The 458,659-nt window shown below is 56.6% G+C and carries 423 protein-coding genes, 6 tRNA genes, 2 other RNA genes, 2 pseudogenes and 1 riboswitch (2 of these 434 only partly in view); of the genes and pseudogenes, 261 read left to right on the top strand and 172 right to left on the bottom strand.

Annotation, left to right across the window (positions count from 1 at the left end):
• Positions 1–89 carry the start of a galactarate dehydratase gene (gene garD, locus AC2TE5_RS20025; RefSeq protein ID WP_484612266.1) on the bottom strand. It extends 1,483 nt beyond the left edge of the window, so only the first 89 of its 1,572 coding nucleotides appear in the window; the start codon lies at positions 87–89; its stop codon lies beyond the left edge, outside the window.
• A 374-nt stretch (positions 90–463) separates the two neighbouring features.
• On the opposite strand from garD, the gene garL reads away from it, so the two are divergent.
• The 13 genes from garL (at position 464) to AC2TE5_RS19960 (ending at position 15,828) form a co-directional block, all read left to right on the top strand.
• Positions 464–1,234 carry a 2-dehydro-3-deoxyglucarate aldolase gene (garL, locus tag AC2TE5_RS20020; RefSeq protein ID WP_484612265.1) on the top strand — a complete coding sequence of 257 codons (771 nt, stop codon included), beginning with the start codon at positions 464–466 and terminating at the stop codon, positions 1,232–1,234.
• A 21-nt stretch (positions 1,235–1,255) separates the two neighbouring features.
• Complete coding sequence (garR, locus tag AC2TE5_RS20015) at positions 1,256–2,146, top strand: 2-hydroxy-3-oxopropionate reductase (RefSeq protein ID WP_121424739.1); 891 nt, start codon at positions 1,256–1,258, stop codon at positions 2,144–2,146.
• A 100-nt stretch (positions 2,147–2,246) separates the two neighbouring features.
• Positions 2,247–2,623, top strand: an RNA gene (gene rnpB, locus AC2TE5_RS20010) — RNase P RNA component class A.
• A 199-nt stretch (positions 2,624–2,822) separates the two neighbouring features.
• Entirely contained in the window at positions 2,823–3,977 is a 1,155-nt protein-coding gene (locus AC2TE5_RS20005) for a PAAR domain-containing protein (protein ID WP_484612264.1), read from the top strand.
• A 256-nt stretch (positions 3,978–4,233) separates the two neighbouring features.
• Complete coding sequence (locus tag AC2TE5_RS20000) at positions 4,234–4,650, top strand: hypothetical protein (RefSeq protein WP_249665891.1); 417 nt, start codon at positions 4,234–4,236, stop codon at positions 4,648–4,650.
• Between the two features lie 798 nt (positions 4,651–5,448).
• Entirely contained in the window at positions 5,449–6,369 is a 921-nt protein-coding gene (tdcA, locus tag AC2TE5_RS19995; RefSeq protein ID WP_008501504.1) for a transcriptional regulator TdcA, read from the top strand.
• A gap of 101 nt (positions 6,370–6,470) precedes the next feature.
• On the top strand, positions 6,471–7,460 hold the full coding sequence (gene tdcB, locus AC2TE5_RS19990; RefSeq protein WP_032640996.1) for a bifunctional threonine ammonia-lyase/L-serine ammonia-lyase TdcB: 990 nt from the start codon (positions 6,471–6,473) through the stop codon (positions 7,458–7,460).
• Positions 7,461–7,469: 9 nt separating this feature from the next.
• Positions 7,470–8,801, top strand: coding sequence for a threonine/serine transporter TdcC (gene tdcC / locus AC2TE5_RS19985; RefSeq protein ID WP_213328897.1), 1,332 nt, complete (start codon positions 7,470–7,472; stop codon positions 8,799–8,801).
• A gap of 30 nt (positions 8,802–8,831) precedes the next feature.
• Positions 8,832–10,040, top strand: coding sequence for a propionate kinase (gene tdcD, locus AC2TE5_RS19980; RefSeq protein ID WP_213328946.1), 1,209 nt, complete (start codon positions 8,832–8,834; stop codon positions 10,038–10,040).
• Between the two features lie 15 nt (positions 10,041–10,055).
• Complete coding sequence (gene pflB, locus AC2TE5_RS19975) at positions 10,056–12,350, top strand: formate C-acetyltransferase (RefSeq protein WP_484612263.1); 2,295 nt, start codon at positions 10,056–10,058, stop codon at positions 12,348–12,350.
• A gap of 149 nt (positions 12,351–12,499) precedes the next feature.
• A complete protein-coding gene (locus tag AC2TE5_RS19970; protein WP_148243368.1) occupies positions 12,500–12,910 on the top strand; it encodes a Spy/CpxP family protein refolding chaperone in 411 nt (136 codons plus the stop codon).
• 261 nt (positions 12,911–13,171) lie between these two features.
• Positions 13,172–14,503 carry an SLC5/6 family protein gene (locus tag AC2TE5_RS19965; protein WP_484612262.1) on the top strand — a complete coding sequence of 444 codons (1,332 nt, stop codon included), beginning with the start codon at positions 13,172–13,174 and terminating at the stop codon, positions 14,501–14,503.
• 20 nt (positions 14,504–14,523) lie between these two features.
• Positions 14,524–15,828: an L-cysteine desulfidase family protein gene (locus AC2TE5_RS19960; protein ID WP_213328900.1), complete on the top strand. Its 1,305-nt coding sequence runs from the start codon at positions 14,524–14,526 to the stop codon at positions 15,826–15,828.
• A gap of 80 nt (positions 15,829–15,908) precedes the next feature.
• Here the strand turns inward: AC2TE5_RS19960 and AC2TE5_RS19955 are convergent, their stop codons facing one another.
• Entirely contained in the window at positions 15,909–16,610 is a 702-nt protein-coding gene (locus tag AC2TE5_RS19955; protein ID WP_484612261.1) for a pirin family protein, read from the bottom strand.
• Positions 16,611–16,714: 104 nt separating this feature from the next.
• Between AC2TE5_RS19955 and AC2TE5_RS19950 the strand changes: the two genes are divergently transcribed.
• On the top strand, positions 16,715–17,617 hold the full coding sequence (locus AC2TE5_RS19950; protein ID WP_213328901.1) for a LysR family transcriptional regulator: 903 nt from the start codon (positions 16,715–16,717) through the stop codon (positions 17,615–17,617).
• A 41-nt stretch (positions 17,618–17,658) separates the two neighbouring features.
• Here AC2TE5_RS19950 and AC2TE5_RS19945 read toward each other — a convergent pair whose 3' ends face one another.
• From AC2TE5_RS19945 to AC2TE5_RS19895, 11 genes are all read right to left on the bottom strand, one after another.
• The gene (locus AC2TE5_RS19945; RefSeq protein WP_023294635.1) at positions 17,659–18,024 is read right to left on the bottom strand and encodes a DUF805 domain-containing protein; all 366 of its coding nucleotides are present in this window, start codon (positions 18,022–18,024) and stop codon (positions 17,659–17,661) included.
• 107 nt (positions 18,025–18,131) lie between these two features.
• Positions 18,132–19,118 (bottom strand): glutathione S-transferase family protein, encoded by a 987-nt coding sequence (locus AC2TE5_RS19940; protein ID WP_159514973.1) that lies wholly within the window; start codon positions 19,116–19,118, stop codon positions 18,132–18,134.
• 71 nt (positions 19,119–19,189) lie between these two features.
• The gene (locus tag AC2TE5_RS19935; protein ID WP_023309292.1) at positions 19,190–19,582 is read right to left on the bottom strand and encodes a DoxX family protein; all 393 of its coding nucleotides are present in this window, start codon (positions 19,580–19,582) and stop codon (positions 19,190–19,192) included.
• A 253-nt stretch (positions 19,583–19,835) separates the two neighbouring features.
• Positions 19,836–20,132: a YqjK-like family protein gene (locus AC2TE5_RS19930; protein ID WP_213328903.1), complete on the bottom strand. Its 297-nt coding sequence runs from the start codon at positions 20,130–20,132 to the stop codon at positions 19,836–19,838.
• 2 nt (positions 20,133–20,134) lie between these two features.
• On the bottom strand, positions 20,135–20,527 hold the full coding sequence (locus AC2TE5_RS19925) for a phage holin family protein (RefSeq protein ID WP_023333540.1): 393 nt from the start codon (positions 20,525–20,527) through the stop codon (positions 20,135–20,137).
• Between the two features lies 1 nt (position 20,528).
• Positions 20,529–20,834 (bottom strand): ElaB/YgaM/YqjD family protein, encoded by a 306-nt coding sequence (locus AC2TE5_RS19920; RefSeq protein WP_008503141.1) that lies wholly within the window; start codon positions 20,832–20,834, stop codon positions 20,529–20,531.
• Positions 20,835–20,865: 31 nt separating this feature from the next.
• The gene (locus AC2TE5_RS19915; RefSeq protein WP_213328904.1) at positions 20,866–21,234 is read right to left on the bottom strand and encodes a DUF1090 domain-containing protein; all 369 of its coding nucleotides are present in this window, start codon (positions 21,232–21,234) and stop codon (positions 20,866–20,868) included.
• 142 nt (positions 21,235–21,376) lie between these two features.
• A complete protein-coding gene (gene mzrA / locus AC2TE5_RS19910) occupies positions 21,377–21,760 on the bottom strand; it encodes an EnvZ/OmpR regulon moderator MzrA (RefSeq protein WP_484612260.1) in 384 nt (127 codons plus the stop codon).
• Positions 21,761–21,762: 2 nt separating this feature from the next.
• Positions 21,763–22,425, bottom strand: a complete 663-nt coding sequence (gene yqjA, locus AC2TE5_RS19905; protein ID WP_023309289.1) for a DedA family general envelope maintenance protein YqjA — start codon at positions 22,423–22,425, stop codon at positions 21,763–21,765.
• Positions 22,426–22,769: 344 nt separating this feature from the next.
• Positions 22,770–23,546, bottom strand: a complete 777-nt coding sequence (exuR, locus tag AC2TE5_RS19900) for a transcriptional regulator ExuR (protein ID WP_023309288.1) — start codon at positions 23,544–23,546, stop codon at positions 22,770–22,772.
• Between the two features lie 196 nt (positions 23,547–23,742).
• Positions 23,743–25,041 carry an MFS transporter gene (locus tag AC2TE5_RS19895; RefSeq protein ID WP_159514971.1) on the bottom strand — a complete coding sequence of 433 codons (1,299 nt, stop codon included), beginning with the start codon at positions 25,039–25,041 and terminating at the stop codon, positions 23,743–23,745.
• A gap of 476 nt (positions 25,042–25,517) precedes the next feature.
• On the opposite strand from AC2TE5_RS19895, the gene uxaC reads away from it, so the two are divergent.
• On the top strand, positions 25,518–26,930 hold the full coding sequence (uxaC, locus tag AC2TE5_RS19890) for a glucuronate isomerase (RefSeq protein WP_213328905.1): 1,413 nt from the start codon (positions 25,518–25,520) through the stop codon (positions 26,928–26,930).
• Between the two features lie 17 nt (positions 26,931–26,947).
• Positions 26,948–28,435 carry a UxaA family hydrolase gene (locus AC2TE5_RS19885; RefSeq protein WP_213328906.1) on the top strand — a complete coding sequence of 496 codons (1,488 nt, stop codon included), beginning with the start codon at positions 26,948–26,950 and terminating at the stop codon, positions 28,433–28,435.
• A 92-nt stretch (positions 28,436–28,527) separates the two neighbouring features.
• Here the strand turns inward: AC2TE5_RS19885 and sstT are convergent, their stop codons facing one another.
• The 4 genes from sstT to AC2TE5_RS19865 form a co-directional block, all read right to left on the bottom strand.
• Positions 28,528–29,769, bottom strand: a complete 1,242-nt coding sequence (gene sstT, locus AC2TE5_RS19880; protein WP_213328907.1) for a serine/threonine transporter SstT — start codon at positions 29,767–29,769, stop codon at positions 28,528–28,530.
• 237 nt (positions 29,770–30,006) lie between these two features.
• Positions 30,007–30,975, bottom strand: a complete 969-nt coding sequence (locus AC2TE5_RS19875) for a TerC family protein (RefSeq protein WP_032650327.1) — start codon at positions 30,973–30,975, stop codon at positions 30,007–30,009.
• A 250-nt stretch (positions 30,976–31,225) separates the two neighbouring features.
• Complete coding sequence (locus AC2TE5_RS19870) at positions 31,226–32,224, bottom strand: Gfo/Idh/MocA family protein (protein ID WP_484612259.1); 999 nt, start codon at positions 32,222–32,224, stop codon at positions 31,226–31,228.
• Between the two features lie 70 nt (positions 32,225–32,294).
• On the bottom strand, positions 32,295–32,798 hold the full coding sequence (locus tag AC2TE5_RS19865; RefSeq protein WP_213328909.1) for a YgjP-like metallopeptidase domain-containing protein: 504 nt from the start codon (positions 32,796–32,798) through the stop codon (positions 32,295–32,297).
• A gap of 83 nt (positions 32,799–32,881) precedes the next feature.
• Between AC2TE5_RS19865 and rlmG the strand changes: the two genes are divergently transcribed.
• Positions 32,882–34,018: a 23S rRNA (guanine(1835)-N(2))-methyltransferase RlmG gene (gene rlmG / locus AC2TE5_RS19860; RefSeq protein ID WP_213328910.1), complete on the top strand. Its 1,137-nt coding sequence runs from the start codon at positions 32,882–32,884 to the stop codon at positions 34,016–34,018.
• Between the two features lie 120 nt (positions 34,019–34,138).
• Here rlmG and AC2TE5_RS19855 read toward each other — a convergent pair whose 3' ends face one another.
• The 3 genes from AC2TE5_RS19855 to lsrR form a co-directional block, all read right to left on the bottom strand.
• Complete coding sequence (locus AC2TE5_RS19855) at positions 34,139–36,160, bottom strand: NADPH-dependent 2,4-dienoyl-CoA reductase (protein ID WP_213328911.1); 2,022 nt, start codon at positions 36,158–36,160, stop codon at positions 34,139–34,141.
• A 185-nt stretch (positions 36,161–36,345) separates the two neighbouring features.
• On the bottom strand, positions 36,346–37,926 hold the full coding sequence (lsrK, locus tag AC2TE5_RS19850) for an autoinducer-2 kinase (RefSeq protein ID WP_213328912.1): 1,581 nt from the start codon (positions 37,924–37,926) through the stop codon (positions 36,346–36,348).
• 34 nt (positions 37,927–37,960) lie between these two features.
• Positions 37,961–38,929, bottom strand: coding sequence for a transcriptional regulator LsrR (gene lsrR / locus AC2TE5_RS19845; RefSeq protein ID WP_484612258.1), 969 nt, complete (start codon positions 38,927–38,929; stop codon positions 37,961–37,963).
• 215 nt (positions 38,930–39,144) lie between these two features.
• On the opposite strand from lsrR, the gene lsrA reads away from it, so the two are divergent.
• The 6 genes from lsrA to lsrG are packed head-to-tail and all read left to right on the top strand — an operon-like array spanning position 39,145 to position 44,830.
• Positions 39,145–40,632 carry an autoinducer 2 ABC transporter ATP-binding protein LsrA gene (gene lsrA, locus AC2TE5_RS19840; protein WP_484613369.1) on the top strand — a complete coding sequence of 496 codons (1,488 nt, stop codon included), beginning with the start codon at positions 39,145–39,147 and terminating at the stop codon, positions 40,630–40,632.
• The gene (gene lsrC, locus AC2TE5_RS19835; protein WP_484612257.1) at positions 40,629–41,660 is read left to right on the top strand and encodes an autoinducer 2 ABC transporter permease LsrC; all 1,032 of its coding nucleotides are present in this window, start codon (positions 40,629–40,631) and stop codon (positions 41,658–41,660) included. The genes lsrA and lsrC overlap by 4 nt, the downstream gene beginning before the upstream one ends.
• Positions 41,661–42,638: an autoinducer 2 ABC transporter permease LsrD gene (lsrD, locus tag AC2TE5_RS19830; protein WP_484612256.1), complete on the top strand. Its 978-nt coding sequence runs from the start codon at positions 41,661–41,663 to the stop codon at positions 42,636–42,638.
• A 1-nt stretch (position 42,639) separates the two neighbouring features.
• Positions 42,640–43,641, top strand: a complete 1,002-nt coding sequence (lsrB, locus tag AC2TE5_RS19825) for an autoinducer 2 ABC transporter substrate-binding protein LsrB (protein WP_042715406.1) — start codon at positions 42,640–42,642, stop codon at positions 43,639–43,641.
• Between the two features lie 11 nt (positions 43,642–43,652).
• Complete coding sequence (gene lsrF / locus AC2TE5_RS19820) at positions 43,653–44,540, top strand: 3-hydroxy-5-phosphonooxypentane-2,4-dione thiolase (RefSeq protein WP_484612255.1); 888 nt, start codon at positions 43,653–43,655, stop codon at positions 44,538–44,540.
• The gene (lsrG, locus tag AC2TE5_RS19815; RefSeq protein ID WP_008503162.1) at positions 44,537–44,830 is read left to right on the top strand and encodes a (4S)-4-hydroxy-5-phosphonooxypentane-2,3-dione isomerase; all 294 of its coding nucleotides are present in this window, start codon (positions 44,537–44,539) and stop codon (positions 44,828–44,830) included. The genes lsrF and lsrG overlap by 4 nt, the downstream gene beginning before the upstream one ends.
• Before the next feature lie 114 nt (positions 44,831–44,944).
• Here the strand turns inward: lsrG and AC2TE5_RS19810 are convergent, their stop codons facing one another.
• Entirely contained in the window at positions 44,945–45,634 is a 690-nt protein-coding gene (locus AC2TE5_RS19810; RefSeq protein ID WP_484612254.1) for a B3/B4 domain-containing protein, read from the bottom strand.
• A 42-nt stretch (positions 45,635–45,676) separates the two neighbouring features.
• Here AC2TE5_RS19810 and AC2TE5_RS19805 point away from each other — a divergent pair, with 42 nt between their 5' ends.
• Positions 45,677–46,279, top strand: coding sequence for a helix-turn-helix domain-containing protein (locus AC2TE5_RS19805; RefSeq protein WP_484612253.1), 603 nt, complete (start codon positions 45,677–45,679; stop codon positions 46,277–46,279).
• A 38-nt stretch (positions 46,280–46,317) separates the two neighbouring features.
• On the opposite strand, the gene ygjG is transcribed toward AC2TE5_RS19805, so the two are convergent.
• The gene (ygjG, locus tag AC2TE5_RS19800; protein WP_032660397.1) at positions 46,318–47,697 is read right to left on the bottom strand and encodes a putrescine aminotransferase; all 1,380 of its coding nucleotides are present in this window, start codon (positions 47,695–47,697) and stop codon (positions 46,318–46,320) included.
• 435 nt (positions 47,698–48,132) lie between these two features.
• Between ygjG and AC2TE5_RS19795 the strand changes: the two genes are divergently transcribed.
• On the top strand, positions 48,133–49,653 hold the full coding sequence (locus AC2TE5_RS19795) for a methyl-accepting chemotaxis protein (RefSeq protein ID WP_213328918.1): 1,521 nt from the start codon (positions 48,133–48,135) through the stop codon (positions 49,651–49,653).
• A 336-nt stretch (positions 49,654–49,989) separates the two neighbouring features.
• Positions 49,990–51,549, top strand: coding sequence for a methyl-accepting chemotaxis protein (locus tag AC2TE5_RS19790; RefSeq protein WP_213328919.1), 1,560 nt, complete (start codon positions 49,990–49,992; stop codon positions 51,547–51,549).
• Here the strand turns inward: AC2TE5_RS19790 and AC2TE5_RS19785 are convergent.
• A complete protein-coding gene (locus AC2TE5_RS19785; protein WP_023333504.1) occupies positions 51,546–52,040 on the bottom strand; it encodes a PadR family transcriptional regulator in 495 nt (164 codons plus the stop codon). The two genes, AC2TE5_RS19790 and AC2TE5_RS19785, sit on opposite strands and share 4 nt — an antisense overlap.
• Before the next feature lie 147 nt (positions 52,041–52,187).
• Between AC2TE5_RS19785 and AC2TE5_RS19780 the strand changes: the two genes are divergently transcribed.
• On the top strand, positions 52,188–52,952 hold the full coding sequence (locus AC2TE5_RS19780; RefSeq protein ID WP_213328920.1) for a siderophore-interacting protein: 765 nt from the start codon (positions 52,188–52,190) through the stop codon (positions 52,950–52,952).
• Here AC2TE5_RS19780 and AC2TE5_RS19775 read toward each other — a convergent pair whose 3' ends face one another.
• Entirely contained in the window at positions 52,953–54,122 is a 1,170-nt protein-coding gene (locus tag AC2TE5_RS19775) for a coiled-coil domain-containing protein (RefSeq protein WP_213328921.1), read from the bottom strand.
• Positions 54,123–54,554: 432 nt separating this feature from the next.
• On the opposite strand from AC2TE5_RS19775, the gene AC2TE5_RS19770 reads away from it, so the two are divergent.
• Positions 54,555–55,058 (top strand): hypothetical protein, encoded by a 504-nt coding sequence (locus tag AC2TE5_RS19770; protein WP_084492154.1) that lies wholly within the window; start codon positions 54,555–54,557, stop codon positions 55,056–55,058.
• Complete coding sequence (locus tag AC2TE5_RS19765; RefSeq protein ID WP_213328922.1) at positions 55,055–55,402, top strand: hypothetical protein; 348 nt, start codon at positions 55,055–55,057, stop codon at positions 55,400–55,402. The genes AC2TE5_RS19770 and AC2TE5_RS19765 overlap by 4 nt, the downstream gene beginning before the upstream one ends.
• 55 nt (positions 55,403–55,457) lie before the next feature.
• Here the strand turns inward: AC2TE5_RS19765 and AC2TE5_RS19760 are convergent, their stop codons facing one another.
• A complete protein-coding gene (locus tag AC2TE5_RS19760; RefSeq protein ID WP_484612252.1) occupies positions 55,458–56,033 on the bottom strand; it encodes a phage repressor protein CI in 576 nt (191 codons plus the stop codon).
• Positions 56,034–56,262: 229 nt separating this feature from the next.
• On the opposite strand from AC2TE5_RS19760, the gene AC2TE5_RS19755 reads away from it, so the two are divergent.
• The 17 genes from AC2TE5_RS19755 (at position 56,263) to AC2TE5_RS19675 (ending at position 66,265) form a co-directional block, all read left to right on the top strand.
• On the top strand, positions 56,263–56,601 hold the full coding sequence (locus AC2TE5_RS19755; RefSeq protein ID WP_484612251.1) for a DUF5347 domain-containing protein: 339 nt from the start codon (positions 56,263–56,265) through the stop codon (positions 56,599–56,601).
• Between the two features lie 68 nt (positions 56,602–56,669).
• Positions 56,670–56,897, top strand: a complete 228-nt coding sequence (locus AC2TE5_RS19750) for a DUF2732 family protein (RefSeq protein ID WP_041908021.1) — start codon at positions 56,670–56,672, stop codon at positions 56,895–56,897.
• Entirely contained in the window at positions 56,897–57,118 is a 222-nt protein-coding gene (locus tag AC2TE5_RS19745; RefSeq protein ID WP_193941385.1) for a TraR/DksA family transcriptional regulator, read from the top strand. Before AC2TE5_RS19750 ends, AC2TE5_RS19745 begins: the two co-directional genes overlap by 1 nt.
• A gap of 1 nt (position 57,119) precedes the next feature.
• On the top strand, positions 57,120–59,309 hold the full coding sequence (locus AC2TE5_RS19740; protein WP_484612250.1) for a replication endonuclease: 2,190 nt from the start codon (positions 57,120–57,122) through the stop codon (positions 59,307–59,309).
• 109 nt (positions 59,310–59,418) lie between these two features.
• Positions 59,419–59,859, top strand: a complete 441-nt coding sequence (locus tag AC2TE5_RS19735) for a DinI-like family protein (RefSeq protein ID WP_063144865.1) — start codon at positions 59,419–59,421, stop codon at positions 59,857–59,859.
• Positions 59,860–60,038: 179 nt separating this feature from the next.
• Positions 60,039–60,242 (top strand): tail protein X, encoded by a 204-nt coding sequence (locus tag AC2TE5_RS19730; RefSeq protein WP_023309248.1) that lies wholly within the window; start codon positions 60,039–60,041, stop codon positions 60,240–60,242.
• Positions 60,233–60,454, top strand: coding sequence for a phage holin family protein (locus AC2TE5_RS19725; protein WP_029741404.1), 222 nt, complete (start codon positions 60,233–60,235; stop codon positions 60,452–60,454). The genes AC2TE5_RS19730 and AC2TE5_RS19725 overlap by 10 nt, the downstream gene beginning before the upstream one ends.
• Positions 60,438–60,947 (top strand): lysozyme, encoded by a 510-nt coding sequence (locus AC2TE5_RS19720; protein ID WP_213328928.1) that lies wholly within the window; start codon positions 60,438–60,440, stop codon positions 60,945–60,947. Before AC2TE5_RS19725 ends, AC2TE5_RS19720 begins: the two co-directional genes overlap by 17 nt.
• Positions 60,944–61,369 (top strand): Rz-like lysis system protein LysB, encoded by a 426-nt coding sequence (lysB, locus tag AC2TE5_RS19715; RefSeq protein ID WP_484612249.1) that lies wholly within the window; start codon positions 60,944–60,946, stop codon positions 61,367–61,369. Before AC2TE5_RS19720 ends, lysB begins: the two co-directional genes overlap by 4 nt.
• Positions 61,257–61,502 carry an Rz1-like lysis system protein LysC gene (gene lysC / locus AC2TE5_RS19710; protein WP_484612248.1) on the top strand — a complete coding sequence of 82 codons (246 nt, stop codon included), beginning with the start codon at positions 61,257–61,259 and terminating at the stop codon, positions 61,500–61,502. Before lysB ends, lysC begins: the two co-directional genes overlap by 113 nt.
• On the top strand, positions 61,465–61,932 hold the full coding sequence (locus AC2TE5_RS19705) for a phage tail protein (RefSeq protein ID WP_484612247.1): 468 nt from the start codon (positions 61,465–61,467) through the stop codon (positions 61,930–61,932). Before lysC ends, AC2TE5_RS19705 begins: the two co-directional genes overlap by 38 nt.
• 112 nt (positions 61,933–62,044) lie before the next feature.
• A complete protein-coding gene (locus AC2TE5_RS19700) occupies positions 62,045–62,686 on the top strand; it encodes a phage baseplate assembly protein V (RefSeq protein ID WP_484612246.1) in 642 nt (213 codons plus the stop codon).
• Complete coding sequence (locus AC2TE5_RS19695) at positions 62,683–63,033, top strand: GPW/gp25 family protein (protein ID WP_023309241.1); 351 nt, start codon at positions 62,683–62,685, stop codon at positions 63,031–63,033. Before AC2TE5_RS19700 ends, AC2TE5_RS19695 begins: the two co-directional genes overlap by 4 nt.
• Before the next feature lie 5 nt (positions 63,034–63,038).
• Positions 63,039–63,947, top strand: coding sequence for a baseplate assembly protein (locus tag AC2TE5_RS19690; protein WP_484612245.1), 909 nt, complete (start codon positions 63,039–63,041; stop codon positions 63,945–63,947).
• The gene (locus tag AC2TE5_RS19685; RefSeq protein ID WP_484612244.1) at positions 63,940–64,548 is read left to right on the top strand and encodes a phage tail protein I; all 609 of its coding nucleotides are present in this window, start codon (positions 63,940–63,942) and stop codon (positions 64,546–64,548) included. Before AC2TE5_RS19690 ends, AC2TE5_RS19685 begins: the two co-directional genes overlap by 8 nt.
• On the top strand, positions 64,545–65,669 hold the full coding sequence (locus AC2TE5_RS19680) for a phage tail protein (protein ID WP_484612243.1): 1,125 nt from the start codon (positions 64,545–64,547) through the stop codon (positions 65,667–65,669). The genes AC2TE5_RS19685 and AC2TE5_RS19680 overlap by 4 nt, the downstream gene beginning before the upstream one ends.
• The gene (locus AC2TE5_RS19675; RefSeq protein WP_484612242.1) at positions 65,669–66,265 is read left to right on the top strand and encodes a tail fiber assembly protein; all 597 of its coding nucleotides are present in this window, start codon (positions 65,669–65,671) and stop codon (positions 66,263–66,265) included. The genes AC2TE5_RS19680 and AC2TE5_RS19675 overlap by 1 nt, the downstream gene beginning before the upstream one ends.
• Here AC2TE5_RS19675 and AC2TE5_RS19670 read toward each other — a convergent pair.
• Entirely contained in the window at positions 66,249–66,848 is a 600-nt protein-coding gene (locus AC2TE5_RS19670; RefSeq protein WP_484612241.1) for a tail fiber assembly protein, read from the bottom strand. The two genes, AC2TE5_RS19675 and AC2TE5_RS19670, sit on opposite strands and share 17 nt — an antisense overlap.
• Positions 66,848–67,297: a phage tail protein gene (locus AC2TE5_RS19665; RefSeq protein WP_484613368.1), complete on the bottom strand. Its 450-nt coding sequence runs from the start codon at positions 67,295–67,297 to the stop codon at positions 66,848–66,850. The genes AC2TE5_RS19670 and AC2TE5_RS19665 overlap by 1 nt, the downstream gene beginning before the upstream one ends.
• Positions 67,298–67,392: 95 nt before the next feature.
• On the opposite strand from AC2TE5_RS19665, the gene AC2TE5_RS19660 reads away from it, so the two are divergent.
• From AC2TE5_RS19660 to AC2TE5_RS19620, 9 genes are all read left to right on the top strand, one after another.
• Positions 67,393–67,986 (top strand): recombinase family protein, encoded by a 594-nt coding sequence (locus AC2TE5_RS19660; protein WP_213328934.1) that lies wholly within the window; start codon positions 67,393–67,395, stop codon positions 67,984–67,986.
• Between the two features lie 58 nt (positions 67,987–68,044).
• A complete protein-coding gene (locus tag AC2TE5_RS19655) occupies positions 68,045–69,232 on the top strand; it encodes a phage tail sheath protein (RefSeq protein ID WP_193942018.1) in 1,188 nt (395 codons plus the stop codon).
• Positions 69,233–69,243: 11 nt separating this feature from the next.
• On the top strand, positions 69,244–69,762 hold the full coding sequence (locus tag AC2TE5_RS19650; RefSeq protein ID WP_023309235.1) for a phage major tail tube protein: 519 nt from the start codon (positions 69,244–69,246) through the stop codon (positions 69,760–69,762).
• A 56-nt stretch (positions 69,763–69,818) separates the two neighbouring features.
• Positions 69,819–70,127: a phage tail assembly protein gene (locus tag AC2TE5_RS19645; protein ID WP_029741760.1), complete on the top strand. Its 309-nt coding sequence runs from the start codon at positions 69,819–69,821 to the stop codon at positions 70,125–70,127.
• A 32-nt stretch (positions 70,128–70,159) separates the two neighbouring features.
• Positions 70,160–70,279: a GpE family phage tail protein gene (locus AC2TE5_RS19640; protein WP_023616176.1), complete on the top strand. Its 120-nt coding sequence runs from the start codon at positions 70,160–70,162 to the stop codon at positions 70,277–70,279.
• Complete coding sequence (locus tag AC2TE5_RS19635) at positions 70,272–72,551, top strand: phage tail tape measure protein (RefSeq protein WP_484612240.1); 2,280 nt, start codon at positions 70,272–70,274, stop codon at positions 72,549–72,551. Before AC2TE5_RS19640 ends, AC2TE5_RS19635 begins: the two co-directional genes overlap by 8 nt.
• Positions 72,552–72,562: 11 nt before the next feature.
• Positions 72,563–73,027: a phage tail protein gene (locus tag AC2TE5_RS19630; RefSeq protein WP_339275339.1), complete on the top strand. Its 465-nt coding sequence runs from the start codon at positions 72,563–72,565 to the stop codon at positions 73,025–73,027.
• Positions 73,024–74,178, top strand: coding sequence for a phage late control D family protein (locus tag AC2TE5_RS19625; protein ID WP_484612239.1), 1,155 nt, complete (start codon positions 73,024–73,026; stop codon positions 74,176–74,178). Before AC2TE5_RS19630 ends, AC2TE5_RS19625 begins: the two co-directional genes overlap by 4 nt.
• Positions 74,179–74,245: 67 nt before the next feature.
• Positions 74,246–74,446 (top strand): ogr/Delta-like zinc finger family protein, encoded by a 201-nt coding sequence (locus tag AC2TE5_RS19620; RefSeq protein WP_182073016.1) that lies wholly within the window; start codon positions 74,246–74,248, stop codon positions 74,444–74,446.
• 233 nt (positions 74,447–74,679) lie between these two features.
• On the opposite strand, the gene AC2TE5_RS19615 is transcribed toward AC2TE5_RS19620, so the two are convergent.
• Positions 74,680–74,931 (bottom strand): DUF2542 family protein, encoded by a 252-nt coding sequence (locus AC2TE5_RS19615; RefSeq protein ID WP_110915166.1) that lies wholly within the window; start codon positions 74,929–74,931, stop codon positions 74,680–74,682.
• A gap of 66 nt (positions 74,932–74,997) precedes the next feature.
• On the opposite strand from AC2TE5_RS19615, the gene AC2TE5_RS19610 reads away from it, so the two are divergent.
• On the top strand, positions 74,998–75,192 hold the full coding sequence (locus AC2TE5_RS19610) for a PerC family transcriptional regulator (protein WP_484612238.1): 195 nt from the start codon (positions 74,998–75,000) through the stop codon (positions 75,190–75,192).
• Positions 75,193–75,342: 150 nt separating this feature from the next.
• Here the strand turns inward: AC2TE5_RS19610 and AC2TE5_RS19605 are convergent, their stop codons facing one another.
• Complete coding sequence (locus AC2TE5_RS19605) at positions 75,343–75,834, bottom strand: Hcp family type VI secretion system effector (protein WP_484612237.1); 492 nt, start codon at positions 75,832–75,834, stop codon at positions 75,343–75,345.
• Between the two features lie 294 nt (positions 75,835–76,128).
• On the opposite strand from AC2TE5_RS19605, the gene AC2TE5_RS19600 reads away from it, so the two are divergent.
• Both AC2TE5_RS19600 and AC2TE5_RS19595 read left to right on the top strand, forming a co-directional pair.
• Positions 76,129–76,431: a polymorphic toxin type 44 domain-containing protein gene (locus AC2TE5_RS19600; protein WP_331411214.1), complete on the top strand. Its 303-nt coding sequence runs from the start codon at positions 76,129–76,131 to the stop codon at positions 76,429–76,431.
• Positions 76,409–76,882, top strand: coding sequence for a hypothetical protein (locus AC2TE5_RS19595; protein ID WP_484612236.1), 474 nt, complete (start codon positions 76,409–76,411; stop codon positions 76,880–76,882). The genes AC2TE5_RS19600 and AC2TE5_RS19595 overlap by 23 nt, the downstream gene beginning before the upstream one ends.
• 979 nt (positions 76,883–77,861) lie before the next feature.
• On the opposite strand, the gene AC2TE5_RS19590 is transcribed toward AC2TE5_RS19595, so the two are convergent.
• Positions 77,862–78,185, bottom strand: coding sequence for a hypothetical protein (locus tag AC2TE5_RS19590; RefSeq protein ID WP_484612235.1), 324 nt, complete (start codon positions 78,183–78,185; stop codon positions 77,862–77,864).
• A 168-nt stretch (positions 78,186–78,353) separates the two neighbouring features.
• Positions 78,354–78,429, bottom strand: a tRNA-Ile gene (locus AC2TE5_RS19585).
• A gap of 125 nt (positions 78,430–78,554) precedes the next feature.
• On the opposite strand from AC2TE5_RS19585, the gene mug reads away from it, so the two are divergent.
• Positions 78,555–79,061: a G/U mismatch-specific DNA glycosylase gene (mug, locus tag AC2TE5_RS19580; RefSeq protein WP_029741755.1), complete on the top strand. Its 507-nt coding sequence runs from the start codon at positions 78,555–78,557 to the stop codon at positions 79,059–79,061.
• Positions 79,062–79,163: 102 nt separating this feature from the next.
• Here the strand turns inward: mug and rpoD are convergent, their stop codons facing one another.
• The 3 genes from rpoD to rpsU form a co-directional block, all read right to left on the bottom strand.
• On the bottom strand, positions 79,164–81,011 hold the full coding sequence (gene rpoD, locus AC2TE5_RS19575; RefSeq protein WP_023333459.1) for an RNA polymerase sigma factor RpoD: 1,848 nt from the start codon (positions 81,009–81,011) through the stop codon (positions 79,164–79,166).
• A 153-nt stretch (positions 81,012–81,164) separates the two neighbouring features.
• Positions 81,165–82,910: a DNA primase gene (gene dnaG / locus AC2TE5_RS19570; protein ID WP_484612234.1), complete on the bottom strand. Its 1,746-nt coding sequence runs from the start codon at positions 82,908–82,910 to the stop codon at positions 81,165–81,167.
• Between the two features lie 115 nt (positions 82,911–83,025).
• A complete protein-coding gene (gene rpsU, locus AC2TE5_RS19565) occupies positions 83,026–83,241 on the bottom strand; it encodes a 30S ribosomal protein S21 (protein WP_001144069.1) in 216 nt (71 codons plus the stop codon).
• 236 nt (positions 83,242–83,477) lie between these two features.
• Between rpsU and tsaD the strand changes: the two genes are divergently transcribed.
• A complete protein-coding gene (gene tsaD, locus AC2TE5_RS19560) occupies positions 83,478–84,491 on the top strand; it encodes a tRNA (adenosine(37)-N6)-threonylcarbamoyltransferase complex transferase subunit TsaD (protein WP_010435734.1) in 1,014 nt (337 codons plus the stop codon).
• 72 nt (positions 84,492–84,563) lie between these two features.
• On the opposite strand, the gene ureG is transcribed toward tsaD, so the two are convergent.
• The 10 genes from ureG to plsY all read right to left on the bottom strand — a co-directional run bounded on the left by ureG (position 84,564) and on the right by plsY (position 92,403).
• Entirely contained in the window at positions 84,564–85,181 is a 618-nt protein-coding gene (gene ureG, locus AC2TE5_RS19555) for an urease accessory protein UreG (protein ID WP_014071813.1), read from the bottom strand.
• Between the two features lie 9 nt (positions 85,182–85,190).
• Positions 85,191–85,865: an urease accessory protein UreF gene (locus AC2TE5_RS19550; protein WP_484612233.1), complete on the bottom strand. Its 675-nt coding sequence runs from the start codon at positions 85,863–85,865 to the stop codon at positions 85,191–85,193.
• The gene (locus AC2TE5_RS19545) at positions 85,865–86,404 is read right to left on the bottom strand and encodes a HupE/UreJ family protein (RefSeq protein WP_484612232.1); all 540 of its coding nucleotides are present in this window, start codon (positions 86,402–86,404) and stop codon (positions 85,865–85,867) included. The genes AC2TE5_RS19550 and AC2TE5_RS19545 overlap by 1 nt, the downstream gene beginning before the upstream one ends.
• Positions 86,405–86,413: 9 nt before the next feature.
• A complete protein-coding gene (ureE, locus tag AC2TE5_RS19540; RefSeq protein WP_484613367.1) occupies positions 86,414–86,872 on the bottom strand; it encodes an urease accessory protein UreE in 459 nt (152 codons plus the stop codon).
• 9 nt (positions 86,873–86,881) lie between these two features.
• A complete protein-coding gene (ureC, locus tag AC2TE5_RS19535) occupies positions 86,882–88,585 on the bottom strand; it encodes an urease subunit alpha (RefSeq protein ID WP_484612231.1) in 1,704 nt (567 codons plus the stop codon).
• Positions 88,578–88,892 (bottom strand): urease subunit beta, encoded by a 315-nt coding sequence (locus AC2TE5_RS19530; protein WP_484612230.1) that lies wholly within the window; start codon positions 88,890–88,892, stop codon positions 88,578–88,580. Before AC2TE5_RS19530 ends, ureC begins: the two co-directional genes overlap by 8 nt.
• A gap of 10 nt (positions 88,893–88,902) precedes the next feature.
• Positions 88,903–89,205, bottom strand: coding sequence for an urease subunit gamma (locus AC2TE5_RS19525; RefSeq protein WP_006811999.1), 303 nt, complete (start codon positions 89,203–89,205; stop codon positions 88,903–88,905).
• A gap of 10 nt (positions 89,206–89,215) precedes the next feature.
• On the bottom strand, positions 89,216–90,043 hold the full coding sequence (locus AC2TE5_RS19520) for an urease accessory protein UreD (protein WP_213330254.1): 828 nt from the start codon (positions 90,041–90,043) through the stop codon (positions 89,216–89,218).
• A 188-nt stretch (positions 90,044–90,231) separates the two neighbouring features.
• Positions 90,232–91,698 carry an MFS transporter gene (locus AC2TE5_RS19515; protein WP_484612229.1) on the bottom strand — a complete coding sequence of 489 codons (1,467 nt, stop codon included), beginning with the start codon at positions 91,696–91,698 and terminating at the stop codon, positions 90,232–90,234.
• Positions 91,699–91,782: 84 nt separating this feature from the next.
• Positions 91,783–92,403 (bottom strand): glycerol-3-phosphate 1-O-acyltransferase PlsY, encoded by a 621-nt coding sequence (plsY, locus tag AC2TE5_RS19510; RefSeq protein WP_202773688.1) that lies wholly within the window; start codon positions 92,401–92,403, stop codon positions 91,783–91,785.
• A 107-nt stretch (positions 92,404–92,510) separates the two neighbouring features.
• On the opposite strand from plsY, the gene folB reads away from it, so the two are divergent.
• Together folB and bacA are read left to right on the top strand one after the other, a co-directional pair.
• Entirely contained in the window at positions 92,511–92,879 is a 369-nt protein-coding gene (folB, locus tag AC2TE5_RS19505; RefSeq protein ID WP_023333447.1) for a bifunctional dihydroneopterin aldolase/7,8-dihydroneopterin epimerase, read from the top strand.
• A 106-nt stretch (positions 92,880–92,985) separates the two neighbouring features.
• Entirely contained in the window at positions 92,986–93,807 is an 822-nt protein-coding gene (gene bacA, locus AC2TE5_RS19500; RefSeq protein WP_023333446.1) for an undecaprenyl-diphosphate phosphatase, read from the top strand.
• A gap of 10 nt (positions 93,808–93,817) precedes the next feature.
• Here bacA and AC2TE5_RS19495 read toward each other — a convergent pair whose 3' ends face one another.
• Both AC2TE5_RS19495 and AC2TE5_RS19490 read right to left on the bottom strand, forming a co-directional pair.
• Positions 93,818–95,059 carry a multifunctional CCA addition/repair protein gene (locus tag AC2TE5_RS19495; protein WP_024906483.1) on the bottom strand — a complete coding sequence of 414 codons (1,242 nt, stop codon included), beginning with the start codon at positions 95,057–95,059 and terminating at the stop codon, positions 93,818–93,820.
• A 60-nt stretch (positions 95,060–95,119) separates the two neighbouring features.
• Complete coding sequence (locus AC2TE5_RS19490; protein ID WP_024906484.1) at positions 95,120–95,740, bottom strand: TIGR04211 family SH3 domain-containing protein; 621 nt, start codon at positions 95,738–95,740, stop codon at positions 95,120–95,122.
• A gap of 229 nt (positions 95,741–95,969) precedes the next feature.
• On the opposite strand from AC2TE5_RS19490, the gene AC2TE5_RS19485 reads away from it, so the two are divergent.
• From AC2TE5_RS19485 to hldE, 3 genes are read left to right on the top strand one after another with little or no spacing between them, the layout of a single operon-like run.
• Complete coding sequence (locus AC2TE5_RS19485) at positions 95,970–97,271, top strand: CYTH domain-containing protein (RefSeq protein WP_484612228.1); 1,302 nt, start codon at positions 95,970–95,972, stop codon at positions 97,269–97,271.
• 21 nt (positions 97,272–97,292) lie between these two features.
• Positions 97,293–100,148, top strand: coding sequence for a bifunctional [glutamate--ammonia ligase]-adenylyl-L-tyrosine phosphorylase/[glutamate--ammonia-ligase] adenylyltransferase (gene glnE, locus AC2TE5_RS19480; RefSeq protein WP_484612227.1), 2,856 nt, complete (start codon positions 97,293–97,295; stop codon positions 100,146–100,148).
• A 40-nt stretch (positions 100,149–100,188) separates the two neighbouring features.
• Positions 100,189–101,619, top strand: coding sequence for a bifunctional D-glycero-beta-D-manno-heptose-7-phosphate kinase/D-glycero-beta-D-manno-heptose 1-phosphate adenylyltransferase HldE (gene hldE, locus AC2TE5_RS19475; RefSeq protein WP_029740691.1), 1,431 nt, complete (start codon positions 100,189–100,191; stop codon positions 101,617–101,619).
• A gap of 114 nt (positions 101,620–101,733) precedes the next feature.
• On the opposite strand, the gene ubiK is transcribed toward hldE, so the two are convergent.
• Positions 101,734–102,030: a ubiquinone biosynthesis accessory factor UbiK gene (ubiK, locus tag AC2TE5_RS19470; protein ID WP_014071796.1), complete on the bottom strand. Its 297-nt coding sequence runs from the start codon at positions 102,028–102,030 to the stop codon at positions 101,734–101,736.
• A gap of 119 nt (positions 102,031–102,149) precedes the next feature.
• A riboswitch (FMN riboswitch) is annotated at positions 102,150–102,300 on the top strand.
• Between the two features lie 106 nt (positions 102,301–102,406).
• Here ubiK and ribB point away from each other — a divergent pair.
• On the top strand, positions 102,407–103,060 hold the full coding sequence (ribB, locus tag AC2TE5_RS19465) for a 3,4-dihydroxy-2-butanone-4-phosphate synthase (RefSeq protein ID WP_484612226.1): 654 nt from the start codon (positions 102,407–102,409) through the stop codon (positions 103,058–103,060).
• 45 nt (positions 103,061–103,105) lie between these two features.
• Here ribB and AC2TE5_RS19460 read toward each other — a convergent pair whose 3' ends face one another.
• The 5 genes from AC2TE5_RS19460 to zupT form a co-directional block, all read right to left on the bottom strand.
• Positions 103,106–104,167 (bottom strand): fimbrial protein, encoded by a 1,062-nt coding sequence (locus AC2TE5_RS19460; protein WP_213330250.1) that lies wholly within the window; start codon positions 104,165–104,167, stop codon positions 103,106–103,108.
• On the bottom strand, positions 104,151–104,912 hold the full coding sequence (locus tag AC2TE5_RS19455; protein WP_484613366.1) for a fimbrial biogenesis chaperone: 762 nt from the start codon (positions 104,910–104,912) through the stop codon (positions 104,151–104,153). The genes AC2TE5_RS19460 and AC2TE5_RS19455 overlap by 17 nt, the downstream gene beginning before the upstream one ends.
• A gap of 9 nt (positions 104,913–104,921) precedes the next feature.
• Positions 104,922–107,360 carry a fimbria/pilus outer membrane usher protein gene (locus tag AC2TE5_RS19450; protein WP_484612225.1) on the bottom strand — a complete coding sequence of 813 codons (2,439 nt, stop codon included), beginning with the start codon at positions 107,358–107,360 and terminating at the stop codon, positions 104,922–104,924.
• A 77-nt stretch (positions 107,361–107,437) separates the two neighbouring features.
• Positions 107,438–107,998, bottom strand: coding sequence for a fimbrial protein (locus AC2TE5_RS19445; protein ID WP_213330246.1), 561 nt, complete (start codon positions 107,996–107,998; stop codon positions 107,438–107,440).
• A 334-nt stretch (positions 107,999–108,332) separates the two neighbouring features.
• A complete protein-coding gene (gene zupT / locus AC2TE5_RS19440) occupies positions 108,333–109,106 on the bottom strand; it encodes a zinc transporter ZupT (RefSeq protein WP_213330244.1) in 774 nt (257 codons plus the stop codon).
• A gap of 196 nt (positions 109,107–109,302) precedes the next feature.
• Here zupT and ygiD point away from each other — a divergent pair, with 196 nt between their 5' ends.
• On the top strand, positions 109,303–110,091 hold the full coding sequence (ygiD, locus tag AC2TE5_RS19435) for a 4,5-DOPA-extradiol-dioxygenase (RefSeq protein ID WP_029740693.1): 789 nt from the start codon (positions 109,303–109,305) through the stop codon (positions 110,089–110,091).
• 93 nt (positions 110,092–110,184) lie between these two features.
• Here the strand turns inward: ygiD and AC2TE5_RS19430 are convergent, their stop codons facing one another.
• From AC2TE5_RS19430 to tolC, 3 genes are all read right to left on the bottom strand, one after another.
• Positions 110,185–111,345, bottom strand: coding sequence for a glutathionylspermidine synthase family protein (locus AC2TE5_RS19430; protein WP_213823113.1), 1,161 nt, complete (start codon positions 111,343–111,345; stop codon positions 110,185–110,187).
• Between the two features lie 2 nt (positions 111,346–111,347).
• Positions 111,348–112,016: a DUF1190 family protein gene (locus AC2TE5_RS19425; RefSeq protein WP_029740695.1), complete on the bottom strand. Its 669-nt coding sequence runs from the start codon at positions 112,014–112,016 to the stop codon at positions 111,348–111,350.
• Between the two features lie 190 nt (positions 112,017–112,206).
• Positions 112,207–113,685 carry an outer membrane channel protein TolC gene (tolC, locus tag AC2TE5_RS19420; RefSeq protein WP_484612224.1) on the bottom strand — a complete coding sequence of 493 codons (1,479 nt, stop codon included), beginning with the start codon at positions 113,683–113,685 and terminating at the stop codon, positions 112,207–112,209.
• 204 nt (positions 113,686–113,889) lie between these two features.
• Between tolC and nudF the strand changes: the two genes are divergently transcribed.
• From nudF to parE, 5 genes are read left to right on the top strand one after another with little or no spacing between them, the layout of a single operon-like run.
• On the top strand, positions 113,890–114,522 hold the full coding sequence (gene nudF / locus AC2TE5_RS19415; RefSeq protein WP_025758512.1) for an ADP-ribose diphosphatase: 633 nt from the start codon (positions 113,890–113,892) through the stop codon (positions 114,520–114,522).
• Positions 114,519–114,941 (top strand): DUF1249 family protein, encoded by a 423-nt coding sequence (locus tag AC2TE5_RS19410; RefSeq protein WP_014833293.1) that lies wholly within the window; start codon positions 114,519–114,521, stop codon positions 114,939–114,941. Before nudF ends, AC2TE5_RS19410 begins: the two co-directional genes overlap by 4 nt.
• Before the next feature lie 27 nt (positions 114,942–114,968).
• The gene (gene cpdA / locus AC2TE5_RS19405; RefSeq protein ID WP_213330238.1) at positions 114,969–115,796 is read left to right on the top strand and encodes a 3',5'-cyclic-AMP phosphodiesterase; all 828 of its coding nucleotides are present in this window, start codon (positions 114,969–114,971) and stop codon (positions 115,794–115,796) included.
• The gene (yqiA, locus tag AC2TE5_RS19400; protein ID WP_008502976.1) at positions 115,796–116,377 is read left to right on the top strand and encodes an esterase YqiA; all 582 of its coding nucleotides are present in this window, start codon (positions 115,796–115,798) and stop codon (positions 116,375–116,377) included. Before cpdA ends, yqiA begins: the two co-directional genes overlap by 1 nt.
• 28 nt (positions 116,378–116,405) lie before the next feature.
• A complete protein-coding gene (gene parE, locus AC2TE5_RS19395; RefSeq protein WP_029740698.1) occupies positions 116,406–118,298 on the top strand; it encodes a DNA topoisomerase IV subunit B in 1,893 nt (630 codons plus the stop codon).
• A gap of 126 nt (positions 118,299–118,424) precedes the next feature.
• Here the strand turns inward: parE and AC2TE5_RS19390 are convergent, their stop codons facing one another.
• Positions 118,425–120,566, bottom strand: coding sequence for a TonB-dependent siderophore receptor (locus tag AC2TE5_RS19390; protein ID WP_484612223.1), 2,142 nt, complete (start codon positions 120,564–120,566; stop codon positions 118,425–118,427).
• Between the two features lie 385 nt (positions 120,567–120,951).
• Here AC2TE5_RS19390 and AC2TE5_RS19385 point away from each other — a divergent pair, with 385 nt between their 5' ends.
• The 5 genes from AC2TE5_RS19385 to AC2TE5_RS19365 are packed head-to-tail and all read left to right on the top strand — an operon-like array spanning position 120,952 to position 125,625.
• Positions 120,952–121,764, top strand: coding sequence for an ABC transporter ATP-binding protein (locus tag AC2TE5_RS19385; RefSeq protein ID WP_484612222.1), 813 nt, complete (start codon positions 120,952–120,954; stop codon positions 121,762–121,764).
• Entirely contained in the window at positions 121,761–122,744 is a 984-nt protein-coding gene (locus AC2TE5_RS19380; protein WP_484612221.1) for a FecCD family ABC transporter permease, read from the top strand. The genes AC2TE5_RS19385 and AC2TE5_RS19380 overlap by 4 nt, the downstream gene beginning before the upstream one ends.
• The gene (locus tag AC2TE5_RS19375; RefSeq protein WP_484612220.1) at positions 122,741–123,781 is read left to right on the top strand and encodes a FecCD family ABC transporter permease; all 1,041 of its coding nucleotides are present in this window, start codon (positions 122,741–122,743) and stop codon (positions 123,779–123,781) included. Before AC2TE5_RS19380 ends, AC2TE5_RS19375 begins: the two co-directional genes overlap by 4 nt.
• A 9-nt stretch (positions 123,782–123,790) precedes the next feature.
• Positions 123,791–124,741 carry an iron-siderophore ABC transporter substrate-binding protein gene (locus tag AC2TE5_RS19370; RefSeq protein WP_484612219.1) on the top strand — a complete coding sequence of 317 codons (951 nt, stop codon included), beginning with the start codon at positions 123,791–123,793 and terminating at the stop codon, positions 124,739–124,741.
• A complete protein-coding gene (locus AC2TE5_RS19365) occupies positions 124,738–125,625 on the top strand; it encodes a MurR/RpiR family transcriptional regulator (RefSeq protein ID WP_032659930.1) in 888 nt (295 codons plus the stop codon). Before AC2TE5_RS19370 ends, AC2TE5_RS19365 begins: the two co-directional genes overlap by 4 nt.
• Positions 125,626–125,717: 92 nt before the next feature.
• Here the strand turns inward: AC2TE5_RS19365 and AC2TE5_RS19360 are convergent, their stop codons facing one another.
• The 4 genes from AC2TE5_RS19360 to qseB form a co-directional block, all read right to left on the bottom strand.
• Positions 125,718–126,032 (bottom strand): putative quinol monooxygenase, encoded by a 315-nt coding sequence (locus AC2TE5_RS19360; protein WP_032640570.1) that lies wholly within the window; start codon positions 126,030–126,032, stop codon positions 125,718–125,720.
• A 31-nt stretch (positions 126,033–126,063) separates the two neighbouring features.
• Positions 126,064–126,645 carry an NAD(P)H-dependent oxidoreductase gene (locus AC2TE5_RS19355; protein WP_213330226.1) on the bottom strand — a complete coding sequence of 194 codons (582 nt, stop codon included), beginning with the start codon at positions 126,643–126,645 and terminating at the stop codon, positions 126,064–126,066.
• A gap of 105 nt (positions 126,646–126,750) precedes the next feature.
• Entirely contained in the window at positions 126,751–128,100 is a 1,350-nt protein-coding gene (gene qseC, locus AC2TE5_RS19350; protein WP_484612218.1) for a quorum sensing histidine kinase QseC, read from the bottom strand.
• On the bottom strand, positions 128,097–128,756 hold the full coding sequence (qseB, locus tag AC2TE5_RS19345) for a quorum sensing response regulator transcription factor QseB (protein ID WP_193940472.1): 660 nt from the start codon (positions 128,754–128,756) through the stop codon (positions 128,097–128,099). Before qseB ends, qseC begins: the two co-directional genes overlap by 4 nt.
• 139 nt (positions 128,757–128,895) lie before the next feature.
• Between qseB and AC2TE5_RS19340 the strand changes: the two genes are divergently transcribed.
• From AC2TE5_RS19340 to AC2TE5_RS19320, 5 genes are all read left to right on the top strand, one after another.
• Positions 128,896–129,297 carry a YgiW/YdeI family stress tolerance OB fold protein gene (locus tag AC2TE5_RS19340; RefSeq protein WP_193940471.1) on the top strand — a complete coding sequence of 134 codons (402 nt, stop codon included), beginning with the start codon at positions 128,896–128,898 and terminating at the stop codon, positions 129,295–129,297.
• 118 nt (positions 129,298–129,415) lie between these two features.
• Positions 129,416–131,674 carry a DNA topoisomerase IV subunit A gene (parC, locus tag AC2TE5_RS19335; protein ID WP_193940470.1) on the top strand — a complete coding sequence of 753 codons (2,259 nt, stop codon included), beginning with the start codon at positions 129,416–129,418 and terminating at the stop codon, positions 131,672–131,674.
• A 163-nt stretch (positions 131,675–131,837) separates the two neighbouring features.
• On the top strand, positions 131,838–132,575 hold the full coding sequence (plsC, locus tag AC2TE5_RS19330) for a 1-acylglycerol-3-phosphate O-acyltransferase (RefSeq protein ID WP_063145584.1): 738 nt from the start codon (positions 131,838–131,840) through the stop codon (positions 132,573–132,575).
• A gap of 58 nt (positions 132,576–132,633) precedes the next feature.
• On the top strand, positions 132,634–134,046 hold the full coding sequence (ftsP, locus tag AC2TE5_RS19325) for a cell division protein FtsP (protein WP_032659948.1): 1,413 nt from the start codon (positions 132,634–132,636) through the stop codon (positions 134,044–134,046).
• 131 nt (positions 134,047–134,177) lie between these two features.
• Positions 134,178–136,349, top strand: coding sequence for a YgiQ family radical SAM protein (locus tag AC2TE5_RS19320; protein WP_063145582.1), 2,172 nt, complete (start codon positions 134,178–134,180; stop codon positions 136,347–136,349).
• An 84-nt stretch (positions 136,350–136,433) separates the two neighbouring features.
• On the opposite strand, the gene dkgA is transcribed toward AC2TE5_RS19320, so the two are convergent.
• Entirely contained in the window at positions 136,434–137,261 is an 828-nt protein-coding gene (dkgA, locus tag AC2TE5_RS19315) for a 2,5-didehydrogluconate reductase DkgA (protein WP_063145581.1), read from the bottom strand.
• Between the two features lie 105 nt (positions 137,262–137,366).
• Positions 137,367–138,530 (bottom strand): alcohol dehydrogenase, encoded by a 1,164-nt coding sequence (yqhD, locus tag AC2TE5_RS19310; RefSeq protein WP_484612217.1) that lies wholly within the window; start codon positions 138,528–138,530, stop codon positions 137,367–137,369.
• A gap of 195 nt (positions 138,531–138,725) precedes the next feature.
• Here yqhD and AC2TE5_RS19305 point away from each other — a divergent pair, with 195 nt between their 5' ends.
• Positions 138,726–139,625 carry an AraC family transcriptional regulator gene (locus tag AC2TE5_RS19305; RefSeq protein ID WP_395304681.1) on the top strand — a complete coding sequence of 300 codons (900 nt, stop codon included), beginning with the start codon at positions 138,726–138,728 and terminating at the stop codon, positions 139,623–139,625.
• 48 nt (positions 139,626–139,673) lie between these two features.
• Here AC2TE5_RS19305 and yghB read toward each other — a convergent pair whose 3' ends face one another.
• The gene (gene yghB, locus AC2TE5_RS19300; RefSeq protein WP_063145578.1) at positions 139,674–140,333 is read right to left on the bottom strand and encodes a DedA family general envelope maintenance protein YghB; all 660 of its coding nucleotides are present in this window, start codon (positions 140,331–140,333) and stop codon (positions 139,674–139,676) included.
• A gap of 143 nt (positions 140,334–140,476) precedes the next feature.
• Positions 140,477–141,664 carry a cystathionine beta-lyase gene (gene metC, locus AC2TE5_RS19295; RefSeq protein ID WP_395304680.1) on the bottom strand — a complete coding sequence of 396 codons (1,188 nt, stop codon included), beginning with the start codon at positions 141,662–141,664 and terminating at the stop codon, positions 140,477–140,479.
• Between the two features lie 252 nt (positions 141,665–141,916).
• Here metC and exbB point away from each other — a divergent pair, with 252 nt between their 5' ends.
• The 3 genes from exbB to AC2TE5_RS19280 all read left to right on the top strand — a co-directional run bounded on the left by exbB (position 141,917) and on the right by AC2TE5_RS19280 (position 144,803).
• A complete protein-coding gene (gene exbB, locus AC2TE5_RS19290; RefSeq protein WP_100166417.1) occupies positions 141,917–142,648 on the top strand; it encodes a tol-pal system-associated acyl-CoA thioesterase in 732 nt (243 codons plus the stop codon).
• Positions 142,649–142,652: 4 nt separating this feature from the next.
• On the top strand, positions 142,653–143,078 hold the full coding sequence (gene exbD, locus AC2TE5_RS19285; RefSeq protein WP_023309173.1) for a TonB system transport protein ExbD: 426 nt from the start codon (positions 142,653–142,655) through the stop codon (positions 143,076–143,078).
• 273 nt (positions 143,079–143,351) lie between these two features.
• Positions 143,352–144,803, top strand: coding sequence for a methyl-accepting chemotaxis protein (locus AC2TE5_RS19280; RefSeq protein WP_219321414.1), 1,452 nt, complete (start codon positions 143,352–143,354; stop codon positions 144,801–144,803).
• Here AC2TE5_RS19280 and AC2TE5_RS19275 read toward each other — a convergent pair.
• Both AC2TE5_RS19275 and AC2TE5_RS19270 read right to left on the bottom strand, forming a co-directional pair.
• Positions 144,800–145,249 (bottom strand): cytoplasmic protein, encoded by a 450-nt coding sequence (locus tag AC2TE5_RS19275; protein ID WP_257260118.1) that lies wholly within the window; start codon positions 145,247–145,249, stop codon positions 144,800–144,802. The two genes, AC2TE5_RS19280 and AC2TE5_RS19275, sit on opposite strands and share 4 nt — an antisense overlap.
• 1 nt (position 145,250) lies before the next feature.
• Complete coding sequence (locus AC2TE5_RS19270) at positions 145,251–145,655, bottom strand: hypothetical protein (RefSeq protein ID WP_484612216.1); 405 nt, start codon at positions 145,653–145,655, stop codon at positions 145,251–145,253.
• A gap of 103 nt (positions 145,656–145,758) precedes the next feature.
• Here AC2TE5_RS19270 and AC2TE5_RS19265 point away from each other — a divergent pair, with 103 nt between their 5' ends.
• Positions 145,759–146,262 (top strand): ESA_00282 family adhesion-associated protein, encoded by a 504-nt coding sequence (locus AC2TE5_RS19265; protein WP_023309170.1) that lies wholly within the window; start codon positions 145,759–145,761, stop codon positions 146,260–146,262.
• An 81-nt stretch (positions 146,263–146,343) separates the two neighbouring features.
• A complete protein-coding gene (locus tag AC2TE5_RS19260) occupies positions 146,344–146,832 on the top strand; it encodes a TIGR00645 family protein (RefSeq protein ID WP_047347852.1) in 489 nt (162 codons plus the stop codon).
• 61 nt (positions 146,833–146,893) lie between these two features.
• Here the strand turns inward: AC2TE5_RS19260 and AC2TE5_RS19255 are convergent, their stop codons facing one another.
• On the bottom strand, positions 146,894–147,934 hold the full coding sequence (locus AC2TE5_RS19255; protein WP_484612215.1) for an aldo/keto reductase: 1,041 nt from the start codon (positions 147,932–147,934) through the stop codon (positions 146,894–146,896).
• A 219-nt stretch (positions 147,935–148,153) separates the two neighbouring features.
• Between AC2TE5_RS19255 and AC2TE5_RS19250 the strand changes: the two genes are divergently transcribed.
• From AC2TE5_RS19250 to AC2TE5_RS19235, 4 genes are all read left to right on the top strand, one after another.
• Positions 148,154–149,701: a methyl-accepting chemotaxis protein gene (locus AC2TE5_RS19250; RefSeq protein WP_370732324.1), complete on the top strand. Its 1,548-nt coding sequence runs from the start codon at positions 148,154–148,156 to the stop codon at positions 149,699–149,701.
• Positions 149,702–149,829: 128 nt separating this feature from the next.
• Positions 149,830–150,084, top strand: coding sequence for a hypothetical protein (locus tag AC2TE5_RS19245; RefSeq protein WP_213330205.1), 255 nt, complete (start codon positions 149,830–149,832; stop codon positions 150,082–150,084).
• 295 nt (positions 150,085–150,379) lie between these two features.
• Positions 150,380–150,829: a hypothetical protein gene (locus AC2TE5_RS19240; RefSeq protein WP_484612214.1), complete on the top strand. Its 450-nt coding sequence runs from the start codon at positions 150,380–150,382 to the stop codon at positions 150,827–150,829.
• Between the two features lie 179 nt (positions 150,830–151,008).
• Positions 151,009–151,287: a hypothetical protein gene (locus tag AC2TE5_RS19235; protein ID WP_133550511.1), complete on the top strand. Its 279-nt coding sequence runs from the start codon at positions 151,009–151,011 to the stop codon at positions 151,285–151,287.
• Positions 151,288–151,331: 44 nt separating this feature from the next.
• Here the strand turns inward: AC2TE5_RS19235 and AC2TE5_RS19230 are convergent, their stop codons facing one another.
• The 3 genes and pseudogenes from AC2TE5_RS19230 to AC2TE5_RS19220 all read right to left on the bottom strand — a co-directional run bounded on the left by AC2TE5_RS19230 (position 151,332) and on the right by AC2TE5_RS19220 (position 152,753).
• A complete protein-coding gene (locus AC2TE5_RS19230; RefSeq protein ID WP_023333393.1) occupies positions 151,332–151,658 on the bottom strand; it encodes a helix-turn-helix domain-containing transcriptional regulator in 327 nt (108 codons plus the stop codon).
• Positions 151,659–151,670: 12 nt separating this feature from the next.
• Positions 151,671–152,005 (bottom strand): annotated as a pseudogene (locus AC2TE5_RS19225) (type II toxin-antitoxin system RelE/ParE family toxin).
• 157 nt (positions 152,006–152,162) lie between these two features.
• The gene (locus AC2TE5_RS19220) at positions 152,163–152,753 is read right to left on the bottom strand and encodes a TetR/AcrR family transcriptional regulator (protein WP_484612213.1); all 591 of its coding nucleotides are present in this window, start codon (positions 152,751–152,753) and stop codon (positions 152,163–152,165) included.
• Positions 152,754–152,894: 141 nt separating this feature from the next.
• On the opposite strand from AC2TE5_RS19220, the gene AC2TE5_RS19215 reads away from it, so the two are divergent.
• Genes AC2TE5_RS19215 through AC2TE5_RS19205 form a run of 3 tightly spaced genes read left to right on the top strand, consistent with a single transcriptional unit; the run spans position 152,895 to position 155,763 of the window.
• Positions 152,895–153,950: a sugar phosphate isomerase/epimerase family protein gene (locus tag AC2TE5_RS19215; RefSeq protein WP_484612212.1), complete on the top strand. Its 1,056-nt coding sequence runs from the start codon at positions 152,895–152,897 to the stop codon at positions 153,948–153,950.
• A 24-nt stretch (positions 153,951–153,974) separates the two neighbouring features.
• Complete coding sequence (locus tag AC2TE5_RS19210) at positions 153,975–154,871, top strand: alpha/beta fold hydrolase (RefSeq protein WP_484612211.1); 897 nt, start codon at positions 153,975–153,977, stop codon at positions 154,869–154,871.
• Complete coding sequence (locus AC2TE5_RS19205) at positions 154,861–155,763, top strand: alpha/beta hydrolase (protein WP_484612210.1); 903 nt, start codon at positions 154,861–154,863, stop codon at positions 155,761–155,763. Before AC2TE5_RS19210 ends, AC2TE5_RS19205 begins: the two co-directional genes overlap by 11 nt.
• Positions 155,764–155,836: 73 nt before the next feature.
• On the opposite strand, the gene AC2TE5_RS19200 is transcribed toward AC2TE5_RS19205, so the two are convergent.
• Positions 155,837–156,169, bottom strand: coding sequence for a glycine zipper domain-containing protein (locus AC2TE5_RS19200; RefSeq protein ID WP_213330193.1), 333 nt, complete (start codon positions 156,167–156,169; stop codon positions 155,837–155,839).
• Positions 156,170–156,329: 160 nt separating this feature from the next.
• On the bottom strand, positions 156,330–157,196 hold the full coding sequence (gene yghU, locus AC2TE5_RS19195) for a glutathione-dependent disulfide-bond oxidoreductase (RefSeq protein WP_213330191.1): 867 nt from the start codon (positions 157,194–157,196) through the stop codon (positions 156,330–156,332).
• A gap of 245 nt (positions 157,197–157,441) precedes the next feature.
• Here yghU and AC2TE5_RS19190 point away from each other — a divergent pair, with 245 nt between their 5' ends.
• The 6 genes from AC2TE5_RS19190 to gss all read left to right on the top strand — a co-directional run bounded on the left by AC2TE5_RS19190 (position 157,442) and on the right by gss (position 164,870).
• Positions 157,442–159,031, top strand: coding sequence for an ABC transporter substrate-binding protein (locus tag AC2TE5_RS19190; protein WP_193940463.1), 1,590 nt, complete (start codon positions 157,442–157,444; stop codon positions 159,029–159,031).
• Between the two features lie 45 nt (positions 159,032–159,076).
• Positions 159,077–160,030 carry an ABC transporter permease gene (locus AC2TE5_RS19185; protein WP_010435561.1) on the top strand — a complete coding sequence of 318 codons (954 nt, stop codon included), beginning with the start codon at positions 159,077–159,079 and terminating at the stop codon, positions 160,028–160,030.
• A 5-nt stretch (positions 160,031–160,035) separates the two neighbouring features.
• A complete protein-coding gene (locus tag AC2TE5_RS19180; protein WP_213330189.1) occupies positions 160,036–160,881 on the top strand; it encodes an ABC transporter permease in 846 nt (281 codons plus the stop codon).
• The gene (locus AC2TE5_RS19175; RefSeq protein WP_484612209.1) at positions 160,874–161,851 is read left to right on the top strand and encodes an ABC transporter ATP-binding protein; all 978 of its coding nucleotides are present in this window, start codon (positions 160,874–160,876) and stop codon (positions 161,849–161,851) included. The genes AC2TE5_RS19180 and AC2TE5_RS19175 overlap by 8 nt, the downstream gene beginning before the upstream one ends.
• Positions 161,848–162,825 carry an ABC transporter ATP-binding protein gene (locus AC2TE5_RS19170; RefSeq protein WP_484612208.1) on the top strand — a complete coding sequence of 326 codons (978 nt, stop codon included), beginning with the start codon at positions 161,848–161,850 and terminating at the stop codon, positions 162,823–162,825. The genes AC2TE5_RS19175 and AC2TE5_RS19170 overlap by 4 nt, the downstream gene beginning before the upstream one ends.
• Positions 162,826–163,010: 185 nt before the next feature.
• Complete coding sequence (gene gss, locus AC2TE5_RS19165) at positions 163,011–164,870, top strand: bifunctional glutathionylspermidine amidase/synthase (RefSeq protein WP_484612207.1); 1,860 nt, start codon at positions 163,011–163,013, stop codon at positions 164,868–164,870.
• 45 nt (positions 164,871–164,915) lie between these two features.
• On the opposite strand, the gene AC2TE5_RS19160 is transcribed toward gss, so the two are convergent.
• The 5 genes from AC2TE5_RS19160 to pgaA all read right to left on the bottom strand — a co-directional run bounded on the left by AC2TE5_RS19160 (position 164,916) and on the right by pgaA (position 173,103).
• Positions 164,916–166,445 carry an HD domain-containing protein gene (locus AC2TE5_RS19160; RefSeq protein WP_484612206.1) on the bottom strand — a complete coding sequence of 510 codons (1,530 nt, stop codon included), beginning with the start codon at positions 166,443–166,445 and terminating at the stop codon, positions 164,916–164,918.
• Positions 166,446–166,963: 518 nt separating this feature from the next.
• On the bottom strand, positions 166,964–167,398 hold the full coding sequence (gene pgaD / locus AC2TE5_RS19155; RefSeq protein WP_213330322.1) for a poly-beta-1,6-N-acetyl-D-glucosamine biosynthesis protein PgaD: 435 nt from the start codon (positions 167,396–167,398) through the stop codon (positions 166,964–166,966).
• Complete coding sequence (gene pgaC / locus AC2TE5_RS19150) at positions 167,395–168,726, bottom strand: poly-beta-1,6-N-acetyl-D-glucosamine synthase (protein WP_063930487.1); 1,332 nt, start codon at positions 168,724–168,726, stop codon at positions 167,395–167,397. Before pgaC ends, pgaD begins: the two co-directional genes overlap by 4 nt.
• Entirely contained in the window at positions 168,719–170,656 is a 1,938-nt protein-coding gene (gene pgaB / locus AC2TE5_RS19145; protein WP_484612205.1) for a poly-beta-1,6-N-acetyl-D-glucosamine N-deacetylase PgaB, read from the bottom strand. The genes pgaC and pgaB overlap by 8 nt, the downstream gene beginning before the upstream one ends.
• 8 nt (positions 170,657–170,664) lie before the next feature.
• Complete coding sequence (pgaA, locus tag AC2TE5_RS19140; RefSeq protein ID WP_484612204.1) at positions 170,665–173,103, bottom strand: poly-beta-1,6 N-acetyl-D-glucosamine export porin PgaA; 2,439 nt, start codon at positions 173,101–173,103, stop codon at positions 170,665–170,667.
• A 672-nt stretch (positions 173,104–173,775) separates the two neighbouring features.
• Between pgaA and AC2TE5_RS19135 the strand changes: the two genes are divergently transcribed.
• Positions 173,776–174,303: a helix-turn-helix domain-containing protein gene (locus tag AC2TE5_RS19135; RefSeq protein WP_045403948.1), complete on the top strand. Its 528-nt coding sequence runs from the start codon at positions 173,776–173,778 to the stop codon at positions 174,301–174,303.
• A gap of 69 nt (positions 174,304–174,372) precedes the next feature.
• Here AC2TE5_RS19135 and AC2TE5_RS19130 read toward each other — a convergent pair whose 3' ends face one another.
• From AC2TE5_RS19130 to tssF, 7 genes are read right to left on the bottom strand one after another with little or no spacing between them, the layout of a single operon-like run.
• Positions 174,373–174,861 carry a DcrB-related protein gene (locus tag AC2TE5_RS19130; protein ID WP_121424653.1) on the bottom strand — a complete coding sequence of 163 codons (489 nt, stop codon included), beginning with the start codon at positions 174,859–174,861 and terminating at the stop codon, positions 174,373–174,375.
• A 25-nt stretch (positions 174,862–174,886) separates the two neighbouring features.
• Complete coding sequence (locus AC2TE5_RS19125; protein WP_484612203.1) at positions 174,887–176,668, bottom strand: OmpA family protein; 1,782 nt, start codon at positions 176,666–176,668, stop codon at positions 174,887–174,889.
• Positions 176,662–178,008: a GlcNAc-transferase family protein gene (locus AC2TE5_RS19120; protein ID WP_484612202.1), complete on the bottom strand. Its 1,347-nt coding sequence runs from the start codon at positions 178,006–178,008 to the stop codon at positions 176,662–176,664. The genes AC2TE5_RS19125 and AC2TE5_RS19120 overlap by 7 nt, the downstream gene beginning before the upstream one ends.
• 25 nt (positions 178,009–178,033) lie before the next feature.
• A complete protein-coding gene (locus AC2TE5_RS19115; RefSeq protein WP_193940453.1) occupies positions 178,034–179,020 on the bottom strand; it encodes a fimbrial protein in 987 nt (328 codons plus the stop codon).
• 3 nt (positions 179,021–179,023) lie between these two features.
• The gene (locus AC2TE5_RS19110) at positions 179,024–180,094 is read right to left on the bottom strand and encodes a type VI secretion system protein TssA (RefSeq protein ID WP_484612201.1); all 1,071 of its coding nucleotides are present in this window, start codon (positions 180,092–180,094) and stop codon (positions 179,024–179,026) included.
• 35 nt (positions 180,095–180,129) lie between these two features.
• On the bottom strand, positions 180,130–181,122 hold the full coding sequence (gene tssG / locus AC2TE5_RS19105; protein ID WP_484612200.1) for a type VI secretion system baseplate subunit TssG: 993 nt from the start codon (positions 181,120–181,122) through the stop codon (positions 180,130–180,132).
• A complete protein-coding gene (gene tssF / locus AC2TE5_RS19100) occupies positions 181,119–182,999 on the bottom strand; it encodes a type VI secretion system baseplate subunit TssF (protein WP_484613365.1) in 1,881 nt (626 codons plus the stop codon). The genes tssG and tssF overlap by 4 nt, the downstream gene beginning before the upstream one ends.
• 301 nt (positions 183,000–183,300) lie before the next feature.
• Between tssF and tssH the strand changes: the two genes are divergently transcribed.
• The 20 genes from tssH (at position 183,301) to AC2TE5_RS19000 (ending at position 209,890) form a co-directional block, all read left to right on the top strand.
• Complete coding sequence (tssH, locus tag AC2TE5_RS19095; protein WP_484612199.1) at positions 183,301–185,988, top strand: type VI secretion system ATPase TssH; 2,688 nt, start codon at positions 183,301–183,303, stop codon at positions 185,986–185,988.
• A gap of 84 nt (positions 185,989–186,072) precedes the next feature.
• The gene (locus tag AC2TE5_RS19090) at positions 186,073–186,609 is read left to right on the top strand and encodes a fimbrial protein (RefSeq protein WP_252033630.1); all 537 of its coding nucleotides are present in this window, start codon (positions 186,073–186,075) and stop codon (positions 186,607–186,609) included.
• A gap of 89 nt (positions 186,610–186,698) precedes the next feature.
• Positions 186,699–187,454: a fimbrial biogenesis chaperone gene (locus AC2TE5_RS19085; protein WP_484612198.1), complete on the top strand. Its 756-nt coding sequence runs from the start codon at positions 186,699–186,701 to the stop codon at positions 187,452–187,454.
• Between the two features lie 36 nt (positions 187,455–187,490).
• Entirely contained in the window at positions 187,491–190,088 is a 2,598-nt protein-coding gene (locus AC2TE5_RS19080) for a fimbria/pilus outer membrane usher protein (RefSeq protein ID WP_484612197.1), read from the top strand.
• Entirely contained in the window at positions 190,079–190,627 is a 549-nt protein-coding gene (locus tag AC2TE5_RS19075; protein WP_484612196.1) for a fimbrial protein, read from the top strand. Before AC2TE5_RS19080 ends, AC2TE5_RS19075 begins: the two co-directional genes overlap by 10 nt.
• A 90-nt stretch (positions 190,628–190,717) precedes the next feature.
• Positions 190,718–191,236 carry a type VI secretion system contractile sheath small subunit gene (tssB, locus tag AC2TE5_RS19070; protein ID WP_121424641.1) on the top strand — a complete coding sequence of 173 codons (519 nt, stop codon included), beginning with the start codon at positions 190,718–190,720 and terminating at the stop codon, positions 191,234–191,236.
• A gap of 21 nt (positions 191,237–191,257) precedes the next feature.
• Positions 191,258–192,757, top strand: coding sequence for a type VI secretion system contractile sheath large subunit (gene tssC / locus AC2TE5_RS19065; protein WP_121424640.1), 1,500 nt, complete (start codon positions 191,258–191,260; stop codon positions 192,755–192,757).
• 159 nt (positions 192,758–192,916) lie between these two features.
• Positions 192,917–193,402 carry an Hcp family type VI secretion system effector gene (locus tag AC2TE5_RS19060; RefSeq protein ID WP_121424639.1) on the top strand — a complete coding sequence of 162 codons (486 nt, stop codon included), beginning with the start codon at positions 192,917–192,919 and terminating at the stop codon, positions 193,400–193,402.
• Positions 193,403–193,492: 90 nt separating this feature from the next.
• On the top strand, positions 193,493–194,020 hold the full coding sequence (gene tssJ / locus AC2TE5_RS19055; protein ID WP_183078915.1) for a type VI secretion system lipoprotein TssJ: 528 nt from the start codon (positions 193,493–193,495) through the stop codon (positions 194,018–194,020).
• 3 nt (positions 194,021–194,023) lie between these two features.
• A complete protein-coding gene (gene tssK, locus AC2TE5_RS19050) occupies positions 194,024–195,370 on the top strand; it encodes a type VI secretion system baseplate subunit TssK (protein ID WP_121424637.1) in 1,347 nt (448 codons plus the stop codon).
• Positions 195,370–196,725, top strand: coding sequence for a type VI secretion system protein TssL, long form (tssL, locus tag AC2TE5_RS19045; protein WP_193940448.1), 1,356 nt, complete (start codon positions 195,370–195,372; stop codon positions 196,723–196,725). Before tssK ends, tssL begins: the two co-directional genes overlap by 1 nt.
• Before the next feature lie 11 nt (positions 196,726–196,736).
• Positions 196,737–200,564 (top strand): type VI secretion system membrane subunit TssM, encoded by a 3,828-nt coding sequence (gene tssM, locus AC2TE5_RS19040; RefSeq protein WP_484612195.1) that lies wholly within the window; start codon positions 196,737–196,739, stop codon positions 200,562–200,564.
• Between the two features lie 14 nt (positions 200,565–200,578).
• The gene (locus tag AC2TE5_RS19035) at positions 200,579–201,232 is read left to right on the top strand and encodes a T6SS protein Cts1T (RefSeq protein WP_484612194.1); all 654 of its coding nucleotides are present in this window, start codon (positions 200,579–200,581) and stop codon (positions 201,230–201,232) included.
• A gap of 37 nt (positions 201,233–201,269) precedes the next feature.
• Positions 201,270–203,600 carry a type VI secretion system Vgr family protein gene (locus AC2TE5_RS19030; RefSeq protein WP_484613364.1) on the top strand — a complete coding sequence of 777 codons (2,331 nt, stop codon included), beginning with the start codon at positions 201,270–201,272 and terminating at the stop codon, positions 203,598–203,600.
• Positions 203,601–203,660: 60 nt separating this feature from the next.
• A complete protein-coding gene (locus AC2TE5_RS19025; protein ID WP_121424632.1) occupies positions 203,661–203,924 on the top strand; it encodes a PAAR domain-containing protein in 264 nt (87 codons plus the stop codon).
• On the top strand, positions 203,908–204,771 hold the full coding sequence (locus AC2TE5_RS19020; protein WP_219321361.1) for a TagK domain-containing protein: 864 nt from the start codon (positions 203,908–203,910) through the stop codon (positions 204,769–204,771). Before AC2TE5_RS19025 ends, AC2TE5_RS19020 begins: the two co-directional genes overlap by 17 nt.
• Before the next feature lie 17 nt (positions 204,772–204,788).
• The gene (locus AC2TE5_RS19015; protein WP_484612193.1) at positions 204,789–205,586 is read left to right on the top strand and encodes a type VI secretion system accessory protein TagJ; all 798 of its coding nucleotides are present in this window, start codon (positions 204,789–204,791) and stop codon (positions 205,584–205,586) included.
• Positions 205,573–206,076, top strand: a complete 504-nt coding sequence (gene tssE / locus AC2TE5_RS19010; RefSeq protein WP_121424629.1) for a type VI secretion system baseplate subunit TssE — start codon at positions 205,573–205,575, stop codon at positions 206,074–206,076. Before AC2TE5_RS19015 ends, tssE begins: the two co-directional genes overlap by 14 nt.
• Before the next feature lie 268 nt (positions 206,077–206,344).
• Positions 206,345–206,962 carry a helix-turn-helix domain-containing protein gene (locus tag AC2TE5_RS19005; protein ID WP_484612192.1) on the top strand — a complete coding sequence of 206 codons (618 nt, stop codon included), beginning with the start codon at positions 206,345–206,347 and terminating at the stop codon, positions 206,960–206,962.
• A gap of 24 nt (positions 206,963–206,986) precedes the next feature.
• Positions 206,987–209,890 carry an autotransporter outer membrane beta-barrel domain-containing protein gene (locus AC2TE5_RS19000; protein WP_484612191.1) on the top strand — a complete coding sequence of 968 codons (2,904 nt, stop codon included), beginning with the start codon at positions 206,987–206,989 and terminating at the stop codon, positions 209,888–209,890.
• On the opposite strand, the gene AC2TE5_RS18995 is transcribed toward AC2TE5_RS19000, so the two are convergent.
• Positions 209,887–210,063, bottom strand: a complete 177-nt coding sequence (locus AC2TE5_RS18995; RefSeq protein WP_193940442.1) for a 2-thiouracil desulfurase family protein — start codon at positions 210,061–210,063, stop codon at positions 209,887–209,889. The two genes, AC2TE5_RS19000 and AC2TE5_RS18995, sit on opposite strands and share 4 nt — an antisense overlap.
• 226 nt (positions 210,064–210,289) lie before the next feature.
• On the opposite strand from AC2TE5_RS18995, the gene AC2TE5_RS18990 reads away from it, so the two are divergent.
• Entirely contained in the window at positions 210,290–210,703 is a 414-nt protein-coding gene (locus AC2TE5_RS18990) for a hypothetical protein (RefSeq protein ID WP_484612190.1), read from the top strand.
• Between the two features lie 140 nt (positions 210,704–210,843).
• On the opposite strand, the gene AC2TE5_RS18985 is transcribed toward AC2TE5_RS18990, so the two are convergent.
• Positions 210,844–210,919: transfer RNA gene (locus tag AC2TE5_RS18985), tRNA-Phe, on the bottom strand.
• A gap of 95 nt (positions 210,920–211,014) precedes the next feature.
• The gene (locus AC2TE5_RS18980) at positions 211,015–211,731 is read right to left on the bottom strand and encodes a DUF554 domain-containing protein (RefSeq protein WP_029740735.1); all 717 of its coding nucleotides are present in this window, start codon (positions 211,729–211,731) and stop codon (positions 211,015–211,017) included.
• 181 nt (positions 211,732–211,912) lie between these two features.
• On the opposite strand from AC2TE5_RS18980, the gene AC2TE5_RS18975 reads away from it, so the two are divergent.
• Entirely contained in the window at positions 211,913–214,048 is a 2,136-nt protein-coding gene (locus AC2TE5_RS18975) for an ornithine decarboxylase (RefSeq protein WP_484612189.1), read from the top strand.
• Positions 214,049–214,136: 88 nt separating this feature from the next.
• Here AC2TE5_RS18975 and AC2TE5_RS18970 read toward each other — a convergent pair whose 3' ends face one another.
• Together AC2TE5_RS18970 and AC2TE5_RS18965 are read right to left on the bottom strand one after the other, a co-directional pair.
• Positions 214,137–214,829 (bottom strand): response regulator, encoded by a 693-nt coding sequence (locus AC2TE5_RS18970; RefSeq protein WP_193940440.1) that lies wholly within the window; start codon positions 214,827–214,829, stop codon positions 214,137–214,139.
• Positions 214,819–216,444, bottom strand: coding sequence for an ATP-binding protein (locus AC2TE5_RS18965; RefSeq protein ID WP_484612188.1), 1,626 nt, complete (start codon positions 216,442–216,444; stop codon positions 214,819–214,821). Before AC2TE5_RS18965 ends, AC2TE5_RS18970 begins: the two co-directional genes overlap by 11 nt.
• A 345-nt stretch (positions 216,445–216,789) precedes the next feature.
• On the opposite strand from AC2TE5_RS18965, the gene AC2TE5_RS18960 reads away from it, so the two are divergent.
• Genes AC2TE5_RS18960 through citG form a run of 8 tightly spaced genes read left to right on the top strand, consistent with a single transcriptional unit; the run spans position 216,790 to position 224,101 of the window.
• Positions 216,790–218,151: a 2-hydroxycarboxylate transporter family protein gene (locus AC2TE5_RS18960; RefSeq protein WP_133550521.1), complete on the top strand. Its 1,362-nt coding sequence runs from the start codon at positions 216,790–216,792 to the stop codon at positions 218,149–218,151.
• Positions 218,152–218,168: 17 nt separating this feature from the next.
• Positions 218,169–219,032 (top strand): fumarylacetoacetate hydrolase family protein, encoded by an 864-nt coding sequence (locus AC2TE5_RS18955; protein WP_311391770.1) that lies wholly within the window; start codon positions 218,169–218,171, stop codon positions 219,030–219,032.
• Positions 219,033–219,045: 13 nt separating this feature from the next.
• The gene (citC, locus tag AC2TE5_RS18950) at positions 219,046–220,068 is read left to right on the top strand and encodes a [citrate (pro-3S)-lyase] ligase (RefSeq protein ID WP_484612187.1); all 1,023 of its coding nucleotides are present in this window, start codon (positions 219,046–219,048) and stop codon (positions 220,066–220,068) included.
• A 16-nt stretch (positions 220,069–220,084) separates the two neighbouring features.
• Positions 220,085–220,378 carry a citrate lyase acyl carrier protein gene (citD, locus tag AC2TE5_RS18945; protein ID WP_121424622.1) on the top strand — a complete coding sequence of 98 codons (294 nt, stop codon included), beginning with the start codon at positions 220,085–220,087 and terminating at the stop codon, positions 220,376–220,378.
• Positions 220,375–221,250, top strand: coding sequence for a citrate (pro-3S)-lyase subunit beta (gene citE, locus AC2TE5_RS18940; protein WP_032660024.1), 876 nt, complete (start codon positions 220,375–220,377; stop codon positions 221,248–221,250). The genes citD and citE overlap by 4 nt, the downstream gene beginning before the upstream one ends.
• A 10-nt stretch (positions 221,251–221,260) precedes the next feature.
• On the top strand, positions 221,261–222,778 hold the full coding sequence (gene citF, locus AC2TE5_RS18935) for a citrate lyase subunit alpha (RefSeq protein WP_484613363.1): 1,518 nt from the start codon (positions 221,261–221,263) through the stop codon (positions 222,776–222,778).
• Positions 222,779–222,780: 2 nt separating this feature from the next.
• Positions 222,781–223,320: a citrate lyase holo-[acyl-carrier protein] synthase gene (gene citX / locus AC2TE5_RS18930; RefSeq protein ID WP_484612186.1), complete on the top strand. Its 540-nt coding sequence runs from the start codon at positions 222,781–222,783 to the stop codon at positions 223,318–223,320.
• On the top strand, positions 223,298–224,101 hold the full coding sequence (citG, locus tag AC2TE5_RS18925; protein WP_484612185.1) for a triphosphoribosyl-dephospho-CoA synthase CitG: 804 nt from the start codon (positions 223,298–223,300) through the stop codon (positions 224,099–224,101). The genes citX and citG overlap by 23 nt, the downstream gene beginning before the upstream one ends.
• A 90-nt stretch (positions 224,102–224,191) precedes the next feature.
• On the opposite strand, the gene AC2TE5_RS18920 is transcribed toward citG, so the two are convergent.
• From AC2TE5_RS18920 to mutY, 4 genes are all read right to left on the bottom strand, one after another.
• Entirely contained in the window at positions 224,192–225,448 is a 1,257-nt protein-coding gene (locus AC2TE5_RS18920) for a nucleoside permease (protein ID WP_063144910.1), read from the bottom strand.
• 270 nt (positions 225,449–225,718) lie between these two features.
• Positions 225,719–226,795 carry a membrane-bound lytic murein transglycosylase MltC gene (mltC, locus tag AC2TE5_RS18915; protein WP_032660036.1) on the bottom strand — a complete coding sequence of 359 codons (1,077 nt, stop codon included), beginning with the start codon at positions 226,793–226,795 and terminating at the stop codon, positions 225,719–225,721.
• A 56-nt stretch (positions 226,796–226,851) separates the two neighbouring features.
• Positions 226,852–227,124: an oxidative damage protection protein gene (locus AC2TE5_RS18910; protein WP_023309138.1), complete on the bottom strand. Its 273-nt coding sequence runs from the start codon at positions 227,122–227,124 to the stop codon at positions 226,852–226,854.
• A 26-nt stretch (positions 227,125–227,150) separates the two neighbouring features.
• Positions 227,151–228,203, bottom strand: a complete 1,053-nt coding sequence (gene mutY, locus AC2TE5_RS18905) for an A/G-specific adenine glycosylase (protein WP_484612184.1) — start codon at positions 228,201–228,203, stop codon at positions 227,151–227,153.
• Between the two features lie 144 nt (positions 228,204–228,347).
• On the opposite strand from mutY, the gene trmB reads away from it, so the two are divergent.
• The 3 genes from trmB to AC2TE5_RS18890 are packed head-to-tail and all read left to right on the top strand — an operon-like array spanning position 228,348 to position 230,166.
• Positions 228,348–229,067, top strand: a complete 720-nt coding sequence (trmB, locus tag AC2TE5_RS18900) for a tRNA (guanosine(46)-N7)-methyltransferase TrmB (RefSeq protein WP_484612183.1) — start codon at positions 228,348–228,350, stop codon at positions 229,065–229,067.
• On the top strand, positions 229,067–229,393 hold the full coding sequence (locus tag AC2TE5_RS18895; protein WP_014885198.1) for a YggL family protein: 327 nt from the start codon (positions 229,067–229,069) through the stop codon (positions 229,391–229,393). Before trmB ends, AC2TE5_RS18895 begins: the two co-directional genes overlap by 1 nt.
• Positions 229,394–229,449: 56 nt before the next feature.
• Positions 229,450–230,166: a YggN family protein gene (locus AC2TE5_RS18890; RefSeq protein ID WP_033146612.1), complete on the top strand. Its 717-nt coding sequence runs from the start codon at positions 229,450–229,452 to the stop codon at positions 230,164–230,166.
• Here AC2TE5_RS18890 and AC2TE5_RS18885 read toward each other — a convergent pair.
• From AC2TE5_RS18885 to AC2TE5_RS18855, 7 genes and pseudogenes are all read right to left on the bottom strand, one after another.
• Positions 230,159–231,402 (bottom strand): annotated as a pseudogene (locus tag AC2TE5_RS18885) (IS481 family transposase). The gene AC2TE5_RS18890 and the pseudogene AC2TE5_RS18885 overlap by 8 nt on opposite strands.
• A gap of 135 nt (positions 231,403–231,537) precedes the next feature.
• The gene (locus AC2TE5_RS18880; protein WP_484612182.1) at positions 231,538–231,876 is read right to left on the bottom strand and encodes an endonuclease domain-containing protein; all 339 of its coding nucleotides are present in this window, start codon (positions 231,874–231,876) and stop codon (positions 231,538–231,540) included.
• 63 nt (positions 231,877–231,939) lie between these two features.
• Positions 231,940–233,082, bottom strand: a complete 1,143-nt coding sequence (hemW, locus tag AC2TE5_RS18875; RefSeq protein WP_484612181.1) for a radical SAM family heme chaperone HemW — start codon at positions 233,080–233,082, stop codon at positions 231,940–231,942.
• Positions 233,075–233,668: an XTP/dITP diphosphatase gene (locus AC2TE5_RS18870; RefSeq protein WP_048979374.1), complete on the bottom strand. Its 594-nt coding sequence runs from the start codon at positions 233,666–233,668 to the stop codon at positions 233,075–233,077. Before AC2TE5_RS18870 ends, hemW begins: the two co-directional genes overlap by 8 nt.
• A 3-nt stretch (positions 233,669–233,671) precedes the next feature.
• Complete coding sequence (gene yggU / locus AC2TE5_RS18865; protein WP_213330271.1) at positions 233,672–233,968, bottom strand: DUF167 family protein YggU; 297 nt, start codon at positions 233,966–233,968, stop codon at positions 233,672–233,674.
• Entirely contained in the window at positions 233,965–234,531 is a 567-nt protein-coding gene (locus AC2TE5_RS18860; protein ID WP_121424612.1) for a YggT family protein, read from the bottom strand. Before AC2TE5_RS18860 ends, yggU begins: the two co-directional genes overlap by 4 nt.
• A gap of 21 nt (positions 234,532–234,552) precedes the next feature.
• Positions 234,553–235,254 (bottom strand): YggS family pyridoxal phosphate-dependent enzyme, encoded by a 702-nt coding sequence (locus AC2TE5_RS18855; RefSeq protein ID WP_484612180.1) that lies wholly within the window; start codon positions 235,252–235,254, stop codon positions 234,553–234,555.
• Positions 235,255–235,271: 17 nt separating this feature from the next.
• On the opposite strand from AC2TE5_RS18855, the gene AC2TE5_RS18850 reads away from it, so the two are divergent.
• Positions 235,272–236,252, top strand: a complete 981-nt coding sequence (locus tag AC2TE5_RS18850; protein ID WP_484612179.1) for a type IV pilus twitching motility protein PilT — start codon at positions 235,272–235,274, stop codon at positions 236,250–236,252.
• Positions 236,253–236,262: 10 nt separating this feature from the next.
• Here the strand turns inward: AC2TE5_RS18850 and ruvX are convergent, their stop codons facing one another.
• From ruvX to metK, 8 genes are all read right to left on the bottom strand, one after another.
• Positions 236,263–236,679 carry a Holliday junction resolvase RuvX gene (gene ruvX, locus AC2TE5_RS18845; protein ID WP_021242076.1) on the bottom strand — a complete coding sequence of 139 codons (417 nt, stop codon included), beginning with the start codon at positions 236,677–236,679 and terminating at the stop codon, positions 236,263–236,265.
• Positions 236,679–237,239: a YqgE/AlgH family protein gene (locus AC2TE5_RS18840; RefSeq protein ID WP_008499752.1), complete on the bottom strand. Its 561-nt coding sequence runs from the start codon at positions 237,237–237,239 to the stop codon at positions 236,679–236,681. Before AC2TE5_RS18840 ends, ruvX begins: the two co-directional genes overlap by 1 nt.
• Before the next feature lie 87 nt (positions 237,240–237,326).
• Positions 237,327–238,274 (bottom strand): glutathione synthase, encoded by a 948-nt coding sequence (gene gshB / locus AC2TE5_RS18835; RefSeq protein WP_047173570.1) that lies wholly within the window; start codon positions 238,272–238,274, stop codon positions 237,327–237,329.
• Between the two features lie 19 nt (positions 238,275–238,293).
• Entirely contained in the window at positions 238,294–239,025 is a 732-nt protein-coding gene (gene rsmE / locus AC2TE5_RS18830; RefSeq protein WP_484613362.1) for a 16S rRNA (uracil(1498)-N(3))-methyltransferase, read from the bottom strand.
• 51 nt (positions 239,026–239,076) lie between these two features.
• Complete coding sequence (gene endA / locus AC2TE5_RS18825) at positions 239,077–239,784, bottom strand: deoxyribonuclease I (RefSeq protein ID WP_023333343.1); 708 nt, start codon at positions 239,782–239,784, stop codon at positions 239,077–239,079.
• A gap of 94 nt (positions 239,785–239,878) precedes the next feature.
• Positions 239,879–240,376 carry a SprT family zinc-dependent metalloprotease gene (locus tag AC2TE5_RS18820; protein ID WP_045888327.1) on the bottom strand — a complete coding sequence of 166 codons (498 nt, stop codon included), beginning with the start codon at positions 240,374–240,376 and terminating at the stop codon, positions 239,879–239,881.
• A 58-nt stretch (positions 240,377–240,434) separates the two neighbouring features.
• A complete protein-coding gene (gene galP, locus AC2TE5_RS18815; protein ID WP_484612178.1) occupies positions 240,435–241,832 on the bottom strand; it encodes a galactose/proton symporter in 1,398 nt (465 codons plus the stop codon).
• Between the two features lie 333 nt (positions 241,833–242,165).
• The gene (metK, locus tag AC2TE5_RS18810) at positions 242,166–243,320 is read right to left on the bottom strand and encodes a methionine adenosyltransferase (RefSeq protein ID WP_213330265.1); all 1,155 of its coding nucleotides are present in this window, start codon (positions 243,318–243,320) and stop codon (positions 242,166–242,168) included.
• Positions 243,321–243,745: 425 nt separating this feature from the next.
• Here metK and AC2TE5_RS18805 point away from each other — a divergent pair, with 425 nt between their 5' ends.
• The 4 genes from AC2TE5_RS18805 to speB all read left to right on the top strand — a co-directional run bounded on the left by AC2TE5_RS18805 (position 243,746) and on the right by speB (position 247,251).
• Positions 243,746–243,889 carry a hypothetical protein gene (locus AC2TE5_RS18805; RefSeq protein WP_419095425.1) on the top strand — a complete coding sequence of 48 codons (144 nt, stop codon included), beginning with the start codon at positions 243,746–243,748 and terminating at the stop codon, positions 243,887–243,889.
• A gap of 94 nt (positions 243,890–243,983) precedes the next feature.
• The gene (gene yqgB, locus AC2TE5_RS18800) at positions 243,984–244,115 is read left to right on the top strand and encodes an acid stress response protein YqgB (protein WP_127312443.1); all 132 of its coding nucleotides are present in this window, start codon (positions 243,984–243,986) and stop codon (positions 244,113–244,115) included.
• An 8-nt stretch (positions 244,116–244,123) separates the two neighbouring features.
• Complete coding sequence (gene speA, locus AC2TE5_RS18795; protein ID WP_023309121.1) at positions 244,124–246,100, top strand: biosynthetic arginine decarboxylase; 1,977 nt, start codon at positions 244,124–244,126, stop codon at positions 246,098–246,100.
• 230 nt (positions 246,101–246,330) lie between these two features.
• Positions 246,331–247,251 (top strand): agmatinase, encoded by a 921-nt coding sequence (speB, locus tag AC2TE5_RS18790; RefSeq protein ID WP_014071686.1) that lies wholly within the window; start codon positions 246,331–246,333, stop codon positions 247,249–247,251.
• A gap of 52 nt (positions 247,252–247,303) precedes the next feature.
• On the opposite strand, the gene AC2TE5_RS18785 is transcribed toward speB, so the two are convergent.
• On the bottom strand, positions 247,304–248,572 hold the full coding sequence (locus AC2TE5_RS18785) for an OprD family outer membrane porin (protein WP_047650175.1): 1,269 nt from the start codon (positions 248,570–248,572) through the stop codon (positions 247,304–247,306).
• Between the two features lie 209 nt (positions 248,573–248,781).
• On the bottom strand, positions 248,782–249,540 hold the full coding sequence (gene loiP, locus AC2TE5_RS18780; RefSeq protein WP_021242066.1) for a metalloprotease LoiP: 759 nt from the start codon (positions 249,538–249,540) through the stop codon (positions 248,782–248,784).
• 272 nt (positions 249,541–249,812) lie between these two features.
• Between loiP and tkt the strand changes: the two genes are divergently transcribed.
• The 7 genes from tkt to AC2TE5_RS18745 all read left to right on the top strand — a co-directional run bounded on the left by tkt (position 249,813) and on the right by AC2TE5_RS18745 (position 258,195).
• A complete protein-coding gene (gene tkt, locus AC2TE5_RS18775) occupies positions 249,813–251,804 on the top strand; it encodes a transketolase (RefSeq protein WP_484612177.1) in 1,992 nt (663 codons plus the stop codon).
• 341 nt (positions 251,805–252,145) lie between these two features.
• Positions 252,146–253,165, top strand: a complete 1,020-nt coding sequence (gene epd / locus AC2TE5_RS18770) for an erythrose-4-phosphate dehydrogenase (RefSeq protein ID WP_023333324.1) — start codon at positions 252,146–252,148, stop codon at positions 253,163–253,165.
• A gap of 49 nt (positions 253,166–253,214) precedes the next feature.
• Positions 253,215–254,378 carry a phosphoglycerate kinase gene (gene pgk / locus AC2TE5_RS18765; RefSeq protein WP_032660073.1) on the top strand — a complete coding sequence of 388 codons (1,164 nt, stop codon included), beginning with the start codon at positions 253,215–253,217 and terminating at the stop codon, positions 254,376–254,378.
• A 92-nt stretch (positions 254,379–254,470) separates the two neighbouring features.
• The gene (gene fbaA / locus AC2TE5_RS18760; RefSeq protein ID WP_029739216.1) at positions 254,471–255,550 is read left to right on the top strand and encodes a class II fructose-bisphosphate aldolase; all 1,080 of its coding nucleotides are present in this window, start codon (positions 254,471–254,473) and stop codon (positions 255,548–255,550) included.
• A gap of 186 nt (positions 255,551–255,736) precedes the next feature.
• The gene (gene mscS, locus AC2TE5_RS18755; RefSeq protein ID WP_024906566.1) at positions 255,737–256,591 is read left to right on the top strand and encodes a small-conductance mechanosensitive channel MscS; all 855 of its coding nucleotides are present in this window, start codon (positions 255,737–255,739) and stop codon (positions 256,589–256,591) included.
• A 145-nt stretch (positions 256,592–256,736) separates the two neighbouring features.
• Entirely contained in the window at positions 256,737–257,372 is a 636-nt protein-coding gene (gene argO, locus AC2TE5_RS18750; RefSeq protein ID WP_021242063.1) for an arginine exporter ArgO, read from the top strand.
• 91 nt (positions 257,373–257,463) lie between these two features.
• Entirely contained in the window at positions 257,464–258,195 is a 732-nt protein-coding gene (locus tag AC2TE5_RS18745) for an oxidative stress defense protein (RefSeq protein ID WP_023618222.1), read from the top strand.
• 42 nt (positions 258,196–258,237) lie between these two features.
• Here AC2TE5_RS18745 and argP read toward each other — a convergent pair whose 3' ends face one another.
• The gene (gene argP, locus AC2TE5_RS18740) at positions 258,238–259,131 is read right to left on the bottom strand and encodes a DNA-binding transcriptional regulator ArgP (protein WP_003860089.1); all 894 of its coding nucleotides are present in this window, start codon (positions 259,129–259,131) and stop codon (positions 258,238–258,240) included.
• 127 nt (positions 259,132–259,258) lie between these two features.
• Here argP and rpiA point away from each other — a divergent pair, with 127 nt between their 5' ends.
• Together rpiA and serA are read left to right on the top strand one after the other, a co-directional pair.
• Positions 259,259–259,918 carry a ribose-5-phosphate isomerase RpiA gene (gene rpiA, locus AC2TE5_RS18735; protein WP_014885151.1) on the top strand — a complete coding sequence of 220 codons (660 nt, stop codon included), beginning with the start codon at positions 259,259–259,261 and terminating at the stop codon, positions 259,916–259,918.
• Positions 259,919–260,184: 266 nt separating this feature from the next.
• The gene (gene serA / locus AC2TE5_RS18730; protein WP_484612176.1) at positions 260,185–261,417 is read left to right on the top strand and encodes a phosphoglycerate dehydrogenase; all 1,233 of its coding nucleotides are present in this window, start codon (positions 260,185–260,187) and stop codon (positions 261,415–261,417) included.
• Positions 261,418–261,524: 107 nt separating this feature from the next.
• Here serA and AC2TE5_RS18725 read toward each other — a convergent pair whose 3' ends face one another.
• From AC2TE5_RS18725 to zapA, 3 genes are all read right to left on the bottom strand, one after another.
• A complete protein-coding gene (locus AC2TE5_RS18725; protein ID WP_202761505.1) occupies positions 261,525–262,121 on the bottom strand; it encodes a 5-formyltetrahydrofolate cyclo-ligase in 597 nt (198 codons plus the stop codon).
• Positions 262,122–262,145: 24 nt separating this feature from the next.
• Positions 262,146–262,329: non-coding RNA, 6S RNA (gene ssrS / locus AC2TE5_RS18720), on the bottom strand.
• Between the two features lie 41 nt (positions 262,330–262,370).
• Positions 262,371–262,700 (bottom strand): cell division protein ZapA, encoded by a 330-nt coding sequence (gene zapA / locus AC2TE5_RS18715; RefSeq protein WP_006811891.1) that lies wholly within the window; start codon positions 262,698–262,700, stop codon positions 262,371–262,373.
• Between the two features lie 168 nt (positions 262,701–262,868).
• On the opposite strand from zapA, the gene AC2TE5_RS18710 reads away from it, so the two are divergent.
• The 8 genes from AC2TE5_RS18710 (at position 262,869) to AC2TE5_RS18675 (ending at position 272,899) form a co-directional block, all read left to right on the top strand.
• Complete coding sequence (locus AC2TE5_RS18710) at positions 262,869–263,447, top strand: YecA/YgfB family protein (RefSeq protein ID WP_029739212.1); 579 nt, start codon at positions 262,869–262,871, stop codon at positions 263,445–263,447.
• Between the two features lie 31 nt (positions 263,448–263,478).
• On the top strand, positions 263,479–264,792 hold the full coding sequence (gene pepP, locus AC2TE5_RS18705; RefSeq protein ID WP_484613361.1) for a Xaa-Pro aminopeptidase: 1,314 nt from the start codon (positions 263,479–263,481) through the stop codon (positions 264,790–264,792).
• On the top strand, positions 264,789–265,967 hold the full coding sequence (ubiH, locus tag AC2TE5_RS18700) for a 2-octaprenyl-6-methoxyphenyl hydroxylase (protein WP_484612175.1): 1,179 nt from the start codon (positions 264,789–264,791) through the stop codon (positions 265,965–265,967). The genes pepP and ubiH overlap by 4 nt, the downstream gene beginning before the upstream one ends.
• Positions 265,968–265,979: 12 nt before the next feature.
• Positions 265,980–267,182, top strand: coding sequence for an FAD-dependent 2-octaprenylphenol hydroxylase (gene ubiI, locus AC2TE5_RS18695; protein WP_148243529.1), 1,203 nt, complete (start codon positions 265,980–265,982; stop codon positions 267,180–267,182).
• 397 nt (positions 267,183–267,579) lie between these two features.
• Positions 267,580–268,674, top strand: a complete 1,095-nt coding sequence (gene gcvT / locus AC2TE5_RS18690) for a glycine cleavage system aminomethyltransferase GcvT (protein WP_029739208.1) — start codon at positions 267,580–267,582, stop codon at positions 268,672–268,674.
• A 23-nt stretch (positions 268,675–268,697) separates the two neighbouring features.
• Positions 268,698–269,087, top strand: coding sequence for a glycine cleavage system protein GcvH (gene gcvH / locus AC2TE5_RS18685; RefSeq protein ID WP_014885143.1), 390 nt, complete (start codon positions 268,698–268,700; stop codon positions 269,085–269,087).
• 124 nt (positions 269,088–269,211) lie between these two features.
• Complete coding sequence (gene gcvP / locus AC2TE5_RS18680) at positions 269,212–272,085, top strand: aminomethyl-transferring glycine dehydrogenase (RefSeq protein WP_168980329.1); 2,874 nt, start codon at positions 269,212–269,214, stop codon at positions 272,083–272,085.
• A gap of 70 nt (positions 272,086–272,155) precedes the next feature.
• Positions 272,156–272,899: an SDR family oxidoreductase gene (locus tag AC2TE5_RS18675; RefSeq protein ID WP_121424594.1), complete on the top strand. Its 744-nt coding sequence runs from the start codon at positions 272,156–272,158 to the stop codon at positions 272,897–272,899.
• A 76-nt stretch (positions 272,900–272,975) separates the two neighbouring features.
• Here the strand turns inward: AC2TE5_RS18675 and bglA are convergent, their stop codons facing one another.
• Both bglA and AC2TE5_RS18665 read right to left on the bottom strand, forming a co-directional pair.
• On the bottom strand, positions 272,976–274,409 hold the full coding sequence (bglA, locus tag AC2TE5_RS18670) for a 6-phospho-beta-glucosidase BglA (RefSeq protein WP_484612174.1): 1,434 nt from the start codon (positions 274,407–274,409) through the stop codon (positions 272,976–272,978).
• 116 nt (positions 274,410–274,525) lie between these two features.
• Positions 274,526–275,257 (bottom strand): MurR/RpiR family transcriptional regulator, encoded by a 732-nt coding sequence (locus AC2TE5_RS18665; RefSeq protein WP_047650199.1) that lies wholly within the window; start codon positions 275,255–275,257, stop codon positions 274,526–274,528.
• 265 nt (positions 275,258–275,522) lie between these two features.
• On the opposite strand from AC2TE5_RS18665, the gene trhA reads away from it, so the two are divergent.
• On the top strand, positions 275,523–276,182 hold the full coding sequence (trhA, locus tag AC2TE5_RS18660) for a PAQR family membrane homeostasis protein TrhA (RefSeq protein ID WP_148243533.1): 660 nt from the start codon (positions 275,523–275,525) through the stop codon (positions 276,180–276,182).
• A 110-nt stretch (positions 276,183–276,292) separates the two neighbouring features.
• Here trhA and ygfZ read toward each other — a convergent pair whose 3' ends face one another.
• Entirely contained in the window at positions 276,293–277,273 is a 981-nt protein-coding gene (gene ygfZ, locus AC2TE5_RS18655) for a tRNA-modifying protein YgfZ (protein WP_063144937.1), read from the bottom strand.
• Between the two features lie 294 nt (positions 277,274–277,567).
• On the opposite strand from ygfZ, the gene sdhE reads away from it, so the two are divergent.
• On the top strand, positions 277,568–277,834 hold the full coding sequence (gene sdhE, locus AC2TE5_RS18650; RefSeq protein WP_010435322.1) for an FAD assembly factor SdhE: 267 nt from the start codon (positions 277,568–277,570) through the stop codon (positions 277,832–277,834).
• Positions 277,815–278,225, top strand: coding sequence for a protein YgfX (locus AC2TE5_RS18645; protein ID WP_021242050.1), 411 nt, complete (start codon positions 277,815–277,817; stop codon positions 278,223–278,225). Before sdhE ends, AC2TE5_RS18645 begins: the two co-directional genes overlap by 20 nt.
• Before the next feature lie 6 nt (positions 278,226–278,231).
• On the opposite strand, the gene fldB is transcribed toward AC2TE5_RS18645, so the two are convergent.
• Positions 278,232–278,753, bottom strand: coding sequence for a flavodoxin FldB (gene fldB, locus AC2TE5_RS18640; protein WP_023333304.1), 522 nt, complete (start codon positions 278,751–278,753; stop codon positions 278,232–278,234).
• Between the two features lie 101 nt (positions 278,754–278,854).
• On the opposite strand from fldB, the gene xerD reads away from it, so the two are divergent.
• From xerD to lysS, 5 genes are all read left to right on the top strand, one after another.
• Entirely contained in the window at positions 278,855–279,751 is an 897-nt protein-coding gene (xerD, locus tag AC2TE5_RS18635) for a site-specific tyrosine recombinase XerD (protein WP_023309098.1), read from the top strand.
• A 28-nt stretch (positions 279,752–279,779) separates the two neighbouring features.
• A complete protein-coding gene (gene dsbC / locus AC2TE5_RS18630) occupies positions 279,780–280,493 on the top strand; it encodes a bifunctional protein-disulfide isomerase/oxidoreductase DsbC (protein WP_484612173.1) in 714 nt (237 codons plus the stop codon).
• Positions 280,494–280,498: 5 nt separating this feature from the next.
• Complete coding sequence (gene recJ / locus AC2TE5_RS18625; RefSeq protein WP_484612172.1) at positions 280,499–282,232, top strand: single-stranded-DNA-specific exonuclease RecJ; 1,734 nt, start codon at positions 280,499–280,501, stop codon at positions 282,230–282,232.
• 90 nt (positions 282,233–282,322) lie between these two features.
• A protein-coding gene (gene prfB, locus AC2TE5_RS18620; protein WP_154816141.1) for a peptide chain release factor 2 occupies positions 282,323–283,421 on the top strand; the annotation gives its coding sequence in 2 pieces (ribosomal slippage) (positions 282,323–282,397 and positions 282,399–283,421; 1,098 coding nt in all).
• Positions 283,422–283,430: 9 nt separating this feature from the next.
• Positions 283,431–284,948, top strand: coding sequence for a lysine--tRNA ligase (lysS, locus tag AC2TE5_RS18615; RefSeq protein ID WP_339275155.1), 1,518 nt, complete (start codon positions 283,431–283,433; stop codon positions 284,946–284,948).
• Between the two features lie 38 nt (positions 284,949–284,986).
• Here the strand turns inward: lysS and idi are convergent, their stop codons facing one another.
• Positions 284,987–285,529, bottom strand: coding sequence for an isopentenyl-diphosphate Delta-isomerase (idi, locus tag AC2TE5_RS18610; RefSeq protein WP_211438569.1), 543 nt, complete (start codon positions 285,527–285,529; stop codon positions 284,987–284,989).
• 163 nt (positions 285,530–285,692) lie between these two features.
• Between idi and actS the strand changes: the two genes are divergently transcribed.
• From actS to AC2TE5_RS18565, 9 genes are all read left to right on the top strand, one after another.
• Positions 285,693–286,436, top strand: a complete 744-nt coding sequence (actS, locus tag AC2TE5_RS18605; RefSeq protein ID WP_058840909.1) for an amidase activator ActS — start codon at positions 285,693–285,695, stop codon at positions 286,434–286,436.
• An 80-nt stretch (positions 286,437–286,516) separates the two neighbouring features.
• Positions 286,517–286,590 (top strand) — tRNA-Gly (locus AC2TE5_RS18600).
• 414 nt (positions 286,591–287,004) lie between these two features.
• Positions 287,005–288,669 carry a ShlB/FhaC/HecB family hemolysin secretion/activation protein gene (locus tag AC2TE5_RS18595; protein ID WP_484612171.1) on the top strand — a complete coding sequence of 555 codons (1,665 nt, stop codon included), beginning with the start codon at positions 287,005–287,007 and terminating at the stop codon, positions 288,667–288,669.
• 14 nt (positions 288,670–288,683) lie between these two features.
• Positions 288,684–301,973 carry a hemagglutinin repeat-containing protein gene (locus tag AC2TE5_RS18590; protein ID WP_484612170.1) on the top strand — a complete coding sequence of 4,430 codons (13,290 nt, stop codon included), beginning with the start codon at positions 288,684–288,686 and terminating at the stop codon, positions 301,971–301,973.
• On the top strand, positions 301,963–302,574 hold the full coding sequence (locus AC2TE5_RS18585; protein WP_484612169.1) for a hypothetical protein: 612 nt from the start codon (positions 301,963–301,965) through the stop codon (positions 302,572–302,574). Before AC2TE5_RS18590 ends, AC2TE5_RS18585 begins: the two co-directional genes overlap by 11 nt.
• A gap of 413 nt (positions 302,575–302,987) precedes the next feature.
• On the top strand, positions 302,988–303,152 hold the full coding sequence (locus AC2TE5_RS18580) for a hypothetical protein (RefSeq protein ID WP_238550733.1): 165 nt from the start codon (positions 302,988–302,990) through the stop codon (positions 303,150–303,152).
• 6 nt (positions 303,153–303,158) lie between these two features.
• Positions 303,159–303,695, top strand: a complete 537-nt coding sequence (locus tag AC2TE5_RS18575) for a hypothetical protein (protein WP_484612168.1) — start codon at positions 303,159–303,161, stop codon at positions 303,693–303,695.
• The gene (locus tag AC2TE5_RS18570; RefSeq protein WP_484612167.1) at positions 303,692–304,045 is read left to right on the top strand and encodes a hypothetical protein; all 354 of its coding nucleotides are present in this window, start codon (positions 303,692–303,694) and stop codon (positions 304,043–304,045) included. The genes AC2TE5_RS18575 and AC2TE5_RS18570 overlap by 4 nt, the downstream gene beginning before the upstream one ends.
• A 236-nt stretch (positions 304,046–304,281) precedes the next feature.
• The gene (locus AC2TE5_RS18565) at positions 304,282–304,734 is read left to right on the top strand and encodes a hypothetical protein (RefSeq protein WP_484612166.1); all 453 of its coding nucleotides are present in this window, start codon (positions 304,282–304,284) and stop codon (positions 304,732–304,734) included.
• Between the two features lie 209 nt (positions 304,735–304,943).
• Here the strand turns inward: AC2TE5_RS18565 and AC2TE5_RS18560 are convergent, their stop codons facing one another.
• From AC2TE5_RS18560 to AC2TE5_RS18540, 5 genes are all read right to left on the bottom strand, one after another.
• Positions 304,944–306,014: an ABC transporter ATP-binding protein gene (locus AC2TE5_RS18560; RefSeq protein ID WP_063144672.1), complete on the bottom strand. Its 1,071-nt coding sequence runs from the start codon at positions 306,012–306,014 to the stop codon at positions 304,944–304,946.
• Complete coding sequence (locus tag AC2TE5_RS18555; RefSeq protein ID WP_023309073.1) at positions 306,007–307,776, bottom strand: ABC transporter permease; 1,770 nt, start codon at positions 307,774–307,776, stop codon at positions 306,007–306,009. Before AC2TE5_RS18555 ends, AC2TE5_RS18560 begins: the two co-directional genes overlap by 8 nt.
• Positions 307,777–307,856: 80 nt before the next feature.
• Complete coding sequence (locus AC2TE5_RS18550; RefSeq protein ID WP_131633632.1) at positions 307,857–308,945, bottom strand: ABC transporter substrate-binding protein; 1,089 nt, start codon at positions 308,943–308,945, stop codon at positions 307,857–307,859.
• A gap of 168 nt (positions 308,946–309,113) precedes the next feature.
• On the bottom strand, positions 309,114–309,809 hold the full coding sequence (locus AC2TE5_RS18545) for a response regulator (RefSeq protein ID WP_213328686.1): 696 nt from the start codon (positions 309,807–309,809) through the stop codon (positions 309,114–309,116).
• A complete protein-coding gene (locus tag AC2TE5_RS18540; protein WP_484612165.1) occupies positions 309,793–311,433 on the bottom strand; it encodes an ATP-binding protein in 1,641 nt (546 codons plus the stop codon). Before AC2TE5_RS18540 ends, AC2TE5_RS18545 begins: the two co-directional genes overlap by 17 nt.
• Before the next feature lie 176 nt (positions 311,434–311,609).
• Here AC2TE5_RS18540 and yjdI point away from each other — a divergent pair, with 176 nt between their 5' ends.
• On the top strand, positions 311,610–311,840 hold the full coding sequence (gene yjdI / locus AC2TE5_RS18535; protein ID WP_008499689.1) for a 4Fe-4S mono-cluster protein YjdI: 231 nt from the start codon (positions 311,610–311,612) through the stop codon (positions 311,838–311,840).
• 10 nt (positions 311,841–311,850) lie between these two features.
• Positions 311,851–312,123: a GNAT family N-acetyltransferase gene (locus AC2TE5_RS18530; RefSeq protein WP_484612164.1), complete on the top strand. Its 273-nt coding sequence runs from the start codon at positions 311,851–311,853 to the stop codon at positions 312,121–312,123.
• Positions 312,124–312,150: 27 nt separating this feature from the next.
• Here the strand turns inward: AC2TE5_RS18530 and AC2TE5_RS18525 are convergent, their stop codons facing one another.
• On the bottom strand, positions 312,151–312,762 hold the full coding sequence (locus AC2TE5_RS18525; RefSeq protein ID WP_484612163.1) for a LysE family translocator: 612 nt from the start codon (positions 312,760–312,762) through the stop codon (positions 312,151–312,153).
• A 115-nt stretch (positions 312,763–312,877) separates the two neighbouring features.
• On the opposite strand from AC2TE5_RS18525, the gene AC2TE5_RS18520 reads away from it, so the two are divergent.
• Positions 312,878–313,330, top strand: coding sequence for an Lrp/AsnC family transcriptional regulator (locus AC2TE5_RS18520; protein WP_029742214.1), 453 nt, complete (start codon positions 312,878–312,880; stop codon positions 313,328–313,330).
• A gap of 39 nt (positions 313,331–313,369) precedes the next feature.
• Here AC2TE5_RS18520 and AC2TE5_RS18515 read toward each other — a convergent pair whose 3' ends face one another.
• Together AC2TE5_RS18515 and AC2TE5_RS18510 are read right to left on the bottom strand one after the other, a co-directional pair.
• Positions 313,370–314,599 carry an amino acid permease gene (locus AC2TE5_RS18515; protein ID WP_484612162.1) on the bottom strand — a complete coding sequence of 410 codons (1,230 nt, stop codon included), beginning with the start codon at positions 314,597–314,599 and terminating at the stop codon, positions 313,370–313,372.
• A 119-nt stretch (positions 314,600–314,718) separates the two neighbouring features.
• Positions 314,719–315,180 carry a multidrug/biocide efflux PACE transporter gene (locus AC2TE5_RS18510; RefSeq protein WP_213328699.1) on the bottom strand — a complete coding sequence of 154 codons (462 nt, stop codon included), beginning with the start codon at positions 315,178–315,180 and terminating at the stop codon, positions 314,719–314,721.
• Between the two features lie 105 nt (positions 315,181–315,285).
• Here AC2TE5_RS18510 and AC2TE5_RS18505 point away from each other — a divergent pair, with 105 nt between their 5' ends.
• The 7 genes from AC2TE5_RS18505 (at position 315,286) to AC2TE5_RS18475 (ending at position 323,175) form a co-directional block, all read left to right on the top strand.
• Entirely contained in the window at positions 315,286–316,152 is an 867-nt protein-coding gene (locus AC2TE5_RS18505) for a LysR family transcriptional regulator (RefSeq protein ID WP_159514843.1), read from the top strand.
• A gap of 93 nt (positions 316,153–316,245) precedes the next feature.
• The gene (locus AC2TE5_RS18500) at positions 316,246–317,424 is read left to right on the top strand and encodes an acetyl-CoA C-acetyltransferase (RefSeq protein ID WP_063144682.1); all 1,179 of its coding nucleotides are present in this window, start codon (positions 316,246–316,248) and stop codon (positions 317,422–317,424) included.
• Positions 317,425–317,660: 236 nt separating this feature from the next.
• The gene (gene kduI, locus AC2TE5_RS18495) at positions 317,661–318,497 is read left to right on the top strand and encodes a 5-dehydro-4-deoxy-D-glucuronate isomerase (RefSeq protein ID WP_063144683.1); all 837 of its coding nucleotides are present in this window, start codon (positions 317,661–317,663) and stop codon (positions 318,495–318,497) included.
• A gap of 63 nt (positions 318,498–318,560) precedes the next feature.
• The gene (kduD, locus tag AC2TE5_RS18490) at positions 318,561–319,322 is read left to right on the top strand and encodes a 2-dehydro-3-deoxy-D-gluconate 5-dehydrogenase KduD (RefSeq protein WP_063144684.1); all 762 of its coding nucleotides are present in this window, start codon (positions 318,561–318,563) and stop codon (positions 319,320–319,322) included.
• A 313-nt stretch (positions 319,323–319,635) separates the two neighbouring features.
• Positions 319,636–321,051, top strand: coding sequence for an arabinose-proton symporter AraE (gene araE / locus AC2TE5_RS18485; protein WP_484612161.1), 1,416 nt, complete (start codon positions 319,636–319,638; stop codon positions 321,049–321,051).
• A 217-nt stretch (positions 321,052–321,268) separates the two neighbouring features.
• Positions 321,269–322,393: an LPS O-antigen length regulator Wzz(fepE) gene (wzz(fepE), locus tag AC2TE5_RS18480; protein WP_484612160.1), complete on the top strand. Its 1,125-nt coding sequence runs from the start codon at positions 321,269–321,271 to the stop codon at positions 322,391–322,393.
• Positions 322,394–322,482: 89 nt separating this feature from the next.
• A complete protein-coding gene (locus AC2TE5_RS18475) occupies positions 322,483–323,175 on the top strand; it encodes an aspartate/glutamate racemase (protein ID WP_213328698.1) in 693 nt (230 codons plus the stop codon).
• Here the strand turns inward: AC2TE5_RS18475 and AC2TE5_RS18470 are convergent.
• Positions 323,170–324,096, bottom strand: a complete 927-nt coding sequence (locus AC2TE5_RS18470; protein ID WP_213328680.1) for a LysR family transcriptional regulator — start codon at positions 324,094–324,096, stop codon at positions 323,170–323,172. The two genes, AC2TE5_RS18475 and AC2TE5_RS18470, sit on opposite strands and share 6 nt — an antisense overlap.
• A gap of 121 nt (positions 324,097–324,217) precedes the next feature.
• Between AC2TE5_RS18470 and lysA the strand changes: the two genes are divergently transcribed.
• Complete coding sequence (lysA, locus tag AC2TE5_RS18465) at positions 324,218–325,480, top strand: diaminopimelate decarboxylase (RefSeq protein WP_484612159.1); 1,263 nt, start codon at positions 324,218–324,220, stop codon at positions 325,478–325,480.
• Here the strand turns inward: lysA and AC2TE5_RS18460 are convergent.
• Entirely contained in the window at positions 325,450–326,487 is a 1,038-nt protein-coding gene (locus AC2TE5_RS18460; RefSeq protein WP_213328678.1) for a LacI family DNA-binding transcriptional regulator, read from the bottom strand. The two genes, lysA and AC2TE5_RS18460, sit on opposite strands and share 31 nt — an antisense overlap.
• 300 nt (positions 326,488–326,787) lie before the next feature.
• Between AC2TE5_RS18460 and AC2TE5_RS18455 the strand changes: the two genes are divergently transcribed.
• From AC2TE5_RS18455 to AC2TE5_RS18440, 4 genes are all read left to right on the top strand, one after another.
• Positions 326,788–328,113, top strand: coding sequence for a PTS sugar transporter subunit IIC (locus AC2TE5_RS18455; RefSeq protein ID WP_193940401.1), 1,326 nt, complete (start codon positions 326,788–326,790; stop codon positions 328,111–328,113).
• A 7-nt stretch (positions 328,114–328,120) separates the two neighbouring features.
• Positions 328,121–329,548, top strand: a complete 1,428-nt coding sequence (locus tag AC2TE5_RS18450; protein WP_484613360.1) for a glycoside hydrolase family 1 protein — start codon at positions 328,121–328,123, stop codon at positions 329,546–329,548.
• Positions 329,549–329,625: 77 nt separating this feature from the next.
• The gene (locus AC2TE5_RS18445) at positions 329,626–330,399 is read left to right on the top strand and encodes a GntR family transcriptional regulator (protein ID WP_024909303.1); all 774 of its coding nucleotides are present in this window, start codon (positions 329,626–329,628) and stop codon (positions 330,397–330,399) included.
• Entirely contained in the window at positions 330,396–330,872 is a 477-nt protein-coding gene (locus tag AC2TE5_RS18440; protein ID WP_484612158.1) for a GNAT family N-acetyltransferase, read from the top strand. The genes AC2TE5_RS18445 and AC2TE5_RS18440 overlap by 4 nt, the downstream gene beginning before the upstream one ends.
• Here AC2TE5_RS18440 and galR read toward each other — a convergent pair.
• Positions 330,833–331,849 (bottom strand): HTH-type transcriptional regulator GalR, encoded by a 1,017-nt coding sequence (galR, locus tag AC2TE5_RS18435; RefSeq protein ID WP_484612157.1) that lies wholly within the window; start codon positions 331,847–331,849, stop codon positions 330,833–330,835. The two genes, AC2TE5_RS18440 and galR, sit on opposite strands and share 40 nt — an antisense overlap.
• A gap of 624 nt (positions 331,850–332,473) precedes the next feature.
• Here galR and aas point away from each other — a divergent pair.
• Together aas and lplT are read left to right on the top strand one after the other, a co-directional pair.
• A complete protein-coding gene (aas, locus tag AC2TE5_RS18430) occupies positions 332,474–334,633 on the top strand; it encodes a bifunctional acyl-ACP--phospholipid O-acyltransferase/long-chain-fatty-acid--ACP ligase (RefSeq protein WP_484612156.1) in 2,160 nt (719 codons plus the stop codon).
• Positions 334,626–335,819, top strand: coding sequence for a lysophospholipid transporter LplT (gene lplT / locus AC2TE5_RS18425; RefSeq protein WP_024909299.1), 1,194 nt, complete (start codon positions 334,626–334,628; stop codon positions 335,817–335,819). Before aas ends, lplT begins: the two co-directional genes overlap by 8 nt.
• A gap of 93 nt (positions 335,820–335,912) precedes the next feature.
• Here lplT and AC2TE5_RS18420 read toward each other — a convergent pair whose 3' ends face one another.
• The 3 genes from AC2TE5_RS18420 to mutH all read right to left on the bottom strand — a co-directional run bounded on the left by AC2TE5_RS18420 (position 335,913) and on the right by mutH (position 338,123).
• Positions 335,913–336,953: an NADP(H)-dependent aldo-keto reductase gene (locus tag AC2TE5_RS18420; RefSeq protein WP_038417288.1), complete on the bottom strand. Its 1,041-nt coding sequence runs from the start codon at positions 336,951–336,953 to the stop codon at positions 335,913–335,915.
• Positions 336,954–337,083: 130 nt separating this feature from the next.
• Positions 337,084–337,302, bottom strand: a complete 219-nt coding sequence (locus tag AC2TE5_RS18415; RefSeq protein WP_008499668.1) for a YgdI/YgdR family lipoprotein — start codon at positions 337,300–337,302, stop codon at positions 337,084–337,086.
• Between the two features lie 128 nt (positions 337,303–337,430).
• Entirely contained in the window at positions 337,431–338,123 is a 693-nt protein-coding gene (mutH, locus tag AC2TE5_RS18410) for a DNA mismatch repair endonuclease MutH (RefSeq protein ID WP_484612155.1), read from the bottom strand.
• A gap of 683 nt (positions 338,124–338,806) precedes the next feature.
• Here mutH and rppH point away from each other — a divergent pair.
• The 12 genes from rppH (at position 338,807) to recD (ending at position 357,136) form a co-directional block, all read left to right on the top strand.
• Complete coding sequence (rppH, locus tag AC2TE5_RS18405) at positions 338,807–339,337, top strand: RNA pyrophosphohydrolase (RefSeq protein WP_013098553.1); 531 nt, start codon at positions 338,807–338,809, stop codon at positions 339,335–339,337.
• Between the two features lie 12 nt (positions 339,338–339,349).
• Positions 339,350–341,596: a phosphoenolpyruvate--protein phosphotransferase gene (ptsP, locus tag AC2TE5_RS18400; RefSeq protein ID WP_159514832.1), complete on the top strand. Its 2,247-nt coding sequence runs from the start codon at positions 339,350–339,352 to the stop codon at positions 341,594–341,596.
• Between the two features lie 193 nt (positions 341,597–341,789).
• The gene (lgt, locus tag AC2TE5_RS18395; protein ID WP_023309046.1) at positions 341,790–342,665 is read left to right on the top strand and encodes a prolipoprotein diacylglyceryl transferase; all 876 of its coding nucleotides are present in this window, start codon (positions 341,790–341,792) and stop codon (positions 342,663–342,665) included.
• Between the two features lie 6 nt (positions 342,666–342,671).
• A complete protein-coding gene (gene thyA / locus AC2TE5_RS18390; protein WP_014885081.1) occupies positions 342,672–343,466 on the top strand; it encodes a thymidylate synthase in 795 nt (264 codons plus the stop codon).
• A gap of 184 nt (positions 343,467–343,650) precedes the next feature.
• Positions 343,651–344,115 carry a prepilin peptidase-dependent protein gene (locus tag AC2TE5_RS18385; RefSeq protein WP_484613359.1) on the top strand — a complete coding sequence of 155 codons (465 nt, stop codon included), beginning with the start codon at positions 343,651–343,653 and terminating at the stop codon, positions 344,113–344,115.
• Positions 344,106–344,666: a prepilin peptidase-dependent protein gene (locus tag AC2TE5_RS18380; RefSeq protein WP_484612154.1), complete on the top strand. Its 561-nt coding sequence runs from the start codon at positions 344,106–344,108 to the stop codon at positions 344,664–344,666. The genes AC2TE5_RS18385 and AC2TE5_RS18380 overlap by 10 nt, the downstream gene beginning before the upstream one ends.
• Positions 344,663–345,064 carry a DUF2509 family protein gene (locus tag AC2TE5_RS18375; protein ID WP_484612153.1) on the top strand — a complete coding sequence of 134 codons (402 nt, stop codon included), beginning with the start codon at positions 344,663–344,665 and terminating at the stop codon, positions 345,062–345,064. Before AC2TE5_RS18380 ends, AC2TE5_RS18375 begins: the two co-directional genes overlap by 4 nt.
• Positions 345,049–345,372, top strand: coding sequence for a prepilin-type N-terminal cleavage/methylation domain-containing protein (locus AC2TE5_RS18370; protein WP_484612152.1), 324 nt, complete (start codon positions 345,049–345,051; stop codon positions 345,370–345,372). Before AC2TE5_RS18375 ends, AC2TE5_RS18370 begins: the two co-directional genes overlap by 16 nt.
• A 12-nt stretch (positions 345,373–345,384) precedes the next feature.
• On the top strand, positions 345,385–348,759 hold the full coding sequence (gene recC / locus AC2TE5_RS18365) for an exodeoxyribonuclease V subunit gamma (RefSeq protein ID WP_484612151.1): 3,375 nt from the start codon (positions 345,385–345,387) through the stop codon (positions 348,757–348,759).
• A gap of 138 nt (positions 348,760–348,897) precedes the next feature.
• The gene (gene ptrA, locus AC2TE5_RS18360) at positions 348,898–351,780 is read left to right on the top strand and encodes a pitrilysin (RefSeq protein WP_484612150.1); all 2,883 of its coding nucleotides are present in this window, start codon (positions 348,898–348,900) and stop codon (positions 351,778–351,780) included.
• Complete coding sequence (gene recB / locus AC2TE5_RS18355; protein WP_484612149.1) at positions 351,777–355,319, top strand: exodeoxyribonuclease V subunit beta; 3,543 nt, start codon at positions 351,777–351,779, stop codon at positions 355,317–355,319. Before ptrA ends, recB begins: the two co-directional genes overlap by 4 nt.
• Positions 355,316–357,136, top strand: a complete 1,821-nt coding sequence (gene recD / locus AC2TE5_RS18350) for an exodeoxyribonuclease V subunit alpha (RefSeq protein WP_484612148.1) — start codon at positions 355,316–355,318, stop codon at positions 357,134–357,136. The genes recB and recD overlap by 4 nt, the downstream gene beginning before the upstream one ends.
• 34 nt (positions 357,137–357,170) lie before the next feature.
• Here recD and argA read toward each other — a convergent pair whose 3' ends face one another.
• Positions 357,171–358,502, bottom strand: coding sequence for an amino-acid N-acetyltransferase (gene argA / locus AC2TE5_RS18345; protein ID WP_063144705.1), 1,332 nt, complete (start codon positions 358,500–358,502; stop codon positions 357,171–357,173).
• Between the two features lie 227 nt (positions 358,503–358,729).
• Here argA and amiC point away from each other — a divergent pair, with 227 nt between their 5' ends.
• Positions 358,730–359,983 carry an N-acetylmuramoyl-L-alanine amidase AmiC gene (amiC, locus tag AC2TE5_RS18340; RefSeq protein WP_134348866.1) on the top strand — a complete coding sequence of 418 codons (1,254 nt, stop codon included), beginning with the start codon at positions 358,730–358,732 and terminating at the stop codon, positions 359,981–359,983.
• 88 nt (positions 359,984–360,071) lie between these two features.
• On the opposite strand, the gene AC2TE5_RS18335 is transcribed toward amiC, so the two are convergent.
• From AC2TE5_RS18335 to AC2TE5_RS18325, 3 genes are all read right to left on the bottom strand, one after another.
• A tRNA-Met gene (locus AC2TE5_RS18335) sits at positions 360,072–360,148 on the bottom strand.
• A 44-nt stretch (positions 360,149–360,192) separates the two neighbouring features.
• Positions 360,193–360,269 (bottom strand) — tRNA-Met (locus AC2TE5_RS18330).
• A 44-nt stretch (positions 360,270–360,313) separates the two neighbouring features.
• Positions 360,314–360,390, bottom strand: a tRNA-Met gene (locus AC2TE5_RS18325).
• A 208-nt stretch (positions 360,391–360,598) separates the two neighbouring features.
• Here AC2TE5_RS18325 and mltA point away from each other — a divergent pair.
• Together mltA and tcdA are read left to right on the top strand one after the other, a co-directional pair.
• Entirely contained in the window at positions 360,599–361,696 is a 1,098-nt protein-coding gene (gene mltA, locus AC2TE5_RS18320) for a murein transglycosylase A (protein WP_484612147.1), read from the top strand.
• Between the two features lie 75 nt (positions 361,697–361,771).
• Complete coding sequence (gene tcdA, locus AC2TE5_RS18315) at positions 361,772–362,578, top strand: tRNA cyclic N6-threonylcarbamoyladenosine(37) synthase TcdA (protein WP_484612146.1); 807 nt, start codon at positions 361,772–361,774, stop codon at positions 362,576–362,578.
• Here tcdA and csdE read toward each other — a convergent pair.
• Both csdE and csdA read right to left on the bottom strand, forming a co-directional pair.
• Complete coding sequence (gene csdE, locus AC2TE5_RS18310) at positions 362,569–363,015, bottom strand: cysteine desulfurase sulfur acceptor subunit CsdE (RefSeq protein WP_484612145.1); 447 nt, start codon at positions 363,013–363,015, stop codon at positions 362,569–362,571. The genes tcdA and csdE overlap by 10 nt on opposite strands.
• Positions 363,015–364,220: a cysteine desulfurase CsdA gene (gene csdA, locus AC2TE5_RS18305; protein ID WP_484612144.1), complete on the bottom strand. Its 1,206-nt coding sequence runs from the start codon at positions 364,218–364,220 to the stop codon at positions 363,015–363,017. Before csdA ends, csdE begins: the two co-directional genes overlap by 1 nt.
• Positions 364,221–364,412: 192 nt before the next feature.
• Between csdA and AC2TE5_RS18300 the strand changes: the two genes are divergently transcribed.
• The 4 genes from AC2TE5_RS18300 to rlmM all read left to right on the top strand — a co-directional run bounded on the left by AC2TE5_RS18300 (position 364,413) and on the right by rlmM (position 367,435).
• The gene (locus tag AC2TE5_RS18300) at positions 364,413–364,640 is read left to right on the top strand and encodes a YgdI/YgdR family lipoprotein (protein WP_008499648.1); all 228 of its coding nucleotides are present in this window, start codon (positions 364,413–364,415) and stop codon (positions 364,638–364,640) included.
• 349 nt (positions 364,641–364,989) lie between these two features.
• A complete protein-coding gene (gcvA, locus tag AC2TE5_RS18295) occupies positions 364,990–365,907 on the top strand; it encodes a glycine cleavage system transcriptional regulator GcvA (RefSeq protein WP_023309032.1) in 918 nt (305 codons plus the stop codon).
• A gap of 39 nt (positions 365,908–365,946) precedes the next feature.
• Entirely contained in the window at positions 365,947–366,342 is a 396-nt protein-coding gene (locus AC2TE5_RS18290) for a DUF423 domain-containing protein (protein ID WP_023309031.1), read from the top strand.
• The gene (gene rlmM / locus AC2TE5_RS18285; protein WP_121424556.1) at positions 366,335–367,435 is read left to right on the top strand and encodes a 23S rRNA (cytidine(2498)-2'-O)-methyltransferase RlmM; all 1,101 of its coding nucleotides are present in this window, start codon (positions 366,335–366,337) and stop codon (positions 367,433–367,435) included. Before AC2TE5_RS18290 ends, rlmM begins: the two co-directional genes overlap by 8 nt.
• Positions 367,436–367,497: 62 nt before the next feature.
• Here rlmM and xni read toward each other — a convergent pair whose 3' ends face one another.
• The 5 genes from xni to queF form a co-directional block, all read right to left on the bottom strand.
• Positions 367,498–368,253, bottom strand: coding sequence for a flap endonuclease Xni (gene xni / locus AC2TE5_RS18280; RefSeq protein WP_021241892.1), 756 nt, complete (start codon positions 368,251–368,253; stop codon positions 367,498–367,500).
• A gap of 112 nt (positions 368,254–368,365) precedes the next feature.
• Positions 368,366–369,733, bottom strand: a complete 1,368-nt coding sequence (gene sdaB, locus AC2TE5_RS18275; RefSeq protein ID WP_023333255.1) for an L-serine ammonia-lyase II — start codon at positions 369,731–369,733, stop codon at positions 368,366–368,368.
• A 65-nt stretch (positions 369,734–369,798) separates the two neighbouring features.
• The gene (locus AC2TE5_RS18270; RefSeq protein WP_213328663.1) at positions 369,799–371,094 is read right to left on the bottom strand and encodes an HAAAP family serine/threonine permease; all 1,296 of its coding nucleotides are present in this window, start codon (positions 371,092–371,094) and stop codon (positions 369,799–369,801) included.
• Between the two features lie 513 nt (positions 371,095–371,607).
• The gene (gene ppnN, locus AC2TE5_RS18265; protein ID WP_159514820.1) at positions 371,608–372,972 is read right to left on the bottom strand and encodes a nucleotide 5'-monophosphate nucleosidase PpnN; all 1,365 of its coding nucleotides are present in this window, start codon (positions 372,970–372,972) and stop codon (positions 371,608–371,610) included.
• Positions 372,973–373,088: 116 nt separating this feature from the next.
• On the bottom strand, positions 373,089–373,931 hold the full coding sequence (gene queF, locus AC2TE5_RS18260) for an NADPH-dependent 7-cyano-7-deazaguanine reductase QueF (RefSeq protein ID WP_213328661.1): 843 nt from the start codon (positions 373,929–373,931) through the stop codon (positions 373,089–373,091).
• A 69-nt stretch (positions 373,932–374,000) separates the two neighbouring features.
• Between queF and syd the strand changes: the two genes are divergently transcribed.
• The 8 genes from syd (at position 374,001) to AC2TE5_RS18220 (ending at position 382,315) form a co-directional block, all read left to right on the top strand.
• Positions 374,001–374,546 carry a SecY-interacting protein gene (gene syd, locus AC2TE5_RS18255; RefSeq protein WP_148768935.1) on the top strand — a complete coding sequence of 182 codons (546 nt, stop codon included), beginning with the start codon at positions 374,001–374,003 and terminating at the stop codon, positions 374,544–374,546.
• Between the two features lie 631 nt (positions 374,547–375,177).
• Positions 375,178–375,507, top strand: coding sequence for a YqcC family protein (locus tag AC2TE5_RS18250; protein ID WP_484612143.1), 330 nt, complete (start codon positions 375,178–375,180; stop codon positions 375,505–375,507).
• A complete protein-coding gene (truC, locus tag AC2TE5_RS18245; RefSeq protein ID WP_252034248.1) occupies positions 375,504–376,280 on the top strand; it encodes a tRNA pseudouridine(65) synthase TruC in 777 nt (258 codons plus the stop codon). Before AC2TE5_RS18250 ends, truC begins: the two co-directional genes overlap by 4 nt.
• Positions 376,281–376,304: 24 nt before the next feature.
• Positions 376,305–376,754 carry a flavodoxin gene (locus tag AC2TE5_RS18240; RefSeq protein ID WP_213328658.1) on the top strand — a complete coding sequence of 150 codons (450 nt, stop codon included), beginning with the start codon at positions 376,305–376,307 and terminating at the stop codon, positions 376,752–376,754.
• A 295-nt stretch (positions 376,755–377,049) separates the two neighbouring features.
• Complete coding sequence (gudP, locus tag AC2TE5_RS18235) at positions 377,050–378,405, top strand: galactarate/glucarate/glycerate transporter GudP (RefSeq protein ID WP_023309021.1); 1,356 nt, start codon at positions 377,050–377,052, stop codon at positions 378,403–378,405.
• Entirely contained in the window at positions 378,405–379,745 is a 1,341-nt protein-coding gene (locus AC2TE5_RS18230; RefSeq protein WP_336669049.1) for an enolase C-terminal domain-like protein, read from the top strand. The genes gudP and AC2TE5_RS18230 overlap by 1 nt, the downstream gene beginning before the upstream one ends.
• Positions 379,746–379,760: 15 nt before the next feature.
• Positions 379,761–381,098 carry a glucarate dehydratase gene (gudD, locus tag AC2TE5_RS18225; protein ID WP_484612142.1) on the top strand — a complete coding sequence of 446 codons (1,338 nt, stop codon included), beginning with the start codon at positions 379,761–379,763 and terminating at the stop codon, positions 381,096–381,098.
• Positions 381,099–381,175: 77 nt separating this feature from the next.
• Positions 381,176–382,315 (top strand): glycerate kinase, encoded by a 1,140-nt coding sequence (locus AC2TE5_RS18220; RefSeq protein ID WP_484612141.1) that lies wholly within the window; start codon positions 381,176–381,178, stop codon positions 382,313–382,315.
• A gap of 95 nt (positions 382,316–382,410) precedes the next feature.
• On the opposite strand, the gene barA is transcribed toward AC2TE5_RS18220, so the two are convergent.
• Complete coding sequence (gene barA, locus AC2TE5_RS18215; protein WP_121424547.1) at positions 382,411–385,170, bottom strand: two-component sensor histidine kinase BarA; 2,760 nt, start codon at positions 385,168–385,170, stop codon at positions 382,411–382,413.
• Positions 385,171–385,227: 57 nt separating this feature from the next.
• Between barA and rlmD the strand changes: the two genes are divergently transcribed.
• From rlmD to eno, 5 genes are all read left to right on the top strand, one after another.
• Positions 385,228–386,526, top strand: coding sequence for a 23S rRNA (uracil(1939)-C(5))-methyltransferase RlmD (gene rlmD, locus AC2TE5_RS18210; RefSeq protein ID WP_484612140.1), 1,299 nt, complete (start codon positions 385,228–385,230; stop codon positions 386,524–386,526).
• A gap of 51 nt (positions 386,527–386,577) precedes the next feature.
• The gene (gene relA / locus AC2TE5_RS18205; RefSeq protein WP_048976026.1) at positions 386,578–388,809 is read left to right on the top strand and encodes a GTP diphosphokinase; all 2,232 of its coding nucleotides are present in this window, start codon (positions 386,578–386,580) and stop codon (positions 388,807–388,809) included.
• A 69-nt stretch (positions 388,810–388,878) separates the two neighbouring features.
• Complete coding sequence (gene mazG / locus AC2TE5_RS18200) at positions 388,879–389,670, top strand: nucleoside triphosphate pyrophosphohydrolase (RefSeq protein ID WP_484612139.1); 792 nt, start codon at positions 388,879–388,881, stop codon at positions 389,668–389,670.
• A 223-nt stretch (positions 389,671–389,893) separates the two neighbouring features.
• Positions 389,894–391,531 (top strand): glutamine hydrolyzing CTP synthase, encoded by a 1,638-nt coding sequence (gene pyrG / locus AC2TE5_RS18195; RefSeq protein WP_484612138.1) that lies wholly within the window; start codon positions 389,894–389,896, stop codon positions 391,529–391,531.
• Between the two features lie 82 nt (positions 391,532–391,613).
• The gene (gene eno / locus AC2TE5_RS18190) at positions 391,614–392,912 is read left to right on the top strand and encodes a phosphopyruvate hydratase (protein WP_010434599.1); all 1,299 of its coding nucleotides are present in this window, start codon (positions 391,614–391,616) and stop codon (positions 392,910–392,912) included.
• Between the two features lie 53 nt (positions 392,913–392,965).
• On the opposite strand, the gene AC2TE5_RS18185 is transcribed toward eno, so the two are convergent.
• Both AC2TE5_RS18185 and AC2TE5_RS18180 read right to left on the bottom strand, forming a co-directional pair.
• Entirely contained in the window at positions 392,966–394,075 is a 1,110-nt protein-coding gene (locus AC2TE5_RS18185) for an SDR family oxidoreductase (RefSeq protein WP_484612137.1), read from the bottom strand.
• A 359-nt stretch (positions 394,076–394,434) separates the two neighbouring features.
• Complete coding sequence (locus tag AC2TE5_RS18180) at positions 394,435–395,259, bottom strand: MurR/RpiR family transcriptional regulator (protein ID WP_024909265.1); 825 nt, start codon at positions 395,257–395,259, stop codon at positions 394,435–394,437.
• A gap of 165 nt (positions 395,260–395,424) precedes the next feature.
• Between AC2TE5_RS18180 and AC2TE5_RS18175 the strand changes: the two genes are divergently transcribed.
• From AC2TE5_RS18175 to queE, 3 genes are read left to right on the top strand one after another with little or no spacing between them, the layout of a single operon-like run.
• Positions 395,425–396,984: a PTS transporter subunit EIIC gene (locus tag AC2TE5_RS18175; RefSeq protein WP_193940374.1), complete on the top strand. Its 1,560-nt coding sequence runs from the start codon at positions 395,425–395,427 to the stop codon at positions 396,982–396,984.
• Positions 396,984–397,691: an N-acetylmannosamine-6-phosphate 2-epimerase gene (locus AC2TE5_RS18170; RefSeq protein ID WP_484612136.1), complete on the top strand. Its 708-nt coding sequence runs from the start codon at positions 396,984–396,986 to the stop codon at positions 397,689–397,691. Before AC2TE5_RS18175 ends, AC2TE5_RS18170 begins: the two co-directional genes overlap by 1 nt.
• A gap of 54 nt (positions 397,692–397,745) precedes the next feature.
• Positions 397,746–398,417 carry a 7-carboxy-7-deazaguanine synthase QueE gene (gene queE / locus AC2TE5_RS18165; RefSeq protein ID WP_023333236.1) on the top strand — a complete coding sequence of 224 codons (672 nt, stop codon included), beginning with the start codon at positions 397,746–397,748 and terminating at the stop codon, positions 398,415–398,417.
• A gap of 85 nt (positions 398,418–398,502) precedes the next feature.
• Here the strand turns inward: queE and queD are convergent, their stop codons facing one another.
• Positions 398,503–398,865, bottom strand: coding sequence for a 6-carboxytetrahydropterin synthase QueD (gene queD, locus AC2TE5_RS18160; RefSeq protein WP_023309002.1), 363 nt, complete (start codon positions 398,863–398,865; stop codon positions 398,503–398,505).
• Between the two features lie 306 nt (positions 398,866–399,171).
• On the opposite strand from queD, the gene cysJ reads away from it, so the two are divergent.
• Genes cysJ through cysH form a run of 3 tightly spaced genes read left to right on the top strand, consistent with a single transcriptional unit; the run spans position 399,172 to position 403,439 of the window.
• On the top strand, positions 399,172–400,977 hold the full coding sequence (gene cysJ / locus AC2TE5_RS18155) for an NADPH-dependent assimilatory sulfite reductase flavoprotein subunit (RefSeq protein ID WP_484612135.1): 1,806 nt from the start codon (positions 399,172–399,174) through the stop codon (positions 400,975–400,977).
• Positions 400,977–402,689, top strand: a complete 1,713-nt coding sequence (gene cysI, locus AC2TE5_RS18150; protein ID WP_484612134.1) for an assimilatory sulfite reductase (NADPH) hemoprotein subunit — start codon at positions 400,977–400,979, stop codon at positions 402,687–402,689. Before cysJ ends, cysI begins: the two co-directional genes overlap by 1 nt.
• Positions 402,690–402,704: 15 nt before the next feature.
• Complete coding sequence (gene cysH, locus AC2TE5_RS18145) at positions 402,705–403,439, top strand: phosphoadenosine phosphosulfate reductase (protein WP_484612133.1); 735 nt, start codon at positions 402,705–402,707, stop codon at positions 403,437–403,439.
• Positions 403,440–403,510: 71 nt separating this feature from the next.
• Here the strand turns inward: cysH and AC2TE5_RS18140 are convergent, their stop codons facing one another.
• Entirely contained in the window at positions 403,511–404,554 is a 1,044-nt protein-coding gene (locus tag AC2TE5_RS18140; protein WP_159514808.1) for an aminopeptidase, read from the bottom strand.
• Between the two features lie 237 nt (positions 404,555–404,791).
• Here AC2TE5_RS18140 and cysG point away from each other — a divergent pair, with 237 nt between their 5' ends.
• The 13 genes from cysG (at position 404,792) to rpoS (ending at position 415,880) form a co-directional block, all read left to right on the top strand.
• A complete protein-coding gene (gene cysG, locus AC2TE5_RS18135; protein ID WP_484612132.1) occupies positions 404,792–406,150 on the top strand; it encodes a siroheme synthase CysG in 1,359 nt (452 codons plus the stop codon).
• Positions 406,151–406,159: 9 nt separating this feature from the next.
• Entirely contained in the window at positions 406,160–407,068 is a 909-nt protein-coding gene (gene cysD / locus AC2TE5_RS18130; protein ID WP_006811770.1) for a sulfate adenylyltransferase subunit CysD, read from the top strand.
• A 9-nt stretch (positions 407,069–407,077) separates the two neighbouring features.
• Positions 407,078–408,502, top strand: coding sequence for a sulfate adenylyltransferase subunit CysN (cysN, locus tag AC2TE5_RS18125; protein WP_126329619.1), 1,425 nt, complete (start codon positions 407,078–407,080; stop codon positions 408,500–408,502).
• The gene (cysC, locus tag AC2TE5_RS18120) at positions 408,502–409,107 is read left to right on the top strand and encodes an adenylyl-sulfate kinase (RefSeq protein ID WP_484612131.1); all 606 of its coding nucleotides are present in this window, start codon (positions 408,502–408,504) and stop codon (positions 409,105–409,107) included. Before cysN ends, cysC begins: the two co-directional genes overlap by 1 nt.
• A 58-nt stretch (positions 409,108–409,165) precedes the next feature.
• Positions 409,166–409,504 carry a DUF3561 family protein gene (locus AC2TE5_RS18115; RefSeq protein ID WP_484612130.1) on the top strand — a complete coding sequence of 113 codons (339 nt, stop codon included), beginning with the start codon at positions 409,166–409,168 and terminating at the stop codon, positions 409,502–409,504.
• A 154-nt stretch (positions 409,505–409,658) separates the two neighbouring features.
• On the top strand, positions 409,659–409,970 hold the full coding sequence (gene ftsB, locus AC2TE5_RS18110; RefSeq protein WP_008499609.1) for a cell division protein FtsB: 312 nt from the start codon (positions 409,659–409,661) through the stop codon (positions 409,968–409,970).
• A gap of 19 nt (positions 409,971–409,989) precedes the next feature.
• Complete coding sequence (gene ispD / locus AC2TE5_RS18105) at positions 409,990–410,700, top strand: 2-C-methyl-D-erythritol 4-phosphate cytidylyltransferase (RefSeq protein WP_213328649.1); 711 nt, start codon at positions 409,990–409,992, stop codon at positions 410,698–410,700.
• Positions 410,700–411,179 (top strand): 2-C-methyl-D-erythritol 2,4-cyclodiphosphate synthase, encoded by a 480-nt coding sequence (gene ispF / locus AC2TE5_RS18100; RefSeq protein WP_008499607.1) that lies wholly within the window; start codon positions 410,700–410,702, stop codon positions 411,177–411,179. The genes ispD and ispF overlap by 1 nt, the downstream gene beginning before the upstream one ends.
• Positions 411,176–412,225 (top strand): tRNA pseudouridine(13) synthase TruD, encoded by a 1,050-nt coding sequence (gene truD, locus AC2TE5_RS18095; protein ID WP_029741540.1) that lies wholly within the window; start codon positions 411,176–411,178, stop codon positions 412,223–412,225. Before ispF ends, truD begins: the two co-directional genes overlap by 4 nt.
• Positions 412,206–412,967 carry a 5'/3'-nucleotidase SurE gene (surE, locus tag AC2TE5_RS18090; protein WP_121932265.1) on the top strand — a complete coding sequence of 254 codons (762 nt, stop codon included), beginning with the start codon at positions 412,206–412,208 and terminating at the stop codon, positions 412,965–412,967. The genes truD and surE overlap by 20 nt, the downstream gene beginning before the upstream one ends.
• Positions 412,961–413,587 (top strand): protein-L-isoaspartate(D-aspartate) O-methyltransferase, encoded by a 627-nt coding sequence (locus AC2TE5_RS18085; RefSeq protein WP_023333224.1) that lies wholly within the window; start codon positions 412,961–412,963, stop codon positions 413,585–413,587. The genes surE and AC2TE5_RS18085 overlap by 7 nt, the downstream gene beginning before the upstream one ends.
• A 116-nt stretch (positions 413,588–413,703) precedes the next feature.
• Positions 413,704–414,828 carry a murein hydrolase activator NlpD gene (nlpD, locus tag AC2TE5_RS18080; RefSeq protein WP_029741538.1) on the top strand — a complete coding sequence of 375 codons (1,125 nt, stop codon included), beginning with the start codon at positions 413,704–413,706 and terminating at the stop codon, positions 414,826–414,828.
• A 59-nt stretch (positions 414,829–414,887) separates the two neighbouring features.
• Complete coding sequence (gene rpoS, locus AC2TE5_RS18075; RefSeq protein ID WP_008499600.1) at positions 414,888–415,880, top strand: RNA polymerase sigma factor RpoS; 993 nt, start codon at positions 414,888–414,890, stop codon at positions 415,878–415,880.
• 52 nt (positions 415,881–415,932) lie between these two features.
• Here the strand turns inward: rpoS and AC2TE5_RS18070 are convergent, their stop codons facing one another.
• Together AC2TE5_RS18070 and AC2TE5_RS18065 are read right to left on the bottom strand one after the other, a co-directional pair.
• A complete protein-coding gene (locus AC2TE5_RS18070; protein WP_484612129.1) occupies positions 415,933–416,310 on the bottom strand; it encodes a DUF4440 domain-containing protein in 378 nt (125 codons plus the stop codon).
• On the bottom strand, positions 416,307–417,509 hold the full coding sequence (locus AC2TE5_RS18065) for an MFS transporter (protein WP_484612128.1): 1,203 nt from the start codon (positions 417,507–417,509) through the stop codon (positions 416,307–416,309). Before AC2TE5_RS18065 ends, AC2TE5_RS18070 begins: the two co-directional genes overlap by 4 nt.
• Positions 417,510–417,617: 108 nt before the next feature.
• On the opposite strand from AC2TE5_RS18065, the gene AC2TE5_RS18060 reads away from it, so the two are divergent.
• Complete coding sequence (locus tag AC2TE5_RS18060) at positions 417,618–418,505, top strand: LysR family transcriptional regulator (protein WP_484613358.1); 888 nt, start codon at positions 417,618–417,620, stop codon at positions 418,503–418,505.
• Here the strand turns inward: AC2TE5_RS18060 and AC2TE5_RS18055 are convergent.
• Positions 418,502–418,909: a MarR family winged helix-turn-helix transcriptional regulator gene (locus AC2TE5_RS18055; protein ID WP_023308984.1), complete on the bottom strand. Its 408-nt coding sequence runs from the start codon at positions 418,907–418,909 to the stop codon at positions 418,502–418,504. The genes AC2TE5_RS18060 and AC2TE5_RS18055 overlap by 4 nt on opposite strands.
• A gap of 171 nt (positions 418,910–419,080) precedes the next feature.
• On the opposite strand from AC2TE5_RS18055, the gene AC2TE5_RS18050 reads away from it, so the two are divergent.
• Genes AC2TE5_RS18050 through AC2TE5_RS18040 form a run of 3 tightly spaced genes read left to right on the top strand, consistent with a single transcriptional unit; the run spans position 419,081 to position 421,332 of the window.
• A complete protein-coding gene (locus tag AC2TE5_RS18050) occupies positions 419,081–419,683 on the top strand; it encodes a non-oxidative hydroxyarylic acid decarboxylases subunit B (RefSeq protein ID WP_008499595.1) in 603 nt (200 codons plus the stop codon).
• Positions 419,673–421,100 carry a non-oxidative hydroxyarylic acid decarboxylases subunit C gene (locus tag AC2TE5_RS18045; RefSeq protein ID WP_484612127.1) on the top strand — a complete coding sequence of 476 codons (1,428 nt, stop codon included), beginning with the start codon at positions 419,673–419,675 and terminating at the stop codon, positions 421,098–421,100. The genes AC2TE5_RS18050 and AC2TE5_RS18045 overlap by 11 nt, the downstream gene beginning before the upstream one ends.
• Before the next feature lie 10 nt (positions 421,101–421,110).
• Positions 421,111–421,332 carry a non-oxidative hydroxyarylic acid decarboxylases subunit D gene (locus tag AC2TE5_RS18040; protein WP_033146398.1) on the top strand — a complete coding sequence of 74 codons (222 nt, stop codon included), beginning with the start codon at positions 421,111–421,113 and terminating at the stop codon, positions 421,330–421,332.
• A 91-nt stretch (positions 421,333–421,423) separates the two neighbouring features.
• Here the strand turns inward: AC2TE5_RS18040 and mutS are convergent, their stop codons facing one another.
• Together mutS and AC2TE5_RS18030 are read right to left on the bottom strand one after the other, a co-directional pair.
• Positions 421,424–423,985 (bottom strand): DNA mismatch repair protein MutS, encoded by a 2,562-nt coding sequence (mutS, locus tag AC2TE5_RS18035; protein WP_484612126.1) that lies wholly within the window; start codon positions 423,983–423,985, stop codon positions 421,424–421,426.
• A gap of 113 nt (positions 423,986–424,098) precedes the next feature.
• Entirely contained in the window at positions 424,099–424,329 is a 231-nt protein-coding gene (locus tag AC2TE5_RS18030; protein ID WP_484612125.1) for a SymE family type I addiction module toxin, read from the bottom strand.
• 175 nt (positions 424,330–424,504) lie between these two features.
• Between AC2TE5_RS18030 and AC2TE5_RS18025 the strand changes: the two genes are divergently transcribed.
• Positions 424,505–424,849 carry a nitrous oxide-stimulated promoter family protein gene (locus AC2TE5_RS18025; protein WP_119936005.1) on the top strand — a complete coding sequence of 115 codons (345 nt, stop codon included), beginning with the start codon at positions 424,505–424,507 and terminating at the stop codon, positions 424,847–424,849.
• 5 nt (positions 424,850–424,854) lie between these two features.
• On the opposite strand, the gene AC2TE5_RS18020 is transcribed toward AC2TE5_RS18025, so the two are convergent.
• The 10 genes from AC2TE5_RS18020 to hypA form a co-directional block, all read right to left on the bottom strand.
• Positions 424,855–426,075, bottom strand: a complete 1,221-nt coding sequence (locus tag AC2TE5_RS18020; RefSeq protein WP_484612124.1) for an MDR family MFS transporter — start codon at positions 426,073–426,075, stop codon at positions 424,855–424,857.
• A 16-nt stretch (positions 426,076–426,091) separates the two neighbouring features.
• Entirely contained in the window at positions 426,092–426,853 is a 762-nt protein-coding gene (eitC, locus tag AC2TE5_RS18015; protein ID WP_484612123.1) for a siderophore ABC transporter ATP-binding protein EitC, read from the bottom strand.
• Positions 426,853–427,890 (bottom strand): FecCD family ABC transporter permease, encoded by a 1,038-nt coding sequence (locus tag AC2TE5_RS18010; RefSeq protein ID WP_202761458.1) that lies wholly within the window; start codon positions 427,888–427,890, stop codon positions 426,853–426,855. The genes eitC and AC2TE5_RS18010 overlap by 1 nt, the downstream gene beginning before the upstream one ends.
• Positions 427,890–428,888: a siderophore ABC transporter substrate-binding protein EitA gene (gene eitA, locus AC2TE5_RS18005; protein WP_212474260.1), complete on the bottom strand. Its 999-nt coding sequence runs from the start codon at positions 428,886–428,888 to the stop codon at positions 427,890–427,892. The genes AC2TE5_RS18010 and eitA overlap by 1 nt, the downstream gene beginning before the upstream one ends.
• 153 nt (positions 428,889–429,041) lie before the next feature.
• The gene (gene flhA / locus AC2TE5_RS18000; RefSeq protein WP_484612122.1) at positions 429,042–431,114 is read right to left on the bottom strand and encodes a formate hydrogenlyase transcriptional activator FlhA; all 2,073 of its coding nucleotides are present in this window, start codon (positions 431,112–431,114) and stop codon (positions 429,042–429,044) included.
• 64 nt (positions 431,115–431,178) lie between these two features.
• Positions 431,179–432,189 carry a hydrogenase expression/formation protein HypE gene (hypE, locus tag AC2TE5_RS17995; RefSeq protein ID WP_484612121.1) on the bottom strand — a complete coding sequence of 337 codons (1,011 nt, stop codon included), beginning with the start codon at positions 432,187–432,189 and terminating at the stop codon, positions 431,179–431,181.
• Positions 432,186–433,307, bottom strand: a complete 1,122-nt coding sequence (gene hypD / locus AC2TE5_RS17990) for a hydrogenase formation protein HypD (protein WP_484612120.1) — start codon at positions 433,305–433,307, stop codon at positions 432,186–432,188. The genes hypE and hypD overlap by 4 nt, the downstream gene beginning before the upstream one ends.
• Positions 433,308–433,309: 2 nt before the next feature.
• Entirely contained in the window at positions 433,310–433,582 is a 273-nt protein-coding gene (locus tag AC2TE5_RS17985) for a HypC/HybG/HupF family hydrogenase formation chaperone (RefSeq protein WP_484612119.1), read from the bottom strand.
• A complete protein-coding gene (hypB, locus tag AC2TE5_RS17980) occupies positions 433,573–434,436 on the bottom strand; it encodes a hydrogenase nickel incorporation protein HypB (protein ID WP_484612118.1) in 864 nt (287 codons plus the stop codon). The genes AC2TE5_RS17985 and hypB overlap by 10 nt, the downstream gene beginning before the upstream one ends.
• 3 nt (positions 434,437–434,439) lie before the next feature.
• Complete coding sequence (gene hypA / locus AC2TE5_RS17975) at positions 434,440–434,790, bottom strand: hydrogenase maturation nickel metallochaperone HypA (RefSeq protein ID WP_048979273.1); 351 nt, start codon at positions 434,788–434,790, stop codon at positions 434,440–434,442.
• Positions 434,791–435,001: 211 nt separating this feature from the next.
• Between hypA and hycA the strand changes: the two genes are divergently transcribed.
• The 9 genes from hycA (at position 435,002) to hycI (ending at position 442,780) form a co-directional block, all read left to right on the top strand.
• Positions 435,002–435,466, top strand: a complete 465-nt coding sequence (gene hycA, locus AC2TE5_RS17970; RefSeq protein ID WP_029739532.1) for a formate hydrogenlyase regulator HycA — start codon at positions 435,002–435,004, stop codon at positions 435,464–435,466.
• 70 nt (positions 435,467–435,536) lie between these two features.
• Positions 435,537–436,145, top strand: coding sequence for a 4Fe-4S dicluster domain-containing protein (locus AC2TE5_RS17965; RefSeq protein WP_023308971.1), 609 nt, complete (start codon positions 435,537–435,539; stop codon positions 436,143–436,145).
• Positions 436,142–437,956 carry a formate hydrogenlyase subunit 3 gene (gene hycC, locus AC2TE5_RS17960; protein WP_484612117.1) on the top strand — a complete coding sequence of 605 codons (1,815 nt, stop codon included), beginning with the start codon at positions 436,142–436,144 and terminating at the stop codon, positions 437,954–437,956. Before AC2TE5_RS17965 ends, hycC begins: the two co-directional genes overlap by 4 nt.
• Position 437,957: 1 nt before the next feature.
• The gene (locus AC2TE5_RS17955) at positions 437,958–438,881 is read left to right on the top strand and encodes a respiratory chain complex I subunit 1 family protein (protein WP_213328637.1); all 924 of its coding nucleotides are present in this window, start codon (positions 437,958–437,960) and stop codon (positions 438,879–438,881) included.
• Between the two features lie 15 nt (positions 438,882–438,896).
• Complete coding sequence (hycE, locus tag AC2TE5_RS17950) at positions 438,897–440,606, top strand: formate hydrogenlyase subunit HycE (RefSeq protein WP_014885003.1); 1,710 nt, start codon at positions 438,897–438,899, stop codon at positions 440,604–440,606.
• Between the two features lie 9 nt (positions 440,607–440,615).
• The gene (locus AC2TE5_RS17945) at positions 440,616–441,158 is read left to right on the top strand and encodes a formate hydrogenlyase complex iron-sulfur subunit (RefSeq protein WP_047059951.1); all 543 of its coding nucleotides are present in this window, start codon (positions 440,616–440,618) and stop codon (positions 441,156–441,158) included.
• On the top strand, positions 441,158–441,925 hold the full coding sequence (locus tag AC2TE5_RS17940; protein WP_023295327.1) for an NADH-quinone oxidoreductase subunit B family protein: 768 nt from the start codon (positions 441,158–441,160) through the stop codon (positions 441,923–441,925). The genes AC2TE5_RS17945 and AC2TE5_RS17940 overlap by 1 nt, the downstream gene beginning before the upstream one ends.
• Positions 441,922–442,332: a formate hydrogenlyase maturation HycH family protein gene (locus AC2TE5_RS17935; RefSeq protein WP_042717145.1), complete on the top strand. Its 411-nt coding sequence runs from the start codon at positions 441,922–441,924 to the stop codon at positions 442,330–442,332. Before AC2TE5_RS17940 ends, AC2TE5_RS17935 begins: the two co-directional genes overlap by 4 nt.
• Positions 442,325–442,780, top strand: coding sequence for a hydrogenase maturation peptidase HycI (hycI, locus tag AC2TE5_RS17930; RefSeq protein WP_213328636.1), 456 nt, complete (start codon positions 442,325–442,327; stop codon positions 442,778–442,780). The genes AC2TE5_RS17935 and hycI overlap by 8 nt, the downstream gene beginning before the upstream one ends.
• 86 nt (positions 442,781–442,866) lie before the next feature.
• On the opposite strand, the gene AC2TE5_RS17925 is transcribed toward hycI, so the two are convergent.
• Positions 442,867–444,291 (bottom strand): 6-phospho-beta-glucosidase, encoded by a 1,425-nt coding sequence (locus tag AC2TE5_RS17925; protein ID WP_484612116.1) that lies wholly within the window; start codon positions 444,289–444,291, stop codon positions 442,867–442,869.
• Positions 444,292–444,309: 18 nt separating this feature from the next.
• The gene (ascF, locus tag AC2TE5_RS17920; RefSeq protein WP_484612115.1) at positions 444,310–445,761 is read right to left on the bottom strand and encodes a PTS cellobiose/arbutin/salicin transporter subunit IIBC; all 1,452 of its coding nucleotides are present in this window, start codon (positions 445,759–445,761) and stop codon (positions 444,310–444,312) included.
• A gap of 214 nt (positions 445,762–445,975) precedes the next feature.
• Here ascF and AC2TE5_RS17915 point away from each other — a divergent pair, with 214 nt between their 5' ends.
• The 4 genes from AC2TE5_RS17915 to AC2TE5_RS17900 all read left to right on the top strand — a co-directional run bounded on the left by AC2TE5_RS17915 (position 445,976) and on the right by AC2TE5_RS17900 (position 450,916).
• Positions 445,976–446,989 (top strand): LacI family DNA-binding transcriptional regulator, encoded by a 1,014-nt coding sequence (locus AC2TE5_RS17915; protein ID WP_484612114.1) that lies wholly within the window; start codon positions 445,976–445,978, stop codon positions 446,987–446,989.
• 134 nt (positions 446,990–447,123) lie between these two features.
• Complete coding sequence (gene hydN / locus AC2TE5_RS17910; protein WP_029739520.1) at positions 447,124–447,669, top strand: electron transport protein HydN; 546 nt, start codon at positions 447,124–447,126, stop codon at positions 447,667–447,669.
• Positions 447,670–447,675: 6 nt separating this feature from the next.
• Positions 447,676–449,892, top strand: coding sequence for a carbamoyltransferase HypF (hypF, locus tag AC2TE5_RS17905; protein ID WP_484612113.1), 2,217 nt, complete (start codon positions 447,676–447,678; stop codon positions 449,890–449,892).
• Position 449,893: 1 nt separating this feature from the next.
• Entirely contained in the window at positions 449,894–450,916 is a 1,023-nt protein-coding gene (locus AC2TE5_RS17900) for a HoxN/HupN/NixA family nickel/cobalt transporter (protein ID WP_193941906.1), read from the top strand.
• On the opposite strand, the gene AC2TE5_RS17895 is transcribed toward AC2TE5_RS17900, so the two are convergent.
• The 4 genes from AC2TE5_RS17895 to norV form a co-directional block, all read right to left on the bottom strand.
• Positions 450,889–452,553 carry an SgrR family transcriptional regulator gene (locus AC2TE5_RS17895; protein WP_484612112.1) on the bottom strand — a complete coding sequence of 555 codons (1,665 nt, stop codon included), beginning with the start codon at positions 452,551–452,553 and terminating at the stop codon, positions 450,889–450,891. The two genes, AC2TE5_RS17900 and AC2TE5_RS17895, sit on opposite strands and share 28 nt — an antisense overlap.
• A 161-nt stretch (positions 452,554–452,714) precedes the next feature.
• Positions 452,715–452,873: a hypothetical protein gene (locus AC2TE5_RS17890; protein WP_183078912.1), complete on the bottom strand. Its 159-nt coding sequence runs from the start codon at positions 452,871–452,873 to the stop codon at positions 452,715–452,717.
• 278 nt (positions 452,874–453,151) lie between these two features.
• Positions 453,152–454,285: an NADH:flavorubredoxin reductase NorW gene (norW, locus tag AC2TE5_RS17885; RefSeq protein ID WP_484612111.1), complete on the bottom strand. Its 1,134-nt coding sequence runs from the start codon at positions 454,283–454,285 to the stop codon at positions 453,152–453,154.
• The gene (gene norV / locus AC2TE5_RS17880) at positions 454,282–455,727 is read right to left on the bottom strand and encodes an anaerobic nitric oxide reductase flavorubredoxin (RefSeq protein ID WP_484612110.1); all 1,446 of its coding nucleotides are present in this window, start codon (positions 455,725–455,727) and stop codon (positions 454,282–454,284) included. Before norV ends, norW begins: the two co-directional genes overlap by 4 nt.
• Before the next feature lie 186 nt (positions 455,728–455,913).
• Between norV and norR the strand changes: the two genes are divergently transcribed.
• Complete coding sequence (norR, locus tag AC2TE5_RS17875) at positions 455,914–457,428, top strand: nitric oxide reductase transcriptional regulator NorR (RefSeq protein WP_484612109.1); 1,515 nt, start codon at positions 455,914–455,916, stop codon at positions 457,426–457,428.
• Here norR and gutQ read toward each other — a convergent pair.
• Positions 457,425–458,390 carry an arabinose-5-phosphate isomerase GutQ gene (gutQ, locus tag AC2TE5_RS17870; protein WP_029742068.1) on the bottom strand — a complete coding sequence of 322 codons (966 nt, stop codon included), beginning with the start codon at positions 458,388–458,390 and terminating at the stop codon, positions 457,425–457,427. The two genes, norR and gutQ, sit on opposite strands and share 4 nt — an antisense overlap.
• Positions 458,383–458,659, bottom strand: the end of a protein-coding gene (gene srlR / locus AC2TE5_RS17865; protein ID WP_032660362.1) for a glucitol operon DNA-binding transcriptional repressor SrlR. The gene runs 497 nt beyond the window's last position; only the last 277 of its 774 coding nucleotides appear in the window; its start codon lies beyond the right edge, outside the window; it ends in the stop codon at positions 458,383–458,385. Before srlR ends, gutQ begins: the two co-directional genes overlap by 8 nt.

The following is a 458,659-nucleotide window of genomic DNA, read 5'->3' as shown; positions in this document are numbered from 1 at the left end:
TCGTTGACAATAATCGCCACATTATCGGTGTCGTGTACTTTTATATAAAACGCCGTCGGCGATGCCTGTCGAATTTCAATGTCGGCCATTGTTCAGTATTCTCCAGCAAAGTGTCTGATAATAATTCCAGCCAATTTTCTAATGGTAGAAATAAATACGCGGCTTTCAGAATTAAAGCATGTCAGCATAGGGGGCATGAAAATGTGATCGCGATCGCTCCCGAACCGGTAATCCCTGATTCTGTGCATTAGCGCCCAGTGCTTTGTGCATATGCAAAAATTTTTATCAAAATGTATCGCAATGCTTGAGCGTTACAACAATGTGTGGTCGTGGATTGCGTCTTATACTGAATGACGATTTTATAACGCCAAAATACGTCAGAATAATAAATATAATGCTGGCGCGGTGTCTGAATAAATAAAATGATACTGAAAAAGGCTGCGGAATAAAAAAGGTAAATACGATGAGTAACGATATCTTCCCGAATAAATTTAAAGCGGCCCTCGCGGCGCACCAGATTCAAATTGGCTGCTGGTCCGCGCTGGCAAACCCAATCAGTACCGAAGTGCTGGGCCTGGCCGGTTTCGACTGGCTGGTGCTGGACGGCGAACATGCGCCGAACGATATCAGCACGTTTATTCCGCAGCTGATGGCGCTGAAAGGCAGCCACAGCGCCCCGGTAGTGCGTGTACCCACCAATGAGCCGGTGATTATCAAGCGTCTGCTGGATATTGGTTTCTACAATTTCCTGATCCCGTTTGTGGAGACGGAAGAACAAGCGGCGCTGGCCGTAGCCTCAACGCGCTATCCGCCAGAAGGGATCCGCGGCGTTTCCGTTTCGCATCGCGCCAATATGTTTGGCACCGTGCCGGACTACTTCGCGCAGTCTAATAACAACATCACCATTCTGGTTCAGATCGAGAGCCAGCAGGGCGTTGATAACGTCGACGCGATTGCAGCCACAAACGGTGTGGACGGTATCTTCGTCGGCCCAAGCGATCTGGCTGCCGCCTTTGGCCATCTGGGTAACGCCAGCCACCCTGACGTGCAGCGCGCGATCCAGCACATCTTTGCCCGCGCTAAAGTACACGGCAAACCGTGCGGCATTCTGGCGCCGGTTGAGGCTGATGCCCGTCGCTATCTGGAGTGGGGAGCCACGTTTGTTGCCGTCGGCAGCGACCTCGGCGTATTCCGCTCGGCTACGCAGAAATTAGCGGACACTTTTAAAAAATAACCATCATTGAGGAAACAGATTATGACGCTGAAAGTGGGTTTTATTGGCCTGGGGATCATGGGTAAACCAATGAGTAAGAACCTCATCAAAGCGGGTTACTCACTGGTGGTATCCGATCATAATTCGCAGGCCGTGGCTGAGGTAATGGCGGCTGGCGCAGAAACGGCCACCACCGCCAGAGCCATTGCCGAGCAGTGCGATGTCATCATCACCATGCTGCCAAACTCCCCGCATGTTAAAGAGGTCGCGCTGGGTGAAAACGGCATTATCGACGGTGCGAAGCCGGGCCTGGTACTGATTGATATGAGCTCTATTGCGCCGCTCGCAAGCCGTGAAATCAGCGAGGCGTTAAAAGCGAAGGGCGTCGATATGCTAGATGCGCCGGTCAGCGGCGGTGAGCCGAAAGCGATCGACGGCACGCTGTCGGTGATGGTCGGCGGCGATAAAGCTGTATTCGATAGATTTTACGACCTGATGAAAGCCATGGCGGGCTCCGTGGTGCATACCGGGGACATCGGGGCGGGTAACGTGACCAAGCTGGCAAATCAGGTTATTGTGGCGCTGAACATTGCCGCCATGTCCGAAGCGCTGACGCTGGCAACCAAAGCGGGCGTCAATCCGGATCTGGTCTATCAGGCCATTCGCGGTGGTCTGGCGGGCAGTACCGTGCTGGATGCCAAAGCGCCGATGGTCATGGATCGTAATTTCAAACCCGGTTTCCGCATCGACCTGCATATCAAAGATCTGGCGAACGCGCTGGATACGTCACACGGCGTGGGCGCACAGCTGCCGCTGACCGCGGCGGTCATGGAGATGATGCAGGCGCTGCGTGCCGATGGCCTGGGCACGGCCGATCACAGCGCGATTGCATGCTACTACGAAAAACTGGCGAAGGTGGAAGTGGCGCGTTAATCACGCCTTGCCCACACCTTAGGGTGACAGTGGCGCGTTAATCACGCCTTGCCCACACCTTAGGGTGACAGCGGCGCGCAAACCCTCTATACTGCGCGCCGAAGCTGACCAGACAGTCGCCGCTTCGTCGTCGTCCCTTTCGGGGGAGACGGGCGGAGGGGAGGAAAGTCCGGGCTCCATAGGGCAGGGTGCCAGGTAACGCCTGGGGGGGAAACCCACGACCAGTGCAACAGAGAGCAAACCGCCGATGGCCCGCGCAAGCGGGATCAGGTAAGGGTGAAAGGGTGCGGTAAGAGCGCACCGCGCGGCTGGTAACAGTCCGTGGCACGGTAAACTCCACCCGGAGCAAGGCCAAATAGGGGTTCACAAGGTACGGCCCGTACTGAACCCGGGTAGGCTGCTTGAGCCAGTGAGCGATTGCTGGCCTAGATGAATGACTGTCCACGACAGAACCCGGCTTATCGGTCAGCTTCAACTTCTTCTAAAACGATCGTTGATGTGTCTCAGGTGTAAAAAATGGGATGCATCAGCGGTTGTCTTTTTTCCTGCCCTCCATTACGTATACCTATTGAGTAATACCTGATTAAGTTTTACTTAAGTCTGATGTTTCTTGTTTGAGAGATTATTGCTTGTAAACTGTCCAGCATTGTTATTTCCATAACAAGTAGAGGGACTTATGGCAACAGGTTATTATCTGCGGGTTGGAGACCAAACTACCTGTGGTGGCAAAATCTTAACCGGAACCCCGGTAATAGATTGGTACGGTGCTAACGCTGCGCGCGAAGGCGATTTTGTTTCTTGTGGAAAAAATCCAGGTGTTTCCTACAAAATTATCGGGGGCACAGAGGGATTTTTGGACAAAACGCAGCAGTTAGCCGGAACATTGGATAGTATCAGCTCCTGCCCGTGCAAGGCGAAGTTCATTCCTTCCATTCCGGACTGTTATGAAAAAGAAAATGTATCTTCGTCAAGACGTTCAAATGTAGCGGCAGCGTCCCCAGTCGCACTGATGCCAAAACTTCGTTCAGAGCCGGAACCAGAACAGCACGCCCAGACCGCGAAAAAGAAAACAGGAATAGACGCAGGTTTTGCCATTATCCCCTATGGTGGCACTACGGAAGCCTGGCAACGTCTGTTGTTCACAGAGAGCCCACCTGCAGGTGTAAAAGAACTCTTTGCCGCGCTGAACGGCCGGGATGAAAGATATAAAGCCGGTTCTATTATGCTGGTGGTTGACCCTGATAAGCAGGACAGCGAACAAATTGCACATATGCAGACCGCGAAAGCGCGAGTTGATGCAGCGTTAGCTCCTCTCTCCATTCAGCAAGCCAACTTTCTCTACAAGTACAAAGACACCATTGAGATGTTCGCTGCTGCTGCCAGTACGGCGAGCGATACTTATGGATACTCAGGACAAGCAACCGAAGCCGCGAAAGGGTATTTTGAACAGGTAGAAAAAATCCTTGTCGAGATAGAGAAAACCTACACGAACCAGTACATCACCAGTGGCACACTGATCGGTGAACAATTCTTTGTTGAGCGCCGTCGCCTGTTCGGGCAACTCGATAGCGTGCTGAAGATGTTCATGAAGCATCGTTTCATGTTCAATGAATACACCGACCTTAAAAGCGCCCTCGGCCTTTCCAGCCGTTCAATCACTCACCGCTGGAATGAAACAGGCATTAGCGATATAGAGGGTTACGCCACCCACATTGAGAAGCTGGCGAAGTACGTCAAGTGGATGGAAACAGCCGGGAAGATCGGCATTGGTCTGTCTGCCTTTGATACAGCCGCAAAGATCATCGAAGCCTGCAGCGTGGGCCGAGATTGAGCGAAAACGTCGTTTACCTCTATTGGAGAGTTTTCCGGTAGCCTGATCGGCGGTGCGATAGCTGGAAAAATTGCGGGTACAGCCGCAGCAAATACCGTCTGTGCGATAGTGCTTGGCGCTGCAACCATAGAAGCCGCAGGTGCCGGAGCATTACTTTGTACGCTTGGTGTAAATGGCGCTATTGCATATGGGAGCGATAAAGCCACATCCGCGTTCGGTGGCTTCGTTGGTGAATCGCTATATGAGGTTACAAGCAATGACCATTGATGACCTACTTAGCGCCAAGGCAACAGTAATTATTGGTGCACTTGCTTTCGGCTTCGGTATAGCCAGTATCATAGCCTCAGTTCTGAACAGGGATAGATTTAAAGAGATCTGCATCCTGTACAAAGAAAGATACGGTAGTTTGCCTGATGCTGTATTGCTGTTCGAGAACGTCAACACGCTCTATGTCAAAGTGGCATACAGCACAAAAGTGAGTTTTATATACATGCCGCTGTTGTGGAATAAAAGCTCAATCCTGACCAAAAACGATGACAAGGACTTTATTCGTGGGCTACCAAAACGGCTTATTGGCCCATTCTACGCGGAGATATACCTGGCGGTTGTCAGTCTGTTGTTTTTTATCGTTGGTGTATTACAAATGTTAGCAATTAGGCATGGTTGGGTGTGAAAGGAGCTTTACTCGGTGGACTTTGCACTGTAACACAAACTGCGATACAGACTGCGACACAAGACAACTCCAGCGCCGCAGATGCCTGACGTATGGATGAACGAAGCCGCCTTATCGGTCAGCTTCAACTTCTTAAAAAACCCCGCTTCGGCGGGGTTTTTGCTTTCAGGGTGTTGTAGGTCGGGTAAGCGCAGCGCCACCTCAATTCTCATATTTGCGACATTAAGCACATTTCACTATTTTTATCCCTTCAGTATCGCTCCCGCGTCTGTAGACGATCGCCATCACAAAATTTCACGCTAAAAAACGCACGATTTTCAGTATTGATAATTTGTTATGATTGTTACCTTAATGATCGCGAATCTTTTCTCGTTTGATATGCATATATTGAAATCAAATACATTTCTCCCGTGAATATGTGACGTATTCCACTCTTTTCTGCCAGCCTGAAAATTCGCGTCGTAAAAATTTGATAAATTGAAAGAATGTTTCAAACAAATAGCGGTTATTTATTGGCCTTTAATTGCCTGAAATATCGTCTTTATTGATTTTTTCCGGACGGTAAAATTTATCCGGGTTATCGCCATAAAATAAATTTATTACCGCTATTTTTGTTGATCAATATCAGCGTAGTGGCGTATTTATCCTATGGTATTCGTTTGATAAATAACTGTTTTATTTGTTTTTTGAGGTGTGGGTAAAGGGGGCTGGAAAGCAAATTGTGAGTAACAGCACATACCCCTTCAAACATTATTGAGTAGAATTCACCCCGTCATAGGGAAATAAGTGCAGAATATTATGAACACTATTATTCTACCGAAAACACAGCACCTCGTGGTATTTCAGGAAGTCATTAAAAGTGGCTCCATAGGTTCTGCAGCAAGACAGCTGGGCCTGACTCAACCCGCCGTCAGCAAAATCATCAGCGATATTGAGTCCTACTTCGGCGTGGAAGTGATGGTGCGTAAAAACACCGGCGTAAAACTCACTGCCGCGGGCCAGGTTCTGCTCTCGTACTCTGAGTCGATCACCCGCGAAATGAAAAATATGGTGAGTGAGATTAACAGCCTGAGTTTCAGCACCGTTATGGACGTTTCCTTTGGTTACCCGTCGCTGATCGGCTTTACCTTCCTGTCTGAGATGATCAAAAAATTCAAGGAAGTGTTCCCGAAAGCACGCGTCTCGATGTATGAAGCCCAGCTCTCCTCTTTCCTGCCGGCCATTCGCGACGGTCGTCTGGATTTCGCTATCGGCACGCTGAGTGATGAAATGCTGTTGCAGGATCTGCACGTCGAACCGCTGTTTGAGTCCGAGTTTGTGCTGGTCGCCAGCAAAACGCGAACGTGCACCGGCCCGACGACACTGGCATCGCTCACGCACGAGCAGTGGGTGATGCCGCAAACCGATATGGGCTACTACAAAGAACTTCTGACCACCCTGCAAGACAACCACATCAGCATCGAAAACATCGTCCAGACCGATTCCGTCGTCACCATTTATAACCTTGTCCTGAATGCCGATTATCTGACGGTCATTCCCCGCGACATGATTGCACCGTTCGGTTCTGACCAGTTTATAGTGCTGCCAGTGGAAGATGAATTACCCGTGGCGCGTTATGCTGCCGTGTGGTCAAAAAATTACAGGATTAAAAAATCGGCGTCAGTATTAGTTGAGCTGGCAAAACAATATTCGTCGATGAATATCGAAAGACGACGATGAATAATTAGCACCCATTTTAAAAACACCCAGAGCGTTAACGTGTTAACGCGCTGATACCCTGACTTTGCCTGAAAAGAATGAATTATTATAACGAGGATATTATGCATATTACCTACGATCTCCCGGTAACGATTGAAGATATTCAGGACGCCAGAAAACGACTGGCAGGAAAAATATATAAAACCGGTATGCCACGTTCGAATTACCTGAGCGAACGCTGTAAGGGTGAAATATTCCTGAAGTTTGAGAACATGCAGCGTACCGGCTCGTTTAAGATCCGCGGCGCGTTTAACAAGTTAAGCTCGCTGACCGACGCTGAAAAACGCAAAGGCGTTGTCGCCTGCTCCGCGGGGAACCACGCGCAGGGGGTGTCCCTCTCCTGCGCCATGCTCGGCATCGACGGCAAAGTAGTGATGCCGATGGGCGCGCCGAAATCCAAGGTTGCCGCTACCCGCGACTACTCCGCAGAAGTCGTGCTGCACGGTGAAAACTTCAACGACACCATCGCCAAAGTCAGCGAAATCGTCGAGATGGAAGGGCGTATTTTTATTCCCCCTTACGACGATGCCAAAGTGATCGCCGGGCAGGGCACCATCGGTCTTGAAATTCTCGAAGATTTATACGACGTGGATAACGTCATTGTGCCTATCGGTGGTGGCGGTTTAATTGCCGGGATTGCGACGGCAATTAAATCCATCAACCCCACCATTAATATCATCGGCGTGCAGTCAGAAAATGTTCACGGCATGGCGGCATCGTATCAGGCCGGAGAAATAATGAGCCATCGCGTTACCGGCACGCTGGCCGACGGCTGTGACGTTTCTCGTCCCGGTAATTTACCGTTCGAAATTGTTCGCGAGCTGGTTGATGACATTGTGCTGGTCAGCGAAGACAACATTCGCGACAGCATGATCGCGCTTATTCAGCGAAATAAAGTGGTGACGGAAGGCGCGGGCGCCCTGGCCTGTGCCGCGTTATTAAGCGGCAAGCTTGACCACTATATTCAGGGTCGTAAAACCGTCTGCATTATTTCCGGCGGCAATATCGATCTCTCCCGTGTTTCCCAAATTACCGGCTTCGTTGACGCATAAAGGTGACCTATGAGCAACACAGAAAGCATTATCGTTGGCCAGACAAAAACGTCCTCCTGGCGTAAGTCTGATACCACCTGGACGCTTGGCCTGTTTGGTACCGCCATTGGCGCAGGCGTGCTGTTCTTCCCCATTCGCGCAGGCTTTGGTGGATTGATCCCTATCCTGCTGATGCTGGTTCTCGCGTTCCCGATTGCGTTTTACTGCCACCGCGCGCTGGCGCGTTTGTGTCTGTCCGGCAGCAACGTCTCCGGCAACATCACCGAAACGGTGGAAGAGCACTTTGGTAAGACCGGTGGGGTGCTGATCACTTTCCTCTACTTCTTCGCCATTTGCCCGCTGCTGTGGATTTACGGCGTCACCATTACCAACACCTTTATGACTTTCTGGGAAAACCAGCTCCAGCTGCCTGCGCTGAACCGCGGCGTGGTGGCGCTGTTCCTGCTGCTGCTGATGGCCTTTGTTATCTGGTTTGGTAAAGACCTGATGGTGAAGGTCATGAGCTTCCTGGTGTTCCCGTTTATCGCCAGCCTGGTGCTGATTTCCCTGTCGCTGATCCCTTACTGGAACTCGGCGGTGATCGACCAGGTCAACCTGAGCGATATCGCCTTTACCGGTCATGACGGCATTCTGGTCACGGTGTGGCTGGGTATCTCCATCATGGTCTTCTCCTTCAACTTCTCGCCTATCGTCTCCTCGTTTGTGGTCTCCAAGCGCGAAGAGTACGAACCTGAGTTCGGTAAAGAGTTCACCGAGCAGAAATGTTCCAAAATCATCGGTCGCGCCAGCCTGCTGATGGTGGCCGTGGTGATGTTCTTCGCCTTTAGCTGTCTGTTTACGCTCTCTCCGCAGAACATGGCGGACGCCAAGGCGCAGAACATTCCGGTGCTCTCCTACCTGGCGAACCACTTTGCGTCAATGTCCGGAACCAAATCGACGTTTGCGACGGTACTGGAATACGGTGCTTCCATCATCGCGCTGGTGGCTATCTTCAAATCCTTCTTCGGTCACTACCTGGGCACGCTGGAAGGGCTGAATGGCCTGATCCTTAAGTTCGGCTACAAGGGCGATAAGAAGAAAGTTTCTGTTGGCAAACTGAACACCATCAGCATGGTGTTCATCATGGGCTCCACCTGGGTTGTGGCCTACGCCAACCCGAACATTCTGGACCTTATTGAAGCCATGGGTGCGCCAATCATCGCCTCTCTGCTATGCCTGCTACCGATGTATGCCATCCGCAAGGCGCCTGCGCTGGCGAAATACAAAGGGCGTACCGAGAACATCTTCGTTACCGCGGTCGGCCTGCTGACCATTCTGAATATCGTTTACAAACTGTTCTAACCCATTGCTCAGGAAGAGCGGAGTCACATGATGATTGAGTTTCCGGTTGTACTGGTTATTAACTGCGGATCGTCCTCTGTTAAGTTTTCGGTGCTCGACGCCAGCAGCTGCGATGCCCTGATGACGGGCATTGCAGACGGGATCAACACCGAGAAGGCCTTTATTTCCGTGAACGGGGGTGAGCCGGCCAGGCTGGCTCACCAGGACTACGAAGGGGCGCTGGCTGCCATCGCCCTGGAGCTGGAGAAGCGTAACCTGATGCGCAGCGTGGCCCTAATTGGCCACCGCATTGCGCACGGCGGCGACCTCTTCAGCGAGTCGACCCTGATCACGGAAGAGGTGATAGAGCAGATCCGCCAGGTCTCCCCGCTGGCGCCACTGCATAACTACGCCAACCTGAGCGGCGTGGAAGCCGCGGAGCGCCTGTTCCCGGGCGTGCAGCAAGTGGCGGTATTTGATACCAGCTTCCACCAGACGCTGCCGCCGCAGGCGTATCTGTACGGATTGCCGTACCGCTATTTTGAAGCGCTGGGCGTGCGCCGCTACGGCTTCCACGGCACCTCTCACCGCTACGTGGCCGCGCAGGCGCATACGCTTCTCGGGCTGTCCCCCGATGACAGCGGCCTGGTGATTGCCCATCTCGGCAACGGGGCGTCCATCTGCGCGGTGCGCAACGGCGAAAGCGTCGATACCTCGATGGGGATGACGCCGCTGGAAGGGCTGGTAATGGGGACGCGCTGCGGCGACGTGGACTTCGGCGCGATGGCGTGGATTGCCCAGCAGACCGGGCAGTCGTTCGAGGATCTGGAGCGCGTGGTCAATAAAGAGTCCGGGTTGCTGGGGATCTCCGGCATCTCCTCCGATTTACGCGCGCTGGAGAAAGCCTGGCACGAAGGCAATGAGCGGGCACAGCTGGCTATCCATACCTTCGTTCACCGCATTGCGCGACATATCGCCGGGCACGCGGCGTCGCTGCACCGCCTGGATGGGGTGGTCTTTACCGGCGGCATTGGCGAAAACTCGAAGCTTGTCCGCGCGCTGGTGGCGGAACATCTGAACGTATTCGGCATCCGCCTCGACGACGCCAAAAATGCCCTGCCGGGCAGCGCGGGTGAGCGCGTGATCTCCACCGAGTCGTCCCGCGTGGCCTGCGCGGTTATCCCTACCAACGAAGAAAAAATGATCGCGCTGGACGCCCTCCGTCTTGGGAAGGTTACTCCGGCCGCGGCTTACGCCTGATAAAGCGAGAAACACATGAAAGTAACAATCGATACGAGCGTCGCGCCCTACAGCGACGCATGGGCCGGGTTTCGCGGTGAAGAATGGAAAAACGCCGTCAACGTCCGCGATTTTATTCAGCATAACTACACCCCTTATGAAGGCGATGAAGCTTTCCTCGCGCAGGCGACGCCAGCAACGACGGCGCTATGGCAGAAGGTAATGGTCGGCATTCGCCAGGAGAACGCCACCCACGCCCCGGTGGATTTTGACACCAACATTGCCACCACTATTACGGCCCACGGGCCGGGCTATATCGACCAGGATCTGGAGACGATCGTCGGTCTGCAAACCGATAAGCCGCTCAAGCGCGCGCTCCATCCGTACGGCGGGATCAACATGATCCGCAGCTCGTTCGAAGCCTATGGCCGGGAGATGGATCCGCAGTTCGAGTACCTGTTTACCGACCTGCGCAAAACCCACAACCAGGGCGTGTTTGACGTCTACTCCCCTGAGATGATGCGCTGTCGTAAATCCGGCGTGCTGACCGGTCTGCCGGACGGCTACGGGCGCGGACGCATCATCGGCGACTATCGCCGCGTGGCGCTGTACGGGATCGCTTATCTGGTGCGCGAGCGTGAACTCCAGTTTACGGATCTGCAGGGCAGGCTGGAGCGCGGTGAAGATCTGGAGGCGACGATCCGCCTGCGTGAAGAGCTGGCGGAGCACAAGCGCGCGCTGCTGCAGATCCAGCAGATGGCGGCGAACTATGGCTTTGATATCTCGCGCCCGGCGATGAACGCCCAGGAAGCGGTGCAGTGGGTCTATTTTGCCTACCTTGCCGCGGTGAAATCCCAGAACGGCGGGGCGATGTCGCTGGGGCGCACGGCCTCGTTCCTCGATATCTACATTGAACGCGACATGCAGGCAGGAAGGCTGAATGAAGTCCAGGCGCAGGAGCTGATCGACCACTTCATCATGAAGATCCGCATGGTGCGCTTCCTGCGCACGCCGGAGTTCGACACGCTCTTCTCCGGCGATCCGATCTGGGCGACGGAAGTGATCGGCGGCATGGGGCTGGACGGGCGCACGCTGGTGACCAAAAACAGCTTCCGCTATCTGCACACGCTGCACACCATGGGGCCTGCGCCAGAGCCGAACCTGACGATCCTCTGGTCTGAACAACTGCCGATCGCGTTCAAGAAATACGCCGCGCAGGTGTCGATCGTCACCTCTTCGCTGCAGTATGAGAACGACGATCTGATGCGTGCGGACTTCAACAGCGACGACTACGCCATTGCCTGCTGCGTCAGCCCGATGGTGATCGGCAAGCAGATGCAGTTCTTTGGCGCGCGCGCCAACCTCGCCAAAACGCTGCTGTACGCGATCAACGGCGGGGTGGATGAGAAGCTGAAGATCCAGGTCGGCCCGAAAACCGAGCCGCTGCTGGATGACGTGCTGGATTACGACACCGTGATGGCGAGCCTCGATCACTTTATGGACTGGCTGGCGGTGCAGTACATCAGCGCCCTGAATCTCATTCACTACATGCATGATAAGTACAGCTACGAAGCCTCGCTGATGGCGCTGCACGACCGAGAGGTCTATCGTACCATGGCCTGCGGCATTGCCGGGCTGTCGGTAGCGGCGGATTCTCTGTCGGCCATTAAATATGCCACGGTGAAGCCGGTGCGCGACCATACCGGACTGGCGGTCGATTTCGTGATTGAAGGAGACTACCCGCAGTACGGCAACAACGACGACCGCGTGGACAGCATCGCCTGCGACCTGGTGGAGCGCTTTATGAAGAAAATTCAGGCGCTGCCAACCTACCGCAACGCGGTGCCAACCCAGTCGATCCTGACCATCACCTCCAACGTGGTTTACGGCCAGAAGACCGGGAACACGCCGGACGGACGCCGCGGCGGCACGCCGTTTGCGCCAGGCGCGAACCCGATGCACGGTCGCGACAGAAAAGGGGCGGTGGCCTCGCTAACGTCTGTAGCCAAACTGCCGTTCACCTATGCGAAAGACGGGATCTCGTACACCTTCTCCATCGTGCCGCAGGCGCTGGGCAAGGACGAGCTGGTGCGCAAAACCAACCTGGTAGGGCTGCTGGACGGGTACTTCCACCACGAAGCGTCCATTGAGGGTGGGCAGCATCTGAACGTCAACGTCATGAACCGGGAAATGCTCCTTGATGCCATCGCGCATCCCGAGAATTACCCGAACCTGACGATCCGCGTGTCAGGCTATGCGGTGCGGTTTAACGCCCTGACGCGCGAGCAGCAGCAGGATGTGATTTCGCGAACGTTTACTCAATCTATCTAAAAATGAGTTCTCATGCCCCCTCAACGCAGGGGGCATTTTTTTGCCCGCTAAACATACAAAATTGTTTATATAATTACTGACACATATTCATCCGCTCTTGAAAAACAATACGCCTGCTTTTCCCTATAACAGCATGTAAGGACAGTAAGATGATGAAAATGACCCGTATTGCGCTGGTCGCCGCCTCGCTGGCAGTGTGCAGTTTTACGGCACAGGCCGCGAACGTTGAGGCTGCCCCGTCTCCATCGCAGGATCCGCTGGTACAGCACCTGAAGCTCAGCAATGAGCAGGTTAAGAAGATTGAAGATCTGCATAAGCAGCTGGAACAAAATGTCAGCAAGATCCCGATGACGGGCGTGAAGGACGGCGCGCTGATCGACATGTTCCAGGCGGGTAAATGGGACGAAAGCACGGTGAAAAGCCAGCTTACCGCCTTTAGTAAAATTGAAGAGCAGACCCGTTATTACCGCGTGAAATATTACTTCGACGTCAGCCAAGTATTGACGCCGGAACAGCGTAAGCAGATTAGAACCGACATGGCTAACGCGCTGGCTGAGTGATTTCCTACCCGCGCACGGCGCGGGTTTTTATTTCTTGATCGTCGTCACTTTTAGAAAAATAACGCATATTAAACCTTCAAAAAAGCAAAATTTCCCCCAGCTTTTGAAAATCCTTATAAAAATTGTGACTTTTTTCTCCCTCGCTCCGGATATGATTTTCTCACATCAACAATAAGCACCTGCTGCTCTCTGAATCGCAATCGCTGGCGATCGGAAACCTATAAAAACAACTGTTTACCCTACAAAATAAGCGAGTGCCCAATGGATACGGTAACAAACAGCAGTGTGATTGTGAGTGATTCCCCCGCGGCAAGGCGGGCGGGAATGAGCGAAAGCGAGTGGCAAGAGGCAATTAACTTCGACAGCACCGACACGGGCTGGGTCATCATGAGTATCGGGATGGCTATCGGCGCGGGGATAGTTTTTCTCCCCGTACAGGTAGGATTAATGGGGCTGTGGGTGTTTTTGCTCTCATCAATAATCGGCTATCCGGCCATGTATTTATTCCAGCGTCTGTTTATTAATACGCTGGCGGAATCGCCGGAGTGCAAAGATTACCCGAGCGTCATTAGCGGTTATTTGGGGAAGAACTGGGGCATCTTATTAGGCGCGCTCTATTTCGTGATGCTGGTGATCTGGATGTTTGTCTATTCCACGGCCATCACCAACGACAGCGCCTCGTATTTGCACACCTTCGGCGTGACCGACGGTTTGTTATCCGACAATCCGTTTTACGGTTTATGCCTGATCTGCATTCTGGTGGCCATTTCGTCGCGCGGTGAAAAGCTGCTGTTTAAAGTCTCCAGCCTGATGGTGCTGACCAAGCTGTTTGTGGTGGCGGCGCTGGGGCTGTCGATGATTGGGCTCTGGCATCTGGCCAACGTGGGCATGCTGCCGCCTGCGGGGCTGCTGATTAAAAACGCCATCATTACGCTGCCCTTTACCTTAACCTCCATTCTGTTTATTCAGACCTTAAGCCCGATGGTGATCTCATATCGTTCACGTGAAAAATCCGTGGAGGTTGCGCGTCACAAGGCGCTGCGGGCGATGAATATTGCCTTTGGCATACTGTTTGTGACGGTCTTTTTCTACGCCGTCTCTTTCACCCTGGCGATGGGGCACGATGAGGCGGTTAAAGCCTACGAGCAGAACATTTCGGCTCTGGCGATTGCGGCGCAGTTTATCAGCGGTGACGGCGCGGGCTGGGTCAAAATTGTCAGCGTGATCCTCAATATTTTTGCCGTGATGACCGCGTTCTTCGGCGTTTACCTCGGCTTTCGCGAGGCTACGCAGGGTATCGTCATGAACATCCTGCGCCGCAAAATGCCGGCAGAGAAAATCAGTGAAAACGCCGTCCAGCGCGGAATTATGCTGTTCGCCATTCTGCTGGCCTGGAGCGCCATTGTCTTAAACGCGCCGGTGTTGAGCTTCACCTCCATTTGCAGCCCTATCTTCGGCATGGTGGGCTGCCTGATCCCTGCATGGCTGGTCTACAAGGTGCCGGCTCTGCATAAATATAAAGGCGTATCGCTGGTGATAATCGTCATCACCGGACTGCTGCTTTGTGTTTCTCCTTTCCTCGCATTCTCCTGAGGGTAATTAAGGTCGTAACGATGTCTAAGCAAACTCATCCTTTATGGAATCAATTTATTCGCGCGGTGCAGGAAGAAGTGAAGCCTGCTCTTGGGTGCACCGAACCCGTCTCTCTGGCGCTGGCCTGCGCGATGGCCGCAGACCTTCTGCCGGGGGAGGTCACGCAAATAGAGGCGTGGGTATCGCCGAACCTGATGAAAAACGGGCTGGGCGTAACGGTGCCGGGCACCGGCATGGTCGGGTTACCCATTGCGGCGGCGCTGGGCGCGACTGGCGGTAAAGCCAACGCCGGACTGGAGGTGTTGAAAGATGTCACCGCCGATGCGCTGATACGCGCCAAAGCCCTGCTTGAGGCGGGGCTGGTGCAGGTCAAACTGCAGGCGCCGTGCGATGAGATCCTTTACTCGCGCGCCTGTGTTCATGCAGGGGACACCTCGGCAATGGTGACTATCGCTGGCGGGCATACGCGAGTGGTGGAGGTGGTTTGTCAGGGCGAAACGCGCTTTAGGCTTGACGATCAACGGTGCCAGACGAACGACGATCCGCTGGCGGTGCTTTCCACTACCACGCTGTCGCAGATCCTGGAATTTGTTGAGCAGGTGCCGTTTGAGGCGATCCGCTTTATCCTGCAGGCAGGGCAGTTGAACGATGCGCTCTCCCGCGAAGGGCTCAGCGGGAAGTGGGGGTTGCACATTGGCGCAACGCTCAGTAAGCAGCGCGCGCGCGGATGGATGGCGCAGGATCTGGGGTCAGATATTGTCATTCGTACCAGCGCAGCCTCGGATGCCCGTATGGGCGGCGCGACGCTGCCGGCGATGAGCAATTCGGGCTCTGGCAATCAGGGGATCGCCGCTACTATGCCGGTAGTGGTCGTGGCTGAACACGTTCAGGCTGACGACGAACGGCTGGCGCGGGCGCTGATGCTGTCACATCTTTCGGCTATCTATATCCACGTCCAGCTTCCACGCCTGTCGGCGCTGTGTGCGGCGACAACGGCAGCGATGGGCGCTGCGGCGGGGATGGCGTGGCTGATGGGCGGTTCTTACCAGACCATTTCAATGGCGATAGGCAGTATGATCGGTGACGTCAGCGGGATGATCTGCGACGGGGCATCTAACAGCTGCGCCATGAAGGTCTCAACCAGCGTCAGTAGCGCCTGGAAAGCGGTGATGATGGCACTGGATGACTCTGCCGTAACGGGCAACGAGGGGATTGTGGCGCACGATGTGGAGCAGTCGATCGCAAACCTGTGCGCGCTGGCGTGCCGCTCAATGCAGGAAACGGACCGGCAGATTATTGAGATTATGGCGAGTAAGGTGTTGTGATTTAATCCAACCCGTTACCCTTCACCCTAACCCTCTCCCACAGGGAGAGGGAACCGATCGAGCGAGGGGGCGTGTTTATCTTAAACCGGCAAATCAATCAGCAGCGCGCGCAGCGGCGTATCCGCCACCAGGGTGATATTCGCTTCATCACGAATAAACGCCCCGTCGCCGCAGGTGAGCGCTTCTTTCTCTTCCGTGTGCGTCACCGCATGCACCGTACCGTGAATAGACTGCAAATAGGCGCGCGGACCATGAAGCTGGAGGCTCGCCTGTTCACCTTTCTTCAGCTCGATATGGTGCAGCCACACCTGCTGACGCAGCTGCAGACTACCTTTACTGCCGTCCGGCGATGCAATAAGCTGCTGCTTATCGCCCGTTAAATCTAACTTCTGTACCAGCGGATTTTCCCGCTCAGGGCAGGCGTCCAGCCACAGCTGCATACGGGTCAGCGTTTTGTCTTTGCTGAGGTTATGCTCGCTGTAGCTAATGCCCGGCTGCGTGGAAATTAACAACGCTTCGCCAGCCTTTGCCTGGACATGATTGCCCTCGCTATCGCGGTATTCTGCCTCGCCTTCCAGGATCAGGTTCAGGATATCGACTTTCGGGTACGTACGCGGCTGGAAGGAGGCGCCCGGGGCGAGCACTTCCTGGTTCAACACGCGCAATGAAGCGTAACCGAGGAGTTTAGGGTCAAAGTAGTGTCCAAAGGAAAAGGTGTAGCGGGCCTGCAGCCAACCGAAATCGGCTTGTCCGCACTGTTTAGCTGTTCTTGTCGTAATCATAAACTTGACCTCTCTTTACACTAAAACAATGGTAAAGGTATGGACGCTGCATTGTTAGCCAGATATTCTGCCCGGTATGTTCAAATTTCCTGAATGAGAACGAGATGGCTAAAGAGAGAGCATTGACGCTTGAGGCGCTTCGCGTCATGGACGCGATTGACCGGCGCGGCAGTTTTGCGGCGGCGGCAGATGAGCTGGGGCGCGTTCCGTCTGCGCTAAGCTACACCATGCAGAAGCTGGAGGAAGAGCTGGACGTGGTGCTGTTTGACCGCTCCGGTCATCGAACAAAATTCACCAACGTGGGGCGAATGCTGCTGGAGCGCGGCCGCGTGCTGCTGGAAGCGGCGGACAAGCTCACGACAGACGCGGAAGCGCTGGCGCGCGGCTGGGAGACCCATCTGACGCTGGTGACGGAAGCGCTGGTGCCGACTGAAGCGCTGTTCCCGCTGGTGGACCGCCTGGCGGCGAAGGCCAATACACAGCTGTCAATCATCACCGAGGTGCTGGCAGGCGCGTGGGAACGTCTGGAAACGGGCAGGGCGGATATCGTCATTGCGCCGGACATGCACTTCCGTTCCTCATCAGAAATCAACTCGCGCAAGCTTTACAGCGTGATGAACGTCTACGTTGCCGCACCCAATCACCCGATTCATCAGGAGCCGGAGCCGCTCTCGGAGGTAACGCGCGTGAAGTATCGCGGCGTGGCGGTGGCGGATACCGCGCGCGAGCGTCCGGTGCTGACGGTGCAGCTGCTGGATAAGCAGCCTCGTCTGACGGTGACCTCGCTGGAAGACAAACGGCAGGCGCTGCTGGCAGGTCTGGGCGTGGCGACCATGCCGTACCCGTTTGTGGAAAAAGACATTGCTGAAGGGCGGCTGCGCGTTGTCAGCCCGGAATATAGCCACGAGGTGGATATCATTATGGCGTGGCGTCGCGACAGCATGGGCGAAGCCAAATCGTGGTGCCTGCGCGAAATACCTAAACTCTTCGCCCACCAGAATAAATAAACGAGTAGGCCCGGTAAGCGTAAGCGCCACCGGGCGTTATTTTACGCGCCGATCTTAGGATCGGGACCAAAGCGGTTTTCGCCCGGCGTCCCGCTCTGGCAGTTGAAAATCAAAATCACGATCCAGCCTACAATCGGGATCAACAGCAGCAATAGCCACCACGCTGAACGATCGGTGTCGTGCAGTCGACGGAACAGCACCGCCCATGATGGCAGCAGGACCAACAGGCCATAAATGGTGGTCAGCACGCCTTCACCGCCAGCCCGCTCCCAGCCGAGAATTTTATCCACAATACCCAGCACCATGATAAGGATGAAGTTCACCAGAACGAACATCCAGTACTCTTTGCGGCGGGCACGGCCACCAAATCCAATGTAGTTGCGCAGTACTTTTAAATACCAGTCCATTTTTCCTTGCCTCAATAGTCGGTCAATCACTTGTTTTCTAAGCAATCAAAGTAAGGATAGATGGAGATTGTGAATTAAAAAAGGGCATCCATTGATGCCCTTAATATTTATCCAAAACGGACGTCGCGCCCGTGAGGTTCATCCAGATCCTGCCACGGCCCAATGGAGATAATGCCCGTCGGGTTGATGGTTTTGTGGCTGCGGAAATAGTGGGTGCGAATATGGTCGAAGTCGACCGTGTCGGCAATCCCCGGCATCTGGTAGATGTCGCGCAGGAAACCATACAGGTTCAGGTAATCGCTGATGCGGTGCTTGTCGCACTTAAAGTGGGTGACATAGACCGGATCAAAGCGAACCAGCGTGGTCCACAGGCGAATGTCCGCTTCCGTCAGGCGATCGCCCGTCAGGTAGCGATGCTTGCCCAGGAGCTGTTCCAGACGCTCCAGCGATTCAAACACCTTTCCAACCGCTTCGTCATACGCTTCCTGGCTGGTGGCGAAACCGGCCTTGTAGACACCGTTGTTGACGTTGTCGTAAATCCAGCTGTTCAGCTCGTCAATTTTCTCACGCAGCTCAACCGGATAGTAATCTCCGGCACGGGCGCCGTGCGCGTCAAACGCGGTATTGAACATGCGGATGATTTCCGCAGACTCATTGCTGACAATCGTCTGGTTTTTCTTGTCCCACAGCACCGGCACGGTAACGCGCCCGGTGTAGTGCGGATCGGCGCGCAGATAGAGCTGGTAAAGGAAATCGTGGTGGTAAAGATCGTCGCCGGTCGCCGCAGGGAAATCACTGTCAAACGTCCAGCCGTTTTCCAGCATCAGCGGGTTCACGACTGAAACCGGAATTAAGGATTCGAGACCTTTAAGCTTGCGCACGATCAGCGTGCGGTGTGCCCACGGGCAGGCAAGCGAAACATAAAGATGATAACGGTCTTTCTCAGCCGCGAAGCCGCCTTCGCCGCTCGGGCCTGGCGCGCCGTCGGCGGTCAGCCAGTTACGGAAGGCCGAAACAGAGCGCTTGAAGCGACCTCCGGTGGATTTGGTGTCATACCAGACATCCTGCCATACGCCGTCTACGAGTTGTCCCATTTTTTCTCCTCCGTCAGATAGCAAAAACGAGGAGATGTCTCCTCGCTTTGTGTTCATTCAGTATAGCGTGCTTACCATTTCTTATTCAGAACGCGGTCGATGCTGTATGCGCCCGGGCCAGTGACGGCCAGCAGCAGGAAGCCACCCGCGATGGTCAGGTTTTTCATGAACATCAGAGAGTTCACGCCTTCCGCAAAGTTGCTGTGGAAGATGAACGCCGTCAGCACGGTGAAGCCTGCGGTAAACAGCGCGGTGGTACGGGTCAGGAAGCCGAACAGGACTGCCAGGCCGCCGCCGAACTCAAGAAGAATGGTCAGTGGCAACAGGAACCCCGGAACGCCCATGGCTTCCATGTACTGCTGGGTACCCGCATAACCGGTGATTTTTCCCCAACCTGCCACGATGAACAGAATTGGCATCAGAATACGCGCGACCAGTACACCAACATCTTCTAATTTTTTCATTTTACTCTCCAGGAAACCACATGAGCGGCTGAACTTTATTTGTCTGCAATTCCGGGTAGATACCGCGGTATTGCTGTCGATGGAGAGCATCATAAACGGGGCGGGTAGCAATTGTTAGCTAGGAAAACTGTCAATCTAATTCAAAGATATTGAGTAAGGGGGCGTGCGCGCTGGTGCCCTCACCCCAACCCTCTCCCACAGGGAGAGGGCGCAAAAACAAAAAACGGTAACCAGGGTTACCGTTTTGCTTTTATCACCGTAACTGCTGCTGACGGATCGTTGCTTTCACCAGACGCCAGGCGCTCCAGGCGCCAAATCCACGACGAGCCCAGCGGATCAGCATGTTCGGATGACGAACGGACCAGATAGCCATCACGCTGCTGCCGACCAGCGCCCAGGAACGCAGGCTCAGGACGGTATTCCAGCCCCGGTCAAACCGTCGCGTCGCGTCAACCCAGCCGCGACGACTGGCAGACAGATCCAGCCGTTGCTGCTGGATCTGGCTTAACAGGTACGCTTTTCGCTTTTGACGTTCGGCTTTACCGCTCACGGCTAGTCATCCTCCAGCAGGGCGCGATCGTTCGCCAGCTCCTGACGCGTATGGCGCAGGAAAGTGGACTTGCGGGCTTTACGCAGCGTCCAGATACCGCCTATCAACGCTGCGACCAGCAGAACGACGGTGGTGGCAATCATCGCGTTAAGACGATACTGGGGATCAATGGCCCAGATGATTAACACCATCAGGCTCATCAGACCAAACGCGGCGAAGAGCATGGTCAGCCCGAGCATCAGCAGCATCTGGAAGAGGTTCGCTTTCTCCTCCTCCAGCTCGACCACTGCCAGCCGGACGCGCGTTTCGGCAATCCCGACCAGCGTCGTTAAAATACGCTGGCCGATGCCGAGGACGTTGTTAGCAGGCCCTTGTGCGTGACGAGGATCTTCCATATCAGCGACGCGTCAGAAGGACACCCAGTACCACACCCACTGCGGCACCAATCCCTACACCCGTCCATGGATTATCACGCACATATTCGTCCGCGCGCGCAGCCGCTTCGCGGGTCTGTTTCGCCAGTGCATCACCGGTTTCACCCAGGCGATAGCGGCTCTCTTTCAGCGCCTGCTCCGCCTTGCTGCGCAGTTTGCTGACCTCTTCTTTTGACTTGTCAGCAGAGGAGTTCAGCACCTCTTCAAGGGTATCGGCCAGGGATTTCAGTTCAGCGCGCAGATGTTCAGACGTCGTATCTTTTGACATGATTCTCTCTCCTGTTGAGATTTCCGTTAACTCAATAATCGCGAGCTTCCAGCGCTTTCAGATCATCCTGCGCTTCTTTCAACTTCTTCTCGCGCTTAGCAATTTTTTCCGCATCCCCTTTCTCTTTCGCTTCCTGCAGGTCGCGACGGCGCTCGGCTATCTCGTCCTTCTGTTCAGCGATTTTCTTCTGGTGGTCGGCACGAAGCTTACTGTCTGAACAGTTCGCTTTCACTTCGCTCAGCGCTTTTTTAAGACCATCAACACGGTGCTGATTGTTATGCTTTTGGGCATAACCGATCTCACGCTGAATATCCTGTTCTTTCTCCTGACAGAGAGAGTTTGCGAAGGATGCTGTGCTTAAAGAAAAAAGGGCCAGAGCCAGAGTAATGCGGAATTTCATTATCGAAACCTTCCATTGTGTGGCGGCATAAGCCGCTATCCAAAGTTATGCGGAGTACATCGAGGGGTGCTCCGCGTACTTAAGCATAGTAAGTAAACGGGGGATTCACCAAAGTGAGTGAAAAGATTCGGAATCCTGGAAGTTATCCAAACCGATGCGACGTATCGCGAATCAATGAGAGCCAGGCCGCAGGCTGGCTCTCATCTTCCTGCTGAGCAATGATATACCCGTGCGGCAGCGTACGGTCGAGAACCACTTTCGCGGCGGCACTTTGCGCACGGGAATCAAACTTGATCAGTAAAACATCGTCCTGCGGGGTGATGCTCTTAAAGCGGATCCCGTTCGCATCCAGATGATGCCAGACGGAAAAACCGTCAGGCACGCTGGCACCCTGGTTTACCGGGCGGATGGCCAGCGTCGATTCCTGATGCGAAAGCGCGCTCCATGCCAGCAGCAGGGCGCTGAGCACCACCAGTGTAATCGTGGCAAAAGCAAAACGGCGCAGAGCGAGCGGTGAGATAACCATCGTCAGCCTCTGGCTCCGTATTTCTTTTTCCACAGGACAACCAGTGAGCCAATCAGGCCGAAGACCAGCAGAACCACGGGCAGCAGCATCAGGCAGGACATCAGCTGATCTTCATATTTCATAAAGACCGGCGTTTTACCCAGTGCATAGCCCAGCGTCGTCAGAATAAGCACCCATAGCAGGCCGCTCATCCAGTTAAAGAACTGGAAGCGCGCGCTGCTCAACCCCGACAGACCAGCAATGGTGGGCAGCAGGGTGCGAACAAAGGCGATAAAGCGGCCAATCAGCAGCGCGGAAAGCCCGTGCTTATGGAACAGGTGGTGCGCCCGCTGGTGATAATGCGCGGGAAGGTGAGAGAGCCAGTTCTGGACGATCCGGGTATTGCCCAGCCATCTTCCCTGGATATAGCTCACCCAGCAGCCGAGGCTGGCCGCAACGGTCAGTAATAAAATGGTGTGTGGAAACGCCATCGCCCCTTTGGCACACAGCACGCCGACAAGCACCAGCAAACTATCACCGGGCAGGAAGGCAGCAGGCAGCAGACCGTTCTCAAGGAACAGGATCATAAACAAGACGAAATAGAGCATGCCAATCATGGAAGGGTTGGCCAGCGTTTCAAAATCCTGCGCCCAGAGGGCATGCAGTAGTTGGGTCAAAAGTTCCATTCAGTGTTCCTGGAAATCGGTTAACGTCACGCCTGTTATCCGGGACAAACAGCACGGCGACATTGTTGTGATTTCATTATGGTCGCTCGCGGACACATTGCGGTGTGGCCAACACTGTTCCCTGTTAATTGGCTGGTTAGCAAGCACTAACTTACAAAATAAGGAATTGAATCCAATTGTAACAAAGCCCAACGTTCTGCGTCACAGAATTTGCAGGGGTGGGTTGATTTTGGCGTAAGCCCAGGAAGTGAGCGAGGGGATTTACAAAGGCTGACACTATATATGTTTTGCTTACCCATGTAAGCCGGAAGGCGCAACGTAGCGCCTGCCAGCAGAAAGGTCATCTATTTTGCGGCACTGGATGCCGTATCGAGATGAACAACGGGATTATCGGCAAAAAGATAGCGGTCAGCGTTAAATTCGAAGTCATCGCTGGTTTCGTTGAACAGCATCTGCTTGGTGTTTTCCAGGTGCTGCCACATCGCCAGCTTGGCGGCATGCGGATCTTTACGAATCAGCGCCTTAAGGATTTGGTCGTGATCGTCACACCAGTTGTCGACGGTACGGGAATCAATATGGTCGTGCAGTTTTTTCCAGTACGGGTTGTGAACGCGCTGAGTCCACATTTTTTCAACGATTGCCGCCAGGGCCGTATTTTGGGTTGCCAGGGCGACCTGAACGTGGAACTGAAGATCCCACTCTGAATCGCGGAAACATTTTTCCTTACGGGCGTTCTCCTGGATCTCCATCAACTTCATGATGTCCTGCTTGGTCACCTGCGTCGCCGCAAACTCAGCAATATTGCTTTCGATCAGCTGGCGAGCCTGGAGCAGCTCAAACGGGCCATAGCTGGCGAATTCCAGGCTTTCGTCCGCGACGGGAGAGTGTTTCGGCAGATTAGAAATCACGTGAATGCCGGAGCCTTTGCGTACCTCAACGTAGCCTTCCACTTCCAGCATGATAATCGCTTCACGCACCACGGTGCGGCTCACGCTTTTTTCATCCGCGATAAAGCGCTCGGCGGGAAGTTTATCACCGACAAGATAGACCCCTTGCTCGATGCGATCTTTCAGCTCCGCAGCAAGTTGTTGATATAAACGACGTGGTTCGGTGATTTCCATATGCGCTCCAGGCAGGGTACGGCAGATGATTTGTTATACCACTTTTGCGTGCCACTCTCCAGATTTTGCCATTAAAAAAGCCGCTACTGAGCGGCCTTTAAATGCCGGGTGGCGCTGCGCTTACCCGGCCTACGGTTTCGTTGGATGGTGTAGGCCGGGTCAGGCGAAGCCGCCACCCGGCTCCCGGCACAACATGCTAACTCTGCGTAGCCGGTTTCCCGAGGGACTCTTTCGCCAGCTCCTCTGCCGATTTGCTTTTCAGCACCGTCCAGATAACCACCGCACCCATCAGGTCGAAGATCGCCAGCACCGCGAACAGCGGGCTGAAGCCGATGGTATCCGCCAGCGCGCCGACCACCAGTGCAAACATGGTGCTCGCGGTCCAGGCGGCCATGCCGGTCAGGCCGTTTGCGGTTGCCACTTCGTTACGACCAAAGACGTCAGACGAGAGCGTAATCAGCGCGCCGGACAGGGACTGGTGCGCAAAGCCACCGATGCACAGCAGAGCAATGGCGATGTACGGGCTGGTAAACAGGCCGATCATGCCAGGGCCGATCATCAGCAGCGCGCCCATGGTGACGACCAACTTACGGGAAACAATCAGGTTCACCCCAAACCAGCGCTGGAACAGCGGTGGCAGGTAGCCGCCCACGATACAGCCCAGGTCAGCGAACAGCATTGGCATCCAGGCGAACATCGCGATCTCTTTCAGGTTAAAGCCGTAGACTTTAAACATGAACAGGGGGATCCACGCGTTAAAGGTACCCCAGGCCGGTTCAGCCAGGAAACGCGGCAGGGCGATACCCCAGAACTGACGGGTGCCCAGGATCTGCCAGACGGTCATTTTTTTGCCGTTGTTGGTCTGATGCTGCGCTTCCTGACCGCCAATGATGTATTCGCGTTCTTCTTCGGAGAGCTTTTTCTGATCGCGCGGGTGTTTGTAGAAAATCAGCCACGCCATCGCCCAGGCAAAGCTCAGCACGCCAGAGATGATGAACGCCATCTGCCAGCTGTGCATCACGATAGCCCACACCACCAGCGGCGGCGCAATCATTGCCCCGATGGACGAGCCTACGTTGAAGTAGCCGACCGCAATGGAACGCTCTTTCGCCGGGAACCACTCGGAGCTGGCCTTGAGGCCCGCCGGGATCATTGCGGCTTCAGCCGCACCGACCGCACCGCGAGCCAGAGCCAGTCCACCCCAGCTGCCTGCCAGTGCGGTTGCACCGCAGAACACCGCCCAGGCGATGGCGAAGAAGGCATAACCGATTTTGGTACCGAGAATGTCCAGCACATAGCCCGCAACAGGCTGCATGATGGTATAAGCCGCGGAATAGGCGGCAATGATGTAGGAGTATTGCTGCGTGGAGATATGCAGCTCTTCCATCAACGTTGGCGCTGCTGCTGCCACGGTGTTACGCGTCAGGTAGCCCAGCACGGTGCCTAACGTCACCAGTGCGATCATATACCAACGTAACCCTTTAATTTTACGCATCTAAAACCTCATCGTTATGTTATTTCCGCGCCAGAGCACGGCAACCTCTCAACCGTTTCCGGGAGCAGTTGTGTAACGGGAGGGGCGTAACCGGGAGCATGTCCCGGAACGGCCCGAACCTTGCCATAAGTAAGCGTGCATAAGTCGGTATCCGTACCGCTAAATCCGATGTCTCTCACACCGGCAATGCATTCCGTCGGCTTATAGTTTGCGACGGCGAAAAGATAACTTGTCATACAACTTTAAAAGGTGAGTGACATCACAAATGTATGATTCTTTGTGGGGACATTAATCGTTGCGCGCAAAGCCAGTAATGGCGGGGGTTGCGGAAGGGTTTACTCCATTGAGGGTAATTTATTTGTTGACGTTTATTGATCTCACTCACGAAAAAAGCTTCGGTGGGTGGAAATTGGTGTGATAACTTTGCAGCATATGAACATACGCTTTCTGACGCTCCCGTAATGAGGAAGACGATAATGACGCCGTTTATGACCGAAGATTTTCTGTTAGATACCGAATTTGCTCGCCGCCTGTACCACGACTACGCAAAAGACCAGCCGATTTTCGACTACCACTGCCATTTACCGCCGCAGCAGGTTGCCGAAAATTACCGTTTCAAAAACCTGTATGACATCTGGCTGAAGGGTGACCACTACAAATGGCGCGCCATGCGCACCAACGGCGTTGCCGAGCGCCTGTGTACCGGCGATGCGACCGACCGCGAGAAGTTTGACGCCTGGGCGGCGACCGTTCCGCACACCATCGGCAACCCGCTCTATCACTGGACGCATCTTGAGCTCCGCCGTCCGTTTGGCATCACCGGCAAACTGCTCTCCCCAGCGACCGCCGATGAAATCTGGGATCGCTGCAACGCGCTGCTGGCGCAGGATAACTTCTCCGCGCGCGGCATCATGAAGCAGATGAACGTGAAGATGGTGGGCACCACCGACGATCCGATCGACTCCCTGGAACATCATGCCGTTGTCGCCAAAGACACCTCTTTTGATATCAAAGTGCTGCCAAGCTGGCGCCCGGACAAAGCCTTCAACATTGAGCAGGCCACCTTCACCGATTACATGGCGAAGCTGGCGGAAGCGTCGGATACCGACATCCGTCGTTTCGCTGACCTGCAAACCGCGCTGACCAAACGTCTGGATCACTTCGCGGCGCACGGCTGTAAAGTGTCTGACCACGCGCTGGACGTGGTGCTGTTTGCGGAATCAAACGAAGCCGAGCTGGACAGCATCCTTGCGCGTCGTCTCTCCGGCGAAGGCCTGAGCGAGCACGAAGTGGCGCAGTTTAAAACGGCGGTGCTGGTATTCCTCGGCGCGGAATACGCGCGTCGCGGCTGGGTACAGCAGTACCATATCGGCGCGCTGCGCAATAACAACCAGCGCCAGTTCAAGCTGATCGGTGCCGACGTGGGCTTTGACTCCATCAACGACCGTCCGCTGGCGGAAGAGCTGTCCAAACTGCTGAGCAAACAGAACGAACAAAACCTGCTGCCAAAAACCATCCTGTACTGCCTGAACCCGCGCGATAACGAAGTGCTGGGCACCATGGTCGGCAACTTCCAGGGCGAAGGGATGCCGGGCAAGATGCAGTTCGGTTCCGGCTGGTGGTTCAACGATCAGAAGGACGGCATGGAGCGTCAGATGACGCAGCTGGCGCAGCTGGGCCTGCTGAGCCGCTTTGTCGGCATGCTGACCGACAGCCGCAGCTTCCTGTCCTATACCCGCCATGAATACTTCCGCCGCATTCTGTGCCAGATGATTGGCCGCTGGGTGCACGCGGGCGAAGCGCCAGCGGATATCCAGCTGCTGGGCGAAATGGTGAAAAACATCTGCTTTAACAATGCGCGTGACTACTTCGCCATTGAACTGAACTAAGGCCGTTTGAGGTTGATATGCAATACATCAAAATCCATTCGCTGGATAACGTTGCCGTCGCGCTGGCTGATTTGACCGAAGGAACGAGCGTCACGTTCGACGGTCAGTCGGTCACGTTGCGCCAGGCTATTGGGCGTGGACACAAGTTTGCCCTGATCCCCATTGCGAAAGGGGAGAACGTGGTGAAGTACGGTTTGCCCATCGGTCATGCGCTGGCGGATATTGCGCCGGGTGAATATATTCACTCCCACAATACCCGCACCAATCTGAGCGATCTGGACGAGTACAGCTATCAACCTGATTTCCAGGCGGAAGCCGGGCAGGCGGCAGATCGTGAGGTGCAGATCTACCGTCGCGCCAGCGGCGAGGTGGGGATCCGCAACGAGCTGTGGATCCTCCCGACCGTCGGCTGCGTGAATGGGATTGCGCGTCAGATCCAGACGCGTTTTCTGAAAGAGACCAACGATGCCGAAGGCACTGACGGCGTGCATTTGTTCAGCCACACCTACGGCTGCTCGCAGCTCGGCGACGACCACATCAATACCCGCACCATGCTGCAAAACATGGTGCGTCACCCGAACGCGGGCGCGGTGCTGGTGATTGGTCTGGGCTGCGAGAACAACCAGGTGGACGCCTTCCGCGAAACGCTGGGGGAATTCGACCCTGAGCGCGTGCATTTTATGGTGTGTCAGCATCAGGACGACGAAGTGGAAGCGGGCATTGAGCAGCTTCATCAGCTGTACGACGTAATGCGCCACGACAGGCGCGAGCCGGGCAAGCTGAGCGAGCTGAAGTTTGGGCTGGAGTGCGGCGGGTCTGATGGCCTGTCCGGGATCACCGCTAACCCAATGCTCGGCCGTTTCTCGGACTACGTGATTGCCAACGGCGGCACCACGGTGCTGACCGAAGTGCCGGAAATGTTCGGCGCGGAACGTATTCTGATGAGCCACTGCCGCGACGAAGAGACGTTTGAGAAGACCGTCACCATGGTGAACGACTTCAAACAGTACTTCATTGCCCACAATCAGCCGATTTATGAGAACCCGTCGCCGGGCAACAAGGCGGGGGGGATCACCACGCTGGAAGAGAAATCCCTCGGCTGCACTCAGAAAGCGGGCGCGAGCCAGGTGGTGGACGTGCTGCGCTACGGCGAGCGCCTGAAAACGCACGGTCTGAACCTGCTGAGCGCACCGGGCAACGATGCGGTCGCCACCAGCGCGCTGGCGGGTGCCGGCTGCCATATGGTGCTGTTCAGCACCGGGCGCGGTACGCCGTACGGCGGTTTTGTGCCGACGGTGAAAATCGCCACCAACAGCGAGCTGGCGGCAAAGAAAAAGCACTGGATCGACTTCGATGCGGGCCAGCTGATCCACGGCAAAGCGATGCCGCAGCTGTTGACGGAGTTCGTGGACGCTATCGTGGAATTTGCTAACGGTAGGCAGACCTGCAACGAGAAGAACGATTTCCGCGAGCTGGCGATTTTTAAGAGCGGTGTGACGCTTTAATCGGTGCGGCCTGATGCCCTCACCCTGGCCCTCTCCCACGGGGAGAGGGTACAAACACTAAAAACGGCAACCTCAGGGTTGCCGTTTTGCTGTTAACCTCGCAGGGCGTTCTTCGCTAAACGCGCATCTTCCGCCTGGCACACGGCGGCGGTAAACATCACGTCGGTGGAGGAGTTAATCGCCGTCTCGCAGGAGTCCTGCAATACGCCGATGATAAAGCCCACCGCAACTACCTGCATGGCGATCTCGTTCGGGATGCCGAACATATTACACGCCAGCGGGATCAGCAGCAGGGAACCGCCCGCCACGCCGGATGCGCCGCAGGCACAGAGCGCAGCAACGACGCTTAGCAGCAGCGCCGTTGGCAGATCCACCGGGATACCCAGCGTATTGACCGCCGCCAGCGTCAGCACCGTAATGGTAATTGCCGCCCCCGCCATATTGACGGTCGCCCCCAATGGGATTGAGACGGAGTAGGTATCGCGGTCCAGATTCAGCTTCTCACACAGCGACATGTTGACCGGAATATTCGCCGCAGAGCTGCGGGTGAAGAAGGCGGTCACGCCGCTTTCGCGCAGGCACATCAGCACCAGCGGGTACGGGTTACGGCGGGTCTGCAGGAACACCAGCAGCGGGTTAATCACCAGCGCCACCACGGCCATACAGCCGATCAGAACCAGCAGCAGTTGGGCATAGCCCCACAAGGCCCCAAAACCGGTCGTTGCCAGCGTCGAGGCGACAAGACCAAAAATACCAATCGGTGCGAAGCGGATCACCACCGTCACGATAAAGGTCACGGCGTTAGAAACGTCGGTGATCAGGTTTTTGGTGGTGTCATTGCTATGGCGCAGGGCAAAGCCCAGGCCCACCGCCCACACCAGAATGCCGATATAGTTGGCGTTGATCAGCGCGTGAATCGGGTTTGCCACAATGCTCATCAGCAGGCCGTGCATCACCTCAACAATGCCCGCAGGTGGCGTAATGTCGGTTGCGCCGGTGGTCAGCTGCAGCGTGGAAGGGAAGATAAAGCTAACGATAACCGCCGTCAGCGCGGCGGAGAACGTACCCAGCAGGTACATCCACAGAATCGGGCGAATATTGGTTTTTTGCCCCTGCTGGTGGTTGGCGATTGAGGCCATCACCAGGGTCAACACCAGAACCGGCGCGACCGCTTTCAGCGCGCCGACGAACAGCGTGCCGAGCAGGCCGGTGGCCTCGGCGGCAGGTTTCGAGATCAGTGCCAGCGCGATGCCGAGCACAAGGCCAACCAGTATTTGCTTAACGAGGCTGCCGCGCGACAGACGCGCAAACAGACCAGACGAAGATGCGGTCATGGGGATTCCTTAAGTGAAATTGCGTTCCATCCCGGATGTGCTCTAAGTCACATTTATGTCCGGATGTAAGTACATGTTTGCCTGGTCGAGTATAGGGAAAGTGTCTTCGGAGGGAAGCGTAAAATGCTGGATTTTACGTGTTGCATCATGTTTTTTAACTACTGCATTACAAATGTGTGTTCACCCTCTCCCTGTGGGAGAGGGCCGGGGTGAGGGCATCAGCCCGCACCGACCGTTTTACTCCACCTGCTGCTTCTTATCGTGCTGGCGGTTAACCCAGGTATTGATAATCAGCGTCACGATCAGAATGCCAAACACCACGCCGAGCGAAATGGCGATCGGGATATGGTAGAAATCGACGATCAGCATCTTGATACCGATAAACACCAGGATCACCGACAGACCGTACTTCAGCATCGAGAAGCGCTCCGCCGCGCCTGCCAGCAGGAAGTACATCGCACGCAGGCCGAGGATGGCGAACAGGTTTGAGGTCAGGACGATGAACGGGTCGGTTGTCACCGCGAAGATAGCCGGAATGCTGTCCACCGCGAAAATTACGTCGCTCAGCTCAACCAGAATCAGCACCAGCAGCAGCGGGGTGGCAAACAGCAGGCCGTTCTTGCGCACGAAGAAGTGCTCGCTCTCAATCTTGTCGGTCATGCGCAGATGCCCACGGATCCACTTCACCAGCGGGCGATCGCCAATCGCGGAGCCGTCCTCTTTCGCCAGCGCCATCTTGACCCCGGTGAACAGCAGGAACGCGCCGAAGACGTACAGCAGCCATTCGAACTGGGTAATCAGCCAGCTGCCGGCGAAGATCATAATGGTACGCAGAACAATGGCACCCAGCACGCCGTAAACCAGCACGCGGCGCTGCAGGGCAGCAGGCACGGCGAAGTAGCTAAACAGCATCAGCCAGACGAAGACGTTATCGACCGCCAGGGCTTTTTCAATCAGATAGCCGGTGAGGAAGGCGAGCGCCTGAGGATCGGCCACCGCGCGGCCTTCGGTCGAGGCCAGATACCACCAGAAGGCGGCACAGAACAGCAGGGAGAGGGTGACCCACACCAGAGACCAGGCCGCAGCCTGTTTGATGCTCATGCCGTGTGCGCCGCGACGCCCCTGCAAAAAGAGGTCGATCGCCAGCATGATGAGCACGACAACCGCGAATCCGCCCCACAACATTGGAGTGCCGACAGAATGCATACTATTTTCCTTACACATAAAAAACAAAAACGGCCATGGTCAGAAGACGATAGCCGTTAGCTTTTTATGCATAGACCTCGCCTTCCGGCAAGGTCTCACTTACAACCACGAGGGTTGCCCGGCGACCGGATGCGTGTTTAACGCATCGTAATGACGATCCACCGGCGAAGAAGTTACTCCCCTTTGCAGGTAACAAAATATGTCAGACCATTGGTTTCGTCAATGGTCTGCGCCGTTTCATTACACAGCTTTACGCGATAGCTTCCGCGCCTACGCCGTCTGCCGGGAACACCACGCCGGTCTGGCGGCGGATCTCCGTTTGCAGCTTCGCCGTGGTGCGGCTCACCGCCAGGCCAGGGTGATTCACTTCGTTGTCTTCCACCAGACGGGCGAAGACCTCTGCCTCATAGAGCATAGTGTTAATATGCTGAGGCTGCGTCAGCTCCTGCGCTTTGCCGCCGCGAGGCACAAAGCTCACTTTCTGGCACTCGGAGATCTTCTCGATAACCAGCGAGCCCGCCTCGCCCTGAATTTCGCTCGGCAGCACGGAATCGCTCACCTTGGAGTGCTGCAGCGTGACGCTGAAATCACCGTAGTCCAGCACCGCTAAGCCGTGCGCATCCACGCCGCTCTCCAGCAGGCTGGCGGTGGCCGTTACGCCGTGCGGCTCGCCCCACAGGGCCACGGCGGAGGCCAGACAGTAGAAGCCGATATCCATAATCGAGCCGTTCGAGAAGGCCGGGTTAAAGGTGTTCGGGTTCTCGCCGTCCAGGTAGCGCTGGTAGCGCGACGAGTACTGGCAGTAGTTGATAAAGGCTTTACGCACTTTGCCAATTTTCGGCAGGGACTGCTGCAGCAGCAGGAAATTCGGCAGGCTGGCGGTTTTGAACGCTTCGAACAGCACCACCTGGTTTTCGCGGGCAAGCGCAATGGCCGCTTCCACTTCCAGGATATTTGACGCCAGCGGCTTCTCGCAAATCACATGCTTTTTGTGGCTGAGAAACAGCTTTGTCTGCGGGAAGTGCAGGGAGTTAGGGCTGGCGATATACACCGCGTCAATGGCGTCGCTTTGCGCCATGTCATCAAGCGAAGTGAAGAGATGCTCAACGAGGTAGTCGTTAGCAAAACTCTGCGCCTGCTCGAGGCTGCGGGAATAGACTGCGGTAAGTTTAAGTTTGCCGGTTTCGTGGGCGGCGTCGACGAACTGGCGTGTGATCCAGTTCGTACCAATGACTGCGAAACGTATCATAAACGTTTACGTACTCCGTAGCGGGGAACCTTTAGCCACTGTAGCACGTCATCATGACAATTCGCGTGCGCTATTCCGCATTACCATTTAACGATAAATGCGTAAGCCATAGCCGGGTATCAAACTCCAGCTGGTGGTACTGCGGCTCCATGTGGCAGCACAGGGAATAGAACGCTTTGTCGTGCTCTTTCTCTTTCAGGTGCGCCAGCTCATGGACGACGATCATCCGCAGAAAGGCTTCCGGCGCGTTACGGAACACCGTCGCGACGCGGATTTCGGCCTTCGCCTTCAGCTTGCCGCCCTGCACGCGGGAGATGGCGGTGTGCAGGCCGAGCGCGTTTTTCAGCACGTGGATCTTGTTGTCGTATATCACCTTGTTGATCGGCGGCGCGCTCTTCAGATACCGGCTTTTCAGATCCTGCGTATACTGCCAGAGGGCCTTATCGGTCGCGAAATCGTGCGTGCCGGGATAGCGTTTTTCCAGCACCGCGCCGAGCTTCTGCTCGGCAATCAGGCTGCGAACCTGAGTCAGTAAATGCTCCGGATAGCCCTGGAGATAAGTAAGTTGGTTCATCAACGCCCCAAATCGACAATAAAACGGGTATACTCACGCACCCTTTTCAGGGATACGCCAAATTTTACCATTCAGGAGGGCCGATGAGCCACTTAGACAACGGTTTCCGTTCACTCAACCTTAAACGTTTCCCGGAAACGGACGACGTTAACCCGCTCATGGCGTGGGAAGCGGCGGATGAATATCTGCTGCAGCAGTTGGATGAGACTGAAATCCGCGGCCCGGTTTTGATCCTGAATGACGCCTTTGGCGCGCTGGGCTGCGCCCTGGCGGAACACACGCCTTACAGCATCGGCGATTCCTACCTGAGCGAGCTGGCGACGCGTGAAAACCTGCGCCATAACGACATCGAAGAGTCCAGCGTGAAGTTCCTCGACAGCACCGCGGACTACCCGCAGGCGCCGGGCGTGGTGCTGATCAAAGTGCCAAAAACCATGGCGCTGCTGGAGCAACAGCTTCGCGCGCTGCGTAAGGTCGTGACGCCTGAAACGCGCATCATCGCGGGTGCCAAAGCGCGCGATATTCACACCTCGACGCTGGAGCTGTTCGAGAAAGTCCTCGGGCCGACCACCACGACGCTGGCCTGGAAAAAAGCGCGCCTGATCAACTGTACCTTCAGCGCGCCGGAGCTGGCCGACGCGCCGGAGACCCTGAGCTGGAAGCTGGAAGGCACCGACTGGACCATCCACAACCATGCGAACGTCTTCTCCCGCACCGGGCTGGATATCGGGGCGCGTTTCTTTATAGAACATCTGCCGGAAAATCTGGAAGGTGAGATTGTCGATCTAGGCTGCGGTAACGGCGTGATTGGCCTGACGCTGCTGGCGAAGAACCCGGACGCCAGCGTGGTGTTCAGCGACGAGTCGCCAATGGCGGTGGCCTCCAGCCGTCTGAACGTGGAAACCAACATGCCGGAAGCGCTGGACCGCTGTGAGTTTATGATCAACAACGCGCTGTCTGGCGTAGAGCCGTTCCGCTTCAACGCGGTGTTCTGTAACCCGCCGTTCCACCAGAAGCACGCCCTGACGGATAACGTCGCGTGGGAGATGTTCCACCACGCGCGCCGCTGCCTGAAAATCAACGGCGAGCTGTACATCGTGGCGAACCGCCACCTGGACTACTTCCACAAGCTGAAGAAGATTTTCGGCAACTGCGTCACCGTTGCGACCAATAACAAGTTCGTGGTGCTGAAGGCGGTGAAGCTGGGGCGTCGTCGGTAAGATTGGGTATGTGTGGCCTGATGCCCTCACCCCAACCCTCTCCCACAGGGAGAGGGAGCAAACACTAAAAACGGCAACTGGGTTGCCGTTTTGCTTTTACCTTGGCCGCCCGGCAATGCCCTAGATCGCCAGAGCTAACTTCGTCCCCTGCGCAATTGCCCGCCGCGCGTCCAGCTCCATCGCCACGTCGCACCCGCCGATCAAATGCACCGTTTTACCTGCTTCGCGCAGCGGATCCGCCAGATCGCGCTTCGGCTCCTGCCCGGCACATAAAATGACGTGATCCACGCGCAGCAGCTGCGGTTCGCCGCCGATCGTGACGTGCAGACCCTCGTCGTCGATCTTCTGGTAGCTGACCGCCGGGATCATCTTCACCCCGCGTGAGAGCAGGGTGGCGCGGTGGATCCAGCCCGTGGTTTTGCCCAGCCCTTCGCCCGGCTTGCTGGCCTTACGCTGCAGCATCACGATCTGGCGCGGGCTTTTCGGCAGCTGCGGCCCTTCCGGGCGCAATCCGCCGGACTGGCTCAGACTGGTGTCGATACCCCATTCCACGCAAAACTCGGCAATGTTCTGGCTGGTGGCCTCGCCCGGCTGGCTTAAATACATGGCGGTATCAAAACCGATCCCGCCGCAGCCGATAATCGCCACCTTCTCGCCAACCGGCGTTTTGTCACGCAATACATCCAGATAGCTCAGCACTTTCGGATGATCGATACCCTCGATCGCCGGCAGGCGCGGTACGATCCCGCTCGCCAGGATCACCTCATCGAAACCGATCAGATCCGCCGCGCTGACAAACTGGTTAAGCCGCAGCTCGACGCCTGTAAGTTCGATCATCCGGCGGTAGTAGCGCAGGGTTTCATAGAACTCCTCTTTGCCGGGGATCTGCTTGGCGATATTAAACTGCCCGCCAATCTCCGCCAGCGCATCAAACAGCGTCACGCTGTGCCCGCGCGAGGCGGCATTTACCGCAAACGCCAGCCCCGCCGGGCCTGCGCCCACCACGGCCAGGCGTTTTTTATTGACCGCCGGAACGACCGGCATTTTGGTTTCATGGCAGGCGCGCGGGTTGACGAGACAGGAGGTGACCTTGCCGACGAAGATCTGATCCAGACAGGCCTGGTTACAGCCGATGCAGGTATTAATCTCGTCCGCACGGCCGCTTTGCGCTTTAGACAGCAGTTCGGCATCCGCGAGGAACGGGCGCGCCATCGACACCATATCGGCGTCGCCTCGCGAAATCACATCGTCCGCCACCTGCGGATCGTTAATGCGGTTAGTGGTGACCAGCGGAACAGACACTTTGCCTTTCAGCTTCCGCGTTACCCAGCTGAACGCCGCGCGCGGCACCGGCGTGGCGATGGTCGGGATGCGCGCCTCGTGCCAGCCAATCCCAGTATTGATAATCGTGGCGCCTGCGGCTTCAATCGCCTGCGCCAGCTGCACGGTTTCGTCGAACGTCCCGCCGCCTTCCACCAGATCGAGCATCGACAGGCGGAAGACGATAATAAAGTCCGCGCCCGCACGTTCGCGCACCGCGCGCACCACCTCCACGGCAAAGCGCATCCGGCGGGCATAGTCGCCGCCCCATTCATCGTCGCGCTGGTTGGTGCGGGCGGCGAGGAACTCGTTGATCAGGTAGCCTTCTGAGCCCATCACCTCAACGCCGTCGTAGCCCGCCTCGCGGGCCAGCGCCGCGCAGCGGGCAAAGTCGTCAATCAATGCCAGGATCTCATCGTGGGTCAGGGCGTGAGGTTTAAAACGGTTAATCGGTGCCTGAAGAGCCGACGGCGCGACCAGGTTCGGCTGATAGCTGTAGCGTCCGGTGTGCAGGATTTGCAGGGCGATTTTACCGCCCTCGCGGTGTACCGCGTCGGTCACAATGCGGTGGTGCGGCAGCTGTGACGCATCGTTCAGGACCGCGCCGCCCTCCATGCCCACGCCGGAAGGTGCAGGGGCCACGCCGCCGGTGACAATCAGCGCCACCCCGTGGCGGGCGCGCTCGGCATAGAAGGCTGCCAGACGCTCGGCCCCGTCCGGATGCTCCTCCAGCCCGGTGTGCATCGACCCCATCAACACGCGGTTTTTGAGTGTGGTGAACCCCAGATCGAGAGGGGCGAATAACGACGGGTAGCGGCTCATAGTCTCTTCCAGTGTAAAATTATTGTTATGTGGTCGGATGAGTTACTAATTTAGCCAGCGGCAGCGGAAAGGTAAAAGCGGGATCGAATGATTGTGATAGATCTCAAAGAACTTCCCCGGTGGCGCTGCGCTTACCGGGGCTACAAAACCCCAGGACGGATAAGCGCAGCGCCATCCGGCGTTTTTTACGGCGCCGTTGCGCGCACTAGCCCCGGTGCCTGCCACATCGACGTCGTCAGCCCGCTGTCCACCAGCCCAAGCTGGTCGGCGTACACCGCCTGCCATTTCTGCATCATGCCGTCGTACAGCTCGCGGTGCTGCGGGTTCGGCGTGAACTCGCGGCTCCACTTCACCAGCCGCTCGCCCATCGAAGCCATATCCGCAAACAGCCCCGCGCCCGCACCTGCCGCAATGGCGCAGCCGAGCGCCGTCGCCTCTTTCACTTCCGGCACGCGCACCGGCAGGCCGGTGACGTCGCTTAAGATCTGGCTCCACAGGGCGCCCTTAGCCCCGCCGCCCGCAAACACCAGGCTTTCAAACGTCACGCCGGAGAAGCGCGAAATTTGCGCCAGGTTACAGGCCGAGACGATGGCCGCATTCTCCTCCAGGGCGCGGAACAGCGTCGCTTTGTTGCACTTTTCCGGGTCGATGGAGAGGTTAATAAACGACGGCGCGGCGTGGTACCACTGCTTAAAATGCATCGCGTCGGAGAAGATCGGCATTACCCCGTGGGAGCCTGCCGGTACGCGGCTCGCCATCTCTTCCAGCAGGGAGTAGGTGTCCATCCCCATCCGCTCGGCAATCAGCTTTTCCTCCGCGCAGAAGGCGTCGCGGAACCAGCGCATGGTCAGCCCGGTAAAGAAGCTGATCGACTCCGCCTGCGCCATGCCGGGAATAACGTGCGGGTTCACGCGGATGTTCATCTCGGGGTCGGTACGCACCTGCGGCAGGTTCACCACCTGCTGCCAGAAGGTGCCGCCCAGCACCGCCGTTTGCCCGGCGCGAACCACGCCCAGCCCCAGACAGCCCAGCTGCACGTCGCCGCCGCCCATCACCACCGGAGTACCTTCGCGCAGGCCGCTCTGCTGCGCGGCCTCTTTGGTGATAGCGCCCAGTACGGTGCCGGTCTCTTTCACCGGGGAGAGGATATCGGCGCGCAGCCCGGCCATGTCGAGCAGCGCCGGACGCCAGTCGCGGGAGAAGAGATCGAGCATGCCGGTGGTGCCCGCGTTAGACGGGTCGACCGCCAGTTCGCCGGAGAGCTTCGCCGCCAGCCAGTCGCTGATCATGGTGATGGTCGCGGCCTTGCGGTAAATATCCGGGCGATGGTGCGCCAGCCACAGCAGGCGCGGCATGGCGCTCAGCGCCAGCGTCTGGCCGGAAACTTCATACACTTCGGATTCAAAACGGTCGTCGTGGATCTCTTTGAGTTCGGCCACCTCGCGGCTGGCGCGGGCGTCGACGTTGGCGCAGGCCCAGATGGCCTCGCCGTTGCGGTCGTACAGCACGATCCCTTCGCGCATTGAGCAGCAGGCGACGGACTGAATATCCGCCGCGCTCAGGCGCGCACGCTCCAGCGCCTGATGAATGCACCGGCAGGCTAACTGCCAGTTGGTCTCGAGGTCGAACTCCATCGACCCCGGCACGTTCTCCACGCTCAGGTGCTTCCACTCGGCCTGGCCGACGGCAATCTGGTTGCCCTGTAAATCGAAAATAACGGCGCGAACGCTGCCTGTCCCTGCATCTAACGCTAAAAGGTAACTCATGAGCTTGCCTCATTGTTAGCGCAGGGCAACCCCGTTACGTCAGGGCCAGCACCGCGCGGGCTGTCGTCTCCTCCGTCACCAGGCCATTGATACGGCGACCCTTCAGTGCGGCATAAATCGCATCGGCTTTCTCTTCCCCTCCGGCCACGCCAACGATGGTGGGCAGCTGCGCCAGTTCATCGAGCGTGACGCCCAGCAGTTCTTTATGGATCTCCAGCTCCTCGACGCATTCCCCTTCGGCATTGAGGAAATAGCCGAGAATGTCGCCGACCGCCCCTTTGCGGGCGTACATCAGCTGTTCACCTTCGCTGATATAGCCGGAACGCAGTATCGTCGCGTCACGGCGCTGGTTCACCGACCCAATGCCGACCACCGCCACGTCGGCGGCGGTGGCGGCGAGGATCACGTCCCGCACGCTGGTTTCGCGTTTTAAGATCCCGGCCACCTCGGCGGATGACACGCGAAGCGGGGCGGGGATCATGCTGACGCTGCAGGCCGCGTCCAGCTGACCGATACCGGTCATATAGGGCCCGACGCCGCCGGAGAGCGTCACCAGGCGGATCTGCTGCGAGCTGATAAAGCCGCTCAGGTGCTGCAGGCTGCTCATGGTGGTTTCACCAAACCCCACCGCCAGCAGCTGGCCGGGCTCCAGTACGCCCATCAGCGACTGCGCGGCGCCAATGCCGAGCCGCACGTTCATCGGCGGCGTATTTAACGCGGGCATCACGCGCACCAGCTTCAGGTCAAAGCGCTGCTGTAGCTCGGTCTCCAGCGCCAGGCAGCCCTCGTAGCGGGAGTTGATCTGCACGCGGATCACTCCGGACTGACGGCCCTTCTCCAGCAGGCGAGAAATCTTCAAGCGCGGCAGCCCAAGCCGCTCGCCGATGTCGTTCTGGGTCAGCCCGTCGTGGTAGTAGCACCATGCGACGCGCGCCACGAGTTCCTCTTCCGCCAGTGCCAGCCCGGCAAACCGTCCTTCTTCCGCAGTGCGTTTATCGCTCATAGTTGAACTCTTATAAAAATTTAGATCATATGTTCGTGATGGCGCGAAGGGAAAGTGTGAGCCACGCGACAAAACGGATCTTTTAGATCGTTTCTGGTTTATCTGTATCTCAATCGATAAAACTGTGATCCCTGCACGGTTGTAAATATAGTTCACCGTCTACGCTTTTGAACATTATTAAATCTAAAAATCATTTGTTCAATAGCGGAGCGATGATGACCTCACTTCTCGACGCGCAGAATATCAGCAAGCAGTTCTCAGGCGTGCCGGTTCTAAAAGGCATAGATTTCACGCTGCTTGCGGGACAGGTGCACGCCCTGATGGGCGGCAACGGCGCGGGAAAATCGACGCTGATGAAGATCATCGCCGGGGTCGAAAAGCCGGACGGCGGTGAACTTTCTGTCGAGGGGCAGTCATATGCGCGGCTCACGCCCGTGCAGGCGCACAGGTTAGGCATTTACCTGGTGCCGCAGGAGCCGCTGCTGTTCCCCAACCTGACGGTGCGGGAAAACATCCTGTTCCGCCTGCCGCGCGAGCGCGATCTGGAAAAGCGGCTGGCGGAGAAACTCCAGCAGCTGCAGTGCCAGCTTAATCTCGACGCCGCTGCCAGCACCCTGGAAGTGGCGGATCAGCAGATGGTGGAGATCCTGCGCGGGCTGATGCGCAATGCCAGGATCCTGATCCTCGACGAACCAACGGCCTCCCTCACGCCGGGCGAAACCGAGCGGCTGTTCCGCCAGATCCGCGCCCTGCAGGAATTCGGCGTCGGGATTGTGTTTATCTCGCACAAATTGCCGGAAATCCGCATGCTTTCGAGCCACGTCTCGGTGATGCGCGACGGCGCGGTGGTGCTGAGCGGCGAAACCGCGCAGTTTGACGACAGCGCCCTGATCGCCGCCATGACGCCGGTAAGCCGGGAGAAATCCCTGAGCGATACGCAAAAGCTGTGGCTGGCGCTGCCGGGCAACCGCCGCACCCAGCCGCAGGATTTCCCGGTGCTGCGGGTGGACGATCTCACCGGAGAAGGGTTTATCGATCTTAGCCTTGAGATCTACGCCGGGGAGATCGTCGGCCTGGCCGGGCTGGTGGGATCCGGGCGCACCGAGCTTGCAGAAACGCTTTACGGCCTGCGGCCGGTACGCGGGGGCCGCGTCTGGCTGGAGAATCAGGATATTACCGGCGAGCCGGTAAGTTCACGCCTGGAAAAAGGGCTGGTCTACCTGCCGGAAGACAGGCAGGTGTCCGGCCTGTTCCTCGACGCGCCGATCCGCTGGAACACCGTGGCGCTCAACGAGCCGTCGATTTGGCAGCAGCGCAAGCGGGAGTCGGCGGTGGTGGAGCGCTATCACCGGGCGCTGGGGATCAAGCTCAACCATGCGGATCAAACCGTGCGCACGCTCTCCGGCGGCAACCAGCAGAAGGTGCTGCTCGCGCGCTGTCTCGAGGCCAACCCTTTACTGCTGATCGTCGATGAACCGACGCGCGGCGTGGACGTCTCGGCGCGCGCCGACATCTACCAGCTGATAAAAAGCGTGGCGGCGCAGAACGTGGCGGTGCTGATGATCTCAAGCGATCTCGACGAGTTTCCCGGCCTTGCGGACCGGGTGCTGGTGATGCATCAGGGCGTGCTCAGCGGCGAGCTGCCGCGCCACGCCGTCAGCCTCGACAGGATGATGGCGCTGGCATTTGGAGGGCAATCATGAAGACCTTACTCAAAAACCGCGAGCTGAGCGCGTTTCTCGCCATTCTGGCGCTGTTCGCCGTGCTGGTGGCGCTGAATCCGTCCTATCTGAGTTTACAGACGCTGGGGATGATCTTCGCCAGTTCGCAGATCCTGATCCTGCTGGCCGTCGGCGCGGCGCTGGTAATGCTAACCCGCAATATCGACGTGTCCGTCGGCTCCATCGTCGGGCTGTCCGCCATCGCCGTCGGCGTGGCGCTTAACAGCGGCTACAGTCTGCCCGTTTCCATTCTCTTCGCGCTGTCGATAGGCGCGCTGGCCGGGGCGTTCAACGGGTTTCTGGTGGTGGGGCTGCGCATCCCGGCGATTGTCGCCACCCTCGGCACGCTGGGGCTGTACCGCGGGGCGATGCTGCTCTGGACGGGCGGAAAGTGGATTGAGGGGCTGCCGCCGGGGCTGAAATCCCTTTCTGAGCCTGCCGCCGTCGGCATTTCGCCGCTCGGCATTCTGGTGTTGATCGTCGCGGCCACGGGCGCGTGGACGCTGTCGCGCACCGCGTTCGGGCGTGATTTTTACGCCGTGGGGGATAACCTCGCCGCCGCGCGCCAGCTGGGCGTGGCGGTGAACCGCACCCGCATGATTGCCTTTACCCTGAACGGCATGCTGGCGGCCTGCGCCGGGATCGTCTTTGCCGCGCAGATTGGCTTTGTGCCCAACCAGACCGGCAGCGGGCTGGAGATGAAGGCCATCGCCGCCTGCGTGCTCGGCGGTATTTCGCTGCTGGGCGGCACGGGCACGCTGGTTGGCGCGCTGCTCGGCGCCTTCTTCCTGACACAAATCGACACCGTGCTGGTGCTGTTCAGGCTCCCGGCGTGGTGGAACGACTTTATCGCCGGGCTGGTGCTGCTGGGCGTGCTGGTGCTCGACGGGCGCCTGCGCCAGGCGCTGGCGCGCCATCAGCGGGCGCTGAAGTACGGTCGCTTCCAGCCGGGTAACAAAGGGGGAAAGCACGTCACCCCGTTTCCCAAACGCAAAAAAGAGGTGGCGTAAATGAGGCTTAACTGGGAAAGCGCGCTGCTGATTTTACTGGTGCTGGAGATCCTGCTCTTTGGCGCCATCAACCCGCGCATGCTCGACGTCAACATGCTGCTGTTCAGCACCAGCGACTTCATCTGCATCGGCATTGTGGCGCTGCCGCTCACGCTGGTGATCGTCAGCGGCGGGATCGATATCTCCCTCGGCTCGACCATCGGCCTGTGCGCCATCGCGCTGGGGGTGATGATGCAGGCCGGGTGGCCGATGGCGGTCGCCGTTCCATTGACGCTGCTGCTAGGCCTGTTGTGCGGATTATTTAATGCCGCGCTTATTCACTACACCGGCATCAGCCCGCTGGTGATCACCCTCGGCACGCTCTACCTCTACGGCGGCGGCGCGCTGCTGCTCTCCGGCATGGCGGGGGCGACGGGCTATGAGGGCATCGGCGGCTTCCCGGACAGCTTCACGGCGTTCGCTAACCTCACGGTGCTGGGTCTGCCGATCCCGCTGGTGCTGTTCGCGGTGATTACCGTCTTCTTCTGGCTTATTACCCACCGCGGGCGCTTTGGCCGTCATCTGTTTTTGATCGGCCAGAATCCTCGCGCGGCGCGCTATGCGGCGCTGTCGGTGAACGGCATGCCCTACGCGCTGTACGGGCTGGTGGGCGTGGCCTCCGCCATTGCCGCGCTGGTGATGGTCTCCTATTTCGGCTCCGCGCGTTCGGATCTGGGGCGCGATTTGCTGATGCCCGCGCTCACCGCCGCCGTGCTCGGCGGGGCCAATATCTACGGCGGGTCAGGTTCGGTTGTCGGTACGGCGCTGGCGGCGCTGCTGGTGGGCTACCTGCAGCAGGGTTTACAGATGGTCGGCATCCCTAACCAGGTGTCGAGCGCGCTGTCAGGGGCGCTGCTGGTTGTAGTGGTGATGGGACGTTCGCTGAGTCTGCACCGCGAGTGGGTGCGTTCTCTCTTTAGAAAACTATCCGGAGCGTAAGATGAAAACAAAACTGTTCGTCCTGGCAATGGCCCTCAGCTTCGCCTCGGCGCAGGCGGCGGACCGCATTGCCTTTATCCCGAAGCTGGTGGGCGTGGGCTTCTTCACCAGCGGCGGCAACGGCGCGAAAGAGGCGGGAAAAGACCTCGGCGTGGACGTGACCTACGACGGCCCGACCGAGCCGAGCGTCTCCGGCCAGGTGCAGCTGATCAATAACTTCGTTAACCAGGGCTATAACGCCATTATCGTCTCCGCCGTGTCGCCGGACGGACTCTGCCCGGCGCTCAAGCGCGCGATGCAGCGCGGCGTCAAGGTTCTGACCTGGGATTCCGACACTAAGCCGGAGTGCCGCAGCATCTATATCAACCAGGGGACGCCGGAGCAGCTTGGCGGCCTGCTGGTGGAGATGGCGGGCAAGCAGGTCACCAAACCGAACGCTAAAGTGGCGTTCTTCTACTCAAGCCCCACCGTTACCGACCAGAACCAGTGGGTGAAAGAGGCGAAGGCCAAAATCGAGAAAGATCATCCGCAGTGGCAGGTCGTGACGACCCAGTTTGGCTATAACGACGCCACCAAATCCCTGCAAACCGCCGAAGGGATCTTAAAAGCGTATCCGGATCTGGATGCAATCATCGCCCCGGACGCCAACGCGCTGCCTGCGGCGGCGCAGGCGGCGGAAAACCTGAAGCGCGAAGGGGTGGCGATTGTCGGCTTCAGCACGCCGAACGTGATGCGTCCGTACGTTGAGCGCGGCACGGTGAAAGCCTTCGGCCTGTGGGATGTCGTACAACAGGGCAAAATTGCGGTCAATGTCGCCGATCGCCTGCTGAAAAAAGGCGATCTTAACGTCGGCGACAGCGTGGACGTAAAAGATATCGGCGCGCTGAAGGTCGAGCCGAACAGCGTGCAGGGCTACCAGTATGAGGCGAAGGGCAACGGCATCGTGCTGCTGCCGGAGCGCGTGGTGTTCACCAAAGAGAACATCAGCAAATACGATTTCTGACGGGGGAGCAAATGGCTGATTTAGACGACATCAAAGACGGCAAGGATTTTGGCATCGGCACGCCGCAGCAGAATGTGCCTTACACCCTGAAGGGCTGCGGCTCGCTGGACTGGGGCATGCAGTCCAGGCTTGCGCGCATCTTCAACCCGCAGAGCAACCGCACGGTGATGCTGGCCTTTGACCACGGCTACTTTCAGGGACCGACCACCGGCCTTGAGCGTATCGATCTCTCCATCGCGCCGCTGTTTGGTGAAACCGACGTGCTGATGTGTACCCGCGGCATCCTCAGAAGCCAGGTGCCAGCCGCGACGAACAAACCGGTGGTGCTGCGCGCCTCCGGCGGTAATTCGATTCTGGGCGAGCTGTCGAACGAGTGCGTGGCGGTGGCGATGGAGGACGCGCTGCGCCTGAACGTCTGCGCCGTGGCGGCACAGGTGTACATCGGCAGCGAGTTTGAGCACCAGTCGATCAACAACATCATCAAGCTGGTGGACGCGGGCGCGCGCTACGGCATGCCGACGCTGGCGGTGACGGGCGTGGGGAAAGAGATGGCGCGCGACGCGCGCTATTTCTCGCTCGCCAGCCGAATCGCCGCCGAAATGGGGGCGCAGTTCGTCAAAACCTACTACGTGGACGAGGGCTTTGAAAAAGTGACCGCCAGCTGTCCGGTGCCGATTGTCATCGCCGGGGGCAAAAAGCTGCCGGAGCACGAGGCGCTGGAGATGTGCTGGCGCGCTATCGATCAGGGCGCGTCCGGCGTGGACATGGGGCGCAACATCTTCCAGTCCAGCGCGCCGCTCGCCATGCTGAAGGCGGTGAAGAAAGTGGTACACGAGAACATGAGCGCCCGGGAGGCGTTCCAGTTCTGGCAGGAAGAGAAACAGGGAGAAGCACAATGAACGTGACGCTGGTGGAGATCAACATTAAGCCCGAGCGGGTGGACGAGTTTCTGGAGGTGTTTCGCGCCAACCACGAGGGGGCGATTCAGGAGCCCGGAAACCTGCGCTTTGACGTATTGCAGGACCCGAGGGTGAAAACCCGGTTCTTTATCTACGAGGCCTATAAAGACGAGGAGGCGGTGCTGGCGCATAAGCAAACCCCGCACTATCTGGCGTGCGTGGATAAGCTTGAGGAGTTGATGTCGGAGCCGCGTAAGAAACGCAGTTTTGTGGGGCTGTTGCCGGAGTAGCGGATTTGCCCGGTGGCGCTGCGCTTACCGGGCCTACGGGTACGAGGTTGTGTTGATTTTGTAGGCCGGGTAAGTTTTGTAGGCCGGGTAAGCGCTAGCGCCACCCGGCGTTGTTCAGGCCAGCTCCAGCAGCTGTACCCGAGCCGTTGCCCCCGGCATCAGCCGCTGCAGGTTGTTGACCAGCTCTTCTCCTGCCTCTTCCAGTGCCGCAAGCGGCATCGACGGCAGGCTTTCAAGAATAAACCACATAGATTGCGCCTGGCTGTCCAGACGGGTACGCACCCCCTGTCGCCAGTTCCAGCGGCGGCAGGTGACGCCGAGGTCGTCGCGCCAGATAACCTCGCCAGCATCCGGGTATTCCACCACCGGCTGGCCCTCTTTAAAGGTATCAAACGGCTCGCTGCCGTCGGCCAGCGTCAGACGCGGCGCGCCGGAGTACGCCGCGAGATTTTCTCCTCCCACCGGAATGGCATAGCGAATGCTCACCGCGTTATAGATATCCACGACCGGATCCAGCGACGGCAGCGAACCGTCTTTCAGTACCCGCTTGCGCAGGGCCGCAGCGGAACAGGGCGTGCGTTTCGGTTTCGCGCCGAAGGCTTTAAACACCTCATCCCAGTCTGAAAGGTGTGCATCAGCCCACGGCACATCATCATTCAACATCTGCTGGCAGGCCTGCGCCAGCGCGGCGGCGGCAACCTCCGGGTGAGTAATCGGCGCAGCTTCAACCAGAATGCTCAGCGCCCGAAAGCCCGGAGCGATCCCGGCAAGACGCGAATCTATTGACGGCGTAACGAGAGACATAAATAATCCTGTATTGACTGTTTTATACCATGGTAGTGACCAATGACTGAGAAAGTCAATATAATGACTGATTCGGGTGCCGATGTTGCCCAGGTAAGCCTGGCCGTGGCGAACCGCATCCGCAACTGGCGTAAAGAGAAAAAGCTGTCGCTGGACGAGCTGTCCCGCCGCGCCAGCGTCAGCAAAGGGATGCTGGTGGAGATCGAAAAGGGCGCAGCCAACCCCAGCATCGCCATTTTGTGCAAGCTGGCCGCCGCGCTTGGCATCTCCGTGGCGGATATCGTCAACGTCTCCAGCGAGCCGCTGGTGCATGTTATCGCAGAAGCGGCGATCCCGGTGCTGTGGCAGGGTGCACAGGGTGGACGCGCCAGACTGCTGGCGGGTACCGCGGGACCGGACATGATTGAGTTATGGCAGTGGGAGATGCAGCCGGGGGAGCGCTTTACCTCTCCGGGGCACCCGGCGGGAACCTGTGAGCTGCTGCACGTGAACGAAGGCGTTTTAACGCTGACGGTGGACGAGACGGTGACCCAGGTTAACGCTGGCGCATCGGCGGTGGCGAAAATGGAAGCGGCGCACGGCTACGCCAATGAAGGCGATACCGTGCTTCGCTTCACCATGACGGTGGCGGAGTTTCACCGATAAAAAGTAGGCCGGGTAGGCGTAGCACCACCCGGCGTTGATTACGCCTCTTCCACGCTCACCCGCAGCGCTGCCAGCGCTTTACGGGCCGCTTTCAGCACCTGCTCACACTGCTCAATCGTCAGCGTCAGCGGCGGTTCAATGCGAATGGTTTTCGAGTTGTTGAGCGTTCCGGCCACCAGCACCCGCTGGCGGAACATCTCGCTCGCGAAGCTATAGCCGGTTTCGTTATCGACAAACTCAATCGCCATCAGCATTCCTTTCCCACGCGCGTCCTGCACCAGGTCCGGATACTCCCGGCCTAGCTGACGGAAGCCGTCCAGCAGCATGTCGCCTTTCTGCTCCGCCTGGGCGGGAAGGTTTTGCTCCAGCAGCACGTTGATGGTCGCCAGCGCGGCCGCACAGGCCAGCGGGTTACCGCCAAAGGTGGTGGTATGCAGGAACGGATTATCGAACAGCACCGAGAAGACCTCCTCGGTAGCCACCGTCGCGCCAATCGGCATCACGCCGCCGCCTAACGCCTTCGCCAGGCACAGAATGTCCGGCTGAACGTTTTCGTGCTCGCAGGCAAACATCTTGCCGGTGCGCCCCATCCCGGTCTGGACTTCGTCGAGGATCAGCAGGGCGCCAAACTCATCGCACAGCTGACGCACGGCGGGCAGATAGCCCTGCGGAGGGAGGATCACGCCGCCTTCGCCCTGAATCGGCTCCAGGATCACCGCCGCCACGTCATCGCCGGTTTTACGGCATTCGCTCAGCACGGTGCGCATGGCGTTGATGTCGCCAAACGGCACGTGGCGGAAGCCCGGCAGCAGCGGCATAAACGGTTTACGGAAGGTGGATTTGGCGGTAGCAGACAGTGCGCCCAGGGATTTACCGTGGAACGCGCCGCTGGTGGCGATAAAGGTGAATTTCCCGCGCGGCGACTGGTACGCTTTGGCGAGTTTAATCGCCGCTTCGACCGATTCCGTGCCGCTGTTGCTAAAGAAGCTGTATTTCAGCTTGCCGGGCGTTAAGGCCGCCAGCGTTTTCGCGAGCATGGCGCGAAGCGGGTCGAGCAGTTCCTGGCTATGGAGAGGTTGTTTCGCAAGTTGATTCTGTACGGCGGAAACCACAACTGGATTACGGTGCCCCACGTTGAAAATTCCAAAACCTCCCAGGCAATCTATAAACTCCTGTCCCTGGGTGTCGACAAGCGTGTTAAGACTTCCCGCTTGCCACTCTACGGCTCCGTAATCCCCGCCGGCGGTAACAGATTTGCGATACTCCAGAAACCCTGGATTGACGTGCTCTTTAAAGTAATCGATGACCTCTCGGTTAAGTTGTTTCATCTCCTCATGATCGAGCGTTCGCTTTTCAATGAGATTCAGTGCGTGCGCGGTACAGGCAAGAGCCGAGGCGCTGGAAGGTAACCTGTTCAAAATGTGCTCCCGGGGATCGCGTATCACATGATACTGGATTAAGTATTGCAGGGATTACGCCACTTCAGATGACTTAATGAAAATCGGGATAAACGCCAGGTTAAAATTATGTTGCACAATATTTAATCATGCCGGAGCAACCGAAACGGGATTTAGCGGTACAGGAAAGAGAGGATAAATGAGGGCGGAAAAGCGCAGCTGCACTAAAGAAGTGCATTCGCTGCAACTTAAGTGGGCATTAACTGGTCATGCTTTATAGGTAATTTCTTTACGAAAGTATTTGAAATCAATGAATTATAAAATCGTACAAAAAGTATGGTTTAAGTGAAATCTGCGATCTTCATCAAGTTTAACAACTAAAGATAAATTGTTTACCGCCGAAAAAACATTGACCCACAAAATTAACATTCAAATAACCTGCAAGGGATGCCCACGATGTCCTCTCCAACCTATGTCACCCAGAATGAATACCCTCTGGACGATGACACCACCTTAATGTCTACCACAGACGTCCACAGCTATATCACACACGCCAACGACACCTTTGTGCAGGTGAGCGGCTACCAGCTTGATGAGCTGACGGGCCAGCCGCACAATCTGGTACGCCACCCCGACATGCCAAAAGCCGCGTTTGCCGATATGTGGTACACGCTGCAGCAGGGCGAGCCGTGGAGCGGGATTGTCAAAAACCGGCGCAAAAACGGCGACCACTACTGGGTGCGTGCGAATGCGGTGCCGATGGTGCGCCGCGGGCAGGTGACGGGCTATATGTCCATTCGCACCAAAGCCACAGCGGAAGAGATTGCCACCGTGGAGCCGCTCTACCGGGCGCTGAACGACGGGAGCTGTAAGAAACGTGTGCACAAGGGGCTGGTGGTTGGAAAAGGCTGGCTGGGCAAACTGCCGGCTATGCCGCTGCGCTGGCGCGTGCGCAGCGTGATGGCGGTGCTTTTTGCCGTTCTCGCCGCCACGCTGGTCGCGACCTCCGCCGGGTGGATGCCGCTCGCCGCAGCCGCGCTAGTGATGCTGCTGGGGACGCTGCTGTTTGAGCAGCAGATTGTCCGCCCGGTAGAGAATGTGGCCCGACAGGCGCTGAAGGTCGCAACCGGTGAGCGCAACAGCGTGCAGCATCTGAACCGCAGCGACGAGCTGGGGCTGACGCTGCGCGCGGTCGGGCAACTGGGCCTGATGTGCCGCTGGTTAATCAATGACGTGTCGAGCCAGGTGGTGAGCGTCCGTGACGGCAGCGACAGGCTGGCGCAGGGGAACGAAGATCTCAACGATCGGACGCGTCAGACCGTGGCGAACGTGCAGCAGACCGTTGCAACAATGAACCAGATGGCCGCTTCCGTTCAGAGTAACTCTGAAACCGCCGCCGAGGTGGACAAACTCTCCGTGGCCGCGAGCAGCGCGGCCACGAAAGGGGGCAACGCGATGCAGACCGTGGTCAAAACCATGGATGACATTGCCGACAGCACGCAGCGAATTGGCTCGATTACCTCCCTGATTAACGATATCGCTTTCCAGACCAATATTCTGGCGCTGAACGCGGCGGTTGAAGCGGCAAGGGCAGGGGAGCAGGGCAAGGGTTTTGCCGTGGTCGCGGGCGAAGTCCGCCATCTTGCCAGCCGCAGCGCCAGTGCCGCGAATGATATTCGTAAACTGATTGATGCCAGCGCCAGCAAGGTGCAGTCCGGCTCTGAGCAGGTGCACGCCGCAGGCCGTACGATGGATGATATTGTCGAGCAGGTGAAAAACGTGACGCAGCTTATCGCCCAGATCAGCCACTCGACCTCCGAGCAGGCAACCGGACTGTCAGAGTTGACCCGCGCGGTCGCCGAACTCGACAGCATCACGCAGAAAAACGCCGACCTGGTCGAGGAGAGCGCCCACATTTCCGCGATGGTGAAGCACCGCGCCGGACGCCTTAAGGATGCGGTAACCGTGCTCCATTGATTCAATAATGTTCCGGAAAAGCCGTTTATTCCGTAAGGAATAAGCGGCATTTTATTTTCTGGTTGTGACTATTAATGTATTTTCTTGTTAAGTTAATATTAAATAACTAAAGAAAGTGCGTCAGCTATTTATCCCTGCCTAAGTCAATTATTCAGAACGCTATTTTGAAAAATACCCTTCCGGTGGTCTGGTAACGATCGATGGAGCAATATTAATAGCCTGTACCTATCCATTGTGACGGTTATGAAATAAAAAAACGATCAAACTCATAAAGTTAGCAAAATCGTTACCGATAACAGCGATCGTCTGAGAAATAATCACATCGATGGAGAAAATATGTTCTTACATGACGTAAAGATCGGCACGAAATTATTTCTGGCGTTTGGGTTCTTTATTGTCCTGATGGCGATCAGCGCGAGCCTGTCTCTGCTGAGCCTGAACCGGGCTAATAACGGGATGCAATCCATTATTACCAGTGATTATCCGACCACCGTAAAAGCGAACCAGTTAATCGATAACTTCCAGGAATTTATTAGCACTCAACAGCTGATGCTGCTGGACGAGCAGGGCACCTACACGGGGCAATCTCAGCAGCGCCTGAAAGAGATCAGCGAGCACATCACTGTGATCCTGGGCGAGCTGAACAACGCGCTGCAGGATCAAAAGTCTCAGCAGGTACTGGCGGATATCCGCAGCGTGCGCCAGCAGTATCTGGACTCGCGCTACCGCATTTTGCAGGCGGTGCAGAACAACAATCGTGCGGGCGCTATTCAGGAGATGATGACCACCACCCTCGCCGTGCAGCAGGCTTATAAAGCGAAGGTGAAGGAGCTGATTACCATTCAAAACAGCGAGATGCAGAGTGCAGGCGCGCAGGTGGAAGGGGATTTCAGGTCTAACCGCCTGCTGCTGATCCTGCTCACGCTCTTTAGCGTCGGGGCAGGCAGCCTGATCGGCTGGTTTATCGTGCGGGCTATCACTCGTCCGCTCGGCGAGGCGGTGCATTTTGCGAAAGCCATTTCAGAGGGCGACCTGACGGGCAGCATCACGCCTCACGGCAAAGACGAAACGGGTCTGCTGCTGCATGCGCTGATGGAGATGAAGACGCGACTGCTGGACATTGTGCAGCAGGTGCAAACCGGCTCGGAGAATATCTCCAGCGCAGCCGCGCAGATTGTCGCCGGGAACCAGGATCTGGCCGCGCGCACGGAAGAGCAGGCAAGTTCTGTCGAACAGACCGCCGCCTCGATGGAGCAGATCACCGCGACGGTGAAAAATACCGCCTCGCATACCGGGGAAGCAACCAACCTCTCGGCGGATGCCGCCACGGTGGTCAAAAACAACGGTGAGATGATGAAGCAGGTGACCAGCAAAATGCGCCTGATTAACGAAACATCGAACCGGATGTCCGACATTATCGACCTGATCGACGCCATTGCGTTCCAGACCAACATTCTGGCGCTGAACGCGGCGGTGGAAGCGGCGCGCGCCGGCGAGCACGGCCGCGGCTTCGCGGTGGTGGCCGGCGAGGTGCGCCAGCTTGCCCAGAAGAGCGCGTCGTCTGCCAGCGAAATCCGCGAGCTGATTGAGAGCTCCACCAGCCAGACTCAGGACGGGATGAACCTGGTCGAAAAAGCGAGTGGGCTGATCAACGGGATGGTCGGCAACGTGGAAGAGATGGACGTGATCCTGCGGGAAATTCGCCAGGCCAGCCACGAGCAGACGGAAGGTATCTCGCAGATTAACAGCGCGATTGGCCTGATTGACGCCACCACCCAGCAGAACTCCGCGCTGGTGGAGGAGTCTGTGGCTGCGGCGGCATCGCTTAACGAACAGGCGATGCACCTGAAAGAGCTGGTGCGCGTCTTCCGCGTGAGCGAGCGCGCTCCGGCTTAATCCAGCTGGGAGATCTCGAGCGCCGCGCGGTCAATGACGCCGATAATCTGCTTGAGCTGCGCGTCGCTGAGCTCTCCCTGATTCACCTTCAGGTCTAACACCGCTTTGAAGTTATCCAGCGCCCGCTTCATCTGCGGGTTTTTGCGCAGCTGAAAACCGACGGAACGCGCTTTGATACGCACCTGGATCTGTTCCAGCTGTTCCCGGTTTTCGTCCAGCCAGCGTTGTCCTTCAGCGGTAATCGCAATCTTCTTACGACCGCTCTCTTCTTCCGTGATGGTGATAAATGTCTGATCCTGAAGATAATCCAGGGTTGGGTAGATCACCCCTGGGCTCGGGGTGTAATTCCCCTGGGTCAGATTCTCGATCTCTTTGATCAGCTCGTAGCCGTGGCTCGCGCTGCGGGTCAGGATATCCAGAATCACCAGCCGCAGATCGCCGTGGCCGAAAAAGCGCGGTCGGCGCCCGCCGCTGTCGTGTTCGTGTCGCATAACAGATCCTTAAATTTGATATATCTAAACTATATCTAAGATATATTCAGATGCAATCTAAAAGATCTTGCATTTTTACTAACTAGTAATCATTATCATTTGAAAATTGATTTAGATATATCGTATTCACCAGAGAAGGGGCTACAAATGGCATCTACCCGTTACCCACAGCGTGTTCGTAATGACCTGCGTTTTCGCGAGCTGACGGTGCTTCGCGTTGAGCGCGCCAGCGCGTGTTTTCAGCGTATTGTTTTAGGCGGCGAGGCGCTTGAGGGCTTTAGCTCCCGGGGTTTCGACGACCATACCAAAGTCTTTTTCCCGGCTCCTGGGGCGGTGTTTGTACCGCCGGTGGTCACCGATGAAGGCATCGACTGGGGCGACGGCGTGCGTCCTCAGGCGCGAGACTATACGCCGCTTTACGACGAGGCAAATCATGAGCTGGTGCTCGATTTCTTCATTCACGACGGCGGCATTGCCAGCCGCTGGGCGGTCGAGGCGAAAGCGGGGGACAGGCTGACCATCGGCGGCCCGCGCGGTTCGCTGGTGGTGTCGGAGGATTACGCCTGGCAGCTGTACGTGTGCGACGAGTCCGGCATGCCCGCGCTGCGCCGACGCTTAGAAAGCATTGCTAAACTGCCGGTTCGCCCGCAGGTTCATGCGGTAGTGACGGTCGGGGACGAATCTTATAAAGAGTATCTGGCACACCTGAACGGGTTCGATATCACCTGGGTGATGGGCCATAGCGAGCAGGCGGTAGCGGACCATCTGGCGGCGCTGACCGTTCCGGGGGAAGACTATTTTATCTGGCTGACCGGGGAAGGAAAGGTGGTGAAGACGCTGAGCCGTCAGTTTGAAACCGATGCAATTGACCAGCAGCTGGTGCGTGCCAGCGCATACTGGCACGCCAAATAATCAGGCGGCGGAATCCAGCTGCGCTTCGTTCACCTGATGTTCGAGCGAGGCGCGGACCTCGTGCAGCGCTTTCTCCTGCTGCGCGAAGTATGCTTCCATATTGTTGAGCGATGAGACCAGCAGCCAGGATTCCTCTTTCTCCAGTTCCGCCAGCTCGTTCACTAAGATGTCGATCTGCTCGCGGACCTGCGCCATTTTCTTGCGGATGCGTTCCAGATCGTTCAGCCTGTCGCTTGCCATCAATGGCTCAAAGCCCTGCTGCAGGCGGGCCACCAGTGAGCGAATGGTTTTAACGTCACCACGCTGCTTCGCCTGGTTGAGCTGCACCATCATCGCGTTGGCTTCTTCTTTCAGGTCGTCCGCCACCAGATCCGGGTGGCAGAGCTTGCTCGCCTGACGCCAGAGACGCTTGAGCTCGTTCCGATCCTCTTCCGAAAGATCCTTGCCCTTGCGCAGCCGCACTTCGGCATCGTGGTGCTGCTCGCGATACTTCTCATACTCTTCGTTAGCGTCGTCGCGCGCCTGACGCGCAGGCTCCTCTTCGCGCGTTAAGCCGCTTTCCAGCTCCAGCGCTTCGGCCAGCAGGTTGGCAATCAGATTGCTTTGCTGCTCCAGATGCTTACGCGTCTCAGCGGCCTGGACGGAGTCGGCCGGGAGATCGCGCCAGCGCTGGGTGAGCGTCGCCAGCACCTCTACCGCCTGCGCCATATAGCGCTGGCAGCGACGATAATCTTCCTCGCGACGACGCGCTTCCGCCTGCTGGCGACGCAGGTTGAGCTCTGCCAGGGTTTTACGCAGGGCGAGGATCTGCTGCATCAGCGGGCCGAGACGGGAGAAATAGAGATCGTTGAACTCATCGAGCTGCTGCACCCGGGCGTTGCGGCGGTCAATCAGATCGCGCAGACGCTCTTCCAGCGCCTTTAGCTCCAGCTTGCTGGCGGCCACCTGCGGATCGCGCCACTGGGTCACGGCGCGCTGGCCCTGCAGCCAGGCGGTAATTGCCGCCATCGCAGAGGTGTAGTTCTTCTCCTCAAGCGCCACGACGATTGCCTGTAGCTCATCGTCAAACGCTTCATTTTTCAGGCGTGTCAGCTGGCTCTGGATGATGTCGTCATCTTCCAGTTCAATGGCATTTTTAATGATTTCTAGCCGTTTGATCGGTGTGCTCATGATGCCTTTCGCTTTGGCGCTTAAGTATTTGAGTTAAGGTTAGTTGTTGTAAAAGCTACAGGAAATAATACACACGGATGATGATCGGCGCGATGGGGGATTTCTTTAGTTTTTAGGGTTTGTGAGTAAAGAGACAGGATGGTTTGCGTTCCCCGTTCCCGTTCTGCCAATGTTTCCACGCTTTGCCATGGGGTTCGCAGCGCTTTCCGTGCCTGAGGAGCATCATATAGCAATGGACATTTCATTGTACAAATCGTATTCGTGAATTCCTCAAAATCCAACGTCACGCTCATTTTTATTACACTAAACCTAAATTTATTTTTTTTAGTTGACCTTTATATCTATGAGTGATTTGTTAATAACATTCCGGGATGTTAATGGCCCGGCATTGTCTCCCGGGAAATAAGCAATGGTATATATAAAGGTAACGGTATGCGATTTTTAAAATATATAATTATTCCAGCAATAGTGAGTCTTTCTGGTTGTAGCACTTTCTTTCCTGAGCCGAAAATGTACACTCCTCCTCCGAATAGCGAGGATGTGGCTAAGATTCGCCTCATTGGCCCGCCGATGAGTTATGGCATCTATCAGTATGATAAGGCAGGTAAAGAAACTGGTGGATGGGTACTCAAGCACAATCGCTATCTGAACCCTTTCCTTGGGTCGACAAAAGATATTGGTCTCCCTAAAGTGACGGGTAAGAAATATGATAAAGACTATTTTGAAACGCTGATTGTGCCAGACGAAAAAACGACTGTTCAGCATGCTTTATACCAGGGATGTAATGTATCGCTCACCTTCACGCCAGAAAAGAAAAAGATTTACGAAGGCCATATTAGCTATAGCGATAAAACGGGATATTGCGTGCTTTATATGAAAGAAGTCGCGCTGGATACCGTCAATGGTATTTATATTGAAAAGGATTTTGTACAGTGAGAACCATGAATGTCTTAGGTGTGGCGTTAGTCTGTCTACTGAGCACCTCTTGTGCATCAAACTACGATGGAACTAAGGCAACAAGCCTGGCGCAGTATTCTGAAAAAGAGATAAAGCATAAGCTGATCCCAGAGGTCACGACCCGCAAAGATGTACTGATTGCTTTTGGCGTGCCTGCCAATACGGCTGACTACAATAATACGCGCCACTGGGAATATACGTCGCAGATCCTCGACCGTCGTATCTATCTCATCATTCCACTTAATCTGGACCGCAAGCAGCAGCTGTCCGTTGATTTTTCTGATAAAGGAATTCTGACTTCATACAACTACATCGAAAAATAAGGTTTAAAATCAATCAAAAGGCTGGCGAGCGTCGTCAGCCTTGAATCTGGCCGCCTCAGCTCACCTCGCTGTAAATCCCCACCACGCGACCCACCGTTTTTATCTCGTCGATACCACATTCAAACGGAACCTTGCCGCCCGCCACGTGGAGTTTTTTACCCGGCAGCAGCGTTAGGTCGCGGATGCTGGCGGTGCCTTCAATCTCAACCAGCCACAGGCCGTCGGTTAACGATGCGTCTTTTTCAATAAAGTGCAGCTTCCCCTCCGCCCGGACGGCGATACCGCGCGCCAGTGGTTTGCTAAAGAAAGCAGAGTCGATACTCAAAATAGTATTTTCTTCCAGTCTTCCATCACCGAGTGTGAACATGGAAACCGAAACCGGATCGCCCGGCGCGGGGTGACCTTCAAACTGCGCACCTTGCCCGGTCATCAGCCAGCGAAGGCTCGCGCCGGTGTCCAGCGCACACTGAACCGCAAAGTCGTAAGAGATGGTACCGCGCGCGTAGCGGTTCTGAAGCGAGCTGGCGGCGATATTGAAGTGCCGGGCCAGCTGGATTTTCTGCGTGAAACCATATACCTGACAGATTCTATCGAGTAACTCTTCATTATTCACTTGAGAATCTAAAATCAAAATATATTCCTTTGGGTGTTTACTAATGCTCAATTGGGTATTAGTATCATTACAAATTCGGGCAATCAGCGGCAGACGTTGGCAAACAGAGGCTAATGATTGCAGACATTATCAAAATGGGAATCATGCAGCATGGCTTCTGAAATCGCAATCCTCAAACGGTGGAAAAAAGCCGTGCTGTGCCCGTTTTCAGCACATTAGCGTGCGGTGAATTTATGCGAGGGGAGATATGGCGATAGAAGCTGCCCGTGCAAGGGTTCCACTTAGCGTGGGAGCGCGTCTTAACGGGCTTAACCACGTCGCTGAGCTGCGCGCCCGATACGGGGGCGATAGCGGGAAAGAGCTGGCGCGGTTTATGGCCGAGCTGCGCGATAGGCGCGATCCCTGTTTTGAGGAGAACAGCAGGGCGCTGGCCGCCCTCTTTTTCCTGGCGAGATTACCCGTCGCCCGTCATGAGTGCGATATCAGCGAGCTGACGACCGAAGAGAAACGGGCGCTGATTAACGCCATGAACCATTTTCGTGCTGTTGTGAGTTTATTTCCTGAACGGCTGACCATGCCGATATAACCCAACCAAAAACCTGATGGCGTAAACCCGCCGGGCACCCTATTGCCTGAAATTAAGGAGAACGCGTGATGCGAAACAGTGAAAACCGCCCTTATCCGATCGGAAGTGAAGAACTGAAACGCCTGCTGATGGAGGCAAAAACGGAGGAACGATGCGCGCGAGCCCTCGCGGTCTCCCTGCGCCTGGAGGCGCTGGCGAGCCATATCTACAAAACCGGCATGAGCGGAGAGGACGTTGCCGAACTGCTGTGCCACGAGGCGGCCCGCTACGAGCGTGAATCACAGGAGCTGCACTGATGGCCGATTTTATCGATCTTGCGCAGGCGCGCGAGCAGGAGGACAGAGAGCGGTACATTAATCGCGCCCGCAGACGGCCCGCATCGCCTTCGCGTTTCCTCTGCGAGGACTGCGAGGCCCCGATACCGGAGGCGCGCCGAATGGCGGTGCCCGGCGTGGCCCTGTGCGTAACCTGCCAGGAGATCGCGGAGATGAAAAATAAACACGTCCGGGGAGGATAAGTTGGCTACGTCATTTGCTTATCCGTGGAATGCCCCGCGGTCGGCCATTGCCAGCCCTTATCTCACCCATGCCCAACAGCAGCGCCGCGATAGCCTTTTCGCGGCGCTGCAGCAGGCAAGAAGGGCTCTCGCACAGCAGCCCGACTGCGTACGCTTCGAGGTCTGGCGCACGGTTGATGCCCTCGAACAGCATCGGGGCAGCCCGCAGGCCAACGCCTTTTTGATCCGCTTCTGCAAAAGGATGTTACCCCGCCTGCGGCGGGTCTCTGAACGCTATGGCTGCACAGGCCTGCACGACGAGGTCTCCAGGGCCGTGTTTGACGGCCATTTCGACACTCAGCTTCTGCAATACCTCGCCTCGCGGATGGTCGAACTGGTTGCCCGCTATAACCGCCTTTCGGATATGTCCCGCGCGGATATCGACCTGCTGGCCGCAGATATCGCCAGCTTTATTCGCGGCGATCTGGCGAATATTAAGGATGCTGAGATGGGGGAATACCAGACGCTGTACGTCTGGTATCAGCGCGCCGGGCTGATCGCCCGGCAGTTCAACGTGTCGCCTCCGCACTGGGAGCGGGTGTCGAAGACGTTTTTCGACAAAGATGACGTTGCTGCGGCGGTGATCCGCATGTTTTCCGAGGCGTGGTGGCGCGGGCGTCTGCGTCGGGTCGCGGCTGCCTGGCGCGAGCATTTGCAGATCGCCCTCGGCAACGTCAGCAAACGGAGAACGGCGTATGCGAGCAAACGCTGCGTGACCGAGTGGCGCGAGCAGAAGCGCCGCACCCGCGAATTTCTCAAGGGTATGGAGCTGGAAGATGAAGAGGGCAACCGCATCAGCCTGATTGAAAAATACGATACCTCGGTGGCTAACCCGGCGATACGCCGCTGTGAACTGATGACCCGCATCCGCGGGTTTGAAAATATCTGCGAGGCGCTGGGCTATGTGGGCGAGTTCTATACCTTAACCGCGCCCGCGCAGTATCACGCGACGCTGAAATCAGGTTACCCCAACGCGAAGTGGAACGGGGCCAGCCCGGCGGATACGCAAGGCTACTTTACCCGGCTGTGGGCGCGTATCCGCGCAAAGCTCCACCGTGACGGGCTCCGTATTTTCGGTATCCGCGTTGCGGAACCCCATCACGACGGTACGCCCCACTGGCACATGCTGATGTTTATGCTGCCGGAAGATGTCGAATGCGTTCGCCAGATTATCGGGGACTACGCGCGGCAGGAGGAGAGCGCTGAACTGCAGAGCGAAAGCGCCAGACAGGCGCGCTTTCACGCGGACGCGATCGATCCGCAGAAAGGCAGCGCTACCGGCTATATTGCCAAATACATCTCAAAGAATATCGACGGCTATGCGCTCGATGGCGAGACCGATAACGAAAGCGGCGGATTGCTGAAGGAGACGGCGTCCGCCGTGTCGGCATGGGCAGGGCGCTGGCACATTCGCCAGTTTCAGTTTATCGGCGGCGCGCCGGTAACGGTCTACCGCGAGCTGCGGCGTCTGGCGGATCCCGAAGCCGCGCGCGGTCTGAGCGTTGAGTTTGCCGCCGTCCATGAGGCTGCCGACGCCGGGGACTGGGCGGGTTACGTCACTGCGCAGGGCGGGCCGTTTGTACGTCGCGATGATTTACAGGTGCGCACCCTGTATGAGCCGCACGCCGGGTTTAACCAGTACGGCGAGGAAACGGTCCGCATCCGCGGCGTGTACGATCCTGCCGTTGGCGCGGGCAGCCCGATTATAACCCGACTCACGCAGTGGAAAATTGTGCCGAAGCGGGCCGCGGATCTTAAGGACGCGCCTGTATCCTCTCGGAGTTCTGTCAATAACTGTACGCAGGCCGATCTTTCTCAACCCCTCAGCCGACGAGCGAGACGGGCGTTAACCGAACGCATCAAATTCATCCGCCCTGGCGCGTCGTCGCCCATCGTCTTCGCGAGCGACCCGCAGAACGGGGTTCCGGAGAAGGTGATCGATGAGATACGGCTCGCCACCGGGATAGCCATCACTCGGGGAGAGGCCCTGCATCTAATGGCGGGAGGCATCAGCCGCTTTAACGATAAATGGTGCAGAGGCGCAGCCGACGGATCGCTATTTCCGGCACCGTGCTCTTACCAGCAAAAGGCGCGGAAAATCCTTGAACGTATTGGGTATTTAACGGATCTCTTCGCTCAGAGAGCCCGCTAATCTCCATCCATATCATGTACATACCGTGAAGGGTTCTGATTTTTCGCTTCACTCTTTTTATGAATACGTGCTACTGTATGTTTATACAGTATCTCGTGGTGGAGGTTGTGTGGACAGAGAGTTGAACGAGCAGGTCATGATTGAGCGAGTCGAGCTGATTGCGCGACTGACGACAGAAGGAACGTGTCAGGAAAGAGATCGTGAGATTGCCCTGAATTTGATTGCTGAGATTGCGCGGGGAAATTTAATCAAGAACAACGCATTTACCGTTGTTTTCTCAGCATCGCCTGTTCCGGAACGAATCAAAAAAGAGGGCAACGTTCGGGTGAACATTACTCTCGATAAAGATCAGCAGATTGGCCATGCCGTCGTTGAAGCCTTTCAGTGCGAACTGACCCGCAGAATACGATCCCTGTTTCCGTCATCGCGGGTGAACGTGAAAATAGGATCGGTGACGGGGGTCGAGCTCCAGGGGCTTGAAAAAGAGGCCGATCGCGAAATGCTGGACGCTATTCTCCGGGAAGTCTGGGAAGACGAGAGCTGGCGCTAGCCCCGGCGTCATCACCCGTACCAACACCCTCATTCCTATTTTGCGCTTCCGTTGAACCACGCTTCGCTGCTCGCGGACGATCTGTTGTGCCCGCGATTGTCCATCTGTCAGCGATAGCGAAAAGCCTTCTGGCCCGGGAAACTCTAGGGTACCTGGAAACCGGATGTTGGGAGCGTCTGATGAAAATCTATGCAATGCAGGGGGACACGCTTGATGCCGTTTGCGCCCGCTTTTATGGGCGCACGGCTGGCGTCGTTGAAGCCGTTCTGAAGGCCAATCCTGGCCTCGCGGAGTTAGGCGTTATCTTGCCTCACGGCACGCCGGTAGAGATGCCGGAGGTGAATAGCGCCCCCACAAAAGAATCCGTAAACCTATGGGACTGAGCCTGGAGAAAATCACCACGTTTATCGCCTACTGGCTGGCCGTGGCGCTAGCCTGGTTCGGGGCGATGTCTCCTGAAAAAGTCGCGCTGTACGTGGGGAGTCTTTGCGCCATTTTTACCGCGCTGACGAATTACTGGTTTAAGCGCAAAACCTGGCGCTATCTCCAGTCTCTGGGCCTCGATAAGAAGAGCATTCGTGAACTCAATCATTAAGCGTTGCAGCGTCGCCGGCGTGCTGGCCCTGGCGGTGCTGATGCCTGACTTTCGATTACTGAAAACGTCCCCGGAGGGGCTGGCGTTGATTGCCGATCTCGAAGGATGTCGCCTGTCGCCCTACCGGTGTAGCGCCGGCGTATGGACGTCAGGCATTGGGCACACGGCAAACGTTGTGCCGACGCGGGACATTACCGAGCGTGAGGCTGCGGTAAACCTGGTCGCTGATGTGCTCAACGTTGAGCGGCGTCTGGCGGCGTGTGCGTCGGTAGAGATGCCACCCCGGGTCTACGACGCGCTGGTGAGTTTTACGTTTAATGTCGGCGCAGGCGCCGCCTGCCGTTCGACCCTGGTGTCCTTTATCAAACGTAAACAGTGGTCGCAGGCATGCGGGCAGCTTACCCGCTGGGTGTACGTCAACGGCGTCAAAAATGCCGGGCTGGAAAATCGTCGCGTCCGCGAGAAGGCCTGGTGCATGAAGGGGCTGCGATGAGAACCCTCATGCTGGCGCTGGCCGGGCTGTTGGCCATCACGCTGTGGCTTCGTCATGACAACCTGAACCTGTCCCGTTCCTTAGCCAACGCCAACCGGGTCGCCAGTGAGCAAAAAACGGCCCTCGCCACGCTTAACCAGCAGCTGTCCCTGTCGCAGCGGATGGCCAGAGCAAATGAAAATGCCCAGGTCAGGCTCCGTGAGGAGCTTGTTACCGCGGGCGAGGAGAGGGCAAGACGGGAAGCGACTATCGGGAGATTACTCAATGAAAATGAAGCGTTACGCCGCTGGTATACCGCTCAGCTGCCTGATGCTGTCCGCAGGTTGCACACCCGCACCGCCTGCGCCTCCGCAGCCCATTGTTTACAACGCCTGCCCGAAGGTGAGCCGCTGCCCGATGCCGGGAAGCGAGCCCGCCACTAACGGCGATCTCAGCGCGGATATTCGCAGGCTGGAACACGCCCTTATCGCCTGCGCGCTGCAGGTTGAAACCATCAAAGACTGTCAGGATAAACTCGATGCACAAACTCAAGAGCCTGCGTCAGGCATTAATTGACGCGATCCCCCAACTCAATGCCAACCCGGAGCGCCTGCAGATGTCGATCGGAGGCGGCAATATTGACGCCCGACTGGCCTCCTCGCTCTCCTTTGAAAAGCGGTATGCGCTGAACGCGAAGGTCAGCGGCTTCACCGGCGACAGCGACGGTTTTTTCGTCCCGGTACTGGCCTGGCTTCGGGAAAACCAGCCGGATATTTTTACCCTCGATGAAGGACGCAAAAACGGTTACACCTTCGCGATCGTCTTAAACGATGACGATACGATGGATATCACCATCAGCGTGCAATTAACCGAGCGTATTCTTGTTTCCCAGGAACAGGGCGCTCTGCACGCGACGTATTCCCCCGAGCCGCCGCTGCCGGAGCCCGTCACGCGGCCGAAGGCGCTGTATATCAACGGCGAGCTGGTCAGCCAGTGGGAGGACTAAGTTCCCCGCGCTGAAGGCCGCCATTCGCCTGCCGTCTTGACCGCTTGTTGTATCATCCCGCAGAAAACCCCGTCTCGTTGCTGCCGTTCTTCCTGAACGGCATTCTCTTCTCATGAATACATTAACTTCCATGAACGGTATCGCTCGCGCGATCCGCAATCTGATTCGTATCGGTGTTGTGACCGACGTTGACCTTAACAGAGGGCTTTGTCGTGTCCAGACCGGCGGGATGAAAACCACCTGGCTGAACTGGCTAACCTGTCGTGCGGGACGTTCGCGCGTCTGGTGGGCTCCTTCCGAGGGAGAGCAGGTGCTGCTGCTGGCCATCGGCGGCGAGCTTGATACCGCCTTTGTGCTGCCCGGCATTTTCTCTGACGACCATCCGGCGCCGTCCGGATCGGCTGACGCGTTCCACGTCTCGTTTCCGGACGGCGCGGTCATCGAGTACGAACCCGGGCGCGGGGCGCTGACGGTTGCAGGGATTAAAACGGCCGATATTACCGCCTCTGAATCGCTGACCGCCACCGTGCCGGAGGTGCGGGTGACGTCAACATCGCGCATCACGCTGGATACGCCTGAAGTGGTGTGTACCAACAGGTTAATTACTGCCTCTCTTGAAGTGCAGAAGGGCGGCGTGATGGCCGGAAATATTGAGCATTCCGGCGGTAAATTCACCTCCAACGGGGTGCAGGTGGACAACCACGCGCACGGCAGTGTGCAAAGCGGCGGAAGCTGGACTAAGGGGACACAATGACGGTGCGTTACAGGGGGATGAACAGGCAGACCGGGCTGAGCATTTCAGAGGCTGAACACATCCGGCAAAGCGTGCGCGACATTCTGGTTACGCCGATCGGCTCACGGGTCATGCGCCGGGATTACGGCTCGCTGCTGGCGGCGATGATCGACAGGCCGCAGAGTCCGGCGCTGCGTCTGCAAATCATGGCCGCATGCTATTCCGCCATCCAGAAATGGGAGCCGCGGATAAGCCTGACGGCCATCACTTTCGAGCGTTCGGAGAACGACGGGACGTTGTATGTCGATATCACCGGCACGCGCCCGACCTCCGGACAATCCTTTTCTATCACCATTTCACTGAGTTAAACGCTATGGCTATTGTTGATCTGAGCCAGCTCGCCGCGCCTGATGTCGTGGAGGAGGTGGATTATGAAACGCTGTTGGCAGAACGAAAGGCCACCTTTGTCTCCCTCTATCCGGAAGAGGAGCGAGAGGCGATTGCACGGACGCTGACCCTGGAATCCGAGCCGATTGTGAAGCTCCTGCAGGAGAACGCCTACCGGGAAGTTATCTGGCGCCTGCGGGTTAATGAGGCTGCGCTGGCTGTGACGCTTGCCTATTCTGCCGGTCACGACCTTGATGTTATTGCGGGAAACAATAATACCGAACGCCTGACCATCACCCCAGGAGATGACACTACCATTCCGCCAACGGCTGCCTTCATGGAGTCTGACGCTGACCTGCGACTGCGCGCGCAGCAGGCATTTGAGGGACTGAGCGTCGCGGGGCCGGTTGGAGCCTATGAATATCATGGTCGAAGTGCCGACGGACGGGTCGCTGACGTTTCGGTTGAAAGCCCTCAGCCTGCATATGTGACGATTTCGGTGTTATCCCGTGAGGGTGATGGCACCGCTCGTCCTGAACTACTGGCGGTTGTTGAAAAAGCGCTTAACGCTGAAACCGTCCGCCCGGTCGGCGATCGTGTGACTGTTCAGTCAGCAGAAATTGTGCCTTACAAGATAAACGCAACGCTCTACGTTTATCCCGGACCAGAGTCTGAACCCATCAGGCAAGCTGCAGAGCAGAAGCTGCAAAATTATATAAGCGCACAGCATCGACTTGGACGCGATATCCGTCTGTCGGCCATTTATGCAGCACTTCACGTTGAAGGCGTGCAGCGCGTTGAACTGGAATCTCCCCACTCTGACATTGTACTGAGTAAGTCGCAGGCATCGAACTGTACCTCGTATCAGATAGCTATCGGGGGTTCGGATGAGTGAAAGGCTATTACCCGTTGGATCCTCACCGCTGGAAATCGCCGCTGCTACTGCGCTCTCGAATATTGAGCGTGTGCCGGTCTCGCTACGCACGTTATGGAACCCCAGCGCGTGCCCGGTAAATTTGCTTCCCTACCTGGCATGGGCGCTGTCGGTAGATCGTTGGGATGAGGCGTGGCCGGAGAGCACGAAACGCAGCGTCATTATGTCCTCGTTTTTCGTCCATCAGCATAAAGGAACCATCAGCGCATTGCGTCGTGTGGTGGAACCGCTTGGCTTTTTGATTGAGGTGCGGGAGTGGTGGCAGCTCGGTGAGGAGCCAGGCACATTCCGTCTGGTTGTCGGTGTGCTTGATAACGGCATCACTGACGAAATGTATCAGGAGCTTGAGCGCCTAATTGAGGATGCCAAACCGGCAAGTAGACACATGACCGGGCTGGCTATCAGCTTGAGCTCAACGGGAGAGTTTTATGTCGGCGCAGGATGCTATCACGGCGATGCGCTGGCCGTTTACCCCTACACCACAGAGGAACTTATTGTCGGTGGTGATTATTACCCGGCCTCGGCCATCCATTTGATTGATAACCTGAGAGTGAACGCATGACCGCAAAATACTTTGCCATACTGACGAATCAGGGCGCGGCGCGGCTAGCTAACGCGACGGCACTTGGTACGCAGCTCAACCTGACGCAAATGGCGGTAGGAGACGCTAACGGAACGTTGCCTACTCCCGATCCGGCGCAGACGAAGCTCGTCAACCAAAAACGCATAGCGCCGCTGAACCTGCTCGCTGTTGACCCAAACAATACCAGCCAGATCATCGCTGAACAGATTATTCCCGAGAATGAGGGCGGTTTCTGGATCCGAGAGATCGGTCTCTATGACGACGACGGCATTCTGATCGCCGTGGCCAATTGCCCGGAGACATACAAGCCTCAGCTGCAGGAAGGCAGCGGCCGCACGCAGACCATCCGCATGATTCTGATTGTGTCGAGCACAGCGTCAATTTCCCTGAAAATTGATCCATCCGTTGTGCTGGCAACGCGCCAGTATGTTGACGATAAAGTTATTGAGGTAAAGGGCTACGCTGATGATCAGATTAAGAAGCATATTGCTGCTGCTAATCCGCATAAACAGTACCCTTTAATCGCCAATGCGTTAAAAGAAATTGCCGATGCAGGGTTGAGTGCTGAGGTTCTCAAAAACCTTGGTTTGGGAGAAGGGTCAGCTCTGCCGGTTGGCGTCCCCGTTCCGTGGCCGTCAGCGACACCACCGACGGGATGGCTCAAATGTAACGGAGCGGCATTTACGGCTGCGCAATATCCGAATCTGGCACTTGCCTATCCGGCGCTAAAACTTCCGGACCTGCGCGGTGAGTTTATACGCGGCTGGGATGACGGGCGTGGTATTGATGCAGGGCGCGGCCTGCTATCGCTTCAGATGGGTAGTTTGATGGCTGTATCTATTTCCGGTAGTACAGAAGATGATGTGATGAACACCATGCATGTATATGCACCTCCTGACTACAAACCATTAATAGATGGTGTGGGCATGGATTCAATGGCTAATTATCAAAAGCCTTTTGCTGTTAACCGGCTGTCATCAAATGGCACTATCCCGTACTCAACCGCACAATTAAGCACAACAGTTAGTGGTCAATCCGCAGTGGGTGGTGTGGCAAGACCACGGAACGTCGCATTTAACTACATCGTGAGGGCCGCATAATGGCTAAAGCTGAGCTAAATAGTGAATTTATCGCCACTGTGGCTGGGGATATTATCGTCTATAACTTTAACGGTGAGTCGTACGAGTACCGGTCCTCATCCGTTGAGTATCTCGCCGTGGGAGTCGGTATTCCAGCCTTATCCTGTACTGATGGGCCAGGAGAGCAAAAGGATGGTTTTGCCATTTGTCGTACAGCAGACTTTACGGCGTGGGAATATGTTACCGACCATCGAGGTGAAACAATCTACGGCACCAAAACTGGTGAAGCACTTGTTGTATCTTTACCAGGGGATTACCCAGAAGAGACCACGACGCTGGCTCCTGCTACGCCATACGATACGTGGAACGGCAGTGAGTGGGTTACGGATACCGACAAGCTACATACCGCAGACGTGGAAGCTGCAGAAAAGCAAAAATCAGCTTTATTAGTTAAAGCGCAGGCAACGATCAGCCTATGGCAGACGGAGCTGCAGTTAGGCATTATCAGTGATAACGATAAGGCCAGCCTGATGCTCTGGCTGACCTACATAAAGGAATTGCAAGCTGTCTTTCCTGACGCTGCACCAAATATCAAATGGCCTACACCTCCGGTTTAACAGGCCAACTAACATCGGGAGCCGTCGACACCTCGACGGCTTTAACCGCAGCTTTATATGACATCCACGATGACAGTTTCTTTTTATTTTCTTCACTGATATCGCCTAGCATCAGCTCTACCCGCCAGTCGGAGGTTAGGTCATCAGCATTAACGAGGAGTGCTTGACGGTGTTGTTCTGCATCAGCAATATCACCTTGATGTTTTGCGGCAGAATCAGTCACCCATTTATCTCCGTCCCATTTATCATATGGTGATGTAGGTACATTTGGCGTTGTCCCTGTGGGATAACCCCCTAGTTCCGTCACTTCAACTTGTTGCATCGTCTCTGTGCTAAAAACGGTTTGGCCTCTGTGGTCGGTGATATATTCCCATGATGAAAGGTCTGCTGTACGGCAAATGGCAAAGCCGGCTTTACCCTTTCCCGGAGCATCAATGCAGGAATTTGCAGGAATACCGACCCCCACGGCGAGGTATTCAACGGATGAGGACTGAAATTCACGGGACTCACCGTTGTAGTTAAAAACGGTGATATCACCGGCGACTGTGGCAATAAGTTCTTTATTTAATTCTGCTTTAACCATTATGCAGCCCTCACAATGTAATTGAATGCAATGCTGCGTGGACGATTTTCAGAGGCGATAGGGACAACTTTAGAGGCGTCAAAGCTAAAGTTAACCACTCCGTTTCCCTGACCAGGAGCTGACATTGTTAAACCATTTGTTTGAGAAATATTTTCTATAGTTCCTCCAAATGCTCCATCGCGATAAATGCTTGGGAACAGCTGGGCATTACCGAACTTACCAGTGATGTTTCGAATCGCGTCCGACTGAGCAGACAGCAGGCTACGCCCGGCATCCACGCCACGCCCGTCATCCCAGCCGCGTATAAACTCACCGCGTAAATCAGGTAATCTGAGCGCAGGATAAGCCAGTGCCAGCTTGGGATACTGAGAGGCCGCGAACACCGCTCCGTTACATTTGAGCCATCCCGTCGGTGGTGTCGCTGACGGCCACGGAACGGGAACGCCCACCGGCAAAGCTGACCCTTCTCCCAAACCAAGGTTTTCGAAAATGCGTGTTTATCAATTAACTGGCATGATTTCCGGTTTTGACGGAGAGAAATACCATGTTTATTGGATACATACGCGTGTCAACAAATGAACAAAACACCGCCTTACAGCGTGACGCGCTGAAGCGTTCAGGATGTGAGCTAATTTTTGAAGATAAAATCAGCGGTAAATCGACAAACAGACCGGGACTCAATCGTGCCCTCAGACAACTTAATGCGGGCGACACTCTCGTTGTATGGAAACTCGATCGTCTCGGGCGCAGTATGCGCCACCTTGTTTCAATGACCGAGGAACTACGCCAGCGAAGCATTAATTTTCGCAGTTTGACTGATAGCATTGATACATCAACGCCAATGGGGCGTTTCTTCTTCCATATTATGGGGGCGCTTGCTGAAATGGAGCGTGAACTCATTGTCGAGAGGACGTGCGCCGGGCTGGCCGCAGCGCGGGAGCAGGGACGAATTGGTGGCAGACGCCCTAAATTGACGCAGGAGGAATGGGCTCAGGCTGGCAGGCTGATTGCTTCCGGGGAATCCCGACAGCGCGTTGCGTTAATTTTTGATGTGGGTATTTCCACGCTTTATAAAAAATTCCCCGCCACGGCGATCGGACAATCGTTGTGCCAGCGGCCGCTGGACAGGGATGGTTAGCTCATAGCAAGCCCAGCCGCGACAATATCACTCACCAACTAACCAAGGAGTTAAACGGATGAGTGATTTTCACCACGGCGTGGAAGTTATCGAAATCAACGATGGCACCCGCACCATTTCCACCGTCTCGACGGCAATCATCGGCATGGTCTGTACGGCCAGCGATGCTGACGACAAGACATTTCCTTTAAATGAGCCCGTGCTCATTACTAACGTGCAAAACGCGATTGCGAAAGCCGGCAAGGCGGGGACGCTGTCCGCTTCTCTGCAGGCGATCGCCGACCAGTGCAAACCGGTTGTCGTTGTTGTTCGCGTGGCCGAAGGCACCGCAGAAACCCCGGAAGAGGCGCGCAAGCAAACCGTTTCCAACATCATCGGTACCACCGATGAAAACGGTAAATATACCGGCCTGAAGGCGCTTTTGACCGCGAAAACGGTGACCGGCGTTAAGCCGCGTATTCTCGGGGTGCCGGGGCTGGACTCTCAGGAAGTGGCGACCGCGCTGGCCGCCATGTGCCAGAGCCTGCGCGCGTTCGGCTATGTCAGCGCGTGGGGCTGTAAAACCATCTCTGAAGCGATCGACTACCGCAAAAACTTCAGCCAGCGCGAGCTGATGGTTATCCATCCTGATTTTCTGGCATGGGATACCACCACGAACGCAACGACGACGGCCTGGGCTACCGCCCGCGCGCTTGGCCTGCGCGCCAAAATCGACCAGACAATCGGCTGGCATAAAACCCTGTCAAACGTTGGCGTCAACGGCGTTACTGGCGTAAGCGCCTCTGTCTCCTGGGATCTGCAGGAACAGGCCACCGATGCGAACCTGCTCAACCAGGCTGGCGTTACCACGTTGATTCGCAACGACGGCTTCAAATTCTGGGGTAACCGTACCTGCTCAGACGATCCGTTATTCGTCTTTGAAAACTACACCCGTACCGCACAGGTGCTGGCCGATACCATGGCGGAAGCGCACGCGTGGGCGATGGATAAACCCATCACGCCAACGCTTATCCGCGACATCGTCTCCGGTATTAACGCCAAGTTCCGCGAGCTGAAAACCAACGGCTATATCGTCGACGGCTCCTGCTGGTATGACCCTGAGTCGAACGATGCATCAACCCTGAAAGCGGGGAAACTGTATATCGATTACGACTACACCCCTGTCCCGCCGCTGGAAAATCTGACCCTGCGCCAGCGCATCACCGATACCTATCTGGCAGACCTGTCAGATTCGGTTAACAGCTAAGGAGCTGAAGCATGGCGTTACCACGCAAACTTAAATACCTGAATATGTTCAACGATGGCCTGAGCTATATGGGCGTTGTTGAGTCTGTGACCCTACCGAAGCTTACCCGCAAGCTGGAGAAGTATCGCGGCGGCGGTATGCCGGGCTCGGTCTCTGTCGACCTCGGCCTGGACGATGACGCCCTGGCGCTGGAGTGGACCGTTGGCGGTCTGCCGGACGCCGCGCTGTGGGCGCAGTACGCCTCTCCGGGCGCGGACAGCGTGCCGCTGCGCTTTACCGGCTCTTATCAGCGCGATGATACCGGCGAAATCTCCGCCGTCGAAATCGTCATGCGCGGCCGCCATAAAGAGTTTGATGGCGGTGAAAACAAGCAGGGCGAGAGCGGCACCACCAAGATGTCCACCGAGTGCGCTTACTACCAGCTGACCATTGATGGCAAAGAGATCATCGAAATCGACATCATCAACATGGTGCTCAAAGTCGATGGCGTCGATCGCCTGGCAGAACACCGTAAGGCCATCGGCCTGTAACCCTTTAACCGGCTGGGATTACCGGCCGGTGAGTTAACTTTCTGAAGAGTAACGAAATGGAAAATATCAACGAGACCGCCATGAACGAAAGTGAAAACCCACATATCGTCACGCTTGATAGCCCCGTTCAGCGCGGTGAGCAAAAAATTGAAAAGGTAACGGTTTCTAAACCCAATGCGGGGACCCTGCGCGGGGTATCGCTGGCGTCGCTGGCGCAATCTGACGTCGATGCGCTGATTAAGGTGCTGCCGCGAATGACCTCGCCGGCGCTGACCGAGCATGAGGTTGCGCGCCTGGATGCCTGCGATCTGCTCTCTTTTGCAGGTAAGGTGATCGGTTTTTTGTCACCGGCTTCGGCTCGCTGAAATTTCCCAAAAATGTGTCGGTCGACGATCTGATGGCGGATATCGCGGTGATCTTTCACTGGCCGCCGTCAGAACTGTACTCCCTTAGCGTGACCGAACTCCTCTTATGGCGCGAAAAAGCGCTGCAGCGAAGCGGAAACCATCATGAGTAATAATGTCAGTCTTCAGGAGCTGCTTAAGGCAGTCGACCGGGCAACCCGACCGCTTAACGCTCTCCAGAACGCCAGCCTCACTCTCGCGAGCGATATCCGCGAGGCGCAGACGGCGCTGGGGGCACTCGATGAGCAGGCGGGGCGTATTAACGGCTTCAGGAAAGCAAACGCCCAGCTCACCGTGACGGAGCAGTCGCTTGCTCAGGCGAAACAGCAGGCAGCGGCGCTGGCGGTGCAGCTTAAAAACACGCAAAACCCCACCCAGGCACAGGCTGATGCGCTGACTGCAGCCCGAAAATCGGCGGCCGACCTTAAGCTTGAGTACAACAGCTTACGCTACTCGGTACAGCGTCAGCGCGCTGAACTCGCTCAGGCGGGAGTCAACACGCGCACGCTCTCGTCTGATGAGCGTCGTTTACGAACTCACATCAGCGAAAAAACGCAGCAGCTTAACCGACAGCGTGATGCGCTGGCCCGCGTCAATCAGCAGCAGGAGCGGCTGAGTACCGTTCAGAATCGCTACGAGTCAGGCAAACGCGTTACCGCGCGGGTGCGTCAGCTTGCGAATACGGGTGTGGGCATAGCAAAAGCGGGCTTTGACCAGACGTCCCGGTTTATGGCGCCAGGCATCAGCTTTGAAAAGCAGATGTCGGCCATTCAGGCAAACCTTGGTCTGGCGAAGGGGGATCCCCGGCTTGAGGCGATTCGCCAGCAGGCGCGGGAGGTCAGTGCCAGGACCGGTGTACCTGCAGATACGGTCCTCCGGGCACAAACCGAACTGACTCGTTCAGGCTATGACGCCGATGGGCTGCTTGCGGCCACCGCGCCAACGGTCAACCTCAGCCTGGCGGGGAATGTCGACGCGGCTAACGCGGCCGATATGATCGCCAGCACGCAGGCCGCGTATAGCCTGGCCGATGCGGATGCGGGACGCATCGCAGATGTGCTTACGCGCGGTTTTACCTCTTCGAATACCAGCCTCGCTGAGATGGTAGCGGCCGTCACCTCTGCTGCGCCCGCTGCGGGTGCATCCGGTATGGGGCTTGAAGAGACCACCGCGCTGCTTGGCGTTCTGGCTGAAAAAGGGATGAAAGGCGCCGCCGCCGGGGACGCGCTCAGCGCGATGTTGCGCCATGTTCAGACTCCGGATGCCATAAAAGCCTCGGGGGCGCTGGCTTCCGCTGCGGGTGATGGATCGCTTGATGAAAAACGCCAGCAGTTGCAGGGGGCAAAGGGCAGTACCGCGATTGCGGCGTCCGTGCAGACCGACAATCTTGACGGCGATATCAACCGATTCCAGGCCGCGTGGAACGGGTTGAAGATTGATGTATTTGATAAAGTGGATGGCGCTCTGCGCAACCTGATAACAACCGCAACCGGCTGGCTTGGCACGGCCTCTCTTTGGGTGAATGCCAACCCTGAGCTGACGCAGACCCTCGCCAGCATCGTTGTTGGCGCCCAGGCGTTCTCTGGCGTACTGGGTGGCGTAGGCACGGTTGTCGGCCCGGTTCTGACGGGCGTCAATATGGTTATTACCGCGGCCGGGATGTTGGGAACGGTATTCAGCGTGGTGGGCGGCGCCATCATGACGGTGCTGGGTGCCCTTAGCTGGCCGGTAATTGCCCTTGGCGCGGCGATTGCTGCCGGTGCCTTACTGATTTTTAAATACTGGGAGCCCATCAGCGCCTTCTTTGGCGGGGTAATGGAAGGGCTTTCGACGGCTTTCGCACCGCTGGGTGCGCTGTTCTCACCGGTGATGGCGGTGTTTGACTCTATCTCGGAGAAGCTGGGCGGTATCTGGCAATGGTTCACCGACTTAATCACGCCGATCAAGGCGACGCAGGAAACGCTGGATGGCTGTAAAAACGCTGGCGTGATTTTTGGTCAGGCGCTGGGCGATGCGTTAATGGCACCGCTTGATCTCTTTAACAGCCTGAGCGGCAAGGCCAGCTGGCTGCTGGAGAAACTCGGTCTTATCAAAAACGAGTCGGGCGATCTCGACGCCGCTGCGGCAAAAGCAGAAGCGGCATCCTCACCGGCGGGCAGCGCTTATATTCCGGGCACGGGGATCTCTGGCGGCAGCCTGGGGTATCAGCCGACCATCGCTACTGGAGGACGCTCTTACGTCGATCAGAGTAAAAGCGAATATCACATCACGCTGCAGGGGGGCACGGCCTCCGGAACGGATCTGACGCGTCAAATCCGGGAGGAAATAGAAAACAGTGAACGTGATAAAGCGAGACAGCGGCAATCCAGCTTTATGTATGTTTGAGGAGAGAGAAAATGTTAATGGTGCTGGGTCTGTTTGTCTTTGAACGACGAACCTTACCGTATCAGTCAATGATATTCACAAAAGACTACCGCTGGGCATCCAGCGCTCGCATCGGGAAACCCAAAGCCTGGCAGTACCTTGGCGAAGGGGATACATCCTTCAGCCTCTCCGGCTTACTCTACCCGGAACTCACGGGAGGGCGGCTTTCTCTCAAGGCGGTTGAGCTGATGGCGAATGAGGGGCGGGCATGGCCGTTGATAGACGGTACCGGCATCATTCACGGCATGTTTGTCATTGAGAAAGTTACGCACACGCATTCGGATTTTTACAGCGATGGTACCGCACGAAAAATTGATTTTACCCTGTCGCTAAAACGCGTGGATGAATCACTGATGGCGACGTTTGGCGACCTGCGAACGCAGGCCTCAGAGCTGGTGGAAAGCGCACGCAATAGCATCGGAGGGCTGGTGGGATGATCGCCGAAATGAATATCCGGGCGGGTGGAAAAATCGCCCCTGATTTTATGCTTAAGCTTGACGATCGTGATATCACGCAAAATTTCAGCCATCGTCTTATCAGCCTGACCATGACCGACAAACGGGGGCTGGAAGCCGATCAGCTGAATATTCAACTGGATGATTCGGACGGGCTGCTGGACTTGCCTGCCCGGGGGGCAAGGCTGTCCTTATGGCTGGGATGGGAGGGAACCCCGCTCGAGGAGAAAGGGGACTTTACGATTGATGCGATTCAATTCCAGGGCGCGCCGGACACGCTGACCATCCGGGGATTCAGCGCGGATTTTCGTGGAAAGCTAAACGTGCGGCGCGAACAGTCGTGGCATGACACGACGATTGGCGCGATAGTCGATACCATCGCTCAGCGTAACCAGTTGACCGCCAGCGTCGCGTCGCGGCTTGCATCCATCGCCATCTCTCATATTGACCAGTCTCAGGAGACAGACGCGGCGTTCCTCTCCCGCCTTGCTGAACGTAATGGAGCATTTGTTTCAATCAAAGCCGGGAAGATTATCTTTATGAAAGCGGGCCAGGCCGTGACGGCCAGCGGCACTCCGCTTTCCTTAATGATGATTGAACGTGGGGATGGAGATAAGCACCTTTTTTCCATAGCTGACCGTGAAAATTATTCCGGCGTAACGGCCAAATGGCTGCAAACGCGTGACCCCAAACAACAAAATCCTCAATTGAGTATTAATCGTCAGTCCGGAGGACAGCCGGCAGAAGCACTGCAGCACCCGGATGCCGCCGCACCGGTAGCGGAAGCAGGAGGCAAGGAGCAGAAACCGCAAGAGAAGCTGGTGGGATCGGCGGAAAACGTATTTGAGCTCACTACGGTTTATGCTTCTGAAGAGCAGGCGCTCAGGGCCGCAGAGGCGAAGTGGCGCGCGCTTCAGCGGGGAACCGTGGAGTTTTCCATCCAGCTTGCGCTGGGACGCGCCGATCTGTTCCCCGAAATGCCGGTGCTGGTAAACGGTTTTAAACGCGTCATTGACGAGCAGGCGTGGATCATCAGCGAGGTGGTGCATACCCTCAACAACAGCGGATTTACCACGCAGCTTAAGCTTGAGCTGAACGTCACCGACGAAAAATTTACTGTTGATAGTGAGTAATGTAGTTGCTATTGGTTTTATTTTGGGTATTATTGATTCACAAAATGTGAGTCAAGTGGAGGGGTACATGTTTCATTGTCCTAAGTGCAAGCACTCTGCGCATGCGCGTACCAGTCGCTATCTAAGTGAAAATACCAAAGAGCGCTATCACCAGTGCACCAATGTGGACTGCAGCTGTACGTTCGTGACGATGGAGTCCGTGGAGCGCCTGATTGCGACTCCCGGTGCGTCTGAGCATGTCCGAACGGCTTCGCTGAACCACGGTTAGCGGCTGTATCGCCCGCTCAAAAAAGCCACTCAATCGAGTGGCTTAATCATATGATTCTAAAACTAAAATTTGGTGGCCCCTGCTGGACTTGAACCAGCGACCTGGCGATTATGAGTCCCAATTTAAAGTCTTATAAAATAATAGGTTAGATTTTAAATGTGTTGTTGCATCGAATAATTTCAAATATGAAAGCATAGTGAATAGGTCTGCTGCCATTTTGCTGCCAATGATGCCTATAAAAAATGATAATCGCCATTCAAGAGGTAGAGGGCTAAACCAATCATAAAGGAGCCGAACAGCGAAAACACAGTGTTATACCAGTAGAAATAGATAGGTGTTTCGGAGCGGTAGATGTAGTAATTTTCATATGTGCCTTTATACCAGCCGACGAAGACCCCACTTCTAAGAGCTTTTGCTGAATGAAAAATCATCCACAATCCGCAAAGAAGTACACAGATCAATACTAATAATGTATCCCATTCCATAGCTTGTCTTCTAAAAGCAACGCCTTATAAAAGTGTTAGTGGGTTGAACAATGTCGCTTCATTCAGGTGGTCAGATGCAAAGTGAGCATAGCCGAGAAACTCGAAAATTTGGAGCTATGGAGGCGCGCAGCAACGCGCTGGCTTGAGGTGATGTATTTACCAGACCAGACCAGACCAGACCAGACCGACAAAACGCGCGCAGCGGCAGCGGTACGCCGCAATAACTGCCAGAGAATGCTTAACAGCATAAAGCATGATTAAAATACCCCAAACGTATAAGAAGTGCGGAGAGCCAGCACCGGGTGATCGCGCGGGGTATTGCCATCGAGGGAGGCTACGTGCTGGCAGACCATGGGTGCGAAAGAATTGGCACTAAAAACAATATAGGGCGGATTAACCGCCCCCTTTTTTTTACGCTGTTACACGCTCGTTCCACGCGTCTGAATATTGGACGTTCCCATCGCAATACTTCCAGGTGATCCGCTCATAGCGCAGCTGTACGCCCTCATTATGATTATGCATCTGTAAACCTGGCTCTTTGCAGTTATGCATAACTGGGTTAATGCTGACTACCCGCACATTCTCAAGCAGCATGTTGAAATACTCGACCTCTTGCCCCGCGTCGTTGATTCTGTACCACTTAATTTCAACGCTTTTAAGCGTCTGGCCGGTTGCTACCGCTTTATAGAGATACGGGCTGGAGCTATCAAATTCTTTCTCGATCATAAGCGGCGCATGTAAGCGTGTACCCGTGATTTTGCACGTGTTGCTATCGGTTGGAACAAGCAAGCCGTGACTAAAAGAGAGAATTTCTACGCTACTTTCACGATCCTGAACATCTACAGACCCCCTGATCAGGTTGCCGCCATCGTCTTTAAGCCACATGTAAGCCGGAATAGCCATTTTTAAAACTCCGTTTTATGAGGGTAAACCCTCATTAACGGCTAAAACCGGATCGCAGGTGATACAAATTGTGTTATCGGTCTGAGTGATTAAAGCATGTTAAGTATTGATATTAATAATAAAAATGATTGATTGATCTCAAGCAGTACCGCGCCTCGCCGTTGCTCTTATGTTGCTGGTTTTGCCAGGCAAAAGGGAATAACGATGGCATGTATACCGATTTACCCACCCCGCGGGCTGGAGATATTACGCGAACACATCAGGCTTGCGCGGGCGCGTCACGGAGTTCAGGACATGGCCATCCCGCTTACGTATACGTGGTTTTATGAGCGAGTAAGAAACGGCGGAGTGTGGGATTACAAACAACAAAAACGGGCTTACGCTGACTTCGGGAATTTTCATTACGGCGCGGTGGGTTATGCAGCGTGCATACCTGCAAAGATTTTGCTTATTGCCGCCGGCGCGGCGCAGTGGAAAGCCGGCACATCAAGACCAGAGTGGGGGAATTTCACGGGGGCCCCGCCGTTTGGTGATGATCCGATGGACCAATTTTGGATAAAGCAAGGTATAGACTATGTTAAGCAGCACCACTATTAAGGCGTTTAAGGCGTTGCATTGGGTGGCTACATTCGCTATGGCTATCGTGATTGCGGGGTACTGTTATTTTCAGCATATCCAGCGCTTAACGGTGAGTGACAAACTTTATGAGGTTCGCCAGCTCACGCCCCGGACCTGGTTATACATTACTGAGTATGACGGCTCTAACATGACTACGGGAGAAGTGTATCGCTATTTTTTAGCGAGCAAGATTGACGGCGATCCGCTGGTGGCTCTCGAAAAACAACATATCGCCCCAACGCTTACAGCGAACACCGCCCGCGCGAAAGTTGACGGCATAGGCAACAATATCTCATTTACTGTTTATGGCACCGTGTACAGCTTTACAACGTCCGCATTTTTTTATGATGCTGAGGGAATAGCGGCCGCGCCGTCAATCGACTTAACGGCCCGTGGCGAGGGCTGGGACAAGGGGAAATTTAGTCGATAGTAAAAATCCCTTGCAGTCGGGTCAATGACCCGATGAGCCGCGTGTAAGTTTTCACGGCGTACCCGTAGCGGTTCATGGACCAAAAGTACATTGTGATTGCCCGCCGGGCACAAATTGGGTTATTGCCCCTGCAGGTCAATGGCTGGGGCGTGGGTGAGATCCGGTTGATGTTGCCAGGGAAGAACTTCCCTGCAAAAATTACAGCCAGAATCCCCCACATACGATCTGCGAATTCGCAACTTTTGGTTTAATGATTTCGGGAATCATCATGATGCTTCGATCGTCTCAAAACACATGTCGGCGGTATGTCTAGCGGGTTTTTTGGCAGGGGAAGGCCGGATAATTCGCGGATATGCCTTACCCTGTTAGCTGTTAAGAAATGATCAGGTTTTTGGGGCATACCTTCAAAAGGATTTTTGCGTTGATTGCTGCGAGCAAAAAGAAAAGGCAGCATTAACTGATAAGCTTTTCCGGTTGAGTCAACTTTCATGGGCGGATATCCGCCAGCAGCACCGGCATAAACTCGGATACGAAAAAATCTCCCGTAACTCAATCAAGGCGGCCATCCCCGCGCATGTTACCGAAGACGTGGAGCTTATTGCATTCCGCTTCTGTAGCAAGGCACCCATGGTAGGTTACAAGCACGAAGCTACGTTTTACGTTCTGTGGCTAGACAGGGCATTTACGCTTTATAACCATTCCTGACACGTTCCCATACTGACTATCCGAAACCTCGCTACTTGGCTACCACCAGCATTAGACTCGTAACAGGTAACCAAAATATACAGGTGTATATTTAGCTTTTCTGTATCGGTTTATCTTGCTGCATATCCATGGATAGGAGGGGGAGGAGCAATCTCTGAGCCTTTCATTTTGCGGAACGGCCCGCTTCATCGAATTTTTACACCCGCGAAAATAAAAAATTAGGGTAAAGGCTTTTGCTGGCATTTTGTGTGCTGGTGGGATGATGTTTTAATGTTCATTTCGGAGTCAGGAAAAAGAGCAAAGTATTTCCGAAGAGTGCACCAAGAAACCCGACAGCCCCGCCAAAGTAGAATGAGGCGAACAATCCAGATAAATTTATTATGACCATCAAGGCACTCAATAGCAGAGAGTGAGAATTTTTGTTTTTGAAGTCCTCAACACATCCCCATAACCCCATCCCTGCGAAAAACAAAAGCAGAAGGACGAAAATCAGCAGCGCTTTTTCATTCGTTAGATTTCTACAGGCATAGTAACAACCAGCATAAGCGGCATTGAGGGGGGCAAGCAGAACTGGAGCAGTGATGAAAATCCGTTTCATTCATACCCCTTGCAGTAGTGGTTACTGCATGAAGCTGGTTAGATCCAGGAGTGTATGAACGGTCATAAATTAACCATGTATCACTATGGTTCCCGTTTCAAAATATCCTATAAATATCCTGGAGGATTTTGGGCTGGTGAGTGACTCCCCGCCAGCCCTTGCGGTGTCTGGTGGCCCCTGCTGGACTTGAACCAGCGACCAAGCGATTATGAGTCGCCTGCTCTAACCACTGAGCTAAGGGGCCGTGGCGGTGAATTATAAAGTAACTCCCCGCAGCAATCCAGCCATTCACACCTGCCTGCTGTTTTTATAAACAACGCATAATCAATCCTTTATACTTCCCTGACGATGTATCGAGCGGGAGTAAAGATGATCAACGATATTCTGGCCCCAGGCCTGCGGGTGGTGTTCTGCGGTATCAACCCGGGTAAGTCCTCGGCGCACACCGGTTTTCACTTCGCCCATCCGGGGAATCGATTCTGGAAGGTGATCTACCAGGCCGGGTTTACCGACAGGCTACTCAAGCCCGAAGAGGAGCAGCATCTGCTGGATACGCGCTGCGGGATCACCATGCTGGTCGAGCGGCCTACGGTGCAGGCAAGCGAGGTCAACCTGCATGAACTGCGCAGCGGCGGGCGGGAGCTGATCAAGAAGATAGAGGATTATCAGCCGGCCGCGCTGGCGATCCTCGGCAAGCAGGCCTACGAGCAGGCGTTTAGCCAGCGCGGAACGCAGTGGGGCAAGCAGAGCATCATGATTGGCGTTACGCAGGTATGGGTGCTGCCAAATCCAAGCGGGCTCAACAGAGCAACGCTGGATAAGCTGGTAGAGGCGTATCGGGAGTTGGATGAAGCGCTGATGGTGCGGGGGCTTTAGGGTCTCTGCGGCCTGATGCCCTCACCCTGGCCCTCTCCCACAGGGAGAGGGAATAAACAAAAAAAAAGCTCCCGATTGGGAGCTTTTTGCTGTTTACCTGGATTAATCGTCCAGGAAGCTACGCAGCACTTCAGAGCGGCTTGGATGACGCAGCTTACGCAGCGCCTTCGCTTCGATCTGACGGATACGTTCGCGGGTAACGTCGAACTGTTTACCCACTTCTTCCAGCGTGTGGTCGGTGTTCATATCAATACCGAAACGCATACGCAGGACTTTCGCTTCACGGGCGGTCAGGCCAGCCAGAACGTCGTGCGTCGCAGCACGCAGGCTCTCGGTGGTCGCAGAATCCAGCGGCAGCTCAAGGGTGGTATCCTCGATGAAATCACCCAGATGCGAATCTTCATCATCACCGATTGGTGTTTCCATGGAGATTGGCTCTTTGGCGATCTTCAGCACTTTACGGATCTTGTCTTCCGGCATCAGCATGCGCTCGGCCAGCTCTTCTGGCGTCGGCTCGCGGCCCATCTCCTGCAGCATCTGGCGGGAAATACGGTTGAGCTTGTTGATGGTCTCAATCATATGCACCGGAATACGGATGGTGCGCGCCTGATCCGCGATAGAGCGGGTGATAGCCTGACGGATCCACCAGGTTGCGTAGGTGGAGAACTTGTAACCACGACGGTATTCAAACTTATCTACCGCTTTCATCAGACCGATGTTGCCTTCCTGAATCAGATCCAGGAACTGCAGACCACGGTTGGTGTATTTCTTGGCGATAGAGATAACCAGACGTAAGTTCGCTTCAACCATCTCTTTCTTCGCACGGCGGGCTTTCGCTTCACCGATGGACATACGACGGTTGATGTCTTTAACCTGCTCGATGGTCAGTCCGGTCTCTTCTTCGATCTGCTGCAGCTTCTGCAGACCACGATAGACATCGTCCTTCACGTCGTGCAGTTTTTCAGACCACGGCTTGTTCATCGCGATAGCCGCGTTGAACCAGGTTTCGCTGGTTTCGTTGCCGGTGAAGAGGGTGATGAAGTTCTTCTTCGGCATTTTGCACTGCTCAACGCACAGCTTCATGATGATGCGTTCCTGGGTGCGTACGCGATCCATCATCACGCGCATGCTGTTTACCAGGTAGTCGAACTGTTTTGGCACCAGGCGGAACTGTTTGAAGACTTCAGACAGTTTCAGGATCTCTTCCTGAGCGGCGGCATGGCTGCGGCCTTTCGCTTTGATGGTGTCACGCGTCACTTCGTACTGGGTACGCAGCTCGGCAAACTTCTCACGCGCCAGCTCCGGGTCGATGCTGTTGTCATCGTCCGCGGTGTCGTCGTCGCTCTCTTCCTCATCTTCGTCTTCGTCATCATCCATCTCTTCCTGAGACAGTTCAGAACCGACGTGAGTGGCGGTAGGCGCCATATCTTCTTCAGCGTTCGGGTCGACAAAACCGGTGATCAGGTCAGACAGGCGCGCTTCTTCCGCTTCAACGCGATCGTACTGCTCCAGCAGATAGGTGATCGCTTCCGGGTACTCGGCAACGGAGCACTGAACCTGGTTGATCCCGTCTTCGATGCGTTTTGCGATGTCAATTTCGCCTTCGCGGGTCAACAGTTCAACGGTACCCATTTCGCGCATGTACATGCGGACCGGGTCAGTGGTACGCCCGATTTCAGATTCCACGCTGGACAGTACCTGTGCAGCAGCTTCTTCCGCATCTTCGTCAGTGTTGTTGGAGGTTTCAGCCAGCAACAGATCATCGGCATCCGGTGCTTCTTCCATCACCTGAATGCCCATGTCATTGATCATTTGGATGATATCTTCGATTTGATCTGAATCGACGATATCTTCCGGCAGATGGTCATTGACCTCGGCATAGGTCAGATAGCCTTGCTCCTTACCACGTTGGACAAGAAGTTTCAGCTGTGACTGCGGGTTTTGCTCCATAAGACGGTATCCACACTTAATTCGTTTGATTGGTGTCGGCGATGGGGCTGCCAACCTTTAAAGCGAGGGCGTACTTATATTTTTGCCGCTGCCTCTCAGTGCGGCTGCCGGGGGCTTCCCGATCGATATTCGGCACTTAAGCCGTTAAATTTTTTATTTCTTCGCCAGTTCCTGGTTAATCATCCAGAGCTCCCGGCGTTCTTCGCTGCTTAAACCGTGTGTGCGCTCGCGAGCAATCAACTCTTCCTGGCGCAGCTCAAGCATCGAATCAAACATATGGTTGAGTGAGTCGGTGAACGTTTTTTCTGCAATGTCCTTATCTGCTATATCGTCCCACATCGACAATTTTTCAAGGGTAGCGGCCTCTTTTGTGCCGCGATAGTGCTCTAAAAGTTGTCCGGTGGTCAGACCTGGCTGAGACAAACACGTGTTGACCAGTTCTGAAAATAAGCCAAGCCCGGGCAATTTCTCGTGGTTCAAACCCGCCAGCGACGGCACCTGCGGTGCGAGCTCGGGGTTTTGTACCAGCAACCCTATCAGTATACGCATGGTTGTGCGTTTTAGCTGAGGTGCAGGGCGAACCGCACCGTTTTCAGCCTGTTTAGGCATTAAACGTTCAAGCTGGCTGTCATCCAGAATGCCGAGCTTGTTGCCTAGCTCCTGACGCAGATAGATGCGCAGCGTTTCGCCGGGCACCTGGCTGATTAACGGCAGCGCCAGCGTACTGAGCTGCGCGCGCCCGTCAGGGGTACTCAAATCGACCTGCGGCATCAGGCTGTTAAACAAAAACGTGGAGAGCGGCTGAGCCTGCTCCATCCGCGCTTCAAACGCCGTTTTGCCCTCTTTACGCACCAGCGTATCCGGGTCTTCGCCGTCGGGCAGAAACATAAAGCGTAGCTGACGCCCGTCGGTCATATACGGCAGCGCGGTTTCCAGCGCACGCCAGGCGGCGTCGCGTCCTGCGCGGTCACCGTCGTAACAGCAGATGACGTTGTTGGTCGCCCTGAACAATAGCTGAATATGATCGGCGGTGGTGGACGTACCTAACGACGCAACCGCGTAGTTGATGTCGTACTGCGCCAGTGCCACGACGTCCATATAGCCTTCGACGACCAGAAGACGCGGAGGTTCCGCATTATTCTGCTGCGCCTCATAAAGACCGTACAGCTGGCGGCCCTTATGGAAAATATCGGTTTCCGGGGAGTTGAGGTATTTCGGCAGGGCATCACCCAGCACGCGACCACCAAAACCAATTACCCGGCCACGCTTGTCGCGAATTGGGAACATGACCCGTTCGCGGAAGCGGTCGTAGCTTCGTCCCTGGTCATTGGTGACCAGCATGCCTGCATCGATGAGAGACTTACGATCTTCGCTATTGCCGCCAAAACGCTTTAACACGTTGTCCCAGCCGGGCGGGGCGTAACCAATAGCGAAACGCGCAATGACATCGTCGCTCAGTCCGCGCTTGTTCAGATACTGACGCGCAGGCTCAGCCGCAGAGTGCTTAAGAGACTGTTGGTAAAACGAATTCAGGCCATCCATCAGTTGATACAGCGTTTGCCGTTGATGGCGCTCGATCTGACTTGGCCCACTGCCTGCTTCATACGGCACTTCAAGGTTATGCATCGCCGCCAGCTCTTCGACGGTTTCAACGAACTCGAGCTTGTCGTAGTTCATCAAAAAATCGACGGCATTACCGTGTGCGCCACAGCCGAAGCAATGGTAGAACTGCTTTTCACCGTTTACGGTGAAGGAGGGGGTTTTTTCGTTATGGAACGGACAGCACGCATGGTAGTTCTTGCCCTGCTTTTTTAGCTTTACCCGCGCGTCGATGAGATCGACGATGTCGGTTCTGGCAAGCAGGTCATTGATGAAAACGCGTGGGATTCTTCCGGCCATATGCCCCAAAATTTTAAGCGACTTATAAACGAAAACAAGCCGCGCATTCCTTCCGGAAGCACGGCCTTACGACTATTACTCTGTCTGTCAATTGAGGGCTGAGGCCCTCAACCAATTAGTACAGACGAGTACGGCGTGCGTTTTCGCGAGCCAGTTTCTTCGCGTGACGTTTCACAGCGGAAGCTTTAGCGCGCTTACGTTCGGTCGTTGGTTTTTCATAAAACTCACGACGACGAACTTCAGCCAGAACACCTGCTTTCTCGCATGAACGTTTGAAGCGACGCAGTGCTACGTCGAACGGCTCGTTTTCACGTACTTTAATTACCGGCATGTAACTCTCACCTTTAATAAATTCGGTTTGCCGCTGGCATCAACGCCAGCTTATTTCAAAATGGTGCGGAATTTTACTGCAAATGCTGCTGCTTTGTAAAGCACCGATGCGATTTTGAAAGGGACTTTAATAAGGGTGAGGAGTATACACGAGCCTTCTTCCTGGGGCGAACAAAGTTTTACATCAACCCGCCCAGGCTCTACACTGCGCGGTATTGAAACGAGGTAAAACAAGTCATGCGTGTACTGGGTATTGAAACATCCTGCGATGAAACCGGCATCGCCATTTACGACGACGAAAAAGGGCTTCTGGCCAACCAGCTGTATAGTCAGGTGAAATTGCACGCTGACTACGGCGGCGTCGTGCCTGAGCTGGCCTCTCGTGACCACGTGCGTAAAACGGTTCCCCTGATTCAGGCGGCGCTGAAAGAAGCGGGATTAACGGCAAAAGAGATTGATGCAGTGGCGTATACCGCAGGCCCGGGCCTGGTCGGCGCGCTGCTGGTTGGCGCGACGGTGGGTCGTTCACTGGCGTTCGCGTGGGATGTTCCGGCTATTCCGGTTCACCATATGGAAGGGCATCTTCTGGCACCGATGCTGGAAGAGAATCCGCCTGAATTCCCGTTTGTGGCGCTGCTGGTCTCCGGCGGCCATACGCAGCTGATTAGCGTAACGGGCATTGGCAAGTACGAGCTGCTGGGCGAGTCGATCGACGACGCCGCCGGTGAAGCGTTCGACAAAACCGCCAAGCTGCTGGGGCTGGATTACCCGGGTGGCCCGATGCTCTCGAAAATGGCGTCGCAGGGAACGGAAGGGCGCTTTGTCTTCCCGCGCCCGATGACCGACCGTCCGGGGCTGGACTTCAGCTTCTCCGGGCTGAAAACCTTCGCGGCTAATACCATCCGCAATAACGACAACGACGAGCAAACTCGCGCGGATATTGCGCGCGCGTTTGAAGATGCGGTGGTGGATACGCTGATGATCAAGTGCAAGCGCGCGCTGGATCAGACCGGCTTTAAGCGTCTGGTAATGGCGGGCGGCGTGAGCGCTAACCGCACGCTGCGCGCGAAGCTCGCCGAGATGATGCAAAAGCGTCGCGGGGAAGTATTCTATGCTCGTCCGGAATTCTGTACCGATAACGGCGCGATGATTGCTTACGCCGGAATGGTGCGCCTGAATGCGGGTGCGACGTCCGACCTGAGCGTGTCCGTGCGTCCGCGCTGGCCGCTGGCGGAACTGCCGGAGGCGTGAGTTTTTTTGCCCGGTGGCGCTGCGCTTACCGGGCCTACAACACCCACGTGTGCTAACGTGCAATAAACCGCACTACACCCGCAGCATCCCTTTCTCTTCCAGAAACGCAATAATCGTCGCTAAGCCGTCACCCGCTTTCAGGTTGGTAAACGTCCACGGACGCTCGCCGCGCATGCGGTTGGTGTCGCGCTCCATCACCTCAAGCGACGCACCGACGTACGGCGCGAGGTCGGTTTTGTTGATCACCAGAAAATCGGACTTGGTGATCCCCGGCCCGCCCTTGCGCGGGATTTTTTCCCCCTCGGCCACGTCGATCACGTAAATGGTCAGATCCGCCAGCTCCGGGCTGAAGGTGGCGCTCAGGTTATCGCCGCCGCTTTCAACGAAGATCAGATCCAGATTACCGAACTTCTCGCTTAACGCTTCCACCGCCGCCAGGTTCATTGAGGCATCTTCGCGGATGGCAGTATGCGGACAGCCGCCCGTCTCCACGCCCACGATGCGCTCCGGCTCCAGCGCGCCCGCCTCGGTCAGGATGCGCTGATCCTCTTTGGTGTAGATATCGTTGGTCACCACCGCAAGATGGTAGGTATCGCGCATCGCCTTGCAGAGAGCTTCCAGCAGCGCGGTTTTGCCCGACCCTACCGGGCCGCCCACGCCCACGCGCAGGGGATGTTTGTAATCAGCCATGTTGACTCCTCAGGAACGGAATAGTCGTGAATATTGGGTTTCGTGGCGCGCGGAGGCGATGGCGGACAGCGGCGTTGCTGCCCCCAGCGCGTCGTCGCGACGTAAAAATGCCTGCTCAAAACCAGCGGCGTAGTGGTCGCTCAGTTCGATAATCAGCTGCTGCGCGGCCTGTTGCCCAAACGGCACCAGCTTGACGCCCGCCATCACCGCGCTCTCCATCCAGCTGTAGCCGAGACTCAGCGCCAGCTCGCGCGCGCTAATGCCCCAGCGCACGCCGAGCCAGGCCATGCCGCAAAGCTGGCTTTGCATAAACAGCGGCAGCCATTCGGGCGGACAGTCAGGTTCCCAGCTCTTAATCAGCCGTGTAAACGCCGCCCCGCGGTTGCGCTCCTCTTCGCGCAGCTCGCGCGTTTCCCGGCAGGCGAGAAGATATGCCGTCCAGCGTTTTGCATGTGTAAGATCGCGTTGCTCACAGGCCTGATAAAGACGGATAAACAGCGGCAGATCGACGCAGAAAAAGCTCTGCTCCATCTGCTGGATTTGCCAGCGTTTAAAGGCCCCGGCGTCCGTGACCCAGCCCGCCTCAACGGCCCACTCCAGCCCCTGCGACCAGGTAAACGACCCGACCGGCAGGCTGCTGCTGGAGAGCTGCATCAGGCGCAGCCTCTGGCGGGCGTGCTCCATTAGCTCATCAGCGCCAGCAGGGCGGAGACAATCAGCCCGCCGCCGAAGATTTTACGCAGGCCGTCGTGACGGCGCAGCAGCAGCCCTGCGGCGAAACTGGCGCATAGCACCGTGGCGCTGGCAAGCATAAAGCCGCTGGTGAAGAGCCAGAAGCTGTGGCCGGACATCTCCACGCCGTGCGCCCAGCCGTGGAACATCGCCAGGGCAGGCACCGCCAGCAGCAGACGGTTTTCATTTTTAAACATCATCACGCCGGATACCGCCAGCGAGGCGATAATCAGCATCTCCATGCCGCTGAAGCCGCCGAGCAGGCTGCCCGCAATAGCGCCGACAAGCATCATCCCGAGGGTGGCAAACGGCAGCAGGAGTTTGCGACCGCTCAGCGCCGAGAGTACGCCCGCACCGGTGAGCATCAGCAGGTGATCGAGCCCGGTCAGCGGGTGGAGAAAACCGGCCTGAAAGCTGTCGGCGCCGTGGCCGGGATGCGCGAGCGCGGGAACGGAAAAAGCCAGCAGTAACAGCGGTAAATACTTGCGCATGATTGATCCTTAATGTGAATGAGCGTGAGAGTGACTGTGGGCATCGCTGGCGTAAGCGCCCGCTTCCGGTTCAAACGGCAGAGTAGCGAACGTTACTTCCAGCCCGAACTGGCGCAGCATGTCGTCGAGAACGTGGTCGTGGTGATAGCGCAGCTCGCCGGGCATGATCTGCAGCGGCACGTGGCGGTTTCCCAGGTGGTAGCAGGCGCGGGCCAGCAGGAACGGATCGACACAGCGCACCACGGAAACCGACTCAGGAGCGGCGATTACCTCGACAACCTCGCTGCCGTCGTCGGTAGTCAGCAGGTCGCCCCCGCGCAGCAGCAGGCCGCGCGGCAGCATCAGCCCGGCTTCGCGACCGTCATTCAGCGATACGCGGGCGCGGCTTTTCACCCGCACGTCAATCGGCAGCGTGACGCTGGCGGTAATCGGGTGCGCATGGTCCAGGCGTTGGGTTAAATAGATCATCATCACTCCTCAAAACAGGAAATAGCGTTGCGCCATCGGCAGAACGTCAGCCGGTTCGCTGGTTATCAGTTCACCGTCGACGCGCACCTCGTAGGTTTGCGAGTCGACGGTGATATTCGGCTGCAGGCCGTTGTGGATCATGTCCGCCTTTTTCACCGTTCGGCAGCCTTTCACCACCGCGGTGGCGCTTTGCAGGCTGAGCTGCTGCGGGATGCCGTTTGCACTGGCGGCCTGCGAGATAAACGTCAGTCGGGTGGCGTGGCGCGCGGCGCCCAGCGATCCAAACATCGGACGGTAATGCACCGGCTGCGGCGTAGGGATTGAGGCGTTGATATCGCCCATCGGTGCACAGGCGATCATCCCGCCCTTGACGATGGTGGCGGGTTTGACGCCGAAGAACGCCGGGGACCAGACCACGAGATCCGCCAGCTTGCCCGCCTCAATCGAACCGACTTCGTGGGCGATGCCGTGGGTGAGCGCCGGGTTAATGGTGTATTTGGCGACATAGCGCTTCACGCGGAAGTTGTCGTTCTCGCCGGTCTCTTCCGGCAGCGCGCCGCGCTGAACCTTCATGCGGTGCGCGACCTGCCAGGTGCGGATAATCACTTCCCCGACGCGGCCCATGGCCTGCGAATCTGACGACGTGAGCGAGAACGCGCCGATGTCGTGCAGCACGTCTTCCGCGGCGATGGTTTCACGACGAATGCGGGATTCGGCAAACGCCACGTCCTCGGCGATATCCGGATCGAGGTGATGGCAAACCATCAGCATGTCGAGATGCTCGTCGATGGTGTTCACCGTGTAGGGCAAGGTCGGATTGGTGGAAGAGGGCAGAATATTCGGGTGCGCGCAGGCGGTGATGATATCCGGCGCGTGGCCGCCGCCCGCGCCTTCGGTGTGGAAGGTGTGGATGGTGCGCCCGGCGATAGCCGCCAGCGTGTCTTCGACAAAACCGGACTCGTTCAGCGTGTCGCTGTGCAGCGCCACCTGAATATCCATTTCTTCCGCGACTTCCAGCGAGCAGTTGATCGCCGCAGGCGTCGCGCCCCAGTCTTCGTGGATCTTCAGCCCGATAGCACCGGCGGCAATCTGCTCGCGCAGGGCATCCGGGTTGGAGCCGTTACCTTTGCCGAGCAGGCCAATATTCACCGGCAGCGTATCGGCAGCCTGCAGCATGCGGGCGATATACCACGGCCCCGGCGTGCAGGTGGTGGCGTTGGTGCCCGCCGTCGGTCCGGTGCCGCCGCCGATCATGGTGGTGACGCCGGAGACCAGCGCCTCTTCCGCCTGCTGCGGGCAGATCCAGTGGATGTGGGTGTCGATCCCGCCAGCGGTGACGATCTTCCCCTCGGCGGCAATCACCTCTGTTGCCGCGCCAATCGGGATCGTCACGCCGGGCTGAATGTCCGGGTTCCCGGCTTTGCCGACGGCGAAGATCCGCCCATTCTTGACGCCGATATCGGCTTTTACGATCCCCCAGTGATCGACGATCAGCGCATTGGTGAGAACCAGATCCACGCAGCCGTCAGCGGTCATCTGCCCCTGGCCCATGCCGTCGCGGATCACCTTTCCGCCGCCGAACTTGACCTCTTCGCCGTAGACCGTGAAATCGTCTTCTACTTCGATCCACAGCTCGCTGTCGGCCAGCCGCACCTTATCCCCGGTGGTGGGGCCGAACATATCGGCATACGCCCGGCGTGAAATCTCAGCCATGTTTCACCTCTCCCATCACCTCGCCGCGAAAACCGAAAATGCGCTGCGCCCCGGTGACCAGAACCAGCGTCACTTCCCGCTTCTGGCCGGGCTCGAAGCGCACGGCGGTGCCCGCCGGGATGTTCAGCCGGTAGCCTCTGGTGGCTTCCCGATCGAACTTCAGCGCCGGGTTGACCTCGTAAAAGTGGTAGTGCGATCCGACCTGGATCGGCCTGTCGCCGTGGTTTTCGACAACCACGCGTTGGGTTTCACGCCCGACGTTGAGGGCAATGTTTCCGGGCTGGATCCGGTATTCACCTGGGATCATCTCGCGCTCCTTAGACGATCGGGTTGTGGACGGTGACGAGCTTCGATCCGTCCGGGAAGGTGGCTTCGACCTGAATATCCGGGATCATCTCCGGGACGCCCTCCATGACCTGGTCGCGCCTCAGGACGTGGCGGCCCGCCTCCATCAGCGAGGCGACGGTTTCGCCGTCGCGCGCGCCTTCCATGATGAAGGCGCTGATCAGCGCGACCGATTCCGGGTAATTGAGCTTTACCCCGCGCGCAAGGCGGCGTTCGGCAACCAGCGCGGCGGTGAACAGCAACAGCTTGTCTTTTTCTCTGGGGGTCAGTTCCATAACGTTTCTCTTATGTCTGCCAGATACGCGGCGAACAGGCGGGTTTGGTAGTGAGAAGCGGGCGAAGCGACTGCCAGATATCGCGCATCGCCCGCTGGCAAATCAGGTTGTCGTGGGAGAGAAAACGCACCGACAGCAGGTCATCGGTGAGCGTTGCACCCGCATAATTTTCCAGCGGTGCGAGCCGTTCGCGCACCGCGTCGAGATGTTCTTCCCGGGCTGGGTAGAACAGTAGCGTGCCGATCCACGGATGCCCGGCGACGGGCGTGAGATCGCCGTCGCTAAGATGCTGGCGCTCAATCAGGCGCGGCTCATCATCTACCCACACCTCAAGGCGGCTCTCCAGCGTGCCGTGGCTGAAGGCTTCGTTTATCACCGGGCGACCCAGACAGTACAGCTCCCACGCCAGCAGCGTGCTGGAGGCCTTCAGATGAAAAACGGAGCGCAGCGCGGCATTCGCGCCGGGAAATATAATGGTGTCCTGCGGCAGCCACTCGAGGGTGGAATCTTCCTCGAGGTAAAAATGCTGGCTCAGACGAGCCTGCGGGCCGCTGCTGCGATAGAACTTGCTGGCGCCGGGCATGGTGATAAGCACATGGCTTTTGGCGTCCAGCCGAACGGAAATGTCCAGCGTATCGCCGCCAACAATCCCGCCGGGCGGGTGCAGCAGGTAAAGGTGGCAGGTTTCCCCTTCGGGGTAAAACGGACGTTGAACGGTGAGCGGCCCGACGTGGTGGGCGGAGTGCAGGAGGGTTTTCTCAGGGGTGTGACAAAACTGCAGGGCAAGCGATGCCTGCCAGCCTTTATACGTATTATCAGTGACCTGAGCTGCTAACATGCTGCATCCATTTCCACACCATCGGGATACGTTTCAGTATGCCCTGGCGGAAATGAAGCCTGTCATATGAGTCGCTTATGGATAAAACGGCTCATGTGATTTTCGCCCGGCGGCGCTACGCTTGCACGGGCCTACAAGATAATGCGCAGTGTAGGCCGGGTAAGCGCAGCGCCACCCGGCAGGAAAGGCTAGCGATAATCCTCCGCATCCACATCATACCCGGACGGTTCCCAGCGGATCGCCAGCAGCGACGCCAGGCCGATAAACGGCGCCAGCGCAATCACCCAGAACACGGCGGTATCCAGCGAGGCGACCAGCAGCGGGAACAGGAACAGCGACAGCGTCGAGCTGCTGCGCATCAGCGTCTGGTTGAGACCCACGCCCACGCCGCGCAGGGAGGTCGGGTAGCTCAGCGAGGCAAACGTCATGGTATGCGCGCCCGGGCCGAAGCCCTGACCGAACAGGAATAGCGCCAGCATCGCGACCGCGAGCACCCCTTCAGAGGCGCCTTCAGGGCGGCCAATCAGCGCCAGACCCAGCAGCGCCACAAGCTGGCAGGCATAACCCGCAAGCGACATCCGCCAGGCGCCGAAGCGCGGCACGTAGCGTACCGCCAGCAGTCCGCCGACGAAGGCAAACAGCAGGTTAAGCACCAGAGAAATGAGTATGGTGGTGAGCATCGACTGGACAAAGAAGCTGGAGATGATCACAGGCAGACCAAACGCCACGGCGTTATAGGCAAACGACGAGACCACGGAAAGCAGCGTGGCGAGCGTCGTGCGGCGTAAGTAGATGCCGCGGAACAGGTTCAGATAGTTTGACCATTTCGCTTTATTCACGACGGGTGCGGGCTGGCTGAGCGCGTCCTGCGGCACGTGGGCATTGATGTTATACGACTGGCGTAAAATGGACGCCGCCTCTTTCAGGTTGCCCTGATTCGCCGCCCAGACCGGAGATTCGCTCATATAGCGGCTGCGGATGGCGATAATCACCAGCGCGGGCACCGCGCCGAAGCCCAGGATCAAACGCCACAACCAGTCGCTGTGGCTTTCCGGCAGCACGGCGTAGAAGAAAAGCACCAGCAGGTAGGAGATGCTGATGGCGGCATACCAGGTGGGGCACCACATCGCGACGCTGGAAGCCTTATTTCCGGGCCCTTTCAGCCTGGCGAACTCGCTTAAAAACGCCATCGCCACGGGAAGGTCGATCCCCACGCCGAGCCCCATCACAAAGCGCGCGCCCGCGAGCACATATTCGTTCGGGGCGAAAGCACAGGCGATAGCGGCGACGACGAAGAAGACCATATCAGCCATAAAGACGCGGTAGCGCCCGATTTTATCCGTAAGATAGCCGCCGAGCAGCGCCCCGACGATGGCACCAAAGGTAATCGCCGAGGCTACCATGCCGGTACCGGCGGGCGTCAGGTTAAATTCGCGGGTGATGTCTTTAATGCCGAACGCCAGCGCGCCGAGATCGTAGGCGTCGAGGAAAATGCCGCCCAGCGCGATACCGACCACGATACGGGCGTTTGTCCGGCCCTGAGAACCGTCATTAACGAGGCGTGATACATCCGATGCGCTACGCACCCACTTGATGTCGCCATCCGGGGTGCTTCCTGCCGTTGAAAGGGGAGTGGTGTCTGTGATTTCAGCCATTTTCTTCTTATGTGGTTGTGTTGTGTCCCTAACAGTTACCACAGGCAGAAGGTGACCAAAATCACATTTGGCTATAAGGCATAACTAACCCTTTGGAACGTCTTTTTTCTTCCTCTTGAGCTTCGTCCAGATTTTGGTCTCCTGACGACGCCACAGGCGCTGGATATTGTCGTGATGACGCAGCAGGATAAGACAGGAGAGCATCGACACCGGGAAGGTGAACTGGGGTTTGAACCACCAGACGTAGAACGGCGCGATCAGCGCGCTGACGATAGCGCCCAGCGACGAATAGCCGCTCAGCAGAATAGTCAGAAGCCAGGTCCCGGCCATGACGCCGGTTAAGTCCCAGCCGATGGGCGCAATGGCACCAAAGGCGGTCGCCACACCTTTGCCGCCTTTAAAGCCGAAGAATACGGGCCAGATGTGGCCGACGCAGGCAGCAATAGCAATGAGCCCCAGCCAGAACGGCGTGACGCCCAGCGCATACGCGCCCCAGACGGGTAGCATCCCTTTCAGAACATCAAAAATCAAAACCGCTACGGCTGCTCCCTTGCCGCCAATTCGTAGTACGTTGGTCGCCCCCGGATTCCCGGAACCATTTTCACGCGGGTCAGGTAACCCGGCAATGCGGCAGACCAGAATGGCGCTGGAGATTGAGCCGCAAAGATAGGCGAGGAGGATCATTCCAGGCGCGATTGCACTCATAACGCTGTTCCGTTTTGAAAAGGTATCTGTATTCTCAGCATCTGTGGATAATACGCATAATTCGCCGGAAGTGGTATCCGGTTTAGCCAAAAAGCAGGCAGGTCGTGATGGATATTGTATTTATAGAGCAACTTTCGGTAATCACCACAATTGGTGTTTACGACTGGGAACAGACCATCGAGCAGAAACTGGTGTTCGATATCGAAATGGGATGGGATAACCGCAAATCGGCAAAAAGCGATGACGTGAACGACTGTCTGAGCTATGCCGACATCAGTGAAACGGTCATCGCCCACGTTGAAGGGCAACGTTTTGCGCTCGTCGAACGGGTGGCGGAAGAAGTCGCAGAGTTGCTGCTGAAAAAATTCAACTCACCGTGGGTGCGCATCAAGCTGAGCAAGCCGGGAGCGGTGGCGCGCGCCGCCAATGTTGGCGTCATCATTGAGCGTGGCACAAATCTGAAAGGCAAGAATTAACGTCATAATTGCTAAACCATTTTAGGTTATACCGGTCTCAAGACTGTATCTTATCGGTTGTCCGTATGTGACACCGTTTTTTTATATCTTTTTTAGGGGTTTATAGATGAGCGATATGCACTCGCTGCTGGTGGCGGCAATACTGGGTGTGGTCGAAGGATTGACGGAGTTTTTGCCGGTTTCCAGTACGGGCCATATGATTATCGTTGGCCATCTGCTGGGCTTTGAAGGGGATACCGCGAAAACGTTTGAAGTGGTGATCCAGCTGGGGTCTATTCTGGCAGTAGTCGTGATGTTCTGGCGTCGCCTGTTTGGCCTGATCGGCATCCATTTTGGTCGTCCGCCTCAGCACGAGGGGGCCGGTAAAGGTCGTCTGTCACTGATCCATATTCTGCTCGGGATGATCCCTGCGGTGGTGCTGGGCCTGGTTTTCCACGACGCCATCAAATCTCTGTTTAACCCGATTAACGTGATGTACGCGCTGGTGGTGGGGGGCTTCCTGCTGATCGCCGCGGAAGTACTGAAGCCAAAAACGCCGCGCGCGGAAGGTCTGGACGATATGACGTATCGTCAGGCGTTTATCATTGGCTGCTTCCAGTGTCTGGCGCTGTGGCCGGGCTTCTCGCGTTCAGGTGCTACCATCTCCGGCGGGATGCTGATGGGCGTAAGCCGTTACGCCGCGTCAGAGTTCTCGTTCCTGCTGGCGGTGCCGATGATGATGGGCGCCACCGTACTCGACGTCTATAAGAGCTATCACTTCCTGACGGCTGGCGACATTCCGATGTTCGCCGTCGGCTTCATCACCGCCTTTATCGTGGCGCTGATTGCCATCAAAACCTTCCTGCAGTTGATTAAGCGTATCTCGTTTATTCCGTTCGCGATCTATCGCTTTATCGTGGCGGCTGCGGTGTACGTGGTCTTCTTCTGACCGATGGCCCTCAGTCTTTCGGCTGAGGGCAATGCTTTTCCTTCCAGTCCGACACCGCCTGAATTCGCCGTTTCGTGAGTTCTTCGCGAATTTCCGGTCCTTTGAATCCTGCTTCGACAACGTCCTTCGTGGGCACCGCTTTCGCGACGTCCCAGGCTTTACGCAGTAAACGTCCCTGCGGGTAATCGCACGCTTCAAACCCGGTACGACCGCGCACGTCAGCTTCGCTGGTCAGCGCAATTTGCTCTACGCGCTGGGGTTTGCGCCAGGCGTCGATATTATCGAAAAGCTTAACGATGGTAGCCGGTTTCAGGATCGGGAAGGTGTGGATCAGATCGTGGAACTCGGCCACCAGTTTCGCCAGATCGCGGATCTCGTTCGGCACGCGCAGACGCTGGCACAGACCCTCGACCAGCTTCACCCCTGCCGGGCCGTGCCCGTGGTGGCGAGGCCAGAATTCTTTTGGCGTTAAGCCTTTGCCAAGATCGTGGCACAGGGTGGAAAAGCGCACGTCCACGTCAGGGCTGAGCATGGCCGCCATGCTCAGCGTCATCAGCGTGTGTACGCCGGTATCAATTTCCGGGTGCCATTTTGCGGGGGCTGGTACGCCAAACAGCGCGTCTATTTCCGGGAACAGCACCTTCAGCGCGCCGCAGTCGCGCAGGACCTGGAAAAAGACCTGCGGGTTGCGCGTGGTGAGCGCATTTTCCGTCTCTTTCCAGACGCGCTCTGGCGTCAGGTGTTCAAGCTCGCCCGCCTCGGTCATGGCGGTCATCAGCGCCATTGTCTCGTCGGCAATACGGAAGCTGAGATGGGCGTAACGCGCGGCAAAACGCGCCACGCGCAGCACGCGGAGCGGATCTTCAGAAAACGCCGGGGAAACGTGACGTAAAAGACGGTTGCGCAGATCGTCCTGACCGCCATAGGCGTCAACGATCTGCCCGTGCTCGTCCTGCGCCAGCGCGTTGATGGTGAGATCGCGGCGCAGGAGATCTTGCTCCAGCGTCACGTCCGGCGCGGCATAGCAGGTGAAGCCCGTATAGCCCGAGCCCGATTTCCGCTCGGTACGCGCCAGGGCATACTCTTCACGGCTTTTCGGGTGCAGGAAAACGGGAAAATCGCGGCCTACCTGCTGGTAGCCCGCGTCGAGCATCTCTTCAGGGGTGGCACCAACCACCACCCAGTCTTTATCTTTGACCGGCAGACCTAACAACGCATCACGTACCGCACCACCGACCAGATAACTCTTCACGCCCAACTCTCCCGTTTTCTCTTTTCCAGAATGATACGTAAGTCTGGCAGAGAAGACGAATTAGTTCATCCAGCGGTCTTTACGCTTACGGCTTGGGATCAGATGCGGCAGCACCAGACCCAGAACCAGACCCACGCCCAGCACGCCGCCGCCATACATAAACCACTGCATGATAATGGTGCGCTGTTTGTCGTCGAGCTGCAGATTGGCGGCATTCACCTTCTTCTGCGCGACAATCAGCTCGTTTTTCAGTTTCTGGTTCTCTTCTTTCAGACCGTTAATCACACCGTCGCTTTGCGCCACTTTCTGCTGCATTTCAGCGGTGCGCTGGTTCCAGGTGCCGTCGATGTTGTTCAGCTTGTCGGTCAGAGTTTTCACCTGGTTTTCCAGATCCGGCACGCGCGTGCGCAGGCTTGGCACGGTGCTCAGCTCTTTCAGCGGGATCCAGGAAGTACGACCGGTACTGTCGCGAACCTGACCATAGTTGGTGTCCGCGTTGGTTTGTAACAGGGTGACTTCCTCGCCGGCATTCACCGTGCCCACGAGGCGATAATTATCTCCGGGGCCACTGCGTACCCAGGTGTTCAGTTCGTCAGAAACGTAACGCTTCTCTTCAGCGTGCACTGCGGTTGCGGCGCTAAAAGCGAGTAAAGTAAGTCCAATCAGGCGTAATTTAAGCATCATTAGTCGTTATTTTCATAAATAGTGGAACGATAGTAGTGGCAACAGTGTCTCTACGCAAAGCATTCGTCAGCAATCAGAATCATCTGTGTCACGACTCTACAGATTTACGCCCGACAAATTGCTCATTGCATGGCAATTTGGCGCAAAATACTATGTACTGACAAACAAATGGCGAGGAAGTTCGCCCTCATTGACGCGTCTGTGACGCACGCAAAAGTACAAGGCTATGGCACAAGAAATCGAATTAAAGTTTATCGTCGAAAAAGACAGCGTTGACGCACTCCGCCAGCATCTGCATACGCTTTCCGGCGAACACCATGCACCGGTACAACTGCTTAATATCTATTACGAAACGCCAGACAACTGGCTTCGCCGCCACGATATGGGGCTGCGCATCCGCGGTGTGAGCGGGCATTACGAGATGACGATGAAAATTGCCGGCCGCGTGGTCGGCGGTTTACACCAGCGCCCGGAATACAATATCGACATCAGCAAGCCAGAACTTGAGCTGGAACGCTTCCCGGCGGAAGTCTGGCCGGAAGGCGAGCTGCCTTCCACGCTGGCGGAACAGGTACAGCCGCTGTTCAGCACCGATTTCTGGCGCGAAAAATGGCTGGTGACCGAAGGCAAAAGCCGCATCGAAATTGCCCTCGATCTGGGGGAAGTGAAGGCGGGCGAGTTCCAGGAGCCGATTTGCGAACTGGAGCTTGAGCTGCTGGAAGGGGACGCAAATGACGTGCTGAAGCTGGCGCGCAGGCTGGTGAACCAGTCCGGATTACGTCAGGGAAGCCTGAGTAAAGCCGCGCGGGGTTACCATCTGGCCGCCGGAAATGCACCGCGCGTGCTGAAAGAGACGACCATCCTGCACGTTGCGCCGAAAGCCAGCGTTGAGCAGGGTCTGGAAGCCGCGCTGGAGCTGGCGCTTTCTCAGTGGCAGTACCATGAAGAGCTGTGGGTGCGAAATGTGAAAAACGCGAAATCCCACGTGCTGGCGGCGATTGCTCTGGTGCGCCATACCCTGACGCTGTTCGGCGGTATTGTTCCTCGCAAAGCGAGCGCTCACTTACGTGACTTGCTGACGCAAACCGAAACGCTGATGCTCTCCGACGTATCGGCGCAAACGGCGATCTACAGCCCGCAAGCCGCGACGGCAAAACTGGCGCTGACCGAGTTCCTGGTGACGCGCGGCTGGCGCGCCTTCCTGGATGCGAAAGCAGAGGCCAAAATCGCGGAAAACTTTAAGCGTTTCGCGGATATTCATCTTTCCCGTCATGCCGCTGAACTGAAGACTACGTTTGCTTACCCGCTGGGCGATCAATATGGCGATCAGCTTCCCCGTCTGTCGCGGAACATCGACAGCATGGTGCTGCTGTCCGGTGCCTATGACGGCGTGAAGGCGCAGGCCTGGCTGGAGAACTGGCAGGGTCTGAAGCATGCCATTGAAACCCGCCAGCATATTGAGATTGAGCATTTCCGTAACGAGGCCATTTCGCAGGAGCCGTTCTGGCTGCACAGCGGAAAACGTTAACTCTGGCAAGGAACCCCTATAATGCCGCTTTCTTCAGCGTTACAGCAGCAGTGGCAGACCGTTTGCGAACGTCTGCCTGAGTCATTACCGGCGTCATCATTAAGCGAGCAGGCGAAGAGCGTGCTCGCCTTCAGTGATTTTGTGCAGGAAAGTATCGCCGCCAACCCGGACTGGCTGGCAGAGCTTGAGAACGCGCCGCCGCAGGCGGACGAGTGGCGGCATTATGCCGGCTGGCTGCAAACCGCGCTCGAAGACGTTGCGGATGAAGCCACGCTGATGCGCGTCCTGCGCCAGTTCCGCCGTCGGGTGATGGTGCGCATTGCCTGGGCGCAGTCGCTTGAGCTGGTGAGCGAAGAGAGCACGCTGCAGCAGCTAAGCGAGCTGGCGCAAACGCTGATTGTCGCCGCGCGCGACTGGCTCTACGCCGCCTGCTGTAAAGAGTGGGGCACGCCGTGCAGTGAGGAAGGGGTTCCTCAGCCGCTGTTGATTCTGGGGATGGGCAAGCTGGGCGGCTGCGAGCTGAACTTCTCCTCCGACATCGACCTGATTTTTGCCTGGCCCGAGAACGGCTCCACGCGCGGCGGCCGTCGCGAGCTGGACAACGCCCAGTTCTTTACCCGCCTCGGTCAGCGTCTGATTAAGGCGCTGGATCAGCCCACGCAGGACGGTTTTGTTTACCGCGTGGACATGCGCCTGCGTCCGTTTGGCGACAGCGGCCCGCTGGTGCTGAGCTTTGCCGCGCTGGAAGATTATTACCAGGAGCAGGGGCGCGACTGGGAGCGCTATGCGATGGTTAAAGCGCGGATCATGGGCGACAGCGACGACGCTTACGCCAACGAGCTGCGCGCCATGCTGCGCCCGTTCGTGTTCCGTCGCTATATCGACTTCAGCGTGATCCAGTCCCTGCGTAACATGAAAGGAATGATCGCCCGTGAGGTGCGCCGTCGTGGTCTGAAGGACAACATTAAGCTCGGCGCGGGAGGCATTCGCGAAATCGAATTTATCGTTCAGGTCTTCCAGCTTATTCGCGGCGGCCGTGAGCCGTCGCTGCAGTCCCGCTCGCTGCTGCCGACGCTGAGCGCCATCGAGCAGCTGCACCTGCTGCCGGACGGCGACGCGCAAACCCTGCGCGAGGCCTATCTTTTCCTGCGCCGTCTGGAAAACCTGCTGCAAAGCATCAACGACGAACAGACCCAGACCCTGCCGGGCGATGACCTCAACCGGGCGCGTCTGGCCTGGGGCATGCGCGTGGACGACTGGTCAACGTTAACCGAACGGCTGGACGCCCACATGGCGGGCGTGCGCCGCATCTTTAACGAGCTGATCGGTGATGACGAAAGTGAATCGCAGGACGATGCGCTTTCCGAGCACTGGCGCGAGCTTTGGCAGGATGCGCTTCAGGAAGATGACACCACGCCGGTGCTGACGCACTTAACTGACGACGCCCGGCATCGCGTGGTGGCGCTGATCGCAGATTTCCGTCTTGAGCTGAACAAACGCGCCATCGGCCCGCGCGGTCGTCAGGTGCTGGATCACCTGATGCCGCACCTGCTGAGCGAGGTCTGCTCGCGGGCGGACGCGCCGGTGCCGCTGTCGCGCATGATGCCGCTGCTGAGCGGGATTATCACGCGTACCACCTATCTGGAGCTCCTGAGCGAGTTCCCCGGCGCGCTGAAGCACCTGATTACGCTCTGCGCCGCGTCGCCAATGGTGGCCAACAAGCTGGCGCGTTACCCGCTGCTGCTGGATGAGCTGCTCGATCCGAACACGCTGTATCAGCCAACGGCGACGGATGCCTACCGGGACGAGCTGCGTCAGTATCTGCTGCGCGTGCCGGAAGAAGACGAAGAGCAACAGCTGGAGGCGCTGCGTCAGTTTAAGCAGGCGCAGATGCTGCGCGTGGCGGCGGCGGATATCGCCGGAACGCTGCCGGTGATGAAAGTGAGCGATCACTTAACCTGGCTGGCAGAGGCAATCATCGACGCGGTAGTGCATCAGGCGTGGGTGCAGATGGTGGCGCGCTACGGCCAGCCGAAACACCTGGCCGATCGTGAAGGACGCGGCTTCGCGGTCGTGGGGTACGGCAAGCTCGGCGGCTGGGAGCTGGGCTATAGCTCCGATCTGGATTTAATCTTCCTGCACGACTGCCCGGTTGACGTGATGACCGACGGCGAGCGTGAGATTGACGGGCGTCAGTTCTATCTGCGCCTGGCGCAGCGCATCATGCACCTGTTCAGTACCCGCACCTCGTCGGGCATTTTGTATGAAGTGGATGCGCGCCTGCGTCCGTCCGGCGCGGCGGGCATGCTGGTGACCTCAACGGACTCCTTCGCCGATTACCAGAAGAACGAAGCCTGGACGTGGGAGCATCAGGCGCTGGTGCGCGCTCGCGTGGTGTATGGCGATCCGCCGCTCAAAACGCAGTTTGACGTCATCCGCAGGGAGGTTATGACCACCGTGCGTGATGGCAGCACGCTGCAAACGGAAGTGCGCGAAATGCGCGAGAAAATGCGCGCGCATCTCGGCAATAAACATCGCGATCGCTTTGATATTAAAGCCGACGAGGGCGGGATTACCGATATTGAATTCATCACCCAGTATCTGGTGCTGCTGCACGCCCACGACAAGCCGAAGCTGACGCGCTGGTCCGATAACGTTCGCATTCTGGAACTGCTGGCGCAAAACGACATCATGGACGAGCAGGAGGCGCAGGCCTTAACCCGCGCCTACACGACGCTTCGCGATGAGCTTCATCACCTGGCGCTGCAGGAGGAACCGGGGCACGTGGCGCTGGACAGTTTTGCTCATGAACGTGCTCAGGTAACGGCCAGCTGGCAGAAGTGGCTGGTGGAACCGTGCGTAACAAATCAAGTGTGATATTATCGCGCGCAAATTGTGAATCTTTCTGGAGTCAGGAATGAAAGTAACACTGCCAGAGTTTGAACGTGCTGGGGTAATGGTTGTTGGGGATGTGATGCTGGATCGCTACTGGTATGGGCCGACCAGCCGCATCTCTCCGGAAGCACCGGTACCGGTGGTTAAGGTCGACACCATTGAAGAGCGTCCCGGCGGCGCGGCAAACGTGGCGATGAACATTGCCTCTCTGGGCGCGCAGTCGCGTCTGGTTGGCCTGACCGGCATCGACGATGCGGCGCGCGCGCTGAGCAAGTCGCTGGCGGACGTGAACGTGAAGTGCGACTTCGTTTCTGTTCCGACCCACCCGACCATCACCAAGCTGCGCGTGCTGTCTCGCAACCAGCAGCTGATCCGCCTCGACTTTGAAGAAGGTTTCGAGGGCGTCGATCCCGAGCCGCTGCACGAGCGTATCAACCAGGCGCTGGGCAATATCGGCGCGCTGGTGCTGTCCGACTACGCCAAAGGCGCGCTGGCCAGTGTGAAGACGATGATTCAGCTGGCGCGTAAAGCCAACGTGCCGGTGCTGATCGACCCGAAAGGGACCGATTTTGAGCGCTATCGCGGCGCAACCCTGCTGACGCCAAACCTCTCCGAGTTTGAAGCGGTGGCGGGCAAGTGCAAAACCGAGGAAGAGCTGGTTGAGCGCGGCATGAAGATTATTGCTGACTTTGAGCTGTCCGCGCTGCTGGTCACCCGCTCCGAGCAGGGGATGACGCTGCTGCAGCCGGGCAAAGCGCCGCTGCATATGCCAACCCAGGCGCAGGAAGTGTACGACGTGACCGGTGCCGGTGATACGGTGATCGGCGTGCTGGCGGCAACGCTGGCAGCAGGAAACTCGCTGGAAGAGGCGTGCTACTTCGCCAACGCCGCGGCGGGCGTGGTCGTCGGTAAGCTCGGGACCTCAACCGTTTCGCCAATTGAGCTGGAAAACGCGGTGCGCGGTCGTGCCGATACCGGTTTTGGCGTCATGACCGAAGACGAGCTTAAAGTGGCCGTCGCCGCCGCGCGCAAGCGTGGTGAAAAAGTGGTGATGACCAACGGCGTGTTTGACATCCTGCACGCGGGCCACGTTTCGTATCTGGCGAACGCGCGCAAGCTGGGCGATCGCCTGATTGTGGCGGTCAACAGCGATGCGTCGACGAAGCGCCTGAAGGGGGAAACGCGTCCGGTGAACCCGCTCGAGCAGCGCATGATTGTGCTCGGCGCGCTGGAAGCGGTGGACTGGGTGGTGTCGTTTGAAGAAGACACGCCGCAGCGCCTGATTGCCGGCATTCTGCCGGACCTGCTGGTAAAAGGCGGGGATTACAAGCCGGAGCAAATCGCGGGTAGCGAAGAGGTCTGGGCCAACGGCGGCGAGGTGATGGTGCTCAACTTTGAGGACGGGTGCTCAACCACCAACATCATCAAGAAGATCCAGAAAGACAGTCAGTAAAAAACGGGCCAGTTGGCCCGTTTTTTATGTCGCGTGGCGGCTGCGCCTTACCCGACATACGCGTTCATGTAGGCCCGGTAAGGCGTAGCCGCCACCGGGCACAACAGGCCGCACTTACTCCTGGTCGTCCACCGGTGGAATAGCCGGTGCCGGCTTCACTTCTTCCGGTGCATTACGGTTTTCCAGCTCGGTCAGACGCTGTTCCAGCAGCGCCAGCTTCTCGCGGGTGCGCAGCAGAACCTGGGTCTGCACGTCAAACTCTTCGCGGCTGACTAAATCAAGGCGAACCAACTGCGCCTGCAGCGTCTGGCGGATTTTCTTTTCTACGTCATCACCAAATTCACGAATGCCTTTTGGCATAGATTCATGAACCTGACGCGCGATCTGCTCAATTTTTTTCGGGTCAATCATTGTCGTTTCCCTTGATGGAAAGGTGTTAGTGTCCATTGTAGCGCGTCATGCCCGGGGTAAACAAAATTGTTTGATGCTTATGCATTGCCCAGGATAATCAATAGCGTTATAGTTATCTCGCTTATTCTCAGGGCGGGGCGAAATTCCCCACCGGCGGTAAATCAGCGTGACGCTGAAAGCCCGCGAGCGCTTTGGGTGAAAACTCAAAGGTCAGCAGATCCGGTGTAATTCCGGGGCCGACGGTTAGAGTCCGGATGGGAGAGAGTAACGATCCAGTCGGGCATGGGCCCGCTCACGTTATCTTTTTGCCGCTTATACGGCGCTCCTAAGACTGCCCTGATTCTGGTAACCATAAAGTTAATGAGGTTTTTTTACCATGAATCAGACGCTACTTTCCTCTTTTGGTACTTCAACTCAACGTGTTGAACATGCACTGGATGCACTGCGCGAAGGCCGCGGTGTGATGGTGCTTGACGATGAAAACCGTGAAAACGAAGGCGACATGATTTTCGCCGCCGAAAACATGACCGTTGAACAGATGGCGCTGACCATCCGTCACGGCAGCGGCATCGTATGCCTGTGTATTAATGAAGATCGTCGTAAGCAGCTCGAGCTGCCGATGATGGTCGAAAACAACACCAGCGCCTTTGGTACCGGTTTTACCGTGACCATTGAAGCGGCGCATGGCGTGACCACCGGTGTGTCTGCGGCTGACCGTCTGACCACCGTACGTGCCGCGATTGCAGACGGTGCGAAGCCATCCGATCTGCACCGTCCAGGCCACGTCTTCCCACTGCGTGCGCAGGCGGGCGGCGTGCTGACCCGCGGCGGCCACACCGAAGCGACCATCGACCTGGTGACGCTGGCAGGCTTCAAACCTGCAGGCGTGCTGTGCGAACTGACCAACGATGATGGCACCATGGCGCGCGCGCCGGAGTGCATCACCTTTGCGCGTCTGCACAACATGCCGGTGGTCACGATTGAAGATCTGGTTGAGTATCGCCAGGCGCACGAGCGCAAAGCTAGCTGAAATGGCTGATATGAAAAAAGCCGGGGAAACCCGGCTTTTGTGTTTTTAGTGATAGTTAATTTTGAACAGCACCACCGTTTCGAACGGGCCGGACTGGATCGCTTTTCCTTCGACCGGCGACAGCTCTGCGGTGTAATCCTGCTGATACTGCAGCGTGCTGCCCGTAAAATCCGCGTATTCGTTGTAGTGGTTAAAGGCATAGGGCTCGGTCCCGTTAAGGATCCTCAGCTTCAGGCCATTGCCTATCAGCAGCGCGGTATCGTTGGCGGTCAGCGATTCACTCGTATAGAACGACGAATCCATTTTGAAGCCGTCTGAACATTGGGCATCCTGCACCTTCGTTGTCTTCACCGAAAAGGTCCGTTTACGCGTCTGTTGATTCACAATATCGCGCGCGCTAAAGGTGCCAAAATCAATCTCCTGGTTCTCAGGGAAAATGCTGAACGTCGCCCCGCAGTCCAGAACGGTGATGTTCTGCAGGCCGTTAATGTGATATTTGAGGTTTTTCGCGTCCGCCATCTGGTTCACGCCGCCTTTACCGTCAAACTGGACAACGATGTAATCGCCCAGCGAGCTGACGTAGCCGTGGGGCGGCATAGCTTTGATTTTTACGTAAAGGCGCAGACGAGCGATAAAGGTGCGTGAGGTGTGGATATCATCCGGATTACCGGAGCAAATGAGATTTTCCCAACCCATCTGACGGATTTGGGCCGGGGTATAAATCAGGATACCGTGGTTATCCAGACACTGCCGGGTGTCAACGCCGTTAGGCTGGCCGGTTGCATCATAATCCATCCCTTCATAGGTCACGCCAAGTTCATAATAGGGGTCCGAAGCGGCAGGGTAAGGGTTGACCCAGGCGTAGATATCTTCTTTTTCAAAACCGCTGACAACGTTGTGGTCGCACGTTACCGGGATTTTGATGTCATCCGACTCCCAAATTTTTTCACCCACCTGTGCATTACTGGGGATGGCAAACGGCGAGATGGTTTTGGTTTCTTCAACGGGACCGCCTGAGCCACCCAGATAGCAGTCGAGCGCCAATGCCTCTTTTAAAGGCAGCACCGAAACCAGCAGAATAAACAGAATGTTAGTGAGCTTTCGCATCTTTATCGATCTTCCGTTCGGTTAGCGTGCATTTAGCCGTTCCGGCGCACTGCGCGTCGACTTTTTTCAACGCACCGTAATCGTCGATGTAACCGACGCTGTAGTAGTTGCCGTGGTAATCACCGGTAGAGGTTGTCTCCGTTGCGAAAGGCGCGATCATCAGGCTGTCAAAGCCCGGCAGCATGGTCTTCGCATTCTTACTGAGCCACGCGAGGGTGATGTAATACGGCGTGGGGTTATGCACGGTTAGCCCTTTGACATTGGCTGAAATTTCCATGCGCATTTCCGCCAGTTCACCGGGCTTTTTGGTAATCGCTTTTGGACGCCAGAACAGCTTGATTCGGCTCTGCATCGCAACCTGCATGACGCTGCGTTCCTCGCTGGCGCTGCTGCTTTTCGGCGGCACTTCGCGCAGGTTGAAATAAAACAGAGATTCTCTGTCTTTCGGCAGTTGGCTGGTGGCCGCTTGCTTAACGATCCTAACCTGCGACGCGGAGCCCGCTTCAAGGCGTTGAATAGGGGGGAGCGCCATGAAATGCGTGTCTTCTTTGCGCCCCTTTTCATCTTCAATCCAGGAGAGCGCAAGATAAGGCAACGCCTTGCTCTGGTTTTCAACCTTCAGGCTGCTGGCTTTGTCGCTTTCCGGGAAGACAATGCGCGTGCGGTCGAGGTTTACGGCCGCGTGGGTGGTGAATGCTGTGCCGACCAGCATCAGGCACAGGCTTTTGAGTGAGGTTAATTTCATCATGGTTTCTTACTGACATGGCAGTATCAACTGCATACTGTTTTCAAGGTGTGAAGGTAACGTGAAGCGACACTGCTGATTGTCTCCCCACGTCACGCGAAACTGTTGTTCTGGCTCTACGGCACCGAGCCAGACGTGGCCGTCATCGGCGACCATAGCAATCTGCCGGTCGTTCTCAAGCAGGCGAACAACCGCACCCAGCGGTGGTGTGCCAGAGGTTGTACGTAAGATGCCTGCGATATCGTTGCCGGCACGCGTGACAATCTGACGATATCCAATGGCGCCTTCCGTCCAGGTTGAGGTGACGACGCGGGTGTCCACGTCCACGCCATCGGGCAGGTTGTTCATATTGACCTGCACGCTGGAGGGCGAATAGCTGGAGATGGACGGTAAAACGCCAATGCCAAACCGGTTCGTTTCATCCCGCGACATGTTCAGCGGAATGTTGCCTACGCCGTCGGTGCTGACCATCACGCGCGGTTCATTACCGTAGCTGCGGCGGTGCAGGGCGGCGCCTTTGGCCGTTGAGGTGAATGAGCCGTTCCAGCTCGCGCTCAGGGAATTGTATTCATTAGCCTTATAGCTCCCGGAGAGATTCAGATCGCCATAAGGGGAATAATGCTGATAGTTGCCGCTGACCTGCGCGCCTGCATCTGACTTCTCGCTCTCGGTGCCTGCGGAAACGCCCCAGGTATTATTGCGGTCTGATGTGTCATACCACGACACGTTCTGGCTCAGGCTGTCGCTGTTGCGCAGGTCATAATTCAGACGATGATCGGGGTCGAGCGGCACGCTCAACGACAGATAGAACTGCGTATCGTCTGCTTCATCTTCATAATGCGTTTTACTCCACGACAGGGTGACGCCCAGGTTTTTCCAGCGGCCCAGGTCAAAGTTGTAGCCTGCGGTCACGCTGCCCGTTGTGGACGGCGAGTCGTTCCACCAGGTCTGGCGCAGCATGTTCACATAGAGGTTGAGCGATAATGCCGAAATGTACTGGCTTGCGGTCACGCTGAGCGTCTGTTTTTCGGACTGACGATCGTTATTGTCATAATCGAGAAAACGGGCGTAGCTCAGGAACTGTGGGTCGGAGTAACGATAGCTGGCGAGCGTTAGCTGGCTGCCAGTGGTATCGAAACGCTTGCTGTAGTTAAAGCGGTAGCTGTAGCCCGTCTGGCTATTCTGATTGGGCAACTGGCTGGTCGCCTGCGTGACGTCAAAAGAGAGGGCACCCAGGTACTCCATGTTTTGTCCGATCCCGGCGGCGACGGACCGATAATGGTCGCCATCGGCGAGCGTACCGCCATAAAGTGAGGTTTGTGACAGCATCCCCCAGGAGAATTCCCCGCTCAGAAACGCGTTATCTTCAACGTCGTGCGAGGCGTCCTTGCGCGCTTTCCCGGTCGCCAGCTTGTAGCGAACCTGACCTTTGCGGGTTAAAAACGGCACCGATTCTGCAGAGACCTGGAAGGTGCTGACGCGCCCGTCTTCTTCCGTCACTTTGACGTCCAGCGTACCCTGGACAGACTGGTTAAGATCCTGAATCACAAAGGGACCGGGCGGGACTTTGCTCTGGTAAATCACACGATCGGCAAGGCTGACGGTAACCGTGGCGTTGGTCTGAGCGATGCCGGTAATTTGCGGTGCGTAACCGCGTAGCGACCACGGCAGCATGCGCTCATCGCTAATCAGGGATGCGCCGGTATAGGTGAAAGCATCAAAAATAGCGGACTGGAAATCCGTTTCGCCCAGCGTAAGTTTGGCGCCGAGCGAGGGGAGAGGACGGAACATATAAACGCGTGAAAAGCGTCCATCATGTTCAGAACCGGCATCGGTATGCGTTTGCGTGTACTGATAATCGCTGCGCAGCCGCCACGCGCCCATATTTGCACCCGCGGTACCGTAGGTGTTGGCGTTGTCCGTACCTGAGCCGTTATTAGGCTGATAATGACTGGCGAACAGGTTGTAATCCAGCAATACGCCAGGCACGCCGTTGTCCCAGGTGGATGGAGGCATCCAGTCTGCGGCACGGTACTGTAGCCATGCCTGCGGGACGGTCACCTTGAGCGTCTGGCTGGCCTGGTCAAAGGTAAACTTAATATCGGGTCTGGATGAAAAATCAATGCATCCCTCTTTTTCTGGCAGAGCGCTGCGAATGGAGTCCTGTAGAGCAAAGGTATCGGCCAGTTCAGGTGGAATACAGACCTGTACCTGATTATTCATTTCTCGCCAGCGAAGCTGCCAGCCGTTTGCCAGCGGAATATCATTAATGGAAACCGTAACAAAATAGTTACCTGGCGTTACGGCGATTTGATCTTTGAAGAGTGATAAGTCAACGCTACCACGCTGATCTTTATCAATGGCATTTATGTTAAATTCAGTCGCAGAGGTAATTTTCGTCATTAACAGGGACGTAATAATGATTATCCATTGTAATTTGTATGTCATCGTCCTGTTACTCAAGAAAAGATATAGAATGCCGGCTGCACTAAATGCCAGCCGGTTTATACCGTGACGCGAAGTTATTATTTATACGCCAGAACGTAGTTAGCGGTGGCTTCAACCTGACCCGCCGTAGCGGTTTTGCCTGCAAGCACTTCCATTAACGCTTTGAAGTGCAGCGTCTGAGTGGTGGAACCTGCCAGAAGATCAACTTCTTTAGGCGCACCCAGCGTAATGTTGGCTTCGGCGTTATCCAGAAGACGAACACCCACGTTCTGCGCACCGCTTGCGTAGGTGTTGGTCATCAGGCTGGTATCCGTCGCGTCTGTTGCTGAGCTGGTGAAGGTGACATCGACTTTGGTAATTGGCGTGTCCGTTTCGTCCGCCGGATCGTCTAGCTGGCAGTTTTCCAGGTTGATATCAACCGGCACAGCGGTAGACTTTTTGTTGGCGTTGATGACGGCAGTGGTCACTTCACCGAGGTCGACTTCTTTATCAACGCTGTCTGGAGCAATGCTGCAAGGCGCATCAATAACGACACCTTTGAATTTGATTTTGCCTGAACCCTGGTCGTCAGCAAAGGCAGAACCCGATACAATCGCAGCCATAGCAACGGCTAACAGAACTTTTTTACCCATATACATGAAAATATCCTTTTTCAAACGAATTCATACTCTGAATATTAATTTCAGAACGCACGTCAAGTATACGGGAGGGAGGTGGGGGGAAGCGATTACTGTAGCTTAAAGCTATTTTAAGATTTTATTAATATATAATACTTATTGATTGTAAGTATCAGCTTATTCTCATGATTTAAGAAGTGGTAGGGCGATATTCAAACTCAATTTTATAAATATATTTCTTTGAAACAATATTATTCATTGTAAATAATTTGTTGGCAATAGGATGGATTATTATTTTACCTGTATCTTAATGTTTCGCAAGCCTGCCTCCGTATGGTACGGAGGCAGGCTAATGTTAACCAATACCCGCAGACTGCAATAATACCAGGCTTAGCCCCATTACCGACATTCCACACAGTACGCCATAGCTGGGGTTGTTATTCGGATCGATCTCTTTCGCCAGCGGCATGAGCTCATCGACGGAGAGCGCAACCATGATCCCGGCAACCGCAGCCATAATGGCAGCCATCACAACGGGGGAGACCAGACTTCCGAGGATCAACCACGCCAGCACGCCTCCAAGGATTTCAGCCATCCCGGAAATACCTGCCCAAAACACCGCGGTGCGTTTAGAGCCGGTGGCGGCATACACCGGTCCGGCGACGGCCAGTCCTTCAGGAATATTGTGTAAGGCGACCGCCAGCGCGATGCCAAAGCCCATCTCAAGATTGCTGCTGGCCGTCACGTAGGTCGCGACCCCCTCCGGGAAGTTATGCAGGCTAATGCCAAGCGTTAACAGCACGGCGGTACGCTTGATATTGCGCGGCATCGGCGCCACGTTTTTCTGCATTAAATCCTGCGGATGCGCGTGCGGTAGCATGCGATCGAGGGCAAAGTATCCCAGCAGGCCAAAGACAAACATGCCGTAACCCAGCAGCGGAGACATGCCTTCTGTGCCCAGCGCGGCAGGCAGCATCTCCATCAGCGAGATGAGCAGCATGATCCCGGCAGCAAAGCCCAGTGAGAAGGCCAGTACGCGGTTAGAGGGCTTTTGGCCGAGCACGCCGAGGATCGCACCGATAAAGGTCGCGGCGCCCGCCAGTATGGTCAGGATCAAGGGGACTGACATGCATTGCTCCTTATGATAATGATTCTCATTAATATAAATGATTCATTTCTGGCAAAGCGAGGGGGAAACCCCGGCTTTACACATTCCTTACATTCAAATTTCCTGATGATGATCTTCACGCTTATCTGCGTTCATCTTAGCCAGATTGCGCGTAATGTAGCACCATTAAATTGACACCTTCTGTAAGGATATCACCATGACTTCTTCCCGTATGCCAGCCCTGTTTTTAGGCCACGGTAGCCCAATGAACGTTCTGGAAGACAACGTCTATACCCGAGCCTGGCGTCATCTGGGCGAGACGCTGCCGCGTCCGAAAGCGATCGTGGTGGTGTCTGCACACTGGTTTACCCGTGGTACGGGCGTGACCGCCATGGAAGCGCCAAAAACCATTCATGATTTTGGCGGCTTCCCGCAGGCGCTGTACGACACGCATTACCCGGCCCCAGGCTCGCCTGAGCTGGCCCAAAAGCTGGTCGATTTGCTGGCACCTGTCCCTGTCACGCTGGATAAAGAAGCCTGGGGCTTTGACCATGGCTCATGGGGCGTGCTGATCAAAATGTATCCTGATGCGGATATCCCGATGGTGCAGTTGAGCATCGACAGCACCAAACCGGCCGCCTGGCATCTGGAGATGGGCCGCAAGCTGGCAACCCTGCGTGATGAAGGCATCATGCTGGTGGCAAGCGGTAACGTGGTGCATAACCTGCGCACGGCACGCTGGCACGGTGAGAATACGCCATACCCGTGGGCGACCTCGTTTAACGACTACGTCAAAGCGAACCTGACGTGGCAAGGTCCGGCTGAGGAGCATCCGTTAGTGAACTATCTGGATCACGAAGGCGGTTCGCTCTCTAACCCGACGCCGGAACACTTCCTCCCGCTGCTGTACGTTCTTGGCGCGTGGGATGGTCAGGAACCGGTTACGATCCCGGTCGACGGTATCGAGATGGGGAGTCTGAGTATGCTGTCGGTGCAGGTGGGATAATAAAAGCAAAACGGCAACCTCAGGTTGCCGTTTTTAGTGTTTGCACCCTCTCCCTGTGGGAGAGGGCTGGGGTGAGGGCATCAGGCCGCAGTCTTACTCCACAAAAATATGCGGATAGAACCGTGACAGATCCTGCGTGATCAGCGCGCGATCTTCGCGAATGCCAATCCCGGCCGGCCGATCGTTGATGAGCCAGCTGCCAATCAGCGTATAGCTGTCGCCAAACTTCGGCAGCTGATAGAACTCCTGGACGATCATCCCCTCTTCGCCGTACGGTCCTTCAACCGCTTCCAGCGTCTTACCGTTTTCGATAATCGACACGTTTGCGCCTTCGCGGGAGAAGATCGGCTTCACGACGTACTTATCCAGCTGCGGATGGTCATCTTCCGCAAAGTACGCCGCCAGCAGGTTCGGATGGTTCGGGAACATCTCCCAGAGCATCGGCAGCAGGGCTTTGTTAGAGATAATGCTCTTCCATGCCGGTTCCAGCCAGCGCACGCCAGCATCTTCCAGCTTGGTGGAGAACATCTCGCGCAGCATATATTCCCACGGGTAGAGCTTGAACAGGTTGCTTATCACCTGGTCCTGCATATCCGTAAACTGACCTTTTTCACCGAGTCCGATATCCTCGATATAGAGGAACTCGGTTGCCACTTCCGCTTCGGCGGCGCAGTCCTGCAGATACTGAACCGTGCCACGGTCTTCTTCCGTGTCGCGGCAGCAGGCGAGATGCAGCAGGTTGAAGCCATGCTGTTCGCGCAGCTCGGCAAAACGCTCAATCAGCTTTTCCTGCAGGCTGTTAAACTGGTCGCTGCCTTCCGGCAGGTTTCCGGCATTGGCCTGGTCTTCCAGCCAGATCCACTGGAAAAACGCCGCTTCGTACAGAGAGGTTGGCGTATCAGCGTTGTTTTCCAGAAGCTTCGGTTCACCTTTGCCGTCCCACGCCAGATCCAGGCGAGAGTAAAGCGAAGGTTGATTCGTTTTCCACGACTGGCGCACAAAGCCCCAGGTGTGCTTCGGAATGCGGAACTTTGCCATCAGCTCGTCGCTGTCGATGACCTTTTCCACAACCTTCAGGCACATCTGGTGCAGCTCGGCGGTCACCTCTTCCAGTTTTTCCACCTGGGCCAGCGTAAGCTTGTAATAGGCGTCTTCACACCAGTACGGCTCGCCGTACATGGTGTGGAAGTTAAAACCATACTCGGTGGCTTTTTCACGCCAGTCCGGGCGCTCGGTGATACTGACTCGTTCCATGATCAGCCGCCCATTGAGCGAGTAGAGGAGGTGCCGGTCGCACTGCGCTGCATGCTGGTCTGCTTCGCCACTGATTCACCAAACCCGCCGCGGGTGATGGTGCTGGTCGTCGCTGGCTTCGGCGCCATCGCCGTTTTCGGAACGTTCACGGTGCGGCCTGGGGTCGCTGCGCCGTAGCCTTTGCCGCTGGCATCGGTATATTGACCGTAAGCCGGGCTGGCCGGGTTTTTCGAGCTAAACAGCGGCTGCTGCTGGTAGCCCGCACCGCCGCCCATCAGACGACCCATCATGTAGCCTGCCATCAGCGGCATCCAGAAGCTGCCGCTGGACTGAGCCTGCGCCTGATTTTCAGGTGCGGTGCCTGCCTGAGCCGGTGCCTGCTGGCACTGACCTTCACCAAACTCCGCCACGCAGTCTTCGCGTGAGGCATATTTCGGTGCGGTACGTTCCGCTTCTTTCAGCGCGCTCGTATAAGCGGTTTTACATTCGGCGGCTTTGCCGGTTGCGGCGGAGCAGTCGTCTGCGTTTTGATACAGCGAAACCGTTTCGTCATTTTTCTCACAGCCTGCCAGCATAAAGACAGCCGTGACCGCCAGCGCAACAGGGGTGAGGTGACGCGCGTTCCAGCTCTTGCGGAACGAAGCGTGATTTATAGATTTTGTCCGTTTCATCTTTGTCTTCCTGGACCCAGTGGTAATAACGCTCAGGATAGAGGATGAGTGGTTGAAAATGAAGCGAAGAGGGGCGGAATCAGGGGGATCTTTACGTTGGCTTACGTTCGGATGTGATTCAGATGCTCCCTCTCCCTGTGGGAGAGGGCCGGGGTGAGGGCATCAGGCCGCGGTGGGCCTGATGACACTCTTAGTTACGGAACGGATTATTGCCTTTGCTGGCAGGCGCAGTGGTGCGCGCGGGGGCAGGCTGTGCAGCAGGGGTGTTGCTGTTACCGTTGAAGTTATCTACGGCGGCAACCTGGTCAGGATTCTCAGGTGCCACGCTCTCCGGAGAAGTGGAGACCGGTTTGCCCAGCGCGCTGTTCAGCATCTGCAGGTCTTGCTCGTTCAGCGTACCCAGAGCCTGTTTGATGTTCAGCTGGTTGATCAGGTACTGGTAACGCGCGCTTGAGAGCTGCTGCTTCGCGTTGTACAGCGTGGTAGTCGCGTCGAGCACGTCAACGATAGTACGTGTACCGACCGAGTAGCCCGCTTCCATCGCATCCAGGGAGCTCTGTGCAGACACAACGGCCTGTTTATAGGCGTTGATGCTGCTGATCGAGGCGTTCACGTTGTTGAAGGAGGAACGTACGGTCTGCACCACGTTGCGGTGGGCACTTTCCAGCTGCTCGCTCGCGCCAACAAAGTTGTACTGCGCCTGTTTCACCTGAGAGTTGACCTGACCGCCCTGATACAGCGGCAGGGAGAAGCTCAGGCCCACTTTGTTCTGACCCAAGTTGCTGTCGTCATACTGGGACGTATTGGTTTTAGAACCACTGTAAGTGGTATCAGAAACACCGGTAGAGGCGCTCAGGCTCAGGGTTGGCAGATGGCCGTCCTGTGCCTGACGAATTTGCTCGCGGGCCAGGTCCTGGCTCAGACGCGCCTGCAGCAAGCTCAGGTTGCGGTTTTCCGCCTCTTTCAGCAGGGCGTTAACGGCCTGCGGTTTATCCGTTTTAAAGCTGTCCACGTTCAGAGACGCCAGCTCTGGATAGTAATTCCCGGTGACCTGACGCAGGGATTCCAGCGCGTTATCGAGGTTGTTACGCGCGGTCACTTCGTTGGCCAGCACGGTGTCGTACTGTGAACGGGCGTTCTGCACGTCGGTGATCGCGACCAGGCCCACGTTGAAGCGCTGGGTGGTCTGATCTAACTGGCGGTAAATCGCCTGTTTCTGCGCTTCGGTGTAGGAGAGTGCGTCAATCGCGCTCAGCACGTTGAAGTACGCCGTGGCGGTGTTCAGGATCAGCGTCTGCTGGTCGGTCTGATAGGTCACATCCTGGATACCCGCGCTCTTTTCCTGCAGGGTCAGGGCGCGCCATTTGGACATATCAAACAGCGTCTGTGTCAATTGCAGTGAGGCGCTGGTAGCATTGGAGTTAACGCCGTTAGCGTCGCGGAAACCGTTGCTGTAGGTATAATCTGCACCTAAACCTAACTGCGGCAGCAAGGGGCTACGCGCTTCGTTAATCTTTTCAAACGCAGCATCACGATCGGCCGCTGATTTACGTAAATCAGGGTTGCCCAGACGTGCCTGCTGGTAGACCTGTAACAGGTTTTCCGCCTGGCTCATTGCACTGAAGCCCGTCAGGCTCAGGCCGATAAGGATGGGGAGCAATTTCTTCATTTGCATTCCTTGTTGTGAAGCAGTATTAGCGCTGATCTAATTAAAAAATAATTGCCGATTCTAACAGAATCTTCCATACCAAAAGGTTGGCGTTACGTGCCATCTGGCGGTAATTTGCACCAATCTACCATATAGCCTTACAGACGGCAGCCAAACAGCCTTGAAATTCACAATTTCATCACCATTGCTACCAGGACTCGACTCATGCAGAAACCAGAAAAGTTGCCCGTGACATTCGCCAAAAACGATGTAGAAATTATTGCACGAGAAACGCTTTATAGCGGTTTTTTTTCAATGGAACTTTACCGTTTCAGGCATCGCCTGTTTAACGGTGAAATGAGCGGCGAAATCAGACGCGAAATTTTTGAGCGCGGGCATGCGGCAGTCTTGCTACCCTTTGACCCAGTGCGCGATGAAGTTGTGCTGGTGGAGCAGATCCGCATAGCCGCTTATGACGTGAGCGAGAGCCCGTGGCTGCTGGAGATGGTGGCCGGGATGATCGAAGAAGGTGAGTCGGTCGAGGACGTCGCCCGGCGCGAGGCGCTGGAAGAGGCGGGGCTGGTGGTGGGCCGCACAAAACCGGTGCTGAGCTATCTTGCAAGCCCGGGAGGCACCAGCGAGCGCTTGTCCATTATGGTGGGTGAAGTGGACGCCACGACGGCGGAAGGGATCCACGGTCTGGCAGATGAAAACGAAGATATTCGGGTTCATGTGGTGAGCCGGGAGCAGGCTTATCAGTGGGTAGAAGAGGGGAAAATCGACAACGCAGCGTCTGTCATCGCCCTGCAATGGCTACAGCTGCATTATCAGACATTACGAAACGAGTGGAAAAAATGAAGCGCTATACGCCTGACTTCCCAGAAATGATGCGCCTGTGCGAAACCAATTTCGCACAATTGCGCCGCCTGCTGCCGAAAAACGACGCACCCGGCGAAACGGTAAGCTATCAGGTGAGCAACGCGCAGTATCGGTTAACGATAACAGAATCAACGCGCTACACTACGCTGGTGGAGATTGAGCAAACGGCACCCAGCATTAGCTACTGGAGCCTGCCGTCGATGACGGTTCGCCTCTATCACGATGCGATGGTCGCTGAAGTGTGTTCAAGCCAGCAGATCTTTCGCTTCAAGGCGCGGTATGATTACCCGAATAAAAAGTTGCATCAACGCGACGAAAAGCATCAAATTAACCAGTTTTTAGCCGACTGGCTAAGATATTGTTTAGCACATGGAGCAATGGCGATTCCGGTTTGTTAGCGTCATAAACCTACCTAAGGACACCATTTGGAAAGCCTGTTGAACCTGACTGTTGCTGGTGGGGCGCCAGTCAGGATATTACAAATCACCGATACCCACCTTTTTGCCGAAAAGCATGAGACGCTACTGGGGGTCAACACCTGGGAGAGTTATCAGGCGGTACTGAGCGCCATTCACGCTGAAAATCGTGTATGCGATCTGATTGTCGCAACCGGCGATCTGGCGCAGGATCAATCCTCCGCGGCCTACCAGCATTTTGCTGAAGGCATCGCGAGCTTTAGCGTACCTTGCGTCTGGCTGCCAGGAAATCATGATTTCCAGCCCGCGATGTACAGTTCCCTCCATGATGCGGGGATCTCTCCGGCGAAATGTGTTTTTGCGGGTGAACAGTGGCAGATCCTGCTGCTGGACAGCCAGGTATTTGGCGTCCCGCACGGTGAGTTAAGCGAGTTTCAGCTCGACTGGCTTGAGACCAAACTGGCTGCTGAACCTGAACGCCACACGCTGCTGTTGCTTCATCATCACCCTCTGCCGGCGGGCTGCAGCTGGCTCGATCAGCACAGCCTGCGCAACTCTGCGGCGCTGGACCGCGTGCTGGCGAAGTTCCCGCGGGTGAAAAATCTGCTGTGCGGGCATATTCACCAGGAACAGGATCTCGACTGGAACGGACGCCGCATGCTGGCGACGCCGTCGACCTGCGTTCAGTTTAAGCCGCACTGCGCCAACTTTACGCTGGATACCATCGCGCCGGGCTGGCGCTGGCTGGAACTGCATGCCGACGGCACGCTGACCACGGAAGTCTGCCGTTTGACCGGTGCAAAATTCCGCCCGGATACCGCTTCAGAAGGCTATTGATGTCTACGCTCCTTTATCTGCACGGATTCAACAGCTCGCCGCGCTCCGCAAAAGCGACACAGTTTCGCCAGTGGCTGAGCGAGCATCACCCCGACGTTGAGATGATTATCCCTCAGCTGCCGCCTTACCCGGCTGAGGCCGCGGAGATGCTGGAATCTATCGTGCTTGCGCACGGCGGCGAAACCTTCGGTGTGGTCGGCTCATCCCTGGGCGGGTATTACGCCACCTGGCTTTCACAATGCTTCATGCTGCCCGCCGTTGTGGTTAACCCGGCGGTTCGGCCATTTGAGCTGCTGAGGGACTTTCTTGGCGAAAACGAGAACCCCTACACCGGCCAGCAATATGTGCTAGAGTCACGCCATATTTACGATCTCAAAGTTATGCAGGTCGACCCGCTTGAGGCGCCGGATCTCATCTGGCTGCTGCAACAGACGGGTGATGAAGTGCTGGATTACCGCCAGGCAGTGGCGTATTACGCCTCCTGCCGCCAGACTATAGAAGAGGGCGGAAACCATGCTTTCACGGGCTTTGAGAATCATTTCACCCAGATTGTCGATTTTCTTGGACTGCACAGCCACTGACAATCAATGCGAATTGCTAGTTTAAATCATGACGCAAACCTATAACGCTGATGCCATTGAGGTCCTCACCGGGCTTGAGCCGGTTCGCCGCCGCCCGGGGATGTACACCGATACGACGCGCCCAAACCATCTGGGCCAGGAAGTTATTGATAACAGTGTTGACGAAGCGCTGGCGGGCCATGCCAAACGCGTTGACGTTATCCTGCACGCCGATCAGTCGCTGGAAGTCATCGACGACGGGCGCGGCATGCCGGTGGATATCCACCCGGAAGAGGGCGTGCCTGCCGTTGAGCTGATCCTCTGTCGTCTGCACGCGGGCGGTAAGTTCTCCAACAAGAACTACCAGTTCTCCGGCGGTCTGCACGGCGTCGGTATTTCCGTGGTGAACGCCCTGTCCAAACGCGTGGAAGTGAACGTCCGTCGCGACGGCCAGGTCTATAACATTGCGTTTGAAAATGGCGATAAGGTGCAGGATCTGCAGGTTGTCGGCACGTGCGGCAAACGCAACACCGGCACCAGCGTCCACTTCTGGCCTGACGAAAGCTTCTTCGACAGCCCGCGCTTTTCCGTTTCACGCCTGACGCACCTGCTGAAAGCCAAAGCGGTGCTGTGTCCGGGCGTGGAAATCACCTTTACCGATCACGTTAACAATACCGCACAAACCTGGTGCTACGCCGATGGTCTGAACGACTACCTGTGCGAAGCGGTAAACGGCCTGCCAACGCTGCCGGAAAAACCGTTTGTCGGTAACTTTAGCGGCGATACCGAAGCCGTGGACTGGGCGCTGCTGTGGCTGCCGGAAGGCGGCGAGCTGCTGACCGAAAGCTACGTTAACCTGATCCCGACAATGCTGGGCGGTACCCACGTCAACGGCCTGCGTCAGGGGCTGCTGGACGCGATGCGCGAGTTCTGCGAATACCGCAATATCCTGCCGCGCGGCGTGAAGCTGTCGGCGGAAGATATCTGGGATCGCTGCGCCTACGTGCTCTCCGTGAAGATGCAGGATCCGCAGTTTGCCGGTCAGACCAAAGAGCGCCTGTCGTCACGTCAGTGCGCGGCGTTCGTCTCCGGCGTGGTGAAAGATGCCTTTACCCTGTGGCTGAATCAGAACGTTCAGGCGGCAGAGATGCTGGCTGAAATGGCGATTTCCAGCGCCCAGCGTCGTCTGCGCGCCGCGAAGAAAGTGGTGCGTAAAAAGCTGACCAGCGGCCCTGCGCTGCCGGGCAAGCTGGCAGACTGTACCGCGCAGGATCTCAACCGTACCGAGCTGTTCCTCGTGGAAGGGGACTCGGCGGGTGGATCGGCCAAGCAGGCGCGCGATCGTGAATATCAGGCGATCATGCCGCTCAAGGGTAAGATCCTGAACACCTGGGAGGTCTCTTCTGATGAAGTGCTGGCCTCGCAGGAAGTCCACGATATCTCGGTGGCGATCGGCATCGATCCGGACAGCGACGATCTGAGCCAGCTGCGCTACGGCAAGATCTGTATCCTCGCGGATGCGGACTCCGACGGTCTGCACATCGCCACGCTGCTGTGCGCGCTGTTTGTGAAGCACTTCAAAACGCTGGTGAAAAACGGTCACGTCCACGTGGCGCTGCCGCCGCTGTACCGTATCGACCTCGGCAAAGAGGTTTACTACGCGCTGACGGAAGAAGAGAAAGCGGGCGTGCTGGAACAGCTGAAGCGCAAGAAGGGCAAACCGAACGTGCAGCGCTTTAAAGGGCTGGGCGAGATGAACCCGATGCAGCTTCGCGAAACGACGCTGGATCCGAACACGCGCCGCCTGGTGCAGCTGACGATCAGCGATGAAGACGAACAGCAAACCAACGCCATGATGGATATGCTCCTTGCCAAGAAACGTTCGGAAGACCGACGTAACTGGCTGCAGGAGAAAGGCGATATGGCGGATATCGAGGCCTGATGCTGAAAAAGCCCTGCGATGCAGGGCTTTTTTTTGCCCGGTGGCGCTGCGCTTACCGGGCCTACGATCGATCCCCTCGCCCCTCTGGTAAGAGGGTTAGGGTGAGGGGAACGCCTCACACTGACGTCAAAACTCCATCTTCACCGTAAACTGCACTTCGCGCGGATCGCCAATCTGGTTGCCCAGGTTGTTGGTCGCAATGGACGATGTGTAGTAGGTCTTATCAAACAGGTTTTTCACGTTCACCTGCAGCGTCACCGGATACTGCAGCTTCATCTTATACGCCGCAAACGCATCCGCCACGAAATAGCCCGGCAGATAATAATCCGCACCGTTGGTTGCGGAACGACGGCTTACGCCGTGCCCGCCGCCGCCCAGCGTCAGGGTATTCCCGGCAAACGCATTGTGAATATCGTAGGTCAGGAACAGGGAGCCGGTATGGCGCGGCACGTTCGGCAGCGGTTTACCCGCATAGTCCGGGTCTTCCAGCACCTTCGCGTCGGTATAGCCGTAGCTGGCGATAATGTTGGTGTTCTCGGTCAACGATCCGGCAAGATCCACTTCAACGCCCTGCGAGCGCACGCGGCCCGCGGTTTTGGCGACGGTTTCATCTCCAATGCTCTCGGTGTACAGCACGTTGCGCTTGTGGATGTCAAACAGCGCGATGTTGGCGGTAATGCCGTCGAACAGGTCGAATTTAGCGCCGATTTCATACGCGTTCGACGTTTCCGGCGGCAGGTCGCCGATGTAGCTCGCAATGGACGACTGCGGCATAAACGTCTGGGAATAGTTGGCAAACAGCGAGACCGCCGGGGTGAGCTTGTACACCAGCCCCAGCTTAGGCGTCCACTGGTCGTCGCGGCTGTCGGTGTTCACGTTAAACGGGCGTCCTTTCCCCGCGTACTGGGTGTAATACTGGTAGCGCAGTCCGGCGACGGCGATCCACTTATCGGTCAGATATAGCGCGTCCTGCGCGTAGGCGGAGTAGCTCTCCTGCTTAATGGTTTGGTCGCTGTCGGATGCCGAGACGGTGGTGCACTTGCCGAGGCTGCCGTAGCTCGGGTTGTAAATATTGAAATCCTTAACGTTCTTACAGCGGATCATGTCCGTACGCAGCAGATCGTAATTCTCATACGACACGCCGGTCAGGATCTCATTGTAAAAGCCCGCGATGTCCACGTTCCCCTGCAGATCCGCTCGCGTCGTGTGCATATGCTGGGTCGAGCCCTGGGTCGCATCCACGCGGCGGGTCAGGTTGCCGGTTTTTGAATCGTAGGCCATCACGCGGGCCTGGTTATCGCTGTACTTATCCTGGCTGTAGCTGTAGTCGAACTTCGCGGTCCACTGGCTGTTGAGGCGATATTCAGCGTTGAGCTGAGCGAGATCGGACTGGCCGTCGGTCACGTTAAACGGCTCATCGAAGCGGGTTTTGCGATCCACGTCGACGGCTTTCTTAGTGTTGAGATCGAAGATCGTTCCGCGATCGAACGGCGTTTTATAGTCGCGATGCGAATAGAGCACGGTCACGGTGGCATCATCGCCAAACCAGGTGAGCGACGGAGCGATAAAGGAGCTGCGTTCGGTGCCGAAATTGCGCCAGTAATCCTCGTCCTGATATTCGCCCGTCAGGCGATACGCCAGGCGCGTGCCGTCAATCGGGCCGGTAACATCGACCTGTCCGGTGCCGCCGCCAAAGCTGGAAGAGGTGGCGGAAAGGGAACCGCCGAAGGTTTTCTCCGGGCGTTTGGTGACGACGTTAATCAGGCCGCCCGGATCGAGAATGCCATAGAGCGTTGAGGCCGGGCCTTTCAGCACCTCCACGCGCTCGGTTGCGGCATTAAAGCTGCGCGGCAGGACGGTGCGCAGGCCGTTGGTCATGATCGAGCCGTCGCGGTTCGCGCCAAACCCGCGGCGCACGAAGGCATCCTGCGTACCGCCCAGGGTGTTGGTCTGCACCACGTTGCTGACGTTATAAAGCGCTTCATCCAGCGTGGTGGCGTGCTGATCCGCCAGCACTTTATCGCTGACGGTATTGACCACCTGCGGGATGTCCAGCATCGGCATGTTGGTTAACGTAGCGGTGGAAGTATTCAACGGCTGATAGCCATTGGTGGCCTCCGCCGCAGTAGTTGGATCGGCGGTGACGGTAAGCGTTTCGCCGTCTTTAGCCGCGGTGGTGCCTGCTGCCTGCACCAGCGGTGCCATAAACAGCAGTGAAAAGAGCGCGCGCCCTTTTACCCCAGAGAGTGAAGGTGTGAACGTAGCCATTACATCTGTTATCCCGAAATATCCCGCGAATGACGTTTCGCGGAAAAATGTGTGAGTCATTGCCCTTTTACGGTCTGTCCGTTAGCCACGGCGGGCATCGAACATGTAATTGAGAATCATTCAATCACGTGCGAATGTAGTAGTAAATGGAAAATAGAAAAAATCGACTACAGCGTTTAACCCTACGTATAAGCGCAGCGGGATAATAATTAACTTGTTGAAATTAAACTTTTTGTAAGCTATTCCACGTTCGTCATCCCTCTGGCTTACCCCTGGTTTTTTCAGGGTGTTTCTTCTCTTGACTACTACATGGCGCAGCGTCAAACTCTCAAAAGAGAATGAGTTTTATTTTTATTTGTTGGTTTTTCATTACGTTGGCGTTCACGTGGCTCACAACACAAAACAACCGGGACTGGTTCTGGAGAACCTCTCTGCGGGCTATCAGAAAAAAATCATCGTTGATGATATCTCTCTTGCCATCCCTCAGCAGAAAATGACGGTGCTGGTAGGGGCGAACGGCTGTGGGAAATCCACGCTGTTGAGCACTATCGCTCGGCTGCTGCAGCCGCTGGGGGGCGCCGCGCTGCTGGATGGCAAAGCCATTCATGCGCAGCCGACCAAGGCGGTCGCCCGTCAGCTTGGCATTCTCCCGCAGTCTCCGCTGCTGCCGGAAGGGTTAACCGTCTTTGAGCTGGTCGCGCGCGGGCGTTTTCCCTGGCAGAACTTTATGCGTCAGTGGAGCGACGAGGACGAGCAGGCGGTGGAAGAGGCCCTGCGCCTGACCGGCACGGCAGAATTTGCCCATATGCCGGTGGAAAGCTTGTCCGGCGGCCAGCGTCAGCGCTGCTGGATCGCCATGGCGCTGGCGCAGCAAACGCCGTATATCCTGCTTGACGAGCCCACGACGTTTCTCGATCTCCGCTATCAGGTGGAGATCCTGGAACTGCTGCACACCCTGACCCGCCAGCACGGGCGTACCGTGGTGGTGGTGCTGCACGATCTCAACTTCGCCGTGAACTACGGCGATTCGCTGGTCTTTTTACGCCAGGGGAAAGTTGAAGGCGTATTGCATGAAGGCGATGCCTGCACGCCGGAGCTGATCAAAGCGGTGTTTGATGTGGACGTGCATATGTCCATAAACCCGTTGACCGGCAAGCCGTTCTTTATGCCGTTTCGCCAGGGCACGGTTCAGCCATGATGCGCTCCTCTCTGGCTTTCCCGATCTTTGCATTGCTGCTGGTACTGGGGGCGATTATGCACCTGGGCATCGGCGCACGCTTTATCGCCCCGCAGACGGTGTTGGAGGCATTCTTTCATTTCGACCCGCGCAATTTCGACCATAGCGTCATTATCAAATTACGACTGCTGCGCCTCTGCGCCGCGATGGTAACGGGCGCCTCGCTCGGCGTGGGGGGCGTGCTGCTGCAGTCCGTGATCCGCAACCCGCTCGGCGAGCCGCATATTCTGGGGCTCAACGCCGGGGCCGCGCTGGCGGTAGTGATTACCAGCGCGCTTGGGCTGTCGCTGCCGTTTGGTCGCCCGCTCGTTGCCGCCGCCGGTGCCGCCGCGCTGTTTTTGCTGGTGCTGATGTTTTCCTCGTCCGGCCGCACCGGGCTTACGCCGATGAAGGTCACGCTGTGCGGCGTGGCGATGTCGGCGTTTGCCTCGTCGATTACCGCCGCGGTGTTAATCCTCGATGAACAGACGCTGCTCGCCATGCGCACCTGGCTGGCAGGAGACCTGGCCGGGGTCAGCGTGCAGACGCTCCAGAGCGCCCTTTGGGCTGCAGCAGCCGGTTTTGTTCTCGCTATCGGACTGTCGCCCTCGCTCAACATGCTGGCGCTGGGAGACCGGATGGCGCAGGGGCTTGGCGTGTCGCTGCTGAAAACTCGCCTGCTCGCCCTGCTGGCCATCGCGCTGCTCTGCGGTGCGGCCGTCTCTGTCGCCGGGCCAATTGGTTTTATCGGCCTGGTCGTGCCGCAGCTCATTCGCCGTCTGGTGTCGGTCGATTTACGGGTGATGGTGCCGCTTTCTGCCCTGTGTGGCGCGCTGGTTCTGCTGCTGGCGGATATCGCCGCCCGCACGCTGTTTACGCCCTGGGAGCTGGCAACCGGCATTATGACGGCCCTGGTCGGCGCGCCCGTGTTCATCTTTATGGCATCGAGGATGTTCAAATGAACCGGGCGGGATTCCGCGCGATCCGAATTGGCCGTTTATCGGCGCTGGTTCGCCCGCGGGCGCTGGCGTGCCTGACCCTTTTAGCGCTGGTGGCGCTAAGCCTGCTGGGCTTTGGCCTGACGCACGGTTCACTGCCCATTCCCACCTCCGACATCGGGCGCGCGCTGTTTTCTCCTGAGAGCCTGACGGCGGAGACGCGCTACATCGTGATGGATATCCGCCTGCCGCGCCTGCTGATGGCGGTGCTGTGCGGGGCGATGCTCGGTATGGCGGGGGCGGCAATGCAGTCCATCACCCGCAATGGCCTGGCTGACCCCGGGCTTATCGGCGTGAAGGAGGGCTGTAGCGCGGCGGTACTGCTGCTGATTTTTCAGTTCCCGGCGCTGGGCCTGGCCTGGCGTCCGCTGGTCGGCATGGCCGGCGGGCTGCTTACCGCGCTGCTGGTAGTCGCCCTGGCGCGCGATATCTCGCGCCCGCGATTTATCCTGATCGGCATCGGCGTGTCATGGGCCTTTGCCGCGGCAATGGGCGTCTTTATGACCACGGCGGACGTGCGGGACGTGCAGACGGCGATGCTGTGGCTGGCGGGAAGCCTGCATGCGGCAAACTGGACGCTGGTGGGGCTGGCCGCACTCTGGGCTGCCCCTGCGTTTGCGCTGCTGCTGTTTACCGCGCGGGCAGCGGACGTGGCGTTGCTCGGCAATCAGGCCGCAGCGGGCCTTGGCGTACGCACAACCCGGCTGGCGCTGCTGCGGGTTCTTGCCCCGGTGGTGCTGACGGCGGCCTGCGTCTCCTGCGTGGGCAGTATTGGCTTCGTCGGGCTGATTGCCCCGCATATGGCGCGCCTGCTGCTGCGCGGTGGGCAAACCGCGCTTCTGACGGGAAGCGCCGCGCTGGGCGCGCTGCTGGTGCTGCTGGCGGATAACGTCGGACGTCTGGCATTCCTCCCGCTGCAGCTGCCGGCGGGAATTGTGATTTCATTGATTGGCGGACCTTTTTTACTGCTGCTGCTTTGGCAGCGTCGGGACAGATTTTAGGGGACTATAATGCGCGTAGTGTTTTCGATACTGTTGCTGGTGGGGTTCGCGGTGAGTGCGGCGGAGCCGACGCAGACGTTTACTGACGATCTGAACCGAAAAGTGGTGGTGCCGGTTCATCCGAAACGGATTGTCTCCTTACACGATCTGGATATTACCATTCCGCTGATTGAGCTAGGCGTGCCGCCGGTGGCAAGCCATGGCCGCACGCGGCCGGACGGCAGCCACTTTCTGCGCTCCAGCGGCATGTTGACCGGCGTCGACTTCGATAATTCCGACATTACGTTTATCGGCACGGCCGATATCGACATTGAAGCCATCGCCGCCGCAAAGCCTGACCTCATTATTACCGAGCCGACCCGCAACACCCCGGTGGAACAGCTGGAAAAAATTGCCCCGACGGTAAGCATCGATCATCTCGACGGCGGCGCGCCGGAGATCTACCGCAAGCTGGCTCAGCTGACGGGAACGCAGGCGCGGCTCAAGGTTCTGGAGCGGCGCTATCAGGAGCAGATTAAGGCGCTGAAGGCGACTATTGATACCCGCAAGGTGACCGTGTCCGTGATTCAGGCGAATCAGGGAAAGATTAACGCCATGCACAGCTACCACTCGCTGGGCCGCGTGCTGCGTGATGCCGGGTTCACCTTCCCGCCGCTGATTGAGTCTATTCCGGAAGGGGGGCGGATTGACGTCAGCGCCGAGCGTCTGCCGGAGCTGGATGCCGATTTCGTCTTTGCCACCTGGCGCGGAGATACGGGCGGTAAACCGCAGGACGAGCTGGCGGCGATGGATGCGGTCATGCCCGGCTGGTGTCAGTTCCTGAATGCCTGTCGAACCGGGCACTACGTGCTGATCTCGCGTGAAGAGGCCATCTCGAATTCGTTCGCGTCTTTAGGGCTGATGGCCGCGCAGGTGCAGTCCCAGATTGCCGGGCGTCCGCTGCCGGAGGCGACACGGTGATCCGCAAAGAGAAAGGGCGCGTGGATGTCTACGGCGACCGCTTTCGCGCGCGCGCGCATCAGCTGACGCCGCGTCTGCTGCAGGTTGCACGCTATATCCATGACAACCGCGAAGCGGTGATGGAGCAGACCGCAATGGAGATTGCGGCGGGGTTGAAAACCTCGGACGCCACGGTAGTCCGCGCCATTCAGGCGCTGGGTTTCGCCGGGCTGCGCGATCTCAAGCAAACGCTGGAGCAGTGGTTTGGTCCGGTGGTCACCTCCAGCGAAAAGATGTCCACCACTGTGAATACGCTCGCCAGCGACGTCAACGCGAGCATTGATTTCGTGCTGGAGGGGCATCAACACACCTGCGAGGTGTTATCCGAGCCGCACAACCGCTACGCGATGGCCCAGGCGGTCTCTCTGCTGGCGCAGGCAAGGCAGGTCGCCATATTTGGCATTGGCGCCTCCGGCATTCTGGCCGAGTACACCGCCAGGCTGTTCAGCCGCATGGGGTTACCCGCCACGCCGCTTAACCGTACCGGAATAGGGCTTGCCGAGCAGCTGATCGCGCTTCAGCGCGGCGACGTGCTGGTGATGATGGCGCAGAAATCCGCCCACCGGGAGGGGCAAACCACGCTGCGTGAAGCAAAACGTCTGGGCATTCCCACCATCCTGCTGACCAACGCCCTTGACTCACGCTTCAGCAAGGAGGCCAGCGTGGTGATCCACGTTCCGCGCGGCGGTGAAAAGGGCAAAATCCCGCTCCACGGCACGGTGCTGCTGTGTCTGGAGATGATTATTTTATCCGTGGCCTCCACCGAGCCGCAGCGCACCATCAAGTCAATGAAGCGCATCAACGAGTTACATCGTGGGTTAAAACCGGGGAAGAAAAGCAGCTAAAACAAAGCCCGGTGGCGCTAGCGCTTACCGGGCCTACGGTTCAGGTTTTGTAGGCCGGGTAAACGCAGTACCACCCGGCAAATTCCACGAACTTAAACCCCTTGCTCCAGAATACGGATGTGGGTTTCCAGCACGTCACCCTTCACCGCGTCGCTCCACGCTTTCATGTGCGGGGTCTGCAGGTGCGCTTCAAGATGCGCGACGGTTTCCCACTGCTCAACCATGATGATCGAGTCTGGCGCGGTCGCCTGGAAGCTGGCGTCAGTGGCGGCATCCACCATCGGCGCGTAGCCGTGGCAGCCTTCTTCTTTCAGTACGGTCGGGATAATTTTCGCGAACTGATCCAGCACCGCCTGACGGTGATGTTGACCTGGACGAGTACGGATTTCTGCGATAACGGTAAGCATGTTTACTACTCCTTTAATTCCAGGCTACCAGTTAAGCAAAAATTTCCGCGAGATGCTTGCGATATTCTGCGATATAGCTCGGGACGTCAGGCATTTTAATCACGTCGTTGACGATAAAGGTCGGCAGCGGATCCATGCCCAGGAACTGGTTAGCCTTGTGGAACGGCAGGTATGCGCCGTCAACGCCTACGCCTTCGAAGAACTGATCTTTCTCGGTGAAGGCTTCCATTGGCGCGTTCCAGGTCAGGGAGAGCATATATTTTTTGCCCTGAATCAGGCCGCCTGAGCCGTATTTTTTGGAGGCGTCAGAGCGGGTGCGGCCATCGCTGGCATACAGTGAGCCGTGACCTTCGGTGAACACGTCGTCCATGTACTTTTTCACGGTCCACGGCGCGCCCATCCACCAGCCTGGCATTTGCCAGATCACCACGTCAGCCCACAGGAAGTTCTGCACTTCGGTTTTCACGTCGTAGTTGCTGTCTGCACGCACGACCTTAACATCATGCCCGGCGTCGCGCAGGAAACCGTCCGCGACCTCGGTCAGGGTGTCATTCAGCTGGCCTTTAGAGTGCGCAAATTCTTTTGCACCGTTGATAATCAGAATGTTGCTCATGAGTTGTCCTCGATGATGAGAGTATGGTGAGTATTCTACGCGCGAGGATGGTGCGGTAAAATGAGCAAAATGTGCAAAGTCTTTTGCATTAAACGCAATAATCCCTTACCAGCTGACCTTCGCTTCAAAACCGCCTTCAGGGGCATTGCTCAGCGAAACGCGCATCCCGTGCAGGGCGGCGATGCGTTTTACGATGGATAATCCCAGCCCGCTGCCCGTCGCATCCTGACCCGGCGGACGATAAAAGCGCTCGCCGATGCGCGCCAGCGCGTCCGGTGAAATGCCGGGACCGTTGTCGCGCACGGTAAAGCTGCGCGCGTCCAGCGTCACGTCCACCACGCTGCCGCGCGGGCTGTAGCGAATCGCGTTATCCAGCAGGTTGCGCACCAGCAGGCTCAGGAGCAGCTGCTGGCCCGTGCGTGTAAGCTCTGGTGCATGGATGTTCAGGCGAACATCAATGCCCGCCTGCTGCGCCGGATGCCAGATATCCAGCACGGCCGACTGCAGCAAGTCGGCCAGGATAATCGGTTCGACATCGTCAAGGTTATCCAGCGAGTCCAGACGCGACAGCGTGAGGAGCTGATCCACCAGCCGGGAAGCACGGTCGATGCCCGCATGCAGCTGCGTCAGCGCCTTTTCCCGCGCCTGCGGATCGTCATGAGAGAGCTGCGCCACGTCAGTTTGCACCTTCAGGGCCGCCAGCGGGCTGCGTAACTCGTGGGCGGCATCGGACGTAAAGCGGCGCTCGCGGGTCATCATCTCCTGGGTGCGCGCGAAGAGATGGTTCAGCGCGTCGAGCAGGGGGCGCACTTCAGTAGGGACACCCTCCGTCGGCAGTTTATCGGTGGCATCCGGCGAGCGGGAGCGTAGGGTCTGCGCCAGCTTTTTCAGCGGCTTCAGTTCGCGGCTCAACAGCAGGATCAGCAACAGCAGCATTACGGGTAGCGCCACCAGCCACGGCGTAAGCTGCGAGCTGACCACGTCCAGCGCCATCTCCTGACGGTACTCCCACTCCTGGCCGACCACCACGCGGTACTTCCCGTCGGGTGAAGTCAGCCATAAAAAACGCCACTCATCGTTGTCGCCCTGCAGTTGCCCGTTATCGAACCCGTCGCGGCGATAGTGGTACGGGATATCGCGCCCGTTTTCACCGTCGTTGAGGATCATTTTGCCGTCGACGGCGTAAATGGCGAAAGCCAGCGCGTCATCGTCCAGACGACCATGCTTCACTTTTTTCGGGATCTCGCGCATGCGTTCGGGAGCGCGGATCTCGTCCAGATCCATCGTCAGCAGCCGTTTCGCAAACAGCATTTGCTGGGTATCGAAAAGCTTGTCGAGCTTGTGGGTCGTCTGCTGCCAGGCGACAACGCTGGCGGCAAACCAGGCCGTCAGAGACAGGAGTAAAAAGAGAAGCGTCAGGCGCAGCTTCAGGCTCAGGCGTTGCGTCAGCTTCATGCGTCACCCAGTGTGTAGCCGATGCCGTGCACGGTGCGGATAAACTCGCTGCCAAGCTTGCGGCGCAAATGATGGACGTGAACCTCGATGGCGTTGCTGGAGACGTCGTCGTCCCAGGTATAGAGTTTTTCCTCGATCAGCTTTCGCGGCAGCACCCGGCCCGCGTTACGCATTAACAGCTCCAGCAGCGCGAACTCTTTCGGCTTGAGCGTCAGCGGCTCACCCTCTAGCGTGGCGACAAGACGGGTCGGATCGAGCGTGACCTTCCCGTGACGTAGCTCGCTACGCGCCTGCCCGTGGCTGCGGCGGACCAGCGCTTCCAGGCGGGCACCCACTTCAATCAGCGCGAACGGCTTACAGAGATAATCATCCGCGCCCAGACGCAGCCCCTCGACGCGCTGGTTCAGCGCATCCCGCGCCGTCAGAATTAATACCGGCTCGCTGCGCCCGCTTTCGCGCCACGCGCGCAGGATCTCCAGACCGTCAATTTCCGGCAGCGTCAGATCCAGCACCACGGCATCATAGGGTGCAGAAGCGAGCGCGGCCTGACCGGTTTTTCCGTCGGTAAACCAGTCCACGCTAAAGCCCATTTTGCTTAACCCCGCCTTGATACCGTCGCCGATTAACCTGTCGTCTTCTACCAGTAAAATGCGCATATTCCCTCCTTGATGCCGTCAGTAAACCCTCTGCAAGCGCCTGCTGTACAGCAATAATAAATAAATTTTTCCCTTAAGAAGTTGTTAAGGATTACCCTGTTAAATGGATTGCGAAACGACATTAAAGGGAGAGATGAAGATGAAAAAATTCGCTGCAATTGCTGCCATCATGATGATGACCACCGCGCCGGTCTTTGCTGCTCAGGGCGGTTTTACTGGCCCATCGGCCACACAGACCCAGACGCAAACTCAGCAGGGCGGTTTTGTCGATAACAACGCCAACCTCACCACCGCGGCAAAAGTGAAAGACCTGAAGGACGATGCCTGGGTGAAGCTGCGCGGGAACATTACCGAGCGCCTGTCCGATGACCGCTACACCTTCCGCGATGAGACCGGCACGGTCAACGTGGAGATTGACCACAAGCGCTGGAACGGTGTGACCGTCACCCCGCAGGATAAAGTTGAACTGCAGGGTAAAGTCGATAAAGAGTGGAACGATTTTGAAATCGACGTGAAGCAGGTTATTAAGCTGAACAAATAACCCGAAAAGGGCCGCCTGTGCGGCCCTTTTTCTTTGTGACTCAACTCGCCAGATAAGGTAGTATCTGCGGCAATATTGCCTGAAACCCTTCGGTTTCTGAGTTGAGGAATCACACGTAATGAGCGATATGGCAGAGCGCCTCGCGCTACATGAATTCACGGAAAACGCCTACCTGAACTACTCCATGTACGTCATCATGGACAGGGCGTTGCCGTTTATCGGAGATGGCCTGAAGCCCGTTCAGCGCCGCATCGTCTATGCGATGTCCGAGCTGGGGCTAAGCGCCAGCGCCAAGTTCAAGAAATCCGCCCGTACCGTCGGTGACGTGCTGGGTAAATACCATCCGCACGGCGACAGCGCCTGTTATGAAGCGATGGTGCTGATGGCGCAGCCGTTCTCTTACCGCTACCCGCTGGTGGATGGTCAGGGGAACTGGGGTGCGCCGGACGATCCGAAATCCTTCGCGGCGATGCGTTATACCGAATCCCGCCTGTCTAAATACGCCGAAGTGCTGCTGGGCGAGCTGGGTCAGGGAACCGTTGACTGGGTGCCAAACTTCGACGGTACGATGCAGGAGCCGAAGATGCTGCCTGCGCGTCTGCCGAACATCCTGCTGAACGGCACCACCGGTATCGCGGTCGGTATGGCGACGGACATTCCGCCGCACAACCTGCGTGAAGTGGCGAAAGCCGCCATCACCCTGATCGAGCAGCCGAAAACCTCGCTGGACGAGCTGCTGGATATCGTGCAGGGGCCGGACTACCCGACCGAAGCCGAAATCATCACCTCGCGCGCGGAAATCCGCAAAATCTACCAGAACGGTCGCGGCTCCGTGCGCATGCGCGCGGTGTGGAACAAAGAGGACGGCGCAGTCGTCATCACCGCGCTGCCGCATCAGGTTTCCGGTGCCAAAGTGCTGGAGCAGATCGCCTCCCAGATGCGCAATAAAAAGCTGCCGATGGTGGACGACCTGCGCGACGAATCCGACCACGAGAACCCGACCCGTCTGGTGATCGTACCGCGTTCTAACCGCGTGGACATGGAGCAGGTGATGAACCACCTGTTCGCCACCACCGATCTGGAAAAAAGCTACCGCATCAACCTGAATATGATTGGCCTCGACGGACGCCCGGCGGTGAAAAACCTGCTGGAGATCCTCACCGAATGGCTGACGTTCCGCCGCGATACGGTACGCCGTCGTCTGAATTACCGTCTGGAGAAAGTGCTTAAGCGCCTGCATATCCTTGAAGGTTTGCTGGTGGCGTTCCTCAATATCGATGAAGTGATTGAGATCATCCGTACCGAGGACGAGCCGAAGCCGGCGCTGATGTCGCGCTTTGGCATCAGCGAAACCCAGGCCGAAGCGATCCTCGAACTGAAGCTGCGCCATCTCGCCAAACTGGAAGAGATGAAGATCCGCGGCGAGCAGAACGAGCTGGAAAAAGAGCGCGATCAGCTGCAGGCGATCCTCGCGTCCGAGCGCAAGATGAACACCCTGCTGAAGAAAGAGCTGCAGGCCGATGCAGACGCGTTCGGCGACGACCGTCGTTCTCCGCTGCACGAGCGCGAAGAAGCGAAGGCGATGAACGAACACGACATGCAGCCGTCCGAGCCGGTGACCATTGTTCTGTCGCAGAGCGGCTGGGTGCGTAGCGCCAAAGGCCACGATATCGACGCGCCGGGGCTGAGCTACAAAGCGGGCGACAGCTTCAAAGCGGCGGTGAAAGGTAAGAGCAACCAGCCGGTGGCGTTTATCGACTCCACCGGCCGCAGCTACGCCATCGACCCGATCACGCTGCCTTCCGCGCGCGGGCAGGGCGAACCGCTCACCGGCAAGCTGACGCTGCCGCCGGGTGCGACGGTCGACCATATGCTGATGGAAGCCGATGAGCAGAAGCTGCTGCTGGCCTCCGATGCGGGCTACGGCTTTATCTGTACCTTTAACGACCTGGTCTCCCGTAACCGTGCCGGTAAGGCGCTGATTAGCCTGCCGGACAACGCCCACGTAATGGCGCCGCTGGTGATTGAGAACGAAAGCGACATGCTGCTGGCGATCACCACCGCAGGACGTATGCTGATGTTCCCGGTCAGCGATCTGCCGGAGCTGTCGAAAGGCAAGGGTAACAAGATCATCAACATCCCGTCGGCGGAAGCCGCGAAAGGCGAAGATGGCCTGGCGCACCTCTTCCTCCTGCCGCCGCAGAGCACGCTGACCATTCACGTCGGCAAGCGTAAGATCAAGCTTCGTCCGGAAGAGCTGCAGAAAGTGGTGGGTGAGCGCGGTCGCCGTGGCTCGCTGATGCGCGGCCTGCAGCGCATCGACCGCGTAGAGATTGACTCTCCTGCACGCAGCGCTGCGGGTGACAGCGAAGAGTAATGTCGTGATATCCCCCTCTGCCCGGAGGGGGAATTTCAATAAAATTTCCCGTAAAATCGTTGTTAATTCGTGCGTTGCGATTAACAATACGCGCTCGTAATAAAGTCCTTACCTGGCCACAGGTGAAGTATAATTGTCAGCTGTTGGGGCTTCAGAGGTCGCTATGCTATATATTGTTCGTCTTATTCTTACCGTTATCTACTGCATTCTGGTCTGTATTTTCGGCTGCATCTATTGCCTGTTCAGCCCGCGAAATCCTAAGCATGTTGCCACCTTCGGCCATATGTTCGGTCGCCTTGCGCCGCTGTTTGGTCTGAAGGTTGAAAAACGTCTTCCTGAAGGGGCGGAGAATTTCGGTAACGCCATCTATATCGCTAACCATCAGAACAATTACGATATGGTGACCGCCGCAAATATCGTTTTGCCACCGACCGTGACGGTGGGGAAAAAAAGCCTGCTGTGGATCCCGTTTTTTGGCCTGCTGTACTGGCTTACCGGTAACCTGCTGATCGACCGTAACAACCGTGCAAAAGCGCACAGCACCATTGCGGAAGTGGTGAATCATTTTAAAAAGCGCAGAATCTCAATCTGGATGTTCCCGGAAGGAACGCGCAGCCGCGGCCGCGGCCTGCTGCCGTTTAAAACCGGTGCGTTTCATGCTGCAATTGCGGCAGGTGTTCCAATTATTCCTGTGTGCGTTTCCAATACTTCGAATAAGATTAATCTTAACCGCCTGAATAACGGGCTGGTGATTGTCGAAATGTTGCCACCCGTCGATACCAGCAAATACGGTAAAGACCAGGTGCGCGAGCTGGCAGCGCACTGCCGTGAGCTGATGGCTCAGCATATTGCGCAGCTCGACAAAGAAGTCGCAGAGAGAGAAGCCGCCGGTAAGATTTAATCCGGCGTTGAAGGGAAAACGAATTCCCGCGTTGTTAGTCGTTTCAGATGGAGCTTATATGTCACTCAGTCGGCGTCAGTTTATTCAGGCTTCCGGGATCGCCCTTTGTGCGGGTGCGATGCCGCTGACAGCCAGCGCCGCCGGGCAGCAACAGCCGCTGCCTATTCCGCCATTAATTGAATCTCGTCGCGGTCAGCCGCTTTTCCTGACGCTGCAGCGCAGCCACTGGTCCTTCACCCAGGGGACGCGTGCGCCGGTCTGGGGCATTAACGGACGTTACCTTGGGCCGACCATACGCGTGTGGAATGGCGATGACGTTAAGCTCATCTACAGTAACCGTACCCCTGAAAATGTCGCCATGACCATCAGCGGCCTACAGGTGCCTGGCCCGTTGATTGGCGGCGCGGCGCGAATGATGTCACCCAGCGCCGACTGGGCGCCCGTTCTGCCGATTCGCCAGAGCGCGGCAACCCTGTGGTACCACGCCAACACGCCTAACCGCACGGCGCAGCAGGTCTATAACGGCCTGGCCGGAATGTGGCTGGTGGAAGATGAGGTCAGCAAATCCCTGCCGATCCCGAACCACTACGGCGTGGATGACTTCCCTATTATTATCCAGGACAAACGTCTGGATAATTTCGGTACGCCGGAATACAGCGAGCCGGGCAGCGGCGGCTTCGTTGGCGATACGCTGCTGGTCAACGGCGCGCAAAGTCCGTATGTCGAAGTCTCGCGCGGCTGGGTGCGCCTGCGCCTGCTCAACGCCTCCAACTCGCGCCGCTATCAGCTGCAAATGAGCGATGGCCGTCCGCTGCACGTGATCTCCGGCGACCAGGGCTTTTTACCGGCGCCGGTTTCCGTCAAACAGCTGGCGCTCTCGCCGGGTGAACGTCGCGAAATTCTCGTGGATATGACCAACGGGGATGAAGTGTCGCTGACCTGCGGCGAAGCGGCGAGCATTGTTGACCGTATTCGCGGGTTCTTTGAGCCGTCGAGCATTCTTGTCTCGACCCTGGTGCTGACCCTGCGTCCAACCGGTCTGCTGCCGCTGGTGACCGATAGCCTGCCAATGCGTCTGCTGCCGCAGGAGATCATGAGCGGCTCGCCGGTGCGCAGCCGTGATATCAGCCTGGGCGACGATCCGGGCATCAACGGCGCGCTGTGGGACGTCAACCGCATCGACATTACCGCGCAGCAGGGCACCTGGGAGCGCTGGACGGTCCGTTCAGATATGCCGCAGTCGTTCCATATTGAAGGGGTGTCATTCCTGATCCGCAACGTCAACGGCGCGATGCCGTTCCCGGAAGATCGCGGCTGGAAAGATACCGTCTGGGTGGACGGTCAGGTTGAACTGCTCGTCTACTACGGTCAGCCTTCTTGGCCGCACTTCCCGTTCCTGTTCCACAGCCAGACGCTGGAGATGATGGACAGGGGCTCCGTGGGGCAGATGCTGGTGAATCCGGCACCGTAAAATGCTTTTCTCCCTCTCCCTGTGGGAGAGGGTTGGGGTGAGGGCAACAGCCCGCATAATACCCCTTCATTTCCCACATTGATCCAGCGTATAATCCCGCTCCTTTTGTCTATTTTTTCTTCGGAAGTATTATGAGCGCAATTTCCCTGATCCAGCCGGATCGTGACCTCTTCTCCTGGCCCCAGTACTGGGCGGCCTGCTTTGGACCGGCACCGTTCCTGCCGATGTCCCGTGAAGAGATGGACCAACTGGGCTGGGACAGCTGCGACATCATTTTGGTCACGGGCGATGCCTACGTTGACCATCCGAGCTTCGGTATGGCCATCTGTGGCCGTATGCTTGAAGCGCAGGGCTTCCGCGTGGGGATCATCTCCCAGCCTGACTGGAACAGCAAAGACGACTTTATGCGTCTGGGTAAACCCAACCTGTTCTTCGGCGTGACCGCAGGCAACATGGACTCGATGATCAACCGCTATACTGCCGACCGTAAGCTGCGCCATGACGACGCCTACACGCCGGATAACGTGGCGGGTAAACGCCCCGACCGCGCGACCCTGGTCTATACCCAGCGCTGTAAAGAAGCCTGGAAGGACGTGCCGGTGATCCTGGGCGGCATCGAGGCGAGCCTGCGCCGCACCGCGCACTACGACTACTGGTCAGATACCGTTCGCCGCTCGGTGCTGGTGGATTCCAAAGCCGACATGCTGATTTACGGTAACGGCGAGCGTCCGCTGGTGGAAGTGGCGCACCGTCTGTCGCAGGGTGAACCGGTGAGCAGCATCCGCGACGTGCGCAATACCGCGATCATGGTGAAAGAGGCGCTGCCGGGCTGGAGCGGGGTGGATTCCCGCATCATTGATATGCCGGGCAAAATCGACCCGATCCCGCACCCGTACGGCGAAGATCTGCCGTGTGCCGATAACAAGCCGGTTGAGCCGAAAAAAGCGGAAGCGAAGGCTATCGTCGTGCAGCCGCCGCGCCCGAAGCCGTGGGAAAAGACCTACGTGCTGCTGCCGACCTACGAGAAGGTGAAAGCCGACAAGGTGCTCTACGCGCACGCGTCCCGTATTCTGCACCATGAAACCAACCCGGGCTGCGCCCGCGCGTTGATGCAGAAGCACGGCGAGCGCTTTATCTGGATCAACCCGCCGGCGATCCCGCTCTCCACCGAAGAGATGGACAGCGTCTTTGCGCTGCCGTACAAGCGCGTGCCGCACCCGGCCTACGGCAACGCCCGTATCCCGGCGTATGAGATGATTCGCTTCTCGATCAACATCATGCGCGGCTGCTTCGGCGGGTGCTCGTTCTGCTCTATTACCGAACACGAAGGCCGTATTATCCAGAGCCGCTCTGAAGATTCGATCATCAATGAGATCGAAGCGATTCGCGACTCGGTGCCGGGCTTTACCGGCGTGATTTCCGACCTCGGCGGTCCAACCGCGAACATGTACATGCTGCGCTGCAAGTCGCCGCGCGCGGAGCAAACCTGCCGTCGCCTCTCCTGCGTCTATCCGAGCATTTGCGAGCACATGGACACCAACCATGAGCCGACGATCAACCTCTATCGCCGCGCGCGTGACCTGAAGGGCATCAAGAAGATCCTCATCGCTTCCGGGGTGCGTTACGACATCGCCGTGGAAGATCCGCGCTACATCAAAGAGCTGGCGACGCACCACGTCGGCGGCTATCTGAAGATTGCGCCGGAGCACACCGAGGAAGGCCCGCTGTCGAAAATGATGAAGCCGGGCATGGGCAGCTACGATCGCTTTAAAGAGCTGTTCGACACCTATTCGAAGCAGGCGGGCAAAGAGCAGTATCTGATCCCGTACTTCATTTCCGCCCACCCGGGCACGCGCGATGAAGACATGGTGAACCTGGCGCTGTGGCTGAAGCAGCGTCGCTTCCGCCTGGATCAGGTGCAGAACTTCTATCCGTCACCGCTCGCCAACTCGACGACCATGTATTACACCGGCAAGAACCCGCTGAGTAAGATTGGCTACAAGAGTGAAGAGGTGGTGGTGCCGAAAGGGGATAAACAGCGTCGTCTGCACAAGGCGCTGCTGCGTTATCACGATCCGAAAAACTGGCCGCTGATCCGTCAGGCGCTGGAAGAGATGGGTAAAAAACACCTGATCGGCTCGCGCCGCGACTGCCTGGTACCGGCCCCGACGCTGGATGAGATGCGCGAAGCGCGTCGCCAGAACCGCAATACGCGCCCGGCGCTGACCAAGCACACGCCGATTGTGCATCAGCGTTCGAACGGTAATTCGAGTGTGAAGAAGCCCGTGAAGCGCAAAGCATAAATAAAAAACCCCGGCAAGCCGGGGTTTTTTGTGTAGACACGTAGGCCGGGTAAGGCGAAGCCGCCACCCGGCTTTTTTACGCAATTAACCGCCAAACTGGTCCGGGTCCGGCCCAAGCCGCTTGCCCTTATCCAGCTTCGCAATCTCACCCAGCTCATCTTTATCCAGTCGGAAATCCCAGACGTCGAAGTTTTCGGCGATGCGCGATGGCGTGACCGATTTCGGAATGACCACCAGGCCGTTGTCCAGATGCCAGCGAATGACGATTTGCGCCGGGGTTTTACCGTATTTATCCGCCAGCTCACGGATAATCTTTTGATCAAACACCCCTTCGCCGCCCTGCGCCAGCGGGCTCCAGGACTCGGTCTGGATTTTATGCGTGGCGTTCCAGGCATGAAGCTGGCGCTGCTGCATCAGCGGGTGCAGCTCGATCTGGTTAATCACCGGCGCGACGCCCGTCTCGTCAATCAGCCGCTGCAGGTGATGAACCTGGAAATTACAGACGCCGATGCTTTTCACCAGCCCCTCTTTTTGCAGTTCAATCATCCCCTTCCAGGCATCAACGTAGTGATCGATAGCCGGAACCGGCCAGTGCATCAGCCAGAGATCGACGAAATCGAGCTGGAGCTTTTCCAGACTCTCCTGCAGGGCTTCGCGGGGGCGTTTTTGATCGTCGTTCCACAGTTTCGTGGTGATGAATAACTCATCGCGGGGGACGCCAGCGCTGGCCAGTGCCTTACCCACGCCGTCCTCGTTTTTGTATGCGGCAGCGGTATCAATGGACCGATAGCCGACTTCCAGGGCTTTATGAATGGCGGAGACGACCTCGTCGTTACCGGCTTTCCATACACCTAGCCCCAACTGGGGCATCACGTTGCCGTCCTGCAGCTTGATTACGGTTTGGTTTGCCATTTTTCCTCCTTCAGGTGCGCATCGCCGGAGGGTTCCCCCGGCGATGGGGTGTGCATTAAGTCTGGACGAAATGTCAAAAAACGAAAGTCGGGAGGGCAAAAACGCTTAACGCGCCGCTTCGTAGATGCGACGGCTCACGTCCAGCGTGATGTCGCCGTGCTCGCCCAGGTGGGTCATGCCGTGCTCTTCAAGTTTTGCCAGCAGGGCAGGGATGGAGCTGCCGTCCAGACCGTAGCCGGACAGACGCGTTGGCACGCCCAGACCTTCAAAGAAGTCGCGGGTTGCTTCGATGGCGGCATCAATACGCGCATCGTCAGAACCCTCGGTGATGTTCCACACGCGTTCGGCGTACTGCAGCAGCTTGGCGCGCTTGGTGTCGCGTTTTTCGTTCCACAGGGCAGGCAACACAACGGCCAGCGTCTGAGCGTGGTCCAAACCGTGCATTGCCGTCAGCTCGTGGCCCAGCATGTGGGTGGCCCAGTCCTGCGGCACGCCAGCCCCGATCAGGCCGTTCAGCGCCTGCGTTGCGGCCCACATTACGTTGGCGCGAACGTCGTAGTTTTCCGGCTCTTGCAGCGCTTTCGGGCCGTCTTCGACGAGCGTCAGCAGAATGCCTTCCGCGAAGCGATCCTGGATTTTGGCATCGACCGGATACGTGACGTACTGCTCAACGGTGTGAACAAAGGCGTCGACCACGCCGTTAGCCACCTGACGCGCAGGCAGGGTGTAGGTGTAAACCGGGTCCAGAATGGCAAACACGGGCTGAACGTGTTCGTTCATGAAGGCCTGTTTGTCGCCGGTGGTTTTACGGGAGATCACCGCGCCCTTGTTGGATTCAGAGCCGGTCGCTGGCAGGGTCAGCACGGAGCCCATCGGGATGGCGCTTTTAATGTCGCTGCCGCGGGTTTCCAGGATGTGCCACGGATCAATGCCGTCAGCGTAGTGCGCTGCCGCCGCGATGAATTTGGTGCCGTCCAGCACGGAGCCGCCGCCGACGGCCAGCAGGAAGGTGATGTTTTCTTCGCGGGCGATTTTCACCGCGTTCATCAGCGTTTCGTAAGACGGGTTTGGCTCGATGCCGCCAAACTCACGCACGTCCAGACCGTCCAGCGCGCTATAAACCCGATCCAGCACGCCGGTTTTTTTCACGCTGCCGCCACCGTAGGTGATCAGCACGCGGGCGTCAGCAGGGATCTGCGCGCGCAGATCGGCGATAGCGTCTTTACCAAACAGAATGCGGGTGGGGGTGTGAAGATTAAAGTTGTTCATTGCTCGTTCCCTTTAGTGGGTGAAAAACCGTGGTGGCGCAGAGGGCTACCTGATGCTGCACATTGTGGCCGCCCGGGGCTATCCTCTCAATGCACATTCCTGCCGATGTCTTGCCCATTTCTACAGAGCGCTGGAGAAAGCGCGGAAAAGCACGCACACTGTCAACGTCGGAAACCGTACCCGGAGTAACGTAATATGAACCGTGAAGCGATCTGCCATCAGCTCACTACGCAGATTAAAAGACTGATAGATAACGAAAATGGCGTCAGTGGCCTGCTTCCTGATATTCGCCTGCTCTACGGCACGCAGCCCGGAACGCGCACGCCGGTCATGTACCAGCCGGGCATCGTTTTTCTCTTCTCGGGCCATAAAATTGGCTATATCAACGAGCGCGTGTTCCGCTACGACACCAATGAATACCTGCTTCTGACGGTACCTTTACCCTTCGAATGTGAAACCTTCGCGACAGAGGCCGTTCCGCTGGCCGGTATACGCGTCAACGTCGATATTCTTCAGCTGCAGGAGCTGCTGATGGAGATAGGTGAAGACGAGTTCTTCCAGCCTTCGATGGCGTCGAGCGGGATTAACTCGGCGACGCTGTCGGAAGAGATCCTTTGCGCCATTGAGCGTCTGCTGGACGTGATGGAGAGGCCGCTGGACGCGCGTATTCTGGGCAAGCAGATTATCCGTGAAATTCTCTACCATGTGCTGCTGGGCCCGGGGGGCGGGGCGTTACTAGCCCTGGTGAGCCGACAGACCCACTTCAGCCTGATAAGCCGCGTGCTCAAGCGTATCGAAAGCCAGTACACGGAAAACCTCAGCGTCGACCAGCTGGCGGCGGAAGCGAACATGAGCGTCTCGGCGTTTCACCATAATTTTAAATCGGTGACCAGCACCTCGCCGCTGCAGTACCTCAAAACCTACCGTTTGCATAAGGCGCGGATGCTGATGATCCACGACGGCATGAAGGCCAGCGCGGCGGCAATGCGGGTGGGTTACGAAAGCGCGTCGCAGTTCAGTCGGGAGTTTAAGCGCTATTTCGGCGTTACGCCGGGAGAAGATGCATCACGCATCCGAACGATGCAGGGAGCCTGACGGGAAATGTAGGCCGGGTAAGCGATAGCGTCACCCGGCTTTGTTGAATTATGCGCTGCAGTACTTCTTCTTAATCACTACCGCAATAGTCCCCACCAGTCCCGCGACCAGCAGGAACATCGGCAGCACCATCAGGAAGGTCATCACCTGATCTTCGTGGTGTTTCACAAAGGGGATCATATTCAGCGCGTAGCCGAGCGTGGTGACCACACCCACCCACAGCAGGGCGCTCAGCCAGTTGAAGAACTGGAAGCGGCGGTTCGACAGACCGGAAATGCCCGCCATCGTAGGCAGAAGCGTGCGAACAAACGCCAGGAAACGCCCGGCCAGCAGCGCCAGCAGGCCGTGCCGGTCAAACATGCAGGTCGCACGCTGATGATATTTATGCGGTAGCTGCGCCAGCCAGCCTTTCACGACGCGGGTATTCCCCAGCCAGCGGCCCTGCAGATAGCTCAACCAGCAGCCCAGGCTGGCTGCGGAGGTGAGAATAACCATCGTTGACGTGAAGTCCATGACGCCTTTCCCGATTAACGCCCCGGCAAGTAAAAGCAGGCTGTCACCGGGTAAAAAAGAGGCTGGCAGTAATCCATTTTCCAGAAACAGAGTTGCGAACATCACGAGGTAAACGATACCGACGACGTGAGGATCCGCCAGCGCGGCAAAGTCGTGATGCCAGAGCGCCGCGATAATATCTTGAATAACAGCCATGGACTTTCCTGTGGAACAGCAGATATAGCGCTATTGTACTCCCTTATTCGCCCGTCGGGTTTGATCCCGGGCGCAACTCATGCAGACTTTTCTGCTTGCGGTGTCCACAAAAGCGTCCAGGGAGTACATTTTCAGCCAGCACTCTACACGATACGCTCGAACCCTGCTGCTAAATCGGCAATCAGATCGTCAACATTTTCTAAACCGATATGCAGTCGAATCAGGGTACCGCTGAAGTCCACTTCTCCGCCGGGACGCAGAGCCGCAACCTGTTCCGGCTGGTTAGGCAGGATCAGGGATTCAAAACCGCCCCAGGAGTAGGCCATGCTGAAGAGGGTAAAATTATCCAGATAGCTCGCCAGCTCGTCGTTATTCAGCCTTTTTTTCAGCACGAACGAGAACAGACCGCTGCTGCCCGTAAAGTCACGCTGCCAGAATTCGTGGCCTTTACTGCCCGGTAGCGCGGGGTGATTAACGCGCTCAACCAGCGGATGCTGCGCCAGCCATTCGGCCACTTTCAGGCTGCTTTCATGGTGCTGACGCAGGCGAACGCCCAGCGTGCGGATACCGCGGCTGGTCATGTAGGCCGTGTCTGCGTCCACCATCTGGCCCATCAGGTAGGCATTTTCACGCAGCTGATCCCAGCAGCGCGCGTTGGAGACCGCAGTGCCAATCATGCCGTCAGAGTGGCCTATCAGGTACTTCGTCGCCGCCTGAATCGAGATATCAATGTCGAATTCCAGCGCCTTAAACAGCACGCCTGCCGCCCAGGTGTTGTCTATCATCACGATCGCCTCTGGCGCTTTGCTGCGCACGGCTTTCACGATTGCCGGCACGTCGTGAACTTCCATGGTGAGTGACCCCGGAGATTCCAGGAACACGATGCGCGTGTTTGGCTGAATAAGTTCGGCAATGCCTTCACCAATCAGCGGGTCGAACCAGCCGGTGGTCACGCCGAGCTTGCTGAGAATTTTGGTGCAGAAGTCCTGGCTGGGCTCGTAGGCGGTGTTGGTCATCAGGATGTGATCGCCCTGTTCCACAAACGCCAGAATGGTGTTGGCGACTGCAGCCGCCCCGCACGGGAACAGCGCGCAGCCCACGCCGCCTTCCAGCTCGCACATCGCCTCCTGCAGAGAAAAATGGGTTAGCGTGCCGCGACGGCCATAAAACAGCCCGCCTTTCGCGCGGTTGCGCGTGGCGATTTTTTTCTCCTCAACGGTATCAAACACCAGCGAGGAGGCTCGTTGAATCACGCTGTTGACCGATCCCTGCGTATATTTTTTGCTGCGTCCTGCCTGTACCAGCGTGGTATCAAGATGCTTTTTTGTCATGTTCGCTAACCCTGTTTTTTATACGTCTGGACGTCCAGACTACCACGATTGGAAAAAACTGCACCCGGAGGCTTATCGAATAAGCAGAAAATATTAGCAAAAAACCGCATAAGAAATTTTTACTGCGTAAGCGCAAGGAAAGTGAGCGAAAATTACGGCACCATGCAAATACTAATGAGAACTACTATCAATTCGACGACGTTTTGATATTATTACGCTCAGATTTTGTGATTTGCGTCCTGGAGATACAGAGTGGGTAATAATTTGATGCAGACGGATCTCTCCGTTTGGGGCATGTATCAGCATGCTGACATCGTGGTTAAGATTGTGATGATCGGCCTGATTCTGGCGTCCGTTGTCACCTGGGCTATCTTCTTCAGCAAAAGCGCCGAGCTGCTTTCGCAGAAGCGTCGCCTTAAGCGCGAACAGCAGCAGCTGGCTGAAGCCCGCTCTCTGGATCAGGCTTCTGATATGACCTCATCCTTCCACGCGAAAAGCCTGACCAGCATGTTAGTTAATGAAGCACAGAACGAGCTGGAACTCTCCGCTGGCAGTGAAGATAACGAAGGCATCAAAGAGCGTACCGGTTTCCGCCTGGAGCGTCGCGTTGCGGCCGTGGGCCGACACATGGGCCGCGGCAATGGTTATCTGGCGACCATCGGTGCGATCTCGCCGTTCGTCGGCCTGTTCGGTACGGTCTGGGGCATCATGAACAGCTTCATCGGCATCGCGCAGACCCAAACCACCAACCTGGCGGTGGTGGCACCGGGCATCGCGGAAGCGCTGCTGGCGACGGCGATCGGTCTGGTTGCCGCTATCCCGGCGGTGGTTATCTACAACATCTTCGCGCGTATGATTGGCAGCTACAAAGCCACGCTGGGTGACGTTGCCGCGCAGGTTCTGCTGCTGCAAAGTCGCGATCTCGACCTGAATGCCAGCTCGGTTAAGCCGGTGCACGCGGCGTCCAAACTGCGCGTAGGTTGATTGTATGGCGATGCGTCTAAACGAAAATCTGGATGATAACGGCGAAATGCATGAAATCAACGTGACGCCGTTTATCGACGTTATGCTGGTTCTGCTGATTATCTTCATGGTGGCTGCGCCGCTGGCGACGGTGGATGTGAAGGTCAATCTGCCTGCCTCTTCCAGCCAGCCCCAGCCGCGCCCGGAGAAGCCTATCTACCTGTCGGTGAAGGCGGATAAATCCATGTTCCTCGGGAACGACCCGGTGACGGCCGACTCTGTCATCCCGGCGCTGGAGCAGCTTACGGGCGGTAAGAAAGACACCACGGTCTTCTTCCGTGCGGATAAAACCGTTGATTACGAAACCATGATGAAGGTAATGGACACGCTGCATCAGGCGGGTTACCTGAAGATTGGACTGGTCGGCGAAGAGAAAGCGGCCTCGAAGTGATAAAGAAGCTGGCGAAAGCCGGCTTTTTTGTTTGTTGCTATGTTAAATCGTTATTATTTTCTGCTGTATATCCCCATTCTTCATATTTATTTATCAATAAAGCCATAATTAATAATCCATTGATAGTTAAGTAAATATCAGTATTCGGCTGCGCCATTAAAATATATCGTTTGCTGAAATGGCGTCGTGGAATATCCCCACTACGCTTAAAAAAGATAATAAAAACAGACCTTCTTCGAAGGATCTTTTCACCTGCACAGCAAGAGACTCCCTATGGCTACGATGACATGGCTGTATCCGCACGCGCCTCAAAACGACCAGTTTTCGCTTTCCGCAATTCGACGACGCGCCGACAGGCTCATTCTGGTGCTTATCTGGTCGCTGTGGGGGATCTCGCTGGGGGTCGGATATATGAACGAGAATATTGTGCAGGGGGCCATTGTCGGTACCTCTCTGGCCAGTCTATCGACGCTGCTGACGCTGTTGTTTCCCGGCGCGCTGCTGCTCCGCCTGAGCTCTGCTTTTGTGCTAATGGCCTTTTCCGCGTTGCTCATTCATCTGGGCGAGGGGGAAACCGAATACCATTTCTCAGTTTTCGTCCTGCTTTCCGCGCTGCTTGCCTGGCGAGACTGGCGGCCCCTGGTGATGGGGGCGGCGGTCATCGCGTTACATCATCTGGTGTTTAACTATCTGCAGGAGAACGACCTTTACGGCGTCGTGGTGTTCATGCACACCGGCTTTCATATGGTGGTTTTTCATGGTCTGTTTGTGGTGGTCCAGACCGCGATCCTGGTTCTGCTGGCGATACGAATGGAGCAGGACGCCCGCTCTGCGAGCGAGGTGGCAGGGCTCGCGGGCGTGATCAACCGCGAACCTGGGTACCTCACGCTTGCCGTCGATGCGGTGCCTGCAGAGTCTCCTTTTGCCCGCACGTTCAGCCTGACGCTTGGCACCATGCGCGCCACGCTTGAGCAGGTCAGTGCCAATATTGGGCAACTGCTGGAGGCATCCCGCGCGTTAGGACAGCGCAACAGCGCGCTGTCGGAACGTACCGACCACCAGGCAAGTTCGCTGGCAACGGCGGCCAGTGCGATGGAACAGTTAAGGGCCGTCGCTACCCTGACCAGTGAAAAAGCCAGCCAGGTCAGGGAGGTGGCGTTCAGCACCAGTAACGTGGCGGAGCAGGGGGGCCATAACGTACGGCAGGCGATTGCGGCAATGGAGCACATTCGCGAGGAGTCGCAGCGTATTTACGCCATTCTGGAGCTGATCGACGGGATTGCGTTCCAGACAAATATTCTGTCGCTCAACGCCTCGGTCGAGGCTGCAAGAGCGGGCGAACATGGTAAAGGCTTTGCTGTGGTTGCCTCAGAAGTGCGTGTATTGGCCCAGCGCAGCGAGGGGGCGGCAAAAGATATCCGCCAGCTTCTGACCACATCGCAGGCGACCACGCTGCAGGGCGTCGAGCAGGTTGAGCACGCCGGTATGACAATGAAGTCGATCATTGAGAGTATCGAAGGGCTTCGCTCTCTGCTGGAAGAGCTGTCGCAGATGAGCGAGCAGCAGCGGGCAAGCATTGCGCAGATGAACGACAGCATTGCCAGCATCGATGCCAGCGTGCAGGAGAATGTCCGTCACGTTGCGCAAACATTGCAGGTGGCCGACGCGCAGCGGCAGCAGACGGGTCAGTTAAAAGAGGCGATTGCCGTATTCAGATTTAACTAGCTTTTCGGTTCGGAGGGGGCGCTGGTGCCAGACGCCAGCGCGTCTTCATCAAGCGCAACGCAGGTGACGTTTGAAGTACGGTACTCACCGTCTGACAGCTTGCGCGTCAGACGCAGGGTGGCGATTTCTCTGGCAAGCAGATACTGATAATTGGCCTCAAGACGTCCGAGAAGCTTCTCTTTCAGTTCTGGGCGCTGTTCAATGATGGCGTTCATCACGGCACCGTAAATTTCTTCTTTGACCTGTAGCGGATAAATATCGCGGCGATTCTGCCATTTCAGACGAACCAGCGTCGCCGGGATCGATACCAGGTCTTGTGTAATACGCGTCATCTCGTCATTTTTTGTGTTTCTTAGTGCGTCGAGATTTTGCTTTAAGATAAATTCATCACTTTTTTTATCATCTAAAGTCAAATAAACGTCGTTATTTTTAACTTCTTTTTTCACGTTAATCTTCCCCCAGGTTATAAAAAATTGGGTTGTTTTTTTCGCGCGTAATTAAATTAAGCCAAATTTCATTGCCCGCTTCATTAATCTCTTCGGTTTTTTCGGCTATTATTTGACTTAGTTTCTGGGCATCTATTTCACCTTCGGCCTGCAGGTCATTCAGCAGGTGGACAAAGGCTTCAATTTTTATGGCGCGAAATAAGCGGTCTTTTATATGGCGATCGTGCTCTTCCAGCAACATATTTCGGGATTTGCCAGTTCGGGAAACACCAATTAATATATCGGGCTCGAAATCAGAGAGCTTTCTTTTCCCCTGAGTGAAACTGGCCTCTTTTTCTGCTTCCGTCGGTTGCTGTTCCACAGGCGTGATGTGGTACTTAGCCGGGACGAGATAGTCGGGCAGCATTTTTAATTTCCTTTAATTTCAACAGGGTGGGGTTGGTAAAGGCGTGAGATTCGTTGACAATATCATGAGGCAAATTTAAAATCAAAAAAAATGGAGCCTACCCATGAACAGCATCTTTTTTACGGTCATCACATTACTATTACTGACCGCTGGTGTTCTTTTATTGATGCAGGAGTTCAATAAAACGAAAGTGTCGAAAGACACCAGTGAACCCCCGCAACCTGAACTGATGACAAAAGAGGAAGGTGAAGACCATTTCTCTGTATTGATGAACTCCGTTACACCTGTCTGGTACTGGCGGGTGAACCACGAATATATCGACTTTTTACACGCGACAATTAAACGCATGAAAATGTCGGAAATTAATGACACGCCCGGTCTGTTTGAGGCGCAGCGTCGCTGTAGCGACCTGAATTCAGCAGTGTATAAATATTATGACAATATCAAAAAGCGCTGCCTTAACGGCGAGAAGGTATCTTATTCCGATCTGGACGTATTAAATTTGCGGCAGTGTTTTCGCGAGTTCAGCCTGGAAGCCTATCCTGAGCTGGTGGCGCTTGTCTGGCCGGAGTACGCACGTCCCGAGGTTAACCCGGACAACGTCTGAGTGACGTACCGTTGAGTTATTGCAAACAGCCAGCGCCGTTGAGATATACTGGGCGCTGGTTTCTTTTGCAAACAGGACTTTATGGAACGCTTTTTTGAAAATGCCATGTACGCCTCTCGCTGGATACTGGCCCCCGTCTATTTTGGCCTTTCGCTGGCACTTGTCGCGCTGACGATTAAGTTCTTTCAGGAAATCTGGCATGTTCTGCCGAACATTTTTTCCATTGCCGAAGCGGATTTGATTCTGGTTCTGCTGTCGCTGGTGGATATGACCCTGGTGGGCGGGCTGCTGGTGATGGTGATGTTCTCCGGCTACGAGAATTTTGTCTCCCAGCTTGATATCGACGAGCGTAAAGAGAAGCTCAGCTGGCTGGGCAAAATGGATGCTTCGTCGCTGAAGAATAAGGTGGCCGCGTCGATTGTGGCGATCTCCTCTATCCACCTGTTGCGCGTGTTTATGGACGCGAAGAACGTGCCGGATAACAAACTGATGTGGTACGTCATCATCCACCTGACGTTTGTGCTGTCAGCGTTTGTGATGGGGTATCTGGATAAGATCAGTAAGAAGTAATTTCCCCTCATCCTAACCCTCTCCCTGTGGGAGAGGGCCGGGGTGAGGGCATCAGACCGCACTATTTATCCGACGACGCCTGCCACAGATTCAACTCCCCATCCGCAACATGCTGGTCAATCCGCTTGAGTTCGTCTTCCGTAAAGCGCAGGTTTTCCAGCGCCTGAACATTCTCTTCCAGCTGTTCCGGGCGGCTTGCGCCAATCAGTACGGACGTCACGCGCGCATCTTTCAGCAGCCAGCTTAGCGCCATCTGCGCCATGGTTTGACCGCGGGCATGTGCCATCTCATTCAGTAAACGCAGACTGCTCAGGTTGGCGTCGGTCAGCATCTTCTGCGTCAGGCCGCGCGCTTTATTCCCTTCGCGCTGCATGCGTGAACCCTCCGGAATACCGTTCAGGTATTTCCCGGTCAGCAGACCCTGCGCCAGCGGGGTAAAGGCAATACACCCCGTACCGTTTGCTTCCAGCGCATCCAGCAAGCCGGTCTTATCGACCCAGCGGTTAAGCAGGTTATAGGACGGCTGGTGGATCAGCAGCGGGATCTTCCACTCGCGCAGCAGCTCGGCCATTTTTTGTGTGCGCTCGGTTGAGTAGGAGGAAATGCCCACATACAGCGCTTTGCCGCTCTGCACGGCGTGGGCCAGCGCAGAGGCCGTCTCTTCCATCGGCGTGTTTTCATCCACGCGGTGGGAGTAGAAAATATCCACGTATTCGACGCCCAGACGCTTCAGGCTCTGGTCGAGGCTGGCGAGCAGATACTTACGCGAACCGCCCGAACCGTACGGCCCTGGCCACATGTCGTAACCCGCCTTGGTGGAGATAATCAGCTCGTCGCGGTGCGCGGCAAAATCCTCACGCAGCAGGCGGCCGAAATTCTCTTCCGCGCTACCCGCCGGCGGGCCATAGTTATTGGCGAGATCGAAATGGGTGATGCCGAGGTCGAAGGCTTTGCGCAGCAGCGCGCGCTGGGCATCAAGAGGCTGGATGTGGCCGAAGCTATGCCACAGACCGAGCGACAGCGCGGGCAGGCGCAGGCCACTTTTCCCGCAATAACGGTATTGCATATTCTCATAGCGGCCGGGGTAAGGGTGCCAGGACATGATGTCTCCTTTTCTTATCGATAATTTTTTGAAACGTCGTTTTCATTCTGAACTTATCACATCACAAAGAGCGAAGATAATGGTTAACGGTGGCTGTGCGACCAGTGAAGCCACGCTAATTAAAAATGATCACAAAACGTTATAATTTCCCTCGTTCCTGCCGATAACGAGAGTAGTACTCGCCTCTGGGCGAACTCACCCTCACGGCAAGGAAGACTTATGAATATGCTCCGTAATTTCACAATCCGCTTCGTCATGCTGACGATCCTCGGGATCTTTTGTTTAATGTGGGCGGGTGTTGGCTTGTACAGCACCTGGTCCCTTTCTCGCGTAACGGATGGCAATGAAGTCGATCGCCAGCTGGTTAAACAGATGACGGTACTCAGCCAGGGCAACGATCAGTATTTCCGCTTTGTGACCCGTCTGAGCCGCGCAATGGAAGTTAAAGCCGCAGGCGGCACGCCGGATTTGGCCTCTGCCCAACAGGCGCTGGATAACATGGGCAAGAAACTGGCCGAGATGAAAGCCATTTCCCCAGGCCCGATGGATGAGCAGATCTCTTCCCGGGTGATCGGCACCTGGCAGGCGCTGCTTGAACAGGGCGTCACGCCGCAAATGCAGCAGGCAAAGCTGGAGGCTCTGGAGGGGTATCGCCAGCAGGCCAATAACGTCACGCCTCCGCTGAGCCGGGCATTCGGCGCGGCCGCTGAGGAGTTCAACAATGCTGCCGCGAAGTCGCTCGATAGCACCCGCGTGGTGGTGGACGGCCTGACAAGCATGACCCGCACGGTGATAATCGTCGCCACGATTATCGGCCTGCTGATCCTGCTCTTCACCGACCGCTACCTGGTGGCGATGCTGGTTAAACCGCTGGACCGCATTCGCCAGCAGTTCCGCCAGATTGCCCAGGGCGATCTCAGCCAGCCCATTGAGCCGTTTGGCCGCAACTGCGTGGGGCAGCTGGTACCGCTGCTGAGCGCCATGCAGGACAGCCTGCGCGAAGCGGTCAGCACGATTCGCTCCGGCAGTGAAAACATCTGGCGCGGCGCGACGGAAATCTCCAGCGGTAACAACGATCTCTCTTCCCGTACCGAAGAGCAGGCGGCTGCGCTGGAAGAGACGGCAGCCAGCATGGAACAGCTGACCGCCACGGTGAAACTGAACGCGGAAAGCGCGCGTCAGGCCAGCCAGCTGGCCGATGTGGCCTCAACTACCGCCAGCCGCGGCGGCTCGCTGGTGGAAGAGGTGGTAACCACCATGAGCGGGATTTCGGAAAGCTCGAAGAAAATTGCTGAAATCACCAACGTGATCAACAGCATTGCCTTCCAGACCAATATTCTGGCACTCAATGCGGCGGTTGAAGCGGCGCGCGCGGGCGAACAGGGGCGTGGTTTCGCGGTGGTGGCAGGTGAAGTTCGCAACCTGGCAAGCCGCAGCGCCAACGCGGCCAAAGAGATTGAGGGGCTGATTACCGACTCCGTTTCCCGCGTAGAGCAGGGGGCGAAGCTGGTGGGCGACACCGGCACCACCATGGATGCGATTTTGCGTGACGTGACGGAAGTGACGACCATCATGAAGCAAATCGCTTCCGCCTCTGAGGAGCAGAGCAAGGGCATTTCGCAGGTCGGGATTGCCATTACCCAGATGGACGGCGTGACCCAGCAAAACGCCTCGCTGGTGGAAGAGGTTTCCGCGGCGGCGGCGGCGCTGGAGCGCCAGACCGAAGATCTTCAACGCTCGGTGCAGAAGTTCCGCCTGACGGCATAACGCAACGTTGCAAGGCCGCCTTGTGCGGCCTTGCATTATTAACGCCTTCCCCATTCAGCGCGCGCTGAAGCTGCTATTCTTTTGCTAACCCCCCTGACGTTCTGGGCTCTCTTCTATGAGGTGTTGCTATGAACAGACCGTTATCTGTCATCCCTGTTCTCTCTTTCATTTTTCTGATGCTGTTCTCGGTTTTTGCCAGTGCGACCCAGCAGGCGCAGGAACGGCGCGTGGCGCGAGATGTCAGGCAGGAAACCCGCGACGCGTCACGGCAGGTGAAGCAGGCCTGCGTGGCGAACAATAACCAGAGCAATCACGACTGCCGTCAGGACAAGCGTCAGATGAAACAGTCCGGAAGACAAAAAGCGCGGGACATTAAGTATTAATCAGATTTGCGAGACGGCTTCCGGGAATGCCCCTTGTCGCCTCGCACTAATCGCAGTATCTTCTTGCCGCGCCTGCAAAATCAGGCGTCGGGATTGACCTCCTGGTATAAGTTACAGGTGACATGGATTACTATGTCGCGCGCACGGTTTCACCTCAATGGCGGACCGGGCGGGGGCGTCGAAAGACGCGCCGGTTTCCTGTAACGCCGGTAAGGTCAACCTCGTCTGGCTCCGCCACCCGTGAGATTGACCTCTCCGATGGCGGATATAAATACCGTTACAGGAGGCTGCCATCATGGCTACAACCCCAACCCAGACACACCCGTTATTAACCACCCCGTTCTCTCATACCACCGATTTCACCGAGCTGGCGGACAACTGCGAGCACTATGCTTATTCTCTGGTGGAGTGTGACGACATCACCGAGAAGCTGGCATTATGCGGGCGTCTCTCCACCTGCCTGTCGCTGCTGCAATCCACGCTCCATGAACCGGTTCCGGCGCATTTGATCCCGCATTTTGTCGTGAACGATCTTCCCGCACGGCTGCCCGCTTTCGAACCGGAGAGCGACCAACTCGGTCAATACTGCCAGGTTTTAACCCAGTTGCTGATTAGCCGCGCCCTGCCACAGGAGATGGCGCGCGTGATAGAGGATTTGCTGTGTGAGCTGGTGGGATATTACGCCGATACGCTAAAAGCGCCGCGCTGGATAAATACGCCGGAAGGAAATATCGCGATTAATTAAGATTGTTTTCTGTTGCCGGGTGGCGGCTGCGCCTTACCCGGCCTGGGTTATTATTTTCATGTGTTAATGTAACAATATATTTGGCATTTTCTGCACCGTAAAAGCGATGGGCATTAATATAGTCTTAAGCTCCTCCCGACATAATTAATTTTCTTATTTTACCGGAAATAATACAGTCTATGAAAAAACTCTATATTGTATTGGCCGCCATGGCAGGCCTGGCTATGGTCAATTCAGCAATGGCGCAAAGCGTCACCGTGGATGTTCCGAGCGGTTATAAAGTAGTGATTGTCCCGTCATCCACCACGGTTCCGCAGGCGGTGACCGTTGCGCCAGCACCGTCACAAACTGTCTATGCCGCGCCAGCGCCTGCTCCGGTTTATCACCCGCGTGCGCGGCATGTGGCGAGCGTGGCTGAAGGGATGGTGATTGAGCATCAGTACGACGATCATCATTGATGCTTCGCCCGGGTAGTACATCCGGGCCTATTTTGATGCACCTCTCACGCTGTTGCGTTTAATCCTGCTGTTGCAATTCGGGAAATCGGGTTTCCCGTTGCAGATGCCACTTCTGCGATACGCTTAAATGAGGGGTTACCGTTTGGTGAAAGTGATTTGTAGAGTGATTCGCGGGAAATACCTGCACGTTTTGCGATAACGGTCATCCCGCCAGAGGCTTCAATGACATGGCGTAAAGCCAGCATGAACGCCTCATAGCCTCCGGGCTCGTCAATTTCAATGAAAGCCTGATGAAGATATACGGGCGCGAAATCCGGAGAATCTTTCAGGAGCTGTACCATTGCGTCATCATGTAGTACTGATTTAGCCATTGCGATTTCCTCTTATATTCTTCGCTTGTAGTCGTTGAGGTACTCAACGGCCCTTTCAATATCTGCATTTTGCTTTTTTTTCGTTCCAGTCAATAACACCAGACTCACTGCGCCATCTGCCGGATCGGAGACTTCGCTGAAAAATAGACACGGTAACCCGGCCCCTGGTTAATTCTGAGCTCTGAAACGCTCTCTCTGCATGGCTTGCAATCACCATAGTTACCCGTTGACATTCTGGCGACACGCGTAGCAATCATGGCTTTTGCTATGGGATCTTTCACACTTCTCAGATATGCATCAAAAGGATCGTACCCGTCAGCTGTGATGTAGTGTTTAACCTTAGCCATTATTGTAGCCTGTAGTTTACGATAAGCAAATGCATTGTAATCTTCAGGCTACGACAGGCAACTGTTCACAGGGTTGTGACAGTGGGGAAGATGTGATTTCTGAAAGCGGATCGCAAATATTCGAGACCGTTGTGTTCGGCCTTTCTCAGCATCACACTCAGCAATGCGGCAGCAGGCTAAGCGCTTGCTTAACCGCCGCCTGCAAACGAGATTCCGGAACACCGTCCCTGGCCTGCACCGACAAACCATGTAAAAAGACGGCAAAATAGTCTCCCAGACTCTCTGCATCGGTCGTATCCGGCAGTTCACCGTTATGCACTGCCTGATGGAGACGGTCGATGATCTGCTGCGTACGCTGCAGGCGATGCTGTGCCAGCCAGGTTTTGAGCGTTTCATTTTCCGCACTGACGCTGGCTGCAGAGGCCACCACCATACATCCTTGCGGCAAATCCGGATGGCAGTACAGGTGAGCCGCATCCATTAACAGCGTCTGGATGGTATCCCGCACGTTGCCCCCTGCGGATAAGGCCCGATCCGCAAAACCGCCTTCCTGTTTTTCGTAATCGGCGATAGCTTCCCGAAAGAGCTGCTCTTTTGAACCGAACGCCTTGTAAATTCGTGCCGATGCAATCCCCAGCTCTGCCACCAGATCCGACATTGAGGTTCCTTCATAACCCTGTCGCCAGAACAGGTTGCGCGCTTTGATAAGCGCCTGGTCACGATCGAACTGGCGCGGTCTGCCTGCCATTTTGTTGCTCCGGTTGGTCCTGAATTCAGTGAAACAGGATCGCCTAAATCATCTGGATTACCAATGAATTTATAATTTTCGCTTGCGGTTATCCGGCTTTACTCCTATTGTTTGTCAATCGACAAACAATAGGAGTATACGATGAAAACCCTCAAAGGTCCCTCTCTCCATCTGGCTCAGTTCAGCGATGATGCGGCCCCATTCAATAATTTGCCTGCGATCGCCCGGTGGGCGGCGGAAACGGGGTTTAGCGCTCTGCAAATCCCGGTATGGGATCGCCGTCTCTTCGACGTGGCGACGGCGGCAGAAAGCCAGACCTACTGCGACGATCTGACCGGTATGCTGGCGGAGCATGGCCTGGTGGTGAGTGAGCTGACCAGCCACATCTTCGGCCAACTGATGGCGGTACATCCTGCTTACGATAGCTTATGCGACAGCTTTGCGCCGCCGGAAGTCCACGGCAACCCACAGGCCCGCGGCGAATGGGCACAGCAACAGCTGCTGATGGCGGTCAAGGCCTCTGCCAGGCTTGGACTCAGCGATCTGGGTACCTTCTCTGGCTCGCTGGCGTGGCCCTATTTGTTCCCGTTCCCGCAGCGGCCGGAAGGGTTAATTGAAACCGCCTTTGACGAGCTGGCCAGGCGCTGGATGCCGGTGCTCAACGCCTGTGACGAGCAGGGTATTAACCTCTGCTATGAGATCCACCCGAGCGAAGATCTTCATGATGGGGTGACGTTTGAAATGTTTTATCAAAGGGTGAAAGAGCATCCCCGCTGCCGGATACTTTTCGACCCCAGCCACATGGTGCTACAGCAGCTTAACTATCTGGATTTTATTGATATTTATAAGGACATGATCAACATGTTCCACGTCAAAGACGCTGAATTTAATCCGACCGGGCGTCAGGGTATTTATGGTGGCTATCAGTCCTGGGTCGATCGTGCAGGACGTTTTCGCTCATTGGGTGACGGCCAGGTTGATTTCAGGGCTATTTTCTCGAAGCTGACCCAATACGATTACGCTGGCTGGGCAACCCTGGAGTGGGAGTGCTGTCTGAAAAACCCGCAGGATGGCGCCAGAGAAGGGGCAGCGTTCATCCGCGACCACATTATTCACATCACCGATAAAGTCTTCGATGATTTCGCCGGTGCGCCAGTTAACCCTCAGCAAATCAACGCATTACTCGGCATTCGCTAAGCCACGACATCACAGGGAGTCCCCATGGAACAACAATACGGTGAGATCGCGCACGCGGATCTCAGGGCAGAACACGTCTATATGAAAGTTAACGGACAGCGCATCCACTGCGTTGTAGCGGGAAAAGGACAACCGGTATTGCTGATACCGGGCTGGCCGCAGACCTGGTATACCTGGCGCTATGTCCTTCAGGCGCTGGCGGCGGCGGGTTTTCAGGCGATAGCGGTCGACCCTCCGGGCATTGGTGAGTCAGATAAACCGCGCGACGGCTATGACACCGGACGTGTCGGTGCCATGCTGCATACCATGATGGCGCAGTTGGGTCATGCGCGTTATAGCATAGTAGGCCACGATATTGGCATGTGGGTTGGATACGCCATGGCGAGCGATTTTCCTCAGGCAATAGAACGACTTGTGCTGACAGAAGCGGTTATCCCTGGACTGGCCCCACCGCCGCCGATTTTTGTCGCACCGGAAGAGAACATCTTTCTCTGGCACTTCATGTTCAATCAACTGGCGGATCTACCCGAAACCCTGACCAGCGGGCGCGAATCACAGTATCTCAGCTATATTTTCGACCGCTGGTCTCATCGACGTGAACGGGTTGCCGCAGAGGTGTATATCGCCGCCTATTCAACACCCGGCGGGCTGCGTGCGGGCTTCGACTATTATCGCGCTATCCCGGAAACCATCCGGCAGAACCAGCGCCGTGCGCAAACGCCTTTAACCATGCCGGTGTTAACGGTGGGGGCCGAACATGCGACGCGCGATGCGCCGTTGATAACCCTACAGGGCAATGCCCTTGATTTGCGTGGCGAGACGGTGGCGGACTGCGGGCATTTTATTACCGAAGAGTGTCATGAGGCGTTTATTGGGCTAATCGTACCCTTTCTCTCAGAAGACACCGATCGTGCCGCTTGATAAACACATTGCTGACTTTCTGGCTGCGTCATCGGGCGCGCCGCAACCGGCGTCGTTAGCCGACCTGCGTGCCGCCACCGAAGTGGATTTGCTGCGGCTTCAGGGTGAGGAGGAAACAGGTGGCGGCATTCAACATTACGTTGTTATCGCTGATGATGGTTACGCTATCAGCCTTCGCGCGTATACGCCTGCTGCCTCAAACGCTGAAATCGCACAGCCTGCGATGCTGTTTGCTCACGGCGGCGGATGGTGTCTGGGCTCGCTGTCGCTGTACGATCGGCCCTGTCAGGCATTGGCTAATGCCACTGGCCGGAAAATACTCTCCGTTGATTACCGTCTGGCACCGGAGTTCCCCTTCCCAAGGCCGTTAGAAGATGTTTATCAGGCACTGTGCTGGGCCAGTGAACAGGCCGCGCTTTTGGGGATAGATGCGACCCGTCTGGCGGTGGGCGGCGACAGTGCAGGCGGCAATCTTGCTGCCGCGACAGCTCTGCTGGCCCGGGATCGCGGCGGACCTCACATTGAGCATCAGTTGCTGCTCTACCCGGCGTTAAGTCGCGAAATGTCGTCCCAAAGCTATTGTGAATTTGCTGAAGGTTATTATTTAACGCGAGATGCGATGGCGTTTTGCTGGGAAAACTATCTGGGAGAATGTCGTCATCCTTATGCCGAGCCGCTGCATATGGCCTCGCTGAGGGGGTTACCGCCAGCAACCATCCTGAGCTGTGAATATGATCCCCTGCGCGATGAGGCTGAAGAGTATGCGCTGCGGCTTGAGGAGGCGGGGGTGCCAGTACGCTGCGAACGGTTGCCGGGAATGGTACATGCCTGCATTCATATGTCAGGGTTAACGCCAGCCGCGCGTCGGTTGTTCGAACGGGCTTGTATCTAATTCAAAAACACAAAAAACCCAGCGCGATCGCTGGGTTTATTATTCATGCCTGTTCACAAGGTGGCACACCACCTTAGTGCGTCGCTTCACCAATCAGCGCACCTGAACCGGCACCAACGGCCGCACCTTTCAGCACGCTCTTGCCGGTAACCGCTGCGGCACCTGCGCCCACGGCAGCACCTACCGCGCCACCTTTACGCGCGGCTTTACCTTTGTCGCCGTTTTTGAACATGGCACCGGTGCCTGCGCCCACGACGGCGCCGCCAACGGTTGATTTCAGATCTTTGCCCGTGGCCGCGCCAATGGCAGCGCCTGCTACCGCGCCAGCGGCGGTTTTGTCGATGGCCATTCCCGAGGTGGAAAAAATGAGGGCGCTGATAACCAGCGTTGTTTTAATAAGTTTCATAACAGATCCTTTGTGACTGCTGTCGGTTGAGACGTCATTTCTCACTTTCTGACGCGAGAAAAACGGCCAGATAGTGCCAGCAATACCGACTCAACCTTTAAGCTAATCATGCCCTGGATAAGGATCTTTGCTGCCGGGCGGCGAACCGCCCGGTCAGTCGTCACGCCTGACGTTTGTCTTCGGTATTCGTCTCGAAGTCGCTCGCCGCGTGGCGTTCGTGAAGCTGCTCGTTCAGCTCGCCGCTGGTGCGGTTAACGATACGTCCGCGCTTAACGGCATGGCGGTTCGCCACGTCTTTCGCCCAGCGCTGCACGTTAGCGTACTTCTCTGCATCCAGGAACTCGGCGGCGTTATACACGCTGCCCAGCGCCACGCAGCCGAACCATGGCCAGATGGCGATATCCGCGATGGTGTACTCTTCACCCGCCACGTAGCGACCGCGCGCCAGCTGTTTATCCAGCACGTCGAACAGGCGTTTGGCTTCCATGGTGAAGCGGTCAATCGCGTACTCAATTTTCACCGGGGCATAGTTGTAGAAGTGACCAAAACCGCCGCCGAGGAACGGCGCCGCGCCCTGCAGCCAGAACAGCCAGTTCAGCGTCTCGGTGCGTCCCGCCGGATCCTTCGGCAGGAAGTGGCCGAATTTCTCTGCCAGGTAAAGCAGGATATTGCCGGATTCAAATACGCGCGTTGGCGGGTTCGTGGAGTGGTCACGCAGCGCCGGTATTTTCGAGTTCGGGTTCACGTCTACAAACCCGCTGGAGAACTGATCGCCTTCGCCGATGCGAATTAACCAGGCGTCATACTCCGCGCCCGTCACGCCCAGGGCCAGCAGCTCTTCGAGCATGATCGTCACTTTCTGGCCGTTGGGTGTCCCCAGCGAGTAGAGCTGCAGCGGGTGCGAACCGACGGGCAAATCCTTCTCATGCGTTGCGCCGGAGATCGGGCGGTTAATATTGGCGAACGCGCCGCCGCCGTTCTTTTTCCATTCCCACACTTTTGGTGGCTGATACGTGTTGTCTGACATGTTGGCCTGCCTTTTGAGTGATGTGTTGAGGCAGTGTAGCAGGAGATTTGTGAAGCGTTTAACGAACTGAGCGTAATCGATCTGCCGCTATTCCTTCCGGCGCTTATATATATCAAATCCGGCATAAGCTTAATCGAAAATCGCATTTTCATAATTAATGCGTAAACCGATAAAGCTGAATATGATGCTTCAACATAAATAAAAGATGCAGTAATAAACACTTTATAAGGCAAGGAGTTAGTGAGATGCGCAAGCTTCTGTTATCGGCAGTGGTGGTTTCGCTCGCGTTAGGCCTGGCTGGCTGTGATGATGCGAAAAATAAAGAGACAAACAGTGCGGCTGCGGCAAAAAGCGACGCGCCAAAAGAGGGCGGTTCGCTGATTATCGGGATTACCTCCGGCGACCCGTTAGCCGTTAATCCGCTCTATGCCAGTGACCGTACAACGTTAACGATCATGCAGGCGCTCTATGCCCCGCTGTACAGCTTTAATAACGGCAACATTGAGTGGGGCCTGGCGGAAAGCCTGACGCCCTCCGCCGACAACCTGAGCTATACCCTGACGTTAAAACCCAACCTCAAATGGCAGGACGGACAGCCGCTGACGGCGGACGACGTGGTCTTCACCTTCAATAAGCTGCTGGATGCCAAACAGCACAGCTTCTTCCGCAGCATGTTTACCTACGGCGGCAAGCCTGTTGAGGTGAGCAAGGTGGATGAGCGCACCGTTAAGTTCACCTTACCGCAGGTCAGCGCGGCCTTTACCGGAACTCTGGTGCAGATATACCCGATCCCGCAGCACGTGTTCGCCGGTGAAGGCGACCTGGAAAAGAGCACCAAAAACGATGCGCCGGTAGGCTCCGGGCCGTTCAAATTTAAAGAGTACCGCGCCGGGCAGTATTACGCCCTGACCCGTTTTGACGATTACTGGAACGGCAAAGCGAAGCTTGATTCAGTCACCTACCGTTTCGCCAAAGACAGCAACGCCGCCAACCTTGCGCTGCAAAACGGTGAAATCAACCTCAAGATGGTTGACCCGCAGGATGTAAACCGCCTGAAAAATACCGGTAAGTTTGACTTCGTGGTCTATCCGGAAGGCCGTCTGGCCTATATGACGTTCAACCAGAACGTGCCGGTGATGAAGAGCAAAGCGCTGCGTCAGGCCATCGCGTATGCCATCAACAAAGACGAGCTAACCCAGACCGCGTTTACCTCGCTGGACTACGCTAAACCGGCGACCTCGTTCCTGACGCCAGATACGCTTTACAAGACGGATGACGTTGAACAGTACAAATTCGATCTGCAAAAAGCCAAAGACCTGCTGAAGACGTCCGGCGCGCCGGACAACCTCAAGCTGCGCCTGGCGTATGTGAACACCAACAAAACCCAGGAGAGCATGGCGCTCTACATTCAGCAGGCGCTGAAGGGCATTGGGGTGAACGTGGAGCTGATGCCGCTGGATTCCAACGCCATGTCTCAGCGCAGCCTCGATATGAACAATACCGCGTGGGAGCTGAACCTGGGCGGCTACATCATGGGATCAGAGCCGGACGGTTACAAATCGCTGTTCATGAGCAACGAAGCCTATAACTACGCGCACTACAAAAATCCGCAGTTTGATGCCCTGTGGGATAAAGGCGCAGTGGAAACCGACGCCGCGAAACGTGCCGATATCTACAAGCAAATTCAGCAGACCGTGGCGAACGACATGACCTACTATCCGATTGCCTACACCAATGCGACCGTCGCGGTGGACAAGCGCTTCGGCGGCACCCAGGAGGCAGAGCCGAAACCGGTCTATCTGTTCCAGGATCTGTCAAAAATCTATCAGAAATAAGTGATTGCCCCGGCCGTCAGGCCGGGGATTTTGTAAGGGCACGTCGTGAACACACTCCTCACGCGTCGGCTGCTGCAACTGCTGCCGATGCTGTTCTTTATTTCACTGGTGGCGTTTTTGCTGGTCAAGCTCGCGCCCGGCGATCCGGTGGCGGCGTACATTACGCCGCGCATGGCCCCGGAAGATATTGAGCGTATTCGCCAGAGCCTGGGGCTGGATAAGCCGCTGGTCACGCAGTACGTTCTGTGGCTGAAAAACGTCCTGCAGGGCGATCTCGGCTATTCGCTGATTTACCACCGCCCGGTGCTGGAGATGATCGGCGAACGCATTCCGGCCACGCTGGGGCTGATGGGCGCGTCGCTGCTGATGGCGATCGTGCTGGCGATCCCGCTGGGCCTGCTGGCGGGGGCATTTAAGCACCGCTGGCTGGATCACCTGCTGAACCTGTTCGCCTATATCGGCATTTCTGTTCCGATATTCTGGTTCGGCATTTTGCTCATCACCGTTTTTGCCGTGCAGCTTAACTGGTTCCCCAGCATGGGGATGCGCACCATCGGCATGGAGGACAACGGGCTGGATCTGCTGCGTCACGGCGTGCTGCCGTGTATTGCCCTCACGTTCTACAACCTCTCCAGCTACGTGCGCTACATCCGCTCCAACACCATCTCGCAGCTCTCGGCCGACTACGTGCAGACCCAGCTTGCCTACGGCGCCACGCGTTCCAGCATTCTGTTCCGCCACGTGCTGAAAAACGTGCTGCTGCCGGTGATTACCCTGTTTGGCCTGTCGTTCGGCGAGCTGATTGTGGGGGCTTATGTAACCGAGAGCGTCTTCTCCTGGCCGGGGATGGGGCTGCTCGGGATCCAGTCGATCGCCTCGCTCGACTACCCGCTGATTATGGCGATCATCATGCTCTCGTCGATGATGCTGATCGTCGGTAACCTGATCGCCGACGTGCTTTATCGCTTCGCCGATCCCCGCATTCGTACGCTGAGGTAACCCGGATGAGCAGACGCTGGCAGCAGGTTCGTCACCAGCTGCGCCGCAACCGTCCGGCGCAGTTCTCCCTGTTTGTGCTTTTTATTTTCGTTGTTGCCGCGCTCTGCGCGGGGTTAAGTCCGTACGATCCTGATCGGATGGCGCTCGGCGCGCGCACGTTGCCGCCGAATGCCGCGCACTGGTTCGGTACGGACGAGTATGGCCGCGACTACTTTACCCGCGCGCTGTATGGCGGCCAGATCTCCCTGATGGTTGGGTGTCTCGCCATGCTCTTTTCCACGCTTATCGGCACGGTGGTAGGAACGGTGAGCGGCTATTTTGGCGGCTGGCTGGATAACCTGATGATGCGCGCCGTGGATATCCTGATGGCCATTCCGGCCTTCTTCCTGCTGCTGGTAGTAAATGCTTACCTCAAGCCGGGCGTGGATAACATCATTCTGATTATCAGCCTGCTGACGTGGATGAACATGTCGCGTCTGGTGCGTGCTGAAACCCTGTCGGTGAAAGAGCGCGAGTACGTGCTTTATGCCCGCGCGTCGGGCGAGCATCCGCTGCGCATTATCGTGCGCCACATCATTCCCGGCGTGCTGCCGACCATTATCGTGGCGGCCACGCTCAATATCGCCTCGGCCATTCTGATGGAGTCAACGCTCAGCTTCTTAGGGCTGGGCGTGCAGGCGCCTGCGGCGTCGTGGGGAAGCATGCTTAACAACGCGCAGTCTTATATTGGCGAAGCGTCGTGGCTGGCGATGTTCCCCGGCATTCTGATCCTGCTGACGGTGTTCAGCTTTAACGTGCTGGGCGATGTGTTCCGTACCGCCTTTGAGCCAGGAGCGAATCGCGATGAGTAACTTATTAGCGCTTGAGAACCTGCAAACCACGTTCCGCACCCGCGAGGGTGAGGTTCACGCGGTGCGCGGCGTGAGCTTTCAGGTTCAGCCGGGCGAACTCGTCGGTATCGTCGGCGAGTCGGGCTGCGGGAAAAGCGTCACCTGTAAGTCGATTATCCAGCTTCTGGGGAGCAACGGACGGATAACCGGCGGCAGCATCCGCTTCCAGAATGAAGATCTGGCGCAGAAAACGCCCGCGCAGATGCGCGCCATTCGCGGCAACGAGATCGCGATGATTTTTCAGGATCCGATGACCGCCCTGAACCCGGTGTTGACCATCGGCAAGCAGATGTCTGAGATCCTGATGCGTAACAAAGGGCTGGCCAAAAAAGCGGCCAAAGCGGCGGCGATCGCCATGCTGGAACAGGTAGGGATTGCCGAGGCGGAACGCCGGTACGACCAGTATCCCCACGAGTTCAGCGGCGGGATGCGCCAGCGGGTGATGATCGCGATTGCGCTCTCCTGCAACCCGAAGCTTCTTATTGCCGATGAGCCGACCACCGCGCTGGACGTGACCATTCAGGCGCAGATCCTGCGCCTGCTGAAAAGTCTGCAACAGCAGACCCGGACCGCGATTTTGCTGATCACCCACGATCTCGGCGTGGTGGCGCAGGTCTGCAGCCGCGTGGTGGTGATGTACGGCGGGCTGGTGATGGAGGAGGGGAGCGTGGAGGACATTTTTTATCGCCCTGCGCATCCTTACACCCAGGGTCTGCTGGCCTCGCTGCCGCGTCCGGATGAGGTGAATCAGCGTTTATCGCCCATTGAAGGTTCGCCGCCCGGTCTGCTTAACCCGCCGCCGGGATGTCCGTTCGCGGAACGCTGCCCGAAACGCATGCCCCAGTGTGAACGGCAGCCCGCATTTTACACCACCGGAGAGGGCCATCGCGCCGCCTGCTGGCTATGGGCCGACAAGGAGATTCAGGCATGAGTGAACAACAGGCGCCATTAGTGAGCGTTCGCGATCTGCGCAAACATTATCAGCTTAACGGTGGTTTGCTGCGTAAAGGCGTGGCCGTGAAGGCGGTTGATGGCGTGAGCTTTGATATTCAGCCCGGCGAGACGTTTGGCCTGGTGGGAGAGTCCGGCTGCGGAAAATCCACTCTCGGGCGCGCTATCCTGCGCCTTTTCGATATCACCTCTGGCGAGATCCACTTTGCCGGGCAGGCGATCGCCCACGCCCGTGAAAAAGAACTCAAGCCGCTGCGCAAGCGGATGCAGGCGATCTTTCAGGATCCTTACTCCTCGCTCAACCCCGGTATGACGGTGCGACAGCTGGTGGCCGAACCGATGCAGATCCACGGCTACAGCCGCGAAGAACAGCGGGAACGAACGGAAACGCTGCTCTACAAAGTGGGGCTGAAGCACGAACACCTTGAACGGTTCCCGCATGAGTTCAGCGGCGGGCAGCGTCAGCGCATCAGTATTGCCCGCGCGTTGTCCGTGCATCCCGAATTTGTGCTGTGCGATGAGCCGCTCTCGGCGCTGGACGTCTCGGTGCAGGCCCAGGTGGTGAATATTTTGCAGGATCTGCAGCAGGAGCTGGGGCTAACCTACCTGTTCATCGCCCACGATCTCTCCATGGTGCGCCATATCTCCAGCCGCATTGGGGTGATGTATCTCGGTAAGCTAGTGGAGGTGGCCCCGGCGAATGAACTGTATCAGCGTCCGGCGCACCCTTACACCCGCGCGCTGCTGGCGGCGGTTCCCCAGCCCGATCCGCGCATCCGCAATCTCGAAGACGCCACCCTGCGCGGCGATATTCCCGGCCCCACGTCCGCGCTGCCGGGCTGTAAGTTCTGCAGCCGCTGCCCGCACGCCATGCCGGTTTGCCAGACGCAGGAGCCTGCCATGCGGGAGATTGCGCCAGGGCATTTCGCGGCGTGCTGGTTGTTTAAGATTTGAGCCTTAAACGTGTCGGGTGGCGCTTCGCTTACCCGACCTACAGGGGGTTGCGTTTTGTAGGCCGGGTAAGGCGAATTATTTGCCACGCAGGTGTATGATAAATATCCCTCTGTCAGGTTAATCACAACGTGCAGACGACGACAACTCTTAAAAATATTGCCGCCTGCCTGTTTTAGGTTGGATACATGCGTAAAGGAAAGTTAAGCAGTGATGCGCCATTCGGGACGTTGTTAGGCTATGCGCCCGGTGGCGTGGCGATTTACTCTTCAAATTACGGCAGTCTGGACCCGCGCAGCTACCCGGAAGACGCGGATTTCCGCAGCTATATCGGCAACGAATACATGGGCCACAAGTGGCAGTGCGTTGAGTTTGCCCGCCGTTTCCTGTTTCTCAACTATGGCTTCGTGTTTACCGACGTCGGCATGGCGTGGGAAATCTTCTCCCTGCGCTTTTTGCGTCAGGTGGTGAACGATAACATTCTGCCCCTGCAGGCTTTTGCCAACGGTTCGAAACGCGCGCCGCGCGCCGGGGCGCTGCTGATCTGGCAAAAGGGCGGCGAGTTTCACGAGACCGGCCACGTGGCGGTGATCACCCAGCTTCTCGACGATAAGGTGCGTATTGCGGAGCAGAACGTGATTCACTCCCCGCTGCCGCTCGGGCAGCAGTGGACGCGCGAGCTGCGTCTGAGCGTGGAGAACGGATGTTATACAATCCATGACACCTTCAACGACACGGAGATCCTCGGCTGGATGATCCAGACCGACGACGCGGAACACAGCATTCCCCAGCCGGAAATCGAAGGCGAACTGCTGAAAATCAGCGGCGCGCGGCTGAAAAACAGGCGTCAGTTCGACGGTAAATGGCTTAATGAAAATGACGCGCTGCAGCAGGCGTATATCCGCGCCAACGGCCATGTGATCAACAAAGATCCCTGCCAGTACTTCACCATTACCGAAAGCGCCGAGCAGGAGCTGATCAAGGCCACCAACGAACTGCACCTGATGTACCTGCACGCGACGGACAAGGTGCTGAAAGACGACAGCCTGCTGGCGCTTTTCGACATCCCGAAAATCCTCTGGCCGCGCCTGCGCCTCTCCTGGCAGTGGCGTCGCCACCATATGATCACCGGTCGTATGGATTTCTGCATGGATGAGCGCGGCATTAAGGTCTACGAGTACAACGCCGACTCCGCGTCCTGCCATACCGAGGGCGGGCTGATTCTCGAAGAGTGGGTGAAAAACGGCTATCGCGGTAACGGGCATAACCCGGCGGAAGGGCTGCTGGAAGAGCTGACCGGCGCATGGAAGCACAGCCACGCGCGGCCGTTCGTCCACATCATGCAGGACAACGATGTCGAAGAGGACTATCACGCGCTCTTTATTCAGCGTTCGCTGATGCAGGCCGGTTTCGAAACCAAAATCCTGCACGGGCTGGAGGCGCTCAGCTGGGATGCCGCCGGGCAGCTGATTGACGACGAAGGCCGCCACGTCAACTGCGTGTGGAAAACCTGGGCGTGGGAAACGGCGATAGAGCAGATCCGCGAGGTCAGCGAAACCGAATACGCCGCCGTACCGATCCGCACCGGACATCCCGAGGGCGAGGTGCGCCTGATTGACGTCCTGCTGCGCCCGGAGGTGCTGGTCTTCGAACCGCTGTGGACCGTGATTCCCGGCAACAAGGCGATTCTCCCGGTCCTGTGGCAGCTGTTCCCGAATCACCGCTACCTGCTCGACACCGATTTTGAGGTTAACGATCTGCTGAAGCAGACCGGATACGCCGTCAAGCCGATTGCCGGACGCTGCGGCAGCAATATCGATCTCATCAGCGCCCAGGACGAACTGCTGGATAAATCCAGCGGCAAGTTTGTCGACCGTAAAAATATCTACCAGCAGCTGTGGTGCCTGCCGAAGGTCGACGGCAAGTACATACAGGTCTGCACCTTTACCGTGGGCGGGAACTACGGGGGAACCTGTCTGCGCGGCGATGACTCGCTGGTGGTGAAGAAAGAGAGCGATATCGAGCCGCTAGTGGTAGTGAACAATTAGATATCAATCGTAGCCCAGATGTATCTGGGCTATATGATTTCTTATTTATTTCATGGGTAGATAGTTTTCTACTATTGCGTTGATTTCGGAAGGAAGGCTTTCTTTAAAATAAGAAAAGTTAGTTGCATTTCTATCAATAAATACACGGATTATATAATGGATAGTTTGATACTGATTAAGTTTATACCCACATTCATCAAGGCGTTTTGCTGTATAGCTATTGTTAAGGTTTTTAACAAGAAGTTTAACTTCTGTTTTTTGTATATCCTTAAATGCTACATCTGTTTGTATATCAATGCAAAATTGATCTTTATTGAAATGTGAGCTAACTAGTTTATTTAATTCATCTTTAATTGATGCGGTGAGTTCTTTCGAAGTTGTATCATTTATAGTAACGTTTTTAACGTAATGTTTTTTCTCGAATACTTTTGACCAAGGACGTCTTTCGATAATGTCATTGAGAATTTTTTTATTGCTCGCAATATTGTTTGTTTTATCTATCCACAATCCCAACTTTTCATTGAGAAAATGGTCGTCGCTACAATCAAGATAGAAATCAGACATTAGATGTTCCGGGTTTTGCCCTGAAGCCTTTTTTGTTCGCAGTTCGTCAATGATAAGATTCTTCTGGGCGGTGGACTTCATATTCTCGCAAAGTTTATTAAGCATTGATGAAATGGAACGATTAGTTTTATGAAAATAAATTTGAGAAAAAAGACTGGATCTTGCTCCAATGAACTCGACAACAGAGTCAATTCCGCTTTCTTTATAAGCTAGAAAAAGTTTACCTTCTGATTCTACAGGTACAATAGACATAAAAAGTCTATTGTAGTCATAAATCCCACTCTTTACACCTGAGAAATAACTGTCTCTTAGCAGATAATCCATCCTGTCGGCATCAATTGGGCAGGATGATATGATCGATGTTAATAAAGGAAGTAAATCAATTTCATTTTGGCCAATTTTGCATGAAATTTTTCTGTCGCCATATTCTTTTTCAATAATTTTTAAAACGTTTTCTGTGTTGATGTTTTCCAGAAGATTTTCTTCTTTACTTATGTCAGCGAAAATCATTGATGCAAAAATTAAAGAGATATGCTCATGCTCTACGGGAGCATCGTCTTTTTCTATGAGGTTGAATATTTCATGATGTTTATTTTTTAAGAAAGATTTCAGTTCATTCTTTGTCGGCATAAAACTTTCGAACTGATGCGACATTGGACCATGCCCTACATCATGAAGGAGTGCAGCTAATCTTAATTCTTGTATATGACAACTGGGGATTTCATTGATATAACAAAAGACATGCCCATCTTGATATTTATTATTATATCTAATGGCATTGAGTCGAAGGTTTTCTATTATTTCATATGATAAATGTAGAACACCTAATGAGTGTTCGAATCGGCTATGAACAGCGGAGGGAAAAACTTTATACAGAAAAGAGTTTTGTTTAATGTTTCTTAATCGTTGAAATAAAGGATGGTCAATAACTGCCATTTCTAAATTCGTAAGTCTTATAATTCCGTGTATTGGATCAAGGATTTTACGAGTTAAATCATTCTCGAATTCCATTAATGGCTCCATAAATATTGGCTGTGCTTTAAAGTGTGATATGTAGAAAACTATGCTTGTCAAATAACTGATTTATAAAATCATTAATATAGAATATGAGGTTTTAAGCAATTTTGAATTCTGATTGTGTGAAGTTGATCAAGATTTTGATGCTAAAAAGTACTTTGTGTATTATTTTTAACAGAGCCTGTGTCACAGGTAACATCTTACAGTGAGTACTTTTTCTAAAAGAAGAGAAGTGATATTTCGAGATTTTACGTTTATTCATATGAAAAGAGTGTATTTTTGAGTCGGTTTTGCTGCATGGATACTTCAGTGAGAAAAAGAAATGATTATTTTGGAAATACTTCTTGACGGTGTAATTTATTGTTTTTGAGTTAGATATATTTATGTTGAAAAGGAGGATTAGCTGGTGGTGAAAAAAGAGAGCGATATCGAGCCGCTGATTGTGGTTAAAGATAAGTAGTTCACACCCGCCATAAAAAAGCCCCCGCAGAGTATCCTGCGGGGGCTTTTCGTTACAGTTCTTCCTCTTCCAGCCGCTCGCTGATCTTCAGATCGATGATGCGGCCAATCTGGTCATGATAAACCGTAAGCAGGTTGTACTGGCTCATCTCGGAGATGATCTGCGGTGAGACGTTAAAGCTGCGGGCCAGCTCCTCCTGGTGAAAATAGCCCGGCTGACGCCGCCTCACGTGGGCGCGGCGGCGGTTGTACTGATACCACAAAATCAGTAGCCAGCCGTTGAGCGCGGCGAACAGCAAATAGATCAACACCGTATTAAAGGACGCGATAATCACGCCCCAGCGGTGGTCGCTCTCATCGGTTAGCTGCATCCAGAGCCTGGCATACAGGAAAAACAGAAATCCTCCCCACGCCACCAGCGTTAACGCGGCATCGAAAAGACGTGGCAATAGCCGATGCTCGGTCAAAATTAAGGTATTTTCGTTCATTGAATGCTTCCTTTTCCCCGGTCCGGACTGATCCAGCGCGCGCGGGCGCGCTGGCGTTTAAGCATGACTTTTGGAAATGCGACGAGGGTGGTGAACAGGCCAATCATCCAGTACACCATCGGGAACCAGATCACCCAGAAAAGCGAGCTGGCCACTCTTCGTTCATAGCGTCGCTCGATGAACAAGCTGACCAGGAACTGCAGCAGACACATCACGCCCAGCAGCAGCCCGGTAAACTCCGGTGGAAAAAGGCTCTCCACGGTCAGCCTGGCGGGAACAGGCGCAACCTGGCTGAGGAGGAACAGCAGCACCGTCATCGCGTACGCGAAGGCCCACAGCGTTGACAGCGCGTACTCCATAAACAGGGGCCACATGCGGTGATGCTCCCAGCGCACAATCCTGCGCAGGTTGACCAGAAACACCTCCGCGCCGCCCTGGGCCCAGCGCAGACGCTGTTTCCACAGGCCCTTCAGCGTCTCCGGCATCAGGATCCAGCACAGCGCCCGCGGCTCAAAAAAGATATCCCAGTGGCGCAGCTGGAGCTTCCAGCTGATGTCGATGTCTTCGGTGATCATGTCCGGGCTCCAGTACCCGACGTCCGCCAGCGCCTGTCGGCGAAAGGCGGCGATGACGCCGGAGACGGTAAAGACCCGGCCATAAATCCGCTGCGTCCGCTTGATGAGCCCAATGATGGAGGAGAACTCGCCCACCTGAATGCGGCCAATCAGCGTGGAGCGCGTGCGAATGCGCGGGTTCCCGGTGACCGCCCCAACGTGGGGGTACTGAATCAGCGGGGCCACCAGATAAGCGGCGGTATCGCGATCGAGCAGGGCGTCGCCGTCAATGCAGACCAGCAGATCGCCCCGGGCCGCAGCCGCCCCGGCTTTGAGCGCCAGCGCTTTCCCCTGGTTCTCCGCGAGGTTAATCACCCGCAGGCGCGGCTGTTCCTGCGCCAGCGCCTGCAATACCTCCGCCGTGTTGTCAGACGAGCCGTCGTTGATGGCGATAACTTCTATATTTTCATACCGCTGATCCAGCGCGGCGCTGATGGTCTCCCGGGCATTTCGTCCCTCGTTGAAGCAGGGGATAAGAATGGAGATGAGCGGCTCACCGGCGAGCGTCGGGGCGGGCGTGTCTTTATCCCACGACCAGTGGCGTTCAAGCTGATACCAGAAATAGAGGCCGCCGGTTATCCAGAGCACCGACATGAACAGCGGCCAGAAGAACACAAAATCCAGAATCAGTTCGCCGGTAAAGAGGGCGGCCACGCCCAACGGCAACCCGAATACCAGACATAAAATAGAGAATGCGATAATGCGATCAGTCATTGTCAGGGTACCAGTACGAAGAAAATTCAGGCCTGATGCGCGAGATATCAGGTTGGTTGTTGAGGAAGTCGTCGGGGTAGTAACCGTAGTTTTTGACGCCGTTCAGCTGGAGCACGCGCATCCACTGCGCAAGCTGGCTATCGGCAACGGCGCGCTGCGGTTTCTGGTCCCAGTCCCTGGCCTGCAGCTCGAAAATGGTTTTATCGAGCGCGCCGGGGCGCGTGGCGACCGCGTTAACCAGACGCGTCAGCCAGGCATCGCTCTCGTCTGCCGGGACGGACTCCATCAGCGGCATGGCCATTGGCACCGTCCAGTCATACTCCGCCAGAAAATCATCAAGATTCTGCGCAAACCACGCTTCGCTTTCGGGCTGCAGAATGGGTAAGGCGAACATGTTGCGCGCGGTTTTTATCTGCGGGCCACGGATATGCTTCACCGCCAGGCTCAGGGCGTGGGTAAACCCGATAAGCGTCTGGCTCTTCTGGCGAGTCGTGTCCTGTCCGGCATCGTCCACGTCCGTCAGCACCGCGTCGTCATGGAACAAAATCCCATTGAAGCTGGCATAGCGGGCCAGATCTTCATAGATGTCCGTCACCTGCTGGCGCACCTGCGGGTCCCACGGGGAGAGCCGGATATAGGGCTCGGTGGCTTCGCGCAGCTGGCCGGTTTGACGATCCCGGCGCTGCACGCGCGGCAGGGAAGGATCGAGATCGAACGAGAGCACCGGCATCCACGCGAAGACTTTTACCCCCGCGCGGGTTTGTAGCTGCCAGGCAACAAAATTAAAGAGATCGGCACGGACCGGCAGCCGACGGTTGGGGAAATAGAGCGCCTTGATCCTGCCGTCGCCCTGCGGGTCGGCAAACGCCTGCAGGAAAACATGGCTGATTTTCATGTCATAGACCCGCTGGATCAGCCTGTTGATGTTTTGGGTCTGCTGGGCCGGATCGGGATCGTAAACGTAGTCGAGATCGACGTGCATGACGCGCACGGGATCGCGTTCCTGAACCTGGCTTACCGTACTGGCAAACGCCTTGAGCGAGGGATTTCCGGCGATCAGCAGACGGGGGATGTTGCCCAGATCCTGCACATTCCCCAGCCCGTCCTCAAGGGTAAAGGCCAGCTGATAACCCTGCTGTCTGGCGATAGCGAGCGACGTACCGTTGGCGGCACCGTAGGGCCAGACCCAGGTGCGCGGCGCTTTGCCCGTCACCTGCGTGATTTTTTCAGTCACTTTGCGAACGTCATCGCCGATCCGCTGGCTGAACTGCTGGTCGGTTTCATAGCGGCCCGTGGCTTTGTCATAAAAGCGGTTGGCAATCGCCGGTTCCCGACTGCCCTGCGGGTTGGCCGGAATGCCGTAATGCGAGGCCCAGGTATGCGATCCAATCTCAATCAGCGGGGACTGGCTGAGCTCGCGCACCATTTCCCACGTCGCGAAGCGATCGCGGGGCGTCATCAGGCCGCCGAAGTTAACTTTTTGATTTGCCGGCGTATCCACCCAACTGCCCACCGGCGCCCACAGCGCAGGAACGTTCCACGCCTGAAGCAGCGGCCAGACGCGGGTGTAAAAGCTGCTGTAGCCGTCGTCAAAGCTGAGCAGAACGGCTTTTGGCGGCAGCGTTTTTTTTCCGTCATGGGCATCGAGAATGTCCTGCACGCTGACGGCGTGATAGCCGTTGTGCAGAAGCCAGCTTATCTGCTCGTTTAACGCGCTGGTGCGAACGGAGAGGTAGCGCTGATCGGCGGCATCGTCTTCGACGTCGTGGTAGGCCAGGACCAGAAACTGGTTCTCCGGCCAGGGTTTACTCGCCTCCAGCTGCGGCCGCGCTTTGGGCGCAATGAACGAGATCGCCTGCGCGCAGACGCTCGCGCTGAGGCAGAGCCAGCCGAGGAGTATCAGGCTCACGGAATAACGTGTGTTCAGCATATTCATCCTTAAAAGCGTAAAGTCGCGTCAAACGTGACGGAGAGGTTGCTCTCGCGTTTGCCGTCGTAAGGGCGTTTATCCCAGTTCAGCATCACGCCGGTATCAATAACGTTGTTCCACTGAACGCGTTGTCCGTAACCCAGCAGGGCGATGGCGCCAGCGGACTGATTTTTCTGCCAGTAGCTGCCGCCTCCCGCCACGAACTGCTGGCTCCAGAGGGTGTCGTAATGGCGGACCATTTCATGGTCAACGGCCAGGGCAGCCGTCACGGACAGATCCCGCGCCGGGTTGTAGTAGAGAGTGTCCCGCAGGCTGTTTTTACTGGCGGCGATCCCCGGTTCGAGATCCAGCGTCAGGGACGGGGTCTGCCAGAGACGCTCCTTGCCCGTGAGGGTGTATTCCTGGCGGCGGTTACGATCGGAGAAGCGGCTGAGGGCGGCGCTGAACTGGTACTCACGCCGCTCGTTTTGATACCAGCGCACTCCGCCTTCACCCCGGTTGGCGCTAATTCCGTTGCGTAAGGCCCGAAGGGGCGTGGTGCGCGACAGGCGCTCAAGGCTGCCGCTAACCTGCCAGCTATCGGTCACAAAATACGTTGTTGACAGGCGAGCGCCCGGCTTGTTTGCCCCGTGATAGCGGTTGCTGGAGAGTTCGGCTTCGAGCTGCAGGTCGCGTGGCCGCCATTCGACGCCGCCCAAAAGGTGACGGCTGGTGCCTTTGCCCTCATCGAAATTACTCTGCGCGTAGCGGGTGCCTGCAAACAGCCGCCAGCTGTCCGCTACGGGTGGGCCATAGAGCGTGGCGTCCCAGCTCAGGTCGTGCGTTTCGCTGACGGGGCTATCGGAGTGCAAACCCTTGCTTGCGTTGAGGCGCAGTTCGGACATGTGGTGGACCGTTCTGAGCCTGTCGAGACGCCTGGCGCTGCGGTCGGCGGGCGCGCGAGCCAGCACGTCGTCGGCCAGTAAATCCATCTGTCGCCACTCCTGCAGATCCATCGCGGCGTAGGCCTGCTGCTGCTCAAGTTCCAGATTCGATGGCTCCAGCGCCTCCGCCGTTTTCAGCTTTTGCTCGGCCTCGCGCGGCAGGCCCCGAGCCTGAAGCAGGGTGGCGTAGTCAATCTGTAACCCCTGATTGCCCGGCGCCGTCGTCGCCAGACGGTGCGCCAGCATTTCGGCTTCCGGCAGGGCGTTCGTCGCCAGCAAATAGTTAAAGCGGAGCGACTGCCCGCTAAGCCACCTGTCGTTCGGCTGAGGGGTAGGGGAGCCGAAATCGTAACGGATCCAGGGGACGTCGCGGGTCTGGCGCTCAACGTACTGGCGGGCGGACTGATACTGTCCCGTATCCAGCCAGGCGTAGAAAAGCGCGTGCTCCTCGTCCTGCGGGTCGGATGCGTATTGCGGATACCGTTTCAGAAGCGCGAAGGCGGCGGCCGCGTTTTGCTCCTGCAGATACGCGGAGATGACCCAGCCGATTGCCCAGCCCGGCACCGGATGCTGGGCTGCCGTAAGATCCTGATATTCGCTAATCACCTGTGGGTAATCAGCATGGGCGTACAGCGCGCCAAGCCTGTCGATACGCGCAAGGACGACGTCTTCCGCCGCCTGCGGCTCGTTTTGCCAGCGAGCAAGCAGGGCGTCGTAACGATTCAGCGCAGATTGCGCAAGCTGTAGGCGCTCCTTTTCCGTTCTGCCAGGTACATCGGCAAGGCGAACCCGTTCGGCGGCGGCATTACGCTCAAGACGACGACGCTCCGCGGGAGACAGCGTCACGCTTTGTGAAAGCTGGAGCGCGGGGGTATTCACCCGGTTATCCGTAAGCGCGTCGATCAGCTCGCTGAGGAGCGCTTTATTCTCCGGTGCGATATTCAGCGCGCGCGTGTCTGCCAGCAGCCGATCCCAGCTTTTTCCCTGACGTAACCAGACATACGAGAGCGTCTGAAGATGCGCCTGAGAGGGATTTTCCGCCACCAGCTGTCGGGCTTCCTGCAGGGCAAGCGTATCCATGCGGGCATCGGCCAGGGTTTTGATATAGCCGATACGATAATCATCGTTATCCGGCGCAAGGCTACGCGCCTCTTTCCAGAGCGCAAGGGCCGGCTGCCACGCCTTTTGATTTCGCCTGGACTGCGCGACGGCAGCAACGCCGCGGGCGGGCAGCGGCATATAAATGCCGTAACGCTGCCAGACCTGAATAACCTCGTCATCATGACCCGCCCAGGCTGCAACCTGTAACCAGTCCGCAACTTGTTCAGGCGTCAGGGCATGCTGCTGCTGATAACGCTGAAGATAATCGAGAAACGGCGTGTAATTACCGTTACGCGCCTGTTGAATCTGTTGCTCATAAACGGATTCAGTCGCCTGAGCCAGAACAGGAAAGAGGAATAACAGAAACAATAATGTTGGGGCGCGATAAAAGAATAACGTATTGAAGCGAAGTGAACTTTCCATATCTATTTGCCATTTGTTTATCATGAATCCATTGCATAACACGGCCGCCTTTAAACCCAGGGTTAAAGGCCATAAATGAGAACATTAAATCTGAATGCAGTGATGTTACGGGGTACTTACCTAAAGGTAATTATGGATCCTTATCTTAGTGGACTGGGTGAAAGCTAATGTACACCTGATATGTTGCCGGATAAATATGTTGAAAAGCGGGCGTGTCGTTTTGAGATAATTCTGGATTGAGCGCTTTGTGGCGTTTTTATTGAATTGATGGTTTATTTGTAAGTTGTTGAAATTAAATTGTTTTATTTTTATCGTGACAGCTTTGTATATATTTTTAATGCGGTTTGTCTGTGTCAATTAAAGTACTTTCTGGTGCATGTTTGGGAAGTTTCATGACAAAAATTCTTAATGTTTAGAGAAGTGACTTTTCTGCGATTGTTTTTTATTTATAATTAACGGCAGCCATTGAATGATAGTCTACAGGAAGTCTTACTCATCAATGTCTGTATTGAGGGATGTCCAAAGCCAGAATACATTTATCGTTAATATAACAGCGCTATAAAACGAAGGCGGCCTTCTTTCCGAGGGATCGTTCTTGCTTTAATCTAAAAGGGATGGTTAGTGGCAACTTCAATAGTGTTAGTGACTCAGGATCGCTACCTTGTCAGGGGGATGCGGATATTTTTTCCGGATATTATCCTGCTCGACTCGATTGACAGAAACATATTTGATAACGGTGCAGATGAATATTCTGTATTGATTGATAGTCGTTCTCCGCTCCGTTTATATGATTACCTGATACGCCATCCGGCCAGAACGAAAAAAACAATCTGCTGCGTTATGCTTGATATGCGACACCGCGAGGAGAATCTGCTCAGTATGAAGTTATTTATGAACACGTCGCTCACCGCGCCGGATATGGCGTCGTTATTTAACCTGGTGCTCAATATGAAGGGCAGACGCCTGACCACGAAGTGGCTGCTTAACTTACGGCTTAGCACGCACGAAGCGATCATGCTGCGGCTGCTGAGGGCAGGGATGCCGATGGAAGCCATTGCCGATGAGCTGAATACGTCGGTGAAAAGCCTCTATCGCAAACGAACGGCCCTCTCGGAACGCCTGGGGGCGGAGAACTTCAACGAGGCGTGTTTGTTTATCTTTAAAAACAAACTGCTGGACGCAGGTGGGAACGATCCCTAGTGAGGGGAGAAACCAAAAGCAAATTCAATCTTTCTGCGCCCCAGGCGGGGCACAGAAAGGTTTTGCAGATCACTCAACGCTGAGTGCAGTTTCCGTTGGGATAAAGCTGTTGATTATGCGGACGTAATGCTTGCGCTGCGCTTCGGTAAATTCGTTATAAGACGCCAGCGTAAACACCAGCAGTTTGCGCGACTCGGGGTTCAGCTTCGGGTGATGTGGCAGCGTTACGATGGAAGAGACCTGCCGGACCCAGGCGCCATCCTCCAGAAATTTATTGGCGGTTTGCAGCACCTGCAGTTTGGCTGGGCCAATTTCATGGCGCAGGTTTTTTCCTTCCACCTCAAATCCCGGCACATAAAGCTTCATTTTCTCCCACTGCTTCTCACAGAAATCGTCCACCGTTTGATCTTTTTCCAGCGTGGTGCGGTTTATCAGTATGTTGTACTGATTATTGTCCTCATCCATATAGCGCAGAATATTAATGGACTGATCTTCCTGAGGCGTAAGCGTCATGAAAGTACCTTCATTAATAGGATAAGTCATGGGGGTTTTATTCATGTAAGTCCTTTTCATCCTTAATGTTTTATCGGGATAAGGGAATGATCTCAACGCGGCGGTTTTGCGCCCGCCCTTCTTTGGTGTCGTTATTGGCGACCGGCCGGGTGTCACCAGCGCCTTCGGTAATGAACTGTTCGGCGGGAAGTCCCGTATACGCCACCAGCCAGTCTTTAATGACCTGCGCGCGCTCGGCAGAGAGCGCCATGTTCGTTGCGGCAGAGCCGGTACTGTCGGAATGGCCAATTATGAGGAATATTTTTTCTGGCGAGCGGCGAATTGCCGGCACGATCGTGAGCAGGGTTTTTTCGCTGTCGGGCATGAGATTGCTGCTACCGTTCGCAAAAAGCGGCACGGTATCCGCCAGAGGGAAGATCGATGCGTTGTCGTCTGCGGCAACATTTTCCCGCAACGGAGAAAATTGCCTTATCTGTTCGCGAATTTCGCCGATGTTATGCCGGGCATAGTAGTAAACGCCGCTGGCCAGACAGGCTAACAGTAATAGCAGCGTGATAATGGCGGGCAGTGGCGATCGACGCCGCGGCGCTGGCTTAACGAGAGGGACTGGCGCAGGCCATGCGGCCTCGGGTTCCGGTAGCGGCGGTAATGGCAACGGAGGTAAGGGCGGCATGGCAATCGTGGCGGAAAGCGCAGGCAGGATACCGTATCTTTCTCCCAGCCACTGCGACCAGGCACCGTGACGGGTAAACCCCTGACCATAGTCGGCAAGGATGACGCCTGCGAGATCGAGCGGGGTGTTTTTAAACAAGGTTTGCATGACGTTCATCAACCGGCTTTCGGCAAGCCAGGCAATAAAGGTACTGCCGAGCGCATATCTCTGAATGGCGTAAAGATTCTGTCCGTCATCGCGGGCATTAAGCTTGTCCACCAGATCGTGGAAACACGATTCCAGCGTCAACTGACCGTGCGGCGTCAGAGAGCGGGTCCAGATCGCCCGGTCGGGATCGTGCGAATGGCGTTGCTGGCTCAGACGGGTATAAAAAGCCGGTATGCAGGGCAACTGCCTGTTAAGCCGTATGGAGGTGAAGGCGTATTGCCAGGACATCAGCTGTTCTGTCAGCAGAGCGCTGTTCTCCATACCATCGACGAGCACGGGAAACAGGGCCACTGTCGCCATGGGCGGGTGCGTCTCTTCTGCATGCGTGAGCCGGCTGGCGAGCGTAGTCGAATGTTCGGCTACCATCCAGACGATGTGTCCGTTATCACTGGTTGATAAATTAGCATGGTGAAACCATTTTCGGGCGAAGGGGCCGGTAATCAACACCATCAGCCGGGGAGAGGTTGCTGGTGTATCTTCGTCGCCTTTTTCCGGTTCAGGGTCCGCTTCCGCGCGCATCAGCCAGGTACGGGGGGCGCAGGTGGCGCGCAGCGACGTCAGCGCGTCGGTTTGCCCTTCGACCTGTTCCAGCAGCGTAAGCAGCTTTCTGGCATAGCGGAAAATCAGCTTGCTGTCGGAACGAAGCAGAGCGGCAAGCAGTGATGTAATATCGTCATTCGCCTGGCTTTGGGTGTAGCCATAAAAGTAATGCATTAACGAGTAACGCTCCCAGGAGAGCGCATTATCTTTCTGGGTTATCATCAGGCGCTTATCGAAATAACCGCATAACAGCTGGCACAGCGCTTCGCTCTCTTCGGCAGCCTGGTTCTCCTCCTGCAAGGCTTTATTAAACTGCTCGATGAGCGAAATGAGTCTGAGCTGAAAATCCGCCGCTGAAGGTATGATGCCGTCGAAGGAAATCAGGGTATCAATGCCGATCAGTCGGCAGAAAAAATGTTCACTTTTCACCATGTTTTCTCCGTAACGGTGCCCCAGCCAGAGGTTATTGACCACGGACATATCCGCACGACAGCAGGCTGCGCGGCGGTGGCGGTTTTAAATTCGAGCGAGAGTGTGAGGTTGTCATCCGGGGATGCGGTATGCAGCGCTTGCAGTTCCCGGCCATCAAGCGTGCGTTTATAGAGCAGCATGTTTTGCGGGTTATAAACGCCAAGGTGCAGCTTTTCCGCGTCTCCATCGTCAGCGCGCCAGACGGCGGGCTCCAGCGTGAGGTTTTTTTTGTACCAGACGTACTGGCGGGCAAGCCATTGCGCGTGGTCATCGGGCGGCGTTGGGAAAAAATTGATCTTCTCCGCGCTCATTACCTCCGGCAGCACGGTGCCCTTTTGCAGGCAAATTCCAGTCTGATACTCAAACGCTCGCAGAGGACGCGCGGATCCCGTGGTGTAAGGCGACAGACTTGCGGCGTCCTCTGTTTCCAGCCCCAGTAGGGTTCGGACGCGTTTTTTCGAGATATTGTCTCTTTCCCACCAGGCTTTATCCACTACGCCTTGCGCTTTGGCCTCGTTTGAGTGATCGCCCCAGACTTTGCTGTGCTCTTTACGCTGATAGAAATGCCAGAGCAGCGGCTTGTGCGGATGATAAATGTCATAGCCGTAGGTGAAGGCGCGTACCGCCATGGCGATCTCTTCGCCGGCGAAAAAAATCTGCGGATCGTTAGGTACAGTGCTGACGAAATCGCCGTGCGTAAAGATAAAACCGCCCGCGAGATAGCTTCCCCGCACCGGCTCGGTTGCCGTAAAAGGCGTGGAGGTAAGCATGGGAATACCCTGCGGATTAAATTCGCGAAATATCAGGCGGCTGACATAGTGCTTTTTGCTGGCCTCTTCATCTTCGCCTGGGCGATAAGGCGGGGGATAGGAGGAGAGTATGGGCCGCGCGCTTTTCTGCTGTAACTGGCGCAGCATGGCGATCATTTCGTCATCCCAGCCGGGAATAAAACGGCAGTGGGAATCGATTTGCAGGAAATAGACTTCCTGTTCAAACAGCGTTTCCGCCATGCTGCGTGCCCAGCATGCACCCTGGCTGGCGTAAAAATGGACGCTGATAAAATCAATCCTGGCCTGGCGGTAGCGGAAGGCAACGACTTCATGCCCCGCAACGATCCGGCTACCTTCCGGGATCATGCCGCTTTGTTCAAACAGCGACAGGTTTTCGTCGTCCTGCCAGCATACGGCGAGATGCAGATTCTCCGGATGAGCGGCTTGCTGCAGCATGTTCTTTAGCGTTGGAATGAGTTCCGGGTCGCGGTAGCTTGCGATACTGATAAAAATTGTTGCTGGGGTATCCATTTTTCCCAATCCATTCAAAAGCTGATTACGGAATATCAAAAACGACTTCCGCTTTGGCGTTAAAGGTTCCACCTGCGGGGGCGGTTTTACCGCTGGCGAACAGCGTGGCGTTCCAGGCGAATTCGGCGGGCCCCTGGCTGGTAATACTGGTTTTTTGTTCTGATGTGCTGCCGTCCAGCTTCATCGCCTTGCCTGCGCCATCGGTGATTTTTATGCCCAGCCGATCCAGATTGCCGCCTGCATCTTTTACGCGGATATACGAACCATCTGAGGAGGGGGTATCGGCGATCATCGAGGCGGTAGTGGAATAGGTGCCGTAGTCGCTTTTGCAGGTAATGGTGAAATCCAGATTGCGGCTCACGCCGCTACTGAGCAATGACGGGGTCACTTCGTTGAAATCAATCGTTTTGGCGCTGTCGACATCGCAGGTGGGAGTGCTGATGATTTTGATATCGCCAATCGCGAGCTTCATGACATACGAGGCCGGATCGGCCGTCATCAGGTAGTTATAGGCAATATCCCCGGCGGGCAGAACGGTATCGCCGTTCGGATCGCTCAGGCGCAAATTGTTCGCCGTTTTAAAAAACTGGATGCGGTAAAAAGAGGCGGCCACATAATCAAATGTGGTTTCTTGATTCCCACTGGAAATGGTCAACTGACTGGTGGAGGGAAAGTTGCCGAATGCAGTGCCATTGCTCCACAGCAGCTTAATGCCGATGCCCGGTATAGTGGTCGGATAGATGCGGGTTGACGAGTCCTGTCCCGTCAGGTTGATCACTCGCTTCCCGTACTCGGTGCCGGCAACGCAGTGGTCATAGCCAATATTCTGGCCTGCCTGATTGCTGTCGAACTGGGCGATCGGGTTTGAGGTGTCTATGGGGGCATTCGCGTTGATACGAATAACCTGCGAAGGAATGGAAACCGCGGTCGGCGCGCCGCGCGCCAGCGTACAAACGGCGGAAGCGGCGGGCGTCAAAGCAAGTGCACAAAGTGTAATGGCGATCCTTAACATGTTTTATTCCTTCTCGTGATTCAGCATGGCGACTATCTCAGGGGGATACATTTTCAAGAGGTCGGCAAAGCTTTTGCCGATGCTCTCTTCCGCATACTTCAGCACCTGAACAAGCGGGCTGCTGGGTTCGGTCATTGCAAACCAGCTGCGGATTTCCTGTAAGCGGTGCAGCGCATCGGCGCGGCTTTCGATACTGCGGCGCGCCTCCGCGACGGCAGGTGGCGCGATGGGGGGAAGATCCGCCACTGCGGGGAGCCCACTGTCGGGACGCTCCTCGATCTCCTGAGCCTGTGGCGTTTCGTCCTCCACGATGGACGGCGAAACGAGCGGGGCAGGGGCCAGACCGCTGAAATCGTTAGCGAAAAAGACCAGCAGATTACCGAGTACGGCAAATTCAGGCGCATCGTGCCCGAGCGTGTCGGCAAGCATGCTTTTTATCTCCAGCATGAAGCCGTACGCCTGGGTAAGCGGGAAGAGCCTGTCACGGGCATTAAGTTGCCACTCATGAATAATGGCGGCCATGGCTGTATCCGACAGCGCCCCCTCTTCCCGCGGAACCTGATGCGCTTTTTCAAACTCTTTAATGGTGATTTGCAACCCGGAGGCTTTCGGTAGCGGTTGATTGCGCAGGTCGGCAAGCAGGCCGTTAGCATCCTCCAGCTCGGCGAAGGCGTTAGCGCGCAGCATCGGGGCGAACTCTCCCTCATCAAGAAGCTGCGGATGCAGGTCGTCCGGCCAGGCGCACAGTAAGGCATGAAGCGCTTCCAGACCTTCCGCCAGGGCGGGGAGTCCGACTTTACGTAGCCGACAACGCATCAGGATGATAATCAGCCGGACGTCTTTGCTTTTCTGCAGTAGGGTCTGACATTCGCGTTCGGTTTCGGCCCAGTTAATGGGCTCCGCCGCTTCAACAAAGTCGCCGTATTCCACGCCCAGTTTGGGCTGGAGCCGGGACTGCAGCATGATGAACGCGGGGTCGTAATCGAGCGTCTCGCCGCAGGCGTCGCTGCCCGCGATGGGGGACATCAGGGGCTGGTAATAATCAGAACAGGTCAGATGGTATGTTTGATTCATCGTACGTATCTTTTTACTGTGGGTATAAGTGCTAACTAGCGGTGATACATTTCCGGCTCGAAGCTCATGCCGTAAACCGGATCATCACAAGAATGACGCTCCAGCCAGCTTGCGTAACCAAGCTGGTGGGAGCCATCAAGCCGGGCCTGCGGCACCTGATCGGCTGCCAGTACCAGTTGCACATCCCAGGCATATTCAAAACCGATAAAGCTGCGCACCAGTTCACGCAGCACCGACATATCGCTGCCCCACGGGCTAAAAAGCATGTACTGGGGAAGGGTCAACGGCCCCATGAGCAGCTTGAATTTATGCTGTCTGTCCAGCACGGTGTTGCCGAGGATCGCCCCGTCTCCCAGTAGCCCGGCGCAATGGCTGTCGCCGAGCGCGGTTTGATCGTTACGCTCCAGGTAGATCCATTGCAGCTCAAACTCTTCCATGCGAACCGGAACGCCAAAGTAGTAATGCATCGCCCCCAGCAAGCCGTCCGGGTTACGGGCTTCGCGAATAAGGTGGGCGGAAGAGGCCAGCCGGGTGTGAATAGGTAGCGAATCGGGAGAGAGCTCTGCCGGATCGAGGCCGATCAGGCTGCCGACGTAAAACGAAAACCGTTCGTCGTCCTGCCTGTCCAGCGAGGCGGTGTCCTGCGATAAAAACCACGCGCGATAAAACAGGCTAAGCGCGCGGTGGTGAAAAATATCAACAAAATCAATCAGTGTAGGGTCGTGCTGCTCGTAGCGGGAGTAAGCCAGTTCGGAAAGATGAAGCGGCATGGCGCCTTGCGCGCCCCAGATACCCAAACCAAAAAGCTGCAGCTTGATTTTGTCATCCTGCTGGCTAATGGCGGCGATTTCACGCGGCGCAAAAGTCATACTGGCCACTTGCCCTAGCCGAAAACGCTCCTGTGAGGGCAGCAGGGCTTTGCCGGGGGGCGCTAACTCAGGAGTGCGGGCGGCAATTGCGCGCATCGTGCTGATAAAACCCGCTTCCCAGGGCTGGCTGTCATCAAACCAGGCGTCGACGGATTTCATAATGCGCCTCGTTTGCCGGGACGCGCTTTCCAGCGCGCGATTAAGCCGCGCTGCATGGAGTGCAGCTCGGTTTCGGTAAAGATATTGATTGCCGCGTGCCGCGCCAGGTAGTTTTCCATTACCAGGCCAAAGAGGTACGGACTGATGCCGGAGAAGCCCTCTTCATCTACGGTTAAACTGCAGCGCACGCCGCGTCCGTAAACCAACAATCCCTCCTCTGACAGGCGACGCACCACGGGCTCGGTATTACACCCGACCAGGCTGTCAATTTGCGTCAGGGTTTCCGTATCGGCGGAGTTGGTGAACAGGCGCAGCATATTACGCAGCGATTCGCCGCCCCGGGCGTGTTCCATCTCGAAGAGAGGAAGATAGTTAAAGCTAAGCTGACGGATAAGCCGCCACGCCGCCTCACCGACGGCGAACGGCGAACGCGGGGCGCTTGGCGAGCTGACGAAGCGGGCGCCGTGAATCGGAACGGAGTCCGACATGGTCAGCTCAAGGCTGCCGGTACTGGTCAGCAAGCGGGGCAGGTCGCGGTTGGTTACCATGGCGTCAACCAGCAGGTAGCGAATATGTTCGCTATAGGGCGCTTCCTGTTGATCGACCAGCGAAATAAAAATCTCCGTGCCGCTGTAGGGCGTGCGGGTGTCATATTTACGGTGGCTCGCCTCTTTCACCCTGACTTCTCGTCTGATAGAGAAATAACGGCCAAAATTACCGGTGTCGCTGTGTCGGGTCTGATAGAGCGGATTAAAAGTTAGCTCTTCGCTGGTTTCCGCCTGCAGGCCGAAGACTTTATCGACGGAAAAGACTTCATAGTCCATAGGACGGCTGCGATCCGGCACAATGTGGAAATTATTCAGCGCGCGGTTAACTTCAATTCGGTCCACGCGTTTGGGAAAGAGGTTAATCACCGCAGTGCAGTGAAGTAAAAAGCGCGAGGCGTCCAGATGCGGCACCAAATCCTGCGGCAATGTGTTGAGCAGTATAATAATTTCTACTTCATTGGTATTGTTCCCTTCCAGCGCGGCGGCCAGCTGGGCGATCGAGAAAAAATAAAATCGCTCGCGGCAGGCGATATATTCCTGAATCAGTGTGTGCCCGTGGAACATATTCCATTGCAAGGGCAGCAGGCTCTGATCTGGTGCCAGGCCTTCAAACTTTAACGCATCTTTGACGATAACGTGATGCTGGTTTTTTTTACCGTCCCCGCTACGTACCACCACCGCGACATGCCTGCTGTGAAGCAATTCAAAGGTATGTGATACCACGCGTTCATCACCCTGAATATAAATGGGTAACTCATCCAGTCCGTTCAAATCTGAAAATACTAAATCACCCTGTAAACGCAGCTTAATGCGCAGCGCGCCCTTTAGCTGCTGGTGGTTGAGGCGATGGATTTCCAGGTTGGGAATATCAGGAGGAACAGAGGTTAACCGTACCTCTGCAATATCCACCGGCCACAGCGTGACGTCCTGATTATTTCTGAATTCGCAACGCGTCATTACTCCAGGCAATAACCGACTGTAAAACGTGCTTTTTTTGGGAATGACATAGCCTTGCGTTAAATCGCCTTCTTTTAGATTTGGCTGTAGCTGAACGACCCCCATCGACGGCATCGGTGAATTGTAATTTGGATAGATGATATCCAGTAGTCGTTGGGTGAATTTTGGAAATTCTGCATCGAGTTTCATCTGCGTTCGCGCAGATAAAAAGCAGAATGACTCAATCAGACGCTCTACGTAAGGATCGGCAGTTTCTATGCCCTGCATCCCCAGTCGCCCGGCGATTTTCGGATGCCGCTCTGCAAATTCACGCGCCATTTCCCTGACAAACGTCAGTTCCTGGTTATAGTAATCTAGAAAGTTGTGTTCCACATTGGATCCCGTCAATTTCGCGACTTTCTTTAATATCGCCCGGATTCTAGAATTAAACGGGTTCTTCACGATCACACTTTTTATCGTCTATGGCGAAATTAGGAATCCCGTTTGAGCGATTTTCTTAAATCCTGCCTGCTATTCTGATTAAAGGTTTTTCTTATTGCTAAGTATGTTTAGTATTAATCCGAAGTAGCCAGTTATGCCTCTGTGAATACTCCAGCGCAGGCAGGAAAAATCTGTTCCACTACAGGAGTAGTGGCCAAAAACGACGTCAAATTAAAATGGGATGAGTTTTGTTGTGGCGATTACCAGAAAAAACCTATTCGGAAAACTTAATGTAAGCCTGTTTAAAAGCGTGGAGAGTGCCACTACGCTGTGTAAATTACGCGGTAATCCTTACGTTGAATTGATTCACTGGTTAAATCAGATTTATCAGCAGCAGGATAGCGATATCCGACAAATTGTACGGCATTTTGAACTTGATGCGGAAATACTCGAGCGTGATTTTGCGCAGGCATTAACGCGCCTGCCTGCGGGCGCCAGTTCTATTTCGGATTTTTCATATCATATTGAACTGGCAATTGAGCGGGCATGGATATTTGCCAGCCTGGAGTGTGAGAACACGCGTATTCGTAGCGGCCATTTGCTGATGGCGCTGCTGACCACCATGGAATTACGCCGCGCGCTTTTCGGTATTTCGTCCGTATTCGAAAAAATTCCGCTGGAACAGTTAAGTAAAGATCTTGGCTACATTATTCGCGACTCTGCAGAAGAGAGCGAAGCGGGCGGCGCAATGGTTTCCGCCGAAGCGGGCGTACCGGGCGAAGCCAGCAACGCGATGGGCAGCACGCAGAGCGGCGGACTGGCGCAATATTCGACCGATCTGACCGCGCTGGCGCGGGAAGGCAAAATTGATCCGGTGCTGGGACGGGATAAAGAGATCAACACCATGATCGATATTCTGTTGCGTCGTCGACAGAATAATCCGCTGCTCACCGGGGAGGCGGGGGTAGGGAAAACGGCCGTCGTGGAAGGTCTGGCGCTCGCGTTAGCCGGAGAAGTACCGCCCGCGCTGCAAAACGTTCGCCTGCTGACGCTGGATGTCACCGCGCTTTCAGCCGGGGCCAGCATGAAGGGCGAATTTGAAGCGCGTTTAAAAGCGGTACTGGAAGATGCCGCCAAATCGGTCGAACCGGTAATTTTATTTATTGATGAGGTGCATACGCTGGTCGGTGCGGGTGGCAATGTCGGCACCGGGGACGCCGCTAACATGATGAAACCGATGCTGGCCCGCGGGCAGCTGCGCACCATCGGCGCGACAACCTGGAGCGAGTTTAAGCGCCACATCGAAAAAGATCCGGCGCTGACGCGACGCTTCCAGGTGCTGCAGGTAGACGAACCGTCGGAGGACCTGGCTATCGCCATGCTGCGCGGCCTGCTGCCGGTACTGGAAAAACACCACGGCGTCTGGGTAATGGATGAGGCGATTCGCGCCGCCGTGCGTTTATCTCATCGCTATATTCCGGCCCGGCAGTTGCCCGATAAAGCGATCAGCCTGCTGGATACGGCATGCGCCAGGGTCGCCGTTGCGCAGCATGCGCCGCCGACTGAGCTACAGCTGCTGAAATTCCATCAGCAGTCGGCGCAGGCTGAACTGTCCATGCTGGAAAAAGCCATCGGTTTTGGCAAAGAGGACGACAAACGGCTTCAGCCGATTCAGCGCGCTATCGACGACCATGCAGAAGAAGCGTCGGTGCTGGAGCGGCGCTGGGTGCAGGAGTGTGAACTGGTGGCGACGATTATCGATACCCGTCAGCAGCTGCTTGCCGCCACGGTGGAAGATCCGCAGATGCCGGAGGCGGAAAAAATCAGTTTCCTGCAGTCTCGTTTGAATGAACTGGAAGCGACGCTGAGCGAGATCCGCGGTGAAAACGCGCTGGTGCAGACGGAAGTGAACGCCAGCATAGTAGCGGCGATTGTGGCTGACTGGACGGGCATCCCGGTGGGACAGGTGCTGAAAGACGACGTCAGTGCCGTCATGGAGCTGCCGCAACGTCTGGCGGAAAAAGTCATTGGCCAGACCTATGCGCTAACCTGCCTGAGTCAGAGTATCCAGACCGCGCGCGCCGGGCTTGCCGATCCGCAAAAACCCTTTGGCGTGTTCATGCTGGTTGGCCCTTCCGGGGTCGGGAAAACTGAAACCGCGCTGGCGATTGCCGACCAGCTTTATGGCGGCAAGCAGAATCTGATCACCATTAATATGAGTGAATATCAGGAAGCACATACGGTTTCCTCGCTGAAAGGGTCGCCGCCGGGTTACGTAGGCTATGGCGAAGGCGGCGTATTAACCGAAGCGGTTCGCCGCAAACCTTATAGCGTCATTTTGCTGGATGAAGTGGAAAAAGCGCACTCCGATGTCCATGAACTGTTTTTCCAGGTATTTGATAAAGGGTCGATGGAAGACGGTGAAGGTCGGCAGATTGATTTTCGCAATACCGTTATTTTGCTGACCAGCAATGCCGGTAGCGACATTATTAGCAGCACCTGCGCCGATCCGCAGACCATGCCTGATGAAGAAGGCTTGCTGAAATTACTCCAGCCCGCGTTGCTTAAGGTATTTCCGGCTGCGTTTTTAGGCCGCGTCACCGTTATACCTTACTTACCGCTGGCGACGGATTCACTGCAGCATATTGTCAGAATTCATTTGAACCGTATCGCTGAGCGTGCGAAAGCGCAGTATGACATAGCGCTTACCTTTAGCGATGAACTGGTTCAGCACGTTGTTGAACAATGTCCGGTAGCGGAAACCGGCGCCAGAATGCTGATTCGTTTTATTGAGAAAAATATTTTACCAAAGATTGGCAGTGCACTTTTAAACCAGGCTGATAAATCGGCGAAAAATAAAATAATAGCTATGCAGTGCATTTTATCTGAAGAAAAGGAAATTGATATTGTGATGCAAGTGGAGGGCAAGCTAAAAATTTAATCTACAGGAAGTATGTAATAACCAAAAAGCGATCTTAGGGTCGACAAGTTTTAATTTGAATAACGCTAATATAGGGAATTTGTTATGTCTACTTTCAAAATGACATTATGCGCGCTGGCGATGGCGACAGTATCAACTTCTGCGCTGGCCGCCACGCAGGGTACCGTAACGTTTAACGGTGAACTGATTACCAGCACCTGCGAAATTGCCGCTGATTCTGTTGATCGCCAGGTACAACTGCCGACAGTTGCGATTCAGACTCTGGCCAAGGCCGGTGACACTGCGGGTTCTAAAGGTTTTGACCTGAACGTTGAAAAGTGTCCTACCGGTATTACTCAGGTAGCCGCGCACTTTGAAGCTATCGGCAGCACTGGCGTTGATAGCGCAACTGGCAACCTGACCAACCAGTTTACTGATGCGAGTACCCCTACGGCGGGAAACGTACAGGTTCGTCTGTATAACTCTGACGAGCAGCAGCTGAAGCTGGGTGAAACTGGCGCGCCTGCTACCGTGACCGACGGTAAAGCGACCATGCGTTACTACGGCGGTTACTACGCGACGGGTGCGACCACTGTAGGTAAGGTTTACGCGCAGACAGCTTATACCATCGCGTATCCGTAAGTCTTTCCGCCAGGATTGAATCCGGGGCGAGAAATCGCCCCTGTTAAGCCATTTTATCAGATAGACCGTATTACCTGCGGGACAGTACTATGAAATATCAACGTGCACTATTATTAAATGCTTTTCTCTTTTTCGCGCTGGCAACCCACGTTGCTTTTGCCGGGATGACCATATCCGGTACGCGGGTGATTTTTCCCGGTTCTGAAAAAGAGCAGACGGTGAGAACCAATAATAAAAATGATACACCGACACTGGTTCAGGTCTGGGTTGATGATGGCAATAAAAATACTGACATTAATAATATTAAGGTGCCATTTACCGCTACGCCGCCCGTTTATCGTGTAGAGCCTGGCAAAGGACAGAGTGTACGTCTTATTTATAATGGTATGCCATTGCCGCAGGATCGGGAGTCGGTGTTCTGGTTTAATATGCTGGAAATACCGCCAATGAATGAAAAGGTACAAGACACCGATCGTCTGGAACTGGCATTCAGAACCCGTATTAAAATATTTTATCGCCCGACCGCGTTAAAGAGTAGCAGTGCCAATGAATTCGAAAAACTGCGTTGGGAAATCATTAGCCCGATCCGAGGTATTAAAGTGAATAACCCAACGCCTTATTATTTTTCATTTGATTCGGCGATCGCCTATTCAGGGAGCACACAATATCCTCTGGTAGTGGATATGATCCCGCCGTTTGGTAATAAAGAATTTGTACTGGCGGGTAAAAATAAAGTGCCAGCAACGATCGGTAGCGTTGAGGTCCGCCTGATTAACGATTATGGCGGCGTTGTTAAATATCAGTTGACTCATTCAACGGGTAACACCCTGTCAATAAAGAAATAATAAGACGCTGAACCGCCTGGCGGGGGAGACAAGGACGTGGATCCGAAAGAGATAAAAAAACATGCACGCCGCGCAATCCGTGAATCAAAAATCGCGGCGGCGATACGCCATATCCTTATCGCTTCTTTTGGTGCCAGCGTTTCCGTGTTGGCACAGGCCAGCACCGGCGATCTGGCAACCAGCGGTAAAAATGACGTTGTGAAATTTAACAGCTCGTTCATTCACGGCCTTAGCGTTGATGTCTCTCGTTTTTACGAGGGCAACCCGGCGCCGGCGGGGGAGTATGCGGTGCAGGTCGCCGTCAATGGTCTGAGCCGGGGGCAGCGTAAGGTGCTGTTTAAGCCTGTTAAAGGCAATGTTAGCGCCCAGCCATGCTTCACGTATGACGAACTGAGTCATCTGGGAATTAAGGTGACGGCAAAACCTGAGACGTCAGAAAGCGGGCAATGCGCCAGGGTGGACGAGTGGGTGGAAGGCGCGAGCGCGAATTATTTGCCCGGCGATTTTTATCTCAATCTGGTTATTCCGCAGGCTTTCATGGTGCAGTTTCCGCGTGGTTATACCGATCCTGCGTCGTGGGATCCTGGCGTGCTGGCGGGGGTACTGGACTATAACGCCAACGCCTATGCTCAGCAGAGCGTCAATCAGTCCGGCGGGGGAAACGATCGATCCGCCAGCGGCAACCTGGGATTGATGATGGGACTGAACGTGTATGACTGGCGATTTCGTAAGCGGCTGAATACCAACTGGAGCAGTACGGGATCAACGCATACCCACTCCCTCATGACGTATCTGCAGCGCGACGTTCCGGTGCTCAGAAGTCAGCTGACGCTGGGCGATAGCTCGACCAGCGGGGATCTGTTCGACAGCATGACGGTGAGGGGGATTCAGCTACAGTCTGACGACCGTATGCTGCCGGAAGGCTTACGTTACTACACGCCGATGGTACGCGGTATCGCTGAAACTAACGCCAAAGTACAGGTGACGCAGCGGGGGCAGACACTATACGAGACAACCGTGCCGCCAGGACCGTTTGAACTGAGCGACATTGGCGCAATGGGATATGGCGGTGACTTGCAGGTGACGGTGACGGAGGCGGATGGCCGCCAGCGGACGCAGGTGGTGCCCTTTTCCGCGCCGCCGATGCTGCTGCACGCCGGCGTAAGCCGTTTTGGCGTGACGGTCGGTAAGTTGCAGGACGATGCACTCGCCGAAGAACCCGGTGTGGCCCAGGGCTTTTACCAGTATGGCATTGGCAATATGTATACCCTGTACGGCGGCGGCCAGCTGGCCGATCACTACGCCGCGGTAGGGCTGGGAAACGCGTTTAATACCCCGTTGGGGGGCGTATCGCTGGATGCGACCCGCGCGCGAAGTGAACTTGGCGGTGGCAAGGTCTCCTCCGGCAACAGTTTTAATATTGGTTTTAGTAAGTTCCTGGATACCACGTCGACAGACGTCACGCTGGCAGCTTATCGATACTCATCAACGGGGTTTTACAGCCTCCGCGATGCGGCGCTTGAGCGCTATGGCGCCAGAAACAATGATTACATGGTGGATTACCGTACCCGACAGCGCTTTACCGTGAGCATCGGTCAGCCGTTATGGAACGGCAGCAGGATAAATTTTTCCGGTAATTTTTATAACTACTGGGACGATCGACCATCGACCAGCCAGTACATGGTCTCGTATAGCAAATCCGAGCGCTATTTCTCGTGGTCGGTGTCGGCTTCCCGGTCGTATAACAGCGACGGCCGAAACGTGAATAACGTGATGCTGTCCGTCAGCGTGCCGCTGGGACGCAGCATCACAGAAAAACCATTGTTCAACACGGTCTACTCCACCGCCACGCATGACAATAACGGCGGCAGCGGATTCCAGATGAATGCCATCGGCAGCCAGGGCGTACAGAATGAACTGAGCTACGGCGTGGGCACCTCGCTTAATAAAGCGCAGGATACGTCAACGCAGGCGGCGTTCAATGGCAACGTAAATTACAACGCGCCGGTAGGACAGCTTGGCGCGACCGCGTCGGTGGGGAATAAGACGCGTCAGCTCTCACTGTCGGCAAACGGCAGCGTGGTGGCGCATCGCGGCGGCGTTACGCTGGGGCCGCGACTGGGCGATGCGCCGTTTGCGTTGATTGACGCGCCGGGCGCGGAAGGGGCAAGGATGCTGAACGGCTATGGTTCACGCATCGACTCCCGCGGCTTTGCGATTGTGCCGTCGCTCACGCCCTATCGTGAAAACGCCATTGCGGTGAATACCGTGGGACTGCCTGATAACGTGGATGTGCTGGAAAGTGAAAGCACGGTTATTCCGCGAATGGGCGCCGCGGTAAAAGTGAATATCAAAACGAAGGTGGGAGCGCCTGCGGTATTAATTGTCCGGGATCGAAAGGGACAGCCTTTGCCTATCGGTGCCGATATTTTCGATCAGCTGGATAATAGTCTGGGCATTATTGGCCAGGGTGGTATGGCGTTTATTCGTGGCTGGCAGGCTGAGAGCAGTAATTTATACGTGAAAAACGCATCTGGCGATCGTCTGTGCACGATTTACTCCAATAGTGATATCGCTAAAAAAATAAGTAAATCGGCCGGTTCTGTTACGCAGGTGGAGGTGGTATGTCATTAATCAAAAAAACACTCTTCCTGGCTCTGCTGGGGATCCCGACAGCCTGCGCCTATGCAGTTAATTACTCAATGGATGTATATTTTACCGGGACCTATACCGACGAAACCTGCGTCGTAGAGATTAATAATGGCAGCAATAATGAAGTCGTCACCTTGCCTAAAATTTCGGTTATTTCGCTGCAGACCAATGGCAGCGAAGCGGGCAGCGTACCATTTAATATCACCCTGAAAGAGTGCCCGGCCAGCAGGACCGTTGCGGTGTTTTTCAATAGCAGCATCTCCGGCACGGATACCGCGACGGGAAACCTTATTAACGATACGGGACCTGATATGAGCAAAAATGTTCAGATCAGATTACGTAAAGAAGACAGTTCGCAGGTCATTATCGATGATGCGACCTCAGGCCAGGACTATATTATTTCTGCCACGGCAGGCCCATTAAGTCATAGGTTTTTAGCGAGCTATTATGCGAAGGGTGACTCAGCTGCTACTGCCGGCAAAGTCCAGACGGTAGCGGGAGTCGAGCTTGTTTATAAATAACAGGGAGTGGAATCAGCGAATTATCTGAACGTTAACTATCAGACCAGTCATGATTTATACATAAACGGTGATTAAAGAGTATATATCCATATGAGCAAGAGTAATTCACAAAAATTTATCGCACGTAACCGTGCGCCGCGCGTACAAATTGAGTACGACGTAGAAATCTATGGCAGTGAAAAGAAAATTGAACTGCCGTTCGTCATGGGCGTGCTGGCGGATTTATCCGGAAAACCGCTTGAGCCGCTGCCGCCTGTGGCGGACCGCAAATTCCTGAGTATCGATATCGATAACTTTGACGAGCGTATGAAAGCCATGCGCCCGCGTATGGCGTTCGCGGTGCCAAACACCTTAACGGGTGAAGGGCAGCTGATGGTCGATATGACTTTTGAAAGCATGGACGATTTTTCTCCGGATGCGATCGCCCGCAAAGTTGATTCGTTATCTCAGCTTCTCGAAGCCCGTACGCAGCTCGCCAATCTGCAGACCTATATGGACGGTAAAGCAGGCGCGGAAAGCCTGGTGATGAAGGTGCTGAATGACAAGTCGCTGTTGAACACCCTGGCATCGGCGCCAAAACCTAAACAGGCTGACGAAGCCGCGTCCTGAATGTGAATCAGAGAGATAAAAATGGCAACTCAAGCACAAAACCATAAGCAGGCCGCGCCGCAGGCCGCAACGCAAAATGATTTTAATGCGTTACTGACCCGTGAATTTAAGCCGAAATCCGAGCAGGCGAAATCGGCGGTCGAAATGGCGGTGAAAACCCTGGCGGAGCAGGCGCTCTCAACCTCGATCACCATGGCCGACGATGCTTACAAAAACATCGCGGCGATTATCGCGGAGATTGACCTTAAGCTGTCAGAGCAAATAAACCTGATCCTTCATCATGAAGAGTTTCAACGTCTGGAAAGCGCCTGGCGCGGTCTGCACTACCTGGTGAACAACACCGAAACCGATGAGAAGCTGAAGCTGCGTTTCATGGACATTTCCAAAGATGACCTGCGTCGCAACATGAAGCGCTACAAAGGGATCGCATGGGATCAAAGCCCGCTGTTTAAGCAGATCTACGAAGAAGAGTACGGTCAGCTTGGTGGCGAACCTTATGGCTGTCTGGTGGCAGATTACCATTTCGACCACAGTGCGCCGGATGTGGATCTGCTCTCCTCCATCGGTAAGGTGGCGGCGTCTGCCCATATGCCGTTTATTACCGGCGCTTCGCCATCCGTTATGCAGATGGACTCCTGGCAGGAGCTGGCTAACCCGCGTGATCTGACGAAAATCTTTACCCAGAACCTGGAATATGCCGCGTGGAACTCCCTGCGTCAGTCTGAGGATTCTCGTTATATCGGTCTGGCGATGCCACGCTTCCTTGCTCGTCTGCCTTACGGTATCAACACTAACCCGGTGGATAACTTCAATTTTGAAGAAGATACCGACGGTGCGAATCACAGCAAATACGTCTGGGCTAACGCCGCGTATGCGATGGCGGTCAACATCAACCGCTCATTCAAGCATTACGGCTGGTGCACCATGATTCGCGGCGTAGAGAGCGGCGGCGTGGTGGAAGATCTGCCGTGTCATACCTTCCCGACCGATGATGGCGGCGTGGATATGAAATGCCCGACGGAAATCGCGATTTCCGACCGTCGCGAGGCTGAGCTGGCGAAGAATGGCTTTATTCCACTGGTTCACCGTAAAAATACCGATTACGCGGCATTTATTGGCGCGCAGTCATTGCAGAAACCGGCGGAATATTACGATCCAGACGCAACGGCCAACGCCAACCTTTCCGCGCGTCTTCCGTATTTGTTCGCCTGTTCACGTTTCGCACATTACCTGAAGTGCATCGTGCGCGACAAAATCGGTTCGTTCAAAGAGCGTGAAGATATGCAGCGCTGGCTGAATAACTGGGTCATGAATTATGTCGATGGCGACCCGGCTAACTCATCGCAGGAAACCAAAGCGCGCCGTCCGCTGGCGGCGGCGGAAGTGGTGGTGGAAGACGTGGAAGGCAATCCGGGTTATTACCAGGCGAAATTCTTCCTGCGTCCTCATTTCCAACTGGAAGGTCTGACCGTTTCTTTGCGCATGGTCGCTAAATTACCGTCGCTGAAAGACGTGGCGTAATTCAGTCAATGAATTAATAAGAATAATAGTCTCATTATTCTTGAAAATGCGGTTGCGCAGGGGTTTCTGCGCACTGTGAAAGGCAAAAACTATTTTGTCTTCATTTCGTTCGTTACTTTTTGAGTAACGTTGTTACTAAGGGCTAATTAAGGAAATCGTATGGCTCAGGATATGTTTATTAAAATTGATGGCATCGAAGGCGAATCTCTTGATGCTACCCATAAAAATGAAATCGAAGTGCTTTCCTGGCATTGGGCCAGCGCGCAGAGTTCAAATATGCACAGCGGTTCCGGCGGCGGTGCAGGTAAAGCAACGGTTGAAGATTTTTGCTTTGAGCACTATGTCGATAAGGCCAGTACTAATTTGCTGAGCTACTGTCTGTCCGGTAAGCATATTAAAGACATTCAGTTTGTGATTCGTAAAGCTGGCGGCGATCCGCTGGAATATCTGACCATTAAATTCTCCGATGTCATCATTACTCGCGTTGAAACAGCGGGTTCCCACGCTGACGAAACGCGTCCGCGTGAACGTGTGACGTTCGCCTTCACTAAACTGACTCAGGATTACGTCATGCAGAACGCCGAAGGCGCGAAGTCTGGCGTAATTTCTACAAGTTATGACGTAAAAGCTAACCTGCGCAGCTAATTCACACCAGGTTCGCTGACAGAGTTTTGCCGCTGCGGCGGCAAAACTCTTCTCATAATGACGCAGTTTGGATGGATTGAGTGGAAACGTATGCTGAGCGGAAAAGAAATAAAACACATACTCAAAGGAACGGCAGTTTTTTTACTGTCACTCTTTTTAGTCGCCTGTAGTGGAAGCAGCAGTCCGGCGACCGATGGTGATGAAATAAAAATAAATCTGCTGGCGGCAAGCGATATTAACCCAAATGAAATGGGCGACCCGGCGCCACTCAATATATTTATTTATAACGTCAAGGATCTGGATGTTTTAACCAATGCGGATTTTTATGAAATTGTTGATGGGACCAGTAAGCCTGTACAGGCAGCAGCTTCAAAAGTCTATGAAGCGATTTTACAACCCGGAGAGTCGCGCACCATTCTGATTAAACCAGACGGTACTACACGCAGCCTTGCTTTCATTGGTGCCTATCGCAGCCTTAATGATTCTCTCTGGCTGGCGAGTTGGGATCTGCCAGAAAAGAAAACATCGTGGTGGCGGCCGAGTTTCTTTAGCGATGATTCGCTTGAGTTGAATGTGCATTTCCAGAAAACAGCAATAACAATTAAAGAAATGGATTAAACCGTGAGAACGAATAAAGTCGTCTGGAGTGAAGGGCTGTTTCTTCGTCCGCAGCTTTTTCAACAGCAAGAACGCTATTTTGAATACTACGCACATAAAAGAGCATCAACCCTGAGCCCCTTCTTTTGGGGATTCTCGCAGTATGAAATCGACCGCGAGGCGCTGTCGTATGGCAAGCTGGTGCTGCGGACCGCGCGCGGTGTATTGCCGGACGGTACGCCTTTTGATGTGCCCGATCACGCTGATTTACCCGAGCCGCTCACGATTTTGCCTGAACACCTGGGCAAGACGATTTTTCTGGCGGTACCGTTACGTCTTGATAATAGCGATGAGACCATCTTCAGCCAGCATGATGTCAGCTCGCTGGCGCGTTTTCACGCGCAAGAGGCGGAACTGTGCGATACCAACGCGATTCGCCAGGGGCCGAAGCCGGTTCAACTGGCCAAACTGCGGCTCAGGCTGATGTCGCAAACGGAAATGACCGAATCGTGGATTGGTCTGCCGCTGACCCGCGTCAAGGCGATTCAGCCCGATGGCAGCGTGCTGTTGCATCTGGACGATTATATTCCGCCCGTCACCGGCTATGCGGCGAACCCCCTGCTGAGCGAATGGCTGACCCATCTTAATGGTCTGGTCAAAATGCGCGCCGGAATGCTGGCGCACCGCCTGTCGGCGTCAGACGGCAAGGCCAGCGCCAGCTCCGAGGTGGTGGATTATCTGCTGTTGCAGATTTTCAATAAATACGAGCCGATTCTCGATCACCTGCGCCATATCCCGGAACTACCGCCTATCGTGCTTTACGAAGAGCTGGCGAAGCTGGCCGGCGAGCTTTCGACCTTTGTGCGCACCAAAACGCGTCGTCCCAAGAGCGCGCCGGGCTATGACCACGCCAGCCTCTATCCTTCCATTCGTCCCCTGGTCGACGATGTGCATGACCTGCTGAACCAGATCCTGGTGCGGGCCGGGCAGCTTATTGACCTGCAGGCTAAAGGCAACGGTGTCTGGGCGGCCTCGATGCTGCCGAACGAGTTACGTTCGTTCTCAAACCTGGTGCTGGCGGTTCATGCGCAGCTGCCGATGGACGTGTTGCTCCAGCAGTTCCAGGCGCAGGCCAAGATCAGCGCACCGCAACAGCTCCATGAACTGGTTCGCTCGCACCTGCCGGGCCTGGTGCTGCAGGGGCTGCCGGTACCGCCGCGGCAGATCCCGTACAGCACGGGCTACGTCTATTTTGAACTGCTCAAAAATGGGCCTTTCTGGGACAAGATTTCAACCACTGGCGCGCTGGCGCTGCATATTGCGGGTGAGTTCCCTGGCCTGAAGATGGAACTTTGGGGAATCAGGAACTGATGAAAGACGATATTAATCCACAAGCCTCCGCGGAACCGGCGGAGTTCGAGGACAGCTCGCCGCAGGCGTTGGGTAAGTTCCTTCTGGATGAACAAGGGGACTGGATACAGGAACCGGAAGCGACGTCGAAAGGTGAAGCCGGGCCGGTTGGCGAGCATGCGCCGCGTGGCGAACACGCGCTGAAAAGCGAAAGTGTGCAGCAGCGGATCTTACGCGTGAAGGCGGCGGAAAATCCTCTGCTGGAGGCTGCGCAACCGCTACTGCGCTCGCTTGGCGATATGCCGGAGCAAATTAAGGATATCACCCATGTTGAGATCCTCAAAAACACCCTTAAGAGCCAGATCACCCTGTTCGGCGTCGTCTGCGATGAGGTGAATATTCCGTGGAAAAAGATGGCGATCGTGCGTTATTGCCTCTGCACCGCGCTGGATGAGGCGGCGCATACCACGGCATGGGGGCTTGAGGCGGGATGGTCGCAGAGCAACCTGCTGAACCACTTTGAAGGGGATAACGACGGTGGGAATAAATTCTTCCTGCTGGTTGGCCGTCTCTCGATGAATCCTACCGAATTCGCGGATGTGCTGGAGGTATTGCTGCGCATTCTGGGGCTGGGGTTTGAAGGGCGCTACAGCATTATTGAAGATGGCGATCGCCAGCTCAGCAAAATCCGCCAGCGTCTGCTGACCCTGATCCAAAGCACGCGAAACACCACTCCGCCCACGCTGTCGCCGCATGGTCTGCAGCCGCACGGACCAGCGGTGCGCGAGAAGATAGTGATCCCCGTACGGCTAAGCGCGTTGTGCGCAGGCGTACTGGTGGCGTCGGCGTTTCTCTGCTGCAAATTCTGGTTACTGTCGCGCAGCGACGGCATTACCAATGGCATCTATGCCATGCAAAACCTCAGCGTGCCCGTGGCGCAACCTGCCATGCGCCTGAAGCTGGCGGTGCTGCTGCGTAACGAAATCAGGCAGCAGCTTCTGAGCGTGGATGAGAGCCAGAAGCAGAGCAAAGTGGTGCTGAAAGGGGATGCGCTGTTCCTGTCCGGATCTGTCCGCGTTCAGCCGGAGATGGTGAACGTCATTGAACGTATCGCCAGCGAAGTCCGACGCGTGAACGGTGACGTAGTAATTGTCGGCCATACGGACGCCACCCCGATCAGTCGGCCAGGCTTGCCCAATAACGTTGTGCTCTCGGAAAAACGAGCGGCGGAAGTAGCGCAATATTTTATTTCGGCTGGGTTGCCTGAAAGCAAAGTGAAAGTCCGTGGCGTGGGGAGTAGTCAACCCGTGGCGTCCGATGCGACGGCTCAGGGAAGGGCGAAGAATCGCCGTGTCGAGTTTTTTGTCACGTACTAATGAGGACGACAATGTCTTATTTAAATAGAGTCTTCACCACGCGGTTTATGAAGACGCTGCTGATTGTGTGCGGTGTGGCGTTATTGATCGCCGCCATCTGGTTCCTGGGACCGTTCTTTGGATTCGGTGAGTCTCGTCCTCTGCAGAGCATTGAGTCGCGCATTATTTTTATTCTGCTGGCGGCGTTTTGTCTCGTCTGTCTCTGGCTGGGCTGGCCCGCATTTATTGCGCTGACCGCAACGCTGTGCGTCATTGTCTGGGTATTTGGCCCCTTCCTGCTGGTGGGCGAAAGCTGGCCAGTTGCGCCGGTGAGCGTCAGGCTGGCGATCATTGCCGTTATTTTGCTGGTCGCGTTGTTATACGGCGTGTGGTTATTACTGCTGGCGCTGAAAGACAACCCTGAGCTGCTCAATAAGTTTGCCCGCAATAAGGGGCCGGTCGCGGACGATAATAGCTCGGAAGTGATGGCGGTCATTAGCAATGCGGTCAACTACGTGAATACAAGCCGCGGCACGCTGTCGTTTTTCCAGCGCGTGATCCTGGCACGTAAGCCGCTGGATGTGCTGCCCTGGTATATGATGATCGGGACCGCTGGTGCCGGCAAAACGTCGGCGATCCTGGCATCCGGCCAGAATTTCCCGCTGCCGGAGCAGCTGAATCAGGTTGGCAAGCCTGCCTCGCCTACCCGCAACTGCGAATGCTGGTTCGCCAATGATGCTATCTATCTTGACACGTCCGGGAAATACATCAGCGAGCCGGAAACATACCTCAGCGAGTGGCGAGCTATCCTGAAAGCGCTGAAAAAACACCGTCCGGTCAAGGCGATTAACGGCGTGGTGTTGTCCTTTTCCGCCGCCGACGTGATGTGTCGCAATAAAGCCGAACTGTTTGAGCTGGCGGCCAGCCTGCGGGCAAAAATTGAGGATGTGCGGCAGACGCTCGGCGTGCGTTTTCCGGTGTATGTGCTGGTGACGAAACTCGATCAGTTACCGGGTTTTACCGAGTATTTCAGGATCCTGACCGATCAGGAACGCGAGCAGGTCTGGGGCGTGACGTTCCCTTATGGCGATGTCAAAACCGTTTCCGTCTCGGGGCTGCGTAGCCAGATTGTCGAGGAGTTCTCCCTCCTTGAAGAGCGCCTGGAGCGCGAGATGATCGTGCGTCAGCAGGAGGAGTATGACCATCGGGATCGCAAAAAGATGTATGCGTTGCCGCAAGACTTTCACCTGCTTTCCGGCATGGTGGCGGAAGTGGTACATAACATCTTTTTTGCCTCCCGCTACGATGAAACGCAAAGCTATACCCAGCTGCGCGGTATCTATTTTAGCAGCAGCCATCAGCCGATTGATTTTAACCTGCTGAATAACCAGAGCGTGATTCGTCACTGGTCAAACTACGTCGAACATAAGTCACCGGAGGGGATGGCGTCGCTGAGCGCGAAGTCAGACGACCAGGATTTTCTGGTTAACGATGTCTCTTACGGGCGGCAGTATTTTCTTAAACAGCCCTTTAGCGACGTGATCGTTAAGGATCTGCATTTGGCGCGCTATAACCTGGCTAACCAGTCAAAGTACCGCCTGCAACGCTTCCTTGGCCATACGCTGTGCATCGCGATCGCCTTTATTTTGTTAAACGGCTTCTATAACAGCTATCACAACAACAGCGGTTATCTGGATGCCATCGAGACGAAAGTTGCCGCGCTGCGCGGAGAAGTAAACCGCTTCAACCAGGCGGCGAACGACACCATGCTGCCGCGCCTGCTGGCGCTTTCACACTCGCTGCCGGACTACGGCACGCTGGATGTGCTGAACCCGATATTGTCGTGGCGTTATGGGCTGTATACCGGCACGGATGTGGCGACAGCGTCGGACTCGCTCTATCAGTACTTCCTGCAGCGGCTGCTGTTGCCGCAGATCCAGCAGCAGGTGGTGGTGTCGTTACAGGACGCGATTGAAAGCGGTGACGCGGCGCGCATCTACAGCCTGTTAAAGCTCTATCTGCAGGTCACCGGCCAGGGCAAGTTCGACCAGCAAGAGATGATCGTCAGCATTACCCAACTGTGGGAGCACACCGGCAAGCTCCAGCCCTATGAAGAGCGGCAGATTTTTGTCTCGCATCTGACCCAGCTTTTTGCGGAGCCGGAGTGGCGGCGTTTTGGTCAGGATGTGGATGAAGGCCTGGTGAAATACGCGCGGGCGGTGCTGGAACGCGAAGACTTAGCCAGCCGCCTTTATGGGCGTATCAAAGCCTCCCTGGCGCAGGACGCGCCGGCGGATTTAACCCTCGGTGAAATGGCAAAATCTCAGGGCGGTGACCTGTTTACTTTGAGCGATGAGTATAGCGGTAGCGCCATTCCCGGCCTTTTTACCCGGGCCGGGTATTACGAGGCGTTTAAAAAAAAAATGGGTCCGGAGCTGATGCTGTTAACGCGTGAGGATGCCTGGGTGCTGGGGAAAGCGAAGCCGGACGCCGCGCCGCCAAAGGTGGCCCTCGGCAGCGACGGCACGCTGGTTAACCCGGTGCAGCAGCAGGTTCTCGCCCTCTATCTGGATGAATATACCCGGTCCTGGCAGGACTTTCTGAGCAATATTCGTATTAAAGAGAACGTGCTCACGCAGGATTACGGCAGCGCAGGCGTCGCGGCAAATATCTATATGCTGCGAACGCTCAGCGCCTCCAGTTCGCCGCTGGTGAATCTCATTCAGCGCATCGTGAAGGAGACGACGCTGGCGAAAAGCGATGAAAAATCGCTGCTTGATAACGTTAGCACTAAAGGCCGAATTCTGAATGCGGCAGAGAAGGTGAGTCTCGCTTATGCCAGCATGGAAAAGAAGTTGCTCAGAGAGCGGGTTGATAACCAGTTTGCCCCGCTGCGTGAATTTGCCACCGGTAGCCAGGAACTGACGCAGGAAGGAAGCCCGGCCATGACCGGCGCGGAGCTTGGCAAGTTGATGGGGGCGTTAAGCGAACAATACACGCTGTTTGTGATTTACGACGATGCGCTGAAAAACGGTAACTCGCCGTCGCTGCCGAATACCGCTCTGAAAATTAGTGCAGAATCGCAAACCTGGCCCGATCCGCTGAGTCACCTGGTGGGACCGCTGCTGGACAGCGTTTACCATCACGCCAGCCAGGAGGCTATCGCCAGAAGCAATGAAGGGATTGAAGAGAGCATCGGGCAGGTTTGCCGCGCCACGCTGAAGGGGCGTTATCCGTTTGCCGATACCGCGCGTGAAGTCAAACGCGCTGACTTTGAGCGCTTTTTCTCGGTGGGCGGCCTGGTCGACGAATATTACAAAAAATACCTCGCGGATAAAGTCGATACCTCTTCGCAGCCGTGGCGCTATAAAGGCGACGTTGAGACGGATGATGCGAATATGTTGGCTTTTTTTGAGCAGGCGGCGGAAATTCGCGAAGCCTTTTTCCAGGGGGAGAATGGCCGAAAATTAGCGCTCGCGTTTGATATTTCGGTTCAGCATCTGGATCCGGTGATTACGCAGCTCAATATGAATTTTGACGGTCAGCAGGTGAATTATGCGCACGGTCCGGTTTCATCGGCGTCGATCGTCTGGCCGACGTCGCGTGCCGTATCAAAAACGACAATGAACGTGACCCCACGGGTCGCAACGGGGAATTCGTCGCTGACGTTTAGCGGTCCATGGTCGCTTTTACGCTGGCTGGATAGCGCCCGCGATATTTCCTCAACGGATACTGATGAACTGATTTTGCGTTATTCGCTGGACGCCAGACGTGCGGATCTTGAGGTCGCGGGGCTAATCTTCAAAGATCAACTGGTCGTGGATATGTTGAAAGATTTTCGTTGTCCTGGCGAATATTAAAATCCGAGGGAAAGATGTCTCTACGACTGTATTTACTTGGTGGTGAGTCGCGTGCGAGTCCGTTTTGCAGAAAGAGAAAAAAACAGCGTCAGAAGGAGGCTTTTATTTCTCAGAAAATTCTGTCAAACATGGCTGCGGCAATGACAGATGAATATTTATCTACGGCGTATCCGTGGTGTTTTGTCATATCGTCCAGCACTGCACAGGATAAATATCATTATGTCGGGGCGTGTAAGATTCTTTGTAATGAACAAGGGGAAAAGTCGCTTGTGGGAATGTACAGCCCGGTATCACACCAGTGGCTGAATAAGAATATGCAGGCCGATTTTTCACTGACGTTCTGGATGAGCAGAATTTTAAATATGGTACAGGAAAATGATATTTCTGCCTGCAACACACCATTGCTGCGGCAATGGCGCACGGCACTGCAGCGTGCTTATTCTCCATTTTGGGAGTCTTTTGCGCTGACGCCAGCGTGGCGTTTTAAAACTCGTTCGCAGGCCTTACTCAGGGAGGGATCACAGCAAGACTATTGCATCCGAAATAGCGATGGTGTTGACGTTATGCCATGGAAAAACTGGCCTGACTGCCTATTAAACGAGTCAGGGATATGGTTATGGCGGGAAAGTCGACATAGAAAAATATTGGATTCACAACGTATCAGGTGATTATATGTCACGTACTATAACATTAAGCAGTCCGGCGATGCCGTTGTTGCTGGGCAATACCGCTCTGGTCATCTCTAAGCTGGATGGTGAAGAGGCGCTGTCGTCCCTGTACTCCTATGTGATTACGGCTAAAACCCCGGCTAACCCTTTGATTCCCTGGCAGGCCGCATCAAATGTCGATTTGAAAGCGTTAATCGGCAAAGAAATGACCGTCACCATTGAACTGGATGGCAACGGGCTGGGGGATATTTTTGCCATTGGTAAAGATACCCGGGAAATTTCAGGCATTGTGCAACGTGCGCGTTATATCGGACGCGATGGTAATCAGGCGCTCTATGAAATTGTGATTCGTCCATGGCTGCATCTGGCAGAACTCACCTCTGATTTCAAAATATTCCAGCAAAAAACCGTAGTGGATATTATTGATGAGGTGTTAGGTGATTACAATTTTCCGTTAGAAAAACGGCTGTCGGGAAGCTACCCGCTGCTGGATTTCCAGGTTCAGTATGGTGAGACTGACTTTGACTTTATTGAACGGTTAATGGAAGAGTGGGGTATTTATTGGTTCTTTGAACATGCCGAACAGCACCACAAACTGATTTTAGTGGATAACGTCGGGGCACATAAACGTTTCCCGAGTGAAGCCTATCACGTAATTCAGTACGCTGCCGATCGTCCGAAGATGGACCAGGAATATATCAGCCAGTTCCATTTTCAGGAGACCATTACTTCCGGGAAATGGGTCACCAATGATTATGATTTTACGAAATCACGTGCCGATATTATGGCGCTCGACAGCAAGCCACGGAAAACCAGTTTTAATGAGATGGAGATCTTCCATTGGCCAGGTGATTACGAGCAGCCCAATATCGGCGAGCAGCTGGCGCGGGTGCGAATGGAAGAGCGCGGGGCGCTGGGGTCACGCTGTGAAGGTTCAGGCGAACTGCGCGGTATTGCCTGCGGGTGTGATTTTGAACTGGTGAATTATCCCGTCGAGAAAGCGAACCGCGAATACATGATTTTGCGAAGCCATCTGGTGGTGGAAGAGATTAATCAGGTGACCGGCATGGACGAATTCCGTTATCACTGCGATTTTACCGTTCAGCCCACCACCAAGATTTATCGCCACCCGATGACGGTGCCCAAGCCGAAAACCAGCGGACCGCAAACGGCAATCATTGTTGGTCCTGATGGCGAAGAGATCTGGACCGACGAATACGGCCGCGTAAAGGTGCGTTTTTTGTGGGATCGCTATGGCAAAAACAGAGAGTCTGACTCCTGCTGGCTACGTGTGAGCCAGGCCTGGGCCGGAAACAACTTTGGCGGGATCTATATTCCCCGTATCGGCCATGAAGTGATAGTCGACTTTATTAACGGCGATCCGGACAGACCGCTCATTATCGGCAGCCTGTACAACAACGTCACAATGCCGCCGTGGGATCTGCCAGTAAACGCTACGCAGAGCGGGTTGGTTAGCCGCACCGTTGGCGGTGGGCGAAGTAACTTTAACGGCATTCGCTTTGAAGATAAGCCCGGACTTGAGCAGTACTGGGAACAGGCCGAGCGCAATATGACTCGTTTAACCAAGCAAAACGAGGAGCAGACGATCGGCATGAATTCCGACGTGAATGTCGGCCTGTCGCGAAATCTGTTCGTTGGCGCGAACTATATGTCGGATGTGATCGGTAACAGTAGCGCCATGATCGGAGGCGCGCTGGCCATTCAGGTGGGAGGAGGCCAGACCGATACCGTTGCGCTTGCGAAGGGAATTAACGTCGGCGGCGCGTTTATGACGAACGTAGGTGGCTACCACTCTTTATCTGTTGGCGGCGCTCAGCAGGTCAATGTGGGGGGATATCACTCTCTGGCTGTCGGCGGCGCGAGCACGACCGTTGCGGGAGGAGCGATGACGCTCTCGGCAGGCGGTGAGCTGGTGCTCTCGGCGAAGAAAATCAAAATCGTGGGTTCCGATCAGGTCATTATCCAGGGCGGCACAGTCGAACTTAACCCTGGCGACTGCTGCGATAAATGCGGCGGTGGAGGCGGCGGCGGCGGCGGCGGTGGAATGATTGGCCTGCGTGGCCTGCCTGTGATTTCAACGCTGTTTGGCGTTGAGATTCCATTACCGCCGCTCCCGACGCCAACGGAACCTCCGACGGATACGCCAACGGAAACCCCGACGGAGACCCCGACGGATACGCCAACGGAAACCCCAACGGAGACCCCAACGGAAACCCCGACGGAAACCCCGACGGAAACGCCGACGGTAACCCCGACGGAAACCCCAACGGAAACCCCGACGGAAACGCCGACGGTAACCCCGACGGAAACCCCAACGGAGACAGGCAGCGAAACGCCTGAACCTTAATGTGCATCTGACGGTGAAGACCTGTCGTCGTCACCCACTATTTTTAAGGGAGAGTGAAGTATGCAAAACGCAGCACGTGTCGGAGATGCCACCGCTCACGGTGGTGCCTTATGTTCCGGGTCGGGCAATGTCTACGTTAATGGCATCCCAGCCGCGATGGTGGGCGTCAGTATCGCGCCATGCGCGCTGTTGCATGGCGCAGCGCCCGTGGCCGTCGGCTCAGGAACGGTCTTTATCAACGGGGTACCGGCCGCAAGGCTGGGTGATGTAACCGGGTGCGGTGCGGCTGTCGTAACGGGCTCTGGCGATGTCTATATCGGTTAACGCGATGAAGCTCCGTTTTGAATGGCCCGTATCGCGCCAGCCCGTGACGCTGCAGGAAAATATTACGGCGGATCGGGCCATCGCATTGGAGGTAAGCAGCGGGGTCTTTGGACCCCACAGCCAGGTACCGGAGGGACAAGATGCAGTGGCTTTTTACTGGCATTTAACCCGTCCGGTCATGCGGAACTTTTGCGTCAACGCCATCTGTTTGCTGGACGGCGTCGAGCTCCGCTACGGCGAGAGCCAGCCCCTGCGCATCGGGAGTCATCTTCAGATCGGCCACTTTAAGCTGGAAATGTCCACTGAGGAGGCCGACGCGCTAACGCATCAGGGTTTTTTGCCGTTTATCGGCGCGGAAAATACCTGGCAGGCGGCGGATAAAATCCCTGAAGTTGAGGAGATTTTGCCGAACGGGGGCAGTTATATAAATGACTTACATTATTTTAATAATGTCATCGCGCAAAGGAACAGTAATGATGTATTGAAAATGCTTGAAATCGAGTACAAACGATTCCTTATCTGGCAAGAGCAAGGACGCCAGTACTACGATAATGTCAGCAATGAAGCGGCTTATCTTATCAAAACCGATAATCAATTTGACCGCGTAAACGAAAGTCTAAAAGAAAAGACCTTAACGGAATGTATCGTCGACAGAACTTTTCTGATGGAAAAGGTCTGGCCTGATTTTGAAAACAGCGGTGTCCCGGACGATATTTTTGTCGAAGAAGAAAAAATCGATTTACTCAAATCCCTTTCACCAGAGCATATCGTGGCGAAAGGAACATATCAGGTTCCGGAACTGGTGTTCCGTGATTTCCACAAGATTGGCCTGGATTCACACTATTAATAACAGGAGTTACTACTATGCAGGACATTACGACATTAACCGAAGCATTAAAAACCTCATCTCTTAATGATTTGCTGGCGCAGGTTCTTTCCCAGGTGAAGGCGTCTCCGCAGGATCTCAAAGCCCGTGAAGTGCTGTTTAAATTGTATTGCGTTGACGGCGCATGGAACAGCGCGTTACTACAACTGCAGACATTATCGCTGCTCGACGAGGGAATGAAAAAACAGTGTGAGCTATATAAAAACCTCGTCTTTAGTGAAATGCAGCGCACGCAGGTTTTATCCGGTGAGCGTCTGGCCGCAACGTTGCAGGGTGATATGCCGCTGTGGATGGAGAAACTACATGAGGCGAACGGACAATATTGCCAGGGCAATATGAAGTTATCGGATATGACGCGATCTGAAGCATTTGAACTTGCGCCGGAAAGTCATGGCAAAAGTGATACTTTGGGCGAATTTTCCTGGATTGCAGACAGCGATGGCCGTCTTGGGCCGGTATGCGAATTTATTTGTGCCGGAGGATATCGGTGGCTGCCTTTCTCTGAAGTTCAACAGATACGCGTTTCAAAACCGAAAGATCTCCTCGACCTTCTCTGGACACAGGCATCCGTTAACGTTGCGGGGGAAGAGTATTTTGGCTTCATTCCGGCACGCTACCCGATTATGACGGATGATGAACAAGGCTATAAACTGGGGTCAAAGACAGAGTGGTCCTCGCTATCCGATCTGCTTATTCTCGGTCATGGCCGTAAGGTTCTGATTACCGACAGCTGTGAACATTCGATCATGGAGGTGGGTGAGATTGTCTTCGAATAAGTCGTTAACCAGAGGAGGCCGCTATCTACCCACTCTTCTGGAGCGGTTACAGGATGACGAACCTAAAAGCCCTCACGATCGCGCCCGGCCTGTCGACGCTAAAACGATACGTCAGCTGGTTCAGAAAGATATTGCTGATTTAATAAATCATACCAACATCGAGGACACGATCAATGAGCAACGCTATAAAGCAGTAACGGAATCAGTGCTTAATTATGGTATTCCGGCGTTGATTGGTAGCCCTGAAAATCGGAATAACTGGCAGGTTATCGAGCGGGCAATCCGCAAGGCTATCATTCGCTTCGAACCACGTATTATCCCTGAAACATTGCTGGTGCGATCATTGCAGGAAAGGGAGCATATGGCGAGGCATGCCGTTATTGCGTTTGAGATTCGAGGGCTGATTGACTGGCAGCCCCATCCTGTTGATTTATGTATGAATGGTCGTTACGACGTGGAGTCTGAAAAAGTCGATCTGAAGCTTCTTTAATAAATCTTAACCTATCTTAAATAAAGAAATTTAACGCACAAATTAAGGTCTTACCTTGAACGTTTTCTTGGCGAATTATCCTAAAATAATTGATGGGTATTACCAGGAGAGAGGTTTTTGAATAGTATCAAGGTGAGCTTTTTCTTAATTTGTGGGGTTCTATAGAGAACCATTTCCGCATAGCGAATACCGTTTTCGCTGAATGTTTATCTCTCTGTTTTTGGGGGTAATTTTCCTTGTAAGGGAATGCAATACATGGGTGTGGAATATGTTGAATATACTGTTGAGAGATTCTAACTATTATCGTGGGTTAGGGGTAAAATCCTTAATTTTGAGTCAATTGGCAAACGCACGTCTAAACGAGGCGCGTTTTGCATTATCAACAGACGAAATGAGTAAGGAAGACGCTAACATCATCTTCTATGATGATCATGTAACGATTAATGTTTTGAATAAAAAGAAAATTCGTAATAGCAGCGATCGCTGGCATAAAGAAAACAGGGTGCCAGAAAAGCTAACGCTGCATGTTCCCTTTTTGGCCCGTAATCAAACGCTCAACGATGTATCGATGAAGATCGGTAAAATACTGGCAATCGCTACTGCGGACTATCACGTTCATCTCAATAAAGAAGATGCCTACTGGAGCTTCGGATTAAAGAAATACGCCCAGCTTTCGGATGCGGAAACCGATGTCATGCTCTTAATTGGCAAGGGTTACAACAGCGGCGATATCTCACGAATATTGAATCGCTCGCCAAAGACAATCAGCACCCATTATCGTAACGCCAGTCGTAAGATGGGTGCCTCAAACCAGGCTGAGTTTTATCGTTACGCCTCGTTTGTTGCCCGCTGTGGATGTAATGAAAGAAACACGCTGTGTTTATAAATGGAATAGTTATAAGGCAATACTATGGACAATTATCACACCAGTCAGGGTGAGTGGCATCGTTTACTCTGCGCGTTACCAATCTATCTCCTTGTAAGTAATTATGCTTCCGCCGCAAACAGTAACACTATTGTCGTAGATGGAGGAAAACTCCATTTCGATAATTTGACGCTTGTAAATGACACAAGCGGTGCCTTTATTATCCAGGCAAAAAACGGCGCGGAATTTAACGGCAGCCAGCTGTTTCTTACCAGTAGCGGGGCGCGCGGCGGCGGTGCGTGGATTGATAGTAGCGTTTTCACTGGCGACAATCTGGAAATTAACGTCAGCGGTAACGCCGGCAGCGGCATTTATCTTGCGAATAATAGCTCAGCCGTGCTTTCCGATATTACCATCGCTGCTCAGAATAACGCTAAGGGGCTGGTGCTGGACGGTACCTGGTCCACCACGCAGGGCTCCGCGATGGCGCAGGTCAGCGATACTACCATCGCCACCGAAAGTGCCGACGCCATCAACGTCATGGCGGGTGAAGTAACGCTGACCAATACGGTTGCCACAACAACCGGCGATAGCAGTTATGCAGTGAATGCCAACCAGGCGGCAAAAATAACTATTGAAGGGGGCCGCTACGCGACCCAGGGTAAATACAGCGATGCAGTGTGGGTCACCGCCACTGACTCCTCCGTCAATATAAACAATGCCACCCTTTCTACCGCAGGCGATCGCGCCATCGCGCTGAACGCGCAGCGCGGCACGGCAACGATTACTCATAGTACCCTCGAAACCGCGGGACTCAATTCTTATGCGCTGTATAGCGGAAATCAGCAGCTCACGGGCGATAGGCTAACCATAACCACCCACGGCACCGGCGGGGCTGGCCTGTTCGCCGCAACCGGCGGGAAGGGCACGCTGACAAACAGCGATATCGCCACACACGGCGAACTCGCGCCGGGGCTATTGGTCTATCCCGGCTCGGTTATTACCGCCGATAATGTGCGCGTTACCACCACGGGCAAACAAGGCTTTGGGCTATGGAGCCGTGCAGGGGAGTTGGATATCAGCAACAGCACGATCGTGACGTCTGGCGACGCGGCAAGCGGGCTGTATGTGAATGGTTACTCCACCACGCTCAGCAATCGCGTATCGCTGAAAAATGTGACGTTGCAAAGCGCGCAGGCGCAGGCAATCGATGTCGATACCACGATGCTGGCGCTAACGGTAAATGACTCTACGCTCAGCGGCGGCAACGGCCAGCTGATGAACGTTAGTCATTATGAATATGCGGGTGATCCCGCCAATAACCTCTACAGCACTGTGACCTTAACGGCCGCCAACAGCCAGTTAAATGGCGATATTATCTCCACAAACGTCGCTAACAGCGTGGCGATAGATCTGACGTCGGCCTCGACGCTGAATGGCGCAGTCACTAATGCGACGTCGCTGGCGCTGGATAGTACCAGCCGCTGGAATATGAGTGGCAGTTCGGTTGTCGGCCAGTTGACCAATAATGGCACTATCGCCTTTTCCGCGCTCAACGCGGCGGACACCCTGACGGTGACCGGCGATTATGCCGGTAATGGCGGGATGCTGATGTTTAACAGCGTGCTGGGAGACGACAGCTCGCCGAGCAATAAAGCGATCGTCGGCGGCGACGTGCTGGCGGGCACGACGTACGTCGCTATCAATAACCTCGGCGGACACGGCGCGCAAACGATTGAAGGTATTGAAATTATCGATGTCGGCGGAACCTCCTACGGCAATTTCGTTCAATTGGGCCGTATTGTGGCGGGCGCTTATGACTACTCTCTGATGCAAAAGGGAGAAAACTGGTATCTGACCAGCCAGGCGACGCCGGTTGTACCGGATCCAACGCCGGAGCCACTGCCAGAACCCGATCCTGGCACGAAACCTGAGCCGATGCCGGATCTGCAAAGAAAAGCGCCGGTGGTTCGTCCCGAAGCGGGCAGTTATACCGCGAACATCGGCGCGGCCAATACCCTCTTTACGATGAGCCTGCACGACCGACTGGGGGAACCTGGGTTTGTGGATGCCTTATCGGCACAGCCAGAAGTGACCAGCCTGTGGCTGCGTCAGGTTGGCGGCCACAGCGGCTGGCATGACGGTAGCGGCCAGCTGACAACCCAGAGTAATCGCTATGTGGCACAGATGGGCGGAGACGTGGCGCGCTGGAGTCGTGATGGTGTCGATCGCTGGCATCTCGGCTTTATGGCGGGCTACGGCAACAACCACAGCTCGACGCGCAGTCTGGCGAGCGGCTACCGCGCCAGCGGTTCCGTGGAGGGATACAGCATAGGTGGATACGCAACCTGGTATGCCGATGCCCCGGCGTCGCAGGGTGCCTGGCTGGATAGCTGGTTACTGTACAACTGGTTTACTAACAGCGTTCAGGGCAAAGGATTAGCGAGTGAATCGTATAAATCTCGGGGATTCACCGCGTCGCTGGAGGCGGGATACACGCAGAAACTCGCTGAGTTCATGGGGAGCAAGGGGACGCTGAACGAATGGTTCATCCAGCCTCAGGCGCAGGCGATATGGATGGGAGTAAAAGCCGATGATTTCCATGAGGCAAACGGCACCCGCATTCAAAGCGAAGGCGACGGGAATATCCGCACCAGGCTGGGCATTCGTACTTTCCTGAAAAGCCACCATGCGATGGATAACGATAAGGAGCGCGTGTTCCAGCCTTACGTTGAACTTAACTGGATCCATAACACCCGTGATTTTGGTACACAGATGGATGATGTGAGCGTCTACCAGGCGGGTGCGAGAAATCTGGGCGAAATCAAAACGGGCATCGAAGGGCAGATTAACCCACGGCTGAACACCTGGGGAAATATCGGCGTCCAGATGGGGGATAAAGGTTATCACGACGCTGCGGCCATGCTCGGCCTCAAATATCACTTCTAACGCTGGCTAAGCTCCTGTCCCGGCAAGCGATGCTGCGGGCAGTGGGTGACCAGACGGCCTTCTTTGCGCCAGTGTTGCAGCAGATCTGAGGAACAGGATTTATCGGTACCGTTGTAGCGGACAAGGTGCCCTGACAGGCAGGCGCTAAGCAGGATTATTTCTTTGACGGGCATGGGAGATACCTTTGATAAGGTGCGTGGTAACGCGTTTATCTCGATACCGGCGGATATAAGGTGGCAGAAAATGAGCGGGTGGCGGTTGGATTTTGGGGGAGAGGAAACGCGTATTATAATGAAAAACGAATAGTATCTTCTGCTCTTCAACCCCGTTTATGAACTGCCAGAGGCTAAGCCATGTGTTTTATCCTGAGCGGGTGATACCAGAAGGAGACTCCTGGAAGTGATTGAAAAATTTAAAAGGACGTTAGAAATGAATAAATATCTGTCTGGTCTGTGTGTTGTTTCTTTTTTTTATTTTTCTTCAATAGGTTACGCGCACTCTGTGGGTCCAAATAAAGTTCAGGTTAGTATCGAACCCAGCAACTTTAATAGAGGATATATCCCGGTAATTTCTGCTGCAGATGAAATCGAGGCTTCTGTTTTCAGGGAGTCGGATCTACAGGATAGCCTGAGGCAGATGAAGTCCGACAACCGCAAAGTCGATGAGCTAACTCAGAAGGTTTTACAGCTTGAGAGAAAGAATTCTGAGCAGGAGAGTAAGATCGAGCGATTGCAAAGAAGCCTTGATGACATGAAGCGGAGCAACGACAACCTTTCAAATCAGGTCAGCAATTTATCCGGCAAAATTAAGTGATAAAAAAGAGCCACCGCCTGTATTAACTTACCGGGCTATTAGCGTAAGCGTGCCTGCATTAAAGCCACGCTTATCAGCGCCCAGAAATCGGCCGTAGCCATATAGCAAAAACCCAGCCATAGGCTGGGTTTTCTAAATAGTGGTGCCCGGACTCGGAATCGAACCAAGGACACGGGGATTTTCAATCCCCTGCTCTACCGACTGAGCTATCCGGGCAACGGGGCGCATTAAACCCGATCTGCCCCCTGCCGTCAACGAAAAATGTTGTTTTCGTTACAGACTGCGCAATCTCTCACCATTTCGCCGCATCCTTAAGCGAAAAAGTGCGTCCAGAGCGCGGAGAGCGGCATGGCGAGCAGCAGTGCGGGCAGCATGTTCACCACGGCAAACATCTTAATCCCACAGATGCGCAGCCCGGTCGCCAGCAGCAGCAGGCCGCCGACGGCGGTAAAGTCTGCCATCATCGCCGGCGTGGTGAGCGGGAGAATCAACGTGGCGCAGGTGGCGAGTGCCAGCTGAATTAGCAGCATCGGCACGCAAATCGCGGCAACGGCAATGCCGAGCGTGGTGGCAAAAATAGTGGCGGTGAAGAAATCAAGAAACGCTTTCGCAATCAATATGCTTGGGTCGCCCGTCATCCCCTCCTGCATTGAACCGAAAATCCCGGTGCCGCTGGCGCAAAACAGAATGATGATGGCGACATAGTTTTGAATAAACGACTCGTGCGTGCCGTGTTTCGCCTTGCCGCCCGGTCGGGCAATCAGGTTTTTGGCTTTACTCACCGCGCTGTTAATGCCTTTTTCCAGATAGCAGAACTCGCCAATCAGCGCGCCGAGCAGGGTGGCCAGCACCATCACCGGCAGGTTGGCGCATTTGATGACTAAAAGAATACCGATCCCTAACGATGCCAGGCCGAATATCGAGGGCATGGAGGTGCGAATACGCTCCGGCAGCCGCTGGCTCAGCACGGCGCCGAGTACGCCGCCCAGCAATACGGCGCCTGCGTTAATAAATGGCCCGATAACCAAAGTTAACTCCTGTTATTTAATCATTGATATTGCATTATTATGGCACGCTAGGGCTGCTCGGGCCTTAGCTTTGGGTGGTTTCGTGCATACTGATTCCTTCTTGCACCTCAAAATAAAAGGTGACATTATTGCGCGAATTTTCTCCTCCCTGTCTCACCGCTCGGTGAGGGTAACTGCGCCTATGAAAACCATGAAAATTGCCGTCAGCCGCGAGCTGGCCTCCACCGTGTCTACGCACCGCGAAAAGGTGACGCTGGACAGCACTGATTTTACCGATGTGGCGGCCGTGGTCATCACAACAGCTGAAAGTCGCAGCGGCATTCTTGCACTGCTGAAACGCACGGGCTTTCAGCTACCGGTGTTTATTTTCTCGCAGGAGCCAACGGACGTTCCTGACGGCGCCACCGCGGTTATCTCGGGTAAGGCTCAGGAGTTTCTGGAACTGGAGAGCGCTGCCAGCCGCTACGAAGAGAACCTGCTGCCGCCCTTTTTTGACACCCTGAGCCAGTATGTGGAGATGGGCAACAGCACTTTCGCCTGTCCGGGCCACCAGCACGGGGCGTTTTTCAAAAAACACCCGGCAGGGCGACAGTTCTATGATTTCTTCGGTGAGAACGTGTTTCGCGCCGACATGTGCAATGCCGACGTGAAGCTGGGCGATCTGCTGATCCACGAAGGGTCCGCCAAGCACGCGCAAAAGTTCGCGGCGAAAGTGTTCAACGCGGACAAAACCTACTTCGTGCTGAACGGTACGTCGGCGGCCAACAAGGTGGTGACCAACGCGCTGCTGACCCGCGGCGACCTGGTGCTGTTCGACCGCAATAACCATAAATCTAACCACCACGGGGCGCTGATCCAGGCGGGCGCCACGCCGGTTTATCTTGAGGCCGCGCGTAACCCGTTTGGCTTTATTGGCGGGATTGACGACCACTGCTTTGACGATGGATATCTGCGGGAGCTGATCCGCGAGACGGCGCCGGAGAAGGCCGACGAGGCGCGTCCGTTCCGCCTGGCGATCATTCAGCTTGGCACCTACGACGGGACGATCTACAACGCCCGTCAGGTGATCGACAAGATCGGCCATCTCTGCGACTACATCCTCTTTGACTCCGCCTGGGTGGGCTACGAGCAGTTTATTCCAATGATGGCGGAAACGTCCCCGCTGTTGCTGGAGCTGAACGAGAACGATCCTGGGATTTTCGTGACCCAGTCGGTGCACAAACAGCAGGCCGGGTTCTCGCAAACGTCGCAGATCCATAAAAAGGATAACCACATCCGCGGTCAGGCGCGCTTCTGCCCGCACAAGCGGCTGAACAACGCGTTTATGCTGCATGCCTCCACCAGCCCGTTTTATCCGCTGTTCGCCGCGCTGGATGTGAATGCGAAGATCCACGAAGGTGAAAGCGGACGCAGGCTGTGGGCGGAGTGCGTCGAGCTGGGGATTGAGGCGCGCAAGGCGATCGTTGCCAACTGTCATATGATCAAACCGTTTATCCCACCGGTGGTGGCGGGGCGGCCGTGGCAGGATCATCCGACGCACGCCATCGCCAGCGAGCTGCGCTTCTTTAGCTTTGAGCCGGGGGCTAAATGGCACGGGTTTGAGGGCTATGCCAGCGAGCAGTACTTTGTCGACCCGTGCAAGCTCCTGCTGACCACGCCGGGTATCGATGCCGAAACCGGGGAGTACACGGATTTCGGGATCCCGGCGACGATTCTGGCGCACTACCTGCGCGAAAACGGCATCGTGCCGGAGAAATGCGACCTCAATTCGATCCTGTTCCTGCTGACGCCTGCCGAAAGCAGCGAGAAGCTGGCGCAGCTGGTGGCAATGCTGGGCCAGTTTGAACAGCATATTGAAGACGACACGCCGCTGGCGGACGTGCTGCCGACGATCTTCCAGAAATACCCGGTGCGCTACCGGGATTACACCCTTCGCCAGCTGTGCCAGGAGATGCACGATCTCTACGTCAGTTTTGACGTGAAAGATCTGCAGAAGGCGATGTTCCGCAAGGAGAGCCTGCCGGAGGTGGTAATGAACCCGCAGGATGCAAACCGGGCCTATATTCGCGGAGAGGTGGAGCTGGTTCGCATTCGGGATGCCGCAGGGCGCATTGCTGCTGAAGGGGCGCTGCCCTATCCGCCGGGCGTGCTGTGCGTGGTGCCGGGTGAAGTCTGGGGCGGGGCGGTACAGCGTTACTTCCTGGCGCTGGAGGAGGGCATCAACCTGCTGCCGGGCTTCTCGCCGGAGCTGCAGGGGGTTTACAGCGAGAAGGATGCCGACGGGATTAAGCGGCTGTATGGGTATGTATTAAGGTAGACCCTCTCTCGAACGTAGGCCGGGTAAGCGTCAGCGCCACCCGGCGACTTGCCCGGTGGCGCAAGCTTACCGGGCCTACAATACCGCATCAGGCTTCTGTGCGGCGGTACATCCTCCTCGGATGCCCAATCTTGCCGTACAGCATCTCCACCGTCAGAAAGCCCGCCTCTACGCAGTGCTCCAGATAGCGCCGGGTGGTGGTTTTGCTTAATCCCGTTTCGCTCACCACCTCATCCACGGTAAAGCAGTGCGTTGCCTTGTCGTTGAACAGCGTCTGCACCCGCGCCAGCGTATTTTCCTCAATGCCTTTGCTGCCGTTGTCCAGGCGGTAGTTTTTCGCCTGTAGCTGATAGAGCGAATCCACGTTCTGCTGGTCGACAATCTTCCAGACCCGCTGCTGTTCGGCAAACTGCACAAACCGCTCCAGCGACTGGCTGAGCCGCTTCCAGGAGACGGGTTTGAGGATGTAGTCGAACGCGCCGTTGCGAATCGCCTGGCTGCAGGTGTCCATATCGCTGGCGGCAGTAATAAAAATCACCGAGCAGTTGGCGCGGGCCAGCATGGGGTTATTGATAAGCGAGATACCTTTGCCGTCCGGCAGATAGTTATCCAGCAGCATCAGCTGCGGCTGTTTGCTTTCAAGCTCTGCCTGGGCCGCAGCCAGCGACGAGGCAATGCCCACCAGCCTCAGACGCGGATGTTTGCTTATCAGCTCCGCGTGCAGTTGCGCCAGTTCGTTCTCGTCTTCAACAATCAGTACGTCGATAAGTTCATGTTGCATAGTCGGTGTCTTCCAGTTGCCGGGCGGTTCCCGTAGCCGGGATAAACAAGGAGAAAATGGCGCCGCGCGGGGTATTATCGGCAACTTCTATCGCGCCGCCAGCATGTGTGACATAGCTTTCGATCAGATACAGACCAATCCCATGATCGCCGCGCGTTTTGGTGGTGATGCCGCGTTCAAAGATCCGGTCACGGATCGCCGGTGTAATGCCAACGCCCTGGTCGGCCACTTCAATAATCAGCTCCTGTTCGCTGAGTTTTATCAGCACTTCTACCGGCGCATGGGGAAGCGGCGATCGCTGCGTCGCTTCGATTGCGTTATCCAGCAGGTTGCCAATAATTGAAATCAGCTCTTGCTCCCCAAGGGGCTGGAACGGTCTGTCCAGCCGACAGGCCGGGTCGAAACTGAGTTCGACGCCTTTCTCCCGCGCGCGGGCGGCTTTCCCGAGCAGCAGGCCGCACAGGGTCGGGGAGCTAAAGCGCGAAGAGATAAAGTCCAGCAGCTCCTGAGCATGCTCCGACTGCGCCTGAATGTAGCCAATGGCTTCCTCATAGCGGCCCATATGCAGCAGGCCGGAGAGGGTCGTCATCCTGTTTAACTGCTCATGACGCATAATGCGCAGGTTATCGACATAGCGTTTTACCTGGCTGAGCTGGGCGCTCAGCGAGTCGATCTCGTTGCGATCGCGGAAGGTGATCACCCAGCCCTGCAGCGACCCCTCAAGCATGATGTGCACCCGGCTGGCAATTACCGTGAGATCGTTAAAACGGCAAATCTCGTCATGGGTATCTTTCGCCAGCATCGTCTGCGTGTCGAAGAACGGGACCGGATCGATCACCTGGCTTATCAGCTGTCCGCGCAGCTCGCGGGCCGGCTGGCTCAGACCCAGCAGTTTGCGCGCCGCCTGGTTGATGACTTCAATCCGCCGCCGATCGTCAATGGCAATCACGCCTTCATAAATAGATTCCATCATCGCCTTCTGCTGGCGTACCAGCAGGCCGATCTCTCGCGGCTCAAGGGAAAAGATCTGCTTCTTGATGCTGCGGGTAAAGAACCAGGAGAAGATAAAGAGAGCGATCAGCAGCAGCACGGCGGCAATCAGGATATTGACCACCTTACTGACGGTAATGGTATCAAGGTAGCTGGTGAGATAGCCTACCGAAACAATGCCGACCACCTGTCCGGCAGCGTTAAAGATGGGGGCTTTACTGCGCAGCGAAATGCCCAGCCCGCCTTTGCGGATGGTGGTGGTGCTTTTACCCTGCAATACGGCTTCATTGTCTCCGCCCACCAGGGTAGTGCCCACTCTGTCGGCAAAGACGGAGTGAAAAAGATGCTGCCCTTTATTATCACCAATCACAATAAAGCTGGCGTCGCTGTGCGCAGAAATCTTCTGCATAAAATCATGGATGGCGTAGATATTTTTTTGTTCAACTTCATTACGCAACGTCGGAATAAGCGCAATCTCTTCAGCCTGTATTTTGGCTCGCGTACTCATTTCCTGATAAAGCTGTTTACCGACATCGGCATAATAATATCCGCCCAGCAGCGCAAAAAGCACTGAGAAAAAGGCAACCAGCGAAATAAACAACTTGATCTGGAAAGAGACTTTCATAACTATCACGCGAGGTAGCAGCAAAGATCGCCAATATATCATCTTTTTTCGTGCGGACGCCCGCTTTGCCGAAAACTTGTGATCCCTTGCACAGCGGGCGCTGTAAAAGAGTTATCCTGAAGGCCAACGTGCTTCGAGCTGCGCAAATAAATGTTATTTGTTTGTTCAATTCGGAAAAGAAACCATAAAAACCACGCCAATAAATAAGGTATAAATCACATTAAATAAAAGAAACCATTAAAACCATAGCTGCCATTAAAACTTCGCTTTTAATATGCCATTCCTCACATAAAGTAAGCCTTTGTGACTCTAAGCTGAACGCACAAAATAACCAAGGGGCTTATTATGAGCACAACTGACGATTCTTTCTCTGTTACCCACGACCCGATTGAAATTCAGCGACCTTCGCTCAAAGAGCGCTGGTGGCATATTATGGATACCTGGAAAATTGGGATTATTCCTCTGCCGCTGTTCGTTCTGGCGGGCGCGCTGATTGCGATTGATTGCCTGGGCGGAAAGCTGCCGAGCGATATCGTGGTGATGGTCGCCACGCTGGCCTTCTTCGGCTTTGCCTGCGGCGAGTTTGGCAAACGCCTGCCGATTGTCGGCAAGCTCGGCGCGGCGGCGATTTGCGCCACCTTTATCCCTTCCGCGCTGGTCTACTATGGCCTGCTGCCGGACGTGGTGGTCGAGTCCACCACTAAGTTCTATAAATCCACCAACATTCTCTATCTCTACATCTGCTGCATTATCGTTGGCAGCATCATGAGCATGAACCGCACGGTGCTGATTCAGGGCTTCCTGCGCATCTTCTTCCCGATGCTGTGCGGCGAAATCGTCGGCATGATTGTCGGCATGGGCGTTGGTATGGCGCTGGGCCTTGAGCCGTTCCAGATCTTCTTCTTTATTATTCTGCCGATTATGGCGGGCGGCGTCGGGGAAGGGGCAATCCCGCTTTCCATCGGCTATGCCACCCTGCTGCATATGGACCAGGGCGTGGCGCTCGGCCGCGTGCTGCCGATGGTCATGCTCGGCGGTCTGACGGCAATCATCATCTCCGGCTGCCTGAACCAGCTCGGTAAACGCTACCCGCACCTGACCGGCGAAGGCCAGCTGATGCCTAACCGCGCGAATGCCGATGCTACCGTCTCTCAGCCTGCGTTTTCCGGCAAAGCGGACGTCACCACTATCGCCTCCGGCGCGCTGCTGGCGGTGCTGCTCTACATGCTGGGCATGCTCGGCCACAAGCTGATTGGTCTGCCTGCTCCGGTCGGCATGCTGTTTATGGCGGTACTGGTGAAGCTCTGCAACGGCGCCTCTCCGCGCCTGCTGGAAGGCTCGCAGGTGGTGTACAAATTCTTCCAGACCTCCGTGACCTACCCAATTCTCTTCGCCGTCGGCGTGGCCATCACCCCGTGGCATGAACTGGTGGCGGCGTTCACCGTCAGCAACCTGCTGGTGATTGTCAGCACCGTTTCCGCACTGGTGGCGACCGGCTTCTTCGTCGGCAAAAAGATTGGTATGCACCCGATTGACGTCGCCATCGTCTCCTGCTGCCAGAGCGGCCAGGGCGGTACCGGCGACGTGGCGATCCTGACCGCAGGCAACCGCATGAGCCTGATGCCGTTCGCCCAGATTGCTACCCGTATCGGCGGGGCGATTAACGTCTCTATCTCACTGCTGATTCTGGGCAACTTCCTCGTTTAAGTTTTCAGGAAAGAACAATGAAACTCGCAAGCTTTTTATACCAGGGAAAACGCAGCTACGGCATCGTCCAGGCCGACGGCGTGATTGATTTAGGCCGCCGTATCGGCGACCGCTACGGCGACCTCAAGGCGCTGCTGCAGGGCAACGGGCTGGCGCAGGCCACCCGTTACCTGAACGACGCCGTGGACGTGCCGCTGAGCGCCATCACCTTCTTACCGGTGATTGTGCAGCCGGAAAAGATCCTCTGTGTGGGCATGAACTACGCCGACAAGCGCAAGGAGTTTGACCAGCATAACCCGGCCCCGACGCTGTTTGTCCGCTTCCCGGATTCACAGACCGGCCACAACGAGCCGGTGCTGAAGCCGCGCCACTCCAGCGAATTCGACTATGAAGGCGAGCTGGCGGTGATCATCGGCAAAGGCGGGGAGAACATCAGCCGCGACGACGCCCTGCGCCACGTTGCGGGCTACAGCTGCTACATGGACGGCTCCGCCCGCGACTGGCAGCACACCTGGTTTACCGCCGGTAAAAACTGGCGACAGACCGGCGCGTTCGGCCCGTGGATGGCGACGGCGGATGAGATCCCGGATCCGCATCAGCTGGCTATCCGCACCTGGCTGAACGGCCGCATGGTGCAGGAAGACAACACCAGCAGCATGATCCACAAGGTTGCGGAGCTGATCGAATACATCAGCACCTTTACCCGCTTAAGCCCGGGCGACGTGATCATCACCGGCTCGCCTGGCGGGGTGGGTAAAAAGCGTAACCCGCCGCTGTTTATGAAAGAGGGCGACCGCATTGAGGTGGAGATCGAGCATATCGGTCATCTGAGCAACGTGATCGTGGAAGCGCCAGCCGTCGGGCTTGCGGCAGCACATTAAGTAAGGCGGCAGTATGTACTCGCAACCCATCGATTTTCGCCACACGCTGGTGGCGAAACACCCGGAACGCTTAAGCCAGATCCGTTACCTGCTGGCAGACAGCGGCCTTGGCCTGGACAACGACATCACGCTGTTTGTCGAAGCCTGGTCCGGCTCGCAGCTGGTGGGTTGCGCAGGGCTTGCTGCCAACGTCATCAAATGCGTGGCGGTCAATGAACAGCTTCGCGGCGAGAACCTCAGCGCGCGGCTGCTGGCAGAGGTGGAAAATGCGGCGCTGGAGCGCGGCCATTTTCACCTCTTCCTCTGCACCCGGCCGTGCAACCGGGAGCGCTTTGCCCGCAGCGGCTTCTGGCCGATTGCCCAAAGCGGGAACAACGCGGTGCTGATGGAGAACACCCCGCAGGGGATCGAGCGCTACTGCCGTTCCCTGCGCGCGAAGCGCAGGTGCGGGGAGAACATTGGCGCGATAGTGATGAACGCCAATCCGTTCACTCTCGGCCATCGCCATCTGGTGGAGCAGGCGGCGACGCGGTGCGATGCCCTGCATCTGTTCGTGGTGCGTGAAGACGCCTCGTTCTTCCCGTTCAGCGCGCGCCTTGAGATGGTGCGCGCGGGCGTGGCGCATCTGCCGAACGTGGTGGTGCATGAAGGTTCGCAGTACATCATCTCCCGCGCCACCTTCCCGGCCTACTTCCTGAAGGAGACCGGCAAAGTGCAGCAGGCGTGGAGCGAGATTGACGTGCTGATCTTCCGGGACTTCATCGCCCCGGCGCTCGGCATCACGCACCGCTTCATCGGCTCGGAGCCGTTTTGCGATATCACCCGCCAGTACAACCAGACGCTGCACGACCTGCTGGCCTCGCATATCGAGGTGGTGGAAATGCCGCGCATCAAGGCCACCGGCAACGCCATATCAGCGTCTGAAGTGCGCCGCTTACTGAAGACACAGCAGTTTTCCCGGATCCGGGAGATTGTCCCGGACTCCACCTTCGCGCATCTCGAAACGCATTACCGTGCGAGTGCGGAAGTCGCTTAACTACCAGGAATTTATCATGAAAATTGTAAGGGAGGCGCTGGCCGGAACGCAGGAGTCCAGCGACCTGATGGTGAAAATCGCTCCCGCTCACGGCGAGCTGGAGATAGTCATCCACAGTGAAGTGATTAAGCAGTTTGGCGAGCAGATTCGCCAGGTGGTCAACGACACGTTGCGCGCCATGAACGTGCACCAGGGACTCATCATTATTGAAGACAAAGGGGCGCTGGACTGTGTTATCCGCGCCCGCCTGCAAAGCGCGCTGATGCGTGCCGCCGATGAACAGGGCATCAACTGGGGGGCGCTGAAATGAGCAAACTCCGCCGCAGCATGCTATTCCTGCCGGGCGCCAACGCCGCCATGCTCTCAACCGCCTTTATCTACCGTCCCGACTCCATCATGTTTGACCTTGAGGACGCCGTCGCCCTGCGCGAGAAGGATACCGCGCGCATGCTGGTGTTCCACGCGCTACAGCACCCGATGTATCAGGATATCGAAACCGTGGTGCGCATTAACCCGCTCAGCACGCCGTTTGGCCTGCTGGATCTGGAAGCCGCCGTGCGGGCCGGCGTGGACGTGATCCGCCTGCCGAAAACCGACACGCCGGACGATATCTACGAGCTGGAAGGCCACCTTGAGCGTATCGAGCGCGAGTGCGGGCGCGAGGTCGGCTCCACCCGCGTGATGGCGGCGATTGAATCGGCCATTGGCGTCATCAACGCCGTGGCGATTGCCCGCAGCTCTCCGCGCCTCATCGGGATTGCGCTGGCCGCCTTTGACTACGTGATGGACATGCAGACCGAGCGCGGCGACGGCACCGAGCTGTTCTACGCCCGCTGCGCCGTGCTGCACGCCGCCCGCGCGGCGGGCATCGACGCCTTCGACGTGGTGTGGTCAGACGTCAACGACGAGGCTGGGTTCCTGCGCGAGGTCGATCTGATCCGCAAGATGGGCTTCAACGGCAAATCGCTGATTAACCCGCGCCAGATTGACCTGCTGCACAACGCCTACGCCCCGACTCAGGAAGAGGTGGATCACGCCAAAAGGGTGATTGAGGCGGCAGAAGAGGGCGAGCGTAACGGCCTGGGCGTGGTGTCGCTCAACGGCAAAATGGTGGATGCACCGATTATTAACCACGCGCAGGTGGTGCTGGAGCGCGCGGCGGCCTCCGGCGTGCGTCGGTAAGGATGAGATGATGAATCAGACAGAACTTCTTCACGTGAATTTTCCCCATCTGCGGGACTTAAAACCCTTCGATACCGCCCACAGCGCCACGCCGTGGCTGGCGGACAGCGACGCGAAGCACAGCCGCAAGCTCTGCGCCTCTGTTGAAGAGGCGGTGATGCGAAGCGGCCTGCAGGACGGGATGACCATCTCCTTCCACCATGCGTTTCGCGAAGGCGACAGGGTAATTAACACCGTCGTGGCGCTGCTGGCGCGGATGGGTTTTAAAAACCTGACGCTGGCCTCCAGCTCGCTGATGACCTGCAACGACGCGCTGATCGAGCATATTGAAAGCGGCGTCATCACCCGGATTTACACCTCGGGCATGCGCGGCAGGCTGGCGGACGCCATCTCCCACGGGCTGATGGACGAGCCGGTGCAAATACACTCCCACGGCGGGCGCGTGAAGCTGCTCCAGGACGGCGAGCTGAATATCGACGTGGCGTTTCTCGGCGTGCCGTGCAGCGATGAATTTGGCAACGCCAACGGAACGCACGGTAAATCGTGCTGCGGGTCCCTGGGCTACGCGATGGTGGACGCGCACTTTGCCCGCAAGGTGGTGCTGCTGACCGAAGCCCTGGTGCCGTTCCCCAACATGCCCGCCAGCCTGGTGCAGGACCAGGTGGACTACATCGTGCAGGTTGAAAGCGTGGGCGACCCGGCGAAAATCAGCGTCGGCGCGGCGCGCGTCACCAGCAACCCGCGCGAGCTGATGATTGCCCGCTATGCGGCGGACGTCATTGAATACTCGGGCTACTTCAAACCGGGCTTCTCGATGCAGACCGGCTCCGGCGCGGCGGCGACCGCCTGCACCCGTTTTATGGAAGAGAAGATGGAGCGCAGCGGCGTGAAGGCGCGCTTTGCGCTCGGCGGCATCACCGGCAGCCTGGTGGATCTGCACGAGAAGGGGCTCATCGAAAAGCTGCTCGACACCCAGTGCTTTGACGGCCAGGCGGCGGCCTCGCTGGCGCGCAACCCGAACCACGTGGAGATCTCCACCAACGTCTACGCCAACCCCGGCAGCAAGGCGGCAAGCTGCGACCAGCTCGACGTGGTGATCCTCAGCGCCCTCGAAATCGACGTCGATTTCAACGTCAACGTTATTACCGGCTCCGACGGGGTGATGCGCGGCGCGTCCGGCGGACACTGTGACGTGGCCGCCGCGGCGAATCTGACCATTGTGGTCGCGCCGCTGCTGCGCAGCCGTATTCCGACGGTCGTGAAGCGGGTTACCACGCGCCTCACGCCGGGCGAAAGCATCGACGTGCTGGTCACCGACCACGGCATTGCGGTCAATCCGGCGCGCCCGGAGATCCGCGAGCGGCTGCAGGAAGCCGGGCTCAACGTTGTGGATATCAGCGCGCTTTACGAGCGGGCGATTTCCCTGACGGGCGTACCGAAACCGATTGAATTTACCGACAAAATCGTCGGGGTGATCCGCTACCGCGACGGCAGCGTGATCGACACCGTGCGACAGGTAAAGGAGTAGTTATGACAATAGCGACACCCGTGCGGGCGGGTGTCAGCCTGGATGAACTGCTGGCGGCGAAAGATCGCCGCGCGGCGCGCCAGGCTGACATGCTTGAGCACTATCAACAGCCGGTGATTTCCCTCACGCTGGTCACGCCAGGGGAAATTAAAGACAGCCTGCGCTATCGCAATACCATGGGCGTGGCGCTGCAAATGTGCGACCAGCTGCTGTGGGAAAACCGCTGGCAGGTGCTGAACCGCCAGGTGCTGTGGCTCCCTACCGGGCCAGAAGCCCTGTGGTGCGTGGCCCATCCGGCGGCGGAAATCAAAGCGCACTGTGCGGATCTGGAGCAGACGCACCCGCTCGGCAGGCTGTGGGATCTGGACGTGATCTGCCCTCAGCACGGCCACGTCGGGCGTCAGTCGCTGGGGGCGAACCTCAGACGCTGCCTGATCTGCGACGAGCCCGCTCACGCCTGCTCCCGTTCGCGAAAGCATCCTGTTGAGGCGGTGGTTTCCCGCGTGGAGAAGACGATCGATGACTGGTTTGCTCGCGACTAAACCGCGCCCGGCTGACGTGCCCGCGCTTGCCGAAGCGGCGCTGTGGCAGGAGCTGGAGCTGACGCCCAAGCCGGGGCTGGTGGACAAGCTCAATAACGGTTCCCATCGCGATATGGACCACGCGCTGTTCGTCCGCAGCATCGCGGCGATCACGCCGTGGTTTTCGCGTTTTGCCGAGCTGGGTAGTGCGCATGCGGATAAACCCGCTGACGCACAGCTTCGGATTATCCGCCCGATGGGGATGGCCTGCGAGCAGGCGATGTATGCCGCGACGAACGGAGTGAACACCCACAAGGGCGGGATTTTTGCCCTGGGTTTACTGTGCTTCGCCGCCGGACGTGTGAAAAATATCTCCGCTGACAGCCTCTGTTGTGAGGTGAGTAACATCTGCAGCGGGCTGGTGTCGCGGGAGCTGGCCGCGCGCAGCGGGCAGGCGACGGCGGGCGAGCGGCAGTTTCAGCAGTACGGCTTAACCGGCGCGCGCGGTGAGGCGGAAAGCGGCTTTGCGACGGCGCGTAGGGCGCTGACGCAGTGGAACGGACACTCTCTTCACGGCCTGCTGCTGCGCCTGATGGCGGTTAATCAGGACAGCAATCTCGTGTCGCGCGGCGGCATTGAAGGGCTGCGCTACGTTCAGGGCTACGCGCGGGAACTGCTGGCTAACGGCTGGGATCGCGAGGCGTTGCTTAAGATGGATAAGGCATTGATTGAACGCAATCTGAGCCCGGGCGGCAGTGCGGATTTGCTGTCGGTGGGGTGGGTGCTCTCTGCAATAAAATAGCCGGGTGGCGCTAACGCTCACCCGGCCTACTCTCCGTGCTTTTGTAGGCCCGGTAAGGCGAAGCCGCCACCGGGCAAAAGACATCAAGGATTAATGCGCAATCGGCTGCGCACCGTGCGGCTCGCGCACGTGCTTGTACTTGAACAGCGCGATGAACGCGAAGAACAGCACCAGCGAGTACGCCGCGAAGATCAGCCACACGGGCTGCCAGTTGGTGATGCCGTTGGTGGTGTACATCTCAACCACTTTACCGCTCACCACGCCGCCCAGAATACAGCCGAAGCCGTTGGTCATCATCAGGAACATACCCTGCGCGCTGGCGCGGATTTCAGGCTTCACCTCTTTTTCCACAAACACCGAACCGGAGATGTTGAAGAAGTCGAAGGCGCAGCCGTAAACGATCATCGACAGAACCAGCAGCACGGTGCCGAACGCGCTCGGGTCACCGTAGGCGAACAGGCCGAAGCGCAACATCCATGCAGCGATACTGATCAGCATGACGTTCTTGATGCCGTAGCGGCTCAGGAAGAATGGGATGGTCAGGATGAACAGCGTCTCAGAGATCTGAGAGATGGACATCATCACCGACGCGTGCTCGACGATAAAGCTTCCGGCAAACAGCGGGTTGTTATCGAAGCTGTGCAGGAAGGTGTTGCCGAACATGTTGGTGATCTGCAGCTCAGCGCCCAGCAGCATGGAGAAAATAAAGAAGATCGCCATGCGCTTGTTTTTAAACAGCGCGAACGCGTCCAGGCCGAGCATGGCGCTCCAGCTCTGGTTTTTCTGCTGGTTAGACACAGGAATGTGCGGCAGCGTCAGGGTAAACACGGCCAGCACCACGGAGAGCGCTGCACCGATATAGAGCTGCATATGGCTCAGTTCAAAGCCCGCGAAGCTCACGCCCCACATCGCCATGATAAAGCCGATGGTGCCCCAGATACGGATTGGCGGGAAGTCGGTCACGATGTCCATGCCCGCAGACTTGATGCGGTGGTAGGAGATGGTGTTGATCAGGCCAAGCGTTGGCATATAGGCCAGCGAGTTAAGCAGGATCACCATGAACATCGCCCCCGGCGTGGTCACCTGGGCTGCCATAAACAGCGTCCCCGCGCCCACCAGATGGCAAAGCATGTACAGCCACTTCGCACTCAACCATTTATCCGCCACGATACCGAGCAGCGTTGGCATGAAGACAGCCGCAATACCGAGCGAGCTGTATACGGCACCGATTGACGCTCCGTCGAACTTGAGCGTTACAAACATATAGGAGCCGAGTGTGGTCAGCCAGCTACCCCACAGGCAGAACTGCAGAAACGACAATATTTTAAGCTGCAGCTTAAGGTTCATGTTACTTTCCTCACAAGTGAGCGGGAGATATGTTGTTTTGGGAACATTCAGGGTTGTTATTTGATGCAATTCTATCAGTTGGCAACGATATGTTTTGTTACCTCCCGCAAAAAAATGCAATCCACATTAATTTGCAGTTTGGATTGTGATGCAAATAACATTTTCGTATGGGTGGGGTGAGTGAGTGCGGCCTGATGCCCTCACCCTGACCCTCTCCCACGGGGAGAGGGGAAGCAGAACACCTTCTCCTTGTAGGAGAAGGTGTGTTGATTATCGGCGACGATAGTTCTTCTGCGCCGTATTCACCTTATACAGATAGCGGCGTGATTCCGCAGACGGGTGGCGGGTGGTGAGGGTTGAGTAGACATCCCCCGGCGCCATGCTGTTGATGATGTTCGCGGCCTGCACCTTGTCATTTGAGAAGACGCGCAGCACGCTGCCCGCACCGCCGTTATAGGCGGTGATCACCGCATAGCGGCGCGACGTTGGGTTATCAATGCCGCCCAGGTAGACATTGTTCAGCATCGCCAGGTAGGCCGTGCCGGTATCAATGTTGCTCTGCGGATCGAACAGATAGCTGCGGCTCGGCGTGCCGGATTTCCCCTGCGCGCGGAAGACGTCTTTACCGGCGCTGTGCTGGACAACCTGCATCAGCCCCAGGGCGTCGGAACGGCTTACCGCGTACGGGTTAAACGAGGATTCGGTCTGCATAATCGCCAGGATCAGCGACTCATCCACGCCGTACTTACGCGAGGCCTGACGCACCATCCCAATGTACTTATGCGCACGCTTGTCGAGGTGGTTCGGGACGAGGTTGATGGTGACGCTGTAGATAATCTTCAGACCGTTAGAGCGGCTTTTCAGGCGCGTCTGCAGCAGGTAGTCGGCAAATTTCGTGGCGCGACCTTCCCAGCGGATCGGCTGACCGGTCTGATCGACAACCTGGCCGTACAGGAACGGCTCTTTCGAGATCGTGATATCGTCGGCATCGGAGTAGAGATCGATAGATCCCGGATCGTCACCCATCAGCAGGGTTTTGATAATCGCCTGACGGAGTCGTGCCGCAGGGTCGGTGCCTGCAATGGTCTCAATCGTGATCGTACCCTCATCAAAGTTGATGTGGCTACGGGTCTGATAGGCATCGGTGTACTTAACGTAGTCCTTAGGTCCGGCAATAAGAACTTCGTTAAATCCCCATATATTCTCGATGTTGTGGGCAAACTGCCCCATCAAAATGTCAAAACCGTTGGTGTCCTTGATCCAGGCTTCGTTGTAATCTTCGCCTTTTTTTGACGAACACGAGACAAGCAACGGCGCAACAAGGGCTAGCGCTAAAAGTTTTTTCATCATTCCGGGAGTGCGTGTTGTGTTTGCTTTAACGGCGGGGTTTCCCCCGCACGCTGTTATTTTTCCGGTGGCGTATAGCCTTCGATGTGCACGTCTTTGCCTTCGAACAGGAAGCTCACCATCTCCTGCTCCAGCAGCTTGCGGTGTTCCGGGTTCATCATGCTGAGTTTTTTCTCGTTGATCAGCATGGTCTGCTTTTTCTGCCACTGTCCCCAGGCTTCTTTGGAGATTTCATTGTAGATGCGTTTACCCAGATCGCCCGGGTAAAGCTGGAAATCCTGGCCTTCAGCGTCACGCTGCAGGAAAGTACAAAAAATCGTTCTGGCCATACTCATTCCTCTTTTTCTTGTCGATGCTAAACCATTGCACCGGCACGTAATTGTTGTAACAGGCGCTCCACGGGAGCCGCCAGTCCGACTGATGGCGGTTGCGCTAAGTTATACCAGAGAGCGGTGCCTTCATCCATGCACGAGGCAAATGACGACACGGGAAGCCACATGGGTACAATATCCAGGTGGAAATGGCTGAAGGTATGGCGAAACGCGGTCAGCTGCGTCAGGTTATCGGCAGCAATTCCGCGCTGTTTAAGCCATTCACGCAGCAGGTCTTCATTTTCAAACTGTGGGAAGCAGTATAGACCACCCCACAGGCCGCTCGGCGGACGCTGGGCGAGGAACACGTCGTCGTCGTGCTGCATCAGCAGCATATAGCCGGTGCGCTCCGGCAGCGTCTGTTTGGGTTTCTTACCCGGATATTGCGCCCATGAATGGTTGGCATACGCCACGCAGAGATTATTCACCGGGCAGAGTTCGCATTTTGGTTTTGAGCGCGTGCAGACCATCGCGCCGAGATCCATCATCGCCTGGTTAAAACGCTCGACGCCCTTGGCCGGGGTAACCTCTTCACTTATTTCCCAGAGACGTTTTTCAACGTCCTTCTTCCCCGGCCAGCCGTCGACGGCATAGCAGCGTGCCAGCACGCGCTTCACGTTGCCGTCGAGGATCGGGAAATGCTTGCCTAAAGACAGGGAGAGAATAGCGCCTGCGGTTGAACGTCCGACGCCGGGGAGATCGGCCACCTCGTCGAAGGTTTCCGGGAATGTCCCGTTGTGGCGCGTGGCAACCTGCTGTGCGGCCTTGTGAAGGTTACGCGCGCGGGCGTAATAGCCAAGACCGGTCCACAGGTGCAGGACCTCGTCCAGCGGCGCGTTGGCCAGATCGGTCACCGTCGGGAAGCGCGCCATAAAACGCTCGAAGTAAGGGATCACCGTGGCGACCTGCGTTTGTTGCAACATCACCTCGGAGAGCCATACTTTGTAAGGCGTTTTTTCAATTTGCCAGGGCAGGGTTTTACGCCCGTATTTGTCGTACCAGTCCAGCACCTGGGCTGAAAATTGAGAGGCTTGCATGGTCATCGATTCGCATAATCAGGGACGCAGATTGCAGCACAGCGTCAATCTGCTGTAAACCGGATCTTTCCCATGCTTGCATAGAAGCCTTAACTTTGGATAATGCCCGTTTCCCGAACATTCTCACAAGCAGACAACTCTTTTATGAAAAACGACGTCATTTCACCGGAATTTGATGAAAACGGTCGCCCGCTGCGCCGTATTCGCAGCTTTGTCCGCCGTCAGGGCCGCCTGACAAAAGGGCAGCAACATGCGCTGGACAACTACTGGCCGGTGATGGGCGTTGAGTTCAGCGAGCAGCCTCTGGACTTTACTGAACTGTTTGGCCGCGAAGCACCCGTCACGCTGGAGATCGGTTTTGGTATGGGCACCTCGCTGGTGACCATGGCGAAAGCCCGCCCGGAGCAGAACTTCCTCGGTATCGAAGTCCACTCCCCGGGCGTGGGGGCATGCCTGGCAACGGCCCATGAAGAGGGCGTTGATAACCTGCGCGTAATGTGTCACGACGCGGTGGAAGTGCTGCATAAAATGATTCCTGACAATTCTTTAACCATGGTTCAGCTCTTTTTCCCTGACCCGTGGCACAAAGCACGTCATAATAAACGCCGTATCGTTCAGGCACCGTTTGCCGAGCTGGTGAAAAGTAAGCTGAAGCTGGGCGGTGTCTTCCATATGGCGACCGACTGGGAACCGTATGCGGAACATATGCTGGAAGTGATGTCGTCGCTGGATGGGTATAAAAACCAGTCTGCGAGCAACGACTATGTACCGCGTCCGGAATCGCGTCCGGTAACGAAATTTGAACAGCGTGGCCATCGTCTTGGTCACGGTGTATGGGACTTAATGTTCGAGAGGATGAAATAATGGCAAAGAATCGTAGCCGTCGTCTGCGTAAAAAGATGCACATCGAAGAATTCCAGGAAGTGGGCTTCTCCGTTGCGTGGCGTTTCCCGGAAGGCACCAGTGTAGAACAGATCGATCAGGACGTGGATGCGTTCATCAACGACGTGATTGAGCCAAACAAGCTGGCCTTCGACGGTAGCGGCTACCTGGCATGGGAAGGTCTGATCTGCACCCAGGAAGTGGGTAAATGCACCGAAGAACATCAGGCGCTGGTACGTAAATGGCTTGAGGACCACAAGCTGGAAGATGTCCGCGTCAGCGAACTTTTCGACGTTTGGTGGGACTAATAAAGCAGTAAGGGGCCAGCATTAGCTGGCCCATTTTGTCTGAGGGAGTGTTTAAGATGCGCAAAACGTTGCTGGCTGTTGCTTTGATGGCAACCGGATTCACCGCCCATGCGGATTATCAATGTAGCGTCACCCCGCGTGATGACGTGGTGTTAAGCCCGCAAACCGTGCAGGTCAAAGGCGAGAACGGCAATCTGGTGATTACGCCGCAGGGGAACGTCACTTTTAACGGCAAGCAGTACAACCTGACTGCCGCACAGCGTGAGCAGGCGAAAGACTATCAGGCCGATTTGCGTACCGCGCTGCCGTGGATTAATGAAGGCGCGCTGACCCGCGTTGAGAAAAGCCGCGTCGCGCTGGATAAGATCATCACCAAAGAGGTGGGGGAGAGCAGCAACATGCGCACCCGCCTGACGAAGCTCGATAAGCAGCTTAAAGAGCAGATGAACCGCATTATCGAGACGCGCACCGACGGCCTGACGTTCCACTACAAGGCGATTGATCAGGTCCGTGCTGACGGGCAGCAGCTGGTGAATCAGGCGATGGGCGGCATCCTGCAGGACAGCATCAACGAGATGGGCGCCAAAGCGGTGCTGAAAGGCGGCGGTAACCCGCTGCAGGGCGTGCTGGGCAGTCTGGGCGGCTTGCAGACTTCCATTCAGAACGAGTGGAAGAACCAGGAAGATGATTTCCAGCAGTTCGGCAAAGACGTGTGTAAACGCGTGGTGTCGCTGGAAGATAGCCGGAAGGCGCTGGTGGGGACGCTTAAGTAAGATCTCTGCGCGCTGGGCCCTCACCCCGGCCCTCTCCCCATGTACAGTCCGGGGACATGGTAGACAGGTGTTCGGGGACATGGTGAACACTTTTTATCATCCTTTACCCATGGTGATCGACTTTTTCTTCAGGTCGATCACCCCCACTTTCGTGCTGTACCACCACACCTCGTAGCTGCCGTCTTCCTGCATCTCCTTCAGCCCGACCCGTTCTCCCCTGAACGCCTTGCCTGCCTTCAGACTTACCCCTTTCACGCTCAGCTTTCCGCTGATATCCACCTTCCTGACCATCACGCCCTCGTCGTATTCCGGGGGCGTTGTGGTGCAGCTGTACTGCCGCGCTGACGGCTGATACCGCGAGCCCGGTACCGCCATATCCAGCGCCTCGTGCGGGCGTTCAAGGTTATAGACCGTCCGCCAGTGGTCGAAGGCGCGCTGCAGCTCACCGCTGTCTGCGAACCATTTTCCCTGCAGTACTTCCGCCTTCAGGCTGCGGTGAAAACGCTCCAGCTTGCCCTGCGTCTGCGGATGATAAGGCCGGGAGTGCCCCACCCGGATACCGTGGCGCATCAGCCACAGCTCCAGCGCCGTCCAGGTGCCGGTGGTGTCGCCCCACGGTGAGCCGTTGTCCATCGTCATCCGGTCCGGCAGGCCGTAACGCTCAAACACGCTGACCAGCTGCTGCTGCACGGTCTCGCGCCGTTCATCGGTACAGTGCGCCAGGCACAGGGAAAAACGGGAGTGGTCGTCCAGCAGGGTGAGCGGATGGCAGCGGCCGCCGCCAAAGGGAAAGTGGCCCTTAAAATCCATCTGCCAGAGGCGGTTCGGCGCGTCATGTTCGAACCGTCCCGTGGGGGGAATGCCCGGTGAAGCGCCCGGCAGCAGACCATGGCGGGCCATCAGGCTATGGACGGTGCTGAAGGCGGGCATGCGGTGCCCCTGGTCCTCGAGCCAGCGCTTTATCTTGCGTGCGCCCCAGCGCTCATGGCGGTCATGCGCCATGCGCAGCAGGGCTGTGATGTCGTCAGATGAGCGGTTCGGGGAATGGTGCGGTATGCGCGGGCGGTCCTGAAGGCCGGCGGCACCTTCCTGAGCCCAGCGGCGAAGCCACTTGTAGCCTGTGGCAGGTGAAATACCGTAGTGACGGCAGAGGGAACGAATGTTCGCCCCGTCCTGCGAGGCGAACAAAACAAACTCGGTACGTAATGACATGGTATCTCTCGCATCCCAGGGCATAAGCGACTCCATAAACGGGTTCTTATGCCTTAGTTGTAAGTGTCTACCATGTCCCCGAACAAGTGTTCACTATGTCCCCGGACCGTACACCCCATGGGAGAGGGTGTAATCGTTCCCTCTCCCCGTGGGAGAGGGTTAGGGTGAGGGCATCAGGCATTGCAGTCGCTGCAGAATAGCCATCAACACCACCTCCTCATTAGCCCTGAATTCATTATTCCAGAACCGTACGACTTCCCATCCGTTCGTATTCAAAAACGCGGTACGACGTGAATCATAGTCCTCTTCACCCTGATGTTGTCCCCCATCCAGCTCAACGATCAGTTTCGCCTTAAAGCAGGCAAAATCGACGATATAGGCCCCAATCGGCATCTGACGGCGAAACTTATACCCAAAGAAACGACGACCTCTGAGCAAATACCAGAGGCGTAATTCTTCGGGCGTCATTTGTTTGCGGAGTTGTTTTAATCTTTCCATCCCCACACTCTGCCAGCCTTTCCCTCAGCCGGCAGAACGGGATGCAAAATCCTGAATCAGCCTTCAGGATTCTTCGGCGAGGAACAGCTCAAGAAGGGAGTTTAAGAACAGCTTGCCGTGCTCGGTGATCTGCCAGTATTCCTCACACTCGGTGAGATACCCCTGGGCCAGCGCCTCGTCGATCTGCGGGCGAATCACCGACTCCGACAGCCCGGTATAACGCGCAAATTCCGCGCGCGGCGCGGCTTCCAGCAGACGGAAGCGGTTCATGAAGAACTCAAACGGCTTATCTGCCGCCTCGACGTCGTGCTGACGCTCAAGATAACGGCCTTCCATATACCCGCGCGGATGGCGAGTCTTAGCCGTGCGCAGAATGCGCCCGTCCGGGAAGGTCACCTTGCCGTGCGCGCCGCAGCCAATCCCCAGATAGTCGCCAAAGCGCCAGTAGTTCAGGTTGTGCTGACACTGATAGCCCGGCTTCGCGTACGCGGACGTTTCATACTGCTGATAGCCCGCAGCGGTTAGCAGTCTGTGGCCCTGCTCGAAGATATCCCACAGCGCGTCGTCGTCCGGAAGCACCGGCGGGCGCGAGCCAAACAGCGTGTTTGGCTCGATGGTGAGCTGATACCACGACAGGTGCGGTGGGTTGAGTTCGATCGCCTGACACAGGTCGTCCAGCGCCTCTTCCAGCGACTGATCCGGCAGGCCGTGCATCAAATCGAGGTTGAAGCTGCGAAGATTAAGCCCGGTCGCCAGGTTGGCCGCGCGCTTCGCCTCTTCCGGGCCGTGAATGCGACCCAGACGCTTTAGCTTCGGTTCGCTAAAGCTCTGCACGCCGATGGAGATGCGGTTCACGCCCGCGCGCTGATAGTCGACAAAACGGTCGGCTTCAACGGTGCCGGGGTTGGCTTCCATCGTAATTTCAGCATCCGCCGCCAGGTTCAGGCGCGCACGCACGCCGTCCAGCAGCGTCTGCATCGCCGGGCCGGACAGCAGGCTCGGCGTACCGCCACCAATGAAAATGGTCTTAACTTCACGTCCCTGTGCGTAAGGTACATCGGCGTCCAGGTCGGCCAGCAGATGCGCAACGTAGTCATCGTGCGGCACTTCGCCCTTCAGCGCGTGCGAGTTGAAATCGCAGTACGGGCATTTCTGCACGCACCACGGGATGTGAATATAAAGACTCAGAGGCGGCAAATTAGCCATTACGCAGTGCTTCCAGTAACAGTTTCAGCGCGCGTCCACGGTGGGAAATCGCGCTTTTCTCTTCGCGGGTCAGTTCCGCTGCGGTTTTGCCCTCGGTCGGGACAAAGAAAATCGGGTCGTAGCCAAAGCCGCCGTTGCCAGCCGCTTCACGGGTTATCACGCCCGGCCAGCTGCCGTGGCAGACGATCGGCGTAGGGTCTTCCGCGTGACGCATATAGACCAGTACGCAGTGGAACTGCGCGGTGCGCTGTTCGTCCGGGACGTCTTTCAGGGCGACAAGCAGCTTTTCCAGATTCTGCTGGTCGGTGGCGTCAACGCCGGAGTAGCGCGCGGAGTAAATCCCCGGCGCACCGCCGAGAAAATCCACGGCCAGGCCGGAGTCGTCGGCAATTGCTGGCAGGCCGGTAATCTGCGCGGCGTGGCGTGCTTTCAGGATCGCGTTTTCGATAAACGTCAGCCCCGTCTCTTCGGCGGACTCCACGCCAAGATCGGTCTGGGCGACCACGTCCAGCCCAAAATCATTTAATAGCGAGGCCAGCTCGCGCACTTTACCGGCGTTGCCGGTCGCGAGAACAACTTTCTGCATGGTTTAGTCCTGTTCTTTCAGAGCCGCGACTTCCGTCGGGATAGATTGCGGATTAAGGATTTTTACCTGTTTATGTCGCCCAAGTTCACCTTTTTCAATGATGACCTGGCTTTTGGCGACGCGAAACTGTTTTGCCAGATATTTGGTCAGATGCGCGTTCGCCTGGCCGTCAACCGGCGGGGCGGTGATGGCGACTTTTAACTCGTCGCCATGCAGCCCAACAATAGTGTCACGGCTGGCTTTGGGCTGAATATACAGCCGCAAGACCAGCCCGTCAGCGCAGGTGCTTACTGCACTCATAGCGCCATCCACAGCCCCGGCAGCAGCATGTTGCCCGTGGACTGTAACAGCTCAGCGATCCCCATGTTGACCACATAGAGCAGCAGAACCAGGATCATCGGGGAAAAATCGATGCCGCCCATAGACGGAAGCAGGTTGCGGATCGGACGCAGCAGCGGCTCGGCCAGCTGAATCAAAGCATACTCCACCGGGCTACGCCCCTGGCTCACCCAGCTCATAATGGCCATGACCAGCAGCACCCAGAAAATCAGCAGGCCGACGGTTTTGACCAGAATCAGGACCGCAGCAATCCAGATAATCGGCTGGAAGGTGATGACCATAAACAGCACGATCGCTTTGATAACGCTCAGAATAAACGCCACCAGCAGAGACGAACTGTCGATGGGGCCCATGGCCGGGATAATACGGCGCAATGGTCCGACAATAGGTTGCGTGATTTTCACGACGAACTGCGAGAACGGATTGTAAAAATCACAGCGGGCCCACTGCATCCAGACGCGCAGCAAAAGCGCCATCGTATACAGCTCAAGCACAGTTGAGAGCAGGAAAGTCAACGTCTTCATGGCGTTCCTCAGGTTTCCTTATTATTTTGAGTAGTCGCGCGCACCGAAAATTGCCGTGCCGATGCGCACCATAGTGCTGCCTGCCGCGATGGCGGCTTCCATATCATCCGACATGCCCAAAGAAAGCGTGTCTACCGTGTTATAGCGCGCTTTAAGCGCCTCAAATGCTACAGCCATTTGCTGTGCCACGGCAAACTGCCTTTCATAACTTGACTCAGGCGCCGGAATTGCCATCAGCCCGCGCAGGGTTAAGCGCGGCAGGTCGGCCACCTCTGCGGCCAGCGCGTCCAGTTCGCTCAGCGCAATGCCGGACTTGCTGTTTTCGTCGCTGATGTTGACCTGAATAAGCACGTTGAGTGCCGACATTTCTGCCGGACGCTGGTCATTCAGACGGGTAGCAATACGCAGACGGTCGATGGTATGGCACCAGTCGAAGTGCTCTGCCACCAGACGGCTTTTGTTCGACTGCAGCGGGCCAATAAAGTGCCATTGCAGACTCGTCTTTCCCTGTTCCTGGAAGTAGCGAATTTTATCCACGCCTTCCTGCACGTAGTTTTCACCAAACGCCCGCTGGCCTGCATCAATGGCTTCTGCGATGGCGCTCGCAGGCTTGGTTTTGCTAACTGCAAGCAGCGTAATTTCTTCTGAAGCCCGGCCGCAACGCGTTGCGGCGGCTGAGATTTTGTCCCGGACCTGTGCCAGGTTATGCGCAATGTCGTTCATTTTCCGAGGAGTAGTCTATGGATGTGGAAGAAATTGTGGCCCTTAGTGTAAAGCATAACGTCTCCGATCTACACCTGTGCAGTGATTCACCGCCGCGCTGGCGCAGATTAGGCCGGCTTGAGCCTGCTCCCTTTCCGCCTCCCGACGTTGGGGCGTTATTAAAAGCGTGGCTCAACGATGAGCAGCAGGGAACCTGGTGGGCGAACGGGCAGGTGGACTTTGCCGCGACGGTAACGGGAGGCCAGCGTCTGCGCGGCAGTGCCTTTAAGCAGATGAGCGGGATCTCTGTGACGCTGCGGCTGTTGCCGCGTACCTGCCCGCAGCTCGCTTCGCTGGGCGCGCCGCGGGCAATCCCGGAACTGTTGTCCAATGACGCCGGGTTGATTCTGGTGACAGGGGCAACCGGCAGCGGTAAATCCACTACGCTGGCGGCGATGGTCGATTTTCTTAACCGCCATGCTGACGGTCATATCCTCACGCTTGAAGATCCGGTGGAGTTTATCTACCAGAGCGAGCGTTGCCTGATCCAGCAGCGGGAGATAGGCCAGCACAGCCCGTCATTTGCCGAAGCGCTGCGCAGTGCCTTACGCCAGGATCCGGACGTTATTCTGCTGGGAGAGCTGCGCGACAGCGAAACGATCCGCCTGGCGCTGACGGCGGCGGAAACCGGACATCTGGTACTGGCGACGCTGCACACGCGCGGGGCATCGCAGGCGATTGAACGGCTGGTCGATACGTTCCCGGCGCAGGAGAAAGATCCGGTGCGTAACCAGCTGGCCGGCAGCCTGCGGGCGGTGCTGGCGCAAAAGCTGCTTCCCGATCTCCAGGGCGGGCGCGTTGCGCTGTATGAACTGCTGGTAAACACCGCAGCGGCGGCGAATCTTATTCGTGAAGGGAAAACGTGGCAACTGCCCGGCATCATCCAGACCGGTCAGCAGGCAGGAATGCAGAGCTTTGACCAGAGCCTGGCGGAGAGACGGGCGCAGGGGCGGCTGTAGGCCCCTGAGTCTAAAAGCCCTGTTCGAAATAGCTTTCGAGGATGATGACTGCTGAAGCGGAGTCCACGCTGCCCTTGTTGAGCGCCCGGAAGCCGCCGTGCTCAAACAGGCCCGCACGCGCTTCGACGGTGCTAAGACGCTCGTCGTGAAGCTTCACTGAGACACCAAAGCGGCCATGGATTTTATTGGCGAATTTACGCGCCCGGGCGGTAAGCGGCTGTTCTGTACCATCCATGTTCAGCGGCAGCCCAACAATCACGTCATCCGGCTGCCACTCTTTGAGCAGGCGCTCGATAAGATTCCAGTCTGGCGTGCCGTCATTAGCCTTCAGGGCCGTGAGCGGACGCGCGGTACCGGTGATGCGCTGACCCACGGCGACGCCAATGCTTTTGGTACCAAAATCGAAGGCCAGAAGTGTGCCGCTCATCAGGCGTGCCCCGCTACGCCTGGCATGGTCAGGATATCAATGCCAATCAGCTTCGCCGCGTCACGCCAGCGATCGGCGATAGGGGTTTTAAACAGGATGTTCATGTCCGCAGGCGCGGTAAGCCAGGCGTTATCGAGTATCTCTTGCTCAAGCTGGCCTTTCTCCCACGACGAATACCCCAGCGCAACCAGCACTTCAGAAGGCTGCTCTGCGGTGCCCAGCGTTTCGAGCACGTCACGCGATGTCGTGATAACGGTGTTGTCGGAGATGCGAATGCTGGAAGAGAATACCGGCGGCGTATGCAGGATAAAACCGCGATCTTCTGCAAGAGGTCCACCCAGCATCACGGGTTTATCAAGCCGGATTTCCGGCAGTCGCGCTTCAGCCGGGATTTTCAGCTTGTCCAGAATTCCTTCAACCTGAAGATTTTCCAGCGGTTTATTGATGATAATGCCCATCGCGCCGTCTTCATTGTATTCACAAATATACACCACGGCGCGGCGAAAAATCGGGTCCTGGAGAGCAGGCATGGCAATAAGAAAGTGATGCTGTAAATTCATTGTCAGAGGTACTGTTTCCTGGTTTAAAAAGCGACAGCGCCCAGTATGGGGACAAACACAGGCGCTGTCACTAATAGTATTGTTAGGTTATTTCTGTAAACGTTTTTCGATAGCGTCCATCAGCATTCCGGTGATCGAAATCGGGAATTCCGCTTCAATTTCACGAATGCAGGTCGGGCTGGTGACGTTCACTTCGGTCAGGCGATCGCCGATGATATCCAGGCCAACGAAGATCAGGCCTTTGGCTTTCAGGGTCGGGCCAACGCGGCGGGCAATTTCCCAGTCGCTTTCGGTCAGCGGACGGGGTTCTCCACGGCCACCGGCGGCCAGATTACCGCGGGTTTCGCCACCCTGCGGGATACGCGCCAGGCAGTAAGGAACCGGTTCGCCATCCACCACCAGAACGCGTTTGTCGCCGTCTTTGATCGCCGGAATATAGTTCTGCGCCATGCAGTAACGCGTGCCCAGCTCGGTCAGCGTTTCGGCAATCACGCCAATGTTCGGATCGCTCTCTTTCACGCGGAAAATCGACGCGCCGCCCATGCCGTCCAGCGGCTTCATGATGATATCGCCGTGCTTCTGCCAGAATTCCTTCAGCTGCGCTTTGCTGCGGGTCACCAGGGTTTCCGGCGTCAGGTCAGAGAACCAGGCGGTGTAGAGCTTCTCGTTGCAGTCGCGCAGGCTCTGCGGCTTGTTGACGATCAGCGTGCCTTTCTCTTCAGCACGCTCAAGGATATAGGTGCAGTAGATGTATTCGGTGTCGAACGGCGGATCTTTACGCATCAGGATGACGTTGAGATCGGCCAGGGCAATGTCCTGCTCGGTGCCGAATTCGTACCATTTGTCGTAGTTCTGCTCGACGTTAACGATGCGGGTGCGCGCGCGGGCTTCACCGTTGATCAGGTAAAGATCGTTCATCTCCATATAGTGGAGTTCATAGCCGCGACGCTGCGCTTCCAGCAGCATGGCGAAGCTGGAATCTTTCTTGATGTTAATGTTTGCGATGGGGTCCATCACGATGCCGAGCTTGATCATGTTCTTCTCCGTTAATGCTTCAACCCAGATCGCCAAACCGTACCTGTAGCGCGGTAATGGCCGTGAGTGCCGTTGTCTCAGTGCGCAGAACGCGAGGTCCCAACAGAATATCAGTAAACTGGTAACGTGCCGTCATCGCAATTTCATCCGCCGACAGGCCGCCTTCGGGGCCAATCAGCAGGCGTACGCGCTCAACGGGCAGGGGCAGCGTATTGATGCTGGCGCTGGCGCGCGGATGAAGATTGAGCTTCAGCCCGCTGTCCTCTTCAGCACACCACTCCTCCAGATCCATCGCCGGGCGGATCTCCGGAATACGGTTGCGGCCACTCTGTTCGCAAGCCGCAATGGCGATTTTCTGCCACTGCTGGATCTTTTTGTTCAGACGTTCCGCATCCAGTTTAACGCCACAGCGCTCAGAAAAAAGTGGCGTAATGAGGCTTACACCCAGTTCAATGGATTTCTGAATGGTGAACTCCATTTTCTCGCCGCGCGACATCACCTGGCCCAGATGGATGTGCAGCGGTGATTCCCGGTCATCTACTTCGCCACGCAGCACGTTAACGTGTACGCTTTTTTTATCCGACCGCGTGATTTCCGCGTCGAAAACCTGGTTCGAGCCGTCGAACAGCTGTATTGCCTGACCTGCGCCCATGCGCAGCACGCGGCCAACGTGGTTGGCGGCGTCATCAGACAGGGCGATTTCTCGGCCTGCGGTAATCGGTTCAGGATGGTAAATGCGGGGAATGCGCATAGTCAGAAATTCCATGTGTCATGCGATATAAGCGAATTGCCGTAGTGTAGGTTAGCTCTTTTGCGCCTGGCAAGCCCGCTGGACGTAAGGGTTGTGATTCCCCTGGACTCTGGCGATACGTTCGTCGCGCTGGCATTCCCACTCCGTCACCGGGTACTGCTTGTCCCAGGCGTTGAACAGCTGCGTCTGCTGACGGGAGAGGTTGAGGTCGTAACGGTCACGCATATAGAAGTAGGTGCGGGCGATACTGCCGCGCGCGCGGGCAGGGGGCTCGGCGACTTTCTCTTTAAAATCAACCTTCATACCGCACTGGCCGTACTGGCCTTCGCCACCGTTCCACTGGCTGTACATGAAATTACCGCGGTCGCCGTTCACTTCACCTACGGCAGGCTGCAGGTTATGCATATCGCTTTCCATCTGGCGATAAACCGGATCTTTGGCGCAGTTTTTACGTCCGCCATCCTGCCAGCACTGGCGCTGGTGACCAAACTGCCAGGCCGGAACGACATGCTCCCATTCGATACGGCTGGCGCGGTTTTCGTTTTTACGCACCTTATAGCCGCAGGACTCAAGGTCAACGACCCCTTTTTTACCCTGCCAGTTAATTTTACAGCCGCAGTAGAAATCGCCCGGCACATCGGCGTTCACCTTCACGCCTGCTGCCTTAGCCTGGGAAAAACTGTTGATACCGTCGGCCAGAGCATGGCCTGAGAGCGCCGTCGTCAGAAAGGCGACCGCGAGAGAAAAATTACGGGACATCTTACACTCCGTGTCAAAACGAGCCCGCAACGTAACGAATGTTGTTCCCGTATGCAATCAGTCAGATCAGGAAAGTTCCTGAAAGTTCAGATGATTATTCCGCAACCAGCGGCTCGCCGCATTTGACGCAGCGGTAAGTCGCCTCGCCGCGCACCACGCGATTATGGCGGCGGACGGTAAGCTGATGCTGCTGACACTGGCAGCGGTAGGGGAAGGTATTGCGGCGCACCGATTCCAGCTCGAACTGATGGGTACGGCGTGCCGGAACGCCGAGTACCGCTTCCATCATCCACTTCCACTCTTTCCCGTGGGGCGCGACGCGTCCGAAGTGTTTCCACACCAGCAGATGCGCCAGCTCGTGCGGTACCACTTCCTCGATAAACGCCTGCTGGTTTTCCATCATCAGCACCGGGTTAAGGCGGATCTCATAAGGCTCGAGCCAGGCGGTGCCGGCCGCGGTGCCGCGCTGCTGATAAACGATCTTAGGTTCAGGGTAATTGCGACCGAGCTTCAGGTTCGCCTGGGCGAGTTTTTCCCGCAGGCAGCGCATAACGGCTTGCTGAAGGGCAATGGGGAGACGGGGTGCTTTCATAGGGGCAGAGCATAAAGCGCGAAGCGGGGAGGCGCAAGAGGCGCCCCCCGCATGAGGATCAGTCGTGGGCGCCGATTTCGCGCAGAGGACGACCTTTCATCAGGTTACGTTCAATATGTTCCAGAGAAACGTGTTTGGTTTCAGGAACCAGCCAGATAGTCAGCACAATAAAGAAGATATTCAGACCGGCGTAGACCCAGAAGGTGTTCGCGTTGCCCAGGGTATTGAGCATGGTCAGGAACGTTGCGCCGACGATCATGTTGGCAATCCAGTTGGTTGCGGTAGAGCAGGTGATACCAAAATCACGCCCTTTCAGCGGCTGGATCTCAGAGCACAGCACCCAAATCAGCGGGCCGGCGCTCATCGCAAACCCGACGATAAACATCAGCAGCATACCTACCGCAAAGTACTGGGCGGTTGGTGAGTGAATGCCCACATGCATCATGGTACCGAGGACACCCATCCCGACCGCCATCACCAGGAAGCCCAGCGTCAGGGTTGGCTTACGTCCCCAGCGGTCCACCAGACCGATGGCGATAAAGGTCGCCAGCACGTTGGTCAGACCCACGATGACGGTCCCCCACATCTGCTCGGTGGTGTTGGTGTAGCCCGCCAGCTCAAAGATTTTTGGCGCGTAATACATGATGACGTTCATCCCGGTGAACTGCTGCATCACCTGAAGCAGTACGCCGAGGAACACCGCGCGGCGGAAGTTGCTGTTCTCTTTAAACAGCGCCCAGCCGGACTGTTTGACCTTCAGGCTTTCGCGGATCTCTTCCAGCTCGTTTTTCGCTTCGGCGCCGGTGTCGCGCAGGCGCATCAGTACGCGTTCGGCATCGTGGAATCGACGTTTTGCGGCAAACCAGCGCGGGCTGTCCGGCAGGAAGAAGACTCCAATCAGCAGCAGAATGGCCGGGATGATGATCACGCCGAGCATCCAGCGCCATGCGCCGCTGTAGCTAAACGCGGTATCGGAAAGGTACGCGCCCAAAATACCGATGGTGATCATGAGCTGATACATCGAAATCATACTGCCGCGGATTTTCTCCGGCGCGATTTCAGACAGGTAAAGCGGGGCGGTATAGGACGCCACGCCCACGGCCAGGCCGAGCAGCACGCGGGAAACCAGCAGAACCTCAACGTTAGGCGCTGCGGCAGAGAAGAGTGAACCGGCAACGAACAGGATCGCGCCAATCATCAGGCTCTTTTTACGCCCGAGCTTGAAGGAGAGCCAGCCGCTGCCGACGGCCCCGACGGCAGCGCCAAACATCATGGAGCTGACCACCCATTCCTGGGTGTGAGCGCTGATCTGGAACTCGTCAGTGATGAAAGGTAATGCACCGGCAATCACGCCGATATCCAGGCCAAAAAGTAATCCTGCCAGGGCAGCGAGGAAACAGACGAAGAATGTCATCGCCTTGTTGGACGTACGCCCCTGTTTTTTATTGTCAGGCATTATGCCCTCCAGTTGGGTTATCAGTTTTATTGATGTAAAGGGTAGGTGAGTGACCCGTAAAAATATGTGAGATTAATCACATAGGTGTAATCGGTTACACTAACGCGAAACCGTAAAAATAATTAAAGCTTTGAAAATATAGAGGTAAACGAGGTGATGTGCATCGCGTTTGTTAGAATTTCGGACTTAACTGAAATGAAATGTAACAGCAGAAGAAAGACGATCAGGCAAAGAGATTATTCTGAAAGCGGGTTATATTCGGCATGGTGTAATCGGTTTCAAGCATAAAAAAAGGCCAGCACAAAGGCTGGCCTTTTTAACGCTGTCAGTCGATTACTTCAGACCGGCAGCTTCACGCAGCAGGGCGGCTTTGTCGGTTTTTTCCCATGGGAAATGTTCACGACCAAAGTGACCGTATGCCGCGGTTTCTTTGTAGATTGGGTGCAGCAGATCCAGCATCTGAATCAGGCCGTATGGACGCAGGTCGAAGAACTCGCGCACCAGCAGCGTAAGCTGTTCTGAAGGCACTTTTTCAGTACCAAAGGTTTCAACCATGATGGAGGTTGGTTCAGCCACGCCGATAGCGTAGGAAACCTGGATCTCGCAGCGGTCAGCCAGGCCGGCAGCAACGATGTTTTTCGCCACATAACGTGCAGCGTACGCCGCAGAACGGTCAACTTTAGACGGATCTTTACCGGAGAATGCACCGCCACCGTGACGCGCCATGCCGCCGTAGGTATCAACGATGATTTTACGACCGGTCAGACCGCAGTCGCCCATTGGGCCGCCGATAACGAAGCGTCCGGTTGGGTTGATGAAGAATTTGGTCGCAGAGCTCAGCCATTCGGTCGGCAGAACCGGCTTGATGATCTCTTCCATCACTGCTTCCTGCAGGGATTTCTGATCGATATCTTCGGAGTGCTGGGTAGACAGAACCACTGCGTCAATACCGACGATTTTGCCGTCGTCGTACTGGAAGGTGACCTGGCTTTTCGCATCCGGGCGCAGCCACGGCAGGGTACCGTTTTTACGCACTTCAGCCTGACGCTGCACCAGACGGTGTGCGTAGGTGACCGGTGCTGGCATCAGCACGTCGGTTTCGTTGGTTGCATAGCCGAACATCAGACCCTGATCGCCCGCGCCCTGTTCCAGCGGATCGGCACGGTCAACGCCCTGGTTGATGTCTGGAGACTGTTTGCCAATTGCGCTCAGTACCGCGCAGGAGTTGGCATCAAAGCCCATATCAGAATGCACATAGCCGATCTCACGCACCGTGTTACGGGTGATCTCTTCGATATCAACCCATGCGCTGGTGGTGATCTCACCGCCAACCAGAACCATGCCGGTTTTGACATAGGTTTCACACGCTACGCGCGCTTTTGGATCCTGCTCCAGGATCGCATCCAGCACCGCATCGGAGATTTGGTCAGCAATTTTATCAGGATGTCCTTCTGATACGGACTCGGACGTAAACAGGTGTTTTGCCATGTTTTATTTCACCTAAGAGGAATTTGGTTAGCTCAAGCTGCTGTGCGGAATAGCCAAAGGAGATAATTCTACCAAGGCCTGCAGGTTTTTGACACTGGCAGTATGAGTGTTAATCAGTATAGATGGATTAACATCTGGATGGCTATTTTAGGTCACTTCTTCGCCCGATTTCCAGTTTTTTTTGACTAACCTCTCACTCAGTTGAAATTGCGGCTGGCAATAATTCCTGACGGCCCCGGCAACACGCACATTTATCTTTTGCTTTTTACCCCTGTTCTCGGTATAAAACGCGGCGCGCGGCTCATATAAAATAAGCGCTCGATGAACTCATCGTGTCGCCACTTCCAGCCGGGTTAAGCAGTGAACTTTTAGCTTTGGCTTGTGGTCCGTTTCAGCAGAGGCGGCCGTGGAGGTGATACGAGATAATGAACCATCGTTTTCCGCACATTCAGCGCAGCCGTTCTGGCGCGCATTTGATTCCCGCAACCCGCATTTCTAGTCTGCAAACCTGCCGATGTTATACCCATCTCGGCGCTTCTCAGGATTCAAGGGCCGGTCACGCTCTGTGAAAACTGAACAAGGGCGCTCTTGTTAATACAAGAGTTTTCTCGTGGTTTCGCCGAACCTTGTCATACAGAGTTCGGATACGTGTTTTACAATGATATGAATAAGAAACCGGTCGCACGGTCTGGTTTTCAGCATACTCTGCTGGGAAACGGAGCCGTTTATGGGTTGTTATCGCCGTATAACGCTGCGATAGTAGTCAACTGTTTTACACTTAATACAAAGAGTTGAGGTTCGCTATGTCTGACGACATGTCTTCTTTTTCGCCTTCGTCAGCGGGCGAACAGGGTGTACTACGTTCTATGCAGGAGGTTGCGATGAGCTCCGAGGAAGCCAGCAAGATGCTGCGCACTTACAATATTGCCTGGTGGGGCAATAACTACTACGACGTTAACGAACTGGGCCACATCAGCGTCTGCCCGGATCCGGACGTCCCTGAAGCGCGCGTGGACCTTGCTAAACTGGTGAAAGCCCGTGAAGCTCAGGGCCAGCGTTTGCCTGCACTGTTCTGCTTCCCGCAGATCCTGCAACATCGCCTGCGTTCTATTAACGCCGCCTTCAAGCGCGCGCGTGAGTCCTACGGCTATAAAGGCGACTATTTCCTGGTTTACCCGATCAAGGTGAACCAGCACCGCCGCGTGATTGAATCCCTGATCCACTCCGGCGAGCCGCTGGGTCTGGAAGCAGGCTCCAAAGCGGAGCTGATGGCGGTTCTGGCGCATGCGGGCATGACCCGTTCGGTGATCGTCTGTAACGGCTATAAAGACCGTGAATACATTCGTCTTGCGCTGATTGGCGAGAAGATGGGCCACAAGGTCTATCTGGTTATCGAAAAGATGACCGAAATCGCCATCGTGCTGGAAGAGGCTGAGCGTCTGAACGTGGTGCCACGCCTTGGCGTGCGTGCGCGTCTGGCGTCGCAAGGTTCCGGTAAATGGCAGTCCTCCGGCGGTGAAAAATCCAAGTTCGGCCTGGCGGCAAACCAGGTGCTGCAGCTGGTGGAAATTCTGCGCGAGCGCGGTCGTCTGGACAGCATTCAGCTGCTGCACTTCCACCTCGGCTCGCAGATGGCCAACATTCGCGACATCGCCACCGGCGTGCGTGAATCCGCGCGGTTCTACGTGGAGCTGCACAAGCTTGGCGTGAATATTCAGTGCTTCGACGTGGGCGGCGGCCTCGGCGTGGACTACGAAGGGACCCGCTCGCAGTCTGACTGCTCGGTGAACTACGGCCTGAACGAATACGCGAACAATATCATCTGGGCGATCGGCGATGCCTGTGAAGAGAACGGCCTGCCGCACCCGACGGTGATCACCGAATCCGGTCGCGCGGTGACCGCGCACCATACGGTGCTGGTCTCTAACATCATCGGCGTTGAGCGTAGCGAAATCTCCGAGGCAACGCCTCCGGCAGACGATGCCCCGCGTTCCTTGCAAAGCATGTGGGAAACCTGGCAGGAAATGCACGAGCCGGGCACGCGTCGTTCCCTGCGCGAATGGCTGCACGACAGCCAGATGGACCTGCATGACATTCACGTGGGGTATTCTTCAGGCACCTTTAGCCTGCAGGAGCGCGCGTGGGCGGAGCAGCTTTACCTGAACATGTGCCATGAAGTGCAGAAACAGCTCGACCCGAGCAACCGCGCGCACCGTCCGATTATCGACGAGCTGCAGGAGCGTATGGCGGATAAGATTTACGTCAACTTCTCGCTGTTCCAGTCGATGCCGGATGCCTGGGGTATCGACCAGCTGTTCCCGGTTCTGCCGCTGGAAGGGCTGAACCACGCGCCGGAACGCCGTGCGGTGCTGCTGGACATCACCTGTGATTCCGACGGTGCTATCGACCACTACGTTGACGGCGACGGTATCGCAACGACGATGCCAATGCCGGAGTACGACCCGGAGAACCCGCCGATGCTGGGCTTCTTTATGGTCGGCGCGTATCAGGAGATCCTCGGCAACATGCACAACCTGTTCGGTGATACCGAAGCGGTGGACGTGTTTGTCTTCCCTGACGGCAACGTAGAAATCGAGCTGTCCGATGAAGGCGACACCGTGGCGGACATGCTGGAATACGTTCAGCTGGATCCGAAAAAACTGCTCACCCAGTTCCGCGACCAGGTGAAAAACACCGGTCTGGACGATGCGCTCCAGCAACAGTTCCTGGAAGAGTTTGAAGCGGGTCTGTACGGGTACACCTACCTGGAAGACGAGTAGCCGCTGATGCCCGGTGGCGCTGCGCTTACCGGGCCTACGAATGTAGGCCGGATAAGGCGAAGCCGTCATCCGGCAGAATGCTATACTCACTTGAACCCGTATGCATTACCGGCGATAATTCGCCCCAATAAGCGATTTACGAATCAATCCCTTCCTCGTCGGGTTTAACGACGCGGAGGGGATTTTTTTTCATCTGTTTTTAATGTATCGACTTTAAAAGAGGTCAGGACATGAGCACTTTAGGTCATCAGTACGATAACTCTCTGGTATCTAACGCGTTTGGTTTTTTACGCCTTCCGATGAACTTCCAGCCGTACGACAGTGACGCTGACTGGGTGATCACCGGCGTGCCGTTCGATATGGCAACATCTGGCCGCGCGGGTGGTCGTCACGGCCCGGCAGCGATTCGTCAGGTTTCCACGAACCTGGCCTGGGAGCACAACCGCTTCCCGTGGAACTTCGACATGCGCGAGCGCCTGAACGTGGTGGACTGCGGTGACCTGGTGTACGCCTTCGGTGACGCGCGTGAGATGAGCGAAAAGCTGCAGGCGCACGCCGAGAAGCTGCTGGCTGCCGGCAAGCGCATGCTCTCCTTCGGCGGCGACCACTTCGTGACCCTGCCTCTGCTGCGCGCCCATGCCAAGCACTTCGGTAAAATGGCGCTGGTGCACTTCGATGCACATACCGACACCTACGCGAACGGCTGTGAGTTTGACCACGGCACCATGTTCTTCACCGCGCCGAACGAAGGTTTGATCGACCCGAACCACTCCGTGCAGATCGGTATTCGTACCGAGTTCGACAAAGACAACGGTTTCACCGTGCTGGATGCGGGCCAGGTTAACGATCGCGGCGTCGATGACATCATCGCTCAGGTGAAGCAGATCGTGGGTGATATGCCCGTGTATCTGACCTTCGACATCGACTGCCTGGATCCGGCATTTGCACCGGGCACCGGTACGCCGGTCATCGGCGGTTTGACCTCAGATCGTGCCATCAAGCTGGTGCGAGGTCTGAAGGATCTGAACATTGTCGGGATGGACGTGGTGGAAGTGGCGCCTGCGTACGATCAGTCCGAGATCACCGCGCTGGCGGCGGCGACTCTGGCGCTGGAGATGCTCTACATCCAGGCTGCTAAGAAAGGCGAGTAAGCCTCGCCTGGCGTAAAAAAAAACCTCTCTCTTGAGAGGTTTTTTATTGCCTTTAGAACACGTTAAACGGGTATTCCACGTAAGCGCGGATCTCGTCCCCGCCCACGTTGTACTCGCTGGCGTTGCTGGAGACGCGCAGGACGGAGTAGCGCAGTTTCAGCTTCAGATCCTTCGCCGGGCCATCCTGCACCTGGTACTGGATCTGGTTAAACCACTCGTGCTCTTTGCCGTTGCTGGTTTCAGAGGTTTTGATGTTATCGCCGCGCACGTAGGCGGTGGTCCAGCTCAGGCCCGGCAGGCCAAGACCGCCAAAGTCCAGACCGTAGGATGCCTGCCAGGAACGTTCATCTTCGCCGTTAAAATCAGACCAGTAGGAGTTCGCCAGCCAGATGGTGTTACCGCCGTCACCCACGCCGCCCTTGTCGCGATAGCCGCCGTAGTTGTAGCCGGTGCTGCCGCTGCTCTGCTGGTACGCCACTTTGAACGTGTGAATGTCCCAGATGTAGCTCGCCGCCAGGCTCCAGATGGTGTTGCTGCGGCCCGTGTCGAGGCTGTCCGCGTAACCCTGGTCCAGACGGGAGTTATAGCCGTTGAAGTCGAGCACCAGCTGCTGCCCGGTGCTGAACGGCTGTTTGAAGTTCATGCCCAGGTACTGCTTGTTCATCACCTCTTCATTATGAGAGGCGTAAAGCGCGCCGCTGAACTGGTCGTTAAACTGATAGCTCGCACCGCCGAAGGAGAGGCTTTTCAGTCCGCTGTCGTGGCGGTCATCGCTTTTACGCTGCTCGTCGGTGAAGTAACCAGCGTTGACTTCCAGACCGTCGATCTCTTTCGAGGTGAGCATGGTGCCAGTGTAGCTTTCAAACAGCAGGCGGGAGCTGTCTGCATTGATGATAGGCAGCTCAGGACGCTGATTTCCGTAGCTCAGCACGGTGTTTGAAATGCGCATTTTGGCGGTAGCGCCAAACTTTGCCAGATCGGATTTTGCCCGGCCATCGTCTTCCTGCTTAAAGAAGTCGATGCCGCCTGCGCCGCTTTTGCCACGGCCGCCGTCCAGGCGCACGCCGTATTGAGCAATACCGTCCACACCAAAGCCCACCAGCCCTTCGGTATAGCCGGATGCAAAGGTGGCGATGATCCCCTGACCCCATTCTGCTTTGTCCTGCTGGCCCTGATGGTAGTCGCGGCTGATATACGCATTGCGTAAAAACAGATCCAGATGGCTGTCGTCAATAAAACCCTGGCTGTCGGATTGCTGGCTTGCGGCGGCAGGTAATGCGGCAAATAAACTTAAAGCAATTAATGATAATTCTTTTTTCACGGAGGGAACGTCTCTGTCTGGATATATTAATTTGAATAACTACGGGGTGATAATTACCGGAAAAAATCACCTTTGCAATAATTATGTGACCAGACATTTCAATGTGATAGGGCAGATTTGGCGCGGCTTTCAGGGGTGTTATCGATACGTGCTGTTAAGTTAACAATTCATGCGAAATAAAAGGGAGGCAAAACTGCCTCCCGGTAAAATTATTTAATTCCGTCTGCGGCCATGCGGTCGCGAATATGCTGTGCGCGTTCTTCTGAGGCAGGGTGATCGTCAAACATGGAGCTTTGGCGTCCCGCTTCCAGCTTGGCCAGTTTTTCGAAGCTGGTGGCTAAACCTGATGGATTAATGCCGCGTTTGCGCAACAGATCGTAGGAGTAGTCATCCGCCTCGGACTCCTGGCGCTGTGAGAACTGAGAGTTAACCAGCTTTTCACCCACGTCACCAAGCTGTGACTGCGACAGGCTGCCAACAATACCGCCCGCTGAAGCCGCCGCCGCGCGGATGGCATTGGTGCCCAGGGCAACCTGCATCCCTTTCTTCACGTGGCCCAGGGCAACGTGGCCCATTTCATGGCCGATGACCGCTTCCACTTCGTTGTCGGTCATCATGTCCATTAGCCCGCTATAGACGCGGATACAGCCGTTCGCCATCGCGAAGGCGTTCACGTCTTTCGCCATGTACACCTTGTAGTTCACCGGCTGGCCGTTGATGTTGTCGCCCAGCGCGGAAGCAATCTTATTCAGACGCTGCGTGTAGGTACTGTTAGCTGGCGCAAGCGTGGCTTTTCCGTCCATATCTTTACAGGCCTGGTCGCTCAGCGCTTTCACCTGCGCATCGCTCAGGGAATAGGCCTGAAAGGCCTCTGCGCCTGACGTCATCAGACCGTTAGAATCCATATTCTGACAGCCGCTCAGCAGGAGCGTTGTACCCAGGGCCAGCACTATTGCACGCATTTTCATGAGGTTGCTTCCGTACTCGTTAATCTGAATAAAATCCGAAAAATGCACCGTCAGCGAAGGCGGTGTCGGGCTAAGTATAAGGAATATCGACAGAGCCGGGCGAGTAGATTGCGCAACATGCGAGCATGATCCAGAGATTTCTTAACAAGCAAAAGAATGCTCCATGTACATGACTTGCGGCTTGGGTTACATTGTTGGCACTTTTTTCCGGCGTAGCCCAAAACGCGCTGTCGTCAAGGGCATGGCCTTTAACAGTCCGATCTGGAGTTAAAATGTCCTCACGTAAAGAGCTTGCTAATGCTATTCGTGCGCTGAGCATGGACGCAGTACAGAAAGCCAAATCCGGCCACCCAGGGGCTCCTATGGGTATGGCTGATATCGCCGAAGTCCTGTGGCGTGATTTCCTGAACCACAACCCGCAGAACCCGTCATGGGCTGACCGCGACCGCTTCGTGCTGTCCAACGGCCACGGCTCTATGCTGATCTATAGCCTGCTGCACCTCACCGGCTACGATCTGCCAATTGAAGAGCTGAAAAACTTCCGTCAGCTGCACTCTAAAACTCCAGGTCACCCGGAAGTGGGTTACACCGCTGGCGTAGAAACCACCACCGGCCCGCTGGGTCAGGGTATTGCTAACGCTGTGGGTATGGCGATTGCTGAGAAGACGCTGGCGGCGCAGTTCAACCGTCCTGGTCACGACATCGTAGACCACTTCACCTACGCGTTCATGGGCGACGGCTGCATGATGGAAGGCATTTCTCACGAAGTGTGCTCCCTGGCAGGTACCCTGAAGCTGGGCAAACTGGTTGCGTTCTATGACGACAACGGTATCTCCATCGACGGTCACGTTGAAGGCTGGTTCACCGACGACACCGCAGCACGTTTCGAAGCCTACGGCTGGCACGTTGTGCGTGGCGTTGATGGCCACGATGCTGACTCGATTAAACGTGCAGTGGAAGAAGCGCGCGCTGTAACGGACAAACCGTCCCTGCTGATGTGCAAAACCATCATTGGCTTCGGTTCGCCGAACAAAGCGGGTACTCACGACTCCCACGGCGCACCGCTGGGCGATGCGGAAATCGCACTGACCCGTGAAGCGCTGGGCTGGAAACACCCTGCATTCGAAATCCCATCTGAGATCTACGCTCAGTGGGATGCAAAAGAAGTAGGCCAGGCGAAAGAAGCGGCCTGGAACGAGAAGTTCGCTGCCTATGCGAAAGCGTTCCCGCAGGAAGCGGCTGAATTCACCCGTCGTATGAAAGGCGATATGCCGTCCGACTTCGCCGCGAAAGCGAACGAATTCATCGCTAAGCTGCAGGCGAACCCGTCTAAAATCGCGAGCCGTAAAGCGTCTCAGAATGCGATTGAAGCGTTCGGTCCTCTGCTGCCTGAATTCCTCGGCGGCTCCGCAGACCTCGCGCCTTCTAACCTGACTATCTGGTCCGGTTCTAAAGCGATCAACGAAGACACTGCCGGTAACTACATCCATTACGGTGTACGTGAATTCGGTATGACTGCGATTGCCAACGGTATCTCCCTGCACGGTGGTTTCCTGCCGTACACCTCTACCTTCCTGATGTTCGTTGAATATGCACGTAACGCTGTGCGTATGGCCGCGCTGATGAAACAGCGTCAGGTGATGGTCTACACCCACGACTCCATCGGTCTGGGTGAAGATGGCCCAACTCACCAGCCGGTAGAGCAGGTGGCTTCCCTGCGCGTGACCCCGAACATGAGCACATGGCGTCCATGTGACCAGGTTGAATCCGCGGTGGCGTGGAAATACGGCGTTGAGCGTCAGGACGGTCCAACCGCGCTGATCCTCTCCCGTCAGAACCTGGCACAGCAGGAGCGTACGCCAGAGCAGCTGGCGAACATCGCTCGCGGTGGTTACGTGCTGAAAGATTGCGCGGGCCAGCCAGAGCTGATCTTCATCGCCACCGGTTCTGAAGTTGAACTGGCTGTTGCCGCGTGGGAAAAACTGACTGCCGAAGGCGTGAAAGCACGCGTGGTTTCCATGCCGTCTACCGACGCGTTCGACAAGCAGGATGCCGCTTACCGTGAATCCGTTCTGCCTAAAGCGGTTTCCGCTCGCGTGGCAGTGGAAGCGGGTATCGCTGACTACTGGTTCAAATACGTGGGCCTGAACGGTGCCATCGTCGGTATGACCACCTTCGGTGAGTCTGCTCCGGCAGAGCTGCTGTTCGAAGAGTTCGGCTTCACCGTTGAGAACGTTGTCGCGAAAGCGAAAGAACTGCTGTAATTGCTTGTACGGTGCGGGCTGATGCCCTCACCCCGGCCCTCTCCCACGGGGAGAGGGTGCAAACACTAAAAACGGTAACCTTTCGGTTACCGTTTTGCTTTTCCCTCGGCGTAAATTATTCCACCTAAAATGTGACGCAAGTCATATAGCTCGCTTATTCATCTGGACAGACATTCCTTTTATTCCCCGATTCGCTTATTCTTGCTGAAGCGTTTCAGTCGATTAAATGTTCGACAATTGACCAATCAATCGCAGTTTGTGACAGCAAGGATTCCCCTTCGGGCGTAGCTGGATTACTCTTTCAGCCACCTCAAACTCAGGGATTGCTTTGCAGGAGATCTATGACCGTACGCGTAGCGATTAATGGCTTCGGTCGCATCGGACGTAATGTGGTTCGTGCTTTGTATGAATCCGGACGTCGGGCGGAAATAACCGTGGTGGCAATCAATGAACTGGCGGATGCTACGGGCATGGCGCATTTGTTGAAATATGACACCAGCCACGGACGCTTTGCCTGGGATGTTCGCCAGGAAAGAGATCAGCTTTTTGTGGGTGATGACGCTATTCGTGTGCTGCATGAGAACAGCATCTCCGGGCTACCCTGGCGTGAACTGGGTGTGGATGTGGTGCTTGACTGTACCGGTGTCTACGGCAACCGCGAACATGGCGAAGCGCATCTGGCTGCCGGCGCGAAAAAAGTCCTGTTTTCTCATCCCGGCAGTAACGACCTCGACGCGACCGTCGTGTTTGGCGTCAACCAGCATGAGCTGCAGGCCGAACACCGCATTGTTTCCAACGCCTCCTGTACCACTAACTGCATTATTCCGGTCATCAAACTGTTAGACGATGCGTATGGCATTGAATCCGGCACCGTGACCACGATTCACTCCGCCATGCACGATCAGCAGGTTATCGACGCCTACCATCCGGATTTACGACGCACTCGTGCGGCGAGCCAGTCAATCATTCCGGTGGATACAAAACTGGCGGCAGGGATCACCCGAATTTTTCCGCAGTTTAACGACCGGTTTGAAGCGATTGCCGTGCGTGTCCCAACGATTAACGTGACCGCGATCGACCTCAGCGTGACGGTGAAAAAACCGGTAAAAGCCTGTGAAGTCAACCTGTTGCTGCAAAAAGCGGCACAGGGGGCATTTCATGGTATAGTTGACTATACGGAATTACCGTTGGTCTCAGTAGATTTTAACCACGACCCGCACAGCGCCATCGTCGATGGCACGCAAACGAGAGTCAGTGGCGCACACCTTATCAAGACGCTGGTCTGGTGTGATAACGAATGGGGCTTTGCTAACCGAATGCTCGACACCACGTTAGCAATGGCCGCTCAAGGTTTCAGGTAAGACGCATTGTGCGTCTGCAAAACTTTAAGAATCAACGAGAGGATTCACCATGTCTGTAATTAAGATGACCGATCTGGATCTGGCTGGTAAACGCGTTTTCATCCGTGCCGATCTGAACGTACCGGTTAAAGATGGCAAAGTGACCAGCGACGCGCGTATCCGTGCATCTCTGCCAACCATCGAACTGGCTCTGAAGCAGGGCGCGAAAGTGATGGTCACCTCCCACCTGGGTCGTCCAACTGAAGGCGAGTACAACGAAGAGTTCTCTCTGCTGCCGGTTGTTAATTACCTGAAAGACAAACTGTCCAGCCCGGTTCGCCTGGTGAAAGATTACCTGGACGGCGTTGAAGTTGCTGCCGGTGAACTGGTTGTTCTGGAAAACGTTCGCTTCAACAAAGGCGAAAAGAAAGACGACGAAACCCTGTCCAAAAAATACGCTGCGCTGTGCGACGTATTCGTGATGGATGCCTTCGGTACGGCTCACCGTGCACAGGCGTCAACCCACGGTATCGGTAAATTCGCAGACGTAGCGTGTGCGGGTCCTCTGCTGGCTGACGAACTGGAAGCGCTGGGTAAAGCACTGAAAGAACCTGCTCGTCCAATGGTGGCTATCGTTGGTGGTTCTAAAGTTTCTACCAAACTGACCGTTCTGGATTCCCTGTCTAAAATCGCTGACCAGCTGATCGTTGGCGGTGGCATCGCGAACACCTTCGTTGCCGCTCAGGGCCACAACGTGGGTAAATCCCTGTACGAAGCAGACCTGGTTGACGAAGCTAAACGCCTGCTGACCACCTGCGATATCCCGGTGCCAACTGACGTTCGCGTAGCGACCGAGTTCTCCGAAACCGCAACCGCGACCCTGAAATCTGTAAACGACATCAAAGATGAAGAACAGATTCTGGACCTGGGCGACGTTTCTGCACAGAAACTGGCTGAAATCCTGAAAAACGCAAAAACTATCCTGTGGAACGGTCCTGTTGGCGTGTTCGAATTCCCGAACTTCCGCAAAGGTACTGAAATCGTTGCTAACGCTATCGCAGACAGCGAAGCGTTCTCTATCGCAGGCGGTGGTGACACCCTGGCAGCAATCGACCTGTTCGGTATCGCTGACAAAATCTCCTACATCTCCACTGGTGGCGGCGCATTCCTCGAATTCGTGGAAGGCAAAGTACTGCCAGCAGTAGCAATGCTCGAAGAGCGCGCTAAGAAGTAAGCCATTCAAGGGCAGGGAAACCTGCCCAATTTTCAGCGCGCTTTTAAGAGCTCGCACCTTTTCTAACGGCCGAAGATACAGGACTAAGCAACATGTCTAAAATTTTTGATTTCGTAAAACCTGGCGTTATCACTGGTGATGACGTACAGAAAGTGTTCCAGGTAGCTAAAGAAAACAACTTCGCTCTGCCAGCAGTTAACTGCGTGGGTACCGACTCCATCAACGCCGTACTGGAAACTGCTGCTAAAGTTAAAGCTCCAGTTATCGTTCAGTTCTCTAACGGCGGTGCTGCGTTCATCGCAGGTAAAGGCGTGAAGACTGACATTCCTCAGGGTGCTGCAATCCTGGGTGCTATCTCTGGTGCGCACCACGTACACCAGATGGCTGAACACTACGGTGTTCCAGTTATCCTGCACACTGACCACTGCGCGAAGAAACTGCTGCCGTGGATCGACGGTCTGCTGGATGCGGGTGAAAAACACTTCGCAGCTACCGGTAAGCCACTGTTCTCTTCTCACATGATCGACCTGTCTGAAGAGTCACTGCACGAAAACATCGAAATCTGCTCCAAATACCTGGCGCGCATGGCCAAAATGGGCATGACCCTGGAAATCGAACTGGGTTGCACCGGCGGTGAAGAAGACGGCGTGGACAACAGCCACATGGACGCTTCTGCACTGTACACCCAGCCAGAAGACGTTGATTACGCTTACACCGAGCTGAGCAAAATCAGCCCACGCTTCACCATTGCGGCGTCCTTCGGTAACGTACACGGCGTTTACAAACCAGGTAACGTGGTTCTGACCCCGACCATCCTGCGTGATTCTCAGGAATACGTTTCTAAGAAACACAACCTGCCGCACAACAGCCTGAACTTCGTCTTCCACGGCGGTTCCGGTTCTTCTGCTCAGGAAATCAAAGACTCCGTAAGCTACGGCGTAGTGAAAATGAACATCGATACCGACACCCAGTGGGCAACATGGGACGGTATCCTGCAGTACTACAAAACTAACGAAGCTTACCTGCAGGGTCAGCTGGGCAACCCGAAAGGCGAAGACCAGCCGAACAAGAAATACTACGATCCACGCGTATGGCTGCGCGCTGCCCAGACTTCTATGATTACTCGTCTGGAGCAGGCATTCAAAGAGCTGAACGCGGTAGACGTTCTGTAATTTGAGCTGCTAACAGCATCAGAAGGCCCGCAAATGCGGGCCTTTTTTTATGCTTTTTCAATACCCTGCCAGGCCGGTTTTTGTGATCTGTTTGGCAATACTTGCGCTTTTTGTTTACCCTTTACGGACCTGCCTGTCTCCATGGGGGATGGATTTTGTGTTTTGGTTTAACAAAAGGAAGAATAAATGGAACAACTCGATGTTGTAGACAGCATCAATAACGCCGGTAACTGGCTGGTGCGCAACCAGGCGCTGCTGCTGAGCTATGCCGTGAACATCGTCGCGGCGATTGCCATCATTATCGTCGGGATGATCGTGGCGCGTATTGTATCGAACGCGGTTAACCGCGTAATGCTGGCCCGTCACATTGACGCCACGGTGGCTGACTTCCTCTCCGCACTGGTGCGCTACGGTATTATCGCCTTTACGCTGATTGCGGCGCTGGGTCGGGTGGGTGTGCAGACCGCCTCCGTCATTGCCGTTCTAGGTGCCGCCGGTCTGGCCATTGGTCTGGCGCTGCAGGGCTCGCTTTCAAACCTGGCGGCAGGCGTTCTGCTGGTCACCTTCCGTCCGTTCCGCTCCGGCGAATACGTTGACCTTGGCGGCATTGCCGGGACCGTGCTGCAGGTGCAGATTTTCTCAACGACCATGCGTACCGTCGATGGCCGCATCGTGGTCGTGCCGAACGGGAAAATCATCGCGGGCAACATCATTAACTTCTCCCGTGAACCGGTGCGTCGTAACGAACTGATTATCAGCGTGGCGTACGACTCCGATATCGATCAGGTGAAGTCGCTGATCAGCAACATCATTGCGTCAGACGATCGCATTCTGAAAGACAAAGAGCAGACGGTTCGCCTGAACGAACTGGGCGCGTCCTCGATTAACTTCGTGGTGCGTATCTGGAGCAAGAGCAGCGATCTGCAAAACGTGTACTGGGACGTGCTGGAACGCATTAAGCGCGACTTCGACGCCAACGGCATCAGCTTCCCGTACCCGCAGATGGACGTAAACGTCAAAAAAGTTAAAGAAGCAGAATAACGTCACCCGTAGGCCCGGTAAGCGCTAGCGACACCGGGCTTTATTTTTATAAGCGCTGCTAATCCCCAATTAATATTATCCATTTCCTCTAATGTGATTCGCGCAGTATAGTCACCTTCCAGAACAATACTGTGAGAATTTCGTCATGTTATCCTATTACTTTCAAGGGCTTGCTTTAGGTGCGGCCATGATCCTTCCCCTCGGCCCGCAAAATGCATTCGTGATGAACCAGGGCATCCGCCGCCAGTATCATCTGATGATTGCCCTGCTGTGCGCGGTTAGCGATTTACTGCTGATCTGTGCCGGGATTTTTGGCGGCAGCGCATTGCTGATGCAGTCTCCCTGGCTACTGGCGCTGGTCACTTGGGGCGGCGTGGCGTTTCTGCTCTGGTATGGTTTTGGTGCCCTAAAAACGGCGATGAGCAGCAACCTCGAACTGGCGAGCGCGGAAGTCATGAAGCAGGGCCGCTGGAAGATTATCGTCACCATGCTGGCGGTCACCTGGCTTAATCCGCATGTTTATCTGGACACCTTCGTGGTGCTGGGCAGCCTGGGCGGACAGCTGGACGTTGAGCCGAAACGCTGGTTTGCGCTTGGCACGGTCAGCGCCTCTTTCCTCTGGTTCTTCGGTCTCGCCATTCTTGCCGCGTGGCTGGCACCTCGTCTGCGTACAGCCAAAGCCCAGCGCATCATTAATACGCTGGTGGGGCTGGTGATGTGGTTTATTGCTTTTCAGCTGGCAAAAGAGGGGATTCACCACGTTCAGGAATTGTTCAACTAATCCTTGTCTTATGGACAACTGAACAAGACCCGCTAAGCTTGCTGGCATGCGCCCTGTTAATGGGCACTCTTCGCAACATGGAGGAATAACAGTGAAGTTTAAGGTGATGGCCCTGGCGGCATTAGTAAGTTTTGGTGCGGTGTCGGTGCAGGCAAGTGAACTGCCGGATGGCCCGCACATCGTCACTTCAGGCACCGCAAGCGTGGACGCGGTACCCGATGTTGCAACGCTGGCAATTGAAGTCAATGTCGCTGCGAAAGATGCGGCATCTGCCAAGAAGCAGGCTGACGATCGTGTTGCGCAATACCTCTCTTTCCTCGAGCAGAACGGTGTTGGTAAAAAAGATATCAACTCCGCGAACCTGCGAACTCAACCTGATTACGACTACCAGAATGGCAAAAGCATCCTGAAAGGCTACCGCGCCGTGCGTACCGTTGAAGTGACCGTGCGTCAGCTGGATAAGCTTAACTCGCTGCTGGATGGCGCGCTGAAGGCGGGTCTGAACGAAATTCGTTCCGTGTCGCTGGGCGTTGCGCAACCGGAGAAATACAAAGACGAAGCGCGTAAAGCGGCGATTGATGATGCCATTCACCAGGCGGAACAGCTGGCTTCTGGCTTTAAGAGCAAGCTCGGCCCGGTTTACAGCGTGCGTTACCACGTCTCTAACTACCAGCCAAGCCCGATGGTACGGATGATGAAGGCTGATGCAGCCCCGGTTTCTGCTCAGGAAACTTACGAGCAACCAACCATTCAGTTCGACGATCAGGTGGATGTGGTCTTCCAGCTGGAGCCTGTTGCAGCACAGCCGAAACCGGCTCAGTAACCTGTAGGCCGGGTAAGGCGAAGCCGCCACCCGGCTTATTTTTTAATCCTGTCTCAGCACCTTGTGCCCAAACGCCAGCAGCGCGTCGGTGACGTTGCGCATCATGCGGCTTTCCGGCGCAAAACGGTGCCAGTAGAGCATCCGACGCTGATACAGCCCCGGCGTTAAGTCAATCAGCTCACCGCTTTTCAACTCTTTCTCAATCTGCAGATGCGGGATCATGCAGCAGGTGGTGCCCTGACGCGCAAGCTGCACAAAGGCTTCAGACGAGTTAACGATATGGCACGGCACGCTGCCCGGCGGCAGATCGAAGTTTTGCTGCAGGAACGCCTGATGCATATCGTCCAGATGGTCGAACGCGACGGCGGGCGCTTTCAGCAGCGCGGCGCGGGTGACGCCGTTCGGGAAGTAGCGCTCGGCGAAGGCTTTTGAACCCACAAACAGGTAGTCCAGCGCACCCAGCTGATCGACAAGACAGCTTGGCAGCGCCTGAGGCTGGATACTGACTGCCCCAACCACTTCACCGCGACGCAGGCGTTCCTGGGTACGGGTTTCATCTTCAACCTGTAAGTTCAGGCGGATAGGGGAGTCCGCTAATACCGGCGCCAGGGCCGGCAGCAGCCAGGTCGCCAGACTGTCGGCGTTGACCGCCAGAGAGAGCAGCAGCGGCGTAGAGCCCGTTTGTTCGTCACCCAGCCACTCGTCTTCCAGCAGTTCAACCTGGCGCAGCAGGGCGAGGAGCTTTTGCCCCTGCTCGGTTGGACGTGGCGGCACGGTACGCACCAGCAGCGGCTGGCCGAACATGTTTTCAAGCTGTTTGATACGCTGTGATACGGCGGACTGGGTGATGCAAAGCTTTTGCGCCGCGCGCTCAAAACCGCGTTCACGGATAACTGCATCAAGTGCCTGTAGTGTTCTGTAGTCCGGACGTTTCATTGCTCTGGCTGGCTCCTTAATTTTGCTTATTCTGCACTATGACACAATTTTCCCTTCGTGGCAGACGAATTCCATTCGACGTGTTCTATAATGCGCCCTGAGTTTTCACACCACAGGCAAAACGATCATGACGCAGGATGAACTGAAAAAAGCAGTAGGATGGGCCGCTCTCCAGTACGTACAGCCGGGTACCATTGTCGGTGTCGGTACGGGATCAACCGCGGCACACTTTATCGATGCGCTGGGTACGATGAAGGGGCAAATCGAGGGCGCGGTTTCCAGCTCTGATGCTTCCACGGAAAAGCTGAAAAGCCTCGGCATTACCGTTTTCGATCTCAACGAAGTGGATCGTCTGGGGATTTACGTTGATGGCGCGGATGAAATCAACGGCCACATGCAGATGATCAAAGGCGGCGGCGCGGCGCTGACGCGCGAAAAAATCATCGCCTCCGTTGCGGACAAGTTTATCTGCATCGCGGATGCCTCCAAGCAGGTCGACATTCTGGGTAACTTCCCGCTGCCGGTCGAAGTGATCCCGATGGCGCGTAGCGCGGTTGCCCGTCAGCTGGTGAAGCTGGGCGGTCGTCCGGAATATCGCCAGGGCGTCGTCACCGACAACGGTAACGTGATCCTCGACGTTCACGGTCTGGAAATTCTCGACGCGATTGCGCTGGAAAATGCCATCAACGCTATCCCAGGCGTAGTGACCGTAGGGCTATTCGCCAACCGTGGCGCGGATGTGGCGCTGATCGGCACCGCTGACGGCGTGAAAACCATCGTAAAATGATCTGACGGGGGGAGTCCTCCCCCCGCTAAAAAATTTTTGAAAAGCTAAATTCGGTGACTTGTGTCACGTTTTTCAGCCTCTTTTGCCGATCCTGCCACGTTTGTAAATTTCCATAGCATTTTCCTCTGACATTTTGCCCTGGATGACTTTTCTTCAGAGTGCCGACGCAAACGTTCATATTGCTGCAATAGTTTTTTTTGATATGTTGGCTACAGCGGATTCATATCCAGCACAACATCAGTTCAGACAAAAACAGGGTCGGGGAAATGGCAAAGGTATCACTGGAGAAAGACAAGATTAAATTCCTGCTGGTCGAGGGCGTGCATCAAAAAGCAATCGATAGCCTTCGTGCGGCAGGTTACACCAACATCGAATTTCACAAAGGCGCGCTCGATACCGAAGAGCTGAAAGCGTCCATCCGTGATGCCCACTTCATTGGCCTGCGATCCCGTACTCATCTGACTGAAGACGTTATTGCCGCGGCGGAAAAGCTGGTGGCTATCGGCTGCTTCTGCATCGGTACCAACCAGGTTGACCTGAGTGCTGCCGCCAAACGCGGTATTCCCGTCTTCAACGCCCCGTTCTCCAACACCCGTTCCGTGGCGGAGCTGGTGATTGGCGAACTGCTGCTGCTGCTGCGCGGCATTCCAGAAGCGAACGCCAAGGCGCACCGCGGCGTGTGGAACAAGCTGGCGTCTGGCTCTTTCGAAGCGCGTGGTAAAAAGCTGGGGATTATCGGCTACGGCCACATCGGTACGCAGCTCGGTATTCTGGCGGAATCCCTGGGTATGCACGTGTTTTTCTACGATATCGAAAGCAAGCTGCCGCTGGGCAATGCGACCCAGGTTCAACACCTTTCTGACCTGCTGAACATGAGCGACGTGGTGAGCCTGCACGTGCCGGAAAATGCCTCCACCAAAAACATGATGGGCGCGGAAGAGCTGGCGCTGATGAAGCCGGGCTCGCTGCTGATTAACGCCGCGCGCGGCACGGTTGTCGATATCCCGGCACTGGCGGATGCGCTGAAGCGTAAGCATCTGGCGGGCGCGGCCATCGACGTATTCCCGACGGAGCCAGCCACCAACAGCGATCCGTTTACCTCTCCGCTGTGCGAGTTCGACAACGTGATCCTGACGCCACACATCGGCGGTTCGACCCAGGAAGCGCAGGAGAATATCGGTCTGGAAGTGGCGGGTAAGCTGAGCAAATACTCCGACAACGGCTCTACGCTCTCTGCCGTGAACTTCCCGGAAGTGTCTCTGCCGCTGCACGGTGGTCGTCGTCTGCTGCACATCCACGAAAACCGTCCGGGCGTGCTGACCGCGATCAACCAGATCTTTGCCGAGCAGGGCGTCAACATTGCCGCGCAGTATCTGCAAACAAACTCGCAGATGGGCTACGTGGTCATTGATATCGAAGCGGATGACGATGTTGCCGAGAAAGCGCTGCTGAGCATGAAGTCTATTGCGGGGACGATTCGCGCGCGTCTGCTGTACTGATGGTGCGAGGTAAATGCAAAACGGTAACGATAGTTACCGTTTTTTATGTTTTCACCCTCTCCCTGTGGGAGAGGGCCGGGGTGAGGACATCTGGCCGCACGCCTGGTTCACCACTCCCACAACTTCGATGGCGTCACTACCGCCGGCAACGGCACATCCCACTTCTCCACCGGCAACGCCTCCACGCCCTGACAATCATGCGCGTAACCCACCGGCTGCAACCCGTACTGCTGCCAGTTTTGCAGCGTCCGGTCGTAAAAACCGCCGCCCATCCCTAAACGCTGGCCCTGTTCATCAAACGCCACCAGCGGCGTAATCAGCACATCCAGCTGTGACAGCGGCAGCACGTCGCGCACGTCAAGTTTCGGCTCGGTGATTTTCAGGCGATTCACCACCAGCTCGCTGTGCGGGTGGTAGTGCAGAAACAGCAGATTACCGTCGCTGAACGGGTGCAGCACCGGCAGATAAACCTTCTTCCCGGCACGCCAGAGTTGTTCTATCAGCGGTTGGGTATCCAGCTCTCCATCAAACGACAGAAACAGCGCAACGGTGTGCGCCATCACGACAGGGGGATACGCCATCATACGGGCGGCGGCCTGCTGGGCAAAATGCGCTTGCTGATCGGAGGTTAACGCACGGCGGCGCTGGCGAATTAACTGACGGATATCCTGGCGTGAAGCGGAAACTTCAGGGAATTGAGTCATGGTAATCGGTAGAAGAAAAGAGTGGGAATCTCCGAGATGCCGCCGCAGGCTGTAACCCTTGAACCCTTGGTTCAAGGTGAATGTGTCGTCATAGTTTTAAGGCTTCTCGGACGGACCGAGCATGCTCACCAACCATGGAGCGCCACATTCTTGTGGTATGAAATATCGGCTCAGGGGACTGGCCCGCTTGCGAACATCTCAGAGAAATTTTGTCTTCACAGTTACTCTACCATAGTCAACTGAGAAGTGTTATTCAAACTTTGGTCCCGGTCTTTCGGGATTGCGACCTTGATCAAGCAATGCCTGTTCTATGGTCTGCTGGAGCATTTTAATGCGCTGCTCCATGCTTGCCGCGTAGTCGCGGGTCTTCGCTTTTTCCTGAGTCAGTTCATAGCTGATGTTCAACGCGGCGATGAAAACCAGCTGCTCAGTATTTGTGACTCTAGTGCGTTCTTTTAGATCTTGCAACCGCTGATTCAAATCGTCCGCTGCCTGATTCAAAGCATCCCTTTGTTCAGGCGGACAATTCACTCGCAGTGAACGGCCAAAAATCTGGAGATCGACGGGTTGTGCAGACATGCCACCTTCCTGCTGATTGACTGCGCTGCCTTCGCTTACTGCCCCGGGGGCTGCGAAGGGGCGACACTATAGCTACCCTGATGTGAAGATACAAGCCCTTTTCTGGTATCACCAGGGTCCAAAGTGGTAGCATATCATGAAACTTCCCCCCTTTGATGACGAATGCTCATGTCTATACAGAACGAAATGCCTGGTTACAAGGATTTAAACCAGTTACTGAACCAGCAGGGAGTCGGTTTAACCCCTGCCGAAATGCACGGTCTGATCAGTGGCATGCTGTGCGGCGGAAACAGCGACAGCTCATGGCAGCCGCTGATCCACGACCTCACGAATGAAGGGCTGGCGTTTGGTCACGAGCTGGCGGAAGCGCTGCGTAAAATGCACGCCGCAACCAGCGATTCGCTGGAAGACGATGGCTTCCTTTTTCAGCTTTATCTGCCTGAAGGCGACGACGTCAGCGTGTTCGATCGCGCCGATGCGCTGGCCGGCTGGGTAAACCACTATCTGCTGGGGCTGGGCGTGACGCAGCCTAAACTGGATAAAGTGACCGGTGAAGCAGGTGAAGCAATCGACGACCTGCGCAACATTGCCCAGCTTGGCTACGATGAAGACGAAGACCAGGAAGAGCTGGAAATGTCTCTTGAAGAGATTATTGAGTACGTGCGCGTGGCGGCACTGCTGTGCCACGACAACTTCACGCGCTCACAGCCGACCGCGCCGGAAGTCCGCAAGCCAACCTTACATTAAGAAAAATAACGCACAGGAGGGTGTCATGGTTATCTCGAGTCAAGAGTATTCGCGCCGCCGTCAGGCGCTGCTGGCAACAATGCAGCCGGGCAGCGCCGCGCTGATTTTTGCTGCGCCCGAAGTCACGCGCAGCGCCGACAGCGAATATCCCTATCGCCAGAGCAGCGATTTCTGGTACTTCACCGGCTTTAACGAGCCGGAAGCGGTGCTGGTGCTGATTAAGAGCAATGACACCCACAACCACAGCGTGATTTTCAACCGCGTAAGAGACTTAACCGCTGAAATCTGGTTTGGCCGCCGCTTAGGCCAGGAAGCCGCACCGGCGAAGCTGGGCGTTGACCGCGCGCTGGCGTTTAGCGAAATCAACCAGCAGCTCTATCAGTTGCTTAACGGCCTCGACGTGCTCTATCACGCGCAGGGCGAATATGCGTACGCCGATGAGATTGTTTTCACCGCGCTGGATAAGCTGCGCAAAGGCTCGCGCCAGAATCTGTCCGCGCCGGCCACGCTGACGGACTGGCGTCCGGTGGTGCATGAGATGCGCCTGTTCAAGTCAGAAGAAGAGCTGAATTTGATGCGCCGTGCGGGCGAAATCAGCGCCCTGGCGCACACCCGCGCCATGGAGAAGTGCCGTCCCGGGCTGTTCGAATACCAGCTGGAGGGCGAAATTCACCACGAATTTAACCGCCACGGCGCGCGTTATCCCTCCTACAACACCATCGTTGGCGGCGGGGAAAACGGCTGCATTCTGCACTACACCGAAAACGAAAGCGCTTTGCGCGACGGCGATCTGGTGCTGATTGACGCCGGTTGCGAATTTCAGGGCTACGCGGGGGATATCACCCGTACTTTCCCGGTGAACGGTAAATTCTCACCGGCACAGCGCGCGATTTACGACATCGTTCTCGACTCGCTTGAGACGGCGCTCAGGCTGTATCGTCCCGGAACGTCCATGCAGGAAGTGACCGGTGAAGTGGTGCGCATCATGATTACCGGTCTGGTCAGGCTCGGGATCCTGAAAGGGGATGTCGACACCCTGATTGCTGAGAATGCGCATCGACCGTATTTTATGCACGGCCTGAGCCACTGGCTGGGGCTGGATGTACATGACGTTGGCGCGTACGGCACGGACCGTTCGCGCGTGCTGGAGCCGGGCATGGTGTTAACCGTGGAGCCGGGGCTGTATATCGCGCCGGATGCCGACGTGCCTGAAGAGTACCGCGGGATTGGCATTCGTATTGAAGACGACATCGTTATTACCGAAACCGGTAACGAAAACCTGACCGCGAGCGTCGTGAAAAATGCTGACGATATCGAGGCGCTGATGGCAGCGGCACGCGTATGAGCGTGATTATCGTTGGCGGCGGTATGACCGGGGCCACGCTGGCGCTGGCCATTTCGCATTTGACGAAAGGCCTGCTTCCGGTGCACCTGGTGGAAGCCGTCGCGCCGCAGGCGAAGAATCATCCCGGTTTTGATTCCCGCGCCATTGCCCTGGCACAGGGTACCTGTCAGCAGCTATCCCGCATTGGCATCTGGCAGGCCATTGCCGACTGCGCCACGGCAATTCACACCGTTCACGTCAGCGATCGCGGCCATGCTGGCTTTGTCACGCTGGACGCGCAGGATTACCGAATTGATGCCCTGGGTCAGGTTGTTGAGCTGCACGACGTCGGATTGCGTCTGTTCCGCCTGCTCCAGGATGCGCCGGGCGTCACGCTGCATTGTCCTGCGTGCGTCGCCAGCGTGAGCCGCAGCGAGGCGTCGGTCAGCGTAACGCTGGAAAACGGCACCGTCCTTGAAGGCCAGCTTCTGGTCGCCGCGGACGGTTCGCGCTCATCGCTCGGCGCCCAGTGTGGCGTGGAGTGGCGTCAGCAGCCTTACGGGCAGGTTGCGGTCATTGCGAACGTCTCTACCGCAGCAGAACACCACGGCAGGGCGTTTGAACGCTTTACGCAGCACGGTCCGCTGGCCATGCTGCCGATGTCGGACGGGCGCTGTTCCCTCGTCTGGTGTCACCCGCAGGATAAGGCTGAAGAGGTTAAAGCCTGGTCAGACGAACGTTTTTGTACCGAGCTGCAAAAAGCCTTTGGCTGGCGGCTGGGGCGTATTACCCATGCTGGCCAGCGGGCGGTCTACCCGCTTTCGCTGACGACAGCCTCTCAGTCCATCTCCCATCGTCTGGCGCTTGTCGGTAATGCCGCGCAGACGCTGCACCCCATCGCGGGGCAAGGGTTCAACCTTGGTCTGCGGGATGTCATGAGCCTGGCGGAAACCCTTTCGCAGGCGTGGGGCGAGCAAAAAGACTGTGGCGCATACCCTGTACTCAGCCATTACCAGAAGCGACGTCAGGCCGATAAAGAGGCGACAATCGGCGTTACCGACGGCTTAGTCCATCTCTTTGCCAATCGCTGGGCGCCGCTGGTTGCAGGTCGCAACCTCGGGCTGATGGCGATGGAATTATTCATTCCGGCACGTGACGTGCTGGCGCAGCGGACTCTTGGTTGGGTCGCGCGTTAAGGAGTTATCACCGTGCAAAATGTTGATGTCGCCATCGTTGGCGGCGGTATGGTCGGACTGGCGCTGGCCTGTGGTTTACAGGGCAGCGGCCTGCGCGTGGCGGTGCTGGAGCAAAAGCAGCCTCAGCCCGTTGCACCAGATGCTCCGCCGGAACTCCGCGTCTCGGCGATCAATGCCGCCAGCGAGAAATTGCTGACGCACCTTGGCGTCTGGGCAGATATTGTGGCGCAGCGCGCCAGCTGCTATCACGGCATGGAGGTGTGGGATAAAGACAGCTTTGGTCATATTGCTTTTGATGATGAAAGCATGGGCTATAGCCATCTGGGTCATATCATCGAAAACGCGGTGATCCACCACGCGCTGTGGCAGAAAGCACAGCAGTGCAGCGATGTGACCCTGATTGCGCCTGCGCAGATCCAGCAGGTGGCATGGGGTGAAAACGAGGCGTTTATCACCTTACAAAGCGGCGACATGCTGACCGCGCGTCTGGTGGTCGGTGCTGACGGTGCCAACTCCTGGCTGCGGAATAAAGCCGATATCCCGCTGACCTTCTGGGATTACCGCCATCATGCTCTGGTGGCAACAATCCGCACCGAGGAGCCGCACGGCGGCGTGGCGCGGCAGATTTTCCACAACGACGGCATTCTGGCGTTCCTGCCGCTTTCCGATCCGCACCTGTGCTCGATTGTCTGGTCCCTGGTACCGGAAAAAGCCCAGCTGATGCAGGAGGCGACGCCGGACGCCTTTAACCAGGCGCTGTGCGTGGCGTTTGATAACCGCCTTGGCCTGTGCACGCTTGAAAGCGAGCGTCAGGTATTCCCGCTAACCGGCCGCTACGCGCGTCAGTTTGCCGCGCACCGTCTGGCGCTGGTGGGGGATGCGGCGCATACCATTCATCCGCTGGCCGGGCAGGGCGTTAACCTTGGCTTTATGGACGCGGCGGAGCTGGTTGAGGAGCTGCGTCGCCTGCACCGCGAAGGCAAAGATATCGGTCAGCATCTGTATCTGCGTCGCTACGAACGCAGCCGCAAGCACAGCGCGGCGATGATGCTGGCGGGCATGCAGGGCTTCCGCGAGCTGTTTGCCGGGGCGAATCCGGCGAAAAAACTGCTGCGCGACATTGGCCTCAAGCTGGCCGACACCCTTCCGGGTGTTAAACCTCAACTCCTCCGTCAGGCGATGGGTCTTAACGACCTGCCGGACTGGCTACGTTAATTTAGACCCCTGTCACACTTTATTTTCCCGGCCTCTGCGCCGGGGAAATCCCCTCGTTTGAAATATTCTAATTTCACGTCATTTTTCGCATTAGATAATCTAATGTCGTGTTTTTCTCGTTACGGAAATTCGGCCCGTTTTTCCGCACGAAATATCACCATGTGCTAAATCCTGTTAGATCATTGTTAATTTTGTGCGGGGTTAATCGCATTTTTCCAGTGAATAACTCTGTAGGCTTTTTAGCGTTCTTTAGTCATAAGCTAATGTGATGACCCGTTTTACCTTATGGTTAACCGCCGGTTTCGGTGGTAAGTTCAGGTAAAAGAGAACGTTTGCGTCGGCATTCGGGAACGAGGCCGATACCGGGTTTCACGGTGAATTTTTCAACGAGGACAAGATGGCTCAACAGACTCCTTTGTACGAACAACACGTGTTATGCGGCGCCCGCATGGTGGACTTCCACGGCTGGATGATGCCGCTGCACTACGGCTCGCAGATTGATGAGCACCACGCGGTGCGCACCGATGCCGGTATGTTCGACGTGTCCCACATGACGATTGTCGATCTGCGCGGTAGCCGCACCCGGGAGTTTTTGCGTTATCTGCTGGCAAATGACGTCGCCAAACTGAAGACGCCGGGTAAAGCGCTCTATACCGGCATGCTGAACGCCTCGGGCGGCGTGATTGATGACCTTATCGTCTATTACTTCACTGAAGATTTCTTCCGCCTCGTTGTAAACTCCGCCACCCGCGAAAAAGACCTCTCCTGGATCACCCAACACGCCGAACCTTATGCCATCGACATCACCGTTCGTGACGATCTGTCGCTGATCGCCGTGCAGGGGCCGAACGCGCAGGCGAAAGCCGCGTCTCTGTTTAACGACGAGCAGCGCAAAGCAACCGAAGGCATGAAACCGTTCTTCGGCGTGCAGGCGGGCGATCTGTTTATCGCCACCACCGGCTACACCGGTGAAGCGGGCTACGAAATTGCCATGCCGAACGAGAAGGCCGCTGATTTCTGGCGTGCGCTGGTGGAAGCGGGCGTGAAGCCTGCGGGTCTGGGCGCGCGCGATACGCTGCGTCTGGAAGCGGGGATGAACCTCTACGGTCAGGAGATGGATGAAGGCGTCTCTCCGCTGGCCGCCAATATGGGCTGGACCATCGCATGGGAACCGGCTGACCGCGACTTTATTGGCCGTGAAGCGCTGGAGATGCAGCGCGAGAAGGGCACTGAACAGCTGGTGGGGCTGGTGATGACCGAGAAGGGCGTGCTGCGCGGTGAACTGCCGGTGCGTTTTACCGATGCCGACGGCAATCCTCGTGAAGGCGTGATCACCAGCGGTACCTTCTCCCCAACGCTGGGCTACAGTATTGCACTGGCACGCGTGCCGGCGGGTATTGGCGAAACGGCGGTGGTGCAAATCCGCAACCGCGAAATGCCGGTCAACGTGACCAAACCGATTTTTGTTCGCGCCGGTAAGCCGGTCGCCTAATCATTTTTATCAGGAGAACTTCAATGAGCAATGTGCCAGCAGAACTGAAATACAGCAAAGAACACGAGTGGCTGCGCAAAGAGGCGGACGGCACTTACACCGTAGGGATCACCGAGCACGCGCAAGAGCTGCTGGGCGACATGGTGTTTGTTGACCTGCCTGAAGTAGGCGCAACCGTTAGCGCGGGCGACGACTGCGCCGTGGCGGAGTCCGTAAAAGCGGCATCCGACATCTACGCACCGGTTAGCGGTGAAATTGTCGCCGTCAACGACGCGCTGAGCGACTCCCCGGAACTGGTCAACAGCGAGCCTTATGAAGGCGGCTGGATCTTCAAGATCAAAGCCAGCGACGAATCTCAGGTTGCCGCGCTGCTGGATGCGACCGCGTACGAAGCCCTGTTAGAAGACGAGTAATTGTTAATCCCCCTCTCCCTTTGGGAGAGGGCAGGGGTGAGGGTGCCCATCTTCCCCTCACCCTAACCCTCTCCCAGAGGGAGAGGGAACTTAAATTCACTGCACGTTTCAGGAACCATCGCTCATGACACAGACTTTAAGCCAGCTTGAAAACCGTGGCGCCTTCATTGAACGTCACATTGGGCCGGATGCCCAGCAACAGCAGGAGATGCTGAAGACAGTTGGCGCGGATTCATTAAACGCACTGATCGGCCAGATTGTGCCAAAAGACATCCAGCTTGCCACGCCGCCTCAGGTGGGGGAAGCCACTACGGAATTCGCCGCGCTGGCGGAGCTGAAGGCTATCGCAGGCCTGAACAAGCGCTATAAGTCTTACATTGGCATGGGCTACACCAACGTACAGTTGCCGCCGGTTATCCTGCGCAACATGCTGGAAAACCCGGGCTGGTACACCGCTTACACCCCGTATCAGCCAGAAGTGTCTCAGGGCCGTCTGGAAGCGCTGCTGAACTTCCAGCAGGTGACGCTGGATCTGACCGGTATGGACATCGCCTCCGCCTCGCTGCTGGATGAAGCCACCGCTGCCGCCGAAGCAATGGCGATGGCTAAGCGCGTGAGCAAGCTGAAAAATGCCAACCGCTTCTTCGTGGCGGCGGACGTGCATCCCCAGACGCTGGACGTGGTGCGCACCCGCGCAGAGACCTTCGGCTTTGACGTGATTGTCGACGACGCTGACAAAGTGCTGGATCACCAGGACGTCTTCGGCGTGCTGCTTCAGCAGGTAGGAACGACGGGTGAAGTACACGACTACGGCACGCTGATTGCCGAGCTGAAGTCCCGCAAAGTGGTTGTCAGCGTTGCCGCCGATTTTATGGCGCTGGTGCTGCTGACGGCGCCGGGCAAACAGGGCGCGGATATTGTCTTTGGTTCAGCGCAACGCTTCGGCGTGCCGATGGGCTACGGCGGCCCGCACGCGGCGTTCTTCGGCGCGAAAGATGAATTCAAACGCTCCATGCCCGGTCGTATTATCGGCGTCTCAAAAGATGCTGCCGGTAACACCGCGCTGCGCATGGCGATGCAGACTCGCGAGCAGCACATTCGCCGCGAGAAAGCGAACTCCAACATCTGTACCTCTCAGGTGCTGCTGGCAAACATCGCCAGCCTGTACGCCGTGTTCCACGGCCCGGCTGGCCTGAAGCGCATTGCCAGCCGCATTCACCGCCTGGCCGATATTCTGGCCTGCGGTCTGCAGCAGAAAGGTCTTAAGCTGCGCCATGCCCACTACTTCGACACCCTGTGTGTGGACGTGGCGGACAAAGCGGCCGTGCTGGCGCGCGCGAATGCGGCAGAGATCAACCTGCGCAGCGACATCCACAACGCCGTCGGCATTACGCTGGATGAAAGTACCACCCGCGACGATATCCTGAACCTGTTCAGCGTGCTGCTGGGTGATGCGCACGGTCTGGACGTTGACGCGCTCGACAAAGAGGTCGCGCTCGACAGCCGCTCCATTCAGGAAAGCATGCTGCGCAATGACGCGATCCTGACGCATCCGGTCTTTAATCGCTATCACAGCGAAACCGAGATGATGCGCTACATGCACTCTCTGGAGCGCAAGGATCTGGCGCTGAACCAGGCGATGATCCCGCTGGGCTCCTGCACCATGAAGCTGAACGCCGCGGCAGAGATGATCCCGATCACCTGGCCTGAATTCTCCGAGCTGCACCCGTTCTGCCCGCCAGAGCAGGCGGAAGGTTATCACATGATGATCAATCAGCTTTCCGACTGGCTGGTGAAATTGACCGGTTATGACGCGCTCTGCATGCAGCCGAACTCTGGCGCGCAGGGCGAGTACGCGGGCCTGCTGGCGATCCGTCATTACCATGAAAGCCGCAACGAAGGTCACCGCGATATCTGCCTGATCCCAAGCTCTGCCCACGGTACCAACCCGGCCTCTGCCCAGATGGCGGGTATGGAAGTGGTGGTCGTTGCGTGCGATAAGAACGGCAACATCGATCTAGCCGACCTGCGTGCGAAAGCCGAGCAGGCGGGCGACAAGCTCTCCTGCATCATGGTGACCTACCCGTCTACCCACGGCGTGTACGAAGAGACCATCCGAGAAGTGTGTGAAGTGGTGCACCAGTTTGGCGGTCAGGTATACCTCGACGGCGCAAACATGAACGCTCAGGTGGGCATTACCTCTCCGGGCTTTATCGGCGCGGACGTGTCGCACCTGAACCTGCACAAAACTTTCTGCATCCCGCACGGCGGCGGCGGCCCTGGCATGGGCCCAATCGGCGTGAAAGCGCACCTGGCACCGTTTGTTCCAGGCCACAGCGTGGTGCAGATTGAAGGCATGCTGACCCGTCAGGGCGCGGTCTCTGCGGCACCGTTCGGTAGCGCCTCTATCCTGCCAATCAGCTGGATGTACATCCGCATGATGGGCGCGGAAGGGCTGAAGCAGGCGAGCCAGGTGGCGATCCTGAACGCCAACTATATTGCGACTCGCCTGAAGTCCGCCTTCCCGGTGCTCTATACCGGCCGCGACGGTCGCGTGGCGCACGAGTGCATCCTCGATATTCGTCCGCTGAAAGAGCAGACCGGCATTAGCGAGCTGGATATTGCCAAGCGTCTGATCGACTACGGCTTCCACGCGCCAACCATGTCGTTCCCGGTTGCGGGTACGCTGATGGTGGAGCCAACGGAATCTGAAAGCAAAGCCGAGCTGGACCGCTTTATCGACGCGATGCTGGCCATCCGCATGGAGATCGATCGCGTGCAGGACGGCGAGTGGACGCTGGAAGATAATCCGCTGGTTAACGCCCCGCACACCCAGCACGAAATGGTGGCAGAGTGGAACCACGGCTATTCCCGCGAGCTGGCGGTCTTCCCGGCAGGCGTGGCAAACAAATACTGGCCGACCGTGAAGCGTCTCGATGACGTCTACGGCGACCGTAACCTGTTCTGCTCCTGCGTACCGATGAGCGAATACCAGTAATATTGCTGATGTAGTAACGTAGGCCGGGTAAGGCGAAGCCGCCACCCGGCTTTTTTATTGGGAGAAACGAATGGCAATTGCACTGGTCACCGGCGCGAGCCGGGGCATTGGGAAAGCCACCGCGCTGCAGCTGGCGCGCGAAGGCTACACCGTGGCGGTGAACTATCATCACAACATTAAAGCCGCGACGGATGTCATCAAGCAGATTGTGGATGCGGGGGGTAAAGCGTTTGCCGTCCGCGCGGATATCAGTGATGAAGCCCAGGTGCTGGCGATGTTTGACAGCCTCGATCGTGAAGGCGAGCCGCTTCGTGCGCTGGTCAATAATGCGGGCATTCTGTTTGAGCAATCCACTATCGAGAATCTCTCCGCTGAGCGCATTAACCGCGTTCTGGCGACCAACGTCACGGGCTACTTTCTCTGCTGTCGGGAAGCGGTAAAACGCATGTCCTTCAAACATGGCGGCAAGGGTGGGGCGATAGTGAACGTCTCTTCCGCGGCGTCGCGTCTGGGCGCGCCGGGTGAATATGTGGATTATGCCGCGTCCAAGGGGGCGGTGGATTCGCTGACAACCGGGCTATCGCTGGAGGTGGCGGCGCAGGGCATTCGTGTCAACTGCGTACGTCCGGGGCTGATTTATACCGATATTCATGCGTCCGGCGGAGAGCCGGGGCGGGTGGATCGCGTTAAGTCGCTGCTGCCGATGCAGCGCGGCGGCCAGCCGGAAGAGGTGGCGCAGGCGATTGTCTGGCTGCTGAGCGAGAAGGCGTCGTACGTAACGGGCAGTTTTTTAGAGTTGGCCGGTGGGAAATAAGCCGGGTGGCGGCTTCGCCTTACCCGGCCTACTGTTCGTGTAGGCCCGGTAAGCGCAGCGCCACCGGGCAAAAAAATTACAGCGCCTCGCCGTTGCTGGCAATCACTTCCTTATACCAATTAAAGCTCTTCTTACGCGAACGCGACATGTCGCCCGTGCCGTCGTCGTGCTTGTTCACGTAGATAAAGCCGTAGCGCTTGCTGTACTGGCCGGTGGTGAACGACACGCAGTCGATGCAGCCCCACGGCGTATAGCCCATCAGATCCACGCCATCGTGCGTGACGGCTTTGATCATCTCTTCCACGTGGGCACGCAGGTAGTCGATGCGATAGTCGTCGTTGATGCTGCCGTCTTCTTCCACCTTATCGTAGGCGCCGAACCCGTTTTCCACGATAAACAGCGGCTTCTGATAGCGTTCGTACAGTTCACACAGGGCATAACGCAGGCCCACCGGGTCAATCTGCCAGCCCCAGTCGGACGCCTTCACGTGCGGGTTCGGCACGCTGCCTTCGAAGCCGGAAATGGCATCGCCGGTACCGCCTTCTGCTTTCACCGCGTTGGTCATGTAGTAGCTGAAACCTAAGTAGTCGCAGGTACCTTCACGCAGGATCTGCTCGTCGCCTGCCTCCATTTTGATGGAGAAGCCGCGGCGCTCCCACTCGTTCAGCACGTAGGACGGGTAGTAACCACGCAGCTGGACGTCGGTAAAGACATAGCGCTCGCGCATGGATTCCTGGGCGAACATCACGTCTTCCGGTTTGCAGGAGAACGGATAGAGCGCCACCATCGCCAGCATGCAGCCGACTTTCATCTCCGGATTGATGCGGCGCCCAGCCTTCACCGCAAGGGCGCTGGCCACAAACTGGTGGTGCAGGACCTGGTACATGGTCTCTTCCGGATTGTCATGTTCGGTATAGACCACGCCCGAGCAGCAGTAACCGAACAGCGGCGCGCGCCAGTTACGCTGGTTATTGATTTCGTTGAAGGTCATCCAGTATTTGACCTTGTTTTTGTAGCGCTCGAAGACCACTTCCGCGAAGCGCACAAAGAAATCGACCACTTTACGGTTGGTCCAGCTACCGTACTCCTGCACCAGGTGCAGCGGCATTTCGAAGTGGGAGAGGGTGATCACCGGTTCGATGTTGTACTTCAGCAGCTCGTCGAACATGTCGTCGTAAAACTTCAGACCCTCTTCGTTTGGCTGCGTTTCGTCACCTTTCGGGAAGATGCGCGTCCAGGCGATAGAGGTGCGGAAGCATTTGAAACCCATCTCGGCAAACAGCTTGATGTCTTCTTTATAGTGGCCGTGGAAGTCGATGGCCTCGTGGTTTGGGTAGTATTTACCCGGCACTACTTCCTGCGTGATTTCGCGCGGCACGCCGTGCGCGCCGCCGGTCAATACGTCGCAAATGCTTGGCCCTTTGCCGCCTTTGTTCCAGCCGCCTTCAACCTGGTGAGCCGCAACCGCGCCGCCCCATAAAAAATCTTTTGGTAAGGTCAATTTTTTCATCGCTGCTATTCTCAATAAATGGCTTATTGGCATCGAGTCTAGCAAAGCGAAATTAAATGTCACGATATAACAATTCACAGGAAATGTGATTTGTTACATCAAAAAAACAGGGTGTTTTATTCTGTGAGTTTCTTCGCCAGCTTACGTCCGAGAGATTCCAGAATATAAATGACGGGAATTTGCGTGGTGATGTCGTAGACGCCTGCAATACGCGTCTGAGGAACGTGCCAGGAGAGATTAAAATCCGCCAGTTTTGCGAGACGCGAGTGCTCGTGGCTGGTAATGGAGAGCACCTTGCAGTGATGCAGGCTGAACTGGCTGGCGAAGCGCAGGATCTCCTCGGTCTCGCCCGAGACGGAGAGCACAATCGCCAGCGCATTTTTCGCCATATCATTGGTGACCGGAAAATAAGGATCATCAATATGGTTACTGAATTTCCCGATATTAGAAAAGAAGCGTGCGCCATATTTTGCCAGCGAACCCGATGTTCCGGCACCGACAAATATAATTCGCTCGGACGATAAAATAATATCTACCGCCTTATCTAATAACGCATCGAATTCTTCATTATTCACGCTTTTAAAAAAGCTGATAATTTCGCTGGCACCGAAATTCGCCTGCTGGGGTTCGTTCTGCTCAAGATAAAGCTTAAAGCGCACGCGGAATTCAGAATAGCCTTCGCAGTTAAGCTTGCGGCAAAAGCGCAGGATAGTGGTGGTTGAGACGTCTGCCGCATCCGCCAGCTCGCGGATGGTCATGTACATGACTTTGTCACGATTTTTTATGACATAGTTGTAGACCATCATCTCCAGGTTATTGAGACTGGCAATGGCGGAGTGGGTGAACATACTCACAATGGCATAACTCTCATTCTGATCTCATCGTCACATCATAACATGCACCCAGACGGCAGGATCCTTTTTTATGCTCTTGATTCATAATGATTAAATTTTAATGTGAACAATTGTTAGGTGAAAGATTTCTTTATATCTATGATTTTTAGGTATAAATTTTGAAATGAATTTTTTTTAGCTAACAGGTGTTCACTGGAATCATTCTCAGTTAGCATAGTTATGCGATGAATAATCATCTTTTGTTTTCCCGGAGTTTTGTATGGTGAGCAGACCATTAATCGCACAGGGATATTCGCTGGCTGAGGAAGTAGCCAACAGCATCAGCCACGGCATTGGCCTGGTGTTTGGGATTGTCGGTTTAGTGTTATTGCTGGTGCAGGCGGTGGACGCCAATGCCAGCGCAATGGCCATTACCAGCTACAGCCTGTATGGCGGGAGTATGATCCTGCTGTTCCTGGCGTCGACGCTGTATCACGCGATCCCGCATCAGCGGGCCAAGACGTGGCTCAAGAAATTTGACCACTGTGCTATCTATCTTCTTATTGCAGGCACCTACACGCCGTTTTTGCTGGTGGGGCTCAACTCACCGCTGTCGCGTGGCCTGATGATTGTTATCTGGAGCCTGGCACTGCTGGGGATCCTGTTTAAGCTGACCATAGCGCACCGGTTTAAGGTGCTGTCACTGGTCACCTATCTGACCATGGGCTGGCTGTCGCTGATTGTGGTGTATCAACTGGCGGTCAAACTGTCGGTAGGGGGCGTAACGCTTCTGGCATTAGGTGGCGTGGTGTACTCGCTCGGCGTGATTTTCTACGTCTGCAAGCGCATCCCGTATAACCATGCCATCTGGCACGGCTTTGTGCTGGGCGGCAGCGTGTGCCACTTTTTGGCGATTTATCTGTATGTGGGGCAGGCGTAGTATTTTCCACTGCGCGGGCGGTTGCCCTCACCCCGGCCCTCTCCCACGCGGAGAGGGAGGACAACAAAACCGTAGGCCCGGTAAGCGCAGCGCCACCGGGCGATACAGCGTCACTCTTCCAGAGAGTACGGCAGCGGCTCAATACTCAACGTATTCGCATCGTCACGCACGCGGAACACGCTGTCGGCTTCCATGTCGTTGTTCATGACGGCTTGAACCAAAAGACGTCCATCATCCAGCTGTACGGCGGCTAACACGGTGCCGGTGCGGCGCCAGTTATCACCCATCTTCAGCTCTAAGTCTTCACCCGCTTCAGGTACACGGCTGGCATGGCCCGCCAGCGTCCACAGCGCACGTTTGTTTGCGCCGCGGAATTTTGCACGCGCCACCATCTCCTGCCCGGTGTAACAGCCCTTTTTAAAGCTGATGCCGCCCAGCGCCTGCAGGTTGGTTGCCTGAGGAATAAACTGCGCGCTGTTTGCGGCGTCAATCACCGGCAGACCCGCTTCGATGTTCAGCGCCAGCCACTGCTGACTGTTGTTGAGCTGCGCTTCTCCGCGCAGCGCTTCGGTCACGCGTTCGGCAGTTGCCGCATCCGTGACTAACAGGAAACGCTCCGCCGGGTGTTCAAACCACAGGATGGAGGTCGCGCCTTCGCTGACCACCTGCTTTTCCGCATCTGGCAGTTCGCTGAAGAGATTTTTCAGCGCCGCACGGGCCTGGAAACCGGCCACACCCAGCAGGACATGTTCGTCGTCCGGGGCGATCGTGACTTTGGAAAAGACCGCGTACTTTTTCAGCTCTTTGAGCTGGGCCTCTTGCAGGCTGCGGCGCTCAATAAAGGCAAAACCGTCCTGACGGCGGAAGATACGCAGGTTGCTCCACATTTTGCCTTTTGGGTCGCAATGCGCGGCCAGCAGATGCTGGTGTTCTGTCATCTGGCTGACGTCGGCGGTCACCTGGCCCTGCAGGTATTTTTCGGCGTCGGCACCGGTGAGCGTTGCCAGCGCCCAGTCATCAAGAGAAATAAGCGTCAGCGGCAGACGCGCAGAGGCGGCGGGCTGGCGAGGAGAAAATGGTGTAAATGCCATAACGATATCCTGAATTGCTTAACGCTTTGATAATGCCTAATGGTAAAAGAGCCTGCAGGCAATGCAAGCGCTTTCAACAGACCATTTGTGCCATAAACCGGTTATGCGTAGCGCTACGCAAAATAATGTAATCCGCTGTCTTTGTAGGGATTATTCTGGAAGCCTGCTCGGCGATCGCAATATTCCAGTAATGAAACGGTCAAAAACACGTTACACTAGCTGGTGTCCCCGTAGAGAAATAAAGAACACTGAACGGGGTACCGACTGTGCCAAACGTAATGCAGGAAACTGAACATGGATATTAACAACAAGGCCCGTATTCACTGGGCGTGCCGTCGCGGCATGCGTGAACTTGATATTTCCATCATGCCTTTCTTCGAATATGAGTATGACAGCTTAAGCGATGACGATAAGCGTCTGTTTGTTCGCCTGCTTGAGTCTGACGATCCGGATTTGTTCAACTGGCTGATGAACCACGGCAAACCCGCCGACACCGAGTTGCAACGGATGGTGCAATTAATTCAAACACGGAATCGGGAACGTGGTCCTGTGGCAATCTGATCTTCGCGTCTCGTGGCGCTCGCAGTGGATGTCTTTATTGCTCCACGGCTTGGTTGCGGCCTTTGTGTTACTGATGCCCTGGCCGCTGAGCTATACGCCTCTGTGGCTGCTGTTACTGTCGTTTGTCGTTTTTGACAGCGTACGCAGCCAGCGTCGCATTAATGCCCGTCAGGGAGAGATTAAATTACTGATGGATTCCCGCCTGCGCTGGCAGGGTAAAGAGTGGGATATTCTCGGTATGCCCTGGATGCTCAACTGCGGCATGATGTTACGGTTACGCAAGGTGGACGGCGGGCGTTGCCAGCATCTGTGGCTGGCGGCTGACAGTATGGATGCTGCAGAGTGGCGAGACCTGCGCCGGATGCTATTGCAACAGACGACGCAGGGGTAACGCGCGTTAGCTAAACTTTTCGGCCATTTCGCCCAGGATCTGCTCGCACCAGCTTTGCAGGCGCTCATCGCTGAGATCGTACTGATTGGTTTCATCCAGCGCGAGTCCAACAAACAGCTCGCCGTCGGCAATAATCGGTTTTTTACTGGTGAACTCGTAACCTTCGGTTGGCCAGTAGCCGATAAACGACACCCCTTTCGGCGCCAGTTTGTCGTGCAGCATGCCGAGCGCGTCCAGGAACCATTCCCCGTAACCCAGCTGATCCCCCATGCCGTACATGGCAATGATTTTGCCGTCGAGGTTGAGCGTATCGAGCTGGTCCCAGATAGCTTCCCAGTCTTCCTGTATCTCGCCGAAATCCCATGTCGGGATGCCGAGGATCAGCACGTCATACTGCTCCATCAGCGTAAGCGCGTCATCTTTCAGGTTATGCAACGTCACCAGTTCCGGGCCAATGATGTCGCGAATTTTCTCTGCTGCCATTTCGGTGTAGCAGGTGCTGGAACCATAGAACAGACCAATATTCATCGCGTAACTATCTCAATTCTTGCTTTGACTTTGCGCGTAGTGTACCAGAAACCGGTCGCAATCAGGCATAATGGCCTGACTGCAGAATCAAAGGGGCTGATGTGGAAAAGGATCTCGCACTGATCGAACAGTTTCTCGACGCGCTGTGGCTGGAGAAAAATCTGGCCGAGAATACCCTCAGCGCCTACCGTCGCGATCTCACCATGCTGGTGGAGTGGCTTGCGCACCGAGGTTTATCCCTTGCGAGCGCACAACGTGACGACCTGCAGGCGCTGCTTGGGGAACGTATCGCAGGGGGCTATAAAGCCACCAGTTCCGCGCGTTTGCTCAGCGCCATGCGTCGGCTGTTCCAGCACCTCTACCGTGAGAAGATTCGTGAAGACGATCCCAGCGCGCTGCTGGCATCCCCTAAGCTTCCGCAGCGGCTGCCGAAAGATCTCAGCGAAGCACAAGTTGAGAGATTATTACAGTCACCGGCTGTTGACCTGCCGCTGGAGTTACGCGATAAAGCCATGCTTGAGCTATTGTATGCTACCGGCTTGCGCGTTTCGGAACTGGTTGGCCTGACGATGAGCGACATCAGCCTGCGTCAGGGCGTGGTGCGCGTCATCGGTAAAGGAAACAAGGAGAGGCTGGTTCCGCTGGGTGAAGAGGCGGTTTACTGGCTGGAAACGTATCTGGAGCACGGTCGTCCGTGGCTGCTCAATGGTACGTCTATCGACGTCCTGTTTCCGAGCCAGCGCGCCCAGCAGATGACGCGGCAAACGTTCTGGCATCGCATCAAGCATTACGCCACACTGGCGGGTATCGACAGTGAAAAGCTTTCGCCGCACGTATTGCGTCACGCCTTCGCGACGCATCTGTTAAACCACGGCGCTGATTTACGCGTGGTGCAGATGCTGCTGGGGCACAGCGATCTTTCCACAACGCAAATTTACACCCATGTCGCGACGGAACGCCTGCGGCAGCTACACCAACAGCACCACCCTCGTGCGTGAGTGCCGACGAATTGTAACAGGATCACATATGAAAAAGTCTTTCGCGCTGTTCACCCTGCTGGCAGCCTCATTTACCGGTTTCGCCCATGCGGACGACGCCGCCATCAAACAGTCGCTGGCTAAGCTTGGCGTCACCGGTAGCGATATTCAGCCTGCACCGGTTGCCGGCATGAAAACGGTGCTGACCAACAGCGGCGTGCTGTACGTCACCGAAGACGGCAAACACATTATTCAGGGGCCAATGTACGACGTGAGCGGCGCGCAGCCGGTGAACGTCACCAACCAGCTGCTGATGAAAAACCTGAACGCGCTCGAAAAAGAGATGATCGTCTATAAAGCGGCGCAGGAAAAACACGTCATTACCGTCTTCACCGACATCACCTGTGGCTACTGCCACAAGCTGCATGAAGAGATGAAAGACTACAACGCGCTGGGCATTACCGTGCGTTACCTGGCCTTCCCGCGCGCGGGCGTGCAGAGCCAGCCAGAGCAGGACATGAAGGCGATCTGGTGTGCGAAAGACCGCAACAAAGCGTTTGACGACGCGATGAACGGCAAAGGCGTTAAGCCAGCCTCCTGCGACATTGATATCGCTAACCACTACGCGCTCGGCGTGCAGTTTGGCGTGAGCGGTACGCCTGCGATTGTCCTGAGCAACGGCTATGTCGTTCCGGGCTATCAGGGACCGAAAGAGATGAAAGAGTTCCTCGACGCGCACCAGATACAGTTTGGTGGTAAATAATCCGCGTGAAAGCCCCAATAAAATTGCGCCGCCGCGAGGCGGTTGAACCGCTTGATTTGCCAGACGATCTCCCGGCGCTGCTTAAGCGCCTCTACGCCAGCCGCGGCGTGCGTAGCGCTGAGGATCTTGAACGCAGCGTGAAAGGGATGCTGCCGTGGCAGCAGCTGAGCGGTATCGAAAAAGCCACTGAAATGCTCTACAACGCGCTTCGTGAGGGAACGCGGATTGTGGTGGTGGGCGATTTCGATGCCGACGGCGCAACCAGCACCGCGCTGAGCGTGCTCAGCCTGCGCGCGCTGGGCTGCGATAACGTCACGTATCTGGTGCCGAACCGTTTTGAAGACGGCTACGGCCTCAGTCCGGAAGTGGTCGATCAGGCCCACGCCCGTGGTGCACAGATGATCATGACCGTCGATAACGGGATCTCTTCCCATGCGGGCGTCGATCATGCTCACGCTTTGGGGATCCCGGTGCTGGTCACCGATCACCACCTGCCGGGCGAAACGCTGCCGGATGCGGAAGCGATTATTAACCCCAACCTGCGCGACTGCGATTTCCCATCGAAATCCCTCGCAGGCGTGGGCGTGGCGTTTTATCTGATGCTGGCGTTACGTACCCTGTTACGCGACAAGGGCTGGTTCGACTCCCGCGGTATTGCCGTACCGAACCTGGCCGAATATCTCGATCTGGTGGCGCTGGGTACCGTCGCGGACGTGGTGCCGCTTGATACCAATAACCGCATTTTGACCTGGCAGGGCTTAAGCCGCATCCGGGCAGGCAAGTGCCGTCCGGGGATCAAGGCGCTGCTGGAGATTGCTAACCGCGATCCGCTCAAGCTGGCGGCAAGCGATTTGGGCTTTGCCCTCGGGCCGCGTCTTAACGCAGCCGGAAGGCTGGACGATATGTCCGTCGGCGTGGCGCTGCTGCTGTGCGACAACATTGGTGAAGCACGCGTGCTGGCCAACGAGCTTGACGCGCTGAACCAGACCCGTAAAGAGATTGAGCAGGGGATGCAGGCCGAAGCGCTGACCCTGTGCGAAAAGCTTGAGCGCAGCGGCGATACGCTGCCGGGCGGCCTGGCGATGTACCATCCTGAGTGGCATCAGGGCGTGGTCGGCATTCTGGCGTCGCGCATTAAAGAGCGTTTCCACCGTCCGGTGATCGCGTTCGCCCCCGCGGGCGACGGCACGCTGAAAGGCTCTGGCCGTTCGATTCAGGGTCTGCACATGCGCGATGCGCTGGAGCGTCTTGATACGCTTCACCCGGGTCTGATGATCAAGTTTGGCGGCCATGCGATGGCGGCAGGCCTGTCGCTGGAAGAGGCGAAGTTCGACGAGTTTCAGCGGCTGTTTGGTGAACTGGTCACCGACTGGATCGACCCAGCCCTGCTGCAGGGGGAAGTGGTGTCCGATGGCGAGCTTTCACCGCTTGAGATGACGATGGACGTGGCGCAAATGCTCCGCGATGCCGGCCCGTGGGGACAGATGTTCCCGGAACCGCTGTTCGACGGGCGTTTCCGCCTGCTGCAGCAGCGTATCGTCGGTGAACGTCATCTGAAGGTGATGGTTGAACCGGTCGGCGGTGGCCCGCTGCTGGACGGCATCGCCTTCAACGTTGACACAGCGGTATGGCCGGACAACGGCGTGCGCGAGGTCGAGCTGGCGTACAAACTGGACATCAACGAGTTTCGCGGTAACCGCACCCTTCAGATCATCATCGACAATATCTGGCCAATTTAGCGGCAGTAATCTCTATAAAAAAGGGCGTGGATTCGGTACAATCCCGCTCTTATCACCGCATTTTGACAAGTCCATAAAAGAAAACAGACCATGTTTGAAATTAATCCGGTAAAAAACCGTATTCAGGACCTCACGGAGCGCTCTGACGTTCTTAGGGGGTATCTTTGACTACGATGCCAAGAAAGAGCGTCTTGAAGAAGTAAACGCCGAGCTGGAACAGCCGGACGTCTGGAACGAACCTGAACGCGCACAGGCGCTGGGTAAAGAGCGTTCCTCTCTCGAAGCTATCGTAGATACGCTGGATCAAATGGCCCAGGGGCTGGAAGATGTTTCCGGTTTGCTGGAGCTGGCCGTCGAAGCCGACGACGAAGAAACCTTTAACGAAGCCGTGGCAGAACTCGACGTGCTGGAAGAGAAGCTGGCGCAGCTTGAGTTCCGCCGTATGTTCTCCGGCGAATACGACAGCGCTGACTGCTATCTCGATATTCAGGCAGGTTCTGGCGGCACCGAAGCGCAGGACTGGGCCAGCATGCTGACGCGTATGTACCTGCGTTGGGCAGAAGCGCGCGGCTTCAAAACCGAAATTATCGAAGAGTCTGAAGGTGAAGTCGCGGGTCTGAAATCCGTCACCATCAAGATCATTGGCGATTACGCCTACGGCTGGCTGCGTACCGAAACCGGCGTTCACCGCCTGGTGCGTAAGAGCCCGTTCGACTCCGGTGGCCGCCGTCATACCTCCTTCAGCTCCGCGTTTGTTTACCCGGAAGTTGATGAAGATATTGATATCGAAATTAACCCGGCGGACCTGCGTATCGACGTTTACCGCGCATCCGGTGCGGGTGGTCAGCACGTTAACCGTACGGAATCTGCGGTGCGTATTACCCACATTCCAACCAACACGGTAACGCAATGCCAGAACGACCGTTCCCAGCATAAGAACAAAGACCAGGCCATGAAGCAGATGAAAGCGAAGCTTTATGAGCTGGAGATGCAGAAGAAAAATGCTGAGAAACAGGCGATGGAAGACAACAAGTCCGACATCGGTTGGGGCAGCCAGATCCGTTCTTACGTCCTTGATGACTCCCGCATCAAAGACCTGCGTACCGGGGTTGAAACCCGCAACACGCAGGCGGTGCTGGACGGCAGCCTGGACCAATTTATCGAAGCAAGTTTGAAAGCAGGGTTATGAGGAACCAACATGTCTGAACAACAAGCACAGGGCGCTGACGCGGTAGTCGATCTTAACAACGAACTGAAAACCCGCCGCGAGAAGCTGGCAGCGCTGCGCGAGCAGGGCGTGCCGTTCCCGAACGATTTTCGTCGTGACCATACCTCAGACCAACTGCACGCTGACTTCGACGCTAAAGAGAACGAAGAGCTGGAAGCGCTGAACATCGAAGTGGCCGTTGCAGGCCGCATGATGACCCGTCGTATCATGGGTAAAGCCTCCTTCGTGACCTTGCAGGACGTGGGCGGCCGTATTCAGCTGTACGTTTCCCGTGACGACCTGCCGGAAGGCATCTACAACGAGCAGTTCAAGAAGTGGGACTTGGGCGATATCCTGGGCGCGAAAGGTAAACTGTTCAAAACCAAAACCGGTGAACTGTCTATCCACTGCACCGAGCTGCGTCTGCTGACCAAAGCCCTGCGCCCGCTGCCGGACAAATTCCACGGCCTGCAGGATCAGGAAGCGCGCTATCGTCAGCGCTACCTGGATCTCATCTCTAACGATGACTCCCGCAAGACCTTCAAAATTCGCTCCCAGATCATGGCCGGTATCCGCCAGTTCATGGTCAACCGCGACTTTATGGAAGTGGAAACCCCAATGATGCAGGTGATCCCTGGCGGCGCGTCTGCGCGTCCGTTCATCACCCATCACAATGCCCTGGACCTGGACATGTACCTGCGTATCGCGCCGGAACTGTACCTGAAGCGTCTGGTGGTCGGTGGTTTCGACCGCGTGTTCGAAATCAACCGTAACTTCCGTAACGAAGGTATTTCAGTTCGTCATAACCCAGAGTTCACCATGATGGAACTCTATATGGCGTATGCGGATTACAAAGATCTGATCGAGCTGACCGAATCCCTGTTCCGCACCCTGGCGCAGGATATTCTGGGCACCACCGAAGTGCCGTACGGTGAAGAAGTCTTCGACTTCGGCAAGCCGTTCGAAAAACTGACCATGCGCGAAGCGATCAAGAAATACCGTCCGGAAACCAACATGGCGGATCTGGATAACTTCGACTCTGCGAAAGCCATCGCGGAAAGCATCGGTATCAAGGTTGAGAAGAGCTGGGGTCTGGGCCGTATCGTGACCGAGATCTTCGAAGAAGTGGCCGAAGCGCACCTGATTCAGCCGACCTTCATCACCGAATACCCGGCTGAAGTCTCTCCGCTGGCGCGTCGTAATGACGAGAACCCGGAAATCACCGATCGTTTCGAATTCTTCATCGGCGGCCGTGAAATCGGCAACGGCTTTAGCGAGCTGAACGATGCGGAAGACCAGGCTCAGCGTTTCCAGGATCAGGTTGACGCAAAAGCGGCAGGCGACGACGAAGCCATGTTCTTCGACGAAGACTACGTGACCGCGCTGGAGCACGGCCTGCCGCCAACGGCGGGTCTGGGTATTGGTATCGACCGTATGGTCATGCTGTTCACCAACAGCCACACCATCCGCGACGTGATCCTGTTCCCGGCGATGCGCCCGGTGAAATAAGACGTTAAGATGTAAAAAAAGCCCCGAAAGGGGCTTTTTTATTGCGCCGCGAAGGCTTTGAGCTTATCGCGGGCAGTTGTCGCTTCCATGACCATCCACGGGCTAAAGGCCCAGGGCGTCGCGTCCAGCGCACGGAATAACGCGTCCAGCTCAACCCACTGATAGTCCATCACTTCATCTTCGTTTATCGTCACGTCATTGGTGATGCGGGCAGCGAATACCGGGCAAATCTCGTTTTCCACGATCCCGGACGGGTCGGTTTCCCGATAGCGAAATTCAGGGGCGACGGCGGTGATATCGGCCAGTTCAGCGCCCACTTCAAAGCGGCAGCGGCGGATTATCGCCTGTATCGTCTCTTCGCCGGACTGCGGGTGGCCGCAGACGGAGTTGGTCCAGACGCCGGGCCAGGCTTTTTTGGTTAAGGCGCGTCGGGTGATCAGACATTCGCCGTTTGCGTTAAAAAGCCAGGAAGAGAACGCCAGATGCAGCGGGGTATGTAAGGTGTGCGCGGCGTATTTTTCCTGAGTGCCAATCACCATTCCCTGGTCGTTTACCAAAATAACGTGTTCTTGAATACTCATTGATGCTCCAGTGCCAAAATGCCGAGTGGTTCAGCACCATCAGCCGGATCATTATACGGCATTCTTATACGAACGGTTTGGCTCGTAGAGCGGAAAAGGGCATGACCCATATTCGTTTTGGCTGTTATCATAGTGCGCCATTCACGCTGACCGAGGATCTGTTTTGTTTGCAGGAAGCCTGACGAGAAACCCCATCACCGCCATTTTTTGCCTGACGCTGACGCTATTACTGGCGGGCTGTTCCGGGAGCAAATCTTCGGATATGGGCAGCTATTCCGGTTCGGTCTATACCGTTAAGCGCGGGGACACCCTGTATCGAATTTCGCGCGCGACGGGGACCAGCGTGAAGGATCTGGCGCGGCTGAATAACCTCTCTCCGCCCTACACCATCGAAGTGGGACAGCAGCTGAAGGTTAGCGGCGGATCGTCCTCGGGTAAAAAATCCTCTTCGAAAGGCAAAACTGCCAAAGTGACGCCGTCTTACGCGGTGCCGCAGTCGTCCTGGCCGCCGGTCGGTCAACGCTGCTGGGTCTGGCCTGCCAGCGGTAAAGTGGTGCTGCCGTACTCCCTGTCTGAGGGGGGTAACAAAGGTATTGATATCGCGGCTGCACGCGGTACGCCGGTTTATGCCTCCGGGGCAGGGAAGGTGGTGTATGTCGGTAACCAGCTGCGCGGCTACGGTAACCTGATCATGATTAAGCATGGCGAAGACTACATCACGGCCTATGCGCACAACGACACGATGCTGGTCAACAACGGGCAGAACGTCAAAGCCGGGCAGAAGATTGCCACCATGGGCAGCACCGGTACGGACGCGGTGAAGCTGCATTTCCAGATTCGCTATAAGGCGACGGCCATCGATCCGCAGCGTTATCTTCCTGCGCCAGGCAGCAAACCGAAGTGCTAAGTGATTATTTAATCGCCGGTTAGTTGCGAAGAGGCTTGTATGAAGGTGTGTAAGGTCTATAATGCCTTACGCACCTCAAAGCGGGCGTAGTTCAATGGTAGAACGAGAGCTTCCCAAGCTCTATACGAGGGTTCGATTCCCTTCGCCCGCTCCAGATTTTCCTGATGTTATCCTCCTTTTACCCTGCCAATGCTTTTCCATACAGGTATCGTCATGCTGTTGTTTGATCGCTTCAACGAAGTTATCACGCATGCCTCCATATTCAGCGCTGAGTTATCAGGCGCCATCAGAATTTGCAGCACGATGAATGCAACGGGTAATTTAATCTGCACTGCTAGCTGATGTTTATATCTAACTATTGGGATGGGTGGTTAATATATTGTGAAAGAAGAAATGATGAGGAAATAATAAAAATTTCAGATATGACGCTCTTCGTCGTAACGGGGTTTATTTTTTTAAACTTAACACAAATATTGCTACCAATAATAGTAGCCCTCTTTTTGAGACTATTCCCTATTGCTCCAAAACTGGCATACTGTAGAAAACCAGAAAAATATTATCCTTTTATATGCGCTATTACAGCAAAGCCGTCTTTTTTTGCTCGTTATTTTTTTGCTCTCTGAGCCATGCAGCCCCCCTTACTCCTGCTGACCGGGACACAGTGCGTCAGCAGCAGGAGGAACTGTTATTAAAGAACCAGCAACAGCGTGAAGAGCTGGAGCGCAGTATTCCTCGCCCCGCGCCCGCCAGACCGCTGCCCGTTACCGGCTCCGGGCCCTGTTTCACCATTAATACCATTACCCTTTCCGGCGCGACCTTAATCCCCCCGAAAACCCGTCAGGCCCTTGTTGCGCCGTGGCAGGGCCGGTGTCTGGATATGGCGAAAATAACGGAACTTCTCGCCCATATTTCTGACTGGTATATCAGCCGCGGATATATCACCAGCCGCGCCTTTCTCACCGAACAGGATCTCTCCGGCGGTCAGCTGAATATTGTTGTGCTGGAAGGGCGGCTGGAAGCGATCCGTCTGGAAGGCGAAACGCCGCGAATGCTGAAAATGGCGTTTCCGGGACGGGTGGGCGGCATCCTTAATTTACGCGACATCGAACAGGGTATGGAGCAAATTAACCGTTTGCGCGCCGAACCGGTTCAGATTGAAATTCTTCCGGGAACGCAGGCCGGATATTCCATCGTTAATCTCACGGCTAAACCGGAATTTCCGTTAAGTGCATCCGTAAGCCTGGATAATAGCGGGCAGAAGAGCACCGGTGAAAACCAGCTTAACGGCGTGCTCACCGCCAATAATATGCTGGGGCTGGCGGATAAATGGTTTGTCAGCGGCGGGCGCAGCAGTGATTTTGCCAGCGCGTACGATGCGCAGAATTTCCAGGCGGGCGTCAGCGTACCGTTTGGCTACGGGCTGCTGGACTACAGCTACGCCTGGAGTAACTACCGGACCACCATCAGTAACCAGGGATTCAACTGGCTCTCCACGGGCGATACCAGAACCCACCGCCTTAACGCGTCATGGGTGGTTTTCCGCAACGGGGATGTGAAAACCGGCATTGCGGCAGGCGTGGTTCAGCGCTCCAGCCGCAACTGGCTGAACGACGCGCCGCTGCAGAGCAGCACGCGCAACCTCTCCAGCCTGGTCCTGGGAATTACCCACACGCAAAAAATGCTGGGCGGCGTGGCGACCTTCAATCCGACCTGGAGCCACGGCATGCCGTGGTTCAATGCCGAAACCGACGAAAATAAATCCGGGGATATGCCGCGGGCAGAGTTCCGTAAATGGAGCCTGAACGCCAGCTTCCAGCGTCCTGTCGCCCGCAACGCGTGGTGGCTGACCAGCGCCTACGGCCAGTGGTCGCCCGACCGGCTGTACGCCGCCGAGCGCCTGACGCTCGGCGGCGAAAGCTCCGTGCGCGGTTTTAAAGAACAGTACCTGTCCGGGGATAACGGCGGCTACTGGCGTAACGAGCTGGGGTATTCCCTCTTCACCCTCCCGGTGATTGGCGCGGTGAGCGCAACGATCGCCGTTGACGGCGGCTGGCTGGAAAAAGATCGCCAGGACCGCTTTGCCTCCGGCACGTTGTGGGGAGGCTCGGTGGGGCTGAGCAGCGCAGGGCGCTGGTACAGCAGCCAGATTTCGGTCGGTACGCCGTTGCACTACCCCGACTGGCTCGGCCCGGATCATGTGAGCGTTAACTGGCGCATTGCCTTCATGCTTTAAGAGACTCTACGACTATGGATACCCGTCACCCTCCCGTTCGTTTCTCGCAGCGTCTGATTAGCTGGATTGTCTGCGGCCTGATGGTCTGGCAGCCGATGGCACCTGCCGTCGCGGCGGCGCTTACGCCGGCCGGGCAGACCACGGTCGATCGGGCCGGGAACGGGGTGCCGGTCGTCAACATTGCCACGCCGAACGGGGCGGGCATTTCGCATAACCAGTTCGGTGAGTATAACGTCGGCAAAGAGGGGCTTATCCTCAATAACGGCACGGACCGTTTAACCCAGACCCAGCTCGGCGGGCTTATCCAGAACAACCCCAACCTGCAGGCCGGGCGGGAAGCGAAAGGCATCATCAACGAAGTCACCGGCGCCAGCCGCTCGCAGCTGCAGGGCTACACGGAAGTCGCCGGTAAGGCGGCAAACGTCATGGTGGCCAACCCGTACGGGATCACCTGTAACGGGTGCGGATTTATCAACACCCCGAACGTCACCCTGACAACCGGCAAGCCGCAGTTTGACGCCAGCGGTAACCTGCTGGCGCTGGATGTCACGAAAGGGGCCATCACGGTTGAAGGCCAGGGGCTGGACGCCAGCAAGAGCGACGCGCTGTCGATTATTGCGCGCGCAACGGAAGTGAACGCCGCGATCCACGCGAACGACCTGACGGTAACGGCAGGGGCGAACCGCGTGGGCGCAGACGGCAGCGTCAGGCCGATTACCGGTGAGGGCGCCGCGCCCGTGGTGGCGGTGGATACCGGCGCGCTCGGCGGGATGTATGCCAACCGTATCCGCCTGGTCTCCAGCGAGACGGGCGTGGGGGTGAACCTCGGCAACCTCACCGCGCGCCAGGGCGATATTCAGCTGGATGCGGGCGGCAAACTGACGGTCACGAACAGCCTGGCCAGCGGCTCGGTTAGCGCGAATGGCGCGGGGGTGGCCCTCAGCGGCAGCCATCAGGCCGGTGGCGCGCTGAATGTGGCCAGCTCGCAGGATGTGGAACTCAATAACAGCACGCTCGCCAGCCAGGGCGATATGCGCCTTTCCGCTGCGGGGAAAATGCAGACGACGGGCGGCGGGACAAACAGCGCGGGGGCGCTGGCGGTCAGCAGCGGGCAGGCGATGTCGCTCAGCAACACCTCCCTTATCTCCCGCGGCGCGGCGACGCTGGACAGTAAAGGCACCCTGACCGTCAACGGCGGCGGCGTGTCGGCACAGGGCGGGGCGCTGACCGTCGCGGGCGGGCAGGGAGTGGCACTTTCGGATGCGACGCTGACAGGCCAGGCCGACACCACGCTGTCCACCGGCGGCAGCCTGACGCAGCGCGGCGGCAGCGTCACCAGTAAGGGCGCGCTCAGCGTGGCGGCCGGGAAGGATATCACGCTGACGAATACCCGCAGCGGAAGCGATACCCGCACGACGCTGGCGGGCGGCGGCACGCTGTCATCCACGGGCAGTGCGGTCTCGGCAGGGGAGAGCCTGGCGCTGAGCGGCGGGCAGCTGGTGCTGGACGGCCAGAGCCGGGCCGATGCCGCGGCAGATATCCGCCTGACGGGCAGCACCGTCAGTAGCCAGGGGCAGGTGAATGCGGGGCGCGACATAACGCTCTCCGGCGACAGGGTGTCAAACGGCGGCCAGCTGGCGGCGAAAGGCCATCTGGACGTGAACGCCGGAGACCTGACGAACGGCGGCACGGCGCAGGGCAACGACGTCACCCTGAAGGGGCAGACGGTCACCAATAACGGCACCCTGCAGAGCGGCAGCAGCCTGGCGTTAAGCGCCGGAACCCTGGAGCAGCGGGGCACGCTGAGCGCGAAAGGCAATGCGAACGTCACGGCGCAGCAGACCCTGCGTAACGGCGGCAGCCTGCTGGCGGACGGCGCGATGAACGTGACCGCAGGCACGCTTGAGCAGAACGGCACCCTGTCCGGCGCGACGGCGCTGACGGCGCGGGCCGGTACCCTGACCAGCGGTCAGGCGTCCCGCACCACCAGCCAGGGCAACGTACAGATTACCGCGACCCGCAGCGCCAGCCTGAACGGGCAGACGGACGCGGCAGGGGCAGTCACCGTCAGCGCCGGCGACCTGACCACCGGCCGGGATGCGCACCTGCAGAGCGGGCAGGGGCTCACCCTGCAGGCGCAGAATGCCGCGCTGAACGGCACGCAGGCGGCGAAAGGGGCCCTGTCGGTGACGGCGGGCACGATTGCGCACGCCGGGAAATCCACCGGTGACACGCTGAGCCTTAACGCGACCGGCGACCTGACCAGCGGCGGAGAGCTTACCGCCAGCGCCATCACGCTCGGCGGACAGAACATCCTCCAGTCCGGCGCCGCAAAAGCGGACCGCATAACCCTGACGGCCCCCGGGCGTATCACCAGCAGCGGCTCTCTGGTTGCCGGTACCCTCTCGCTGGATGCTGCCTCGGTGGAGAACGGCGGGCTGCTGCAGGGAACCACCCTGCTCGGCCTGAATACCGGGTCACTCACGAACCTCGCTGGCGGGTCGGTCTACAGCGCACAGGATTTAACGCTGAACGTTCCGGTGCTGGCCAACAGCGGGCTTATCACCACCGACGGCACGCTGCGCATTAAAGGCGACACGCTGACAAACCAGGGCGAAATCAACGGCGTCAGCCTGAGCGGTGAGTACCTCAGCCTGACCAACACCGATACCGGACGCCTGCTGGCGGACGACCGGCTCACGCTGAACGGCACCACGCTTGCTAACGCGGGCAATATAGCGGCCAGCGACCTGCACATCACGGCGGACAGCCTGGAGAACCAGGGCACCGTCGAGGGGGACGCGGCCCTGACGCTTGACGTGGCAGACCTCACTAACCGGGGCGCGCTGCGCAGCAGCGGAACGCTGACGCTCGGCGGCGATACGCTTGCCAGCAGCGGCGAGCTCAGCGCCACCGCGCTGCTGCTGAACCTGACCCGTCAGGTCAGCAACGAGGCCGGTGGCCGGGTGATTGCCCGGGACGGCCTGACGCTGACCGCCGCCAGCCTGACGAACAGCGGGCTGATGGCCGGCACCGACGCGCAGTTTAACAGCGCGTCGGTGACCAACGGCGGCACCCTGCAGGGAACCCGCTCCCTGACGGCGACGGGGACACAGCTCAGCAACCTGCAGGCGGGCATGCTGCTCTCCGGTGGCGCGCTTGACCTGCACCACGCCACCCTGAACAACGCCGGGCTTGTGCAGGGCAACACCCTGAACCTGGCCACCGGCGAGTGGATTAACACCGGTAACGCGCTCGGGGAAGCGGGCGTGACGGCGGCGGTGACCGGGGCGCTGACCAACAGCGGTAAGGTGCTCAGCCAGCAGGCGATCGACGTTCAGGCCGGCAATACCGATAACCGGGGCCAGCTGCTGGCGAAAGTGCTGACCCTGCGGGGCGACCTGCAGAACAGCGGCCTGCTTCAGGGGAGCAGCACGCTGGCCTGGTCCGGCAACACCTTCGCGAACCAGGCTCAGGGGCAGGTGACGGGCGGCGAGGCCCTGACCCTGAGCGGACAAACCCTCAGCAACGCGGGCAGCCTGCAGGGGCGCAGCGCGACGCTGGACGCCGGGAGCCTGAATAACCAGGGCAGCGTTCAGGCGCTGGACGCCCTGACGCTTGCCGCGACCGGCAGGCTGGACAACACGGGCGCCCTGCTCAGCCAGAACCTGTTCACGCTGACGGCGGCGCAGCTGTTTAACGACGGCCGGCTGGCGGGGAAAGCGCTCACGGTGAACGCCGCGCAGCTGAATAACACCGGCATTCTGCAGGGTAACGACACGCTGGCGCTGACCACCCGCGCCCTGAGCAACGGCGCCGCCGGGCAGCTGGTGAGCGGCAGCGACCTGAATGTGTCCCTGGGCACGCTCGATAACGCCGGTCTGCTGCTGGTGAACGGCGGGTTTACCCTCCGGGGCAGCGACCTGACGAACCGGGGCGATATTCAGGCGCAGAGCCTGGATTTGGGCCTGAGCAACACCCTGACAAATACAGGGAACCTCGTTGCCACCGGCGATGCCGCGCTTCACGCGACGACGCTGACCAGCAGCGGCACGGTGGCGGGCAAAACGCTGACCGCAGGCGCGGCGGAGCTGCGCAACAGCGGTCTGATGCAGGGCAGCAGCGCGGTTAACGCCACCGCCGACCGCTTTATCAACGAGCTGAACGGTAAATGGCTCTCCGGCGGCGGCTTCACGCTGACGGGCGGACAGCTGACCAACGCCGGTACGCTGCAGGGCGCGACGCTGGGCATGACCGGCACCACCCTCACCAACAGCGGCACGGTGAACGGGCAGGCGGGACTCGGCGGCACGCTGAGCGGGGCGTTAACCAATACCGGGCTGCTGCAGAGCGGCGGCGCAACCACCTTCACCGCGGACACCCTGGCGAACCCGGGGCGCATCACCGGCGGCACGCTCTCCCTCACTGCCCGCGATATGAACAACGGCGGGCTGATGCAGGGAACGAACGGCCTGGCGCTCACCGGCACCACGCTGACCACGGGCGCGGCCTCGCGCACCCTCTCGGGCGGCATGCTGACGCTGGACGCAGGCCAGCTGACCACCCAGGGCACGCTGCAGGGGAACGGCGCAGATATCCGCGCCAGCGACTGGACGCACGGCGGGTCCCTGCTCAGCCAGGGGGCGCTGACGGCCACGACCGGCGGCACGCTGACCTCAACCGGCTCGCTGATGAGCCAGGGCAGGGCGGATATCACCGCACAGACGCTGGATAACCGCGGGCAGCTCCTCAGCGAGGGCGATGTGACGCTCGGCGGCAGCTCCCTTACAAACAGCGGCACCGTGCAGGGGAACACCCTCGCGCTGCATCAGGGCAGCATTAACAACCAGGGCACCCTGACCGGCCTGCAGAGCCTGACCGTTCAGGGGCAGCAGCGGCTGATGGCGCGCATGGCGATGGCCGCGCCGCAGCAGGCGCTGATTAACGGCGCAGGCGGCAAATTGCTCACCCAGGGCACCCTGACGATTGCGTCCGGCGCGGTGACCAACGCCGGAAGCTGGCAGGCACAGAACATTGTGCTTAACGCCCAGTCTCTCACCAACAGCGGCGCGGTGCAGAGCGCCGACGCGCTGCAGATGACGCTGGCCGACGCGCTCACCGGAACCGCGGGCAGCAGGATCACCGCGCTGGGCAGCGCCACGCTGCAGGCCGCCACGCTGGCGAACCAGGGGCAGTGGGCGGCGAAAAACCTGACGCTGACCGGCGGCACGCTCAGCAACAGCGGCGCCATCAGCGGGGTGAATGGCCTGACCCTCAGCCAGACCGGCGCGGTCAGCCAGCAGTCGACCGGGACCCTGCTCTCCGGCGGGGCGCTGAACGTCACGGCGGCCTCCGTCACCAGCGACGGCAAAATGCAGGGGAGCACGCTCGGCATCACCACCGGGGCGCTCACCAACGGCGGACGTCTGCAGGGCGATAACGGCGCGACGCTGGCCCTCAGCGGGACGCTGACCAACAATAGCGGGGGCGAAATCGTCAGCCGCGATGGCCTGACGCTGACCGCGCCCGCGCTGTTTAACTACGGCCTGATTCAGGGCGGCGGCGAGACGCGCGTGACCGCCTCCTCGCAGGCGCGTAACGACGGCAGGCTGCTCTCCGGCGCGCGCCTGACGCTCGGCACGCCGCAGTTCACCGGCACCGGCTGGCTGCAGGCCACCGACCTGATACTCAATGCGGCAAACGCCGTCAACGGCGGCACGTGGGTGGCCGACCGGGCCACCCTGACCGGCACCGCGCTTGCCAGCCAGGGCACCACCCAGGCGGGACAGCTGACGGTTAACTACGGCCAGCTGAACAACAGCGGCACGCTGCTCGGCAACGCGCAGCTGAACATCAATGCCGACCAGGTGACCCAGAGCGCGGGCGGTAAGCTGCTGAGCGGCGGCAACCTGTGGCTGCAGAGCCGGGGGCTGGATCTCACCGGCCAGCTGGTGTCCCTGGGGGATTTAACGCTGCAGCTGACGAACGCGTTTACCAGCCGGACCGCTGTGGCGGCAGGCAGAACCCTGACCATCAGCAGCGGCGGCGACATCGATAACCGCAGCGTGCTGCAGGGGCAGGCGGTCAACCTCAGCGCGGGCGGGCAGCTCAGCAATAACGGACAAATCACCACCGGCGGCGGCACCAGCACGCTCTCCGGCAGCAGCGTGGCGCTGAACGCCGCGGGCGCGGTGCAGGGCGGGGGCGACATCACCGTGGCCAGCCGGAGCAACATTACCGTCGACGGCTTCACCGGCACGCGCGGCTCGCTGACCCTGAGCGCACCGGGCTCCATCGTCAACACCGCGCTGCTGTACGCGGCGAATAACCTGGCGCTGTACGCCGACAGCATCACCAACCAGCGCGGCGACATCATGGCGGGGAACAACCTGTGGATGCAGCGGGATGCGGCGGGGAACGCGAACAGCCAGGTGGTGAACACGTCGGGGAATATTGAGACGCAGAATGGGGATATTGGGATCAGGACCGGGCATTTGCTGAATGAGCGAGAGGGGATCAGTGAAACCCGCAACTATCAGGCCGCGACGGGCAGTCCTGCGGCAAGCGGCGCGACATCTATTAGTGTAAAAGTCACTGACCTATCCCCTGATGAGTGGGGGTATATCTACACGATCATAAATAGTTTCGGAGGTGGAGGAGCCACATCCGTTGTCGCACCCATGCCAAATGGGGCAGTACAACGTTATCTGGTCGGATCGACCGTGGTCAATGTCACTGCAACAGGAGGTGTAGCGCGCATCGCCGCTAAACGCGATCTGACTATCAATGCCGCTACGCTGAACAACCGTGCCGGTTATTTACTGGCCGGGAATGGGATGAGCCTTTCCGGCAACAGCCTGAATAATCAGTCCTGGCTTGGTTATTCAGAGGATGAATATAAGGTCTATCGTTATAGTGGGAAAACAGGCAAGGTATCCAGCCTGAAAGGAAGTCCCGCCTCCGGCAACGATAACAACCGTCGTGTGACTTATACGCTGGATGGCGCACCTCAGTACGAAACCCATACCACCGATCAAGCCCTCCGCGCAGTGATTCAGGCCGGTGGTCAGGTCACTGCTAATTTCACCAGTAATATCAGCAACACGGCGACGACTTCGAATGGCGGAGGAATAAGCAATGCCATTCCTGCGCCGTCGCTGAACTCTCTCAGCAACCAGACCATCGGCAGCGGTGTTCAAAAGCAGGGGCTGAACGCTACCGGCACCGTGGCGGTGAACTCGCCGCAGTGGAACGATCAGCTTCAGGGTGCGCTGCAGCAGCTTAACGGCGGCGGCGCGCTGGAAAACGGCGGCGCGTCCGGCACGTCTCTCAGCAACATTGCCACCACGCAGAAAGGCAACGCGAACCTCGGCCAGCTGGGCGCGCTGGCGAACGCCGGGGTCACCACCGCCGATCTCCGAACCGCTCAGGGCGGTGCCGTCGGGCATTATCAGGGCCAGCGCGTCGATACCAGCGCTTACCCGCTGCCGTCGGGCAACAACGGCTATTTTGTCTTCTCCGACAACCCGAAAAGCCCGTACCTGATCGGCATCAACCCGAAACTGAACGGTCTCGGGCAGCTTGATCCCGCCCTGTTTGCCGACCTGAACGCGATGCTCGGGGTCAAACCGTCGTCCACCGCGCCGCAGGAGGCGCGGCCGGCGTTTACCGACGAGAAGCAGTTCCTCGGCTCGTCCTATATGCTGGGCCGCCTCAACCTGAACCCGGATTACGATTACCGCTTCCTCGGCGATGCGGCGTTCGATACCCGCTATGTTTCCAACGTGGTGCTCAACCAGACCGGTAACCGTTACCTGAACGGCATCGGCTCCGATCTGGATCAGATGCGCTATCTGATGGACAACGCCGCGGCGGCGCAGCAGTCGCTGGGCCTGCAGTTTGGCGTCTCGCTGACCGCCGATCAGATTGCCGCGCTCGACCACAGCCTGCTGTGGTGGGAGAAAGCCACCGTCAACGGCGAAACGGTGATGGTGCCGAAACTCTACCTGTCGCCGAAGGACGTCACCGTCAATAACGGCAGCGTGATCGCGGGCAATAACGTCACCCTGAAGGGCGGCGACATCACCAACAGCGGCAGCTCGCTGCTGGCGAAAAACAGCCTGACGCTCGACAGCCAGAACAGCATCAGCAACCTCAACAGCGGCCTGATGAAAGCGGGCGGCGACCTGAACCTGAGCGCCATCGGCGATATCAATAACATCAGCTCCACCATCAGCGGCAAAACGGTCGCGCTGGAGAGCCTCGACGGCAGCATCAACAACCTGACTCAGGTTGAGCAGATTGATATCAACGCCGGAGGTAAATACGGCAACATCGGCCTGAAAGACACCCTGCTGGGCAACACGGCGTCGATTACCGCGCAGGATGGCCTGTCGCTTGAGGCGGGAAAAAACATCACCGTTACCGGGGCGAACCTGGCCTCCGGCGGGGATATGCTGCTGAACGCGTGGGGCGATATTGCCGTCAACGCGAACCAGATTAACGACGCATTCAGCTCCAGCCGGGAGAAAACCAGCCGTTCGTCCGTCACGTATCAGGGCAGTAACGTCACCGCGGGCGGCAACCTGCTGGTGAATGCCGGGCACAACCTTGACGTGACCGCCAGCGACCTGAAGGCGGGCGGCAGCGCGGGGCTGAGCGCGGGCAACGATCTCAATCTGAACGCGGAGCAAACAAGCGAAAGCAGCCGTAAAGGGAAAAGCGAATCCCACAGCACCGGGCTCGACCGCACCACGATTTCCGCAGGCGATAACCTGGTCCTGAAGGCCGGGCAGGATATCAACGCTCAGGCCGCCGCGCTGGCGGCGGAGAAAAGCGTCGGGCTGCAGGCGGGTCGCGACGTGAATCTGGCTGCGGAAGAGACCACGCAGGGCGACAGCTATAGGTCAGGCCGTAAAAAAGTGATTAATGAGTCGGTTCGCCAGTCGGGAACCGACATCACTGCGGGTGGGAATGTGACCGTTGTCGCCGGACGGGATGTGACGGCACAGGCAGCAGATGTCTATGCCAAAGGCGATACAGCCGTGGCCGCCGGGCGGGATATCACCCTTTCCACTGCAACGGAAAGTGACTATGCATACCGGGAGGAGAAAAAGACGTCCGGTGGATTCCTCAGCAAGAAAACCACTCACACCATCCACGAAGAAACGCATACGCGTGAGAAAGGTACGCAGCTTTCCGGCGACAACGTTGCTCTCCGGGCTGGTAACAACCTGACGGTACAGGGCTCGTCAGTTGCCGCTGAGCGCGATGTGGCACTGAAGGCTGGAAATGATCTGACCGTGGAGGCAGCAACCAACACCGACACGTTCTACGACATGAAGAAGACGAAGAAATCCGGCGTTTTCTCCAGCGGGTCGGGATTGGGTATCACCATCGGGTCGCAGTTTTCAAAAAGCACCCGACAGGGGGCAAATACGACGCAGAGTGATGCCCGCAGCACGGTGGGTACTACTGGCGGTAATGTCATTATCAGCGCCGGAAATGACGTCCAGTTGAGTGCGGCAGATGTGGTTGCCGGAAGAGCGAAGGATGATTCCTCCCGTAAAACCGGCCATATCGATATCACTGGCGACAGCATCGCCATCCTTCCTGGACGGGATACGACCACTGAGTCCATGAAGCAGGAGGCTAAATCGTCTGGCGTAACTGTCAGTGTGAAAGCGCCATTCGAAGACACGGTGCGTAACGTGCGCGATATCGTGCGCGGTAAGGGCAACAGTGGCAACAGCACCGTCGATAAAGTGAAGGGACTGGGGGCAGAAGGCGGTGCGCTCGGTCTTGACGGACCCGGGCAGATGATGGCCATTGCCGCAGGCAGCAGCCGGTCTTCCTCTGAGTCGCACTACGAGGGCGAGTTTAACAGCGGCAGCCATCTTGCCGCCGCAGGCAATATCCAGATGACTGCCACCGGTAAACAGGGAGGCAGCAACAGCGGCAATATCCTGATTGCCGGAAGCCAGGCTAAGGCCGGTGAAACGGTGATCCTCGATGCGAAACGCGACGTTGATATCACCACCTCAACAGACAGCGAGAAACACAGCAACAGCGCAAAAAATAGCGGCTGGAATCTTTCGAGCGCCCTGAGCGCCGGAAGTGCTGTTCGCGCCATCTCGGGTGGGGGTTCCCACGGCAATCAGCTTCTCCCGGGCGGCATGAACAAGGCAGAGAACAACGGTAACGATACCCGGACCACTCAAAACGCGTCGGTCATTCAGGGCTCAGATATTTACGTTAACAGTCGTGACGGCAGCGTGGATATCAGCGGCAGCCTTATGACCGCCACGGACGATCTTCTGCTGTCAGCCACAAATGGGGATATCTCCGTTTCTGCCGGACGCAATACATCGCGCACTGAGAGCAGCGGCAGCAGCAAATTGCTGGGAACGCTGGGAGGCGATGGTTACAGCGCCACGGCAGGCTACCGCCATGAAAAAAACAGCAGTCGGGAAGATAGCAGCCTCGAAAACGGATTGCGCAGCCAGCTAAGCAGCAAAAACGGTAACGTTGTCGCGCAGGCCGGTAACGATCTCTCCCTGTCAGGTACGGATATCCGTGCCGGTAAATCGGTCTCACTCAGTGGCGAAAATGTCCTCATGGGGGTGAGCCGGGATACCCGTGACGGTGAAAACCACAGCAGCAGCGCCCAGTATGGTGTGACGGCATCTGCTGGCGGCTGGGCTGTTGAGGCTGCAAAAGCCGCTGAGACGGCTGCACGCAGCGCAGAAAATGGCGATGACCCGAGGCTGACCGCCATCAGAACAGGTCAGTCGGCGGCAACCGCGGCGCAGGGCGCTATGTCGGATTCGTCGCTCATCAAGGCTAAAGTGTCTTTAACGGCGGGGACGTCATCTCAGGACAGTCGTTACCACAGTACCGACACGCAGGGCACCACCATTAATGCCGGCGAGAATGTCTCTGTTCGTGCCGGAAACGACATTGCCGGCACGGGGGTACAGATCGCGGGTAAACACGTGGCGCTGGATGCGGGGCGGGATATTCTGCTGTCTGCCTCCCAGAACACAACCCACTCTGAGAGTAAAAACAGCGGCAGCCAGTTCAGCGTCGGTGTCGGTGTGAGCCTGATTGGTGCGCAAAACGGCATCTCGGTGGAGCTGGGAGCGTCACAGCATAAGGGTAAGGAAAACAGCCAGTCACAGCGCAATACGAACAGTGTTGTCCATGCTGATGAACAGCTTACGGTGAACAGCGGGCGCGACACTACCCTGAAAGGTGCGGAGCTGGAAGGTAATCGTGTGGTGGTGAACACCGGGCGCGATCTGACCATCAGCAGCGTGCAGGATACGGCCAGTTATGACAGCAAGCAGTCTTCGTCAGGCGCGTCCCTCAGTCTGTGCATACCGCCACTGTGTTATGGTGCCTCTTCCGGTAGCGTCAGTGCATCGGGTGAGAATATCACCCAGAATGGTAAGAGCGTTTCTGAACAGAGCGGGATATTCGCAGGCAAGGGCGGCTTTGCTGTCACCACCGGAAATCATACCCAGCTTGACGGCGCGGTGATTGCATCCACGGCGTCTGCAGATAAAAATAGCCTCGACACGGGTACGCTGGGTTTCAGTAATCTCCACAACGAGAGCCAGACCAGCGGCAACGGCTACACGGTGGCGCTTTCTGGCAGCGCGGGCGGCAGCGGAAACGGTGAAAACCGCAACCTGGCACCGGCAATCGGTACGGGCCAGGCAGAAGAGAGCCACACCGGGACGACCTCATCAGCGGTGAGTGGCGGTAGCATTGTCATTCGCAACCCGGCGGGACAAAAACAGGATATTGCCGACCTGAGCCGTGATACGGCTGGCGCCCACCACGGCGTGGACGTGAACGGTGATGTGCAGAAGGTCAGGGATAACCTGGCGGTCCAGAGCGAAGGCGCGGCGCTGGCCACCTCTGCGCTGGATGCTTACGGCAAGTATGCGGAGCAGAAAGCGCGGGAATCCAATGCGGCGCTGGGCGCGAAACTGGCATCTGAAGGAAAACTGCAGGGCGATACGCCGCAGGAGCAGGAAGCGTTCCTGAAGACGCAGCCCGGATATCAGAATACCGAGTACGGTCCGGGGAGTGCCTTCTGGACTAAGGGCAGCGCAGCGGCGGGATTACTGGCAGGTGCGTTTGGCGGTAACCTGAAGGCAGGGGCGGCAGCAGGGGCGGCCCCTCTGCTGGCGACCCTGGTCAAGGAGCAGAAAGACCCGACAGCCCGTGCCGCGCTGCACGGTATTGTGGCGGCGGCGCTGACGCAGCTGAGTGGCGGGAGCAGTGCTGATGGCCTGAAGGCTGGTGCCATAGGAGCCATTACGGCCTCGGCGATGACTGACCATCTGGTCAGCGCGCTGTATGGAGATAAAAAATCCAGTGACCTGACAGCAGAGGAGAAACGGCTGGTCAGTAGCCTCGTGAGTATTGCAGGTGGTCTGGCGGGCGCTGCAGTGACGGATGGCAGTGTCTCCATGGCGGCGACGGCGTCGGAAACGGCGAAGGTGGAGGTTGAGAATAACTCGCTGGGTGTCGTTATACAGGGCGGTAAGCTGGCTGCGCAGGGATGTCTGAAAATTTCTGCTTGCCGTGATCGGCTGGTTGCCAGTGGTCTGGGTGCTTTGCTGGGGATTGGTGCATCCACATCAGCAATGGATACATTGTCTCAAGATGAGCAGTTACATCTGATCTATGTGGCCTCGCTCAATGATCCATCCCAGCTAAGCCAATTAAATGATGCTCAGAAAGCGGCATATGAGTCCCTGACAGGTAAGACGATCACCAGTACTGGTGGTACGCAGGTCATCAATCCGGGACCATCAAACACTGGTGGAGACCGGACTGTAACCGGAAATGTGCCTTCAAATACAGGGAATAACCAGTCCTCGGGTCAGGGTGCAACCAATACAGGTAACATTGATGGAAATCCGGATACGGGCGGCAATACTACGGTTACACCGATTCCAGAAGGCCCAAGTAAAGATGATTTGGCTTATCTGGATAAACCTGCAAACTTGTCACCTGAAGGTTCCGCAAGGTCTGGAGCTTTCAATGAAGCTAAAAGGAAATCGGGTATCCCTGTAAGCCAAAGCCCGAGTAAAGTATATCCAAATGTTGATAAACGGAATAACCCTCAACCAGGATATATATATGAATTTGAAGTGCCCAGACCTGGCGGCGGAACACAGAAAGTATATATCCGTGATGATGCGGGTGGTCATTTCTTTACGGATGACCCAAGCCAAAATAGAGGCCCACATTTTAATGATGAAAGAGGTAATCATTATGACTACTAACTATGTCAAGCGATATGCTGAAAATATAAATATCAAAAATGATATTTGTGATCTTAGCGGTTTACTCCCTGGTATGAATGAGATAGCAGCCGTAAGTTGGGAATTGCCTAATTGTTCCCGTAAGGAGTTTGGTGCCTTCCTGTTAAATGAAATGTTTTCTACAATTACTGATGGTGAATTAAATTGTTATCATGTAATGGTAGAGTTAGTTCCAGAGCAGCCTGATACGGCGATAGTTAATTATAAAAAAACATGGGGGTTGATTGAAAATTCAGGTGTGAAATTAGAATCTTTTCAAGATAAGTCTTCTTTTATTGATAAGGGAAGTCGTGGGTTAATACTAACAGGAACTTGTCGTATTTCTTGTTCTCTTCATGGTGAGATTCAGCAGCTAATAAACACTGAAGAGAAATTGTTTTTTTCTAATTTATCGCCAGACTTGAGTATTTCTTTTGAATCTCAACCAAAGCGACTAATAAAATGGATTGAAAATATACTGCATAATAATGGGGTTGTTTTTTTTATGTTGGGGCAGTTTGATGAAAATGACTCAGAGGTTGTTGCTATCGGCAAAAGAATTGTTTTGGAAAAAATTATATGATTTTTGTTAATCATTATACACATATGAAAATAACGATGACACGCCTAATGGACATGCTAATATGCATGGCGATTTTCACCGGGATAGTTGTGTGTTCCGACAAAAAAACGCCGGGTCAAAAAGTTGCTGCTTTGGAAATGCATCAGCAAAATGACTTATAACCTGCTGACTAGAGGGAAATTGGCTTTGGGCCCTCAATAATCGCGTCGGAACGAGTTGTTGTTGAGAATAACTCGCTGAGTGGTGACCGGGCTCGCGAAGCGGCAAAACAGACTGCTGAATCCCTGAAAAATCAGGTAAGAGACAAGCTGGGCGAAGGTGCAACCTCTGCCATCGCGAATGGTATTATCAATGCTCTTGCTGATACCAGTGAAGCAGCACTAGGCTCGGCGGACTAAGCCGCTGATGCGGCAATGGCACTGGCTTCGTGTGCTGCGGGCGACAGCTACTGCAGCAAGGCGATGAGCGACCTGGCCGGGAAAAATCAGGCGGTAGCAGACAGCGTTAAGGCGCTGATGAAAAGTGATACCTGGTACGCTGTTGCTAATACGCTGACTGGAGCATGGGGCGGAAACTAGGCTTCCTTGGAAGCAACTGGGGGAATACTGGCTAGTATTATATTGCCTGGCAAAAAAGTTCCTGAAGGTACTGTTAATGCTGGGAAAATTTCGGCTGAAAAAGAAGCATTAGAAAAAATTGCTCAGAACTCGAAAAATACAGCTAACCTTAATTCAAAACAGAATTATTCGGTGCTTGATCAACAGGCTTCACAAAGCAATGTCATCATAGAACAAGACAAGCTTAAATTTCTATTTGGAGAGAACAATAGTAGTGCTCATAACACCCCCCGTTCGACTCAATTGGCTCAATCAATGTATCGTCTTGGTATTCCTTTAGATGATGTATTGGCCAAGTTGATAATGGAACATATTTCTCAGGTTCCTAAAATACCAGGCAGTATTATAAATGTTTATAGTAATAAATTCGGAAGGTTTGAAATTAGAGAGTCATTGCTAATGGGGCCATCAGGTAAGGCTGCCAAGTTAGAAACATCATTCCAAATAATGGATGATGGTTCTCGTCGATTCATAACAACAATACCGAAGGATGGCAAAAAATGATTTTTATCGAAAATCTTCCAGATCCTATAGATCTCCTTTCGTTTTTTGAAAGTGAACCGTTTTTTTCTAATGAAATAGATCATCACTATGGGTATGAATATACAGATAGTAATGGTGTGAAATTAATTTTCTCATATGCAGCTTTAGAAGGGTGGATCCAAACCATAATTGAAGTTAATGGTGAGAAAATATCTCAACATCTTAGCGAAGGTGTTAACTATTTTGAAATCAAGAGCGAAACAAAAGGTGAATATCTGTCATCTGATATCAATTTAGGAGAAACCGTAACGCGAATGGAGATTAGGTTAAAGCCTTATGTATCAGTTCAATGGAGTACATTAATAAGATGATTAACAAGAAATCCGCCCATAGTTGGTGGTTTTTTGCTCCGCAACGGCTTAAATGTGTATGAAAATGGAAAAATTGTACATGAACAAGCTTTCCATCAGGTTTATATCGATGGTCAGTATGTTTACGATCCAAGAGTGTCCTTAAAACCAATTCCTAAAGGAGATTGGGAAAAACATATCAAATCTATAAATCAGGGAAGTGTTAAGATCTCTGACAAATTACAGGGTATAGAATAATGTTTCCGATAGGTAAGAAAGAAACAATCTTGTTGGACTTCATTGGTTCTCTTGGAAAACTGGAGTGGTTACATTATCAGAGCCGTATTGAAGATGAATGGATAAATGACCATTTTGAAAAAATTGATCGCTCTAAGTATCCTCCTTATACCAGTTTTCGTTTTGAAAAAGAGGTCCCAGAAGTTATTACCTTACTGGAAGATGCGATTCAATCATATAAAGGTAAAGTTGAGTGGTGTATGACCCATCATCCGAAAGAGTATGGTACTGGTGTCAATTATCGTATTTTTCCTACATTTGTTAAGAATATTAGAGACAATGAAGGTATGGAAGATGTTAACGAGTATATTGAAAACCATTATCCAAATTTTGGCCCAATCGCCTATGAAGATCTTGTTGGACTGGCGGAACATGTTCAATCAGTTTTCAAAAATGCTGGATATGACGCATGAATTTTCTCTATATTCTCTGTAATAACATTTTGATATGGAGCTTTAATCCGTTATATGTACGGGCGGAAAGAAGTGTCCGATGATTATTTCATTCAGAATGCCTTAACAATAATGGCTAGCGCCACCAATCTTGCATCTGTGCATTTATTTGTTTTGTAGGCCCGGTAAGCGAATCGCCACCGGGCCATGGCAGATTAATTATTGACTCATCACCCTTTCGGGAACACCCACACATGCTTCTCCGGCAGCGAAAGATGACAATGCTGCGGATCCCGAACCTCATGCCCATACGCCCGAATGACAAAATCATCCCCCACCGTGCGGAACAGGTACTCCCAGCGGTCGCCGAGATACATGCTGGTGAGCAGCGGCAGCTCAAGCTGATTTTCCCCTGGCCCCTCGACCACCGCCACGCGCTCGACGCGGATCACCGCCGTGGCTTCTTCACCGCTCTGCACCCCTTCACCGGCCTGGCCCCACAGCACCCAGCCTTTTCCTTCTATACGCGCTTTGCCGTCGCGCACTTCGGTGACCTTGCCGTGCAGGCGGTTGTTGCTGCCCATAAACTCGGCGGTAAACAGCGTTTTCGGCGAGCCGTACATCTCCTGCGGCGTGCCCTGTTGCTCAATTTTGCCGTTGTTGAGCAGCAGGATGCGGTCGGATATGGACATCGCTTCGTTCTGGTCGTGCGTCACCATGAGCGCGGATAACCCGAGCTTGATAATCAGCTCGCGCAGGAACACGCGGGCCTCTTCGCGCAGCTTGGCGTCGAGGTTAGAGAGCGGCTCGTCCAGCAAAATCACCGGCGGGTTGTAGACCAGCGCCCGGCCAATCGCCACGCGCTGCTGCTGTCCACCGGAGAGCTGGTGCGGGTGACGTTTGCCAAGATGGCCCAGACCCAGCTGGTCCAGCACGCCCTGCACGCGCTGCTGGATCTCTTTGGCCGGGACTTTGCGCAGCTTGAGCGGATAGGCCACGTTCTCAAACACGGTCTTGTGCGGCCACAGGGCGTAGGACTGAAACACCAGTCCCAGGTTACGCTCTTCCGCCGGGACCTCGCTGCGCGGCGTGCCGTCGTAAACTTTATTGTTGCCAATGACAATCGACCCCTGCGTCGGTTTTTCCAGACCCGCGACGGCGCGCAGCAGGGTGGTTTTACCGCTGCCGGAGGGGCCTAACAGGGAGACCACTTCGCCGCGCTTCAGGTTCATGGAGACACCTTTTAAAACAGGATTGTCGCCGTAGGTTAAGTGCAGATCGTCAACCGCTAATTCAATCATGTATTTTCACTCCGAAACGAAGGGCAATGCCCAGACCTACCACGACCAGCAGGATGTTAATGAAAGAGAGCGCCGCCACGATATCGATGGCACCCGCGGCCCAGAGGGAAACCAGCATCGAGCCGATGGTCTCCGTGCCGGGTGAAAGCAGGTACACACCCGTTGAATATTCGCGCTCAAAGATCAGGAACATCAGCAGCCACGAACCGATAAGACCGTAGCGGGAGAGCGGGATGGTGACGTGGCGGGTGATCTGCCCGCGCGTTGCCCCGGTGCTGCGCGCCGCTTCCTCAAGCTCCGGCCCCACCTGCAGCAGCGTGGAAGAGATAAGCCTCAGCCCGTAAGCCATCCACACCACGGTATAGGCCAGCCAGACGCTGAAAATGGTGCTGCGCAGCGAACGCAGCCAGACGATGACGTTTTCGCGCATCCAGTCGGTCCAGGCGAACCCGGAAAGCCAGCCGGATTTCAGGGAGTTATCCAGCCACATCGGCAGGAACAGGAACACCCACAGGAACGCCAGACCCGCCAGCAGGCCAGGCACGGCGCGCGGCACCAGCACGCTGTAGTCCAGGAAACGCGTGGTGTTGTCCGGCTTGCGGTGCATGGCAATGCCGACAAACAGGTAGCACACCACGGCCAGCGCGCCGCCAATCACGCCAATCGCCATGGAGTTGACGATGGCGCGCAGCAGGTTGGGCTGCGCCCAGATGGTGCGGAAGGTGTTCAGAGAAAGCTCGTCCCACAGCGAAACGCCCACGCCCCAGTTGGAGATAAACGCGCGCAATACCACGCCGAGCAGCGGAACGCCGATGGTGACGGTGAGCCAGAAGGCAATCACTCCGCCAGCCACCCAGCGCCATTTACCCAGCGGCAGCGCGCGGGCCTGCGAGGCCTTGCCCTTCATGGTGACGAAGCGGTTGGCGGTACGCATCAGGCGACGCTGGAGCATCACCAGCGGGATGGTGATGCAGATCAGCACCACGGCAACCGCCGCCATCAGGTTATAGGATGGGGTGCCCATCTTGTTCGTTAGCTTATAGAGATAGGTCGCCAGCACCATGTTGCCTTCCGGGTCGCCGAGTACCAGCATCAGGCCAAACACTTCCAGCCCCAGGAAGAACAGCAGCACGGTGGCGTACAGAATGGACGGGCGCACCATCGGCAGGCTGACGGAGGTCATCACCTGCCAGGGCGACGCCCCCGCGGTGCGCGCGGCTTCTTCCACATCGGAGCCCACGCTGCGCAGCGCTGACGAGATATACAGATAGGCGTGCGGGACGTGCGTCAGGCCGGCGATGACCACAATGCTCGACATGTCGTAGATATTCCACGGCACAAAGCCAATCAGCGCCTGAGCCCACTGGGAGAGAAAGCCCACCGGACCGGCGGCCACCACATAGCCGAAGCCCAGCACCATCGGTGAAACGAAAATCGGGACCAGGATCAGCGGTTCAATCAACCGACGGCCGGGCAGGTCGGTACGCACCATCAGAAACGCCAGCACGCCGCCCAGCGGAATGGAGATAAAGACCAGCCCGAAAGCAAGAATAAAGCCGCTTTTCAGGGCCTTATAAAAATCAGGGTCGGTGAAAATAAATTCAAATGATTCAAAGCTCCACTCTTTTGACGGCGAAAAGAACGGGGCGGACAGGAAGCTCTGTATCACGATAAACGACAGCGGCGTGTAGATAACCAGGGCGGTTATCAGCACGACGATGCCTCGCGGCAGGCTTTGCCACTTTCTGCGTAATGTATTCATGGGGTATCCCTGGTGTTGCAGCCCAGAAAAACGAACTCAGTCGATAAGGGAGCGCGGCGGCCTGCGCCGCGCTCAGACGCTTATTTACCGGCGGCGGTACGCCACTCTTTGATGTACTCCAGGCGTTTTTTCGGCTGCAGGTATTCCAGCAGCGTTTCATCAACCGGAATTGGCTTCAGCGCGTTGCCGAGGATTTTGGTCAGGCCGTCGATATCATTCTTGCCTTCGATATCGTTACGAATGGAGGGAATATCTGCCTGGTTGGCCAGAATGTTCTGCCCTTGTTCAGACAGCACATAGTCCAGCCACAGCTTCGCGGCGTTGCCGTTTTGCGCCTGCTGGCTGATGAACGACACGCGCGACAGCACCAGGGTGTAATCTTTTGGATAGGAAATGCCGAGCGACGGATCGTTCTTCGCACGCGCTTCCGCGTAGGAGCCGAGGATGTTGAAGCCGATCAGGTTTTCACCGGAGGAGACGCGCTCCATCATGGTGCCGGTAGACGACTGCACCGATAAGCCACCTTTGGCGACGTCGGCCAGGGTCTTAAAGTAGTTAGGATCGGCGTTGTGATCCTGAACCGAGAGCATAAAGCCCAGACCCGATTTTTCGATGTCGTAGGTGGTGACTTTGCTCTTGAATTTGTCCGTCTGGCTGGCAATCAGCTTCGCCAGCGCGGCGTGAGAGTCCGGCACGTCGCCGGCCGGGATCAGACGCTTGTTGTAGATAAAGACCACCGGCTCATAGGTAGTGCCGTAAGCCTTATCCTTCCAGACCGCCCATTTCGGCAGCTGGCCTTGCTCCGGCGATTTATACTCCATGGCGTAGTCGGTGGCGAGCTTCAGGCCCGTGTCCATTGAGGAGCTCCAGACCACGTCGCCGCTCACGCCACCGGAGGCCTGTTCGCTGATGAAACGGTTGTACAGCTCGGTGCTGTTCATGTCGTTGTATTCAACTTTAATGCCCGGGTAGGTTTTTTCGAAGCCCTGGATCAGCGGCCCGGCGGCTTTGATGTCGGTGGTGGAGTAGATAACAACCTTGCCCTCTTTCGTTGCGGCATCAACAACTTTTTGATACTCAGCGGGATACCCCTGCGGCAGGGCAGACAGTGCAGAAGCAGAGAACAGTACAGTAGCGGTAAGCAGAGAAATTCGGAACGTGTTCGACATTATAGTTAACCTTTTAGTTACATTTGAGGAACTAATTGTCAACATAGCGTATCGGGCTCCACCCACAATAGGGGGGAGCGAGTAATGATTCCGAAGTGTGATTGTCGCCGTCGTTTCAGCAATTAACACCATAAAATCCGCGAACGTTAGCCTGTGAACGGTTCTGAATTACGGTTTATCGGGCGCTTTGCGGTATAACCTTCGCGGATGACCAATATTGCCATACAGCATTTCGACGCTGATTAACCCGCTCTCCACGCAGTATTCAAGGTAGCGACGCCCTGTGGTTTTGCTGATCCCCACGTTTTCCACCACCTCTTCAACCGACATCGCGTTGTCGGGATGCTCGGCGAACAGGCGTTTAATCCGTTCCAGCGTCTGGGGCTCAATGCCCTTCGTCGACGGCGCAATGGAGGCTTCCGCAGCAGGCAGATTAAACAGGCGATCCAGCGCATGCTGGTCGACCACCTTCACCTGCTGCACGGTGTGGATGAAGCGCATAAACCGCTCCAGCGAGGCGTGCAGGCGCTGGAAAAAGACGGGCTTAATCAGGTAGTCAAACGCGCCGCTGCGCATGGCGTGGCTGCAGGTCTGCATATCGCTGGCGGCGGTGATGAAGATCACCGAGCACTCATAGCTTTTCAGCAGTGGGTTATCGATGAGCTCCACGCCTTTACCGTCCGGGAGATAGTTGTCCAGCAGGATAAGCCGAGGCTGATGCTGACGAATCAGGCTGCACGCCTGCTCAATCGACGCGGCGATGCCCACCACGCGCAAATGAAAGTTTTGCTCGATATACTCGCGATGCAGCTCCGCCAGGTGCGGCTCATCCTCAACGATCACAACGTCAAGTGGTCGGGTCATGCTGTTGCCCATTCGGAATAAACACGGAAAAAATAGTGCCCTGCGGCGTGTTGTCGGCTATCTCAATACTGCCACCGGCCTTGTCGATATATCCTGCCACCAGAAACAGGCCGATACCGTGCTCGGTACCCACAATGTCGTTTTCGCTGTCCGGTTTGCTGCTAAACCCCTGGCGGAAAATATGTGGCTTCATCGCATCGTCCACCCCGCAGCCCCGGTCGGCTACCTCGATCAGCAGCTCCTGGTTACGGTCAGAAATATAGAGTTCTACCGGCGCGTGGACCGGCGCGTTGAGGGTCGCCTCCACGGCGTTATCCAGCAGATTACCAATAATGGACATCAGCTCCGTTTCACTCAGCGCGGCAGGCATGCGGGTGAGCTGGCAGGCGGGATCGAACAGCAGCTCGATGCCTTTTTCGCGCGCGCTGACGTATTTTCCGAGCAGCAGCCCGCACAGCGCCGGAGAGACAAAATGGGCAGAGACAAAATCCAGCACGCGCTGCGCGCCTTCTGACTGCACCTGGATGTAGCGGATCGCCTCGTCATAGTGTTTCATCTGCAGTAACCCCACCAGAGTGGCGGTCCAGTTCAGCTGTTCGTGGCGCATAATGCGCAGGTTATCCGCATAGCGTTTGATCTGGCTAAGCTGGCTGCTGAGCGTGTTAATGTCATTTTTGTCGCGAAAGCTGTACACCCAGCCGCTTTCAACGCCCGGTTCGACCTCAATCGCTACGCGGTTGACGATCACCTCCCGCTGGTTCAGCACCGCAATCTGGTCGTGGCTACCACTGCTCACCGAGGCGTAGCGCTGGGATAAAAAGCCCGGCGACGTTTGCAGAATGTCTTCCAGCGGTTTACCGATAAGTTCTTTCTCACTTTGCCGAATATCCAGCATTTCTCGTGCCGCGCGGTTAATTAAAATCAGCTGCTTCTCTCCGTTGACGGCAAATACCCCTTCGTACATGGCTTCTAATAGCGCGCGCTGCTGTAAAACCAGCTGAGCGATATCTTTTGGCTCCAGTCGGAACATCTGTTTTTTGAGGTTGCGGGTAAACAGCCAGGAGAAAATAAACAGCAGCAGCAGAAGACCTGCGCCGTACAACCCGGACTGCCAGAGAATGCGGGCGTTAATGTTGGCAATATACGAGGTCAGATAGCCGACCGAGACAATGCCAATCACCTGATGCTGCGCGTTGAAGATGGGGGCTTTGCTGCGTAGCGACACGCCAATCCCGCCCTGGCGCACGGAAATAATGGTTTTCCCCTTTAACACCTCCGCATTATCCCCGCCGATCATCGGTAAATTAATACGCTCCGGGGATTCCGAATGATAAAGGTGCTGTTCCTCGGTATCGCCAATCACAATGTAGCTGGCATCGCTTTGGGCGCGCAGCGGCTGAATTAATCGGGCGATGCCGGGGATATCTCTGGCCGCAACCATTGCCGCCAGACCCGGCATCAGCGCGATCTGGCTGGCCTGAACCCGGGCGCGCTGGCCGAGATCGTGATGGAGCTGTCGGTCAATAAAATGAAACAGGATTGTTCCCAGCAGAACTAACAGCAGGCAGGAGAAGCACACCAGCGCTAAAAACAGCTTTACCTGAAAAGAGAGTCTGCGTTTCATTCAACCTGCGGAAGTTATGTAAAAGTGACATTTGCCGAGCCTGACATGTGCCAATAGCGGACGCAATCTGGCGAGAAAAGAGTTGTGACCTGGCTTTTCGTTTTCGGCGTTATAGCCATCAGGATCCCGTAAGGCTATGCTTCATTCAGCACGATAATAATTACAGAGGCAATGTCATGGATAAAGAACTACTGGATGCGGGTTACCGGGCCTATACCGGCGAGAAAATTGACGTTTACTTCAATACCGGGATCTGCAAACACTCAGGTAACTGCGTGCGTGGGAGCGCAAAGCTGTTTAATCTGAAACGTAAGCCGTGGATCATTCCCGATGAAGTGGACGTTGAAACGGTTGTCCGCGTGATTGATACCTGCCCGAGCGGTGCGCTGAAGTATCGCCAAAAATAAGCGAGGAACCATGGATATTCTGGAAGGCCATAACAAGTTTTACGTGAATGATGCGAACGGCAACCAGGTCGCGGAGATTGTCTTCGTGCCGACCGGCGAGCACCTGAGCATTATCGAGCACACCGACGTGGATGAGAGCCTGAAAGGGCAGGGCGTTGGCAAGCAGCTGGTGGCGAAAGTGGTGGAGAGGATGCGCGGCGAGAACCGCAAAATTATTCCGCTGTGCCCGTTCGCGAAGCATGAGTTTGATAAAACGCGGGAATATGACGATATTCGGGCGTAAATAACACCGGCGATGGCCGGTGTTTTTTCATCTCGCCTGCTCAAATAGCAATATCAACGCGATCAGCACCATTATCCCTCCTGATGCCATGCTTACCAGACGCGCCGCCTGCGGCCGGGTCGCCAGTACCGCTTTCGAACCATACCCCACCAGCAGATAGACCAGCGTACAGGTGATAAGGTGCATCACGCCAAGCGCGGACATTTGCATTGCTATCGACCAGCTTCCGGTCGGGTCGGTAAACTGCGGAAGCAGCGCCAGGAAAAGTAAAAAAACTTTCGGGTTAAGACCGCTAATACAGAGTCCTTTCACCGCCCACTGTCTCCAGTTTCCCGCATGGTGGGTGGGTTTTTCCGGTGCGGCAGGGTGACGCAACAAGCCTATGCCAAGCCACAGGAGATACGCGGCCCCCGCGATGGTCAGCCCGGTTAACGCCAGCGGATGTTGAGCAATCACTACCCCCACGCCAGCCACCACAATCAGCGTGGCTAACAGATGCCCGGACATCAACCCCATCACCGCCGGCACCACGCGTCGCCCGTTAATTCCGGCGCTAATGGCGTAGGCCCAGTCGGCGCCTGGCGTCATGATAAGCAGAAAAGAAACCACCCAAAAGCCGGCCACAATACTCATTTCCATCGTCCTGAAGACTCCCGCAGTGCGTCAAAGGTTGAGAAAAAGAATATCGCTAACCCTGCGAAATAGGCTTTCAATGTTATGCTCATAACACCGTGAAATTGAGAAAATCTTCCACATGGATAGCATCGATCGAAAAATTCTTGCTGAGCTACAGTCTGATGGCCGCTTATCCCTGACCGAGCTGGCTGAAAGAGTGAATCTGAGCCTCTCGCCGTGCCATCGTCGCGTGCGGGCGCTGGAGCAAAGCGGGGCCATAACGGGATACCGTGCCAGCCTCGACCCGGCCAAAATGGGATTCAACTTCCTGGCTATAGTGTTTGCGACGCTGAAGGAGGGAGACAGAAAGGCGGTTAGCGCATTTGAAGCGGCGGTGGAGGAAATTCCGCAGATCGTGCTGGCACAGCGCCTGTTTGGCGATCCCGATTATCTGATGCACGTCGTGACCCGCGACCTGTCGGCTTTCCAGAAACTCTACGACGAGAAGCTCTCCGCCATGCCGGGCGTGCAGCACCTTCGCTCTACGCTTGTTATGAAAACGGTAGTGCAGGACAGGCCTTTTCCGCTGTAAGCATGGCCTGCCCGGCAGAGCGCCGGGCAGGAAAGGGGATTAGCCGACAAACATCACCGACACGCACAGCACGCCGACGATCAGCGTCAGCAGGTTGCCAATGGAACGGTACTGTTTCAGCGACGGGATCAGATACGTCGACAGCGTCGGCATGATAAACAGGATCATGGCGATAAGCGGGCCGCTGATGGCGTAAATCATTGAAATGGCGTTCGGGTTAATGCAGCAGACGGCAAAGGTGATTAACGACACCCCCATAATGGAAATCGCGCGGTTAAAGGCGCGGCTCTTTTTCACGCCCACCTGATTGAGCGACGACTTCACGATCTCCGTCGCCCCTTCAATCACCCCAAAATAGGTGCCGAGGAACGATTTCGACATCGCAATAATCGCCACGATAATCCCGGAAATGCCCAGCCACGCCGGTGAAGAAGGCATCATCGACAGCGCGGACAGGATCGTTACCCCTTGCTCTTTGGCGGTCACGATGTACGACGGCGGAATAGAGAGCAGGCAGCTGAAGACAAAGAACAGCACGCTCAGGCAGATGATCAGGTACGCCACCTTCATGATTTTCTTGCATTTATTCATGGCACCGTCGGCAAACTTCTCGCGGCGATCAACGGCAAACGTTGAGATAATCGGGGTATGGCTGAAAGCAAATACCATCACCGGAATCGAAATCCATACCTGATGCAGCGTATGACGATCGACGGCCATCTGGCTGGTCAGCAGCGAGGGTTGCCAGCTTCCGGTCAGATAGAGCGAGACAAACAGAAAATAGGCAATCAGCGGAAACACCAGGAAGCCCATCACTTTTATCGTGATATGGCGTCCCATCAGGAAGATCAGATTCAGAACCAGCACCACGCCCAGGCTGACCAGCACGCGAACGGCGGTATCCACCGTCAGGTGTTTTGCCAGCTGCTCCGTGAGCGAGTTGGTGATGGCCACCGCATAAATCTGCACCACCACAAAGAAGGCGATGAAATAGAGCGTGGTGATCAGATTGCCAATCTTCCTGCCGTAGTAGTGCGAGACGGCGCCGGTGATCCCTTCATTGCCTTTTGTTTTTGACGACAGGATAAATTGCGCCAGCGCTCTGTGCGGCCAGTAGGTTAAGGGATAGGCCACGAGGGCGGTAATAAACAGGACGATAGCGCCTGCGGAGCCCAGCTGAATGGGCAAGAACAGCGTTCCTGCGCCCACGGCCGTGCCATAGAGAGCGAAACTCCAGAGAGTCTCATCTTTTGACCAAATTTTCGACATTAGAGCAACGTATCAACTATCAAACCATCGGAATGGAGTGCAATTTACCATAGTTATGCACTGAGAGCGCAGTTGCTTCGAAGGAGTTTGGCCGGAACGGGCGTCCGGCCAAGGGCGGTTTAGCCTGCCAGGGCGCGCCGTTGCTGGCGACGCTTAAGAAATTTCTCGCGCAGGCAATCGTATACCCAGTTATAGAACATGGTGTACGGCAGGAAGAACAGGAAGAAACCTATTTCCAGCGTGAATGCCTGAAGCAGGGTGACGCCCAGCACGGCGGCGACAATCGACACGCCAATCACAATGAACCCGCATTCGAACCCCAGCGCATGCAGCGCGCGCACTTTTGCCGTACGTTTGACGCGCTGAACCGGCCAGAAGCGGTCGAAGCCGAAGTTGTAAATAATGTTCCACAGCATGGCGGTAGTGGCCAGAATAATGGTCAACCCACCCATCTCCACCACGGAACGCTGCATGAGCCACGCTGCCGTAGGGGCGAGGATCGCCGTCGCAATCCCTTCAAAACAGACAGCATGAAAGATCCGCTCCGGCAGTTTACGTTGGAGTGCATCCTGATGTTGCATAGTCATAGACCTCATTAATTCGCCGGTATGGGCGTTGATGCAGCCTATTTTCATCGCTAAAGTTGATATAATAAAGATGGTATCCATCGCTAAAGTAGATAGGTTATGCGCTATTCACCCGAAGCCCTTAATGCGTTTGTCGAGACCGTTGCGGCGGGCTCGTTTTCTGCCGCCGCACGCCGGCTGCGTAAAAGCCAGTCGACGATCAGCACGTCCATTGCCAATCTTGAAGCCGATCTCGGTTTCGAACTGTTTGACCGCTCGGCGCGTCAGCCGGTGTTAACGGTCCAGGGAGAACAGGTGCTGGGCTACGTGCAGGCCATCCTGGCCGCCAGCACGCGGCTGGACGAGCTGGCGGTGTCGTTAACGGCGCAAACGGAGGCGCGTCTGACGTTTGTCCTTTCCGATACCCTCAACCCGGACGTGCTGGAAGATATGATGAAACAGTTTGACGCGCGTTTTCCCCATACGGAATTCGAATGTCTGATTGGCGAGGAAGAGGACGTGATCGATCTGCTGCAAAAGGAGCGAGCGCAGGTTGGCCTCACCGAAGCGCGAGACGGTTATCCTACGGATATCGGCGCTATCCGCCTGCCGATGCAGACCCGCATGGCGATCTATGTCGCGACCACGCATCCGCTGGCCGGACAACATGACGTTCAGCGTGACGAGCTGCACGGCTGGCGAGAGCTGCGGCTGAGCACCTATCTTGAGCGCGAGGCTGAGATCGCGCGCGGGCCCGTCTGGTCAGCACCGAATTACCTGTTACTCTTGAGTATGGCGGTACAGGGATTTGGCTGGTGCGTATTGCCCTGTGCGCTGGTGGATGAATTTGCCGCCGCGAAATCCCTGGTACAGCTCGATGTTCCCGGCTGGCCGCGGGCGATCGGCATCGATCTGCTGTGGAATAAACGATCCCCTCCCGGCGTTGCCGGAAGCTGGCTGCGGCAGTATCTGCAGGATGCGCGCTGATCCTTGTGATTAAACTCACTATTTTTAAACAATTAAGATAATTGCCAGTAACAATCCTCTACTATCGTCATGTCATTTAACACAGAGGTCGTGATGAAAGATGTCGTAATAGTGGGTGCGTTGCGTACAGCTATCGGCTGTTTTCAGGGAGCGCTTGCGCGTCACTCGGCGGTTGACCTGGGGAGCGTGGTGGTAAAAGCGCTGGTGGAACGTAGCGGGATCGCAGCACATGAAGTTGATGAGGTGATCCTGGGACAGGTTCTCACGGCCGGTGCCGGGCAAAACCCTGCGCGTCAGGCGGCGCTGAAGGGCGGGCTGCCCAATACCGTCTCCGCCATCACCATTAACGACGTCTGTGGCTCAGGATTAAAAGCGCTGCATCTTGCTACGCAAGCCATTCAGTGTGGTGAGGCGGATGTGATCATTGCCGGCGGGCAGGAGAATATGAGCCGCGCGCCGCACGTGTTGACCGACAGCCGTACCGGCGCACAGCTGGGCAACAGTCAGCTGCTCGACAGCCTGGTGCATGACGGGCTGTGGGATGCGTTCAATGACTACCATATGGGCGTGACGGCGGAAAACCTGGCGCGCGAGTACGGCATCAGCCGTGAGGTGCAGGATGCCTATGCGCTAAGCTCGCAGCAAAAAGCGCGTGCGGCGATTGATTCCGGCCGTTTTCGCGACGAAATTGTCCCGGTCAGCACGCAGCGTCAGAGCGGTGAGCTTATCGTCGTGGATACCGATGAACAGCCGCGCACCGACGCCAGCGCGGAAGGCCTGGCGAGGCTGAACCCTGCGTTTGAAATGCAGGGCTCGGTGACGGCGGGAAATGCCTCTTCCATTAACGACGGCGCTGCCGCCGTCATGATGATGAGCGAAAGCAAAGCCCTTGAGCTCGATCTCCCCGTGCTGGCCCGCATTAAGGCGTTTGCCAGCGTGGGGGTTGATCCTGCCTTAATGGGGATCGCACCGGTCTACGCGACCCGCCGCTGTCTGGAACGCGCAGGGTGGCAGCTTTCGGATGTGGATCTGATCGAAGTGAACGAAGCCTATGCCGCGCAGGCGATCTCCGTTGGAAAAATGCTGGAGTGGGATCCCCTGCGGGTCAACGTTAACGGCGGCGCGATCGCGCTGGGGCATCCTATCGGCGCGTCCGGCTGCCGGATCCTGGTTTCGCTGGTCCACGAAATGAAAAAGCGCAATGCCCGAAAAGGGATTGCCACACTCTGTATAGGCGGCGGGCAAGGGGTGGCGCTGGCCATCGAACGCTAGCCTCTCCTTATTGAAAAATGACCTCCTCCGGGAGGTTTTTTTTCGTTCCCTTTTTCTCCCTGCGGCTTAAATGTGATCCGAACATCATTTTCGTTATAAACAAAAATAAAAATGAAACGTTGTTTTAAATACAATTGAAAAGCCTGCTTTATGCCGATAGTATGTGTTCATTATTAAAAACGGAACGCTGTTTCGTTTATTTCCGCCTTCGGGCATGACCACATCTGGAGGTTACCGTGGACGTCAGAGAAAGCATCCACAGTGCGCACGCCAAAACGCTGGATACTCAGGGGCTGCGCAATGCATTTTTAGTCGAGCAGGTATTCGAGGCCGACAGGTACACCATGGTTTACAGCCATATCGACCGCATTATTGTGGGCGGGATTATGCCCGTCACGAACAGCGTCTCCGTGGGCGGCGAGGTCGGTAAACAGCTGGGCGTGAGCTATTTCCTCGAGCGTCGCGAGCTGGGTGTGATTAACATCGGCGGGCCGGGCACCATCACCGTAGACGGACAGTGCTATGAGATTGGCCATCGCGAGGCGCTGTACGTGGGTAAAGGGGCGAAAGACGTGGTCTTTGCCAGCATCGACGGCAGCAAGCCTGCGAAGTTTTACTACAACTGCGCGCCGGCTCACTCCACCTACCCAACCAAAAAAGTGACCACGGCAGACGTCGCACCCGTGACGCTGGGCGACAACCTCACCAGCAACCGCCGCACCATCAATAAATACTTCGTACCGGACGTGCTGGAGACCTGCCAGCTCAGCATGGGATTGACCGAGCTGGCGCCGGGCAACCTGTGGAACACCATGCCGTGCCATACCCACGAGCGCCGCATGGAAGTCTACTTCTACTTCAATATGGATGAGGACGCCTGCGTGTTCCACATGATGGGACAGCCGCAGGAAACGCGCCATATCGTGATGCATAACGAGCAGGCGGTGATTTCACCGAGCTGGTCTATTCACTCCGGCGTAGGGACGAAGGCCTACACCTTTATCTGGGGAATGGTGGGCGAAAACCAGGTCTTCGATGATATGGACCACGTTGCGGTCAGCGATCTGCGCTAGTGGCGGGCGGTGAAGCATAAACCTGCCTGTGAGTGACAGGCTCTGAAAGAGTAAGGAATAAATATGATTCTGGATGCATTCTCTCTGCAGGGGAAAGTGGCTGTGGTTTCCGGGTGCGACACCGGGCTGGGTCAGGGGATGGCGTTAGGGCTGGCGGAAGCGGGCTGCGATATCGTCGGAATTAATATCGTTGAACCGACTGACACCATCGAACGCGTGACGGCCCTGGGCCGCCGTTTCCTGAGCCTGACCGCTGACCTGCGTAAAATCGATGCCATTCCTGAACTGCTGGACCGTGCGGTGGCTGAATTCGGTCATATCGACATTCTGGTGAACAACGCCGGGCTGATTCGCCGCGAAGACGCGATCAGCTTCAGCGAGCGCGACTGGGACGACGTGATGGATTTGAACATCAAGAGCGTATTTTTTATGTCCCAGGCGGCGGCGAAGCATTTTATTGCGCAGGGGAAAGGCGGCAAGATCGTTAATATTGCCTCTATGCTCTCGTTCCAGGGCGGCATCCGCGTGCCGTCTTACACCGCGTCCAAAAGCGCCGTAATGGGCGTGACCCGCCTGCTGGCAAACGAATGGGCGAAACATAATATCAACGTGAATGCGATTGCGCCGGGCTACATGGCGACCAACAACACGCAGCAGCTGCGCGCAGACGAAGAGCGCAGCGCGGCGATCCTGGAGCGTATCCCTGCGGGACGCTGGGGCCTGCCGAGCGATCTGATGGGGCCGATTGTCTTCCTGGCCTCCCCGGCATCGGATTACATCAACGGTTACACCGTGGCTGTAGACGGCGGCTGGCTGGCGCGTTAATTCCACCTGTATTAAAAACCTCTGCCCATGGGCGGAGGTTTTTTTTGCGCAAAAATTGGCTTAGTCCATATCGTTAAAGATGAAAAATCCATACTGAAAAATCATGAATGACGGCAATCACACTTTTATTGCTTAAATATTAAGTGATTAGTAAAAATACATGATTATTCGCCACAAGTTGAAATTGTAATGTCCATCACAGAACCGTATGCCGTAGCGGAATAATCCATAACTTCGCGATTTCCGGCCTGACACTTTTCCTCGCTTTCTCGTAATTTCAGTTAACGAATTTTGCTGTTGAGGCAGGAAAAATATGACATCAATAAATGACTCTACCCTAATGCCCGCTGCGCTGCGGGATACGCGCCGCATGAACCAGTTTGTCTCCATTGCCGCCGCCGTGGCGGGCCTGTTGTTTGGACTGGATATCGGCGTCATTGCCGGAGCGCTGCCGTTTATTACCGATCACTTTACCCTCAGCAACCGTCTGCAGGAGTGGGTGGTGAGCAGCATGATGCTCGGCGCGGCCATCGGGGCGCTGTTTAACGGCTGGCTGTCGTTCCGCCTGGGGCGCAAATACAGCCTGATGGTCGGGGCGGTCCTGTTCGTCGCGGGGTCGATCGGCTCCGCGTTTGCGACAAACGTAGAAGTGCTGCTGCTCTCCCGCGTGCTGCTGGGCGTGGCGGTGGGGATTGCCTCCTACACCGCGCCGCTTTATCTCTCCGAAATGGCGAGTGAGAACGTGCGCGGCAAGATGATCAGCATGTATCAGCTGATGGTCACGCTGGGCATCGTGCTGGCGTTCCTGTCTGATACCTACTTCAGCTACAGCGGCAACTGGCGCGCGATGCTGGGCGTGCTGGCCCTACCGGCGCTGGTGCTGATCGTCCTGGTGGTTTTCCTGCCAAACAGCCCGCGCTGGCTGGCGCAAAAAGGGCGCCACGTGGAGGCAGAAGAGGTCCTGCGCATGCTGCGCGATACCTCGGAAAAAGCGCGCGAAGAGCTGAACGAGATCCGCGAAAGCCTGAAGCTGAAGCAGGGCGGCTGGGCGCTGTTTAAGATCAACCGCAACGTGCGCCGCGCGGTCTTCCTCGGCATGTTGCTGCAGGCGATGCAGCAGTTCACCGGGATGAACATCATCATGTACTACGCGCCGCGCATTTTCAAAATGGCCGGGTTTACCACTACGGAACAGCAGATGATCGCAACTCTGGTGGTCGGGCTGACCTTTATGTTCGCCACGTTCATTGCGGTATTCACCGTGGACAAAGCCGGGCGTAAACCGGCGCTGAAAATCGGTTTTAGCGTAATGGCGATCGGCACGCTGATCCTCGGCTACTGCCTGATGCAGTTTGATAACGGCACCGCCTCAAGCGGGCTGTCCTGGCTTTCTGTCGGTATGACCATGATGTGTATCGCAGGTTACGCGATGAGCGCCGCGCCCGTGGTGTGGATCCTTTGCTCCGAAATTCAGCCGCTGAAATGCCGTGACTTTGGCATCACCTGTTCCACAACCACCAACTGGGTGTCGAACATGATCATCGGCGCGACGTTCCTGACGCTGCTGGATTCAATTGGTGCTGCCGGAACCTTCTGGCTCTACACGGTGCTGAACGTCGCGTTTATTGGCGTCACGTTCTGGCTGATCCCGGAAACCAAAGGCGTGACGCTGGAACACATCGAGCGCAGGCTGATGGGAGGGGAAAAACTGCGGAACATCGGCGTGTGATGTTTTTGCCCGTCCGAAGGCTGGAATACATGGCGTAACTTGAAAGGGAAAGGTGGCTTAATCACAGTAATAATGTGACTGAGATCACTACTAACTCGGGTAGGGAGTAGACACAGAGAGGGTACTGGCATTAGGATTTTTCTTAGATTGTTGAATTGTCTGGCTACAGCTATCAATTGAGCAAAGGCGCGTCGCATCCGGAAAAAGAAAAATCACTATGTCAGAAATGGATTTAAAAAAAAGCACGGACCTCGACTTTCCCCGTTATGCCGTCCCGGCTGTAAGCGCAAAAGAGATAGATCTTCTGGGACTGTTTGAGGTCCTTCTGGCGGCGAAAAAACGTATCGTCGCCATTGTCTTTACTTGCGCGCTGGTGGGGCTGGCCGTTTCATTTTTACTGCCGCAGAAATGGACCAGTAAAGCGGTGATCACCCCGGCAGAACAGGTGCAGTGGAACCCGCTGCGCCAGATGATGGTGGCGTTACAGGTGCTTGATGTGGACGTGAAGATTACCCGTCCTCAAATCTTTGACCTGTTTATTAAAAAGTTCCAGTCACAGTCATTGCTCGAAGAGTATATGACAACCTCTCCTTACGTAACGTCGCAGCTCCAAAGCACCGAGGTGGATCCGCTTGAACTGCATCGGGCGATAGTGAACATTTCAGACCGAATGAAGGCGGTGAATAACGCTCAGGGAAAAGAGGCGGATAAAACACCTTATGTTTCCTGGACATTGAGCTTCTCTGCGCCGACAGCAGACGATGCGCAAGCCGTCCTGGAGGGATACATCGATTATATTGCGGCTATTGTTGAAAAAGAGACGGTACAGAATATCCGCAACCTGATCGCCCTGAAAACGAACGTCGTTGAGCAGCAGCTGGAACTGGATCGCGTCCGTCTGACCAATATTCACAATACCAACCTGCAGCGGCTGAATTATTCGCTGGAAGTGGCAAATGCCGCTGGCATCAAGAAGCCGGTTTACAGCAACGGGCAGGCCGTAAAAGATGACCCGGATTACTCCGTTGCGCTCGGAGCAGACGGTATCGCGCAAAAGCTGCAGATTGAAAAAAATCTGAAGGATGTGACCGAGCTGAATGCAGAGTTCCAGAACCGGGAATACTATCTCGCCCAGCTGAAAAAGCTCTCCTTTGCCGATGTTAAGCTTGAGCCATTCAGGTACCAGCTTTCGCCCTCCATGCCGGTGAAAAAGGATGGTCCGGGCAAGGCCCTGATTGTCGTTCTGGCGGCGCTCCTGGGAGGCCTGTTTGCGTGCGGTAGCGTTTTATTGCGCGAGGCGATGCTCACCCGTACTTCGCCGCCAGAGCCGGTGGCGAAATAAATTCTGAAGTTTAAAAAGGCGCTGAACAGAGCGCCTTTTTTTATGTGCATCGGTTGTGTTAAAAAAAGAGACCAAAATAAGGAGGGATGATGAAAACGATCGGCCTGTTAGGTGGAATGAGCTGGGAATCGACAATCCCTTATTACCGCCTGATTAACGAAGGGGTAAAGCAGCGTCTGGGTGGTCTGCACTCCGCAAGCCTGCTGCTGCACAGCGTTGATTTCCATGAGATCGAAGCCTGCCAGTCGAGCGGCGAGTGGGATAAAGCCGGGGAGATCCTGGCCCAGGCGGCGCTGGGGCTGGAGCGCGCCGGCGCAGAGGGTATCGTGCTCTGTACCAATACCATGCACAAAGTGGCGTCGCATATTGAGGAGCGCTGCTCGCTGCCGTTTCTGCATATAGCGGACGCGACCGGGCGTGCGATTGCGGCCTCCGGAATGCGCCGCGTAGCGCTTTTAGGTACACGCTACACCATGGAACAGGATTTTTATCGCGGACGTTTGCACAGTGAATTTGGGATCGAAAGCCTGATCCCTGATGAAGACGATCGGGCGCGCATCAATCAGATTATCTTTGACGAGCTCTGCCTCGGTACCTTCAGCGAATCTTCCCGCGCGTATTACGTCAGCGTCATCGATAAACTCGCGCAGCAGGGGGCCGAAGGGGTGATATTCGGCTGCACCGAGATCGGTTTGCTGGTACCCGTCGAGCGAAGCCCCGTCCCGGTATTCGATACCACCGCCATCCATGCCGCGGATGCCGTGGCGTTTATGCTGTCATAGCGGGTTTTGCAGGTCAGGTAAGCGAAGCGCCACCTGACGCGCGTGCTCCGTTAAGTGTTCGGTGAACGCGTCCACCAGCGCGGAAGCCGGACGGTGCAGCGGGCGGATCAGGCTCACGGTGAACGGGACGGAGACGCTAAAGCGGCGGATGACGATCCCGCTTCCGGCATAGTCCAGCGCCGTGAGCGGATTCACCACCGCGACGCCGACCCCTGCACGCACCATCGCGCAAATCGAAGCCGCGCTGTGCGTTTCCACCACCATTCGCCGTTTGACCTGATGCTCTGCAAACAGCGTATCCAGCAGCTGTCTGTAGCTGTCGGTCTGCGACAGGCTAATGTAGTTTTCCCCGTGGAAATCCTCCGGTGTGAGCACCGCCTTACCGGCAAGCCGATGTCCGGCGGGCAGAACGCACACTTCATCTAATGAGAGCAACTCCGTGCGTGCCGTTCCCGCTGGCGTGGAGAGGGTTTCGGTCAGGCCTAAATCATGGCGCTGAGCCGAAAGCCACTCTTCAAGCAGGGGGGATTCCTGAGGCACGATGGTGAGGTTGACCTCCGGGTATCGGGCCAGAAAGGGTTGAAGCAGCATCGGCAAAAAAGATTGCGAAAAGACGGGCAGGCAGACGATCGACAGCTCGCCCTGGCGAAACTCGCGCAGGCTTTCCGCAGCGCTCACTATTCTGTCCAGTCCGTACCAGGAGCGCTGAACTTCCTCGAACAGGCGTAACCCCTGTACCGTTGGGTGAAGCCTGCCGCGGGTGCGTTCGAACAGCTTCAGCCCCAGCACTTTCTCAAAGCGCGCCAGCTCGCGGCTCACCGTCGGCTGCGAGGTATGCAGCATCTGCGCGGCTTCGGTGAGATTGCCGGTGGTCATCACGGCGTGAAAAATTTCGATGTGGCGTAAATTGACGGCGGGCATAGGGCACCTGAAAGCAGATTACTGTCCATATCATTTTTGCATAGACTCGCGATAAAACGATATTTTTTATTCTCTTCGTGCTGTGGCGTAATCATGAAAACGCATTTATCCGGAGAAGACCATGCCACGCCCGCTGAACCAGACTGATACCGATTTGAACGCCGACAACCTGCTGCGCCTGCCCGCCGAGTTTGGCTGCCCGGTGTGGGTCTACGACGCGCAGATCGTTCGCGAGAAGATCGCCGCCCTGCATCAGTTTGACGTGGTGCGCTTTGCCCAGAAGGCCTGCTCCAATATCCATATTCTGCGCCTGATGCGTGAGCAGGGCGTGAAGGTCGACTCCGTCTCACTGGGCGAAATCGAGCGCGCGCTGGCGGCCGGATTCGATCCGAAAGCCGACGGCGACGCGATCGTCTTTACCGCCGACGTGATCGACGATGCGACACTTGCGCGCGTCCACGAGCTGCAGATCCCGGTGAATGCCGGTTCTGTGGATATGCTGGAGCAGCTGGGGCAGGTTTCTCCCGGCCATCGCGTCTGGCTGCGCGTGAATCCGGGCTTTGGTCATGGCCACAGCCAAAAAACCAATACCGGCGGCGAAAACAGCAAGCACGGGATCTGGTATGCCGATATGCCTGCCGCGCTGGAGGTATTACAGCGCTATAGCCTGAAGCTGGTGGGTATTCATATGCACATTGGATCTGGCGTCGATTACGGCCACCTTGAGCAGGTGTGCGGCGCGATGGTGCGCCAGGTTATCGACTTCGGTCAGGATCTGGAGGCGATCTCTGCCGGTGGCGGCCTCTCCATTCCCTATCGCGAAGGCGAAGAGGCGATCGATACCGATCACTATTACGGTCTGTGGAGCGCCGCGCGTGACCAAATTGCCGCGCATCTTGGTCACGCGGTGAAGCTGGAAATTGAGCCGGGTCGTTTCCTGGTGGCGGAAGCCGGTGTGCTGGTTTCACAGGTGCGCAGCGTGAAAGAGATGGGGTCTCGCCACTTCGTATTGATTGACGCAGGCTTTAACGACCTGATGCGTCCGTCCATGTACGGCAGCTATCACCACATTACCGCCCTGGCTGCCGACGGCCGCGATTTAACGCAGGCGCCGCGGGTTGAGACGGTCGTTGCGGGGCCGCTGTGCGAATCGGGTGACGTGTTCACTCAGCAGGAAGGCGGCAAAGTGGAGACCCGCGCGCTGCCAGAGGTCAAACCGGGTGATTATCTTGTGCTGCATGATACCGGTGCCTACGGGGCGTCGATGTCATCTAACTACAACAGCCGCCCGCTGCTGCCGGAAGTGCTGTTTGATAACGGCAAGGCACGGCTGATCCGTCGTCGTCAGACCATTCAGGAACTGCTGGCTTTAGAACTCATCTGATGAAAGTACGGCCCCGTTGTGACCGAATCGCGTAAGACCAGCGTGCCGGTAAACGGCGGGATGGCATCGACCGGCTGGTTTTTAGCCAGCCGGATCGCCTGATCGATGGCCGTGACAATCATATTGTCGATGGGCAGATAAACCGACGAGAGCGCAGGCTCCAGCCATTTCGCGCTTGGGGCATCGTCAAAGCCGAACAGCGAAATATCCTGCGGGATTTTAAGCCCCGCCTGGTGTAACGCTTTGGACGCACCCAGCGCCATATCGTCGTTACAGGCAAACAGGGCGCTAAACGGCACGCCGTCGGCAATCAGCTCCTTGCACAGCTCGTATCCCCGCGTCATTCCCGCATCGCCGTACTTTATCCGGCGCTCGTCCAGGCGGATGCCGTGCTTTTCCAGCGCCTTGCGATAGCCCATCAGCCTCGCTTTCCCGGTTGGGGTATGGATCGGAACGGTGATACAGGCGATCTCCCGATGTCCCTGGCCGATCAGGTAATCCACGGCCTTAAACGCGGCATCCTGCTGTTCGAAGAACACACAGCGATCCGGCGCCTGGCTCACTTCACGGTTAATGACCACCAGCGGCGTTTTCACGGTGTCCATCAGTTTGACGATCGCTTTCTCGCTCATGTAGCGCGTGTAAAGCACGATGGCATCGCACTGGCGATCGGCCAGCATCTGCACCGCCTGTTCTTCCTGTTCCGGCGCGTCGTGGCCATCGGTGACGATCAGCTGTTTCCCGTGGGTTTCGGTCTGCCGCGACGCCTGCTGGAGAAGACGACCAAAGTAAAAGCCGTCGAAGGTGGAGACGACCAGACCAATGCTGTTGCTGGTTTGGTTAGCCAGCGAGCGCGCGAGAAAGTTTGGGCGATAGCCCAGCTCTTCCATCGCCGCAAACACCTGCTGACGCGTACTCTCTTTAACCTGACCCGTGCCGTTCAGCACGCGCGATACCGTGGCCTTCGACACGCCCGCACGCAGTGAGACATCCAGCATTGTTGCCATTCTACATTCCTGCTTCCACGTAATGGTCTGCAGTTTAACACAGACCTCACGGCGTATAAGCGATGCGGGAAGCGCAAAAACTCCGCCACGATCACGCTTTTTGGCAACGACCTGACAGCACGGAATTATCGTCGTTAAGTGGTATGCCAAAATGGTCAAAAATACTCATCTGGAATACCTCTTGCTCCGTTGAGAGCTTAATCACAGAATGGAAAGCCTCATAAAGCTATTTTTGGTATGCCAATAGTATCCGGCTGTACACCTTATTCAATAAAAGCCCTTTTACTGAGGTATTACCCTATGGCATTACAGGAAAAACTGATCGACGCTCTGGGCAGTTTTGCCACCAAATTCAACAGCTATCGCTACATCATGGCGATCAAGTCTGCCTTTATTACCTTAATGCCGGTCATCATCGTTGGGGCATTCTCCGTGCTGATCTCCAACATGGTCCTGGATCCGAAAAATGGCCTGGCGAGCTTCCAGTCGCTGTCGTTTCTCGCCGCGCTAAAGCCGATCACCAGCGCGCTAAACTACGCCACGCTTAACTTCCTCAACATCGGCGCGGTGTTTTTGATTGGCGTGGAGCTGGGGCGGATTAACGGGATCAAATCCCTGTTCCCCGGCCTGCTGGCGGTGATCTGCTTCATCTGCGTGACGCCGACCACGGTGGAAATGCTGGTGGACGGCGAAATGCACGTGGTGAAAGACGTGCTGATGCGCCAGTTCTCCGACACCCGCAGCCTGTTCCTCGGCATGTTTATCGCCATTCTCTCCGTCGAGGTCTACTGCTGGCTGGAAAACCGCAAGGGGCTGAAGATTAAGATGCCGGATACCGTACCGCCTAACGTGGCGGCATCGTTCTCGGCCCTGATCCCGGCGATTATCACCACCACGGCGATTGCCACGTTTGGCTTCGTTTTCCACCAGCTTACCGGCATGTATCTCTACGACGCGGTCTACCAGGTGGTGCAGCAGCCGCTGGAGCGCGTGGTGCAAAGCCTGCCTGGCATTCTGCTGCTGATGTTTGTCGCCCAGCTGTTCTGGGTGATTGGTATTCATGGCAACCAGATGATCAAGCCTATCCGCGAGCCGCTGCTGCTGGGGGCGATCACCGTTAACATGAGCGCCTTTGAGCAGGGCAAAGAGGTGCCGAACATCATCACCATGCCGTTCTGGGACGTGTATATGAGCATCGGGGGGTCAGGGCTGACCATCGGCCTGCTGATCGCGGTGATGATCGCCACCAAACGTAAAGAGATGAAGGAGATCGCCAAGCTCTCTATTGGCCCCGGCATTTTCAACATTAACGAACCGGTGATCTTCGGTATGCCAATCATGCTCAACCCGATCCTTGCCATTCCGTTCATCATTACGCCGCTGGTTACCGGCTCCATCGGTTACTTTGCGACGGTAACCGGTTTTGCCGGCAAAGCCGTCGTGATGGTGCCGTGGACCACACCGCCGCTGATTAACGCCTGGCTTTCCACCGCAGGCTCAATGGGGGCGGTGATAACCCAGCTTATTTGCATTGTCACTGCCGTCATTATCTACCTGCCGTTTGTGAAAATTGCCTCACGCCGTGCAGATCAGGCCGCGCTGCAGCAAGCTACCGATAACGCCTGAGGTGATGATGAGCATAAAAAAGATAACCCTGCCGCAGGATTTTATTCTCGGCGCAGCGGCGTCAGCCTGGCAAACCGAAGGCTGGAGCGGCAAAAAACCGGGCCAGGATTCGTGGATCGATCTCTGGTACAAAAACGATCGTCACGTCTGGCATAACGGCTATGGACCGGCGGTGGCGACCGATTTTATCAACCGCTTCCGCGAAGATGTAGCCCTGATGAAGCAGGCGGGGCTGACGCACTACCGGACCTCGATAAACTGGTCACGGTTTTTGACCGACTATGAAAACGTGACGATAGATGAGGAGTACGCTGCGTATTACGCCGCCCTGTTCGATGAAATGCACCGCCAGGGTATTGAACCGATGATCTGCCTGGAGCATTACGAGCTACCTGGCGTGCTGCTTGAGAAATACGGCGGCTGGGCGTCGAAGCATGTGGTTGAACTGTTTGTCCGCTACGCGGAAAAGGTGTTTGAACGCTTTCACGGCAGCGTCACCCGCTGGTTTACCTTCAATGAGCCGATTGTGGTGCAGACCCGCGTTTATCTGGATGCGTTGCGCTGGCCGTACGAGCAGAACACCGGCACCTGGATGCAGTGGAATCACCACAAGGTGCTGGCGACGGCGAAGGTTGTGAAGCTGTTTCGGGAGAAAGGGTATGACGGTTCCGTAGGCTGTATTCTCAACCCGGAAGTGACCTATCCGCGCTCGCGTGCGCCGCACGACGTGCGGGCGGCGGAGATGTACGATCTCTTCTACAACCGTGTCTTTCTCGACCCGCTGGTGCACGGGCGCTATCCGCAGGCGCTCTTTACCCTGCTGGAGCAGCACCAGGTGCCGTGGGCCTATACGGATGACGAACTGGCGCTGATTGCCGACAACACCGTCGACGAATTAGGGATCAACCTCTACTACCCGCACAGGGTGAAAGCGCCTTCCCGCGCCTGGCATCCGGAGACCCCGTTCCACCCGGCGTACTACTACGAGCCGTTTGAACTCCCGGGGCGACGGATGAACAGATCCCGCGGCTGGGAGATTTATCCGCGCATTATCTACGACATGGCGATGCGGATTAAAAAGGAGTACCGCAATATCGACTGGTTCGTGGCGGAAAGCGGAATGGGCGTTGAAAACGAAGCGCAGTTCCGCAACCGTGACGGCATTATTGATGATGTCTACCGCATCGACTTTATCAGCGAACATCTCTATTACACGCTGCTGGCGCGCGAGGAGGGGGCGAACTGCCACGGCTATATGCTGTGGGCCTTTACCGACAACGTCTCGCCGATGAACGCCTTCAAAAATCGCTATGGTCTGATTGAGATTGATCTTGAGGATAACCGCGCCCGGCGCGCCAAAAAATCGGCATCCTGGTTCCGTCAGCTGCGCGATGAGCGCGTCCTGACGCTCAGCGTTGACGATGAATGGAAGTAAGCGTTCTGATAAAATAGCGTACAAACTGGCCGGGAGGACGCCCGGCCTGCGCATTAACTGAAAAAACAGGTGAAAACGTGGATAAGGCTGTCATCCTGCCGGAAAAAAAACAGTACCAGGAAATTGGCGAGGATTTACGGGCGCAAATTATCCAGGGGCATTATCCCGTTGGGTCGCGCCTGCCGCCGGAGCGCAACATTGCCGAGACCTATGGCGTAAGCCGCACTATCGTGCGCGAGGCGCTGCTGATGCTGGAGCTGCAGGGCACGGTGGATATCCGTCAGGGCTCGGGTGTTTACGTCATGCGCATCCCCGACGAACATGAAAATGAGGAAGAGCGTTTCCTCAACAGCGACGTGGGCCCGTTTGAGATTTTGCAGGCTCGCCAGCTGCTCGAAAGCAACATCGCAGCTTTTGCCGCCAAAATGGCGACGCGGGCGGATATCGATAATCTGCGCCGCATCATCGAGCAGGAGCAGCGCGCCATTGCCGCGGACGACAACAGCCAGGACAACAACAAGATGTTCCACCTGGTGCTGGCGGGCGCAACGCAAAATCAGATGCTGCTGGCAACAGTGGAAAGTATCTGGCACCACATGGACAGCAGCCCGCTGTGGCAGCAGTTTAACGTCCATATTGCCAGTCGTGCGTATCGCCTGAAATGGCTGGGCGACCGGCAAACCATTCTTGCTGCCCTGCGCCGTCGCGACGTGATGGGGGCCTGGCAGGCGATGTTCCAGCATCTGGAAAATGTGAAAAAAAGTTTGCTGGAGCTGTCTGATGAAGATGCGCCGGATTTCGACGGTTATCTGTTTGAGTCAGTTCCTCTTTTTCAGGGGAAACTGATATGAAGATCCTCCCGCTGTACGCCGCGCCGCAGTTTGCGGAGCAGGTGATCGACTGGATCTGGCAGGCCTTCGGTGACGGCCTGCCGCGTGAATTTTTCCAGAGCGTTATCGATCACAGCCAGACGCCCGGCGCGCTGCCGATGACGTTTATTGCCGTTGAGGATGAACGTCTTCTGGGCACCGTCGGATTATGGCGCTGCGATCTCATCACGCGTCAGGATCTTTATCCCTGGCTGGCGGCGCTGTACGTGGATGAGGCGGCGCGAGGAAAAGGACTCGCGGGGAAGCTTCAGGAGCATGTTATTGCGTATGCCGCGCAGGCCGGGTACACCGAGCTGCATCTGTGGTCTGCCTGCCGCGACTTTTACGAACGTTACGGCTGGCAGTATATCGGTGATGGGCTGGAATACCCCAACACGCGGGTTCACCTCTACCGTTATTCGCTCTGCGCTTCCGCAGGCGACGCAACGGAGTGACGACGAACCAGCGTCGGGCTAAACAGATGCGTAATATCCGGCGGCTGGCGCTGTTCAGCCAGCGCTAACGCCAGCTCGGCGGCCTGCGTTGCCATGGTGATAATCGGGTAGCGCACGGTGGTCAGACGCGGGCGCACGTAGCGAGAGACCAGCACGTCATCGAAGCCTATCAGCGAAATTTCTGCCGGTACCTCAATCCCGTTGTCATTCAACACCCCCATTGCCCCTGCGGCCATCGAGTCGTTATAGCTGGCAACCGCCGTGAAATTCCGTCCGCGACCCAGCAGCTCGGTCATGGCCTGTTCACCGCCGCTTTCATCCGGTTCACCGTAGGCCACCAGGCGATCGTTACACGGCAGTCTGTTTTCGCGCAGGGCATCGTAGTAGCCCTGCAGGCGGTCTTCCGCATCAGAAATAGGGTGATTAGAACAGAGATAGCCAATCCGGGTGTGACCCTGTTGAATCAGATGACGGGTCGCAAGCCATGCGCCGTAGCGGTCGTCGAGCGCCACGCAGCGTTTTTCAAATCCGGGAATTATGCGGTTGATGATGACCATCCCGGGGATCTGCTTCATCAGATGAATCAGTTCGGCATCCGGGATCATTTTGGCGTGAACCACCAGCGCCGCGCAGCGGTGGCGGATCAGCTGCTCGATGGCCTGGCGTTCTTTTTGTTCATTATGATAGCCATTGCCGATCAGCAAAAAATTGCCTGTCTGATAAGAAACCTGCTCAACGGCTTTCACCATGGCGCCGAAAAAGGGATCGGAGACATCGCCCACCACCAGCCCAATGGTTTCTGTGGACTGCTGGGCGAGCGCGCGGGCATTGGCATTGGGATGATAGTTCAGGGATTCCATGGCGTTTTGTACCGCCTGGCGTGATGCGTCACTGGCTTTCGGTGAGTTGTTAATCACGCGGGAGACGGTTGCCACCGACACACCTGCCAGACGGGCCACATCCTTTATTGTCGCCATTCATTACCTTCTTATTGGGGGTAAGCGTTTACACACCAAATAGTGTTGCGGAAAAGCGGCGCGCATTCAAGGGGAGCGGATTTCCGCTCTCCACAAACGTGACGCAGGACAACCCTGGCGGTGTAATCGTTACACGCGCAGTCATGTCTGAAAAATGTCAATCTGAACCTTTGGTTACACTTTGCCTCAGGCTGTTGCGATTGTCCGATGGCGAGGACGTTAAAGAGGTTGATACAGTCGAGATCCCAGAGGTATTGATAGGTGGAATCAACTCCGGTTGATTAACACGCTTTACACCAACCTGCGTTTTTACGCAGGTTTTTTTTTGCCTGACAGTTCAACCTGTAACAGCAACAGAGAATATTCACACCTGGTTGCACTTCGGCTCATTCCCTTGCGTTTTCCTGCTGGCGAAGCGCAGTGTGAACGGCCAGAATCAAGATCCCAGAGGTATTGATTGGTGAGAATTCTTAGTACGGTTTCGTACTCATCTCTTGCACCAACCTGCGCGGATGCGCAGGTTTTTTTTCGCCTCCACTTTTGCTGTCGCTCCCGTATCACTTCTCGTGTAATCTGCCACCATTTACTATCAACCCTCCACACTGGCTGGCAAAGGGAGTTGAGATGCTATTTGGGTTCTTCCGTACACTATTTCGTATTCTCTTTCGCATCCGCGTCACTGGCGATGCCCAGGCGCTTCGCGGCGAACGCGTTCTTATCACACCAAATCATGTTTCCTTTATAGATGGCATCCTGCTGGCGCTGTTTCTGCCCGTGCGCCCGGTGTTTGCGGTCTATACCTCCATCAGCCAGCAGTGGTACATGCGCTGGCTCACGCCGCTGATTGATTTTGTGCCGCTCGATCCGACAAAGCCGATGATGATTAAGCATCTGGTGCGTCTGGTCGAGCAGGGTCGTCCGGTGGTCATTTTCCCGGAAGGGCGTATTTCAGTGACCGGTTCGCTGATGAAAATCTATGACGGCGCGGGGTTTGTCGCGGCGAAGTCAAAAGCGACCGTGGTGCCGCTGCGCATTGAAGGCGCAGAGCTGAGCCATTTCAGCCGCCTTAAGGGGCGGGTGAAGCAGCGTCTGTTCCCAAAAATCACGCTGCATATTCTGCCGCCAACGTCGTTACCGATGCCGGACGCGCCGCGTGCCCGCGATCGCCGTAAAATTGCCGGGGAAATGCTGCACCAGATTATGATGGAAGCGCGCATGGCCGTGCGTCCGCGCGAAACGCTGTACGAGTCTCTGCTTTCCGCGCAGCACCGCTATGGCGCGAAGAAAAACTGCATCGAAGACATCAACTTTACTCCGGATACCTATCGCAAACTGCTGACCAAGACCCTGTTTGTGGGCCGCATTCTTGAAAAGTACAGCAAGAAGGGCGAGAAAATTGGCCTGATGCTGCCTAACGCGGGCATCAGCGCGGCGGTGATTTTTGGTGCGGTTTCCCGGGGGCGCATCCCGGCAATGATGAACTACACGGCGGGCGTGAAAGGGCTGACCAGCGCCATCACCGCTGCCCAGATTAATACCGTCTTTACCTCTCGTCAGTTCCTGGACAAAGGCAAGCTCTGGCATCTTCCCGAGCAGCTCACCCAGGTGCGCTGGGTCTTCCTGGAGGATCTGAAGGCGGACGTAACCACCGGCGACAAGCTGTGGATTTTTGCTCACCTGCTGATGCCGCGTCTGGCCCAGGTCAAACAGCAGCCGGAAGATGACGCGATTATCCTCTTCACGTCGGGATCGGAGGGCAACCCAAAAGGCGTCGTCCACAGCCACAAGAGCATTCTGGCGAACGTTGAGCAGATTAAAAGCATCGCCGACTTTACCGCGGATGACCGTTTTATGTCGGCGCTGCCGCTGTTCCACTCCTTTGGCCTGACGGTGGGGCTGTTTACGCCGCTGCTGACCGGCGCAGAAGTGTTCCTCTATCCAAGCCCGCTGCATTACCGCATTGTGCCGGAGCTGGTGTATGACCGTAACTGCACCGTCCTGTTCGGCACCTCAACGTTCCTCGGCAACTACGCGCGTTTCGCCAATCCGTATGACTTCTATCGCGTGCGGTATGTGGTGGCCGGTGCGGAAAAACTGCAGGAGAGCACGCGTCAGATCTGGCAGGACAAGTTCGGCCTGCGCATTCTCGAAGGCTATGGCGTTACCGAGTGTGCTCCCGTGGTCTCGATTAACGTTCCGATGGCGGCGAAGCCGGGTACGGTGGGCCGAATTCTGCCGGGAATGGATGCGCGTCTGCTTGCCGTGCCGGGCATTGAGGACGGTGGCCGTCTGCAGCTGAAAGGGCCAAACGTGATGAACGGTTATCTGCGCGTGGAAAACCCAGGCGTGCTGGAGGTCCCGACGGCGGAAAACGTCAACGGCGAGATTGAAACCGGCTGGTACGACACCGGTGATATTGTCCGTTTTGATGAACAAGGCTTTGTTCAGATTCAGGGACGTGCGAAACGCTTCGCCAAAATCGCCGGTGAAATGGTCTCTCTGGAAATGGTTGAGCAGCTGGCGATGGCCGTGTCCGCAGATAAGATGCATGCGACGGTGGTGAAGAGTGATGCCAGCAAAGGTGAGGCGCTGGTGCTGTTTACGACCGACGCTGAGCTTAAGCGCGACAGGTTACTGAGCTATGCGCGTGAACACGGTATCCCTGAACTGGCGGTGCCGCGCGATATTCGCTTCCTGAAGCAGCTCCCGGTGCTGGGTAGCGGGAAGCCCGATTTCGTGACCCTGAAAGGCATGGTTGAAGAGGCGGAACAGCAAAATGCGTGAGTCAGTACACACTAACACATCGCTCAGATCGAAAGGCATGATGGCCGTTATCGCTGCGCAGTTTCTCTCTGCGTTTGGTGATAACGCGCTGCTGTTTGCCACTCTGGCGCTGCTGAAGGCCGAATTTTACCCCGACTGGAGCCAGCCGATCCTGCAGATGGTGTTTGTGGGTGCTTACATTATCTTTGCTCCGTTTGTCGGGCAGGTGGCAGACAGCTTCCCCAAAGGCCGGGTGATGATGTTTGCCAACGGTCTCAAGCTGCTGGGGGCTGCCAGCATTTGCTTTGGCTTCAACCCGTTTATTGGCTACACGCTGGTGGGCATTGGCGCCGCCGCCTATTCCCCGGCGAAGTATGGCATTCTCGGAGAACTGACCACGGGCGATAAGCTGGTGAAAGCCAACGGCCTGATGGAGTCGTCAACCATTGCCGCCATCCTGCTCGGATCCGTTGCGGGCGGCGTACTGGCCGACTGGCATGTACTGGCGGCACTGGGCGTTTGCGCGGCGGTGTATGGCGGCGCGGTCGTGGCAAACCTGTTTATTCCCAAACTGCCGGTTGCTCGCCCGGGGCAATCCTGGCGCTTTAAACCGATGACCGGCAGTTTCTTTACCGCCTGTCGCGTGCTTTGGCGTAACGGAGAAACGCGTTTCTCCCTGATGGGAACCAGTATGTTCTGGGGCGCGGGCGTTACGCTGCGCTTCCTGCTGGTGCTGTGGGTGCCCGTGGCGCTGGGGATTACTGACAACGCGACGCCGACCTATCTGAATGCGATGGTAGCCATCGGCATTGTGGTGGGGGCAGGCGCGGCGGCGAAGCTGGTGACGCTCGAGACGGTAGCACGCTGCATGCCCGCAGGGATCCTGATTGGCGTCGTGGTGCTGATTTTCTCGCTGCAACATGCGTTATTGCCTGCGTATGTCCTCCTCATCCTGATTGGTATTCTGGGCGGTTTCTTCGTGGTGCCGCTGAACGCGTTGCTGCAGGAGCGTGGCAAACAGACCGTCGGGGCGGGGAATGCCATCGCCGTACAAAACCTGGGTGAAAACCTGGCGATGCTGCTAATGCTGGGGCTCTACTCGCTGGCGGTGAAAGTCGGTGTGCCGGTGGTGGGGATTGGCGTCGGGTTTGGCGGGCTGTTTGCGCTGGCGATTGCGGGTTTGTGGATCTGGCAGCGTCGGCGTTGATAAGTGCGGCCTGATGCCCTCACCCCGGCCCTCTCCCACAGGGAGAGGGAGCAAACCCTAAAAACGGCAACGTGCGTTGCCGTTTTGCTTTTATTACGGTGCCGGGTATGTGTATACCTGATGCACCGCTTCAATCTCCGCTAACACCTCTTCACTCAGGTTCAGATGGAAACTCTCAATATTGGTTTTCAGCTGTTCCATCGTGGTTGCGCCAAGCAGGGTGCTGGCAACAAACGGCTGACGACGCACGAAGGCCAGCGCCATCTGCGCAGGGTCAAGACCGTGACGCTTTGCGATATCCACATAGGCTGCAACGGCTTTCTGCGTTTGCTCTCCGCTGTAGCGGGTAAAGCGGCTAAAGAGGGTATTTCGCGCCCCGGCCGGCTTCGCGCCGTTAAGGTATTTCCCCGTCAGCGTGCCAAAGCCGAGACAGGAATAGGCGAGCAGTTCCACTTCTTCATATTGCGTCACTTCGGCCAGACCCACCTCATAGCTACGGTTAAGCAGGCTGTACGGGTTCTGGATGGTGACGATACGCGGCAGATCGTGTTTATCTGCAAGGTGCAGATAGCGCATTACGCCAAAGGCCGTTTCGTTAGAGACGCCAATGTAGCGGATTTTTCCCGCGCGCTGGCACTCGGTCAGCGCTTCCAGCGTTTCCAGCAGCGTTACGGCGGGGGCGCTCTCATTCCAGCTGTAGCCGAGCTTACCAAAGCAGTTGGTTGGGCGCTGCGGCCAGTGCACCTGATACAGGTCGAGGTAGTCGGTTTGCAGGCGCTTCAGGCTGGCGTCCAGTGCGGCGCGGATATTCTTACGATCGAGGATCTGATTCGGGCGGATCCCGGTATCGTTGTTGCGCGCGGGACCGCTGACTTTTGAGGCAATCACCAGCTTTTCACGGTTGCCGTGTTTTGCCAGCCAGTTACCGACGTAGGTTTCGGTAAGTCCCTGCGTTTCCGGACGGGGAGGAACAGGGTACATCTCCGCGACATCAATCAGGTTAATCCCCTGGCTGACGGCGTAATCGAGTTGTGCATGGGCATCGGCTTCGCTGTTTTGTTCACCAAATGTCATCGTGCCCAACCCCAGTTGGCTTATTTCCAGAGCGCTGTGGGGGATACGGTGATAATGCATAGCCGGCTTCCTCAGTAGACTTATAGACCGCGTCAGGGCGTGCCCGACAAAGGAATATAAACATGGCAGAGGGGAAGCAAAAGGGGAAGAAAAAATTAAAAAGGCCAGCAAGCGACTGACCTCTCTCTGTTTATCGCTCGATAATTTGCGAGACTTCGTCGCGATTGATCTGCATTTTATTACCTTCCTGGTCGCGGTAGCTGACCAGACCGGTATCATCGTCGACTTCGGGTTTGCCGTCGGTCAGGATCATTCGACCGTCTTTTGTCGCCATAACGTAATCGCTGCTACAGCCCGATACGGCAAACGCTAAACCGACTGCTGAAACTAACACTGCCCATTTTTTCATCGTTATCGTCCTCATCTGGCGCGTATCAAATCATAATCTAGTATTAACCCGATATGGCGACTTGAGGAAGCGGTAAAATCTTAAAAAGCAGTCGATTATGTTTGAGAGCTCGCAAAATAAGTAAAAAACTATGTTTTTAACAGGAAATGACGTGCCAGGAGTGCGCCGGTGAAATTCTTTTTGAGATAAAAACCGCGCGGCAACGTCAGTATCGGCTCGCCCTGCGCGCCGATTGCCTCGGTAAGCGCTTTACTGTTGGCCGCTTTCGGGCGCAGTTGTAATACTTCTCCATGTCGGGCGGTGATGCGCTCTACCTGCCCAAGCACAATCATGTCCATCAGCTCCTCCCAGTCCAGCCGCAGCTGATGCTCTTCATCGTCGTTCGGGCTCCAGAGCAGCGGCGCGCCAACGCGACGCTCAGCCAGGGGGATCTGACGCTCACCTTCAACCGGTACCCACAGCACGCGCTTCAGCTTGTGGCGAACGTGGCTGGTTTCCCACGTTACGCCGGTGTTGCCGGTTAATGGCGCAACGCAGACGAAGGTGGTCTCAAGGGGCTTGCCCTGGCGGTCTACAGGGATGGTTTTTAACTCCACGCCAAGCGCTGCAAAATCCTGCTCGGGTTTGCTCCCTGCGCTGGCGCCCAGCCAAAGTTCAAGCAGCATGCCGATCCAGCCTTTATCCCTCTTCAGATCCTTCGGGATCTGAAGCCCTGCCATTGCCGCCAGTTCGCCAAGCGAAAAGCCTGCCAGACGCTGTGCCTGCTGTAGCAACCGGCCTTCGCTGGACGGCGGTGAGAGCAAGGGTGTAAGCGGATGCATGAAGGTAACCTTTTGATTAAAAAATAAACGAAGAAATTGTCCCCTGTGGATAGAGTTTAACTATTTCTGTACCAATATTCTATGTCTATGATTTATAGATTTTTTTATTGATTTGAAATCGTTTCACCTGAGTCAGAAAACCGGTTGTTCAAATCTGGTCACTGACAATGAACAGGATCTTACACCATGTTATCCACAGAAAAATGGGATAACTGGGCATAACCCTAACTACTGTTTCAATTTACAGCCTTGACGTGCGATGAAAATCGAATTTTCAAACAAATTGTGACTAACTTATTGGCACAATCTGTGGATAAAACCGACGCTGTTCGATCTTTCATCAGCACCACGATCCCTGATGTGACGATCGTCACGCTATTCTGTTTTGTGTTGAAGGATATACATTTAACTATATGAAAATAATTACATTATTTAATTCAGGTAAAAGAGAGAGCACGGCGGTGTTTTAGGTTGTTCATCGGTAATCAGACACTTCTTCACAACTATATCCACAGAAAAGGTGAATAAAATTCCCTTCACTGACTCTCATCTGTTTATAACTCAGCACTTATTTGTGAGTTATTCAAATGTTATTAGGCTGCAGCCCTGTAAGAGAGTGGTTTACCGCCTCCCTGTAGTGTGAAACAATCATTCATATATAAGGTTTAGTTTGGGGTAGTCCGGTGATTGATGACGATGGCTACCGCCCGAACGTAGGAATAGTAATTTGTAATCGTCAGGGCCAGGTAATGTGGGCCCGGCGATATGGTCAGCACTCCTGGCAGTTCCCGCAAGGCGGGATCAATCCAGGAGAGTCCCCAGAACAAGCGATGTACCGGGAGCTTTTTGAAGAGGTCGGTTTAAGCCGAAAAGATGTTCGCATCCTGGCTTCGACCCGCAACTGGTTGCGTTACAAGTTACCGAAACGTTTGGTGCGTTGGGACACAAAGCCGGTTTGTATCGGCCAGAAACAGAAGTGGTTTCTGTTGCAGTTGGTGGGCAACGATTCAGACATCAATATGCAAACCAGCAGTACGCCGGAGTTCGATGGCTGGCGCTGGGTGAGCTATTGGTATCCTGTTCGTCAGGTCGTGTCATTTAAACGCGATGTTTACCGTAGGGTGATGAAAGAGTTTGCAAGTGTGGTAATGCAGCTTCAGGAGATCCCGCCTAAGCCGCAGAGCGCACCTGCATGGCGACGTAAAAGAGGTTAAGCTACGCAAATCATGCTCACCCGCTTGCGAGAAATAGTCGAGAAGGTGGCCAGTGCTCCGCGTCTGAACGAGGCGCTGAATATTCTGGTCACTGACATCTGTCTTGCGATGGAGACCGAGGTCTGTTCGGTGTATCTGGCCGACCACGATCGGCGCTGCTATTACCTGATGGCGACCCGTGGTTTGAAAAAACCACGTGGACGTACCGTAACGCTCGCCTTTGATGAAGGTATCGTCGGGCTGGTTGGTCGGCTGGCTGAACCTATCAACCTTGCTGACGCACAAAAACACCCCAGCTTTAAATACATCCCTTCCGTAAAAGAAGAGCGCTTCCGCGCTTTCCTTGGCGTGCCGATTATCCAGCGCCGCCAGCTGCTCGGCGTGCTGGTCGTCCAGCAGCGCGAGCTACGTCAATACGATGAAAGCGAAGAGTCTTTCCTCGTCACGCTGGCCACGCAGATGGCGGCGATTCTCTCCCAGTCTCAGCTTGCCGCGCTTTTTGGTCAGTATCGCCATACGCGCATTCGCGCTCTTCCTGCCTCGCCAGGCGTGGCGATAGCGGAAGGCTGGATGGACGCCACCCTGCCGCTAATGGAGCAGGTTTACGAAGCCTCAACGCTTGATGAAGCGCTTGAGCGCGAGCGTCTTACCGCCGCGCTGGAAGAGGCGGCGAATGAATTTCGTCGTTACAGCAAGCGCTTTGCCGCAGGCGCACAAAAAGAGACGGCGGCCATCTTCGACCTCTATTCGCACCTGCTCTCCGATGCGCGTCTGCGTCGTGAGCTTTTTGCGGAAGTGGACAAAGGCTCGGTCGCTGAGTGGGCGGTAAAGAAGGTAATCGAAAAATTTGCCGACCAATTTGCGGCATTGACCGACGGTTACCTGAAGGAGCGGGCTGGTGATCTCCGCGCTCTGGGACAACGTCTACTGTTCCATCTCGATGACACCATTCAGGGGCCGAATGCCTGGCCAAAACGGTTTGTTCTGGTCGCCGATGAACTCTCGGCAACGACGCTGGCTGAACTGCCTCAGGACAGGCTGGCCGGTGTGGTGGTGCGCGATGGTGCCGCCAACTCACACGCCGCCATTATGGTGCGCGCGCTGGGTATTCCGACCGTTATGGGCGCGGATATCCAGCCGTCGGTACTGCACCGCCGTACGCTGGTGGTTGACGGCTATCGCGGTGAGCTGCTGGTCGATCCTGAGCCGGTTCTGCTCCAGGAATACCAGCGTCTTATCAGCGAAGAGAATGAATTAAGCAAGCTGGCGGAAGATGACGTTAACCTCCCCGCACAGCTGAAGAGCGGTGAGCGGATCAAAGTCATGCTCAACGCCGGTTTAAGCCCGGAGCATGAAGAAAAGCTTGGCAGCCGCATCGACGGTATTGGCCTGTACCGTACTGAAATTCCGTTTATGCTGCAGAGCGGTTTCCCCTCGGAAGAGGAGCAGGTGGCGCAGTATCAGGGCATGCTGCAGATGTTTAACGACAAACCTGTCACCCTGCGAACCCTGGACGTCGGGGCGGATAAACAGCTGCCCTATATGCCGATCAGCGAAGAAAACCCGTGCCTGGGCTGGCGTGGGATCCGCATTACGCTCGACCAGCCGGAGATCTTCCTGATCCAGGTGCGTGCGATGCTGCGCGCCAACGCGGCGACGGGCAATCTCAGCATCTTACTGCCGATGGTCACCAGCATTGATGAGATCGACGAGTCCCGGCGACTGATCGAACGTGCGGGTCGTGAAGTGGAAGAGATGATCGGCTACGCGATCCCGAAACCACGGATTGGGGTGATGCTTGAAGTGCCGTCTATGGTCTTTATGCTGCCGCAGCTGGCAAACCGCGTTGATTTTATCTCTGTCGGCACGAACGACCTGACGCAATATATCCTGGCCGTCGACCGTAACAATACCCGCGTCGCCAGTATCTACGACAGCCTGCATCCGGCGATCATTCGCGCGTTAGCGATGATCGCCCGTGAAGCGGAACAGTACGGCATTGATTTACGCCTGTGCGGTGAAATGGCCGGGGATTCAATGTGTGTTGCAATCCTGATTGGTCTGGGATTCCGCCACCTGTCGATGAACGGTCGTGCCGTCGCCCGCGTGAAATACCTGCTGCGGCATATCGACATCAATGATGCCCGCGAGCTGGCTGAACGCAGCCTTGACGCACAGCTGGCAGCTGAAGTTCGTCATCAGGTCGCGGCGTTTATGGAACGACGCGGTATGGGCGGCCTGATCCGCGGTGGCCGCTAATCGTCTTTCGCCCTCTCCCTGTGGGTGAGGGCGCCAGCGCGCATAAAACCCTATACACATCTTTTACATCTCTGGCGCATCCTCCGCGCCCGCCTTGTGCTATGATTCGCAACTTTGGAGCCTCTGCTTACAGCAGAATCGCATTTCTACCGCTGTCCACTTTCAGCGGAATAACAACATCTTGTGGTGACAGATGAACAGTGGTTATCTGCATTTTCCGGAATTTGATCCGGTCATTTTCTCAGTAGGACCTGTTTCGCTTCACTGGTACGGTCTGATGTACCTGGTGGGCTTCATTTTTGCCATGTGGCTCGCTGGCCGTCGCGCCAGCCGTCCGGGCAGCGGCTGGACTAAAAACGAAGTTGAAAACCTGCTGTATGCGGGCTTCCTCGGCGTGTTCCTCGGTGGCCGTATTGGGTATGTGCTGTTCTATAACTTCCCGGTATTCCTGAACGATCCACTCTATCTGTTCCGCGTCTGGGACGGCGGCATGTCCTTCCACGGCGGCCTGATTGGGGTGATCCTGGTGATGGTGATTTTTGCCAAACGCACCAAACGCAACTTCTTCCAGGTTTCAGATTTTATCGCACCGCTGATCCCGTTTGGTCTCGGCGCTGGCCGTCTGGGTAACTTTATCAACGGTGAGCTGTGGGGCCGCGTCGACCCGAGCGTGCCGTATACGATGCTCTTCCCGGGCTCTCGCGCAGAAGATATCGCGCTGCTGCCATCACATCCGGAGTGGCAGTCCATTTTCGATACCTACGGCGTGCTGCCGCGCCATATGTCTCAGCTGTACGAGCTGGCGCTGGAAGGCGTGGTGCTGTTTATCATCCTCAACCTGTTTATCCGCAAACCGCGTCCGATGGGCGCTGTCTCCGGCCTGTTCCTGATCGGCTACGGCGCATTCCGTATTATCGTCGAGTTCTTCCGTCAGCCAGACGCACAGTTTACCGGCGAGTGGGTACAGTACATCAGCATGGGGCAGATCCTCTCCATTCCGATGATTGTCGCGGGTGCCATTATGATGATTTGGGCGTATCGTCGTCGTCCACAGCAACAAATTTCCTGAGGAACCATGAAACAGTATCTTGAATTGATGAAAAAAGTGCTCGATGAGGGCACGCCGAAAAACGACCGCACCGGTACCGGTACGCTCTCCATTTTTGGCCACCAGATGCGCTTCAATCTGCAAGAAGGCTTCCCGCTGGTGACGACAAAGCGCTGCCACCTGCGCTCAATCATTCATGAACTGCTCTGGTTCCTGCAAGGCGATACCAACGTTGCGTATCTGCACGAAAATAACGTCTCAATCTGGGACGAGTGGGCAGATGAAAACGGCAACCTGGGCCCGGTTTACGGCAAGCAGTGGCGCGCATGGCCAACGCCTGATGGCCGCCATATTGACCAGATCACCACCGTGATGAACCAGCTGAAAAACGATCCGGACTCGCGCCGAATCATCGTTTCCGCCTGGAACGTCGGCGAGCTGGATAAAATGGCGCTGGCACCGTGCCACGCGTTCTTCCAGTTCTATGTGGCGGATGGGAAGCTTTCCTGTCAGCTCTACCAGCGCTCCTGTGACGTGTTCCTCGGGCTGCCGTTTAACATTGCCAGCTATGCGCTGTTGGTCCACATGATGGCGCAGCAGTGCGACCTGGAAGTGGGTGATTTTGTCTGGACCGGTGGGGATACCCATCTTTACAGCAACCATATGGAACAGACGCATCTCCAGCTGACCCGCGAACCGCGTGCGCTGCCGAAGCTGATTATCAAACGAAAACCGGCATCAATCTTCGACTACCGCTTTGATGATTTCGAGATTGAGGGCTACGACCCGCATCCTGGCATCAAAGCGCCCGTCGCTATCTGATGCGATAAAGCGTGACACAACCGGTGCTGTTTAGCGCCGGTTTTTTTTTGCCGTTATCCCGTTTCCCGAGGCGCTATCCACAAAGCGTGCAACGCGCTGCAACTCTCCCAATTCTTCTGATAACGCCTCGTAAAACGAGGATCCGTCGCTCGTCATGTTCACGGCGCTTCGCCACACTCCCGGTATGAAAAAAGAGAACGGTTTTACGCTTATCGAAACGCTGGTCGCGATTTCGCTTGTCGTTATCCTCAGCGCCTCAGGTCTGTACGGCTGGGACAGCTGGCAACGGCAGCAGCGGCTGTGGCAAACCGCCAGCCAGGTGCGAGATTACCTGCTGTTTTTGCGCAACCATGCCAACCGCCACAACCGCGACCATCAAATTACCCGTCAGCGAGTGGGAGACCGGGACTGTCTGGCGAGCTCTGCCGTGCAGGGATGTGAGAAGGGCAGTCCCTTTGTAATGATTCCGCTCTGGCCTGAGGTCGAGGTCAGTGAGGTCACGCCGTCGCTGGCGTTCTATGGATTAAGGGATACGGCGTGGGCGGGGCGGATACGCGTTCAAAGCCGTGCCGGAGCATGGCTGATTGTTGTCTCAAATGGAGGACGCATAAGGATGTGTAAGGTCTCAGAGGGAAGTTCATGTCGATGAAGCAGCGTGGTTTCTCACTGACTGAAGTTCTGATTGCCACGGCGATTAGCAGCCTTTTGCTGATAAGCGCATCGCGTTTTTTACCCGGATTGCAGCGGACGGTCTTACTGCAATCCGGCCAGAGAGAGCTGGAGGAAGAGGTCTGGCAACACCTGTTTGCACTGGGCAAGCAGCTTCAGCGTGCGGGGTACTGTGCGGGAAACTGTCAAGGACAGGCGCTGGTGACCGCGAGGCTTGGAGGCTGCGTCATCGTGCGGTGGGATGCCAACAGTAACGGCAGCTGGGATAACACGGTATCAGAAAATGACAGCACCGGTTTTCGTCTGGAATCGGGTGCGCTGGAAACCCAGCGGGGGGCGACGTCGTGTGAAGGAAAAGGATGGGAAAAGCTCACGGACCCGGAAAGGCTTACGATCGCGCATTTTGTGGTGAGGAAAGTGGAGCATGCCGGTTTTGCGCCAGAGGTGACTATCGAACTTGCCGCGATGCGAAAAGACGGGCAGGGGGAGCCCTGGGAGGCTTCGTATACGGTCACGGGGTACAACCTATGAACCGTCAACGCGGAATGTCTTCGCTGGCGCTGGTTCTGCTTTTACTGGTGCTCGGTACCCTGATCCTGACGGGGCTCAATCAGCAACTCACAACGTTTAGCGCGCTCGTTGGCGGCGAGAGCCGCTCGCTCCAACTGCAGGCGACGGTACAGTCCGCGCTTGAGTGGGGACGGGTTCAGCGCTGGTCGTCAGAGTCACAGGTTCAGTGCAAAAAGACATCGGCGTGGCGAGTCTGCTTGCGCCAGCTGAGTGAGGCGCGTGTGCTGCTGATTGCCGGTGACAGCGGCCTCCTGCTCTGGCGCGCAGGAGAGATTGTCGACGGGAAAATTCGCTTTTCGCCTCACGGCTGGAGTGATTTTTGTCCCCTCAAGGAGATCGCGTTATGTCAGCTGCCGTGAGCAGAGAAAAAGGGTTTAGCATGGTGGAGGTCCTGCTGGCGATGATGCTGCTGGTGATCGTCGTGACGGCTCTGTCGGGTTATCACCGGGCACTGGCGGTGCGGTTTAGCGTGTTTAATCAGTATCGCCAGCTCTGGCACTATGCCTGGAATCAGTCTCAGCTCTCAACAAATGTTCTCCCCGCAGGCTGGCAGGCCAGTCGGGGGCAGACAACGCACGCAGGATGTGTCAGCATCACGGTTACACTTATTTCTCCTCTGGGGCGGCGCGGTGAGATAACGCGTCTGCATTGCCCGGTTAGCCAGTAGTCGGGAGCGTCTATGTTAAGGGTCTACCACTCAAATCGTCTGGACGTGCTGGAAGCACTGATGGAGTTTATCGTCGAGCGCGAGCGGCTTGACGATCCTTTTGAGCCCGAAATGGTGCTGGTGCAGAGCACCGGTATGGCACAGTGGCTGCAAATGTCGCTTTCCCGTAAATTTGGCATAGCCGCGAACATTGATTTCCCGCTGCCCGCGAGCTTTATCTGGGACATGTTCGTTCGCGTCTTGCCGGACATCCCGGAGCAGAGCGCTTTCAACAAGCAGAGCATGAGCTGGAAGCTGATGGCGCTGCTGCCGGACATGCTGCAGCGCGATGAATTCGCCATGCTGCTCCACTATCTCAATGACGATACCGATAAGCGCAAGCTGTTCCAGCTGGCGTCGCGCACCGCCGATCTCTACGACCAATACCTTGTTTACCGTTCTGACTGGTTAATTCGTTGGGAAGCGGGCGAGTTGATTGAAGGGCTGCCGGAGGCGCAAATATGGCAGGCACCGCTGTGGAAAGCGCTGGTAGAGTATACGGAGAAACTTGGCCAGCCAAAGTGGCACCGTGCCAATCTTTACGATCGGTTTATCTCGATACTTGAAAATGCGTCGGAGCGCCCGGCCCGACTGCCGTCACGCGTCTTTATCTGCGGGATATCCGCATTACCCCCTGTCTATCTGAAGGCGTTACATGCGCTGGGTAAGCATATTGATATCCATATTTTGTTTACCAACCCTTGCCGACAGTATTGGGGGGATATCCTCGACGAACGTTGGCTTGCGCGGCTGGTAACTCGCCAAAGAAAACGCCTTTTTGAAGAACGTGCCGTCCCGCTGTTTAAAGACGGCTCGACTGCCGGGCAGCTTTTCGATGAAGACGGTATCCAGAACCTGCCCAATCCGCTGCTTGCCTCGTGGGGGAAGCTGGGGCGTGACTACATTCACATGCTTTCAGACATCACTTCATCAGGTGAAGGCGACGTGGATGCCTTTGTCGAGATTGCCCCGGATAGCCTGCTTCACCATATTCAGCTGGATATTCTGGATCTGGAAAACCGCGCCGTGATGGGCGTGACGGCGAACGAGTTCGAACGCAGCGACAGCAAGCGGAAGCTGGACGCTGACGATCGCAGCATCACGATCCATGTTTGCCATAGCCCACAGCGTGAGGTCGAAGTGCTTCACGACCAGCTGCTGGCGATGCTGCAGGACGATCCCGAACTGACGCCACGCGATATCGTGGTGATGGTGGCGGATATCGACAGCTACAGTCCCTTTATTCAGGCCGTCTTTGGCAGTGCGACGGGCGAGCGATACCTGCCTTACGCTATCTCTGACCGTCGTGCCCGCCAGTCGCATCCGGCACTGCAGGCATTTATCACCCTGCTTTCACTGCCTGATAGCCGCTTTTTCTCCGAAGATGTCCTGGCGTTACTGGATGTTCCCGTGCTGGCTGCACGCTTCAACATCAATGAAGAGGGGCTGCGCTACCTTCGCCAGTGGGTGAATGAGTCTGGCGTTCGCTGGGGGATTGATGACGATAACGTTCAGGAGTTCGAACTCCCCCCAACCGGGCAGCACACGTGGCGATTTGGCCTGACGCGTATGCTGCTGGGCTACGCCATGGAGAGCAGCCAGGGCGAGTGGAACGAGGTGCTGCCTTACGATGAGTCCAGCGGGTTAATTGCTGAGCTGGTGGGGCATTTAGCGTCACTCCTGATGCAGCTTAACCGCTGGCGACACGAGCTGCTGCAGCCGCGTCCGCTTGACGCGTGGCTTCCGGTTTGCAGGGCGTTGCTTAATGATTTCTTCCTGCCAGACAGTGACACCGAAGCGGCAATGGCGCTTATTGAAACGCAGTGGCAGGCTATCATCGACGAAGGCGTGAATTCCCACTATCAGGAGGCCATCCCGTTGTCGCTGTTGAGGGATGAGCTGACGCAGCGGCTCGATCAGGAGCGAATCAGCCAGCGTTTCCTGGCAGGCCCCATCAATATCTGCACCCTGATGCCAATGCGTTCTATCCCGTTTAAAGTGGTCTGTCTGCTTGGCATGAACGACGGCGTTTATCCCCGCGCGCTGGCACCGCTGGGGTTCGATTTGATGAGCGCAAATCCAAAACGGGGCGACCGTAGCCGCCGTGATGATGACCGCTACCTCTTCCTTGAGGCGCTCATTTCTGCCCAGAATAAGCTCTATATCAGCTATATCGGCCGTTCCATTCAGGACAACAGCGAGCGTTTTCCCTCCGTTCTGGTGCAGGAGCTGGTGGACTATATCGGCCAGAGCCACTATCTGCCGGGGGATGAAGAGCGCAACTGCGATGAAAGCGAGCAGAGGGTGAAAGCCCATATCACCTGTTTCCACAGCCGCATGCCGTTTGACCCTGTGAACTACACGGCCAGCGAGCGCCAGAGCTATGCACAGGAGTGGCTACCGGCGGCGAAAAAGGAGGGGAATGCGCACACGGATTTCATTCAGACGCTTGATCCGCTGCCCATTAACACCCTGACCTTTGAACAGCTTCAGCGGTTTTGGGCGCATCCGGTGCGGGCCTTCTTCCAGCAACGATTGCAGGTTAACTTCCGTTCTGAAGAGAGCGAAATTCCGGATGCAGAGCCTTTTACGCTGGAAGGGCTGGAGCGCTATCAGCTAAACCTCCAGCTGCTGAATGCGCTGGTTGAAGAGGAAGATGCTAACAAACTTTACCGCCGCTATCGTGCTGCCGGGCAGTTGCCCTATGGCGCGTTCGGGGAAATTGTCTGGGAGGCGCAGTGTCAGGAGATGACCGCCCTGGCAGAGCGCGTGAGAGCGTGTCGGCAGCCGGGCAAAAGTATTGAAATCGATCTCAACTGCAGTGGCGTAGAGCTCACGGGCTGGTTAACCCAGGTTCAGCCGGACGGGCTGCTGCGCTGGCGGCCCTCTATGCTGAGCGTTTCACAGGGATTGCAACTCTGGCTGGAACATCTTGTCTACAGTGCGGGTGGTCATAAAGGTGAAAGCCGGATTTTCGTGCGCAAAGAGGGCGAATGGCGCTTCCCGCCGATGGAGTCTGAACAGGCGTTACGCTATCTGTCTTTGTACATTGAGGGCTACCGTCAGGGAATGAACAAACCGCTCCTGTTACTGCCGGAAAGTGGCGGTGCGTGGATAAAAGCCTGTTATGACGCGCAGAATGATGCGATGTTAACGGATGAGTCTTCGCTGCAGAAAGCACGCAGTAAATTTATGCAGGCCTATGAAGGTAACATGATGGTGCGTGGCGAGGGTGAAGATGTCTGGTATCAGCGCTTATGGCGAACCCTTGAGCCAGAGTACTTCGAGGCTATCACGGAAGAGGCGCAGCGCTACCTGCTGCCGTTGTTTGAATTTAATCAGTCCTGAGTGCTGTATAAAAATTGCGCAGCATGGGGTGTTCATTTATGATGCACTTCTTATCACGGACTGATGTACCCAATAAAGAGATGTTGGCGTGTCCAGCACGCAATGTGTTAATGATGTAGCCGTGATAAAGAGGTCGTAATGCCAGGCAGCACCTTGTTTAAAGCGTTTGTTTTGTTTGTCGCCCTCTGGGCACCTGTCACTCAGGCAGACTCCGGTTGGCAACCCGTTCAGGAAACTATTCGTAAAAGCGAAAAAGATACCCGTCAATATCAGGCTATTCGTCTTGATAACGGCATGACCGTACTGCTGGTTTCCGATCCGCAGGCGGTTAAATCCCTTTCGGCATTAGTGGTACCGGTTGGATCGCTGGAAGATCCTGACGCTCATCCTGGGCTTGCACACTATCTGGAACATATGACGCTGATGGGGTCAAAAAAATACCCGCAGCCAGATAGCCTGTCCGAATTTCTGAAAATGCATGGCGGCAGCCACAATGCCAGCACGGCACCGTACCGCACGGCCTTTTATCTTGAAGTCGAAAATGATGCGCTGGAAGGCGCGGTCGATCGCCTTGCTGATTCCATCGCCGCCCCCTTGCTGGATAAAAAATATGCCGATCGTGAACGCAATGCGGTGAATGCCGAACTGACCATGGCCCGCACGCGAGACGGTATGCGCATGGCCCAGGTCAGCGCTGAAACCATCAACCCTGCGCACCCGGGTTCGCGTTTCTCCGGCGGTAACCTGGAGACGTTAAGCGACAAACCGAACAGCCCGGTGCTTGATGCCCTGCACGCGTTTCGCGATAAATACTACTCTGCCAACCTGATGAAAGCGGTCATCTACAGCAATAAACCGTTGCCAGAACTTGCAGGCATGGCGGCTAAAACGTTTGGCCGGGTGCCGAATAAAAATATCGACCTGCCGCAGATAGACGTACCGGTGGTCACGGACGCGCAAAAAGGGATCGTTATCCACTACGTGCCGGCGCTGCCGCGCAAAGTGCTGCGCGTGGAATTCCGCATCGATAACAACACCGCACAGTTTCGCAGTAAAACCGATGAGCTGGTGACCTACCTGATAGGTAACCGTAGCCCGGGCACGCTTTCTGACTGGCTGCAAAAACAGGGGCTGGTGGAAGGTATTCGCGCCGATTCCGATCCGGTTGTGAACGGCAATAGCGGCGTGCTGGCGATCTCCGCCACCCTGACCGACAAAGGGCTGGCAAACCGTGATGAAGTGGTAGCGGCGATCTTCAGCTACCTCTCTTTGCTGCGTGAGAAAGGCGTCGATAAGCGCTATTTTGATGAACTCGCCCACGTGCTGGATCTCGATTTCCGTTACCCGTCCATTACCCGCGACATGGATTACGTTGAGTGGCTGGCGGATACCATGATCCGCGTGCCGGTGGAACACACCCTCGACGCGGTGAATATTGCCGACCGGTATGACGCCGAGGCGGTAAAATCCCGCCTGGCGATGATGACGCCGGAGAATGCCCGCATCTGGTACATCAGCCCGAACGAACCGCATAACAAGACGGCGTATTTTGTCGATGCCCCCTATCAGGTGGATAAAATCAGCGCGCAGACCTTCGCCGACTGGCAGAAGAAGGCCGGAGAGATTGCGTTGAAGCTGCCGGAGCTGAACCCCTATATTCCGGATGACTTCTCGCTGACCAAAACGACTCAAGATTACCCGCACCCGGCGCTTATCATTGATGAGCCGACGCTGCGCGTGGTGTATACCCCCAGCCGCTATTTCGCAAGCGAGCCAAAGGCCGATGTCAGCGTGGTGCTGCGTAACCCGAAAGCGATGAACAGCGCCAAAAATCAGGTGATGTTCGCGCTCAATGACTATCTTGCCGGAATTGCGCTCGATCAGCTCAGCAACCAGGCGGCCGTGGGTGGGATCAGCTTCTCCACCAACGCCAACAATGGTTTGATGCTCAATGCAAACGGCTATACCCAGCGTTTGCCTCAGCTGTTCCAGGCGCTGCTGGAAGGGTATTTCAGCTACACGCCGACGGAAGAGCAGCTTGAGCAGGCCAAATCGTGGTATGCGCAGATGATGGATTCTGCGGAGAAGGGTAAAGCCTACGATCTGGCGCTTATGCCAGCGCAAATGCTGTCGCAAGTTCCTTATTTCCAGCGAGAAGACCGCCGCGCGCTGTTGCCTTCGATCACCTTAAAAGACGTGCTGGCTTACCGTGACGCGCTGAAAACCAACACGCGTCCGGAATTCCTGATCGTCGGCAACATGAGTGAGGATCAGGCCAAAACCCTGGCGGAGAATGTGCGCACTCAGCTCGGCTCGAAAGGCGACGAGTGGTGCCGCAACCAGGACGTGCTGGTTGAGAAAAAACAGAACGTGATTTTTGAAAAGGCGGGTAACAGCACGGATTCCGCGCTGGCCGCGGTATTTGTGCCAACGGGCTATGATGAATTCGCCAGCTCAGCGCAGAGTGCCGTGCTGGGGCAAATTATTCAGCCGTGGTTCTATAACCAGTTACGCACAGAGGAGCAGCTTGGCTACGCGGTGTTTGCCTTCTCCATGAACGTAGGCCGACAGTGGGGTCTGGGTTTCCTGCTGCAAAGCAGCGATAAACAGCCAGCGTATCTCTGGCAGCGTTACCAGGCCTTCTTCCCGCAGGTGGAAGCAAAACTGCGCGCCATGAAGCCGGAAGAGTTTGCTCAGATCCAGCAGGCCGTCATCGCGCAGGTGATGCAGCCGCCGCAGACGCTGGGTGAAGAAGCCTCGCAGCTGAGCAAAGATTTCGATCGCGGTAATCTGAAATTTGATTCGCGTGATAAAGTAGTGGCCGAGATAAAACAGCTGACGCCGCAGAAGGTTGCCGACTTCTTCCATCAGTCGGTCATTAAGCCGCAGGGGATCACCATCCTGTCCCAGGTTTCCGGTAGCCAGAACGGGAAAACGGAGTACGTGAACCCGAAAGGCTGGAAGGTCTGGAAGAGCGTCAGCGCGCTGCAGCAATCTATGCCCTGGAGTAAGAAAGAATGACCGATACCGCTGAGTCCCTTGATCCCTTACGTTTACCTCTGCAGGGTGAACGATTGATTGAAGCCTCAGCGGGAACGGGAAAAACCTTCACCATTGCCGCCCTCTATCTGCGTCTGCTGCTGGGGCTTGGCGGCAATGCAGCTTTTCCACGCCCTTTGAGCGTGGAAGAGCTGCTGGTGGTGACCTTCACCGAGGCTGCCACCGCTGAGCTGCGGGGCCGTATTCGTACCAATATCCACGAGCTGCGCATCGCCTGTCTGCGTCAGAGCACGGATAACCCTCTCTACGCGAGCCTTCTGGAAGAGATTGCCGATAAGCAACAGGCAGCCCAGTGGCTGCTCCTCGCCGAACGGCAGATGGATGAAGCGTCCGTCTTCACCATTCACGGTTTTTGCCAGCGCATGCTCAGCCTGAATGCGTTTGAATCCGGCATGCTGTTTGAACAGCAGCTTATTGAAGATGAATCCGTGCTTCGCTATCAGGCCTGCGCGGATTTCTGGCGTCGCCACTGTTACCCCTTACAGCGCGATATCGCCGAAGCGGTACACGCGTTGTGGAAGGGCCCGGAGGCGCTGCTGCGCGCTATCGATCGTTATCTGCAGGGGGAAGCGCCGGTCATCAAATCCCCGCCGCCTGCGGATGAGACCCTGGCCTCACGGCATGAAAAAATCATCGCGCAGATTGCCGACATCAAGCAAAAATGGATTGAGTCCGTTGGTGAGATTGACGCAATCATCGAAAATTCCGGGATTGACCGACGCAAGTTTAACCGTGGCAATCAGGGGAAATGGATCGACAAGATCGGCGCCTGGGCGCAGGAAGAGACGCGAGGCTATCAGCTCCCGGACGCGCTGGAAAAATTTTCCCGACGTTTCCTGGTTGAGCGGACCAAAGCCGACGGCATTGTGCCTGAGCATCCCCTGTTTGTGGCGATTGAAACCCTGCTGGCTGAGCCCTTAACGCTCAACGATCTGATAATCACTCGCGCCATGACCGAAATTCGCGAAGCCGTCGCGCGTGAAAAACGCCGCCGGGGTGAGCTGGGGTTCGACGATATGCTGAGCCGCCTCGATGCGGCACTGTGCAGTGAGAACGGCGAAGCGCTTGCCGCCGCGATTCGCACCCGTTTCCCGGTGGCGATGATTGACGAATTTCAGGATACCGACCCTCAGCAATACCGCATTTTCCGCCGTATCTGGCGCCAGAAGCCCGGCACCGCGCTGTTGTTAATCGGCGATCCGAAACAGGCCATTTACGCCTTCCGCGGTGCGGATATTTTCACCTACATGAAAGCCCGCAGCGAGGTTGACGCGCACTACACGCTCGACACCAACTGGCGCTCCTCTCCAGGCATGGTGGAAAGCGTCAACGCGCTCTTCGGCCGCATGGATACGGCGTTTATGTTCCGGGAGATACCGTTTCAGCCGGTAAAATTCGCCGAGAAAAATGCCTCGTTGCGCTTCGAGTTCAACGGCGCGACGCAGCCTGCCATGAACTTCTGGCTGCTGGACGGGGAAGGCTGCGGCGTTGCCGACTATCAAAATGCCATGGCCCAGCACTGTGCTGCGCAAATCCGTGACTGGCTCAGTGCTGGCGCGCGCGGTGAAGCGCTGCTGTGGAAAGGGGATAAATCTGCCCCCGTAAAGGCGTCCGATATTACGGTACTGGTGCGCAGCCGTCAGGAGGCCGCGCTCATCCGCGACGCCCTGACGCTACTGAATATCCCCTCCGTCTACCTCTCCAACCGCGACAGCGTCTTTGAAACGCTGGAAGCGCAGGAGATGCTGTGGCTGCTGCAGGCCGTGCTGGCCCCGGAGCGGGAAAGCACGCTGCGCAGCGCACTGGCCAGCGCAATGCTCGGGCTGAATGCGCGTGACATTGATGCGCTCAACAATGACGAAGCCGCGTGGGATGCCGCGGTGGAAGAGTTTGTTCGCTACCGCGAAAAATGGCAGAAGCGCGGGGTCATGGCGATGGTGCGCGAGCTCATGGCTCAGCGCCACATTGCGGAGAATATGCTGGCGACAGCGGGCGGCGAGCGTCGGTTGACCGATATTTTGCACATCAGCGAACTGCTGCAGGAGGCGGGTACGCAGCTGGAGAGCGAGCACGCCCTCGTGCGCTGGCTGGCGCAGCAGATTGCCGACCCGAACAGCAATTCATCCAGCCAGCAGATGCGCCTTGAGAGCGATAAACATCTGGTGCAGATCGTCACCATTCACAAATCGAAAGGCCTGGAATATCCGCTGGTCTGGCTGCCGTTTATTGCCAATTACCGCGTGCAGGATCAGGCCTTTTACCACGATCGCGAGTCTTTTGAGGCGGTGCTCGATCTCAGCAACGCGGAGTCCAGCGTTGAGCTGGCAGAGGCTGAACGTCTGGCGGAAGATTTACGCCTGCTCTACGTAGCGCTGACCCGTTCGATCTGGCACTGCAGCCTGGGCGTTGCGCCGCTGTTCCGTCGCCGTGGCGAAAAGACCGGGGAGAGCGATTTTCATCTGAGCGCGCTGGGGCGGCTTATTCAGCACGGCGAACCCAAAGACGCGGCGGGCCTGCGCCAGTGCATCGAATCACTTTGCACAGAGCATGTTGCCCTGCATATTCCGTCGCAGCCCGACACGAGCCGCTGGCAGATGCCGGAGCTGCGTGAGTCAGCGCTCCATGCCCGCCAGGTTGTGCGTACCATTGCCGACGACTGGCGCGTCACCAGCTACTCCGGTTTACAGCAGCACGGGCAGAGTATTGCGCAGGATCTGATGCCAAAACTGGACGTGGATGCCGCAGGAGCCGGGAGCGTACCCGTTGAGCCGGTGCTTACGCCGCACCAGTTCCCGCGCGGCGCCTCGCCGGGCACGTTTTTGCACAGCCTGTTTGAAGAGCTGGATTTTACCCAGCCGGTTTCCGAAGAGTGGGTGCTGAAGATGTTACAGAGCGGCGGCTACGACGCGCAGTGGCAGCCGGTTCTCACCGACTGGATCCGCGCTGTACTGCACGCGCCGCTCACGACGCAGGGGATCTCGCTGAGCCAGTTGACCGCCAAAGATAAGCAGGTGGAGATGGAGTTTTATCTCCCCATCGCCAGCCCGCTCAGAGCCGAGGCGCTTGATGCGCTGATCCGCGAGTACGATCCGTTATCTTCCGGGTGCCCGCCGCTGAACTTCCGCCAGGTGCAGGGGATGCTCAAAGGCTTTATCGACCTGGTTTTCCGCCACGAAGGGCGCTACTACCTGCTGGATTACAAATCGAACTGGCTGGGTGAAAGCAGCGAAGCCTACACGCAAGACGCGATGGCCTCTGCCATGCAAATGCATCGCTACGATCTGCAGTACCAGCTTTACACCCTGGCGCTGCACCGTTTCCTGCGTCATCGCATGGCCGATTACCGCTACGACGCGCATTTTGGCGGCGTAATTTACCTGTTCCTGCGCGGAGTGGATGCTAACGACCCGCGTTCCGGCGTCTTTAGTACGCGTCCGGCTGCGGAACTGATTGAAAAAATGGATAACCTATTTGCTGCAAGCACGGAGGAGGTGGCATGACGATGCAGGCGCTACTGCTGGACGCGGTTGAACAACGATTGCTGCGCCACCTGGATGTGCAGTTCGCCATGATGGTGGCAGGTGAGGAGCCTGCCGTCATGCTTGCCGCCGCCATTCTAAGTAAAGACGCGGGAGAGGGGCACGTGTGTCTGCCGCTGTCGCGTCTGGCGGTGGATGAGAAGATGCCTCCGGCTTTACAGGCGTGTTTCGCGCTGCTGGGTGACTCAGTGGACTGGCAGGCGATATTACTCGGCTCGCCTGCCGTGAGCGGAGCCGATACCGGGACGCCGATGATCCTTGTCGGCGAGCGGTTGTATCTTAACCGGCTTTGGCGTAACGAACTGACGGTTGCGCGCTTTTTCAGTGAGACCAACGCCCCGCTTCCCTGCGATGAAGCAAAGCTCCGGCAAACGCTGGATACGCTGTTTACCTCCGACGACGCGACAGACTGGCAGAAAGTGGCGGCAGCCGTGGCCTTAACGCGACGGATCTCGGTGATTTCTGGCGGCCCGGGCACCGGGAAAACGACCACAGTGGCAAAACTGCTTGCTGCGCTGATTCAGCTATCGGGTGAGCAAAAGTGCCGTATTCGCCTGGCGGCCCCCACCGGTAAAGCGGCGGCACGTCTGACGGAATCGTTAGGCGGCGCGGTGCAAAAACTGCCGCTAACCGGGGATCAGCTTGCGCTTTTCCCCAACGAAGCCAGCACGCTGCACCGTTTGCTTGGCGCACAGCCGGGTAGCCAGCGTCTGCGCTATCATGCCGGTAACCCGCTGCACCTTGATGTTCTGGTGGTGGATGAAGCGTCGATGATTGACCTGACGATGATGTCACGTTTGATTGATGCGCTCCCGCCGCACGCGCGGGTTATTTTCCTCGGCGATCGCGACCAGCTTGCCTCCGTTGAGGCCGGGGCCGTATTGGGGGATATCTGCACGTATGCCAGCCTGGGATATACCGCTGAGCGCGCTCAGGAGCTGGCCCGTCTCACCGGATGTTCGCTCACCTCTGAAAACCATTCGCTTGCAGGGGCGCTGCGCGACAGCCTGTGTCTGCTGCAAAAAAGCTACCGTTTCGGCAGCGACTCCGGCATCGGCCAGCTTGCGGCAGCGGTGAACCGGGGCGACCGGCGCACCACCACTGCGGTATTTGACGGAACCTTTACGGATATTGAGAAAAAATCGCTGCAAAGCGGGGAAGAGTATCAGGCGATGCTTGATGACGCCCTGCAGGGGTACCAGCACTTTCTGACGGGCGTACAACAGCAAAGTACGCCGGAGCAGGTCATTGCCGCGTTTGGCGAGTATCAGCTGCTCTGTGCGCTGAGGGAAGGCCCCTTTGGTGTCCGGGGTCTGAACGACAGGCTGGAACAGCTGCTGGCGCAAAAACGCAAAATTAACCGTACCCCGCACTCGCGATGGTATGAAGGGCGACCGGTGATGATCTCCCGTAACGACAGCGCGCTAGGGTTGTTTAACGGGGATATCGGGATTGCGCTCGACTGCGGCCAGGGCCTGCGCGTCTGGTTCCAGATGCCGGACGGGAGCGTGAAGTCTTTCCAGCCCAGTCGTTTGCCCGAGCATGAAACAGCCTGGGCGATGACGGTGCATAAATCCCAGGGCTCCGAGTTTAACCATGCGGCGCTGATCCTGCCCACGCAGCTTTCACCCGTCATTACCCGCGAGCTGATCTATACCGCGATTACGCGCGCGCGTCAGCGCCTGTCGCTGTATGCCGATGAACGGGTGCTGGTGCAGGCGATCGCCACCCGAACGGAACGCCGAAGCGGGCTGAGCGCGATATTTGAGTCACTCTGAACGAAAGCCCTCGCCGGACGGTGAGGGCGTCGTATCATCCCAGATCGGCCATCAGCACTTTTGAACGACGCTGATAGTTGTACATCTCTTTCTTCGTTTCCGGCAGAGAATCGATATCCACCGGCGTGAATCCGCGCTCCTGGAACCAGTGAATGCTGCGCGTCGTCAGGACAAACAGCTTGCTTAGCCCCATCTGGCGCGCCTGTACCGCCACGCGCTCAAGCAGCATTTCGCCGCGTGAAGAGCTGCGGTAATCAGGATGCACCGCCACGCAGGCCATTTCACCGATCTTCTCTTCCGGGAACGGATAGAGCGCGGCGCAGGCTATGGTCAGGTTATCGCGCTGAATAATGGTGAATTTGTCGATCTCCATCTCAAGCTGTTCGCGTGAGCGACGCACCAGAATACCCTGCTGTTCCAGCGGGCGGATCAGCTCCAGAATACCGCCGATGTCGTTGATGGTGGCGCGGCGGATTTGCTCAGCACTCTCCATCACAATCTGTGTACCAATACCGTCGCGGGAGAACAGTTCCTGCAGCAGGGCCCCGTCTTCCTGATAGCTGATCAGGTGGCTGCGGCGCACGCCGCTTCGGCAGGCCTTCACGGCGCCACGCAGGAAGCGGACGGTGCCGGAGTGGTAATCGCCTTCGGCTTCCAGCGCCTCTACGCGAGCCTGAGCTTCGTTCGGGAAGAGTTCCGGTACGATTGTTCCTTCATCATTCACGACGCCCTGGGAAGAGCAGAACCCAATCATTTTTTCCGCCTTCAGCTTGATCGCCAACTGCGTGGCAATCTCTTCGGACGTCAGGTTAAAGCTTTCGCCGGTCACGGAAACGGCGACCGGGCCCATCAGCACGATGGCTCCGCTGTCCAGCTGGCGATGAATAGCTTCTTCATCAATACGACGAATGCGGCCGCTGTGGCAGTAATCCACGCCATCGTCCACGCCGAGCGGCTGGGCAATGATAAAGTTTCCGCTCACGACGTTGATATGCGCCCCCTGCAGCGGCGTATTGTTCAGGCTCATGGAGAGACGCGCGGTAATATCCAGCTGCAGCAGACCCGCCGCCTGTTTCACCAGCTCAAGGGTTTTGGCATCGGTAACGCGGGTATGCTTGTGGTAAATCGGCTCGTGGTGGTGAGCGGCCAGGTTGGCGTCGATCTGCGGACGCGCGCCATACACCACCACCAGGCGGATCCCGAGGCTGTGCAGCAGGCCAATGTCATTGACGATGCTGGAAAAATTTTCATGCTCAATGGCTTCGCCGCCAAGCATGATGACAAACGTTTTTCCCCGATGGGCGTTGATATAGGGAACAGAATGGCGGAATCCCTGGACCAGTTCGGTTCTACGTTCCTTCACCATGGCACAACCCTTAATGAATGCTTATTCGTAATTTCTGTATTTTTATTCGATTGTGGTCGCGTGTGCAAGCGCAAATTTTCCGCGACCCACAGAAATTGGTAAGTAATCCGTGCGTTAGCGTATGATTGTTTACCCTTTTATAGATGACAGTTTATGCGTCATTCGTTAAAGTTTTCGGTCAATTTGGACATTTTATATATCAGTCAGTGTTCTTGCTCGGGAGAAGCATGTCGGGATCCAATTCAGCAATAAGCCGCCGCCGTTTGTTAAAAGGGGCCGGGGCAATGTGGTTGCTTAGCGTCAGTCAGGTCGGTCTTGCCGCCACGAGTCAGGTGGTCGCGGTGCGCGTCTGGCCGTCGTCGACCTATACGCGCGTGACGGTCGAATCCAACCGCGTGCTGAAATATAAGCAATTTGCCCTCAGCAACCCGGAACGCGTGGTGGTGGATCTCGAAGGCGTTAACCTCAACTCCGTGCTGAAAGGGATGGCGGCGCAGATCCGCGGAGACGATCCGTTTATTAAATCGGCGCGCGTCGGGCAGTTTGATCCGCAAACCGTGCGCATGGTGTTTGAGCTGAAGCAGAACGTTAAGCCGCAGCTGTTTGCCCTGGCGCCCGTTGCGACCTTCAAAGAGCGCCTGGTGATGGATCTCTACCCGGCCAATGCGACGGATATTCAGGATCCGCTTCTTGCCCTGCTGGAAGATTACAACAAGGGCGATTTGCAGCGTCAGGTTCCACCTGCGCAAAGTGGTCCGCAGCCGGGGAAAGCAGGGCGCGATCGTCCGATTGTGATCATGCTCGATCCAGGCCACGGCGGCGAAGATTCCGGCGCGGTGGGGAAATACCGCACGCGTGAAAAAGACGTGGTGCTGCAAATTGCCCGTCGCCTGAAAGCGTTGATTGATAAAGAAGGCAATATGCGCGCCTATATGACGCGCAATGAAGACGTCTTTATTCCGCTGAAGGTCCGGGTGGCGAAAGCGCAGAAGCAGCGCGCCGATTTGTTCGTGTCGATCCATGCGGATGCGTTTACCAGCCGCCAGCCAAGCGGCTCGTCGGTGTTTGCCCTCTCAACCAAAGGCGCGACCAGTACCGCAGCAAGATTCCTGGCTGACAGCCAGAACGCCTCTGACCTGATTGGTGGCGTGAGCAAAAGCGGCGACCGCTACGTCGACCACACTATGTTCGATATGGTGCAGTCGCTGACCATTAACGACAGCCTGAAGTTTGGTAAAGCGGTGCTGGGCAAGCTGGGCAATATCAATAAGCTGCATAAAAACAGCGTTGAACAGGCCGGGTTTGCGGTACTCAAGGCACCGGATATCCCGTCGATTCTGGTAGAAACCGCGTTTATCAGTAACGTTGAAGAGGAACGCAAGCTCAAGACGGCAAAATTCCAGCAGGAAGTGGCGGAGTCGATTCTGGCGGGGATACGGGCGTATTTCTCTGACGGGGCGACGCTGGCGCGACGCGGGTAAATCTTTCAGCCGGGTAAACGCCCGGCAAATTCACAAACGACAGATACAAAAAAACACCCTTAAGGGTGTTTATTGTTTTTAGAAGTGTTGGTTGCGGGGGCCGGATTTGAACCGACGACCTTCGGGTTATGAGCCCGACGAGCTACCAGGCTGCTCCACCCCGCGTCCGTCTTTCTACTCGTGTAGAAACTTACTTCTTCAAATTTGATTGGTTGCGGGGGCCGGATTTGAACCGACGACCTTCGGGTTATGAGCCCGACGAGCTACCAGGCTGCTCCACCCCGCGTCCGTCTTTCTACAGTCGTAGAAGATACTTCATCAAATTTTAATTGGTTGCGGGGGCCGGATTTGAACCGACGACCTTCGGGTTATGAGCCCGACGAGCTACCAGGCTGCTCCACCCCGCGTCCGTGGATGCGCACTATACTCGGATAGGTTTGTGATGCAACCCCTTTTTCACATAAATCATGATTTTGTATGCAAATTGAACGACATGGCTTTGTTTGGACTATTTTTTGCGCAAAATTTGCCAAAGGGCATGCGATCGCATTTCATTAGCCCTGGCGGTTTGTTATCTTCATCACGCGGAAATGGGCAACTTAAAGACGAGATATAATGAAAGGACGTTGGGCGAAGTATCTGATGGCGGGCGCAATGGTAGCGATTCTTGCGGCCTGTTCTTCCAAACCGACCGATCGCGGTCAACAGTATAAAGACGGGAAGTTATCCCAGCCTTTCTCTTTAGTTAATCAGCCTGATGCTGTCGGCGCACCGATTAATGCCGGTGATTTCTCCGAGCAGGTCTACCAGATCCGCAACGCGTCGCCGCGTCTGTATAGCTCACAGAACAGTGTTTATAGCGCGGTCCAGGACTGGCTGAAAGCAGGCGGCGATACGCGCAACATGCGCCAGTTTGGTATCGATGCCTGGCAGATGGAAGGGGCCGATAACTACGGCAACGTTCAGTTTACCGGCTATTACACCCCGGTTATCCAGGCGCGACACTCCCGTCAGGGCGAGTTCCAGTATCCTATTTACCGTATGCCGCCAAAACGCGGTCGTCTGCCGTCTCGTGCTGAGATCTACGCCGGTGCGCTGAGCGAAAACTACGTTCTGGCCTACAGCAACTCCCTGATGGATAACTTCATCATGGACGTTCAGGGCAGCGGCTATATTGATTTTGGCGACGGTTCGCCGCTTAACTTCTTCAGCTATTCCGGTAAAAACGGCCACGCCTATCGCAGCATCGGTAAGGTGCTGATCGACCGCGGCGAAGTGAAGAAAGAAGACATGTCGATGCAGGCTATCCGCGAGTGGGGTGAGAAACACAGCGAAGCCGAGGTGCGTGAGCTGCTGGAGCAGAACCCGTCGTTCGTCTTCTTCAAACCGCAAAACTTCGCGCCGGTGAAAGGGGCGAGTGCCGTTCCGCTGATTGGCCGCGCGTCGGTAGCATCGGATCGTTCGATTATTCCTGCAGGCACCACGCTGCTGGCTGAGGTTCCTCTGCTGGACCATAACGGCAAGTTCAACGGCCAGTATGAGCTGCGTCTGATGGTGGCGCTGGACGTCGGCGGGGCGATTAAAGGCCAGCACTTCGACATCTACCAGGGTATTGGCCCTGACGCAGGCCATCGCGCGGGCTGGTATAACCACTACGGACGCGTGTGGGTACTGAAGGCGGCGCCGGGTGCTGGAAACGTATTCAGCGGCTGATTGTGGTATTCTGAGCGCAATACGGATTACTGTTCAGGGTGAGGAAAACCTCACCCTTTTTACATCTGAGGTTTTATGTCTGTGGTAATCAGCGACGCCTGGCGCCAGCGTTTTGGCGGAACGGCACGTTTATATGGTGAAAAAGCCCTGCAGCTGTTTGCGGATGCGCACGTCTGCGTCGTGGGCATTGGTGGTGTGGGGTCGTGGGCGGCAGAAGCGCTGGCGAGAACCGGTATTGGCGCAATCACGCTGATTGACATGGATGACGTTTGCGTCACCAACACCAACCGTCAAATCCACGCCCTGCGCGATAGCGTCGGTCTGGCGAAATCTGAGGTCATGGCGGAGCGTATCCGTTTGATCAACCCGGAGTGCCGCGTGACGGTGATCGATGACTTTGTGACGGCAGATAACGTCGCGGAGTACATGAGCAAAGGCTACAGCTATGTGATTGACGCTATCGACAGCGTGCGGCCAAAAGCGGCGCTGATCGCATACTGCCGTCGCTACAAGGTGCCGCTGGTCACAACGGGCGGCGCGGGCGGGCAAATCGATCCGACGCAGATCAAGGTGGCCGATCTGGCGAAAACCATTCAGGATCCGCTGGCTGCCAAGCTGCGCGAACGCCTGAAGAGCGACTTTAACGTGGTGAAGAACAGCAAAGGCAAGCTGGGCGTCGACTGCGTGTTCTCGACCGAAGCGCTGGTCTACCCGCAGGCGGACGGGTCAGTCTGCGCAATGAAAAGCACGGCGGAAGGGCCAAAACGAATGGATTGCGCCTCCGGGTTTGGTGCGGCCACCATGGTGACCGCCTCCTTCGGCTTTGTGGCGGTGTCTCATGCCCTCAAGAAAATGATGGCGAAGGCGGAACGTCAGGCCTGAGCCTGACGTGCGGCATCCAGTACCGCGTCGCTGAGCGCGATCAGCCCCTGACCGCGCGAGGCGCTGAGCTGCGCGCGCAGCCCAAGCTCATCAAATAACGCCAGCGGCGAATGTGCCAGCAATTCCGCCGCGCTTTTCCCTTCCACAGCGGTCAACAATACGGCCAGCAGGCCCCTGACGATGCGGCCTTCGCTGTCGCCGAAGAAGTGCAGCTTCTCGCCGGAGACGCTCACGCCCAGCCAGACGCGGTTTTCACAGCCTGCGATCTCTTTCGCCTGCGCTTTGAGATCGTCTGAAAGGGCAGGGAGTTGTTTACCCAGCAGGATCAGCTGTCGATATTTATCTTCCCACTGCTGGAGCGGGGCGAAGGTCTGTTTTAAGGTCTCTTCTGTGACGACCGTGCCAAACGGATGTCCGGCTAAAGCAGCGCTAGTCATTAATCCACCAGTATTTCAAGGGCGCGGTCAACGGCGGCAACCAGCGCGTCGACATCGCTTTGGGTATTATACGGCGCAAACGAGGCGCGTAGCGTACCGTTAACGCCGAGCGCCGCCAGCAGCGGCTGGGCGCAGTGCTGTCCGGCACGCAGGGCAATGCCGTACCCGGCCAGCAGCGTCACCATGTCGCTATGATGAACGCCCGCAAAATCAAAGGCGAGCAGGCTGGAGTCCTGAACGCGGAACGAGCGGAATCCCGGGCGCTTTTTGAGTTCTTCCTCTGCCAGCGTCGCCAGCCCCCGGCTCCAGCTTTCAGCCTGGACAATGTCGGTTTCAGCCAGCCACTCCAGCGCCGCGCTTAAGCCAATCACTCCCGCCACGTTCGGCGTACCGGCTTCCAGACGATAGGGTACGTCCTGCGTTTTGAAGCCATCGAACGACACTTCGGTAATCATTTTGCCGCCACCGAGCCACGGCGTCATTTTTGCCAGCAGTTCTGGCTTGCCGTACAGCGCCCCTATACCGGTTGGACCGTAGAGCTTATGTCCCGAGAAGGCATAGAAGTCGATATCAAGCGCCTGCACATCAGCGGGGAAGTGCACCACGCCCTGAGCGCCGTCAACCATCACCACCATCCCGCTGGCATGGGCCATGCGAATGGCCTGAGCCAGATCCGGGCAACCTCCCGTGACGTTCGACATCTGTCCGAGCGCCAGAATGCGGCTGCGGGGAGTAATCAGCTCGGGGAGACGGGCCACATCGGGCAGAAGGTCTGCACCCAGTGGGAGTTTTACCACGCGTGCACCCGTTTGCTCGGCCACCATCAGCCATGGCACCAGGTTGGCGTGATGTTCCGCTTCGCTGACGACGATCTCATCGCCCGGCTGAAGCAGCGGGCGCGCGTAGCACTGGGCCACCATATTGATGGCCTCTGTCGTGCCGCGCGTCCAGACGATGTTTTTCCCGCTTTCGGCATTGATCAGGCGCGCGACCTGATCGCGTGCGGCTTCGTAGCGCGCGGTTAATCGCTGCGCTTCGGCAAACTGGCTGCGATGCACGTTCCCTGCGCTCAGGCTGTAGAACTGCTGCGTGGCCTCAATCACCGCCTGTGGCTTAAGGGCAGTGGCGGCGCTATCCAGGTAAATACCGGCATCGGCCAGGGCCGGAAACTGTGCGCGAAACTGCGCAGGACTGAAAGCGTTCATGGGATTCCTCATTTCAATATAGCGATCGTCGCGCAATTTCAGCGGCAGGGCAAGGAGGTTGATATCTATCAGAATTGTCTGCTTATCCTTACGACCTCAAAAAAGCAGGTTATGCTAAATAGTGTTAGGCGGATGTTTTAGCCTGTTATAAATCGAGGTTTGAATAGCATTAATTGCTAAAGGAGAATAATCATGAATAAGACAGCTGCAATCATTTCTGCCTGTGCGTTTACTTTTGCCCTGAGCGCGTGTTCTGGTAACAACTACGTGATGCACACCAACGATGGTCGTTCTATCGTTTCGGAAGGGAAACCGACTACCGATAATGATACCGGGATGATTTCGTACAAAGATGCTAACGGGAACAAGCAGCAGATCAACCGCACGGACGTGAAAGAGATGAAAGAGATCGAGCACTAACGGATCGCAGGCGAAAAAAAAGCACCGCAAATTGGCGGTGCTACATTAATCACTATGGACAGACAGGGTAAATGTACAGGAAGTGAAAAATTGGTAGCGTTGCTACCGTGGTCTGAATCGCAGACCAATTGCAAACACAACAACACAACATCACAACCGTAAGCCAAAAGCCCTTCAGAACACGCATTCCGAAAAAAGCTCTTCGTTCCGGCTCAGGAAGTGCCGCCACTATAGGTATTTGCTGGTAGTTCCTCAACGGACAAATTATAATGGCTCAGATAAAAAAAACTAATAGGTTAAACGTTGTTTCCTGTTTGTTAAAATCCGTTAACATCTAAGCCAGATAACCATGTCAAAGCGATTGCCACCCCTCAATGCATTACGTGTTTTTGATGCAGCAGCACGTCACCTGAGCTTTACCCGCGCAGCAGATGAGCTTTTTGTGACACAGGCCGCAGTAAGTCACCAAATCAAGTCTCTGGAGGATTTTCTGGGCCTTAAGCTGTTTCGTCGACGCAACCGTTCGTTGCTGTTGACCGAAGAGGGGCAGAGCTATTTTCAGGATATTAAAGAGATTTTTTCCCAGCTTACGGAAGCCACGCGTAAGCTGCAGGCTCGCAGTGCAAAAGGTGCCCTGACTGTCAGTTTATTGCCCAGTTTTGCCATTCATTGGCTGGTGCCCAGACTCTCAAGCTTTAACTCAGCTTATCCGGGGATCGACGTTCGAATCCAGGCGGTAGATCGCCAGGAGGACAAGCTGGCCGATGACGTGGATGTCGCCATTTTTTATGGTCGCGGTAACTGGCCGGGCTTGCGTGTTGAGAAATTATACGCAGAATATCTCCTGCCGGTCTGTTCTCCCCTGTTGTTAACAGGTGAAAAGGCGCTGAAGTCACCCGCTGACCTGGCTCAGCATACGCTTTTGCATGATGCCTCTCGCCGCGACTGGCAAACTTATACCCGTCAATTAGGTCTTACACATATAAACGTGCAGCAGGGACCCATCTTTAGCCACAGTGCGATGGTGTTACAGGCTGCCATTCACGGGCAGGGCGTGGCGTTGGCGAACAACGTCATGGCGCAGTCCGAAATTGAGGCAGGCCGCCTGGTTTGCCCTTTTAATGATGTACTGGTCAGCAAGAATGCGTTTTATCTGGTTTGTCATGACAGTCAGGCAGAACTGGGTAAAATAGCCGCCTTCCGGCAGTGGATACTGGCGAAAGCGGCAACCGAGCAAGAAAAATTCCGCTTCAGGTATGAGCAATAACGTTTGTGTGCCGGGCACGCATCAATTCAGGACTTAAACATGACCAGCCGATTCATGCTGATTTTTGCCGCGGTGAGTGGCTTTATTTTTGTTGCACTGGGCGCCTTTGGCGCACATGTATTAAGCAAGTCTTTGGGCGCAGTAGAGATGGGCTGGATCCAGACCGGCCTTGAATATCAGGCGTTCCACACGCTGGCTATTTTTGGGCTGGCGGTGGCGATGCAGCGTCGTATCAGTATCTGGTTTTACTGGAGCAGCGTGTTTATGGCGCTGGGTACCGTGTTGTTCAGCGGTAGCCTGTACTGCCTTGCGCTCTCACATCTGCGCCTGTGGGCGTTCGTTACACCTGTCGGCGGCTTCAGCTTCCTGGCGGGTTGGGTATTAATGTTTATCGGAGCTATCCGTCTGAAACGCAAGGGCGTTGTTCATGAATAAGGTTGTTTTGTATTGTCGCCCGGGGTTTGAGAAAGAGTGCGCCGCGGAAATTACCGATAAAGCGGCGAAGCGCGAAGTCTTCGGTTTCGCCCGAGTAAAAGAAAACGCGGGCTATGTGGTATTCGAGTGCTATCAGCCTGAAGACGCCGACAAGCTGGCGCGCGAGCTGCCGTTCAGCTCGCTGATCTTCGCTCGCCAGATGTTTGTTGCGGGTGAGCTGCTGAAGGATCTTCCGCCGGAAGACCGCATCACGCCAATTGTCGGCATGCTGCAGGGCGTGGTGGAGAAGGGCGGCGATCTGCGCGTTGAAGTGGCGGATACCAACGAAAGTAAAGAGCTGATGAAGTTCTGCCGTAAGTTCACCGTGCCGCTGCGTGCGGCGCTGCGTGATGCGGGCGTGCTGACAAACTACGAAACGCCGAAGCGTCCGGTGGTGCATATCTTCTTTATCGCACCGGGCTGCTGCTATACAGGCTATTCGTACACCACCAACAACTCCCCCTTCTTTATGGGCATCCCGCGTTTGCGCTTCCCGTCCGATGCGCCAAGCCGTTCCACGCTCAAGCTGGAAGAGGCGTTCCACGTCTTTATCCCGGCAGATGAGTGGGATGAGCGTCTGGCAAACGGCATGTACGCCGTCGACCTTGGCGCGTGCCCGGGCGGCTGGACCTATCAGCTGGTGAAACGCAATATGTGGGTATCATCCGTTGATAACGGTCCAATGGCGCAAAGCCTGATGGACACCGGACAGGTCACCTGGCTGCGTGAAGACGGTTTCCGCTATCGCCCGAACCGTAACAACATCTCGTGGATGGTGTGCGATATGGTTGAGAAGCCGGCAAAAGTCGCCGCGCTGATGGCCTCCTGGCTGGTGAACGGCTGGTGTCGTGAGACCATTTTCAACCTCAAGCTGCCGATGAAAAAGCGCTATGAGGAAGTGTCGCAGAACCTGGCGTACATTCAGGAACAAATGGACGAAAACGGTATTAACGTAGAGATCCAGGCGCGTCAGCTGTATCACGACCGTGAAGAGGTGACGGTGCATATTCGTCGCTGGTGGGCTGCGGTTGGCGGACGTCGCGACGAGAGATAGTGCGTGCTTTGTTTTGCCCGGTGGCGCTGCGCTTACCGGGCCTACAAAACCCTGAAGTCGCTTTAACGTTCTAACCGCAGCTGCTGTAAATTCCCGTCCAGCTGTAAATCCGTCTGTAGCGTTGCGATTTCCCGGCAGATAAACGCCATCTCTTTATGCGCCTCCAGCTTCTTGCGCCACTTTTCTGGCACCTCATCCAGACGGGCGTAAATCCCTTCCAGACTCTGAAAATCGGTCAGCAGCTGCGCGGCGCTCTTTGGTCCAATACCGGCGACACCCGGAACCTTAGAGCTGCTGATGCCTGCCAGCCCCCAGTAATCCGGCAGTTGCTCAGGCGAGACGCCGAACTCGCTGGCGATAAACGGCGCGTCCAGCCAGCGTTTTTGAAAATAGTCGCGAATGCGGATAGTCGGCGAGAGCAGCTGGCAGTAGCCTTTGTCAGTTGAAACGATAGTGGCCTGATGCCCGGCACTTGCCACTTTGACGGCGAGGGTGGCCGCGAGATCGTCGGCTTCGTTTCCCTGTGCGCCCCAGCAGGGGACGCCCCGCTGTTCAAATGCGGCGCGCAGCATGGGCAATTCAGCGTGAAGATCGTCCGGCATCGGTGCGCGTCCGGCTTTGTAGTCCGGCAGACGCTGGTGTCGCCAGCCCGTGTTGCGGGCTTCGTCATCAAATACCGCGACCGCGTGGGTGGGTTCACTGTGGCGGATAAGCTGTTCCAGCGCGTGCAGACAGGTGTCTTTACAAGGCGTCCCCTGTACCGCATGGATACGGCGGATCAGGTTTAGAGCATCGACGATAAGTAAATGAACGGCCACAGATAATCTCCCTTCTATCTCATGCGTGAAGGGTAACACTGTCAGCAGCGTGAAACTATGAATGGTGGGGAAAACAGGAAGAAGCCTCGCAAAACGAGGCTTCCTGAGAGGCTTAATCGCAGGTCACGATCTTCATCGCCAGGCCGCCGCGAGAGGTTTCGCGGTATTTGGCGTTCATATCTTTACCGGTTTCGTACATGGTTTCGATAACCTTATCGAGACAGACGCGCGGCTCGCTGGTGCGGCGCAGCGCCATACGTGCCGCGTTCACCGCCTTCACGGAGGCAATCGCGTTACGTTCGATGCACGGCACCTGTACCTGTCCGGCAACCGGGTCACAGGTCAGTCCCAGGTTATGTTCCATGCCGATTTCCGCAGCGATGCACACCTGTGTCGGGCTTGCACCCAACAGTTCGGCCAGACCCGCCGCCGCCATGGAGCACGCCACGCCGACTTCACCCTGACAGCCCACTTCCGCACCGGAAATGGACGCGTTCATCTTATACAGCGAACCAATCGCACTGGCGACCAGCAGGTAGCGTGCCAGTGAGTTCGCGTTCACTTCACGGATAAACTTGTCGTAGTACGCCAGCACCGCCGGAACGATACCGCAGGCACCGTTAGTCGGCGCGGTGACCACACGGCCCCCTGCGGCGTTCTCTTCGTTCACCGCCAGTGCGAACATGTTGATCCAGTCTACGACGGCCATCGGGTCCGTTGTCGTTTTGTCGGTGCTCACCAGCATACGGCGCAGCGCTGCAGCACGACGCGGCACGCGAAGCTTGCCAGGCAGAACGCCTTCGGTGGTGATCCCACGCTCAATACCGCCGCGCATCACTTCCCAGACGTTAGTGAAGTGCTGTTCGAGCTCTTCTTTGCTGTGAAGTGCCAGCTCGTTTTTCATCATCAGGCCGGAGAGGGAAAGGCCCGTCTCCTGGCAGTGACGCTGAAGATCCGCCGCCGTTTTGTACGGATACGGCACCTCGACGGAAGCGTTATCGGTTTGACCAAAGTGGTCTTCGTCGACGATAAAACCGCCGCCGATAGAGTAATACGTCTGGCTGTATACCGCTTTGTCGCCAGCCAGCGCGGTAATGCGCATGCCGTTTTCGTGCAGCGACAGGTTGTCCGCATGGAAATTCATGCAGTGGTCAACCGGGAATTCAACCTCATGTTCACCGTTCGCCAGCAGCAGGCGACCGTGGGTGTTCACATCCTGGATGAAGCCAGGGATCGCATCAATATCAACGGTATCCGGCAGATTTCCCGCCAGGCCCATGATAATGGCGATATCGGTATGGTGGCCTTTCCCGGTCAGGGAAAGCGAGCCGTATACATCGACAACCACGCGGGTAATGTCATGCAAGATGCCGCGTGCAATCAAGTCATCCGTGAACTGCTTACCGGCTTTCATTGGTCCGACGGTGTGAGAGCTGGAAGGACCAATACCGATTTTGAAGATATCGAATACGCTAATCATGATGCGTCCATTGCTTTCAGTCAGAGAGGGAGGAGTGCGCCGTCCGAAGACGGCGCGGGTGATAATCAGAACATGGTGTACAGGGAGTAGAAGATCGCAGAGATTGCGATAAGACCCATGATAACCACAAAGACGTTGCTCACATGACCGCTGTACTTGCGCATAGCAGGGACTTTCTGAATCGCGTACATCGGCATCAGGAACAGAATCATCGCGATGACCGGGCCGCCCAGGGTTTCAATCATGCCCAGGATGCTTGGGTTCAGCGTTGCTACCGCCCAGGTGGTGAGCAGCATGAACAGTGCAGTGATTTTGTTCAGCTTGTTGATTTCAATGCTCTTGCCTTTACCGCGCAGAGATTTAATCACCATACCGTTGAAGCCTTCACGTGCGCCGAGGTAGTGGCCCAGGAAGGATTTGGTGATGGCGATAATCGCGATGATAGGCGCCATCCACGCAATGACCGGTGCGTTAAAGTGGTTTGCCAGGTAAGACAGAATAGAGATGTTCTGCTCTTTCGCTGCCGCCAGATCCACCGGGGAGAGGCTCAGTACGCAGCTGAAGACGAAGAACATCACGGTCAGTACCATCATGATGTGAGCGCGTGCCAGGATGCTGGAGCACTTCTTCTCTGCGCCATTACCGTACTCTTCACGTTTCGCAACAGCGAAAGAGGAGATGATTGGGGAGTGGTTGAAGGAGAACACCATTACCGGAATCGCCAGCCAGAGGGTCATCAGCAGGCCGTTACCGGTTACCGATGCGCTGCCCAGGGACAGGGTTTCCAGCGCTGCACCGTTCCACTGTGGGATCAGGTAGCAAGCCAGCACCATCAGGGCAATAACGAACGGGAAGACCAGTACGCTCATTGCTTTCACAATCATCTGCTCACCGAAGCGCACGATGGTCATCATGCCCACAATCAGGATCAGAGACAGAATCGCACGCGGAGGCGGCGTCATGTGCAGCTGGTGCATCATGAAGCTTTCAACGGTGTTGGTGATCGCCACGCTGTAGACCAGCAGAATCGGGTAAATCGCGAAGAAGTAGAGCAGGGTAATCAGTTTACCTGCGCCAACGCCGAAATGCTCTTCAACAACTTCGGTGATGTCTTCGCCCGGGTTTTTACCGGACAGCACGAAGCGGGTCAGACCGCGGTGTGCAAAGAAGGTCATCGGGAAAGCAATGATAGCCATAATGATCAGCGGGATCAGACCGCCGACGCCTGCGTTGATAGGAAGGAACAGTACACCAGCGCCGATTGCCGTGCCGTAAAGGCCAAGCATCCACATGGTATCCGTTTTGCGCCAACCACTTCGGGATTCAATCGAAGCAACGGTGCTGGTTTGAGTGGTTTCCATCTATATCTCCTGGAGGAAGCGAATTGTCAGGTTTTTTAGTCAAATCCGATGAAAAAGTGCCTGACGGTAATATGAAATTCGTTCAGTGACGGTTTTTTAATAATTTTCGCCCGTAACTATTGGCGGGCGGAAAGATACATTCTAGTTATGAATCTATCAGTGATCGTGATCCCAAATGCAATAATCCACTTATGATGTGGGCATCTTTAGACCATTTATCTGTTAAAAAAACATCAAAGAGAATTTACGGGCGCGAAGGCTACCACCAACGACATGTGAGCTGAAAGACCGACCCGTGATATAGGTGTCTTTAGCTGTAAAGAATTGGGTTTTTAGGATTTTCTGGCGGGTAATTTGGATTAAGGCTGATAACTTACGGTTGTAAAAATGAGGTAATCGTTTGCGTTGTGAATAGTTTGTAAAAGACATAAGTGATGCCTATGAATTGCTTCGGTAAAAAAAAACCGGGACGCGCGAGAGGGCGACCCGGTTTTGATGAGACGCTGCTAAGCGTTAGGTGCAGATTTCGTAGCAAGGAATGTAGGCGGAGCCTGGCAACTTCATGCGGTGCTGAGCGACGAAGCCCTGTAGCATGTCGTCCATACGGCGCATCATCTCCGGGTCGCCGTGGATCTTGTACGGGCCGTACTGTTCAATGGCGCGGATGCCCATCTCTTTGACGTTGCCCGCCACAATCCCGGAGAAGGCACGACGCAGATCGGCCGCCAGGACTTCCACCGGCTGGTCCGGGTAGAGTTTCAGGTTCGCCATATTTTCATGCGAAGGCTCGAACGGGATCTGCAGGTCCGGCGCAATGCGAATTGACCAGTTAAAACTGTACGCATCGCCGGTATCGCGACGGTTCTCTTTCACCAGCGGCATCGCTTTTTTCATCTGGCGCGCCACCTCTGCGGCATCGTCAATGATGATGCGATAGTGACGGCGCGCGGCTTCACCCAGCGTGTGCACGATAAACTCGTCCAGCACGCGGAAGTAGTCGGCGCTCTCTTTTGGCCCGGTCAGGATCAGCGGCAGAACCTGATCTTTGTTGGCCGGATTCATCAGAATACCCAGCAGGTAGAGCAGCTCTTCCGCTGTCCCCACGCCGCCCGGGAAGATGATAATGCCGTGGGCGATACGGACAAACGCCTCAAGACGCTTCTCGATATCCGGCATGATAATCAGCTCGTTAACCAGCGGGTTAGGCGGCTCAGCGGCGATAATTGACGGCTCGGTCATGCCGATAAACCGCCCCTCTTTATAACGCTGCTGCGCGTGCCCCACTGCGGCACCTTTCATTGGCGCTTCCATCGCACCCGGACCGCAGCCGGTACAGATGTTCAGCTCGCGCAGTCCGAGCTGCGTTCCTACCCTACGGGCATAAAGGTATTCGGTTTCGTTAATGGAGTGACCGCCCCAGCAGACGACCATGTTCGGCGCTTCACCAACGTGCAGGGCGCGGGCGTTACGCAAAATGGAGAACACCAGGTTGGTAATATGGACCGAGCTTTCCAGGTCGAGATGCTGGAAACGGCCTGCGTTGTGGATCTGCCCGTTAACAAACAGGATGTCACGCAGCACGGCAAACAGGTTAGCCTGAAGTGAACGAATGATGCGCCCGTCGACAAAGGCCTCTTCCGGCGGGTTGATGACTTCAAGCTTCACGCCACGCTCGCGGCGCAGCACGTTGATATCAAAGCTTTCGAAGCGGGACAGCAGTTCTTTACTGTTATCTGTCAGGCTTCCGGAGTTCAGTACGGCAAGTGAACAGTTACGAAACAGTTGATAAAGATCGCTGCTGGCCGTGCGCTTAAGCATGTCCACTTCCAGCTGCGACAACATATCCATTGAGCCAAGCGGGCTAATATGTGTAATCAAGTGAGCTCCTTACGGGACGATTATCGTCTTTCCCTGTTGATTACAATAGCCCTGCCGCGTGACGTTTCACAACCTAAAGCGCGGAAGATACCGCGCATATTGTGAAAATATTTATATTATTGACGCACCAGCCGTCCCGTCGCAGGCACAAAATCGGTGTTGGTGCGCCACGGGTTGATGTCCAGCCCGCCGCGGCGGGTGTAGCGCGCATAAACGCTCAATTTTTCTGGCTGGCAGAAACGCTGAATATCGCTAAAGATACGCTCCACGCACTGCTCGTGGAATTCGTTGTGATGGCGGAACGACACCAGATAGCGCAGCAATTTTTCCCGGTCGATTTTCGGGCCGCGGTACTGGATCTGCACCGAGCCCCAGTCCGGCTGGTGGGTGATCAGGCAGTTGGATTTCAGCAGATGGCTGACCAGCGTCTCTTCGACCACCTTTCCGCTCGCCGCATTTTCGAGGTAATCGGCGCTGAATTCATAATTCTCCACCTCGATATCCTGATCGTCGATGCAGGTCCCGTTGAAGTGGGCGACCGGCTGCCCTTCCAGCTCGTGCAGGCGATACAGTGAAACGCTTACCTTTCCCTGCGCGCAGGCGCTTAAATCACGTTCCAGGGTGTGCTGAACGTCATCCCAGCTGTTGAATTTTGTCTGGTTAAAACTGTTGAGATAGAGCTTAAAGCTTTTGGACTCGACGAGATTAACGCTGGCGTAATCCAGCTCAACGTGGCCCACCGCCACCTGCGGCAGACCGCGTGCGTTAAGCCAGGAGAGTTCGTACAGCGTCCAGATATCGCCGCCGACAAACGGCAATGCGTCCGCATGCAGACCCAGAGGATCGCGATTCAGGCTGCGCGGCACGCCCTGCAGCAGGCCTGCATCGTAGGTATCGCGGTAATCGGTCGATTTACCCAGCGTTAAGCCGGTTAACGCATGATGATTTTCGTAAGACATGTTTCATAGCCACTTTACAGGTACACTTATGGGCTGAGTTTATCCTGTCTGACAAGAAGAGAGAAATCGGTGGACATCGAAACTGCAAATGCCCTCACTACCTTCACGACCCGCTATTGCGACGCATGGCATGAAAAGCAGGGCTCGTGGCCGCAAAGTGCTGATTTATATGGTGTACCCTCGCCGTGCATTATCTCTTCGCTTGAGGATTACGTTATCTGGCAGCCGAAGCCCAATACCGGCGAGCAAAATGTAAATGCGGTTGAACGGGCAATGGACATTGTGGTACAACCAGCGGTTCACGCGTTTTATACTACTCAGTTCGCAGGGGATATGCCCGCGCGCTTTGCTGATATCACGCTGACGCTGTTGCAGACCTGGAGCGAAGACGATCTGCAGCGTGTTCAGGAAAACCTGATTGGTCATCTGGTCACGCAAAAACGCCTTAAGCTTTCTCCGACGCTCTTTATTGCCACGCTGGACAGCGAACTGGATGTGTTATCCGTCTGTAACCTGTCAGGTGAAGTGGTTAAAGAGACTATCGGAACCCGCAATCGCGAGACTCTCGCCCCCTCTCTTGCGGATTTCCTTACCCGACTTGAGCCACTTCTGTAATCCATGATGCTATAGCGCGTGTGAGAGATCTCTTACAAGGTTTGTGAGAGATCGCTGGAACATTCAGTATTACCTTATTTAATTCAGATTAATATCACTCTATTTTTCAATAGATTAGTGGTTTATCGCATCGTTTTTAGGGATTTCTTACGGCTTACAACCCCGAAAGGGTGGGTTGTAAGACGAAGCGGAATAGCGGATTCTATCTCCGTCGACAGGACGCCGACACGAGAAACGAACATCAGGATGATGGCGTATCTCACTCAGGACTCGTCAGGATGGCGCTGCAGGAAGGCTTCAGGATGAAGCAAAGTGGATAACGCAGGATGCGTAAGGGACACCTCCAGGAAGGAGAACGAGAGCCGGTCAGGATGGTCGGTGGGTCAGGAAGGCCAGGACGTTTCAGGATGAAACAAACACGTCAGGAAGATGTGTGCAGGATGCAACGGTTTACGGATGACCAGGCCTTCGGGCTTCAGGAAAAGTTGTCACGGATGAGCAGGGAGCACGAATTGTAGCTGGAATGCTGCGGAACGAACCGGGAGCACTGTTTTTACAGTGCTCCCTTTTTTTATTTCTGCCTTCCGCAATGCTATGCTGCGCGCCGTTCACTTTTTCAGTTGAGGTTACTATGACGCAACACGATAGCGTTCGTGCCCAGTTGCACGCCATCGAAGCCCTTTTGCGCCAACATCAGCTGTGGCAGGAGACCGCGCCGCAGCCAGAAGCGTTCGCGAGCACCCAGCCCTTCTGCCTGGATACGCTGGCCCCGTTTGAGTGGCTGCAGTGGGTGTTAATTCCGCGCATGCACGCCCTGCTTGAGGGCGGTCACCCGCTGCCGCAGGCGTTTGCTGTCTCTCCCTACTATGAAATGGCGCTTGAGGCGACGCACCCTGCGCGCGACGTGATGCTGATCGAACTGGAAAAACTGGATACCCTGTTTGCCGGTGACGATGCATGACGCTTGAGATCCTCTATCAGGACGAGTGGCTGGTGGCGGTGAATAAACCGTCAGGCTGGCTGGTACACCGCAGCTGGCTCGATCGTGATGAGAAAGTGGTGGTGATGCAGACCGTTCGCGACCAGATTGGTCAGCATGTTTTTACCGCCCATCGTCTCGACAGGCCGACCTCCGGCGTGCTGCTGATGGGGCTTTCCAGCGAGGCGGGACGCCTGCTGTCACAGCAGTTCGAACAGCACCAGATGCAAAAGCGCTACCATGCGATCGTCCGTGGCTGGCTGACGGAAGCCGCCACGCTGGACTACCCACTGGTGGAGGAGCTGGACAAAATCGCCGATAAATTTGCCCGCGATGACAAAGGTCCGCAGCCCGCAGTGACGGATTATCGCGGCATGGCGACGACCGAAATGCCGGTGGCAACCAGCAAATTTCCGACCACACGCTACAGCCTGGTTGAGCTTCTGCCTAAAACCGGGCGTAAGCACCAGCTGCGACGCCATCTCGCGCACCTGCGCCACCCGATTATTGGCGACAGCAAACACGGTGATTTGCGCCAGAACCGCAGCGCGGCCGAACACTTTGGCTGCCATCGTCTGATGCTGCACGCCAGCGAGCTGAGCCTGACGCACCCGTTTACCGGCGAACCGCTGTCTATCCGTGCGGGGCTGGACGACGTCTGGATGCAGGCGCTGTCACAGTTTGGCTGGCTGGGACAACTCCCCGAAAATGAAAGGGTTGAGTTTGTATCGGGCAACGTTCAGGATGAACGGTAAACGCATTCATTATGGGAAAATATCATGGCTGAAGTAGGCATTTTTGTCGGCACAATGTACGGCAACTCGCTGCTGGTAGCGGAAGAGGCTGAGGCAATACTCGCCAGCCAGGGCCATAAAGCCACGGTCTATGAAGACCCGGAACTGGCGGACTGGCAAAAGTATCAAGATAAATACATTCTGGTGGTGACCTCCACCACCGGGCAGGGCGATCTGCCGGACAGCATCGTGCCGCTGTTCCAGGGCATTAAAGACCAGCTTGGCTATCAGCCGAACGTGCACTACGGCATCATTGCCCTGGGCGACAGCTCTTACGCCAACTTCTGCGGCGGCGGCAAGCAGTTCGATGCGCTCCTGCAGGAACAGAGCGCCCAGCGCGTCGGCGAGATGCTGTTGATTGATGCCGGGGAGCACCCGGAGCCAGAAAGCGAATCAAACCCGTGGGTTGAGCACTGGGCAACTCTCCTTAAATAGTTATCCAGGCCGGGTAAGGCTTAGCCGCCACCCGGCAACGAAGCCGCAGCAAATCCTCAATTCCGTGAACCACCTTCCACTCCCTTGGGCTTATGCCTTAAACAACCTCTCATACACCCTTCAATACTGTGTTTCTGCACGGTGAGAGAACGTGTCACTCCTTCATATACTTTCCCGGTCACTATAAAACGGCTTCAGGCCGTACCAAAACGACAAAACACAAGTCTCATTCTGATTACCCTACCGGTGCTGTACAGAATGAACCAGGCGAAAGCTATGTTTCAGGAGTGCAACAATGAGTACATTAAGCCACGCAGCGAGCAGCGCTGAAAAGCGCACCAACGCCCGCTACTGGATAGTGGTGATGCTGTTTATCGTCACGTCCTTTAACTATGGTGACCGCGCCACGCTGTCGATTGCCGGTTCGGAAATGGCAAAAGATATCGGCCTTGATCCCGTGGGCATGGGTTACGTTTTCTCCGCATTCTCATGGGCCTACGTCATCGGGCAAATTCCTGGCGGCTGGCTGCTGGACCGTTTTGGATCTAAACGCGTCTATTTCTGGTCCATCTTTATCTGGTCGATGTTTACCCTGTTGCAGGGTTTCGTCGATATCTTCAGCGGCTTCGGCATTATCGTGGCGCTCTTCACGCTGCGCTTCCTGGTGGGCTTAGCGGAAGCACCTTCCTTCCCGGGCAACAGCCGCATTGTGGCGGCATGGTTCCCGGCGCAGGAGAGGGGAACGGCGGTGGCGATTTTCAACTCCGCACAGTACTTCGCAACGGTGATCTTCGCGCCAATCATGGGCTGGCTGACGCATGAGGTAGGCTGGTCACACGTCTTCTTCTTCATGGGCGGGCTTGGGATCGTCATCAGCTTCGTCTGGCTGAAAGTGATCCACGAACCCAACCAGCATCCTGGCGTGAACAAAAAAGAGCTGGAGTACATCGCGGAAGGCGGAGCGCTGATCAACATGGATCAGAAATCCGCAAAAGCAAAAGTCCCGTTCAGCCAGAAATGGGCGCAGATCAAGCAGCTCGTCGGCTCGCGCATGATGATCGGCATCTATCTGGGCCAGTACTGTATTAACGCCTTAACCTACTTCTTCATCACCTGGTTCCCGGTGTACCTGGTGCAGGCACGCGGCATGTCGATTCTAAAAGCGGGCTTTGTCGCCTCGGTTCCGGCAATCTGCGGCTTCGTCGGCGGCGTGCTCGGCGGGGTGATTTCCGACTGGCTGATGCGCCGCACGGGGTCACTGAACATCGCGCGTAAAACGCCGATTGTGCTCGGCATGCTGCTCTCCATGACCATGGTGTTCTGTAACTACGTCAATGCCGAATGGATGATTATCGGCTTTATGGCGATGGCCTTCTTCGGCAAAGGCATTGGCGCGCTGGGCTGGGCGGTGATGGCGGATACGGCACCGAAAGAGATCAGCGGCCTGAGCGGCGGTCTGTTCAACATGTTCGGCAACATCTCCGGGATTGTTACGCCAATCGCTATCGGCTACATCGTCGGCACCACCGGCTCTTTCAACGGTGCGCTGATCTACGTGGGTGTGCATGCGCTGGTGGCGGTGCTGAGCTACCTGGTGCTGGTGGGGGATATCAAACGCGTCGAACTTAAACCTGTAGCGGAGCGTGGATGATGACAACGCAATCGAGTCCAACCGTCACGGAGATGAAGGTCATCCCGGTGGCCGGGCAGGACAGCATGCTGCTCAATATTGGCGGTGCGCATAACGCCTGGTTTACCCGTAATATCGTCGTGCTGAAAGACAGCGCAGGGAATACCGGCGTGGGCGAGGCCCCTGGCGGAGAGGTGATTTACCAGACGCTGGTCGATGCCATTCCGCAGGTCGTAGGCCAGGAGGTCGCCCGTCTGAACAAGGTGGTTCAGCGGGTGCATAAGGGCAATCAGTCGGCAGACTTTGATACGTTCGGTAAAGGTGCCTGGACGTTTGAACTGCGGGTCAACGCGGTCGCCGCCCTGGAGGCCGCCCTGCTTGATTTACTGGGTAAGGCGCTGAATGTTCCGGTTTGCGAGCTGCTGGGGCCCGGCAAACAGCGCGATGCGGTAACCGTGCTGGGCTATCTGTTCTACGTTGGCGATCGCAATAAGACCGATCTCCCCTATCTGGCGCGATCCACGGGCGATCACGACTGGTATCGCCTGCGCCACCAGGAAGCGCTCTCCAGCGACGCGGTGGTGCGGCTGGCCGAGGCGGCGCAGGATCGCTACGGCTTTAAGGATTTCAAGCTGAAGGGCGGAGTGCTGCCCGGCGAGCAGGAGATTGAAACGGCCCGGGCGCTGAAAAAACGCTTTGCGGATGCACGGATCACCGTCGATCCCAACGGCGCATGGCTGCTGGATGAAGCGATTAGCCTGTGCAAAGGGCTGGGGGATGTCCTGACCTATGCGGAAGACCCCTGCGGCGCGGAGCAGGGCTTCTCGGGCCGTGAAGTCATGGCCGAGTTCCGTCGCGCCACCGGGCTGCCTGTCGCGACCAATATGATCGCCACCAACTGGCGTGAAATGGGCCACGCGGTGATGCTGAACGCCGTCGACATACCGCTGGCGGACCCGCACTTCTGGACGCTTTCAGGCGCAGTGCGCGTGGCGCAGCTGTGCGATGACTGGGGGCTGACCTGGGGCTGTCACTCGAACAATCACTTTGATATTTCGCTGGCGATGTTTACCCACGTTGGCGCGGCGGCGCCGGGTAACCCGACCGCCATCGACACCCACTGGATTTGGCAGGAAGGGGAAGCTCGCCTGACGAAAAATCCGCTGAAAATCATCAACGGCAAGATTGCCGTTCCGGATGCGCCGGGCCTGGGCGTGGAGATTGACTGGGATCAGATCCATAAAGCCCATGAGGCGTATAAAAAGCTACCGGGCGGCGCGCGTAACGACGCGGGCCCGATGCAGTACCTGATCCCCGGCTGGACATTTGACCGTAAGCGCCCTGTTTTCGGACGTCACTGATAAAAGGATTGAACGATGAGTACTTTTTCTACCCCAGTAGTTACCGCCATGCAGATCGTTCCGGTTGCGGGCCATGACAGCATGTTGATGAACCTGAGCGGCGGGCATGCGCCATTCTTTACCCGCAACATTGTCATTATCAAAGACAATTCCGGCCATACGGGCGTGGGCGAAATTCCGGGCGGGGAGAAGATCCGCCAAACGCTGGAAGATGCCATTCCGCTGGTGGTGGGCAAAACGCTGGGTGAGTACAAAAATATCCTCAACACCGTGCGCAACACCTTTGCCGATCGCGATGCCGGAGGGCGTGGCCTGCAGACCTTCGATCTGCGCACCACCATCCACGTGGTGACCGGGATTGAATCCGCCATGCTGGATCTGCTGGGTCAGCATCTGGGCGTCAACGTTGCGTCGCTGCTGGGCGAGGGTCAGCAGCGCAGCGAAGTGGAAATGCTGGGCTATCTGTTCTTTGTCGGCGACCGCAGGCTGACGCCGCTGCCTTATCAGAGCCAGCCGGATGAACAATGCGACTGGTACCGACTCCGCCACGACGAGGCGATGACCCCGGATGCGGTGGTGCGCCTGGCGGAAGCCGCTTATGAAAAATATGGCTTCAATGATTTCAAACTGAAAGGCGGCGTGCTGGCCGGTGAGGAAGAGGCGGAAGCCGTCACCGCGCTGGCAAAACGTTTCCCGCAGGCGCGCGTGACGCTGGATCCGAACGGCGCATGGTCGCTTAAGGAGGCTATTGCGATCGGTAAACAGCTGAAAGGCGTGCTGGCGTATGCGGAAGATCCCTGCGGTGCTGAGCAAGGCTTCTCAGGACGTGAAGTCATGGCGGAATTCCGCCGCGCAACGGGGCTGCCGACCGCGACCAATATGATTGCGACCGACTGGCGTCAGATGGGACACACCCTGTCCTTGCAGTCTGTTGATATTCCGCTGGCGGACCCGCACTTCTGGACGATGCAGGGGTCGGTGCGCGTGGCGCAAATGTGCCACGAGTTTGGCCTGACCTGGGGCTCGCACTCTAACAACCACTTCGACGTGTCGCTGGCGATGTTCACGCACGTTGCCGCCGCCGCGCCGGGCACGATTACCGCTATCGACACGCACTGGATCTGGCAGGAAGGTAACCAGCGTCTGACTAAGCAGCCGTTTGAGATCAAAGGTGGCATGGTGCAGGTGCCTTCCACCCCGGGGCTGGGAGTTGAGCTGGATATGGACCAGGTCATGAAGGCCAACGAGCTGTATCAGAAACACGGTCTGGGCGCGCGCGACGACGCGATGGCGATGCAGTATCTGATCCCGGACTGGACATTCGACAATAAACGCCCGTGCATGGTACGATAAACGCATTGGGACCGCTCCCACAAGCGGTCTTTTACGTGGTGTATGCTTAACGTAACGACTATGCGTAAGGATGGCTTATGAAAATTGTTATCGCACCGGACTCGTATAAGGAAAGTTTGAGTGCGCTTGAGGTTGCGACAGCGATAGAACGTGGTTTTCGCGAGATCTTCCCCGAGGCGGTTTACGTCAAACTGCCGGTCGCGGACGGTGGCGAAGGGACGGTTGAGGCGATGATCGCGGCAACGCAGGGACGCATTGTGCATGTTCCGGTGACCGGCCCGTTGGGTGAGCGCGTGGAAGGGTTTTATGGCTTATCCGGTGACGAGCAGAGTGCCTTTATTGAAATGGCGGCGGCAAGCGGCCTGGAGCTGGTCGTCCCTTCGCAGCGTAATCCCCTGAAAACCACCTCGTGGGGCACGGGCGAACTTATTCGTCACGCGCTGGATGCAGGCGTTAAGCATATCATCATTGGCATAGGCGGCAGCGCCACCAATGACGGCGGAGCAGGGATGGTGCAGGCGTTGGGGGCAAAGCTGCTGGACGACAGCGGGCAGCCCCTTGGGCAGGGCGGGGGCGAGCTGGGAAAACTCGCGCGTATCGACCTGAGCGGGCTGGACAGACGTCTGGCGGAGTGCCGGATAGAAGTCGCCTGTGATGTGACGAATCCGCTCACCGGAAAGGATGGCGCGTCCGCCGTATTTGGCCCGCAAAAGGGGGCCACTCCCGAGATGATCGTTACCCTGGACAACGCGCTGGCACAGTATGCGAGAGTCATTGCCCGGGATCTGGATATCGATGTGCTAAACCTTGCTGGCGGCGGCGCGGCGGGTGGCATGGGGGCCGCGCTGTACGCCTTTTGCGGCGCGCAGCTGCGCCAGGGCATTGAGATCGTGACCGATGCGCTACACCTGGCCGACCAGGTGGCCGATGCGGATCTGGTGATCACGGGAGAAGGTCGCATCGACAGCCAGACGATCCACGGCAAAGTTCCGGTGGGCGTGGCGAAAATCGCAAAACGCTTTAACAAACCCGTTATCGGCATTGCAGGAAGCCTGACGGCGGACGTTGGCGTGGTACACGATCACGGCATTGATGCGGTGTTTAGCGTGATCTACACGATCTGCTCGCTGGAAGACGCGCTTGAAAATGCCAGCGAGAACGTCAGGATGGCCGCAAGGAATATCGCGGCGGTGCTGAAGGTGGGGCAGGGAATGTAGTTCTCCCTCTCCCCGTGGGAGAGGGGCGGGGTGAGGGCATCAGGCCGCACCCGCAATTGTAGGCCCGGTAAGCGTAGCGCCACCGGGCTTTTACCTCAGCTCCCCAATACCTTCATCGCTTCCCGCGTCACGTTATCCATTTCATCCAGCAGCTCCAGGAATTCCGGTTCAAGCTCCGATTCCGGCGTACCGGCACGCAGCTGCTGCTCCAGCAGCTGGCAGAGGTTTTTCAGCCGCGGCACGCCGCTGTACCCGCAGCTACCGTGCAGCTTGTGGATTGCTTCCAGCAGATCTTCCGGGTTTTCACCCACCAGCTGCTCTTCCACCTTATTGCGAATTTCCGGCAGAAACGCGACCAGCATTTGCAGCATTTCGCGGGCTAAATCGGGTTTACCTGCCGCCTGGCGCAGGGCAAGCTGCCAGTCAAAGGTCGCGTTCTGGTTGACGCTGATTTCAACCGGCTCGCTGGAAACCGTGTACGTCCCGCCAATATGACCCGGCTTATAGCGTAACAGCAGGTTATGAAGTTTCTCTTCATCGATTGGCTTCGCCAGATAATCATTCATTCCGGCGCTCAGCAGCTTCTCTTTCTGACCGGCCATCGCGTGCGCGGTGACCGCAATGACCGGCGTTTGCTGCTGATGCGGCAGCTGGTGGATCAGCTCGCAGGCCCGAATGCCATCCATGCCCGGCATCTGAATATCCATCAGTATCAAATCAAACTGCATCTGCTTAGCCTGTTCAACCGCCTGCGCGCCGCTGGTGCACAGCTCAACATGCTGAACCTGGTCTTCAAGCAATACGCCAATAAGCTTCAGGTTGGCCGGATTATCATCCACCGCCATCACGCTCATCGGCAATTTTTGCTCATCGTCAATCAGCGGGAGGGCATGCTGGCTAAGACGGCAATACTCCGTGAGCGCGGGCAGCAGGCGGGTCGCGGTGAGCGGTTTCAGCAGACACGCGGCGGCCCCGTCATTTTTCAACTCTTCTGCATTGAGCTGGGCATGGCAGGGCAGCGCCAGCAGCAGATAGTCGGTCATTGACGCGGCTTTCGCCAGCCGCTCCTGCTGCATGGTCAGCTCGCCGGTAAAGGTGACCGGGATCCCCATCAGCAGAATGTCGTAGTGCTCAACGGCAAGCGCTGAGAAGGTTGGGCTGTAGACCACCTCCAGCGGCGTGGTGCTTAAAATATCGAGCGCGCACTGCGCTGCCGCCGCGTTAGGTTCGACGTAGGCCAGACGCTTGCCTTTCAGGCAGTCCGTCACCGGACCGTCGGTCAATACGTTTGGATTGAGGTCCAGATTAATGTGGAACCAGAAGGTTGAGCCGCGGTTCGGCTGGCTGTGGAAGGAGATATCGCCGCCCATCTCGTTCACCAGGCGCTGCGTGATCACCAGCCCCAGGCCGGTACCGCCATGACGGCGGGAGATACTGGCATCCGCCTGGCGGAACGCCTGGAACAGACGCGACTGATCCCGCTCCGGAATCCCGATGCCGGTATCGCGGATCTGGACTTCAATCTGGACCTTATTGCTGCTGATCGAGCGTTTTTCTACCAGAATGTCGATGTTACCGCTTTCGGTGAATTTAATGGCATTCCCGACAAGGTTGGTAATGACCTGCTGCAGACGCAATGGATCGCCAATAACGTTATCCGGCACGTCGTTTTTAATGTTGAGCGTCAGCTCAAGGCCTTTGTCGTGCGACGAGTGCGCGAGCAGCGTCACCACCTCATCCAGCGTACTGCGCAGCGGGAAGGGAATACTCTCCAGGATCAGCTTGCCCGCTTCCAGCTTGGAGAAGTCCAGCACGTCGTTGATGATCGCCAGCAGGTTGTTGGCCGAGCGTTCAATGGTGTGCAGGTGATCGCGCTGGGTCGGGTTGAGCTCGCTTTTCAGGGTCAGGCGGGTGAAGCCGATCACGCCATTGAGCGGCGTACGCAGCTCGTGCGACATATTGGCCAGGAATTCCGACTTAATACGTGCCGCTTCCTGAGCGCGCTTTTTCGCCAGATCCAGCTCAACGTTCTGGATCTCCATCTGCTCCAGCGTTTCGCGCAGGTCGGACGTCGCCTGGTCAACGTTGTGCTGCATCTCTTCGTGATACGCCGCCAGCGACATGGCCATCGAGTTGATGCCGTTCTTCAGCATATCCAGCTCGCCCAGCATAAACCCTTCCACCCGGCTGTCGAGCTGTCCCCGGCGGATGCGGTCAACCGTGTTAACCATGTTGCGGATGGGGCCCGTCACGTCGCGCATCAGGCGCCAGCCGAAGATCAGCGCAATGCCAATGCAGAACAGCATCATCACGCCAGAGATGAAGATTTCTTTATACTGCTGTAGCCGGACCGACTTGAGATCCAGCTCCAGCGCCACGTATCCCAGCATATTGTTGCTGGATTTGGCGTCGGATTGCGCAGACTCATCGGGTGAATAGCTTTCCGATACGATCGGCGTGCGAAGGATCATGATATCGCCGCGCCGCAATACGGTGAGGTGGCGCGGGAACGGCGTACCGTCCGGGATCTTCAGAGCCGCAGGATCGAGATGAAAATTCGAGGTGACAAACAGGCGGTTATGTTCGTCGTAAACGGAAATGGCGCGTACGATGTCCGAGTGGCGGCGGTGGAGTACGCTGATTAACTGACCTATGGATTCGCGGTTTTGCAGGTTCATGCCGTACTCGCTGGAAACGGCAAGCGGTTCGATAATGCTGGCGCCTGCATCCTCCAGCTGTCGCTGCAAATCGTTATAGCGGTGCACCACAAAGAAGATACTCAGCAGCAAACCGATGAGAACGGTGGGGGCGAGGATCAAAATCATCATGCGCGCGCGCAGGCTGTAGTTGGTCATGGCGTTCCGTTATGGGACAATTAAGATAATTATGTTTATGTGAGAAAAATCTCGGCGATGGCGCAATTCTACTCTGCAAAGCGACGCGTGACGACGCGTCAAATCATCACTGTTGAAGCCACGGACCTCGATCCGTTTGGTCAGGGAGTGGCACGTCACAATGGTAAGGCTCTGTTTATAACAGGTTTACTGCCAACAGAACGAGCAGAAATTACGCTGACGGAAGATAAACGCCAGTTCGCGCGCGGACAGGTTAAGCGTCGTCTTAACGATAGCCCGGAGCGCATGAAGCCCCGCTGCCCACATTTTGGCGTTTGCGGGGGCTGCCAGCAACAGCATGCGAGCACAGAATTACAGCAAAAAAGCAAAAGCCGCGCGCTGGCGCGTCAGCTTAAACATGACGTTAACGAAATTCTCGCCGATGAGCCCTGGGGCTACCGTCGGCGCGCCCGCCTGAGCCTCCGCTATCAGCCAAAAACGGCGCGGCTGGAGATGGGGTTTCGCAAGGCCGGCTCCAGTGACATCGTCGATGTGAAGCAATGCCCCATTTTGGTGCCCCATCTTGAGGCGTTGCTTCCGGATGTGCGCACCTGTCTCTCCGGGCTGGACGGCGTTCGCCACCTCGGGCATGTCGAACTGGTCATGGCCAACAATGGACCGCTGATGGTGCTGCGCCATACCGCGCCGCTGTCGAAAAAAGATCGCGAAAAACTGGAACGCTTTTCGCATTCCCACGACCTGGCGCTTTTCCTTGCACCACAAAGCGAGATACTTGAGCAGGTTACCGGTGAGGCGCCCTGGTATGCGTCAAACGGGCTACGCTTAACGTTCAGCCCGCGGGATTTCATTCAGGTGAATGATGGCGTAAACCAGCAGATGGTTGAGAAAGCGCTGACGTGGCTGGACGTTCAGAAAAGCGATCGAGTGCTCGATCTGTTCTGCGGAATGGGCAACTTCACGCTGCCGCTGGCGCGAAACGCGGCCAGCGTCGTCGGCGTAGAAGGCGTTGAGGCGCTGGTGGCTAAAGGGCAGGAGAACGCACAGCAGAACGGCTTGCAAAATGTGACATTCTTTCATCAAAATCTTGAGGAAGATGTCACCCAACAGCCGTGGGCAAAACAGGGCTTTGATAAAATTTTGCTCGACCCGGCGCGTGCCGGTGCCCCGGGTGTGATGGCACATATTATTAAACTCGCGCCGAAGCGTGTGGTCTATGTTTCCTGTAACCCGGCAACGCTTGCCAGGGACAGTGAGGCATTAATCAGCGCGGGTTACCAGATTCAGCGTCTGGCAATGCTGGACATGTTCCCGCACACTGGTCATCTGGAATCGATGGTGTTGTTCGAGCACATCTAATTTGTTTGGCTTGTCGACTTCGACAGGCCCAGGTCCCTAAAGGAGAGGACAATGGTTGCGGTAAGAAGTGCACATCTCAATAAAGCTGGGGAGTTTGACCCACAAAAATGGATCGCAAGTCTGGGAATTTCCAGCCAGCAGTCGTGTGAACGCTTAACCGAAACCTGGGCCTATTGTCTGCGCACCACGCAGGGGCATCCCGACGCCGATCTTCTCCTGTGGCGCGGCGTGGAGATGGTTGAAATCCTGTCCATGCTGAACATGGACATCGAAACGTTGCAGGCCGCGCTTCTCTTCCCCCTCGCGGATGCGGACGTGGTCAGCGAAGACGTGCTGCGCGACAGCGTCGGGACATCCGTCGTCGCGCTGATCCACGGCGTGCGGGATATGGCGGCCATCCGCCAGCTCAAAGCCGCGCACACCGATTCCGTCTCTTCAGAACAGGTCGATAACGTTCGCCGGATGCTGCTGGCCATGGTGGATGATTTCCGCTGCGTGGTCATCAAGCTTGCCGAGCGGATTGCCCACCTGCGTGAGGTGAAGGATGCGCCGGAAGACGAGCGCGTGCTGGCCGCCAAAGAGTGTACAAACATCTATGCGCCGCTGGCGAACCGCTTAGGGATTGGTCAGCTGAAGTGGGAGCTGGAAGATTACTGCTTCCGCTATCTGCACCCGGCGGAATATAAACGTATTGCCAAACTCCTGCATGAGCGCCGTATCGACCGCGAGCACTATATCGAGGAGTTTGTCGGCGGGCTGCGCCAGGCGATGAAAGAAGAGAACGTGCGCGCCGAAGTCTACGGTCGGCCCAAGCATATCTACAGCATCTGGCGCAAAATGCAGAAGAAACACCTCGCCTTTGACGAGCTGTTTGACGTGCGCGCCGTGCGTATCGTGGCGGAGCGTCTGCAGGACTGCTACGCCGCGCTGGGGATAGTACACACTCACTTCCGTCATCTGCCCGATGAGTTCGATGACTATGTCGCCAACCCCAAACCGAACGGCTATCAGTCTATCCATACCGTTGTGCTTGGCCCTGGCGGCAAAACGGTCGAGATTCAGATCCGCACCAAACAGATGCACGAAGACGCCGAGCTGGGCGTCGCCGCGCACTGGAAATACAAAGAAGGCACGTCCGGCGGGGCGCGTTCAGGACATGAAGACCGCATTGCCTGGCTGCGCAAGCTGATTGCGTGGCAGGAAGAGATGGCCGACTCCGGCGAGATGCTCGACGAAGTGCGTAGCCAGGTCTTTGATGACCGCGTCTATGTCTTTACCCCGAAAGGGGACGTTGTCGACCTGCCTGCGGGCTCTACGCCGCTCGATTTTGCCTACCACATCCACAGCGATGTGGGACACCGCTGCATCGGGGCGAAAATCGGCGGACGAATCGTACCGTTCACCTACCAGCTGCAGATGGGTGACCAGATTGAAATCATTACCCAGAAGCAGCCCAACCCGAGCCGTGACTGGCTTAACCCTAACCTGGGCTACGTCACCACCAGCCGCGGGCGCTCGAAAATTCACGCCTGGTTCCGTAAACAGGATCGTGACAAGAACATCCTTGCCGGTCGCCAGATCCTCGACGACGAGCTGGAGCATATCGGGATAAGCCTGAAAGAGGCGGAGAAATTCCTGCTGCCGCGCTACAACTTCAACGAGCTTGACGAGCTGCTAGCGGCGATTGGCGGCGGTGATATCCGTCTGAATCAGATGGTGAACTTCCTGCAGGCGCAGTTCAATAAGCCAAGCGCGGCAGAGCAGGACGCGGCGGCGCTGAAGCAGCTGCAGCAGAAAACCTACGCGCCGCAGCAGCGCAGCAAAGACAACGGTCGCGTGGTGGTCGAGGGCGTAGGCAATCTGATGCACCACATTGCCCGCTGCTGCCAGCCAATCCCAGGCGACGATATCGTCGGCTTTATCACCCAGGGGCGTGGGATTTCGATTCACCGTTCCGACTGCGATCAGCTTGCCGAGCTGCAGTCGCATGCGCCGGAGCGCATCGTGGAAGCGGTCTGGGGTGAGAGCTATTCCGCCGGCTATTCGCTGGTGGTGCGCGTCACTGCCAACGACCGCAGCGGCCTGCTGCGCGACATCACGACCATTCTCGCCAACGAGAAGGTCAACGTGCTGGGCGTTGCCAGCCGCAGCGATACCCGCGAGCAGCTTGCCACCATCGACATGACCATCGAAATCTACAACCTGCAGGTGCTGGGCCGCGTGCTCGGCAAACTGAACCAGGTGCCGGATGTGATTGACGCGCGTCGTCTGCACGGCGGATAAGATTTCCCTTTTTTGTAGGCCGGGTAAGGCGTAAGCCGCCACCCGGCATTTTTTTATCAGGACATAACCATGACCCAAATTGACCGCCTGCTCGGCATCATGAAACGCCTGCGCGACCCGGAAAACGGCTGTCCGTGGGACAAAGAGCAGACTTTCGCCACCATCGCCCCGTACACCCTTGAAGAGACCTATGAGGTGCTGGACGCTATTTCCCGTGAAGATTTTGCCGACCTGCGCGGCGAACTGGGCGATCTGCTGTTCCAGGTGGTGTTCTATGCGCAAATGGCGCAGGAAGAAGGGCGCTTTAACTTTGACGATATCTGCGCTGCTATAAGCGACAAGCTGGAGCGCCGTCATCCCCATATCTTTGGCGATGCCACCGCAGGCAACAGCGCCGAGGTTCTGGCCCGCTGGGAGCAGATCAAAAGCGCCGAGCGGGCGGAAAAATCCCAGCACTCGGCGCTGGATGATATTCCGCTGAGCCTCCCCGCGCTGATGCGCGCGCATAAAATCCAGAAACGCTGCTCCGCAGTAGGTTTTGACTGGACCTCCCTCGGCCCGGTGCTGGATAAAGTGCACGAAGAGATTGATGAAGTCATGCACGAAGCGCAGCAGGCGGTGGTGGATGAAGCCAAGCTTGAGGAAGAGATGGGCGATCTGCTGTTTGCGACCGTCAACCTGTCTCGCCACCTGGGTGTAAAAGCGGAAACCGCGCTGCAAAAGGCCAACATAAAATTCGAACGACGCTTTCGCGAAGTTGAGCGGATTGTCGCCTCGCGAGGCCTGGAAATGACCGGAATTGACCTCGAAGCAATGGAAGAAGTCTGGCAGGAAGTAAAGCGCCAGGAATCTGATCTCTAACGAGATTTTGCGATCAAGCGCAATTTGTGTGATTTTTTAAATGACAAGCGCTTGATTTGCGTCAAAAACATTTACCCAAAAGGGGCTATTTTCTCACTCCTTATGTTTGTCATGGCCTGGAATGGAGACGGAGAATGAAAGTTTGTGGCGCTCGCCGTGTTCGGGTATACTACTTTCCCGTCCTGGTTATTCCATCGTTTCACCCTAACTTCTCAGGTTCAGCATGACAACGAACTATATTTTTGTGACCGGCGGGGTCGTATCCTCTCTGGGTAAAGGCATTGCCGCAGCCTCCCTCGCAGCCATTCTTGAAGCCCGTGGCCTCAATGTAACCATGATGAAACTGGATCCGTACATCAACGTCGATCCGGGTACCATGAGCCCAATCCAACACGGGGAAGTGTTCGTTACTGAAGACGGCGCTGAAACCGATCTGGATCTTGGCCACTACGAGCGTTTCATCCGCACCAAAATGACCCGTCGTAACAACTTCACGACTGGCCGCATCTACTCCGACGTTCTGCGTAAAGAGCGCCGTGGTGACTACCTGGGGGCAACCGTTCAGGTTATCCCGCACATCACTAACGCAATCAAAGAACGCATTGTTGCGGGTGGCGAAGGCCACGACGTGGTGCTGGTGGAGATCGGCGGTACCGTGGGTGATATCGAATCCCTGCCATTCCTGGAAGCGATTCGTCAGCTGGCGGTAGATATTGGCCGTGAAAACGCGCTGTTCATGCACCTGACCCTGGTGCCGTACATGGCCGCCGCAGGTGAAGTGAAAACCAAGCCGACTCAGCACTCTGTGAAAGAGCTGCTCTCTATTGGTATTCAGCCAGATATCCTGGTTTGCCGCTCCGATCGCGCGGTTCCGGCGAACGAACGTGCGAAAATTGCATTGTTCTGTAACGTGCCTGAAAAAGCCGTTATTTCAATGAAAGATGTCGATTCCATTTATAAAATCCCGGGCCTGTTGAAATCGCAGGGCCTGGACGATTATATTTGTAAACGATTCAGCTTGAACTGTCCGGAAGCTAACCTGTCTGAATGGGAACAGGTTATTTACGAAGAAGCCAACCCGGCAGGCGAAGTGACTATCGGTATGGTCGGCAAGTACATTGAACTGCCGGATGCCTATAAGTCAGTGATCGAAGCGCTGAAACACGGTGGTCTGAAAAACCGTGTCTCTGTGAACATCAAGCTGATTGATTCGCAGGATGTAGAAACGCGTGGCGTTGAAATCCTGAAAGATCTGGATGCTATCCTTATCCCTGGCGGCTTCGGCTACCGTGGTGTAGAAGGCAAGATCGCCACCGCGCGCTATGCGCGTGAAAACAATATCCCATACCTCGGCATCTGCCTGGGTATGCAGGTTGCGCTGATCGAATTTGCGCGCAACGTAGCGGGAATGGAAAACGCGAACTCTACGGAATTTGTGCCAGACTGTAAGTACCCTGTGGTGGCGCTTATCACTGAATGGCGTGACGAAGAAGGTAACGTCGAAGTCCGTACCGAGAAGAGCGATCTGGGTGGCACCATGCGTCTTGGCGCACAGGCCTGCCAGCTGTCTGACGATAGCGTGGTTCGCAAGCTGTATGGCGAACCAACCATCACCGAGCGCCATCGTCACCGCTATGAAGTCAACAACATGTTGTTGAAACCTATTGAAGCCGCGGGCCTGCGTGTTGCGGGCCGCTCCGGGGATGATCAGTTAGTCGAGATCATTGAAGTGCCAAACCATCCGTGGTTTGTCGCCTGCCAGTTCCACCCGGAATTTACTTCAACGCCGCGTGACGGGCATCCGCTGTTTGCAGGCTTCGTGAAGGCCGCCAGCGACTACCAGAAGCGTCAGGCGAAGTAAAAAAAGTTAGAACGGCAACGCGTACCTTTGGTACGCGTTGTTTGTCTGGAGTTTTAGTTTAACTTGTACTGAGGAAAATCTAATGTCCAAAATCGTTAAAGTCATCGGTCGTGAAATCATCGACTCCCGTGGTAACCCGACCGTTGAAGCCGAAGTTCACCTGGAAGGTGGTTTCGTTGGTATGGCTGCTGCTCCATCAGGCGCTTCTACTGGTTCTCGCGAAGCGCTGGAACTGCGCGATGGCGACAAATCCCGCTTCCTGGGCAAAGGCGTACTGAAAGCGGTTGGCGCTGTAAACGGTCCGATTGCTCAGGCAATCCTTGGCAAAGACGCCAAAGACCAGGCTGGCATCGACAAGATCATGATCGATCTGGACGGTACTGAAAACAAATCTAACTTCGGTGCGAACGCAATCCTGGCTGTTTCCCTGGCGAACGCCAAAGCAGCTGCAGCAGCGAAAGGTCAGCCACTGTTCGAGCACATCGCTGAACTGAACGGCACCCCAGGCAAATACTCCATGCCTGTACCAATGATGAACATCATCAACGGTGGTGAGCACGCAGACAACAACGTTGATATTCAGGAATTCATGATTCAGCCAGTTGGCGCGAAATCCCTGAAAGAAGCGGTACGTATGGGTTCTGAAGTGTTCCACAACCTGGCTAAAGTTCTGAAAGCTAAAGGTATGAACACTGCTGTTGGTGACGAAGGTGGCTATGCGCCAAACCTGGGTTCTAACGCAGAAGCACTGGCTGTTATTGCAGAAGCAGTAAAAGCTGCTGGCTACGAGCTGGGCAAAGACATCACCCTGGCGATGGACTGTGCAGCATCTGAATTCTACAAAGACGGTAAATACGTTCTGGCTGGCGAAGGCAACAAAGCGTTTACCTCCGAAGAGTTCACTCACTTCCTGGAAGACCTGACCAAACAGTACCCAATCGTGTCTATCGAAGACGGTCTGGACGAGTCTGACTGGGCTGGTTTCGCATACCAGACTAAAGTACTGGGCGACAAAATCCAGCTGGTTGGTGACGACCTGTTCGTAACCAACACCAAGATCCTGAAAGAAGGCATCGAGAAAGGCATCGTTAACTCCATCCTGATCAAATTCAACCAGATCGGTTCTCTGACCGAAACTCTGGCTGCGATCAAAATGGCGAAAGACGCTGGCTACACCGCTGTTATCTCTCACCGTTCTGGCGAAACTGAAGACGCTACCATTGCCGACCTGGCTGTGGGTACCGCTGCAGGCCAGATCAAAACCGGTTCTATGAGCCGTTCTGACCGTGTTGCTAAATACAACCAGCTGATTCGTATCGAAGAAGCGCTGGGCGAAAAAGCACCATACAACGGTCTGAAAGAGATCAAAGGCCAGGCATAATTGCTTAAGCCTTAAAATGAAAATGCCAGTCGAATGACTGGCATTTTTTTTGGCTATTTAAAATCGACCGCCATTTGCTCCGGAATGGTCAGCCCCTGGGTGGTTTGCACGCAGCGGGCGATGTAATCCGTAAACCGGGGTGGCTTCGGCATCCCCATGCTCAGAAGCTTATCGTTGCTGAAGCGCACGTTAAGCGTGGCAAACGCACCGTATAAACGCATGGCTTTCAGCATCAGACGTTCGTTGCACGGCCCAAAAATATGTTTCAACTCGCGGCGCATTCTGACCAGCGTTTCGTAGCTGACCTGAGCATATTTATCCCCGACGGGGGCTTTCTCCAGCGCCTGCGCCATGGCCTGATCGATATCCGCAAAGCGAACGCTGTTCTCTTCTCCAGCAGAAATGTGTACCACTTCTCCCGGACGAGCGTTGCTGTTGAGCAGCATTAACATCGCGTCGGCGCAATAATCCACCGGAACAACGTCGATCCGGTCTTCCATTGAGCACATAAACTTCTGCAGCATCAGGCCCATGCTAAAGACCCAGAAAATGCTGCTCGACGGCGTGCAGCCATGACGGGTATGGCCGACGACGATGGACGGACGGGCGATGAGCAGCGGCAGGTTCGGACACTCCTGGCGCATCAGCTGTTCGATGGTTGACTTCGAAAACGTGTATTCCACCAGGTGTTCAGCATTCTCTCTGAATTCAGCGCTTTCGGCGACCAGTGAATCCTGCTCCGGCGTGCATGACATCGCGGTGCCAACGTGGAGGAAACGCTGCAGTCCTGTGACCTGCTCCATACGGCGCGCCAGCGCGAGCGTACCTTCAACGTTGACCTTCCAGATCAGCGGGTTATTACCAAATGAGGCGACAGCCGCACAGTTAACGACATGCGTCACCCGATCCAGACGGGGATCGTTGAGAAAGACTTCAGGCTGGCTGAGGTCGCCAATCAGGATATTATCCACCTTCAGAGAGGCCAGTTTGTCCTCAGGAACGTTGAACTTGCGCATATTCTCCAGCACGCGCTCCAGCCCGCTCTGCGGATCGCCGGCGCGCGCAAGCAAAAGGAGTTCTACGGATTGATCGTTGGTCAGGATTTTTTCAAGAACTGCACCGCCCAGAAATCCGGTTACGCCTGTAATCAATAACATCTTCATTAATACCGTCTCATTATGATTGATGAGGCGGATTGTAGGCGCGCAAAAGTAAACGGCATTTAAATAATAAATCGCCGAAACCGACAGCATCTTAAGCTTATTTTAAGGAAAGGAAATCGGGTGGATATATTGGACATTAGCGGAAGGGTAAAAATTCACTCTATTAAAATTTAAATTTTAACCTATTGAATTTAATGTTTTTTATGGTGGGTAGCCCGAATAGTAAACTTAATTCAAAATGTAATAAATATAATAATTTGTTACACCAAACATTTACCAAATAAATGATTTAAACACCACTTAACTAAAATCAGACGACGTAGCTCGCAGGCTGTTTTATTTAGCCTGCGAAGGATTTTTTAGAGTAACAGCGGAAGCGTGGCGCTGGCGGTTTGTTGGCTAACGTCGCCGTAATGACCATCCAGCGCAATCATGGACGTGGTCAGCAGCTCGACCAGCAGCATCACCCCAACCTTTGCATTAAGTGCGCCTGCGCTAAGGGGACCCTCTGGTTTCGCGGCAACCAGCAGCATGTCGCTCAGAGACGCCAGCGGGCTGCGGGGCGTATTGCTGAGGGCCAGAACCTTAACGCCGCGCTTGCGGGCAAGCTTCACCACGTGGAGTAAATCCCGCGTTGAACCCGAACTGGAGATGGCCACAACCAGCGTCTCTTTCGAAAGCGTTGTCGCATTCATGGCCGCGCGGTGCATATCGCTAAACAGCTGTGCGGGTTTGCCCAGCCGCAGCAGCTTGTAATGCAGATACTCCCCGAGGATCGCGCTGGCCGCAACGCCATAAATCTGCACGGATTGCGCCTGGTGCAGCGCCAGCGCCGCCTTTTCAAGCAGCGTGCGGTCGAGGAGTCTGGCGGTATCCTGCAAAGCCTGCACCGACTCATCCACGACGTTATCAATCTCATCCCCCGCCTGACGCGCGGGCTGGCCCTGCTGAATATCCAGCGCAAGCGCCATTTTAAATTCGTTATAGCCCTTGCAGCCCAGCGTCCGGCAAAGACGCGTGACGCTGGCCTCGCTGGTGTGGCTCTCGCGCGCCAGTTCAGTGATCGTCAGGTAGAGCACCCGGGCAGGATCGCTGAGGACAAACTCGCCGAGTTTTTGTTGCGTTGGGCTGTACCCGGAAGCCTCCTGGCGGAGCTTCAGCAGCAGATTTTCATGGTCCGACATGCCACGTCCTTAATGTGTTTCGCTGCGACTAGTGTGGCGGAAAGGAGGGGAAAGATGCCAGTCATTTTGAAAAAGTATGATCGGCTTCCTGGTTTTTGATGGTAATTTTCACGTAATAATATTTATGTGGTAAAAATTTTCATCAAACAAAGGGGAGATGAAAAAATGATGCAAATGTTCAGTGGTGCTTCTTCGGGGGGATGGTTTGAAAAAGCGCAGCGCTTTGGTAAATCCTTTATGTTGCCCATCGCCGTGTTGCCCGCGGCGGGTCTGCTGCTGGGGATAGGCGGCGCGTTATCCAATCCCAATACGCTGGCGGCTTATCCGTTTTTAGACGTGGGCTGGCTGCAGGCCATTTTCACCATCATGAGCAGCGCCGGTTCAATTGTGTTTGCGAACCTCTCGGTGCTGTTTGCGGTTGGTGTTGCCGTCGGGTTGGCAAAAAGCGATAAGGGCACGGCTGGGCTGGCGGCGCTGCTCGCGTTTCTGGTGATGAATGCCACCATCAACGCGCTGCTGATCCTCACCGGCAAACTGGCGCACGACAACCCGGGCGCTGTGGGGCAGGGCATGACGCTGGGTATTCAGACGCTGGAAACCGGCGTGTTTGGCGGCGTGGTGATTGGTCTGGTGACCTGCACGCTCCATCATCGGTTTAATAAAATTGCGCTTCCGCAGTTTCTCGGGTTCTTTGGCGGCTCGCGCTTTGTTCCCATAATCAGCTCGCTGGCGGCGATACTTGTCGGCGCGCTCATGACCGTGATCTGGCCGCATTTCCAGAAACTGATTTTTGGTCTCGGCGGGCTGGTGGATGCCACCGGTTATCTGGGCACCCTGCTGTACGGCTTCATTTTACGCATGCTGGGCCCGTTTGGTTTGCACCACATCTTCTATCTGCCGTTCTGGACCACCGCGCTCGGCGGCAGCGAGATTGTCAACGGTCACCTGGTTGAGGGCACACAGCGGATCTTCTTCGCCCAGCTGGCCGACCCGAACACGCAGCATTTCTATGAGGGCACGTCGCGCTTCATGTCCGGGCGCTTTATTACGATGATGTTTGGCCTGCTCGGCGCGTGTCTGGCGATGTACCACACGGCAAAACCGGAGAACAAAAAGCGCGTTGCCGGGCTGCTGCTCTCTGCGGCGTTAACCTCGTTCCTGACCGGGATTACCGAGCCTATCGAGTTCTCATTCCTGTTTATTGCGCCGGTGCTTTACGTCATTCATGCGCTGTTTGACGGGCTGGCGTTCATGCTCGCGCACATGCTGCATATCACCATCGGGCAAACCTTCTCCGGCGGTTTTATCGACTTCGTGCTGTTCGGCATTTTGCAGGGGGAGGCCAAAACCAACTGGATGTTCGTTCCGCTGGTCGGCGTGCCGTGGTTCTTCCTTTACTACTTCACCTTCCGCTACCTGATTAACCGCTTCGATTTTGCCACGCCGGGTCGGGAAAAGGAGGCGATGGCCAATGAGGTGACCTTCTCGCAGAGCGAGCGCGCCGTTGCGGTGATCGCTGGATTAGGCGGAAAAGAGAATCTGGAAGAGGTGGACTGCTGCGCCACGCGGCTTCGCGTCACGGTGAAGGACGGCAGCAAAGTGAATGATGCGGCGCTGAAAGCCACCGGCGCGCGCGGCGTTATCGTGCGCGGTAACGGGGTTCAGGTCATTTATGGCCCGCACGTCACGATTATCAAAAACGAAGTGGAAGAGATCTTATCGTAATGAAAACTGTACTGGATAACCTGAAGGGAAAACTGGTCGTCTCCTGTCAGGCGCTGGAGAATGAACCGCTGCATAGCCCGTTTATTATGTCGCGGATGGCGCTGGCGGCGGCGCAGGGCGGGGCCGCAGCCATTCGTGCCAACAGCGTGGTGGATATCGAGGCCATTAAGCAGCAGGTCTCTTTGCCTGTCATCGGCATCATCAAACGGGATTACCCGGAAAGCGAGGTGTTTATCACCGCCACGATGAAAGAGGTGGATGAGCTCATGGCCGTCTCTCCGGAAATCATTGCGCTTGATGCGACGGCGCGGGAGCGTCCCGGTGGGGAATCCCTGGAAACGCTGGTCGCGCGCATACGCTCACGTTACTCCTCAGTATTGCTGATGGCGGATATTTCAACGGTCGAAGAGGCAGTGACGGCGCAGGCGCTTGGCTTTGACTGCGTCGGCACCACGCTTTACGGCTATACGGCGAAAACGGCGGGCCATTCGCTTCCGGAGAACGACTGCGCGTTCCTGAAGGCCGTGCTGGCTGCCGTGACGGTTCCCGTGATTGCCGAAGGCAACGTGGATACGCCTGAACGCGCGGCCAGATGCCTGGCGCTGGGCGCGCATACGGTCGTCGTCGGCGGCGCGATCACCCGTCCACAGCAAATTACCGAGCGTTTTATGGCGGCGATTGGCGCGCAAAGCACCGATGGAGCATGACCATCCGGCGGGGATCTGCGATACTTATCGTTTATCCCCTTTACTGAGATGACTATGCAGTACCCGATTAACGAGATGTTCCAGACCCTGCAAGGCGAGGGTTACTTTACCGGCGTTCCCGCTATTTTCATTCGTTTACAGGGATGCCCGGTTGGCTGTGCCTGGTGTGATACCAAACATACGTGGGATAAGCTCGCAGATCGGGAAGTGTCGCTGTTTAGCATACTGGCGAAAACCAAAGAGAGCGATAAGTGGGGCGCGGGCAGTTCAGAAGATCTGCTGGCCATTATTGGTCGTCAGGGCTGGACGGCGCGCCACGTGGTGATCACCGGCGGTGAACCCTGCATCCACGATCTGACGCCGCTGACCGAGCTGCTCGAGAAGAACGGCTACAGCTGCCAGATTGAAACCAGCGGCACCCATGAAGTGCGCTGTTCACACACGACCTGGGTGACGGTATCGCCAAAAGTGAATATGCGCGGCGGGTATGACGTGCTGTCTCAGGCGCTGGAACGCGCGGATGAGATTAAGCACCCGGTAGGGCGCGTGCGTGATATCGAAGCGCTGGATGAACTGCTGGCAACGCTGACGGATGAAAAGCAGCGCGTCATTGCGCTACAGCCGATCAGCCAGAAAGACGACGCCACGCGCCTGTGCATTGAAACCTGTATTGCGCGTAACTGGCGCCTGTCGATGCAGACGCACAAGTACCTGAATATTGCATAAAAAAGCCCGGTGGCGCTAGCGCTTACCGGGCCTACGGTTCGAGGCTCTTGTAGGCCGGGTAAGCGTCAGCGCCACCCGGCAAGCATCACTCCCCGCGATAGATACAGCCAGCGGTGCAGGTCTCTTTGATCATCACCGCGCTCAGCAGCGGCACCAGCGGCTTCATCTGATCCCAAATCCATTTGGCCAGCACTTCGCTGGTCGGGTTTTCAAGGCCCGGGATATCATTCAGGTAGTAATGATCCAGACGATCGTAGGTCGGCTTAAACGCCGCCTTCAGCTCGGCAAAATCCATGATCCAACCGGTATGCGGATCAACTTCACCGGTGATCTCAAGACGCACCATGAACGAATGCCCGTGCAGACGGCCGCATTTATGCCCTTCTGGGACATGCGGAAGATGGTGGGCGGCTTCGAAGGTGAAATCTTTAAACAGTGTGGTGGACATGATCGCTCTCAGTAATGCGGAAAAAACCGCCGCATAGTACCGGAAAGCACAATTTTTAGCATTAACTAAAACGGCTCTGAAGCCTGACGTCTCGTTAACAGGCGTTTTTTGATGTTTTTATCGATAATTTTCAGAGGGTTAATTAATCGGTTTTATCGCTAAGTATGACAACTAAAACAGGTTAGTCCATTTGGTTATTTATTATTTCCATCCCTTCTTTAATTGTTATTATCCTCGCCGTTAACCTTATCTTCAGTTTGGATTTATTCGCTTAAAGTCCGCTTGGCTACTGGAACATAACGACGCATGACAACACAGGCCCCACCTTCAAATTTGCTTCCCCTGAACCCGGAGCAACTGGCGCGCCTTCAGGCTGCCACCTCTGATTTTTCTCCCACTCAGCTTGCCTGGGTCTCCGGTTATTTCTGGGGAATGCTCAATCAGCAGCCTGGCGCTGTGGCGGGTGCACCGGTAACGGCCGTTGAAATTCCGGCCATTACCCTGATTTCCGCCTCGCAGACGGGCAATGCGCGCCGCGTGGCCGAAGCGCTGCGTGACGACCTGCTGGCCGCCAAACTGAACGTGAACCTGGTCAACGCCGGGGATTATAAATTTAAGCAAATCGCGTCAGAAAAACTGCTGGTGGTGGTCGCCTCTACCCAGGGCGAAGGTGAACCCGCTGAAGAAGCGGTGGCGCTGCACAAGTTCCTGTTCTCGAAAAAAGCGCCGAAGCTGGACGGCACGGCGTTTGCCGTCTTTGGCCTGGGCGATACCTCCTATGAATTCTTCTGCCAGTCCGGTAAAGACTTCGACAGCAAGCTGGCGGAGCTGGGCGCGGAGCGACTGCTGGACCGCGTTGACGCGGATGTCGAATACCAGACCGCCGCCGCCGAATGGCGTGCCCGCATTGTTGAGGTGCTGAAAGCGCGCGTGCCGAAAGAGACGTCGGCGCAGGCCGCGTTCACCGCGACGGGTGCCGTCAACGACATTCACACCAGCCCGTACACCAAAGAGGCGCCGCTGACGGCGAGCCTGTCGGTGAACCAGAAAATTACCGGCCGCGACTCGGAAAAAGACGTGCGCCATATCGAGATCGATCTCGGCGACTCTGGCCTGCGCTACCAGCCGGGCGATGCGCTGGGCGTCTGGTATCAAAACGATCCGGCGCTGGTGAAAGAGCTGGTTGAGCTGCTGTGGCTGAAGGGTGACGAGCCTGTCACCGTTGACGGCAAAACCCAGCCGCTTTCAGAGGCGCTGCAGTGGCATTTCGAGCTGACGGTGAACACCCCGAATATCGTCGAAAATTATGCCACCTTAACGCGCAGCGAATCCTTGCTGCCGCTGGTGGGCGATAAGGCGAAACTGCAGCATTACGCCGCGACGACGCCAATTGTCGATATGGTGCGTTTCTCTCCGGCTCAGCTGGATGCCGATGCGCTGATCGGCCTGCTGCGTCCGCTGACCCCGCGCCTGTACTCCATCGCCTCTTCGCAGGCCGAAGTGGAGAGTGAAGTGCATGTCACCGTAGGCGTGGTGCGCTACGACATCGAAGGCCGCGCCCGAGCGGGTGGGGCATCAAGCTTCCTGGCGGATCGCGTGGAAGAAGAGGGCGAAGTGCGCGTCTTTATCGAGCACAACGACAACTTCCGCCTGCCGGCGAACCCGGAAACCCCGGTTATCATGATTGGCCCTGGCACCGGCATCGCGCCGTTCCGTGCCTTTATGCAGCAGCGCGCGGCAGACGGCGCGCCGGGTAAAAACTGGCTGTTCTTCGGCAACCCGCACTTTACCGAAGATTTCCTCTACCAGGTCGAGTGGCAGCGCTATGTTAAAGAAGGCGTACTGACCCGCATCGAACTGGCCTGGTCCCGCGACCAGAAAGAAAAAGTATACGTACAAGACAAACTGCGCGCACAGGGCGCAGAGCTGTGGCGCTGGATCAATGACGGTGCCCACATTTATGTCTGCGGCGACGCCAATCGCATGGCGAAGGACGTTGAGCAGGCACTGCTGGAAGTGATTGCCGAATTCGGCGGTATGGATGCCGAAACGGCGGATGAATTTTTAAGTGAGCTGCGCGTTGAGCGCCGTTATCAGCGAGATGTCTACTAATGAGCGAAAAACATCCAGGGCCACTGGTGGTCGAAGGTAAACTGACAGACGCCGAGCGCATGAAGCTGGAAAGCAACTATCTGCGCGGCACCATTGCTGAAGATCTGAATGACGGTCTCACCGGCGGTTTCAAAGGCGACAACTTCCTGCTGATCCGCTTCCACGGTATGTATCAGCAGGACGACCGCGACATCCGCGCCGAGCGTGCTGAACAGAAGCTGGAGCCGCGTCACGCGATGCTGCTGCGCTGCCGCCTGCCGGGCGGGGTGATCACCACCAAACAGTGGCAGGCCATCGACAAGTTTGCGGGTGAAAATACGATTTACGGCAGCATTCGCCTGACCAACCGTCAGACCTTCCAGTTCCACGGCATTCTGAAGAAGAACGTGAAGCCGGTGCACCAGATGCTGCACTCGGTCGGGCTGGACGCGCTGGCGACCGCCAACGACATGAACCGTAACGTGCTTTGCACCTCGAACCCGTATGAGTCCGAGCTGCACGCCGAAGCGTACGAGTGGGCGAAGAAGATCTCTGAGCACCTGCTGCCGCGCACGCGCGCCTACGCAGAGATTTGGCTCGATCAGGAAAAAGTCGCGACCACGGACGAAGAACCGATTCTCGGCCAGACCTATCTGCCGCGTAAGTTTAAAACTACTGTCGTGATCCCGCCGCAGAACGATATCGATCTGCACGCCAACGACATGAACTTCGTGGCGATTGCCGAAAACGGCAAGCTGATTGGTTTTAACCTGCTGGTGGGCGGCGGCCTGTCCATTGAGCACGGTAACAAGAAAACCTACGCCCGCACCGCGAGCGAGTTCGGCTTCCTGCCGCTGGAGCACACGCTGGCCGTGGCGGAAGCTGTGGTCACCACCCAGCGCGACTGGGGCAACCGTACCGACCGTAAAAACGCGAAAACCAAATACACCCTGGAGCGCGTGGGCGTTGAGACGTTCAAAGAGGAAGTGGAGCGTCGTGCAGGCATCAAGTTTGAGCCGATCCGCCCTTACGAATTCACCGGTCGCGGCGATCGCATCGGCTGGGTGAAAGGTATCGATAATAAATGGCACCTGACGCTGTTTATTGAAAACGGCCGTATTCTGGATTATCCGGGCCGTCCGCTGAAAACCGGTCTGCTGGAAATTGCTAAGATCCATAAAGGTGAGTTCCGCATTACCGCTAACCAGAATCTCATTATTGCCGGCGTGCCGGAGAGCCTGAAGGCGAAGATCGAGAAGCTGGCGCGCGATCACGGGTTAATGGATGCCGTTAAACCGCAGCGTGAGAACTCGATGGCCTGCGTGTCGTTCCCGACCTGCCCGCTGGCGATGGCCGAAGCGGAACGTTTCCTGCCGTCATTCACTGACAAAGTGGAGGCGATTCTGGAAAAACACGGTATTCCGGACGAGCATATTGTTATGCGCGTCACCGGCTGCCCGAACGGCTGCGGTCGCGCGATGCTGGCCGAGCTTGGGCTGGTCGGCAAAGCACCGGGTCGTTACAACGTGCACCTTGGCGGCAATCGTATGGGAACGCGCATTCCGCGTATGTACCGTGAAAATATTACGGAACCGGAAATTCTTGATTCCATCGACGAGCTTGTCGGGCGCTGGGCGAAAGAGCGCGAAGCGGGTGAAGGCTTCGGCGACTTTACGGTGCGTGCGGGCATCATTCGCCCGGTGCTCGATCCCGCAAGGGATTTCTGGGAGTAACCACGAGAGGTAATTATGTCCGTACTCGATCTAAACGCCCTTAATGACCTGCCAAAAGTCGAACGCATCCTGGCGCTGGCAGAAACCAATGCCCACCTTGAAAAGCTGGACGCCGAAGGGCGCGTGGCGTGGGCGCTGGAAAACCTGCCGGGAGACTATGTGCTGTCGTCGAGCTTTGGTATTCAGGCGGCGGTCAGCCTGCATCTGGTGAATCAGATCCGTCCAGACATTCCGGTGATCCTCACCGATACCGGCTACCTGTTCCCAGAAACCTACCAGTTTATTGACGAGCTGACGGACAAGCTCAAGCTGAACCTCAAAGTTTACCGCGCGACGGAAAGCGCGGCCTGGCAGGAGGCGCGCTACGGTAAGCTGTGGGAACAGGGCGTTGAGGGCATTGAGAAATACAATGAGATCAACAAAGTTGAGCCGATGAACCGGGCGCTGAAAGAGCTCAATGCGCAGACGTGGTTTGCGGGCCTGCGCCGCGAGCAGTCCGGCAGCCGTGCAACCCTGCCGGTGCTGGCGGTCCAGCGCGGGGTGTTTAAAGTGCTGCCGATTATCGACTGGGATAATCGGACGGTGTATCAGTATCTGCAAAAACACGGGCTGAAGTACCATCCGCTGTGGGACGAGGGCTATCTGTCGGTGGGCGACACCCACACCACGCGCAAATGGGAACCGGGAATGGCGGAAGAAGAGACGCGATTCTTTGGTCTGAAGCGGGAGTGCGGGCTGCACGAAGGGTAATCCTTTATCCTCCCTCTCCCGGTGGGAGAGGGTTGGGGTGAGGGCATCAGGCCGCGCTATACTTAAAAACCTCAGGCTTTCCCCGCTTTCGCCAGCTCCTTCACCAGCGGCAGCATCACCTTCACCACGTCACGGCTACGGTGCTCAATCCGCTGCGGCAGCGCGCTATCAATGTGCTGCTGATTATCCAGCATCACGTTGTGCCAGCTTGTCCCGTCCGGGAAGGCCTTCGATTTAGCCCGCTGCTGATAGCCATCTTTCTTGCCCAGTGCCCAGTTTGTCGCTTCCACGTACAGCACCGGAATGCCTGCCTTATCGAACACTTCCCCGTCGTTGCAGCAGCCTGTTCCTCGCGGATAACCCGGGTTACCGCCGGGGTTGCTGGTGGCATAAACGCCATGGCTGCGGGCAATCGCCAGCGCCCGGTCGCGCGTCAGTTTTCGCACGGTACCCGGCGTACTCTGCCCGCTGTTGAAATAAAGCTTATCGCCGACGATCAGGTTATCGAGGTTGATCACCAGCAGCGTATTTTTCTTCTCCTCAGCGCTCATGCGTTTAAGGAGATTCTCAGCGCCGAGTTTGCCCTCTTCTTCACCGCTGGTGGCCACGAAACGGATACCGTACTGGGTTGGAATATCCTTCATCCGCTCGGCCAGTTCGAGCATTACGCCCAGGCCTGCCGCATTGTCGTCCATGCCCTGCAGCGTCAGCCCGCCAAGGTTGTTATCCGTATCGGCATCGCTCAACGGGGCGTAGGTATCAAGGTGCGCCATAATAATAATCTGTTCAGCCGCGCTACCTTCATGCGCCGCGATAACCGTACTGCCGGTCACGTTATGCCAGTTTTTCGTTTTATTTCTGGAGGTATAAACGTAGCGGCTGTGAAACGCGCGGATATCGCTCTGGTAGCCCATGTCGGCAAACTGCTGGCGAAGATAGTCCGCGGAGAGCATTTCCGCAGGCGAACCGGTCATGCGGCCAGGAAAGACGGTGGCAATATGCCGCGCCTGCAGAGTGGCGATTTCACCATAAGGTTGGTTTTTTGCCTGGGCCGGAAGAATAAAGCAAACGCCGAGCGCCAGGGCAGCAATACGGTGGCGCGTTGCGGAAAACATAGTGAGTCCTTAAAAACTGAGCAAAATAATAACCCGCTTAGTATGAAACTGTGATCGTCCATACACAATTTGAATTGCTCTTAAATGCCCGAAATTTCGCGTGTTAAGCACTTTTTGGTATTAGCTTTTTCACGGCGTTATTCCATTGAGTAACTACTCATTCCAATTCGTAATTTCATTCGGTCTAAGCCGCCCCCTATAGTCCCTTTATTCCTCGTTGTTAGTGAGTTGTTGCTTGTGGACTATCTGCCCTTATTTGCCGCGATAAAAGAGAAGCCGGTGCTGGTTGTAGGCACGGGTGAAATTGCCGATCGCAAAATCGCGTTTCTGCAGCGCGCAGGGGCGCAGGTGCGGGTAGTAGCAGAAGCGGACTTTGACGAATCACAAATCGACACCGTAGTGCTGGTGATTGCGGCGACCGAAGATCGCGACCTGAACCGACGGATTTCCGAGGCCGCTCAGGCCCGTTACCGGCTGGTGAACGTGGTGGACGACCAGCCACTATGCTCGTTTATCTTCCCGTCGATCGTTGACCGTTCGCCGCTGCTGGTGGCGATCTCCTCCGGCGGTACCGCACCGGTGCTGGCGCGCGTGCTGCGTGAAAAAATCGAAGCGCTGCTGCCGACCAGCCTCGGGCGCATGGCGGAAAAAGCCAGCTTCTGGCGTAACCACCTGAAAACGCGCCTGACCAGCGTGACGGAACGCCGTCGCTTCTGGGAACGCGTGTTTCGCGGCCGCTTTGCCAGCCTGATGCATGCCGGTAATGAGACGGCGGCGCAGAAAATCCTCGAGGACGAGCTGGATAACCCCGGCAGCACGGGCGGGGAGATCATTCTGGTGGGGGCAGGGCCGGGCGATGCCGGGCTTCTGACGCTGCGCGGCCTGCAGGTGCTGCAGGACGCGGACGTGGTGTTTTACGACCATCTGGTCACCGACGGCGTGCGCGAGCTGATCCGTCGCGACGCGGAGCAAATCTGCGTCGGCAAACGGGCTGGCGAGCACTCGGTGCCGCAGCACGACACCAACCAGATGCTGGTTGACGCCGCCAAAGCGGGTAAAACCGTGGTGCGCCTGAAAGGGGGAGACCCGTTTATCTTCGGTCGCGGCGGCGAAGAGCTGCAGGCGGCAGCCGAAGCGGGCGTACCGTTCCAGGTGGTGCCCGGCATTACGGCGGCCTCTGCGGTAACGGCCTACGCCGGTATCCCGCTGACCCACCGCGATTATGCCCAGAGCGTGACCTTTGTGACCGGCCACTACAAGGCCGACAGCACGCCGTTCGACTGGTCGCATCTCGCCCAGAGCCGCCAGACGCTGGCGATTTACATGGGCACGATGAAGGCGGCGGACATCAGCGAACAGCTTATTCAGCACGGTCGCGAGGCGACGACGCCCGTTGCCGTCATTTCTCGCGGCACGCGCGTCGATCAGCACGTTGCGACGGGCACGCTGGAACATCTTGCAATCCTGGCGAAAGACGCCCCGATGCCCGCCCTGATCGTGGTGGGAGAAGTGGTGCAGCTGCACAGCACGCTCGCCTGGTTCCAACACACAACCGATACAGAAGGCTTTGGTTCTTCTGTTGTAAATTTGGCTTAAGGAACGGTTATGGACCAAAAACGTCTTACACACCTGCGGCAGCTCGAAGCGGAGAGTATCCATATCATCCGCGAAGTGGCCGCCGAGTTTTCTAACCCGGTGATGATGTACTCCATCGGTAAAGATTCCAGCGTCATGCTGCATCTGGCGCGTAAAGCGTTTTATCCGGGCACGCTGCCGTTCCCGCTGCTGCACGTGGATACCGGCTGGAAATTCCGCGAAATGTACGAGTTCCGCGACCGTACCGCGAAGGCCTACGGCTGCGAGCTGCTGGTGCATAAAAACCCGGAAGGGGTGGCGATGGGCATTAACCCGTTCGTGCACGGTAGCGCCAAGCACACCGATATCATGAAAACCGAAGGGCTGAAGCAGGCGCTGAATAAATACGGTTTTGACGCGGCCTTCGGCGGCGCGCGCCGTGACGAAGAGAAATCCCGCGCCAAAGAGCGTATCTACTCCTTCCGCGACCGCTTCCACCGCTGGGACCCCAAAAACCAACGCCCGGAGCTGTGGCATAACTACAACGGTCAGATTAATAAAGGCGAAAGCATTCGCGTCTTCCCGCTCTCCAACTGGACCGAGCTGGATATCTGGCAGTACATCTATCTGGAAAACATCGAAATCGTTCCGCTGTATCTGGCCGCCGAGCGCCCGGTGCTGGAGCGTGACGGCATGCTGATGATGATCGACGACGATCGCATCGACCTGCAGCCGGGTGAAGTGATCAAAAAACAGATGGTGCGTTTCCGTACCCTCGGCTGCTGGCCGCTGACCGGCGCGGTGGAATCCAGCGCGCAGACGCTGCCGGAGATCATCGAAGAGATGCTGGTGTCCACCACCAGCGAGCGACAGGGGCGCGTGATTGACCGCGACCAGGCAGGCTCCATGGAGCTGAAGAAACGTCAGGGTTATTTCTAAGGAGCCGCCATGAATACCACTATTGCTCAACAAATTGCCAACGAAGGCGGCGTGGAAGCGTATCTGCACGCGCAACAACACAAAAGCCTGCTGCGTTTTCTGACCTGCGGCAGCGTGGATGACGGGAAAAGTACCCTGATTGGCCGTCTGCTGCACGATACGCGCCAGATTTATGAAGATCAGCTCTCTTCCCTGCATAACGACAGCAAGCGCCACGGCACCCAGGGCGAAAAACTCGACCTGGCCCTGCTGGTGGACGGCCTGCAGGCGGAGCGCGAGCAGGGCATCACCATTGACGTGGCCTACCGCTACTTCTCTACCGAGAAGCGCAAATTTATTATTGCCGACACGCCGGGGCACGAGCAGTACACCCGTAACATGGCGACCGGCGCGTCCACCTGCGACCTGGCGATCCTGCTGATGGACGCGCGTAAAGGCGTGCTGGATCAGACCCGTCGTCACAGCTTTATCTCGACGCTGCTGGGGATCAAACACCTGGTGGTGGCGGTCAACAAGATGGATCTGGTGAACTTCAGCGAAGAGAAGTTCGAGGAGATCCGCCAGAGCTACCTGACCTTTGCCGAACAGCTGCCGGGCAACCTGGATATTCGCTTTGTACCGCTCTCGGCGCTGGAAGGGGATAACGTCGCCTCCCAGAGCGCGAACATGCCGTGGTACAGCGGCCCGACGCTGCTGGAGGTGCTGGAAACCGTTGAAATTCAACGCGTGGTCGATACCCAGCCGATGCGCTTCCCGGTGCAGTACGTGAACCGTCCAAACCTCGATTTCCGCGGTTTCTCGGGCACCCTCGCGTCAGGCTCCGTGAAGGTGGGTCAGCGCGTCAAGGTGCTGCCATCCGGCGTGGAATCGACTATCGCCCGCATCGTCACCTTCGACGGTGACCTGCAGGACGCGGGCGCTGGTGAAGCGGTAACGCTGGTGCTGAAAGACGAAATTGATATCAGCCGGGGCGACCTGCTGGTAGACGCGCAGGAAACGCTGGCGGCAGTGCAGGGTGCCTCAGTGGATGTGGTGTGGATGGCGGAGCAACCCCTGACCGCTGGCCAGAGCTATGACATCAAAATTGCCGGCAAGAAAACCCGCGCCCGCGTGGACGGTATTCAGTTCCAGGTGGATATCAACAACCTGACCCAGCGTGACGTCACCGAGCTGCCGCTGAACGGCATTGGTCTGGTCGATCTGACCTTCGACGAACCGCTGGTGCTGGATCCGTATCAGCAGAACCCTGTCACGGGAGGGCTGATCTTTATCGACAGGCTGACCAACGTGACCGTCGGGGCCGGTATGGTTCGCGAACCGATTAAACAGGCTGCCGCGACGTCTGAATTCAGCGCCTTCGAGCTGGAACTGAACGCGCTGGTGCGTAAACACTTCCCGCACTGGGGCGCACGCGATCTGCTGGGAGGCAAGTAATGGCCGCCCATGATGAGAACGTCGTCTGGCATCCTCATCCGGTGACCGTCGCCCAGCGCGAACGGCTCCACGGTCACCGTGGGGTTGTGCTGTGGTTTACCGGGCTGTCCGGCTCGGGTAAATCAACGGTGGCGGGCGCGCTGGAAGAGGCGTTGCATCAGCAGGGCGTAAGCACGTACCTGCTGGATGGCGACAACGTGCGTCACGGCCTGTGCAGCGATTTAGGGTTTAGCGACGATGACCGCAAAGAGAACATCCGCCGGGTGGGCGAAGTCGCCAGCCTGATGGCTGACGCCGGGCTGGTGGTGCTGACCGCGTTTATCTCTCCGCACCGCGCCGAGCGCCAGATGGTGCGCGAACGCGTGGGCCAGGATCGCTTTATCGAGGTGTTTGTCGATACGCCGCTGGAGATTTGCGAAGCGCGCGACCCGAAAGGGCTGTACAAGAAAGCGCGTGCCGGAGAACTGCGCAACTTCACCGGAATTGACGCGGTATACGAAGCGCCTGAATCGCCTGAGATTCACCTGGAAGGTCAACAATTGGTAACAAATTTAGTAAGCCAATTATTAGACCTGCTCAGACGGGAAGATATTATCAGATCCTGAGACGGTATCGTTCGGGAGCTGTCTTCCCGAACGATGAGTCACGGTCACAGGATTAGCTATGCGCAACAGTGAACATTACATCACCACCACCGGGTCGGAGCCGCTCGCGACCGACGACGAAACGACCTGGTCATTTCCTGGGGCCATCATTGGCTTCGTCTCATGGTTGCTGGCGCTTGGCATTCCGTTTCTCATCTACGGCGGCAACACGCTGTTCTTCTTTCTCTACACCTGGCCTTTCTTTCTCGCGTTGATGCCCGTGGCGGTTGTCGTCGGCATTGCGCTGCACTCGCTGCTCAACGGTAAGCTCCTGTACAGCACCGTGGTCACGATTGTGACGGTGGTTCTGATGTTTGGTCTGTTATTTTTGTGGCTCATGGGCTATCTTCAGCCATAATTCAAACCGTAACCAACTGTGTAACGATATTGTGCAGGACGATTCTGCGGAAAAAATGTGGTACATTTGCCCGCGATGTTGCGGCATCTCTGTTACCCCGGCGTAGTGCTCTGGGGAAGTCTTGGGATGATGATGCCGTTTTTCAGGGGGCAGGATGGGTAAACTAACGCTGCTGTTGCTGGCTTTGCTAATCTGGCTGCAATATTCGCTGTGGTTCGGTAAGAACGGACTGCACGACTATAGCCGGGTGAGCGATGACGTCGCGGCTCAGCAGGCAACAAACGCCAAACTTAAGGCGCGAAACGATCAACTCTTTGCTGAAATTGATGACCTCAATGGCGGGCAAGAGGCGATTGAGGAACGCGCACGCAATGAACTCAGTATGACTAAGCCGGGCGAAACCTTTTATCGTCTGGTTCCGGATGCGTCTAAACGCAATCAGGGCTCAGCACAAAACAATCGATAATCAGGCCCAGGATTACGACATGGCAGTAACTTTTTCGGACGTATGCGCCGTGGTGCCGGCCGCAGGTTTTGGCCGGCGCATGCAGACAGAATGTCCCAAGCAGTACCTCTCTATTGGCGATAAAACGATCCTCGAGCACGCCGTGGCGGCGCTACTGGCGCACCCGCGTGTGACGCGAGCGATCATCGCTATCAGCCCTGGCGATGCGCGCTTCGCGCAGCTGCCGCTGGCAAATCATCCGCAGATTACCGTCGTAGACGGTGGCGCCGAGCGCGCCGATTCCGTGCTGGCGGGCATACAGGCCGCCGGAAACGCGCCGTGGGTGCTGGTGCATGACGCGGCGCGTCCGTGTCTGCATCAGGACGACCTTGCGCGCCTGCTGGCCCTGAGCGAAACAAGCAAGGTTGGCGGGATTCTGGCCGCGCCGGTGCGCGACACCATGAAGCGCGCCGAGCCGGGCAAACAGGCTATCGCCCACACCGTCGATCGCGTCGATTTATGGCACGCGCTGACGCCACAATTTTTCCCCCGCGAATTACTCCACGACTGCTTAACGCGTGCGCTTAAAGAAGGTGCGACCATCACGGACGAAGCCTCTGCGCTGGAATATTGCGGTTTCCACCCTGAGCTTGTTGAAGGACGCGCTGATAATATTAAAGTGACGCGTCCGGAAGATTTACAGCTCGCGGAATTCTATCTTACCCGTTCGACCCATCTGGAGAAGGCATAATGCGAATTGGACACGGTTTTGATGTACACGCCTTTGGCGGAGAAGGCCCAATTATCATTGGCGGCGTGCGCATTCCTTATGAAAAAGGACTGCTGGCGCATTCTGATGGCGACGTGGCACTGCATGCGCTGACCGACGCGCTGCTGGGCGCTGCCGCGCTGGGTGATATCGGCAAGCTGTTCCCGGACACCGACCCGGCATTTAAAGGGGCGGACAGCCGCGAGCTGCTGCGCGAAGCGTGGCGCCGCATTCAGGCGAAAGGCTACACCCTCGGCAACGTCGACGTGACGATTATTGCCCAGGCCCCGAAAATGCTGCCGCACATTCCGCAGATGCGCGTGTTTATTGCAGAAGATTTGGGCTGCCATATGGACGACGTGAACGTCAAAGCGACCACGACCGAGAAGCTGGGCTTTACCGGGCGTGGCGAAGGGATTGCCTGTGAAGCCGTGGCGCTGCTGGTGAAGGCGAGCAAATGACGGACTTCGACAACCTGACATACCTGCACGGTAAACCGCAGGGGAACGGGGTGCTGAAAGCCAGCCCGGAAGATTTCCTCGTGGTGGAGGATCTGGGCTTTGAGCCGGATGGCGAAGGCGAACATATCCTGTTGCGTATTCTGAAAAATGGCTGCAATACCCGCTTTGTGGCCGACGCGCTGGCAAAATTCCTCAAAATTCATGCCCGCGAAGTGAGCTTTGCCGGGCAGAAAGATAAACACGCCGTCACTGAACAGTGGCTCTGCGCGCGCGTTCCCGGCAATACGATGCCTGATTTAAGCAAATTTGAGCTTGAAGGCTGTAAGGTACTGGAGTTCGCCCGCCACAAGCGCAAGCTGCGCCTGGGGGCGTTGAAGGGGAACGACTTTACGCTGGTGCTGCGTGAAGTGACCGATCGCGATGACGTTGAGAAGCGTCTGAGCGCGATTCAAGAGCTGGGCGTACCGAACTACTTTGGCGCACAGCGCTTTGGCATTGGCGGCAGCAACCTGCAGGGGGCGCTGCGCTGGGCGCAAAGCGATGCACCGGTGCGCGACAGGAATAAACGCAGTTTTTGGTTGTCGGCGGCCCGCAGTGCGTTGTTTAATCAGATTGTGAGCGAAAGGCTGAAAAAACCGGACGCGAATCAAGTTGTTGTTGGCGATGCGCTACAATTAGCGGGACGCGGAAGCTGGTTTGTGGCAACGGCCGAAGAAATGGCCGATGTGCAGTCGCGCGTGGACGCAAAAGCGCTGATGATTACCGCCGCGCTGCCCGGTACGGGCGACTGGGGAGCACAGGGCGACGCGCTGGCCGCCGAGCAGTCAGCCGTAGCGGATGCGCCAGAATTGCAATCCTTGCTGGTGCGGGAAAAAGTCGAAGCGGCACGCCGCGCGATGCTGCTCTATCCGCAGCAGTTAAGCTGGAACTGGTGGGATGACGTAACCGTCGAGTTACGCTTCTGGCTACCGGCAGGTAGCTTTGCCACCAGTGTTGTCAGGGAACTTATCAACACCTCGGGTGATTATGCGAATATTGCTGAGTAACGATGACGGGATCCACGCGCCGGGCATTCAGACCCTGGCGAAACACCTCCGTGAATTTGCGGATGTGCAGGTCGTGGCACCCGATCGTAACCGCAGTGGAGCGTCTAACTCTCTGACGCTGGAGTCGTCGCTTCGCACCTTTACCTTTGAAAATGGCGATATTGCCGTGCAGATGGGTACGCCAACCGACTGCGTTTTTCTGGGCGTGAACACGCTGATGCGTCCGCGTCCGGACATCGTCGTCTCCGGCATTAACGCTGGCCCTAACCTCGGCGATGACGTGATTTATTCCGGTACCGTGGCGGCCGCAATGGAAGGGCGCCATCTGGGGTTCCCGGCGCTGGCGGTCTCGTTAAACGGCCACACGCATTACGACACCGCCGCCGCGGTGACCTGCTCGATCCTGCGGGCGCTCGGCCGCGAGCCGTTGCGTACCGGGCGCATCCTCAACATCAACGTGCCGGATCTTCCTCTTGATGAAATTAAAGGCATTCGCGTCACCCGTTGCGGAAGCCGACATCCTGCCGATCAGGTGATCCCGCAGCAGGATCCTCGCGGCAACACGCTTTACTGGATTGGCCCTCCCGGCGATAAGTGCGATGCGGGTCCGGATACCGACTTTGCCGCCGTAGATGAAGGCTATGTTTCGGTTACCCCGCTGCACGTAGATTTAACCGCGTATAGCGCGCATGATGTGGTGTCGGGCTGGCTGGATCGCGCAGGAGTGAACGCGCAATGGTAAACAAACGTGTACAAACTCTTCTGGAACAACTCCGCGCGCAGGGGATCCGCGACGAGCACGTGCTTGAAGCGCTTGCTCAGGTTCCGCGTGAGAAATTTGTAGACGAGGCGTTTGAACACAAAGCGTGGGAAAACGTAGCGCTGCCCATCGGGCAGGGTCAGACGATTTCACAGCCTTACATGGTGGCGCGCATGACGGAGCTGCTGGAGCTGACGCCCGACTCCCGCGTGCTGGAGATCGGCACCGGGTCGGGGTATCAAACCGCGATCCTGGCGCATCTGGTTCATCATGTATGCTCCGTTGAGCGGATTAAAGGCTTACAGTGGCAGGCGCGTCGTCGCCTGAAACAACTTGATTTACATAATGTTTCGACACGACACGGTGATGGATGGCAGGGTTGGAAGGCACGCGCGCCGTTTGACGCGATCATCGTGACGGCGGCCCCGCCTGAAATTCCTGCGGCCCTGTTGTCGCAGCTGGATGAGGGGGGCATTCTTGTTCTGCCTGTCGGGGACGAGCAGCAGCTTTTGAAGCGCGTTCGTCGGCGCGGCGGCGAGTTTATTATCGACACCGTGGAAGCCGTGCGCTTTGTGCCTCTGGTAAAGGGGGAGTTGGCCTGAGACTCGGAATTATCCAGGGTTATTAAGGCAAATTCAGCGTATGGTGTGGCGCGAAAGATTCGTGCCATCACGGTAAATTTTAAGTCACTGGTAGTTAACACATTCCTGGGGGATAAATGAGCGCGGGAAGCCCTAAATTCACCATCAGCCGTGTTGCGGCATTATCACTGGTTTCGCTCTGGCTGGCAGGTTGTACAAGTTCTAACAACGCGCCTGCGCCCGTCAGTTCTGTCGGCGGAAACAGCGGCTCGGGTAACACGTCCAGCGGAATGTTGATCACACCTCCGCCTAAAATGGGTACCTCTACGGCGCAACAAAATCCGCCAATTCAGCCGGTTCAGCGTCCAATGACGCAGCCGACGCAGATTCAGCCAGTGGAACAACCTGTTCAGACCCAAAATGGCCGCATAGTCTATAACCGTCAGTATGGGAACATTCCGAAAGGCAGCTATACCGGTGGCAGCACCTATACCGTGAAACGCGGCGATACGCTGTTCTACATTGCGTGGATCACCGGGAACGATTTCCGTGACCTCGCGCAGCGCAATAACGTCCAGGCCCCGTATGGTCTGGAAGTCGGGCAAACGCTCCAGGTGGGCAACGCGACGGGCACGCCGCTTACGCCTGGCAACACCGTTTCAGCGGCCGATGTGACGGCTCAAAATAACAGCGTTAAGCCTGCACAAAAATCCACCACGGTGGTTGCTTCACAACCTGTAATTACGTATTCTGAGGATTCAGGTGATCAGACTGCTAACAAAATGTTGCCGAATAATAAAGGGACTGCGACTGTTGTCACAGCACCGGTAACGGCACCTGTGGTTAGCTCTACTGAACCGACTGCCAGCAGTATGACCTCCAGTTCGCCAATCTCCGCATGGCGCTGGCCAACTGACGGCAAGGTTATCGAGAACTTCTCTTCCTCCGAAGGGGGAAATAAAGGGATCGATATCGCAGGGAGTAAGGGACAGGCTATCATCGCGACCGCAGACGGGCGCGTTGTGTATGCCGGTAACGCTCTGCGCGGTTACGGTAATCTTATTATCATCAAACATAACGATGATTACCTGAGTGCCTACGCCCATAACGACACAATGCTGGTCCGGGAACAACAAGAAGTTAAGGCGGGGCAAAAAATCGCTACCATGGGTAGCACCGGAACCAGTTCTACACGCTTGCATTTTGAAATTCGTTACAAGGGGAAATCCGTAAACCCGCTGCAGTATTTGCCGCAGCGATAATTTGACGGGGCATGCCAGCCAGGGTGTCTCGTTCAGGGATCACGGGTAGGAGCCACCTTATGAGTCAGAATACGCTGAAAGTTCATGATTTAAATGAAGACGCGGAATTTGATGAGAACGGAGTAGAGGCTTTTGACGAAAAAGCCTTAGTAGAAGAGGAACCCAGTGATAACGATTTGGCTGAAGAAGAGCTGTTATCGCAGGGCGCCACACAGCGTGTACTGGACGCGACTCAGCTTTACCTTGGGGAGATTGGTTACTCCCCACTGCTAACGGCCGAAGAAGAAGTCTATTTCGCACGTCGTGCTTTGCGTGGTGATGTGGCCTCGCGTCGTCGTATGATTGAAAGTAACCTGCGACTGGTCGTGAAAATTGCCCGCCGTTACGGCAATCGTGGTCTGGCTCTGCTGGATCTGATTGAAGAGGGCAACTTAGGTCTCATCCGCGCAGTTGAGAAGTTTGACCCGGAACGCGGGTTCCGTTTCTCAACCTACGCGACCTGGTGGATTCGTCAGACCATCGAACGGGCTATTATGAACCAGACCCGTACGATCCGCCTGCCGATTCACATCGTCAAAGAGTTGAACGTTTATCTGCGCACCGCGCGCGAGTTGTCCCATAAACTGGACCACGAGCCAAGCGCAGAAGAAATTGCCGAACAACTCGATAAACCGGTTGATGACGTAAGCCGTATGCTGCGTCTCAACGAGCGCATTACCTCCGTTGACACCCCGCTGGGTGGCGACTCCGAAAAAGCGCTGCTGGACATCCTGGCCGATGAAAAAGACAACGGTCCGGAAGACACCACGCAGGACGATGACATGAAGCAGAGCATCGTCAAATGGCTGTTCGAGCTGAACGCCAAACAGCGTGAAGTGCTGGCACGTCGTTTCGGTTTACTGGGGTATGAAGCTGCGACACTGGAAGACGTCGGCCGCGAAATTGGCCTGACCCGTGAACGTGTTCGTCAGATTCAGGTTGAAGGTCTGCGCCGCCTGCGTGAAATCCTGCAGGGGCAAGGTCTGAATATCGAAGCGCTGTTCCGCGAATAAGCAACCTTTCGTCAAAAAAGGCCCGTCGTGAGACGGGCCTTTTTCTTTTGCGCTACGGCTGCGCCGTTTCGTGCAGCAGGCGCCACACTATCCGATCGCCTTCCTGATTGAGCACCGCGGTTGACCAGCGCACGTTGTCAGGCAGGTCTGGCCGGGTTTGCGTTTCCCGGTAGTGCAGCACCGCGCCACGATCCCAGCGCTCGATCGTGGATAATTCGTCAATGACGATCTTCAGTCCGGGACGGCTTCCGCACTGTTTTTCCAGAAAACTGACCAGACCGACATAGTCGATATGAACGCCGCCCGGTGGGATCATCAGGAAATCTGGACGGAAGCGGGCGAGCAGGGCGTCGGAATCACCTTCACCTTTGCCTAACCAGTCTTCGAGCGCAATGTGGAGGTCGATAATGTCGTGTTCGAAAGGCGTCATGAATTCTCCTGTCGCAGCTGGGTGAGCACCTGCGTATTGTTAAGACGAAAAACGTACAGTACAGGCAGCAAGGTCATGCCTGCGGCAAAAATAAACATCCCGTGCCAGGCGGCGAGCGGTGGCAGCCAGGCCTGCGCCAGGTTCAGCGCCTGCACCAGCAGCAGGGCTCCGGCAAAAAAGCTCAGCTGACGATTAAGATTCCACAGCGCGCTGGCATCCGGCATCTCTTCCCGGCGCGTCGTCAGAAAAGCGCTGCTCTGAGCCGTACTGCTGCACAGGCTTCCCCCCGCGCCCATCAGGGTAAACGCCGCGGCAGGCAGCAGCGTAGCCGAACTAACGTTAATCAAAAGCAGGATACCCGTCGCCTGCAGCAGGCAGCCGATGACGATCAGCGGTCGGGGGCCGATACGGTTAAAATAGCGTCCCGTTGCCGTGATGGCGATAAACGATGCTACGGACCACGGCAGCATAAGCATCCCCGTTGCGGCGGGGCTCATGTTCGCCACGTGCTGAAGATAAAACATGCCCGTGACGTTCACCCCAATAAATACGCCAGGAACGCATAAATAAACTAGCATGGAAAAACGCAAAAGCGGGTCCGCGAGCAACGACAGGTTTAACAGTCTGGCCGCTTTCATCGCCGGCATTTCGTGTTTAAGCCACAGGCAGGCTAAAACAAAGGTCACGATAGCGACCGGCAGCGTGGCAAAAAATATCCATCGCCAGCCTAGCGTCTGCACCAGCAGTCCTCCGATAGCCGGGGAGCAGGCCGGAGCAAGCAGCGCGACCAGCATTACCGCCGAGGAGAGTCGGGCCCGCTCGTGAGGCTTATACTGTTGCCAGGTCAGCGCCTGTCCGACGGGGATCAGTAAGCCTCCTCCCACGCCCTGGAGCACTCGCCAGGCGATCAGACCTTCAAGCGTTGCAGACAGGCCCGCCGCCGCGGAGGCTGTGCTGAACAGAAAAAGCGAGAGCAGGATGACGCGCTTTGGCCCGATGCGGCGCGTGAGCACGCTGCTGAACGGGATCACCAGCGTCAGGCCGGCAATGTATCCGTTACTGACCCAGGCAAGGGCTGAAGGCGTGGTGTTAAAGGCGTGAGCCATTGCCGGGAACGCGACGCTGGCAATAAACATGTTGATCAAATCAAGAAAAAAGCCCAGCAGATAAACAACGGCGACTTTGCTGCGATACGTCATGGTGGATCCTCCGGTGAGGTGGCGTATCGTATCCAGCCGGGAAGCACGGATAAACCTGACAAAGCGCGATATACTGTCAAAAATATTTTGACAGTAAAGGGCGTGATGATGATTAACTTACAGCGGACGCAGATGTTTGTCGCGGTGGCCGACACCGGCAGCTTCACTGCCGCAGCCGAGGCGATGGGGCTGACAAAAGCCGTGGTCAGCTTCAATATTCGCCAGCTTGAAGATGAGCTGGGCGTTACGCTGCTGCTGCGCTCCACCCGCCGCCTGACGTTAACCGAGGCGGGCGCACTTTTTCATCAGCGCAGCGTGGCGCTTCTGAAGGATGCAGAACGGCTGCAGGATGATGTCCGCGCGAATCATGCGGGGCTCACGGGGGAGCTGCGGATCACCACTACGCCCGAGTATGGCTCACAGGTGGTGGTGCCGCTGCTGGCCAGGTTTAGCCAGCAGCACCCGGATCTTCGCGTGCGGCATGTTTCATCGTCCCTGCACGCCGACCTTATCTCGGAGCGCTTTGACGTGGCCATCCGGCTGGGAACGCTTGCCGATTCGCGCAACCACGCCGCGCTGATTTCGCACTTCTCCATTCTCCCCGTCGCGACGCCCGGGTGGCTCGTTAACCACCCGATCGAAACGCTTGCGCAGCTGGCCCACGCGGACTGGATTATTCACGAGCGTCTGGCCTCGCCGCTGTGCTGGCAGGTGAGAGATGCCAGCGGTGCGCCTGAAACGCTGGAGATAAAAAAAGCGCCGCGCCTGTTTGCCGACAGCGCTCAGGCCCTTATGGCTTTTGCGCTCGCAGGCGGAGGCGTGGCGTTACTGCCGGAATGGCTGGCGCGCGATGCGCTTGATGCGGGAAAACTGGTCCCGGTTTTACCGGGATATACCTTTGCGCAGCAGGGCATCTATGCGGTTTATCCCGATGCCCGGCATGTGTCAGCTAAAGTGCGCACCTTTATCGATTTTATGCGCGCCAGCGTGAATTAATCGTGCATCATCTTTTTGATGAGCGCGGAGAACTGCTCCCGCTCGGCCTTGTTAAGACGTCCTAAAAACGCCTCATCCACCTCGTTGCCAACCGGTTTACAGCCTGCAAGCAGGGCTTCTCCTTCTGGCGTCAGGAAGACAAACCGGCGGCGCTTATCGGCCGGATCGTGCTCGCGTTTGACCAGGCCGCGCGCCTCCATGCGGCTGAGCATCTCCGCCAGGGTCGCTTTTGTGCTGACCGCCACTTCGGTCAATGCCACCTGTTCAATACCCGGATGCTCGGCAATGGAGCGCATAACCGCATACTGTGGCTTGGTCAGTTCCGGTAAGGCATGTTGCCACTGTGCGGTATGCTGTTGAAAAAGCTGACGTAACAGGTGGAACGCCTCTTGTCTTAGTTCCATGAACACTCCGACGGAAAAAATCTCCCCCTATGATAGCCGCTATTGCTCTCAATTTTAACGCGGCATTTTTTAGCCATTCGTGTGATCGTATGCGAACGATCTTGTCAGGAAAACAATCCTGGAGTAGCTTATTTATAATGTTCGTACACGAACAAATTATTGAGGTGATGAATGAGATTGATAGTAGGAATGACGGGAGCAACGGGGGCGCCGCTGGGCGTGGCGCTGCTGCAGGCGCTGCGGGAAATGCCGGAGGTGGAGACGCATCTGGTGATGTCGAAGTGGGCAAAAACCACCATTGAGCTGGAAACGCCTTACACCGCGCAGGACGTTGCTGCCCTGGCTGACGTTGTCCACAGTCCGGCTGACCAGGCCGCCACCATCTCCTCCGGCTCGTTTCGCACCGACGGCATGATCGTCATTCCCTGCAGCATGAAAACGCTGGCAGGTATCCGCGCGGGCTACGCCGAAGGGCTGGTGGGACGTGCGGCGGATGTGGTGCTGAAAGAGGGACGCAAGCTGGTGCTGGTGCCCCGTGAAACGCCGCTCAGCACCATTCATCTTGAGAACATGCTTGCCCTTTCCCGCATGGGCGTGGCGATGGTGCCGCCCATGCCTGCCTATTACAACCACCCGCAAACCGCCGATGACATTACCCAGCATATTGTGACCCGCGTGCTCGACCAGTTCGGTCTGGAGCATAAAAAGGCGCGCCGCTGGAACGGGCTGCGGGAGGCGAAACATTTTTCACAGGAGAATAAAGATGGCATTTGATGATTTGAGAAGCTTCCTGCAGGCGCTCGATGAGCAAGGGCAGCTGCTGAAAATTGAGGAAGAGGTAAACGCCGAGCCCGATCTGGCGGCGGCAGCCAACGCGACCGGCCGCATTGGCGACGGTGCTCCCGCGCTGTGGTTTGATAATATTCGTGGCTTTACCGATGCCCGCGTGGTGATGAACACCATCGGCTCCTGGCAGAACCACGCCATTTCGATGGGGCTGCCTGCGAACACCCCGGTAAAAAAACAGATCGACGAGTTTATCCGCCGCTGGGATAAATTCCCCGTCACACCGGAGCGCCGCGCCAACCCGGCCTGGGCGCAGAATACGGTGGACGGTGAAGACATTAACCTGTTCGATATCCTGCCGCTGTTTCGCCTGAACGACGGTGACGGCGGTTTTTATCTCGATAAAGCGTGCGTTGTCTCGCGCGATCCGCTCGACCCGGACCACTTCGGCAAGCAGAACGTCGGGATCTACCGCATGGAAGTGAAGGGCAAGCGCAAGCTCGGCCTCCAGCCGGTTCCGATGCACGATATCGCTCTGCATCTGCATAAAGCGGAAGAGCGCGGTGAAGACCTGCCGATTGCGATTACGCTGGGCAACGACCCTATCATCACCCTGATGGGCGCCACGCCGCTGAAATACGATCAGTCCGAGTATGAAATGGCCGGCGCGCAGCGTGAAAGCCCGTACCCGATTGCCACCGCGCCGCTGACCGGCTTCGATGTGCCCTGGGGTTCTGAAGTGATCCTGGAAGGGGTGATTGAGGGCCGCAAGCGTGAAATCGAAGGGCCGTTTGGCGAGTTTACCGGACACTATTCCGGTGGCCGTAACATGACGGTGGTCCGTATCGACAAAGTCTCTTACCGCTCCAAACCGATTTTTGAGTCGCTCTACCTCGGCATGCCGTGGACCGAGATTGACTATCTGATGGGACCGGCTACCTGCGTGCCGCTCTACCAGCAGCTGAAAGCGGAATTCCCGGAAGTGCAGGCGGTGAACGCGATGTACACCCACGGCCTGCTGGCGATTATTTCCACCAAAAAACGCTACGGCGGTTTTGCCCGCGCGGTCGGTTTACGCGCCATGACCACGCCGCACGGTCTGGGCTACGTGAAGATGGTAATCATGGTGGATGAGGATGTCGATCCGTTCAACCTCCCACAGGTGATGTGGGCGCTGTCGTCAAAAGTGAACCCGGCAGGGGATCTGGTGCAGCTGCCGAACATGTCGGTCCTCGAGCTTGACCCTGGCTCCAGCCCGGCGGGCATTACCGACAAGCTGATTATCGATGCCACCACGCCGGTTGCACCGGACACCCGAGGCCACTACAGCCAGCCGGTACAGGATCTGCCTGAAACCAAAGCCTGGGCCGAAAAACTGACCGCGATGCTGGCAGCACGCCAATAAGGAGGAAAAGATGATTTGTCCACGTTGTGCCGATGAGCATATTGAAGTGATGGCGACGTCGCCGGTAAAAGGGGTCTGGACCGTTTACCAGTGCCAGCATTGTTTGTATACCTGGCGCAATACTGAACCGCTGCGCCGTACCAGCCGCGAGCATTACCCGGAAGCGTTCCGCATGACGCAGAAGGATATTGACGAGGCGCCGCAGGTGCCGACGATCCCGCCGCTGTTGTAAAAAAAGCCCGGTGGCGCAGCGCTTACCGGGCCTACGGTTTTGTAGGTCGGGTAAGGCGAAGCCGCCACCCGACAAAACAGACCGCAGAAAACTAAACCAGACTCTTCAACCGATAAATCCACTCCAGCGCCTGACGCGGCGTCAGTGAATCCGGGTCGAGGTTCTCCAGCGCTTCCACCGCCGGCGACGCCTCTTCCGCAGGCACCAGCAGCGACATCTGGGTGCCATCAATCTGCGTCGCCGCCGCATTAGGCGAAAGGCTTTCCAGCTCACGCAATTTCTGCCGCGCGCGCTTGATCACGTCCTTCGGCACACCTGCCAGCGCCGCGACGGCCAGGCCATAGCTCTTGCTCGCCGCGCCATCCTGCACCGTGTGCATGAAGGCAATGGTATCGCCGTGCTCCAGCGCATCCAGATGAACGTTCGCAACCCCTTCCATTTTCTCCGGAAGCTGCGTCAGTTCGAAATAGTGGGTGGCGAACAGCGTCATGGCCTTGATTTTATTCGCGAGGCTTTCCGCACAGGCCCATGCCAGCGACAGACCATCATAGGTTGATGTTCCGCGTCCGACTTCGTCCATCAGCACCAGGCTGTGCTCCGTCGCGTTATGCAGAATGTTTGCCGTTTCGGTCATCTCGACCATGAAGGTTGAGCGACCGCTCGCCAGATCGTCCGCTGCCCCGACGCGGGTAAAGATGCGGTCGATTGGTCCAATCTCCACGTTTTGCGCCGGGACGTAGCTGCCGATATACGCGAGCAGCGCAATCAGCGCCGTTTGACGCATATAGGTACTCTTACCGCCCATGTTCGGACCGGTAATGATCAGCATTCTTCTCTGCGGTGACAGGCTCAGCGGGTTGGCGATGAACGGTTCGTTCAGCACCTGCTCTACCACCGGGTGACGGCCTTCTGTGATACGAATGCCGGGCTTGTCGGTAAAGGTTGGGCAGGTATAGTTCAGCGTTTCAGCGCGTTCTGCCAGATTCACCAGCACGTCCAGCTCCGCCAGCGCGCTGGCGCTCAGCTGCAGGTCGGCCAGGTGCGGCATCAGCATGTCGAACAGCTCGTCATAAAGCTGTTTTTCCAGCGCCAGCGCCTTACCTTTCGAGGTGAGGACTTTGTCTTCGTACTCTTTCAGCTCAGGAATGATGTAGCGTTCGGCGTTTTTCAACGTCTGGCGACGCACGTAGTGAATCGGCGCCAGGTGGCTCTGCCCGCGGCTGATCTGAATATAGTAACCGTGTACCGCGTTATACCCCACTTTCAGGGTGTCGAGCCCGAGACGTTCGCGTTCGCGGATTTCCAGCTTGTCGAGGTAGTCCGTCGCACCGTCGGCCAGCGCGCGCCATTCGTCCAGCTCTTCGTTGTAGCCTGGGGCAATCACGCCGCCATCACGCACCAGAACCGGAGGCGCATCGATAATGGCGCGCTCCAGCAGTTCGCGAAGCTCGGTAAACTCGCCCATGGTTTCGCGGAGTTTCTGCACCGGCGCGCTGTCAACGTCACTCAGCTGCGCACGCAGTTCCGGCAGCTGCTGGAAAGCATGACGCATCCGCGCGAGGTCGCGTGGTCGAGCTGTTCGCAGTGCCAGACGAGCAAGGATACGCTCCAGATCGCCCACTTGGCGCAGGACCGGCTGCAGCTCGGTATAGCGATCCTGCAGCGCAGCAATCGTCTGCTGACGGCAAACCAGCGTATCGGTATCGCGGATCGGCATATGCAGCCAGCGTTTCAGCATGCGGCTGCCCATTGGCGTCACCGTACTGTCGAGGACCGACGCGAGCGTATTTTCTACGCCACCCGCCAGGTTCTGCGTGATCTCCAGGTTACGGCGCGTGGCGGCATCCATGATGATGCTGTCCTGCTGGCGCTCCATGGTGATTGAGCGGATATGCGGCAGGGAGGTGCGCTGGGTATCTTTTACATACTGCAGGAGACACCCTGCCGCACACAGCCCGCGCGGGGCATTTTCAACGCCAAAGCCAATCAGATCGCGGGTGCCAAACTGCAGATTCAGCTGCTGGCGCGCGGTATCAATTTCGAATTCCCACAGCGGACGACGACGCAACCCGCGACGACCTTCAATCAGCGCCATCTCGGCGAAATCTTCGGCATAGAGCAATTCTGCCGGGTTGGTGCGCTGCAGTTCGGCTGCCATCGTTTCACGGTCAGCCGGTTCACTCAGACGAAAACGTCCGGAGCTGATATCCAGCGTCGCGTAGCCAAAGCCTTTACCGTCCTGCCACAGCGCTGCCAGCAGGTTATCCTGGCGCTCCTGTAACAGGGCTTCATCACTGATGGTGCCAGGCGTGACGATGCGCACGACTTTGCGTTCCACCGGGCCTTTTGAGGTCGCCGGATCGCCGATCTGTTCGCAGATGGCGACGGACTCCCCCTGATTCACCAGCTTCGCCAGGTAGTTTTCTACCGCGTGGTGCGGGATACCTGCCATAGGGATGGGTTCGCCTGCCGATGCGCCACGTTTGGTCAGCGAAATGTCGAGCAGCTGCGATGCACGCTTAGCATCGTCATAAAACAGCTCGTAAAAATCACCCATACGGTAAAACAGCAGGATTTCCGGATGCTGTGCTTTCAGCTTCAGATACTGCTGCATCATCGGCGTATGTGCGTCGAAATTGTCGATTGTGCTCATGGAGTTATGATGTCCATTTCTTTGAAAATAAACCGTTTTGATCGGCTCAGTGGCCGTTTGTTCCTTCTATTGTCGCATGAAAAAAAGGTCCGGCGCAGAAAAATGTCGTGGCTTTACGAGGCGCCTTCCGACATTAATTCGATGACAATTTTTCCATGCTCTACGCCCACTCTGACTCTGGAATGGGTCGTAAACCCCGCCTTTTCAAGCCAGTCACCTTTTAAGCTCAGCGCCGCATGCACGCTGTAGCGCTTCGGTATCTTGGTATTGCGGTCTTCATGGCGCTTTCTAAAATATCCCACTTTTAAATGGCGATAGGGTTTGCCGCTCGTGAGTTCTTGCATAGGGTCTCCAGACAACACTGACAAAGGTCATTTCTGATGCCTGTATAAAATACCAGTGATTATCGGCCGGTGCAGGGCTAAAACTGGAATCAGGCTTCAGGAAACGAAATGCAACCGCTGAAATCCAGTGGTGAAAGGTGTATTATTAATGCACTTTATTATTCGGTAAGCCGTTATGTCCGGTAAACGTATCTCACGAGAAAAAGAGACCATCGCGAAAATGATCGCGTTGTATGAAAAGCAGTGCCCACAGGCATCTCAGGAGGAAGGGCATTATCAGGCGCTCAACGCGTATGCCGATAAGCGCCTGGATAAGTGCGTTTTCGGTGAGGACAAGCCTGCCTGCAAGCAGTGTCCGGTACACTGCTACCAGCCTGCCAGACGTGAAGAGATGAAACAGGTTATGCGCTGGGCGGGTCCGCGTATGTTATGGCGTCACCCCATCCTGACTATTCGTCATCTGATTGATGACCGTCGCCCTGTACCGGAACTGCCGGAGAAGTACCGTCCGAAAAAGTGATCGGTTCAGCGTCTCAGCGGGCGGCAAATCACGTTCAGGGCCAGCGCGCTGCAGAGTGGGAAAAGGGCCAGCAGCAGCCAGGGACACATTGCCTGCGTCGAGGGCACCAGCGCGCGATCCAGCAGGCTGCCAAATAACAGGTTTCCAGCGAGTACCGCAATGCCGCCAGCGGTGGCGAGTGCGCCGTAGTGCGCGCCAAGCGTGGATTCCTCCGCAAACCGGGGGATCAGATCTTTAGCCGATGGCACCAGCAGCATTTGCCCCAGCGTCAACAGCGTCACGAAACAGACTGAAGGCAGCAGGCGCAGCCAGCCCTCTGGCGGTGCCGTCGACGCAAACATTGCCACGCTCGCAAAGGCGGCGGAGAGCAGCAAAAATCCCACCGGCAGGATCCTCACCGCGCCCACGCGTCGGGCGAAACGCGCCAGCGGCAGCTGTAAGGTGATGATCAGAACGGAGGCTAGCATAAAAAGCGGACCGAGATCTTTCTCGCTACCGCCAGAACGCTGGATCTCCACCGGCAGCGCCAGATAGAGCTGGTTATAGCTTAACAGCCACGAGCTGTAGGCAATGATAAAGGCGACAAAGCGAGGCTGACGGAACGTTGTCCACCAGGGCTGTATTTTCAGCGTCTGTGAACGGCGGCCAGCAGCAGGCAGGCAGAAGTAGAGCACCACTAACGCAATGACAAAGACGCCTGCCCCCGCCAGCGCCACCTGACGAAAACCCAGCCCGGTGAGCAGGGCGCCAGCAACCGGGCCCAGTACCGCGCCGAGTTCTCCACAGACGGCAAAGAGCGCAAACCACTCCGCCCGGCTTCGTTTGCCTTTTGCCTCGCTGTGGGTGCCCGCTTTTGCCAGCAGTGCCTCAATCGAGGGAGAGAACAATGCGCCGCCAACGCCCGTCAGACACGCGCCCAAAATAATCGGCCACAGTGATTCCCCGAAGGCCAGCAGCAGATAGCCTGAAACACGAACAATACAGCCGCTCAGGATAATCACTTTCGCGCCAAACCGGTCCGAGAGCGCACCACCGACGATAAACATACCCTGCTGAGAGAACGTGCGCAGGCCCAGGATCAGCCCGATCAGCCCGCCGGAGAGCAGCATGTCGTCGCGCAGGAATATCGCCAGGAAGGGTACGACGGCGTAAAAGCCAATGTTGAAAACAAACTGGCTACCCAGTAAGACGGGCGGCCAGAGCGTAGTGGCAGGGCGAAGGGGCATCGTTGTTCACTCGCCCCTAAACGATAAAGTGGATGTGCTTTTTGCCATGGAACGGCGAGATCTCAATTTTGGTTTTGACCCGGAAGACATCCCACAACAGCGACTCGGATAAGATGTCCTGCGGTGTCCCCGTCGCCACAATTTGCCCTTTCTGCATCACAATCAGTGAGTCGCAGAACATCGAGGCGTGGTTGAGATCGTGGATAGCGACAATGCTGGTGACCGGTAATTCGCTGATCAACTGCATCAACTGCATCTGATGATGAATGTCGAGGTGGTTGGTCGGCTCGTCCAGCAGGATTTCCGTAGGGGTCTGAGCCAGCGCGCGGGCAATATGTACGCGCTGGCGCTCGCCGCCGGAGAGGCTCAGCCAGCCCTGGTCGCTTTTATCCAGCATATCCACGCGCTGCAGGGCGGCGGTGACGGTTTCGTCATCGTGGTTGCTCCAGTTGGAAAAAGCGGAGTGGTGCGGAATACGCCCAAGTTTCACCACGTCGCGCACGCGCATGTTGGCGTCCGTCATCCCGTGCTGTTCCACAAAGGCGACCCGGCGGGCTAGCTGCTTTTTGGCGATGCGGGAGATGTCCTGGCCGTCCAGCGTCACACAGCCCGCATCCGGGCGGCGCAGACCAGCCAGAATGCGCAGAAGCGATGATTTACCGCAGCCGTTAGGGCCAAGCAGTCCTACCGTTTCCCCCCGGGAAACCTTCAGCGAGACGTCATTAACGATGACTTTTTTGCCTACCTTCCAGGTAATATTTTCAGCGCTAATACTCATCACTTATTCCTTGAACGGTAGATAATCACGGCAAAGAAGGGGACGCCAACCAGCGCGGTGACTACGCCGACGGGCAGGCTTTGCGGCGCAATCAGCATGCGCGAGGCAATGTCTGCCAGCACCATCAGGATCGCCCCTGCGAGCGCGCTGGCAATCAGCAGCGTGCGGTGCAGCGGCCCGAACAGGAAACGCATCACGTGCGGCACCACCAGCCCGACAAAGCCGATAGAGCCCGCCATGCTGACAATCGTCGCGGTAATCAGCGCGGTAGTGGTAAAGAGCGTCAGGCGAACCCACGGGACGGCAATACCTAAAGAGGCGGCGGCATCATCACCGAACGTGAAGGCATCCAGCGCCCGGGAATAGTAAAGACAGACGGCAAGTCCCGCCAGCACGACCACCAGCGCCAGCTGGAATTCCGGCCAGCGAACGCCGCTGAAGCTGCCCAGCAGCCAGAACATCACGTCGCGCGCCTGCTGGGCGCTGGCGGAGGTGCTGATGGTGTAGGCGGTAATGGCGTTGAACAGCTGAGAGGCGGCGACCCCTGCCAGAATGGTACGTTCATTCCCCCCGCGCGCACCGTTCGTCAGAAACGCGACAAACGCAAAGGCGGCAAACGCCCCGGCAAACGCGCCCGCAGAGAGCGACACCGCGCCGGTACCAATTCCTAATACGACGACCGACACCGCACCGGTTGACGCACCCGCCGACACGCCGAGCACGTAAGGTTCCGCCAGCGCGTTCTTCAGCAGGCTTTGCAACACGGCGCCGCAGATGGCTAACCCCGCCCCGCAGCAGGCCGCCACCAGCGCGCGGCTCAGGCGAAAGTCCCAGATCACGCTCTCATAGATGCGGTTGAGCGGAACGTCGGTCAGCCCCAGCTTATTGCCAATAGCGTAAAAGACGTTGGACAGCGGAATCGACAGCTCGCCGACGCTGACGCCGAGGGCGATCACTAGCAACAGCAGGACGACGGCAAGCAGAGCAGAGGTGGTCAGGAACAGGCCCTGTCGGGCCTGAAGTACGGCTGCCGTCATCAGTTCAGCCCCAGCTTTCTGAGCTGCTCGCCCACCTGTTCAGCGCCGTAAATCGTGCGGATTGTCGGGTTCATGGCCTGGCCGTCCATCACCACGATATGGCCTTTTTTCACCGCGTCCAGCTGGCTGACTGCGGGATCGCTTTTCAGGAATTTGATTTTCTCTTCAGCGTTATCCAGCGCCCAGCGGTTACGATCCAGGCTGGAGACAACAATCACGTCCGGGTTCGCGGCGATAATGCTTTCCCAGCCCACGGTTGGCCATTCGGTCTCAGCGGTAATGGCGTTATGGCCGCCCAGCACGTTGGCAATAAAACCGGAGGCGCTGTTTTTCCCACCGACATAGGCATCCGCCGAAGGCGAGGCGCTTGAGAACCAGAAGACAAACGAGAGATCTTGTTTGTTTTTACCAAATTCCTGACGCAGGTCGGCCTCGCGTTTTTTGAAATCGGCAATGACGGCCTGGCCGCGCGCTTCAACGTTGAAAATCTTCGCGAAATCTTCAATCTCTTTATAAAGGTACGTCATATCCCACAGCGTCTGGCGGCTGCCGTACATATCGCCTGCGGCCTTTTTGGTGGCGCACATGCCTGGTGATAAATAGCTGTTCACGCCGACGGTGGCCAGATCTTCACGTTTTGCGACCTTACTTTCCGGCCCGAGCAGCAGAGGAAGCTGGGCTGGAACAAAATCGGGATTTTGCGAAAGGATGGATTCCAGCGTCGGGATTTCTACCGTCAGGGTTTTGATTTTTGCATTCTTTTCAGCCAGCTGCGGCAGCACTTTTGTCGGCCAGAAGGCGCTGGCCTTCACCTTATCTTCCAGCCCCAGCAGGAGCAAAATTTCGACGGTGTTCTGGCCCAGGGCCACGACGCGTTCCGGCGCTTTGGTGAATGTCTCTTTGTAGCCACAGTTTTCAATCGTCAGGGGATAGGTAGTTGCCAGAGCAGAACCGACCGACGCAATCGCCAGGCCTAACGCGCAGATGACCTTTTTCATGAAACGCTACCCTTCATTAAAATTATTATTGATGCAAATGAAACTCATTATTAAGGCGGAATTTTATACAGAGGAAACGATTTTGTGTCAATGAGGGACAATTACGCAGGGGAACAAAAGGCGGTGTCAGAAAAACACCGCCGGAATAAGGCCTTAAATGAGGCTCTCTTTATCAATCCCGAGACGCTTCATGCGTGACAGCAGGGTGGTGCGTTTTAACCCCAGCCGCTGGGCGGCACCTTTTGGTCCGGCGACCACGCCGTTGGTCTCTTTCAGGACGCGCATAATGAGCTGATATTCATCTTCTCCCTCTTTTGCGGTCTCGGCAGCGGGCGCGGTCACGTCAGGAAGGGTAACCTCAGGCAGGGAGAGTTGCAGCACGTTACCACGCGTCAGCAACACCGCGCGTTCGATGACGTTTTCCAGCTCGCGCACGTTGCCGGGCCATTCCATCGATGAAAGGGTACGCAACGTCTCGGCAGGAATACTGTCGATGTTTCGCCCCATCCGGCGCGCGATCTTCGCGGTAAAGGCTTTGACCAGCAGGGGGATATCCTCCGGGCGTTCGCGCAGCGGCGGCAGGAAGATCGGGAAGACGTTCAGGCGATAGTAAAGGTCGCTGCGAAACTCGCGGTCGGCGACCATTTTTTTCAGGTCACGGTTGGTCGCGGCAATCAGCCGCACGTCGGTCTGGATAAGCTTGTTGCTGCCAAGGCGCTCAAACTCCTGCTCCTGCAGGACGCGCAGCAGTTTCGGCTGTAGCTCCAGCGGCATATCGCCCACTTCGTCGAGGAACAGCGAGCTTTTGTCCGCCAGCTCAAAACGGCCCAGCCGCTGGCTGCTGGCCCCGGTGAATGCGCCGCGCTCGTGGCCGAACAGATCGCTTTCCAGCAGGCCCGCAGGCATCGCGGCGCAGTTCATCTTCACCATCCGGCGGCTGTTGCGGTTGCTCAGGTTGTGGATGGCGCGGGCAATCAGCTCTTTGCCCGTACCGGTTTCGCCGAGGATCAGCACCGTGCTGTCGCTTTGCGCCACCATCTCAACCTGCTTGAGCACGCTGTACATGGCGTCGCTGCGCCCGATGATTTCACCAAACTCGCTGTCCACGTTGTTGAGCTGTTCGGTCAGGGCCAGGTTCTCATCCACCAGCCGCTCTTTCAGGCGGTGGATCTCCTGGTAGGCGAGGGCGTTATCCAGGGCAATAGAGATTCGCTCGGCGATCTGGCGCAGCAGCTTCAGGTTGGCGGTGGTGAACACGCCTTCCTCGCACTGCGCCAGCTTCAGCACGCCCAGCATGGTGTTGCCGGACATCAGCGGCAGCAGACACAGGGTCTGAATTTTATTGCCCCAGGTGTTGAACAGCATCCGCTCGTACGGCGCGACCGGGTCCTGCTCGTTCAGGTTGAGCAGAAGGATCTCTTTGCTTTTGAAGACCCGTTCAGAAAGGGTGCCCGCTTCATCCACTTCGCTCTGCTCGTGCGCCGGGTTGGCTTCATCGAGATAATGCGTGGAGTAGATGTTCAGCTTGCCCTTGCGATGGCCGCGAAGCGCAATGCTGATAGCGTCGATTTTAAAATAGTGGTGGATCTCTTTCGAGACTTCGCTGACCAGCTCATCCATGTCGAGCCGTGACAGCACGGCGTTGGTGATGGCGACCAGAATGCGGAAGTTGTCGCGCTCGCGGCTCAGCAGGTCGTAATCGACATTATTGGTGACGCGGCTTTGGATCTGCTCAGCCACCACGGCCACAATCTGGGTAAAGGTGTGCAGGCGCTCGTACTCCGCCTCGCTCCAGGGCTGGTCGGTGGTGCGGATAAACTCGCATCCGCCAAAAATCTGGCCCTCTGCCGCCAGCGGCAACATGCAGTAATGCCCGAAAGGCTGATAGAGGTTGCTTTCCGCCAGCCTCGGCCACGCCTGGCGGAATTCCGCAAAGCTGCAGTGCAGCACTTCAGGACGGGAGAGGATGCGGCGCACCGGGCCATGCGCCAGATACGTTTCGTCTTCGTATTCAAACGTTTTGCCATTATCACGCGTTGAGTAGTAGCTCGCGCGGTGCGTTCCGCTATGCCAGAGCACAATCGCGGCGCTGTCCGCCAGCGCCGATTGCCTGACCAGCCGCGTCAGGGCATCGCTCAGCGCACCGAGGTCCGGCTGCTGTAAAAGTGTGCGCGTGATGTCAAACAGGCCCTGCTGTCCAAGATCGCTCATCGGTGTATACGGCATATTGCTTTCCAATAGAAACTGGCAAAAAAAGAGACATTCAGTGCTGACCGCTTTTGGCGCGGTTCTAGCAAATACGGGGTAAGGGTTCCGCGTGCGGCAGATCAAGCGTCCGCTTCACGCCATAAAGCCCGGTCAGGCGCACCCCTTTGCGCTCAACCACTTCACCAATCATCGCAGCCTCTTTCCCTGACGGATGAGCCCGCAGCTGTTCAAGAACGGCTTCCGCGGCCGCGCGTTCAACGCCAATCACCAGTTTGCCTTCGTTGGCGAAGTTAAGCGGGTCAAGGCCAAGCAGCTCGCAAAGGCCGCGAACGGCAGGCTTAACGGGCAGGCTGCGCTCGGTGAGTTCAATCCCGTACCCGCAGCTTGCCGCAAACTCATGGACTACGGCATTCACGCCGCCTCGCGTGGCGTCCCGCAGGGCTTTCACGCCGGGCACGGCACGCAGCGTCTGAATCAGCGGGGTGAGCACCGCGCAGTCGCTGCGCAGTTCCCCGTCCAGCCCCAGACCTTCGCGCAGGTTAAGGATGGTCGCCCCGTGGCAGCCCAGCGTTCCGGTCACGATCAGCACGTCGCCTACGCTAAGCCGCTGCGCGCCCCAGTGAATATCGGCGGGGATCGCCCCCATGCCGGCGGTGTTGATAAACAGCTTGTCGGCCGCGCCGCGCTGCACCACTTTGGTATCGCCGGTGACGATCGCTATCCCCGCCTCGCGCGCGGTCTGCGCCATGCTGTTGACCACTGCCGTGAGCGTCTCCAGCGGTAATCCCTCTTCGAGGATAAACCCGCAGGAGAGGTAGCGCGGAACGGCACCGCTGACCGCCACGTCGTTGGCCGTGCCGCAGACGGCGAGCTTGCCGATATCCCCACCGGGGAAGAACAGCGGATCGATCACGTAGCTGTCGGTGGAGAAGGCCAGCCTGTCGCCCTGCGCGATGAGGGTGGCGAGGTCAATCCGTGCCTGGTCTTCCTGTTCGGCCAGCCAGGGGTTGTTAAAGGCCGCCATAAACAGCCGGTTAATCAGCTGCTGCATCGCCAGCCCGCCGCTGCCGTGCGCCATTTCAACCGTATTCATGCTTCACTCTCCTGGTTGCGATACTGATACCACGCGGCACACGCCCCTTCGGAGGAGACCATCAGCGCGCCAAACGCCGTTTGCGGGTTACAGGTATCGCCAAATAACGGGCATTGATGAGGTTTGCATTTACCGGTGAGCACGTCGCCGCAGCGGGCCCGGGGATCGTCGCAAACCTGCTGCGGCTGCGGGCGGAAATGCGCTTCGGCGTCGAACGCGCGATAGGCTGACGTCAGGTGCACGCCGGATTCGGCAATCAGCCCCAGACCACGCCATTCGCTGTCGCCTTCGACGCAAAACACGTCGGCTATCGCCTGCTGCGCCCGTTCATTTCCCGCATCCGGCACCACGCGGCGGTACTGGTTTTCCACGGTACTCAGGGCCGCTATTTTCTGCTCAACCAGCATGGTCACACCTTGCAGTAGATCAAGTGGTTCGAAACCAGCGACCACTAACGGACGATTGTACTGTTCAGCGATAAAACCGTAGGCGTCTGTGCCAATCACCATGCTGACATGCCCCGGTGCCAGAAAGGCATCTATCCCGTTTCCCGGCTCTTCCAGCAGGCTGCGCAGCGTGGGAATGAGCGTAATGTGCTGGCAGAAAAAGAAAAAGTTATCGAGCTTACGCGCTTTCGCCTGCTGCAGCGTGATGGCGGTGGCGGGCATGGTGGTTTCAAACCCCAGGCCAAAAAACACCACCTTACGCGCGGGGTTATTCTCTGCCAGCGTCAGGGCATCCATCGGCGAATAGACGATCCGGATGTCGGCTCCGCGCGCTTTTGCCTGCAGCAGCGAGCCGTTTTTCCCCGGCACGCGCATCGCGTCGCCAAAGGTGCAGAAAATGACGTCGGGCTGGCTGGCAATTTCAATACAGCTGTCGATGCGCCCCATCGGCAGCACGCACACCGGGCAGCCGGGGCCGTGGATAAACTCGATGTTCTCCGGCAGCAGCTGGTCGAGGCCAAATTTGAAGATGGCGTGCGTGTGTCCGCCGCACACCTCCATGATCCGCAACGGGTTTTCCGCCGTGTAGTCCAGCAGCGACGCGCGCGTTTTCAGGTGCCCGATAAGCTGCAGCACCTGCTCCGGCGCGCGGTATTCATCAACGTAACGCATGGTTAACGCTCCTCGCCGTACAGCAGCGCGCCCACGTCCGGCTCCACGTCGAACATGTTTTGCAATGCATCCAGCGTGTCGCGGGCTTCCGCTTCATCAATCACGCTCATGGCAAACCCCACGTGGACCAGCACCCACTGGCCGAGACGCGAGGCGCCCGTTTCATCGCTGCTGCCCACCAGCGTCAGGTCTACGTCGCGCAGGATGCCGCAGACCTCGACTTTGGCCTGATTACCGTCGATGGCGTAAATTTGCCCTGGTACGCCTATGCACATCGTTCGTTCTCCAGCCACTGTAGCCAGCCGTCCATGCCGTCGCCGCGCGTGGCGGAGACCAGCAGGATCTCAATCTCCGGATTCACTTCACGGGCATACGCCAGGCACTTATCCACGTCGAAGTTCAGGTACGGCAGCAGGTCAACTTTGTTCAGCAGCATGATGGACGCGGCGGCAAACATATGCGGGTACTTCAGCGGTTTGTCTTCGCCTTCGGTCACCGAAAGCACCGCCACCTTGTGTCGTTCGCCAAGATCGAAGCTCGCCGGGCAGACCAGGTTGCCGACGTTTTCAATAAACAGAATGCCGTTATCCGCCAGCGGCAGGCGCGGGGCCGCATCGGCAATCATCTGCGCATCCAGGTGACAGCCTTTGCCGGTATTAACCTGAATCGCCGGGGTGCCGGTTTCGCGAATGCGCGCCGCGTCGTTAACGGTTTGCTGGTCGCCTTCGATGACGGCGCAGGAAACGCGCTGATTCAGGCGTTTGAGCGTTTCCGTGAGCAGCGTGGTTTTGCCGGAACCGGGGCTGGAGACCAGGTTGAGCACCAGCTGTTTGCGGGTGGCAAAGCGCGCGCGGTTGCGGGCGGCGATCTGGTTATTTTTGTCCAGCACGTTGATTTCCACCTCCAGCATCTGGCGCTGGCTGATGCCCGGCGCGTGGGTCCCCGCCTCCCCGTGGCCGTAGTGCAGGTCGCCAGCGTCGGAGCGCTGCGGAGCGAAGGTGATACCGGTCAGTGCCGCAGAAGGGCGTGGGGCAGGTGAAAAGGGCGCGGAGCGAAACGCGGAATGGGGGTGATGTTCATCCCCTTCTATATACAGGTTGCCTTCGGCGCAACCGCAGGTGCTACACATACTTTACTCCTTCTCGATTTCGAGGCGTTGGATCTGCATGCCGTCATCCGCCACGATGCGAAGACCGGTGCTCTGACACTGCGGACAGCGCTGAACCTTCGATGACAGCAGGGTGACGTACTGCTGGCACTGCTCGCACCAGCACTCCGCCTGCTGCTCTTCAATATGGAGCTCGCAGCCTTCCGCAAGCGTGCCGCGGCACACCAGCTCAAAGCAGAAATGCAGGGCGCTGGTCTCGACGCAGGAAAACGCCCCGACCTTCAGCCAGACGCCGGTGACGCGCTTCGCGTGGTTTTGCACTGCCTGCTGTTCGATAAGTTCCAGAGCCCGCTGGCAGAGGGTGATTTCGTGCATGACGCCTCCTCAATGAATTGCGCCATTGAATGCAATAACGGTGCCAGCTTGATTTTTGTTAAGGCGTGACGATGTCAACGCTGTCGAAATGACACGTCGACACCGCGGCGTTGACAGCGCTTTTGCAATAAAACCCATTTAAAATCATTAAGATAAAAACTGGCATGGAATCTGCTTAACAGCCGCTATCTCCACTAAACGGATACCTTCTATGACTATTTGGGAAATCAGCGAAAAAGCGGATTACATCGCGCAGCGTCATCAGCAGCTGCAGGACCAGTGGCACCTCTACTGCAACTCTCTGGTTCAGGGCATAACCCTCTCGAAAGCACGTCTTCACCACGCGATGAGCTGCGCGGCGCAGGGCGACATGCGCTTCGTCCTGTTCGGCCATTTCACCATCAACGTTACCCTGGCGGACAACTTCAACAGCCACACCATTGAGTACCACCTCGAGACAAAAGACGGCGAAAAACAGTGTATTGCGAAGGCGCAGCTGATGGCTGACGGCATGGTGGACGGCCACGTCAGCAACCGCGATCGCCAGCAGGTGCTGGAGCACTATCTGGAAAAAATCGCGCCGGTCTATAACGGCCTGTACGCCGCCGTTGAGCACGATCTTCCGGTCAACCTGAAGCAGCTGATGGACGGAAATGCCTCAGCGAACGTGGCCTGACCCTTGCGTGTCGAGAAGTGTCGACAAGACAGTTTTTCGTCAAAAATGACTATCACCAGAGGATAACCCGGTGAACCGTTTTGTAATTGCTGACTCGACGGTCTGTATTGGCTGTCGAACCTGTGAGGCGGCGTGTTCGGAAACGCATCGCCTGCATGGGCTGCAGTCCATGCCGCGCCTGCACGTCATGCGTAATGAAAAAGAGTCTGCCCCGCAGCTCTGCCATCACTGTGAAGACGCCCCCTGCGCGGGCGTCTGCCCCGTGAATGCCATCACCCGCGTTGATGGCGCTGTCCAGCTGAACGAAAGCCTGTGCGTAAGCTGCAAGCTGTGCGGCATTGCCTGCCCGTTCGGCGCGATTGAATTTTCCGGCAGCCGTCCGCTGCACATTCCGGCGAACGCCAACTCGCCAAAAGCCCCGCCCGCGCCACCGGCTCCGGCACGCGTAAGCACGCTGCTGGACTGGGTGCCCGGCATCCGTGCCGTTGCGGTGAAATGCGACCTGTGCAGCTTCGATGAGCAGGGCCCGGCCTGCGTGCGCACCTGCCCGACTAAGGCATTGATTCTGGTTAACATTCGCGACATTGCCCGTACCAGCAAGCGTAAACGCGAGCTGACCATCAACAGTGATTTTGGCGACCTATCTCTGCTACAGGCGCTTAACGAGGGGGCGAAATGAACGCGGCGATGATGATTACCAGCGCGGTAGCCTGTTTTACTGCCGCCGCTGTTCTGGCGCTGATCTTCTCATTCCATAAAATCCTCAGCGGCGCGATAGCCGGGATCGGCGGGGCGGTCGCTAGCCTGATGACGCTGGCAGCAGGCGGCGTTGTCCTGCTCGGCGGCCAGTCCGCAGAGACCGTAATGCCGCTGATTCGCCACACCGTGGAGATCACGCCCCTGAACGCCATCTGGCTGGTGACCTTTGGCCTGTGCGGGGTGTTTATCAGCCTGTTCAATATCGACTGGCACCGTCACCCCAACACCAAAGCCAACGGCCTGCTGGTTAACCTGCTGATGGCGACGGCGGTCTGCACCGTTATCGCCAGCAACCTCGGCGCGCTGGTGGTGATGGCGGAAATCATGGCGCTGTGCGGGGTGTTCCTGACGGGCTGCAGCGCCTCCGGCAAGCTGTGGTTTGCGCTGGGACGCCTCGGCACGCTGCTGCTGGCGCTGGCCTGCTGGCTGGTGTGGCAACGCTTTGGCACGCTGGACTTCGCTGCGCTCAACGGCCATCCGCTGGGGAACGACGTCTGGCTGCTGGGCGTGCTCGGCTTTGGCCTGCTCGCCGGCATCATCCCGCTGCACGGCTGGGTGCCGCAGGCGCATGCGAATGCCTCCGCGCCCGCCGCCGCGCTGTTTTCTGTGGTGGTGATGAAAGTGGGGCTGTTCGGGATTCTGGCGATTACGCTGACCGGCGGACAGCCGCCGCTGTGGTGGGGCGTTGTGCTGCTGATTGCGGGCATGATCACCGCCTTCGTCGGCGGCCTGTACGCGCTGATGGAGCACAACATTCAGCGCCTGCTGGCGTACCACACGCTGGAAAATATCGGCATCATCCTGCTCGGCATTGGCGCGGGCGTGACCGGGCTGGCGCTCAATCATCCGGCGCTGATTGCGGCCGGTTTTATCGGCGGTCTGTATCACCTCGTCAACCACAGCCTGTTTAAAAGCACCCTGTTTCTCGGGGCGGGCAGCGTCTGGTTCCGCACCGGTCATCGGGATATCGAAAAGCTGGGCGGGATTGGCAAAAAGATGCCGGTGATTTCACTGGCGATGCTGGTCGGGCTGATGGCAATGGCCGCCCTGCCGCCGCTGAACGGCTTTGCCGGGGAGTGGGTGATCTATCAGTCCTTCTTCGCGCTCGGTCAGAGCGATCTCTTTATCGCGCGCCTGCTCGGCCCGCTGCTGGCGGTCGGGCTGGCGATTACCGGGGCGCTGGCGGTGATGTGCATGGCGAAAGTCTATGGCGTCACCTTCCTCGGCGCGCCGCGCACCCGCGAAGCTGAAAACGCCTGCTGCGCACCGTTGTTGATGGGCGTGAGCGTAGTCGCGCTGGCGCTGTGCTGCATCGCGGGCGGCGTCGCCGCGCCGTGGCTGCTGCCGCTGCTGGGCAACGCCATTCCGCTGCCGCTGACCGTGGCGAATACCACCGTCTCTCAGCCGATGATCGCGCTGCTGCTGATTGGCGCACCGCTGCTGCCGCTCGTGCTGATGCTGTTCTTCAAACGCGACAGGCTCACCTCCCGCGCGCGCGGTGCGGCGTGGGCCTGCGGCTACGAACACGAACAGTCGATGGTCATCACCGCCCACGGTTTCGCCATGCCGGTGAAGGAGAACTTCGCCGCCGTGCTGAAGCTGCGCCACTGGCTGAACCCGGTGGGCTGGGTACCCGGCTGGCAGAGTGCCGCCGCGCCCGTGCTGTTCCGCCGTCTGGCGGTCATCGAGCTGGCGGTGCTGGTGGTCATTGTGATTTCACGAGGAGCCTGACATGAGTCTGTTACTGGCAATTCTTCAGGCGCTGGTGCTGTTCGCCGCTGCGCCGCTGCTGTCGGGCATCACGCGCGTGGCGCGCGCCCGGATGCACAACCGTCGCGGTCCTGGCGTGCTTCAGGAGTACCGCGATCTCTTTAAACTGCTCTCCCGTCAGAGCGTCGCGCCGGATGCCGCAGGCTGGGTCTTCCGCCTGACGCCGTTTGTGATGGTGGGCGTCATGCTGACCATCGCCACCGCGCTGCCGGTGGTCACGGTGGGATCGCCGCTGCCCGTGCTTGGCGATCTGATCACGCTTATCTACCTCTTTGCCATCGCCCGCTTCTTCTTTGCAATTGCGGGCCTGGACACCGGGAGCCCGTTTACCGGCATCGGCGCCAGCCGCGAGGCGATGCTCGGCGTGCTGGTTGAGCCGATCCTGCTGCTGGGGCTGTGGGTTGCCGCGCAGGTGGCAGGTTCCACCCACATCAGCTTTATCACCCACACCGTTTACCACTGGCCGGTGGCGCGCTCGATCCCGCTGGTGCTGGCGCTCTGCGCCTGCGCGTTCGCCACGTTTATTGAGATGGGCAAACTGCCGTTCGATCTGGCTGAAGCCGAGCAGGAGCTGCAGGAAGGGCCGCTTACCGAGTACAGCGGCTACGGCTTCGCGGTGCTGAAGTGGGGCATCAGCCTCAAACAGCTGGTGGTGCTGCAGATGTTTGTCGGCGTCTTCTTCCCGTGGGGGCAGATGACGCATTTCTCCGCAGGCGGTCTGGCGCTGGCCGTCGTGATTGCCGCCCTCAAGCTGCTGGTCGGCGTGCTGGTGATTGCCCTGTTTGAAAACAGCATGGCGCGCCTGCGTTTTGTGGAAACGTCACGCATCACCTGGGCCGGTTTTGGTTTTGCATTTTTAGCGTTCGTCTCCTTGCTGGTGGCGTGATTAAAGAGAGTATTTATGTCTGAAGAAAAGAAAGGTCAGCAGTATCTCGCCGCGTTGCATCAGGCTTTCCCCGGCGTGGTGCTGGAGGAGTCCTGGCAAACCAAAGACCAGATAACCGTCACCATTAAGGTGAACTACCTGCCGGAAGTGGTGGAGTTTCTCTACTACCAGCAGGGCGGCTGGCTGTCGGTGCTGTTCGGCAACGACGAGCGCCAGCTGTGCGGCAACTATGCGGTGTACTACGTAATGTCGATGGAGCAGGGCGAAAAGTGCTGGCTCACCGTGCGCGTCGAAGTCGATCCGAACAAGCCGGAATACCCGTCCGTCACGCCGCGCGTGCCTGCCGCGGTCTGGGGCGAGCGCGAAGTGCGCGACATGTACGGCCTGGTGCCGGTCGGCCTGCCGGACGAACGCCGCCTGGTGCTGCCGGACGACTGGCCGGACGAACTCTATCCGCTGCGCAAAGACAGCATGGACTACCGCCAGCGCCCGGCGCCGACCACCGACAGCGAAACCTACGAATTCATCAACGAGCTGGGCAGCAAGAAGAACAACGTGGTGCCGATCGGCCCGCTGCACGTCACCTCCGACGAACCGGGCCACTTCCGCCTGTTCGTCGACGGCGAGAACATCATCGACGCCGACTACCGCCTGTTCTACGTCCACCGCGGCATGGAAAAGCTGGCGGAAACCCGCATGGGCTACAACGAAGTGACGTTCCTCTCTGACCGCGTGTGCGGCATCTGCGGCTTCGCCCACAGCACCGCCTACACCACTTCGGTGGAGAACGGCATGGGGATCGTGGTGCCGGAGCGCGCGCAGATGATCCGCGCCATTCTGCTGGAGGTGGAACGCCTGCACTCGCACCTGCTGAACCTCGGCCTGGCCTGCCACTTTGTCGGCTTTGACTCCGGGTTTATGCAGTTCTTCCGCGTGCGCGAAGCGTCGATGAAGATGGCGGAGATCCTCACCGGGGCGCGTAAAACCTACGGCCTGAACCTGATCGGCGGGATCCGCCGCGACCTGCTGAAGGACGACATGATCCAGACCCGTCAGCTGGCGCAGCAGATGCGCCGCGACGTGCAGGAGCTGGTGGACATGCTGCTCAGCACGCCAAACATCGAGCAGCGCACCGTCGGCATCGGCCGCCTTGACCCGGAGATCGCCCGCGACTTCAGCAACGTCGGCCCGATGGTGCGCGCCAGCGGCCACGCCCGCGACACGCGTGCCGATCACCCGTTCGTCGGCTACGGCCTGCTGCCGATGACTGTGCACAGCGAGCAGGGCTGCGACGTCATTTCGCGCCTTAAGGTGCGCATCAACGAGGTGTTTACCGCCCTGAACATGATCGACTTCGGCCTCGATAACCTGCCGGGCGGCCCGCTGATGGTGGAGGGCTTCACCTACATCCCAAACCGCTTTGCACTCGGCTTTGCCGAAGCGCCGCGCGGGGACGACATTCACTGGAGCATGACCGGCGACAACCAGAAGCTTTACCGCTGGCGCTGCCGCGCGGCCACCTACGCCAACTGGCCAACCCTGCGCTATATGCTGCGCGGCAACACGGTTTCCGATGCGCCGCTGATCATCGGCAGCCTCGACCCGTGCTACTCCTGCACCGACCGCATGACCGTCGTGGACGTGCGCAAGAAGAAAAGCCAGGTGGTGCCGTACAAAGAGCTTGAGCGCTACAGCATCGAGCGTAAAAACTCGCCGCTGAAATAAGGACTCGCCATGTTTACCTTTATCAAAAAAGTGATCAAAACGGGCACGCAGACCAGCCGCTATCCGCTGGAGCCGATGCCGGTGGATAAAAACTTTCGCGGCAAGCCGGAGCACAATCCGCAGCAGTGCATCGGCTGCGCGGCCTGCGTCAACGCCTGCCCGTCGAACGCCTTAACGGTCGAAACGGATCTCAAAACCGGCGAGCTGGCCTGGCAGTTTAACCTCGGGCGCTGCATCTTCTGCGGCCGCTGCGAGGAGGTCTGCCCGACGGTCGCCATTCGCCTGTCGCAGGAATACGAGCTGGCGGTGTGGAAGAAAGAGGATTTTCTGCAGCAGTCGCGCTTTGACCTGTGCAGCTGCCGCGTCTGCAGACGCCCGTTCGCCGTGCAGAAAGAGATCGACTACGCCATCGCGCTGCTGCAGCACAACGGCGACGCCCGCGCGGAGCATCACCGTGAAAGCTTTGAAACCTGCCCGGAGTGCAAGCGTCAGAAGTGCCTGCTGCCGTCCGACCGTATTGATATCACCCGCCATATGAGAGAGGCCAGCTGATGGAAAACCTACTGGGCCCGCGCGACGCTAACGGCATTCCTGTGCCGATGACGGTGGACGAATCCATCGCCAGCATGAAGGCGTCGCTGCTGAAAAAAATCAAACGCTCGGCCTACGTCTACCGCGTGGACTGCGGCGGCTGCAACGGCTGCGAGATCGAGATCTTCGCCACGCTGTCGCCGCTGTTTGACGCCGAGCGCTTCGGCATCAAGGTGGTGCCGTCCCCGCGCCATGCGGATATTCTGCTGTTTACCGGGGCCGTCACCCGCGCCATGCGCTCGCCCGCACTGCGCGCCTGGCAGTCCGCGCCGGACCCGAAAATCTGCATCTCGTACGGTGCCTGCGGCAACAGCGGCGGCATCTTCCACGATCTTTACTGCGTCTGGGGCGGCACCGACAAAATCGTGCCGGTGGACGTCTACATCCCCGGCTGCCCGCCGACGCCCGCCGCGACGCTGTACGGTTTTGCCATGGCGCTCGGCCTGCTGGAGCAGAAAATCCACGCGCGCGAGCCGGGCGAGCTGGACAACCAGCCTGCCGCCATTCTGCACCCGGACATGGTGCAGCCGCTGCGGGTGAAGGTCGACCGCACGGCGCGGAAACTGGCGGGCTATCGCTATGGCCGCCAGATTGCCGACGATTATCTGCGCCTGCTGAGCCAGGGCGACCATCAGGTGGCGCGCTGGCTGGAGGCGGAAAACGATCCGCGTCTCAATGAGATCGTGGCAAACCTGAACAGCATCGTGGATGAGGCGCGTATCCGATGAGTGAAACGGTGGTGTTCAGCCAGCTGAGCCGTAAGTTTATTGATGAGAACGATGCCACGCCGGATGCGGCGCAGCAGGTGGTCTATTACAGCCTGGCGATTGGGCACCACCTCGGGGTGATCGACTGCCTGGAGGCGGCGCTGAGCTGCCCGTGGCCCGAGTACCTGGCGTGGATCGCCACGCTGGAGGAGGGCAGCACGGCGCGGCGCAAGATGGAGGGCGTGCCGAAGTACGGCGAGATCGTCATCGACGCCAACCACATTGCGATGCTCGCCAACGCCTTCGACGCGGCGCTGAGCAGGCAAACCCCCGAGCAGCAGGCGTGGAGCAAAACGCTGCTTAGCATGCTGCACGATATTCATCAGGAGAGCGCCATCTACCTGATGGTGAGGAGATTACGTGACTGACGTTTTACTGTGTGTCGGCAACAGCATGATGGGCGACGACGGCGCGGGCCCGCTGCTGGCAGAGATGTGCGCCGCGAACCCGCAGGGCAGCTGGGTGGTTATCGACGGCGGCAGCGCGCCGGAAAACGACGTGGTCGCCATTCGCGAACTGCGCCCGGACAGGCTGTTAATCGTCGATGCCACCGATATGGGGCTCAACCCCGGCGAGATCCGCCTGATTGACCCGGACGACATCGCCGAGATGTTTATGATGACGACGCACAATATGCCGCTGAACTACCTGGTCGATCAGATTAAAGACGACGTGGGCGAGGTGCTGTTTCTGGGCATTCAGCCTGACATCGTCGGGTTCTATTACCCGATGACGCCGCCGGTGAAAGAGGCGGTGGAGGTGGTTTATTCACGGCTGGCCGGATGGGTTGGGGACGGGAATTTCTCCCGGCTCTGAACAGCGCCCGGTGGCGCTACGCTTACCGGGCCTACCAAACCCATCTCCCTCTCCCTGTGGGAGAGGGCTGGGGTGAGGGCAACAGGCTACTCCAGATCCGCCCCATTACTCGCAATCACCTTCTTATACCACCCGAACGATTTTTTGCGCTTGCGGTCCAGCGTGCCGTTTCCGGCATCATCGCGGTCAACGTACACAAACCCGTAGCGCTTGCTCATCTCGCCCGTTGAGGCGGCCACCAGGTCGATACAGCCCCAGGTGGTGTAGCCCATCAGCGGCACGCCGTCCTCAATCGCGTCGCCCATCGCGCGGATGTGCTCGCGCAGGTAGCTGATGCGGTAGTCGTCGTTGATTTCGCCGTTTTCATCAATAACGTCTTTCGCCCCGAGGCCGTTTTCCACCAGGAACAGCGGCTTCTGGTAGCGGTCGTACATCATGTTCATGGTGATGCGCAGGCCGAGCGGGTCGATGCCCCAGCCCCATTCGCTCACCTGAATGTGCGGGTTGCGCAGGGACTTCACGATATTCGCCGCGCTGGTATTGCCCGCGTTCATGTCCGCCGACGCGCAGCGCGAGGCGTAATAGCTGAACGAGACAAAGTCGACGGTGTTTTTCAGAAGTAGATCGTCGCCGGGATCTTTCACAATCACCACGCCTTTCTCGCGGAACACGCGGGCGGAGTAGGCCGGGTAGCTGCCGCGCGCCTGCACGTCGATAAAGAACAGGTTCTCGCGGTCTTTCTCCAGCGCCATCCACACGTCTTCCGGCTTGCAGGAGTACGGGTAGAAATTCCCGCCCGCCAGCATGCAGCCGACCTGGTTTTCCGGATTCACCTCGTGGGCAATTTTGGTCGCCAGCGCGCTCGCTACCAGCTCGTGGTGCGCGGCCTGGTATTTCACCTGGTCTTCGTTTTCACCTTCCTCAAACACCAGCCCCGCGCCGGAGAACGGGCTGTGCAGCATGATGTTGATTTCGTTGAAGGTCAGCCAGTATTTCACCAGCCCGTTAAATTCTTCAAAGCAGGTGCGGGCGTAGCGGGCGAAGAAATCGACCATCTTGCGGTTGCGCCACGAGCCGTACTCCGTGACCAGGTGCATCGGCACGTCGAAGTGGCACAGGGTGACCAGCGGCTCAATTTTGTACTTTTTACACTCTTCGAACACCGCGCGGTAGAAGGCAATACCCTCTTTGTTTGGCAGCGGCTCGTCGCCGTTCGGGTAGAGGCGGCTCCAGGCAATCGAGGTGCGGAACACCGTAAAGCCCATCTCCGCCATCAGGGCGATGTCCTCTTTATAGCGATGGTAAAAATCAATCGCCTCGTGGCTTGGGTAGAACTCGTCGTCACGCAGCGAAAAACGCTTTTCCTTACCGAGCTTCACCGCCAGGCGATTCGCGCCGTGGGGGATCATATCGACCGTCGTCAGCCCTTTGCCGCCTTCACGGTAAGCGCCTTCACTCTGGTTGGCGGCAAGCGCGCCGCCCCATAAAAATCCTTGTGGAAAAACAGACATTCTTACCTCGCTTTCAATTTATGCTTGTGCTGCTTTGCTCTGTACCGGTGCGGTCTGCAGGGCGCGCGCTTTTTCGGCGTCGTCCTCGACCGGGATATCCTCAAACCCTAAAAGCAGGGTCAGAACAAACGACAGCACCACTGCCAGCCCCATCACGCCGAACACCCAGACGATGGTCATCGGGTTCGCCGGATCGAAGAACTGCACGCTGGTGAACAGCCCCGGCGCCGCCATCGAGTGGCTGGCAAGTCCGGCCATGCCGGCGACCGCCCCGCAGATAAAGCCGCTGATCAGGCTCGCAATCAGCGGACGTTTCAGACGCACCGCCACGCCGTACAGCGCCGGTTCAGAGATCCCCGCCATGATGGCGGAGGCCGCCGCCGCCAGCGCCGTCTGGCGCAGCTCCGGGTTTTTGGTTTTCCACGCCACCGCCAGCGACGAGCCGCCGAGCGACAGGTTGGCGCCGATTTCTGACGGCATCACCATTCCTTCCTTGCCCGTCTCGGCAATGGTCTGAATGATGGTCGGCGTAAACACACGGTGCATCCCGGTCATCACCAGCAGCGGCCACAGCGCGCCCATGATGGCGACGGAGAGCCAGCCCAGATAGCCGTGAATGGTGTAAACCAGCGCGGAGATGGCGCTACCGATCCAGATCCCCAGAGGCCCAATCAGCACGATGGCGAGCGGGGCGGCAATCAGCACGATCAGCATCGGCTTGAGGAAGTTTTTGGTTACCGCCGGGGTGATGCGATCCACCCAGCGTTCGATGTACGACAGGCACCAGGTCATCACCAGCGCCGGGATCACCGTGTAGGTGTATTTCACCGCCGTCACCGGAATAAAGGCGAACTCAACGTGCTCGCCCTGGGCGGCTTTCGCCATCAGCTCGATAAAGCTCGGGTGGACCAGCACGCCCGCGATGGCGATCGCCAGCGACATGTTGGTTTTGAACTTCACCGCCGCCGAGGCCGCCACCATCAGCGGCAGGAAGAAGAACGCGCCGTCGCCGATGACGGTCAAGATGGTGAGCGTCGGTGCGCCTTTTGACAGCACGCCGGTCATCTCGAGGATCATTGCCAGCAGCTTGACCATCGAGCCGCCGATGATCGCCGGGATCAGCGGGGACATGGTGCCGATCAGCGCGTCGAGGATCCCCGCGCCAATGCGGCGCAGGGTCAGCTTCTGCGGGCCTTCCGGTACGGCAGGCTGCAGGCTGGTTGGCAGCAGGCTCACCACTTCGCGGTACGCCTGTGAAACGGTGTTACCGATAATGACCTGGCACTGGTTGTCGTTGCGCACCACGCCGAGCACGCCGCTAATGCTTTTCAGGCGCGCAGCGTCGGCAAGGCTTTCGTCTTTCAGAACGAAACGCAGACGCGTCATGCAGTGGGTGACGGCGACAATGTTCTCTTTGCCGCCCAGCGCGCTGACAACGTCGTTCGCCAGCGCGGCGTAATTTTTGGCCATCGGATGTGATCCTGTTATCGTTGTGAGAAATGTAGGAAACCGGTTCCACATAATCATCATGAGTTTCTTTGAATGAAACAAGATCGCTTTTTGACCATTTTTTCGTTTCGTGATGCAGATCGCAATGAGGTAGCGAAAGCGTGATTTCACCGCTGCGACAATTTTTTTGCAGTGCAGTACACTGCGTTCCATCAGATTCAGACGGAATAACAACATGACCACGATGCTTGAAGTGGCGAAGCGGGCAGGCGTTTCGAAAGCGACGGTCTCCCGGGTGCTGTCGGGAAATGGCTACGTCAGCCAGGAGACCAAAGACCGGGTTTTTCAGGCCATTGAAGAGAGCGGCTATCGCCCGAATTTGCTGGCGCGCAACCTGGCGACCAAACGTACCCAGACGCTGGGGCTGGTGGTGACCAACACCCTTTACCACGGCGTCTACTTTAGCGAACTGCTGTTTCACGCCGCGCGCATGACCGAAGAGAAGGGGCGGCAGCTGATCCTCGCGGACGGCAAGCACAGCGCCGACGAGGAGCGCGAGGCTATTCAGTATCTGCTCGACATGCGCTGCGACGCGGTGATCATCTACCCGCGTTTTCTGAGCGTCGAGGAGATGGACGAGATCGTCGAGAAGTGCGAGCAGCCCATTATGGTGCTCAACCGCCGCCTGCGGAAAAACAGCAGCCACTGCGTCTGGTCCGATCATAAAGCCTCCAGCCAGGAGGCGGTGTCACAGCTGATTGCGAAGGGGCACCGGGAGATCGCGTTTATTACCGGCTCGCTGGATTCCCCCACCGGGGTTGAGCGTCTCTCCGGCTACCGGGACGCGCTGGCGCAGCACGGTATTCCGCTGCGCGAGGGGCTGATTGCGCAGGGGAAGTGGAGCCCGGCCAGCGGCGCGGCGGCGGTTTCCGAACTGCTTGCTCGCGGCGAACGCTTTACGGCGCTGGTGGCGAGTAATGACGACATGGCAATCGGCGCCATGAAGCAGCTGCACGACAGCGGCGTGGCCGCACCGGACGCGGTGTCGGTGATCGGTTTTGACGATGTGGCCATCGCGCCCTACATCGTACCGTCGCTTTCCAGCGTGCGTATTCCGGTGACGGAGATGATCAAGGAGACCATCAGCCGCCTGATCTTCATGCTCGACGGCGGAGAGTTTAAATATCAGCAAACCTTTTCCGGCGAGCTGGTGCTGCGCGACTCCGTTATTGACGGCCCGCACCGCTGATGTCGACAGCTGTCATCGTCATAAGTGACGATGACAGCGCCGCCGTGATGTTTAAACTCATATAAAATCAATAAGTTAATTATTGGCACGGTTTATGAATATCTCCGGGCATAACTGTAATGCTGGAGAAGCAGATGAACCGTTTTATTATGGCCGATGCCAGTAAGTGTATTGGTTGCCGTACCTGTGAAGTGGCGTGCGTGGTTTCCCATCAGGCGGAGCAGGACTGCGCGTCGCTTACCCCTGACACGTTCCTGCCGCGCATCCACGTCATCAAAGGCGTGAATATTTCTACCGCCGCCATCTGTCGCCAGTGCGAAGACGCACCCTGTGCGAACGTCTGCCCGAACGGGGCGATTAAACGCGAGAAAGGCTTTGTGCATGTCATGCAGGAGCGCTGCATTGGCTGCAAAACCTGCGTGGTCGCCTGCCCGTACGGCGCGATGGAGGTGGTTGTCCGTCCGGTGGTACGCAACAGCGGCATGGGGCTGAGCGTACGTGCGGACAAAGCCGAAGCCAACAAATGTGACCTGTGCTACCACCGCGACGCCGGTCCGGCCTGCATGGAAGCCTGCCCGACGCACGCGCTGGTCTGCGTGGATCGCGACAAGCTTGAGCAGATGAGCGCCGAAAAGCGCCGTCGTGCGGCGTTCGACACGTCGTCATCGCTGCTGTTCTGATCCGCCATGAGCAGCAACGGCGTACAGCTGCGCGTGCGCGGCAAGGTGCAGGGCGTAGGGTTTCGTCCCTTCGTCTGGCAGCTGGCGCAGGCGCTTCAGTTGAGCGGTGACGTCTGCAATGACGGGAAGGGCGTGCTGGTGCGCCTCGCGGGTAATGGGGGGGCCTTTACCGCGAGGCTGCATCAGGACTGCCCACCGCTGGCACGCATTGACCACGTTGAAACGCAGCCGTTTACCTGGGCGCACCTGCCGGAGGACTTTACCATCCGCCACAGCGCGGGCGGGGCGATGGACACGCAGATTGTCCCCGATGCCGCGACCTGTCCGGCGTGTCTGGCTGAAATGCGCGACCCCGGCGAGCGCCGTTACCGCTACCCGTTTATCAACTGCACCCACTGCGGGCCGCGGTTTACCATTATCCGCGCCATGCCCTATGACCGTCCGGCCACGTCGATGGCCGCATTTCCCCTCTGCGTGCCGTGCGAGAAGGAATACCGCAATCCTGCCGATCGACGTTTTCACGCCCAGCCGGTGGCCTGCCCGGACTGCGGGCCCGCGCTGGAATGGCGTGCGGGCGACGCTCTTGCCACCCGCGAAGCGGCACTGCGTGCGGCGGTAGAGATGCTGAAAAGCGGCGGCATAGTCGCGGTTAAAGGGCTGGGCGGTTTTCACCTCGTCTGTGATGCGCAAGACCCGCAGGCGATACTGAAATTGCGGTCACGCAAGCAGCGCCCGTCGAAGCCGCTGGCGGTGATGATCCCGCAGGCGGATAAGCTGCCTGAGTCGATTCAGACGCTGCTCGGCTCACCCGCTGCACCCATCGTGCTCACGCCAAAAGCCTGGCTGCCTGACTTCCCTGAGGCTATTGCGCCGGGTCTGGATAGCGTGGGCGTCATGCTGCCCGCTAATCCGCTACAGCATCTTCTGATGATGGACTGCCGGCGCCCGCTGGTGATGACCTCCGGCAACCTCAGCGGCAGGCCGCCTGCCATCAGTAATCAACAGGCGCTGGATGAACTGGGCAACATTGCGGACGGCTTTCTGCTGCACAATCGCGATATTCTTCAACGGATGGACGATTCGGTGATGGATCGGGACGGCACGATGCTGCGCCGGGCGCGCGGTTTTGTGCCGGATGCCATCACGTTGCCTGCGGGTTTCGAGAATATCCCCGCCATGCTATGCACCGGCGCGGAGATGAAAAACACCTTCTGCCTGGTGCGTGGCAGCCAGGCGGTGCTGAGCCAGCATTTTGGCGATCTCGGTGACGAGGGGGTCGAAGCGCAGTGGCGCGCCGCGCTCTCGACGATGCAGGACATCTACGCCTTCCAGCCTGAGCGCGTGGTGTGCGACGCCCATCCGGGCTATCGCACGCAACAATGGGCGCAGGCGCAGGAGCTGCCGGTCGAAACCGTGCTCCATCATCACGCCCACGCGGCGGCGTGCCTGGCGGAGAACGGCTGGCCGCGTGAGGGCGGAGACGTTATCGCCCTGACGCTGGACGGGATCGGCATGGGCGAGAACGGCGCGCTGTGGGGCGGGGAGTGCCTGCGGGTCAACTATCTCACGTGCGAACGTCTGGGCGGGCTGCCTGCCGTTGCGCTGCCGGGGGGCGATCTGGCGGCGCGGCAGCCGTGGCGCAATCTGCTCGCCCACTGCCTGGCGTTTGTCCCTGACTGGCAGCAGTACCCGGAAACGCGCGCGGTACAGCGCCAGAACTGGCCGCTGCTGGCGACGGCGATAGGGCGCGGCATCAACGCGCCGCGTGCCTCATCCTGTGGTCGCCTGTTTGATGCCGTTGCCTGCGCGCTCGGTATCGACGCCCAATCCTGGGAGGGTGAAGCCGCCTGCAGGCTGGAAGAGCTGGCCTCGCGGTGCGTGGGCGTCGACCATCCGGTGACGCTGGATACGGTTAACCTCGCGCTTTTCTGGCAGCAGTGGCTGGCCTGGCAGGCCGAGCCGTGCGAGCGCGCGTGGGCGTTTCACGACGCGCTGGCTAAAGGGCTGGCAGAACTCGCCGCGCTCCATGCCCGACGCTTATCGCTGTCGACAATCTGCCTCAGCGGCGGCGTGTTGCACAACCGTCTGCTGCGCGCGCGCCTGCGTCATTATCTTTCTGACTTTACGCTTCTTTTTCCTTCGCGCCTGCCCGCAGGTGACGGAGCGATCTCCTTCGGGCAGGCGGCGATCGCCGCTGCCCGGTCATGTTCACAAAGGATTTAAAATGTTACGACTCTTACGCAATGAACCTCGCGCCGCGCTTCTGCTGCTGGCTCTGGTAATGGCAAACCTGCTGGCCTGGGGATGGGCATGGCACGCCTTTAGCGGCAGCACGGCGCTGATGGCCGCCAGCCTGCTGGCGTGGTGCTACGGGCTGCGTCACGCGGTGGATGCCGATCACATCGCGGCCATTGATACCGTGACGCGTAAGATGATGCAGCAGGGCAAACGCCCGTCCGGCGTGGGGGCGTGGTTCTCGCTGGGGCACTCCACCATTGTGGTGCTGGCCTCGATTGCCATCGCCGCTACCGCGACGGCGTTTCAGAAAAACATGGAATGGTTCCACGAAACCGGCAGCCTGATTGGCACCGCCGTTTCCGCCACCTTCCTGCTGGCGATGGCGCTGGTAAACATGGTGATCCTGCGCGGCGTCTGGCGCAGTTTTCAGGCGCTGAAACACGGCAGGCCCGTGCAGGGCGACATCACGCTGCCTGCGCAGGGCGGCGTCATGAACTGGCTGTTTGGCAAAACCTTCCGCCTGGTGAATAAAAGCTGGCAGATGTACCTGGTCGGTTTCCTGTTTGGCCTCGGCTTTGATACGGCCACCGAGATTGGCGTGCTGGGGATCTCTGCCGCCAGCGCCTCCAGCGGAATGTCGGTGTGGTCAATCATGGTCTTCCCGGCGCTCTTCGCCAGCGGCATGGCGCTGGTGGATACCCTCGACAACCTGCTGATGGTCGGTGCCTACGGCTGGGCGTTTAACAAGCCGCAGCGCAAGCTCTACTACAACATGACCATCACCGGCACCTCCGTGGTGGTGGCGCTGTTTATCGGCGGGCTGGAAGCGCTGGGTCTGCTGATGGACAAATTCGCCCTCAGCGGCGGCGTCTGGGATCTGATTGGCGCGGTCAACGACAACCTGGGCAACGCCGGGTTTGTGGTGGTCGGGCTGTTCGTTGCCTGCTGGCTGATCTCCATGGTCAACTACCGCTGGCGCGGCTACGACGCGCTGGTTGTGCGCTCCTGAGCCGGCGGCAGCCAGGCGCGGGTAAAATCAAGCCAGCCGCTGGCGGTCAGCACAATGTCCTGCACGTTTTCCAGGGTGTTAAGACGATAGCGGTAGTGGAACAGCGGCGTACAGGCGCCGCTTTCCAGCAGGTGCTGAAAGAAGGCGGGCAGGTGTTTTCGCAGGCTTTCTTCGCTTTCGCAGTACGCCATCAGCGCCTGCTTCGCTTTTAGCCGGGCGGTCTGCCCCAGCGCGGCGGCCCATGCGGGCTCTTCGGTAAACCACTCTGCCAGCGCGAATTCCGCGGCTTCACCCGCCAGATAATCCCCCAGTAAAATATCCCCCTGCGCCAGCGCGTCGGGGGCATGCCACGCCTCGCGGTCCTTCCGCTGGATGTTAACGCTACAGCCGCGCTTTTTCAGGCGCGTTTGCAGCATGCTGGCCAGATCGCACAGCCCGGGCGTGTCGTAACAGATCAGAGAAAGGGCCGCGGGGAGCGCCACGTCGGAGGCATCCGCAAACGCGGGCGTAGTGATGCCGGGCAGGATTTCCGTGCGGGTATCGACATCCTCCCTGCGGAGATGCTGCTGGTTAATATGCTGAATTTCCTGACGAAGCCAGGCGGCCAGCGGGTGCGGAAGCCCGGCATTCATCATCAGCCAGGCAAACCCGCCGCTGGTGGAGGTGACGGACTCCCGGGCATTTTCGCCTTTACCCACGGTGATCCACGCCGATTTTTCCGCCTCGCTGCGGGTTCGCCAGAACTCAATCGCATGCAGCAGCGGGTGTGCTGCAAAGTACCAGGGCTGGCGCTCAAGGCGCAGGTAGTGCGAGTGGTGATGGGCGATAGCAAAGGGACCCGCGCCGATAGTCGGCTGCTGCGGATGCGGCAGTCGACAGGCGTGATGCGCGAGACGATGCGCCAGCATGGCATCGGGCGCGTTCAGCGCAATCTCCAGACACCAGGGGGCGACAAGCGACACCGTTTGAACGTGCGCGAGCCCCGCGCCGCGCGCCGGATCGGCCAGCATCTGCTGCATCGCGCTGAGAACATCTTCATCGCTGATGGCCTGCCCGTTATGCCAGTGCGCGCCGCTGCGCAGGTAAAAGCGCCAGCGACGTTTGTCGTCACGGGTATCCCAGTGGTGGGCTAAATCCGCTACCGGCTGCGGGTGGCCGGGCGCGTAGCGCGTCAGCCCCGCGTGAACCGCGCAGATAATATGCTGTTCGGCGCGGCGGCGCTGAAGGGCGGGATGCAGCGAGGTCAGCGGGCGATACCACGGAATGCGCAGCGTCGGCTGATGCTTAAGCCATTTGCCGCCTAAAAATGGGGTGATGATGTGGTGCAGGCTGGCCGGATCGCCATCGGCCAGCTGCAGCGCGCTCTGGTAATCCCCTTTTTCCAGACAGGCGTGCATCAGCGGCGCGCTCAGTTCGCTGGTGGTGGTCAGGCAGTGCAGGGTGGCACGGTGCCCGCGACCCGGCTGCGCGTCCCAGCTTAGCCAGCCGCTTTGCGCGAGCTGGCGTAGCAGGGTGCGAGCATGACGTTCGCTGCACAGCGCAACCTCCGCGACTTCGGCAATGGTCGTGGACGCAGGCGTTACGCCGTAGTGCTGATAAAGCCGTTGATACTGACGGATTTTCTGAAGCTGGCGCATCGCGGCATACCGATGAAAAAGGGATGCTGAGAGTGTAGGATTTTTTTGCGGAAGAAAAAGTGCTGGTTTACGTAAAGTGTTCCGGTTTTTAGCCCGGCGGCGCTACGCTTGCGCGGGCCTACGGGCTTTGTAGGCTGGGTAAGCGTAGCGCCACCCGGCAATTACCGCTCAGGTTCACTGACCGGCATCATCAACTCGCGCAAACGCTCAATGCGCGCCTCCGGGCTCAAATAAAGCCAGCGAAATAAAATGTGTTCCGCATGCTTCGCTTCTTTGAAATAGCGAGAAAGATAATTGAGTTCTTTATGAAAAGTCGCCATGATTTGTCTCCGGCTGATTAATACCTTTTCAGACTAAGCCGGATGCGAATAATAAAACAGGGTGATGTTTTTAAGCTGTTCCGCATTTAAGTATTAATGGAAATAATAAATAAGGGATTGATAGCGATGATATACCTGCTTTGCATTTATTTGATGAATAGAATGCGTAAAAAAAAAGCCCCGGGACATCGGGGCGGTGGATAATTAAATCCAAAGGTTAAGTAAGCGTGGCCGTGCTGTAGGCCGGGTAAGCAAAGCGCCACCCGGCAAAAAGAGGGTTAAGCAGGTAACAATTTCAGCAGCGCGAAAGCCTCCTTCATCCGGTCCTCACTGACGACAAAGGCCCGTATCTGTCCCTCGTTGTCCGCGCCGCGCGCGACCATTCCCTGCGGTTCGAGGGTAATTTTCCAGTTCAGGTCCTGACGCTGCGTTTCACCGGCAAGATGCAGCGGTAATTCCGGCGTTTTGACTTTAACCAGCATGGCGGGTAATTTCAGCGGCGCGCTGCCGCCGAGCAGGTTTTTCGCCAGATACATCGCGCTTAATTGAATCGGCTGTAAAAAGGGCAGCACCTGACCGTTAATTTCCGCGCAGTCACCTAACGCGTAAATATCGGGCTGGCTGGTTTGCAGATAGCTATTTACCTTCACGCCGCGGCCTGTTTCAGCGCCTGCGCGATGCGCCAGCGCGGTTTCCGGGCGCAGCCCCGTCGCCGCGATAACCGCATCCACCTCAACGCTGCGGCTGCGGTCGAGCGTGGCACGAATGCCGCCATCGGTTTTGCTCAGACTCAGCAGTTGCGATTTGAGCAGCAGATGCACCCCCATGTCGGTCAGACGATGCTGTAAGCGACTGCTTACCTCTGCGGGCATCAGCGACGACAGGATGCTCGCCGCATGGTCGACCAGGGTGACGGATTTGCCCGCCCGGCAGAAATCCATCGCCAGCTCGGTGCCTATCAGCCCGCCGCCGACAATCATCACGCGCTGCGCGTCGCGAAGCGCCGTTTCGCTGGCCTGGTACTCCTGCTGGCTGTTGAGGGTGAGCATCAGCTCGCGGCCCTCAATCGGCGGTACGAACGCAGAGGCACCCGTGGCGAGCACCAGCCTGTCGTACTGCCAGGTCTTCTCTTTTGCTTTCACCACGCGGGCGGCAGCGTCGATGTCGGTGACCCAGGTGTACGGGAACAGACGCAGGTTAAACTGCTCTGCGAACTCCCCCGCCGTCTGGCGGGTGAGGTCTTCGGCGCGCTGATTCTGGCTAATAACGTGGCTTAGATCGGGCTTGTTGTACTCGTCCATGCTGTCGGCGGCAATCACCGTCAGCGGCACGCTGGCATCCTGCTTGCGGATGTTTTTCACCAGCTGGCGGGCGGCAAAGCCCGAGCCGATGATGACGATACCGTTGCTCATTTTGCCTCCGTACCCAGTTCGTCAAAGACGTCTTTTCCGAGGGAACATTCCGGGCAAAGGAAGTTGTCCGGCACGTCGCGCCACGGCGTGCCCGGAGCAACATCCTGCAGCGGTTCGCCCAGCTCAGGATCGTAAATCCACTGGCAGACGCTGCACTGCATGCGCGGGCCGAGATCGGCGGCTGCCGCGGCGGCACAGGCGCAGGCTTCCTGCTGTTCGGATGGTTGTGCCGCTTGCGGAAGGGGGGCGAGCGCCCACTGACGGGCAATGTCGCGACCGTGCTGGCGGCAGATCTCCAGGGCGTCGATATCCGGACGCCATTTCGCCTTCAGGCTCAGGGACATCTCAAAGCCTGCATCCTGCAGGCGGGTGGAGAGACGGTCTACCGCGCCGCCGCTCCAGCCGTGGGAGCCAAAGGCGCTGGCGCGCTTGTTGCGAAAACGCAGGCCGGTCATCTCTTCTACCAGACCGGCAATTTTCGGCATCATCACGTTGTTCATGGTGGAGGTGCCCACCAGCACGCCCTTAGAGCGGAACACGTTGGTCAGTACCTCGTTCTTATCGCTGCGCGCCACGTTGAAGATTTTCACCGCCACGTTCGGGTCAACTTCGTTGATGCCCTGGGCAATGGCGTCCGCCATCATGCGGGTGTTGTTGGACATGGTGTCGTAGAAAATGGTGATGCGGTCTTCCTGATAGTCCGCCGCCCACTTCAGGTACAGCTCGACGATCTGGGTGGGATTTTCACGCCATACCACGCCGTGGGAGGTGGCAATCATGTCCACCGGCAGGTTGAAGCCGAGGATCTCGGTGATTTTTGGCGTCACCAGGCGGCTGAACGGGGTCAGGATGTTGGCATAGTAGCGCTGGCACTGCTCGAAGAGTTCGGTCTGGTCCACTTCGTCGTTGAACAGGCGCTCGTCGCAGTAGTGCTGGCCGAAGGCGTCGTTGCTGAACAGCACCGCGTCGCCGGTCATGTAGGTCATCATGCTGTCCGGCCAGTGCAGCATCGGGGTTTCCACAAAGATCAGCTGCTTGCCGTTGCCGATATCCAGCGCGTCGCCGGTTTTCACGGTGTGGAAGTTCCACTCCGGATGGTGGTGATGGCCGTTGATCGAGTCGATGGCGTTGGTGGTGCAGTAGATAGGCGTGTTCGGAATGTAAGACATCAGCTCGGTCAGCGCACCGGCGTGATCTTCTTCCGCGTGGTTGATGATGATGTAGTCGATGGCGTCCAGGTCGATTTCACCGCGCAGGTTCTGCACGAACTCGCGGCTGAACTTGTGATCGACCGTATCGATCAGCACGTTTTTTCCTTCGCGGATGAGATAGCTGTTGTAGCTGCTGCCGCGCAGCGTTTTGTATTCCGTCCCGTGGAAATCGCGCACTTCCCAGTCACGTTGACCGACCCAATGAATGTTATTTTTAACCAGAATAGACATAGCAACCTCTACGTAATACAGCATTTTCAAATAAGATGATTTGCTTATATCAAGTTGCGTGCCAACTTTTAATTTGTTGATTTTAATCAATTAATATTTTTATGATCCGTAATGGGTAGTCATTTTGACTATCAAAAAAAGTGTCAATATGACAACATGCATTGTCAAAATGACAGCGAGGTCACTATGAGCTTTTCCGTAGACGTGCTGGCGAAGATCGCCATTGAGCTGCAGACCGGTATCGGCCATCAGGACCGCTTTCAGCGGCTGATCTCCACGCTGCGCCACGTGCTTGAGTGCGATGCGTCCGCGCTGCTGCGCTACGAGGGGCGGCAGTTTATTCCGCTGGCTATCGACGGGCTGGCGAAGGACGTGCTCGGGCGGCGTTTTACCCTTGAGGGCCACCCGCGTCTGGAAACCATCGCCCGCGCGGGTGACGTGGTGCGTTTCCCGGCGGACAGCGACTTGCCCGACCCGTACGACGGGCTGATTCCCGGACAGGAGAGCCTGAAGGTGCACGCCTGTATCGGCCTGCCGCTGTTTGCCGGACAAAACCTGATTGGCGCACTGACCCTCGACGGCCTGTCGCCGGACCAGTTCGACACCTTTAGCGACGAAGAGCTGCGCCTGATTGCCGCCCTGGCCGCCGGGGCGCTGAACAATGCCCTGCTGATTGAACAGCTGGAGAGCCAGAACATTCTTCCCGGCAGCCCGGCGGCGTTTGAGCAGGTAACGCACACGGAGATGATCGGCCTTTCTCCGGGTATGGCGCAGCTCAAAAAAGAGATTGAGATTGTTGCCGCCTCAGATTTAAACGTGCTGATCTTCGGGGAAACTGGCACCGGTAAGGAGCTGGTTGCGAAGTCCATTCACGAAGCCTCGCCGCGCGCGGTGAACCCGCTGGTGTACCTCAACTGCGCCGCGCTGCCGGAAAGCGTGGCGGAAAGCGAGCTGTTTGGTCACGTTAAGGGAGCGTTTACCGGGGCCATCAGCAACCGCAGCGGCAAGTTCGAAATGGCCGATAACGGCACGCTGTTTCTGGATGAAATCGGCGAGCTCTCCCTGTCGCTGCAGGCCAAGCTGCTGCGCGTGCTGCAGTACGGCGACATCCAGCGCGTGGGGGATGACCGCAGTCACAGAGTGGACGTTCGCGTGCTGGCGGCTACCAACCGCGACCTGCGTGAAGCGGTGCTGGCGGGGCAGTTCCGCGCCGACCTGTTTCATCGCCTGAGCGTGTTCCCGCTTACCGTGCCGCCGCTGCGCGATCGCGGGGACGACGTGGTGCTGCTTGCGGGCTTTTTCTGCGAGCAGTGCCGCCTCAGGATGGGGCTTTCCCGCGTGGTGCTGAGCCCGGGGGCACGGTCGCATCTGATGAGCTACGGCTGGCCGGGCAACGTGCGCGAGCTGGAGCACGCGATTCACCGCGCGGTGGTGCTGGCGCGGGCGACGCGTTCGGGTGACGAAGTGGTGATCCACGCCCGGCATTTTGCGCTCCAGGATGAAAGCGCACCGGCTGTTGCGCAGGCTGCGCCAGAGATAGCGAATGAAAATCTGCGTGAAGCCACGGAGGCGTTTCAGCGTCAGAGGATTACCCGCGCGCTGGAGCAGAATAACCGCAGCTGGGCGGCGTGCGCCCGTGCGCTGGAGATGGACGTCGCCAACCTGCACAGGCTGGCGAAGCGTCTGGGACTGAAGGGTTAGATAATTCCGGCCTGATAGAAGTCCTGCAGGTTGATGGCGCCGCACAGCCTGCCGGCATCATCCACCACCGGTGCGGCGGTGATTTTGCGCTTCATCAGCACCTCTTTGGCTTCAATGGCGCGGCTTTCGGCGTTGAGCGTCAGCCCGCCTTTGGTCATGGCGTCCGACACGTTTGTTTCCAGCCTGCCGCCGCCCACCAGCCAGCGGCGCAGGTCGCCGTCGGTGAACACGCCCTTGACGCTCCCGTTGTCATCGCACACCGCAACCAGCCCCAGACCGGTGCGGCTCAGCTCCAGCATCGCGTCCATGACGCTGGTATCGAGTTTGACCTGCGGAATGGCATCGTCGGTGCGCATAAGATGGTGCACTTTATTCAGCAGGCGTGCGCCGAGCGCACCCGCCGGATGCGAACGGGCGAAATCCTCTTCGTTAAAGCCGCGCGCCTGCATCACCGCCATTGCCAGCGCGTCGCCCATCATCAGCGTGTTAACGGTGCTGGAGGTCGGGGCGAGGTGCATCGGACAGGCTTCACGCTCAACGGAAATATCCAGCGTCGCTTTGGCGGCCAGCGCCAGCGGCGAGCGGGATTTGCCGGTCATCGCCAGCAGGGCGACCGATTTTTCCTGCAGGCGCGGAATAATCAGGTCCAGCTCTTTGGCCGAACCGGAGTATGAGATAAACAGCATCACGTCGCGGCTTTCAATCATCCCCAGATCGCCATGCAGCGCCTCTGCCGGATGCACGAAGAACGCCGGGGTACCGGTGCTGGCGAGCGTCGCGGCAATCTTTTTGCCGATATGGCCGGATTTACCGATGCCCGCCACGATCACTTTGCCTTCGCAGTGGATAATGGTGTTGGCGGCGCGGACAAAATCTTCGCCCAGACGTTCCGGCAGGCGGCTGGCTTCCTGCAGTTCCAGCATCAGCGTCTGGCGGCCCGTTTCTAACAGAAAATCACTCATCTCTTTCTCCGGTTACGATCACGTCGATTCCTTTCTCTTCCAGCGCTTTCTTGAACGCCGGATCGATACCCGCGTCGGTAATCAGCTTATCAACGCTTTCAAGGCTACAGACAATGTTGGGGCTTTTGCGGCCAAACTTCGACGAGTCTGCCATCAAAATCACTTCCCGCGCGGCGTTACACATCGCTTTACTGACGCTGAATACCTCGTTGAACGTCGTAACGCCCGCGTTCAGGTCGATGCCGTCGGTGCCCATAAACAGTTTATCA

This window comes from Enterobacter sp. N5-15 (genome assembly GCF_057221635.1).
The sequence above is the reverse complement of the archived record's forward strand: the minus strand, read 5'-3'. Positions and strand labels throughout refer to the sequence as shown.

What these genes read in the sequence shown, in the direction of transcription:
- cysI (WP_484612134.1), top strand. Translation starts at nt 400,977, where the DNA reads ATGAGCGAAAAACATCCAGGGCCACTGGTGGTCGAAGGTAAACTGACA.
- AC2TE5_RS18970 (WP_193940440.1), bottom strand. Translation starts at nt 214,829, where the DNA reads ATGCAACATGAACTTATCGACGTACTGATTGTTGAAGACGAGAACGAA.
- AC2TE5_RS18805 (WP_419095425.1), top strand. Translation starts at nt 243,746, where the DNA reads ATGAACCATCGTTTTCCGCACATTCAGCGCAGCCGTTCTGGCGCGCAT.
- yqgB (WP_127312443.1), top strand. Translation starts at nt 243,984, where the DNA reads ATGAATAAGAAACCGGTCGCACGGTCTGGTTTTCAGCATACTCTGCTG.
- AC2TE5_RS18675 (WP_121424594.1), top strand. Translation starts at nt 272,156, where the DNA reads ATGGCAATTGCACTGGTCACCGGCGCGAGCCGGGGCATTGGGAAAGCC.
- lsrB (WP_042715406.1), top strand. Translation starts at nt 42,640, where the DNA reads ATGAAAACAAAACTGTTCGTCCTGGCAATGGCCCTCAGCTTCGCCTCG.
- ubiK (WP_014071796.1), bottom strand. Translation starts at nt 102,030, where the DNA reads ATGATTGACCCGAAAAAAATTGAGCAGATCGCGCGTCAGGTTCATGAA.
- AC2TE5_RS18185 (WP_484612137.1), bottom strand. Translation starts at nt 394,075, where the DNA reads ATGAAGATGTTATTGATTACAGGCGTAACCGGATTTCTGGGCGGTGCA.
- AC2TE5_RS19230 (WP_023333393.1), bottom strand. Translation starts at nt 151,658, where the DNA reads ATGGCTAAATCAGTACTACATGATGACGCAATGGTACAGCTCCTGAAA.
- AC2TE5_RS19685 (WP_484612244.1), top strand. Translation starts at nt 63,940, where the DNA reads ATGAGTGAAAGGCTATTACCCGTTGGATCCTCACCGCTGGAAATCGCC.
- AC2TE5_RS19640 (WP_023616176.1), top strand. Translation starts at nt 70,160, where the DNA reads ATGGCGGATATCGCGGTGATCTTTCACTGGCCGCCGTCAGAACTGTAC.
- nudF (WP_025758512.1), top strand. Translation starts at nt 113,890, where the DNA reads ATGCAGAAACCAGAAAAGTTGCCCGTGACATTCGCCAAAAACGATGTA.
- AC2TE5_RS18880 (WP_484612182.1), bottom strand. Translation starts at nt 231,876, where the DNA reads ATGGAAAGATTAAAACAACTCCGCAAACAAATGACGCCCGAAGAATTA.
- tssM (WP_484612195.1), top strand. Translation starts at nt 196,737, where the DNA reads ATGTCTTATTTAAATAGAGTCTTCACCACGCGGTTTATGAAGACGCTG.
- AC2TE5_RS18955 (WP_311391770.1), top strand. Translation starts at nt 218,169, where the DNA reads ATGAAACTCGCAAGCTTTTTATACCAGGGAAAACGCAGCTACGGCATC.
- AC2TE5_RS19425 (WP_029740695.1), bottom strand. Translation starts at nt 112,016, where the DNA reads ATGAAACGGACAAAATCTATAAATCACGCTTCGTTCCGCAAGAGCTGG.
- tssB (WP_121424641.1), top strand. Translation starts at nt 190,718, where the DNA reads ATGAGCAAGAGTAATTCACAAAAATTTATCGCACGTAACCGTGCGCCG.
- ispD (WP_213328649.1), top strand. Translation starts at nt 409,990, where the DNA reads ATGGCAGTAACTTTTTCGGACGTATGCGCCGTGGTGCCGGCCGCAGGT.
- thyA (WP_014885081.1), top strand. Translation starts at nt 342,672, where the DNA reads ATGAAACAGTATCTTGAATTGATGAAAAAAGTGCTCGATGAGGGCACG.
- AC2TE5_RS19265 (WP_023309170.1), top strand. Translation starts at nt 145,759, where the DNA reads ATGAACAGCATCTTTTTTACGGTCATCACATTACTATTACTGACCGCT.
- AC2TE5_RS19655 (WP_193942018.1), top strand. Translation starts at nt 68,045, where the DNA reads ATGAGTGATTTTCACCACGGCGTGGAAGTTATCGAAATCAACGATGGC.
- AC2TE5_RS18375 (WP_484612153.1), top strand. Translation starts at nt 344,663, where the DNA reads ATGAACCGTCAACGCGGAATGTCTTCGCTGGCGCTGGTTCTGCTTTTA.
- mazG (WP_484612139.1), top strand. Translation starts at nt 388,879, where the DNA reads ATGACCCAAATTGACCGCCTGCTCGGCATCATGAAACGCCTGCGCGAC.
- AC2TE5_RS18270 (WP_213328663.1), bottom strand. Translation starts at nt 371,094, where the DNA reads ATGGAAACCACTCAAACCAGCACCGTTGCTTCGATTGAATCCCGAAGT.
- dnaG (WP_484612234.1), bottom strand. Translation starts at nt 82,910, where the DNA reads ATGGCCGGAAGAATCCCACGCGTTTTCATCAATGACCTGCTTGCCAGA.
- csdA (WP_484612144.1), bottom strand. Translation starts at nt 364,220, where the DNA reads ATGAACGCTTTCAGTCCTGCGCAGTTTCGCGCACAGTTTCCGGCCCTG.
- mug (WP_029741755.1), top strand. Translation starts at nt 78,555, where the DNA reads ATGATCAACGATATTCTGGCCCCAGGCCTGCGGGTGGTGTTCTGCGGT.
- AC2TE5_RS19700 (WP_484612246.1), top strand. Translation starts at nt 62,045, where the DNA reads ATGAATACATTAACTTCCATGAACGGTATCGCTCGCGCGATCCGCAAT.
- garL (WP_484612265.1), top strand. Translation starts at nt 464, where the DNA reads ATGAGTAACGATATCTTCCCGAATAAATTTAAAGCGGCCCTCGCGGCG.
- AC2TE5_RS19445 (WP_213330246.1), bottom strand. Translation starts at nt 107,998, where the DNA reads ATGTATATGGGTAAAAAAGTTCTGTTAGCCGTTGCTATGGCTGCGATT.
- relA (WP_048976026.1), top strand. Translation starts at nt 386,578, where the DNA reads ATGGTTGCGGTAAGAAGTGCACATCTCAATAAAGCTGGGGAGTTTGAC.
- ureG (WP_014071813.1), bottom strand. Translation starts at nt 85,181, where the DNA reads ATGGCTGATTACAAACATCCCCTGCGCGTGGGCGTGGGCGGCCCGGTA.
- ptsP (WP_159514832.1), top strand. Translation starts at nt 339,350, where the DNA reads ATGCTCACCCGCTTGCGAGAAATAGTCGAGAAGGTGGCCAGTGCTCCG.
- eitA (WP_212474260.1), bottom strand. Translation starts at nt 428,888, where the DNA reads ATGAAAAAGGTCATCTGCGCGTTAGGCCTGGCGATTGCGTCGGTCGGT.
- AC2TE5_RS18300 (WP_008499648.1), top strand. Translation starts at nt 364,413, where the DNA reads ATGAATAAGACAGCTGCAATCATTTCTGCCTGTGCGTTTACTTTTGCC.
- AC2TE5_RS18060 (WP_484613358.1), top strand. Translation starts at nt 417,618, where the DNA reads ATGATTAACTTACAGCGGACGCAGATGTTTGTCGCGGTGGCCGACACC.
- exuR (WP_023309288.1), bottom strand. Translation starts at nt 23,546, where the DNA reads ATGGAAATCACCGAACCACGTCGTTTATATCAACAACTTGCTGCGGAG.
- AC2TE5_RS18505 (WP_159514843.1), top strand. Translation starts at nt 315,286, where the DNA reads ATGCGCTATTCACCCGAAGCCCTTAATGCGTTTGTCGAGACCGTTGCG.
- rlmD (WP_484612140.1), top strand. Translation starts at nt 385,228, where the DNA reads ATGGCGCAATTCTACTCTGCAAAGCGACGCGTGACGACGCGTCAAATC.
- AC2TE5_RS19025 (WP_121424632.1), top strand. Translation starts at nt 203,661, where the DNA reads ATGCAAAACGCAGCACGTGTCGGAGATGCCACCGCTCACGGTGGTGCC.
- AC2TE5_RS19545 (WP_484612232.1), bottom strand. Translation starts at nt 86,404, where the DNA reads ATGCGCAAGTATTTACCGCTGTTACTGCTGGCTTTTTCCGTTCCCGCG.
- flhA (WP_484612122.1), bottom strand. Translation starts at nt 431,114, where the DNA reads ATGCCGTATACACCGATGAGCGATCTTGGACAGCAGGGCCTGTTTGAC.
- AC2TE5_RS18870 (WP_048979374.1), bottom strand. Translation starts at nt 233,668, where the DNA reads ATGCAGAAAGTTGTTCTCGCGACCGGCAACGCCGGTAAAGTGCGCGAG.
- argA (WP_063144705.1), bottom strand. Translation starts at nt 358,502, where the DNA reads ATGGTGAAGGAACGTAGAACCGAACTGGTCCAGGGATTCCGCCATTCT.
- AC2TE5_RS19280 (WP_219321414.1), top strand. Translation starts at nt 143,352, where the DNA reads ATGGCTACGATGACATGGCTGTATCCGCACGCGCCTCAAAACGACCAG.
- metC (WP_395304680.1), bottom strand. Translation starts at nt 141,664, where the DNA reads ATGACAAAAAAGCATCTTGATACCACGCTGGTACAGGCAGGACGCAGC.
- surE (WP_121932265.1), top strand. Translation starts at nt 412,206, where the DNA reads ATGCGAATATTGCTGAGTAACGATGACGGGATCCACGCGCCGGGCATT.
- glnE (WP_484612227.1), top strand. Translation starts at nt 97,293, where the DNA reads ATGCCGCTTTCTTCAGCGTTACAGCAGCAGTGGCAGACCGTTTGCGAA.
- AC2TE5_RS20000 (WP_249665891.1), top strand. Translation starts at nt 4,234, where the DNA reads ATGACCATTGATGACCTACTTAGCGCCAAGGCAACAGTAATTATTGGT.
- AC2TE5_RS19775 (WP_213328921.1), bottom strand. Translation starts at nt 54,122, where the DNA reads ATGAGCACACCGATCAAACGGCTAGAAATCATTAAAAATGCCATTGAA.
- bacA (WP_023333446.1), top strand. Translation starts at nt 92,986, where the DNA reads ATGAGCGATATGCACTCGCTGCTGGTGGCGGCAATACTGGGTGTGGTC.
- truC (WP_252034248.1), top strand. Translation starts at nt 375,504, where the DNA reads ATGACGCTTGAGATCCTCTATCAGGACGAGTGGCTGGTGGCGGTGAAT.
- hldE (WP_029740691.1), top strand. Translation starts at nt 100,189, where the DNA reads ATGAAAGTAACACTGCCAGAGTTTGAACGTGCTGGGGTAATGGTTGTT.
- queD (WP_023309002.1), bottom strand. Translation starts at nt 398,865, where the DNA reads ATGTCCACCACACTGTTTAAAGATTTCACCTTCGAAGCCGCCCACCAT.
- AC2TE5_RS18230 (WP_336669049.1), top strand. Translation starts at nt 378,405, where the DNA reads ATGACAACGCAATCGAGTCCAACCGTCACGGAGATGAAGGTCATCCCG.
- zupT (WP_213330244.1), bottom strand. Translation starts at nt 109,106, where the DNA reads ATGTCAGTCCCCTTGATCCTGACCATACTGGCGGGCGCCGCGACCTTT.
- ubiH (WP_484612175.1), top strand. Translation starts at nt 264,789, where the DNA reads ATGAGCGTGATTATCGTTGGCGGCGGTATGACCGGGGCCACGCTGGCG.
- AC2TE5_RS19160 (WP_484612206.1), bottom strand. Translation starts at nt 166,445, where the DNA reads ATGGAATTCGAGAATGATTTAACTCGTAAAATCCTTGATCCAATACAC.
- AC2TE5_RS18855 (WP_484612180.1), bottom strand. Translation starts at nt 235,254, where the DNA reads ATGAACGACATTGCGCATAACCTGGCACAGGTCCGGGACAAAATCTCA.
- citF (WP_484613363.1), top strand. Translation starts at nt 221,261, where the DNA reads ATGAATCAGACAGAACTTCTTCACGTGAATTTTCCCCATCTGCGGGAC.
- AC2TE5_RS18580 (WP_238550733.1), top strand. Translation starts at nt 302,988, where the DNA reads ATGGCACTGGCTTCGTGTGCTGCGGGCGACAGCTACTGCAGCAAGGCG.
- citC (WP_484612187.1), top strand. Translation starts at nt 219,046, where the DNA reads ATGTACTCGCAACCCATCGATTTTCGCCACACGCTGGTGGCGAAACAC.
- barA (WP_121424547.1), bottom strand. Translation starts at nt 385,170, where the DNA reads ATGACCAACTACAGCCTGCGCGCGCGCATGATGATTTTGATCCTCGCC.
- AC2TE5_RS19190 (WP_193940463.1), top strand. Translation starts at nt 157,442, where the DNA reads ATGCGCAAGCTTCTGTTATCGGCAGTGGTGGTTTCGCTCGCGTTAGGC.
- gutQ (WP_029742068.1), bottom strand. Translation starts at nt 458,390, where the DNA reads ATGAGTGATTTTCTGTTAGAAACGGGCCGCCAGACGCTGATGCTGGAA.
- AC2TE5_RS19375 (WP_484612220.1), top strand. Translation starts at nt 122,741, where the DNA reads ATGAACCGGGCGGGATTCCGCGCGATCCGAATTGGCCGTTTATCGGCG.
- AC2TE5_RS19410 (WP_014833293.1), top strand. Translation starts at nt 114,519, where the DNA reads ATGAAGCGCTATACGCCTGACTTCCCAGAAATGATGCGCCTGTGCGAA.
- tcdA (WP_484612146.1), top strand. Translation starts at nt 361,772, where the DNA reads ATGTCTGTGGTAATCAGCGACGCCTGGCGCCAGCGTTTTGGCGGAACG.
- AC2TE5_RS17935 (WP_042717145.1), top strand. Translation starts at nt 441,922, where the DNA reads ATGAGTGAAACGGTGGTGTTCAGCCAGCTGAGCCGTAAGTTTATTGAT.
- queF (WP_213328661.1), bottom strand. Translation starts at nt 373,931, where the DNA reads ATGTCTTACGAAAATCATCATGCGTTAACCGGCTTAACGCTGGGTAAA.
- idi (WP_211438569.1), bottom strand. Translation starts at nt 285,529, where the DNA reads ATGAGTATTCAAGAACACGTTATTTTGGTAAACGACCAGGGAATGGTG.
- AC2TE5_RS19355 (WP_213330226.1), bottom strand. Translation starts at nt 126,645, where the DNA reads ATGAGCAACATTCTGATTATCAACGGTGCAAAAGAATTTGCGCACTCT.
- AC2TE5_RS19955 (WP_484612261.1), bottom strand. Translation starts at nt 16,610, where the DNA reads ATGATTACGACAAGAACAGCTAAACAGTGCGGACAAGCCGATTTCGGT.
- cysC (WP_484612131.1), top strand. Translation starts at nt 408,502, where the DNA reads ATGGCCGCCCATGATGAGAACGTCGTCTGGCATCCTCATCCGGTGACC.
- AC2TE5_RS18370 (WP_484612152.1), top strand. Translation starts at nt 345,049, where the DNA reads ATGTCAGCTGCCGTGAGCAGAGAAAAAGGGTTTAGCATGGTGGAGGTC.
- trhA (WP_148243533.1), top strand. Translation starts at nt 275,523, where the DNA reads ATGGTGAGCAGACCATTAATCGCACAGGGATATTCGCTGGCTGAGGAA.
- AC2TE5_RS19965 (WP_484612262.1), top strand. Translation starts at nt 13,172, where the DNA reads ATGGATACGGTAACAAACAGCAGTGTGATTGTGAGTGATTCCCCCGCG.
- lsrK (WP_213328912.1), bottom strand. Translation starts at nt 37,926, where the DNA reads ATGAGTTACCTTTTAGCGTTAGATGCAGGGACAGGCAGCGTTCGCGCC.
- galP (WP_484612178.1), bottom strand. Translation starts at nt 241,832, where the DNA reads ATGCCTGACAATAAAAAACAGGGGCGTACGTCCAACAAGGCGATGACA.
- AC2TE5_RS19305 (WP_395304681.1), top strand. Translation starts at nt 138,726, where the DNA reads ATGAACCGTGAAGCGATCTGCCATCAGCTCACTACGCAGATTAAAAGA.
- hycE (WP_014885003.1), top strand. Translation starts at nt 438,897, where the DNA reads ATGTCTGAAGAAAAGAAAGGTCAGCAGTATCTCGCCGCGTTGCATCAG.
- ureE (WP_484613367.1), bottom strand. Translation starts at nt 86,872, where the DNA reads ATGATCTATTTAACCCAACGCCTGGACCATGCGCACCCGATTACCGCC.
- AC2TE5_RS18040 (WP_033146398.1), top strand. Translation starts at nt 421,111, where the DNA reads ATGATTTGTCCACGTTGTGCCGATGAGCATATTGAAGTGATGGCGACG.
- dkgA (WP_063145581.1), bottom strand. Translation starts at nt 137,261, where the DNA reads ATGGCAAACCAAACCGTAATCAAGCTGCAGGACGGCAACGTGATGCCC.
- AC2TE5_RS19935 (WP_023309292.1), bottom strand. Translation starts at nt 19,582, where the DNA reads ATGAAAAAATTAGAAGATGTTGGTGTACTGGTCGCGCGTATTCTGATG.
- loiP (WP_021242066.1), bottom strand. Translation starts at nt 249,540, where the DNA reads ATGAAAATGCGTGCAATAGTGCTGGCCCTGGGTACAACGCTCCTGCTG.
- AC2TE5_RS18545 (WP_213328686.1), bottom strand. Translation starts at nt 309,809, where the DNA reads ATGACCCGACCACTTGACGTTGTGATCGTTGAGGATGAGCCGCACCTG.
- epd (WP_023333324.1), top strand. Translation starts at nt 252,146, where the DNA reads ATGACCGTACGCGTAGCGATTAATGGCTTCGGTCGCATCGGACGTAAT.
- AC2TE5_RS17890 (WP_183078912.1), bottom strand. Translation starts at nt 452,873, where the DNA reads ATGGCGACTTTTCATAAAGAACTCAATTATCTTTCTCGCTATTTCAAA.
- AC2TE5_RS19035 (WP_484612194.1), top strand. Translation starts at nt 200,579, where the DNA reads ATGTCTCTACGACTGTATTTACTTGGTGGTGAGTCGCGTGCGAGTCCG.
- AC2TE5_RS17945 (WP_047059951.1), top strand. Translation starts at nt 440,616, where the DNA reads ATGTTTACCTTTATCAAAAAAGTGATCAAAACGGGCACGCAGACCAGC.
- mscS (WP_024906566.1), top strand. Translation starts at nt 255,737, where the DNA reads ATGGAACAACTCGATGTTGTAGACAGCATCAATAACGCCGGTAACTGG.
- yqjA (WP_023309289.1), bottom strand. Translation starts at nt 22,425, where the DNA reads ATGGAACTTTTGACCCAACTACTGCATGCCCTCTGGGCGCAGGATTTT.
- gss (WP_484612207.1), top strand. Translation starts at nt 163,011, where the DNA reads ATGCGTAAAGGAAAGTTAAGCAGTGATGCGCCATTCGGGACGTTGTTA.
- rlmM (WP_121424556.1), top strand. Translation starts at nt 366,335, where the DNA reads ATGAATAAGGTTGTTTTGTATTGTCGCCCGGGGTTTGAGAAAGAGTGC.
- AC2TE5_RS18895 (WP_014885198.1), top strand. Translation starts at nt 229,067, where the DNA reads ATGGCAAAGAATCGTAGCCGTCGTCTGCGTAAAAAGATGCACATCGAA.
- rpoD (WP_023333459.1), bottom strand. Translation starts at nt 81,011, where the DNA reads ATGGAGCAAAACCCGCAGTCACAGCTGAAACTTCTTGTCCAACGTGGT.
- serA (WP_484612176.1), top strand. Translation starts at nt 260,185, where the DNA reads ATGGCAAAGGTATCACTGGAGAAAGACAAGATTAAATTCCTGCTGGTC.
- AC2TE5_RS19020 (WP_219321361.1), top strand. Translation starts at nt 203,908, where the DNA reads ATGTCTATATCGGTTAACGCGATGAAGCTCCGTTTTGAATGGCCCGTA.
- AC2TE5_RS19695 (WP_023309241.1), top strand. Translation starts at nt 62,683, where the DNA reads ATGACGGTGCGTTACAGGGGGATGAACAGGCAGACCGGGCTGAGCATT.
- AC2TE5_RS18085 (WP_023333224.1), top strand. Translation starts at nt 412,961, where the DNA reads ATGGTAAACAAACGTGTACAAACTCTTCTGGAACAACTCCGCGCGCAG.
- hydN (WP_029739520.1), top strand. Translation starts at nt 447,124, where the DNA reads ATGAACCGTTTTATTATGGCCGATGCCAGTAAGTGTATTGGTTGCCGT.
- citX (WP_484612186.1), top strand. Translation starts at nt 222,781, where the DNA reads ATGACAATAGCGACACCCGTGCGGGCGGGTGTCAGCCTGGATGAACTG.
- trmB (WP_484612183.1), top strand. Translation starts at nt 228,348, where the DNA reads ATGAAAAACGACGTCATTTCACCGGAATTTGATGAAAACGGTCGCCCG.
- AC2TE5_RS19940 (WP_159514973.1), bottom strand. Translation starts at nt 19,118, where the DNA reads ATGGGACAACTCGTAGACGGCGTATGGCAGGATGTCTGGTATGACACC.
- hycA (WP_029739532.1), top strand. Translation starts at nt 435,002, where the DNA reads ATGACTATTTGGGAAATCAGCGAAAAAGCGGATTACATCGCGCAGCGT.
- AC2TE5_RS19075 (WP_484612196.1), top strand. Translation starts at nt 190,079, where the DNA reads ATGTCATTAATCAAAAAAACACTCTTCCTGGCTCTGCTGGGGATCCCG.
- citD (WP_121424622.1), top strand. Translation starts at nt 220,085, where the DNA reads ATGAAAATTGTAAGGGAGGCGCTGGCCGGAACGCAGGAGTCCAGCGAC.
- AC2TE5_RS19520 (WP_213330254.1), bottom strand. Translation starts at nt 90,043, where the DNA reads ATGTTAGCAGCTCAGGTCACTGATAATACGTATAAAGGCTGGCAGGCA.
- AC2TE5_RS19515 (WP_484612229.1), bottom strand. Translation starts at nt 91,698, where the DNA reads ATGGCTGAAATCACAGACACCACTCCCCTTTCAACGGCAGGAAGCACC.
- AC2TE5_RS19430 (WP_213823113.1), bottom strand. Translation starts at nt 111,345, where the DNA reads ATGGAACGAGTCAGTATCACCGAGCGCCCGGACTGGCGTGAAAAAGCC.
- AC2TE5_RS18910 (WP_023309138.1), bottom strand. Translation starts at nt 227,124, where the DNA reads ATGGCCAGAACGATTTTTTGTACTTTCCTGCAGCGTGACGCTGAAGGC.
- AC2TE5_RS18020 (WP_484612124.1), bottom strand. Translation starts at nt 426,075, where the DNA reads ATGCCCCTTCGCCCTGCCACTACGCTCTGGCCGCCCGTCTTACTGGGT.
- AC2TE5_RS18070 (WP_484612129.1), bottom strand. Translation starts at nt 416,310, where the DNA reads ATGACGCCTTTCGAACACGACATTATCGACCTCCACATTGCGCTCGAA.
- folB (WP_023333447.1), top strand. Translation starts at nt 92,511, where the DNA reads ATGGATATTGTATTTATAGAGCAACTTTCGGTAATCACCACAATTGGT.
- AC2TE5_RS19240 (WP_484612214.1), top strand. Translation starts at nt 150,380, where the DNA reads ATGGCTACAACCCCAACCCAGACACACCCGTTATTAACCACCCCGTTC.
- AC2TE5_RS18065 (WP_484612128.1), bottom strand. Translation starts at nt 417,509, where the DNA reads ATGACGTATCGCAGCAAAGTCGCCGTTGTTTATCTGCTGGGCTTTTTT.
- AC2TE5_RS19460 (WP_213330250.1), bottom strand. Translation starts at nt 104,167, where the DNA reads ATGCGAAAGCTCACTAACATTCTGTTTATTCTGCTGGTTTCGGTGCTG.
- AC2TE5_RS19370 (WP_484612219.1), top strand. Translation starts at nt 123,791, where the DNA reads ATGCGCGTAGTGTTTTCGATACTGTTGCTGGTGGGGTTCGCGGTGAGT.
- AC2TE5_RS19670 (WP_484612241.1), bottom strand. Translation starts at nt 66,848, where the DNA reads ATGGTTAAAGCAGAATTAAATAAAGAACTTATTGCCACAGTCGCCGGT.
- AC2TE5_RS19110 (WP_484612201.1), bottom strand. Translation starts at nt 180,094, where the DNA reads ATGAATCAAACATACCATCTGACCTGTTCTGATTATTACCAGCCCCTG.
- AC2TE5_RS19455 (WP_484613366.1), bottom strand. Translation starts at nt 104,912, where the DNA reads ATGAAATTAACCTCACTCAAAAGCCTGTGCCTGATGCTGGTCGGCACA.
- rpiA (WP_014885151.1), top strand. Translation starts at nt 259,259, where the DNA reads ATGACGCAGGATGAACTGAAAAAAGCAGTAGGATGGGCCGCTCTCCAG.
- AC2TE5_RS18840 (WP_008499752.1), bottom strand. Translation starts at nt 237,239, where the DNA reads ATGAATTTACAGCATCACTTTCTTATTGCCATGCCTGCTCTCCAGGAC.
- AC2TE5_RS18415 (WP_008499668.1), bottom strand. Translation starts at nt 337,302, where the DNA reads ATGAAAAAATGGGCAGTGTTAGTTTCAGCAGTCGGTTTAGCGTTTGCC.
- mutH (WP_484612155.1), bottom strand. Translation starts at nt 338,123, where the DNA reads ATGCATCCGCTTACACCCTTGCTCTCACCGCCGTCCAGCGAAGGCCGG.
- AC2TE5_RS19925 (WP_023333540.1), bottom strand. Translation starts at nt 20,527, where the DNA reads ATGGAAGATCCTCGTCACGCACAAGGGCCTGCTAACAACGTCCTCGGC.
- AC2TE5_RS19730 (WP_023309248.1), top strand. Translation starts at nt 60,039, where the DNA reads ATGAAAATCTATGCAATGCAGGGGGACACGCTTGATGCCGTTTGCGCC.
- metK (WP_213330265.1), bottom strand. Translation starts at nt 243,320, where the DNA reads ATGGCAAAACACCTGTTTACGTCCGAGTCCGTATCAGAAGGACATCCT.
- lsrG (WP_008503162.1), top strand. Translation starts at nt 44,537, where the DNA reads ATGAACGTGACGCTGGTGGAGATCAACATTAAGCCCGAGCGGGTGGAC.
- AC2TE5_RS18525 (WP_484612163.1), bottom strand. Translation starts at nt 312,762, where the DNA reads ATGGAAATGAGTATTGTGGCCGGCTTTTGGGTGGTTTCTTTTCTGCTT.
- mzrA (WP_484612260.1), bottom strand. Translation starts at nt 21,760, where the DNA reads ATGGTTATCTCACCGCTCGCTCTGCGCCGTTTTGCTTTTGCCACGATT.
- AC2TE5_RS19680 (WP_484612243.1), top strand. Translation starts at nt 64,545, where the DNA reads ATGACCGCAAAATACTTTGCCATACTGACGAATCAGGGCGCGGCGCGG.
- AC2TE5_RS18920 (WP_063144910.1), bottom strand. Translation starts at nt 225,448, where the DNA reads ATGAACCTTAAGCTGCAGCTTAAAATATTGTCGTTTCTGCAGTTCTGC.
- endA (WP_023333343.1), bottom strand. Translation starts at nt 239,784, where the DNA reads ATGTCCCGTAATTTTTCTCTCGCGGTCGCCTTTCTGACGACGGCGCTC.
- truD (WP_029741540.1), top strand. Translation starts at nt 411,176, where the DNA reads ATGACGGACTTCGACAACCTGACATACCTGCACGGTAAACCGCAGGGG.
- mltC (WP_032660036.1), bottom strand. Translation starts at nt 226,795, where the DNA reads ATGAAAAAACTTTTAGCGCTAGCCCTTGTTGCGCCGTTGCTTGTCTCG.
- AC2TE5_RS19790 (WP_213328919.1), top strand. Translation starts at nt 49,990, where the DNA reads ATGTTCTTACATGACGTAAAGATCGGCACGAAATTATTTCTGGCGTTT.
- AC2TE5_RS19970 (WP_148243368.1), top strand. Translation starts at nt 12,500, where the DNA reads ATGATGAAAATGACCCGTATTGCGCTGGTCGCCGCCTCGCTGGCAGTG.
- AC2TE5_RS17915 (WP_484612114.1), top strand. Translation starts at nt 445,976, where the DNA reads ATGACCACGATGCTTGAAGTGGCGAAGCGGGCAGGCGTTTCGAAAGCG.
- ureC (WP_484612231.1), bottom strand. Translation starts at nt 88,585, where the DNA reads ATGGCTGAGATTTCACGCCGGGCGTATGCCGATATGTTCGGCCCCACC.
- AC2TE5_RS18475 (WP_213328698.1), top strand. Translation starts at nt 322,483, where the DNA reads ATGAAAACGATCGGCCTGTTAGGTGGAATGAGCTGGGAATCGACAATC.
- tssJ (WP_183078915.1), top strand. Translation starts at nt 193,493, where the DNA reads ATGCTGAGCGGAAAAGAAATAAAACACATACTCAAAGGAACGGCAGTT.
- cysD (WP_006811770.1), top strand. Translation starts at nt 406,160, where the DNA reads ATGGACCAAAAACGTCTTACACACCTGCGGCAGCTCGAAGCGGAGAGT.
- AC2TE5_RS19780 (WP_213328920.1), top strand. Translation starts at nt 52,188, where the DNA reads ATGGCATCTACCCGTTACCCACAGCGTGTTCGTAATGACCTGCGTTTT.
- AC2TE5_RS17940 (WP_023295327.1), top strand. Translation starts at nt 441,158, where the DNA reads ATGGAAAACCTACTGGGCCCGCGCGACGCTAACGGCATTCCTGTGCCG.
- AC2TE5_RS18590 (WP_484612170.1), top strand. Translation starts at nt 288,684, where the DNA reads ATGGATACCCGTCACCCTCCCGTTCGTTTCTCGCAGCGTCTGATTAGC.
- bglA (WP_484612174.1), bottom strand. Translation starts at nt 274,409, where the DNA reads ATGAAAAAATTGACCTTACCAAAAGATTTTTTATGGGGCGGCGCGGTT.
- tdcB (WP_032640996.1), top strand. Translation starts at nt 6,471, where the DNA reads ATGCATATTACCTACGATCTCCCGGTAACGATTGAAGATATTCAGGAC.
- AC2TE5_RS18240 (WP_213328658.1), top strand. Translation starts at nt 376,305, where the DNA reads ATGGCTGAAGTAGGCATTTTTGTCGGCACAATGTACGGCAACTCGCTG.
- AC2TE5_RS18055 (WP_023308984.1), bottom strand. Translation starts at nt 418,909, where the DNA reads ATGGAACTAAGACAAGAGGCGTTCCACCTGTTACGTCAGCTTTTTCAA.
- AC2TE5_RS18420 (WP_038417288.1), bottom strand. Translation starts at nt 336,953, where the DNA reads ATGCATTATCACCGTATCCCCCACAGCGCTCTGGAAATAAGCCAACTG.
- AC2TE5_RS19895 (WP_159514971.1), bottom strand. Translation starts at nt 25,041, where the DNA reads ATGCGTAAAATTAAAGGGTTACGTTGGTATATGATCGCACTGGTGACG.
- lysA (WP_484612159.1), top strand. Translation starts at nt 324,218, where the DNA reads ATGCCACGCCCGCTGAACCAGACTGATACCGATTTGAACGCCGACAAC.
- AC2TE5_RS19690 (WP_484612245.1), top strand. Translation starts at nt 63,039, where the DNA reads ATGGCTATTGTTGATCTGAGCCAGCTCGCCGCGCCTGATGTCGTGGAG.
- lsrR (WP_484612258.1), bottom strand. Translation starts at nt 38,929, where the DNA reads ATGAGCGATAAACGCACTGCGGAAGAAGGACGGTTTGCCGGGCTGGCA.
- rpsU (WP_001144069.1), bottom strand. Translation starts at nt 83,241, where the DNA reads ATGCCGGTAATTAAAGTACGTGAAAACGAGCCGTTCGACGTAGCACTG.
- ftsP (WP_032659948.1), top strand. Translation starts at nt 132,634, where the DNA reads ATGTCACTCAGTCGGCGTCAGTTTATTCAGGCTTCCGGGATCGCCCTT.
- AC2TE5_RS18030 (WP_484612125.1), bottom strand. Translation starts at nt 424,329, where the DNA reads ATGCAAGAACTCACGAGCGGCAAACCCTATCGCCATTTAAAAGTGGGA.
- recC (WP_484612151.1), top strand. Translation starts at nt 345,385, where the DNA reads ATGTTAAGGGTCTACCACTCAAATCGTCTGGACGTGCTGGAAGCACTG.
- AC2TE5_RS18180 (WP_024909265.1), bottom strand. Translation starts at nt 395,259, where the DNA reads ATGTCGGACCATGAAAATCTGCTGCTGAAGCTCCGCCAGGAGGCTTCC.
- pgaA (WP_484612204.1), bottom strand. Translation starts at nt 173,103, where the DNA reads ATGGAAAGTTCACTTCGCTTCAATACGTTATTCTTTTATCGCGCCCCA.
- AC2TE5_RS19855 (WP_213328911.1), bottom strand. Translation starts at nt 36,160, where the DNA reads ATGAGCCGCTACCCGTCGTTATTCGCCCCTCTCGATCTGGGGTTCACC.
- ptrA (WP_484612150.1), top strand. Translation starts at nt 348,898, where the DNA reads ATGCCAGGCAGCACCTTGTTTAAAGCGTTTGTTTTGTTTGTCGCCCTC.
- sstT (WP_213328907.1), bottom strand. Translation starts at nt 29,769, where the DNA reads ATGACCGCATCTTCGTCTGGTCTGTTTGCGCGTCTGTCGCGCGGCAGC.
- AC2TE5_RS18450 (WP_484613360.1), top strand. Translation starts at nt 328,121, where the DNA reads ATGAGCATAAAAAAGATAACCCTGCCGCAGGATTTTATTCTCGGCGCA.
- AC2TE5_RS18380 (WP_484612154.1), top strand. Translation starts at nt 344,106, where the DNA reads ATGTCGATGAAGCAGCGTGGTTTCTCACTGACTGAAGTTCTGATTGCC.
- rsmE (WP_484613362.1), bottom strand. Translation starts at nt 239,025, where the DNA reads ATGCGCATTCCCCGCATTTACCATCCTGAACCGATTACCGCAGGCCGA.
- AC2TE5_RS17985 (WP_484612119.1), bottom strand. Translation starts at nt 433,582, where the DNA reads ATGTGCATAGGCGTACCAGGGCAAATTTACGCCATCGACGGTAATCAG.
- norV (WP_484612110.1), bottom strand. Translation starts at nt 455,727, where the DNA reads ATGTCTATTCTGGTTAAAAATAACATTCATTGGGTCGGTCAACGTGAC.
- AC2TE5_RS19180 (WP_213330189.1), top strand. Translation starts at nt 160,036, where the DNA reads ATGAGCAGACGCTGGCAGCAGGTTCGTCACCAGCTGCGCCGCAACCGT.
- AC2TE5_RS19525 (WP_006811999.1), bottom strand. Translation starts at nt 89,205, where the DNA reads ATGGAACTGACCCCCAGAGAAAAAGACAAGCTGTTGCTGTTCACCGCC.
- AC2TE5_RS19865 (WP_213328909.1), bottom strand. Translation starts at nt 32,798, where the DNA reads ATGAACCAACTTACTTATCTCCAGGGCTATCCGGAGCATTTACTGACT.
- tdcA (WP_008501504.1), top strand. Translation starts at nt 5,449, where the DNA reads ATGAACACTATTATTCTACCGAAAACACAGCACCTCGTGGTATTTCAG.
- AC2TE5_RS18250 (WP_484612143.1), top strand. Translation starts at nt 375,178, where the DNA reads ATGACGCAACACGATAGCGTTCGTGCCCAGTTGCACGCCATCGAAGCC.
- tdcD (WP_213328946.1), top strand. Translation starts at nt 8,832, where the DNA reads ATGATTGAGTTTCCGGTTGTACTGGTTATTAACTGCGGATCGTCCTCT.
- AC2TE5_RS18555 (WP_023309073.1), bottom strand. Translation starts at nt 307,776, where the DNA reads ATGAATACATTACGCAGAAAGTGGCAAAGCCTGCCGCGAGGCATCGTC.
- AC2TE5_RS19220 (WP_484612213.1), bottom strand. Translation starts at nt 152,753, where the DNA reads ATGGCAGGCAGACCGCGCCAGTTCGATCGTGACCAGGCGCTTATCAAA.
- AC2TE5_RS19960 (WP_213328900.1), top strand. Translation starts at nt 14,524, where the DNA reads ATGTCTAAGCAAACTCATCCTTTATGGAATCAATTTATTCGCGCGGTG.
- AC2TE5_RS17895 (WP_484612112.1), bottom strand. Translation starts at nt 452,553, where the DNA reads ATGCGCCAGCTTCAGAAAATCCGTCAGTATCAACGGCTTTATCAGCAC.
- gcvH (WP_014885143.1), top strand. Translation starts at nt 268,698, where the DNA reads ATGAGCAATGTGCCAGCAGAACTGAAATACAGCAAAGAACACGAGTGG.
- AC2TE5_RS19390 (WP_484612223.1), bottom strand. Translation starts at nt 120,566, where the DNA reads ATGGCTACGTTCACACCTTCACTCTCTGGGGTAAAAGGGCGCGCGCTC.
- mutS (WP_484612126.1), bottom strand. Translation starts at nt 423,985, where the DNA reads ATGAGCACAATCGACAATTTCGACGCACATACGCCGATGATGCAGCAG.
- AC2TE5_RS18175 (WP_193940374.1), top strand. Translation starts at nt 395,425, where the DNA reads ATGATGCAAATGTTCAGTGGTGCTTCTTCGGGGGGATGGTTTGAAAAA.
- exbD (WP_023309173.1), top strand. Translation starts at nt 142,653, where the DNA reads ATGGCGATGCGTCTAAACGAAAATCTGGATGATAACGGCGAAATGCAT.
- yjdI (WP_008499689.1), top strand. Translation starts at nt 311,610, where the DNA reads ATGGATAAAGAACTACTGGATGCGGGTTACCGGGCCTATACCGGCGAG.
- AC2TE5_RS18550 (WP_131633632.1), bottom strand. Translation starts at nt 308,945, where the DNA reads ATGTCGAACACGTTCCGAATTTCTCTGCTTACCGCTACTGTACTGTTC.
- zapA (WP_006811891.1), bottom strand. Translation starts at nt 262,700, where the DNA reads ATGTCTGCACAACCCGTCGATCTCCAGATTTTTGGCCGTTCACTGCGA.
- tssC (WP_121424640.1), top strand. Translation starts at nt 191,258, where the DNA reads ATGGCAACTCAAGCACAAAACCATAAGCAGGCCGCGCCGCAGGCCGCA.
- yqiA (WP_008502976.1), top strand. Translation starts at nt 115,796, where the DNA reads ATGTCTACGCTCCTTTATCTGCACGGATTCAACAGCTCGCCGCGCTCC.
- cysH (WP_484612133.1), top strand. Translation starts at nt 402,705, where the DNA reads ATGTCCGTACTCGATCTAAACGCCCTTAATGACCTGCCAAAAGTCGAA.
- aas (WP_484612156.1), top strand. Translation starts at nt 332,474, where the DNA reads ATGCTATTTGGGTTCTTCCGTACACTATTTCGTATTCTCTTTCGCATC.
- speA (WP_023309121.1), top strand. Translation starts at nt 244,124, where the DNA reads ATGTCTGACGACATGTCTTCTTTTTCGCCTTCGTCAGCGGGCGAACAG.
- AC2TE5_RS18530 (WP_484612164.1), top strand. Translation starts at nt 311,851, where the DNA reads ATGGATATTCTGGAAGGCCATAACAAGTTTTACGTGAATGATGCGAAC.
- citG (WP_484612185.1), top strand. Translation starts at nt 223,298, where the DNA reads ATGACTGGTTTGCTCGCGACTAAACCGCGCCCGGCTGACGTGCCCGCG.
- AC2TE5_RS18455 (WP_193940401.1), top strand. Translation starts at nt 326,788, where the DNA reads ATGGCATTACAGGAAAAACTGATCGACGCTCTGGGCAGTTTTGCCACC.
- pgk (WP_032660073.1), top strand. Translation starts at nt 253,215, where the DNA reads ATGTCTGTAATTAAGATGACCGATCTGGATCTGGCTGGTAAACGCGTT.
- AC2TE5_RS19605 (WP_484612237.1), bottom strand. Translation starts at nt 75,834, where the DNA reads ATGGCTATTCCGGCTTACATGTGGCTTAAAGACGATGGCGGCAACCTG.
- AC2TE5_RS19320 (WP_063145582.1), top strand. Translation starts at nt 134,178, where the DNA reads ATGAGCGCAATTTCCCTGATCCAGCCGGATCGTGACCTCTTCTCCTGG.
- AC2TE5_RS18665 (WP_047650199.1), bottom strand. Translation starts at nt 275,257, where the DNA reads ATGTTCACCCACTCCGCCATTGCCAGTCTCAATAACCTGGAGATGATG.
- AC2TE5_RS19340 (WP_193940471.1), top strand. Translation starts at nt 128,896, where the DNA reads ATGAAAAAATTCGCTGCAATTGCTGCCATCATGATGATGACCACCGCG.
- eitC (WP_484612123.1), bottom strand. Translation starts at nt 426,853, where the DNA reads ATGAGTATTAGCGCTGAAAATATTACCTGGAAGGTAGGCAAAAAAGTC.
- AC2TE5_RS18515 (WP_484612162.1), bottom strand. Translation starts at nt 314,599, where the DNA reads ATGTCGAAAATTTGGTCAAAAGATGAGACTCTCTGGAGTTTCGCTCTC.
- AC2TE5_RS18710 (WP_029739212.1), top strand. Translation starts at nt 262,869, where the DNA reads ATGTCTATACAGAACGAAATGCCTGGTTACAAGGATTTAAACCAGTTA.
- AC2TE5_RS19920 (WP_008503141.1), bottom strand. Translation starts at nt 20,834, where the DNA reads ATGTCAAAAGATACGACGTCTGAACATCTGCGCGCTGAACTGAAATCC.
- garR (WP_121424739.1), top strand. Translation starts at nt 1,256, where the DNA reads ATGACGCTGAAAGTGGGTTTTATTGGCCTGGGGATCATGGGTAAACCA.
- lsrC (WP_484612257.1), top strand. Translation starts at nt 40,629, where the DNA reads ATGAAGACCTTACTCAAAAACCGCGAGCTGAGCGCGTTTCTCGCCATT.
- gcvA (WP_023309032.1), top strand. Translation starts at nt 364,990, where the DNA reads ATGTCAAAGCGATTGCCACCCCTCAATGCATTACGTGTTTTTGATGCA.
- gudD (WP_484612142.1), top strand. Translation starts at nt 379,761, where the DNA reads ATGAGTACTTTTTCTACCCCAGTAGTTACCGCCATGCAGATCGTTCCG.
- AC2TE5_RS19675 (WP_484612242.1), top strand. Translation starts at nt 65,669, where the DNA reads ATGGCTAAAGCTGAGCTAAATAGTGAATTTATCGCCACTGTGGCTGGG.
- queE (WP_023333236.1), top strand. Translation starts at nt 397,746, where the DNA reads ATGCAGTACCCGATTAACGAGATGTTCCAGACCCTGCAAGGCGAGGGT.
- AC2TE5_RS19590 (WP_484612235.1), bottom strand. Translation starts at nt 78,185, where the DNA reads ATGAAACGGATTTTCATCACTGCTCCAGTTCTGCTTGCCCCCCTCAAT.
- AC2TE5_RS19200 (WP_213330193.1), bottom strand. Translation starts at nt 156,169, where the DNA reads ATGAAACTTATTAAAACAACGCTGGTTATCAGCGCCCTCATTTTTTCC.
- ftsB (WP_008499609.1), top strand. Translation starts at nt 409,659, where the DNA reads ATGGGTAAACTAACGCTGCTGTTGCTGGCTTTGCTAATCTGGCTGCAA.
- ygfZ (WP_063144937.1), bottom strand. Translation starts at nt 277,273, where the DNA reads ATGGCATTTACACCATTTTCTCCTCGCCAGCCCGCCGCCTCTGCGCGT.
- AC2TE5_RS19125 (WP_484612203.1), bottom strand. Translation starts at nt 176,668, where the DNA reads ATGGTGAAAAGTGAACATTTTTTCTGCCGACTGATCGGCATTGATACC.
- AC2TE5_RS19450 (WP_484612225.1), bottom strand. Translation starts at nt 107,360, where the DNA reads ATGACATACAAATTACAATGGATAATCATTATTACGTCCCTGTTAATG.
- AC2TE5_RS19005 (WP_484612192.1), top strand. Translation starts at nt 206,345, where the DNA reads ATGTTGAATATACTGTTGAGAGATTCTAACTATTATCGTGGGTTAGGG.
- pgaD (WP_213330322.1), bottom strand. Translation starts at nt 167,398, where the DNA reads ATGAACGAAAATACCTTAATTTTGACCGAGCATCGGCTATTGCCACGT.
- AC2TE5_RS19650 (WP_023309235.1), top strand. Translation starts at nt 69,244, where the DNA reads ATGGCGTTACCACGCAAACTTAAATACCTGAATATGTTCAACGATGGC.
- pflB (WP_484612263.1), top strand. Translation starts at nt 10,056, where the DNA reads ATGAAAGTAACAATCGATACGAGCGTCGCGCCCTACAGCGACGCATGG.
- cysJ (WP_484612135.1), top strand. Translation starts at nt 399,172, where the DNA reads ATGACAACACAGGCCCCACCTTCAAATTTGCTTCCCCTGAACCCGGAG.
- AC2TE5_RS19645 (WP_029741760.1), top strand. Translation starts at nt 69,819, where the DNA reads ATGGAAAATATCAACGAGACCGCCATGAACGAAAGTGAAAACCCACAT.
- AC2TE5_RS19250 (WP_370732324.1), top strand. Translation starts at nt 148,154, where the DNA reads ATGAATATGCTCCGTAATTTCACAATCCGCTTCGTCATGCTGACGATC.
- pgaB (WP_484612205.1), bottom strand. Translation starts at nt 170,656, where the DNA reads ATGCTGAACACACGTTATTCCGTGAGCCTGATACTCCTCGGCTGGCTC.
- AC2TE5_RS18540 (WP_484612165.1), bottom strand. Translation starts at nt 311,433, where the DNA reads ATGAAACGCAGACTCTCTTTTCAGGTAAAGCTGTTTTTAGCGCTGGTG.
- AC2TE5_RS18170 (WP_484612136.1), top strand. Translation starts at nt 396,984, where the DNA reads ATGAAAACTGTACTGGATAACCTGAAGGGAAAACTGGTCGTCTCCTGT.
- tssL (WP_193940448.1), top strand. Translation starts at nt 195,370, where the DNA reads ATGAAAGACGATATTAATCCACAAGCCTCCGCGGAACCGGCGGAGTTC.
- qseB (WP_193940472.1), bottom strand. Translation starts at nt 128,756, where the DNA reads ATGCGCATTTTACTGGTAGAAGACGACAGGTTAATCGGCGACGGTATC.
- AC2TE5_RS19550 (WP_484612233.1), bottom strand. Translation starts at nt 85,865, where the DNA reads ATGGAGCACGCCCGCCAGAGGCTGCGCCTGATGCAGCTCTCCAGCAGC.
- AC2TE5_RS18140 (WP_159514808.1), bottom strand. Translation starts at nt 404,554, where the DNA reads ATGTTTTCCGCAACGCGCCACCGTATTGCTGCCCTGGCGCTCGGCGTT.
- hypA (WP_048979273.1), bottom strand. Translation starts at nt 434,790, where the DNA reads ATGCACGAAATCACCCTCTGCCAGCGGGCTCTGGAACTTATCGAACAG.
- AC2TE5_RS19630 (WP_339275339.1), top strand. Translation starts at nt 72,563, where the DNA reads ATGTTAATGGTGCTGGGTCTGTTTGTCTTTGAACGACGAACCTTACCG.
- amiC (WP_134348866.1), top strand. Translation starts at nt 358,730, where the DNA reads ATGTCGGGATCCAATTCAGCAATAAGCCGCCGCCGTTTGTTAAAAGGG.
- AC2TE5_RS17925 (WP_484612116.1), bottom strand. Translation starts at nt 444,291, where the DNA reads ATGTCTGTTTTTCCACAAGGATTTTTATGGGGCGGCGCGCTTGCCGCC.
- mutY (WP_484612184.1), bottom strand. Translation starts at nt 228,203, where the DNA reads ATGCAAGCCTCTCAATTTTCAGCCCAGGTGCTGGACTGGTACGACAAA.
- AC2TE5_RS18860 (WP_121424612.1), bottom strand. Translation starts at nt 234,531, where the DNA reads ATGAAGACGTTGACTTTCCTGCTCTCAACTGTGCTTGAGCTGTATACG.
- AC2TE5_RS19530 (WP_484612230.1), bottom strand. Translation starts at nt 88,892, where the DNA reads ATGATCCCAGGTGAATACCGGATCCAGCCCGGAAACATTGCCCTCAAC.
- AC2TE5_RS19235 (WP_133550511.1), top strand. Translation starts at nt 151,009, where the DNA reads ATGAAAAAACTCTATATTGTATTGGCCGCCATGGCAGGCCTGGCTATG.
- AC2TE5_RS18975 (WP_484612189.1), top strand. Translation starts at nt 211,913, where the DNA reads ATGAAAACCATGAAAATTGCCGTCAGCCGCGAGCTGGCCTCCACCGTG.
- ruvX (WP_021242076.1), bottom strand. Translation starts at nt 236,679, where the DNA reads ATGAGCGGCACACTTCTGGCCTTCGATTTTGGTACCAAAAGCATTGGC.
- AC2TE5_RS18025 (WP_119936005.1), top strand. Translation starts at nt 424,505, where the DNA reads ATGTCCGGTAAACGTATCTCACGAGAAAAAGAGACCATCGCGAAAATG.
- AC2TE5_RS19085 (WP_484612198.1), top strand. Translation starts at nt 186,699, where the DNA reads ATGAAATATCAACGTGCACTATTATTAAATGCTTTTCTCTTTTTCGCG.
- tsaD (WP_010435734.1), top strand. Translation starts at nt 83,478, where the DNA reads ATGCGTGTACTGGGTATTGAAACATCCTGCGATGAAACCGGCATCGCC.
- lsrD (WP_484612256.1), top strand. Translation starts at nt 41,661, where the DNA reads ATGAGGCTTAACTGGGAAAGCGCGCTGCTGATTTTACTGGTGCTGGAG.
- AC2TE5_RS19945 (WP_023294635.1), bottom strand. Translation starts at nt 18,024, where the DNA reads ATGGACTGGTATTTAAAAGTACTGCGCAACTACATTGGATTTGGTGGC.
- yggU (WP_213330271.1), bottom strand. Translation starts at nt 233,968, where the DNA reads ATGAGTGCAGTAAGCACCTGCGCTGACGGGCTGGTCTTGCGGCTGTAT.
- AC2TE5_RS19805 (WP_484612253.1), top strand. Translation starts at nt 45,677, where the DNA reads ATGACTGAGAAAGTCAATATAATGACTGATTCGGGTGCCGATGTTGCC.
- plsY (WP_202773688.1), bottom strand. Translation starts at nt 92,403, where the DNA reads ATGAGTGCAATCGCGCCTGGAATGATCCTCCTCGCCTATCTTTGCGGC.
- sdhE (WP_010435322.1), top strand. Translation starts at nt 277,568, where the DNA reads ATGGATATTAACAACAAGGCCCGTATTCACTGGGCGTGCCGTCGCGGC.
- ispF (WP_008499607.1), top strand. Translation starts at nt 410,700, where the DNA reads ATGCGAATTGGACACGGTTTTGATGTACACGCCTTTGGCGGAGAAGGC.
- qseC (WP_484612218.1), bottom strand. Translation starts at nt 128,100, where the DNA reads ATGAAGCTGACGCAACGCCTGAGCCTGAAGCTGCGCCTGACGCTTCTC.
- AC2TE5_RS18995 (WP_193940442.1), bottom strand. Translation starts at nt 210,063, where the DNA reads ATGCCCGTCAAAGAAATAATCCTGCTTAGCGCCTGCCTGTCAGGGCAC.
- AC2TE5_RS18460 (WP_213328678.1), bottom strand. Translation starts at nt 326,487, where the DNA reads ATGGCAACAATGCTGGATGTCTCACTGCGTGCGGGCGTGTCGAAGGCC.
- AC2TE5_RS18595 (WP_484612171.1), top strand. Translation starts at nt 287,005, where the DNA reads ATGCGCTATTACAGCAAAGCCGTCTTTTTTTGCTCGTTATTTTTTTGC.
- AC2TE5_RS19245 (WP_213330205.1), top strand. Translation starts at nt 149,830, where the DNA reads ATGAACAGACCGTTATCTGTCATCCCTGTTCTCTCTTTCATTTTTCTG.
- AC2TE5_RS19270 (WP_484612216.1), bottom strand. Translation starts at nt 145,655, where the DNA reads ATGCTGCCCGACTATCTCGTCCCGGCTAAGTACCACATCACGCCTGTG.
- AC2TE5_RS19215 (WP_484612212.1), top strand. Translation starts at nt 152,895, where the DNA reads ATGAAAACCCTCAAAGGTCCCTCTCTCCATCTGGCTCAGTTCAGCGAT.
- AC2TE5_RS19060 (WP_121424639.1), top strand. Translation starts at nt 192,917, where the DNA reads ATGGCTCAGGATATGTTTATTAAAATTGATGGCATCGAAGGCGAATCT.
- AC2TE5_RS19130 (WP_121424653.1), bottom strand. Translation starts at nt 174,861, where the DNA reads ATGAATAAAACCCCCATGACTTATCCTATTAATGAAGGTACTTTCATG.
- AC2TE5_RS18500 (WP_063144682.1), top strand. Translation starts at nt 316,246, where the DNA reads ATGAAAGATGTCGTAATAGTGGGTGCGTTGCGTACAGCTATCGGCTGT.
- eno (WP_010434599.1), top strand. Translation starts at nt 391,614, where the DNA reads ATGTCCAAAATCGTTAAAGTCATCGGTCGTGAAATCATCGACTCCCGT.
- tdcC (WP_213328897.1), top strand. Translation starts at nt 7,470, where the DNA reads ATGAGCAACACAGAAAGCATTATCGTTGGCCAGACAAAAACGTCCTCC.
- AC2TE5_RS19175 (WP_484612209.1), top strand. Translation starts at nt 160,874, where the DNA reads ATGAGTAACTTATTAGCGCTTGAGAACCTGCAAACCACGTTCCGCACC.
- AC2TE5_RS18570 (WP_484612167.1), top strand. Translation starts at nt 303,692, where the DNA reads ATGATTTTTATCGAAAATCTTCCAGATCCTATAGATCTCCTTTCGTTT.
- AC2TE5_RS18385 (WP_484613359.1), top strand. Translation starts at nt 343,651, where the DNA reads ATGAAAAAAGAGAACGGTTTTACGCTTATCGAAACGCTGGTCGCGATT.
- argO (WP_021242063.1), top strand. Translation starts at nt 256,737, where the DNA reads ATGTTATCCTATTACTTTCAAGGGCTTGCTTTAGGTGCGGCCATGATC.
- AC2TE5_RS17955 (WP_213328637.1), top strand. Translation starts at nt 437,958, where the DNA reads ATGAGTCTGTTACTGGCAATTCTTCAGGCGCTGGTGCTGTTCGCCGCT.
- AC2TE5_RS19490 (WP_024906484.1), bottom strand. Translation starts at nt 95,740, where the DNA reads ATGCTTAAATTACGCCTGATTGGACTTACTTTACTCGCTTTTAGCGCC.
- hypF (WP_484612113.1), top strand. Translation starts at nt 447,676, where the DNA reads ATGAGCAGCAACGGCGTACAGCTGCGCGTGCGCGGCAAGGTGCAGGGC.
- tolC (WP_484612224.1), bottom strand. Translation starts at nt 113,685, where the DNA reads ATGAAGAAATTGCTCCCCATCCTTATCGGCCTGAGCCTGACGGGCTTC.
- AC2TE5_RS19755 (WP_484612251.1), top strand. Translation starts at nt 56,263, where the DNA reads ATGGCGATAGAAGCTGCCCGTGCAAGGGTTCCACTTAGCGTGGGAGCG.
- AC2TE5_RS18470 (WP_213328680.1), bottom strand. Translation starts at nt 324,096, where the DNA reads ATGCCCGCCGTCAATTTACGCCACATCGAAATTTTTCACGCCGTGATG.
- AC2TE5_RS19015 (WP_484612193.1), top strand. Translation starts at nt 204,789, where the DNA reads ATGCAGGACATTACGACATTAACCGAAGCATTAAAAACCTCATCTCTT.
- AC2TE5_RS19915 (WP_213328904.1), bottom strand. Translation starts at nt 21,234, where the DNA reads ATGAAATTCCGCATTACTCTGGCTCTGGCCCTTTTTTCTTTAAGCACA.
- hypB (WP_484612118.1), bottom strand. Translation starts at nt 434,436, where the DNA reads ATGTGTAGCACCTGCGGTTGCGCCGAAGGCAACCTGTATATAGAAGGG.
- csdE (WP_484612145.1), bottom strand. Translation starts at nt 363,015, where the DNA reads ATGACTAGCGCTGCTTTAGCCGGACATCCGTTTGGCACGGTCGTCACA.
- AC2TE5_RS18960 (WP_133550521.1), top strand. Translation starts at nt 216,790, where the DNA reads ATGAGCACAACTGACGATTCTTTCTCTGTTACCCACGACCCGATTGAA.
- AC2TE5_RS18510 (WP_213328699.1), bottom strand. Translation starts at nt 315,180, where the DNA reads ATGCAACATCAGGATGCACTCCAACGTAAACTGCCGGAGCGGATCTTT.
- AC2TE5_RS19380 (WP_484612221.1), top strand. Translation starts at nt 121,761, where the DNA reads ATGATGCGCTCCTCTCTGGCTTTCCCGATCTTTGCATTGCTGCTGGTA.
- mltA (WP_484612147.1), top strand. Translation starts at nt 360,599, where the DNA reads ATGAAAGGACGTTGGGCGAAGTATCTGATGGCGGGCGCAATGGTAGCG.
- hypE (WP_484612121.1), bottom strand. Translation starts at nt 432,189, where the DNA reads ATGAATACGGTTGAAATGGCGCACGGCAGCGGCGGGCTGGCGATGCAG.
- AC2TE5_RS18725 (WP_202761505.1), bottom strand. Translation starts at nt 262,121, where the DNA reads ATGACTCAATTCCCTGAAGTTTCCGCTTCACGCCAGGATATCCGTCAG.
- speB (WP_014071686.1), top strand. Translation starts at nt 246,331, where the DNA reads ATGAGCACTTTAGGTCATCAGTACGATAACTCTCTGGTATCTAACGCG.
- AC2TE5_RS19795 (WP_213328918.1), top strand. Translation starts at nt 48,133, where the DNA reads ATGTCCTCTCCAACCTATGTCACCCAGAATGAATACCCTCTGGACGAT.
- argP (WP_003860089.1), bottom strand. Translation starts at nt 259,131, where the DNA reads ATGAAACGTCCGGACTACAGAACACTACAGGCACTTGATGCAGTTATC.
- gshB (WP_047173570.1), bottom strand. Translation starts at nt 238,274, where the DNA reads ATGATCAAGCTCGGCATCGTGATGGACCCCATCGCAAACATTAACATC.
- cysN (WP_126329619.1), top strand. Translation starts at nt 407,078, where the DNA reads ATGAATACCACTATTGCTCAACAAATTGCCAACGAAGGCGGCGTGGAA.
- AC2TE5_RS19745 (WP_193941385.1), top strand. Translation starts at nt 56,897, where the DNA reads ATGGCCGATTTTATCGATCTTGCGCAGGCGCGCGAGCAGGAGGACAGA.
- recD (WP_484612148.1), top strand. Translation starts at nt 355,316, where the DNA reads ATGACGATGCAGGCGCTACTGCTGGACGCGGTTGAACAACGATTGCTG.
- AC2TE5_RS19785 (WP_023333504.1), bottom strand. Translation starts at nt 52,040, where the DNA reads ATGCGACACGAACACGACAGCGGCGGGCGCCGACCGCGCTTTTTCGGC.
- fldB (WP_023333304.1), bottom strand. Translation starts at nt 278,753, where the DNA reads ATGAATATTGGTCTGTTCTATGGTTCCAGCACCTGCTACACCGAAATG.
- AC2TE5_RS18560 (WP_063144672.1), bottom strand. Translation starts at nt 306,014, where the DNA reads ATGATTGAATTAGCGGTTGACGATCTGCACTTAACCTACGGCGACAAT.
- AC2TE5_RS18965 (WP_484612188.1), bottom strand. Translation starts at nt 216,444, where the DNA reads ATGAAAGTCTCTTTCCAGATCAAGTTGTTTATTTCGCTGGTTGCCTTT.
- AC2TE5_RS18520 (WP_029742214.1), top strand. Translation starts at nt 312,878, where the DNA reads ATGGATAGCATCGATCGAAAAATTCTTGCTGAGCTACAGTCTGATGGC.
- AC2TE5_RS19595 (WP_484612236.1), top strand. Translation starts at nt 76,409, where the DNA reads ATGTTAAGCAGCACCACTATTAAGGCGTTTAAGGCGTTGCATTGGGTG.
- sdaB (WP_023333255.1), bottom strand. Translation starts at nt 369,733, where the DNA reads ATGATTAGCGTATTCGATATCTTCAAAATCGGTATTGGTCCTTCCAGC.
- AC2TE5_RS19115 (WP_193940453.1), bottom strand. Translation starts at nt 179,020, where the DNA reads ATGTTAAGGATCGCCATTACACTTTGTGCACTTGCTTTGACGCCCGCC.
- yghB (WP_063145578.1), bottom strand. Translation starts at nt 140,333, where the DNA reads ATGGCTGTTATTCAAGATATTATCGCGGCGCTCTGGCATCACGACTTT.
- AC2TE5_RS19750 (WP_041908021.1), top strand. Translation starts at nt 56,670, where the DNA reads ATGCGAAACAGTGAAAACCGCCCTTATCCGATCGGAAGTGAAGAACTG.
- rlmG (WP_213328910.1), top strand. Translation starts at nt 32,882, where the DNA reads ATGAGCCACTTAGACAACGGTTTCCGTTCACTCAACCTTAAACGTTTC.
- fbaA (WP_029739216.1), top strand. Translation starts at nt 254,471, where the DNA reads ATGTCTAAAATTTTTGATTTCGTAAAACCTGGCGTTATCACTGGTGAT.
- AC2TE5_RS19770 (WP_084492154.1), top strand. Translation starts at nt 54,555, where the DNA reads ATGCGATTTTTAAAATATATAATTATTCCAGCAATAGTGAGTCTTTCT.
- rpoS (WP_008499600.1), top strand. Translation starts at nt 414,888, where the DNA reads ATGAGTCAGAATACGCTGAAAGTTCATGATTTAAATGAAGACGCGGAA.
- ribB (WP_484612226.1), top strand. Translation starts at nt 102,407, where the DNA reads ATGAATCAGACGCTACTTTCCTCTTTTGGTACTTCAACTCAACGTGTT.
- AC2TE5_RS18565 (WP_484612166.1), top strand. Translation starts at nt 304,282, where the DNA reads ATGTTTCCGATAGGTAAGAAAGAAACAATCTTGTTGGACTTCATTGGT.
- plsC (WP_063145584.1), top strand. Translation starts at nt 131,838, where the DNA reads ATGCTATATATTGTTCGTCTTATTCTTACCGTTATCTACTGCATTCTG.
- AC2TE5_RS18115 (WP_484612130.1), top strand. Translation starts at nt 409,166, where the DNA reads ATGCGCAACAGTGAACATTACATCACCACCACCGGGTCGGAGCCGCTC.
- AC2TE5_RS19210 (WP_484612211.1), top strand. Translation starts at nt 153,975, where the DNA reads ATGGAACAACAATACGGTGAGATCGCGCACGCGGATCTCAGGGCAGAA.
- AC2TE5_RS19120 (WP_484612202.1), bottom strand. Translation starts at nt 178,008, where the DNA reads ATGGATACCCCAGCAACAATTTTTATCAGTATCGCAAGCTACCGCGAC.
- AC2TE5_RS19875 (WP_032650327.1), bottom strand. Translation starts at nt 30,975, where the DNA reads ATGCATTCTGTCGGCACTCCAATGTTGTGGGGCGGATTCGCGGTTGTC.
- AC2TE5_RS18045 (WP_484612127.1), top strand. Translation starts at nt 419,673, where the DNA reads ATGGCATTTGATGATTTGAGAAGCTTCCTGCAGGCGCTCGATGAGCAA.
- kduD (WP_063144684.1), top strand. Translation starts at nt 318,561, where the DNA reads ATGATTCTGGATGCATTCTCTCTGCAGGGGAAAGTGGCTGTGGTTTCC.
- hycC (WP_484612117.1), top strand. Translation starts at nt 436,142, where the DNA reads ATGAACGCGGCGATGATGATTACCAGCGCGGTAGCCTGTTTTACTGCC.
- AC2TE5_RS19950 (WP_213328901.1), top strand. Translation starts at nt 16,715, where the DNA reads ATGGCTAAAGAGAGAGCATTGACGCTTGAGGCGCTTCGCGTCATGGAC.
- AC2TE5_RS19255 (WP_484612215.1), bottom strand. Translation starts at nt 147,934, where the DNA reads ATGTCCTGGCACCCTTACCCCGGCCGCTATGAGAATATGCAATACCGT.
- AC2TE5_RS19705 (WP_484612247.1), top strand. Translation starts at nt 61,465, where the DNA reads ATGCACAAACTCAAGAGCCTGCGTCAGGCATTAATTGACGCGATCCCC.
- AC2TE5_RS19615 (WP_110915166.1), bottom strand. Translation starts at nt 74,931, where the DNA reads ATGGAATGGGATACATTATTAGTATTGATCTGTGTACTTCTTTGCGGA.
- pyrG (WP_484612138.1), top strand. Translation starts at nt 389,894, where the DNA reads ATGACAACGAACTATATTTTTGTGACCGGCGGGGTCGTATCCTCTCTG.
- AC2TE5_RS19885 (WP_213328906.1), top strand. Translation starts at nt 26,948, where the DNA reads ATGCAATACATCAAAATCCATTCGCTGGATAACGTTGCCGTCGCGCTG.
- tkt (WP_484612177.1), top strand. Translation starts at nt 249,813, where the DNA reads ATGTCCTCACGTAAAGAGCTTGCTAATGCTATTCGTGCGCTGAGCATG.
- gcvT (WP_029739208.1), top strand. Translation starts at nt 267,580, where the DNA reads ATGGCTCAACAGACTCCTTTGTACGAACAACACGTGTTATGCGGCGCC.
- ygiD (WP_029740693.1), top strand. Translation starts at nt 109,303, where the DNA reads ATGACTTCTTCCCGTATGCCAGCCCTGTTTTTAGGCCACGGTAGCCCA.
- AC2TE5_RS19635 (WP_484612240.1), top strand. Translation starts at nt 70,272, where the DNA reads ATGAGTAATAATGTCAGTCTTCAGGAGCTGCTTAAGGCAGTCGACCGG.
- AC2TE5_RS18290 (WP_023309031.1), top strand. Translation starts at nt 365,947, where the DNA reads ATGACCAGCCGATTCATGCTGATTTTTGCCGCGGTGAGTGGCTTTATT.
- AC2TE5_RS19090 (WP_252033630.1), top strand. Translation starts at nt 186,073, where the DNA reads ATGTCTACTTTCAAAATGACATTATGCGCGCTGGCGATGGCGACAGTA.
- hypD (WP_484612120.1), bottom strand. Translation starts at nt 433,307, where the DNA reads ATGCGTTACGTTGATGAATACCGCGCGCCGGAGCAGGTGCTGCAGCTT.
- AC2TE5_RS18010 (WP_202761458.1), bottom strand. Translation starts at nt 427,890, where the DNA reads ATGACGGCAGCCGTACTTCAGGCCCGACAGGGCCTGTTCCTGACCACC.
- AC2TE5_RS18440 (WP_484612158.1), top strand. Translation starts at nt 330,396, where the DNA reads ATGAAGATCCTCCCGCTGTACGCCGCGCCGCAGTTTGCGGAGCAGGTG.
- lysS (WP_339275155.1), top strand. Translation starts at nt 283,431, where the DNA reads ATGTCTGAACAACAAGCACAGGGCGCTGACGCGGTAGTCGATCTTAAC.
- AC2TE5_RS18820 (WP_045888327.1), bottom strand. Translation starts at nt 240,376, where the DNA reads ATGAAAGCACCCCGTCTCCCCATTGCCCTTCAGCAAGCCGTTATGCGC.
- citE (WP_032660024.1), top strand. Translation starts at nt 220,375, where the DNA reads ATGAGCAAACTCCGCCGCAGCATGCTATTCCTGCCGGGCGCCAACGCC.
- lgt (WP_023309046.1), top strand. Translation starts at nt 341,790, where the DNA reads ATGAACAGTGGTTATCTGCATTTTCCGGAATTTGATCCGGTCATTTTC.
- gcvP (WP_168980329.1), top strand. Translation starts at nt 269,212, where the DNA reads ATGACACAGACTTTAAGCCAGCTTGAAAACCGTGGCGCCTTCATTGAA.
- lysB (WP_484612249.1), top strand. Translation starts at nt 60,944, where the DNA reads ATGAGAACCCTCATGCTGGCGCTGGCCGGGCTGTTGGCCATCACGCTG.
- AC2TE5_RS19870 (WP_484612259.1), bottom strand. Translation starts at nt 32,224, where the DNA reads ATGATACGTTTCGCAGTCATTGGTACGAACTGGATCACACGCCAGTTC.
- AC2TE5_RS19360 (WP_032640570.1), bottom strand. Translation starts at nt 126,032, where the DNA reads ATGCTTACCGTTATCGCAGAAATCCGTACTCGTCCAGGTCAACATCAC.
- norR (WP_484612109.1), top strand. Translation starts at nt 455,914, where the DNA reads ATGAGCTTTTCCGTAGACGTGCTGGCGAAGATCGCCATTGAGCTGCAG.
- AC2TE5_RS19625 (WP_484612239.1), top strand. Translation starts at nt 73,024, where the DNA reads ATGATCGCCGAAATGAATATCCGGGCGGGTGGAAAAATCGCCCCTGAT.
- AC2TE5_RS19260 (WP_047347852.1), top strand. Translation starts at nt 146,344, where the DNA reads ATGGAACGCTTTTTTGAAAATGCCATGTACGCCTCTCGCTGGATACTG.
- AC2TE5_RS19600 (WP_331411214.1), top strand. Translation starts at nt 76,129, where the DNA reads ATGGCCATCCCGCTTACGTATACGTGGTTTTATGAGCGAGTAAGAAAC.
- galR (WP_484612157.1), bottom strand. Translation starts at nt 331,849, where the DNA reads ATGGCGACAATAAAGGATGTGGCCCGTCTGGCAGGTGTGTCGGTGGCA.
- AC2TE5_RS19000 (WP_484612191.1), top strand. Translation starts at nt 206,987, where the DNA reads ATGGACAATTATCACACCAGTCAGGGTGAGTGGCATCGTTTACTCTGC.
- AC2TE5_RS17900 (WP_193941906.1), top strand. Translation starts at nt 449,894, where the DNA reads ATGTTACGACTCTTACGCAATGAACCTCGCGCCGCGCTTCTGCTGCTG.
- araE (WP_484612161.1), top strand. Translation starts at nt 319,636, where the DNA reads ATGACATCAATAAATGACTCTACCCTAATGCCCGCTGCGCTGCGGGAT.
- AC2TE5_RS19485 (WP_484612228.1), top strand. Translation starts at nt 95,970, where the DNA reads ATGGCACAAGAAATCGAATTAAAGTTTATCGTCGAAAAAGACAGCGTT.
- recB (WP_484612149.1), top strand. Translation starts at nt 351,777, where the DNA reads ATGACCGATACCGCTGAGTCCCTTGATCCCTTACGTTTACCTCTGCAG.
- ascF (WP_484612115.1), bottom strand. Translation starts at nt 445,761, where the DNA reads ATGGCCAAAAATTACGCCGCGCTGGCGAACGACGTTGTCAGCGCGCTG.
- AC2TE5_RS19725 (WP_029741404.1), top strand. Translation starts at nt 60,233, where the DNA reads ATGGGACTGAGCCTGGAGAAAATCACCACGTTTATCGCCTACTGGCTG.
- AC2TE5_RS18890 (WP_033146612.1), top strand. Translation starts at nt 229,450, where the DNA reads ATGCGCAAAACGTTGCTGGCTGTTGCTTTGATGGCAACCGGATTCACC.
- yghU (WP_213330191.1), bottom strand. Translation starts at nt 157,196, where the DNA reads ATGTCAGACAACACGTATCAGCCACCAAAAGTGTGGGAATGGAAAAAG.
- AC2TE5_RS19620 (WP_182073016.1), top strand. Translation starts at nt 74,246, where the DNA reads ATGTTTCATTGTCCTAAGTGCAAGCACTCTGCGCATGCGCGTACCAGT.
- pgaC (WP_063930487.1), bottom strand. Translation starts at nt 168,726, where the DNA reads ATGACTGATCGCATTATCGCATTCTCTATTTTATGTCTGGTATTCGGG.
- AC2TE5_RS18850 (WP_484612179.1), top strand. Translation starts at nt 235,272, where the DNA reads ATGGATGTGGAAGAAATTGTGGCCCTTAGTGTAAAGCATAACGTCTCC.
- AC2TE5_RS20005 (WP_484612264.1), top strand. Translation starts at nt 2,823, where the DNA reads ATGGCAACAGGTTATTATCTGCGGGTTGGAGACCAAACTACCTGTGGT.
- parE (WP_029740698.1), top strand. Translation starts at nt 116,406, where the DNA reads ATGACGCAAACCTATAACGCTGATGCCATTGAGGTCCTCACCGGGCTT.
- lsrA (WP_484613369.1), top strand. Translation starts at nt 39,145, where the DNA reads ATGACCTCACTTCTCGACGCGCAGAATATCAGCAAGCAGTTCTCAGGC.
- tssG (WP_484612200.1), bottom strand. Translation starts at nt 181,122, where the DNA reads ATGAAATCCGTCGACGCCTGGTTTGATGACAGCCAGCCCTGGGAAGCG.
- AC2TE5_RS19810 (WP_484612254.1), bottom strand. Translation starts at nt 45,634, where the DNA reads ATGTCTCTCGTTACGCCGTCAATAGATTCGCGTCTTGCCGGGATCGCT.
- AC2TE5_RS18050 (WP_008499595.1), top strand. Translation starts at nt 419,081, where the DNA reads ATGAGATTGATAGTAGGAATGACGGGAGCAACGGGGGCGCCGCTGGGC.
- nlpD (WP_029741538.1), top strand. Translation starts at nt 413,704, where the DNA reads ATGAGCGCGGGAAGCCCTAAATTCACCATCAGCCGTGTTGCGGCATTA.
- AC2TE5_RS19660 (WP_213328934.1), top strand. Translation starts at nt 67,393, where the DNA reads ATGTTTATTGGATACATACGCGTGTCAACAAATGAACAAAACACCGCC.
- AC2TE5_RS18585 (WP_484612169.1), top strand. Translation starts at nt 301,963, where the DNA reads ATGACTACTAACTATGTCAAGCGATATGCTGAAAATATAAATATCAAA.
- parC (WP_193940470.1), top strand. Translation starts at nt 129,416, where the DNA reads ATGAGCGATATGGCAGAGCGCCTCGCGCTACATGAATTCACGGAAAAC.
- gudP (WP_023309021.1), top strand. Translation starts at nt 377,050, where the DNA reads ATGAGTACATTAAGCCACGCAGCGAGCAGCGCTGAAAAGCGCACCAAC.
- uxaC (WP_213328905.1), top strand. Translation starts at nt 25,518, where the DNA reads ATGACGCCGTTTATGACCGAAGATTTTCTGTTAGATACCGAATTTGCT.
- lplT (WP_024909299.1), top strand. Translation starts at nt 334,626, where the DNA reads ATGCGTGAGTCAGTACACACTAACACATCGCTCAGATCGAAAGGCATG.
- AC2TE5_RS19030 (WP_484613364.1), top strand. Translation starts at nt 201,270, where the DNA reads ATGCCGTTGTTGCTGGGCAATACCGCTCTGGTCATCTCTAAGCTGGAT.
- norW (WP_484612111.1), bottom strand. Translation starts at nt 454,285, where the DNA reads ATGAGCAACGGTATCGTCATCATCGGCTCGGGCTTTGCCGCCCGCCAG.
- AC2TE5_RS18220 (WP_484612141.1), top strand. Translation starts at nt 381,176, where the DNA reads ATGAAAATTGTTATCGCACCGGACTCGTATAAGGAAAGTTTGAGTGCG.
- AC2TE5_RS19170 (WP_484612208.1), top strand. Translation starts at nt 161,848, where the DNA reads ATGAGTGAACAACAGGCGCCATTAGTGAGCGTTCGCGATCTGCGCAAA.
- hemW (WP_484612181.1), bottom strand. Translation starts at nt 233,082, where the DNA reads ATGGCTAATTTGCCGCCTCTGAGTCTTTATATTCACATCCCGTGGTGC.
- yqhD (WP_484612217.1), bottom strand. Translation starts at nt 138,530, where the DNA reads ATGAACAACTTTAATCTTCACACCCCCACCCGCATTCTGTTTGGTAAA.
- AC2TE5_RS19135 (WP_045403948.1), top strand. Translation starts at nt 173,776, where the DNA reads ATGCGGATATTTTTTCCGGATATTATCCTGCTCGACTCGATTGACAGA.
- dsbC (WP_484612173.1), top strand. Translation starts at nt 279,780, where the DNA reads ATGAAAAAGTCTTTCGCGCTGTTCACCCTGCTGGCAGCCTCATTTACC.
- lysC (WP_484612248.1), top strand. Translation starts at nt 61,257, where the DNA reads ATGCTGTCCGCAGGTTGCACACCCGCACCGCCTGCGCCTCCGCAGCCC.
- lsrF (WP_484612255.1), top strand. Translation starts at nt 43,653, where the DNA reads ATGGCTGATTTAGACGACATCAAAGACGGCAAGGATTTTGGCATCGGC.